The sequence below is a fragment of the Vibrio sp. SCSIO 43140 genome (assembly GCF_023716585.1).
Taxonomy (GTDB): Bacteria; Pseudomonadota; Gammaproteobacteria; order Enterobacterales; family Vibrionaceae; genus Vibrio; species Vibrio maritimus_B.
This window is the reverse complement of sequence record NZ_CP071850.1, coordinates 573,330-1,034,702: the sequence shown is the minus strand read 5'-3', so window position 1 is coordinate 1,034,702 and position 461,373 is coordinate 573,330. Positions and strand designations below refer to the sequence as shown.

Below are 461,373 nucleotides of genomic sequence, written 5' to 3'. Positions count from 1 at the left end.
TCTCCAAAACTCATATCTTTATCTAGAGCACTAGTTGATAACTTTAGTCTTTCTAAAGGAGGCAATGTAGCCCCACCCAGTTCTTGTCCAAGCAACTGAATCGATAGGAGGTTCACGTACCACTTTGTCATGTTTTCGACCACTAGAATGTCATCAACTACATGAAAACTTAATTTTTTATAATCCGATATATTTGGATTATCAAGTCCTTCAGGTCTTACTAAAACCTTGACTCTATACCGGATAGGAATTAGAACTTTTTTATCAGTTGTTTCATAATTATTTTTCTGAGGTATTTGTAGTATGTTCAACCATCTAAGATACTCGACTTCTTGGTGGATTAGTTCGCGCCTATTTAGTACAATTCGAATGTTCTTTTTCTCATTTGGCATTAAAATAAATATTGGAGGTAACGCGATTACCTCAGTGCTGATATCAGAGGGAGAAGCTAATACGTCCCCCTCATCTGTCCAAAGTTGAATTAGTTTCGGCTCAAACCCCGAATTTACTATATTTAGTTCGGTATCATATTCAGAGGAACCAATAACAATTCTTGTTCTGTCTATATTTACATCGGCATACGCAGTTTTTATAAACATCAGCAATAACCAAAGTAAACATATATGTCTATTGGAAACTAACAACAATCTGTAGCTGTGCATACATTTTCCCTGGTTCGACACTTTCATTTGGTAGTTTTTCTAAAGATGCAACAAAGTCACCCTGATATACGTTGTGATCGGGTTCTGTAGAAACTAATTGGGTAAGTTGTTTGTAACCATACCAACCAGCAGCAGTTCCAGTCCCGGTTTGCAAACTAGATAGCAACTGCAGAGGATTATTAGAGCTATCATAGATCCTGACACCCACTCCCGTCGCAACTCCTACGTGTCCGTAGTCATTGCTTAGCAAATGGGTCAATCCTCCAGAAGTTGTTGTCAGCCCAAGAGCTTGAGCATTTGCAACTGCGTAGCTTGATGGCACAAGAAAACCTATTGACACTGGTCTCGCTGTTGTAGATGCGCTACTACTAGTATTCTGTGAAGTACCAGAGACTGCATTTGACTCGCAACTTATACTTATTGAGAAAGGAATAGCTACACTTAGTCCGCTATTCAATTCATTTTTAGTGACCGTCGGAAAAAGAATATGGTGTGTGTAATCTGTTACTTGGCAATACGCTCCCCTTATAAAAGTAACTTGATTTCTCCAGCCCCAAGCGCCAGGCCAATCATGATACCACCCACTATAACAACCACCTCCATGGTCGCAGCCTACAGAGAGTCCTGAACTTCTGCCTCCTCCTTTAAAAGCGATATAGCCCATATTACCGCTGTGGCTAGGTGTATATCTCCCATAGTTATATCCATAATTAGTCCCACTATTGCTAACCTTTATCACCTCTATCCCAACATCACTAAAAGCTCCGGCGTGAACATAGATATATTGATTATCACTAAAAAGTTCAGATGGATTAATCTTTCTAGCTTTCCAACGTCTTGTATAATACTCTCCAGTAGAAAGATTCGTTAAACGAAATGCCGCATATCGATAGTCAGAATAGTAAGCCCCTGGGACACCGCTCACTTCATACTGCCCCTTACGGGGGTCATCTCCATTTGTTGAATAATATTCATACAATTCATCTTTATCCGACAAATCACAACGAAATAGTACTTGCTTATCACCGTACGGTGTCGAGTTCGAGGCATTTAAAAATGATGCAACAGAGTAAGCTAAAACCGTACCATCCGGTTGAAATGCCGACCCACTATTTATATTAATAGTAGAGGGTAAGCCGAGGTTTCCATGGCTACCATCGGATGCTCCGCCGACGTTAGCGCTCGTATAGTATCCTTGCGCTAATGCTTCATTAGACAAATAGGTCGAACTACTATTAGTATTAAGCTTAAGACAACTTGAACTTGCAAAACATGAATAGAAGCTTACCAAACATATAACCAAATGGTAACCACATCTCATTCTACCACCTCACATACACTAGACATATTTATTAAAGGAACTACTTCAGAAAATATATCTCCTCTTATATTTATGAGGCATTTTCTACCGTTATTCCAATGAACCGATACTGTCTTTGTATCTTTTTTAAGCCTTGCGTAGGCTTGTCCTCTTTGCCCTACAACTCCAACCTTATTACCTCTATCGTCATATACTACTGCACCAATGGGTGGATACTGATCATCTTCAAATTTAACGGTCATTAATACCGCTACACCACTAATTGTCTCAAATGTTACTTTGACAATAGCACCAGAATATGGGACGACGCTCTTACTGTCTGTCTTGAGTTCTACTGTTTTGTATGTGTCCGAAGATGCCTGAAGAGCCACTTTTGAAGAACGATAAGAAGGGATAGATGGTAGTATTGCGTATCCATTATCGTCAATCTCGGCTCCTTGACCGTTTAGAACTTCTAATCCTCTTCCACCCTCTGCATGAATTAACGCAAAAGACTCACTCGTATAGGGACCAAAAGTTAACCCTTCTTGGTGCCCTAAAATTGTTCCTGATAAACCTGCAGATAATCGTGTATAGCCTTGACCAGACACTGAACCTATGGAGACACCCCCAAATTTTGTTTTAGTTGAAACGTTAACCCCATAAGTGCTTTTGCTATTCTCTAACCCAGAAAAGGCAGAATATGCTACTTGTGCTTTGCTCCCAATAGTTCCAGCTAAAGTGGACGTTGCTGACTCTCCTGCTGAATTTGTAGTATAGTTAAAGCCAACGGATGAACGACGCTCAAAGATATCGAATGGTATAGACAAGCCCACTGACAAAATATCTTCATATTTGGAAGCACTTTTAGTACTTAGATTATATTGCCTGCCCATCGAGACATTGTAAGACACATTACGCCAACTACTATTGTATGACGCCTGATAGTTGATACTAGATTTATTGGTATTGTAGTAATCGACTAATGAGCCACTTACATTTAAAGTCCCAAAATTACTTAATGATTGACTAACCGACAATGTAAACCTGTTTCTTTGTCTAAAGCTGTCTAGATCATTGAGATACTCACTTTCTGCGTTCAACATTCTTTTTCCGAGCACATCTGACAAGTCCATATAACCTTCAGATGAAAACCTATATGCTAGCAAGGAGACATGAGTGTCTGTTTTAAAAGTTCGACCATAGGATGTTTCAAGTTGCCATCCATTAGTTGTTGGTTCATTTTCATGGACTTGTGTAAAGGCATATATCCCCTTGATTCCAAAAGCTCCAACTGATGTAGATAAAACGCCGCCCGTAAGATATGATTGATAACGGTACCCCAATCGAAATCCAGAATTTATCGTTAGTTGGTTGCTAGCACCATTCTGTAATGACCCTTGAACAAACAAACTATTCTCCGACCCGTAACCTCTAACATCCCCAAAAACCAAACTGTAAACACTGTTTCCAGGTCTCATCGATAGCGGAACTGAAGAATATGGAACTGTATACGTATTCACCGAACCATCAGACTCTCTAATGATTACCTGAAGATCACCCTGACTTTCGGTGTCATTAAGATCACTTATTACAAATGGACCTGGAGGTACCGTCACCTCACGAATCACCTGTCCATTCTGAACTATCGATACTTTGGCATTCGTTAACGCTTGACCTATGACTTCAGGGGCGTACCCAAGTCTACTCTGTGGCCACATTCGCTTATCTGTCTCAAGTTTTGAACCTGTAAAAGATAAGCTGGAAAATAGTCCATCTGAGGTACTAGTCTCACCCAAAGTAAGAACTCCCCCGATACCACTAATTGGTCTCTTCAAGTAACTATTAACCACATTGTATTGAGAAGTATTGTTGTTTTTTCTGAAGAAACCATCGTGTCTAAATTGCCATAAACCAAGATTAACTCCGCTTTTCAGACTACTTGTCACGTAATGTTCTGCAATTGCGTCATGATAGTTTGTTACATAATAGTTGGTGTTATGCTTGACAAATAGAGCGGAAATTCCTTTATCCCACTTACTAGGGGCTATATCTCCTCGGATTTTTCTCTTCAACAGTGATTGAGGTACTGTATACTTGAGTTTAAACAGCGACGAGTCGTATTCCCACTTTGATGAATGAACCAAATTGGATACAAAATAGCAATCAGATTTACTCTTGGGCACACTTAAGTCCATGTCTAATAACTGACTTTCGATGAGACATGGCTCATTCCTATTTACGCTTGAATTAAAAGCAGACCTAACTTCAACATTAGTTCTTTTTAGGCCTTCATTTAAATACAAATCTACAATCAATACATCGTCATTTTTTTGGCTAGGTATAAATTCAGACTCCGATGCCAAATTACTTACATCTACATCCCCTTGTAGTAGTGCCACATTAAAGTCATGTCCTATAGCAAGATTATGAAAACCTAGCAGAATAAATAGTGTAATAGTACGAACTTCATTCACTTTCATAACAGAACTCTAATCAATTAGAGACAACATCAAAGCGCATTGATAGCAATGCTCCCAAATCACTAACCATGCGAAATTCAACTATTCCGCTATGCAGCTTATCTAACATTTTCTCTGATTTATCAAAGTCAAAGTCACGATATGAATAAGGTTCAATCATTCTACCGGCTGTTTTAATTTCGGTTCCATTATCAATAAATCCAATATTTCCCGACATAGAGAGGTAGAACGGCCTGTCATTGTAAACTCTGATCTTAACACTCGCATCATCAGACTCTACCATTGTTACTCTAATCATTTTTTCAGGCTGATCATTAAAATCCTTAATACCTAAAGGTCTATAGAACAACTTAACCTTATGTTTAACTGTCACAAATAGTTTATTTACACTGTCTAATTCTTTCTTTAAGCTTTTGTTTGTAGGGATCTGTAGAAAATTGAAGTATGATATAGACTCACGATCTCTAGGGTAGGCACTCTCATCTATTGATATAACTCTGATTATTTGTCCCGAGTTGGGAGCTAATCTGGCTATCGGTGGGGTAACCACATAATATTCGCTTTTTTCATCACTATCTTCGGTTTCATCCACCCAACTCTGAACAAAAAAAACGTTTTCACTTTTGTTAGAAAGGTTAACATTGACAAAGCGCTGCCCTTCATTATAAATAACTCGACTTCCAGTCATAACTATATTAGCCCATGAACTTGAGCAAAATACAATTAATAGCAAAATTGAAATTTTCACTACTACAATCACTTTGAGAGATGGAATCTAAGCTAGCGGTTAAAATTCATTTGCCGCTAGCATAAGTTTACCTGTTACTGGTACGAAATCGCGTATTGCAAAGAGCCGTCAACTGTACCCGGTGTTGCAGCACCAGTAGCATAATATTGAACTTTATACGTTGCTGTTTTTTGAGTTTCACTAACCGCTAACCCAAGGTCATTCGTACCTACAAAGAATCCATTGTTGTTGTTAAAGTTAATCTTTGTACCCGTAGTATCAACTATTTGCAGCTCGACATTTGTCGCCGAACCGATATTACCCAAGTTTCCATTCGTAGTAACCTGATTACCAACAAACACAGTATTGATTCCTGTCGGGTTAACAGCATCTCCAGTACAACCCGAAATCGACACATCAAAGTCAATCGCACCCGCTACATCGCCTGATGCAGCGAGCTCACTCTTCGGCACTCTAGGTAACAGTATGATTGGGTTAGCTTCGTCACCGTTTATAGACACTGTACAAGTCTCGTCAGTAACTTCTCCTTGGAAAAACAGTACATTTGGTGCCGCAGCTGGAAATGCACTGAATGCACTGCTACTTAACATAGAAAATACGGGAATAAACGCCCACTTAAGTGTTTTCATTATAGTTTCCTTAACTCTTGAATAAACAACCTATTGCATAAACTTTTTGATTTGCGTTAGGTATAGAAATTTTATCTCTGTCACCAATTAGTTCATTTGCATATGACTGCAAGTTTTTCCTGCAATGCTAACCAATAGCCATCCAGTTATGATTCTGTCTAGTTTGTCATTCTGATACAGCTAGTTCATATTTATAATCATAAATGGCATGCTTTCTACTATCACCTCCAACAGTTTTCCGCTTAGAGACTTTATATGTCACCATTATCTTTTTAATTTCCTGACAGTTTTTAACTTATCTGTTTTGTGCAAAATTTTGGGGCTATTATAGAACCGAAACTTTCAGATAATATCTTTCACACTTTCATCGTTTGAAATTAACTAGGACTCTAAAAAATCTATTATTTTCAGACATCCATTATGAAAACAACCCATTTCCAAACATCATCCTCTCGCGTTTTTACTCAACAAGGAATAAACTCAACATTATTTGGTATCTAGAAATTGCATCATAGAGCGCATTCTTAAGCGTTAATGGAACGTTAAGAATGGACAAATTGAATTCCCTTACTTGCTCCTCAAGCTCAGTAGTTGCTTGACTTAGTAATTGCTGTACCTTGCTACTAGTTAACGTGCTGATTATATTTAGGCTTTCTCGAGTTCTCTCAAGCTCATATTCAATTTGCACTAAAGCTAACAAAGCTTCCACATGTTGATGATTACCGAGGTCGGTTTGGTGCTCGGTATGCATTGAATACAAATTTTTAGTACATTCAGAGCAGACACTCGATGCACAGTACTTATTAATTATCTTTTTGCATACACGACACGAGTTCCTGGGGCGTTGATAATATTTTGTCATCTTTTTCATAGCTCTAGGTAGGTTATTGAGATTTACTTCAAGTATTGACTCACTAGTGTCAATGACTCTTTTATTTGAGTGTAGTTACCTACTTTCTAAGTCAAAGAACCTTACCTCCTCAGCTAACTTTATGGACATCTCTGACAGGTTATCTGCTGCTTCACCACTATCTTTTATTGTTTGTAGTGTCTCTTCAACTTGGTCTCTAACAGAAATGATGCTTTGGTTTATCATCTCCGCAGTTGTACTCTGCTCTTCTGTAGCAACTGCAATTTGCGAATTAAGCGCGTTAGTAAGTTCGATACTGTCAGTAATTTGCGAAAAAGCTTGGTTTGCAGCATCTGCCTGTTCGACTGTGTCATTGAGCATAGTTTGGCTAGCATTAATGGAACTTACGACGTTACTCGTATTTTGTTGTAGTGTGTTTATCTTTCTTTCTATTTGTTCCACAGCTTCCTGTGTTTGCTGGGCAAGTTGCCTTACTTCATCTGCTACTACAGCAAATCCCCGTCCCTGCTCTCCAGCTCTAGCGGCTTCAATAGCAGCATTTAATGCCAGAAGGTTTGTTTGCTGAGCAATATTGTCGATAACTACCATGATATCTGCGACTTCATCTGTACCTGATTTTAAAGTCGATATTTCTTGCCCCAAATGTCCCATTTGTTCAGCAAGACCTGAGACTTTTGAAATCGTTTCAGACATTACATCTGAACCTATGGTCGCACTAGTTTTAGCAATATCGGCTTCAGTTGATGCGTTATTAGCGTTTTGAGCAACCTCTGTAACAGCTGCAGACATCTCATTGACAGCAGTTGCGACTTGATCAGTTTCTAATTGTTGTTCCTGAGCATTAATCAGAGCATTGTGATTGATCGTAGAAAGCCGCTCTGAAGCTACTGAAAGCTGCTCTCCGCAACAGTTCACCTCTTTTATTACGTGATAAATCTTGGTTTCCATTTGTGCTAATTCGACACACATTTGGCCGACTTCATCTTTAACATCATCCAAAGCCATAGTCTCTATGAAATACCCGGCAGACATAGAGGAAATCTTTTGTTTCGCTGTTTCTATAGGCTTGATAATGCTATTAGCAATCACTCGAGTAAGCACAAAAATCACCGGAATCATTACTAGCCATGCAATCAACAGAGTGACAAGGGTTTGCTCTCCAACCTCAGCAACTTGTGATTTAACCGCAATTTGGTTCTCTACGGCGTTTTTTCGAAGTGAAGCAATATTCCTAGTGACGCCAAATCCGAGCCTTCGCATTTCTATCCAGAAGCTCTGCGCTGCTTTAGCTGTCACTTTGTCGTTCTCTGAATTAGTATGTAGTTGGATAAACTGCTCGAAGTTTTGCTTATAGGCTTGCATGTCATCACGTATGGATATGAAAAGAGCCTTGTTTTCAGCGTTCTTCGTCTTATTTAGATTCGATGTAATAAGTTCAATGCTAGCATCAAGGAGCGTTATAGCATTGGTTACGTAATGACTCTCCCCCGTGTCCTGGAATGTCATTGCATTGATACGAGCAGTTAACAAGTTGGACTCTATTAGAGTAATATTAACGTTAGAGTTAGCTAACTGCTGGTAAAGCGCAAAACTATGATTGTAGTTTTTTGTAGAGTTAAGGTTAATCATTGAAATAATCGTCATTGCTATGACGCTTACTATAGATATCAACGAAATTTTATGCCTTACAGTCTTTATTTGTTTTAGCACGATGGTTTCCTTAAGGGATTGCTACGATAAATAAGACATTAAGGGCTTTGGACTACACTGACAAACTTACTCATAAAACACCAATATAACTAATCAACTGATTTTAAATTAGTTTTACCAATTTGTAAGTTCAGGACTACATTAAAATCTACCATCGCCTACGTATCAAAAATCTGATTTGAGGTTGGTTACTACGTATAACGAAAATCGAATACGCATGTGATAACGCTATCAATTGACTTAGTATGGTATGACTAGTCCATTATTATTCTGTTTTGAGCTTGCCCTATCATTTTGATGGTAAACCTCATTCACGATAGCTGTTTAGTTGTATCATCTAAGGTACATAAAGAATAATCTTGAATTAAATTCCAATTTTAGCGTAGTCGTCGTGTGAAGGTGTTTTGTAGTTTTGTTCCATCTCTTGTATTTTCTAAGTTCTCGACAGTTCATTAGTCGAAGCATGGTCAATTCAGAGTTTAATGCTTTTTGAATCACTTTAATCCAGCAAAAGCTGGATCTCGTTATACGCCTGTTGATTTAGTTTTCTCACCTTGCTCAAGCTTCGCCTTTTTCCTTACCAGTCTACAAGTACGTAGGAATGGTAGGAGATTTACGTAAGCTCAATCCTACAAACACTTATAAAGTCAATATTATCAGCGACTTAATTAAGACTCTCTTTTAGTGGTACGTTTGACTAATAGATCGTCGTTCATATGATGCGTACTCAATAGCAAAGAGAGTACTGCCTAATGAAACGTTGGTTATCATCTGTATTGTCCTTATTCACCGTTAGCTTCTCAGGACTACTAATGGCTGACGAACTGATGTTGTCAGAGCAGGAAAGAGAGTTTTTAGAAGGTAAAAATAGGCTAATCGTTGCTGTTTTAGCGACAAAGCAGAGTCAAGGTACTCCTGGAGAGTATGTAGGGCAGTATTTTTCGACATCAAATGACTATGTGAGTAGTTTAGCTGCAATTCTCAACCTCCCAGTTACCCTCAAAAAATATCCAAACATCGATGCTGTTTTCGATGCAGTGAGTCGCGGTGACGTTGATATAGCAATGGGTTACAGCATGACAGAAGCGCGACGTAAAAAAGTCCTATTCTCTGACCCACTCTATCAGACATCAACAGCGGTTTATCTCGCCGATCCTCACCACAAAACCAGACCCATAAAACGGAGACGTTGGGTTTGCTTAAGTGGTTCTATTTATTGCGATGTGATACGCAGAGAAACTCAGCAAAAGCCCTTTATGACAGACAACTTTGAGCTGGGTATTAAATTGGTTCAATCTGGAAAAGCACATGCTTTGATAGCGAGTTATATCAACATTGCTAACCATGTCGATTCGAACAACGATTTAAAAGCCTCAATTGAATTTCCTAAATGGCTACCGAGAGAAGAAGTTCGATTAGTTGCGTCTTTCGAGCAGCCCGTATTGGTGGATATCATTAACAAAGTGATCCAGCTTGCGAATGACAAAAGGCTGCCGAGTTACTTTTCGTCATCGAACCCCTATTACTTACTCGATAAAGCGCTGATTGCATTTCATTCGCTTCATGAGGATGAAGTCGTGACGTATTCGATGCGTGATAATCTTCCACCGCTCATCTCACAGTCACCTTCAGGGAACTACATAGGTGCAATTCCGGACTTCATGTCCATGCTTGGATCCAGAGTCGGGATCGATGTTCAGTATTTGCCCTTAGACAGCGAGTCAACTGCCGATTTGAATATCGTCAGTTACGTTGGTCGTAATCCTGTTGCTCATAACTTGGTGACACAACCTTTCATGACGCTGAAATATCGTGGTGTCATGGGGGACACGGGAACGGTCAAGAGTGACTCTAAAGCAGGGATCCTCATTCAAACTAAGATTAGTGATGTGGAACAACTGCAAACAGAGACCACGTTAAATTTAGTGGCCTATGACGACATCGAAACCTTGTTGAAAGACTTGGATCAAGGCGAGTTATCAGTGATTTACTTACCTACCGATGTCGCCAGTACTTTTTCCGTTAGTCAATTAATGGGGGAGCAGTACAAGCTAATCGATACAGAGCTTGAACTCAACTTAGCGTTTACAGTCAAGCAACAAGATACGGCTTTATTTACTCTAATTAATCAGTTGATCAGCACATTTGATAATGGAGAAATACTAAAGATAAAGAACCGTTATCGACAGTTTGAGATGGTCGAAGGCTACAAAAAGCAGACGGTGTGGTACTACAGTGTGTTGGTTCTAATTTTGGTGTTTGCTGTACTAGGAGTCTCATACCTGACTCTTTTAAATAGCAAGTTGAAGGCTGAGCACCACGAACGTCAGGTAAACCAAAAAGACGTTGAGTTAAAGCGACTACAAGAAATCATCAATGAGTTCAACAGCATTATTTTTATCGCTAAACCCGATGGTGATATTCAGTTGTCCAACTGTCCGAGTTTTCAAAAAGGGCAGTGTCAGAAGTGCCTATTGCATGATGAGCAGCGGGCGACGGATGTGCTGCTATTGGGGCAGTTAGAAAACCTTCCACAAGGTCAGTATCGTATGCAAGGCTGTCAGTTGAACTTTCATGATGTTCAGGTAGCCAGTAAATCCATCGAGGACCCTGCAAGTGGTTCTTCACTTTTGCTGACCACTATCAGTGATATTACTGAGCAAAAACGCTACGAAAACAGCATCTTAGAGGCGAATCACCAAGAGCGCCAAGCAGTGAAAGTCAGAGAACGCTTTCTTGCCATGATGAGTCATGAGCTAAGAACACCGATTGCTGGTTTGCAAGGGGCGCTAGAGCTTATGAGAACAGAGGTACTCTCGCAGAAAGTCGCAACTTTGCAGTCGCAAGCCTATGAATCCGCGTCACACTTGAGCCGGCTGGTAGATACTGTTCTGGACTTTTCAAAGCTAGAAGCCAACGAGTTGTCATTGGTCTATGAGCCCGCATCCCCACTTGCGTTGGTCAGTGAGGTGGTTCGTCAGTTTGAGCCAATGGCCGCAAAGAAAGCACTCAATCTTGAGTTTACGCCACAGCTATCCGTTATCGATAAAATCGACTGCGATGGAGTTCGTATTAAACAGGTTCTGGCTAACTTACTTTCGAATGCGATTAAGTTTACCGAATCTGGAGTGGTGTCGGTTCAATATCAAGTTGCGGATGAGCATTTACGACTGACGATATCCGATTCTGGCATCGGTATGAACCCAGAACAGATAGAGCTCGCTATTCAGCCATTTAAGCAAGCTGAAGATGCCATTACTACCAGAAAGTTTGGTGGTACCGGGCTTGGGCTTAGCATTGTCTACCAATTGGTGGAGCTGATGCAAGGTCGCGTCGAATGCCACTCTAAACTCGGAAAAGGAACGTGCTTCGAACTGTCCATACCGTTTGAACAGACAACTCACTACTCTAATAAAGACCATGTAGAGGTTAAGTTAATACCCAAATCTCGCCCAGAGCTAGCGCCATGGCTCAGCAGTTGGGGACTGCAGATTAGCTCAGTCAAATATCACGACAATGATGAACAGTTGGTTCTATTGCATCGCGGTAATGACTTTGTGCTCAACCTCAATGAGTGTTCATATTTGGATCAAATCTACTCTCGTATTGAACATATCGATAAGGTGATGGGATCGGATGATGTTTTACCATCAGATAAGTTTGCAGCGCGCGTCGTCATTGTTGATGACAACAGCATCAACCTGAGTGTCATGAGATTGCAATTGGAGTATTTAGGCGCGACCGTCTATGCCTTTTCTAATGCCGTGGATGCAACCGAGTTTATCAGCGAAGAGTCAGTCGATATTGTCTTTACTGATTATCACATGCCAGACATGGATGGCGTTGATTTGGCGACGGCGATTCATTCAAACCCTTTGAAGCAGCACATTCCAATTATCGTCTGCACGGCGATAAACGATACCAAGAAAGTTCTCGAGGAGAGTCGAAGTGTGTTTAGTGGTGTACTGAATAAGCCCTACACGCTAGAAGAGCTTCATCTGCAGGTATTTCATCACTTAGAAAGTAAGACAGAGTTCCCCGATTGGATTCTCGGATTTCCAGAGCGTGAACGTGCTCAGCTAGCAACCATCTTTGTTGATTCCATGCAAAGAGATATTGCGGCGCTCGAGAAAGCCGAGACTGTATCGGCGATCAAAAAAGTGGCTCACAAAATAAAAGGAGGCAGTGCGATCCTCGGCGTTAAATCTGTGGAGAACATTGCTTTGCAGATAGAACAATGTGAACTGGATGAAGTGCAATGGATATTAGATGAGCTGATTGAGGAAATGAATCAACAAGTCGCTCATGTAAACAACTACTTAGCAATGCAGAAGGTTGAATTATGAAGATGCTGATAGTGGATGATGACGACATTCAACTTACTGTACTAAGCAGTCGTTTAGCTCAATATGGAGCCGTCACCTGTGCCAATAGCGCAGCTAAAGCGTTGCAACTCGTCAAAGGTGAGCACTACGACATCATCCTTTTCGATGTGGATATGCCAGAGATGGACGGTATAGAGTTTATTGTTGAGTTGGGTAGCATGAATGTTAAGTCTGCTGTGGTCATTTGTACAGGGATGGGCGATGCGATAAGCAATACCATCAAAATCATTTGCAAGCGATTCAGTTTCTCTACGGTAGGTCATCTCAGAAAACCTTATAAAGAATCGCAATTAGTTCAGGAGATCAGTCGAATTCGCGGGCTGTGTAAGTCCATGCGCTCTCGAATGCCCAAGCAAAGCATTAATGGTGATGAGGTGCTTCTGGCCCTGGCCAATCGAGAGATAAAGAACTACTACCAGCCTAAAGTTAGATTCGCTGACGGTAAGGTGATTGGTTTTGAAGTATTGGCGAGATGGATACACCCAGTTAAGGGGATCATTTCACCTGCGGAGTTTTTACCACACGTAGAGCGCCTATCACTGGATGGTGAGCTGTTTGACGTGATCCTTCACAACACAATTCAAGACTATGAACAGGGTAAACTTCACTACCCCGTCGCGATCAATATCAATGATCGTAACCTGTTGCGTGAAGACTTCACCGATAGCTTTCTGGAGACGTGTCAAACGCATGGTGTGGATCCTTGCTATTTTACCTTTGAACTGACGGAGGCTCACGCTTATGTGGAATCGGTGTGCCTGCTTAAGAACCTAGCAAGACTTCGTTTGAATGGTATCGGTATTTCCATTGATGATTTTGGGACAGGCTCCTCTTCTTTGACAAAGCTCTCGTCTATCCCATTCACAGAGATAAAGATTGACCGCGCCTTTGTTAAGGATTGCACGCATAACCCTTCTCATTTGAATATCGTTAAAACCATTCGCTATTTGTCACAAAAGTTGGAGCTAAGGCTGGTGGCTGAAGGCGTTGAAGATGAAGTGGTGTTTGATGAACTTAAACGGTTGGGAGTCGAGGTATGCCAAGGTTTTCTGACGGGCAAACCTATGCCCATTGAAGCGGTATGTATGATGTATGAGTAAAGGGGCAGGTATGAAATGTTTAGTGGTCGATGACCACCCAATCGTAGGTGCAGCAGTTAAATCGACAATAGGGCAACTTCCAAACATATCGGCAGTAGATTCAGAGCCTAGTGCAGAAAAAGCACTGCAGTTAGTCACAAGTCAACGATATGATTTGCTCGTACTCGATGTTGATTTAGGAGACAGCAACGGCTTTGACTTTTTAACGCGCATTCGTGCACGTGGGTATCGAGGTAAAGTCCTGTTTTTATCCGCAGACAAAAATGCAATACACGCAGACACAGCGATGAAGCTCAACGCCAATGGATTCGTCTATAAATCAGAGAGTTTGGAAACGCTGGGCGGTGCAATTGAAAGCATTCTGCAAGGGTATAGCTACTTCAAGTTTCCCCATAAAAATCTGCAGCATCAGCTAGGAAAACCGCTCTCCACGCGAGAAAAAATGGTGCTCGATTACCTAATACAGGGAAAAAGCAACACTGATATCGCAGAAGTGCTCTTCCTGAGTGCAAAAACCGTGAGTACCTACAAGGCACGTATTCTTAAAAAATACAATGCGAACAATATCGTTGAGCTTATCACGATGCTTAAGTAATGGGTCGTTATCTTCTATGTTTGATTCTTCTATTATTTTGAGGTCAACGATCATCTCGTTGACCGCGTTTACCTTTACCATCATGGTCATGTCTGATCATTTCGTCAAACGGGAGCTCGAATACTTCTCCAGAATCACGACCGCTATTGATCAACATAAAATGAATGTGGTTCTATTTTCTAAGTACTTGAGTGAGCGAATCGAAAATAGTGCAAACAATGAAGCCGATATGTCTTCTATCCTGTCTTACACCAAGCAGCAGTATGGTGAAAAATTCGCTCGGGTTTATTCTATGGACGACAGCAAAATTTGCGCGCACTCAGCGGTCGTCTTGCTTGAGTTTAATCGCTTACTCGAAAGCTTCGATGATATCTATCAAAGAGCCTTTGTACCGATCAAATACCGCTCTTTTATCTGCAATAAGCTATTTACCAACATTAAGAATGACGACTTTGTGGTCAATGAGGCGTACTTTGGTCGAGAGAAATGCCAGTCCAATAACAGCTGTGCGAAATATGCCTCGCAACGCCAACTGAGTGACAATGTGGTCATCTCTTCACTGTATGCGAATCAACTGGTTGATGGACAGTTGGTTATCTCTATCTCGAGTCCAGTTCGCTATCAAAGCGAGATCATCGGAGACTTCTCGATAGATTTGCCTGTTGATGAAGCAGCGCTGCTGGCGAATGGGAAACAGATCGTTCAAAAATCTTATGGTACCTACAAGCAACACATCATCCAGTACGGGGATTACCCGTTCGAGAGATTTTCTCATACCGAAGAACATGTGGCTGACAATCAAACCATCTTTGTTTATCGGGTACCCATTTTTAAAGTGCTTACCGACTATTTCTGGTTGCTGTTTGTTTACTTTTTGATGAGCTATTTGCTGTTTCGAAAGTTTGCAGAGCTCAAATTTAGTCGTGCAGCTCTGAAAGAGGTCCGGATTCAAGCTCAGCGAGATGAGCTTACAGGCCTATACAACCGAAGCATTCTCAATGATGACTATTTTATTGCCCGGGTTGAGTCGCAACCGACGAGTATCATCGCTATCGATGGAGATAGTCTAAAACGGATCAATGATAAGTTTGGTCATGCATTTGGCGATCAATCTATCAAATACATAGCCGACAAACTTGTTGATGGCGTTCGCGACAATGACTATGTATTAAGGCTTGGTGGCGATGAATTTTTGGTGGTTCTCGTTGGGTGCGAAGTGGATTTTGCTCATGATGTAGCGAGAAAAATACAACACGCGATTGGTAGCGATGTCGTAAATCACCATGGGTTGACTGTCTCGGTCAGCTACGGAGTGACAGCATTGAAAAAGGGTGAGTCGTTTCAACGTGCGATAGAACGGGCGGACAAAGCGCTCTATCAAGCTAAACAAAAGTAGAACCTTCCTTTTGTTAAAGTACCATTTTGTTTAAACTACTTATCTCAAATAGGATCTTTGAATAAAAAAAACAGCATGGTGACAACTTTTGGATCTGAACAATCTGAGGCTAAACCGACAGCCATTGGGCCAGTGTCACCAAACCTATTCGAAGATTACCCCAACAACAGCATATAACGAAGCTTCTTTAATACAAGTCTTCGTTATATAAAAAACAAGAAACTACACATAATATGGAAAATGAAGAGATTTTGCTCTTACCAATAATAGGGAACTCACTGCTACTCCAATCCTCTCACCGACAATCTAAAACCACACTGTGAAGTAAAATGTTGTAACTTGCTGGTTAGCAAACCACTCTTTATCAGTTCAGTCACTATAACTTTTTCGACACCTCTGTACACCTTAACTTCACAAGAAAAGTATTCACACTCTGCTTCGATCGCTTAATCTGTAATCCAAACTAGCCCTTCAACAATTTGGATCAGCTTGCAATTAATGTGAGTATAGTTAGCGCCAGTATACATTGAATTGCTGAGTGGGATTGTCGTAGCGGTAGCATAACAAGCGCTAAAGGAGTTAACATAAGTTGTGTCATGTAACATTGACCCCGCATAATTCAATTTTTAGTGTCCTATCTTACCTTCTACGACAAACAGGTGAGTAACACCATTTATAAATACTCTGAGTTCTAGACGCCAAGACATGGTTCGCAAAATCTCTAGTTCAACAAGAACTTTTATCTAAGTAATGAGAGTATCTTCAATGAATTTTAGGGAGATATACTGATGATTTACTGTGTAACCGATTGGTTTAATTACGAACTAGTGGAAGCCAAGGACCCTCTACATGCTGCCCAGAAAATAACTCAAATGAAAAATATTAGAACAATCCCACCTCATAAGCTGATGCCTTACTCAGTGACTTGTGCTATGAGTGCATTGTATGAAGGAGATATAGAGAGAGTGATGGAATCTTGCAGCGACGATATGCAGAGAGTACTCATACTAAACTTACACAAGCACACCCACCATTTTGAAATAGTTTAGTTTATCTACCTTACTATATAATTCATATTTCCAAAAGCATGTGTAATTGAAAGGAAGTATTGTGACCACTCGACTGCTCGCAACAGAGGGGCCTATTCGATGGTCTTTCTCGGTTATGCAAAACACTACCAAACAAAAGCAAACACTAGAAACCCAGTGACCAAAAGGGTATAAGTCATCCACATAGGAAGCAAACCATAGTTGTTCAGCAAGAATACCTCGAGAGTTGAAGTCTTACAACTAGTGATACATGAAGGCTACTCTATATCTTTATGCGCTCCTTGCTGTGCTGATACAGAACTATCGTGCATAAGTCTTTATCAAAGGTATATCTCATTAGGTTTAGTAATGCTCCTATATACTGAACAAAACAAGTAATGGGGCAAAGACGTGTTAGATGACAAAATCGACCATATAGATAAAAACCAATGAAATGGAATGCGTTATCTTAAACGTCAAATAGAACTAACGGTCTATGATACGCGGTAACCTTTTGGCGCTCTTTGCTTCGGTTGTTATAGAGTATCTTTTCGACCCTCTTGGATGTTTCTACTTCATCAGCAAGGATTCCCAAAAGCGTTTGTTTTTCCTCTTTCGTGGAAACTAAGTCTTTCCAAGCAATCATAAAATCAAACGCTTCACCGTGACGAAGGAGCCTTGCAGGTACACCACCGTTGCCAATACCACCAATAAACATTCCGTAACGCAAGAATGGGTGTACTACTCTATGGTTCTGAGCTTTCTTGCTGTACGTAATAGCATCATGGGTTGTAACACTATCAACTTTCGTTTCCACTACCACTCTCGGTGTCCACGTAGCATCATCAATCCATTCGTAGATTAAAATATCCGTCTCGAATTTGGTTTCAATGCAATCTGCTATGTCATTTCTGTACTGGCGTACCTCATTGGCATAACATAGTTTTTGGGCAACATCTGCAGCGTATTTTGGTGAAATACTTTGCAGGTGGTTATGGATTTCTGCTGCAACCTTTTTAGCCCACTTGGTTTCTTTTGTTTCTCTCATATCACTAGCCTTTCTTCTTGCTTGCTACGTCTATATAGTTTTATAGGCATCTTACTGGCATGAAGAAAAGTATGTCGATTGTTGCTCAATAAAAGTGAGATGGCTGACGGTTGAAACTCAAAAAGGGGCAAACGTGCGCTGCAGTTATTTATTAATAGGGAAGTGCTTTTCCTCATACTCTTCAAGCAACGCAGCTAGCCTTTCAAGCTCGTCAGCTTCAGGAGTGCCTGGTTCGGTTGCATCAAACAGTGATTCAACTTGCTTCAATGCGGCCCTGTAATCACTTTCAGAGATGCCAAGCCCTAACTCATCTAATGTTACCTTCGCTAGTTCGTCTCTATGCGCAGTATGAGGGGTAATCCCCTTGACCAGTTCTTTTTCAGATAAACGTTTTTTGCTCATAGCTTGTCGTTCCATTCAAAATGCGACTAGATAATTTATAGCACACTGAGTTATCAGCTATACCGTAAGCTTTGTCCTGAAACACGCAATGAGGCAAAAGTGTGTAGGCTCATTTATAATTGCGTAACAACGGAATACGCAGTCATACCATCGACTAGCCCTTTTTCGGCCATCTACTTCTTGTTACCCTCAGCAATGTTCCATTCTGGAGCCTTACCTAAATCCTGCAAAACGTCGCTGAGACTATTCTCGACAAACAAGCTATGATAATACAGAAGCACCATATTGGATTAACTAGGAGTTTGTAATGCTGTTGGCTAGTAAGATTTTACAAAGCTATGTAAATTGGGTTGATAACCATATTGTCGAGATAGCCTACGTTGGCTCTATCTTCGTTGTTATCCTGACGTTGTTCTTGCATTTTTTGTAATCTGCTGAGTTAAAGATATCTCCGTCACCAATTGCCAGCGTCCATTATGACTCAAAGTGTACTCACTTCATTCTCTGTAACATCAATACATTTTACTGATACTTAATTTGAAAACAGTTCAATTATCAGTAGCAATTAACAGAAAAACCATCAAGCCGAAACTCAATGGTTTTGATTATCTACTGCTTGTTCAGCAGGTAGGTTGCCTTCTTCCTGACCTATTCTTAGCTGCCTATGCGGCAGGTCACGTCCGTACGTGGTGAAAACTACACGACTGTCTGTTTCTTAGCTGACTATGCGGCAGGTCACTGTAAACTCTAGACCATAACCGCCTGATAGTTCTATATTTACGTCACAGAAATCCAAAAATACCCTTTTTTACGCCACCTTTTTAACTCACTGTTTTTATTAGAACTAAAATACTTGTCTTAAAAAGGGTCAAAAATGAATATCAGGTACGGTTCCTCGTTTATCTTGGTTGGTGGCGAATCCATAGCTATTAAAACTAGCACGGACGCGCTCGCCAACACGTTCTTTTTGAACATGTAAAATGAAGTTCTGCCTAGACGAGCCACTAGAAATGGGAATTCGATGGAAATGTTCAACCTCGCGCTCTTCATCTGCCTCGGGTAATGATTCAGCACCTGTTAGTTCTGCTCTAATCATACTGCGTTTCATTCTTCGCTTTTTAGAACCAATGAAGCTTTTGCCTATCGTCTGATTTCTGACAAACCTGACTTCAGCAGCCCCTTCTGGAGCTTTGCTCACTGCTGATAGTTCAAATAGCTTTTCTTCTTTCATAACAGAAAAGTAAGGCTGAAAAGACAATCCAATCAAAAGCTCTTTATCTTCTGAAACAAAAGCGATGGTATTACCAATGGTATCGACTCTCCAGCTCGGAAAATTCACTCCTATTTGGTTCATGGCCTGTTTATTATTGACCATAAACTTGTGCATTTGACTAATACAGCGCCCTGCAAGTAGGCCACAGTCTGCCTGTGATGGAAGGTAGCGTATACAAAAGTAATATCGTTGCTTCATGCTCGCCTCACTTAGCTTTACCACTTGAACCGTTGAATAGACCACCCTTGACCAATACGGACATAATGAAGTGAACCTCATTGGGAATCACTTGGGTTTCGTTCATTGTTTTAGTCCAAGCCTCTGTGTCTTTGATCAAATGATAAAAGTCATTTTTTAGCGCAACATGCCTTCTCGCAATTACATATTCTCGATCAGCACCATACTCATTCACCCGTAGAGGTTTGTCTGCATCTTCATGCCACCAATCATCGATTGATTGCAGTGCAGCGCCAATTTTCTGTCCGTGAAACGCAGCGGTTTCTTTACCATTTTGCAGTTCTACCGTTGCTAATTTTTTAGTCGGCACCCCATCTTCTCTGCTGTCTAGAAATTCTTGGCTCGGGTATATTTCATCTCCCCATCCAACAGACAGTTTGGCTCGAATATCCATGTAGAAATACTCAGAACGCTCTGACAACGCACGAGTAAGATAAGCCGTCAATAACTCAAGGCTTTGCGTAGATGATTCATCCCATTTACCATACCAAGAGAGCCTTGTGGCATCCTCCACCACTATTTTTCCTTTGTCGCTCGTCGTCACCTCAATAGACAAACCTCGACACTCTTCATTTCGCCACAGCCATTTACCTGACAAAATATTTTTGGCGTAACGGTGCGCCAGCTCTTGGTAGCCATTAAGCTCTTTATAGGTAGCAGCCAACGACAGCAACGCGTCGCGAACACCATTATCATTGCAAACCTCAGGGCTTAGAGAATTGGCTCGAATACGAAGAGAAAAAGCGCAATAAATATCATCTACCCCAGGGGTAACGTAGCACTCTTCAATATACTGAGGGTTGGCGTAAGCTAAGTCTTGAGGGGCCACGTTTTTAGGAGAGAATTTACTGTCATTATATGCTTCAGCATATCCTCCTTTTGGTGCTCGTAATCGTGTCCTATCAACACCAATAGGACACATCTCATCATTCTTTGATAAGTAGTAAAAATACGCCTTCCCTGAGGACAGAGAACGAACATAATTAAGCTGGCTACACAAATCCATAAGCATCTAATTCCTCGAGTTTTTTATAAGAATAGTTTCGCCACTGGATTCTATCGACCAAAACGCTCGCTCAAAATAGTGACCTCGCCCACCAAATCGAACTTCAATCGGATTTACTCGCCTCGCAATCCCTAACGCATTCTCAGCATAGGCATGATGTTCCATTATAGAGTTCGCACGGACTGCCGGTTTTTCTAACAAATGATAACCAAGGGAGACAGGGATGTTATCGCTATCATCGACAATCATTTTTTCAAGTTCATCAAAGTTAATCGGTTGCTGCTCATTAGGGTACAGCCAACGCCCGTAAGCCGGAGTACCCTTGATAGTATGAAACAGTTCAGATTGGCTGCTAAACGTTGTCAACCAATTCACTTCAGCTGAAATCTGCGGCTGAAATAAATATCCTCCCGCAAAGGCCGTTGGTAACGTTGCTTTTAATTCAGATAAGTAGTCCGACAATCGCTCGCTACCATTGACTCGAATCACCATATCTATCTCTAAATCGGCTAAACTCTCACTGCGGATCGTCGACCGTTTGGCATTTGAAACCGTTCGCTTAGTTACAACAGAGTTCGGTTCGGTCAGTTTTGCTGTAGATTGGATATCTTCGCTTCGAATGAAAAATGAGAAGCTCGAAAACTCAAACTGTGAGTCGCTTCCTATCAACAGATTAAACTCTCTTTGATAGTGGTGCATGAAGCCCCAAATGGCCGTAAGTGATGGTGCGCCACACAAATATGGGCAGCTCATCGCCACGGCATCTTGAACTCGCATGGAAGAAAGATAAATGTATTGCTCGCTTTGGACCGTCTCATCACTAGTGCCTGGTTTGCTCAGTTGGCTAAGTACCCACACTATCTGAGCTTTAACAACTTGTAGCAACCTTGGGTGGTAGGCGAACTTATGAGTAAATTTATTCTCCTGAAACGCATAGTGAAGCCGATGGTTGAATTGCGTTGCGAGTGATTTCAGCTCTATTTCAGACAGCGTCAAAAAATCATGGACTAAAGGATCATCATGTTCTAAACGCTGTTCGCTTGGGGTTAAATCTGCTCGGTCTCGCAGTTCAATCAATGGCAGCATCCATAGCGCTATCTGCTTTCTTAGGATTTTACTTTGAACATTACGTGCTTTGTCTCTTTGCTTTTTGGTTTTAAGGGGTTCGGCTCCAATCATCCTATTGAGCACCTGACAAATCCGATAATTCGTCACCTGATAGTCGTCAAGGTAATGCCCTGTTTTGCTACGACTTGCCGCTAGCGTTCCTTGTGGTGCTGATTTAATCTCAAGCGGATAGTTCATCACCTTCATAAAGCCCCCAAGACTCCCACACAAACTACCAATACTGGCAGAGTTGGGCAGTGAAGAGGTTACAAAACTAAGCTTACTGTCTTTATCACGAGCCCGAACTTCTAACTCTCGCTGTATTGAATTATTCACGACTGGCGTGATGGAAACATAATCACCACCACACGGAAATCGCATTTGCTTACTATACGAACTAACTGATGTTGGAAAGGTTGAATCTGGAACTTGAGCGTTAATCGCCTTTTGCAAAGCGACGAGCGATTTGGTCCCTAATCCAAATTCTTGCAACAACGCCAACCAAATCGGCTGTCCTTCTCGCACCAGCGTGAGAACATTGGTTGATTTGGATTGCCAACGAAAAGGATTCAATAGCCACAATACATGTCGGTAGTATGCTGAGTTGTGTGCCCAGCCTAAACTCGGCTCAAGACTTCTTCCCGAAATAAACACTTCATCCGTTGGAAGCGGTTTTGCGATGAGCCTTTGCTCTCTTACGCGGCAGTCCGGAAACTTCAAATTGTGAGAGTGAAACCATTTCAACTCTGCCAATGATGACTCTATGTTTTCTGAATCGCTCAAATGCTGCTTCGCACGGAGTTTGTCTAACCAATCCTTGCATTTATCGCCTTTATGATGAGAGCTGAGGTTAGCTAGTACCGTTAAAGCCTCTTCCTCAAGCCCATCAACTTCTACGTCGGCAGTGTAAGGCATAAACCATTTTTTCATTGCCGTTTGTTTTACCGCAACATCTTCGATTACCAGCAAATCTGCTAATTTAGTCATGCTTACCACTCCGGTAAATAAACGTTAAGCCCATCGGTTTCCGAGCACATTCGAGTTAACTTTGTTTCTACAATGCTTCGTAGAGTGAAGGCGGACTCATGGCTGGCTATTTTGGTGTGCATACGCGGCCTGATAGCCGCCTTGATCTCTCCGAACTCATACAGCCTATACACTTCATCCGTAGTGCAAGAAAGCAATGTAGATGCCTCTAAAGGGCTTAATAGCACATCTGCGATGTTTCCCTTCGATGACGCTGGATTGTACGCCACAAGCTTAGAAAGCTTATTGAGCACTTCCGTCAAGACTACATTTTTACCTAACTCTCGGCTCGGTAGATGACGACAATCCTTCAGTACACTACCAAAGGCTTCTGAGAAGAAAACCTTTCTCCAGTCTTTAATTCGAATAACGTCTGCTTTTTCAACCAACGAATCGAGCTCTTGCCCAAGACTACCAGGCCAGGCTAAACAGTAATCAACAAATGAGTCAAAGCTAATATCATCTGTGTCACCGTACCGATTTAAATACCAAACTAGAACACCGAATCGCTCTGATAGGGTCATTGCTTTGCTCATCAAACCTACTTCTAAGCTATTCTCTCCACTCAGCCACTTTGCCGTCATTAATTCCGCGTACGGTGCTGTTTCAACCTCGCTTTCTCGCAGATCGAAACCACATTCACAATGTGTGATGCTCTCGGTATTTTGATATTCAATTATCGATTTGCACTCAGGACAGCGATCAATCAATTCACATTGATGCTTTTCACAAGCTTGGATAGGAACAAAGTGCCAGCTTTGACGAATGTAAGGTGCTTCAGCCAAACAATCTGGACAGATCGGTGTAAAACGCTTTCGAAGAAATACGAAAGGGTAATCGACTCCAAAACGGTGAACAGCTTTGTAACCCGGAGAGAATATAGATTTGGAATGATTTAACGCAAGCCTAAGTGCACCATGCACATTGAAGCCTAATCGCCTTTCAAGCTGGATGAGCGCTCTAACCCGCATTTGGCTCGTGGTTTGAGCGTGGTAGGTATTAACGCGATTGAGCTCTAACGGGAAAGAACCGGGAATTGCTTCATGAGCGTTTAATGTTTCATACCAAATATCTTCAGCGAAGTCAGAGTAGCGCTCATAACCTTGAAACTGGCTCAAGCGCAACAGAAAGCTTTCAAGCGATTCATCAGGGTAAAGCTGAATGTCCGTATTCATATGCCACCGCTAAAACTTAGATTACCTAAGTTTTATTCTTAAGTGTCTTTGTACAAAAAGCAATTTAAGTTCTTCAAATCTGTTAACCTCATCTAGTACGTCACACTCAGCTGTACCAATCTTCATAGCCATCATAATAGTCAGGTTGTTGAATGCTAATGACACACAGCCTAGCTTACTTTTTCTAAAAGAACTCTTCACACACCTCTGCCCCGAGGTTTGTTTCAAGGCAAGTCTTACGGTATAGCCATCGTCTCAATATGCGATAAATAATTTAATATCATCTTTAAATGGAAAAGCGAGTTATGAGCAAGAGACGACTATCAGAAAAAAACTAGTCGAGGGGATGACACCTTATACTGCACGTGCTGATGAGCTAGATACGGCAAAATTGAATGAAATGGGTTATCGGCCATCGGAAAGTGATTACAAAGCCGCATTGAAGCGGATTGAATGCTGACTATTGCGGAACTCATTCCATGCGCCGTACTAACGCCACTTTAATCTATGCCAGAACGAAAAACATCAGGGCTGCACAGATCCTACTTGGGTATTCGAAGCTAGATAACACAATTCGATACCTTGGCGTTGAGCTAGAGGATGCTCTGAGGTTATCTGAGAAAACAGATTGCCAAACGCAGTGAAACAGGCTTTTCTCTATCTTTGAAAAGCCTGTATGTCCCTAATCCTAACTATCTAATATTAAGCTTATAATAGAACAATAGCCTCAGGGACGTATCCTCCTGCTTTCGCAATTTTTTGCTTAAGCTTGTATAAATTGTCGCTAGGCATACCTACCCATTTTCTGAGCTCCTCGACATGTCGGTACAATTCTAAAGAACTAATGTTGGTGATAATTGCAATTCTATCATTTGGGTGAACTATTGGTTCTCGATCATTCAAGTCGGTTGGATACTCCAAAATATTTTGATCTTCAAACTCCATAGTTTCTGCTGTCATATGAATCAAAAAGTGGTAATTCATATTTTCACTTAAATACACCTCGCACCTGATATCACTCCACCAATCTGGTTTAGGTTCCAGTTTTCTGGGAGAAAAGATAGGTTGTTCTCCAAAAGGGCTATGACTTGAGTAGATATTTTTGTAACTGCTAGCACTTCCTAAAATCTTTTCTATTTCTTTGTTTATTGGATAGTTAGCCGATGATTCAGATTGTAATGTTAATATGCGATCCCCAGTCATTACGATAGACGTTCGATCTTTAGTCGGGTTAATGTTGATTGATCGTTCGCTACCAAACTCATACTCGATTACGTATTGTTTTAAGCGCCAGGCTAAGTACAGACTATGGAAAATTCTTTCGTCTGAGATTGTAACATTTTCGATCGTTAGTTTATCTTTTGAGTTCCAACCTTGTTTCGCAGTATTTGCCCATTTAAATGCCCTCGATAGCCCTGAATCTAGAAGGTGTTTTTGATAGTTAACGCAAACACTTTGAAATTCTTTATTGGTTATAAGGCTATTAATATTATCAATAGTTTGCTCTCGGCTGACGGGAGTTTCCAAGTCATCAGCCTCGTTGGAACTACAGTGGTTGATTATCGCATCCAAGTAATCTGAGTTTGAGAGCATAGTGAGGATCTTTCTGTAAAAGCGATTCTCAGTAACGGGTAACAAGCTCGAAAAGAAAGTATCTAGGTCAGGGTATAACTCAGCATATTCGAACCTTCCAGGATTCCTGCGTGGAGCACCACATAGCTCAGTAATCCTTTCTATCAGATTTGGAGAAAGAGTCCCTTTTCCAGTCTTCATTTCACTTAAACGTGTCTCTTTAATGCCGAGCGCGAGCGCGAGGTCTTTTTGCTTTTTACCAAGGCTTTCAAAATGAGCGATTGCATGGGTTACCCACAAAATCAAGTCGTTTTTGGTTAGATGTAGCATTGTGTTTCTCCATTTGGAAGTTGAAGAAACAATACCAATTGGGCTCTTAATTGTAATTACAAAAATTTCGTAATTTTACGTAATTTATTACATCTCAAGTATAAAGTGAGACTTTGGTAGTTAAGGTGATGTTATATAATTTCTATTTATCAGTAGGTTATTCATTTTCAGGTAAGATTCATCAATTGCTGCGGTTCGATCTGCACCTGTGATACTGGACGCTCAACTAAGCAAGTTGCCACACTTCAGTTAATTCATGCTTTACTAAATTAGGCAAAGTGCAACTTGGAAGTATCTAAGGACGTGCTGACGTCGATCCCGGCAAACATGCCTTTACCCCATTCCTTGCTAACTATGCTCAATCTTACAAATCACATAAGTTGAATTGACCCACTATTTTATATCAGTGTGGTCTCTGGTAAGTCGGACCTAACCAAAATCTCGCTTATTGATCATGTACGATAAAGTTACGGGTATGTGATTAGTTTCTCAAATTTAATCCACTTAAATGCTAAGGTTATTATGTAGGACGACAAGTATTAAACAGTCGCCACCTTTCCTAAAAGCAAGGAGGTAACATGAACTATCAAACCGCAGTTGAAAATGCATATGCTAAACAAGTGGATACATTGTTCTCTGTCTTACTTCAAAAACTAGTATCCTCAGACGGTTCTGAGGATATGGAGTGTGCAAGTGAGACTTACTTTAGTGGCTTACAAACTGTAGAATACGCAAAAAATATCGCTTTAAACCCGCCAGAAGGAATGAAGTTTTTTGACGGCTTCCATAGTACCGGGGTTAATCATATACCTGTATATCCACCTAATCAGGCCAAAAGTGCTCTGGACGTTATTGGTGAAACAGACAAGCCTTGCCCTAATTGTGGTTCACCTATGGAAATATGCACTTGCTCCTCATAGTAGACTAGTCTTTTGCGAAAGGTTTATTCAATGTCATTTATCTATTTTCTCGTGCTAGTTGAGGTGTAACTGGCACGATTGCTTATGCCTATTATTGGTAGATACTATCGTCTGATTGATTTCAAAAACGTTCACCATTTTTACACTGTCAGTTCACTTGACAAAGGTTATTAAACCGTTTTAGTCAACATATCTTTGTCCATCTGTGTGCCAGCGAGACCTATGCTAACTAATCTTTGCTCCAAAGTTATTTAGGTTCGAAGAACATCTCTCTTGTTTTTCTACTAATTAGCCTGAGCTAAAATCATTCAATCAGTATCATCTAAATTTAGGTGACCAAATTCACCGTATTACTACACCATTGAATTTGTGTTTTGTGTATAAGATGAGCCTTATCACATATTGAAATGCGAAATGTACTAAGTTGGATATTTGAGTGCAACATAATAAGGAGGCTAGGATATGGAAGAACAAGTCGAAGATGGCGTTTATGAGACCAGTGTTTCACGCGGAAGCATAATTACAGAAAAGCTAATGAAAAGTAGACGGACGTGCCTCGTCTTTCCGGAACGAATATTAGCTATTGTTACCGTTGGCGATACTGATGAAGTTGAGGACTATACATTAGACACCAACCTAATCTACAAAGAAAAGTTATTCAGAGCTTCGAGTGTAGGTAATAGTTTATTTCTAGAAAACCTGTCCTCAAGTAATCAAAGCAGACCTTTAGTGAAGCTCTATGTCGTATTAGAAAGCACAACTGTCGGTGTGAGTACATTTATCAATGGAAGTTACGCGTCAAGTAACCATTTTATTCGGAGGGTGGCATTTAATTAATTCAATTTATGCACCTACAAGTGCGTATCATGTCACTGCAAACTTATGTCAATAGGTTTACTGAAGGGGTATGTAAAACGAACATGCCCCAAACTTCACAGAACCTGTAAACGGAACACCTGACCAGTGCAACAATAGATCAAGTTAATCTAATCCGTAATTTGTTCTCTTAAACGAAATTTTTCCGTAATTCGACCCCGCAACTATCTGCCGACTCACATAACAGGTTGATATCTGTAGAGTTTTATATTAAATGGCAGCAACAAGTCCATGGTAATATTGCTGGGGCTACCGCTAAAGAGAGTTTTGAATCCATTTTTCAGTAGCCGTTTACTGCCGTTAGTGACGACTGGCATCTGATAGAAAACTTGGTTATTGCAGCAGATGTTGTTTTATCAAGCACAGTGCTGCTATCTTCAGAAAAAAGGCTTACTTTAACTATCAAAAAACGCCGAAATAACACGTTGCTTGAAATGACCAAGCTTCAGTTCTTCCTGCAACAGAGTTGAATTCGATAGTCCAACTGATTGTGCTTCCGAGTCGTGCCAGTTCAGATAGAAACCGGAGGTTTTATATAGAGTCTTACTTGTACGTTCACTCACGCTAACTTTTGCTTCACCCGTGAAGTCACTTAACTCCTTAGTATGTTGTTTTAAATATAAACATGTCTCTGGGATGTCTTGCTCAATTCGCTCAGCGAACCCTATTAGCTTTTCTTCGGCAAAGGTATACAACCAAGCTTCTTGGTTTGAAGACTTATTCACTCTCAAGATTCGCCCCAACACTTGCCTAAAATACAACTCGGTTTTTACTGCGCTCAGATGACAGCAAACTTGCAACCTCGGTATATCTGTACCTTCGCTTATCATTCCGACACTGACAATCCATTGAGTATTGGAGTGTCGAAAAACCTCTATCTCCTCCAACGGGTTCTCATGCTGGTACGTTACGATACTCGCTGATTGACCAAAATGTTGGATCAATAGTGATTGAATAGTCTTAGCATGATGTACAGATGCAGCGACGATAAGCCCACCTGCCTCTGGAGAGCTTTGTCGAATCTCATTCAGCTTATTAACGCCTAGTTCGAGTAAGTGGGTCATCGCTGACTCGTTTTGAATCACACTGCGGTAGGAAGCATTTGATTGCTTGAGCATTTCCAGAATAGATGCGTACTTTTTAACTTCGGTACCCTCCGTTAGTGAAAGTTGCTCGCTGTCTACCAAGACAATCTTGGGAGCACGGCATACTCTCTCTTGTACTGCACGTCTTAAATCGTATTGATAATCGCAAAGCAAACAACCGTCGGGGTCGGTATACTCCGCCATCGCTATAGGTACGCTATCTGAACGCCATGGGGTCCCCGATAATGCCAATGTATATCGAGCAAGGCCTTGTATCTTTGTGATAACTTGCTCACCCCAAGCATTTGAACGACCTTCGTCATCAAATGAACAGTGATGGATCTCGTCAAAAACACCCAAGACGCGATACTTTCTTATGGTGTTCCAAAAAGCATCATCTAAAAAACGGATAGACTGGTACGTATAGGAAGCGCCCATAGCTCCCATACCACCATCAAAAGAACAATTTAAATGCCTAGCAAACGTCTCTTTAATTCCAAGTGCGACGATGGAAGATGGAGAGAAACAGAGAACAAGGTCAATTTTGTCCTCTTGAATCAAGCACTTCGTCAGTTCAGCTGCCATCACCGTTTTACCGGCACCGGGCGTTGCTTGGCAAAAAAAGTGCCTTGTTGAAACCTTATACTTTTCGAGTGCAGCGGCAACACACTCTTCCTGCCACAGCCTCAGCATGAGAATGAGCCTTCTGTTTTGGATACCAATAGAACCTTAGACAAGGCATTAATCTTGCCCAACAACTTAGCTGAATACTCCTTACTTTCAGTAAACATGGTCAGAAACATATCTTTTTTCTTCGGAAATCGTTCCATCAAAGATTGATACTCTTCGACTTCACTGAGCACAATAGCAAGCTCACCTTCGTATTTACTTTTCTCTTTTTGCAAAACCCTCAAATCAACGTGTTCTAGTGTACTTGGTGCGGCTACGACTTCATTTAAATCACTATTTAGCTTACGCGGAGTCAAAAAGAGAGATTTCATCAGCTCAGTTTTTCGATACTTTTTCGATCTATTGTGCCCCTTGGAGATTAGCCAACCTTTGCGCTCAAACGCCAAAATTTGCCGATAGACATACTTCCTAGCTTCCTGTTGGTTTTTAAATTCTTCGCTTAGGTCCATCAAAGCATCTCTTGCCTCTGTTACCGAAAAGTTATCCATCTCTTTTTTTATCAGTAGGTTAAACATGTAGGCATTGATTTTTTGGGGCTGTGTCATTTGATCATTCATACGCATAAAAACTTAGGATTGCTAAGTATACAAAAATCAGTAAAACTTAGACAATCTAAGTTATCGAAAGGTTGACAAGAAATGTCTAAGTGCAAAAAGACAACCCAATCCCAGCGAGGCTCAAAGCTGCGCGTAAAAAAGCCAAGATCACCCAAAAAGATTTAGGGGTGAAAATAGGTATGGAACCAAGCTCTGCTAGTGGACGAATGAACCATTATGAGAAAGGTAGGCACGTGCCGGACATTGGTACGCTTGAACGCATGGCTGAAGAGTTAAATGTGCCGCTGAATTACTTTTTTTGTAGGAATGAGTTAAGTGCTGAGTTGGCGTGTGCGATTGATAAACTGAGTGATAAAGAGAAGGCGACCCTATTAGAAAAACTGACACAACCTAGTTAACTCTAAGCAAGATAGTTCACTAACCAACAAGTTGCTGTATCGATAATTTGCTAAACACCTGCTTTACAAAGCAAAGTTCACCAGTCTCGGCATCGGTAACATAATTTTCATAAGAAGCTATTTGCTCTATAGTTAGAGCATCTATCTGCACAGTGAAAGGATTTGTATCATTGGGATCGTTAATTTTCTCGTAAACAGCAGCAAAGTCCTCCTCGTCAATACAGTCCTTCTTTTTCTCCAAAGCGACCTCTAGTGCGGCTGCAATTAACTCTTTAATCTCACCAAGTACACCTTTGCTTGCCGATAACAATCTCATTGCGAAATCAACGTCTGTCAACGGCACCTTGAATCTTAAAGGCACTGCCTTTTCGAGAGCATCTAAAACATCTAAATAATTGTCAATTGCAGGCTCATCTGTGATCTTAATGTAAGGGAGTGTGCGTCGAACCATAATTCGCCTATTCCACTGAGAGTCTTCTAAAATTAGCCCAGCACTATGAAGTCCTACAAACACAATCGGCAAATGACACTCATCACTAATCATTTTGAGACGGTCTCTAATATCCTGCCTCTGGTTATGACTGGTTCGTTCAAACAACTCTTGGCACTCCTCAATCACTAATAATTTAAGCCCAACTCTTTTCGATGTTTCAATCACACAATCCGTTAATCCGATCTCTGAAGGCTTAGCTCTGCTATATCTATAAGCTCCAAGTTCTTTGGCCATCCATAGTAAAGTCTCAAGTAACGTGGGTCTTACACGAGTAATAAGAACTTCATTCCTTGATAAGTTTTTCTCGATAAAATGATTAATTGTGGCTGTCTTTCCTGCACCGGTGCCAGCTGTCAGAAGCATTGATGGCGCAAAAGTGCCAAACTTCCTGCGTCTCATTATCCACTCGAGTCCAGAGAGGACTTTTTCAACCTCTGGGTAAATTGAAAAAGAGTCATGATAGTTTGCTAAAACTTCATCCCGCTCCAAATTCCTTCTCACTGTGGTCACAACTATTCCCTCCGGTTTTTGCGCTCGTTCCATTTAGACCTAAAGTTCTCTAGCGGAGTTGTTTGAGAATTGGTTTCCGGCTCTGAGATACTAAAGCGTGATTTTGACGCTCTATCACTCAGCTTGGAGTGAGGGGTATCGCTGTTAACACTGGATATCTCTGCAACTTTCTTGGTCGATTTCGTTTTTCGTTTGCGTTCAGAATGCGTTAACTTCATTAAGTCTGCTTGTTCTGACTCAATTCGGTCATGCAGAGCTAGTCGAGCTTTTGCTAATGACAGTACATCCATTTCGCCTTTTATATAGGTTCTATGAGCCGCCAAAATCTTTTCGTGCTCGCAAACGCTCAATCTAACGGTGTAACCAATTGGATCCTTACTTGGAACCTTCACATATCCTTTAAGCTCCTCGAGGTATACGTAGATAGCGGATAAATCATCTGGATCTACTTTTATTTTCTTTTTCAACGACTCTTTTGTTTGGGGGTACGTCTTCCTATAATCAGACAACGCTACACAGTCATAGTCTATATGCATGAACTTAATGCCTTTGTCAGTCAGCTTTCGATGCTGAAGAATCCCCATAACTACGCTAAATGCTTGCTCCTGATCGGGTAAGAGTTTTAATGGTGGTAAAACGTCATAGCTTTGCTTCCAGTAAAGGTTTGGTATTCTTTTATGACGACTATCAGCATTAACATTGTGCACGTCTACTATCCAACGGTGGAACTCTTCTACGAAAGTACCAAAACGCATGACTGCATCTTTTTCTGGTTTGTAGTCTTCTTTTTCCAGCACGTTAGAGAATGTTTTACCCGGCACCCAGCCAACAATCCCTTGAACAATTTCACCAAATTTACGTTCAACAAATGGCTTTAACCATGGTTTGCGAACCTTGTTATAAACGACATTTATCCCAACCTCCAAGCATGCATCCTCCCAGCTTTTTGACCAAAACTCCGCACCGTTGTCGACCACCAAGTTCTCTATTTTCCCCTCGCAAAGCCATTCATTGTTGAATGAAATAGGCATTTCAGAAATGTAGCTCTTACTTTTTGTCGCATGAATAACGGCTCTGGATGCCGACACATAACTAGGAGCTTTAAAGCCTAGATGAAAGCCGATTATGCACCCACTAAAAACATCTACGAGCAGTGTCAAATGTGCTCTACCCAACGGCACCATGAGGTCATCATGCAATAAAATCAAATCCAAGGGGGTGTGATCCATTTCAACTCGTTCCAAAACTCGAGTCGGCATATCCACAGATTGATAATAGTTATAGAGCTTATCTGCGTAGTATTTACCGTGCCGAGCGAGCGCGACGCTGTATGGCTCCTCTTTACGAATACGATTCTTAAATGCTTCATATGAGACTTTCGGTATTTTTCCGACGACTATCTTATCGTTAGCTACAGTAATCCTATCGCTGTAGAAGATGAATGCCGCTCTAATCGACTGTCGCCTAGCGTCTAAAAACATCTTCAGAGCTTCATCATAGTATTTTTCATCGCCAATAACTCTGGCTTCTCTGTTACCTTTAAGGTGGTTTTTATCGACCAAGCTAGTAAAACTTCCATTCGAGTCAATAAATGAGTTATGCCATCGTTGCAGTGATTTATAGCTAGGTTTCTTGGTAAGACGTGTTTTGGAAAAATGTTTTTCAATTAGAGGGTTGAGATTTTTAGGAGTCCAACCTCCGCTAAGTTCATTCGCAACTAAGCATAGCAATTTATATCTTTCGAGCGCTTTGCTCTTCTGCTCCTCAGGATATGAAGAGAGGTCTCGCTCAATGATCTTTGTCGACTGTAACCTCGAATACTTAAGACGTTCTGTCTGAGTTTCAGGCAAAAGCTCATGCTTTATTTCAGAATCTTCGTTGTACTCGGGCTCGAACTCGTCATGGAATCGCCCAACCATTTCATCTCACCGAAACAGTTGTACTTCCACTCAACATTGCGATATCTAGATCAACACCGGCTTTTCCTACTGCAATCAGTCTTAAAACAGAAGCGAACACCAGGCCGACGGACTCTCCAATTGAGACGGCTAAATCACTGATTTTCATTGTTTCCTGTGAAATCAGATACGAATGCACTTTGAATGCAAGCTCATCGCCTTCGATACATCCACTATACCGATGTACTAACTCTGAGTTTTTGAGAAAGTACCCATCTCTAATTTGCTTATCAGTCACCAAAACAAGACCAAATCCTCTTCGATTGGCAGCCTCTTTGCGAGCAGCAAATTCTTGTTTAAATGTCTTTGATAACGTTTTCGAATGTGGTTTGACTTCCACATACTTGAATGTACCGTCTATATAGGTGGCTAGGAAATCAGGAGTGTAAGGGCGCTTTTTCCCATGGAAGTCATAGTAGAAGCCCTCTGGCTGAGATTCGTAGTGAACTACATCTGGATCATATTCGAAATGATAGCAGCAGTCTCTCTCCAGACTACCCTCACACATGACAGCATCTCTGTTTTTGAGACTCGAGAATTTGTAGATGTTCTTATTAGGCGATGGCTTGCGAAGATTACGAATATACATATGCGTCCCTTTTGTTGTAACAAAACAACCAAAGTAAGCTTAGGACACTTTATGGTTTTTAAAAGGACAAGTTATGGTTTTATTGGGACAAGTTATGCTTTAAACAACATTTAATGGGTGGAGACCTCAGCCACATCCCGGCACACAAGTCACTCGCTGCGGCTGCTTCCTTCCGGACCTGACCGAGTTCACGAGCTATTGTTGCGAGAGGACCAAGACCTCCATAGATTTTTTTGCTGTTGCCTAAGTGAAGGGTCACTGCTGCAAAGCGTGTGAGGATTATCTGGTATCGCGGCGCTGAATGCAAGGGGTAGCGAGGAAAACTGTTTGCTTTATCTGTTAAGTGCTTACAGATTAATCAAAGCGCCCAACATTCCTGCGGTTGCAAGGCTGTTGAGCGCGTTTATCTCTTCTGCTTTCACACATTATTAGAGGTTAGGTCTCTTGTTGCTCATCATCGATGTTTAAGATGTAGTCGGTCATCCACGCCGTGCCAAGTAGGCATAGCCAAACCACAAAGACTGGCTTAGGAACATCGATGGTAGGCACCACCACTATCGCAGCAAAGCCAACCGTTGGAAGTGTCCAGCAAAGCAGCTTGTTCCATTTAAAGGTTTTAAGCCTGCCCAGACTTTCCATGGATGCGAGCATGCCTGTCATGCAAAGCGAGATTAGCGCTGCGTATGGCAGACCAGCAGCCCATATTGGTAAGATTAAGAACAGTGACCACCAGCTGTGCTCGGTCGAACCCTTCCAGTTTTTCGCAGCGTACCAAGCAACAAAGACCGAGAATGCCTGTACGAGCGTCACCATCGGCGTGCCACCAAGTTTACCTGCAGATTGGGTCAGCATAATCCCAACATTGAGCGTAAGGACGATAAGCCCGACGATGCTGACTATCCAGATATTACTGCGCTTAGAGAACGCGACCATGAAGACGGGTATTAGTATCCAGACCGCCACCGACATAGCGATAGATTGCAGAGGAAGCGTGAGACCGTAAACGACCATGGATGCGAGCAGCATCAGCCCTGCAACACCACCCTGAGGCAATATCCATAGCGCAGGAATCATCACCGCAAGTACGGGAATGTCGCCTTCAGTGACACCTATCGTTCTGGCACAAATCATGGCCAGTAAGCTTGTGATTATGAATTGAAACACCGAAAATACCATAGCTCCCCCAAATACCTTTCCGTGGCAAAAATGAACTAGGACAGTTTCAGTATGGATCAATTTAAGGCGCAAATCTTTGCAGTAATTCACCAAATTCCATTCGGAAAAGTAGCAACTTACGGTCAAATTGCGAAAATGGCCGGCTATCCAGGCTATGCAAGACACGTTGGTAAAGCGCTTGGTGGCTTGCCTGACGGGAGCAGCCTACCCTGGCACCGCGTCATCAACGGTAAAGGAGAAATCTCTCTTAAGGGAGATTCGTTTTTGAGACAGAGATCGATCTTAATGGAAGAAGGTGTCGAGTTTTCAGTGAAGGGGCGCGTGCGCTTGAAAGAGTTCGGTTGGCAGCCGTAAAGCTGCCAACTCGGTCAATTATCTTACGCCCACTAGCAGAAGGTTAACCTGCTCTGTGTTGTTTGTATCCGTGATAACTGGGTAAGAGGTATCTGAGATAAAGCGCAGCTTACCAGCCACTTCAATGCGCGCGCTCACACTGTAGGTATGCTTAGGATTAATGTCTTTTGTGTCATAGCTCAGCTCGAAATCAAAAGGAACCTGCGCACCATCTGTGGTAAAGGTCTGCTCACTAATCACCTTTGCTGCAACATCTTGAAGCGATACATCTTGCAGTTTCACCGTAACTACCGCATCAGCAGGTAACGCGATGCGTTCACGGTAAGCAATTGTGCCTTTTACCGCTGCCATCGTCTCTTTCATCTCAGTTTGCTCACTCGCGGGGGTAGCACTTTCTGTCGATTGAGGAGCGGTTTGGCAACCCACTAAGCCCAACACCATCGCCATTGCACCGATTTGTAGTAATTTCATGAAGCCTCACTTGATAAAGCAGTTACAGAGTATTCGGTCTGCATCATGTTTGTTAAACCGCAGACTAGGTTATGCAATAAAAGATAACAGATTTCATGAAACTCGTAGATGTTCCCTATGAGTTTTGCGGAAAAAACCACTGAATTCCTACAAAAGCAATTGCTTGACGAATCCATCAGTAAAATCCACACTTTGCCCATTGAGACCCACAGAAAAGATCCATCTATGAGCAAACCATTAACTGAACTACTCGAACTTTTGCAATTGGAGCAATTAGAACAAGGACTGTTTAGAGGCCAGAGCCAACACTTAGGCTTACCACAAGTCTATGGTGGTCAGGTTATCGGTCAGGCATTGTCGGCAGCTCGCTATACGGTAGAAGAAGACCGCACGGTACACTCTTTCCACAGCTACTTTCTCTATCCTGGCGATCCTCTAAAGCCAATCATCTATGATGTCGAGAACCTAAGAGATGGACGAAGCTTTAGCACACGACGCGTCAAAGCGATTCAAAACGGACGCCCTATTTTCTATCTCACTGCGAGCTACCACTGTGAAGCGCCAGGCTTTGAGCACCAAAATACCATGCCAGAAGTCCCTGGACCGGAGAACTTTGCTTCGGAGTCTGAGTTAGCAATGCGTATTGCTGACTTTTTGCCAGAGCAAATCCGTGAAGTATTCTGCAGTGAGGAGGCGATTGAAGTTCGCCCAGTTCATGTGGTCAACCCGTTGAAACCTGAGAAGATTGAGCCAAAGCAATACCTTTGGATTCGAGCAAACGGTGAAGTGCCAAATAACGAGCTAATTCACCAGTACGTGCTTGGCTATGCCTCTGACTGGCGCTTCTTAACGACGGCACTCCATCCGCATGGTGTATCCATTTTTGCGCCTAAGTTCCAAATGGCAACTATCGATCACTCAATGTGGTTCCACCGCCCTGTGAACACCAACGAATGGCTGCTTTATGCCATCGACAGCCCGAATGCGAGTAACTCACGTGGCTTAGTAAGAGGTGAAATCTATAATCAAAAAGGTGAACTCGTAGCATCGACATCGCAAGAAGGTGTGCTGCGCTTTAACGACTGAGCCTTATCAACGATTTACTGAATAAACGCCTTATCGTCGATTGAACTGACCCCCAATAGTTGGACATTCCAATTACTGGGGGTCTTTTTATGTCCAAACACCACAGAGCATTCAAGCTAAAATTGGCTAAGTATGCACAACACGAGGGGTCAAGAGCTCTTGCCCTTAAATTCGGAGTATCGTCAGACCAAATTCGTTATTGGGTGTCGGTTTATCAAATTCATGGGGAAAATAGCTTTCGTCACGAGCAAGCTCCCTATAGTCAAGACTTTAAACTAGAAGTTCTAAAGACTATGCGTATTAATAACTGGTCCTTAAGATATACCAGTGCTTACTTTGATTTATCGTCTCCAGGGATACTATTTCAATGGCAAAAGCTTTATGCTCAGCAGGGTATATCCCGGCTTAAACCACAGAAAAAAGGCAGACCTTGCATGACAAACCACTCTCTTAAACCTAAGCCATCTGAGCAGATGACAGAGAAAGAACTAAGAGAGGAACTTGAGTATTTACGTGCAGAGAATGCTGTCCTAAAAAAGTTAGAGGCCTTGGCTCAAGCCAAAAAGAAAAAAGCAAAGCAAAGACACTCGTAGTCGATGAGCTCAAGGCAAAGTACCGCTTGCACCATTTACTCAAAGCTACTGGGTTAGCCCGAAGTGTGTATTACTATCATCGTAATACAACACAGGAGTCATACTCTGAATCGAGTTTAAAAAGGCAAATACGTGATATCTATCAGCAACACAAAGGGCGCTATGGATATCGCAGAATCACATGCACCTTGAGGAAGGCAGGCATGGTGATTAACCATAAACGAGTTCAACGTCTTATGATTGAGCTTGGTCTTAGGTCCAAGGTCAGGCCCAAGAGATACAAATCATACAAAGGCGAAGTTGGGCGGATCGCTTCGGACTTATTAAAAAGAGAATTCAATGCCAACAAACCGAACCAAAAGTGGGTAACGGATGTGACCGAGTTTAAAGTCGATGGTCAGAAGGTTTATCTATCACCCGTTATCGACTTATTCAACCGAGAAGTCGTGAGTTATGAGGTGCGTAAGTCAGCAGCATTACCCTTGGTCACTGACATGATAAAAAAGGCGATAAAGACACTTAAAAAGCATGAGAATCCCATCGTGCATTCAGACCAAGGTTGGCAGTATCAAAATAAGGCGTATCAAAACCATCTCAAGAAGAAAGGGCTCGCTCAAAGTATGTCTAGAAAAGGGAATTGCTTAGACAATGCGGTTGCTGAGAACTTCTTCGGAATACTCAAGACAGAGATGTATCATAACGAAGTCTTTAAAAGTGCAGATGAACTGATTGAAAGAATTAGAGAATACATAGACTATTACAATAACGAACGAATTAAGCTGAAGTTAAAAGGCCTGAGTCCGATAGCATATCGAAATCAAGCCTTAGCAGCCGCTTAGAAATGAGTCCAACTTTATGGGGTCAGTTCAGATAAGGCGTTTTGTTTTCTAGTGCGCATGGCTTCTGATTTGAGCGTTAGCGCCAAACGAGCTGTCCACGTCGCCTTTAAAGCAGTTCAGCACCCACGGAAATGCATTCGTGACGTAGTAACCGTACTGTCCCTCTACCGTCATCCCGTTGCACTCATCGAGCGAGCCAAGTGCAACGACGTACTCGTAGTCACCACGAAATTGACCATCGTAGCTGTTACTCACCGCACTGCCGCCAGCAACTGGGGTGGTATATCCTGCCACTGCCTGCCTAATACCTGACTTCAACTGATAGCTCGATGTTGCTGCCTTAACAACGCCATCCGCGGGGTCTCTGTAACAGCTTCCATAAATGGGAAAACCATCAGCTGCAAAGCCGATGACGGGTGATGGTTCACCTCCCTCACAATCTTGTTCAAACATCGCCATAGGATTGCCGTGATAATGGTATGTACCGTCTGGCTGAACATGCGCATGATGCTCATCGGTACCAAATCGATTCAAAGAGGACATAGGGTCAAAACGCCATGGGTTATCGATCTGATCTTGGTCACATCCGGTTTTTTCATTGCCGACGCCGTAGCAAGCCGCTGCTAAGAGGTCGACTTTTACGCCGTTGAGCAAAATCGCTTCAGAGACTGGTAGGCTCAACTCTGTGACCGTCGCCGATGCACTGGGTGAGGCATCAAACTCATATTGCTGAGATTGCTCAGAGACATTGGTGGCAAATGAGGCCGACGCATCGTTGAAATCGTGATTAGGGATGCCATTTGACTGAACGATACAATGCGTACCGGAGGATTGAACCGAGATGCTACCTGTGAAGCTAGCACTGCGCTGTATATCTTCTACATTGGATGTGTAGTCGCCGGTATATTGCTCACAATCACCATTAGTATTGGTGAATAGAGTGTCTGTGATGTCACTGCTAGATGCAGGCGTTTCGCCCCCCACAGTGTTGCTATTACCCGAATCATCAGAAGCGCCAGAGCTTTCATCTCCACCTCCCCCACAGCCAAGTAAGGTGCCGGCCACTAGCAAAGAGATCATTGAAAGCTTTAGGGTTCCTTGTTGCTTTCGCATATTACACGTCCTGTGTTATTGATATGTTAACGGACAGTGTAAGGGAAAAGTGACTGAGTGCCACGTTGTTTACGTCACTTTACTTAGCGGCACTCAATATGGAGGTTTCTACTTATTTGCTTTGGGCTTCTTAATGCTTGGATACTTGCCTAGCTTTCTATTAATCAGATAGTTAATGACACGCTTGGCAAAACCTGAGTACGGTGAATACAAGAATCCAGTCGATGCCCATTTCCCCTGTTGCATCACTGGACGCATTTTAGAGAGGGTTTCAAAGCCTTCTTTTCCATGATAGTGCCCCATACCACTCGGTCCAACGCCGCCAAACGGCAGGTCGTGTTGCGCGACATGCATCATCACCTCATTGATGGTAAAAGCACCTGACATGGTGTTTTCCATTACTGCTGATTGAAGCTCTTTATCATCGGAAAACAGATAGAGTGCGAGAGGTCGATCTCGTTCGCCGATAAAGTGATAGACATCATCCATCGATTTGTAGGTAATGATTGGTAGAATCGGTCCAAAGATCTCACGTGTCATTACTGCCTCATCCGCTGAAGGCTCTACGACCAAATGAAGAGGAAAACGGCGTGACTCAGGATCAGGCTCACTGGCGGGGGTCAGGTTAATCACCTCTCCTTGCCCCTCTTTAGCCTGTTCCAAGGTCTCTTGTAGACGCTCGAACGACACCGCATCAATCACCGCCGTATAGTCCGGATGATCAATTGACTTGAATCTCCCTTTCATGATCGACTTCGCCGCTTTCACTACTTGTTTGACCTTATCTTCAGGCACCAACAGGTAATCTGGCGCAACACAGGTCTGTCCCGCGTTGTATACTTTGCCGCCCAAGATCCGCTTCATCGCCTTTTTGATATCAAAGTCCGGACCGATAATGGTCGGAGACTTGCCACCGAGTTCTAGTGTAACTGGCGTTAGATTCTCAGCCGCTGCTGCCATCACTTTGCGACCCGTAGCCCCTGAGCCGGTGAAGATCATATGGTCAAACGGCAGTTTTGCGAACGCTTGCCCTGTACCACCCGTTTCGGCAATAAAGCAGATTTCATCTTGCGTAAACGCCGTCGAGAAGATCTCTCCGAGCGTTTGGCAAAGGTTCATCGAGTTCTCCGACATCTTAACCATTACTCGATTACCAGCGGCCAGAGCCGCCGTCATTGGACCGATAGCTAAGAATAGCGGGTAGTTCCAAGGCACGATAATACCGACCACGCCTAAAGGCTGAGGAACCACTTTGTTCTTCGCTGGCCAAAACCAAACTGAGGTATGACGCTTTTTTTCACGCATCCATTTTTTGAGCTGTTTACGCGCATCGACAATGCCTTCAATGGATGAAAACAATTCGAGCAGAGCCGTTTCTGTTGATGATCTGTGACCGAAGTCTTTCGCAATTGCCTCACAGATCGCCGCCTGATTATCTCTAAGCACCTTTTCAAGCTTGAGTAAGTTCGCCCTTCTGAGTTCACGACTAATGAACGGCGCCTCTTTGAACGCCGACTGCTGCTCACGGAGTCGCTCTATCATTTGTTGTTCGTCTAGGGTGACCATGCTCATTTATTGTGCTCCTTTATCGAGTAACGCTTCTAATAGTTGTTGGCATTGTTGAACATTCATTTCTTCTGGTACTGGGTATTCACCGAAGGCTTCTTTAATAGCTTGCTTGGCAAGAGCCGGGATGTCTTCTTTCTGAAGCTCAACGACATATTTTGGTATATCGAGCGCGTCCAGAAGACCCTCGACCTCTTGGATAAATGCCTCACTGTGTTTATAACCTAGGGTCAGCGCCAGCGTTGTCAGCCTGTCGTTATCTCTCTGTTCTATAAACTTGAGGACATGGGGCAGAACCATGGCGTTGGCACGACCATGAGGAACGTGGTAAAACGCACCCAACTGGTGCGCGATGGCATGTACATAGCCGATGTAGGTGCGAGTAAACGCAAGCCCAGCTTCAAAGCTGGCCACCGCCATCTTTTCACGCGCCTCAGAGTCACTGCCGTCAAGGTACGCTTTAGGCAGATACTCAAATACCGCCTTTATCGCGTTTAGAGACATAGTTTGAGTCTCTGTATTGGCATAGAGACTTAAGTAAGACTCTATCGCATGGGTTAAGGCATCTACCCCTGTCTCTGCGGTAATTTGAGGCGGCAAACCCAGCATAATATCAGGGTCCAGAACCGCAGCTTTAGGCACCAAAAATGGGTCGGTAATCGCTCGCTTAGTTTTGGATTCAACATCACTGACAACGGCTGCGACAGTGCCCTCTGAACCTGTCCCGGCCGTGGTTGGAATGGCTATCAAGGGCATAATCGGGCGATGAATTTTGAGAAGACCGGGCAGCTTCGCCACGTCTTTTTTGGTTTTTACGCTTCCAGCGATGGCTTTGGCACAATCAATCGGCGAGCCTCCACCAAACGCGATAACCCCATCACAGCCGTTGGCTTGATACTGTTTAACGCCTGCTCGCACAGTCGCGTAGTCGGGATCAGGCTTTACCTCATCAAAAATGGACGCGTTAATGCCAGCGTTCTCCAATGACGCCAACATGCCATCCAACAAACCAAGACCGAGCAACACCTTATCCGTGACGACAAGCGGTTTTGATACTGAGTATTGCTGGCAATATTTGGCCACATCAAGCACCTTCCCATGCCCAACAATACATTCAGGCTTAGGCACCGGTACCATTTTGATAAAGGGCTTTTTAACCGACACCAATACTTGATGCAACATAAACACTCCTTGTGTGTAGCCAGCAATCTCAGTCTATGAACTCATGTAGTTACACTAGGTTATAGAGTGATTACTCGGCGCTGGCAAGGATACGTGGCTTAAGTTGAGAACTACTACCAAATCAACGTATTGGCAGTGCTGTGGTGTATTTTAGTGGCTCCATCGCAAAGGTAGATGTCACATTGGACAGCCCATCTATGCTATTGACGAGCTTTTTGTAGAACTCATCGAAACACTTCATATCTTTCACCAACACCTTCATCATGTAATCGTACTCACCCGCCATACGATAGAACTCCATCACTTCGGGGAACAAAGACACCGTTTCCACAAATGCTTTATACCACTCATGAGAGTGATTGGTGGTTTTAATCTGTACGAACGCCGTGAATGATAAACCCAGCTTTTCTGGGTCCAGCAACGCTACCCGCTTATCGATCACGCCGCTCTCTTCAAGCTTCTTAAGTCGCTTCCAACAAGGTGTAGTGGTGAGGTTAACCGCTTCGGCTAACTCGTTTAGCGACAAGGTCCCATCTTGTTGCAGTAGGGACAGTAGCTTCTTATCTGTACTATCTATATCCAAAACAGCTCCAATGTAGAAAAATTTTCTACCAATTAGCGAAATTGAAGTAAATATAGCAAAGTTTTTCTCTCTATCTGTAGGTAAATTATCACCATGCCAATCACAAAGTAGGAAACCAAGACGATGTGTACTGATCACCAATGGATTAACAACGCTGTTCGCAAAATTGAAGCTGACTTCCAGCGCTCGGCAGATACTCACCTGATCAAACTTGATCTCCCTAGTATTGAAGGGATCGACGTTTATCTAAAAGACGAAAGCACACATCCAACTGGCTCACTAAAACACCGCCTAGCCCGCTCGCTATTTTTATATGCGATCTGTAATGGCTGGATTGGTCCTGAGACCACTGTGATTGAATCATCATCAGGCAGCACTGCCGTATCAGAAGCCTACTTTGCTCGTCTACTTGGTTTACCCTTTATTGCAGTGATGCCAAAGTGCACCGCGCGTAAGAAAATTGAACAGATTGAATTCTATGGTGGTAAAGCACATCTTGTAGACCGCTCTGATCAGATTTACGCAGAATCTCGCCGATTGGCAGAAGAGCTAAACGGCCACTACATGGATCAGTTTACTTACGCTGAGCGCGCAACGGATTGGCGTGGTAACAACAACATTGCGAACTCTATCTTTAGTCAGATGGAGCTAGAGGACCATCCGATTCCATCTTGGGTGGTAATGAGTCCTGGTACAGGCGGTACGTCGGCTACAATTGGTCGCTTTATTCGCTATCAAAAGCACGATACTAAGCTATGCGTTGTTGACCCAGAGAACTCTGTTTTCCATGACTACTTTAAGACAGGTAACGCGCAGATTACCGGTGATTGTGGCAGCAAAATTGAAGGCATTGGTCGCCCTCGCGTTGAACCAAGCTTTATTCCAGGCGTGGTTGATGAGATGCGTACCATCCCAGATGCGGCAAGTATTGCAACCATCCATTGGCTGGAAAAAACGCTAGGTCGCAAGGTGGGTGCATCGACTGGTACTAACCTATACGGTGTGTTGCAGCTGGCAAGCGAGATGAAAAGACGTGGTGACACTGGCTCTATTGTCACTTTGCTGTGTGATAGTGGTGAGCGCTACCTAGATACTTACTACAACAGTGAGTGGATTAATAACAATATTGGGGATTTGCAACCTTACCTAGACAAGCTCGAAGTATTCGAAGCGACAGGTGAGCTTGCAGAGTAACTAACCTCAGTTGGCAGGGAGTGATAATTCACTCCCTTTTTTTGCCTGTTACTTTTGCGCGTATGAGGTTTTCACTTTCTCTTGCGCCGTTGCGATGTACGAAACAAGGTCACGATACGCCATATCCATTTGGTCAATCATGTCTGAATCGTTACTGCCTTGCTCTACTAGCCGCAATCCGTCGTGCAGTGCCGTCGCCTTAACATAGAAATACTCTAAAGGCCCACCAGGGGATGCAAGCTGCTGCGTCTCTTCATGACTCGCTATCACCTGACCAAAAATGGTCTCACTTTCAGCAAGCTCAAGCAAACTCGCATCATAATCTGCCCCAATCAGCTTGGAGTGCGCCGTTGCCCACATATTCGTGTACTGCGCGATAGCACTGGACGCGTAGATATCGACCGTAGTGGTATAGATGACGTCGACCGTGTCAGAAGAAAGAGACAAAATGGACTGGGTATCTTGAACTATGTCCGAAGCACCTTTGGAGGCTTCGGCAACTTGCGACGAGACCAATTCGATATTCTCGCCCGCCTTGTTGGTGCTTCCTTCTATACGTTCGACCAATCCCGAGATCTCACTTGCCGCTTCATTCGCACGCCCAGCTAGTGAACGAACCTCGTCAGCGACCACAGCGAACCCACGACCGTGCTCTCCTGCCCTTGCTGCTTCAATAGCAGCATTAAGCGCAAGTAAGTTGGTTTGTTCTGAAATCTGATGAATGATACTGATAAACTGAGTGATATCCCCTGTCAGCACTTGTAGTGCCGCCACCGTCTCTTTGCTCGCATTAGAAGATTGCGAGACCTGATCGAGCGATTGATACATCTCTTCAAGCTGCTGCTGTGTCGCGTCAAACACACCAAGGTTCGCCTGAAGCTGATCACTTTGATGGATGAGCTGATTATTCGCCTGTTCAATATTGCTCGTCGCACCCACCAGCTGGGAAGTAACAGAGCTCAAAAACAGTCGAGAGCGCTGTTTCTGTTTATCTAGTTGCGCTGCTAGTTTTCGTATTTGCTGATCTTTTTGAACTAACTCTTGCTGCAACTGCTCGACTTGGCAAGCGAAGGTGTCTTTCTGTTCGGATTCAGATAGCAATTGCTGTTGGAGTTGAGTGAGTTGTTTTTTGGATGCAAACATATGACCACTTATCTTTTACTGCTTTCTTTATCGTTGTTGTTTTCTAACGGTAGCATTGGTGAGGGAAATATAAATGGCTTGAAGGGTAAGTTGTGATGAGGGGTAGCTGGTATCACCCTATTAGGGTATGGACTTGGGGTGGTTTGGTGGAGTGTTTTTTGGTGTGGGGAATGGGTTTGGGGATTGGTGGGTGGTTTGGGTTTCGCGTTTACCCCCTCTAGCTCCCACTTATAAAGGGGGAGAACAACATGCTAGCTCCTATCGTCGCATCGCCTATTTAACTAAGTGAAGCGCAGCGAGCTTTTGTTCCTCCCCTTACTAAGGGGAGGCTAGGAGGGGTCAAGCGAAGCGTGCTCTTAAGCTCTTTAGAGCTCAATCAGAAGAAGACTTAAGCGTCTCCTTCCTCTGCATTGCGTGCCGCAGCTTCTTTAATGATTGGCTGAAGTTCGCCTTTTTGGAACATCTCTACGATGATGTCACAGCCGCCGATTAGCTCGCCTTCAACCCATAGTTGAGGGAAAGTTGGCCATTGAGCGTACTTTGGTAGCTCTGCGCGGATGTCTGGGTTTTGTAGGATGTCTACATAAGCAAATTTTTCGCCACAAGCCATTAGTGCCTGAGCTGCTTGTGAAGAAAAGCCACAGCTCGGCAATTTAGGTGAACCTTTCATGTAAAGAAGAATTGTGTTTTCTTCAATTTGCTGTTTGATTTTATCGATCGTTTCCATTGCTTCCTCGAAATGCTTGTACTGCGAATGTGTTCACATTCTAGCGAATCGTCACAGAATAAAAAGCACAATAATATTGTGGTTATACTATTGTAGCTAAGATGTGATGCACGCTACCTAAACCCAAGCTATCAAGGGCTAGGTAAACAAAACATCACAATTAATTTATCACCAACTCTTTTAATAAAGTAAAAACTTGCTAAAATAGCAAGCAGTCAGTCAACACACGACTCAATAAAAAATATACTTGGAAGCAATCAGGGTAAAAACCCGCTAATAATCAATGGAGAAGCGAGCAATGGCATTCGAACTACCAGCACTTCCTTATGCGAAAGACGCTCTAGAACCACACATCTCAGCAGAAACACTAGATTTCCACCACGGTAAGCACCACAACACTTACGTTGTTAAACTAAACGGTCTTATCCCTGGCACTGAGTTTGAAGGTAAAACACTTGAAGAAATCGTTAAGACGTCTTCTGGTGGTGTATTCAACAACGCTGCTCAAATCTGGAACCACACGTTCTACTGGCACTGTCTAGCGCCTAACGCTGGCGGCGAGCCAACTGGTGCAGTTGCTGACGCAATCAACGGTGCATTCGGTTCATTCGAAGACTTCAAAGCGAAGTTCACTGATTCTGCAATCAACAACTTCGGTTCATCTTGGACTTGGCTAGTTAAGAAAGCTGACGGTTCTCTAGACATCGTTAACACGTCTAACGCAGCAACTCCACTAACAGAAGAAGGTGTGACTCCGCTACTAACAGTAGACCTATGGGAACACGCTTACTACATCGATTACCGTAACGTTCGTCCAGACTACATGAATGGCTTCTGGGCACTAGTTAACTGGGCATTCGTAGAAGAAAACCTAGCTAAGTAATCCGCTCCTTACCGAGTTTTTCTTAAAGACCTGTTAATACAGGTCTTTTTTTATTTTATCTCTAAAGCTCTCTATGCCCCTGCCGATAAAGTCTCTGTAACGAGAGGACTTTATGCAAATTCATCATTTAGACAAAGCCAATTTAATCAACGAGCTACAGTGTGGTACGTCGCTTAATCGCGCCGTAGAGCAAGGTAGACGCGCGGACTTTGCGTTGATGTTGTCTATGTTCTCTCAAGACTCTCGTGAAACATCAGTCACTGAAGATGTTGATACCAAGATTACTGATGAAGCAATATTGAGAAAACGCTTCGACGTCCCTACCGCACAAAAACTGCAAGGCGAACTTGATGACTACGAGGTCTCTGCCAGTATCGCTAAGCAGTTTCATGATGGCGGCCTACCTAGCGCGAAGCTGCAGCACTACAGTCGACCAGAACCGCTCAACTATGCCCCTGTGGATACTCACGGCCTTGCCGAGGAGGTATACCACAACCTTTCTGGTCATACTCGCCGTCAGCTTGGTCAAAAGTCTGCTCCGAAACCTACAATCGATATTCTCTACAACCAGTTATCCACCGCGCATCGTAAGGACGGATTGTCTATCCACCTTTAACCCCTATTTTTTAGTGGTTTCTAATGTAACGCTGTCCAGTTTTTCCGTACAGAGTGTGATTTATCGCTAAAATAACGGTTTGATATTTTTCCTATCCACAAAAACTTGAAGTTATTCACATTTGACTCACAGTTTTTCTACCAAGTTATTACTTCAGGGGAATGGCATTTCGCCAAACTGTATCCGAAACCGGCACTTTCGGGGTAACTATGATCATTAAAAATTCGGTAGTTTTGATTACATCTGCTGGTACCAGCTTAGGTGCAATGATTGCACTGCATTTCGCACGCCTTGGTGCAAACCTGGTGCTTTGCGATAAAGACAACAATGCGCTCAGCGCCACATTCCGGCGTTGCCAAGAAGTCACGGAGCTCGTCACTAAGGTTCACATTACCGACATGACACCCAGCTCGATAGAAAGCATTTTCGATGACATAGAAACCCATGTCGGCAGACCACCCAATGTCTTGGTTAATCACTGGACATCACTACCGAAACAATCACTGACCGATGTCAGTGATAGCAACAAGTTTATCAACCAATTTTCGCTGCTCGCATCCAGTCTCTTTTTGTTTGGGCAAGTTGCTGCAGACAGGATGTCAGAAAAGCACTCAGGCGTTATCGTCAATGTGGTCGCTCAAGAGCCTGAGCAGTGCTTTACCGATTTAGACAACACCTCTTCTATTGTCACTGGCTTTACCAAAAGCTGGGCTCGTGAGCTCAAGCCACGCAATATTCGTGTCGGTGGCGTGATTCCAGTGAGCTCTCATGGCTATCACATTGATGCTAACTGGTCGCGGATCCAGGATGAGTTAACAAGAACGACCGAATACATTGTCAGCAATGACTACTTCAGTGGTCGCGTGGTAAGTGCAGAGGCATAGTGGGTGCAAAAGCGCAATCATCACTCCTTTTTCTGAATCAAACGCATAAAAAAAGCCCCTTCATTTCTGAAGGGGCTTTACTAATTTTCCCGAATTAGATTTCGTGCTAGCGAAAATCTACTACTGAATTAAGCTTCAGCTTTCTCTTTTTTAGCTTTAGCAGCTGGCTTCGCTTCTTGGTCTGCTTTCTTCTTGATAACAGTTGTACCTTCGAAAGTTTCGCCTTCAACGAATGCGTTACCGTAGTAAGCCGCTTTCAGAACTTCTTTAAGCTCAGAGATTAGTGGGTAACGTGGGTTCGCACCAGTACATTGGTCATCGAACGCTTCAACCGCTAGCTCATCAAGCTTAGCTAGGAAGTCAGACTCAGCAACACCTGCAGCTTGGATAGAAGTTGGGATGTCTAGATCTTTCTTAAGCTCTTCCAACCATGCTAGTAGACGTTCAATCTTCTGAGCAGTACGGTCACCAGCTTGGCTTAGGCCTAGGTGGTCAGCGACTTCAGCGTAACGACGACGTGCTTGTGGACGGTCGTATTGAGAGAACGCAGTTTGCTTAGTTGGGTTGTCGTTTGCGTTGTAACGAACAACGTTAGAGATTAGTAGTGCGTTCGCCAGACCGTGTGGTAGGTGGAACTCAGCACCAATCTTGTGAGCCATTGAGTGACAAACACCTAGGAATGCGTTCGCAAATGCTACACCAGCGATAGTTGCCGCGTTGTGTACTTTTTCACGAGCGATTGGGTCGTTTGCACCGTTCGCGTAGCTTGAAGGTAGGTACTCTTTCAGCATCTTAAGTGCTTGTAGAGCCTGACCGTCAGAGTATTCGTTCGCTAGAACTGATACGTAAGCTTCTAGAGCGTGAGTTACTGCATCGTAACCACCAAATGCTGTTAGAGACTTAGGCATGTTCATAACAAGGTTCGCGTCAACGATAGCCATGTTAGGAGTTAGTTCGTAGTCAGCTAGTGGGTACTTGGCACCAGTCTCGTCGTCTGTAACAACTGCGAATGGAGTAACTTCAGAACCAGTACCAGATGTTGTAGTGATACATACAAGCTCAGCTTTTTGACCCATTTTAGGGAACTTGTAGATACGTTTACGGATGTCCATAAAGCGCATTGCAAGCTCTTCGAAGTGAGTTTCTGGGTGCTCGTACATTACCCACATGATCTTAGCAGCATCCATCGGAGAACCACCACCTAGAGCGATGATTACGTCTGGTTGGAAGCTTTGCATTGCTTCAGCACCTTTCTTAACAACAGATAGCGTTGGATCCGCTTCTACGTCGAAGAAAGTTTGAACTTCCATGCCTTGAGCTTTAAGAAGTTTCACTACTTCATCACTGTAACCGTTGTTGAATAGAAAACGGTCAGTTACTAGGAATACGCGCTTCTTACCTTCTAGATCGCTAAGAGCGATTGGAAGGCTACCACGACGGAAGTAGATAGACTTAGGTAGTTTGTGCCACAACATGTTTTCAGCTCGCTTCGCTACAGTTTTCTTGTTGATTAGGTGTTTAGGACCTACGTTCTCAGAGATAGAGTTACCACCCCAAGAACCACAACCTAGAGTTAGAGAAGGCGCTACGTTGAAGTTGTAAAGGTCACCGATACCACCGTGAGTAGTTGGGATGTTTACAAGGATACGTGCAGTCTTCATCTTGTCACCGAAGTAACGGATGCGGTCAGCGTTAACGTCTTGGTTTGTGTACAGACCAGATGTGTGACCGATACCACCGATTTCAACCATAGTTACTGCTTGAGCAACTGCGTCTTCGAAATCGTCAGCACGGAATAGACCTAGAGTTGGAGATAGTTTCTCGTGAGCAAATGCGTCGTCGTAAGAAACTTTACCTAGACCTTCACCAACTAGAACTTTAGTGTCAGCTGGAACTTTAACGCCTGCCATCTCAGCGATTGCTGGAGCTGGTTGACCTACGATCTTAGCGTTAAGGTTGCCGTCGATTAGAAGTACTTTACGTACTTTTTCAGCTTCAGCTTTGCTTAGAACGTATGCTTTGTGAGAAGCGAAACGCTCTTTAACTTCGTCGTATACAGAATCAACAACGATTGCAGCCTGTTCAGAAGCACAAACTACGCCGTTATCGAATGTTTTAGACATAAGGATAGAAGCTACTGCACGTTTAACGTCAGCAGTTTCGTCGATAACTACAGGAACGTTACCTGCACCTACACCGATTGCTGGCTTACCAGAAGAGTAAGCTGCTTTAACCATGCCTGGACCACCAGTTGCAAGGATAAGAGCGATGTCGTCGTGCTTCATAAGAGCGTTAGAAAGCTCTACAGATGGTTGGTCGATCCAACCGATGATGTCTTTTGGAGCACCTGCTGCTACTGCTGCATCTAGAACCAGTTTAGCTGCGTCGTTAGTAGAGTTCTTCGCACGTGGGTGTGGCGAGAAGATGATACCGTTACGAGTCTTCAAAGAGATTAGAGATTTGAAGATTGCAGTAGAAGTTGGGTTAGTTGTTGGTACGATACCGCAGATGATGCCTACAGGCTCAGCGATAGTCATAGTGCCTAGGTTGTCGTCTTCTTCAAGAATGCCACAAGTTTGCTCGTCTTTGTACTTGTTGTAGATGAACTCAGACGCGAAGTGGTTCTTGATAACTTTGTCTTCAACGATACCCATTCCAGACTCTTCAACCGCTTGTTGTGCAAGAGGAATACGAGCTTGGTTAGCTGCTAGAGATGCTGCGCGGAAAATCTTGTCTACTTGCTCTTGCGAGTAAGTTGCAAATTCTGCTTGTGCCGCTTTAACGCGTGCAACCATTGCATCTAGTTCAGCCATATTTGTTACAGGCATAAGGAATCTCCTAAAATAAAAAAACTAAAAACTTTTTAGTAAGTTAGCTACTTCTGCTAATGAATCACTTAACAACAGAACAACTCTACTTAGTAAACTGCTTTCAGAGCTGAGTATAATCTTTCACGCTATGAAAAAAATTGACTCAGATCAGATCTGAAAAGTAATTTACCTACATAGTAGTAACCCCAAAGGGTTGCGTGACGTAACTTATTGTTTTAATTGATGTTACCCAAGTAAAATACCAAGCTCAAAAAAGCACCATTCAGTATTTTTTTTTCATAACACCTAACAATTGTGTAAAAAAGTTTCACTTTTGTACGGCAAAGACAAGTAAAACGTCACCCTCGTGCTACTAAGTATATGTAGATGACATTACTTTCTTTCAACCCATGGCGTAAAAATAATCAAAACAAGACATGAGCAACATTTTTGCAACGCAAAGGTATGTTACCTCGGTTGTGGCACGAACTTTTCCTTCATAATCTATTCATATTTGCACACCAGACCTCCCACTTCATATCTACGAACTATTTGTCTTAAATAGCCATCAATTTTTAGTCGATTATCCCGCTGCAATGTCGTACATTACCCGCACTTTTTGCTTGGACTTACATGCATAGCATTACGTCCTATTCTTTCATCGAGATAAGTCTATGAGTAGCATCGAATTTGCAATCTATTTGCAGTTTTTCCTTGGTTTGGTCGCTGCGGTAAACCCGGTTGGGATCATGCCTGTGTTTGTGTCTTTGACGGGGCATATGTCACCCGAGGACAAAAACAAAACGGCCGCCACAGCGAACATTGCGGTTGCCGTGATCCTTATTACGTCATTATTGGCAGGTCAGATCCTGTTAGATATGTTCAGCATCTCTTTAGACTCGTTCCGCGTAGCGGGTGGATTGCTGCTGCTTAGTATCGCTTTCTCTATGATGTCGGGTAAGTTGGGTGAGGATAAGCAGAACAAACAAGAAAAGTCAGAGTACGTAAGTAAAGAGCAAATCGGTGTTGTACCACTTGCGATGCCGCTTATGGCTGGCCCTGGTGCTATCAGTTCGACAATTGTTTATGGCGCTCGCTACCCAGGCATGGTTGAAACGGTTGGTATCATTATTAGTATCATCGTCTTCGCCCTTTGCTCATGGTTGCTTTATCGCTCTGCACCGCTTATCGTACGCTTCCTTGGGCAAACGGGTATCAACGTGATCACGCGTATCATGGGTCTGATCCTTGGTGCACTGGGTATTGAGTTTATGGCGAATGGTTTGAAAGCCCTCTTCCCTGGCTTAGCCTAAGAGATCGAGTCGTCTCTCCTCTTCCCCCTATACCTATCTAGGCGTTCGATCAGAACGCCTAGCCTGCGCAAAAAGAATCGACCCTCCCTAAACTGCCCCTCTGAGCGACTTAGGTATATACTAGCCATATTGATTGTTTCAAGACTCTTGCTATGGAAAACAACCGCTTAAAGCACAAGCTTTACATCATCATTTTTGGACATCACACGCGAGCTGGTCGTATTTTTGATATTGCACTGATCATCGCAATCTTGATGTCACTCGCTGTTTTAGTTCTGCACTCAATAGAAGGCTTGGCGACAGAGTGGGATCAAACCTTTGTGATGCTAGAATATTTCTTCACAGCCATCTTTACGCTTGAGTATTTACTGCGTCTTTATTGTTCACCAAAGCCGAAAGCTTACGCCACCAGCTTTTATGGTGTCGTTGACTTGCTTTCCATTCTCCCTACTTATCTGGCCTTACTCTTTCCGTCCGCGACATTCATGGGGGTAATAAGACTACTGAGGGTGATGCGAATATTCCGCATCCTTAAGCTGGTTCGTTATCTACAAGACTCCAATATTCTGCTGCGTTCATTGCTCATGTCTCGCCGCAAGATCTTTGTTTTCTTTAGCACCGTCGCCATTTTAGTGACCATTTTTGGCGCGCTTATCTTTGTCATAGAAGGTCCTGAAAATGGCTTTACCAGCATTCCACAGAGTATTTACTGGGCTATCGTGACGATTACCACTGTCGGTTATGGTGATTTGGTACCAAGCACACCGTTAGGTAAAGGGCTTGCGTCATTAACTATGCTGCTAGGCTACTCCATTCTTGCCGTCCCCACCGGAATCATCACGGCAGAACTAGGCCAAGAAATGAAGACCCATAGAAACATGGTGAAGTGTCCAAACTGCTCAAAATCAGGTCATGAAAGTGATGCGCTGCACTGCAAGCATTGCGGTAGTGAGTTGGCGACACCTGACAAAAGAATTGTTGACGTCGATTCTGAAGATTTAAAATAGCAGAAACTAAAAAGCCCTCTTAAGAGGGCTTTTTCAAACTTGGATGAATGAGAGAAAATTAACCGTTCTTCTCAGCCAAGATAATGCGCAGTGTACGACGTAATGGCTCTGCCGCACCCCACAGTAGCTGGTCACCGACGGTAAAGGCATTGAGGAAGTCGTTACCCATCGCCATTTTTCTTAGACGACCAACCGGGATAGACATAGTGCCGGTTACTTTCGCAGGCGTCAGCTCTTGAGCCGTGACATCGCGATCGTTTGGAATCACTTTCACCCAGTCGTTGTGCGTTGCGATGATTTCTTCGATTTCATCCATAGGCACGTCTTGCTTAAGCTTGATGGTCAGAGCCTGTGCGTGACAACGCATTGCGCCGATTCGAACACATGTGCCATCGATAGCAATTGGGTTATCTTGCAAACCAAGGATCTTGTTTGCTTCAACGCCAGCTTTCCATTCCTCTTTACTTTGACCGTTTTCACGCTTCACATCGATCCACGGAATGAGTGAGCCTGCTAGAGGTACACCAAATTGATCGGTTGGGAACGAAGATGAACGGATAGTCTCAGCCACTTTGCGATCAATATCTAGAATAGAGCTCGCTGGGTTTGCCAGTTCAGAAGTCACACAGTCATTTACCACGCCCATTTGAGAGATAAGCTCGCGCATGTTTTTTGCACCTGCGCCCGAAGCCGCTTGATACGTCATTGCGCTCATCCATTCAACAAGACCTTTCTCGTATAGACCGCCGAGACCAAGAAGCATCAAGCTAACCGTACAGTTGCCGCCAACAAAGGTGTTGGTACCCTTAATAAGACCGTCTTGAATTTGACCAAGGTTCACTGGGTCCAAGGTAATGATTGAATCTTTGTCCATACGGAGAGTAGAAGCAGCATCAATCCAATAACCTTTCCAGCCAGCTTGGCGAAGTGCTGGGTACACTTTCTCAGTGTAGCTACCACCTTGACAGGTAATCACGGCGTCCAGTTGTTTTAGGCTTTCAATATCAAAAGCGTCTTGTAGAAGTCCGGCATCTTTACCAAAGTTTGGCGCTGGAATACCAATTTGAGACGTGCTGTAGAAAACGGGTTCGATGACATCAAAGTCTTTTTCTTCGACCATGCGTTGCATCAGAACAGAACCCACCATGCCACGCCAACCGACTAAACCTACTCTCATTGAATTACTCTCCGTGTGAATTTAAATAAAGGCTCCCCCATCTATAAAATTTTCCGAGCCATAACACAAGAGCAAATTCACATATTGATGAAGTTTTTTTCACAAACCCAACCAGTTATTGCGATTTTTACAGTCGCTATATAGCAAAAAGGCTCCGTTGGGAGCCTTTTCATTATCAGTCTGCTATTTTCCGTTCTTTCTTCACTTGAGCCCGCTTACCCAAGGCGTAACCTAACCCTAAAGGTGCAAAGAAGATCACTAAAATGAATAAGATAAAGTAAACAATCGTACTTTTAATTAACTGAATCAGCTTCTCTACAGCAAGAGTCAGTACATCCTGCGAAATCTTATCTAGGTCCTGAGCAAACAACTCGCGTTCACTATTCACAATGACCGCGATCTCTTTACGCTCTCGCTCTATCATCTTGATCAGCTCTTCACGTTCTCGAGCAACCATGTCGTCTAGCGCTTGGCGCTCGGCACTAAGTTGTGTCAACTTATCTTGTGTTTTCACGTCGAGATCGTTGAGCAGTGGCTGAAGTTCAATCGCCATCTTTTGCGCGAGATCGCGCATGTACTCTGGATTGTTCTCTACAAAATCACGAAACGCTTCCGCGCTCACTTGGAAGCTCTGAATCGCCCCACGGATGTCATCGCCATTCACATTACTGTTAAGCGCTATCAGTTGGGCCTTCCAAGTCATCAGTTTTGGTGTCTGTTCTGACATTAACGACAGGCGATCTGAAACATCTGATAATGCTTCAGGCATAGTTCCCAGTGTGGTGGTCACCTCACTCTCATCAATTCCTTGAGCCTTCAACCATTCACGATACGCAGGGACACGAGCAAACATCAGATTTTCAAAAGGATGCAACGCTGCAAACTTCTGTACAAACTCTTTGGTGGTTGAATAGCTGTCAGACTTGAATAACGACTTGGCTAGCTGATCAATCTCGGTGCTGAGCTTAATTGCGGTTTGAGTGGCTTCTTCGGTGATAAACATAGATTTACCCGGACCAGACACAAAGAACAGCTCCATTTGTAGAGTAAACACCCAGGTATCGATCAGTCCTGCTGCAGGTGAAACCTGATAGGCAGACTGTTGTAGTCCCTCTTCCGCATGGATTTTCCAAAGTAAAATATGCGACTGATTCATCACATCTGTCTCATCGTACTTTGAGGATAGAGAATCAGCGGTCATTTCGACTTGAGTGAAGAACTCGCGGCTGAATTCACGCGTCATCAAACGCATGTTGAGTTCTTGTTTTGTCAAAGGCGTCGTCTGGCTATCAAGCTGGATCTCCAATAACGAACAGCCAGAAACCAAAGTGACAAAGAAAAGAAGTAATGCACTGCGTAAGCGATGCAGATGTTTCATTGGAGACCTCAACGTCAGATAATTGCTCGGGTATATTACCGCCACTATAAGTGAGCCACGTAAAATTCACGTTAACTATTGATATTTATAGTCTAAATTTGACGAATTACTAAGCGTTATTGATGACTCTGTGTTGAGATGTAGTCTTCTGCCGACAATATGGCCATACTCAAACAACGTTCAAGCTCGCTGATAGCATCAGGTTCCAGCGACTGAGTATCTTTGAGCTGCTGCTCTGCAACAATGGCGCTTTGTCGCAGTTCTTCAGCAAAAATACTACCTGATACACCTTTTAACGTATGAGCTACGCGCGTTGCCTTCTCGATATCTGAGTCCACCAGGTCGCGTAACTTTTCCGCATCATTCCTGTGTTCCGAAACGAAAACCCCAAGCAAAAGCAGCATAGACTCTTGGTCGCCATCCAACGTACTCAACATATTTTCAAACTGAATTGACGATACCGAGGTTTCTTTTTTCGCTTGTTCCGTCGACTGCTCTGACTTAACCACGGCCAATGTTGGTGGCTCTGAGTCATCGGTTTGGGCTTCGTCTGATGGGACTTCTCTATGATTCAGATGACGATCCAGTTGACGATCCGATTGTTTTGTATCACTCCCTGAAGATTCGGTGTTTTGGGGTTCATCCGCAGCTGTGGATTGAGCATTGCCCGCGGGCAGCTCGTCTTGGTAAGAGACTAGTTCTGACTCATTATCAGCCCTAGCAACGCGCCCTCCACTCAGGCTCAGTGAAAATAAACATAGTATCGCCACTAAGCTTGCCAGTGAGATAAATAATACCTGCCCACTGACTAAGCGCTCCGACTGCAGCTCTCGTAAAGACAGTTCGGTCATAACGGGATGATTAACAACACGCTCAACCAAAAATTCGGTGTTTGCAGACTGAGAAAGTAATACTGAAGCTTGTGAGTTCAGCTCAAGAAGATGGATACGGTCTGTGCTTGGCAGTCGGTAGGCTTCCCTTTGGATATCTTCTAGCTTCAAATAAACTTGTCGGGGTTCAACGGATTCGTTGAATAAGGTATCCAATACTACTGCCGATAAACGATTGCTCAGCGATAGTGCGGGGTCACTAAGATCTTGAGGTTTGTCGTTGATACTAGTGATAAAAGTATCCATTCGCGCTTCATCGCGAGCCAACAACTGCGCCTGTTCTACAAAACGCTCTAGCAGATAGACGGTATGGGAGACATCGGATAATAAATCCGACTGGGTGAGAGACTTTAATTGAACCGTCTGGGCGTGAATGAGCTGAATTTCTAGCTCTAGCTGCTCAGAAAAGCGGGCTCGGTAAGGTTGAGCAAGGAACAGAGTTTGACGAAGTTTATCGATACTAAAGGTTATTTCGTCAATTAAGTGCGTTATTTTCTCTTCTTGAGATGAAACATAAACAACACTCGCGACTGCGATAGACCACAACAGTACAATGGCAACAGCAATACCATTAAGACGCTTGAATAGATTCAACAATCGGTCCCTCTCGACACAAAGCTAGGCTTTTCCTTTACCTTATATAGTTTTAGCACAAAGACGTCATCAGCAAAAAAGCGCTACAAAGTAGCGCTTTTAACGAATTAACGATTTCTAGTGAGTTGGTCTTTTAAGTTAGGTGGTGTGCCTTTAATCGTCAACGTATCTGTATCTGGATCGTAGAACACGCGCTCGCCTAACAACAGACTATCAAAGCTTAGGTTTAGACCACCGCCAGCACCCACAAATTTAGTGAGTTTACGAACGGTCGAGCGATCAGCTGGGAAGCTCTCTTCTAGCTCATAACCTTGCTCTTGGGTGTAATCCAAAAAGCTTGCACCTTCATTGCTTGGTAACTCTCCAGATAACTCTTTGATTTGAACTTCATCACCCGATTTCAGCTGGTCATTGCAGTAATCATACACTTGCTTTTTGTAGTTTACCGTTTCGTCTTTATCCAACTGTGCATCGGCACAATAATCTTCGACCGCCTGCATCAGTATCGAGTTTTGCTGTTTGGTATCTAAGCCGACTTCGGCTTGCAAGAAGTCTAAAAAGAAATCAGCAACCTTACGACCAACACGTCCTTTAATGTAGGTCAGATAACGATTAGAACTCTTATCAAGGTCATAGCTTGTCAGGTCAATACGTGCCGCGATATCCATTTTGGCAATATCGAGGTAATCAATAGAACCAATGTTCAAACCTTCAGTCACTTGCAAACTGTTGTAAGAAGGCAGTAGACCAATGAACAGATAATCTGTAGCCAGAGACTGATATTGAGCCATCACTAAAGTGCCCGCTTCGGCAAATGGGTACTTCGCCAGTTCGGTCTTTAATCGCTCTGCGCTCTGCTGAGAAAAGCTATAGAAATCTTTCTCGCCTTTGAGCAGTTCACTTAGCCAAATTTGGAAATCACTCTCGCTAGTGAAGGAACCAAACCCTTTTCCTGCTTTCGAATTGAAGACACGATGCAGTTCAGCGACTAGAGTTTCAGTAGAACTGTCATTTTGAAGCATCTCTTGGCGATACTGAACGACAAGCTCTTCCTGCTCATTTATTGCTAACTGGTGTAAAATTACGTTAGATAGGTTCAAACTCATTGTGAATTTATCATGGTTGCTGTTTCGTTTGTGATGCAGAGTAGGGTATCATAAGCCGCTTTCATTATCATTAGCAGAGTCTTTATGCCAATTACATCTAAATATACCGATCAACAAGTTGAAGACATCCTTGCCGAAGTTGCCGCTGTTCTAGACAAACACGGTGCGAGCGCAGAACTTTCTTTGATGATCGCAGGGAATATCGCAACCAATGTCTTAAATCAAAACGTTGCTCCTTCACAACGCCAAGCAATTGCGGAAAAATTCTCTAAGGCTCTGATTTCATCCCTAGAAACAAAAGACCAACACTAAAATTTAAGAACGGATAGACTGAACGGCAGATGGTAGATAGCGGAAATTCATACGGAGAAAGAGTGTCTCGCCTAGTAGGCTGGGGACACTGGTTTGCGTTTTTTAATATTATCGCGGCGATGCTTATCGGTACGCGTTATATTGCTGCCTCGCCGTGGCCCGACACTTTGTTTGGGCAAGTCTATCTGCTCGCCTCATGGATAGGCCACTTCGGATTTTTAGTTTTTGCGCTGTACCTCTTGGTGCTCTTCCCGCTCACCTTTATTGTACCGTCGCGAAAACTGTTTAGATTACTCGCCGTCTGTTTTGCCACCTTTGGTTTGACTGTCCTACTTATAGACACGCAAGCCTATCAAACGATAAATCTTCACCTATCGCCAGTCGTTTGGGATCTCCTATTCAGCGATGATACGAGTCCGATCAGCTCCGATCTTCAGCACTTATTTATCGTGTTGCCACCTATCTTCCTAGCGCAGTTAGCGCTCGCTGAATGGGTGTGGCGCAAACAACGCAAACTGTCTCACAAGCACGTCGGGCGCCCAATTGCTGCACTTTTCTTCGTCTGCTTTATCGCAAGCCATATGATCTTCATGTGGGCGGATGCATTTTTCTATAACCCGATTACGGTTCAGAAAGCGAACTTCCCTCTATCGTACCCAATGACAGCTAAATCCTTTATGGAGAAGCACGGTCTATTAGATAGAGACGAATACCTTCAAAAACTCCGCGACAATGAAGGTGCTGCCGACCTCGTTAGTTACCCTTTAACTGAAATCGAGTTCAACCGTCGCTCTGAAAACCTCAATGTACTCGTGGTTAGTATCAACAATTTGCGTGCCGACATGCTCAACCCGCAAAACATGCCGGTTGCATACGGTTTTGCGTTGAACAATCAAAACTTTGTGAATCATTACAGTTCGAGTAATGATGACTTTGGTGCCTTTGGATTGATGTACGGTCTTCCGAGCAGTTATGCCAGCAGCATTAAAGCACAGGGTTCTGAGCCGTTGATGATGTCCATTCTAGCGAATCAAGGCTATCGCTTTGAGCTTTACAGTGGCGATAACTTCGAAGATGACCTTTATAGCGAAACCATCTTCAGAAAATTCCCAATGGCCGACTTAACGGCCACCGAGTCGGAGACACTTGATAGAAGCATTTCTGATAATGCGGCTATTGAGCAGTGGAGTGATGCCATCACTAATGGCTCAAACAAACCATGGTTTAGTTTCATAGAACTGACTACGGTAGACAACTTCAGTGACTACCAACCAGACTCTGATGCACTGACGGCTGAACAGCGTTTTGTTAGTGCTTACTCCGCTGCTGCTTCGGCTGCAGACGCTGAATTTGGTAAGATTCTACAAACTCTAGTAGACCAAAACCTAATGAGTAACACCGTGGTCATCCTAACGTCGAATCACGGTACAGAGTTCAACGAAACTAAGACACGTAGCTGGGGATCAAACACCAACTATAGTCAGTATCAGTTGCGCGTACCTATGGTCATCCACTGGCCTGGGAAACTGGCCGCTGACTACACCCATATGACCAGTCATTTGGATTTAGCAGCGACGATAATGCAAGACTTAAGCGGTGTGTCGACCAGCGCGAAAAACTACAGCAGCGGTCGCAACCTGTTTGATGAACGTAAGCGTAAATGGATTATTGCTGGCGATACTCGCGAACTCGCCCTGATAACCAGCAAAGATACAACAGTTGTCGATAAGTTTGGTAACTATAGCCTTTACGATAAAAACTACGATCGCATTAGAGATCAAAACCCTAAGTTACCTATCTTGATGCAGGGCTTTACTGAGTTACAGCGTTTCTACTCAAAGAGTCAGTAAATCAAGCAGTTAAACGTGATATAAACCCTTGACCAGCAAAACACTCTGGTTTAGATTGATCCCATCGGACTGTAGCGCAGCTTGGTAGCGCACCGTCATGGGGTGTCGGGGGTCGCTGGTTCAAATCCAGTCAGTCCGACCATATTTCAGCCCCAAGAGAAATCTTGGGGCTTTTTACTACTCATATGTGTAGTTTTTAGACACCCAAACCATTAATTTGCCTCAACTGCTTATAATTAAAGCAAACAGTAAAATTAAGGGTTTACAAACAGTGAGATGCCCATTATTATGCGCATCAACACGGAGAGATGGCTGAGTGGTCGAAAGCACCGGTCTTGAAAACCGGCAACCGTTAATAGCGGTTCTAGGGTTCAAATCCCTATCTCTCCGCCACATTCGAAGAAGCCGCTGATTATTCAGCGGCTTTTTTCATTTCTAGCCCTTCAAAACCTAGTTCTTGAAACCTGCTACAATCAGCTACAACCCCACCTCAGAGAACATACAATGATTATCTTAACCACCACCTATGGCGACATCGAAATTGAGCTAAACATGGAACGAGCACCAGTGAGTTCAAAGAACTTTCTCCGTTATTGTGAAGAGGGATTCTATGAAGGCACGATTTTCCATCGCGTGATTGATGGCTTTATGATTCAGGGTGGTGGTCACACTGAAGATATGACCGAAAAGGATACTCACGCCCCGATTGCTAATGAAGCAAATCGCGGACTAAAAAACACGACTGGCACTATTGCTTTCGCTCGCACCGACGCCCCGCATTCGGCCGCAGCACAGTTCTTTATTAACCTCGATGACAACGACTTTCTGGACCATACCGCGAAAACCAACAACGGTTGGGGCTACGCTGTATTCGGAAAAGTGACATCTGGCATGGATATCGTCAATAACATAGGGAAAGCCATGACAGGCATTAAGAAGGGTCATGAAGACGTGCCGCTTGATACCATCAAGATAGAAAAGGTCACTATCGTCGATTAAGTTGACGAGGTCGGTCTCAATAGCACCGCCCAGATACAGTAAAGGCGCTACTCAGTAGCGCCTTTTTCATTCTGCTCATCGTTAGTCGGTTGAACATCAGCAACCAACTCTGGACTCGATGCTTCTTCTGCTTCCATTTTGGCACGCTCAGCCTTCGAGATATAACGCGGCTTGTTGCTCTTCTGCTTTTTCGCATTGGCTTTCTTGGCTTTGGCTTTCAAGATCTGATTGATCTTCTTTTTCCTGTTCATATCGGGCTCTTCATGGTCTAGCAGGTCAACTTTGGCTGCGCATAATAGCGCTCTACGCTGTATTTATCCATAGTAGCGTAGCTTTGTAGTCGATTCAGTGAGTCACTCGTTACCTTCAAGACGGTTGATGCTCTCACCTTCGCCTTGAACATAACTACCTAAATGTTTGGCGTAATGACCCTTTTCAATGATAGACAGCACCTCTTCACAAAGATTGGCTGGAAAGGTTTTATACTCTGAGAGCTTTTCGATAGGTAGCCAGACGACCTCCTGAATATACTCCTCATCGTTTAAACCTTGCAGATTCTGCAAGTTGGCGTCACCTGTCCATTCTGTAATGTGATAAAAGAGCTCGACATGGTAGCGCTCTGCGGAGGTTTCATAAAACTCCCGAACGCAAATGAGCTCACCCACCGCAACATCCAGATTGGTCTCTTCTTTAAATTCTCGCTTCAAGCCCTGTTTAGTACTGACATCACCCTCTTCAAAACCACCACCTGGCGGAATCCAATACTCGCCTGAGTATGGGTCTTGAACTCGCAGCATCAAAACACAATTATCTTTAACTGCTATCCCTGCAGCACGAATGCGATGTTTCATGGAATCTCCTTAAGTTGGGCGGCTGCCTCGATCAGTGAATAATGAATCGGTACTAAATCAGCATGTTGACTGCGATAACCTCCCCCTATCACACACGCAATCGGAATGCCTCGTTGGTAGCAGGTCGACAGCATCCAACTATCACGCGCTTTAATACCCTCGAGACTCACCTCCAGAAAACCTAGCTCATCATCTTGGTGAATGTCTACACCAGCATCAAATATGACGATATCAGGTTGATGGAGATCGAGTGCAAGCTGGACTACTTGTTGAAAGCCCTCTAAAAATTCTTTGTCTTTCGTTCCTCGTGAAAAAGGGACGTCAAAATCAGAATTCGGTTTGCGCGCCGGAAAGTTCTTATCGCAGTGTAATGACAGCGTCACAATGTTTGGATTGTCGCTCATTAAAGAGGCCGTACCATCACCATGATGAACATCACTATCGACGATCAACACTTTGTCCGCACCCGTTTTAAGGGCGTGTTGCGCCGCAACGGCTAGGTCATTAAACAAACAAAAACCACTGCCATAATTAAAATGAGCGTGGTGGTAACCTCCACTTAAATGGATGGCGATGCCTTGTTCAAATGCTTTTTCAACCGTCAACATCGTGCCACCTGTAGAGGTTAACGTGCGTTCTATCAGCCGCTCACTCCAAGGAAAGCCAATACGGCGCATTTTCGCCGCTGGCAGCGTCCCTAACACTAACTCATCGGTATAGTTACCACAGTGGGTCTGTTTAATTGTTTCAGCGCTCACAGCGCTTGGCTCGAAGAACTGAAAGGGGGACCATGATTTCTCGGGGTGCGCCTCTAATATCGCCTTATACAACAATTCATACTTACGAATTGGATAGCGGTGCCCTTCGGGGAGATCGAGCGCTGAGTAAATAGGGTGATAGATCAATGGAATCAAAGTATTCTATTCTCAATTAAACGTCTGAATTAAAAAGGTCACGCGTCATACTAGCGCTAGGAGAGCAACATGAAAACCGTATTCATTACTGGAGCCAATCGTGGTATCGGTCTCGCCCTGACGAAAAAGTATTTAGAGTCTGGGTATCAAGTCCACGCCACCTATCGAAGTCCTAGTGACGCCCTTGAGCTTCTCTCGTTAGAAGTCAGCGAATCAAACCTATCGACTTACACGCTGGATGTAACCCATTACGAGGCTGTCGCAAAATTAGCGCAAACGCTACCTGACCTCGATATTTTTATAAACAATGCTGGCTACTACGGTCCGAAAGGCTATGGGTTTGGAAACACGGACTTAGATGAATGGCGGAAAGTACTTGAGATCAACACCATAGCGCCACTTAAATTGGTTGAGCTACTTTATCCCAAGCTTCAAAACTCACCCACTAAGATGATTGCTTGCCTCTCGTCAAAGGTAGGAAGCATGACAGAAAACACCTCAGGCGGCGGCTATATCTATCGCTCTTCAAAAGCAGCACTTAACTCGGTAGTGAAGAGCCTGAGCAATGACCTATCCTCGCAAGGGTTTACCGTTTTAGCGCTGCATCCAGGTTGGGTACAGACCGAAATGGGCGGACCCAACGCGCTGATCTCAACGACAACATCCGCGCAAGGGCTGTTTAACGTTATCCGCCAAGCCTCTATCGCTGATTCCGGTCGCTTCCTTAACTATGATGGCACGGAGTTACCTTGGTAACTAACCACCAGATCTAGTGTTACTTACTACGTCGCTTTGCGGTTCCGCCCGCACTGCGGCGTTTTTTGTACTTTTTAAATGCGGGTTTTTCGACTTTCGGCAAATTCCTTAACGACTCAGGAACGGGGCCCGTTTTAACTTGATTCATTAATTGATCAAGCTTGCCGTTAAGCTCCGACATAAAGGGACCATATGACTGCGTCTTCTCCGCCATACCTTGTAGCTGAAACTCCCAATGAGCCGTCATATCTGGGTACGTTGATTCATCTGGTAAAGCATGAATAAGCCCTCGACCCGCAGGCGTGCTGAGTACCGACTTCCCTTGGCGTTTCAATAGCTGACGTTTAAATAGTGTGTCTAAGATACCTGCGCGCGTGGCTTCTGTGCCAATACCATCGGTATCGCGAAGGATTTTCTTAAGGGACTTATCTTCAACGAAACGACTGATGCCTGTCATCGCTTGCAGTAGGGTCGCCTCTGTGAACTGTCTTGGTGGCTCGGTTTTCTTCTCACCAATCTCGCCTTCACGACAAGTGAGAACCGTGCCTACTTCTAGCGGAGGAACCGCATCGACACCTTCTTCTTGGTCATTAGCACTGTTGCCTAACAACACGCGCCAGCCGGGCTCTTGAAGGCGCTTACCTTTAGCCACAAATTGCCCCCCCTGAATGTCAAATTCCAGCATCGCTTCTGCATAGACGGCAGGCGGGTAAAACTGCATCACGTATTGTCTCGCAATCAGACCGTAAACCTTTTCCTCAAACCCAGACAATACCATGCTGGTTTTCTTTGGCGTGGGGATGATCGCGTGGTGCGCGTCGACTTTGCTGTCATTCCAAGCCTTGGATTTACGACTGCTATCTGCGTTATCTACTGCCGAGGCGTATTCTTTGCTGTTGTTCTTTATCGCTGCCAAGACGTCATTAGCTTGGTAGAAGTGATCTTTAGGAAGGTAGCGGTTATCGGAGCGTGGATAGGTAATGAGCTTGTGTTTCTCATACAATGCCTGACAGACATCCAATACCTGTTGAGCACTCATGTTGTAGCGCTTTGCGGCGTCAATCTGCAGTGCTGACAATGAATACGGTAAGGGAGCATTTTGCTTCGTCGACTTGTGTTCCGACTTAACCACTTTCGCGGGCTGACCTTTGATACGCTCAGCCACGTTCTCGACCAATTTGCAATTGAGTACGCGACCTTCCTCATCCTGCCAAGGCTTACACGCCTCACTTGGACGCCATTTAGCTCGAATATCAAAAGCAGGACCGGTGTCTTGATATGGGATCAATGCATGCAACGTGAAATAGTCTTTAGGAATGAAGTTTTCGATTTCTTCATCACGGCGAACCACTAACCCCAGAACTGGCGTTTGAACGCGGCCAACGGAGAGTACGCCTTGGTAACCCGCTTTTTGACCCAACAAGGTGTATGCGCGAGACATGTTCATTCCATACAACCAATCAGCACGAGAGCGTGCAAGCGCAGACACTGAGAGCGGAATAAACTCTTTGTTCAATCTCATTCCATTGAGCGCCTTCTTAACCGCAGGCAAGTTCAAGTCGCTGATAAGAAGTCGCTGCGCTGACTCTTTTTTGGCTTTTGAGACCTTACAATAGTCAATGACCTCATCGACCAGCAGTTGCCCTTCTCTATCTGGGTCGCCTGCGTTGACTATTGAAGTGGCGGTTTTAAGCAGCTTCTTGACCGCCGTTAGCTGTTTAGAAGCGCTCTTTCGAGGACGAAGTTGCCATTGCTGAGGAACAATAGGAAGGTCCGCTAGATTCCACTTTTTGTAACGCTCATCGTAAGCATCTGGCTCAACTTGCTCCAACAAGTGACCAATGCACCAGGTCACAACGTCACCATTGCCACACTGGATAAAACCATCGCCTTTCTTCTGAGGATTAGGTAATGCAGCCGCAATAGCTCGGCCGAGGCTAGGTTTTTCTGCAATAAAGAGACGTGTCATAGATGTGGCGGTTTCTAGAAATAATAAAGGTAAGCTTAACTAAGCTTACCTTTGAGAATCAAGAAAAAACTGTATAAATAGCCAGTTAGTTTTGGGGACCCTTCTAAGAAGGTATCGCTTTAAAGAAAGTGAACGAATTTACCCAGTTCTCGCTCGGGTACTTTCATTGGTGTGCAGCCAGGAGTGCCAACGTAGAGGAAGCCGACGATCTGATCTTGCCCCTCCAGCTCAAACGCCTGACGAACATGATCATCAAACATCCACTTGCCTGAGCGCCAAAACGCTTGAAAGCCCTGAGCAACGGCAGCCATCTGCATCGCCTGTACCGCACAACCCGCTGAAAGATGCTGCTCAATTGCAGGGACTTTCTCGTGTGGGGTGACCTTAGCGATCACTGTGATAACGAGTGGCGCTCGAAACGGGGCTTTTTGAGCCTTCTCAATTACTGCTTGCTCGCTACCTGCGAGTGTTGCAGCTTCGCTAAGGATATTGGCGAGTTTTTGTCTGCCTTCCCCTTGTGCTAACACAAAACGCCATGGCGTAAGACCAGCGTGGTCTGGGGCACGCAGCCCCGCTTTGATGATATTTTCTAGAGCAACCCCTTCTGGCGCGGGGTCTGAAAGTTTGGCAATTGAACGTCGGTTGAGCAACAGGTCTAAAGCATCCATAACGCGTCCCTCTTATGGTTATTATCGTTTCGTTATAATAACAAAATGTTAACGTCTACGCACTTACAATGAGAACCGATCTCAATTAGTGACCTGTTGCCTCTCCCTAAATGGTTTAAATGAAGCGCTACAGCTTGGCTGCCAGCTCCACTCCCTGGCGAATTGCGCGCACTGCATCAAGCTCACCAGCGTAGTCAGCTCCGCCAATGACGTGCAGTTTATCACCGAAATCTGGCCACTCATTTTCAAACGGCTTGACGGATTCTTGTCCCGCACAAACAACCACTTTGTCCGCCGGAATCAGTTTCGTCTCTCCTTTAACGGTAATGTGTAGACCCTTGTCATCGATCTTGTCGTAAGACACTCCACCAAGTAGGTGCACACCCCGTTTTTCAAGCGTCTTCTTGTGTATCCAGCCCGTTGTCTTACCGGGACCTTTACCTACTCGCCCTTCTTTACGCTGCATCACCCACACGTTAGTACTGGTCGTTGAATCTGGGAACGGATACAGCCCACCAGGGTGTTCAAGGTTTTTATCGATACCCCATTCGTATAACCAGTCATCCAGAGTCTGGCCGTGCGGCTCGGTAATCATGCTTGCGATATCAATACCAATACCACCAGCGCCCATAATAGCGACATTCTCGCCTAGATACGTCTTGTCACGAATCACTGTTTGATAGTCGATAACCTTATCTTTATTGTCGATACCTTCCATTTTAGGCATTCTCGGTTTCACACCGGTCGCCATCACGACTTCATCGTATTCTTTTAGGAGATCAGCGGTGGCTTCGGTTTCTAGGTGGAGCTTAACGCCAGTTTGGGCGATACGGTTGGCGAAGTAACGAATCGTTTCTCTAAACTCTTCTTTACCTGGTATCTGCATGGCAAGTCGGAACTGACCACCAATGCGATCGTTCTTCTCGAATAGGTCAACCGAATGCCCCTTCTCAGCTAGCGTGGTTGCACAAGCAAGTCCCGCAGGCCCTGCCCCAACAACTGCAATGTTTTTGCTGTTCACCGTCTTTTTAATGATCAAGTCAGTTTCGTAACACGCTTGTGGGTTGACTAAACAGGTCGCTCGCTTGCCTTTAAAGGCATTGTCCAAACACGCTTGGTTACAACCGATACACGTATTGATGAAATGCGCCTCACCCTGCTCGGCTTTGGCAACAAAATGTGGATCGGCCAAGAACGGTCTCGCCATAGAAACTATATCGGCATGACCGGATGAAAGTATGCGCTCGGCTTCATCGGGCGTGTTGATTCGGTTAGTCGTAATAACAGGGATAGAAAGGTGCGGGCGAATCTTTTCTGTTACCCACGTAAAGGCACCGCGCGGCACTTGGGTTGCAATTGTTGGAACCTTCGCTTCGTGCCAGCCAATGCCGGTGTTGATTATGGTCACGCCTGCTTGCTCTAGTGCTTTACCGAGCTGCACCACCTCTTCAAAAGTACTGCCTTGCTCAACTAAGTCCAGCATCGAAAGGCGGAAAATAATAATGAAATCTTCACCAACGGCAGCACGCACGGCTTTGACTATCTCTAGCGGCAAGCGAATACGATTGTCATAACTACCACCCCATTCATCGTAACGAACGTTCGTGCGCTGGCAGATGAATTGGTTGATGAAATAGCCTTCCGAGCCCATGATTTCCACACCGTCATAGCCTGCCTCTCTTGCTAGAGCAGCGCTGTTAGCGTAAGCATCAATGGTTTTCCAGATCTGGCGACTGCTCATTTCACTTGGAGCAAAAGGGGTAATCGGTGATTTAATCTTGGAAGCACTTTGTGAAAATGGATGATAGCCATAGCGACCTGCGTGAAGGATTTGCAGTGCTATCTTACCGCCATGCTTATGAACTGCTTCTGTCACCACTTTGTGTGCTTTGGCATGTTTAGGCTTACTAAATTCTGCCGCAAATGGTGCGAGTCGACCGCGAAGGTTAGGCGCAAAACCGCCTGTCACTATCAGCCCAACCCCACCTTTTGCACGCTCTTCATAGAATGCAGCAAGCTTGTGTAAACCTTCTTTGTGCTCTTCGAGACCAGTGTGCATTGATCCCATAAGTACTCGGTTTTTGAGTTGAGTGAATCCTAAATCCAGTGGCTTAAGTAAGTTCGGGTACATGGCTGACATCACTTCCATTGTTTTTGTTGTGGTCTGACCAGAATATTATGGAAAGGTTAAAAAATCAAACTAGCGTTTACATTCTGACAACATAAGCAGAAAAACTTTCTGAATCTTTGAACTTCATCTAGTATGTTAAGTCTCTAATTTATATTCACTTAACCCCTCGCTGATAGATATCGGCAACTTACACGTACAATTACACTATTCATACAGCGAATTATTAACCTCAGCGCTACACTAGTAATTGATGTTTAGGGAAATGAACACTCACCGGACGTGTGATGTGGAGAGACAATGAAAAAAGTATTCCGTTTTATAGGTATGATTTTCAAAGGCATATGGAAGTTAATTAACTTCACTAGACTTGCCATTGTGAATCTGTTTTTCTTCGCCATGATCGCTGTGTTTTACTTTGCTTTGACGCAAAGCGACGCACCTGCAAAAGTCGAAACCAAAGCGTCTGCGTTGGTTATGAATCTATCTGGACCAATAGTTGAGCAAAGCACCTACGTTAACCCGATGGATTCGTTTACGGGATCGCTGTTTGGGCAAGATCTTCCTAAAGAAAATGTGCTGTTCGATGTTGTCGATACCATTCGTCACGCGTCGCAAGATGAGAAAGTGACCGGACTGGTGCTATCACTCCGTGACATGCCAGAAACCAGCCTGACGAAACTGCGTTACATTGCTAAAGCGATCAACGAATTCAAAGCAACCGGTAAACCCGTGTATGCCTACGGCGCGTTCTACAACCAAAGCCAATACTATCTGGCGAGCTATGCAGATAAAGTCTATCTGGCGCCAGATGGCGCAGTGTTAGTCAAAGGCTACAGCGCCTACTCTATGTACTTTAAGACGCTTCTCGAAAAGCTCGACGTAACGACTCATGTTTTTCGTGTCGGAACCTACAAATCTGCTGTCGAGCCTTTCCTTCGCGACGATATGTCTGAAGACGCTAAAGCCAATGCAACTCGTTGGGTTGGACAGCTATGGGGAGCCTATGTCGATGATGTTTCAACCAATCGTGAAATTGCCCCCGGTGTGCTAACGCCGAGCATGGATGATTTTTTGGCGTCACTCAAAAAGGTAGATGGTGACCTAGCGGCGCTGTCTAAAGAGATGGGATTGGTTGATGAACTCGCGACTAAGCAGCAAGTCAATGACGCTATGGTTGAGGAGTTCGGCAGCGACGGTGACGGCGGCTTCAATGCAGTAGGTTACTATGAATATCTCGCGTCAGTACCTTTTGATTTTCCTGACAATCCAGATAGCCAAGTAGCCGTTGTTGTTGCAAGCGGGTCAATTATGGATGGTGAGCAGCCACGCGGCACCATAGGTGGTGACACAACAGCAGCGCTTCTCAAACAAGCCCGTGAGGATGACAGTGTAAAATCTGTGGTACTTCGCGTTGATAGCCCGGGGGGCAGCGCATTTGCATCCGAAGTGATTCGTAACGAAGTTCAGGCACTAAAAGACGCCGGCAAACCTGTCGTCGTTTCGATGTCAAGTGTGGCAGCATCTGGTGGTTATTGGATCTCCATGAGTGCATCGCAAATCATGGCACAGCCAACCACGATTACTGGCTCGATTGGTATCTTTAGCGTCATAACGACGTTCGAAAAAGGTTTGAACAATATTGGCGTCAATACTGATGGTGTCGGCACGACGCCATTCTCCGGCGTAGGGATCACTCGAGGCATCAATGAAGGCGCTTCACAAGCCTTCCAAATGGGTATTGAGCATGGTTACAAACGCTTTATCTCACTAGTGTCCGATAATCGCGATATGTCCGTGACAGAAGTCGATGATGTAGCGCAGGGCCGAGTATGGACAGGACAAGATGCACTTGACCACGGTCTTATCGATAAGATTGGCGACTTTGACGATGCGATTGCTCTTGCGGCCGAGTTAGCAAGCTTAGAACAATACGATGTGATGTTTGTTGAAGAGCCACTAAGCCCTGCACAACAATTTGTGCAAGACCTGATGAAGCAAGTACACGTGAGTTTGGGACTTGATATCTCCTCTTGGATCCCTCAAAGCTTATTGCCAGTGGCAAACGAGCTTAAGCAACATGCTTCGCTCATGGAGAGCTTCAATGACCCGAAAGGTCATTACGTGCTGTGCCTGACTTGTAACGTCCAATAGAGGTCTCATCAGCAAAACCGTGATTCAGAGCCACCGATTGGTGGCTCTTTTATTTGTTTTGGTTATAATCGCCCCCATCTGTTCCCCCCGACTAACAAAGTGATGTCTGTCATGACGAGAAAACACATCTACATCGCCTACACTGGCGGCACAATCGGCATGCAAAAGTCCGACCATGGCTACATTCCGGTAGCTGGATTTATGGAAAAACAGTTGGCGAGCATGCCAGAGTTCCATCGACCAGAAATGCCAGAGTTTACTATCCATGAGTACGAGCCGCTGATCGACTCGTCTGATATGACGCCTGCAGATTGGCAACAGATCGCCGATGATATTCGCGACAACTACGACAAGTACGATGGTTTTGTAATTCTGCATGGTACAGACACAATGGCGTATACAGCGTCAGCTCTCTCTTTCATGTTGGAGAACTTAGGTAAGCCTGTGATTGTGACAGGCTCACAGATCCCACTCGCGGAGCTGCGCTCAGATGGTCAGGCTAACCTTTTGAATGCCCTGCACATCGCTGCAAACTATCCAATCAATGAAGTGACTTTGTTCTTCAACAATCAGCTGATGCGCGGTAACCGCAGCACGAAATCACACGCAGATGGCTTCAACGCGTTTACATCGCCAAATCTACCACCATTGCTAGAAGCGGGTATCAACATTCAGCTCAGCAGTGGTGTTGAAATCAATAAAGCACCAGAAGGTGAGTTTAAGGTGCATGATATTACGCCTCAACCAATTGGCGTCATAACCATGTACCCTGGTATCTCTCATGAGGTTATTCGAAACACCCTACTACAGCCGGTCAATGCAATGATTCTATTGACCTTCGGTGTCGGCAACGCGCCGCAAAATCCTGAGCTGCTTGGTCATCTTAAAGAAGCATCTGAGCGCGGTGTTATTGTGGTAAACCTGACTCAGTGTCTCGCGGGTAAAGTCAACATGGGTGGTTATGCAACAGGCTGTGCACTCGCTGACGCGGGTGTAATCAGTGGCTTCGATATGACCCCAGAGGCGGCCCTAGCGAAGCTTCACTACTTGCTGAGTCAAAACCTTAGCTACGAAGAAGTTAAGTCTCAAATGCTCGAAGTTCTTCGTGGTGAGATGAGTAAATAGCCCATCCCCACTCGTTAACTTCTATAGGCTGCGTGTTGAGTTTCACGCAGCCTTTATCCTCTCTCTACAGTCTGAACTGTCGCTCCTATCAATACATCGTCGTTCGTTTTATCACCATTTAAAACACTTCGCGTGATTTTCACGTGCATTCACAACTTTTTTCTATATAATCCCGCGCCGTTTGTCAGGTGAAAGCCTGAACACAACCAATACAAGCCGTCACCATGGACCTGTGAATGACCCCAAGGAATCGGACCAGCTTATTTCACAGCTTGTAAAGGTTACTCAATGACAACTTTATTCAACACATACCACATTGTGTGGTTTCCCCGTCCATCATTGGCGGCTTCTTGGTATCACTTTGGCACATCTACCACTCAACTGTTTGGAGGTGCTGCTCAATGATCGCCATTCTCTCTAGCCTACTCGGCATCGTCTCTCTTATTGCTATCGCGTACCTGTTCTCTGAAAAACGGTCAGCGATCAACTGGAACACCGTACTTCGCGCCCTACTTCTGCAATCACTCGTCGCTGCATTTGTTCTCGCATTTCCCCTTGGCAAAGATATTCTCGGCGCTATGAGCAGTGGCGTCGCCACCATACTCAGCTTCTCTGACCGTGGCATTCAGTTCCTATTTGGTGACTTAGCGACAAACGGTTTCGTGTTTGCCATTCGCGTTCTACCAATCATAGTCGTTATCAGTGCGTTGATTGCCGCGCTTTATCACCTTGGCATCATGCAACTGGCTATTCGTATTATCGGTGGCGGCCTGCAAAAGTTCCTTGGCACTAGCAAAGCTGAGTCGCTGGTTGCTACAGGCAACATTTTCCTTTCGCAAAGTGAATCACCACTGCTTATTCGCCCGTTTCTAGGCACAATGACACGGTCAGAGCTATTTGCAGTTATGGCAGGTGGTATGGCGTCGGTCGCAGGAAGCGTGCTTGGCGGTTACGCAGGACTTGGCGTTGAGCTTAAGTACCTCATCGCCGCAAGCTTTATGGCAGCTCCTGGTTCTTTGATGATGGCGAAGCTTCTTGTACCAGAGCAACAAACACCGTCTGACTATAGCGATATCGAACTCGATGACAGCAAGCAAAGCAACATCATCGATGCGCTCGCTGCTGGCGCAATGAACGGCATGAGAGTCGCGGTTGCCGTCGGAACTATGCTTGTCGCCTTCATCAGTGTCATTGCGATGCTCAATGCTGCGATTGAGTCCATCACTGGCTGGTTTGGTGGTGAAGGTATGACACTGGAGCTACTATTTGGCTTCGTGTTTGCGCCTGTTGCTTGGCTAATTGGCGTGGACTCTAGTGAAGTACTTACGGCAGGTTCATTTATCGGTCAAAAAGTAATCTTGAATGAGTTTGTTGCCTTCATCAACTTTGTCGAAGCAAAAGCCATGCTGTCTGACAAAACTCAGGTCATCATCACCTTCGCACTTTGCGGTTTCGCCAACATCGCGTCCATCGCGATTCAGATTGGTGCGATTGCCTCTATGGCACCAGAACGCCGCTCAGATGTCGCAAGCCTTGGCATTAAAGCCGTTCTTGCCGGCACACTCGCTAACCTAATGAGTGCTTGCCTTGCTGGTCTGTTCTTTGTGCTGTAAAGCCTAGGTAGCGTACAACTAGGGGAGCTGATACCTCAGGCTCAAATAAGGTCTCAGTTCCCCGATCGGGATCGAATAACACGTCAAACGCTAAGTAAACTTCGCCAATACGCTATCCGATGCGTCCTCAATCAAATCCAATACCAACTCAAACCCTTGGTCGCCGCCGTAATAGGGATCTGGGATCTCTTTGTAGCTAGACGAACCATGACTAAGAAAAAGGGAGAGTTTGTACTGTAAATGGCGAGGACAACGCTGCTTTAGATCAGCCAAGTTATCTTTGTCAGCCGCCAGAATCATATCGAAGTCTTCAAAATCATCATCGGTGACCTGACGAGCTCGGATGCCAGCAAACGAGTAACCGCGCGCCTCTCCTGCTTTTTTAGCTCTGGAATCTGGCGGATTGCCTTGGTGATAACCGATGGTACCCGCAGAATCGATTTCGACGTCAATACCGGCTTGCTCTGCTCGAGCACGTAATACGGCCTCTCCGGTCGGGGAGCGACAGATGTTGCCCATGCATACAACTAGAATCGATGGTTTCTTTTTATTATTCATAGAGTTAACACCTAATTTTGGCCAATTTTCACGTCAAAGATACAAAAAATTTTAGTCGATAAATCAGGTACTTGTGAATAGTTTTGGAGGGGTTTTGGAGCGAATTCGCCCTCAAAACGACCATTCAGTACCGATGTAAAAACCGTCCCAATAAACTCACTCCCATCTAAATTATTGAAAAATAATAACATTATAGATTTCGACGCGTTCACTAGGCTGCTTATCAGTTCTATTTATCTTGAAGAACAAAAAGTAATCACCAAACGGACTCTCGGGGTTTGGCCAGGTGTTAGCATCAGCAATGAAAGGAGCAGAGTGTTCTCCAACTTATCTCAATCCAAGCAAAGGGAGGAAGTATGAGCGGCATTTTTACTTTACTGGCTTTAGTCATCTTTGGTTTGTTTTTGGTAACCAAAATGCGCAGTTACGAAGCTATCGGAAGCATCATCGAACCTGGCGTTATCACCAAGGAGTCAAACTATGAACCAAACTGGGTATTTTACCAAGACCAAACTCAAAGCTCGGTCGATAGCAACTCGTATGAGCCAACTAACGACACCGATTTTGCATCGATGGACTTTACCAACCAATCTAATGTCGATGATGAAAACACCGTCATTAACCCAGCAACAGGCCTTCCAATGGTTGGAGGTATTGGCGGGCTGGATACTATGGGAAATCCGTACGGCTACGACAGTCTGTCTCAAGGCACGTACCCAGACGATACCTCCTCAAGTACTGCTAATAGCGATATTGAAACTGATTCTAGCTCATGTACTGATCACGGCTCTGACGAATTCACTTCTACAGGCTTTGATAATAGTTGCTATAGCAGTTTTGACGATGGCTTCAGCACGGGATTGGATGACGACATGTTTTCGTAGGGGGTCGTTGTTGGGGCGGTTTAAGCGTTGAGTGTGGGGCTGGGAGCTTTCGAGTTAGCCGTGGCTTTGAGGCTAGCTCGAAAGTGGACATAATGAGTCAGTGAGTTTACTACATTAGCAGCAGATGAATTAACTCAATTATGAAGAGCTGTGATAGACAAAAGCTATACCTTACTGCTTCAGCGTTACTCTGACTCACCATTCCTCAAAGTATGTCCAGTCACATTGAAACAAGACTCGTAGGAGAGTCAATCAGTTCTATGATATCTCCACTACAAAGCCTCCTAACTGACAACCTTTCGATCATATCTTGAAGAATTTGTTGTCCTGAGAGAGCTCAAGGATGATGAACTCTTTGTATTTGGTGTAATCTTGCTCAACAAGCTTATCTGACAGCATAGAAACAATGTGTTGTCCTGATAGTTGAATTGATTCATCAAACATTTTACGAACGTGCTGTATATCGATTTCATCAATCGAATCATGTAAGACAAAGTTAGGTCTTAATGCTTGTTGGTCACAAACAGTCTTGATGTACGCTAAGTCAAATGTAACAACTTCCAATCTTTTTAATCCGCCCTCGTTGTTTGATTCTACGTCGTCTACGTGTGGCGAGCATTCACCCTTTTCTTGATCCAAATAAAGACTGAAGTTGTACTCAACTCCGTAGAAATTGCGTGTGTAGTCTTTGAAGTTTTCAATATACTTTTCTTCAAAAGAGGTTACGTTGTTGAGCTCAGTTTCAAGCTCGCCAGCTAATTCAGTTAAGCTTTGTTGCTCAAGTATTAGCTTTGAGTCGATATCATCCTTTTTGTCGATAATGGCTGTTAGTTTGGCTAACTCTTTATCGAGCTTACCAATTTCCTTCACCGTGTCAGATATCTCTTCCATTTTCTTTTTCGACTTCAGTTCATCGAACAGGCTTTGCTTCTGAATTTTTAACTGGCCGAATTTGATAGTTGCTTTTTCATGCTGATGTTGCAGTTTATCTAGTCCATGCGACACAAACTCTCGTTTGGTGCTCAACAGATGATCATGGAAAGCGAGTGCTTGTTGATAATCGTCAAGAGTAGATTCTATCTTTACAGACGCATACTCGTATATGGTACGCAATTCATCGAGCAAATGATGCTGTTCATTAGTCTTTAGTATTGCATTGGTCTTAATTATGTTCTTGATTTTTAAATCTAGAGAAAGAATCTGGTCAGAAAGTGAATTCTGCTCGTCATCTATCGAGTTGATTTTTGACACGATTTCTAGCTTATCAATGCCTTTTTCAGAGGATAATAAAGACTTTTCTAACTTAGCGATTTCTTTCTTTATTTTAGAGACTGAGCCGACAATCTTGTCTTGAGAAATGACACTATTAAAGGCTTTCAGATTTTTATCATAGCCCTTGATGGTGGTCTTTAGTCTGTGGATTTTACTGAGTATTTCAGTGTCATCAAAGTTGAACAGATACAGAAAAACCGTGTTTATATCGGATTTGCTAACGTTCCTACCGTTGTCAAAGTTAACAGTCTTTGTCATACGGTGTTGTGTTGTTCTGAAGAACTTCGGAGCAAGTTTTCTGATCGTTGGTTTAGCAGAGTAGACGTTGAAAATACTGCCCATAATGTGCGCGATATATTCTTTGCTTGTTACTTCTTGCCCGTTCAAAATGTAGCTTTGCAGTGCACTGTCGGTAGATAGTCTGCGCTTAATAACACTGTACTGATTATTTAGACCAAGGTATTCAAGCGATACGTATACTTCACTGTTTGTGAAAAGCTGTTCAATCTCTTGCTTTGGTGTTTGAAACTCATCATCAATGTAAATTGGGCTAATTGAGCCATCAAACAAGTAGTCGAGAATTCGGCCTAAAGTTGACTTACCAACGCTGTTACCAGGTGCGTCAGATTTCTTTTTACTCGTGATGATGTTTAAGTTGTCTAAGAACGGTATCTCTCGTGTTTCTACACCGTCAATCTCTAAGAGAAATCTAAGTAGCTTCATTGATAAAAACCTCTTTGCTATCGTAGCCAATAGCAGAAATGATATACAGCCAATCCAACGCTAGAATTATGTGGTCTACGGACACAGAAAGCTCTTTAGTGCCGACTTTCATTAGCTGTGTGATCGTCATACGCTTTCTTTTACGCTCATGAAGCTTTTTCAAGATAAAGCCACCAATGTAGAGCACATTCATCTCAGGGTGAGAGCCTTTAGTTGGTAGCATTGTTAGGGTTCTCCAGTACGCAGCATTCAACAAAACCATGTGCAACAACAACGTTTAACCCAATTTCTACTTGTTCTTTGTATTGAGTTACATTGGCTGAGCTATACACAAACTTTCTGAGCTGCTTGATAACATCGCTTATGATGTCATCTGCGTGCTGCCGTACTTGTTCTATGTCGGGTTCAAAAGAGTCAATGCCATACTTATCTAATGAATTGCAGTACATTTCATTAAGCAGTTCCATTGCCGTTTGTTTTCCATTTATTATGTTTTGTTCTGCAAGAGTGTAGGCTTTTTCAATATGGGATGAATACGACTTGTACTGCAAGACAATACGACGCTTAGTCTTGAGCATGTTGTGGTTTATCTTCATAGTAACATTTGCGGGAAACGACCTATCAGTTCGATCGATTCTCACGTTGGCAGATGCAATATCACCAATGATAACGTTAATAATAGAGTCAACGTTATTTTCTGGAGACTCTACGTTGTAAAAGTCCCCTTCAATCTTTTGAATATCAAATCTTGTTTCACACATAGACAAGCCTAGAACTCTTATTTGTTGTAAACAAAGTCGCCTTTGATTACACCTTGGTTAAAGTTGGTCTGGCCGTTTTGATGCACTTCTTGATAGTTATCGTGGATATCGTTCTGTTCGATTTCGACGATCTTCTGTTCTAGAGTAGTGTTTTGAACTTGTAATGCACTGTATGAAACTTCCAACGATTCGAACTTTTGTTGCAGCGTACTGTTTTCAACTTTTAGCTCATTGTGAGTAGTACTTAGATTATCGAATTTCTGCGTAATTTTGGTTACGTTGCTTTTTTGAACAAAAGCGTAAATACAGCTAACAACGGTGCAGAGCCAAGCGATAGCAACGAAAGGTGGGGTAGCAAAGATTTCCATTTATATCTCAACATCTAGGCATATGAACCGTGTATTGTACAGTTCATATGCATTATGTACCACTGAAAGGTATGTAACTTACTAATAACTATCAAATAGTCATGTTTTAGTCGCCAAGCTGTTTAACTTCGAAACCAAAATATCTCAACACTTTGGTCGTTCGACCGTTGATAACGGGAAGATTTTCTTTGTTGATCCAACCTATAAGCTCTTGGACATTAGCTGGTCCAAACTCGTTTAGTTCATACTCTGAGTCGTGGATGCAGTTCGACATACGAGTTACTATATCGCCTGTACCGTAAAGCAGATAACAAAGAGTTTTCTTAACTTGTGACTCGTCGTTGGCTTCAATGAAAGCAGTCTTCAAAGTGGGTAGACCACCTTTGTAGAATCTAAATCTGTCATGGAATGAGTGCAGAACACATAGTGCTTCCACAATGTCCTGCATTGACGCAGTTTTGATAGATTGTACCGAACCAAAAACTCGAAGAATTAGTGGATAGTTAGTCGGTACAATCGTGTCTTCAAAGTGTTTCCAATGAATAGTTAGCCATTCATCTATTAGAGCTCTGATGTTGAGTTTTTGGCTTTCAGTCCACCCAATAGGCTGTCTTTTCCAGATATCTGTAGTCGCATGCTTATCTCGAATAAAGCTAAAGAATGAATCGATTTCGAGTCTCAATGGGATGTTACTTTCATCAATTTTTCGTTCAAAGGTGCTGTAGACTTCTTCAATACAGCGAAACGCATAAACGGACTCTTGATAAGACTTGTAGTAAGTGTCTTGGAAGATTGATTTTCGGTTGTTTTTTTTCTTTCCACGGCTAATGTTTGAAAAGTTTTTGTCGCCGATAGTGTCAGTAACGCTGTCATCTAGCTGCTTAACTAAGGAGTCCAATTTCCCGAATTTGTTATAGATGCTTCGATAGTCTTTAATCGCATCTTTGGTTAAAACAGATGCTTCTTCCCAGTAATCTGAGAACAATGATTTTAGTTCATCAAATCTATGATCGTCAGATTGAAGACTGACCATTACTTCTTGGTTTGATAAAAGTGCTGAGCGGGTAAGGTTAGCAGAGCCAAGCAGTACTTTCTTGTCACCAAAGATGTAGAACTTAGGATGAAACGAATTGCTGGTGAAAAATCTAGCTTCTACTTTATCGTGACTGAGCAGCTTTTCCAGTGCTGCTGGTAGCGTTGGAAAACCAAGTCGAACAACGATCCTTATATGACATCCTTTTTGTACCAGCTCGTCGATAACACTTGATTCAGTAAAGAAAGCAGAAGCTATAAACACGTCCATACCGTCTTCAACGCTAGTGATTAGTCCATGTCGAATGAAGTCCTGTTTCGAGCTGCTGTTAGTGTACAAGTCCGCCATAATCCCTCCCATAATATCTTCTAAATCATGCCATTAAACTAAATGTGAATCTCTGGTTTGTATCAATGAAATACCAAAAGATGCATATCATGACTGAGAATCTGTTTACGCACGAAAAGGAGCATAAACTTGTTAGCATTCATTATCAGGCGAGAACAAAAGCATGGAGACAAACTAAGAGCAAAGGAGCTTTACCTCCTTCGCTCTCCATACTCAGAGTCTTCTGAATTTACGCAACATTAGCAAAGCAATAAGCCCAAACCAGGACACTGAACCACCACCACCTCCTCCAGTTGAGGTCACATCACCGCCGCCATCATCTGGGTCAATCGGGTCTGGTGTATCCGTCCATGCAGTATTGAGCGCCGTGACATCTAACAACTCCTTCATAACTTCATCATCAGAAATTGCAACAGCATACACCTGGCCATCGATAAATTTGGCCTCTTCAAATAGCGGGTGAATTGAGGAAAAGGGTACGCGAACTGTCTTGCTGAGTTCATTCGCCAAGAAGTCAATTTCAACAGGGATGATTTCGTTGGTAATCGTTGCACCACTGCCTGAAATGTGGAGTTCAACCGTGGATGGTTGGCTCGTGTTAATAGAGCGAGTCACCGTAAACTCAAACTCCGACTCCGCAGTATCCTCAATCGCAACCATCTTTAACGTGTTCATGTTCAAAGGTACTGCGTCGTTTGCTACCAATGGTGCGTAGGTATTGATAAAGCGCACCATATCACCATGACCGGAGTTACAACCTCCTTGACCGGAAACAAGAGGAGCACTTGCTCCAGTAGACGCCAGTTCGTGCATTAATGAATACTCGCCATCGTCACAGATGTCACCATGACCATAATCCTCGCCATTACCAAGTGAGTCGAAAGATTGAGCTCCAGATTCATCATGACTCCCACCAAAGGAATGGAGTACTTCGTGAGCGAGAATGTACGGGTAACGTGAGTCTGTACGAGACATAACACCAGAAGCTACTGCACTTTTTTTAGTGTTAATTGAAGGAGTAGCATAACCGTAGTCATAATACGGAACAGCAACACCGAGAACACCACCTTGACTATAGCCTAGCCCAACCGCAAAGTGACTAGCCGAATCAGAGACCACTTCCATTGTCCCATAATCTAACAGGCCACGAGTTTGACGCGTCGTTTTTCCATTTGGGAATACCGATACATCTTCGCCGCTGATTTTTGCGGGAACAAACGTCAAGTTTGCCCCTGCTTCATCAAACAATGCGTTAGCTGCATCAATGGAACGATAAAAGCCCACGATATCGCTAGAAAGAAGTACACCTGAATCATTGTAGAACGCATCAGAATAATACAGTGAAATCTCAAGTTCAGTGGCTTGAGCTGAGAAACATGATAGTGCGACCGCACTAGAGACCAATAGACGTTTCATGTAGCTTTAATACCTCCATGTACTATATGCAACTGTTTGTCATTATATTATCGTAACTAAACAGAACCTTACATCCAAAAGTACCACTGTCTTTACAACGCTAGTCACAAATTACAATGCAAGAATTGGACTTTATTCTTGTCCTTTACAGGCATGTCCATGGTAAAGATGTGTTTGCTGTCGGTTCACATAAACTCTGCCAAATGAACCGAAGAGTAGAAGTGACAAACCCAATGTAATGACTTACGCATTTTGCTATAGTTTCCATCTAACACATTGTATTTAGGTTGCTTATTCTTGTCTGATCTCGTACTAATGCCGTTTGCTCGCCATGTAAGTGGTAAAATCATAAATATTGCTGATGCGAACCGGGGGGACAATTGCCAGTGTACATGCCTCGGGTGTGATACCCCTGTCACCGCACGCAAAGGTGAACACCGCGAGAAGCATTTTGCGCATCAGACAAAAGACAGTAGATTGACCACCAAGAAGTGCAGCTACTCCCCTGCAACGGCCATCGCGCTGCTATTAAGACAAGAACTACCAAACTTCGGCATGTTGAAGATTGAAGGTGACTTTCAATTTGTGAACTCCTGGGAGCTCGAGACCGGAACACCACCAGTTGACGCTATCGCTAGATTAAGCAATCAACAAAGCGTTGCGTTCCACCTACCGTTCCCTGGAAGCACTAATAGTCAACTGGAACACTATTACCACCATGACTACGTTTTTGAGTTAGACTCAAGCGCTATAGCCGACTCATTGTGTTTGAAAGCAATTGCAAGCGGCGCTCAATTTAGGGAAGTTCTAGTAAAGAACTTTGATAGCTGGGCTACAGTCTTAAAGCCAGTCGTTAAACAAGAGGTAATCGCTGAACCCGTTCATGTTGTGAGACTATTAAACGAGCCCGTTCAATTTGAGCCACTAACCCATGAAACGGCCAGATCAATACCACCGAGCGATGCACAAATGTGTCAGTGCTGCGGCCAAAGGCCAGGCGAGAGAGCAAAAGGGGCATTTTGCTACGAATGCGTAAAGGAACATGTTGGCACAACTTACATTAGTATTGCCGCGATGTATCAATCGCTTGTTGGTAAAATAACTTAACTTTTGCAGCGTAATCAGCCTTTCATTAGACTGCAATGCACGCTTACGATGATCTGCTCAAAACTAGAGAGCTGTTCAGAAATGAAGAAGAAACGTGTCACGACACTCTAGCAGCCAGACGTAAAGGCCTCACAATCACTTCTAGAGCCTGATAACCACATCAAACTCTATGTTCCTCCAGACAGCACCTTATACACCGTAGAACGGCTACACGCGAGCTCACGGCTAATAGCATGCTTGTTCAAACCGCGGTTAGCTAACTCCCTTATGCGATGATGTAATACCAAGTCTGGGTGACGCCCAAGGTGCTTTCCTTGCTGTTTAGCTCGTTCTCTCCCTTCATTGCATCGCTGCAGTATTCTTGAGCGCTCCATCTCTGCAAATGCGCCAATTGTGGTATAGATAACGCGCCCCACGTCACTGTTTATATCTAGGTCGCCCAAGTCATGGCAAATAAGCCCTGCGCCCCGCGCGCTCAATTGATCGGCGACGCCAAGCGCATCGATTGTATTTCTGGCAATGCGGTCAACCTTGGTGACATGCACTATGTCCCCTTCCCTGGCAAACTCAAGAAGCTGTTTTAATCCTTGACGCTCCGCGCTCTTACCACTGGCTTTATCTTGATAGATCTTTTCACAGCCGATACGAGTCAGTTGTTCAACCTGAAGCCCTAAATCTTGTTCATCGCTACTAACACGAGCATAACCAATCAACATAACCCCTCCTCGACACTGTCCAATAAGTCCCAGCAAAAATGAAGACATGTACGACAAACATTTTGCCGACTTAACGTACAGTGATTACCTTACTATTTGGCCGTTTTGCTGAAGTCCGAAAAGGTACACCTTTTTGGACGGTCTATTCGACGAGTGCCTGAAACAAGCAGAGAGTTGAAACTCGGATAACACAGCCTTTCTAGCTCCTGCTCGATAGTTGATCTTAACTCGGCCATTGGTTCCAAACTCAGAACTGGAAAGTTGCTGTTAGCTGGCTCAATCATAGTTCTCCCCTGTGTTTCTTTGTTCTAGTAAAGCACTGGGGAAGCGATGGAAATTCAATTAAGCTGCCCAAGTGACACCTGTTAGTACCATTTAGTGAGTTTTCTTCAGGCATGTGAGGACGCCCTGCCAGTGTAAGTTCTTTAGATCAATCCCAGAAAAGGGAGATGTCTTGAGCCTCACGCGAACCTTATCAGCAGTGATAATCACGTTGGCCGTATTCAAGATTAAGGCCTGCGCTTTGCACAGTTATTCATCCCCGAAAGTAAACTTAGAGCGCGCTCAAGGCCGCGTTGACCATGTTTGCAATAACAAGAGCGCCCCGTGACATTGCCCAGCAGATTGGCGGTTTCAAAGCTTGTTTTACACGCTTGCTAACCCTGTCCGTCGCTCAAGGCCGCTATGGCCAAGTTGTACGATTTAAGCGGCTACGATAAGCGTCAGTGAAGAAGCTTTCTCTGCGATAGTCGCGCTGGGTATGGGATTTTTTGTCAGTAAAATTCCCCCCAGCATAAATTTTGGGTGGAAGGTGGGGAGGGTCTCCACCCATTACAGATAATTTCGGGTATTTTAGGCTTTCCACCCAAATACCCAAAACAGCCTATTTTTGCTTTTTACCCACCCTTGCAATCATATGATTTATCGTGACATTCGTTTTTTCTCTTGCTTTTTTGTCAACGTTAAAACACGCCTTCCACCCATTACGGGAAATATGACACTTTTCATGATTCAGAAATTAACGTAATACATCGAATTCATTTCACTCTTTGTTTTTCTGACCAATTTTCCCTTGGGTAAAAGAGGGCTCTCCACCCAATACCGGCATTTCACTTAGAATCATCAACAATCGACTTTCCTACGTCATTGTTTTTAAATGTTTTCTTTAAATTCTCAGAAATTTTCCCTACATATTCCACCCAATATAGAGAAACCAACGGTGATTTTGTCGCTAAGTGCACTTTGTGTTTTCTAGCTGTTTTCCCACTTCCTGATGCATGTCGAGTGATGATTAAATTCGCAGTTCAGAGCAAGAAAATTATCTGAACGAAATGTACTTTACTTCTTCGATATTTCTACGGTGGCCTACCTCAAAAAAATTTTTGTGCACTCGTTTTTGGCTGCTTAATCCCATTGCCACCATTTCGGCCTCGCTAATCTAGAAAAAGTAGGTAAACGGACTTTTTGGGTTCAACCCAAAGGTATGATGGTCGGTTACAGCAAGGCGATTGGCTGACTCAGGCAACAACTAAGGTCAGGAGTGAACTATGCATATTACGATTCGGGAATGGGCAATCCAAGAGTTTGGCTTTGCCCCAAGTGCGAGTACGTTGGCGAGCTACGCAAAAACAAAGCAGATACACCCGGCTCCGGTTAAATTCGGCGGAAAATGGATGTGCGATGAAAAAGCGGTATTTGTCGGCCTTTGCTCAACAGACTCCATAGAAATCAGCGACCCTGTCGTAGCTAGGATTTTCCGTCATGGCAGCTAGACCTAGGGCACACAATCTAAACGTCCCCAATCTCTATCAGAAATTTGATAGGCGAAATGGCAAGGCGTATTACCAATACCGAGATACTCGAACCGGTAGATTCCATGGATTAGGAACCGACAGAACAACAGCGATTAAGGTTGCGACAGAGCTTAATCGACTCATCGCTACTCAGCTAGTCGAGCAATATCACCACATTTTCAACGCTAATCCTGCCAAGAAAAAACGACTGGGGATCAGTACCGGTGAATGGTGTGAGCGATACATGGAGATCCAAGCCGAAAGACTTGAGACTGGTGAAATCGTTGATGCTACCTTCAAAACACGGAGAAGTGGCATCAAAGTCCTAAATGACAGATGTAAGCATGTTGCTATCAGAGAGCTCGACACAAAGACTCTGGCCATCATCATTGATGAGTACAAACGGGAAGGCAAAACACGAATGGCTCAAGTTCTGAGGTCTATTTGGATTGATGTATTCAAAGAGGCTCAACATGCCGGTGAGGTTGAAGCCGGCTATAACCCTGCCTTAGCGACTAAGCCCCCAAAAACGAATGTTCGCCGTTCACGTCTAACCGTATCTCACTGGGAGCAAATCGACCGCGTCTTGAAAAACTCACCTCACGTCTACTGCTATCACGCTGCCCTGCTCGCTTTGACGACAGGACTGCGTCGAGAGGATATTTGTAACCTCAAGTTCTCAGACATTGAAGATGGTCTACTCTATGTTGCCACAAGTAAATCTGGGCAGAAAACAAAACTGGCGTTTCCTCTAACCCTTCGTAATCCAATTCTCGATATGACGCTGGCTGAGATTATAGGGATGTGCCGAAAGACGGATATAGTGTCACGCTATCTCGTTCACAATATAGCGCGAGTACACAGCACCAAACCAGGCGACAAGGTCAACGTCAACACTGTCACTCGAAGGTTTGCCGAGGCTCGAGACAAAGCCAATCTAAAATGGGAAGGCACCCCTCCTACTTTTCATGAACTACGATCATTGGCCGAACGCACATACCACGAAGCAGGTGTCGATACCCAAAAACTACTTGGTCACAAAGACCGCAGAACGACGGATAGGTATTCAGATAACCGAGGTAGTGAGTATGTTGTGGTGGGTGAGTGAATTACTATTCGTGGACGATAGAAACTCACTTACCAGTAAGCAATCCGAGTTCGGTAACAGGTAGAGCCCATGTTTTGAGTCGATTTAGACTTGACCTAAGGTGTTCAATATCCGATGAAAGTTTCATAAGCTCTGGAAAAATCCTTTCCTTTTGCTATTAAACGTATACCGATTGGAATAAGTACCAAGGGAAGGATATAAAGCCCTAAGCATAATCCTAAAATTATTAAAAGCCAGCCAAATATACCACCAACGTATCCCCCGCCTTTCACTCCTTTACTGATATTTTTATATGCATGAGCCCTGAACTTACCAGTAAATTGTTCCATTTCACCAATAACAACCACTTCGTCTTGATGATTAAGAACCCATGAATCTTTCAAATGTAATTCAATCACCACCTTCTTAGAGTCCAGTTCAAATTGAACTTGCCCGGACGCGATTGCATTATAGCTAGTAACTTTACCAACTAGTACTTCAAACTTACTCGTACTTCTTTCTGTCAAGATTGCATCTTCTTTCGAGTCTGATTCCTCTAGTTCAACTAAATCCACTCTAGCCACTGCTATTGCTTTTTCAATCGAACTTGCTTCTACATTACCCAGTGATCTAAATCCATTGGATAGATATTCATTAACATCATCCCGAGCGGTAAACTTATCCATATTCACCGCTTCAAATTTTTCCTCTTTTTTAAATACTTGGTAAGTTTCCATCTACAATATAGCTCCTTAGCACTAATCCAATAAAATTAATAGGCAGCACATTCCATGCTACGTGAAGCAACTACTTACTTGCTGTTTGATACGTAAATTCTACTTCTTTTTGTGCATATAGATTAACTAGCCTAGGAAGCATTGATACATCTCTTCTCTCTAGCTTATTTTCCATCTCTTTCGCCCCATATGCCTGAGCAAACTTGTGCGGCTTTGAGAGCCATGCGTATGCGGGAGTGTAAGCGTAGTCATACTCATAGCTGCTGCTCAAGCTTCCCATCGGGAAGTCTGACGGAAGAAAAGCGGTAATAATCAGATACTGCTTTACGTCTTTACCATTAAATGCAGGAACTTCTGTACCTGAGTCGTTTTTGGTAAGTTGAATCCGCTGCCACACCCTTACCTGACAATCTCCATCTCTAATGAATCCAAGACTTTTTAAAGAACTCACGTTCTCCACAACTGGAACTTCACAAAGTGGGGAGTAGTTTCTGGACTCATCCTCATTATTGAGTGGAACAATATAGTTAGATGAGGCACCCCAGAAATCCGTAGCTTTAGGTTCTAAGTTTGTAGAGTCCAAATAAACAACCTTAATGCCTGACTTTGTGTAAGCATCCTTTATGATGCCTGCCAACTCGTTTCGATTAGCAATAATAGTATCTTTTATTTCAGATTGAGTTCTTTTTTCGGAAACATCTACAAATCGTAAGACTGCATTCATTGAGTACATAGAGCTGATTTCTTTTTTAGAGCTAGAACCAAAAAAGAACGAACCAACATCAGCAAATGAGGCTCCTTGGGCGATCAGAGCTGCAGTGCCACCTAAGCTTAAAACATCTTTAGTTATGGACTTGCCCTTTACATACGGAGCATCGAGGTTATTTTTGTAATCAATATCGACTTGTGAGTAATCGTACATAATTCTCATAGCATCCGAGAATTGTTCGTCTGGCTCGACTGCATCTAATGAAATTTCTGAAGTCACACGCTGATTGCTCAACGCGTATTCACCAGCTTCATATGGCTTTGAGGAGCACCCCACAATACCGATCGAGGCTGAAATAACCCAAAGCTTCAACGAACTTTTCACCATAATTAGTTATCCTTAACAAAAACAGGCTTAATCAACCGAGGTATCCTACAACCAATTTTATATAAGAACAATCATAAGCAATTGATTTAATTATTAATAAATCAATTGTCGATAACCAAGAGCAATGAGTGCACACCAAAGAATTCAGCAGGCAAATATAACAATACTAATCTTAGGGTAAATAACTCTGATCTTTTAAGGCGCGCTTTTGGAAGCTCTAAACAGTTGTCCAGTACGTTAGAGTTAATAGAGGAAATATTAAGGCGTTTTAAAAGTGACCCAGTAACTCATACTAGGCCACCTATAACACTATTGAAGCGCATCTAGAAGACACTGATATTTTGGAGAACTTTCATTGGAGTAATTTTGGAAACAGAAGTTTATTACTATTTTTCAATCAATTAAAAGAAAAAGCTGTGCTGCCCATACATACAACGAGAATCGATGGTGTCTTTTTATTATTCATAGAGTTAACACCTAATTTCGGCCAATTTTCACGTCAAAGATACAAAAAATTTTAGTCGATAAATCAGGTGCTTGTCAGTTTAATTATCTTGAAGAGCAGTAAGTAATCACCAAACGGACTCTTGGGGTTTGGCCGGTTGTAGAATGTGGATTTATAAGCTGCGATAAGTTAATAAACATTAAGTAATGTCTACTTCCATCAGAACCCCAAAGTGATCCGACACAACCGGATAAAAATCGCCATTAAAAATCACCTGATGCTGCTTTACCACCACGGGTTGATTACTAAAAACCAAATCAATCCGAAGCGCTTGGCTATTTTTTTCCCAACCATCAATGTTTTTAATTACTGTGGTTCCAGCATCTTTAATTTCAGCTATTTCATAACAATCTATCAATCCGCGCTGTAAAACATAATCATAACCTTCATTGCGTATATGGCTTGGGTTGTTGAAATCACCTAATAGAAAGCTCAGTTCTGTTGATAATGTTGCATTGATTCGGTTGAACTGATCCTCAAATGAGTTCTCTGAGTCATTCCACCAGCCGCAATGACAATTATAAAGATTGAAATCACCTTGTTGGGAAGTCACCTTAATACGCACTGCTCGTCTATGTTTCCAATAGTTCACGTCATAGTTATCGCTTAGGTCAATGACCTCATGTTCGATAATCGGCAGTCGCGTCAAGAACGCCAGTCCCTCGTGATATACGTCATAACTTTGATGAACGAAATCCCATGTAAGTTGGTAGTGATAACCGTATTCCATGAGCTTTTTCTGTAACAAGTAACCATAGTTATCAGCGAGCACAGTGTGATTGGTTAATATATTGGCATCAACAGCCGGGCTGTCTTGATGTTGATTCACTTCCTGTAATGCAACGACATCGCACCCTTGCTCGATAATGGCTTGCGCTACCACATCCAACTTTTCTAGCTGTTTCTCTTCTTGCCAACTATGGGTATTTAGCGTCATTAACTTCATTTATTAATCACTTATTTATTTGGAGTGAGTTAAACGCAGCGCAAGGCTGCGTTTTTCGAGGTTACTCTATCTAAATAGAGAAATAACTACGCTGGTTGTGCTGAAAACTTCGCAACCAATCTAGATTTAATGACATCCACTCCAGGACCATAAATAACTTGTACTCCTTGCTCTTTAATTACAGCGCCAAGTGCTCCCGTCGGCTTCCATAACTCATATTCGGCAACCAACTGCGGATCATTAACTGTAACGCGCAAGCGAGTCATACAAGCATCAATCTCAGCAATATTGGTACGGCCACCTAAATTCTTAATGATAGTTTCCATCTTCTCATCTTCTGACATGGATTCCGAACTGTCATCGAGGTAGTTACCCATGCGTCCCGGTGTTGGCAATTTAAGTTTGACAATAAGCACACGGAATAATCCATAGTTAACACCAAAGAAAACAATAGACACCAATGCGAAGCGAACCAAGTCACCACCAATGCCCGCTGAAGTCATCATAGGTATACGAGTGACTAATTCAATCAAACCAAAGGCATGTACACGCAGGTCCATCACATCTACTAACGCAAATGCAACCCCTGTTAACACCGCATGCGCAACATACAAAACAGGAGCAATAAACATAAACATGAATTCAATAGGCTCTGTTACACCTGTTAATAACACAGCAAGACACGCAGATAAAAACATTGGCTTGTATTGTTCGCGCTTATCACTATCAACACAGTGATACATGGCAAGGCCAATACCAATCAATGAAGACGCTGCGATAATAACTTGGCCCGCCTTAAAACGCGCTGGATGTACTGTATCTAGTAGATGTTGGTAAGCTATCGGATCGCTTAATTTAAGATTATTTAGATCGCTCACCCAAGCAAGCCATAATGGGTCTTGACCATAAACACTTGAGCCTGCATTCGTACCAGTCAGAAGCTCATAAGTACCACCCAACTCGGTGTAGTTCATTGGAATAGTTAAAGTGTGGTGTAAACCAAATGGCAGTAATAAACGCTCTAACGTACCATATAGAAAAGGAGCAGTAATCGGTGCTGTATCTTTAGAGGTTGCAATCCATTGACCAAAATCATTAAGTGCTCCTTGAATTAAAGGCCATACGATTGATAAAGCAAACGCAATAATCATCGAATAGAAAATAACTACAAAAGGTACAAAACGCTTTCCGTTGAAAAACGCTAATGCCTGAGGCAAGCGAGCGAAGTCATGATAGCGGTTAAATAAGTTGGCACCTAAATAACCAGACATAATACCAATAAACACACCCATATTTAGAGCAGGAGCACCCAAAATATTAGTGAAGAATTGAGAGACAGGTAGTTCAGAACCAAATAGGCTCATCACAACCGCTTCTGGATCACTGAGCATAGCGTTATCCACGCCCAATATAACGCCAGTGATACGGTTGATTAAGATGAAGGCAATCAGAGCAGCAAATGCGCCTCCTGCTCGTTCTTTAGCCCATGAACCACCGATAGCGACAGCAAATAATAGGTGAAGGTTAACGATGACGCCCCAACCTATGTTTTCCATAATAGCGCCTAGTGTTTCAATGGCGCCAACACCACCGGCATACATTGCGACAACTTTACCGAGTGATATCATGATACCCGCGGCTGGCATCACCGCGATAACAACGATCAGGGACTTCCCGAATCGTTGCCAAAAATCAAACGACAGTAACTTACTCATAAATGATTCCTTGTTTTAAATGCAGGGTAGCTTTATAAAGGCCCTGCGATAAATATAAATTAGTGTTTTCTTACAAATATATATGCAGCATAAGCGGGAGCAATTTTCGTCGCTATAAAACCTGAACAAGCGTGTTCGTTGTTGATATTCTGATTATCAAGTACTAACTCGCCTAATTGCGAGCAGTCGATATCAACGACGTTCTCTTGTGGACTTAAATTGGTAATAATGGTCCATGTCATATCTTGAGCAACACGTTGATAAGCATAGATATTAGGATCGCTAGGTAGCAGCAATTGATAACGGCCAACCACCAAGCTTTCATTTGACTTACGCAGAGCAATCAGCTGCTTGTAGAAACTCAAAATCGAATTTGGATCTTTCTGTTGTTGCTTAACGTTGATATCTGCGTGCTGTTGATTGACCCAGAACCAAGGTTGCACCTCAGAAAAACCGCCAAATTTCTGGTCGTTCCATTGCATTGGCAAGCGACTGTGGTCGCGGGATACCTGATTTAGCAAAGCTAAGATGTCTGCTTCGCTTTGACCTTGTTGAGATAGCTTTTGAATCAAATTTCTAGCAGACACATCATTAAATTCGTCAAGAGACGTAAACTGATGATTTACCATACCAATCTCTTGGCCCTGATAAATAAACGGAGTCCCTTTCATCAAGAAATAACAACTCGCTAATGCGGTAGCACTGGCATACCTAGAATTAGGGTCGGCAAAAGTATCAATACTACGAGCTTGATCGTGGTTTTCTAAATAGAGCGCATTCCAACCTTTACCTTCTAATGCATCCTGCCAACGCGATAAAATGCGTTTGAACTCCACCAGATCTAAACGCTCGTTGCTTTGTTCTTCCGACCATAGCTTCATGTGTTCAAACTGAAAAATCATGTTGAAAACACCACCTTGATCCTGCTCGGTCGCTTCGGCAACCCAAGGCAATGCATTCTCGGCAGTAACCCCATTGGCCTCACCAACTGTGACAATATCAAAGGGATCAAACGCCTGCTCTTTTAACTCATGCAGATGCTTTTCAATACCTGCCACATTCATGTGATAATCAAACGAGGAGACATACTTTTCATCCTTTGGATTGGGTAAAGAAGGTAAACCTGGTTGTTTCTGAATATGGCTAATGGCATCCACACGGAAACCATCAATACCGCGCTCCAACCACCAATGAATCATTTTGAATAGTGCTTGCTTAACTTCAGGGTTTTCCCAATTCAGGTCCGGTTGTTTTTTAGAAAATAGGTGCAAGTAGTACTGTGCAGTTTTTTCATCATATTCCCATGCACTACCATGAAAAATACTTTCCCAATTGTTTGGGTCGCAAGTCAGTTTTTCATCGGTAGGCTCACAACCATCACGCCAAATATACCAGTCGCGCTTAGGGCTATTTTTGTTATCTCGAGATTCGATGAACCATGGATGTTCATCACTGGTGTGGTTGATCACTAAGTCCATAATGATGCGAATGCCACGCGTATGAGCAGCAGCGATCAGTCTATCCACATCCTCCAGGGTTCCAAAGTCAGGATGAATCGCTTGGTAGTCACTAATGTCGTAACCGTTATCATCGTTCGGTGATGCATAGAATGGGCAAATCCATATTAAATCAATGCCCAAATCAGCTAGGTAGTCCAGCTTAGCAATGATTCCATTGATATCACCAATACCATCTTGGTTCGTATCATAAAAGCTACGGGGATAAATCTGGTAGGCGGTCGCTTTTTTCCACCACTCGAGTGGGTTTGCATGTGTGTTATTGGCGCAAATCATCAATGTTATGTCATGTGTTATCGATAACACATGAGGTTAAATGTATTATGTTTAGACTCAATATAATTTCAAAGAAACTGTGAGATACCCCTCATAACCTCAAGAGAACCGTGAACTCTCTCTCATTTTTAAATCAAATGTACCTTCAACGGAACTGAAATCGCGCTTTATCAGTTTTTTGACAGCTTGGTAGCCCACTTCATAGTAGTTAAAAGCCACAGTAGTCAGGCTCGGGACCAACAGATCGCTGTAGTCATAGTCGCCCATGCCTACAATCCATACGTTATGACCAATCTTGAGTTGCTGTTCTTTGGCGCGACGATATAAACGAATGGCAATATTATCGGTGGCACAAAAGTAGACATGGTTAGGCTGTAAGTGAATTGCCTGGTAGTCGGCTTTTTCCTCAGAGTTGGCTAGGGCTTGCAGTGAAAAGTTTAACTCGGGTACTGTGTCGGTAATGGTGGCTTGCATCGACTTAGTTCGGCTAGAAAGCATACGCTCATCGTAAATATAATTTACGGCTACCAGCGGTGCTTGCTGCTGTTTTAACTGAGTAATGGTTTGAGAGACGAGTGCTTTAATAGCTGCATGATCGGGGTAATATAAACAACAATGGTGGGGAGAGTTTTTGCCAATAAATAACACATTATCTAAGGTTTGATAAAAAGTCTCTTCAACACTGTGCTTTGAAGCGATAATAATCGTGCCCAGTGCATTTAAGCCGTTAAACTCTCTTACGGCTTGGCATTCTGACTCATGATTAAATCCTGTGGAATGAAACAGCATTCGTACTTGTGATTCGTTGGCAGCAGCCAGCGCCCCTTTAATCACTAGACTCGTCGTATATGACTCAATACGAGGTGCGACGAAACCAATAATATTAGATTGGCTTCGAATAGAGCGAGCAAATATATTAGGCGTGTAATGACTATCCTTGACGATAGCTTCAATTTTAAGGCGGTTCTCCGCCGAGACATAACCGCCATTAAAGTAACGTGACACAGTCATTGTTGAAATTCCAAGCTGTCTTGAAATCTCAGCCATTGTCATCTTTTTACTCATTACATACTTCCTTCAATAATGCACTATTGTCATACACCAAAGTGACCTCAAGATGCTGGATTCAGAGTGGAGTCACTTCGGTATAGTATCCAATATATTGACTTACAATACAGTAAATAAAACTGGGTGTGGGCATGAGTGCGCGATTTTTACTCACAAGATTCGGGCCTGCACACAAGAACAGGGAGTAAGCATACGTTGAGCAAGCTAGGCCTCAATGCTGACGAATAGAATACAGTGTGCCAACAATTTGTAATTCGCGACTTAGCGCTTATGTAAAACGAGGGATCTGCGCTGCCTTTACCATTGTTCACTTAATGCCGTTCCACGGCTATGATGCTTCGTTCCGCCAGCCACTTCTCAACAAGCTCTTCGTAAAATTGACTTTTAACTGTAACATCATACACGGCAAGCATTTTTCCGTCTTAACGTATAGTGATTACCTTACCATTTGATCATTTGACCATTTCATCCCAGTCTGAAGAGGTAGACCTTTTGGCTGGTATATTCGACGAGTAGATAAAACAAGGGGGAGTATAGAAACTTGGATAACACTATCTTTCCAGCTCCTGCTCAATAGTTGATCTCAACTTGGCCATTGGTTCCAAACTCAAAGCTGGAAACTATCTCTTAGCCGGCTCAATCATAGTTCCCTCCTGTGTTTATTTGTTCTAGTAAAGTAGTGGGGAAGCTATGGAAATTGGATTAAGCAGCTTGAATGACACCTGTTAATTCCATTTGATGAGTTTTGAGCAAGCATGAAGGACACCCCTCCTACTTTTCATGAACTAGGATCCTTGGCCGAACTCACATACTACGAAGCAGGCGTCGATATCCAAAAGCTCTTTGATCACAAAAACCGGCGAACGACGGATAGGTACTCAGATAACCGGAGTGATGAGTATGTTGTGGTGGGTGAGTGAAGCAGCAGTCGCGAACGATTAGTTCTAAACAGATAGTTACATTTGTGGCTAATCCATGAAAGTGCTGAGCCCCAAATTTTAATCATTTCTGTGTCAGACCTATGACCAAAATCAGAGCATTTAACATTAAAGTTTGGCAAAAAAGTTGAAACAGTAACGCTCTATAATCACTGTATTCAGGTGGATTGCGAGACAGAACTTTGTCATTCGTAGTAATAAATTAGAATTCACAGATTAGCTCACGCATTGTTAAGTGACAACTACTGCCGCTAAAGCGAAATAAAGACACCGCAATCAGAAAACTCAACCAAACCAAAGTCGCTGACTGCTTGATGTCAATTTGAACAACTTTCTAGCAATTTTTCAGGAAATAGTGAAGCCCTTTCAAGAGCACATACTGCTTTTCTAGTTTCATCGATTCCTCTGTCACATCAGTAGTAAAAAAATCGGCTCTCTAGTTGATACTATAAAATACAATACTTCTATGGCGCCAATAGCTTTATAAAAGTTGATCGGCTTTCCATAGTCAGAATCAGCGAAAGCTCCGTGTAGTATACCATGTCGATTAGTATTATCTTCGTGAGGGTGATTTTCTGACTTTGAATATAGATTAGTACCCGTAAAGTAAACAAATGAATCTAAAAGAGAGATTATTTCATTAACAGCTCCAATATTGTTAGCTGACACATCATTTTTACACTTCGTAGCCAATGCCATATACACATTCTTAATATAAGTTTCCGACAAACCACTTGCCTCGAGAATTTTTCGTCCTGCACCTTCTACAACAGGGGTGAGCCCTGATGCTGCTACGTGATGCAACTCTAGACAATGAGCATCAATTGCTTCTGAAATTATCTCTTTGTACTCACAAATATGAGGAACTATAGGGTATCGATGAGTAACCATTGTTGAAAGGTGTGCTGGTGAATAAACTTTGCTGAGCATAGACTCTAAATCAAAATCATTGTCTTGTGTTATTCCATTAGCAATCTCGCCTAAGTACCCCATATTAACATGTGGGGGAATAAACCACCCAACACTGTGGTAGAGATCTCCATAGTAATCCAAAGCACAATCTCGACTAATTACTAACGCCGCATTTCGCTGAGAGTAGCGCGACCAAGAAACTCAAGCATACCTCGTAAACACTGATTTCACGATGGAATGAAAAATGTAGAGCGTTGCAAATCACTCTTAAACCGTTTTTCAAGAGTATTATTTCAACAATGAAAAAGTATACGCTGCAGCAAAGCTACTAGTTGCTGCAATAAACCAGCAACAGGCCTTCCAATGGTTAAAGGTATTGGAGGACAACATGTTTTTGTATGGCTCCATTGTTATCGTGGTTTAAGCGTTACGTATCAGAACTGCGGATTCTCGAGTCAACCGGCAGCTTTGTAGCTAACTCGAAAGTGAACTGCAGCTTTTCCCAAATTAGAACTCAACAGATAAACTGAAGATAGTTAGATGCCAATCGCAGCACTAACCTACTGTTCCCTTGCACTTAGCCTTTTCACCATCACTGAAAACATCATGATGATCAGGTAACAGATAGCCACCAACCCAAACGTATCAGAAATAACATACCTATCGGCTAACAACGCTTGCAGCATAGGGAATATAGCTCCCCCACAGCCCGCCATCACGAGTATCCCAGACGCTTTCGCTGCCTGAGCGCCAAGCCTGTTCAAAGCAAGCGAAAAAATGACTGGATACATAATCGAATGACACAACCCAAGCCCCACCAATAACATACCCGATAGATAGCCCGGATTAACAACAGCAAAGATTGAGATCAATAGTGCGACAGACGCGTTGGTTATCAAGACATTACGAGCATCAAACCTCGCTAACGTCATTGCCCCAACTATACGACCTAATAGTGCCCCACCCCAGTAGAAAGCAATATAGCGACTCGCCTCTGATGCTGTCATCTTGACGACATCACTTAAATACGAGATGAGATAAGTGGCAACACTCACTTCTGCACCGGTGTAACAAAAGATAGCAACGACACCAAACCAGAAATGGGGGTGCTTGATCTTAGCCCTCGCACCGGTGTCGGTCTTTTTACTATCGCGGTTGTTAGGAAAAGAGATACTGGCTTTTTTGAGCAGAAAAGTGGTTACGACAATAACGAGTATAAGGCCCAGATATGGCACCAGCATATTTGCAGCGCGTTCACTTACTGTTTGCGAGTAATCTCGAAACAAGAAACCAGCAGCCATCAATGGAGCGAGCGTCACACCAATCGCATTGACCATCGAGCTAAAGGTAAGCCTTTGAGAGGACAGATTTTGCGGCCCCATATTGGTCACTACTGGATTGACAACGACTTGCATTGTGGTCACAGCAATCGATATTACTATGGTTGCCGCTAAGGACAAGACGTACGATGAGGTGATGGCAGAGACCAACATCACACCACAACCAAATAATGCAAAAACCAATGACAGGAACAAACTGCTGCGATAACCGTATCGCCCAATCAGAAAAGCTGAGGGTAACCCCATAACAACAGGGATCATAGAGAAAACTACTTGTACCAACACCGACTGGGTGTGGCTTAGCGAATACACCTCTCTTAAATAGGGAACAAGCAAGCTTGTCATTGCGGTCAAAGCGCCCCAAATTAGAGGAACTAAGCTGATTATCCAAAGTGCGCTGCGATTGCTAGAGATGTGTGTCTGTGGCTGAGCTGCGATCATAGAGTTAAAGCTTCAGAAAGGTTAGGTTAAAGCTGGTATCGGCATGCGTTTATCCTGATACCAGCCGTGATATTGAGATGCTTAACCAGCAAGTAGCGCGGTAATAGCAGGGATGCTCGCTTGTATTGCGTAGCCGCCTTCAATCTGTTTAGCGGTCACATCAGCCTTTGCTTCTCTAAGGATGACAACGCCGGCCATAATGTCCCACGCGTTGATGAAATCTTCTCTGTATCCATCAAATCGTCCCGCGGCTACGTGCGCTAAGCCCAAGGCTGCTGACCCGTGTCGGCGATGTTCGATCCCGTGGTTCAATAGCCTTTGCATGGTGTTTAGATAATTCTCTAAAGACATTTTTGGTGAATACCCAAGATTGACAAGGCCTACAAACGCTTCGCTGCCTTGATACACTTCAATCAACCTATCATTAAGATAAGCACCTTCACCTTTAAGCGCATGAAACAGCTCATCAAGACTAGGGTCGTAAATCACACCAATCACCGGCTCCCCATTGACGACATAAGCAATCGACACACACCAAGCCGATTGCTTTCTCAGAAAGTTAGTGGTGCCATCGATTGGGTCGACAACCCAAACACCGGCACAACTCTCAGCCGTTGCACCGCTCTCTTCACCTAAGAAGCCATCTTCTGGATACGTTGACTCAATCTGATTTCGTATATACCTTTCCGTTTCACGATCGGCATCACTAACGAAATCTTGGTGACCTTTTACATCGATTTCTAAGTTGCCTTTTCGCAGTTGATCTTGATAATCCTTAGCTATCGCGCCTGCTTTTTCAGCCAGTTCACATGCAAAGTCGTATTTTTTTTGTAATTCGTTATTCATTGTTCGGTTCACTACAGTGTTTTTCGTTTTATTAAACTGACGTCTAAAGTTCGTGTTCTTGATGTTTGGCTTGGATCATTAATTCTGCTGAGCAGGAGATCTACGCACTGCTTAGCCATCTCCCCTGTCGACTGCTTTACCGTGGTTAGCTGATAGCTATTCCAACTTGATTGTTGCATGTCATCAAAACCCGCTACTTTAATCTGTGCCATATACTCAGCCCCAAGCTGTTCCTTCAATCCATCAAGGACACCGAGCGCTAAATAGTCATTGGCACAAAAAACGCCATCGGGAACCGCATTTTTGGAGGTAAGCATTTCCGCAGCCGCCATACCACCCTGATAGCAATGTGTCTTTGGGTACAGTGTTGTGGTAGTGATCCCTCGCTCTGCCGCTAGCTCACAAAACAATTGCTCACGACTACGTATACTGAACGAGTCTTTCAATGAGCTGACCACAGCCAATGATTTGCAATTCGCATCGGAGAAGGCAGAGACTAGTAACTCAACCCCTTTCCTGTTGTCGCAAATGACCCTGTCAACGCTTTCGTGAGTCTGTTGTTTATTGACTAGAACAACAGGTACTGAACTACTTGCGCACATCTGAAAGATGTTTTCAGGCGGGGTATCTGAAGTAATAATCACCCCAGACACGTTGTAGTGCAGTAGCATATCGATCACCTGAGAGCTATCTCGTTCCTTGGCTGTTGGAATCAATAACGGGCGATGATTCTTCGCCAGTATCGCTTCGCTTAAGTCACTGACTTGTTGACTGCGAAACGGGTTATCCATATCCGCAACGACCAACCCAATCAGATCTGAGCGCTGACGATTGAGGCTACGAGCAAGGTGGTTGACACGATAACCCAACGCATCGGCTGCTTTGAGCACCTTTTGTTTTGTCTCTTCAGAGACATAACCATTGTTAGAAAAGGTACGTGATACCGCTGCGCGAGAAACGCCAGCCGCTTTCGCTACATCTACTGAGGTAATATTTTTTTGTTTCTGCTCACTCAAAGAAGGTTTTCCTTCTGTTTCCAAGTCTCATAGGCACGAGAAAAGGCAAATGGGAAGTCAATGTTGACCATATCCGGCTGCTTGCCTATCAACTCGAACAATACCTGCTGCGATTCGCCCGGGTAGCGCAACATCGATTTAATACCCAGGTCGCGGCACAATGAAAACTCATTGAGATCATCCAGTTGATAATCGTATTCCACTATCTCTGGCTGTACGTAGTTGCACAATGATTCAAGAGACTCAAAGTCCTGACGTCTAAGCATCAATCGAGCTTCTGGATAACGCGTTTTTATCTGCTGAATATAGTCAGTGTTAAAGCTCCAGAAGAAACAACATGAAAGCGCGTCGTGTTGAACTGCTGTTGCGATAACTTGGTCTACATTAGCCTGCTTTAACTCGACATAAAGCTCTCCGTCATTGGCTTTTGCCTGCTCAAGAAAATCTCCAAATGTCAGCACACTTTGTCTAGAAAAGCTTGGGTGAAACCATGACCCTACATCACAATTCGCAAACTGTTCACGGGTGATCTCGCAGACCTGTCCGATGAGGTTAGTGGTTCTATTGGCCGTTGGATCATGTATCACCATTAGTTCGCCATCAGCACTGGTATTCAGATCAAGCTCAATGACACTGGCTCCTGCTCGATAACCTATTTCGGCGGCAATGGTTGTGTTTTCCGGCGCCACATCATTAGCGCCTCGATGTAAAACCATCTTAATTGGGTTACTTGGGTGTGGGTGATATCCCGTTAACAACTCTGGCAAATCTGAACAAATCCCAACCACAGGCATTTGAAGCAACTTTTCTATTTCCGATGGTCTTTCTTCATGCCAGATCACAATAGGAAGCTGCTGCTCCTTTGCAGTCTGCAGTAGCTCATCGGTAAGAAACTCATGAGGAGTCTCTGATGCTCGCTCCCAGCACAGATGAATCATATCTGCTTTGGCCTTGTTAGCTTGCTCAAAAGGACAGTCGCCGACTCTTACCAAAACCGACAGTGGATACGGACAATTCATCTGATCCATTTCTGCGACCCATTCAGGCACAAAGCTACCAATGGATACCGCGTCGTAAGGCGTGCTGGAGAGTGTTTTTAGTACTTCAGCGCCAGCCCCCTCACCTTTCAGTTCTATATAAAGGCCCGAGCCTGTTTCTATTGCCAAATCGAGCACTTGTTCGAAGGTGGGTACACCTTGGTTATTAAATAAGCGGTATGATCTGAGTACTTCGAAGCTGACATCAGAAATAGTCACATCAACCCCAGCCGTATGCATAAGGCTATCATCGTGACTTACCACGCATACGCCATCAGCGGTTAAACGAACATCGATCTCCCACATTTCAGCCCCTAAAGTAGCTGCATACTCAAACGCTTCTAAGGTATTTTCGAGTTTATGACCACTGGCTCCACGATGAGCAATACAAAGTGGTTTGCGCTGAGACTGTTTAACCAGCTTTTCTAAACGTTGTTGACGCAGCATATAGACGCTCTCCATCTTGGTTAAACAATAGAATATGGCTTGCGTCGATGCTCCAGTGAACAGTGTCACCAAGTCTTAAATCGTCACGCACAGGTTGAATCGTTCGAATAACATTGCCATCGGCCAGTCGGAGATCATAAAGATTTTCACGGCCTTGGTTTTCAATAAAGCAGACCGTTGCACAGTTGGTATCACCCGTTTCTTCCGTCAAGATCACGTGTTCTGGACGCAAGCCAACTTTTACGTATTCGCTATCAAGGTGACCAGCTTCTAAGGCCAACTGGATACCATCGACACCATTGATAAAGGTATCTTGTTGAATCTCACCTTCGACAAACGAGATTGGTGGATTCCCCAAGAAACCGGCGACAAACTCATTCACAGGGTTGTGGTACATTTCTGTCGGTGTATCGACCTGTACTATGCGTCCACCATTCATAATGGCAATGCGGTCGCACATGCTCATCGCTTCCACTTGGTCGTGAGTTACGAGCACGGCAGTAATGCCTGTCTCTTGCTGAATACGGCGGATCTCAGAGCGCATTTCTAAACGCAACTTGGCGTCGAGGTTAGCAAGAGGTTCGTCAAGCAAAAGAACATCTGGCTTACGAACAATGGCACGTGCTAATGAGACTCGTTGCTGCTGCCCACCTGATAGCTCTGCGGGTTTACGGTGCAATAGGTTATCAATGCGAACCAGCTTTGCGATATCCGCTACCTTTTGTTTAATTTCAACTTTGCTTTCTTTACGAATCATCAAAGGAAATGCGATGTTCTCTTCAACCGTCATGTGTGGATATAACGCATAAGACTGGAAAATGACGCCAACATTTCGCTGCTGTGGTGGTAGTTTAGTCACGTCGCGAGCGCCAAATTCTATGCTACCGCCGTCAATTTGGTGAATGCCACTAATGGCAAACAAGGTGGTCGACTTACCGCAACCAGAGGGGCCAAGTAGCGCAATCATTTCGCCAGAACCGATGGACAAGTTCATGTTATCAATGACAGTGGTGTCACCAAAGGTCTTGGTGAAATTGTTAATTTGAATACCCATTAGCCTTTGTTGCCTCCGCTGTACATATTCATAAGTTGTTTTTGGAAAATTGCGAATAAAATAATGACTGGTAGAACATAAAACAGGCCTACGGACTTAAACATCGCCATATCAAAATTATTATCGTCGGCGATAAGACCGGCCAAATAAACGGAAAGTACTTGAGCATCGTTTCCTGGTGCCAAGACCTGAGGAAGGATGAACTCACTCCAGCTTGCTAGAAAAGAGAAGATGCCAAGCGCCGTCATTGCCGAACCGACCTGAGGCAGAACTACCTTACGCCACACCATGAATCGGCTAGCCCCGTCTTGCATGGCTGCCATTTCTAGCTCCCAAGGAACCGAATCGTAAAAACCTTTTAAAATCCAGATACCAAAGGGTAATTCAAGTGCTGCTTTCACCATGATGACGCCTAGCAGCGTGTCATACAGACCCACATATTGGAGGATCAAGAAAATAGCGATGAGCAAGGTCACAGTCGGGAATGAGTGCAAAACCATCACTCCACCCAAAAAGAAACCACGTAGCGGAATGTTAAGTCGTGATAACGCATACGCTGCTGTTGAAGCAATACATAACGTCAGTAACGTCGATACCAACGAGAACAATAGAGTGTTAAATGTCACTCCCCAAATATTGGGCTTTCCCGGTAAATCCTCCCAAAGGAAACGCCAATGTTCCAACGTGAACTCATAGGGCAGAAGGTCGCCTGGGGCTGTATTGGAAAAGGTATCAATAATTAAATAGAGATACATCAGAAGCAATGGAGCACTTAATATCCCCAATGCAATGACAGACTTACGACTTTTAGTGAGATCTGACATGGTACTTCCTATATTTCAATGCGAGGTTTCGCAACCATCTTGTTAAAGCCGAAAAGCTTCAAATAAACGACCGACATGACCATGCCAATTGCTACCAGAACCATTGCCAGAGCAGCGCCGTAGCCGTATTGCAGGTTACCAGCATAGTTACTCAACGCGGTGTGGAATGCTCGTAGTGCCCATACTTCAGTGGAACCGCCAGGGCCACCACCTGTTGCCAATAATATGTAATCAAATGAGGCCAGTAGGGATAGAGTTTGATAACACGTCATAAACAGAATCGGCCAACGCAACTGAGGTAAAATAATGTAGCGAATCTGTTGTAAGCGACTTGCCCCATCGACTTCACTCGCCCAAAAATGACTCTTTGGAATGGCATTGATTGCAGAAGACAACACCAACATACCCATGGATGCGCCGACAAAGCCGTTAATTAGAATGACAAAAGTCCATGCGTGTGCTGGCGTGTCCAGCATCCAGTTCTTCGGAGCTATACCAAACATAGCAACTAGGTTTGAGATAAAGCCGGTGTCCCATGCTAGCCATTTCCAAAGCAAAACATAGAGTACTGGGGGGGTAATCCTCGGGAGCAACCACACTGCTCGATAAAAACCAGCAATTTTCTTTGGCATATAGTGCGTAGTCAGTGCTAGTACCAAAGCAAAACCGATATTAAACAGTGACAAGGTCGCAAATACATACAGCAGAGTATTACTTAACGCTGTTTTAGTATCTGGCAGCGACGTCATGCGCTGATAGTTTTCCGTCGTCCAAGTCCAGCCGGTGTAGGATGCCTTTAGCAGTGCCTCTGATTCACGGTCACTGAGCGTGATGCCAGCTGCCTCAACGGCATTCAGCATAGCGGCTTTGTTTTCATAGCGGGTGGTTCCCACAGAACGCTGGAAGTTGTCTGCGGTACGGTTGAGCTCTCTTGGGCTTCTAGGGCTGTGTGACAGACGGCGCAATTCTCTGGTCAAATCGCGACGGTTATCGAATATTTTACCCATCAATACTGAATCGACTTGCTCGATAAAACGGGCGTCAAGATTACTAGAACCAAGAGCATCGATACCTTGCTTATCGATGGTAAAGCGAGATTCTTTTAATGACTCTGCCAGTTCAGGCATGTCATAGTCTGCACTTAGTGTTCGCAGTGCTGAGGGCGAAACCTGATAGGTTCCACTACTAATTCCTGTTGCCGTGCTCATGTTGGTAAGCGAGAAGACCGCCGTCATTACAACAGGCAATAGGAAAAATAAGACGACAAAGACTAGGGCTGGTGACATCATCACCGGGCCAAGCGTTTTAGAACGATTCATGTTGCTCTCTCTGAACTCCTCTAGCCTTTCGACTAGAGGAGAATTAGACGGAATTACTGGATAATGACGCCGTTACCCAAGGTGCCACGCAGCTCTGTTTCTGCGTCAGCGACAGCCTGTTTTGGTGTTTTCTGTCCGGTCCAAGCTGCTTCTAGACCTTTCCAATAGATATTCCAGAACGCACCAAAGTCCGCGTTATTTGGCATTGAGTTGGCATGAGGAAGAAGGCGCTCCGTTGCCTCCATTGCCCAGCGGTCATTATTGTAAAGACCGATGTTCATCTGCTCTGGGCTAATACCTAGGTGAGATGATTTAATCGCATGTAACGTGTTGATTCGTGGCTCTGATGCAATTTTGATAAGTTTCGCTGCCACTTCCATTTTGTCTTCGTTATCTTGCTGAGTGATCAGATAAACAACCGGGTGAGTCAAGGTATTAGCATGGCTGGACGCTTCTTTGTCACCCGTCGGAATCAAGCCGAACTGAACGTTACCAAAGAAATCATCCAGGCCTTCCGCTTCTGTGTAGCGAGAGTAATGCCAAGTACCACCATGCCAGAACGCCGCTTTACCAGAAGCAACTTCGGCATACCATTGGTCCCATGGCGTACCTAGGTGATTACGACGTGTCACGCCCATCTCAACCGCATCAGCAAAGAATTGGAATGTTTTCTCCATAGCGGCTTTGTCAAAAATTAAGCGTCCCGTTTCGGGATCCTGAAGCTCGCCACCAAAACTGGTGTAAAACTGCCAGAAGTCAGGGCCGTTAGTCACGCGCGGGTAAAAACCATAACCTTTCGCAACCAAGCCTTCATCTTGAGCTTTTTTAGCATCTTCAAGCATGTCATAAAGCGTGTACTCACCTGACTCAATGCGATCTGGCAGAGTATCGATAGCTTGCTGGTCATAACCGATCTGCGCTAAATACTGCTTCCACGCAAAGAAAGGACGCGCTTCGGAGTCTTGAGGAATCCCGTAAATCATGCCATTGAAAGATGAGATTTCTACAAGGTTTGGGTAGAGGTTGTTCAGAGGCCAAGCATCCATATCGACGTAGTCTTCTACTGGAGCGATCAAGCCAGACTGAGCCCAAGGTGCAATATCCACATGACCAGTCACGACGATATCTGGTGCAGATCCTGACTCAGCGGCAAGCGTAACCGCTTGTTTGAAGCTATCCCAGTCGGCGTAACTACGTTTATTGACTTTAATGTTGAGCTCTTCGCCGGCCGCATCCGCTTCTTGCATTAAGATGCTAGCAGCCATTTCAATCGCGTCAGTACGATAGTGATCGTTTGGACCAGCACCACCAGCAACGACAGAAATTTCGTAGTCAGCCGCATTTGCTGCGCCCGCCAGTACAATTGAAAGGTGAAGCAGGTGCTTTTTCCAAGATCCCTTGTTAGCTCCAGTAGTCATCACAATATCTCTCCCCATGATATAACTGTGAAAGTCAGTGTGAACACGTGTTCACACTTGAATGAGGAGTATTTTGGTGATGCTTTATGACAGTGAGATTAATGATAGCTTACAGGTCAATGAAGGTTTGAAGACGAACTTCGACAGAGTAATCAAAAGTGATCTGTACTGCTACTGCTCATGCGAAATATTAAGCGAGAATGGTGACAATGAATGTATAGTAAAAAACTACGTTTTCGAGTGAGTGGTAGAGCCCAAGTGACACTGCTATTTCTTTCTTAACAAAACGACAACCTCAAAACGTAAAAACCATCGCGCTGATGAAAGGGGTAAAAGATTTTAGTCAAGAAACGATATAGTTGTTTATAAGCTAAGCAAGGTTTTAGCCTCTAAACCTTTTACATGAGAGCTGTATCTCTTTAGCTAAGAGACTTCTCGCATGAGTTCAATATAGTATCGAACAGCAAGTCCTTACTTCTCTGTAACGCCTTGGTTGCTAATCAGAGAAAACGCATTATTGTCATACTCAATAATAGTGCGCGCGAGAAAATCTAAGTCTATTTTCTTTTCAAACTTTAAAATATTTTTGTAGATAGATCGTGTTACATTGCCGTGAGTAACAGCGATAACGACTTCAAACCCATTTTGCTGAGCATCCTCAACAACTGACAGTAACGCTTCTTCAACCCTCTTATCAAAGTCGGCCAGTGGCTCCGCACCGAGCAGTAACTCATCAGAGTAGTAATCGCCGGGCTTTCCTTCAAAGCTACTTAATAGGTACTCGTAAATACTCTTGCTGTCTCCTTTATTGCAGCCAGACAGTACTCCATACGAATTCCTCTCTTTAAGGTTATCTACGAAGCCAATATCACACTGTTTTACCATATTAATAGCTTCCGCAGTCTGTCTCGCTCGCTTTAGTGGGCTCGAGTAAATCTTTTCAACAGCAATATCTGAGAAAGTTTTAGCTACCTCTTGCGCCGCATGCAGACCGAATTCACTTAGTTCAAAGTCTGCTGCACCACCATAACAGTTGATAGTGTCATCATGTGATTCACCATGTCGAACAAGTATTATCTTCATCATTGTCTCTTTCAGTAATTTGTTTTCGCAGCCTGAAATCGAAACCTATGACTCTTTTAAGGGATTCAAAAGCCAAGACTCCTTGTCAGCAATGAATGAAGAGGCATTGCCTTTGGGAACCAAAGTTTTCGTTATCATATCGATTGAGTTAACGACTATTGCGAGCGAAATGTGCAAAACACTTAAATTAGCCAACAATGATTAAAAGAATATGAATTTTCTCCTAAAAATTAGGTACATCAACCCCATAACTCTCGCTCTATTGCATAAGTTCATTGAGACAGGGGCTGAGACGACACAAAAACTTCACATAATTTAAGTTAGTCATTAATAAAACTCATGAATGATTGTCATCAAACGGAATTATGGTGACACGGCATGAGCCTCTCGATTAAAAACCTCAATAAAAACTTTGGCGACGTTAGTGCGCTTCGCGACATCAATCTATCTTTAAATCAAGGCGAACTGGCCGCACTCGTTGGGCCGTCTGGATGCGGAAAAACCACATTACTCCGATCCATAGCAGGGTTAGAAAACCCTTCTTCAGGACAGATTAAAATCAATGAGCGTAGTGTTTTTGACAGTGAGTTGAATGAATCTATCGCTATTCAAGATCGAAAGCTCGGAATGGTCTTTCAAGACTTCGCGCTTTGGCCACACCTTACTGTCTTTGAGAATGTGGCATTTGGCCTACGTGCACGAAAAGACACCAAAGATCTGAATAAGCGAGTAAACGATGCACTGGCACAAGTACAATTAGCCTCGTTCGCTCAACGGTTTCCGAGTCAGCTCTCTGGCGGTCAGCAACAGCGCGTATCTATCGCGAGAGCCATTGTCACCAAACCACAACTGATTCTGCTTGATGAACCACTTTCCGCGCTTGATGCAGTTCTTAAAGATCAGATTCAACACCTATTGCTACAAATCCTCAAAGATAACCAGTTGACTGCTGTCTATGTCACACACGATCAGGCAGAGGCTATGTCTATGGCAGATAAAGTGGTCATCATGAATGCTGGTCAAGTTGAACAGTTCGACTCACCGGAGGCGATTTATCACCATCCTAAGTCAGAATTTGTAGCTCAGTTTATTGGGAAGAGCAATCGTCTTCCTAGCCCTCAAGGCCATGCCTTTATCCGCATGGAAAAGCTAAAACCTCATGCTGCTGCCAATGACAATGATTTGCAGTTTGAAGGCTCGATTATCAACGCTCGATTCCAAGGGCAGCACTATCTCGTTGAGGCCAATGTTGCGGGAGAGAAATGGCACTTCTTCGCATCACAGCGACCGACCCCAGGAGAAGCAGTATCCCTCTATTGCGCCCCTGAAGATATTCAAAGAATTCACTTGTAAGGAAATGATGATGAAAAACCTATCAGTACTAGCTCTCGCCCTTGGACTCGTTTCGGGTGTGGCTACCGCTGCAGATCTCACGGTCTATACTGCAGGTCCTAAAGGACTAGCAAACCAGCTGATAAAAGACTTTGAAGAAGTCTCAGGCAACAAAGTTCAGGTCTACCAAGCAACGACTGGACGAATCTTAGGCCGATTAAAAGCGGAAGAAGCTCGCCCGGTCGCAGACGTGGTTATTTTGGCCTCTTGGCCAGCGGCAATGGGTCTTCAGAGCGAAGGGCTTTTGCATACCTTTACTCCAGAAAACGCAGACAAACTGCATGATGGATGGAATGGTGACAATCAGCTTTTCGCGTATTCAGGCTCGGCTTTAGGGATTACCTACAATACCCGTCTAGTGAAAGATGCTCCGGCATCACTCACAACTTACACTGAAGACAACTGGGCAGGACAAGTCGTTATTCCAGATCCAACTGAATCAGGCTCTGCTTTGGATTTTATCTCTGGTGTCATCGCTAATGATGCAGACAAAGCATGGACACTATTCAATGCATGGCAACAAAACGATATCGATGTTAATGGTGCAAACCGTCCGGCACTAAACCAAGTGGTTAATGGATCGAAAAGTGTCGTACTAGCTGGCGTCGATTACATGGGATACGGTGAGAAGGCCAAAGGGAATCCAATCGAGGTTATCTACCCAGCTGAGGGGACAGTAATCGCACCAAGACCCGTCATGGTGCTTGAGTCTAGCGACAAGAAACCACAGGCAGAAGTGTTTGTTAACTACCTACTGACTGAACGTGCACAGAACATTGTTGCTAAGAACTTACTGCTACCTGGCCGTAGTGATGTAAAAGCGGATCCATCTCGCCCAGACTTCGCTGACATTAAGCAACTGGATTATGACTGGAACTGGATGTTTGAAAATCAAGCAAACGTCACCAAGAAGTTTAGCGCAATGTTTCGCTAACCCACCTCAAGGAGAGGGTTAACCTCTCCTCTTTTACCGCCGCCTCGCTTTATATCAGATCTCTATGAACACACTCCAATCCCAAGATACATTCAATAAGCCAATGGTATTGGCACTGCTAAGCCTCAGTGTCTTAGTGCTAATGCCAATGGGTACGATTCTTATCAATAGCGCCTACCAAGATGGGCATTGGCACCTAACCGCTTTATTTCGACAGCTTATCGATAGCTACACACTCAGTGTGCTTTGGAACTCGGTTCAACTCGCCCTTTTGGTCACTATAGTGGCAACATTGTTTGCAGCCCCTTTGGCATGGATCACAGCCAAAACAGAGATCGGTCGCCATAAATGGCTCGATATCGTCATCTTGATCCCATTTATGACCCCACCATTTATCGACTCAATGGGGTGGATGATTTTTATGCGCCCGAGAGGTTATCTAGAACAGTTATTGCCTGGCTTGGCGGGATTACAGACCGGCTTCTTCTCTTTGGCTGGTATGGTGTTAATCATGAGCCTGTCGCTTTTCCCATTTATGTACCTAGTTATCAAGAATAGCTTGTTGAGAATCAATGCTAGTGTTGAAGAAGCGGCAATCATATATGGTGCGTCCAAGCTAAGAATCTTGGCCAAGGTTTTCTTGCCGCTGTTGATTTCAGGTTACCTAATGGGGGCATTACTGGTATTCGTCAAAACGATTTCTGAATTCGGCACACCAGCAACCTTAGGTAAGCAGATAGGCTACTATGTGCTTACAACGGAAATCCACCGCTTTACGTCGACTTGGCCGATAGACTTCGTAAAAGCGTCGGTACTCTCTTTGGTACTACTAACAACAAGTATGTTGATGTGGATGGGACAGCTTTATATCTCGAACAATTACCAATACCAACTCATTTCGGGTAAGGGGAACAAACTAAGAATCATTGCGTTATCGCCTTGGCAGCGCAGTGGTTGTTGGCTGGTCATCGCTTTTATACTTGCGTTATCAATTGGTATTCCCTATTTCTCAATAACCGCTACCGCACTCATCGATTTAGCGGGATTAGGACTTAGTTGGGATAACTTAACCTTTAAACACTTCGCTCAAGTCTTCAGCTTCGATAGCGAGGCATTTTCCGCGTTACTAAATAGTATTCAGCTCAGTCTATATGCCGCGACAATCTGTACCGCCCTCGGGATTTGGTATGGATTGACGGTGGTACGTGGACAATCTAACCTAACGAAGGTCATCGACTTCGCTAGCTTGCTGTCCAATACGGTGCCCGGGATCGTGGTTGTCTTTGGTTTGATTCTATTCTGGAACTCGCCAAGTAACCCCCTACCTCTTTACAACACTAAGGGGATGCTGATCATCACGTATGTCGTTCTGTTCCTTCCTTATACTGTGCAGTACGTAAAGTCTGCTGCAGAGCAAATTAGCAGCAGTCTTGACGATGCAGCTAAGGTATCAGGTGCTTCTGAGTTTTATCGATTTAGTCGAGTCACACTGCCACTTATTCTACCCGGGGTAATAGCAGGTTGGGCGATGAGTTTTATCATCGGTCAACGAGAATTGGTTGGGTCGCTCATGGTGAAACCGCCAGGATTTGAAACCAGCGCAACCTTTATTTTTAGCGAGTTTGACCAAGGTAACACCAGCTTAGCGATGGCCATGGCATTAGTGGTCGTTTCTGTGACGGTATCCATGTTGGCTGGCTTAAAGGTAATAGAGTCGCGACAAGGAGTGCGATGATTTTTTACATTCTAAAGAACAAGTTAGTACTGCAAGCCTTGACCTTCTGGGGCAAGGCTTGCATGGACCTTCTGGGGCAAGGCTTGCATGGAGGTATAAATCAGAGCGCAAACCAAAATTTAGCTACTTTAGAAAACCTAAATCTTGTACAGGAAAATTCGCCAAGTTAGGAAAGATATAATCCATCGCACTTTCGCTATTCACTCCCATCCACTTAGCGATTGTCGCTCCAATTTGCTCAACAGATGTCGTCGGTATCATTCGCCCTTTATTGAAGTCATTCTCTCCATCAAGGATGAGTGATGGCCACTGGCCATATAACTGACCGCCATTCAATGCGCCGCCCATCACCAGGTGATTGCTGGCCCAGCCGTGGTCAGTACCGGTACCGTTGCTCGCTAAGCGTCTTCCGAAATCGGACATTGTCATCGTTGTGACTTTATCACCAAGCCCTGCGGCTTCCATTGATTGATTAAACGCAGCTAACGATTGGCTTAATACGCTCATTAGCTGGGCGTGGTCTTCCAATTGGTTGGCATGGGTGTCAAAGCCACCGAAGCCGACAAAATAGACTTGTTTTTGGTGCCCAAGTTGGTCACTCGATTTAATCAATCTTGCGACCGTATGTAATTGCTGACTCAAAGAGATATCTGGGAAATGCTCCTCTTCAGGAACTGACTCAATGGCGGCCGCTAACTGATCTCGTATTGAAATGGAATCGCCTTTTACTCGGTCAAACTCTCGACCAAATGCGGTCAATGGGGAGAGGCTCATCACTTGATCAAAACTCTTACGCCGCTGTGCATTACTAACTGCATTCACTTTTGGCAGAGATGAGGCATTAATGAGGTTCGCACTCTGAACGCTGCCGTTAAGTAGCTGGGCATAGCCATTGAGACTAAAGGTCGGGCTAATCTCATCAGAATCGCTATTGAGCACATCCATCAATCGACCAGCCCAGCCAAGCGTCGTCGCACTGCCCGACCAACCCCGCTGCCACTCAGTTTGCTGTGAGTTGTGTGAGAACAAAAACGGAGGCATAGCATGTGTGCCGTCTTTCAAACCTTCTTTTGTCGAAGGCTCAATCAACACGCCACTGTTGGCGATGGGAATGATTTTTCCACTATTAAACAGGCTTTGAATCTCGGTCATCGATGGGTGTAATCCCAATGCCAAGCTAGAGCCGGTACTCAATGACAAAGGCAATAGAGATGCTTGCGGAATAGCAATAGCAGGACGAGCGGTCGCGTACTCATCATAGTGTGCGTTATCGCTCGGCACCAACATGTTAAAGCCATCATTGCCGCCAAATAAAAACACACAAACCAGAGCCTTATAATCACTGTCTGGCAGAGCATGAGCAGTGCCAGTTCCCAACATCGAAACAAGTGGAGTCGACGCCATAGCCGCTAACAAGTGACGACGTGAAATCATTGGGCAAGCTCCTCAATATGAAATTCTTGACTGGTTACGACGGTGTAGAGAGCATTACGAACCTTCAAGCTTTGTTGCGTATCACGAAGATCTTCCAACCCTTCTAGGACAATCGCTTTAAGCGGCTCGCTCATTCTTTGAGAAAGCAGTCGCCTTTCAATCTCTTCAATCAATGCTTCATGGTCATTGGCTATCGCTTCTAACGGTGCGGTATTAATGACGATGCGCGCCGGATTATCTTCGCCGTTATAATTTGTCCTGCCCGTTGCCGACCAAAGCTGGTTGTTAGTAAGGATGAAGTTGTTCCAACTCAATATCTCAAATTCAGGTGCTACATCATTTGCATCCGCTATCTCTCCGTTCGGGGCATAATCTGGCGAGAAAAAGTTGAAGACACTTGGAGAGCCGAGCGGCGACTGTCCATACGCTCCAAAGGTGTTAATCGAGTTATGAAAACGCCCAGAAGGGTCAGCGGACTTCGCCTCGAGAGCTCGGAAAAAATTGGTCATCGCAATTAGAGGCTCTTTCATCTTAACGGGCGAACGGTCGCCTCCATTCAGCGCCTCTTCATCCGTAAGAATCCCGCGAACTACTGTTTTAAGATCGCCTCTCACGCCGCTACCATTATCGTCAAATAGCGCACTCACTCTTGCGACATAAGCGGGAGACGGATTAGATGTCACTAACCTTTGGATAAGATGGCGACTGATAAATGGGCCTGTGTTTGGATGGTTTAGCAACATATCCATGGCCTGCGCCATATCTTGTTCGGCGGTCTGCCCTTGAGCAAACACCTCTCCCATCACCACTTTTTCCTCAAAATCATGACGTTCTGGATACGCCACCATTGGCAAAAGCCAGTTGCCATCTTTAGAGCCCCAATTAGGCTGGTTTTTCTCAGCGATGTGCCAGCCGGTAAACACTCGAGCCAGATTCTCAATATCATCCTGCGAGTACGTTGGAATCAACTGCCCTTGGTTATCAAGCTTCTCCGAGCCATCTGGGTTTAGCTCATACAGACCGATACTAAACAGTTGCATCACTTCGCGTGCGTAGTTTTCATCGGGGTAACGGTTACTCTCTGGGTCTGCCTTTTGATTTGCCATCATCGACAAGTAATCCCCCATGGCAGCGTGCAGAGTCACCGATTCAATCAACTCTCGATAATTCGCAAATGCGTGTGTGATGAGCATGTCGTAATAATCAGTCATCTCCAAAACACGGCCATTTAAACTGGCGCCATATCGCGAAATCACGAAGATTTCACTAAGGGCGAACGCGACTCGCTGCCTGAGTTGATCGGGGGCATTTAAGCTAAGATCCCACCATACCGACACGCGGTCAGATTGGTTGTAACTGTCTCGCCCATCCTCAAGCGGATACTGTTTAAGACGGGTTAAATGCAGGCTCGGAGCCATAGAAAACTGTTCATCAAGCCATCTTGAGTAGCCAAGGTCGGCTAATTCTTGATAGGAGTTAGGCTTAGGTCCAAATGTTGAGCGATAGAGAAGGTCGTGACGCTGATCTTGTGTTAATGGATTAGGCTCAGGAGAAAGGCCTCCAGACTCCCCCTCTCCACCACATGCAGAGAGTAATGAAAGTGTGAGTAAACAGAGGCTCGATTTAAATGCGTAACGCTTTATCAGGGGAAACAACTCAAAGACCTTACTACGACTGAAGATTTAATCGAACACTAGCGAAGAACACCAGGTGCAGCAATCTAGCCTCCGATAAACTGTGTCACGGGTTCAAATTAGCACTTTAGCCATTGTGTTTCTCTATCATTTTTGCTGATCCATTATCACTGTGTCTTTTGTTGGATTCATCGTCAATGTTGAAGAAATAAACTTAACGGTTTAGGAGGCTCACCTCTTCTGATTGAACTACTACAATCGTCTACGCAATTACAAGGCTCATCTATTCGCTCCCTCGAGCGGTTCCTATTTTGTCTATTTTTTGACTCACGTTTACTATGTCAATCAACCAAGGGGGACACAGCCCTCAGGTGTTTATCAGAAGTCGTGCATGGAACCCACGGCCATAATCGAAATGGATTCCTTAGCATAGGGTAAAAACTATGACTGAACTATGTAAGCCATGTGGTGAGCAACTTGCTCAAAACTTCGATTCTTCTTACGACGCTAACGTTGACCCAGTAAAAACCTACTCGGACTCACTGTCAGCAGACCTAGACTTCTATCAACGTGTTCGCGACACCAAACGCAACGGCACTCGCAAGCATGTGTATTCTGATGTACTAAAGCGCGAGACTGGTAACTCGTTCTTAGTAAAAGCAGGCCAGGTTATTCGTATTGAGCAGCGTCCAAGTGCAGACGGCAACAACGGTCGAACGCAAATTATGGATGTGTTGATGGTGACAACTGATCTGGAGCAGTATTCAGACCACCTAAACTCAACGGCAATCGAAGGCTTTAACCAACGCTTATATTCCGGTATCTGGTCTCAATCGCGCCACTTTAGAAAAATGGCGACGCTGGTTGAAGATGAGTTTCCATATGAACAACTGCCAGAGGGCTTTACGCATATTTGGCTCGCAGCTCACTGCTCACCTGAATATATTGGCCTAGCACACGGCTTGGACAAGGTGACGAACTCATGTCACGAGAACTTCTTGCATGCGTTTAGTCGAATTCCTGCTATCGCAAACATTGAAGACGAAAAGATCCGTAAAGAGGTAACTCAGTTCTTTGCAGACCGCAACGACTGGAACATCTTCCAAGGCAACCAGTTTATGCTCGATGAGCAAAATATCACTCGTGCACGCATGTGTCCGACGCCGCCTGTAGAGGAAGGAACCGCCATCGAATGGTATGCCGAGCAAGATATGTATGTGGTTATCTCGAACTGTCCTTACGGTGACCAGCATACCTGCTATACGGAGATTCATAATAACGATGTGTTTATTGAAGTCTTCGACACAGGTATCAAGCCGTACGCGCCAGCACTAACCGATAAGATCCAAGGTTGGGAGACGGCTGCATGGGAGCGCGTTGAAGCTCGAGGCGGTAAGCTCGCTGAGCAGCAACCACTAGAGCCTGTCACTCTGAAGCTCCCTATCGATGTTATCGACCTTAACCGATAACGGTTGAAAGCTAGAAAAGCCTTCCTCATGGAAGGCTTTTGTCGTTTGGGGAAACTACTCTTTCATCATTCATTCGAAAACTGATGAGAACCTAGTTCGAATAACAAGTCGAACGTCGGCAAAATGTAAGCATCACGCTCTAGAAGAGATATAAGGTATTTACAAACAATGAACAACGACTTGGAAGCAAAAGGAAGCAAGTGGGTATTTCGATTTTCAATGGCAGTCGCTTGGATCTTTCTCTTACTTGGCGGTTTAAACTAAAAAGGGCTACCAATTCGGTAGCCCTATCAGAAAGAGTTTGGGAGCGCATCTAATCTGAATCGTTATCCGAGTCACTTTCTGGCGCCAGCACCTCTCGTGTTGTCTTGACCAACAGCGCTTCCGCTTCATCAAACGCTAAAATTTCTAGGTGATACATAGTCTCGACGATGGACGCAAAAGCGCAATTGATCACAGAGTTGGGCTGACCTGCATATTGCCTGACGCATCGGTCTACATAGAGCAAAATATGCTTTTTTGCCGCGACCTTATCCGCCTCAGTTCGAGCGGCCATAGGTTCACGTATCGCAACAAGGTGTTGATCAGTATTAAATGGAGGCGCTTTCTCTTCCATATCCGCTTTGGTCACCCTGATCTGCCCCTCTAGTTTACCTTCTAAAGCCTCTTCAACGGGTAAATCAGCGAACTGTTCACGATATGATTGAATCAGTTGACGCATCTCAGACATGCACTTTTCTGTATCCCCTTCAAAGCGATGATTAGAGTAATACTTGCTGTCTGCAGCATAGGTGGTTCGATCCATTTGGGTTACCTCAGTTTGAAATGAGCCTAATCGAATCAACGGCTTGTTGATACACGTTTTCATCCTTACGTTATAACAAGTCTAGTCTAAGGTCTAATTAGGTACCCATCGATACCAACAATACTTCAGCCACCAGCCTTAATCACTTACTAGGAGATATGCATACTTTACATATAGGTTGTGCGCAATTATATTTATTGCAATTAAAATGTCAGACTGATACTGTGCTACGTAACTAGACAGAGACATTACACAATTAACGTAAAGGTTGGCGGATAATGATTACCCTACATCACCTCAATAAATCTCGTTCTAAACGCATCATCTGGCTACTTGAAGAGCTTCAGGTTCCTTACCAAATCAAAGCCTATCAACGTGTGCCGGAAACCAATCTGGCACCAGCCGAGCTTAAAGCGGTTCATCCGTTAGGTAAGTCACCCGTTATTGAAGAAAATGGTCAGGTACTGGCAGAGTCTGGAGCCATTACCGAGTATTTATCTGAGCGTTTTGGTGCAGACAGTCTGATGCCTGCGAAAGACTCTGAGAACTACCCGCTCTACTTGCAATGGTTGCACTTTGCTGAAAGTTCAGCCGCGCTGCCTTTGCTACTCCGCTACTTCCTAAAGATTGATGGCAGTGAAACGCGCTTTCTTGATGGTTACAGCAAGCAGGAACTGGCATTAATCCTTGGCTATCTAAACGATCATCTCAGCGACAATACTTGGCTACTCGGTGATCAATTCAGTGCCGCGGATATTCTTCTCTCTTGGATCATCGAGATCTCCGCTGAGTTGGCTCTGCTCGAAGAGTACCCAGCGCTCAAAACGTACTTATCGGCACTTCATGCAAGACCGGCGGCAAGCAAAGCGGCTGAGATTGAAGCTCAGCATGATAAGTCAACGCAATAAAAATATATAAGGCTGCCACTATAAGGTTCCATTGGCAGCCTTTACTTATTTAACGTATTAATCCTCAAGTGACTTAGATCAAAATAATAATATCATCTTAAATACTGCATAATTATCCGACCTAAGAAACAAACCCAGCCATTTAAAAATAGTTCTTCACTATTCTTCCACTGTTTGTCCATTTATATTTCATTACCAATGCTGCCGATTATTTTCCTCAAGAAAAAATGTGAACCAGACTCAAGTTATTCATCGCGATTAATAGTACATTTCTGACACACTAAAGATTAGTAATCCTTATGGCTTCAATGTGGTAATTGAACGTTAAACGTACAGCTAAGCGGGAAGAAAGTACTTCCTGCTAAGGAGAATGCTATGACCGCCCACGTCGTCCATGAACCAAAAAAGTCCGGCGGCTTTTTTACCAATTTTAAGTTCCCTTCTGCCTACACCATTTTGTTTGCACTCATTGCTATCGTGGCTTTGATGACTTGGATCATTCCCGCTGGTCAATATGAGCGAGTAATGAATGATGACCTTGGAAGAGAAGTCCCTGTTGCTGGCACCTATTCTAGTGTTGAAAGTAACCCTCAAACCCCGATAGATGTGTTGATGGCACCCATCGACGGTTTCTACGATCACAGCAGCTATGAGGCAGGCGCAATCGATGTATCTCTGTTCGTACTTGTCATCGGTGGCTTTCTTGGTTTGGTAACCAAAACGGGGGCAATAGACGCAGGTATCGAGCGGGTTACTCATCGTCTTGAGGGGCGAGAGGAATTGATGATCCCTATCCTCATGGCTCTGTTTGCAGCCGGCGGAACGGTTTACGGCATGGCCGAAGAGTCACTGCCTTTCTATACCTTACTTGTACCGGTCATGATGGCAGCGCGATTTGACCCACTCGTCGCAGCAGCCACTATTCTATTGGGAGCGGGTATCGGCGTGCTTGGCTCAACCATTAACCCATTTGCCACCGTCATCGCCGCCAACGCTTCGGGCATTCCATTTACGGATGGCATTATGCTGCGTCTTGCCATGCTCGTGGTCGGTTGGGTGATTTGCGTTGCCTATGTGATGCGTTATGCCAAGATGGTCAAAGCAGACCCGACCAAATCCATTGTCTATGACAAGTATGAGGAAAACAAAGCGCACTTCTTAGGTAATAAAGGCGAAGAGAAACTTGATTTCACAACTACTCGAAAAGTCATCCTGACCATTTTTGGTGGTTCATTCGCAGTCATGATCTATGGAGTCTCTATCGCTGGATGGTGGATGGCAGAAATCTCAGCGATGTTCTTGGCTGCGTCTATTCTGGTTGGTTTCGTCGCACGAATGAGTGAAGAGTCGTTTATAGAAAGCTTTATTGAAGGCGCAAGAGACTTGCTAGGTGTGGCTCTCATCATTGGTATCGCGCGCGGCATTGTGGTCGTGATGGACAGGGGAATGATCACCGACACCATCCTCAATTCTGCCGAGCACATAGTGACGGGGCTGTCGTCAATTGTCTTCGTTAATGTGATGTTTTTCTTAGAAATACTGCTTTCATTCTTAGTTCCATCAACATCAGGTTTGGCCGTATTGACCATGCCGATCATGGCACCTCTCGGTGATTTTGCAGGCGTTGGAAGGGATCTCGTGATCACCGCTTATCAATCTGCCTCGGGGCTGGTGAACCTGGTAACACCGACCTCGGCCGTGGTGATGGGTGGACTTGCCATCGCTCGCGTGCCTTATGCTCGGTGGTTGAAATGGGTCGCACCGCTTATGGGTATCCTAACCCTGTTCTGTGTCATTATGCTTAGCCTAGGCACATTGATCGGCTAAGTACATGATCGGCTAGTTTCTCTGACAACTCTGCTTTGAAGATTCAGTCAAACTGCACCGAATGATACAAGCCCGCTATCAATAGCGGGCTTTCTGTTTATTTAGTGCTCGTTACAGCCATTTCCCACTGCCCTATCATCTCTTTTTTCTCTCCTTCGACAGCTTCAGCTCCCTCAATATCAACACTCTTAACCCTTTCAAAGCTGACTTAAAAAGTGATCAAGATCCGAATTTTGGTAGAAATCCTGTTAACAATCACTTCTAAAATGCGACCAAAAACGGTATCTAGTAGCCTGTTATGCATATTCTGCCGACCTAATGAAATTCATTATTTAAACTAATGCGAATCAAATTTCCTTCACGCTATATTTAATCGTTATTTTTCGAATAATTCATGCATATTATTCCCGCCTAAATGGTCAAATACCCAACTTTATTCGAGACCTTTCGAGAATAGATATTGTTAACAGCCGCCTATTTTAACCCAATCAGTAGCACAATAAGTGTGTGATCAAGATCCAACATATCCTGAATAAGTTAATGCATATTATAACCACCACAACGAAGCTAATAATAAATACCCTACATAAAACTCTTTGAGTTTTTATAAATACTAGAGAGATTTGATTATGAATAAACTCTATGTTGGTTCTGAAGTTGGTCAGTTACGCCGTGTGTTAATTCACCGTCCACGCCGTGCTCTCACACACCTTACCCCATCTAACTGCCACCAGCTTCTTTTCGATGATGTGCTTGCTGTCGAAAAAGCGGGTGAAGAGCACGATGTGTTTGCTAAAACACTTGAGTCGCAAGGTGTCGAAGTACTCCTACTCACCAACCTTCTTGCAGAAACCCTAGCAATCGCAGAAGCAAAAGATTGGCTCCTTAATACTCAGGTATCGGACTTCCGTTATGGCCCAACCTTTGCGAATGATGTCAGATGTTACCTCGCTGACCTTCCAAATCTAGAACTGGCGAAGATTCTAACTGGTGGGCTCTCTTTTGGAGAGATGCCATTAGAGTCATCTTCTATGCTGCAGTCTCTGTATAAGAAAAATGATTTCATCATTGACCCATTACCAAACCACCTATTTACCCGCGATACCTCTTGCTGGGTTTACGGTGGCGTCTCTATTAACCCCATGGCTAAGGTGGCGCGTCAAAGAGAAACGAACCATCTACGCGCTATCTATCGCTGGCATCCAAGTTTCGCCGGTCAAGACTTCATCAAGTACTTTGGTGATGAGCCTCTCGCTTATGACCACTCGACAATTGAGGGTGGTGATGTCCTAGTCATTGGCAAAGGTGCGGTGCTCATCGGCATGTCCGAGCGCACAACCCCACAAGGCGTTGAACATCTTGCCTCTAGCTTGTTCAAACATGGTCAAGCTAAACAGGTCATCGCGCTAGAACTGCCAAAAGATCGCTCTTGCATGCACTTAGATACAGTCATGACACACATGCGTGAAGACACCTTCTCGGTCTATCCAAATGTGATTCCTGACGATGTGAAGTGCTGGAGCCTTACAGGTGATGAATCCGGTCGAGTGAAAGCCTCACAGCAAACCTCTTACATCTCCACCATTGAGAAAGCGCTGCACGTCGACAAACTCAACCTTATCACCACAGGCGGTGACAACTTTGAAGCAGAACGTGAACAGTGGAATGACGCTAACAACGTACTGACCGTTAAACCAGGCGTCGTTATTGGCTATGAACGCAATACCTACACCAATGAGAAGTATGACAAGGCTGGTATCTCCGTGCTCCCTATTCCTGGTGATGAACTCGGTCGTGGTCGCGGCGGTGCGCGATGCATGAGCTGCCCTATTGAACGCGATGGTATCTAACCATTCCTTAAGACTTAATGGATGAAAAAGTTATGAAAAAACAAACCATTGTCGTCGCTCTTGGTGGTAACGCCTTACTAAAAAGAGGTGAGCCACTCGAAGCTGAAGTACAAAGACATAATATTGAAGTTGCGGTCAACACCATCTCCAAGATCGCTGAACAATACAACGTTGTACTGGTGCACGGTAACGGCCCTCAAGTTGGCTTGTTAGCGCTTCAAGGACTGGAATACAAAAAGGTTAACCCTTATCCCCTCGATGTGCTGGGCAGTGAAACACAAGGAATGATCGGTTACATGCTGATGCAAGAGTTTAAAAACCAAATGCCAGATAGAAATGTCACTTGCATGCTGACTCAAATGACGGTCGATCCAAACGATCCTGCGTTTAAAGATCCAACAAAACCGATCGGCCCAATCTATGAGAAACAGGAAGCCTGCGACTTGGCAGAGAAATATCACTGGACCATAAAACCGGACGGTCAACACTTCCGCCGTGTGGTCCCAAGTCCGCAGCCTACCGGCATTATTGAACATGAGGCGATCACCTCTTTGATAGAGCAAGGTCATCTCGTGATCTGTACCGGAGGCGGCGGCATTCCGGTTACACGCAGAGACGGTAAGTTGGTTGGTGTCGAAGCGGTCATCGATAAAGATATGTCGGCTGCATTCTTAGCCAAACAGTTGAATGCTGATCGCCTACTGATTCTTACCGATGCGGATGCGGTCTATCTCGACTGGGGACAACCAACCCAGCGTCCACTGCATACCACAACGCCAGCAGAGCTCTCCCGCTACCAGTTTGATGCTGGCTCAATGGGACCCAAAATCGATGCTTCTTGTGAGTTTATTCAACAAGGTGGGCAAATGGTCGGTATTGGCGCGTTAGAAGATGGTCTTCGCATTCTTGAAGGCAACGCCGGCACCGTTATTACTAAACGCTAAATTCTCTTAATCACAATGATATGAAGCGCTGGCTTAATTCAAGCAGTATGAGCCAGCGCCAAGACTGAAAAAGGACACTATTATGGCTTTCAATCTTCGTAATCGTAACTTCCTAAAACTTCTTGATTTCACACCTCGCGAAATCGGTCATTTGTTAGAACTGTCTATTGAGCTGAAAAAAGCTAAGTACAACGGCTACGAACAGCCAAGACTTAAAGGTAAAAACATCGCTCTGATCTTCGAGAAAACATCGACTCGTACCCGCTGTGCCTTCGAAGTCGCGGCATTCGATCAAGGCGCTCAAGTTTCTTATCTCGGTCCAACTGGCTCTCAAATTGGCCATAAAGAGTCGATGAAAGATACGGCTCGTGTTCTAGGTAGAATGTACGATGGCATTGAGTACCGCGGTTTTGGACAAGCTATTGTCGAAGAGCTCGGTCAATACGCTGGCGTGCCGGTATGGAATGGTTTAACCGACGAGTTCCACCCAACTCAAATTCTTGCTGACTTCATGACAATGATGGAGCATTCCCCAAATAAACCGCTGAGCGAAATCACTTTTGCTTACTTAGGTGATGCTCGTAACAACATGGGCAACTCACTTATGGTTGGTGCGGCGAAAATGGGCATGGAGATCCGTCTAGTGGCACCAAAAGCATTCTGGCCAGAAGCATCACTGGTAGAGCAATGCCAAGCCATAGCTGCTGAAACTGGCGCAAAAATCGTACTCACAGAAGACGTTCAAGAAGGTGTTCAAAGCTGTGACTTCCTGTATACCGATGTCTGGGTTTCGATGGGCGAAGCCAAAGAAGCCTGGGCGGAGCGCATCAAACTGATGTTACCGTATCAAGTTAACATGGATGTGATCAAAGCGACGGGTAACGCTAATGTGAAGTTTATGCACTGTTTGCCTGCATTCCATGGCGAAGATACCACGGTCGGTAAAGCACTCGCGGCTGACTATCCAGAGCTTTCCCAAGGATGCGAAGTAACGGATGAAGTAGTGGAGTCCCCTTACTCAATCGTCTTTGATGAAGCAGAAAATCGCATGCACACCATTAAAGCCGTCATGGTGGCAACACTCGGTCAATAACAAGCGTGAAGCGGTAAACACCAATAAAAGCGAGGGGATTCTCTCGCTTTTGAGTGTTCAAACAATAACCTAACCTCAAAATGAGATAAGGGCATATATTTTACTCAAACCTATTTTGGTAGTGTATGAGGTGTTATTTCTACTTATTCACAATATATATAACCATCTCAAGGATGAGTTTTACTATTTAATAGGTGAAACATGTACGACACTCCTGATTTAGATAGCGTTTCTGTCGATGACCACAAGCTCACCGAAGTCTGCAAAAAGCTTCTGCAACAGCAAAGCTTCACCACCCAAAATAAACTAAGGCAAGCCTTAGTCGACCTCGGCTACTCCGGTATCAGTCAATCCACTGTCTCCAGGCTTTTGGCTCATCTAGGCGTGGTGAAGATGCAAAACGCGTGTGGCAAAAAAGCCTACTGCCTAACCACAGAGAGCACCTCTGTCCGCGTTGATTCATCCATCTCTTCTCAGATTGAGCTCATTACTAATAACCAATCACTGGTCGTCATTAAGACTCATCCCGGTAGCGCGCAGCTCATCGCTCGTTTGATAGATATTGACCCGCATGCTGACATCTTAGCCACGATAGGCGGCAATGATACAATCTTAGTGGTACCCAAACATGTCAAAGACGTCGACCGCTGTGAGCAAGTGGTACGAGCTCGATTAGGCGCTTAACAATAAGCGCTAATGCGGTAATCAAACGGGGTATTTCCTTAGGAATTATCCCGTTTTTTTCTGCCATGATTGCTTTATGATGGTGGGCATACACTTCGAATAACAAAGGGAATGCCCATGTCACTGTCGGAAGACGCTAAACAGCAACGCCACAAAGAGCGTCAGCAAAAAGTGAAAGAGAATGTTGATAAAAAAATCGCTAATGCGCAGGTAGAAAAAGGGCTGCTACTGGTCATTACTGGCAATGGTAAAGGAAAGTCGACCTCAGGCTTTGGCACAGTGGCACGCGCGGTCGGTCACGGCAAGAAATGCGCTGTGGCACAATTTATCAAAGGCACATGGGATAACGGCGAACGTAACCTGCTCGAAAAGCTAGGCGTAGAATTTCAGGTGATGGCAACCGGCTTTACTTGGGAGACACAAAATAAAGCCGCCGACACCGAAGCCGCACAAGGCGTTTGGCAAGAGTGTAAACGTATGCTGCAAGATGAATCTATCGACGTGGTGCTTTTTGATGAGCTGACCTACATGGTGAGCTATGGCTATATCGAACTGGATGAGGTTGTCGAAGCACTTAATAATCGCCCTAACATGCAGTCCGTTATCATCACTGGGCGCGCAGCACATCGCACGCTTATTGATATGGCAGATACAGTATCAGAAGTTAAAAATATCAAACATGCTTTCGAGTCTGGTGTAAAAGCGCTAAAAGGCGTCGACTGGTAAGTTCCAATCTTACCGTTTATGGGGGACGCTTTTGATACCAAAATATCGAGAAGTCACCCATACAGGGTACATTTCACTCAACTCTCTACATGACATTAGGTTGCATTTCGTTTAAGTTAAACATAAATGCAACATAACTTTAACACGGAGAGTTTTATGGAAAGTTGTACTCTAGCACTGTGGATGCGTACGAATGAGCATGAGTTCGTCCTAGGATGGGGCCCAATTCAAAGCTTACAAGAGTCCAAGGCTTGCTGGGAATCCATTCGCGAAACAAGCGGTGACTCTAGCTACTCGTTAACCCTTCGCAAGCCGTGTGGTGCTGTCGTTTCAAAGAATATAGATATGGCAGCTGCATCTGTACTCATTGAATCTTGGGGCGCTATCAAAGAAGAAGAGCAAGATCTCGATTTGCATTGGTAGTTTGCCTGGCAATTTGGATTGGTAATGAGTGGAAACACTTGGAATATTAAAAAGCCAGCCTCTATGGGCTGGCTTTATCGTTCTAATTGCGACAGGGTTACTTACATCAGTTAAACAAACCTTTTAGCAGGCCGTCTACCGCCTTTTTGGTTTTCTCATCTTTAATGCCTAGTCGCTCTGTGGCGCGTTCAACTTCTTTCTTCGCTTTCTCTTTTAATACATCGTCAAACACCAGCGCGAACTGAGGCTGAGCCCATGGACCCGTTATCTTGATTGGGATCGTCACGTCACGAAGCTCGTCAATAGATTGACCACCCTGCCCTTCTAGCGTGCCAACAACTGAAGTACGTACTAAGAAGTCTGCTGTTTCGTTAACGTAGTTTGCTGAGCCCTCACCTTGAATGCGAAGCAGTGGTGATTCTGCCGTCATGTCTTTGGTCGATACGACGCCGTTTGCTAGATTAAGCGTCGCTTTCATTGCACTGAAGTCCGTTTTTTGTGGACCCTGTTGACCGTCTAAAGACTGACCTTTAAAGCGCGCATAATTCTCACGAATCATCTGCGCAACGTTAATGTCATTTACCGCACCATCAGCAAAGTTAATCTTCACCGTACCGGATAGATTTTTCTTCATTGCAGTTGGAGCAAGCCCCTTACCTTTAACGTTGACATCAATGTTGCCCGTGCCTTCTAGCTTATCGTTGTCAGCGACATCTTTGAGCAAAGGTTGAACCTTGACGCCTTTAATACGCTTAACCGCGCTGTAAGTCGCTGGAGACTGACGCGCATCTAGCTTACCACTTGCGGTAATAGTGCCGCTGTAGAGCTCTGAGCTAAATGATGTCAGTTCAGCCACACCGCGATTGACAGAAAAGTCAGCGGTTACTTTTTGCATGTGGGCGTTCGCTGCTTTGAATTTGTCGATGGTGATCTTACCTTTCACATCCAGACCTTTGAGCGCGCTTAAGTCTGGTTCCACCTCGCTCGCCGACGAGCCTGATGCGCCACCCGTTTGCTCACCACCCGTTGAAGCGGTTTTATCTGCAGGCTGATTCAAACCTAAAAACTCATCCAGATCGATATTCGGGCTGTGAAGAGAGAAACGTACTTTAGGGATATCGGCTAACTGAACGGTCGCTTTACCGTCTAGCTCAATCTTGTTCACCGTGAGTTTATTTAGAACAAAATCAAGAAAGCTCTTGTTCATATCAAAGCTTAGATCCGACGCCATAGTGACTTTCATCGGAGACTGCGGCAGCGCTGCGCCTTCAAGCGTCGAGTCCAAAGACAAGCCGCTCAACGTAACCATGCTTATCGCTTTATCAACTGTGAACGTTGTGCCGCCTTTAGCATCAAAGGTTAGCTCGGCTGCATTGCCTTTCATTGAGAAATCAATGGCGTTTGGCTTATCAAACTCAAAGGTTGCCAACTTAAGCTGTGCTTGCTGAATTTGATTCGCCGCATCTTGGTAGGTCGCATCAAACTCAATGTTCTTCAATGCATACTCTGCAAAGCCTTGAGCCAGTTTAAAATCAGCCGTACCTTTGGCAGTAAACTGCTGATCATTGTTTTGACCTTTCATTTCAAAATTCGCAGTGGTCCACTGATCAATTGCGAACTCAGAAACATTTAAGCCCACATCATAGAGCTTAGTGAATGTGCCTGTTTGTGCGTTAGATATCTCAAGCAGCGCATTTGAAACTGTCACGCCCGATAGAGATATCTGCCATCCGTCTGTGGTTGAAGCCGTCGAATCAGCTGGCGCATCGGATGTGGTTGTCGGCTCTGCTGCCGCTTCCGTTTGCGGTGCTGCAGTGAGTGAATCTTGGTTAGAGCGACCATCTTTAAGTGTTTCTAAATGAACCTGTGCACCATCTAGAGTAATAGAGCCAATCTCAAGCGTTTTATCAAGCAGCGGCATAACCGCGACGCTCACACCAACTTGGCTAACGCTGAACAAATTTGGGTTTTGGAAGCCTTGCGGGTTCTTCAAGCTTGTTTGCCCAAGCTCTAGCCCCACCGATGGGAAGAATTGCCAGCTAATATCGCCGCTGATCTCAAGATCAAGTCCGGTTTGATTTTTGACTTGCTCTGCGAGCATAGGTTTGAACTGGTTAGGATTGACAAACATCACCAGCGCAGCGACACCTAACACTATTACCAATAAAGGTATGGCAAGAATGAGGAGGAGTTTTTTCATTAGCAACTTCCCTGAAAACAAAAAGTGGCACATAAAGTGCCACTAATCTATTAAAAAATAAAGCAATTTAAATGCGGTTCGAGCACCCATTGAGTATAGAACATTCTTACCGCGTTTCGTGTATGTTTTCGACTAGATAATGTCAGAATTACGCACGAAGTAGCTTAGCGATGTGCGCTTTTAGCACATCGATCGCGATACGGTTTTTACCGCCGCGAGGAACAATAATGTCTGCGTGTTGCTTTGACGGTTCAATGAACTGCATGAACATTGGACGCACAGTAGACTGGTACTGCTGCAAAACAGATTCCATCGTACGACCGCGCTCTTCTACATCGCGCTTCACACGGCGAAGTAGACAAATATCAAGCGGTGTATCCATAAATACTGTCGCGTGCATCAATTTACGCAAGCGCGGGTCGGTCAGCAGCAAGATGCCTTCTAGGATGATCACCTTCTTTGGTGTCATAGTCGCAGTGTTTTCCGTACGAGTGTGCTCAGTGTAGCTATACTCTGGCACTTCTACCGCTTCACCTTGAATCAACTGCTCTAGGTGTTCGCAAAGCAGATCATGATCAAGTGCATTTGGGTGGTCGTAGTTAGTTTTTACACGCTCTTCCATGCTCAAATGACTTTGGTCATTGTAGTAACAATCTTCCGTGATGACACCGATTTGGTGGTCGCCTACCTTTTCACGTAGTTCGTTATAGATAGTGCTCGCGATGAGGCTTTTTCCAGAAGCAGAAGCGCCAGCGATACCGACGATGACACATTGATTATTATCAGACATTCTTTGCACCTAGTACATATATGGTGGTGAGGACAAAACCGCGTAATTATATGGACATCATTCATTAGATACTAGTCGATATCTCACTTATTTGACCTCCAATTTTGCCTTCGCTCAAAGAATGGAGAAATGCAATCGATTACCCGCTAGCGCCGCGTTTTTAAATATAACCAACACATGTCATATCATGGCTATTCGACCATCTTGAACATGATCGAGTCTGGTTTGGGTTTACCGCTCCAAAATAGATCCGAACACACTCGCTCTGCGAGTTCTTGATAGATAATTGCGTGTTCACTTTCTGGGTTTGAAACTACGGTCGGCGCGCCATTATCAATCGACTCTCGAATGTCGATATGCAGAGGCACTTGGCCGAGAAGGTTTAATCCGAACTTAGACGCCATCCACTCAGCTCCACCAGCGCCAAAGATATGCTCTTTCGAGCCGCATTGGCTGCAAATGTGATAGCTCATGTTTTCTACAATACCCACCACTGGTACCGAGACTTTCTCGAACATAGCTGCACCTTTAATCGCATCAGCAAGGGCAAGGTCTTGGGGTGTGGTGACAATCAGCGCCCCGGTCACAGGAATTTGCTGAGATAAGGTTAGCTGAATATCCCCTGTACCCGGTGGCATATCGATGACTAAGTAATCCAAATCTGGCCATTCTGTTTCATTCAGAAGCTGAGCTAGGGCCTTGGACGCCATTGGGCCGCGCCATATAGCCGCGTCATCGGTACTCATTAGATAGCCAATAGATTGAGTGTAAATGCCATGCGCGGGTACAGGCTGCATCCACTTACCATCACGAACGTCTGGGTGAGCATCAATCTGGCCGAGCATGATAGGAATTGAAGGACCATAGACATCCGCATCCAAGATGCCCACTTTGGCACCCAACTTACTGATGGCCAGTGCTAAATTCACCGCTGTAGTTGACTTACCAACGCCGCCTTTGGCTGACGTAACCGCAATGACGTTTTTGACGCCTTTTATCTCTGTCGCAACCGTAGTTTCCAATGACTTAGTATTGATAGACACAGAGTAAGAAAATTTAGCGACCTCGCCACTACTTTGTTTCGCGTCAATCCAGTTTGCTAGAGCTTCTCGTGCTGAGAGGTTGGCATATGGTAAGGCAATTTGAAACTCTCCAGAGGCGGCAACCTTAACCACATCAGGAACTTCGCTCCACCCCAACTTAAGGTTTGAGTGCGTGAACTCCCCCAGCCATTGGCAAAAATCTTGTTTCGATTCAAACGTGCGCATCTTGCTTTCCTTATTATTGTTAGTCTTTCGCTAATCTTTCTAAGATTAGCACTCACTTAGCTGAACCAGAACCCTAAAAAAGTTGGGGAGATTGACACTGGATACCTTGGAGTCATGCCACGCATCATGTAGTATTAGCCAATATTTTTACTCTGAATAAAGAAAGCGAAACAAAGTATGGCAACCGATCCAAGAAAAATGTTGGTCACTTGTGCACTACCGTACGCTAACGGCTCTATCCACTTAGGTCATATGCTTGAGCATATCCAAGCGGATATTTGGGTGCGCTACCAACGTCTACGTGGCAACGTAGTAAACTTCATTTGTGCTGATGATGCTCACGGCACACCAATCATGCTGAAAGCGCAGCAGATGGGGATCACGCCTGAAGAAATGATCGCAGCGGTTAGCGAAGAGCACCAAAAAGACTTCGCTGGCTTTGATATCAGCTTTGATAACTATCACAGCACACACTCAGAAGAGAACCGTGAGCTTGCGTCTCACATCTATCTTGAGCTGAAAAAGAACGGTTTTATCTCTAGCCGTACCATTTCTCAGCTGTTTGATCCTGAGAAAGAAATGTTCCTACCGGACCGTTTTGTAAAAGGTACTTGCCCGAACTGTAAGTCTGAAGACCAGTACGGTGACAACTGTGATAACTGTGGTGCAACGTACAGCCCGACGGAACTAATCAACCCTCAGTCTGCGGTATCTGGCGCTACACCGGTAATGAAAGATTCTGAGCACTTCTTCTTCGACTTGCCTCAGTTTGAAAGCATGCTTCAAGAGTGGACTCGCTCTGGCTCGCTGCAATCTGAAACTGCGAACAAGATGCAAGAATGGTTCGAGTCAGGTCTGCAGCAGTGGGATATCTCTCGCGATGCACCTTATTTCGGTTTCGAAATCCCTGGTGAAAAAGGCAAATTCTTCTACGTTTGGCTAGATGCTCCAGTTGGTTACATGGCGTCATTCAAGAACCTATGTAACAAACGCGACGATCTCGATTTCGACGAGTACTGGAAGAAAGACAGCTCAACGGAACTTTACCATTTCATCGGTAAAGACATCGTTTACTTCCACAGCCTGTTCTGGCCAGCCATGCTAGAAGGTGCAGGTTTCCGCAAGCCAAACAACGTATTCGTACACGGCTACGTAACGGTAAACGGCGCGAAGATGTCTAAGTCTAAGGGCACCTTCATCAAGGCAGCCACCTACCTTGATCACCTAGACCCTGAGTGTCTGCGTTACTACTACGCTGCTAAGCTGAACAGTCGTATCGACGATCTAGACCTTAACCTTGAAGACTTCACGCAGCGTGTCAACGCTGACGTCGTCAACAAGATTGTTAACCTAGCTTCTCGTAACGCTGGTTTCATCACTAAGCGTTTTGAAGGCAAGCTTTCTGACAACTTTGCAGAGCCTGAGCTATACAACGAGTTTGTTGCTGCTGCGGACCGCATTGCAGAGCTTTACGAGTCTCGTGAGTTTGGTCGTGCAATCCGTGAGATCACGGCGCTAGCTGACAAAGCGAACCAATACGTTGACGAGAAAGCACCTTGGGTTGTTGCTAAAGAAGAAGGCAAAGACCAAGAGCTTCAAGACATCTGTTCAGTCGGTATCAACCTATTCCGCGTTCTGATGACTTACCTGAAACCGGTAATGCCAGCATTGGCTGCACGCACCGAAGCGTTCCTAAACGAAACGCTAACTTGGGAAGGCATTGCCGCGCCGCTAACCGGCCATGAAATCACTAAGTTCAAAGCACTGTTTAACCGTATCGATCCTAAGAAGGTGGAAGCAATGATCGAAGCTTCTAAGGAAGATGCGGCAGCAGAAGTGGCAGCGAAGGAAAAAGCAGAAGCTGAGAAGAACAAAGCAAGCCAAACAGAGCTTGATAAAGATCCTATCGCTGATGAGATCGAGTTTGACGACTTTGCTAAGGTGGATATGCGTATTGCACGTATCATCTCTTGTGAAGAGGTGCCAAAAGCAAACAAGCTACTTAAGTTCCAGCTAGACATCGGTGGCGAAACTCGCCAAGTGTTCTCTGGCATTAAGTCTGCATACAAGCCTGAAGAGCTAGAAGGCAAGCTAACGGTTATGGTAGCGAACCTTAAACCACGTAAGATGAAGTTTGGTATGTCTGAAGGCATGATCCTAGCAGCTGGCCCTGGTGGCAGTGACCTATGGATCCTAGAGCCACACGAAGGCGCTCAGCCAGGTATGCGCGTCATGTAATTGACCATTTTATCGCTAGACTAAAGCCAGCATTTTCGCTGGCTTTTTTTGTGACCAAATTCACAAATAGAGTGCACTTGCACCATCAGCAAGCAGTTCCTTATACCCCAAAAGTATTAACTATTTGTTTTATAAGTATATTCAACATTGGCACTCGCCTTGCTCTGATTGGAGTGAGAGCGATAAACGACGTAAAGGAGGTCGTTATGTTTGTGTTGATATCTCTAGTCCTATCATTGTGTATTTTGGCTGCTATCTATCACTACGCAAAAGTGACAGAGGCAAAAGTAGAACGTAAGTATCAACTTGTGGTGCATTTGCGTGAGCTCGTCACCTTGATTCGACAGCATCGCACAGCCACTCACTATCAGCTGATGTTTGACCAAAAGAAGGTAAAGCAGTTAGAAAAAATCGAAATTGCGATGGAGGAGTCCTGCCTTAAACTGGTCAATGTCGCTCATTTTGACAATAAGCCCTTGTACCGAGTATTGCATAGCAACGTTAAGCTTCTTACCCGTTCATGGAAAAAGCACAGTGTTAGTAAGAACCAGATTGTGCATGGAAAACTCATTCGGCAAACACTATTTCTTGTCGACGAAATTTTCATGGCCTGGCTCATGGATGTCGATCGCGAAGAGCTTCAGCAAGAATATCGTAATGTCTGGCAGGGTGTGATTGACTCGTTGGATTGCCTTACACAGCTACGTATCTGTATCGATGGAGCCGATAGCGAACTCGGTAAGCAGCGAATCCTTCATTACTGTAAGCAGATGCACAGAAAAGTGAATCACCTGAGTCTGGTCGGCCCCCTTTCGGTGCCATCACCTATGTACAGCACAACAATCACTAAGATTGAAGAGCTGATTTCGCACCCGGAAACGCCATTAGATAAAGAGTTTTTGTATCAGCTTACCTCTGAGTTATCAGAGCTTATCTTTACTACTTACGATGGATTGGTGAGTGAAATTGCGAGTGACCTCTATCAACCTGTACCAAGTATTATGACAGTCTAGTAGTGTCACTTGTCTTTCATAATCAATAAGTAAGGTAATCGGACAAAAGAACTAACCCAAGCAACTTAGTGTTTATAGTGCTTGGGTTTCGCAGGGAGGCGAGAATGAATTATCCAAGAGTTAGAACCACAAAAACAGTGCGCCGCATGTTTAGCACTGCATCCTATCGTGCTGTCAGCGATGAGTGCTACTACCAACGCTTAGCAGACCTACGAAAGCTAATTGCATTACTTAGGCTCCATCGAGAAGCCACCCACTACAGTTTGCTGTTTGGACACAATAACCAGCACCAACTGGCATCTGCACAATCTCAGTTGGTCGCGCTTATAGAAAGCAAAGCCATGGGCAGGCTAGTAGGCTTTGACTATATAAAAGCTTCAGTGTCGTTACAACTGAGAAGTTGGAACCAGCAAAGTGTCAGAGACAATCAGTTGGTCCACAGTCAGTTGATAAGAGATGCGCTGATCCTCGTTCAAGATACGATATCTTCTTGGGCTAAAGCGGACGGGCAGACTCATTTGCTGGTGACGCAGCGCAAAAGCTGGCAAATGATTGTGCCCTATATGGATACATTAACCACTCTAAGGCTGCACATTGCGACACTTGAAGCCCAAGAGAGTCAAACGACTATCCATTCGCTGTGTCATCAACTCACACATCAATTATCAGAGCTGTATGTCAGTCAAGATCTCAGCCTACAACAGCATTTACATGACGGCTTATTACAGCTTCTCTCAGAAGTCGACAATCATCAGTCACTCGACGAATTGAAAGAGAGACTCTATTGCATCACGTCACAGCTTTCGGAGCTTATTTTCCACTGCTACGATAGAACGGTAACAACGGTTGCTCAATCGGTCTACTCAACCTTACCCAAGATTGCTGTGGCATAAAAAAACCGCCTCTCGGCGGTTTTTTTATTAGCTATCGTCTTCAGTGAAGCTTGTTGGCAGTGTGGTCTTCATCTGATTCCAGATTTGACCACTCTCCATACCATACTGACGAATCACATTTGGTAATCTGTCACGATCTCCCGTTTGACATAGCTCTAGCAAATCTTTGTAGAAGTTAAGCGCCAGAGTACGTGCCTCAGGATTCGAGAAGTAGTAAGAGCCCACACGATCATAAAGCTTCTTAAGACCGTTGAAGATCAGACCATAGATTTGGTTGCCAGAATGGAATGCCAAACGCTGGAACAACGAGTAATCGTAAAAGTTAAACGTTTGAGCAATCAATGCAGATTGGCGAGCGACTTCGTCTTTTTCACCATCATCTTTTACGTGCTGCTTCAACTTATCTGCATAAGGTGAAGACTCGATAAACGCATCCCAAGACTCAGCATTAAGCAAGCTTTCACAAGATTCAATGATACCTTCGATAGTACGCTCTGAATTCTCTTTATTGGCTTTGAATGCATAACGCATAAAGATTGGGCTGATGTTTGTGCGCGCCGCAAGCAAATCTTCAACAATTGACGTCGCGTTATCGGCATCCAACGTCATTAACGTATCAAGGATATGCAGACCTGAGGTCTCCATAAATTGGTTTACTTTCGTAGGTTTACCGTGCTGGATAGTCAGCCATCCATCACGAGCCAAACGTTGCAACACCTCACGAAGTGTTGTTCGAGTTACCCCAATTAGTTCTGACAGCTCACGCTCAGCCGGGAGAATTGAGCCTGGAGGGAAACGGCCGTTCCAGATGCTCTCAATTATATACTTTTCAGCGAACCCTGCTGGGCTCTTCGCCTTAATTACCATTATGGGGTGTTTCCAATATCATTTTATTCGTAGTTGTATAGAACTCATCATACCACTACTTCAAGATTTTGGTAAACCTACACTACTTATCTATGTAACAATAACAAAATAGAGTAATAACTCCATTTTGACATTTACGACGCTGTAACCATTTATGGGTATGAAGCATGATTATTACAGATTTATTTACATTCCATTAATCATACAAGCCACTGAATTATATATAAAACACCAATAGCATCACCCACCCCTATCAATAAGATATTTCCGATCAATTCGTCAGAATAACCCTAAAAAACATACTTTTTTGGCTGTTGTGATTGGCATATCATCGTCGAGCGGTGTTTTATGAAGAACATAGTCAGGCAAGAAAAGTTCAATCATTGGCTAAGTCCATGTTTAGCTTATTTCGTATAGATCGCGTTTTTGGCAAAAAGTACCTTTTTCACTATGTCGAAAGGTAATTTTTGTTGACTAAATCTTACCGAAGAGTAGAGTTGCGGGCGAAGCAAGGAGTGCTTAGCAGCTGAGGGACTTGGCAAGTGAACATTCTCCCCACTCCGTTTGTGAAGTGTGTAATTTTTGTTCGTTTTCTAAGTTTTTTAATTCTGCCGATTTATTTGGAAGCCCACTCAAATACTCTTCGTACCCTTTGCTACTGTCGATTAATAACAACATAAGAGTATTCCCATGCCGATGTCCCTTGGAAATGCATTTATCAAGAACTTTCTTGGTAAGGCACCCGATTGGTATAAACTAGCGATCATCGCTTTCCTGATTATCAACCCGATCGTTTTCTTCCTAGTTAACCCGTTCGTTGCAGGTTGGCTACTAGTCATAGAATTCATCTTCACTCTAGCAATGGCGCTCAAATGCTACCCGCTGCAACCCGGCGGCCTACTTGCGATTCAAGCCGTTGCGATAGGAATGACCAGTCCAGAAATGGTGATGCACGAGCTCATCAATAACATTGAAGTGTTATTGCTATTGGTCTTCATGGTTGCTGGTATCTACTTTATGAAGCAGCTTCTGCTGTTCATTTTCACCAAGATACTTCTCGGCATTCGCTCCAAAGCCATTCTGTCATTGGCATTCTGTTTTGCAGCAGCGTTCCTATCTGCTTTCTTAGATGCCCTGACTGTTATTGCTGTTGTTATCAGCGTATCCGTGGGTTTCTACTCGATTTACCACAAGGTGGCTTCAGGTAAGAACTACGGTTCATCCCACGACCATACTCAAGATGGTGAGATCACTGACCTAACTCGTAATGACCTAGAAGACTACCGTGCTTTCCTGCGTTCACTTCTGATGCATGCTGGTGTCGGTACAGCGCTAGGTGGTGTAATGACAATGGTAGGTGAGCCGCAAAACCTAATTATTGCAGGTCAAGCAGGTTGGGAGTTTGGTGAGTTCATCATTCGTATGTTGCCTGTGACTGGTCCAGTTCTTATCTGTGGTCTAGCTACCTGTTTCATGGTAGAGAAGCTAGGGGTGTTCGGCTACGGTGCTAAACTGCCTGAGAACGTTCGCCAGATTCTGGTTGAGTTCGACCGTGAAGAGCGTAAATCTCGTACTAAACAAGACGTAGCGAAACTTTGGATTCAGGGCGCTATCGCAGTATGGCTGATTGTTGCACTAGCGATGCACTTGGCAGCAGTAGGTCTAATCGGTCTATCTGTTATCGTTCTAGCAACGGCATTTACTGGTGTTATTGAAGAGCACTCAATGGGTAAGGCATTTGAAGAAGCGCTACCGTTTACCGCTCTACTCGCTGTTTTCTTCTCGATTGTTGCTGTAATTGTGGACCAAGGTCTGTTTAAGCCTATCATCGATGCAGTACTTCACATCGAAGACAAAGGCACACAGCTGGCATTGTTCTACATTGCTAACGGCGTGCTGTCTATGGTGTCAGATAACGTATTCGTCGGCACTGTGTACATTAACGAAGTTAAGACAGCGCTTATCGAAGGCATTATTACTCGTGACCAGTTCGACCTTCTGGGCGTAGCAATCAACACAGGTACTAACCTACCTTCAGTTGCAACACCGAACGGTCAAGCGGCATTCCTGTTCTTGCTCACATCGGCACTGGCTCCGCTCATCCGTCTATCTTACGGTCGAATGGTTATCATGGCACTGCCGTACACTATCGTGCTATCTATCGTAGGTCTGCTTGGCATCATCTATCTTGTTGAGCCTATGACAGCATGGTTCTACGACGCTGGCTGGATTGTTAAGCACACTGGCGAAGTAGTTGGGAGCGCTATCTCATCTGGGCACTAATTTTTAGTTGATTGTGAAACTAATCCACGTTAAAAAGCTCTGAGTATTCAGAGCTTTTTTATTTCAACAAGGATGTGACAGTGACACTTCTATCCAACATCAAAGCATTTTCTAAGACACGACTGTCTTGGGGCTTGCTACTTCTCTCCGTTATTTTTTTCGAACTGAGCGCTCTCTTCTTCCAGCATGTAATGCAGCTCGCACCATGCGTGATGTGTATTTATGAGCGTGTCGCGATGTTTGGCATTGGTGGCGCTGCACTTATTGGCATTATCAACCCTAAGAATACGCTGATTCGCTGGCTAGGCCTTGGCGCTTGGGGTGCTTCGTCGATTAAAGGGCTGACCTTGTCACTAGAGCATGTGGACTACCAGTTTAATCCTTCTCCTTTTAAAACATGCGACCTGTTTGTGACCTTCCCAGATTGGGCACCACTGAACGAGTGGGCTCCGTGGCTGTTTGAAGCGTATGGTGATTGTTCTAAGGTTGTATGGCAGTTCTTGTCGCTGTCTATGCCACAGTGGTTGGTTGTTATCTTTGCGGGTAACTTAGTGGCGCTGGCTGTTATTGTGATTTCTCAGGGTGCGAAAGTGTCATCGGCTAGAAGTCGTGGGTTTCAATAATACGGCGATGCGACAAAGGAGCTAGCCTGTGGTTCTCTCCTTATGATAAGGGGAGCTAGAGGGGGTATCTGGGTGAATGTACAAACAGAACACCTTGAGTCCTGCGCATTTACCCCTCCCAGCCTCCCCTTCGCAAGGGGAGGAGCTATAAAGCTCGCATACTAAAATCAGGCGATGCGACGATAGGAGCTAGCCTACGGTTCTCCCCCTAAGATAGGGGGAGCTAGAGGGGGTACATGCGGTGAACTCGCAGCGTGTCACCAACCTATTTCCCACAACACTTCTTAAACTTATTCCCACTCCCGCAAGGGCAAACATCATTACGCCCTACTCCTTTGAACGGGTTCACTGTCTGCGATTGATGACCCACCATCATTTCATCCGCCGCCATAGCAACTTCATTTACCATCGCATCTAATTGGGGTGCCAAATCAGCGTAAGTTGGCAGTTGCTCAAAGCCCGCATCACGCATCTGTGCATGTGTCTGCTCTTCATCCATCGCCAGCATTAACGTGGTTAGTAGCGCCTGAAGCATGCGCTCCGTGCCATCTGACAGCGCTTTACCTTGCCACTGCTCCTCAACAACAGGCCAGACTGTCATAAAGCCCTCAGCAAAATCGGCTGCTAACTCTTGGTTATCGTCAAGCTGTGCTAGAAGAGCGTATTGGTTGGTTTTGAGCAGAGCATATTGCGCATGAAGGTGCTCTACCACCCAAGACTCTTGCTCTTGGGTATAATCACGCACCACGGAGGATAACCAAGCCTCTGGCTTTAGTGGCTCGGTTGCGAAGTTAGCCGCTAGGATTGCGCCTTCGATAAACGCGCTAGATTCGCCTGCCCAGTCTGCAGGAAGCTCGATGAATTTCATTTGCTCATTACACTAATCAAAATTTGCCGCAAGTATATTTACCTCGTGTACGAAACACAATGGTCGATTCTTTGTTCTATAACGGGTAGAATCCCCGCTCCCTGATTATGACGAGAACTGGTATGCGTGTTGTTTTGGGCCCGATGGAGGGTGTGTTAGATCATTTAATGCGAGAAATTCTTACCGAGATCAATGACTACGATCTGTGCGTAACGGAATTTGTTCGCGTTGTTGACCAGGCGCTACCCGATCACGTGTTCTACCGCTTATGTCCCGAGCTCGCTCAAGGCTCTATGACTAAGTCAGGTACGCCAGTCCATATTCAGTTACTGGGACAAGACCCTCGCTGGATGGCAGAGAACGCCGTTAAGGCGGCGTCACTTGGCGCGCGAGGCATCGACCTTAACTTTGGCTGCCCTGCCAAACTTGTCAACAAGAGCAAAGGTGGTGCAGCGCTGCTTCAACACCCAGAGCTCATACACAATGTTGTCAAAGCGTGCCGTGACGCGGTAGACCCGTCTATCCCCGTCACAGCGAAGATTCGCTTAGGCTGGGAAAACCCAGAGGACTGCTTTGAGATCGTTGATGCCATCGAGCAAGCAGGTGCTAACGAGCTTACCGTGCACGCGCGTACTAAAACTGGTGGCTACAAGGCGAGTGAAATCAAGTGGGAATACATCAACGAGATCCGCAAAAAGACCACTCTACCTTTGATTGCCAATGGTGAGATTTGGAACTTTGCCGATGGGCAGCGCTGTATTGAAACGACAGGCGTTGATTCGTTGATGGTTTGTCGAGGTGCGTTTAACGTGCCAAACCTTGGTAATGTAGTGAAGCACAATCACACTGCAATGCCATGGCACGAAGTGGTGGAGCTCCTTTTGGTTTATTCTACTTACGAGATCAAAGGCGACAAAGGGCTTTATTATCCTAATCGCGTTAAACAGTGGTTCTCATATCTTCGTCAGCAGTATCCAGAGGCGGCAGAGCTATTTCGTGAGATCCGCACCTTCAACAAAGCCGCGCCTATTGTTGAACATATTCAACACTACCGCGACAAGGTCTTGGCGACCCTGCCGCAGTAACGCTTTGTCTTATCGACGTAGCAGTATTGAACCTTCCGCTGCTATGTCGATATCAAGTTTCCCATCGATAACCGCAGCGTGCTGACCACTCAGTGGGCACGCAAACGACGCGCTCTCAATGCTTAACTTCCAAATCGGCAGCGTTAGCTTTTTGCTCTCAGCGCTCAAGTTGAAACCACTCAGCACAACATCGTCACCAAACTGTCTCGCAAAGACCAGGCTCTCTTTGTCCACATGCATCGGGATAAAACTGCCCTTTTGCAATGCCTCAGAGTCTTTTCTCAACGCAATAAGCTTTTTGCAATAAGGAAGCCATTGGCTTGTTTCCACTCGCTCCCACGGGAAGCAGCGGCGATTATCAGGGTCGTGCGTGCCCTCCAAACCCACTTCGACACCGTAATAGAGGCAAGGCGTACCCACGTAAGTCATGAGTAGCTGCATCGCAATAGCAAATCGCTCGCTGTTACTTTCAAGCGTAGTAAGAAAGCGTTCAGTATCATGGCTATCAAGTTGGTTGAGCTGAGTAAGTTGATTGCTCCAAGGCACCTTGGCGGCGGCTTCTTGCAGCCAATTCAGAAACTCCACACAATCTATTTGGATTGGGTCAAACGCAATATCTTTACCTGCAAGCAACGCGCGCACAGGATGCGCGAAACCATAGTAATTCATCGCGCCATCTTCTTGATCCCCTTGAAGCCATTGGGTCGCTTCAAAGAAGTGCTCGCCCAACATGTATGAGTCAGGATTTACCGACTTCATCGACGCTCGAAACTCACTGACGTAGTGAGCATTGTTCGTCGCACCTTCGCCTTCTCCCAGCATATGAATAACGTCAAATCGCCAGCCATCAATGCCATAAGGCGGCTTTAGCCAGTGCTTGATTACTGAGTTATCATCCTGATAGATATGGCTTTTAACCTCTTGGTTGTGGAAGTTAAGAACAGGGAGAGTATCAATACCTTTCCATCCTACATAGCGCTTAGAATCCCCTTCAAAAAAGTAGTAATCACGATGTGGGCTCTGAGAAGATGTGTAGGCTCCGTTATGCTCGCCACTGATGTCAAACCAAGGGTGCGACACCGATGTGTGATTGAGCACGGCATCTAGTACGACTTTCATGCCTCTTTGATGAAGGTTTTCTGTGAGTGATGCAAACTGCTGGTTGGTACCGAGTTTTGGATCAACGGAATAATAATCGACGGTGTCATACTTATGGTTGGTATATGACGTAAAAATCGGATTCAGGTACAAGGTCGTAATACCCAACTCCTGAAGGTAGTCGAGCTTGGCCTCGATACCAACTAGGTCACCGCCATAAAATTCAACCGCACCTGAGTCACCGTGTGTGCCAACAGGTTCACCCCACTGTTTTTTTATCGACTCACGTTTTCGGTTTGGGTATTGGTACTCACCGCTTTCAACTCCGATACTTGGGTCGCCATTATTAAAACGGTCAGGGAAAATTTGATAGAAGACCTGTTCAGAGACCCATTCTGGCGGCTGGTGTACTCGATTAAACTTGAAGTGATATTCACGACCAGGCATACGACTTTGAACGCCGCGTGCATCCAGCCAGCGCTGACTTGTTGAGGTTAGCGCTTTGAACACATAATAGGTCACATCCTTATCGACACTTAGCGGCAAGGTCGCTTGCCAAATCTCAAGCTCACCTTTGGCGCCAGACTTAGACATATCTATTAGATATTCTTCGTTGTCAGGTTCATGACGAAGCTTAATCTGCTCGAACGCGCCTTTTTCAGCAAACACGCTCACGGTAAGTTGGTCACCTTGCCTAACCAAGCCATCTTGGGTTTGTGGGTGATAAAGAAATGGTTGGGTCATTATGATTCTTCTATAAAAGGGAACGAGGTACAGTAATTGTAGAAGAATCACATAGATAAAAAATCCCCCTTCAAATTGAAGAGGGATCACGGTTTGTAGGCGTAGCTAACGGTAAGAGCCAGGCTGAGCCCAACCTAGATTCAATGAGTGACTAACTCAGTAGCAAGCTATCATCAGCAAGTTCCTCACCGCGCACTTTAGAGAACATCTCGAGTAAGTCGGGTACCTGCATATTGGCGCGCTGCTCCCCTTCTACATCAAGCACAATCTCGCCTTGGTGCAGCATCACTGTTCGGTCACCACAAGCCAATGCATCTTTCATAGAGTGCGTCACCATCATAACCGTCAGGTTAAACTCCTTGATCACCTTTTTAGTGAGATCGATAACGAATGCGGCCATGCGCGGATCTAGCGCAGCTGTGTGCTCGTCCAATAACAGCAGTTTACTATCGGATAAGGTTGCCATCACCAAACTCACGGCTTGGCGCTGTCCACCGGACAACAAACCAATATTGTCGCCCAATCGATCTTCTAAACCTAAGCCAAGAATGCTGATGCGCTCTTGAAACAGCTTACGGCGTTTGCTGGATAGCGACAGACTCCAGCCGCGCTTCTTTCCACGCATGTACGCCAGTGCCATATTCTCTTCAATCGAAAGGTCGCCACATGTACCAGCGAGGGGGTCCTGAAACACACGTGCACACTGATTCGCTCGCTGATCAACGGTTTGTCGAGTCACGTCCATATCATCAATTAGCACGCGACCACCAACCATAGGCGTTTCGCCAGTAACCGCACCTAGCAGCGTCGATTTACCGGCTCCGTTCGAGCCTATCACCGTCAAAAACTGATGCTCTGGCACTTCAAGATTTACCCCTTTCAGTGCTCGATTTTCTAGGATAGTCCCCGGATTGAAGGTGACTTGAATATCTTCTAATCGAATCATGCTGTATTCCCCGTGTTGCCTGATTGAGAGACCGCTTTACTCTTAGCAGGCTTAACGACCTTTTTTGCTTTGAGGTTTCCTTTTATCTTCGGTGCGATAAGCGCGGCTGCGACTAGAACCGCTGTCACCAAGTTAAGATCGGAAGCTTGAAGACCAAACATTCCAGTACTCAACGCGAAGGCAACAGCAAGTCGATACAAGACGGAACCGACAATAACCGCGGTGACCGCAACCCAGATCTTTCGCCCAGGAATTAAGGTTTGACCCAAAATAACCGCCGCAAGGCCAACCACTATGGTACCTACACCAGAAGTCACATCGGCGAAGCTGTTGGTCTGTGCGAACAATGCGCCTGCAAATCCTACAAAGCCATTCGACAGTGCCAAACAGAAATAGGTATAAAACGAGGTACTGGCACCCTGTGCTTTCACCATTCGAGCATTAACGCCTGTCGCACGAAGCCCTAGACCAAAATCACTATTCAGCAGCCTAACAACAAACCATGCAGAGATGAGAACAAGGACACCAACCACTAAAGGTCGGACATACATTGCATCGCCCATCATCTCGAAAGGCGTGAGAATGGTATCTTCTCCCAGCAGCGCCATATTGGGTCTGCCCATGATTCGAATATTGATGGAGAACGCTGCAATCATGGTCAAAATAGACGCCAGCAAATGAAGAATGCCACAGCGCACGGCGAGAAAAGCCGTTACCCAGCCTGTTGCCGCACCCGCGACAATCGCCATTGCCGTTGCGACCCAAGGGTTAATGCCCGCGACAATTGCCGTCGCCGCAACAGCTGCCCCCATTGGAAAGCTGCCATCAACACTCAGATCGGGAAAGTCGAGGACTCGAAAGGTAAGGTAGACACCCAAGGCAACCAGTCCGTAGATAAGACCAATTTCAAGGGCTCCAAAAAATGCAAAAGCAGACATAACAACTCCTCTGCTGTTTAACAAATGAAGGCTCAATAAAAAAGCTGGACCCAGAGGTCCAGCTAAATCTTGATACCAGCGTTACTTGACGTCGGTTGCGCGATCCATGACCGTTTGAGGAATCGCAAGTCCCAGTTTCTTCGCAGCCGTCGCGTTGATAACCAAGTCAGAACCTTTCGCTACCTTCACATCAATCTTACCAGGGTCTTCACCTTCTAAGATTTTCGCAACGTAGTCTGCTGTTTGAACACCGATTTGGTAGTAATCGAAGCCAAGGCTTGCGACTGCACCACGTTCAACGTAAGACGTTGCGGCACCAAACACAGGTGTTTTAGCTTGGTTTGCTGACACGATCATGCCTTCAATAGCACTTGCTACCGTGTTGTCGATCAAAGCGTAGATGATGTCTGATTTCGCTGCGATCGCTTGTGTTGCTGTCTGTACATCAGCACTCTTTAGCGCTGTTGCTTCTACCAGCTCAATACCACGTTTCTCAGTGCTTTCTTTCAGAAGCTTCATCAAACTCACTGCGTTTGCTTCACCTGGGTTATAAACCACACCAATGCTTTTCACATCAGGCATGATTTCTTGAATTAACTCAACGTGTTGGTCTACAGGTGATAGATCAGAAAGACCCGTAACGTTTTTGCCAGGCTGCTCAAGCTTTTTCACCAGCTTAGCGCCGACAGGGTCTGTCACTGCGGTAAACACAACTGGGATATCACGAGTTGCCGAGACCAACGCTTGCGCCGTTGGTGTTGCAATACCGACAAGTACATCAGGGCGCTCACCGACATATTGACGTGCTATCTGCACGGCAATCGCTGGGTTACCTTGTGCCGTTTTATAATCAAAATCTAGGTTCTTTCCTTGCTCGTAGCCTTTCGCTTTCAAACCATCGACCAAGCCTTGGCGAGTTGCATCCAATGCTGGGTGCTCAACAATTTGAGATACCGCGACTTTTGCGGTTTTCGCCATAATGCTGGCAGACGATAGTAGCGCCACACCAGTTAATGCTGCAGTGACAATTAACTTGCTTGCTTTCATCTTAACTCCTTGATTAAGCAGCCCTGATTCGTCCTTTTAGAAGACTCATCAATCGGGGAATGAGGTGTAATTTGTGATTTACACTTTGATTGTTCTTTTTTAACTTCCTGTTACTTCTACCAGTTAGCTAACCAAAATGAAAGATGTTATTAACATCTACGTTAGATAAACGTGCTATTCGTATGCTTTCGCAACCAACATTCAAACAAATGCGTACAATCAACGATACATGCGACTAATATTTACTCAAAAACCAGCGTAATCCATTTTTGACAAAAGTGAAGCTTTGTGAATGCATTTCTGTGAAAGATGTCTATATTCATACAGATAGCGTAATCGTTGCTGATGGTTGTTACGTATCACAACCATCTAGCTTTGACTCCAAGGAAGAGAGACATGCGACAGTTAATCCTTATTCCACTCCTATTCTTCATCGCGCTTTCAGGGCAGGCGCGTGAGTTTGAAGGCAGCCAACTGGAAAAAGTCACCACCGTTGACGGCGTACCTTGGTCGATTGTGCATTTAGATGACAACACACTTCTCGTGGCACTTCGAGACGGTAACTTGCTATTAGTCGATACCGTTAAAAACACGCAATCAAAGGTGGCTGGAGTACCAAAGGTATATGCATCTGGTCAAGGTGGGCTAATGGATATACACCCAAGCCCTACTGAAGCTAACGTGTACTACTTCACCTACGCGAAACCCGTTGGAAAAGGCGGAGCACCCACCCTGGCTAAAGCGACGTTGGATGGTTCCAGCCTGTCTGATTGGCAAGATCTGTTTACCAGCAACGTCCCCGTAACCTCTGGCAGACACTTTGGGAGTCGCATTGCATTTGATGACAAGGGATTGGTCTACATGACTATTGGCGACTCTGGAGACAGAGATACCGCTCAGCAAATGGATAATCACGCAGGCACTATCGTTCGTCTCAACCCAGATGGCTCGATTCCTAAGGACAACCCATTTGTGGACAAAGAAGGGGTCCAACCGGAGATCTATTCCTACGGCCATCGCAATCCTCAAGGTATTGTATTTGACAGCGAAAGGCTGCAGTTATGGTCTATAGAGCACGGTCCAAGAGGCGGTGATGAGCTCAACCTTATCAAAGCAGGCTTGAACTATGGATGGCCAATCACCTCTCATGGGAAGGAGTACTGGGGTCCTATCAACGCCGGTGACGCGCAAGAAAAAGAAGGGATCGAATCACCAAAGAAAGTCTACATCCCTTCAATTGCGCCTGGTTCACTGCACTTATACCAAGGCGAGGAATTTCCAAGACTTAACGGCATTTTGTTGATTGGTGCACTAAAACTCACCCACATCAATATTCTCGATGTGAATGAAACAGGCCAGGTGCTGGAAGAGCGCCGCTACTATGAAGACTTAGGAGAGCGCGTTCGAGATATCACCACCGATAGCCAAGGAAATGTTTGGTTTAGTACCGATAGTGGTGCGATATACAAAATTAGTCGAGCCTTTCAGTAACAACGTTAGGATCTTTCGGAAGGATACCCATTGACACAAGGCGCTTCAGTTACTGAAGGCATAGGCAAGACATGAAAAAGCCCAGCGCGATGAGCTGGGCTTTGTTGTTCAGTTCAGATGAGTGCTTAGAACCAGCGGTCAAAATCGCTGCGATCTAACTGACGAAAAGCACGGTTCAGCGTCATCGCCAGTTCTTTATACTTTGGTTTTGCCTTAACAGGCTCCATCGCACAACCAGATTCAACAATTTTTTGGTGAAGCTCTCGATACCAAGATGCGAGTGCCGGAGGGAGCTGCGTGTTGTAACGATTCCCCAGCCACCACATACCCTGAACCGGCATGCTGATAGCGAACAAAGCAATCACGATTGCTTGTGGCAAAGCATGAGCGTTATTGAAGGCCATTTGCGTCAGCACACTGATCGCTGCAACCGCAGGCATGACTTTTATACCGAAGCGCGTCGCCTTTATGATGCGCTGTTCTGGAAACAAGGGAGTCAGTTCCTTGCGCATCGGCCAAAGTTCCATGTACTTTTGACCATTTTTTATACTCTGAGTCAGACTTGCTCTCTCGCTCATAGCTAACCTCACTAAAAAAAAGTTGAACTATTCAACTAAATCAGCAAAATATTGACGGAAGTTAATATTCTTTCAAATTTATTTTGTTATCTTCTGTCATTATCGTTATTCTTTGCGAATCCTCAATCTCATTGTTGTCTTTATTTACAAATAAGGCAACCGTCGAGATGACCGTCGCAAGGACGCTAATGTGGTTTTCTTGGGAAAATCGCATATTATTATACGGCAATTGATGATTTTATGACCAAGAGTGATAGGCATTTTTCGTCGCCTCTCAGTCTTAAGATACGTTTACATCCTTGATCCCCGATCAGATAAAATACAGGTAACCTCTAATGTCTAAGCTGGTTTTAGTTTTAAACTGCGGCAGTTCTTCTCTTAAGTTCGCCATCGTTGATGCAGAAAACGGTGATGAGCACCTAACAGGTCTTGCAGAATGTCTTCACCTTCCAGAAGCTCGTATCAAGTGGAAACTTGACGGAAAACACGAAGCTCAACTAGGTGACGGCGCTGCTCACGAAGAAGCACTAGCGTTCATGGTAGAAACTATCCTTGCTTCTAAGCCTGAGCTAAAAGCAAACCTAGGCGCTATCGGTCACCGTATCGTTCACGGTGGTGAGCAGTTCACATCTTCTGCACTAATTACAGACGATGTACTTAAAGGTATCGAAGACTCTGCAACATTCGCACCTCTTCACAACCCTGCTCACATCATCGGTATCGAAGCGGCGAAGCACAACTTCCCAGAGCTTAAAAACGTAGCGGTATTTGACACTGCGTTCCACCAAACTATGCCTCAAGAGTCTTACCTATACGCTCTACCGTACAACCTGTACAAAGAGCACGGCATCCGTCGTTACGGCATGCACGGTACTTCTCACCTATTCATCGCACGTGAAGCAGCTGAGCTACTTGGTAAGCCAGCTAACGAACTGAACATCATCAACTGCCACCTAGGCAACGGTGCTTCTGTTTGTGCTATCAAAAACGGTGAATCTGTAGACACTTCTATGGGTCTAACTCCGCTTGAAGGTCTTGTAATGGGTACTCGTTGTGGTGACATCGACCCTGCTATCATCTTCCACCTACACGACGCTCTTGGCTACTCTGTTGAACAAATCAACAACATGCTAACGAAAGAGTCTGGTCTTCTAGGTCTAACTGAAGTGACTTCTGACTGCCGTTTCGTTGAAGACAACTACGGTGAAAAAGAAGAAGCAACACGTGCAATGGACGTGTTCTGCCACCGCCTAGCTAAATACGTAGCTGGCTACACTGCATCTCTTGACGGTCGTCTAGATGCTATCGTGTTCACTGGTGGTATCGGTGAAAACTCTGCACCAATCCGCGAGATGGTTCTAAACCGTCTAGGCGTATTCGGCATCGAAGTTGACGGTGAAGCTAACCTTAAAGCACGTTTCGGCGGCGAAGGTACTATCACTGCAGCAAGCAGCCGCATCCCAGCAATGGTTATCTCTACTAACGAAGAGCTAGTCATCGCTGAAGACACTGCACGTCTAGCAGGTCTTTAATTTCAAAACTGGCTAACCTAGGTTAGCCAGTTTTCATATTGGGCTCAGTGAAACATTTGCTTGCGCTTTTTTGCAATTCATCGAACCACTGAGTTTCTTCCCCCTATATATAGTTTGAGGTACTCAAAGAATGTCCCGTACTATTATGCTTGTACCTACTAGCGCTGGTGTCGGTCTTACTAGTGTTAGCATGGGTGTCCTGCGTGCAATGGAGCGTAAGGGTGTAAACGTATCGTTTTACAAACCTGTTGCTCAGCCTCGCCATGGTGGCGACCAGCCAGATCTAACTTCTTCTATCGTCGGTAACAGCAGCGACATGAAAGTGGGTCAACCACTTCCTATGTCAGAAGCAGAAAACCTGATTGGTAACGAGAAGCTAGACGTGCTTCTAGAAACTATCGTTGAGCGTTACAACCAAATCAACAAAGATGCGGACGTGACACTTATCGAAGGTCTTGTACCAACTCGTAAGCACCCGTTTGCAAATGCAATCAACGAAGAGATCGCTAAGACACTTGGCGCTGAAATCGTATTCGTTGCAACGCCAGGTACAGACAACCCGAGCCAGCTTAAAGAGCGTATCGAAGTTGCATGTTCTAACTACGGCGGCACTAAGAACAAGAAGATCTCTGGCGTTATCATCAACAAACTGAATGCCCCAGTTGATGAAGCAGGTCGTACTCGTCCAGATCTTTCTGAAATCTTTGACGATGCAGACACAGCTCAGCAAGCTAACCTTGAAGTCATGCAAATCTTCAACACTAGCCCAATTCGTGTTCTAGGCTGTGTGCCTTGGAAGATCGACTTGATTGCGACTCGTGCTGTCGACATGGCAGAGCACCTAAACGCTGAAATCATCAACGAAGGTGACATCGCTAAGCGTCGTATCAAGAGCATCACGTTCTGTGCACGTTCACTGCCTAACATGATCGAGCACTTCAAGCCTGGCTCTCTACTAGTAACTTCAGCGGATCGTCCAGACGTTATCGTTGCAGCAGCACTAGCAGCGATGAACGGTGTTGAAATCGGCGCTATCCTACTAACAGGTGGCTACGACGTACCAGCAGAGATCACTGACCTTATCAAGCCTGCGCTTGACACAGGTCTACCAATCTTCAAGGCACAAGGTAACACTTGGCAAACGTCTCTAAACCTACAGAGCTTCAGCCTTGAAGTTCCTGCAGACGATAAAGAGCGTATTGAGTTCGTTAACGAGCACGTTGCTGGTCACATCGACGGTCCTTGGATTGATTCTCTACTTGAAGGCACTGTTGGCGGTCGTAAGCTTAGCCCACCAGCATTCCGTTACCAGCTAACTGAGCTTGCTCGTAAAGCTGGCAAGCGTATCGTTCTTCCTGAAGGTGACGAGCCACGTACAGTTAAAGCTGCGGCTATCTGTGCTGAGCGCGGTATCGCGGAATGTGTGCTTCTTGGTAACCCTGAAGAAATCAAACGTGTTGCTGCTCAGCAAGGCGTTGAACTAGGTGCTGGCGTTACTATCATCGATTCTGATGCAGTACGTGAAAACTACGTTGCTCGCTTGGTTGAGCTACGTGGCGCGAAAGGTATGACTGAGGTTGTTGCTCGTGAGAAGCTACAAGATTCTGTATACCTAGGCACTATGATGCTTGAAGCGAACGAAGTTGACGGTCTAGTATCAGGCGCTGTTCACACAACAGCGAACACTATCGTTCCTCCGTTCCAAATCATCAAGACTGCTCCAGGTACGTCTATCGTATCGTCAATCTTCTTCATGCTTCTGCCTGATCAAGTATTGGTATACGGTGACTGTGCGATCAACCCAGATCCAACCGCTGAGCAACTTGCTGAAATCGCTATCCAGTCTGCAGATTCTGCAGCAGCGTTTGGTATTGAACCACGCGTTGCAATGATCTCTTACTCTACTGGTGAGTCTGGTAAGGGTGCTGACGTAGATAAAGTACGTGAGGCAACGAAACTGGCTCAAGAGAAGCGTCCTGATCTTATCATTGACGGTCCTCTACAGTACGATGCGGCAATCATGGAGAACGTAGCGGCTTCTAAAGCACCTAACTCTCCAGTTGCAGGTAAAGCGACAGTATTTGTATTCCCAGACCTAAACACTGGTAACACAACATACAAAGCGGTACAGCGTTCAGCAGACCTAGTCTCTATCGGTCCAATGCTGCAAGGTATGCGCAAGCCAGTTAACGACCTGTCTCGTGGCGCACTCGTAGACGACATCGTTTACACAGTTGCACTCACTGCGATTCAATCTGGTCAAGAGCAAAACTAATTTTGTTCTAGCTGAATGACAAAAGCCTCCGAATGGAGGCTTTTTTAATGCGTTGAAGATGGCTATTGCTTTGTTAGAACACTTCGTTGACATGGAAGTAGAAGGTACCGCCGTGCTCGCCGTAGCCAATGTCAGCACGGACATTGACCTTATCTTTAATCTTGAATCTAAAGCCAGTACCAGCACTTGCCAAGGTGTTATCCCAGAGCCCAGACACATTTTCCGATACGGTGCCTGCCGCACCCCAGAACACGACGCCGACACGCCAGTAAACAGGAAGGCGATACTCAACCTGACCCATCATCATTTGATTATCACGATAGCGACCGAGAACATAACCACGCATCGCATCTGCTCCACCAAGATCAGGTAATTGATTCCAAGGCACATTACCTGAGGTTAGGTTGGCTTGTACCTGCCATGCCAACAAGCCCGGTACGGGTGCTAGTGAATGATATTGTGAAGCCTTAAGCGAGTACTTACCAAAGTTCTCAGAATTGGTCGCATCATGGTACAAACCCAAATCCGCCTGCAACAAGGTGCCCTTTGTTGCATTGGTGACATTATCGCGAGTGTCAAAAACGTTCGACACGAAAACACCGTAGCTGGTGTTATCAATGAGCTCATCGGCCAAGTGATCACTATTTTGATTTTCGAATGTCTTCTCGTGAGGTCTCACCGATTTTATATTACCGCCAAAACCCAAGAAGTAATCGCCACTCACTCGTGTCAACCATGTAGGTTTTATATCAATCACCTGCTCTTTGAAGTTAATCTTGTTACCGTCTTGCTGACCATTTTCATACCCTTGCCCGTAATAAACAGCCGCATCATCAAAGACCTTGATATCGGTGTAGACTCGGTTATCACCACCATTGTAAAAGTGCTTATTGCTGAACGTAATGCCCATAGACCCATTAGAGGAAGCGTAGGGATTAATCACCATCGATGATGGCTGACCAGCACCATCACTAGGGTCACCATATAGCCCGACGTATAAAAGCCCAAGCCCCAGCCCTTGCTCTGGCGTATAGAACACCGCAGGAATGTAACTCGAGTTCAGCCCCTTCTCCTTTTTGTACTCTGACTCCGCACCAAACACACCAAGAAAGCTATCCAGTTTGTCCGTAGTCGAGTTGGGCGTATGTTCGAACAAAGGCTCAATATGATCATCTGCGATTGCGGAGACAGACAGACAAGCACTGCAGCCCATCGCAAGTAGAGAGTGCGCAAGTTTGGTATGCATGGATATAAGTAACTGAGGTCAATAATAAAGGCTGGGATTATAGAGGAAAAGCGTGACAAATGAGCATATTCAAATGTAAAAAAACTGCAGATTTTCATCTGCAGTTTTTTAATCATAACTTATCATTTACGTCATTCCCGCGTAGACGGGAATCAAGGTTGAGGCTTGGTGGTCACTGTGAGTCACTCCCTGCCTACACAAGTGCGCGGCTCATGGGGTGCCGAAATCGTTAACCTTGAATACCAACAATCAACCATGGTGCATTTGGAACCGTCAAGTCACGCTCTAGGTGCCAAATGTCTTCGATATCTTCTTCAATGTTTTCTACCGCATCGCGATAACGACCTGAGAATTGTAGGCTTAGCTGAGCCTTATTCGCATCATAGTCTGCGCGAACCACCTCAGCATCGACATACATTACATCGGTATGTTGCTCGCCTTCGAGCTTAGCACGCTCGCTGATTAGGTCTTGTAATAGGCTTGGCGACACATATTCTTCTATCGTATGTAGCTCGTTATGGTTCCAAGCACCCTGAAGGATACGGTAATGCTCACGCGCACCATTCAAGAAGGCCGCTTGATCAAAGCCCGGTGGGTAGTTATGAGGTACGTCGCTGTGACCGGCTGCACCAAAACCACCCGTCGATGCTGCGGATGCTGGCTGTTCAAAGTTTTGGAAGTTCGAAGGCTGCTCAAATTGCTGACGCGAGTTGCCGCCAAAGGCTGGTTGCTGTCGCTGCTGATTCATACTGCCCTGCTTAGCGCCAAGCATGCCTCGCATAAACTTAAAGATCACAAACGCAATCAGACCGAAGATCAATATGTCCATGAAATTGATGCCTTCGAATGCGCCACCAAAGAACGCCGCAAGCAAGCCACCCGCCAATAGGCCTCCTAAGATACCACCCATCAGACCTTTCTTACTGCTTCCAGCTTTGTTTTGATCCTGACGACTGATGTTATTCGTGTTTTGTTGCTGTTGCTTTGGTGCAGGAGCGGTTTTAAAGCTCTTACCAAATGATTTACCGCCACCGAATTTCTTTGCTTCGGCTACCGGATTCACCGCAACTGCCAGCACAAGCAGCGCGACGAAAGAAAATAAACGTTTCATTCTAGACCTTTAATTATATTGTTACGTCACATCGTAAGTCCTATTACGACTTATACCCAAGCAAATCTCGCTGAACCAGCATCTTGATGCTACTTGGGTATATTACGCATCATATACTGAGCTTAGCATTAAAGAAATGTTTCTGAAGCTCCGACATGTTTCAGGATATTGCACGTTTGTTACGGTATACACAATACGAATCCGATTATTTTGTCATCAGCTCAGATTGCCGACGATCATCTCAAAAGTTAGCTGAAACCTTGAAACGCAACGCTTCATTTGTTGACGCTACAGGGTCCCACCACTAAAATAACGAACCGTGTTCAATTAAGAATCCACCAACCATGGCCCGCAGAAACGATCATACTAGGGAAGAGCTCATAGACCTGACGCTCACAACAGTCAGGGACTACCTAACAGAGAACTCCTACCATTCACTTAGCCTTCGCAAGATTGCTACGATGATCGGCTATGTGCCGAGCACCCTGGTTAATATTTTTGGCAGTTACAATTTACTGTTATTGCACGCTGTTGCTCGTACCCTTGATGAACTTTCTCAAGAAGCAAAAGGCGTTGTTGAGCAAGCGCAAAACACCGAAGAAGCACTGTATGCACTAGCAAGCTGCTATCATGATTTTGCTAAGAAGTATCCGTATCGTTGGCAGCTTATATTCGAACACAACATGAATGGAGATGCGCTGCCAGAATGGCAATCACAGCGAATTGACGGCATGACCGGCATGCTTGAGCACCTTCTCTCTGTTTATCGTCCAGAAAAGTCATCGACCGATGTCATTAAAGCCAGCCGCGTTTTGTGGGCAGGTGTTCATGGTATTACGCTATTAAGCGTGGACGATAAATTCTTCGCGTCCGAGCCCGTTGATGGCAACGAGCTCATCAAAGACCTCATCTCAAACTATTTAAAAAGCTGGTAACCAAAAGGAAAGGTAATGCCCAACACCAAAACCGCGTCTTTGCTCTCTGAAAGGCGCTTTATGCCCTACTTTGTTACCCAGTTTTTCGGCGCATTCAACGACAACATTTTTAAAAACGTTCTGCTTCTGTTCGTTGCGTTTGCTGGCCCGCAAGTTCTGCCTATCTCAAGCAACTTGTTTATCAACCTCGCCGCAGGTTTATTTATTCTCCCGTTTTTCCTGTTTTCTGCGTCAGCAGGGGTGCTGGCTGATAAATACGAAAAGTCGTGGTTTATTCGCAAAGTAAAACTCGCTGAGATCGGCATCATGTGTCTGGGCGCAATTGGCTTTGTCACTGAAAGCTATGGCATTTTGCTGCTACTCCTATTTTTGATGGGAACCCAGTCCGCTTTCTTCGGTCCAGTAAAGTACGCTCTGCTCCCTCAGCAGCTAAAACCCAATGAGCTATTGTCTGGTAACGCTCTAGTAGAAACCGGTACCTTTCTCGCTATCTTACTCGGTACCTTAGGTGCGGGGATAATTGCTTCAGCTGAACATGCCAAATACGTGGCAGCCGGAAGCGTGATCTTGTTTGCTATCGCAGGTTATATTTCTAGCCGGTCGATTCCAGAAGCGCCTGCAGCCGATCCTGAATTGAAGTTTCGCTGGCAGCCAGTAAAACAAACCAAGCAAACCCTTAAGATAGCGCACCAAGATCGGGTGGTGTTCCAGAGCATTATGGCAATCAGCTGGTTTTGGTTTCTGGGCGCGGCTTACCTAACCCAGTTCCCGAACTTTACCAAGATCCATTTGATGGGTAATGAAGCTGCGGTTTCTTTCCTCCTGGCTCTCTTCTCTGTCGGTATCGCGCTCGGCTCTATGCTGTGTGACAAAATGTCGAAAAACCGCATTGATGTCGGCATCGTACCTATTGGCAGCATCGGCATTACTATTTTTGGCGCGCTTATGGCGTTCTCCGTGCCAGAAGAGCTTCCGCAATTTGAGTCGTTTAGCGAGTTTATTTCCTACTCCGCGCTTTGGCCTGTATTTGGTTACCTTCTCGCATTAGGTGCTTCGGGCGGTTTGTTTATTGTTCCTCTGTATGCCTTGATGCAGCAAGAAGCGAAACCAAACGAACGTGCTCGAGTCATTGCTGCGCTTAACATATACAACTCACTGTTTATGGTAGGCAGTGCCGTGCTGGGCATTGTCGGACTATCGATACTTGAACTCACCATCGTTGAGTTGTTCCTAGTACTCTCTGCACTTAACTTCTTGATGGCGACCTATCTATTCTTGCAAGCACCTATCTTTGTAGTTCGCTTTCTGATCTGGATTTTGACGACCATCATGTACCGCATCTCGCATAAGAACTTGCATCACCTGCCTGAAAAAGGCGGCGCATTGATCGTGTGTAATCATGTAAGTTACATGGATGCGTTGGTTATGAGTGCAGCAAGCCCGCGCTTGATTCGCTTTGTTATGGAAGAAGATTACGCCAACTATAAGCCTGTTCGTCGCTTCCTCAAGCGCGCTGGTGTCATTCCTATTTCAGCCAAGCGCAAAGGCTCTATTCGTCGCGCATTTGGCGAGATTGAACAAGCGCTTGCTGAAGGCGAAATCGTCTGCATCTTCCCTGAAGGACGTCTCACAGCAGATGGTGAAATGAATGAATTTATGCGCGGCATTGATCTTGTGCTTAAGCGTTCACCGGTACCTGTTATCCCAATGGCACTAAAAGGGCTCTGGGGTAGCTATTTCAGTCGCCACAAAGGCCGTGCTTGTAAAGGTTTCCCTAATCGATTTAGAGCAAAACTCGAGCTCGAAGCAGGCGATCCAGTTCAGCCAGAAAACGCCACCAGTCAGGCCATGTTTGATAAAGTCGCCCAACTTCGCGGTAATTATCGCTAAGGCTCGCTTTCGTTTTAACGGGCGTTAAGAAAAACTAAACGCCCGTTAAATTTTACTGTGTTTTACTGACCCTTGTCCCTCGATACAATCCACAACTAAGCTGGTCTTAGCTCTCAATGTCTTTTTAGTAAGGTACTTAATGTTATCCCTGTTACGTTCTTATCCACTGTTCTTCCTTGCGTTAATTGCGTGTCTTACACCGTGGATAAGCTCACCTCTGGCATTGATTCTAGGTTTTCTACTCACAACGTTTAGCTTGGTGCCACACACACTGCCTATTGCTAAGTACACAAAAAAACTACTCGCATACTCCATTGTGGGTCTGGGTTTTGGCATACATTTAGATCAGGCAATGCAGGCAACCAGCGATGGTATCGGCATCATCATAGCCACCATCATTGGTACCTTAGTTATCGGTTGGTTTCTTGCTAAAAGAATGGGATTAGACAAACATACGGGTTATCTTATTTCATCAGGCACGGCTATTTGTGGTGGTAGCGCAATTGCAGCAGTCGCGCCGGCCATCGATGCCGACGATGAAAAGATCGCTATCGCACTGGCGACCGTGTTCGTTCTCAATTCTGTCGCGCTCTTTGTTTTCCCTGTGATTGGACACGCTTTAGCACTCGATCAGCACACTTTCGGGACTTGGGCAGCTATCGCTATCCATGATACCTCTTCTGTGGTTGGTGCAGCGTCCGCCTACGGTGAGGAAGCACTCACAACGGCAACTACGCTCAAGCTTGCTCGCGCACTATGGATTATTCCTGTCGCGTTAGTTAGCGCACTGCTGTTTAGAAGCAAGAGCAAAAAGATCACCATTCCCTACTTCATTCTTTTCTACTGTATTGCGATCTTAGTAAGTGATTACTTACCGCAGTTCGAGGTTGCTTATCAAAGCATTTTTGCAGTGTCTAAAAAGTTACTGGTGGTGTGTTTGTTCTTGATTGGTAGCAGTATTTCAATTGAGAGGTTAAAACAGGCTGGTAGCAAACCTATGCTGTTTGGTGTAACGCTTTGGTTGCTGATTTCAGTATCATCACTTAGCTGGTTGTTGATGGCTTAAAGCCGTCGCGTTAAGGATCGCAATGCTCTATTTGTCGGTTGTTATTGGACTGTAGCTCCTTACTAGGCGACACCGATTCAGCGTTAGCTTTCTTATAGTTAAGGTATAGTGACACCGTCAAAACAAACGCCGTCAATTCGGCTAATGCTTGTATCAGTCCATCGGACGTCAACGCTAACCCTATTTGCAATCCAATTGCGACAATTAAAAGCTTATTCATTCCCTACGCTCACTCAACTCTAGTGGGGTTATTATGGTGAGCGCTGTCAGGAATGAAAATTCCGATTTGGACTATGAAATAACAATAAAATCCGACTGAGCAGACCTTAACCAGGTCTTCACTGCTTTTCTGGAGACCTTAATCCCCGATGAAAGCAGATGTTCCGGCATCTGAACATAGCCAATTGGATGCTTGAACTTAGGTAAATGAGGTCGCAAAATGTCATTCATTGCGACCACCGTTGGTAAACTGTCAGACTGGACTACAGCAATACAACGAGTTCCAAACTCCGTGTCCTCCACGGGAACAACGATACTTTGGGAAATCTCACTCAATTGATTGAGCGCTGCTTCCACCTCCTCACAGTGAACATTTTCGCCACCAGAGATAAACAGGTTATCAGCACGCCCAACCACAACGAGCTCGCCTTGCTCATTCCAACGTCCCAAGTCCTTAGTATCAAACCATCCATCCACTAACTCTAGTTGGCGAAGCGCTCCTTGGACGTAATAGCCCGCGGCTAAGGTATCCCCTGCCACATAGATACGCTCACTCTCCACCTTAATCACACGTCTTGGCAGCAAGTAGCCTGAAGATGGGTGACTATCGACTCGTTTTGCCGTTACCGTCGAAGCGGTCTCTGTCATGCCGTATCCCATCCATGCTTCGATGCCTTGCAATTGCGCTTGTTTAATCAGTTCGTGCGGGATGTGACTGCCTCCAAGCAGCACACGCTTTAGTCTGGTAACCCATCCGTTATCGACGATACGCTTTAGTTGAGTAGATACCAATGAGGCATGCGTCACCTTAGCAATATCACTAGCAAAGTCGCCTGACGCAATACGCAGCCCACCACCAGTGACGAGCCAGCGCCAAACGATAGCTAATCCCGAAACATGGAACATAGGCAGGCTGAGCAGCCAGGTATCGCTACTCGAATATTGGAACTTCTCCAATAGCCCCTCTGCTGAGGCGACATGGTGGTTAGCTGAATGTACAACGGCTTTTGGCTGGCCTGTCGAGCCGGACGTAAAGACGATCGATGCGATCGGTGAACCAGGTGGAAGATCTTTAGCTGAACCTAGCAAAGGGCTTTGCTGCGCTTCACCTCTGTCAATGTTATGCAGCGAGTATTCATCGGCATTTGGAGAGCTGTCCATTCCCCCCCAAACGCAGGCACTCTCGGTCGGCTGATAAAGAGTGTCAAACTTAGCAGTTAGCTGTTCCAGCGGTTGATTGGCAACGAGTGCAGGCACTGCGCCATGCTGCAAGCAAGCAAGGTATCTTAGGACTAGGCTAAATTCTGAACGTCCAGAAAGGCAGACTACCTTACCCGCGTGGACATTTTGATATCGAAGTGTCGACACCAGTCCATCGATTCGTTTGGTAAGGTCGAGCCAAGTAATGGATTCGGTAGCGGTGGTAATGGCAATCTTATTGGGCGCATACCGCGCCCACTTCTCGCAGAGATTCACAAAGGTCGTGTTAGACATTAAGCCGTCGCATGCCCATGAGATTGCCAATATAAAGTTTGCTCAGACAAGGTTTTGACTGGCAATAAACATCCCGGCCAAGGCGTTTCAAGTTGAGCACCAAACAATTGCATGGTATCTAGACCGGGCGTTTCATCAGGCACTTGCCAATGCGACAGTCGAGCCAATTGCCCCAGCCCAACGCTCGACTCAAGACTTGAGCTAATCACAACTTTGATGGCATGGCTGTTGGCTTCTTCAATCAAACGAATACACTTTTGCACGCTACCAACCAAGGTTGGTTTGATAATCAAAGCTTTAACACCGGTCAGATGTTTTACGGAAAAATCTGGCTCACGTACGGCTGCCTGAAGGGTTTCATCCCAAGCAATGGCGATACCCGTATCAATGGCGAAGGAAACACTGTCTCCTGGGCTCTGGCACGGCTCTTCAATAAATGCGATGCGCTGCCTTAGAGACGGTGATATGTATTTAGCGAACTGCTTGGCTTTATCCAAAGTCCAAGCTCGATTGGCATCAAGCCTTAGGGTTAGATCTGGAATCGACTCTAGGAACAGGCTAACAATCATTCCGTCACGAATCGCTTCATACAAGCCGACTTTGATCTTAGCGACTTTCTTACCTTGCATGTTGTTGAGAATAGGAATGAGCTCGTCAGGATCGCCGCTGCATAGCGGCGCAGCACGATAGTTACCTTCGCTAGGTAGGCTGCCTTCGAGTTCCAACAATGCAGCCGACAGACCGAACGCAACTGACGGTACACATTGTTCGATATTGATCTGTTGATGATTGACCCACAGCTCAAGCTGCTCTTGAGCTTGCATGCCAGCCATTTCTAATGATTCTTGACTAAATCCAGGAAGAGGCGCGATTTCTCCCAACGCCGTTTTGCCGCTGTCGCAAAGCTCGACAATCCAGCCCTCTCGGTTGGTAAGTTTTTGATCGCGAAGAATAACACCACTGTCCATAGGCAGACTGTAGCGGTAGAGTTTTGCTTGTCTCATGTTTGTTTCCCACTTCATAAGAAGTTATCACTACCACAGACCTAAATGTGTGGCAGTGAACAATACACCGTATTTAGGCTCGCTTTTGCATTAAGAGTTCCAAACAATTGTTGCTCAAAAATGTTGCAAAATGTCACCTTGGTTTGCAGCACAATGAGAGTGCTGCAAGCCCTTCATTACGGGTTTCTTGGGAACTTATCGAAGTCTGGACGACGCTTCTCATTGAAAGCGTTACGACCCTCTTGACCCTCTTCGGTCATATAGAACATCATGGTCGCATTACCCGCCAACTCCTGAAGACCTGCTTGGCCATCACAGTCTGCGTTGAGCGCAGCTTTCAAGCAGCGCAGCGCCATAGGGCTGTGTTGCAGCACTTCACGACACCAACGCACTGTCTCTTTTTCTAGGTCCTCGAGAGGCACAACTGTGTTGACTAGCCCCATATCGACAGCTTCTTGCGCATCATAGAAACGGCATAGGAACCAAATTTCACGAGCCTTCTTCTGACCTACAATGCGAGCCATATACGACGCGCCCCAGCCGCCATCGAACGAGCCTACTTTAGGGCCAGTTTGACCAAACTGAGCATTCTCTGCTGCGATAGTGAGATCGCACATCATGTGCAGAACGTGACCGCCACCAACAGCCCAACCCGCTACGGATGCAATCACAGGCTTAGGGCAGGTACGGATTTGACGTTGGAAGTCCAAAACATTGAGGTGGTGAGTACCAGAATCATCTTGGTAACCGCCATAGTCACCACGAACGCTTTGATCACCACCTGAGCAGAACGCCTTCTCACCAAGACCAGTAAGAATGATAACGCCCACGCCTTCGTCATAGCGTGCATCTGCCAACGCCTTAATCATTTCATTGACAGTTCTTGGCGTAAACGCATTGTGTACTTGCGGACGAGCGATCGTGATTTTTGCAATGCCATCTTTAGATTTGTGATATTTGATCTCTTCAAAATCGCCCGTTACATCGGCCCAATCTACGGGTGCGTAAAGCTCTTCTTCTGTTAATCCAACGGTTTTAGCCATGATCTATTCCAATTATTTTATTAAGCCTAAGCTCTTTTGTTCTAGATAGTTACGCAGCTTTGAAGCAAAAGCTTCAGGCTGCTCTTTATGTACATTATGGCCCGCATTGGCAATCACCTCGGTTTGGAGATTGCTCTCTTTTGCAAGCTCAGTAAATTTGTGGTCAAGCGCCCCGCAGATATACAGCGGGACTCTGCCTTGATCAAACGACAAGGCCTGCACTTGAGGTAGCAAGTAAGGCTGTTTGGCTAGGGTGGTTGCTAGCAGCATGTCACTTAATGCACTCCCAAGGTTAACACTACGCTTGGCAATCAAAAGTTGTCTTTGCTCATGGTTTAGTGAGGAAAACACCGGCTGTCGATACCAGTCGGTCAAAACTGCTGCAATCTCTTCATCTCGAAAGCGCTCAGCCCATTGACTATCGTTATCTAGGCGACCTGAGCGAAGACTCTCTGTTTCTAGACCAAAATTACCACCTTCAATGACTAATCCATTAATCTTTAACGAGTTAAAATCATCAGCCTTCGAGTGACAATCGGTCATTAGGTACATCGCCAAACGTGCCCCCAGCGAATAACCGACCAAACATATCGACACTGTAGTGCCAAGTTTCTGTGCTTCAATACAGTTTAGTATTGTCGCACGAATCATTTTGCAAACTTGGTCAAAACTTTCACCTTTGATGGCACAACTTTTCCCATGCCCTGGAAGGTCAATCATCAAGCGAGAGTAATCAGGAAGCGCTTTAGATACCTCTAACCAGTCATCCCCAGATCCCAGAAAGCCATGTATAAACACCAGAAGTTGCGTGCTTTCTTCAGACTTCGCTGGGGAAAAATGACTTGCTAGCATGTTACTGCGCCACCGATTGGCTCAGCTCACGTATAAGAGTGCTCACTTCGTGAGGATCTGTGGTTACTTCTAGCAAAAGCGCACCAACGCCCTGTTCAAGGTGGGTAGACAGAGCTTGGCTAAGTTCAGTTGAAGACGCTGGCGCCGCATATTGCAATCCAAACTGCTTTGCGGCGTGTTCAAATCGATAGCCATGAGGCATTTGATAGCACTGCTTTTTGTGCTCTGCGGGTGCCGGCAAAATGTCAAATATCGCACCACCATCATTGTTGGTTACCACAACGATCGATGGCGTACTAACATTCGAAAACAGGGCGAGCGAATTCAGATCGTAAAGCAGTGATGTGTCACCGATATAAAGCACTAATGGGCCTTGAATACCACGCTGAACCCCAGCCGCCGTTGCGACAAGGCCATCAATACCGGAAGCGCCTCGATTAGTAAACGTCTCAATCGATGGAACACCTGTCACCATATCCACCAGCCTAACGATCAGGCTGTTGCCGATAAACAATGCGGTATCTTGCGGTAATTGCTCTATTGTTCTCGCGACATCAAACTCTGTAATGTGAGGTCTTTGAGGTACGTTCTCCAATACGCTATGAGATGCCAAAGAAAGCCTATCCGCCCACCCTTTGTGGCTACTATTGGAAATCACACTCGACGCAGACTCTAACCAGCTTTGGATATCTGCATGAATAAAGTTCACCCTCAAATGACTCGGATTCAGCCTATCGAGATAAGGCAACACAACCAAGTAATCGCATCGCTCCGACACTTGCCTATCAACCCAAGCCAAAAGTCGCTTCGATACTAACCTAGACCCAAATTGAACGATCAAGTCAGTTTCGCTCAGTTTTTGGCTAAGCTTTACGTTCTGAAGCCACATATCGTAGCGCTGCCATTTATCATGAGTACCTGACTGCGGGTCGAACAACACTGGCCATCCCAACAGCACGCCCAACGCTTTGGCTTTTTCAGCCTCCGCCAAGGTGACATTGCCGACTATAATGGTTCCTTTGTGTAAACCAAGATTAAGCGCCGTTATGTCTTCCACATCGACTCTGCTAGGTAACGGTTCTGAATAGGTTACGTAACACTGTTCACTATTCAACCAGGCATCAATTGCCGATAAATAGTCATTAAACGCTGATTTATCCTCTCCGCCATACAAAGGCTCTGGGAAGGGACAATTAATATGAATGCTCGAGCCTTTTTGCTTTTGCTCAGCAAACGCGTGATCCACGGAGGTCAAAAGCCATGAAAGAGGGACCTGCGTACTTGGAGAAGGTAAATTAAGCGCATGGGTGACTTGCTGAGAAAAGATCCCCGATTGCTCGATAGCTTGATTGGCGCCGCAACCAACCAGCTCAACGGGTCTATCTGACGTAAGCAGAACCAGCGGCTCTTTGGTGAGCTTTGATTCTGCAACCGCAGGCAACAAGTTCGCCACAGCGGTTCCCGAAGTCACGATAACCGCAACCGGAGTGTGCGTCGATTTGGCTAGCCCCAGCGCCAAAAAACCTAAACCTCTCTCGTCAAAATGAGTATGCACAGTCATATCGGGATGAGCGACTGCTTCAAGCGTGAGCGGCGTGGAGCGTGAACCTGGCGCGATGCAGATATGTCTTACACCTTGTCGATAACATTCTTCTATTAAAACTTGAGTCCAAACCCGATTCAAAGCCGCTTGGTTGAGACTCATGATGCGACCCCTAGCGATGGATTGTCTGAAATAAGGCTCAATAAAGTAGACATCTTTTTATCGAGCTCTTGCCATTCATGAGCCGCAACGGACCCTGGTACAATGCCAGCGCCCGCAAAGAGCTGGACTTCATCTTTCATCAGCAGCGCACTGCGAATCGCGACGCAAAACTCGGCTTTTTGATGGCTTAAATAGCCGACGGAACCGGCATACCAACCACGTGCAAAGGGTTCATTCTCTTGGATATAAGCCAGTGCTTCGCTTCGCGGCAAGCCCGCTACCGCAGCCGTTGGTTGCAGAGCTTGCAGCAGTTGAACCGCATTGATGCCCTTACTAAGCTGAGCGACAATATTACGCTTAAGATGCTGCACTTTACGAAGACGAACTAGGCGCAGCTCTTTCTCTAGATGCACCTCACTCGAATGTGGAGCAAGGCTCTGCAAGATGTCATCAACCACGTATTGGTTTTCATTGATGTTCTTAAGATCTTGGGTCAACCAATTGGCAAGCTCCATATCTTGCGCGGCATTGTCACCACGACCGATGGTTCCCGCTAGGGCTTCAGTCTCAAGTTGCTGGCCAACACGGCGATATAAGCGCTCTGGTGTGGAACCTACAAATGCAAGTTCCTTTGATAACGCCATGAGAAAGTGAAAGCTATGGTGGTTTTCACGATAACTCGCTTTGAGAAGCTGTGCCGGTGAAATAGGGTCTTTGATGTCAATCGTGGTTTTGCGCGCTAACACCACTTTCTTGAATCTGTCCTCTTCAATCCCCGCTAACACATCATCGACCAGCTCATGCCACTGCTGCTCGTTTGGCGTATGTGTCATGCCAACAATAGAGGTTGCCAGGGGTGGCAGCTCTGTCACGTCCGCCATCAATTGCTTGAGCGCACCGATCGCCTTGTCAACGCTCATACTGATGTTGACCGCGATGCGCCAAGAGGCGTCAAAACGGATTAACTCGACTTGAGGAAGAAAGAAGAAAGCCGACATACAGCGCCTGTTTTTATCGGTGTGCCCATCAAATGAGCGACCACCCCAAACACGTTGGTTGTCCGCGAGAATGGCGTAGGCAGGAGACGCTTCTGAGAAAGTGTGCAACTGACCCAGCGCGACGACCTCTTCACGCGTATCACGTGACTGCCAATAGAATTTTGGAAAGTGAGGTTGAGCTTCTAGCCAATCAATGCAATGAAACTTCGGATGACCCTGTATTTCTTGCTCAATGCGCTTGCAACCTTGTGGTGCCTGTTCGAGCTTGCTGATAAGCTGAGCGATAGCCGTTGTTAACTGAGACAAATCAACCTCATAACCTTAAAATTTGTTTCTATATACACGAAATACTCTATTTCTACCAAACGCATAGATCAAGCAACAAGCTGTTTTATTGCTCGCAATGTTAACCTGCTCAGTACAACCCTATTCATACCGTCTCTTTATTTTTCACTTTTAGCAGATTTATATTCTTTCAAATGCCAATTTGGTGTAATTTAGTAAAGAAATTATCGAATTTTTAGGAATATAACAATGAAAAATATCGGGATGTCGTCAAAACTCGATAATGTCTGCTACGACATTAGGGGACCTGTACTCAAACATGCTAAACGCATGGAGGAAGAGGGACATAAAATACTGAAACTCAATATCGGTAATCCCGCCCCATTTGGTTTTGACGCCCCTGATGAAATTTTAGTCGATGTCATCAGAAACCTACCGACTTCTCAAGGTTATTGCGATTCCAAAGGTATATACTCCGCTCGAAAAGCGGTAGTTCAACATTACCAACGCAAAGGCATTCGCAGTCTGGACGTCGAAGATGTTTACATCGGTAATGGTGTATCTGAGCTTATTGTAATGGCGATGCAAGCACTGTTAAACAACGGGGATGAAATGTTAGTTCCCGCTCCTGATTATCCACTTTGGACGGCAGCGGTATCCTTGTCTGGCGGTAACCCGGTTCACTACCTGTGTGATGAAGAAGCAGATTGGTATCCGGACCTGGATGACATCAAGAAGAAAATCACACCGAAAACACGTGGCATCGTGCTTATCAACCCGAACAATCCAACGGGCGCAGTATACAGTCGCGACTTTCTGCTCGAAGTGATTGAGATTGCTCGCCAACATAAGCTGATCATTTTTGCCGATGAGATCTACGATAAGGTTCTCTATGACGGAGCAACGCACACCTCTGTCGCGACCTTGACGGAAGATGTGCTGGTTGTGACCTTTAATGGTCTTTCGAAATCGTACCGTGTGTGTGGGTTCCGCGGCGGTTGGATGTTCATGACTGGCCCTAAAGAGTACGCCACGGGCTATATTGCAGGTCTAGAGATGCTTGCCTCCATGCGTTTGTGCGCCAATGTGCCGATGCAGCATGCCATTCAAACGGCACTTGGTGGTTATCAGAGTATTAATGAACTCATTTTACCTGGCGGTCGCCTACTTGAGCAGCGTGATAAGGCTTATGACCTAATCACACAGATACCGGGAATTTCTTGTGTGAAGCCTAAAGGGGCGATGTACCTGTTCCCGAAAATTGATACCAAGATGTACAACATCAAGGATGACCAAAAAATGGTGCTCGATTTCCTTAAACAGGAAAAAGTTCTGTTGGTACAGGGGACTGGCTTCAACTGGCCGAAACCGGATCACTTTAGAATCGTCACGCTTCCGCATGTAGAAGACCTAGAAATGGCCATCGGCCGATTTGAAAAATTCCTGTCTACCTATAGCCAGTAACTCTTTCATATTTCAGCCATAAAGCCTATTCTTAATACGCGCCAAACTGTCACTCTGGCGCGTATTAAGGGGATTCGCTGTATGAAAGAAAGTCATTTTTTCGCTCACCTTGCTCGCATGAAACTGATCCAGCGTTGGCCACTTATGCGCTCTGTCTCTACTGAAAACATCTCAGAACATAGCCTCCAAGTTGCCTTCGTCGCCCATGCGCTAGCCATCATCAAAAATAAGAAATTTGGCGGCAATACCAATCCAGAGCGTATTGCAATCTTAGCCATGTATCATGACACGAGTGAAGTATTGACTGGGGACCTCCCTACTCCGGTTAAGTACTACAACCCTGAAATAGCGAAAGAATACAAAAAGATAGAAGCGGCTGCAGAGCAAAAGCTGTTATCGCTTCTCCCTGAGGAGTTTCAAGAAGACTTTCGACCTTTCCTGATTTCTGATGCCGCATACGAAGAGGATACGCAGGTCGTCAAACAGGCAGATTCTATCTGTGCCTACCTTAAGTGCCTTGAAGAGCTGAGCGCGGGTAACCACGAATACGCGCTAGCAAAAAAGCGATTGGACCAGACCTTGCAGGAGAGAAAAACGCCAGAAATGGATTACTTTCTGAATACGTTTGCTCCAAGCTTTGAATTATCGCTGGATGAAATCAGCTAGTACTCAGGAGAGAGCATGAATCACAAAAATCCCTTGCTAAGTGCAGCCACTCTTGAGCAACTGGATGTCTGGCAAGCAAGACACAGTGATGAACACAAGCTGAGAAGAAACGATCACCGCGATCCATTCCAGCGTGATAGGGCGAGAATACTCCATTCAGCCGCGTTTCGCCGCCTGCAGGCTAAAACCCAGGTCCATGGCACTGGGGTGAATGACTTTCATCGAACTCGACTTACCCACTCACTTGAAGCGGCTCAAATTGGCTCAGGTATTGTCGCGCAGTTACGACAAAAACAGCCCGAGTTCGATGCATTATTACCCTGTGATGCTCTGATTGAAGCGCTCTGTTTAGCGCATGACATCGGTCACCCTCCCTATGGGCACGGTGGTGAAGTCGCGCTTAATTACATGATGCGCGAATACGGTGGCTTTGAGGGCAATGCACAAACATTCCGAATCGTCACTCAACTCGAACCTTATACTGAATCACACGGGATGAACTTGACCAGGAGAGCCTTGTTAGGCCTGCTGAAGTACCCCGCCCCGCTCAGCCGCACTTGCTCTGACAAACTGCCTCAACCAGTCGCCCATCAGCGTCAGCTTAAAGCCAAAGACTGGTCGCCAGCCAAGGGCATCTACGACAAAGATGACGCTCAATTCGATTGGGTACTGCAACCATTAACGCCATCCGATAAAGCGCTGTTGCAAACCATGCGCCCCGGAAAAACATCGCAAAATGGCCACCGAAAGACACAGTTTAAGTCTCTTGATTGTTCGATCATGGAGCTTGCTGATGACATCGCCTACGGCGTGCACGATCTTGAAGATGCCATTGTACTTGAGCTCGTCAATAAAGAGCGTTGGCAACTGAGTGCTGCAGAGGCTTTAAAGAAACTAGAGCCCAACTGGTTAACCGAGAACATCGACTCCATTTCTGAACTGCTGTTTTCTGGTAAGCACTATGAACGTAAAGATGCCATTGGCGGCATTGTAAACGCACTTTTGACCAGCATTGAAGTAAGAGCCGTCGTTAACAATCAATTCGAGAGCCCGCTGCTTGCCTACAACGCCTACCTTGAGGAAGGGATGGCTGCGGTGCTTGACGTTCTTAAGCAGTTCGTCAGCGACTATGTGATTCAAGTACCACGGGTACAAATCTTCGAGTACAAAGGCCAGCAAATCATAATGGATTTGTTTGAGGCACTCAGCGCTGACCCAGAACGACTATTACCGGAGTCGACGTGTAACTTATGGAAAAAAGCGTGCGGTCAACACGATGATGGTATGCGCGTTATCGCCGATTATGTCTCGGCAATGACAGATGGCTATGCTCAAAAGATGCATCAACAGCTGTTTGCTGCAAGCTAGTTTTCTATCGCCTTATTTATTATCGCGATGTTTTTGAGCGCAATATCTTTGAACACGATAGTTTCGCTCGAACACACCTTCTGGCATGTTTTTGATTTGAAAGCCAATCATCTCATTAAATGCATTAACAAGGGGGGTAAAGTCGATGTCGGGCTCAATCGTTTCAAGTAAGTGAAACCCAGCTTCTACGGTCGATAGCGCATTGCTCGACGGTGCTTTGCGAATACGGTAATCACCAATAAGATCATCGGCCAACTTTACCAAAGGCAATGAATGTAGGTTGGTAGACAGCTTCCACATTTTAAATGCCTTTTTCCATGTACCGTCCAGTAATATCACTCTAAGAGGCTTGCTCTCACTATCATCAGCTAGAGTCTCTGCCGGCATTGCTCCTTCACCGGGGTAAAGCACAACGGTACGATAATCTTTGTCATCAATTAAGGCATTTAACTCAGTGTGTTGACTGAAATCCTCACCAACAAATAAAGAGGCATTGCCAAGGGACAGAGACAGAATTCGAGCGGTGCCCAAGGGGCGTTTTTCTTCGCTAGTATGCTGCAAAATGATCAATTGTGTGTCACAGTGGATGAGCTCTATCCACTGACATATACACGCCCGCTTTGCTTTGAGGCATTTTGGACAATAACGAGACATGGACACTTCTTTCGTCATAAGGCTATCGCTGTTTAGTTTTCTCTGCGCTTTGCTTCAACTGCCCACGCTTCAAGAGTGGGTTGAATGGAATAAACTAGCCATCTATTCGGGCCAGTGGTGGCGGATAGTAACAGGAAACTTCTCCCACACCAACTTAGCACACCTTGCAATGAACTTAGCTGGTCTTTGGGTTATTTGTTACCTGTTTCGTCCTAGATGGCGCACCCTCGTCGCCGTCGTTTTGGCCAGTGCGACTATCATAGGTACGGGACTGTTGATGACATCTTTAGGTCAATACCTTGGCCTGTCAGGTGTACTTCATGCCGTCTTCGCCTTCTGGGCGTTGAAAGAAGCCATAGAAGGACGGCGATCCAGTTGGTTACTCGTCATAGGTGGGGTTGCTAAGGTAGGCTGGGAGTCGATTTATGGTGCCTCCGTCGCTACAGCAGCACTAATAGAGGCCAGTGTGGCAACCCAAGCACATGCCATTGGATTGATGGCAGGCTTGGGTCTTGCACTTTACTACCACTATCGTAGATAAAGTGTATCTCCGATATAGCGAACTGAAGCCGCTATAGAATAATACGGTCGCGATTCTTTTCGACCGTCGCAGCACCAATGCCTTTCACCTGAGTGAGATCGTCGGCAGACTTGAACTTGCCGTTGGCTTCTCGATAATCAACTATCTTTTGTGCCTTATCGATTCCAATACCTTTGAGAAGCTCCGCAAGCTCCTCTGGTTCTGCTTGGTTGATATTCACAGTTATCTCTATCCCTTCCAACTTATCACCTTCAGAGGCCCAAAGAGAGCCTATAGGAGCGACGAGTAAAGCGATAGCAAGCCAGATTGACGTAATTAGTTTCATGATAATCCCTATTTGTTTTGGTGTTCGAGTGAGCCAAGTTAAGGGATAAGTGTGAGAGAGGAAGTCATTGGAGCAGAAACTATAACGGACTGCAGAAGCAGTCCGTTATTATTTGATTATCAGTTACATTCTTATGTGAACGCACCAACATCTATGCGGCCATTACCGCTCACCTATTACTGAGCGTCTAGGAAGTACTCGATCTCAGTATTGCTGCGCAAAATCGCGATAACTGAAGTCAGATCTTTCTGAGTGGCTTCACGCGCCATTTGTGCACCGATTTGCTCATTGTAAGCATTGTCGTAATCAGACGCCACTTTGCTCAGCTCTACGACCACAATATTGCCTTGCATGTCTTTGGTTTGAGCAAAGGTTGCTGCACCTTCTTCAGGCTTAGACATAGCAAATACAGTGCCCGCTAGTGGTGAGCTGCGGTCGATCGTCTCTAGCTCGCCAAACACTAGGCTATTTGCATCTAGAGTATCTGTCTTACCTTCTTTTAGGTCATTAACCAGTTGAACACCAAGCTCCATTGCCGCTTGTTCGCCTTTTACTTTCGCTAGCTGTGTTTCAACCTGTTCTTTCACTTCTTCTAAAGGAAGAACCGTTTGATCACGAACGTCGTCCACACGAACCACAATGATGTGCTCAGGTGCGATTTCCATTGCCTCTGAGTTAAGACCATCTTCTTTCACTTCAGGAGACTCTAGTGCTTGCATAACGGCAGGCGATCTTAGGATCTCAGGTGCGTCAACTTGAGAGATGAAGTCCGTTGTGACGACTTTTTGGTTTACGGCTTTTGCTGCATCATCCAAAGAGTCTGGGTATTCAAAGGCAACTTTCTCTAGCTCATTTTGAAGGCTGTAGAACTCATCAATCGCAACCTGGTCACGAAGTTCTGCGATGATTTCATCTTTCACTTCAGCAAGAGGCTTAGACTCAGAAGCTTTTACCGCATCCAGTTTGATGATGTGGTAGCCAAAGTCAGATTTCACTAGACCCGTGCGGTCACCAACATTAGCAAGCGAAAATGCCGCTTCTTCAAATGCTGGGTCCATGACATCACGCTCAATCCAGCCTAGAGAGCCACCTTCTTCAGAGCTACCAATGTCTTCAGATTTCTCTTTCGCAACTGTCGCGAAATCGGCACCCGCATTTAGCTCGTCAAGAATAGCTTGAGCTTTCGCTTCGTCATCACCTTGAACTAGGATATGGCTGACTTCACGCTGTTCAGACGTTGAGTACTTGTCTAAGTGCTCATCGTAGTACTGCTGCACATCCGCATCGGTAACTTCAACGCTGTCTTTTAGCGCTTGCGCAGATAGCTCGATGTAAGACACTTTTACTTGCTCTGGGCGAGTAAATTGAACTGGGTTTTCGTCGTAATACTGTTGAATCTCTTCTTCAGTAATCGTCGCTTTGTTAGCAAACTCTTCAAGAGAAAGAGTCAGCGTTTTGATATCACGCGTTTGAGTTAACAGCTTGCCTTGAGATTCAATTTCACTCGGAAGTGTAAACTCACTGCCTTGCAGTGCACTTAGCAGTTGGTTACGAACTAGGTCACGGCGAAGGTATTCAGCAAAGCTGTCTGCGCTGAAGCCAGCACGGCGAAGCGTTGCTTGATAGATTTCTGGGTCGAACTTGCCGTCGTTTTGGAACTGAGGCATTTCTAGCATCATTGTACGAATTTGAGCATCGCTAATACGAAGACCCAAAGACTCTGCATGTTGCTCAAGAAGGACATCGTCAATCATGCGGTCTAGAACAGACTTACGGAAAGAAGCGACATAGCTTGGATCGCCAAGTAGAGTCGAGAAGTACTCGCCCATTTGCGATTGCATACGATTACGCTCGTTTTGATACGCTTGCTCAAACTCGCCACGACCGATCTCAACATTACCCACTTTTGCAGCTGTGTTGCCAATACCGCCTGCGATATAGCTGCCTACACCTGCAAACACAAAAGACAGAATAATGAGTCCTAAGATAATTTTAACCGCGATGCTATTCACGCCTTCGCGAATTCGCTCCATCATAATTTTATTACTCTCCAGATAGGAAGGGTTATCTTCTACTGCTTGGGATAATATCAGAAAAAGAAATGCGCATCAGTAAGATGCGCATATTTAAAAAAGGTTCGACTTTTTTTGTCGATTAAGCTTGTTGAAAGCTTAATTTTTGTGCAGTTAATGCAAGGTTTGCGACTAACTGCAACAAAAGATTAGTTACAAGCGTCTTTAAGAGCTTTACCTGCTTTGAATGCAGGAACTTTAGCTTCAGAGATTTGGATCTCTTCACCAGTTTTTGGGTTACGACCAGTACGCGCTGCACGAGTACGAACGCTAAATGTACCAAAGCCAACTAGAGCCACTTGATCACCTTCTTCTAGAGTAGTGCTCACTGCTTCGATGAAAGCATCTAGTGCACGGCCAGCTGAAGCTTTAGATAGATCTGCGTTCTCTGCGATTTTTTCCACTAATTGTGTTTTATTCACTGTGTTTCCCCTTTCTGTTACCAGATTATTATTTTTAAAAGGTAACGTTAGTTCCATTCTCGTAGTTAAAGACTCCAAGCCTTGTCTATCAAGGGCTTCGGAGTTACATAGCTAAAGTTAGTGCCACAAAAAAACGCTGACAAGCTTTTTTTACCTATCAGCGTATTTCTTTTACCTAAATTTGGGGCACATCACTATTTTACAGGTTCAAACGCCGCTCCAAGCGGTGCTCGCTCTAGTGCTACCTCAAGAACTTCGTCAATCCATTGAACTGGAATCACTTTTAGATCCGCGATAACGTTGTCAGGAATCTCTTCCAGATCACGCTCGTTATCTTTAGGAATCAACACCGTTTTGATACCACCACGGTGCGCTGCTAACAGCTTTTCCTTCAGACCACCGATTGGAAGCACCTCACCACGCAGAGTAATTTCACCTGTCATGGCTACCTCAGCTTTTACTGGGTTGCCAGTCAGGCTAGAAACAAGCGCAGTACACATCGCGATACCCGCACTTGGGCCATCTTTTGGTGTTGCACCTTCAGGTACGTGAACGTGGATATCACGCTTCTCGTAAAAGTCAGTGTTAATACCAAGCTTTTCAGCGCGCGAACGTACCACCGTCATTGCCGCCTGAATCGACTCTTGCATAACGTCGCCAAGCGAGCCCGTTTGCGTCAGCTTACCTTTACCCACCATCGCTTCTGTTTCGATAGTCAGTAGGTCGCCGCCCACTTCTGTCCACGCTAGGCCAGTCACTTGACCAATGCGATTGCTGTCATCAGCTTTACCGTAGTCAAAGCGCTGTACGCCAAGATATTCTTTCAGATTGTCTTGGTTGACCGTCACTTTCTTCAGTTCTGGGTCAAGCAGGATGTTCTTCACTGCTTTACGACAGATCTTCGAGATTTCACGCTCTAGGCTACGTACGCCCGCTTCACGAGTGTAGTAACGGATGATGCCGATGATCGCTGAGTCTTCAATTTCAATCTCGTGCGCTTTCAGGCCATTGCGTTGTACCTGTTTAGAAACAAGGTGACGCTTCGCAATGTTTAGCTTTTCATCTTCGGTGTAGCCCGACAGACGAATCACTTCCATACGGTCCAAAAGTGGGCCCGGAATGTTCATCGAGTTCGATGTCGCCACAAACATCACATCCGAGAGATCGTAGTCGACCTCTAGATAGTGGTCGTTAAATGCATTGTTCTGCTCTGGGTCCAGAACCTCAAGCAGTGCAGAAGACGGATCGCCACGCATGTCCGATGACATCTTATCGATCTCATCAAGTAGGAATAGCGGGTTCTTAACGCCTACCTTAGACATCTTCTGGATAAGCTTACCTGGCATCGAACCAATGTAAGTACGACGGTGACCACGGATTTCCGCTTCATCACGTACGCCGCCTAGTGCCATACGCACGTACTTACGACCCGTTGCTGCCGCAATAGAGCGACCAAGAGAGGTTTTACCCACACCTGGAGGACCAACAAGACATAGGATAGGACCCTTAAGCTTATTGATGCGGTTTTGCACGGCTAAGTACTCAAGGATGCGTTCTTTAACGCGTTCCAAACCATAGTGGTCTTCGTTCAGTACTTCTTCAGCTTTCGCTAGGTTTTTCTTAACCTTAGAGCGCTTCGCCCACGGTACACCTACCATCCAATCGATGTAACTGCGTACCACAGTGGCTTCAGCGGACATTGGAGACATCATCTTAAGCTTTTGAAGCTCTTGTTCTGTCTTCTCTTTCGCTTCCGCTGGCATTTTCGATTCTTCGATTTTTGCTTTTAGCGTCTCGAACTCATCCGGCGCATCATCAAGGTCACCCAACTCTTTTTGGATAGCCTTCATTTGCTCGTTGAGGTAGTACTCGCGCTGTGATTTCTCCATCTGCTTCTTAACGCGACCACGGATTCGTTTCTCAACTTGTAATAAGTCAATCTCCGACTCCATTTGCCCCATTAGGAATTCAAGACGCTCTGTCACATCCAGCAATTCAAGCACTTGTTGCTTGTCAGCGAGTTTCAACGGCATGTGCGCAGCGATAGTGTCGGCAAGACGGGCTGCTTCATCGATACCACCTAGAGAGGTCAGTACCTCTGGTGGGATTTTTTTGTTCAGCTTGATGAAGCCTTCAAATTGGTCAATGGCACTGCGCACAATGACTTCTTCTTCGCGCTCTTCAAGCTCTGGAGTAATTAGGAATTCTGCATCCGCAACGAAAAAGTCTTCATCACGGTAACTGCTGATGTTTGCTCGCTGTTGACCCTCAACAAGCACCTTCACTGTACCGTCAGGAAGTTTTAGTAGCTGCAGGATCGTAGCAACAGTACCCGTGGTATACAGGTCATCAATGGTTGGCTCTTCAGTATCTGCTTCTTTTTGAGCTACTAGGAGTACTTGTTTGTCATTGTCCATCGCTGCTTCTAAACAGCTGATCGACTTTTCGCGGCCAACAAACAAAGGAATCACCATGTGTGGGTATACCACAACGTCGCGCAGAGGCAATACCGGGATTTCTATACGCTCGGAACGTTCCAAGTTCATATTATTCTCTCTTCCGCTTAGTATTATTTTCAGTATATGGGGGCGTATTCGTTGGATTCAATAAAGAAATAAAAAAAGGAGGTAATGATTACCTCCTTTTTGAGTGAACTTGGCAAATTACTCTGCGCTTGCCACTTGATTGTCGTTGTTGGTGTAGATAAGTAGCGGTTCTGACTCACCATTTATCACACTTTCGTCGATAACCACCTTGCTTACATCTGTTGCCGATGGAAGCTCATACATGGTCTCAAGAAGCACACCTTCAAGAATTGAACGCAGACCACGAGCACCTGTTTTACGCTCCATCGCTTTAGCAGCGATCGCACGCAGTGCATCTTCGCGAAACTCAAGTTCAACACCTTCAAGCTCGAACAAGGCACCGTACTGCTTAGTAAGGGCGTTTTTAGGCTCGTTCAAGATTTGAATCAGCGCGTCTTCATCCAGCTCAGTCAATGTTGTCGTGACTGGAAGACGGCCGATGAACTCAGGGATAAGGCCGTATTTAACCAAATCTTCTGGCTCAACTTGAGTGAACAACTCACCAACGGTTTTAGTTTCGTCTTTAGAGCGAACTTCCGCACCAAAGCCAATACCAGTTCCCGTTGCTACACGCTGGTCAATCACTTTATCTAGACCGGCAAATGCACCGCCACAGATAAATAGGATCTTAGATGTGTCCACTTGCAAGAACTCTTGCTGTGGATGCTTACGACCACCTTGAGGTGGAACAGAAGCAATCGTACCTTCAACCAGTTTTAGCAGTGCTTGCTGCACACCTTCACCGGATACATCGCGCGTAATTGATGGGTTTTCTGCTTTGCGTGAGATCTTGTCGATTTCATCGATATAAACGATACCACGCTCTGCTTTTGCTACGTCGTAGTCGCACTTTTGCAGCAGTTTCTGAATGATGTTTTCTACGTCTTCACCAACATAACCTGCTTCGGTTAGTGTTGTTGCGTCGGCCATAGTGAATGGAACATCAAGGAAACGAGCAAGCGTCTCAGCAAGCAGCGTTTTACCACTACCTGTTGGACCGATAAGGAGGATGTTACTCTTACCGAGTTCAACACCGTCTGCCGTAGTATCACCATTGCGCAAGCGCTTATAGTGGTTGTATACGGCAACAGAGAGAACTTTCTTCGCATAGTCTTGGCCGATTACGTAATCGTCTAGGTGCGCGCGAATGTCTCTTGGCGTTGGCAACGCTTCAGATTCCTTCTTCGGCAGCACATCTTTGATCTCTTCGCGGATAATGTCGTTGCACAAGTCAACGCATTCATCGCAAATGTAAACAGACGGACCTGCGATTAGCTTGCGAACTTCGTGCTGACTTTTGCCACAGAAAGAGCAGTACAATAGTTTACCACTACCGCCCTCTTTGCTTTTATCTGTCATTCGCTAACCTCTTAGCCTTTACTTTCTATGTTTTGAGTGTATATCACTTTAGACTATATTGCGCCCGAGAATTCATTTTTCAAGGGCTGCAATCCAGTCTTATTTCACTCAAACGATGACGGGTTAACCGCGGTGGGTCAAAACTTCGTCGATAATACCGTATTCAGCTGCTTGAGCCGCTGACATGAAGTTGTCACGGTCAGTATCTTTTTCAACAACTTCGAGTGGTTGACCTGAGTGCTCAGCAAGAAGTTTGTTTAGCTTCTCTTTGATGGTCAGGATTTCTTGCGCGTGAATTTGAATATCAGATGCTTGACCTTGGAAGCCGCCTAGCGGTTGGTGAATCATCACGCGAGAGTTTGGCAGCGCAAAGCGTTTACCTGGAGCACCACCAGCAAGTAGGAAGGCACCCATTGAACATGCTTGACCAGTACACAGTGTGCTGACGTTAGGTTTGATGAACTGCATGGTGTCGTAGATAGACATACCCGCTGTTACACTGCCACCTGGTGAGTTGATGTAGAGGAAAATATCTTTGTCAGGATTTTCTGATTCTAGGAAAAGCATTTGGGCGACGATAAGATTCGCCATGTTGTCTTCCACTTGACCAGTCAAGAAAATGATTCGTTCTTTTAGTAGTCGCGAATAAATATCGTAAGAGCGTTCGCCGCGGGAAGTTTGTTCAACCACCATAGGTACTAGCGCGTTCATAATTGGCGACATTGCATTTTTTTCTTGGTAGCTCATATTCTTATGTCCCTAAAATAAATGGCCCGGATGATAAACATCATACGGACCATTGTTAGCAGAGAAGTCGACTCTAAGTCAACCTTCTATACAAGATATTGCTTATTAAGCTGCAGGCTGCTGGTTCATTAGCTCGTTGAAGCTAACTTCTTTGTCAGAAACCTGTGCTTTAGCTAGGATCGCGTCGATCGCTTGCTCTTCAAGTGCAACGTTGCGCATGTTGTTCATCATTTGCTCGTTTTGCTCGTAGTAAGCGATAACTTCTGATGGATCTTCATATGCAGTTGCCATTTCAGAGATAAGCTCTTTCACTTTCTCATCACTAGCTTCTAGCTCTTCAGATTTGATCACTTCACCTAGAAGAAGACCAACAACTACGCGACGCTTAGCTTGCTCTTCGAATAGCTCACGTGGAAGCTGAGCTGCAGCTTCTGGGTTGCCACCGAAACGCTGTGCAGCTTGCTGACGTAGAGCACCGATCTCTTGATCGATTAGTGCAGCAGGAACGTCGATGTCGTTCTCTTTAACTAGACCGTCAAGAGCTTGCTCTTTGATGCGGTTCTTGATTGCTTGCTTAAGTTCACGCTCCATGTTCTTACGAACTTCAGCTTTAAGAGCGTCAACGCCGCCTTCAGCTACACCGAACTTAGCAACGAACTCGTCGTTGATTTCTGGTAGTTCTTGAGCTTCAACTTTGTTCACTTTGATTAGGAACTTAGCTGCTTTACCTTTTAGGTTCTCAGCGTGGTAATCTTCTGGGAAGTTTACGTCGATTTCGAATTCCATACCCGCAGTCTTACCTTGGATACCGTCTTCAAAACCTGGGATCATGCGACCAGCGCCCATTTCTAGTGGGAAGTTCTCAGCTTTACCGCCTTCGAACTCTTCACCGTCGATAGAACCAGTGAAGTCGATTGTTACACGCTTGCCGTCTTCAGCTGCTTCTTCAACTTCAGTCCAAGCTGCTTGCTGCTTACGTAGAGTTTCGATCATCTCTTCAACGTCTGCGTCTTGTACTTCAGTCGTTGGTTTTTCAACTACAACGTTCTCTAGACCCTTAAGTTCAACTTCTGGGTAAACTTCGAAAGTTGCAGTGAATACTAGATCTTTACCAGCTTCGTTCTCAACAGGAGCGAAAGTTGGTGCGCCTGCTGGATTGATTTTTTCAGAAACGATTGCTTCGATGAAGTGACGTTGCATAACTTCACCCATCACGTCTTGACGTACTGCTTGGCCGTACATTTTAGCAACCATCTTCATTGGCACTTTGCCTTTACGGAAACCATCGAAACGACGGTTTTTCGCGATGTTGCGTAGTTCAGCTGTCACTGCGTCTTCGATGTTAGCAGCAGGAACAGTAATGTTTAGACGGCGCTCTAGGCCCTCTAGAGTTTCAACAGTAACTTGCATTGTATAAACCTCAGTTTGGCTCAGTGTTGGCTGAGCGTATGAGCGTCAATATCACGGGGATACTTCCGCTTCATCCTTGTTAGTACCAAACGTACTTCTTTAAAATGAGCATCGATAACCAGTCAATTATGCCTTATACAGCACTTTGCTCTGGATATCGGACTAATGAGTGACGTCTTCTTTAGCACTGAACATGTCAGTTAGAACATGTCAGTTAAAGGCATCTCTGATTAGTCTCAGGACAAAATTTCAGACGCGACATTCTAGCGATCTCCACCTACCCTGTCGAGTCGAACTCGGGTCAATCGACGCTTTTGTCGCTAAATACTCAAAGAAAAGGGAAATCAGTGCTGATTTCTCCTAAGTCCACATTGAAATGGGGACAATATCGACTTTTTCAAGAGATTGAAGGGCTTTTTTTGGTGAAAGACGAAAAAAGAGATCTTGCTCCTGTTTTGCTGGTCTTCCACCTCTCAGTTCTTATAACTTTTTCGCCACAATTTCCTTATATTCGTTAACCTATAGATATCGAGCTGTAGAGGTGCTGTCATGCGATTAAAACGGATTTTAGTGAGCTTTATTGCACTGTTTGTTTTTATCTCTGCGACAGCCGGTCACTGGTATTGGAGTCACAGCTTTGAAGCGATGCAATTGCAACACCAAAACTGGCTCAACCGCTTTGTCGAGACCATAGATAGCAAGCTTGATAAATATCGTCATATTCCTCAGCTTCTATCGCAAGACAAGGAGTTAGTCGACGCTCTGCAAGCGCCTAAAAACTCCGCGCAGATTGAAGTGACCAATCGCTATCTTCAACAAGCCAATACCATCATCCTTGCCTCTGATACTTATCTATTGGATCGCTATGGCAATACGATCGCCTCGAGTAACTGGAATCTTCCCCATTCGTTTGTCGGCAAAAATTTTGCGTTTCGACCCTACTTTCAAAATGCAATTGAGGGTAAACAGAGTGCTTACTTTGCACTAGGCTCGACATCAGGACAAAGAGGTTACTACTACTCGTTCCCTGTGACCTATGCCGCTGACCACATAGGCGTGGTTGTGGTTAAAATGGATCTCTCGTCAATCGAGCGCAGCTGGCAAAGTGATAACAGCATTTATGTTGCCACCGATAACAATCAGATCGTTTTCATGTCGAGTGATGCCGATTGGCTTTTTACCAGTCTCTCCGATATTGATTCTGAAACACTAACGTCAATACGTGACTCTCGACAGTACCTGCAAACCGATATCAAAAGCCTTGGCTTTCAAGGTGACTTGCTTGCTTCATCTACGTTGCTCACTAACCCAAAAGGGAATATTTTTACCAAACAGTATTTGGCTACCCAACGTGACTCCGGCATCCCAAACCTAATACTTCGCGTGCTAACGCCGCTATCCGCGCTCTATATTGACCTCTTCAGCTTTATTAGCGTCATAGCTCTTGTGTTTATTTCCCTTTATCTCGTCGTCGCGCTGGTAGAAAACCGTCGCTATCGCCATCGACAAATCGAGCAACTACAAGCAGAAGCTAAGCAAAAACTTGAGTTTCTCGTCATGGAAAGAACCGCGGAATTGCATGTGGAGATTGATGAACGAGTCAAAACAGAGAAAGCACTGCGCCAAGCACAAGATGAACTCATTCAAGCAGCAAAACTCGCGGTGTTAGGACAGATGTCAGCCAGTATCAGTCACGAGTTGAACAATCCACTTGCTGCAATAAGAAGCTTTGCAGAAAACGGGCAACGTTTTATCGATAAACACAAGGTGGATCGTGCCAAAGACAACCTAAATCGTATCGTCGCCCTGACTGAGCGAATGGCGAAAATTAGCCAACAGCTCAAATCTTTTGCCAGACGAAGCGACGCAAATGAGCTAAGCGAAGTCAAATTGGCACCGGTACTGTTCTCAACCATTGAGCTCATACAACCTCAGCTTAAGAGCCACCAAGTTAAGCTAGATTGTGTCATCGATCAGCAAGACATTCTCGTTGTCATTAACCCTATTCAGCTTGAGCAGGTGCTTATAAACCTAATGACCAACGCGATGCAAGCGATGGAAAACAGCCCTCAAAAGCAGTTAAATCTCAGTGTAGAAACAACAAATCAGGCGGTTACTATCCACGTCGATGATTCCGGTCCTGGACTACAGAATTACTCAGAGGAGAATCTGTTTGAGCCTTTCTACACCACGAAGGAAAACGGCCTGGGGTTAGGGCTCTCTATCTCTCAGCAAATCATTCAAAACCTGCATGGACAAATCCATGTCACTCAATCCTCTTTAGGGGGCGCTCGCTTTAGTGTCGAACTACCGATAACCGACTCAGCATTGACGCCCACAAGGAAGCCTGTATGAGCCAAGTTTTTTTTATTGATGATGAATCCGACATTCGAATCGCCTTGGAACAAAGTTTCGAGCTTGCCGATATCGATGCCAAATTCTTTGCCAATGTCGAAGATGCACTCCTCTGCCTCAAACAAGAGAAACCACTCGCCATTATTTCAGATATCCGATTACCAGGTTTATCTGGGTTAGATCTGCTCAACACAATCAGCCACCACTATGCGGGGATCCCGGTGATTCTCATTACCGGGCATGGTGATATATCTATGGCCGTCCAGGCCATTCAAGATGGTGCTTACGACTTCATTGAAAAGCCGTTCTCTGCAGAGCGCCTTATTGAGATCACCGAACGTGCCATCGAAAAGCGCCAGTTAACCCTAGAAAACGAGCAGTTAAAACGCTCTTTAAAAGCCAGTCAAACGCTAGGGCCTAGAATAATTGGCGACACGGCCGTGATTCAAAACCTGCGAGAAACCATCTCTGCGGTTGCGGACACTCACGCCGATATACTACTGTTTGGAGAAACGGGTACGGGTAAAGAGTTGGTGGCACGTTCACTCCACGAGCAAAGCACTCGGAAAGACGCCAATTTTGTCGCTGTGAACTGCGGCGCGGTTCCTGAGAACCTTATTGAAAGTGAGCTGTATGGCCATGAAAAGGGGGCATTTACTGGCGCAGAAACAACCCGCGTAGGTAAATTTGAGCATGCTCAAGGAGGCACTCTGTTTCTAGATGAGATAGAGTCCATGCCGATGCAAGCTCAGATCCGTCTGCTACGCGTCCTGCAAGAGCGTTCAATCGAGCGTGTCGGTTCGAATACGTTAATCCCACTTGATATTCGCGTCATTGCAGCCACCAAAACCGATCTAAACCAAGCGTCACTTGAAGGCGATTTTAGACAAGACCTCTATTACCGACTCAACATTGTCACGCTGGATCTCCCACCATTAAGAGAGCGTAAAGACGATATCGCTGCCCTATTTCACCACTTTCAGCTAGTGGCCGCTTCTCGCTATGGAAAGACCGCTAACGCTCTTAGCCCGCAAGAGCTAAGTCAGCTAATTAGTCATGATTGGCCGGGTAATGTGAGGGAGCTACGAAACTGCGCCGAGCGTTTTGTCTTGCTGGGTAAGATTCAAGCGGGAGATAACGCTAACGACTCGAAGGACACGGGGCAAACCCTTGCAGAGCAGGTAGGGCTGTTTGAGAAAAGTGTCATTGAACAGGCTCTGATTGAAACCAACGGCAGCATCAAAGAAACCATGGAAAAACTCAATGTCCCGAGAAAAACTCTCTACGATAAAATGCAGAAATATCAGCTTATTAAGGAATCCTACAAAAGTAATCCCTAAAATAAACTAGAACTGTGATTGAGATCTCCTAGACTTATAAATGTAAACACAATGTTGCATAACAACTTTGGAAAGAGGGAGAGATCTGATGGGCGAAAAAACCAAGGTGCCCTTCATTTCAGACACTGTTGAGATTGATGGTATTTTTTACGTTGAGCAGCGTGTTGAAGTTGGGGACAGACGCAAACAAAAAGCGAAGCGCGTATTCTACGAAAGACGCTTCCAGCCCGACCCGAGGGCACAACATGGGAAACATATTGATGAGGAGGTCTAACGACCTCCTCTTTTTGTTACTTGGTAATAATTTCTGGTCCCATCAAGGTCGTTGGCAGCCAAGTCGACACCCAAGGTACATAAGTCACGATGATCAAGAATAAGAACATCACACCCACCCATGGCAGAGCAGCTTTGACCACACCCATCATCGACATCTTAGCGACACCAGCCGTCACAAACAGGTTAAGCCCAACGGGCGGCGTAATCATGCCTATCTCCATGTTTACTACCATCATGATGCCGAGGTGAATTGGATCAATCCCAAGCGCAATCGCAATTGGGAAAACCAACGGCGCGACAATGATAAGTAGACCAGACGGCTCCATAAACTGACCACCGATTAGCAGCAACACGTTAACCACAATTAGGAAGGTGATCGGTCCCAAACCCGCAGAAAGCATCGATTCAGTGATCATCTGAGGGATACGCTCTTCAGTCAGGACATGCTTGAGAATCAATGCGTTTGCGATGATAAACAGCAGCATAATAGTGAGCTTGCCTGCTTCAAACAGTGTGTGCTTGGTATCTTTGTGCACAAACGTCTCAAAGACTTTGATTAGAGCCGGTTTCTTGTTTTCCTTGTCGGCAAACGGCCCCATATCCTTATAGATGAAGTTAGCGATCAAGAACGAGTAAACCGCTGCTACCGCTGCCGCTTCTGTTGGCGTAAATACCCCGCCATAGATCCCTCCAAGGATAATCACCACCAGCAGCAAACCCCAGCTTGCTTCACGAGCAGAATCGAAGACCTCTTTCCAGCCTACAAATGGCTGCTTTGGAAGACCTTTTACTTTGGCAGCAATATAAATGGCAATCATCAGCATCAACCCAGCAAGCAAGCCGGGAATGACGCCGCCAAGGAACATGCGACCTACCGAAACGTCAGTTGCTGCCGCATAGACCACCATAACGATCGATGGCGGAATAAGAATGCCTAACGTCCCTGCATTACAGATAACGCCAGCGGCAAACTCTTTGGTATAACCGTTCTTAATCATACCTGCGATAACGATACTACCGATGGCGACCACCGTCGCTGGCGACGAGCCAGACAGAGCAGCAAACATCATACAAGCCACCACCGATGCCATTGCCAATCCACCTCGGAACCAGCCAACCATGGCAATCGCAAAACGGATAATTCGCTTCGCCACACCACCTGTCGACATGAAACTGGATGCCAAAATAAAGAATGGAATCGCAAGCAGTGTGTAGTGCCCAGCAAAGGCATTAAATAGAGTTTGAGCAACCGAGGCCAGTGAAGCATCAGAGTGCATCAACAAAAACAGAATACTTGAAAGGCCAAGAGACACCGCAATCGGCACGCCGATAAGCATAAAGCCTATCACCATTAGAAAGAGTAATAGAATATCCATGCTTATTTATCCTTGTCCTTAACGTTGTCGAATGCGTTGTCTTGCATCTCAGCTTTCAATGCTTCCAAATCCTCCTCAGCTTCATGACCTGCAATTAAGCGATCCAGCTTTCCAGTAAAGATTTGATAGGCCGCCTGAGCAAATCGGAAAGTCAGGAGAGCCATACCAATAGGAAGCGCCATGTAAGGAATAAATCGCGGCATTTTTTCGTAACGCTCACCCTCATTGAGCCAGTCCGCTAGAAACTGGAGCATTTCAGGCATAGGAATATCGTCGGTTTCATACCAAGCTCTGTCGGTGACAAACGGATACCAGTAGTTCCATGAACCGATAAGCAACAGGACTGAAAACGTCAGACAGGCTAAAACAGAGAGAATGGCGAAGAGTTTACGGTTATTTTCCGAAACCATGTTGATTACAACATCAACACCGATATGAAAGTGTTTCTTTACACCGTAAGAAGCGCCGACAAGCACCATCCAGGCAAACATAAAGACGGTAAGTTCAAGTGCCCATAAAATATTGTCGTTAAACACATAACGAGAGATAACATTGGCAAATGTTAACAGTGTCATCGCACCTAAAAAGAACGCAATCAGCGTTTCTTCAAAGGCGTCGGTAACCTTGCCAATACGAGAGATAAGAGACTGTTCCATGTGATACATCGCTTTTGTAATAATTGGGACAGGGAAGATGACCTCACTTTCGTGAGGTCATGGACTGCTTAATAGTTATTGTTGGTTAGACGCAAGTGCTGCTTCGATGAGATCAGAGCCGATGTCCTTCTCAAACTTCTTCCAAACTGGTTGAAGAGCTTCGACCCATTGCTGGCGCTGCTCTGGAGTCAGAGTACGCACCACACCACCAGACTCTACGATGTTGTTTTTGTTTGCTAGGTTTACTTTGGTCGACTCAGCATTACGAGTCTCAGTGACTTCTTTGAGAATCAAAGCAAACTGGTCACGCGTATCTTCTGGCATGCCATCCCAGAACTCACGAGATGTCACGACGAGGTAATCAAGAATGCCGTGGTTGGTTTCTGTCACACCGTCTTGTACTTCGAAGAATTTCTTACCGTAGATGTTTGACCAAGTATTCTCCTGACCATCGATAACCTTAGTTTGAAGGCCGCCATACACCTCTTTGAACGACATCTTCTGAGGGTTAGCACCAAGCTGCTCAAACTGCGCAACCAATACGTCTGAGGCTTGTACGCGGAACTTCAGATCTTTCGCATCACCGGGTACTAAAAGTGGCTTGTTCGCTGACATTTGCTTCATACCGTTATGCCAAAAAGCTAGACCTTGCAGGCCACGACGCTTCATCGCATTTTTCAGCTTTTCACCCGACTCTGAGTTTTGGAAGCGATCGACTGCTTCCACATTTTCAAACAAGAATGGCAAATCAAAGATGCGGTATTTCTTAGTGAACTTCTCGAATTTAGAAAGTGAAGGAGCGGCAAGTTGAACATCGCCGTTCAAAAGGGCTTCGAGAACTTTGTTGTCATCGTACAGTGTTGAGTTAGGGAATACCTGCATACACGCTTTACCGTTCATTTCAGTATTCACGCGCTCTTCGAGCATTGATGCTGCGATGCCTTTCGGGTGTTTATCCGTATTCGTTACATGACTGAACTTAATAACAATTTCACCAGGGTCACAGTTCGCGGCAGCATTGAAGCTAACAAGTGCAAGAGCAGAGACAGACAGTAGGGATAGAGGCTTTAACATTATTATTCTCCTTTGGATTAATGCAGTCCCATCTATGGGTACTGATGGGCATTAAAGGAGCAATAAGGGTGCCAAGGTTAGATAACTCATATTTTTCAACGACATAGATCGAATGGAGCAATGAATGAACGCTTCTGTCGTATGACAATGGGTGGGAAATGACACATTGGGATTTGAGGAATTGGTGGGAAATGACCAAGTATTAAAAAAGAGCTGACCCACTCTAGCTCCCCCGGCTCTGAGGGATCAGCTCTCAAAATGCGAAGCAGTAATACCTCACATCCCTACACTAATAACCTCTCCTCGGTCCCGGCATCAAAAAACACCGCCTTAGACATATCAAAATAGAGTGGTGCCACCTGCCCTACATTGGCATCAAACTCAGGAGATAAGCGGCACGCCACTTCTTGTTCATTGACCTTAACCATCGCAATCACATCAGGGCCTGTTGGCTCAAGCACTTCCAATTTAAGGCTGACTTGAGTCGCAACGGCCGTCTCTTCTTCAAGCTTTTCTGTGATGTGTTCAGGACGCAGACCAATCACGATCTCATTGCCGTCTTGTGGACGTAATGAGTCAGGAAGTGCGACAACGTGCTGCTGATTGTCGCCAGAGACCACACGAATAATCGGCTTGTCGTTCTCATCTAAATCAACACGAGTCTTAATGAAATTCATCGACGGAGAACCCATAAAGCCTGCGACAAACATGTTGTTTGGCTCGTTATAGATCTCTTTCGGTGTGCCCAGCTGTTGCAACTCACCATCTTTCATTACCGCAATGCGATCAGCAAGTGTCATCGCTTCGATTTGGTCATGCGTTACATACACAATCGTCGTATTTAACTGCTGATGGAGGCGCTTTATCTGGTGGCGCATCTCGACACGCAGTTTCGCATCTAGGTTAGACAACGGCTCATCAAACAGGTAGAGCTTAGGACGACGTGCAAGCGCTCGCCCCATTGCCACCCTTTGTCTCTGACCACCCGAAAGCTGTGATGGTTTGCGATCGAGAAGATGGTCGATTTGAAGCATCTCAGCAACGCGGTTGACTTCCGCATCGATTTGCTCTTGAGGCATCTTGCGGATCTTTAACCCAAAGGCGATATTGCCACGCACCGTCATATTTGGGTAAAGAGCATAGGATTGAAACACCATGGCAATATCGCGATCTTTCGGCTGCACTTGAGCGACATCGCGACCATCAATCACAATCTCACCTGCGCTGATATCCTCAAGACCCGCAATGGTATTCATCAAGGTTGATTTACCGCAGCCCGATGGTCCTACAAGAATAAGGAACTCACCAGAATCGATACTGATATCGATACCTTTTAGGGTTTCATTGTCCGCATTGCGATAAGTTTTGCGGATCTGTTTAAGTTCTAAAGTTGCCATGTTGATTATCCTTTTACTGAACCCGCAGTGAGACCGCGAACAAAATACTTCCCTGCCAGTACATAGACCACCAGCGTTGGCAATGCTGCGATGATCGCCGCCGCCATGTCAACGTTGTACTCTTTAACACCAGTACTCGTGTTGACCAAGTTGTTGAGCGCCACCGTTATCGGCTGCGTCTCAGAGCCTGAATAGACGACCCCGAATAAGAAGTCATTCCAAATTGAGGTGAACTGCCAAATCACTGTCACCATGATGATAGGTGTTGAGAGTGGCAGCAGAATTTTAAAGAAGATAGTGAAAAAGCCTGCACCATCCAATTTGGCTGCTTTGACGAGTTCATCTGGCACCGCAATGTAGAAGTTACGGAAGAACAGAGTCGTAAACGCCATACCATAGATCACGTGTACCGCCACCAAACCTGCTGTCGTGTTTGCCAGACCAAGCTTGCCAAGTAACGCCGCCATTGGTAGCAGGATTACTTGGAATGGAATAAAGCACCCGAACAGAAGTAAACTGAAAAACAGATCTGAGCCTTTAAATTTCCACTTAGTGATAACGTAACCGTTGAAGGCACCCAACAAGGTTGAAATGGCCACAGCCGGAATCACCATCTGGAATGAGTTCCAAAAGTAACTCTTCACCCCTTCACATTTCACGCCAGTACAAGCGCTGCTCCAGGCTTTACTCCATGCATCAAACACCCATTCCGTTGGTAGAGACATCAGGTTACCCGCTTTGATGTCTGGCAGTGTCTTGAATGAGGTGATGACCATGACAAACAGCGGCATTAGGTATACCAAGCAGAAGAAGGTCAGCGCCGAGTAGATAAAGAGTCTAGAAAGATTCATCGACGTATTCATGATTTCTTCTCCCTAAGCTCTGAGTACAAGTACGGAACCAAAATTGCCAATATCCCTGCCAGCATCATCATCGCACTGGCTGCACCAAGACCGATCTGACCACGGGTAAATGAATGCGCGTACATGAACAGAGCTGGCAAATCAGAGGAGTAGCCAGGTCCGCCTGCGGTCATCGCCGTCACCAAGTCAAAGCTCTTAATGGCGATGTGAGAAGTGATAATGACTGCACTAAAGAACACAGGGCGCAGACAAGGTAAAATGATTTTCCAATAGATGGTTGGCAAACTCGCCCCATCAATTTGCGCCGCCTTAATGATTGACGAATCAATACCGCGAAGACCTGCTAAGAACATCGCCATGACAAAGCCCGATGACTGCCACACTGCGGCTATTACAAGCGTGTAGACCGCCATATCGGAGTTCACCAGCCAGTCAAACTTAAAGTTTTCGAATCCCCAGTCATGCATCAGCTTTTCGATGCCCAGACCTGGGTTTAAGATCCATTTCCATGCCGTACCCGTCACGATGAAAGAGAGCGCCATAGGATAGAGATAAATCGTACGTATCGCGCCCTCTTGGCGGATATTCTGATCGAGCAATATTGCCAGTCCTACACCAAGGACAATCGCAATAAGCATAAACAGCACCCCGAAGATGCCAAGGTTGGTGATTGAGGTAATCCATCGGTCGTTGTCCATCAACTTTTCATATTGAGCAAAGCCGACAAAATTAAACGACGGAAGAAAACGCGAGTTGGTCAATGAGACCGCCGCGGTCCAAAAAATAAACCCGTAGATACACACTACAGTGACGAGCATGGTCGGTGCCATGACAATCTTAGGTAGCCAATGTTGAAGGCGATCTACCAAGCTGAGTTTTGGCGCGGACTGCTTATTTGAGTCTTGTGCATTCAAAGCCTGCTCCATAACCTTTCCTTACTAATAACTGCTTTCGGAATTGAGCAAGCGTTAAGGGTGCAAGGCACCGCTCTCTCCCTTTTACAGGGAGAGAGTCAGCTATAACGCTTGATTTAGGAGGAAGTGACTAGATAGCCGCTTTGACAGCTTTCGCCAGTTTCTGTGCCGCTTCTTTTGGATCCGCGTTTGGATCATTAAAGAAGTTAGTGACCACGTCATAGATAGCGCCTTGCGCATAGCTGGTGGTCGACATGCCGTGCGCCATACTTGGCACTAGGTCGCCGGTTTTCGCTGTCGCTTTGAAGCTCGCCATTGAGTCCAGAGCACATTGGTCAAACGCGCTCATGTCCATATCGGTACGAACTGGGATTGAGCCCTTGTTGAGGTTGAATACTTCTTGGAACTTCTTATCCAAGATGGTTGCTGCCAGTGCTTTTTGCGCAGCGACGTTAGTTTCATCTTTGATTTCAAAGAAAGCGAAGCTATCCACGTTGTGTGTGAACTGTCCATCTGTACCAGGCGCTGGTGCACAGATATAGTCTTTACCCGGAACCTTACCTGCTGCGGTAAATTCACCTTTGGCCCAGTCACCCATGATTTGCATCGCCGCTTCACCATTGATAACCATAGAAGTGGCAACGTTCCAGTCTCGACCTGGCGAGTTCGCATCAATGTAGTCATGTACTTTTTGGAACTTAGTGAACACTTCTACCATCTTGTCGCCAGATAGCGTGTCCATATCTAGGTCTACAAACGCTTTGCGATAGTCATCTGAACCTAGTACATCGAGAGCAATCGCTTCAAATACGGTAGCGTCTTGCCATGGCTGACCACCGTGAGCGAGAGGGATAAAACCTGCTGCTTTGATTTTTTCTGCTGCAGCGAAGAAATCATCCAAGGTCTTTGGTACTTCTACACCCGCCTTTTTCAATACTTCTGGGTTCGCCCAAAGCCAGTTAACACGGTGTACGTTGACCGGTACTGCAACATACTCACCATTAAACTTCATGACATCTGTGACCATGCTAGGGACACTAGCATCCCATCCACCAGACTGTGCAACGTCGTCTAGGTTAGTCAAAAAGCCAAGGCCGCCCCATTCTTGAATATCGTGACCTTTAATTTGAGCCGCTGAAGGTGGGTTACCTGATACAGCGCGCGTCTTAAGTACTGTCATCGCACTTTCACCGCCACCGCCTGCTACCGCAAAGTCTTTCCATGAGTGACCTTGCTCTTCTAGCATCGCTTTCAGTTCTTGTACGGATTTCGCCTCACCACCAGAGGTCCACCAGTGAAGGACTTCCACTTCACCTGCACTAGACAGTGAAGGTAGCGTGGCTGCAGCGAGGGATAGAGTCAGTAGGGTTTTATTCATTTTCATTGTTATCTTCCATGTATTGGATTAGACAAAAGGCCATTCTTGCCCCTGTTCGATACACAGTGTAGAAAAAACCAGCAACACTCACTGCAACAAACTGTTAACCCAAAGTAACAAATATGTTACACTGTGAAATCTATCACTAAGCCTCTAAATTAGGCGGAATATAGATCTTCACTTCCAGACCACCTTGCTCGGCATTTTGTAGCACAAGGTCTCCGCCCAGGCCGTGCAAGATACTGCGGCAGATCCCTAAGCCTAAACCATGGCCATCTTTATCATTTGCAAGGCGAGTATAAGGCTCAAAAACTGCTTCCAATTGAGATTCTGGAATGCCGTTGCCTTTGTCTAGAATTGTGACAATGATCCATGTCGAGTTCTCTTCGATGGATACAAACGCATGCTTGCCATACTTGACGGCATTATCGATAAGGTTGGTCAGCACACGTTTAATGGCCAATGGTTTAAGTACCACAGGCTCCATCGGTAACGCCGTAAAGCTCACTTGCGTGTGCACTTGATTGTAAGTTTCAGAGAGGTTTCGAATCATCTCATTGAGGTCAACAAAGTCGTTGTTTTCATGCAAGTCCGTATCTCGAACACACTGCAATGCACCTTTAACCATCATCTCTAGATCATCGAGATCTTGGTTGAACTTGTCGCGCTTGGCATCATCGTCAAGCAGCTCTGCGCGCAGCCGTAATCGAGTAATGGGTGTTTTTAAGTCATGAGAGATGGAAGAAAATAAATGTTCTCTATCAGACACATACTTTCGAATCCGGGTTTGCATGCGATTAAATGCTCGCGTCGCGGTGACGAGCTCCGTCGCCCCTTCCTCTTTGAGCGGAGACTGGTCAATGTCCATACTCATCTCATTCGCGGCTTTAGCAAGCCGCCTTAAAGGCTTAACCTGAGCACGAACCAGCAAGAAAGTTAACACCAGCAATAACGAGGTAAAGATCACCAAAAAGACCAATTGGTCCTGAGAGAAAATCCGGTCATCTAGCTGCATGTAAGGCGACGGTAATAGCGCCGCCACGTAAATCCATTCTCCCTCTTTGAGCTTGAGCTGGACCACGAGAATCGGTGGGTCAAGAGGTCCTAGGGTCAACGTATGGTGAGCCCATGATCTTGGCAAGTCATTGAGAAAGATATCGTTCTTAAGCAGTCTTAAGTTTTCAGCCTTCGAGAAATCGACCTTCACCGCTTCAATCGTTGGCAACTTCTCTTTTAGAACCCGAGTAACAGATTGCATCGACGCTAGCTTGAGCGGCGTGTCGGGAATCGGGTCGACAATCAGCTCTTCACTGTTAAAGGAGACGAAGAAGCGCGTTCCCCCCATATTGCGAATTTGGTCTAAAACGATATGTCGATACTTAATCGGCAACCTTTGAAAAAAGGTCACCGTGGAGGCAAACATGGTCGCCATACTGGCCGAGGTGTCACGAATACCAGAGAGTTCATCCTGCTTGGTTTTCTGATACCAAATTGCAGTAAGAACACCCTGAGAGCAAAAAACCGCCAGTAAAGTCAGTAGTAGCGTGCGGGCTACCAAGGAGTTAGGGCTCAAACGCTTGAACCAGCGTGTTCTAGACATGAATTATTGACCGTATTCGACCGGCACAGAAAGAATGTAGCCGTTACCACGCATGGTTTTAATGTAGTGAGGATACGTTTTACTGGTGCCCAGTCTGTTGCGAATTCGACTCAACTGAACATCGATTCCTCGCTCATAAGGCAGCGCTTCACGACCTCGGGTAGCAAAAGAAATCGTATCCCTATCAAGGATTTCATTCGGACGCGACAAAAATAGCATCAACAGCGCAAAGTCACTTCCAGACAAGTCATGACTGCGCCCATTAACCTTATTCGTCATACGGTGTGCAATCGTATCTAAGTGCCAGTCGCCAAAATCGATGGTGCGAGGTGGCGTATCATCGTGTTTATCTTCATGGATATGCGCACGGCGCAATAGTGCCTTAATGCGAGCCATTAACTGTCTCGGGCTGAATGGCTTAGCAATATAGTCATCGGCCCCTATCTCTAGGCCAATGATTTGATCGGTTTCATCAGACACCGCAGTCAACATGATAATAGGTACTTGAGAATCACGCCTAACACGCTGACAAAGGGTAAACCCATCGTCACCTGGCAACATCACATCAAGCAGAATAAGATCGGGATATCCCTTAGCTTTGATGAATAGCTCCATCTCCACGCCATCTTCGGCACCCGACACTTCAAAGCCTGCCTTAGTTAAGTACTCTTCGAGCAATAGGCGGATTTCTTCGTCATCATCAACCACTAGAATGTGCGTCTTAGCCTGCATTATGTTCCCTTAAGTCTGCACTGCGATCCCTACAGTGTAAGGGTTTTGACGGGGAGTTATTATTGATTCGTTTATAAATTTTGCTACTTAGCTCTGCGTGAGGTCACAAAAATGACATGGAAATGACCAAATGAGCATTTGTCACACACTAGGACGAGCAACTGATTGCCATCTTTTTGCCCCAGTCGGGTGGTAACTTGGCGAGATAGTCGTATTCTGGCTGTTCATCATAAGGGGCTTTGAGCACATCAGAGAGCGTATGGACCAACGAAAAATCCCCTTGCTCTGCGAGTTCAATAGCTTGTTGCGCCAAATAATTTCTCAGTATGTACTTGGGGTTCACCTCGCGCATTTTTTCGCAGCGCTCAGATGCGGAATGTGTCTCTTTTTCGCAGCGCTGCAAATACTGACTCACCCACATCACCGCTTTATTTCGATCAACGAACAAGTCTACAAGTGCAGAAGTGCAGAAGTGCCATCAGAATCAAGACAAGACAGCGCTCTGAAAAAACGGGTATAGTCGACTTTAGCCGTTTCCATCAAATCGAAACTCTCACTAAAAAATGCGCCATCCTCAGGCTGTTTGGTGACCAAGCCAAACTTAGCACGCATTTGAGCACTGTATTGGCTCTGAAGTCGCGGAGTAAACTTCTCAAGGGTTGAGTCCAAGTCAGCACGTTCGATAATGGGTGTTAACGTCTGTGCTAGCGCGGTCAAATTCCAAAGCGCAATGGAGGGCTGATTATTAAACGCATAACGCCCTTGGTAATCGGAATGATTGCAGATATACCCGGGCTCATAATCGTCCAAAAAGCCAAACGGTCCATAATCAAACGTCTGACCGAGAATCGACATGTTGTCGGTATTCATCACGCCATGAGCAAACCCTTTAGTCTGCCAATGCGCAATCATGTCAGCGGTAAGCTGAACGATGTTTTCAAACATGGTTAGATAAGGTTTTTCGGAAGTTTCACAGTCAGGGAAATGCCACTCGATGACCCTATCTGCCAACTGTTTGAGCTGGTCATACTGCTCGGTATAAAAGAAATGCTCAAAATGCCCGAACCTAATGTGTGACTCTGCAAGGCGCAATAACAGTGCCCCCTGTTCAACTTTCTCCCGATATACAGGTGTATCGCTCACCATTATGCTCAATGCCCGAGTTGTCGGCACGCCTAGCCCTGCCATCGCTTCGCTGCAAAGGTACTCGCGTATCGTAGAACGCAACACAGCACGTCCATCTCCCATACGAGAATAAGGTGTTTGTCCCGCTCCTTTTAGGTGTAGATCGAACACGATACCATCCAACGACACTAACTCTCCCAAAAGTAGCCCACGACCATCACCCAAATCTGGGTTGTAGATACCAAACTGGTGCCCTGCGTATTTCATCGCCAACGGCTTAAACGCGTCATGAGATACAGTGCCAGAGAGCGCATCAAGTAAATATACAGATTCAGGTGCGTCATGACTGAATCCAAACTGTTCAGCCAACGGTTGATTCCAGCTCACCCATCTCAGATTGTCTAGTGGTGTTGGTGTCACGAACTGATAAAAGCCAGCAGGTAACGTCGCATAGCGGTGAGTGATGGTGATTTGATCGAGCAGCAGCATATCAGTCTCATTACGTGAGCACAAAGACGGTTGATATGAGTATAGAGGTTAAGGAAATTTAAAAAAGAAACGAAAAGTGTGGGTATTGCGAAAGCTTTTGAAATTTTGGACTTTTGAGGTTTTGCCTAGAGGAACGCCCATTTGCGAGGATTGTTAATTGCAAAAAATGCATTGAATCGAAGCGTTTGGGCTGTCCCCTAAGAAGTACTGTTATTAGAGCATCGCTAGAACTGCGATCACTGTACCTAGAGAGAAAAGGCAAGTGCGACTAATAACGCCAAGGTTGGTAGGTTGAATCATTTCTTGATGCATAGGCAATATCTCCTTTTTATTACACTACGATTACAATGTAGGACGAAATGGGTGTTTTTACAACACATATCGCACTATTCTTTGAAATTGAGCCAAGTTTTTTCACCAAAAGAACCTCAAAGCTAGCTTAACATTAATCTAAGAGCATCTATGAACGTAACAGCCTGGGCAAAAAATTGCTTTGAATGTCAGTAGAAACAAGGGTTATAGATTCATCTAAACGATCATTGCTAGAACGCATTTCTAAACGCTAAGACCTCATACTAAAACATAGGAATTTGTCCAACTCGAGGCCAGATAAGTCTAAACGTACGTTAATGCACATTTTCTATATCAAATAGGTAAAAAAAGAGGCAAGCCAAATAGCTTACCTCCTATCGATACTCCTAAATCGTAGAGCGAATTTAATGAGCCATATGAGTGACCTTCTCAAGCCGCACTGCAGATACTTTAAACTCTGGGATCTTCGCGTGCGGGTCAGTTGCTGTATTAGTCAGCTTATTCGCTGCCGATTCAGCAAAGTGGAACGGCACAAACACAACGCCCTGCTGCATCCGTTTGGTAACAAAGGCAGGCGCGGAAATCTCACCACGTCGCGACACCAACTTCACATCCTGACCATTGGTCACTCCGAGCGCTTCAGCATCCTCGACGCTGATCATAATGCGTGGTCCAGCAAGGTTATCCAGCCCTTTGGTTTTGCGCGTCATAGTTCCTGTATGGAACTGCTCGAGTAATCGACCCGTGGTAAGAATCATTGGGAACTCGTCATCGGGAAGCTCAGCCGCATATTCAAATGGAATTGGAGCCATCGCCCCTTTACCGCGGATAAACTGGTCCTTATGCATAATGCGAGTACCGAAAGGCTTCACATCGTTACATGGCCACTGCAAACCGTTTTTACCAATCGACTGCCAGCGAATACCGCTGTATTGCGGCGTAACATCGGCGATTTCCTCAGTGATTTCTTGCACCGTTTGATACTGCCAGTCGCCGCCCATTGCATTGGCAATAGACTGAATAATACGCCAGTCCTCTTTTGCTTCACCCGGTGCTCGCACCGCAGGAACCAAGCGCTGTACGCGTCTCTCGGTGTTCGTGAAGTGCCCTGCTTTTTCCGCAAACGAGTAGGACGGTAACACCACATCCGCGAGCTCAGCCGTTTCGGTTAAAAAGATGTCCTGAACCACGAGAAAATCTAGCGATTTCAATCCATGAACGGCGTGCGCCTGATCTGGGTCACTGAGTACTGGGTTTTCCCCCATCACGTAAAGCGCTTTAATATCACCGTCGCAAGCACCATCGATGATTTCTGTCAGTGTCATACCACGCTCTTTAGGCAGAGTGTCTGAGTTCCACGCTTTGGCAAACTTTGCCTGCACCTCTGGATTGGTCACCTTTTGATAGCCTGGGTAATCGGTCGGCAAGGCTCCCATATCGCAAGAGCCCTGAACATTTGATTGGCCACGGAGCGGATTAATGCCGCCACCTTCAACGCCCACGTTACCACACAGCATTTGCAGGTTGGCAATTGAGCGCACATTATCATGCCCTGTGGTGTGCTGAGTGATCCCCATTGAGTAATAGACTGATGTCACCTTCGAGGTGCCAATCAACTCGGCGAGGCGCTCAATATCAAACTCAGCAACGCCAGTGACAAGCGCTGCATTGCGTGCGCTGTAGGCATCTTTACGTATCTCTTGCACGAACTCGTCGTAACCTTCGGTACGCTCGTTAATGTATTTGCTATCGTGCCAGCCATTTTTATCAATCACATGCATGATGGCATTGAGTAGCATGACGTCTGTGCCAGGGCGATGGCGCACATAGAGTTCGGCATGATCAGCCATATCAATACGTTTTGGATCGGCAACAATCAGGCGCGCGCCCTTCGTCACCGCCTGCTTAATATGTGAAGCGATAATTGGGTGCGCAGCGCTGGTGTCTGAGCCGATAATAAAGATAACATCAGAATGCGCGATGCTTGGAATATCATTGGTCATTGCGCCGCTACCAAAGGAGGCTTCTAGTCCAGTCACCGTTGATGAGTGACACAACCTCGCACAATGGTCGATGTTGTTGGTACCAATCTCTCTTCTAAATAGCTTTTGGAATGCGTAGTTATCTTCATTCGTCGTTTTCGCTGAAGAGAAGCCAGCAAGACTGTCACTGCCATACATAGACTTAATTTTGTTTAGCTTATCGGCGACATAGCTAACGGTTTCATCCCATGAGGCAGGCACTAACTCACCCGACTTACGGATAAGAGGCCTGGTCAGCCTCTCTTCGCTGTGTATAAAGTCAAAACCGAAGCGTCCTTTCACGCAAAGCATACCTTGGTTGACGGGTGAGGTTTTATCTCCCTTCACGTAGCGGATTTTGTTGTTGGCAGCATCAACATAGAGCTCGACTCGACAACCAACTCCGCAGTAAGTACAGATAGTTTTTACTGGCGTCAGCATTTCTACGCGGCTATGTGACTTATCGCGCTTATCGGCAAGTGCCCCTGTTGGGCACACCTGAACACAGGCGCCACACTGCACACAATTACTGTCACCCATAGTCGCTCCATCTGGGAAGGATGGGCGATGCGAAGATTCGGAGAAGTTGAGAATGCCATGCACTGACTCGGTTTGGCAGGCATGAACACAAGAGCCACAGCTAATACAGCGGTTAGCGTCGAAGACAATGAACTCACTCGATTTATCGACTGGGAACATCTTGCGTTCCTCAGTATTAATCTCTCGATAATCGACCTGATACTCAGTGGCGTAATCTCGAAGATCGCACTGGGTGTTGGCTTGGCAACCACACTCTAGACAGCGCGCAGCTTCGGCTATGGCATCTGAATCGGTCATCCCAAGCTCAACTTCTTGGTAGCTCGTCTGACAAAGCTCTACATCAAGATGATCTGCTTTTGCTCGTGATTTCGCACGCTCTTGTAAGTATTCAGTTTGACGAACCTCAGTAAGACGCTCTGCCTTGCGGCTATTGAACTGCGCTGGCTCAGGCTTAAAATGCCCTTCGAGAATATAGCGCTCAATAGCATCCGCCGCTTTCTTGCCGTCGGCAATCGCTTCAATGGCCGTAGCAGGACCACGTCTAAAATCACCAATACTGTAGACGTTGTAGCCATGGTGCATGGAGTCGTTGTCAGCAGACGCTGTACCCCAATCAGTCAGTGGCAACGATTGTCTTGCAGATTTTAGAAACTCGGTATCAGGCTTTTGTGATAGTGCTGAGATTACCGTATCAAACTTAATGGTCTCGGTTTCGCCGGTTGATACCGGACGACGACGGCCTGAGCTATCAGGCTCACCTAGAGCCATGATCTCCAACTCAATCGACTGAACACGACCTGTCGAGTCAGCATGGTTGGCTTTCGGGTTGGTTAAGAATTTAAATTTGACGCCTTCTAGCTCAGCAGCTTCAATCTCATGCAGTTCGGCTGGCATCTCGTTGCGAGTACGACGATAGATGATTGTCGTGTCGGCCCCTTCACGAACCGCAGTTCGCGCGCAGTCGATCGCCGTATTGCCGCCGCCAATGATGGCGACTTTTTTACCAATGCTAAAGTGCCTCTCGGTCATATGATCTTTGAGGAAATCAACACCCAGAATACACCCTTCCAGATCAGAGCCGGGATATGGCATGTTCGCCGCTTTGGTCGCGCCAACGGCCAAACATACCGCTTCATAATTCTCAGTCAATTCATCGAGAGAAACGTCTTGGCCAAGAAGCGTATTGGTATGAATACGCATCCCGCCGCGACACATAAGTTCAATTTCTTTATCGAGAATGTCTTTTGGTAAGCGGTACTCAGGAATGCCATAGCGCAACCAACCACCAGCTTGTGGCATTGATTCAAAGACATCGACAGCAAAGCCTTGGTAACTCAGGTAGTAACCGCAAGCCAGACCACCGGGACCCGCACCGACAATCGCGACGCGATGCCCGTTGTACGGCAGTTTTGGTGGTTCAAACTGCTCAGCCAGTGACAAATCAATATCTGCTGCGTGACGTTTGAGCTGGCGAATCGCTAAGGGCTCATCCACCAAGCTGCGTCGACACTCATGTTCACAAAACGCAGGACAAACACGACCAATCGAGATTGGCATCGGCAGCGTATCTTTAATCACTTTGACGGCTTGATGATGATCAGCCTGAGCGATGTGGTGTAAATAGGTTTGGATATCAACGTTAGCAGGGCAAGCCACTTTGCATGGCGCTTCACAGTCAGCATTGTGGTCAGCGAAAATCTTATTCAGGGCTTCTCGTCGCAGATTATTAAGCTGAGCGGACTCGGTCACTATCGTCATCCCATCTTGGATCTGAGTCTCGCAGGCTTTGACCACACCTTCACCAACGACTTCAACGACGCACATGTCGCAAGACTGCTTCTCAGCATGCTTACTGATTGAGCAGAGCGATGGGACCTCAACTTTAATATCTTTGGCCACATCAAGGATGCTTTTGCGCTCTCTTAGAAGATACGTTTGACCATTGATAATTACATTCATAGAGCTATCTCTTTTTAGACAGATGACACATAACCCACTGATCTTACGCGTTGATTTGACATGGCATTGAACCATGTATGAATGGGCACCTATTAATCATACAAATGACAATTAATCATACAAATAGACCAAAGTCTATGATTTTAAATAGGAACCTATACGGCAAGTACAACGAGCCATCAGCAAGTAAGCTGCATGTGTGACTCGTATCACAGTGGTAGAACAAATCTAAATTGAGAAATTTTGGCGCTCTCAGGGGGTCCCCCGATTGGGAGATTTACAAATAGGAGCAAAACTGACCTCAGTATAACCCTACTCATACAAAGGTCAAATAAACCCACTAAATGTGTGACAATAGAACATCAGAGTGTCTTTATCGATGGCGTAAAATGGTAAATGGTGCCGCTCCACAATTGATACCTTAACCCTGTCAGCAAGAACAACTCCAAGAGGAATCAATTTATGAAAATGCTTAAAGATATCGCTATCAGCTCTGTTATCACGACTATCGTAATGTTGCTACTCAACGCTTCTTGGGATTGGGTTTTCATCGCGAGCCTGGAAGTGGCGGTACTCGCCTCGGTTGTCCTTGCGAGTATGCTGAAAGGGGCTATCTCACTAGAGAAGGTGATGGCAACGCACTTTCTAACCCACAAAACATTACCAAAACTGAAACGAGGTGTTTCGTCATACATTATTTTGGTGGGCTCTAAGTTTGTCGCCATGGCTGTCATTGCCGTTCTGTTTGGTCAGCATGTAGCATTTACTGGTGCGTTTGGTGGTGTGGTTGCTTTCTTCGCGATTATCTTTGCTGTGCTGGGTGTGGAAGGTGTTATTGGTAAGGTAATGGCACGCCGTGAGGTTATTGCTGCTTAAGCTTTTAGCGTCACATCGCCTATTTTTAGTCATCGCCGCGCAGCGGTTTTTTGCTCCTCCCCTTACTAAGGGGAGGCTGGGAGGGGTGAGTGCGGTGTACCGTCAACGAGCTCGAAGCAAAAGTGAACTTATTGCTCAGAGAAAGGCACTGAAACTATTAATCGCTTTGAATTAACCGCATTTTACCCCCTCTAGCTCCCCCTATATTAGGGGGAGAACCAAGGCTAGCTCCTATCGTCGCATCGCCTGTTCATAGTTAGCGGAGCGCTGCAAGCGTTGTGCTCCTCCCCTTGCTAAGGGGAGGCTGGGAGGGGTGAATGCGGTGTACCGTCAACGAGCTCGAAGCAAAAGTGAACTTATTGCTCAGAGAAAGGCACTGAAACCATTAATCGCTTTGAATTAACCGCATTTTACCCCCTCTAGCTCCCCCTATATTAGGGGGAGAACCAAGGCTAGCTCCTATCGTCGCATCGCCTGTTTATAGTTAGCGGAGCGCTGCAAGCGTTGTGCTCCTCCCCTTGCTAAGGGGAGGCTGGGAGGGGTGAATGCGGTGAACTGTCAATGAGCTCGGAACCAAAGTGAACTTATTGCTTAGAGAAAGGTACTGAAACCATTACCCGCTGTGACTTCACCGCATTTTACCCCCTCTAACTCCCCCTATATTAGGGGGAGAACCGTAGGCTAGCTCCTATCGTCGCATCGCCTATTTTATAACTGGCGCAGCGCAGTGAGCGTTGTACAAACCGGGCACATCATTTACAAAATTACTTTTCGCCAAAACGCAAAAAGCCTCGCTATTAAGCGAGGCTTTTCTAAAAGTGGTCGGTGAAGAGGGATTCGAACCCCCGACCCTCTGGTCCCAAACCAGATGCGCTACCAAGCTGCGCTATTCACCGAAAATGTTTGTTAGGTATTCGCTTCACCAAGGGTCGCCCTCTGGTCCCGCTATTCCTAACCTCAGGATGCGCTACCAAGCTGCGCTATTCACCGAGATTGCTGAGTGGCTTATTGCCCGTCAACGGATGCGTATATTACTGATAATTCTCAGGCGCGCAAGGCTTTTGTGGCATCTTTTTTCCAAAACAGCTCTGTTTGCTCATCAACTAGCCAGAAGCACGAAAAATGTGACCGTATACACACACTCACATACAGGTTATTAACACTCCGAGTACAATTGATCCAGATCAGTGTTCACTTTTAAACCAACCGTTAACGTAACCCTGTCATCACTACTTTTTGGAGGAAACATGGATTTTTGGCTTGATCTCCTATTTGGTAATGCAGTAGGCCTCTCTTCAATGATCGTTATCTTTGGAGCGTTTGGTTTAATGCTGTTTTACGGTGCTTTCTTCATTTATAAAGTAATGAATGACAAATCTCCTCACTAGAATCGCTTAGCTTCTATTTTTTGAATAGAAAACTGCTATGCACCGGAGTGGATCGCCTGTTCACTCCGGTTTTTTATTGCTCTCACTTTTTGCTCGACTTCGTATATACTCCAAATAAATTGGCTTATTCGAGATGCAGTTATGTCTCAAGACGATGATCTAGACCTATTTCAACAAATGATGGGCGATGTAAAGCCTATTCAAAACGACACCGTCGAATTAAAAAAGTCCCACCAAGTATCTGACTCGCAACTGGCAAAACGTCAGGCTGCGCTGTGGCTCTCTGAACAAGATCCTGAATACCTCTCTATCGATTTCGCCCCTATGGTGAAGCCCGATGACATCATAGAGTTCAAACGTGACGGCGTTCAGGAAGGGGTTTACCGAAAACTTCGACTTGGTAAATATCCTCTACAGGCAAAACTCGACTTACACCGCCGCACTCTCAAAGAAGCGCGTGATGAGGTCATTAAGTTCTTGCAACAATGCATGCGAATGGACATTCGAACCGTCATAATAGTCCATGGCCGTGGTGAGCGTTCTAATCCGCCTGCTTTGATGAAAAGTTACTTGGCTAACTGGCTGACTCAGATTAAGGATGTACAGTGTGTTCACAGTGCTCAGCGCTTCCATGGCGGCAGTGGCGCTGTCTATGTCATGCTTAGAAAGAGCCAAGAGAAAAAGCTTGAAAACCGCGAACGTCATCAAAAACGCATGAGTTAAGTGACTTAACGCCAAGTTGGGTATAAAATACGCGACCTTTAAATCAGACCAACATAGAGTGATTACTTCGCATGTCGAACTCTGCTGACGGAAAACGTCTCAACAAATACATCAGTGAAACGGGCTTTTGCTCGCGTCGTGAAGCGGATAGGCTCATTGAGCAACAACGCGTGACGATTAACGGCAAGGTACCAGAAATGGGCACTAAGGTTATGCCGGGTGATAATGTTGAGATTGATGGCAAGCCAGTTCGCAGTAAAGAGAAACCAATCTATATCGCTCTGAATAAGCCGACAGGCATCACGTGTACGACAGAGCGTGACGTCCCTGGAAACATCGTTGACTTCGTGGGCCACCACAAGCGCATCTTTCCTATCGGTCGCCTGGACAAGCCATCTGATGGTCTAATTTTCTTGACCAATGATGGCGATATCGTCAATAAAATCCTGCGCGCTGGTAATAACCACGAGAAAGAGTACGTAGTTCGTGTCGACAAGCCAATCACCAAGGACTTCATCAAGAAGATGGGTGCTGGTGTCGCTATCTTGGATACGGTGACTCTGCCGTGTAAGGTCGAGCAAGAAACCAAGTTCTCATTTCGTATTACGCTAACGCAGGGGCTTAACCGTCAGATCCGTCGTATGTGTGAAGCTTTGGGTTATGACGTTCTTAAGCTGCGCCGTGTGCGTATCATGAATATCTCAATCGATGGGATCCCGAACGGAAAATGGCGCTACCTCTCTGATGAGGAAGTTGCCGAGATCCTGCGTATGTGTGAAGGCTCCGTCAGCACTGAAGAAGCCTCTCGTAAAGATGCAAAAGGTCGCCACATCACTAAGGCAACGGATGCAAAACTGCATGATGCGCGCCGCGAGGCCAAACGTGACAAAGAGCGTGAAGGTAAGCGCGACAAGATGAAGACCTATTCTGGTCATGGCGCGGATGAGTACCGTCGTGGTCCTAGCAAACGTCGCCACTCAGACTCTGAGAATGGTCGTAATGAGGGCAGCCGAGGTGGCAAGCCTGGTCAGCGTAAGCCAAACCAATCAGGTAATAAGTCTCGCCCTTCAAAGCCAAACAACAAGCGACCAGTGAACCCTAAAGCGGGACAGTCTGATTCGGGGCAACGTAAGCCACGTGTTGGTGGAACCCTATCTCTGAAAAAGTAAGCGGCATAATAACCGCTGTTAGGCCTCACAGAGATTAACAAACTTAGCTCGAGTTAGCGCTGCCAAATCGGATGGTGCTAGCTCAATCTCCAATCCCCTTTTGCCCGCACTCACACACATGGTATCGCGGTCTTGTGCCGTGCTATGAATAAACGTTGGCAGTGCTTTTTTCTGCCCTAGTGGACTAATGCCTCCAAGCACGTATCCCGTCGTCTTCTGAGCAATGTCTTTGTCTGCCATATCTGCTTTTTTGCCACCAGCCGCCTTGGCTGCAAGTTTCAGATTCAGTTTTTCTTCAACAGGTATGACGGCAACCGCTAGATTTTTGGGCTCACCGTTAATGGCGAACAGCAGCGTTTTGAAGACACTTTCTGGATCTTGCCCTAACGCCTCGACCGCTTCCAGTCCATAGCTTTCATGGCGTGGGTCATGATCATATTGATGCAAGGTGTGGGTGATTTTCTTCTTCTTTGCCAGATTGATTGCTGGTGTCATTGCCTACTCCAAAATGCACGACGTGGCGAGCCTATGCTGACTCGGCTTACTCGCAAAACGAAAAAACGGTGCCAATTGGCACCGCTCTATTTATCGAATAAAAACCCGTTAATGTCTAGTTCTTATAGACAATTTCGCCTTTAGGCTGGTACTTATTCACATCGATCGGGCTATTTGCTTCTAGGTAATCTTTCAATACTTCAGCATCGACAAAGCCCGTGTTTACGTGACCAGGGTGACCTGTTAGTTTCGGATAGCCGTCACCTCCCGCTGCGTTAAAGCTCGGTACCGTGAAGCGGTAAGTGGCTTTGGGGTCAAGAGCTTTGCCGTTGATAACTACGTCAGATACTTGGTCCTTATCGACAGTCATTGAAATACCGGCGAACTGCGCATAGGCACCAGAATCAACAGGTTTGGTTGCGACAACATTGAGATAATCAAGAACTTCTGCACCTGTCATGTCAGTGTAAGTAATGATGTTGCCAAATGGCTGAACGATCAGCACGTCTTTATACGTCACATCACCTTCTGCGATTGAGTCACGTACACCGCCTGAGTTCATCACAGCGAAATCGGCTTTAGCACGCTCCATGTGAGCAGTACCAATTAGACGACCTAGATTGGTTTGGCTGAAGCGAACCACATTACGGTCGCCTTCCAGCTTGCCATTGGTTTCACCAATCTTAGCACCGAGTTGCTCCTGACCTTTCTCTTGGAACGGAGTCAAGAAGGCCAGCAGTTCTGCATCTTGCGTGATCTCATCTTCAACAAGAACACGCTGTTTCTTGCCATCTACTTTGACTTTCTTCTTTAGGTTTACTGGAATAAGGTCATAGCTCACCATATTCAGCTCGCCATTTTTGAACTCATAGTCGGCACGACCGACATATTTGCCCCACTCGTACGCTTGAACAATCCAAGTACCATTTTGAATATCTGGTTTACACTCGTCGCTTGGCTTGAAGTTCTTCTTCACGACGTTTGGACCTTCCATACATACAGGCTCTTGAGAGTGACCACCAACGATCATATCGAGGTCGCCTTCGTTCAAGTAGCGAGCAAGCGCAACGTCACCCGGTGCGTTCACACCACGCTGACCGTTCTCGTAGTGACCCATGTGAGTTACCGCGAAAATAAGATCGGGTTTTTCTGTTTCTTTAAGCTCTGCAATCAGTTTTTTAGCTTCTACTTTCGGGTCGCGGAACTCAATACCACCGATGTACTCAGGATTGCCGATTTTTGCCGTGTCTTCAGTCGTTAGACCGATAACCGCAATCTTAATGCCTTGCTTATCAAACATGTGGTAAGCATCGAACAAACGCTCACCGGTTTTCTTGTCATAGATATTGGCAGACAGCATTGGGAAGTTTGCCCACTCTTTCTGCTTAAACAGTACTTCCAGCGGGTTATCGAACTCATGGTTACCCAATGCCATTGCATCGTAACCAATCATGCTCATGCCTTTAAAGTCCGGTTCTGCATCCTGAAGGTCAGACTCAGGAACACCCGTATTGATATCACCACCTGACAGCAGTAATACGCTACCACCTTCCGCTTCTACATCAGCACGAATCTGGTCAATCAGCGTTTTACGCGCTGCCATACCATACTCGCCGTATTTGTTTTGCCAGAAGCGACCGTGATGGTCATTGGTATGAAGAATCGTTAGCTTATAAGTCTCATCAGCATTCCATTCTTGCTCTGGTTGAGTTGCGCATCCTGCTAATGACGCGATGATAGCCGCGCTTAGCACGGACTTAAACATAAGGCTTTTTTTCATTGTCATACCTTTAATTTTTTGGGAACCACTGCCTTGAGCATATTGGGTTTGCTCATATTTTGCCGATCTGTTGTGTTGTAAGACTAAGAAAAACATCGACAAAATTTGCGTTAGTTTAAAGTAAGCGTTTAAACATAACATTACGATTTCACTTTTATGTAATCTATATCACAAGTTGATATACATCAGCTGGCATTATTATCAGTAATGTAATTACGCGCTATGAAACTGTAATAGATAGCAGAGGAATAGTGGTAGGTATTCAGTGGCTGGAGGGTGTTTTTTCTGCGAAGAAACGATTGCTCAACACAAATAGTGAACATAAAAAAGCCAGCTGAATTCAAGCTGGCTTTTGACTAGGTAACGTTAGAACCTATTTGATATCGATGTGGTCAAAGCCTTTAATCAGGTCATCGAGTGCCTTCATCTGCGCTAGGAATGGTTCTAGTTTATCCAATGGTAATGCTGAAGGGCCGTCACATAGTGCTTTATCTGGATTTGGGTGAGCCTCAATAAACAGACCTGCAATGCCAGTCGCCAAACCCGCTTTAGCAAGTTCTACAGTCTGCTCGCGGCGACCGCCAGAAGCCGCACCTGAAGGATCACGCATCTGAAGCGAGTGAGTCACATCAAAAATGATTGGGCTGCCATTTGATGCTTTTTTCATTACACCGAAACCAAGCATATCAACCACTAGGTTATCGTAGCCATGGCATGAGCCACGCTCACAAAGAATAATGTTGTCGTTGCCACATTCTGCAAACTTATCAACGATGTTGCCAACTTGACCTGGGCTCATGAACTGAGGCTTCTTAACGTTAATAACCGCACCCGTTTTAGCCATCGCCTCAACAAGATCAGTTTGACGAGCAAGGAACGCAGGTAGCTGAATAACATCAACCACATCCGCTACTGGCTGTGCTTGCGCTTCGGTATGAACATCGGTAATGATTTTCACGCCAAACGTATCTTTTAGCTCTTGGAAGATTTTCATACCTTCTTCCAAGCCTGGGCCTCGGTAAGAATGAACTGAGCTACGGTTCGCCTTATCGAAAGACGCTTTGAAAACGTAAGGAATGCCAAGTTTCTCAGTAACCTTCACATAGTGCTCACAGATCTGCATCGCAAGATCGCGTGATTCCAATACGTTCATACCCGCGAACAGCGTAAAAGGCTTGTCGTTCGCGACTGGGATATCACCCACGTGTACAGTTTTCATTTCCATGTTGTTATTCTCTGAGTTTAGTGAAGAGTCACAGGGGTGCGGCTGATAGCTGACACCTGCGTTTTCAATAATTCGATAGCTGGGTCATCGGGACATTGATCGATGAAGTACTGAAAATCGCTCGCCGCTATTTGATGGCAATCCAGCTGTTGGTAAATATAGCCACGATCGCGGATTTCATAAGGATCGTCTGGAACAAAGGTTAATGCAAGATCAGTACAACGCAGCGCGAGCGTGTACTTTTCTTCACGCAATAGCGCGCTCTTAAGCAGCGCCAACCAGCGACCAATTACCGTTGGGTTATCGACCGTTTCTAGGTGTTTAGCCTCTAGCTTTGCCAAAGGACCTTCATGGCCAATTAACCAAGCTTGCAGGCGCTTTTTACTGACGTATTCACCATCATAAGGATTTATGTATACCGGCGCTTCATTTGGCCAACAAACCTTGACTAAAAATTGCGTTGGGAATGTCACCGCTTCCAGCGGCAAGCCAAGCTTGTGGCCAAGGTAGAGCAAGATAGAACCTAGGCTAACAGGTACACCCTTTCGACGCTCAAGCACCTTATCAATGAAGGCGTTATCCGACGAGAAGTACTCGTCGTGGTCACCTTTAAATTGCCATTCGGTGTAAAACAATCTTAGTAGCGAGTCGAGTCGCTGCTTATCATTTCTTTCATGGAACAGCTGTTGCTCAGCTTCTTCTGCAAGCCTAGCCAATTCTAGTTCGGCCCAATGCTGATCCGTTTCTGGATCCACTGCTTTGTTTAAGATCAGTGCACCTTCTGCTAACTCAATCGCATCAAAATCTTCATCAAACAGTTCAATCATGGTTTACCCCATAAGGAATGGCGTTTTCAGCATGGCAATCTTCGCAGCCATCATGAGCCATCCCAGCGCGCCAAAGAAGGCACACGTTCTTAATAATTTGTTCTTTGCTAGCTTTATAGTGAAAAAGGCCAAGGCAAAGTAAGCCAGTATGCAGGTCACCTTTTCCGTCATCCACGGTGCTGCATCCGTGAAAGGAACAAACCCTGTGTATGCAATCAAGCCAAAGCCTGACAACAACAAAAGAGAGTCATTAATGTGTGGGAAACGCTTTAGAAATGGCAGGTTCACTTTTGGTGAATTTGCCATGAGCAACCCGTATCGCACAGTTAACAAGGCGACAGAAATCGCTATCGTCAAAAGGTGAAAATGCTTTAATCCTTCATACATGTTGGCGTCTCTCTTACTTTCTTTTCGTTATTATTGGTGCCACTTTCCAAGTGTCACTCTATCATTGCTTGCGTAGTCTTTCTCTGTGATGACCTCAGTAAAGCCGTTCGTTTCTAGTATGTTTCTAACCGCCTCACCTTGTTCAAACCCGTGTTCGAACAACAACCAGCCACCATCAAGCAAGTAATTGGGTGCTTGTGCACTTATGGTTTCTATATCGGCCAAGCCGTTATTTTCTGCAACCAAAGCTGACGATGGTTCAAAACGAACATCCCCTTGAGAAAGATGGGGGTCATTTTCGTCAATATAAGGGGGGTTAGAGACAATAATGGCGAACTTGTGAGCTGCATCAATCGGCTCAAACCAGCTTCCTTGGGAAAAACTTGCATTGGAAATATCAAGCTTCTTAGCATTACCTGACGCCAACTCCACCGCATGCTCTTGGTAATCAACACCTTTTACGCGGCGTTTTGGCAGTTCAGAAGCTAAGGCCAACGCGATTGCGCCGGTTCCCGTCCCTAAATCCAACAGGTCTCCGTCAATCTGCATCGCTTTATCCAATGCCAATTCAACAAGACGCTCGGTATCAGGTCTTGGAATCAATGTGCTTGGAGCAACGTTAAGTGATAGGGACCAGAACTCTCGCTCACCTAGAATATAGGCAACGGGCTCGCCTTTGGTTCTTCGAGACAACAACTCATCGAACGCAATTTGCTCTGACTCGGTCAGCGGTTTCTCTGGCCACGTCATGAGATAGCTGCGAGGCTTACCTAACGCGTGGCAAAGCAGCACTGCGGCATCAAGGCTTGGTGATTCGCTGCTGGTCTCAGAAAGAACAAGCGATGCTCGTTTGAGCACCGCTTCTATCGACATATCTAGCGACATGAATTAGTTGTTCTCTGCAAGTGCTGCGAGCTGATCAGCTTGGTGCTCTTGAAGTACTGGGTCGATAAGGCTTGCCAAATCACCTTCCATCACTTCGTTCAAACGGTAGAGCGTTAAGTTGATACGGTGGTCCGATACGCGGCCTTGCGGGTAGTTGTAAGTACGAATACGATCACTACGGTCACCAGAACCAAGTAGGTTACGACGTGCATCCGAAACTTCAGCTGCGCGGCGTGCTTCTTCTGCTTGCACAATACGTGCTGCTAGCACAGCCATCGCTTTCGCTTTGTTCTTATGCTGTGAACGCTCATCCTGACACTCAACCACAGTACCTGTTGGCAAGTGAGTAATACGAATTGCAGAATCCGTGGTGTTAACGTGCTGACCACCCGCGCCAGATGCACGGAAGGTATCGATCTTAAGATCTGCGGCTTTGATTTCTGGTAGATCTGCCTCTGGGATCTCAGGCATGACAGCAACAGTACATGCTGACGTATGTACACGGCCTTGAGACTCAGTTTCTGGAACGCGCTGTACACGGTGACCACCAGATTCGAACTTCATTGTACCGTAGACAGCATCACCCGATACTTTTGCGATCATCTCTTTGTAACCGCCTTGTTCAGACTCGTTGCAGCTCATTACCTCAACGCGCCAGCCTTTCTTCTCGGCAAATTTAGAGTACATACGGAAAAGGTTGCCCGCGAAGATACCCGCTTCGTCGCCACCCGCGCCAGCACGGATTTCTAGGAAACAGTTGCGTTCATCGTTTGGATCTTTTGGCAGCAGAAGAATTTGTAGCTCATCCGCCAGGTTTTCGATCGACGCTTTCGCTTCTTTGATCTCTTCTTGAGCCATTTCGCGCATCTCAGCGTCATCTTCTTTTGCCATTTCTTCCGCAGCTTCAAGATCGTCTTGCGCTTGCTGGTAGGCTTGGAAACACTTCGTCACTTCTTCAAGCTGAGAGTACTCTTTAGAAAGAGCGCGGAACTTGTCTTGGTCACCGATAACACCAGGGTCACCAAGTAGATGTTGAACTTCTTCGTAGCGTTCAACAAGAGTTTCCAATTTTACTAAAATGGAGGCTTTCATAATTGCGTCTTTTCTCGGGGTGAGGCTTATTTCGTTTGGTCTAAACCCAAACTCTGTCTGATAACCGTGAGTTTCGCAGGGTCACCCTGCTCTGCGGCATCTTGCAGCGCTTTGGTCGGCGCATGAATAAGCTTGTTTGTTAATTTATTACTGAGCTCTAGCAGCACTTTCTCTGGGTCTCCCCCTGCGGCTAGCGCTTGTAAGCTTTTAGATAGTATATCTTGTCTGGTGTCATTCGCCTGTTTGCGATACTGCCGAATGCTATCAACGGCCTGCAGAGAACGCATCCAAGACATAAACTGCGCGCTCTCTTCACTGACGATGGCTTCCGCTTGAATCGCTTCTACTTTTCTCTGTTCGATATTGCTATCAACAATAGACTGCAAATCATCAACAGTATAAAGGTAGGCATCGTTGAGTTCGCCAACTTGCGATTCAATATCGCGCGGCACGGCAATGTCGATAAGAAGCATAGGTTGATAGCGACGCTTCTTAATCGCAGTTTCAACCATACCCTTACCAATAATCGGTAATGGACTCGCCGTAGAGCTGATCACAATGTCGGCTTTTGGCAACACTTCCGGAATATCATTAAGTGCAATCACCTCAGCACCAAACTGAGAAGCCAACACTTCAGCTCGCTCTTTGGTACGGTTGGCAACGATCATCTTCTTGCACCCTTGCCCTTCTAAGTGCTTAGCTACCAGCTCAATTGTCTCGCCTGCGCCCACAAGCAGAACCGTGGACTCAGCTAACGACTCAAAAATCTGTCTCGCAAGTGTGGTTGCGGCATAGGCAACAGAAACCGCACTGCCACCAATTTCCGTTTCGGTACGTACTCGCTTAGCTACAGAGAACGTCTTTTGAAACAGCTTCTCTATGCCACCTTCTACCGACTGGTGATCACGAGCATCACTGTACGCCTGTTTTACCTGCCCTAAGATTTGCGGCTCGCCCAATACTAGCGAGTCAAGACCACAGGAGACGCGCATCAAATGCTTGATAGCGGCCTGCTCTTCATAGACATAGAGTGATGGTTTGAGCTCTTCAGCAGGTACGTCGTGAAAACGAACCAACCAATCGATCAGTTGCGACTTATTGGTATCACCAGTGTCACAATAGATTTCGGTACGGTTACAGGTCGAGAGAATTACAGAACCATTGACTTTGGTATTGTCTCTCAGCTCATTCAGTGCTCGGTCGAGTTTTTCAGGTGGGAACGCCACCTTCTCTCTCAGATCCACTGACGCTGTATTGTGGTTAATACCAATAGCAAGCAATGACATGTAACGCGAATTCTCTGATACGGATTTGACAAATAGGGCAGAATTTTACTTGATGGCACCATTTATTGAAAGTCTCTGACCAATATGTTTTCCTGAGTTTGTGGGATTGATGCTATAGTCTTTCAATATTGTATTGAATTTGCACAATAATCCATCACGTAAGTAGTTTCCTATGACCAGACTTTATCGTCGCCTCTTTTATACGTTCACAGCACTATTTTTGATTGGTTGTAGCACTTTGCCACCTGAGCCTCAAAGTGTCGAATGGCAAGCTCACCGCCAGCAACTTGAATCACTGACTCAATATACCGCCAATGGCAAGCTCGGTTATATTTCTCCTGAACAGCGCCAAACGCTCAATTTCCATTGGACATATTCCGCCAATTTGACTCAAGTGCGTTTAACCACTTTTTTAGGTCAGACAGTGTTTAACCTCACCTCAACACCCAACGGTGCGTTTATCGAAACCTATGATGACCAGAAACTCTCCGGTCAAGACGCCAATCTACTGATCTATCAGCTGACTGGGCTCAATATCCCTATCGAGCAACTCGCAGGTTGGCTCATCGGCCTTCCGACAAATGCGGACACTTATCAGCTAAATGACCTTAATACAGTGGCAAGCCTCTCCAAAGAACTCAACCAGAAGACTTGGGCGCTTAATTACACTGAATATCGAGCATTCAATGTCGAAGACACAGAGCGCACACTGCCAATGCCAACTCGAATGCAATTGGTGCAAGACGACACTAAGCTAAACCTCGTTGTATCTAAATGGACCATCAAACAGTGACCGAACGCAACATGATCACCGAAACCACCACGTGGCCAAGCCCAGCCAAGCTTAACCTATTTCTATACATAACAGGCAGACAACCTAATGGTTACCACGAACTGCAAACCTTGTTTCAGTTTATTGACCTATGTGACTCATTAGAGATCACGGCGAACAACAGCGGTGAGATCACCTTGTCTCCCGACATTGAAGGTGTCGCAACGCAAGATAACTTAATCTGGAAGGCCGCTACCGCCCTTCAAGCCAAGGCAGAGTGCTCTTTTGGTGCGCACATTAAGCTGGATAAAATACTGCCAATGGGAGGAGGTATCGGCGGTGGATCCTCTAATGCCGCTACGGTGCTTGTCGCGCTCAATTTTTTATGGCAATCCGGCTTAAATAGCGACGAACTCGCTGAAATAGGCCTTGCGCTTGGCGCGGATGTACCTGTGTTTGTGCGTGGATTCGCCGCATTTGCAGAAGGTGTTGGTGAGAAGCTATCTCCTGCTGACCCAGTTGAGAATTGGTACCTGGTCGTAAAACCAAAAGTCAGCATCGCAACTGTCGATATCTTTACTCACCCCGATCTGACAAGAAATACGCCAAAGCGAGAGCTAGCAACGCTTTTGGAGAGCCCTCACGTAAACGATTGCGAAAAAATTGTACGAATGCTCTATCCAGAGGTTGATAACCAACTTTCTTGGCTGCTACAATACGCGCCGTCAAGATTGACGGGGACAGGATCTTGCGTGTTTTCCGAGTTTAATAGCAAAGAAAATGCCGAGAAAGTCCTTGAAATGCTTCCTGACACCGTCTCCGCTTTTGTGGCGAAAGGGTGCAACCGCTCTCCTTTGTTAGAGACCCTGGCTAACTATGAATTAGCCCATTTACAATCTGTTTAAACTGGACGCAACCCTGAGGTTTCCACCGTGCCTGATATGAAGCTATTTGCTGGTAACGCAACACCTGAACTAGCCCAACGTATTGCTGACCGTCTATACATCTCTCTAGGAGATGCTACTGTTGACCGTTTCTCTGACGGCGAAGTCGCTGTTCAAATCAACGAAAACGTTCGTGGTAGTGATGTATTCATCATTCAGTCAACTTGTGCGCCAACTAACGACAACCTAATGGAGTTAGTGGTAATGATTGATGCAATGCGCCGCGCTTCAGCAGGCCGTATTACTGCTGTTATTCCTTACTTTGGTTATGCTCGTCAAGACCGTCGCGTACGTTCTGCACGTGTGCCAATCACTGCAAAAGTTGTTGCAGACTTCCTTTCAAACGTTGGCGTTGACCGCGTTCTTACTATCGACCTACACGCAGAGCAGATTCAAGGCTTCTTCGATGTACCTGTAGATAACATCTTCGGTACTCCAGTGCTTCTTGAAGACATGGCTGAGCGTGGTCTTGAAGATCCAGTTGTTGTTTCTCCTGACCTTGGTGGTGTTGTTCGTGCTCGTGCTACTGCTAAAGCACTAGGCGATATCGATATCGCAATCGTCGACAAGCGTCGTCCACGTGCTAACGTATCTGAAGTGATGAACCTAATCGGTGATGTTGAAGGTCGCGACTGTGTGATCGTTGATGACATGATCGATACTGGTGGCACACTGTGTAAAGCTGCAGAAGCGCTTAAAGAGCGCGGTGCTAAGCGTGTATTCGCTTACGCAACTCACGCAGTATTCTCTGGTAACGCAGCGAAGAACATCAAGAACTCTGTTCTAGACCAAGTTATCGTGACTGACTCTATCACGCTATCTAAAGAGATGGCAGCGACTGGTAAAGTTACTCAGCTAACTCTATCTAGCATGCTTGCTGAAGCTATTCGTCGCATCAGCAACGAAGAGTCTATCTCTGCGATGTTTACTTCAAAGTAATCCGCGTCTAGAAATGAAAAAACCACTTCCTATCGAAGTGGTTTTTTTGTATTCACATTTTTTGTGCCAATTTAGTGTGCTATCATACCGCGCTTTTGAGATTCAAGAGAGATCTTAACGTTGACTCAGCAGATAAAATTGCTTGTAGGCCTTGCCAACCCTGGACCTGAATACGCTCGCACGCGTCACAATGCCGGTGCTTGGGTGGTAGAGGAACTCGCTCGTATCCACAATGTCACTTTGAAAAACGAACCAAAGTTCTTCGGTCTCACAGGACGAATTCTGGTGAATGGCAGTGACTTAAGACTGTTAATCCCGACCACATTTATGAATCTATCTGGCAAGGCTATCGCTGCATTGGCGAAGTTTTACCAGATCAAACCTGAAGAGATCATGGTCGCTCACGATGAGCTAGACTTACCTCCAGGCGTTGCCAAGTTCAAAAAAGCGGGCGGTCACGGCGGTCATAATGGTTTAAAAGACACCATTAGCAAGCTGGGCAACAATAAAGAATTTTATCGTCTAAGGATTGGCATTGGCCACCCTGGACACAAAGACAAAGTAGCAGGTTATGTACTCGGTAAAGCACCAGCAAAAGAGCAAGAATGCCTTGATGCTGTTGTCGATGAATCCGTACGCAGTCTCGACATCTTACTCAAAGATGGCCTGACAAAAGCACAAAATCGCTTACACACCTTCAAAGCTGAATAAGGTTTACAATCATGGGTTTTAAATGTGGCATCGTTGGTCTACCAAACGTAGGTAAGTCAACTCTGTTTAACGCACTGACTAAAGCTGGTATCGAAGCAGCAAACTTCCCGTTCTGTACTATCGAACCAAACACAGGCGTGGTACCTGTGCCAGATCTACGCCTAGACGCGCTGGCGAAAATTGTTAATCCACAAAAGATCCTTCCAACAACTATGGAATTTGTGGACATCGCTGGTCTTGTTGCTGGTGCTTCTAAAGGTGAAGGCCTAGGTAACAAGTTCCTAGCTAACATCCGTGAAACTGACGCTATCGGTCACGTAGTTCGCTGTTTTGAGAACGAAAACATCGTTCACGTTGCGGGTAAAGTATCGCCAATCGAAGATATCGAAGTGATCAACCTAGAGCTAGCGCTTGCTGACCTAGATTCTTGTGAGCGCGCAATTCAGCGTAACGCTAAGAAAGCAAAAGGCGGCGACAAAGACGCGAAGTTCGAGCTAACAGTACTTGAAAAACTACTGCCGGTTCTTACTGAAGGTGGCATGGCACGTACCGTTGATCTTGCGAAAGAAGAGCTAGCAGCTGTTGGTTACCTAAACTTCCTGACTCTTAAACCAACCATGTACATCGCAAACGTGAATGAAGATGGTTTTGAAAACAACCCTTACCTTGATGCGGTACGTGAGTACGCAGAGAAAGAAAACAACGTGGTTGTTGCGGTTTGTGCATCTATCGAATCTGAGCTTTCTGAGCTAGACGACGAAGACCGCGAAGAGTTCCTAGCAGACATGGGCATTGAAGAGCCAGGCCTTAACCGAGTGATCCGCTCTGGTTATGAGCTTCTAACGCTACAAACCTACTTCACTGCAGGCGTTAAAGAAGTGCGTGCATGGACTATCCCTGTTGGTGCAACTGCGCCGCAAGCGGCAGGTAAGATCCACACTGACTTCGAAAAAGGCTTCATCCGCGCAGAAGTCGTTGGTTATGACGACTTCATCCAGTACAACGGCGAGTCTGGTGCAAAAGATGCAGGTAAATGGCGTCTAGAAGGGAAAGAATACATCGTTAAAGATGGTGATGTAGTTCACTTCCGCTTCAACGTATAATTACGACGCACTCGTTATTGTTTAAAAAGCCAGCAACTGCTGGCTTTTGTTGTTTTACAAGGTCTATCAACTCACAATAAGCGCCCGCTACAACGCAAATAGACCCTCGGGAAATCGGCAATTATCTAGCAGATTTAGATCAGAAACAGAGCGGTTTGATTAAAAAAAGCTCGAACGGCACTTTTTCGCTAATTTCTTCGCAAAATAAGTTGACGCATCAGATTCAACTCCGCATAATGCGCCCCGTTCTCAGCGATAAGGCAACTTTCAAAGAGAATCAACAATATGGAAATGGCTACGTAGCTCAGCTGGTTAGAGCACATCACTCATAATGATGGGGTCACAGGTTCGAATCCCGTCGTAGCCACCATTTCCTAAATGCTCTTTTTAGAGTCTTTAGGAAATAATGCGGAAGTGGCGGAATTGGTAGACGCACCAGATTTAGGTTCTGGCGCCGCAAGGTGTGAGAGTTCAAGTCTCTCCTTCCGCACCATTATTGTTGAACAACGTTTTCGTTGTTATCTGCAGGGCTATCGCCAAGCGGTAAGGCAGCGGCTTTTGATGCCGCCATTCCCTGGTTCGAATCCAGGTAGCCCTGCCACTTTTAAAGTGGCAAGTTTTTTGAAAAAAACCTTGGCACATGAGACGAGTTTGTATTATATTCTCTCGCTCTCAAGAGTGGCTACGTAGCTCAGCTGGTTAGAGCACATCACTCATAATGATGGGGTCACAGGTTCGAATCCCGTCGTAGCCACCATTTATTACAACTTGCAGGTTCGCCTTCAAGTACAACGTTAAGATTGAGTTTTACCAATTACTCTCTTAACTATAAATTCTCTTAGAAATAAGAGCGTTGCGGAAGTGGCGGAATTGGTAGACGCACCAGATTTAGGTTCTGGCGCCGCAAGGTGTGAGAGTTCAAGTCTCTCCTTCCGCACCATCTTTTAGATAATAACGTTTACTCGTTGTTTTCTGCAGGGCTATCGCCAAGCGGTAAGGCAGCGGCTTTTGATGCCGCCATTCCCTGGTTCGAATCCAGGTAGCCCTGCCACTATTTAAGTGGCGCGATAGAGAAGCGGCTTTTGATGCCCCATCTATTGTCCCTGGTTCGGCTCTAGTTAGCCCACCACTATTTAAGTGGCTCTGATTTAAAATCAGGTTACAACGTTAAGATTGAGTTTTACCAATTACTCTCTTAACCATAAGTTTTGTTGCGGAAGTGGCGGAATTGGTAGACGCACCAGATTTAGGTTCTGGCGCCGCAAGGTGTGAGAGTTCAAGTCTCTCCTTCCGCACCATCTTTCTTTTGAAAGAACATACGGCGAAAGCCTCGAGTGGCTACGTAGCTCAGCTGGTTAGAGCACATCACTCATAATGATGGGGTCACAGGTTCGAATCCCGTCGTAGCCACCATTTATTATAACTTGCAGGTTCGCCTTCAAGTACAACGTTAAGGTTGAGTTTTACCAATTACTCTCTTAACTACAAAGTTTTGTTGCGGAAGTGGCGGAATTGGTAGACGCACCAGATTTAGGTTCTGGCGCCGCAAGGTGTGAGAGTTCAAGTCTCTCCTTCCGCACCATCTTTTAGATAATAACGTTTACTCGTTGTTTTCTGCAGGGCTATCGCCAAGCGGTAAGGCAGCGGCTTTTGATGCCGCCATTCCCTGGTTCGAATCCAGGTAGCCCTGCCACTATTAAGTGGCTCTGACATTGTTCAGGTTACAACGTTAAGATTGAGTTTTACCAATTACTCTCTTAACCATAAGTTTTGTTGCGGAAGTGGCGGAATTGGTAGACGCACCAGATTTAGGTTCTGGCGCCGCAAGGTGTGAGAGTTCAAGTCTCTCCTTCCGCACCATCTTTTAGATAATAACGTTTACTCGTTGTTTTCTGCAGGGCTATCGCCAAGCGGTAAGGCAGCGGCTTTTGATGCCGCCATTCCCTGGTTCGAATCCAGGTAGCCCTGCCACTATTAAGTGGCTCTGATTTAAAATCAGGTTACAACGTTAAGATCGAGTTTTACCAATTACTCTCTTAACTACAAGTTTTGTTGCGGAAGTGGCGGAATTGGTAGACGCACCAGATTTAGGTTCTGGCGCCGCAAGGTGTGAGAGTTCAAGTCTCTCCTTCCGCACCATCTTTTAGATAATAACGTTTACTCGTTGTTTTCTGCAGGGCTATCGCCAAGCGGTAAGGCAGCGGCTTTTGATGCCGCCATTCCCTGGTTCGAATCCAGGTAGCCCTGCCACTATTAAGTGGCTCTGACATTGTTCAGGTTACAACGTTAAGATTGAGTTTTACCAATTACTCTCTTAACCATAAGTTTTGTTGCGGAAGTGGCGGAATTGGTAGACGCACCAGATTTAGGTTCTGGCGCCGCAAGGTGTGAGAGTTCAAGTCTCTCCTTCCGCACCATCTTTTAGATAATAACGTTTACTCGTTGTTTTCTGCAGGGCTATCGCCAAGCGGTAAGGCAGCGGCTTTTGATGCCGCCATTCCCTGGTTCGAATCCAGGTAGCCCTGCCACTATTTAAGTGGCTCTGACATTGTTCAGGTTACAACGTTAAGATTGAGTTTTACCAATTACTCTCTTAACTATAAGTTTTGTTGCGGAAGTGGCGGAATTGGTAGACGCACCAGATTTAGGTTCTGGCGCCGCAAGGTGTGAGAGTTCAAGTCTCTCCTTCCGCACCATCTTTCTTTTGAAAGAATAAATGGCGAAAGCCTCGAGTGGCTACGTAGCTCAGCTGGTTAGAGCACATCACTCATAATGATGGGGTCACAGGTTCGAATCCCGTCGTAGCCACCATTTATTTTGTAAGTTATACTTACGACACAACGTTGAGATTGAGTTTTACCAATTACTCTCTTAACTATAAAGATTTGTTGCGGAAGTGGCGGAATTGGTAGACGCACCAGATTTAGGTTCTGGCGCCGCAAGGTGTGAGAGTTCAAGTCTCTCCTTCCGCACCATTACAAGAAAGGCTCGTCATTTGACGAGCCTTTTTTCTTGCCAACTGTTCACTCTTTTTCTATCGCGAGCCATCTAGTCCCTGTAGAGTCATATGTTTCGCAACACTCCTCACAGATTTCTCTCCTGATACTACCTTTATTGCACAACCCCAGAGATGCTTAGCAAACCTGTTACTCTTGGGAATCAAAGTGAAACCTCTACCTTTCAATATCCTCGTTGGTCAATACTCAGATCCTCACCATTTGGGCTTTTGTGCCTTAACACTGACGTCAGATGGTCAACTGGCCCAGCAGACTAAGCTAACGAATATTTGTGATGCTTCTTATCTCGTAAAAACCGAGGCTGGTATTTATGTTGTCTCTGAACAATACCAGCAAGATGGTGCTGCACTTTATTTTGTTAACCATGAAGGTGTGATCCTTCAACGGATCGCGCTCGAGGGAGATGCTCCTTGTCACATTGCAATATCAAAAGACCTAAACTTGATTGCCGTTGCCCACTACGGTACAGGTAATTTCGAACTGTTCCGACTCACATCAAACGGCATGATTGAGGACAGAATCTCCACTATCACCAATAAAGGCCACGGTCCGCACCCTGATAGACAGTTAGCTCCTCACGGTCATCAAGTCGCGTTTATACCAAACTGCTCTGTGTTCATGACGGTGGACCTTGGTATCGACATGCTCACGTTTTATGAACAGCACAATGAGGAACTTGAGGAGCTGCAACGACTAGAGTTGCCACCAGGTTCAGGGCCCAGGCATGCTACCTTTAGCTGCGATGGTAGAATTGGATTTGTTCTATGTGAACTCGATGAATCATTAATAGTGATTCGACGAAATAGGGATAAGCGATGGGAGGTAATTGCAAACCAAGCAGGCTTTCCAGAGCACAAATGTCATGAGGCAGCCGCGGCGATAAAACTCTCTGCCGATCAGCGCTACCTTTACCTTACAAGTCGAGGAGAGTCGATAATTTCCTGGTTTGACGTCTCCCAACCAACGACCCCTGTCTACCAAGGTCACGTTAGCTCTGGTGGCGATTTCCCGCGAGACCTCTCACTTTCTTCCGATGGTAAGTGGCTGATTACTGCTAATCAGCGCTCGCACTGTGTGGGACTGTTTAGTTTGAATCGCGAAACAGGCCAGCCAACACTTGTCTCAAGGATAGATAGTATCGCTGCGCCTGCATGTATTGTGATGGACTGATTCTCGCTATTTAAGACCAATCGCGTACTTCAGTACCTGTTGCTTTATCGGACCTGAGTGCTCTGCAACCTTGAGCAGGGCATTTCGAGCAAATGCAACGGGGGGAAGAGTGTTGCTAAAGCCTTTGTAAAAAACATCCATCCCTGTTTGCATCAACAAGTTATCAGGGCGACGTAATCGCTCGTAACGAACCAGCGCTTCATCATTGACGCCCTTTGACTCAAAACACTCAAGCAGTATCTCGACATCTTTAAAGCCAAGATTCACTCCCTGCCCAGCAAGCGGGTTAATCGTATGTGCCGCATCACCGACAATCACACACCCCTGTTTGTGATAATGCTGTGCATGGCGGCGAGTCAGTGGGAATGAGCCATGCTGTAGCACCTTTATTGACCCAAGCTCTTTAGGGAAATGCGTGATTATTTCTTGCTCTAATTGAGCAGGAGTCATGGCTTTTAACTGCCTGATACGCTTGGGCGAATCATACCAAACTAACGAACCCTGATTGCCACACAACGGCAGAAACGAGCGAGGTCCAGAAGTGGTAAACCATTGCCAGGTGATATCTTGCTGCGGCAGCTCCGTCTCGACATTAATCAACATGCACTCTTGACGGTAATCCCACGCAGTAATACCGATTCCCGCCGCGCTACGAACTCGTGAATTCGCACCGTCAGCCCCCACCACTAAGCCTGCATTAATTACACGCCCAGACTCCAACGTAATGGTGGAATTGCTTGAACTGAGTTCTAAACTCTCAACGCTATCTCCTTCAATGACTTTGAGGTTATCAAAGCGCTCGAATTGTGTCCAAAGTCCTAGCTGTATGAGACGATTCTCTACAATGTAGCCAAGCTGAGGCAGAGCAAGCTCCTTGGCATTGAATCGAATACGACAGGTATCTGCTTCCCACGTTTCTAGCCGCGCATACGGACAGACGCGCATCGCCTGTATCTCCTGCCAGGCATCTAAAGACTCTAATAAGTCGACTGAGCGGTGAGAAATAGCTGAGACACGCAAATCCATTGGTTGACTGGAATCAAACGTCTTGGGTGTAAACTTCTCTATTACAGCGACGGAGCGCCCCTGCTTAGCAAGACCAAGAGCCAACGCTGCGCCGACCATGCCACCGCCTACTACTGCTATTTCAAACTGTTCCATCGTCTCATTACTGTCTTAAAATCAATATGTTCTCATTGTACGTAGCCACATACGAAAGCGCGAGTATTTTCCCGACCAAATCCCTGCTTTTGTGAGGGCTAATATCGCCTCGCAACAATTGAAATATAAGCTCTCAAAGAGTTTTCCCCCTACCCCTAGTCAGGCGGTTTTTAAAGCAGTACAATACGCCGCTTACCGCCGAGATGGTGGCTATAATTTGAACAATAGTTCAGCATAAGATTTACATAACTGACGAGCGATAGTGATGAGTAAGAAACTGCTAATTAAAACCTGGGGCTGCCAGATGAACGAATACGATTCATCAAAAATGGCCGATCTGCTTAATGCTGCAAATGGCTATGAGCTAACTGAAGAGCCAGAGGAAGCAGACGTACTACTATTGAACACTTGTTCGATCCGTGAAAAAGCGCAAGAAAAAGTGTTCCACCAACTTGGTCGTTGGAAAACGCTTAAAGACAAAAAAGAAGGCGTTGTGATCGGTGTTGGTGGCTGCGTCGCAACTCAAGAAGGTGACCATATCCGCGAACGTGCACCGTTCGTTGACGTTATTTTTGGTCCACAGACTCTGCACCGTCTGCCTGAGATGATCAAGCAATCTCAAAGCGACGAAGCACCAGTAATGGATATTTCGTTCCCAGAGATCGAGAAATTCGACCGTCTGCCTGAGCCTCGTGCTGAAGGCGCGACTGCTTTCGTTTCTATTATGGAAGGCTGCTCAAAATACTGTACTTACTGCGTAGTACCATACACTCGCGGTGAAGAAGTTAGCCGTCCAATGGATGACGTTCTATTCGAAATTGCACAACTTGCAGAGCAAGGCGTTCGTGAAGTAAACCTGCTAGGTCAAAACGTGAACGCATACCGTGGCCCAATGCACGATGGCGACATCTGCTCATTCGCAGAGCTGCTTCGTCTCGTTGCTTCTATCGATGGTATCGATCGTATTCGTTTCACAACGAGCCACCCATTAGAGTTTACTGACGACATCATTGCTGTATACGAAGATACGCCAGAGCTTGTTAGCTTCCTGCACCTTCCTGTACAAAGTGGTTCAGACCGCATCCTGACGATGATGAAGCGCCCACACACGGCAATTGAATACAAATCGATTATTCGTAAGCTGCGTAAAGCACGTCCTGACATTCAAATCAGCTCGGACTTTATCGTTGGCTTCCCTGGTGAGACAGACAAAGACTTCCAAGACACCATGAAGCTTATCAAAGATGTCGATTTCGATATGAGCTTCAGCTTCATCTTCTCACCACGTCCAGGCACGCCGGCGGCAGATTACCCATGTGATCTTCCAGAGCAAACCAAAAAAGACCGTTTGTACGAGCTACAACAAACGGTTAACACACAAGCGATGCGCTACTCACGTCTAATGCTAGACACTGAACAACGCGTTCTTGTTGAGGGGCCATCTAAGAAGAACCTAATGGAGCTTCGTGCACGTACTGAAAACAACCGTGTAGTAAACTTCGAAGGTGGCGCTGAGCTTATTGGTCAGTTTGTTGATGTGAAAATTACCGATGTCTTTGCGAACTCTCTACGTGGTGAGATCGTAAGAACTGAAAAAGACATGGATCTTCGCACCGTGATTTCACCAACTCAAATGATGGCGAAAACCAAACGCGAAGACGAGCTAGGTGTGGCTACCTTTACGCCTTAACGCCTATACCCACCCCGCGCCAATGTGCTATTTTGGAGTAAAGTGGGAACAAATGTGGAGTCCGGTCCCAATCGGGCTCCAATCATCGCCCTTTAAGGGCAAAATGCGAGGCAACATTGAGTAATCAAATCGTAACTCTAGAAATCAATCTAGAACCTTCAGACAACCGCCGTCTGTCCAGCTTGTGCGGTCCTTTCGATGACAACATCAAACACTTAGAGCGCCGATTAGGTGTCGAAATCAACCACAGAAGTAACTACTTCACGATTGTGGGTAAGCCACATACCAGTGCCGCTGCACTCGACATCATTAAGTCTCTGTACGTAGATACTGCGCCTGTTCGTGGTCAGATCCCAGATATCGAGCCTGAACAAATTCATCTAGCCGTAAAAGAATCTGGCGTCCTTGAGCAAAATACCGACTCTGAAATTGCTCACGGTAAAGAAGTCTTCGTGAAAACGAAAAAAGGCATCATCAAGCCACGTACGCCCAACCAAGCCCAATACCTAGTCAATATGGTGACTCATGATATTAGCTTCGGTATCGGTCCTGCGGGTACAGGTAAGACTTATCTAGCGGTAGCCGCTGCAGTTGACGCACTAGAGCGTCAAGAGATCCGTCGAATCCTGTTGACTCGCCCAGCAGTAGAAGCCGGTGAGAAACTGGGGTTCCTACCAGGAGACTTAAGCCAAAAAGTCGACCCATATCTGCGCCCTCTTTATGATGCGCTGTTTGAAATGCTCGGCTTTGAGCGCGTTGAGAAGCTGATTGAGCGCAACGTGATTGAGGTAGCGCCACTGGCATACATGCGCGGTCGTACTCTGAACGACGCGTTTATTATTCTTGATGAGAGCCAAAACACCACGGTTGAACAGATGAAGATGTTCTTGACCCGTATTGGTTTTAACTCTCGCGCGGTAATCACTGGTGACGTGACCCAAATTGACTTGCCGCGTGGCGCAAAATCAGGCCTTCGCCACGCGATCGAAGTGCTTAACGAAGTGGATGAAATCAGCTTCAACTTCTTCCAATCTGACGACGTAGTACGCCACCCTGTGGTTGCGCGTATCGTTAACGCGTATGAGAAGTGGGAAGCTGCTGATGCCAAAGCGCGTAAAGAGATTGAACGCAAGCGTCGTGAAGAGCGCGAAGCTGCGCAAGCTCTACTAGACAAAGCGGCTAGCACAACGTCACCTGCGGAAAGTAAATAATGAGCATCGAACTTGATCTCCAACTCGCTGTCGAATCGGAACAAGGCCTGCCAAGTGCTGAAGACTTTCAGCGCTGGCTAGACAAAACCATTATTCCGTTTCAGAAGGAAGCAGAGCTCACCATTCGCATTGTTGACGAGCAGGAAAGTCACCAACTCAATCATGAGTACCGTGGTAAAGATAAGCCTACAAATGTACTGTCTTTTCCATTCGAGGCCCCTCCGGGCATCGAGATGAGTCTGCTTGGGGACATGATTATTTGCCGCCAAGTGGTCGAAAAAGAGGCGATTGAGCAATCTAAGCCTTTGACAGCACACTGGGCACATATGGTTGTACATGGCAGTCTTCATCTGCTAGGTTATGATCATATTGAGGACGAAGAAGCCGAAGAAATGGAAGCTTTGGAAACCGAAATTATGCAAGAAATGGGCTTTGAAGACCCGTATCTCGCTGAAAAGGAGTAGCGGTAAAGCGTTTCTATCGGTACTTGCGATAAAACGTTAATTTACCTCTACGCATGTGCGCTATCACACATCTGATAGCATTCTGAATTGAGAAGTCATGAACGAAGAGTCTTCTCCCTCTCAGCCAGAGGGAAAAAGTAAAAAATCTGAAGGTCCGAGTAGGAAGTCCTTCTTAGAGCGCCTAGGTCAAATTTTTCAAGGTGAGCCAAAAGATCGCCAAGAGCTAGTGGATGTTATCCGCGATTCTGAAGAAAACGACCTAATTGACCACGACACCCGCGACATGCTCGAAGGCGTCATGGAAATTTCTGAAATGCGTGTACGTGACATTATGCTGCCACGTTCGCAAATGGTCACTATCGAGCGTTCCGACGACCTCGATAAGCTGATTGCTTTGATGACAGATGCCCAGCATTCACGTTATCCAGTTATCAGTGAAGACAAAGACCATGTAGAAGGCATCCTCTTAGCTAAGGACCTCCTCCGTTACTTGGGCTCTGACAGCGCCCCATTTGATATTGAAGAAGTGATCCGCCCTGCCGTTGTAGTTCCAGAAAGTAAGCGTGTAGACCGCCTACTGAAAGAGTTCCGCGAAGAGCGTTATCACATGGCCATCGTCGTTGACGAGTTCGGCGGAGTATCAGGTCTGGTGACCATTGAAGATATTCTCGAAGAAATCGTTGGTGAGATCGAAGACGAGTTCGATGACGATGACGAGCTCGATATCAGAAAACTGAGTAAGCACACATTCGCTGTGAAAGCGCTCACCACTATCGAAGAGTTCAACGATACCTTTGGCTCTAACTTTAGTGATGAAGAAGTGGATACCGTTGGTGGCTTAGTCATGACTGCATTTGGTCACTTGCCGACTCGTGGTGAAGTGGTCGAAATCGAAAACTATAACTTTAAGGTGACTGCGGCGGATAATCGTCGTGTAGTTCAGGTCCAAGTTACTATCCCGGACCAAGAAACAGCCTCAAGTGTTGAAGAGTAATCTCGAATACCAAGCTTGAGCTCACCGAATAAGTGAGAAAAACATAAATGAAGAAAAGTCTTCGACTACTGCGGCCCATTGGGGCCGCTTTTGTTGGCGCAAGCACTACCCTCGCCTTCGCACCATATCAATTATGGCCCCTCGCCATTTTAAGTCCATTCATGCTCATGATGCTCATCCGTGGAAGAAGTGCGAAAGGCGCTCTATGGACCGGCTATGCATGGGGATTGGGACAATTTGCAACAGGCATCAGTTGGGTTCATGTCAGTATCGACACTTTCGGTGGCATGCCAAAAATAGCGAGTCTATTTCTAATGGCGCTACTCGTTGGTTACCTGTCTATCTACTCGGCTCTTTTTGCATGGTCTTTGAATCGCTTCTTCCCAAGCGACAGTAAGACACGCTATTTCATTGCCGCCCCAGCGCTATGGTTGATTTTCGATTGGGCGCGCGGCTGGGTAATGACTGGCTTCCCTTGGTTATGGCTTGGTTACAGCCAGATAGACTCCCCGCTGGCAAGCTTCGCACCGATCGGTGGTGTTGAGCTAATCACCGCCTTAATGATCGTCATGGCAGGAAGCCTCACGTTTCTCACGGTCACCAAGCAATGGCAGCTCATCATCATTCCTATGGTGGTGTTTGCGACCGGATTCGGTCTCAGAAACTATGAATGGGTCGTGCCTGATGAATCTAGAACCAAAACAGTGGCTCTGATTCAAGGGAATGTCGACCAAGCACTTAAATGGTTACCAAGTCATCGCTGGCCTACCATTATGAAGTACACCGATCTCAGCAGAGAAAACTGGGATGCCGACATTATCATTTGGCCTGAAGCGGCAATCCCTGCGATGGAGTTCGAGTTGCCATCATTTTTGAGCAACCTAGATTCCGCCGCAAAGATGAACGACTCTGCGATCATCACTGGAGTTATCAATAAAACGGAAACCGACCAGTACTACAACAGTATTCTTGTCGTTGGCCAGACGCCATATGGTGATTATGAAATGGATCTGGATGAGCGCTACCACAAGCATCATCTACTACCGTTTGGTGAGTTTGTGCCTTTTGGCGACATTCTTCGACCAATCGCGCCTTTCTTTAACCTGCCTATGTCATCCTTTAGCCGTGGCGCTTATGTGCAGCCTAATATTGTCGCAAATGGAATGCATATGGTGGCGGCTTTATGCTATGAGATCATCTTTGGTGAACAAGTTAGACAGAACGTGACTTCGGAAACCGACTATCTGTTAACACTATCAAACGACGCGTGGTTTGGTCGCTCGATAGGACCGCTACAGCATATGGAGATTGCTCGAATGCGTGCTCTTGAGCTTGGCCTGCCTCTGATTCGTTCAACAAACAATGGCGTCACTGCAGTAACGGACCACAAAGGTACGATCACCGCAGAAATCCCTCAGTTCGAAACGGCAGTACTTCGTACAGACGTTACACCTACTGACGGCACCACCTGGTATCGCGAAGTAGGCACTTGGCCTCTGTATATCTGGGTAACCTTCTGTTTAGCTTTTGGTTTCATAAGATGCAAAGCGTAAATTAATACCCGACCACCAGTCGCTCAAGCGACTGGTGGTCGGGTCGTTTTCATCCCTTCCCATGTAACGTCTGCTCACTGCTGATGAACTTTCTTCCATAATATATAACTATTTGGTTCTTTTCCCTTGCCAAACAAAATCATATTCTTAACTGGTAATCAATAACCACGATGGTTGAATGAAGGAACATAAAATGAGCAAGATTTACGAAGATAATTCACTGACAATTGGTAACACCCCTCTGGTTCGTCTTAACAAAGTAAGTAACGGCAACGTGCTTGCAAAAGTTGAAGCCCGTAACCCAAGCTTCAGTGTTAAGTGCCGTATCGGTGCAAACATGATCTGGGAAGCAGAGAAAGACGGTCGTCTAAAGCCAGGAGTCGAGCTAGTTGAGCCAACCAGTGGTAACACAGGTATTGCTCTTGCTTTCGTTGCAGCTGCTCGTGGTTACAAGCTGACGCTAACCATGCCAGAGTCTATGAGTCTTGAGCGTCGTAAACTTCTAAAAGCGCTAGGTGCAAACCTTGAGCTAACAGAAGCGGCGAAAGGCATGAAAGGCGCTATCGCTAAAGCAGAAGAAATTGTTGCTTCTAACCCAGAAAAATTCCTACTGCTTCAACAATTCAACAACCCTGCTAACCCTGCTATCCACGAAAAAACAACAGGTCCAGAGATCTGGGATGCTACTGATGGTGAAGTAGACGTATTCGTAGCCGGTGTTGGTACAGGTGGTACTATCACAGGTACTAGTCGCTACATTAAAGGCGAGAAAGGTAAAGCGATTGTTTCTGTTGCTGTTGAGCCTGCAGAATCGCCAGTTATCACACAAGCACTTGCTGGTGAAGAAATCCAACCGGCACCGCACAAAATCCAGGGTATCGGCGCAGGCTTTATCCCAGAAAACTTGGATCTTGAGCTTCTAGATCGTGTTGAACAGGTTACTTCAGAAGAAGCGATCGAAATGGCACGTCGCCTAATGGAAGAAGAAGGTATCCTTGCTGGGATCTCATCTGGCGCAGCGGTTGTAGCAGCCAATAGACTAGCCGAACTACCTGAATTTAAAGGAAAAACAATCGTAACTGTACTACCAAGTTCAGGTGAGCGTTACCTAAGTTCAGCATTGTTCGCAGGCATATTTACTGACAAAGAGATTCAGCAGTAATATGTAGCTAAATCAATTTTTACACGAAAAAAGCCCCTTTAAGGGGCTTTTTTGTTGAATCTCTGTCAGCCTTTGGTAATATCAGGACAGTTTTATTTTAAGCCAAAAAATAAATAGGCTAAATACTGAATGACGTAGTACATGCATACAGCGAAGACTGCAATCATGTCCTACAATTCTAGTCCGACACAATTCTTAACGGTTACGACCTTCGCACTATAGCGGGGCATAACATTTAGCGATAAGGTTTGTTTGGTCTAGGAACTAAACAGAAAATAAATCAATTGGGGTATAAAAAATGTACGAGAAGCAAGTAGAAATCACAGCAGAAAACGGCCTTCACACTCGTCCGGCTGCACAGTTCGTTAAAGAAGCTAAAGCATTTGACGCTGACATCACTGTGACTACTAACGGCAAAAGCGCTAGCGCAAAAAGCCTGTTCAAACTACAAACTCTAGGTCTAGTTAAAGGCACTACTATCACAATCGCTGCTGAAGGCCCACAAGCTCAACAAGCAGTTGACCACCTAGTAGCTCTAATCCCTGAGCTTCACTAATAGTCCAGTTCTCCTTAAAGCCATTTTGTGAAAACAGAATGGCTTTATTGGAAATAGCTCAGGCTATCAGCTACACATTATAAGTAGCTAAAAACTATCCAATCTTTAATACACTAGACCATATAAAGGTAAAGCTATGATTTCAGGCATCCTAGCATCTCCTGGTATTGCTATTGGTAAAGCACTACTACTTCAAGAAGACGAGATTGTTCTAAACACGTCGACCATTTCAGACGACCAAGTTGAAGCGGAAGTTGCGCGTTTCTTCGACGCACGCAACAAGTCTGCACAACAGCTAGAAGTTGTTAAGCAAAAAGCGCTTGAGACTTTTGGTGAAGAGAAAGAGGCTATCTTCGAAGGCCACATCATGCTTCTTGAAGATGAAGAGCTAGAAGAAGAAATCCTAGCACTCATCAAGAAAGACAAACTATCTGCAGACAATGCGATTCACACAGTGATTGAAGAGCAAGCGACTGCACTAGAATCTCTAGATGACGAATACCTTAAAGAGCGTGCAACTGATATCCGTGATATCGGTACTCGTTTCGTTAAGAACGCACTAGGCATCAACATCGTTTCACTGGGTGACATCGATGAAGAGGTTATCCTAGTTGCTTACGACCTAACGCCATCTGAAACAGCGCAAATCAACCTAGACTACGTTCTTGGTTTTGCGTGTGATATCGGCGGTCGTACTTCGCACACTTCTATCATGGCACGTTCACTAGAACTTCCTGCGATTGTTGGTACTAACGACATCACTAAGAAAGTGAACAACGGCGACATGTTGGTTCTTGATGCAATGAACAACAAGATCATTGTTAACCCAACTCAAGCTGAAATTGATGAAGCTAAAGCGGTACGTGAAGCGTTCCTTGCTGAAAAAGAGGAACTAGCAAAACTTAAAGACCTACCAGCAGAAACTCTAGACGGCCACCGTGTAGAAGTTTGCGGTAACATCGGTACAGTGAAAGACTGTGATGGCATCAACCGTAACGGCGGTGAAGGTGTTGGTCTGTATCGTACAGAATTCCTATTCATGGACCGCACTGCTCTTCCTACTGAAGAAGAACAGTACCAAGCTTACAAAGAAGTTGCGGAAGCAATGAATGGTCACGCGGTAATTATCCGCACTATGGATATCGGTGGTGATAAAGATCTACCATACCTAGACCTACCTCAAGAAATGAACCCGTTCCTAGGCTGGCGTGCAGTACGTATCAGCTTGGACCGTCGTGAAATTCTTCGTGACCAGCTACGTGGTATCCTACGTGCATCAGCACACGGTAAGCTACGTATCATGTTCCCAATGATCATCTCTGTTGAAGAGATTCGTGAGCTGAAAGCTGCAATCGAAGAGTACAAAGCAGAACTTCGTGCTGAAGGTCTAGCATTTGATGAAAATATCGAAATCGGTGTAATGGTTGAAACGCCTGCTGCGGCAGCGATTGCCCATCACCTAGCTAAAGAAGTTTCGTTCTTTAGTATTGGTACTAACGACTTAACTCAGTATACTCTAGCTGTAGACCGTGGTAATGAGCTGATTTCTCACCTATACAACCCACTATCACCTGCTGTACTTACAGTAATCAAGCAAGTGATTGATGCTTCTCACAAAGAAGGCAAGTGGACTGGTATGTGTGGTGAGCTTGCTGGTGACGAACGTGCGACTCTACTTCTACTAGGTATGGGCCTAGACGAGTTTAGTATGAGCGGTATTTCGATTCCTAAGGTTAAGAAAGTTATCCGTAACGCTAACTTCGCAGAAGTAAAAGCAATGGCTGATGAAGCGCTAGAAATGGCGACTGCTGCAGAAATTGAGGCACACGTCGAAAAATTTATCGCAGAAAAGACAAACAGCTAATATAATTGACTGGATTAAAATCAAACCTTTAGGAGCACGACATGGGTCTGTTTGACAAACTGAAGAAGCTAGTATCTGACGACAGCGCTGACACTGGTGCAATCGAAATTATCGCACCTCTTTCTGGTGAAATTGTAAACATCGAAGATGTGCCAGATGTAGTATTCGCTGAGAAAATCGTTGGTGACGGTATTGCAATCAAGCCAGCTGGCGACAAGATGGTAGCTCCTGTAAACGGTACTATCGGTAAGATCTTCGAAACGAACCACGCGTTCTCAATCGAATCTGACGACGGCATCGAGCTATTTGTTCACTTCGGTATCGACACAGTTGAACTAAAAGGCGAAGGCTTCAAGCGTATCGCTGAAGAAGGTCAAACTGTTAAAGCTGGCGACACTATCATTGAATTCGATCTAGCTCTTCTAGAAGAGAAAGCGAAATCAACGCTAACGCCTGTAGTTATCTCTAACATGGACGAAATCAAAGAGCTTAACAAGCTTGCTGGTGCCGTGACTGTTGGCGAAACACCTGTACTACGCGTAACTAAGTAATTAGTTAACTCGAAGTAGAAAAAACGCAGCTTAATCGCTGCGTTTTTTTATGCCTGTCATTTGGCTTTCAATCGTCAAAAAATAAGTCCGTCGTCATCTTCACGCACGTGAAGATCTTTTACAGCGCGTAGCTAGCAATCCAATAGAGACTATGTCGCGTAAATGTAATTCACCACGCGCTATGTGAGATCCCCTTTTTCAAGGGGATGACTCGTTACTTGGGAGTGGTTTGAGACAAAGAAGAGAGTTACAACTCGATAGACGCTAGCACTTCACCATCAAAGGTTTGAACACTGAGTCTATTATCCTCTAATAGACCAAAGCTCGCTGCGAACTCATTACGAGGGAAGGTAATAGAGCCTGGATTGAAAATGATCTGCTCTCCTTGCCATTCAGCAACTGGAATGTGCGTATGACCGTGAGCAATCACATCCCCTTTTTTTAACGCAGGTCGTTTATCACTGTTGTACAAGTGGCCGTGCGTTAGGAACAAACGTTGACCCGTTGGCAACATGACCCAGGCGTAGTCACTCATCATCGGAAACTCAAGCAGCATTTGATCCACTTCACTGTCGCAGTTGCCACGTACTGCAATGATATCTTGCTTGTATGCATTGAGAAGCTCGGCCACTTTAGGTGGGTTGTAGCTACTCGGCACAGGATTTCTTGGTCCGTGGTTTAGCACATCACCCAAAATTACAAGATGATCAGCACCTGAGCGACGGTATTGCTCCAGCACTTGCTCGGTGGCTTCTTGGCTGCCATGTAAGTCCGATGCAAAGAACAGTTTCATTGATATATCTCCAACACTTTCTATGTGGCTATTGTATCGAACTTAGTGGCCAAGGTGCAGGGCTAATCTAAACCAAGCATACCGTTCACTACGATGTTATTGTAACTAACCATACCAATGACCCGTCCATCTTCTATGACGGGGGCCCGACTTATTCCAAAGCGTTCAAATAGCCTTGCGCAGTACTTAACATTCATATCGGGGTCCACACACAACGCGGGTTTAGTCATAATTTCATAGATATTAGTACGCTGAGGAGAGCGGTTACGAGCCAACACTTTTTTGGCGATGTCATTCATCAAGACAATGCCAAACTCATCATCGTCATTGCGCTTTTCAACCACCAGCGCCTTAACTCTATGTTCTTTCGCAAGCACGATACCATCGTGTACAGTCTTTACTCCGTCCACCATGACGTACGTATTCGCCATTACATCGCGTACACTTACTTTTTTTTGCTGACTCATAGTTCGTCCTCCACGACTTTAGTCAATGTCTCTACTTGATGAGCGACACCCACTGCATCCTCTATGTCTATTTGCACGGCTATCCCCTGGCCAGAAGTTTGATCAAATTCGCCAACTTGGCTAATGGTCTCCAAGATATGGCGAGATAGATGCTCTTCAACTACAAACAGCACCACATCCTTTTGCACCTCTAAAGTGAGCCCGAAAAAGGTTTGCTTCTTGTTAAGGCCTTCACCTCTCGCATTGTTGATCACTGTTGCACCGGTCGCACCGGCCTCTCGGGCGGCGTCCAATACCTTTTCCGTCTTGCTATCTTCTACAAACGCAAGGATCAATTTAAAGCGCATTTTTCTTCTCCTTAGAGGGGATTGGGGGTGTGGCTGCCTGCACCTCATTGGATTTCTGACTGACAGAGGAACGCGCCGTTAAATACTGAGTGAGCTGGGCATAGGCCATCACTGAGATGATTGGAAACAAGCTGGCAAATGCGATAAGTCCAAAACCGTCTATCATGGGATTTCTGCCTGGTACTGTTGAGGCAAGACCAAGACCTAAGGCAGTCACTAAGGGCACTGTCACGGTTGAGGTCGTCACGCCGCCCGAGTCGTAAGCGAGCGGTACAATAAACTTGGGAGCATAGTAAGTTTGAATCACGACCAGTATGTAGCCTGCAATGATGTAGTAATGGATTGGGTCACCGACAACGATACGATAGCTGCCAAGTGAGATGCCGACAGCGACACCTAACGCAACCGCGATTCTAAGACCATTTACCGAGATCGCTCCTGCAGACACTTGGTTGGCTTTTATCGCCACTGCCAGAAGAGAGGGCTCGGCGATGGTGGTACTAAAACCAATACAAAACGCAAAGAGATATACCCAGTAGTAGTCGATCCACTCAAGTGAGTCCCCTACCGTCACTCTCACTTGGTTCAAAAAATCAGGAGCGGTAAGCTGCATCGCCATCGTCTCCCCGAGCGGAAACAGTGCTAGCTCTAATCCGACGAGAAATAAACTCAAGCCCACAATCACATAGCCAAACCCAATCATTACCTTGAGCGGATTAGCGATAGGCTTTTTAAGGATGGCAAACTGAAACCCGAAGATAATCACCATAATTGGGGTGACGTCTCTTATGGTCATCAGCAAAGTATAAAAAAACTCCCAAAGAAAACTCATACCATCACCATCCCATAGATCATCACGAACATCATCGGAAGCAAGGAGGCGAAGGCGATTAAGCCAAATCCATCGAGCATGGGGTTTCGACCTTTAATGGTGCTCGCAAGCCCGACACCGAGCGCCGTGACCAAAGGAACGGTAATGGTTGATGTTGTCACCCCACCAGAGTCATACGCCACACCGATAATGTACTCCGGTGCAAACCATGTCAGGATAACCACCCCGATATAGCCACCTATAATGAGCCTATGAATAGGCCACCCTTTTAAAATGCGCAGCACACCAAGAACGATGGCCAAGCCAACAGACACTGCGACCGATAAGCGCAAACCATCAGCATAGCTTTGCATTGACTCTTCGGTCATCGCGATGATCCCGCCCTCTGCAGCCACTTCTGCTGCCTCTGCAGAGACAGCGGTCAAAGCCGGCTCTGCGATAGTGGTGCCGAAGCCTAAACAGAAGGAGAACACCATCAACCAAAACACACTGCCCTTACGAGCAAAAGATTGCGCCATGGTTTCGCCGATAGGAAATAGCCCCATTTCCAGACCGAACACGAAAAACGTTAATCCGAGCACGACTAGGAGCAAACCAAACAAGATAGAGAGGACGTTAGGGAGAGGCTCCTGAAGCACGACTAGCTGGAAAAACAGAACGACTAGGACGATGGGCATAAGGTCCTTAAAACTATTTATCATAGCGCCAAGGAGTGATTTCAGACCTTGCATGGTGCACCTCCCTTATCCAGCTTTCACTAATATAATCATGGCAAAGATAAATGTAAGAAAATGTGACACAAGTGACACTGTCGACGCTCATCTTTACCAAGTCACGTTTTTGTGAACCAAACCCGCTGTGCTACATATATAACTGAGCTAAATAGGCCAAAATACACAGGATAGATCAGTTAGTTAATTCCCTGATTCGTTGCTATATTTAAACCCAAATGCCCGAGATGAGGCGTACCGTGCGTAGCCGTTCGCTACCGGAAGAGGAGAGACAATGAAGCTGTTATTAACCGGCGGGACCGGCTTTATCGGACGAGAGTTACTCAAGCATCTCACCACCCATAGTGTGACTCTGCTTACCCGCGACATTGCCTCAGCTAAACGTACGCTTAACCACACTGACCATGGCAACATTGATTACATAGAATCCCTCGATATCTATAATGACCTCAACGAGTTTGATGCCGTTATCAACTTGGCAGGTGAGCCTATTGCCGATAAACGCTGGAGTGCAGAGCAAAAGAAGCGAATTTGCGATAGCCGCTGGAAGGTTACTGAGAAGATCGTTGAGTTAATACACGCCAGCACGAAACCCCCGTCCACTTTTATCAGTGGGTCTGCGGTTGGATACTATGGTGATCAACAAGACCACCCATTTGATGAAAGCTTGAAAGTGCATCAAGACAACTTTGCTCATACCGTTTGTGACCGATGGGAAGAAATAGCGATGCGCGCCCAGTCTGATCACACTCGCGTCTGTATCCTAAGAACCGGAGTGGTACTTGGAGATGGTGGCGGAGCGCTGGCAAAAATGATGCTGCCATATAAGTTAGGCGTTGGCGGCCCCATTGGCGATGGTTCTCAGTATATGCCCTGGATCCACCTTCTTGATATGGTGCGTGGTATCGTGTTCTTGTTAGAAACTGATCATGCCGTTGGTCCTTATAATCTCTGTGCTCCTCATGCGGTGTCTAACGCCACATTCAGTAAAACCCTTGCTAGTACACTCGGCAGACCTCATTTTCTCATGACCCCAAAATGGGCATTGAAACTGGCCATGGGTGAGTCTTCTTGCTTGTTGTTTGACAGCGTACGAGCCAAACCCAAAAAGTTAACGGAGATGGGCTTTAACTTCTCCTTTCCCCACATTGATACCGCATTAAAAAACATCGTCAGTAACGCACGGTAATGCTTGCTACTCCCCATGAACTGTCGGTAAGGTAGATAGAAATAAATCATAGGGTTAGCTTAGTAATGGCAAAGTCAGTTCTTATCACGGGATGCTCAAGTGGCATCGGTTATGTCGCCGCGCACGCGCTGAAAAAGCATGGATATCAAGTCATCGCCTCTTGTCGAAAAGATGCCGATGTCGCGCGCCTTCAGCAAGAAGGTTTAACCTGTTTCCAGCTTGATCTTGCCGATCCTAAAAGTATTAAACTTGCTGTACAGAAAACCCTCGCTCTCACAGAAGGAAAGCTTTACGGTCTTTTCAACAATGGTGCATATGGACAGCCTGGCGCACTAGAAGACCTACCTACCGAGGCGCTGCGAGCTCAATTTGAAGCCAATGTGTTCGGCTGGCATGAACTCACCAAGCAAATACTACCTATTATGCGAGCTCAGGGCGAAGGGCGCATCATCCAGAATAGTTCGGTATTAGGCTTTGCCGCCATGAAATATCGCGGCGCATATAATGCTTCAAAGTTTGCTCTCGAGGGTTGGACAGATACGCTTCGACTCGAGTTGTATCAAACTGGAATCCATATCGCTTTGATTGAGCCCGGCCCTATCGAAACGCAATTTAGAGCCAATGCAAAGCGCGCCTTTCTTGAATGGATTAATGTCGAAACAAGCGCTCATCGGGCACAGTACGAGCAGCAACTCAGCCGCTTATCGGCAGATGCATCTGGCAATCAATTCGTGCTGCCGCCAGAGTCTTGTATTCCACCATTGCTGCATGCACTTGAGTCAAACACACCAAAGCTTCGTTATCGTGTGACCACGCCAACAAAAGTATTTGCCGTACTAAAACGGATCCTTCCAAGCAAGTGGTTAGATCCTATTCTGCGAAAAGCCGCATAAAAAATGATCATTTGTAATTTTAGTGTCACAAACAAACATTATATTGTTCACCGTGGTTAAACCACATAGCGCATCAAAGCCCTACTTTACTTGATGCCCGCAATAAATGACTCACAGCATTCACGTGGATTACAACGAAAATGACGCTAAATCAGCTTAACTGGTTAGCTGTGGGGGTTACACTAGCTTACTTCGTAATGTTCTAGACACCTTTGCTTGCTACCGTTCTGGAATCCATTAACGCCGCGTTCTCGGACGCGGCGTTTTGGCATCTAAAATCCTCGTTTCTCACCGCATAACCTTGAATTTTCTGTCGTTGATACCAATCTTGAAAGAATAACGATAGAAATCACCAACAAGGAACACTCAATGCAACCTGCGACCATTGTGGACTTAAACGAACAGAACTTTCGCCAAGTATTAGAAGGCTCAATGACCGCTCCCGTGCTCATCCATTTCTGGGCACCAATGAGTGAAGAAAGCGCTCAGCTTATCCCGTCGCTTAAAGCGCTCACCGAGAAATACGCTGGCGCTTTTACCTTAGCACTACTTAACTGTGAAGAGCAGCAAGCCATTGCCGGTCAGTTTGGTGTACAAGCGCTACCAACGATCGCCCTATTTGTAAACGGTCAACCTGTTGATGGCCTTGGTGGTCCTCAGCCAATTGAGGCAGTGCAGGCGATGCTCGCTAAGCACCTACCCAGCGAAGATGAGTTAAATGCACGAAAAGCACTGGAGTTATCTCAGCAAGGTGAATACGAAACGGCGATTAACCTTCTTGGTAGCTTATCTGATGAATACAAGCAAAAAGGTGAAATCAAATTAGCCCTTGCTCAGTGTTTACTCGAAACCAATCAATTTGATCTAGCGGAAGCGGTACTGAACACCATTCCAATGGAGTACAAAGATAATTTCTATAAGAGTTTGATGGCCAAACTTGAGCTCCACAAACAAGCCGCCGACAGCCCAGAGATTCAATCTCTTGAAGCAGCTCTGAAAGCCAACCCTGAAGACCTTAAGATCGTTGCCGAACTCGCCTTACAGTATCACCAAGTGAACCGTGACGAAGAAGCGCTTGAGCTTATGTGGACACCACTGAGCCGCGACCTAAACGCCCTTGACGGCGATCTTAAAAAGTCATTTATGGATATCTTATCGGCTTTAGGTCAGGGCAACCCAATTGCTGCGAAATACCGCCGTCAGCTGTATTCACTGCTCTACTAGCCGCTCATTATTTCATCTTTCATAGAAGGGGCCTTTGTGCCCCTTTTCTCATATTGGCATGACCAACACTGGTTAATCTTCCATATAAGCTGCTGATACATTTGATAATTATCAATCGCAAAAATACACTTCATTACACATAAATGTCTCAACTAAACTGTATACTATTGAGAAGACGTACATTTTTAATACAGGGAAATTGTCATGGCTATTGATGCAATGATCACCATTGGCGGGTTTATACTCGTTGCCGTTGTCTTTATCGTCGCAGGTGTAAAAACCGTTCCGCAAGGTAACAACTGGACCGTAGAGCGATTTGGACGCTACACCCATACCCTCAAACCAGGCTTAAACCTCATCATTCCCTTCATCGACAGTGTGGGTAACAAAGTCAACATGATGGAGCGAGTACTGGACATTCCACCGCAAGAAGTCATCTCACGGGACAATGCGAATGTCGTGATTGACGCCGTCTGTTTCGTCCAAGTTGTCGATGCTCCAAAAGCGGCTTATGAAGTCAACGACCTAGAGCATGCGATCCGCAACCTTACCCTAACCAACATGCGTACCGTGCTTGGCTCTATGGAGCTCGATGAAATGCTCAGCCAACGCGATTCAATTAATACAAAACTGCTATCCATCGTCGATGAAGCAACTAACCCTTGGGGTGTGAAGGTAACCCGTATTGAAATCCGCGACGTTCAGCCACCAGCAGACCTAACAGCAGCGATGAATGCGCAGATGAAAGCCGAGCGTAACAAACGTGCTGAGATCCTTGAAGCTGAAGGGGTTCGTCAAGCAGAGATCCTTCGCGCTGAAGGTCAGAAACAAGCGGAGATCCTCAAAGCAGAAGGTGACAAGCAGGCTGCTATACTTCAAGCAGAGGCTCGCGAACGTGCCGCCGAGGCCGAAGCAAAGGCAACGGAAATGGTATCGAACGCGATTGCACAGGGTGACATGCAAGCGGTCAACTACTTCGTAGCTCAAGGCTATACCGACGCTCTGAAATCTATCGGCCAAGCTGAAAATGGCAAGATCATTATGCTACCACTAGAAGCGACAGGGCTAATGGGATCCATTGCTGGCGTTGCCGAAATGTTTAATCAGTCCAAGGCAAGCAACAAAGAGGATAAAGCGTGATTGAATTACTCAGCCAAGTTAACTACTGGCACTGGTTAGCACTAGGATTACTTCTGCTTTGCGGTGAACTGCTTGGCACGGCTGGGTATATGTTGTGGCTTGGTATCTCCGCGATGTTGGTCGGTATCGTGTTGGCGTTTGTTCCTATCAGCTGGCAGCTACAATGGGTGAGCTTTGGTGTATTCGCTCTCGCACTCACCTGGCTCTGGTGGCGTAAGCAGCACAAGGTAGATAAACGCTCCGATCAACAGCGAGACCTTAACCAAAAAGACAAACAGCTTCTCGGTCAAACGACTATTTTAGAAGAAGATATCAACCGCGGAAAATGCCGTATCAAACTTGGCGACACCTCGTGGTCAGCATACAGTGACCAGCCTTTGCCCTCGGGCACTATGGTCAAAGTGATAGATGTTGATGGTATCACGCTACTCATTGAGAAAGTCGACTAACCGCTTTTAAGAGCTCCTAGTATCTGGGAGCTCTTACTCTATAAGCGTGTAGGAATACGTTTTACCTTTGGCTTTGAGACTACTCAAAGTTTGTCCCACACAACTATTTTTCGTGCTTTTGCTCGCTGCAGACACCAACCCTTTTCTATCCAGTTTAACAAACTGCTTCCCATCGCTACTGCGATAATAGACACTTTTATTCTCATTCTGATATTCGACAGAAAGGGTTAAAGCACCCGGGCGATATGGCTTACCGACCTCGCAAACTATGATGTCAGGAAAGCCTTCAAACACGTCAGCAAAACTGAATTGTGATGCGCTACAAAGAGCGAATATGGTGAGAAATCGTCGCACATATCCTCCGCTGTTTACTTGGAATAACAATAACCTAGTAAACAGCGGTGAAAAGTCTTCTCTTTTGGAAGGAATTAATCTTGTTTTGGCTCGCGCTTGTGCTTCGGCACATAGTTCAGAATAGAGATAGGTACCGGTTTTCTCGGGATGAAACCCTCAATCTCAACACGATCCAGAAGGTGTCCTAGTCGACTTTCAATCATACATAGATTCTTAAAGTTATCTTTAGACACCAGAGAAACAGCTTCACCTGCAGCATCAGCGCGACCGGTACGACCGATGCGATGCACATACTCATCGGCAGGATACGGTAGATCATAGTTGATAACGACCGGCAGGTTCTCAATATCAATACCGCGAGCGGCAACACCCGTTGCGACTAAGTATTGGATCTCTCCTGCTTTAAACGACTCAATCAGTTGTTGACGAACCTTCTGATTACGCCCACTGTGGAAAGCTTCCGCTGCAATGCCGCGTTTCTCTAATTGACTAACAAGTTTGGCCGCACCATGTTTGGTCTCGATAAAAATCAACGCCTGCTTCCAATCGTTAGTTTGCAACATGTGGCTAAGTAACGATGACTTCATATCTTTATCGACGGTCACAATCCACTGTTTGATGTTGCTTTTCGAGGCACTATGTTTGGTAATCGAAATCTCTTCCGGATCGCGAATCGCCGATCTCGCTAACTCCCTAACTGGATTCGAAAGCGTGGCAGAGAACAAAAGGTTCTGTGCGTCTTCTGGTACACGAGCGATGATTTTGTTGATCGCATCGATAAAGCCCATATCAAGCATCTTATCGGCTTCATCCAGCACTAAAACTTGCAGCTCATCAAAATGAATAGCGCGCTGACCGTAAAGGTCAATCAAACGACCCGGCGTAGCCACAACAATATCCACACCATCAATCAGAGCTTGCTTCTGCGGCGCGTAATCAACACCACCAAACATGGCCATCGACTTAAGTGGTAAATGTTGTGCGTAAGCCTCAATGCTTTGATTAACCTGCAGTGCGAGTTCACGGGTTGGAGTGAGGATAATCGCACGCGCGCGTTTCTTACGCTGCGTTTCACCTTGGCTCAGCATTTCAAGAATTGGCAAAACAAAGCTTGCGGTTTTACCCGTACCAGTTTGCGCAGCCGCAATCAGGTTTTCACCTTTTAGGACAATCGGGATCGCTTTCGTTTGAATCGTGGTTGGCTTTTGGTAGCCAAGCGATGCTACTGCATCAAGAATAGGTTGGCTTAAGCCGAGTTTAGAAAAAGACATCACGAGTTCTCTTTATCAAGATGAAGACCCGCGCATTCTATAGAGCTTGAGATTGATGCACAATGTTATTGACGCTTAATCACAATATCGGCGAGATCTGCAGATGACCCGTGGTCCAAAATACCCATCCTACCAGTAAATAAAATGTCGCCAGCAAAACTCGTTTGCCTGCATAGCGCCAGAAACAGCGCTGCGGAGCTTGTGTCGATACAGAAAAACGCTCAGAGGAGTAATCCAGCACTTTGCGACTGGTAAAGACCACGACGACTAAAGCGAGAAAGCTTCCTAAAAAACTGCAAACAACAAGTGCTGCGGCCAAGCTCCACTCAAACCAAAGCAACGTAAATAGCGCGATGAGCGACGTGCTGGTGCACGGTCTAAGTCCATACAAAAGAAGCCCTATGCGCGATGATTGTTCGCTAGGAGTACTGGTGGCCTCTTTCGCATTAGAGCGAAGCCACTGCTTTATCAATGCCACGATGAGCAATACGAGTAAGTATCCACCAAATAACATCATGGCAACGCCAACCCATCGATTGATAGAAGATACGTAACCGAGTGACTGTCGATAGCCTAACAATAATACTTGGTTTGCGGCAATCACGACGCCTGCAGTCACCACACCTTGCATCACATTAAGTAGCAAGCAAGTCCCGACAATCTTTGGCTTGCTCATCGACTCTGCTGATACAAGAAAAACCAACGCACTTTTGCCATGTCCTGGTCCAAGAGAATGAACAAATCCGTAGATAAAAGTGAACAAACACGTCAATATTAGAGCCGTTCTGTCTCCCGTATCAATAAGGTCGAAATAGTCAGATAGCCCTGAAAGCAACGTTCTTTGCGTAGTGACTAAGTGCTGCCTGATAACATTCAGTTCGTTCACAACACTTACCACCACAATCAGTAACAGTGCGGCACCAACAAAAAATCCCCAACGCTGCTTTGAGCTATGATCCACAGGACAGACTCACTCTTTGGCTAAAGTGACTGCCTAGATCATCATCACCAACATCATCTACACCGAGCGACATGGCATAATCAATAATGTCTTGCGAAGGTGTTGGCGTGATTAACTCGTACTGACAGTGTGGATTGAGGGTTTCCCCTAAAGAAATAGTCGATCTATTTTGCCAAGAAATATCGATGTAATAAGTGTTATCAAACACTTGGATATCCAACTCTTCCTTGGTCAAATCTACGTTTCTCGATAACGGCAGGGTAAAGTTCAGGACCATTCGCCGCCCTTGCCTGCTCAGTGAATACACTTCAGGAAGTCTAAATTTCAGTGGTGCGTTATCCGCATACAGGTAGGTAAAGTAGTGAGTGTTCAATAGATTCCGCATCAATCTTAACGCTTCCTTATGAGCACTCTCCTCATTATCAAAAACCGAGAAATCCCCATCAAGCGCATACGCACTTGAGAATGGGTCAAAGGTCCATGTCATGGTCAAACTCTCTACTTCCGTGCCGTCTCCGTTTACCTTCAGTTCATTGCCGATCCATGAATGAGGGTGTGAGTAAGAGGAGACAGAGAAAAGCACAAGGAGCAGTAAAGAAAAATAACGCCGCATAGAATGAATCTCTTGAAACTAGAGCAGTGCTGTCATGTAAGCACTAGGACAATCACAACAATTGTTATGTTATATCATTTCAACTATAGCGGTAAAACATTGATACTGTCAGAAGATGCTAATCGTTCATAAAGCAAGTTGGTTACGGTTAAGTGCGACGAATAAACGACAAATACGCAATAGTGATGTTGGTTTTAATTGGTAATGAGGTCGACTTGAGAAAGTCTGAAAGGTAATAGAGAGGGAGAGAATGGCACGCCCTGTAGGATTCGAACCTACGACCACATCCTTAGAAGGGACGTGCTCTATCCAGCTGAGCTAAGGGCGCGCTACAGGGAAAGGATTATACGAGTTAGGAGAGGTAAATCAATGGCTTTATTGCCTAGAGCGGTTTAAACGCCCAAAAAAAAGTCAACATATCTGCAAAAGACGAAAAACCCACCGATGCAAACGTTTGCGTTGTAGCTTTTGAAATAGTTTTCTGGGACAATGCACACAAAAATAACAGTCAATTAACTTTCTCAAGGAAAATTATGTCTGCTCAAAACATTGATGGGAAACTCATTTCTCAAACTGTACGCTCAGAAGTTGCCGCTCGTGTTAAAGCGAGAACGGATGCAGGACTTCGAGCGCCGGGGTTAGCGGTTGTATTAGTGGGTGAAGACCCAGCCTCGCAAGTTTATGTGGGTAGCAAACGCCGTGCGTGTGAAGAAGTTGGTTTTGTGTCTAAGTCGTACGACTTGCCTGCTAGCGCAACAGAAGAACAGCTTCTGAGCCTTGTTGACGAACTGAATAATGACCCTGAAGTCGATGGCATCTTGGTACAGCTACCATTGCCTGCAGGTATCGACACGACGCATGTACTAGAGCGCATCATTCCAGAAAAAGATGTCGATGGCTTCCACCCCTATAATGTGGGTCGACTAGCACAGCGCATTCCTAAGTTACGCTCGTGCACGCCAAAAGGCATTATCACTCTCCTTGATCGTTACAACATTCAACTTCGTGGTAAACACGCTGTGATTGTGGGTGCATCGAACATTGTGGGTCGCCCTATGACACTAGAGCTATTACTGGCTGGCTGCACAACGACCACATGCCACCGATTCACTAAAGACCTAGAAAGCCATGTACGCCAAGCTGATGTGGTCGTTGTTGCAGTGGGTAAACCAAACTTTGTTCCTGGTCACTGGATCAAGAAAGGCGCTGTTGTGGTCGATGTAGGCATCAACCGTTTGGAAAATGGCACCTTAGTGGGCGACGTTGAGTACGATGTAGCAAAAGAAAACGCGAGCTTCATTACTCCAGTTCCTGGTGGTGTTGGTCCAATGACGGTAGCGAGTCTGATTGAGAATACTATGATTGCTTGTGAGCAATTTCATACCGCTAAAAAGTAATCTTATTGAGTAAGGGAGTTCGCTCCCTTACTATCCCTCCGCCCCTTGTCGCACACTATTTCCTCTTTACAATCATACAGATAACGTTAACCCCCTCTCATTTTGTACTGATACTTTCTTACCTATTAGCAACTTTACTTCTTCGTCACAGATTTCAAACCGCATGTTCGGTACAAACAACCTCAGAAGCGAATCAATCGAATAACGAGGAGATGTACCCCATGTATAAGAAAAACGCATTGATCACAGCAGAGAGCGGCTTACACACGAGGCCGGCAGCGCAGTTCGTTAAAGAAGCAAAAAAATACTCAGAAGATATCGAGATCGTCTCTAAGGGTAAGACGGCTACGGCTAAAAATTTGTTCAAGTTGCAGACATTGCAGCTTGTTAAAGGCACAGAAGTGACGGTTCAGTCATCCAACAGGCAAGCCGTTGATGAACTGGCAAGCTTCTTGGAGAAAGTGACCGGTTAGTAGATAGTAAAACTAAGCGCCCATGCACGCGGCCTGAGTGCATGGGCGCTTTTTCATTTTATGTACAATGAGAGAGAGCGTTAATCCATCGCGATTCGGTCAGCAAGGTGGCTGACAGCCAAAGCGAAGTAATACGAACGGTTCCACTTCATCAACACGTTATAGTTGTTATACACCAAATACACTCGACCATTTTCGTCATCAGGCATGATGAGCCAGGCCTTGATGTCTTCATCAAGTTGAGGCAGTGGGCGACCGTCGTATCGTGTCACACCGAGCTTGCTCCACTCTTGTAAGAACTTGCCTTTTTCAGGATCGCGCCCCTGAAGCTCAGGAGAAAACCCTTTAGGAACTTTGACTTGTCGTCCCCAAGTGTATTGATCATCCCAGCCAGATTTCGCTAAGTAGTTAGCGGTTGACGCGAAGACATCGGCTTCGCTGTCCCAGATATCTTTCTTGCCATCGCCATTACCATCAGCGGCAAAGTTCAGGAACGAACTCGGCATGAACTGGCTTTGCCCCATTGCACCAGCCCAGGACCCTTTCATGTCTTCAGGTGCAATATGACCTTGTTCTAGAATAGTTAGTGCCGCTAGTGCCTCACTGCGGAAGAAGGCTTCTCTTCGTCCTTCATACGCCATGGTTGATAACGCATCAATGACTCGATAGTTACCAGTAAAGCGACCAAAGTTACTTTCAACGCCCCACAATGCGACGATAAAGCGCGGCTGGACACCATATTCGTCACCAATGCGTTTCAGCTCAGCGTAGTGTTTGTTGTGAAGCTCTTTCGCTTGCTTCACTTTCCAATCCGGCACTGCTCTTGGTATGTACTCATCCAAGGTCAGCCTTTTCTCAGGCTGGTTACGGTCGGCTTTCACCGCTCTGGGTTTGTATTCCACACCAGCAAAGGCCTCTGTTAAGATTTGCTCAGAGATTCCTTGCTCTCGAGCCTCTTGCTTGAGACCCGCGACATATTCCTCGAAGGATTCCTTTTGTTGCGCGACTGCGCTTGTGGCTAGGCTTGCCCCTAGCATCACTGACAATATCTTTTTCACCGTGCCCTCCCCTGAGCAGTCGGATTATTTCTGTTGAGCTTTCTGCTCTTTATATTTATCCAGTAAGTTTTCTGGTGGTGGTGGTAATTGTAAGAAAAAGCCCTCTTCGTTAATCGACGTTTTGACCTTCTCAACATCGACCAACGCCAGCGTACGACCAGCAAGGTTAACCACCATGACAAACTGCGGTCTGCCAAACATGTTCATCAACGCTTCTGGTACTGGAGTAAAGTCGTCTTTCTTTGCGATGTACAGGTATGCCCCGTCTTTTTTAGTGCTTTTATAGATTGAACAAAGCATGGTTGTATCTCTTATCGTTACGTATCTTCTCAAGTAGAAGAAATAATTCGGTTAGTTTATGGAAAATTGAGAGTTAATTATCCATTTGAGAGCAAGATAGCTTGCTGTATCTAATGTTGAAATATAACATGATTATTCCCAAGTAACCTCTAGATACGGTTACATTGGCATAACCTAATCAATAGCAATGTCATTGGCACAAGGATTTGATCATCAATGTCTCAATCCCCAGATCTGAAAGGCAGTAGCTTCACCTTATCGGTGTTGCATCTTTCTGACAACGATGTTTCCAAAGCAGTTCAATTTTTACAACAAAAAGTCTCTCAAGCCCCGACATTTTTCGCTTCGGCACCCGTGGTGATCAATGTTAGCCAGGTTGATGGTGATATTAACTTTATCGACCTAAAGCTGGGCGTAGAAGAGATAGGTATGATTCCCGTTGGCATTACTGGCTGCCAAGATAAGCGCCTGCAAAACCTTGCATCAGAAGCAGGGTTTGCGGTCATGACGGCCAGCAAAGCACCTTCTCAAGCCCCCGCCAAAATGGAGCCAACCAAAATTGTTCGCAACCCAGTTCGCTCTGGGCAACAAATCTATGCCAAAAACAGTGACCTTGTCATATTAAGCCATGTGAGTGCGGGCGCCGAAGTTATCGCCGATGGCACCATTCATATCCATGGCACATTAAGAGGCAGAGCTATCGCAGGAGCGAGTGGCTCACGGGATGCAAAAATTCTCTGCAACGACTTACAAGCTGAACTAGTCTCCATAGCAGGGAACTACTGGCTCAGCGATCAGATTGAACGTGAATATTGGGGTAAAAAGGTGCTGTTCGGTATGACCGACGACCAACTCGATTTCGAGATCCTCACGATTTAGAATTTTAAGGAAAACAATAAATGGCACGCATTATTGTGGTAACGTCGGGTAAAGGCGGCGTAGGTAAGACGACCTCGAGCGCGGCAATCGCGTCAGGACTGGCACTAAAAGGCAAGAAAACGGCCGTTATCGACTTCGATATTGGTCTTCGTAACCTAGACCTTATCATGGGTTGTGAGCGTCGCGTGGTTTACGATTTCGTAAATGTCATCAATGGTGAAGCTACGCTAAATCAAGCGCTTATCAAAGATAAGCGTACTGACAATCTGTTCATTCTACCTGCCTCACAAACTCGTGATAAAGATGCGCTGACCAAAGATGGTGTACGTCGCGTATTGGACGATCTCGATGAAATGGGTTTTGACTTCGTGATCTGTGACTCACCTGCTGGTATTGAGCAAGGTGCATTGATGGCGCTGTACTTCGCGGACGAAGCGATTGTAACCACCAACCCAGAAGTCTCGTCGGTTCGCGACTCAGACCGTATTCTTGGCATCCTAGACTCGAAGTCTCGCCGCGCTGAAGAAGGCAAAGAGCCGGTTAAACAGCACCTATTGTTGACTCGCTACAACCCAGCTCGAGTAACACAAGGCGAAATGCTCTCTGTCGAAGACGTGGAAGAGATCCTACACATTTCACTGCTTGGTGTTATTCCAGAAAGCCAAGCGGTACTCAATGCCTCTAACAAAGGTGTGCCAGTCATTTTTGATGATGAGTCTGATGCAGGTATGGCGTACTCAGACACCGTTGATCGTCTACTCGGTGAGCAAGTCGACTTCCGCTTCTTAACAGAGCAGAAGAAAGGTATCTTCAAACGTCTATTCGGGGGGTAAGCTATGTCTCTACTTGAGTTTTTCCGCCCACAGAAGAAGACCTCAGCAAACCTAGCCAAAGAACGTTTGCAAATCATCGTTGCAGAAAGACGCAGTGAAGGCTCGCCTTCTCCGTCTTACTTACCGCAATTAAAGGAAGATATCCTTAAAGTGATCGCTAAATACGTCGACGTTGACCCATCTATGGTGGATCTGTCGTTCGAACACAAAGACGATGATATTTCGGTTCTTGAGCTCAACGTACAGCTTCCAGAAGACGAAAAGTAATTCAAAAAAGGCTCGCAATCGCGAGCCTTTTTTACATTTAGCTTGATTCAAACATCCATAACCTGGTCTAGCTGACGACCAAATAGCTCAAGACGCCACCCTTGCATCACATCCGGAAGCTTGGCTGGATCGCGCTGATGCTTCCAAACCCAAGAAAGGTATTGGTTAAGCTGCTTTTTGGACGCTAAAAACTCTGTCGCTAAGCCGCTGTGCTGAGCCGCCTTCTTCACTTCGTCTTTCAGTTTTTTGAACACTTGCTTGTAGCTTGGGAAGTCCATCAAGCGTTCAATTTTCTCTGGATAATCTTCTTCTGGCGTTTGCTGCGCACGCTTGACGATAGCGGCAATACGTTCACCATGACGACGAATAGCTCTAGGGTCGATGCCCTCTTGCTCCATCTGTTTTGGTTTTTTCAGCCCATGACGTGCAACCGTCCAAAGCTCTTGCTCTTTGATGATGAAGTTCAAAGCTAAGTCACGTTTAAGCGCTTCATTAAAGCGCCATGTCGCCAGCGGCTTAAGTACAGCTAGCTGCTTTCGTTTAAGCTGCCACGCGCCTTTGATGTCTAGATAGGCTTTCTCAGGATTCGGAGTTTTGCCGCGCTTTTGCATCAGCAGATCAGACTCTTGCTGAGCCGCTTCCCACCACTCTTTGGCTTCCACTTTAGCAAACAGCTTAAAGTACAGCGGCCACAGGTAGTACACGTCCGCCGCCGCATAATCGAGCTGCTTGTCGGTCAGTGGACGAGCTACCCAGTCGGCACGCGACTCACTCTTATCAAGCTCGACATCAAGATACTCTTGAACAAGAGTAGCAAAGCCCGTTGATAAACCGTGACCAAGAAATGCGGCCATGATCTGCGTATCCACCATTGGGTATGGCATGCAATCAAAGCTGTTCGCGAACACCTCAAGGTCTTCGCCGCAAGCATGAAGAACCTTTAATACTGACGTGTCCTTCAAGAGCTCGATGAAAGGGGTGAAATCACTAATAGTAAGTGGGTCAATAAGTGACAACTGTTCGCCGTCATAAAGCTGAATCAATCCAAGCTTTGGGTAGTAAGTACGAATGCGCACAAACTCAGTGTCCAACATTACGACATCGGATTCACGAGCCTTGCTGCATACCGACTCTAGCTCGGCAAACTCTGTTACTATTTGGAATTCCACTCAATCTCTCTTTATAAAAAATGCCAGCTTTGCGGGCTGGCATTTTAGCACTGATTGTAATCAAACGTTAACTTAAACTGTCTTCTCTGAGGTTTTCATCAGTTTTGCATCGTTTTCTTCGCGCAACACGCGGCGTAGAATCTTACCAACGTTAGTTTTTGGCAGATCTTCTCTAAATTCAACGCGTTTCGGGATCTTATAGCCCGTCAAGTGTTGACGACAATGCTCGATGACCTCTTCTTTAGTCAGAGAGTTGTCTTTCTTAACGATGAAAATCTTAACGATCTCACCCGAGGCTTCGTTCGCCTCACCAATCGCTGCGACCTCGAGTACCTTGTCATTCAAGGCAACAACGTCTTCAATTTCATTTGGATAAACGTTGAAGCCCGACACCAAAATCATATCTTTCTTGCGGTCGACGATATGCAAAAATCCTTCGTCGTCGAACTCAACGATATCACCTGTTGATAGCCAACCTTCTTGGTTGATCACCTCTTTGGTCGCTTCCGCACGCTGCCAATAGCCTTGCATCACCTGAGGACCACGAACCTGGAGTTCGCCTTTACCATCGCCCTCAACTGGATTGCCTTCTTCATCGACAATACGTACTTCCGTAGAAGGCACTGGAAGACCAATTGACCCATTATATTCAACCAAATCATGCGGATAAGCGGCAACGAGAGGCGAACACTCCGTCAGACCGTAACCTTCGAGAAGCAAACAGCCTGTGGTTTTCTTCCACTGCTCAGCAACGGCACGTTGAACCGCCATACCACCGCCCACCGCAAGTCTTAGTCCACGGAAGTCCAACTCATGGAAATCTTCATTATTAAGAAGTGCATTGAACAGGGTGTTTACCCCGGTAATCGCAGTAAATGGGTATTTTTGTAGCTCTTTCACAAAGCCCGGAATGTCGCGCGGGTTGGTGATCAGTAGGTTTTGACCACCCATTTCAATGAACAGCAGACAGTTCACTGTAAGTGCAAATACGTGATAGAGCGGCAGTGCCGTTACCACAAACTCACGTCCTTCGTGCAATACTGGCGCATACATGCCCTTCGCCTGCATCACGTTAGCAATCATATTGCGGTGAGTCAGGATCGCGCCTTTAGCGACGCCTGTCGTACCACCGGTATATTGCAAAAACGCAATATCATCACCCGTCATAAAAGGCTTAACGTATTGCAGGCGACGACCCTTATGGAGAGCCTTCTTAAAAGAAATCGCTCCTGGTAAATCGTACTTAGGCACCATGCCTTTCACGTACTTCACAACGAAATCAACAATCGTGCCTTTCGCTGTTGGCAGCATTTGTCCTAGGCTGGTCAGCACCACGTGCTTGATCGGCGTCTTATCTACAACTTGCTCTAGAGTGTTAGCAAAGTTTGACACGATAACGATGGCTTTCGCATCTGCGTCATTCAACTGATGCTCTAACTCACGAGGGGTATAAAGTGGGTTAACGTTGACCGCAATAAGGCCGGCTCTAAGTACACCAAATAGCGCTATTGGGTATTGCAGCAAGTTTGGCATCATAATCGCGACGCGATCGCCTTTTTGCAACTTGAGTTCATTTTGCAGGTACGCCGCAAACGCTCGGCTGCGCTCTTCCAACTTACGGAACGTCATGACAGAGCCCATGTTCACAAACGCAGGTTGGTCTGCAAATTTATGAACCGACTGTTCGAACATCTCAACTAGAGAAGGGTACTGATCCGGATTGATGTGCTCAGGCACGTCACTTGGGTATCGAGAAAGCCAAGGTTTATCCACAATTCTACTCCTTGCGTGTAAGGTCACTCTTCCGTTTCATAGCCGTAGGCAGGTTTCAGTGTTGTTTTAAAATATTGTTAACACTTTATGGGACTATGAATGTTTTATAATTCCTGCTATTACAACACAGCAGACCAGTTAGCGCACGAAAGACTCAAACACTTGTTTAATTTTTGTTAACTAGTCCAAGTATTAGTTCAAATACACTTTCTGGCGACTCAAGATGACAATGATGGTCACCCGCCACCCACTCAATTTGTGCCTTGGGCAACATCGCTAAGCGCTTTTTATGTTGAAGGTAGGCATAACCACGCTCGCCCAAAATCACCAAATGAGGTGTTTGAATAGCATCGACGATCGCCTGAGCATTTTGCTCCGCCATTCGGTAGACAGACTCGCACTTGAGCTTACTGTCATGACGCCAATACCATTTACCCTGCTCACAACGAAGATCGCGCTCTACGATCGGCAACACAGCAGACTCGGAGAGTTTTGTTGCTCTGATCCGCATGTTAATCGCGTCTTGTTTCGAAGGAATAGCTTTAGCGGTTTTACCACGCCAGCGCTCGCGGCTTTCAATGCCTTTTCTTAAGCGTTCAGCACTTAGCTGAGGTGATTCAGATAAAGGGATATGCGCTTCGATTTGAACTAAACCTGAGACTTTTTCAGGAAAGGCAGCACTATAGCAACTTGCGATCAATGCACCAAGTGAATGCCCCACTAGAAACACATCGACTGCGTGAAGTTTAATCAATATGCGGTGAAGATCATCAATATAGTCGTGAAAGTTATAGAAATGATGAGGACTCTTGTGGGAAGAGTGTCCATGCCCAGGTAAGTCTATGGCGACAACACGCCAATCGGGCGATTGTTTCTCAATCAGCGCAAGTAAAGCATGAAAACTGGCCGCATTGTCCATCCAACCATGAATAAAAACGACCGTCTTGGCGGTCGTTTTTATGGCTTCGCGTTCAAGGTAGGCTATCGTCCTGTCGTCTATCTTGAGCGATTTTTCTTTAAAGGTGGAATCCAATCCTATTTAACCTCTTTGATCACTCGACCTGTGCTTGGTCCGCTGTGGTAATAGAAACCATCGCAATAGTAACCCCAGCATGACCCATAGCTGCCAAAGTCGCGATTAATGATTAAGCGTTCTTCAACTCGCCACAGGTAATTACCATAGGCATTAATAACCGGGAAGTCACCTTCATATTCGCCAATGCGCCCGCGCTCCATACCATCTTTGTAACCACCAAAGGTGACTAAACGCCCTTGCGCGTAGGTGATAGGGTCAACAAACCCGTCTACATAGGCAATGAAGCGTCCATTTGGCTCTTCACTAATATCTGGCTTGCCATACTTGTCAATAGGTAGGTTAACAACTTCGATGCGAGTTCTATCGGCGAGATTTTTTACCGTGTCTATCACACCACCCAAACGCACTTCGGTCTTGTCATTGGTATCAAGGACACCTTGATAAGTGGCAACCACGTTCTCGTTGTTGGTCGCTAAGGTGTCAGGAAGGCTGCCACAGGCACTCAAAATGGCACTTAACGCCACAATACTACTGAGTTTCAGGAGTGTTTTCATAAATGGGGATACCGTAATTAAAGCAAGTTACAGTTAAAGCAAATAACTCTTATTATCATATATAGATATCGACACCAAGCAACTGTTCGAGTTCCTCTCTTTTGGCTCGATTCATAACATTCATATACTCTTCCAGAGCCTTTTTCGATCGACCCTCTGGGAGATCATATTGAACCTGAGCCTTTGCCATGTCAGCATCGGATAAATGTTTCACTGAGTGCGCGACCGCTTGCGCCACTTTCGTGACCTGTGTCGATTGACTGGTTGACTGCGAAGATTGAGATGTAGACGCTTTTGACACTGCCTTTTTTGCATTGGCTTTCTGTGTCTTGCGCTGGTTGGGAATAGAAGGTAAGCCGTTAATCGAGACCATAATCAAGTTGGGCTAGCGCTGTGGACTAGCCCTCTCCTTCGTTACTCTCTGCCTGGCAGCTTTTTCCATGCGACAGTATCACGCAAATAAACTGGGCTAGCTTCTTCAGCTGGGACTGTGTTGCCCTTTGCTAACTCGAACTGAGCAAGATACGCAATATCCTGTGCCTCTGGGTAGAGAACCTCTGAAGCTTGAGTGGTGATCGCCAGTGTTGATAATGGTTCTGAGTATGCATCCCAACCTGTACCAGCAGTTGTCCATGTATGCTCGTCTGCCACGATATTTTCGACAAGAACACTCGGCGGAATGACTTGCTCTTGATCGACCTCTTGCCAGTCTCCTGACTCTAGACGCTCAAAACGACCCCAATACACTTCGTTCATACGTGCATCGATCGCACTCGCTACGTTAGTTGCTTGGGCGATACGATAGGCCCCTTGCGCCATCGCTTTTAATGTCGAAATGCCGATCATCGGCAGATCTGCACCAAAACCCAAACCTTGCGCGATACCAATACAAATACGCACACCAGTAAAGCTACCTGGACCACGTGCAAACGCAAGCGCATCAAGATCAGTCAAGGTTAGATCTGCCTCTTTCAGCAGTTCATCTACCATTGGCAGTACTTTCTTAGTGTGGTCGCGCGGCGCGAGTTCACTGCGTGAGTATGTCTTGTCGCCAACTAGGAGCGCTACTGAGCAATTTTCTGTTGCGGTATCGATAGCTAAGATTTTGTAAGTCATTTATTTCTCAATTTGTTCTTCTGCTGCACTCGGTGCTTCGCCTTGTGCTAAAAACGTTTTAATCACGCCCAAGTCTCGAGTACGGGGAATCGGCGGGAGACTGGATAAGAAGGTCGCTCCATAGTCTCTGGTCACTAATCGGTTATCGCAAATAATCAGTGCACCACGATCTTTTTGATCGCGTATCAAACGTCCAACACCCTGCTTGAGCGTAATCACCGCATCGGGGATCTGAACCTGCTGAAATGGGTCTCCCCCTTGCAGCTTACAATCTTCGATCCGCGCTTTAAGTAACGGATCATCCGGTGCGGTAAACGGTAATTTGTCGATGATAACACAGCTCAAGGTGTCACCTCTAACATCTATTCCTTCCCAGAACGCCCCTGTTGCCACCAGCAAGGCGTTCCCAAGCTCCATAAACTCCGCTAGGGTTTTCTGCTTACTGGTTTCCCCTTGCAATAACACTGGCAGTGATAGTGTCTCTCGGAACTTCTCCCCAAGCTCACGCATCATGCTGTGCGACGTACACAAAAAGAAACAGCGTCCTTGGTTTTGCTCAATGACAGGGGTAAGCATTCTTACCAGCTTATCAGCCAGACCATTACTGTTGGGCTCTGGCAAGTAACGAGGCACACAGAGTCTTGCTTGGCTTGGATAATCAAACGGACTTGGTAATGAAAACTGCTTTTTGGGCACTAAGCCCAATCGCGAGGTGAAATGACCAAAATCATCCGAGACAGCGAGTGTCGCGGAGGTAAATATCCAAGCACCCCCTTTCATTTCAACCTGCTCATGAAACTTATCGGCCACCGTCAAAGGGGTGATATGCAAACTAAAATGGCGTGGTGATGTATCATACCAGTAGGAGTAGCCAGTAATCGTCACATCACAGACTCGCTCAATTCTGCCCTTTACGAGGTTAGCACGCTCAAACGCGGTATCGAGAAGTTGACTACGGCCAAGTGCAAGCTTGAGTACATCAATGACGAACTCCAAAGCATCTGTGAGTCTTTCCATCTCACGCTTAATACTTGGCGAAGCGATTGCATCTCGCCAGTTACCGCGAAAGCCAGTATCACCAAGAACAATTCGCATATCCATCGCGGCTTGAGACAGACGCTCTCCTGCTTTTTGCAGTTGACGCATATCTCTCGCTTCAGTGCGATAGCCAATCTCAATGTCCTTACACAGATCTTGGATCTGTCGGCTAGAAACTGATTGTCCAAAGTACTGGCTAGCAATATCAGGGATCTGGTGAGCTTCATCGAAGATAAACACGTCAGCCTCTGGTATCAGTTCACCAAAACCAGTCTCTTTGATCGCCAAGTCCGCCATAAACAAGTGATGGTTCACGACCACAACATCAGAATCAAGCGCTCGCCTTCTTGCCTTGAGTACAAAGCAATCCTCGTAACTCGGACACTCTTTGCCTAGGCAATTGTCATTGGTTGAGGTAATGGTCGGAATGATTGGGCTGTCTTCAGCAATGGCATCGCACTCACCTAAATCGCCTGACTTGGTCTCCGAGGACCAGGTTCGCACTTTAACTAGCTGGGAAAGCAGATCAGTTTGCGTTTCAGTCGTGTGGCTTTCGACCATTTGTCGACTCAGCCTATCCAAACACAAATAGTTAGAACGACCTTTCAGCAGTGACACTTTTCCATGAAAGCCCAAAGCTTCAACCATCAAAGGCAGATCTCGGTGGAACAGCTGCTCCTGCAGGTTTTTCGAGCCGGTACTGATGATCGTCTTTTTTCCACTCAGTAACGCAGGAACGAGATAAGCAAATGTCTTACCCGTGCCCGTGCCCGCCTCGACAACCAGCTGCGTTTGATGCTCAATAGCTTCCTCAACGGCATTCGCCATATCCAGCTGCGGTTGGCGTGGTTGAAATCCCGGTATGACCTGCCCTAGCGCACCATCAGAGGCAAACGCTTTGGTGATTGTTCGTGAACCCATTTGGTACCACTGCTAATAAAGAATGGGGGTAGTATACCCAAACCAACAGCAGTTAAAAAACCGATTTGGTAAGGCCAAAGGCTACTAGATTGCATCGAAATCCGGCTTGCTAGAGCCTTTGCCTTTAGTGCGGCAGACTTCTTTTGTTGAAACCTTGCTCAGAATAGATTAATAATGTCGGTTATATTGCGTACAACCTTCATAACACGCAGCAAAAATTAAATCCTCGAGTGAGCAAACCTCCAATGCCTTTCATTGAGTTGCATGATCACTGACACACCAAATAAATAGTTTGAGTGACCACGAGGTATGAATGACATTTTCACGGAAGCAGTAAATCATGGAAAAGAAGACCTTATTGACGCATTGCAACGATGCGCCAGGTTTGATCTCAAAGATCACTAACATCTGTTACAAGCACCAGCTAAACATTATTCACAACAACGAATTTGTGGATAACACCAGCGGTCATTTCTTTATGCGTACCGAGCTGGAAGGTTACTTCAATGACGAGACCTTCTTAGCAGACCTAGACCACGCCCTTCCTGAAGGGACTAAACGCAGACTGGTTGATTCATCTCGCAAACGCATCGTTATCTTAGTGACCAAAGAAGCACATTGTCTTGGTGATATCCTGATGAAAAACTTCGATGGCAGCCTAGACGTCGAGATCGCGGCAGTTATCGGCAACTACGACATCCTCCAGGGATTAACAGAGAAGTTTGATATTCCGTATCACTGTGTGTCTCACGAAGGTCTTAGCCGCGAAGAGCACGAAGCAAAAATGTTGGAAGCCATTGACCAATACGAAGCAGACTACCTAGTGTTAGCTAAGTACATGCGCGTACTGACGCCGACTTTCGTTGAGAAGTACCATCACAAAATCATTAACATCCACCACAGCTTCTTGCCTGCCTTTATCGGCGCGAAACCTTATCAGCAAGCGTATGATCGCGGCGTTAAGATCATTGGTGCGACCGCTCACTTTGTTACCAACGACTTGGATGAAGGTCCGATCATTAAGCAAGACGTTATTCCTGTCGACCACAACTTCAGCGCTGCTGATATGGCACAAGCAGGTCGTGACGTAGAGAAGAATGTCCTATCTAAGGCGCTCAATAAAGTGGTTAACGATCACGTATTCGTCTACGGAAACAAGACAGTAATCTTGTAAATACCTATTTGATTTCATTAGATTAAAAAGCCCTTCTCATCTTAGTATGAAGGGCTTTTTCTCTTTCATAGCGTCGACATTTACTGGTAGGTGTCACCTTTCGAATAATCCACCCGATAACCCAAGTCATCGAGCATCCCGAGTGTCACCGGACCTATCAGGTTGCCATTTGCCATCAACTCTGCACTCATGTCTGGCACTGGGCGACCATTCTTATCGTAGCGTTTTTTGTCTTCACCCCATTTAGAGTCGTAAAGATGCCCCCCGTCATCACTGATTGGCAGCTCGCGATAGTCCACATCATATTGCTCATTAAAGCGCTTCACCGCTTGGCTATTGCGCACCATAAACACCTTACCGAGCTGCCCGTCGTGACGTGTGTAGTCCATGGAATACGCACCGATGCCAAACACATGCCCCATTTCATGCAGAATGTTGGCGTTGAACTCCACCTGATCAAAGCCAGGTTCGTAGGTGTGACTGCCAATAAATACCGAGCCTTCGGTTGGGATTAAACGCCAATTAACGTCAATTTCAGCCTCTGGCCCCGCCATACCGTTGGCGTTATCCATGGGCACCACGTAGAAGTCAATATCAAGGCTGTGCTGCTCGACCCCATCCACGGCGAGAATGACCTCAAGCCAGCGTTTCGATGCGGACAAATAGGGCTGAATGCGTGAATCGGTCCACTTGGCTAGCTTGCCGTCGTGAAGTGTTAGCTGATTGCAGAAGTTGAGGTTAAGTGTGAGATGATCATTGGTGATACTGCGAGATGCTTTGACATCACATTGAGGGTTGTCGAAGTCAAATTCTTTGGCATGAGTAGCCATTGGCAGGCAAGACAACATCGCCGCAATACCAATAAGCCTTGTACTATCACCAACCACCTTGTTTAGATTCACGCGTCGTTTCCTTACAATCTGAATACGTTCTTCAATTGTAGCTTGCCGACGCGCGTTCATTGGTATGAAGGTGTCTTTACCGTGTTTAACTGTTAACCACGCAAGTAACCTTTTTCACTAGGATGTCAGATTAAGAGCGGAGTCACTTATTCGTGTTCTGAAGCGACGATGTTTTTCAAACTGTGAGGGTGGAGCTTGATGCAGATGTTATTGAATTTAAACGCGACCGTTGGGTTAGCCAGACGCTCACCTTCTCCTTTCGGGCTCGATAACTTCACCTTCACCCCTTGCTGTTTCGCTTGCTCAAGCTGACGCTCAAGGTTCGGAAACAGCTTATAGAGATCTTGCAAAAAGGTCTCAGCGGTCAGCGCATTTGATGGCACCACAAATTCAACATGCTCCCAGTCTTCTATTGGGTGTGTTTTACCAATCGCAGGGTAAGGCAATTCCAGACATTCAATCGACCATCCATGACTTTGAACAGCGTTATCGAACTCTAGTACGATAATTGGACGACCGTTGATCCGCGCTTCAGAGATCACTTTCCCATATTCTAACCATGCCTGATGCGCCGCTTTTGCCAGCTCAGCATCGTTAATACGCAAAGCAATATGATCCGCCTGATAAGCAGATAAATCGATAGCTAACAGGCTGCATAAAGCCTGAATATTATCCAGAAAATCATCGATTTTATTCAACATTGCAGAAGGCACTAGACCTTTTTCTATCAGGGTTTGTTGCATTTTTTCGTGCTCACTTTGGTCATCAAACGCCAAATAGTAGCAGGATTGAGCTAGAATCAGAAAAAATACAAACTTTCCCCCTAGGTCAGCGGCGTTAAAGTTGCTATTATGTGCGCCAATTTACTAGATTAAATCCAATTCCAAGAATTGAAGCCAAGTTTTGAAGGAAATGCGTGTGAATATCCAAGCACTGATCAACGACAAAGTATCTCAGGCTCTAGAAGCCGCTGGCGCACCTGCAGGCAGTCCTGCGGCTGTTCGCCAATCTGCAAAGCCACAGTTTGGTGACTACCAAGCAAACGGCGTAATGGGCGTTGCTAAGAAGTTGGGTACTAATCCACGAGAATTCGCGCAAAAAGTTCTGGATGTTTTGGACCTAGATGGAATTGCAAGCAAAACAGAAATTGCTGGTCCTGGCTTTATCAACATCTTCCTAAGTGAAGAGTTCCTAGCGCAGCAAGCAGACGAGGCTCTAGCTGACTCTCGCCTAGGTGTAGCTTCTCAAGAGCAGCAAACGATCGTTGCTGACTACTCAGCACCAAACGTAGCTAAAGAAATGCACGTCGGCCACCTGCGCTCAACCATCATCGGTGATGCAGTTGTTCGTACGCTAGAGTTTTTGGGTCACAAAGTGATTCGTGCAAACCATATCGGTGACTGGGGTACTCAGTTCGGTATGCTTATCGCAAACCTAGAGCGCGTACAACAAGAGTCTGGCGAAGTCTCTATGGAGCTTTCTGACCTTGAAGCGTTTTACCGTGAGTCTAAAAAACTGTATGACGAAGATGCAGAATTTGCCGAGCGCGCACGTGGCTATGTTGTAAAACTTCAAGGTGGCGATGAGTTCTGTGGCGAGATGTGGAAGAAACTGGTTGACGTCACTATGATTCAAAACCAGCGTAACTACGACCGTCTAAACGTATCACTGACTCGCGATGACGTAATGGGCGAAAGCATGTACAACGACATGCTGCCAGGCATTGTTCAAGATCTAAAAGAAAAAGGTCTAGCAGTAGAAGATGACGGCGCGCAAGTTGTATTCCTTGATGAGTACAAGAACAAAGATGGTGAGCCAATGGGCGTTATCATCCAGAAGCGCGACGGCGGCTTCCTGTACACCACTACCGATATCGCTTGTGCTAAGTACCGCTACGAGCAGCTAGGCGCAGACCGCGTACTTTACTTCATCGACTCACGTCAGCATCAGCACCTGCAACAGGCGTGGACAATTGTTCGTAAAGCAGGCTACGTGCCAGAGTCAACAACGCTTGAGCACCACGCATTCGGTATGATGCTAGGTAAAGATGGCCGTCCATTTAAGACACGTGCTGGTGGTACGGTTCGTCTTGCAGACCTTCTAGATGAAGCGGTTGAGCGTGCAAACGCGCTTATCGAGTCTAAGAACCCTGAACTTGCAAGCGAAGAGAAAGCAAACATCGCGAACACAGTTGCAATGGCAGCGGTTAAGTACGCAGATCTTTCTAAGCACCGTACGACTGACTACGTGTTTGACTGGGACAACATGCTTGCATTTGAAGGCAACACAGCACCTTACATGCAGTACGCTTACACTCGCGTGGCATCAGTATTCGCGAAAGCAGGTGTGTCGATGGATGAGCTTAATGGCGACATCAAGATCACTGACGAAAAAGAGAAAGCACTGGTTGCTAAGCTTCTACAATTTGAAGAAGCGGTTGAGTCAGTGGCTCGTGAAGGTCAGCCTCACATCATGTGCAGCTACCTATTTGAACTAGCAGGTCAATTCTCTAGCTTCTACGAAGCGTGTCCAATCCTAGTTGCCGAAGACGAAGCGGTGAAGCAAAGCCGTTTACGTCTTGCAGCCCTAACTGCTAAGACTATCAAACAAGGTCTTGAGCTATTAGGTATCGAGACACTAGAAAGAATGTAATTTGTTGAATTACCATTCATAATAGAAGGCGAGATGCGAAAGCACCTCGCCTTTTTTGTCCCTTTTATTTCGACATGAGCGCCTACCATGAGCTTTGAACTGCACCCACAACTAACAAAAGACACAAGCCTACTTGGTGAATTTCCGTTGAGCCTTGCCCTGCTACACAGAGACGACTCCGTTCCTTGGGTTATCTTAGTGCCTAAGAAAGCAGACTTAACTGAGTTGCATCACCTGCCAATGCAGGAGCAACAGCAGTTTCTAATCGAGTCTGAGGTAGTCAACCGTGCTCTAGAGACCCTTTTTACTCCTGATAAGCTCAATTTTGGCGCACTGGGTAACATGGTGCCGCAGCTTCACGTTCATCATATTGCGCGCTTCAAGAATGATATCGCTTGGCCTGGACCACTGTGGGGAAGCACGAAGGGTGAGTATCGCAGCGATGCAGACCAACAAAGCTTGGTTCAACGTATTCAGTCGCAGCTAGCGGAAAGTGAGCTTTTTAAAAGCGCATGATTGACTAACAGCTGGTTGTTCAAAAGAGAAAAGCTCCGACAAAATCGGAGCTTTTTCGTGACTACATTTTAACACTTAGTGATAAAGCATCGGCTTGATTCACATGATATCGCACTCGAATCACCTGGCCTTTCTTATCACAATCTTCCGTCCTTGAAAGCTTTCCTTTTCGAATCCAGACCGCAAGCATGGCATCAACTCCATCTTCGCTGAGCGAGAACTGCTTTGCTAGCTCTTGTCGATTTACGGCTGGGTTCGCTTCAATATACGCTTTCAACTCCGATAGAATCATGCCGTTTGCATCTCCATTTGTGCCTGCTTTTTGCCTTGGTTCTTAAGCAGTTTCCACACCAATGCGCCCGCTGCTAAGATTACAACGATCCACACAGCACTCGTCATCGGGTGAAGTGCAAAGTGTGTGACTTGGTAGTAAAGCGTCGCACCACCGTAGGCTAGCCCCATGGTCCATACTGCAATAAAGCGCGCGTACTTCTGTCCAAACTCTTTCACGTAAGCGCCCATAGCCGCAACACATGGAGTGTAGAGCAAGATGAAGATCAAATAGGCAAACGCAGCGTTACTGGTCACGAAGTAGCCTTTAAGGTTACCAAAAATAGAGCTATCTACCTCTTGGTCTTCTGCTACTGCTGACGAATCAGACAGATCACCGACATCGACACCCAGTGGGTCTGAGTAGCTGAGATCCGCTAGGTTCGCAGGAATAGATTCAACGGCTTCTTGAAGGCTACCTAGTAGATCATATTCGCCCTCTTCACCCTCACTAGAGGTATAAAGGCTGTTTAGCGTACCGACTACCGCTTCTTTAGCGAAGATACCCGTGATAATGCCCACTGTTGCTGGCCAGTTGTCTTGCTGAACACCCATAGGCGCAAAAACAGGGGTAACAACTTGCGCTGCTTTGGACAGTACTGAGTTCTCGCTATCTTGGTTACCAAAACTGCCATCTGTACCCACAGAGTTTAGGAAGCTAAGAATGGTCACAACCACAACGATGGTTTTACCGGCACCGAGTACAAAGCGCTTTAGCTTCTGCCAGGTCTTAATCATCACATTCTGGAAAGTTGGTAGCTCATAGTCAGGCATTTCCATCACTAGGCTATCGCTGGAGCCCGGATAAATCGTGTGCTTTAACACCAAGCCAGTAAAGACGGCTGCAACAATACCTAAAAGGTAAAGAGCAAATACCACGTTCTGACCGCTCTCTGGGAAGAATGCAGCCGCAAACAGAGCGTATACAGGCAGTCTCGCGCCACATGACATAAACGGTGCCATAGAAGCGGCGAGTTTACGCTCACGCTCTTGATCCAGCGTACGTGTCGCCATAATTGAAGGCACGTTACAACCAAAGCCAAGCACAAGAGGCACAAACGCTTTGCCTGGCAGACCAATTTTCTGCATGACTTTATCAAGTACAAACGCCGCTCGTGACATATAACCAGAGCTCTCTAGCACCGCCAAGAACAGATAAAGCGCGGCAATCACTGGAATAAAGGTCGCCACGGTTTGGATACCACCGCCGACACCATCAGCAATCAGAGTAACAAGCCAAACTGGAAGGTGGTCATCAAGAAGGTAGTGTCCGCCATCAACAAGAAGTGCGCCAACACCGATATCAAAGAAGTCGATGAAAGCACTGCCAATGTTAATGGAGAACATAAACATGAGATACATGACCACGAAGAAGAAAGGCACACCAACCCATTTATTGAGGATGAAGCCATCTACTTTTTCGGTAAAGCTTCGGCTCAGTTTACCCTCGCTGCGGCGAAGCTTTTTGCACTGCTCATGCAAGAAGGTGTACTTGGTATCTGCCACTTGAAGGTCAATGTCGATCTCTGCTTGGTTTGATGCCAGCTCGATCTCATCTCTCTGCTCTGAGGTGAGTGAGTTCAGCACCATAACATCATTTTCTAGCGCTCGAATCGCCAAAGCGCGAGAGCTCACTGACTCACCAGCAAAGGTCGGCTCAACTTTTGCGATCGCCTGTTCCATGTCAGAGCCGTAGTTAATCGCAAGTGCATCGAGAGTAAGACCTTGCACAACCGTTTTATGCAAACGCTCTTTCAGGGCTCTTACCTGATCTTTGTCAGTCGCAGAAAGCGTGAGCACTGGGCAGCCAAGTGCTTTTTCTAAGCCAGCGACATCCAGCTTGATACGTTCGCGCTTTAATGCATCCATTTTGTTAAGCACAACGACCATCGGACGACCAAGTTCACGCAGTTGAAGCGTCATGTAAAGGCTGCGCTCAAGGCTTGTCGCGTCGACAACATTAATAATAAGATCGGCTGGGTGAGTCAGTACCGCGCGAGAAGCAATAGACTCATCAATACTGTTGCCATCATTTCCGCTATCCAGTGCATAGATACCAGGTAGGTCCGTTAATTGAAATTGGTCACCGGCATGGCTGTATTGACCCGTTTTCTTCTCTACAGTTACGCCAGCCCAGTTACCGACTTGCTGCTTAGCACCTGTTAGGCCATTGAACAGGGTTGTTTTACCACTATTAGGATTACCAACAGTAAGGATGGTGTAGTTCATCACAATGACTCCACTTCAATTGATTGAGCAATATTGTTGCGAACTGCTAGTGACACACCACGCACTTCGATCTGCAATGGGTCGCCCATAGGAGCACGACGAATCACTTTTACTTCTGTGTTTGGTAATAATCCCATTACCATCAATTTTTTACGGACGTCACTCGATAGCCCAGTTAACGCAGTAATCTTGCCACTGCTTCCGATGTTCAAATCAGCAAGTTTCATTCAATTCACCCAAACTATGATTGGTAATGAGAAATATTAACATTAACAGTCATTTTATAGTTGCAAGCTTATTTTGCGCATTGCGCTACGTCAATTTAGTCCGGATTGCAAACGTATTATTTGTCAAAATATGTCCGTCAATTACGTCAAAATGTCATCTCAAAAACTTTTATCGTGACAAAACAATGACAGCTACAAAAACTAAATTTAAGTAAAAGCTCATATTTTCAACCACTTAATATCAAGCCAGAAAACTGTCGCAATCTTCATGGTAACTTGCCGTTATTTTTATAAGGAAATTAAGTCGAGTTATTTATAGTTAATACCAACAGAGCAACCTGCTCCTGTTAATCGAAATTCCAGAGGTGATGTGGGCGACCACATCACTCCGGCAGCAAGCGAAGGTGTCATTGACACCCGCGGTATGGTCCCCCGGCTATGCCGCGATTTTTTTTGTCTGCTATCTAATACCTCACAAACCTACCGTCCGCGAATTGTAAAAACACAAACACCACTTCATAATTTAACTATCTCTGATAAAAGGAAATTATCCTATGATGAAGTTAAATGGAGACGTTGGTGAAAGCTTTGGTCAATGGAGTATGGGATGCGACAGCGAACTGATCCCGCTTCTCGACATGGCAAACATCGCTTGTGGCTTTCATGCATCCGACCCCGACCACATGTCGCAAACCGTTAAACTTTGCAAAGCACATGACGTCACCATAGGAGCGCATCCGGGTTATCCAGACTTACAAGGATTTGGCAGGCGCAGTCTTGCCATGGCAAGTGAGTCCATTACTCACTCTATCCTTTATCAGGTAGGTGCGTTACAAGCAGTTACAAAGCATCATCAAACCTGCGTCGAGTACATAAAACCTCATGGCGCGCTTTACAACGATATGATGGCATCTGCATCTGTATTTGATGCTGTGTTACAGGCCGCTCATACGCTAGAGTTGCCTTTGATGATATTGGACACCGCAGAAGCTAACACCTATCGCTCTCTTGCTGATGAGCAAGGAGTTGCTTTGATTATGGAGGCATTTGCCGATCGTCGGTATCTGAGCTCTGGTCGCCTTGCGCCTCGTCAGCTCGACAACGCCGTCCTTCACCAGCCTGACGAAATATTGTCACAAGCGGATGCTTTTCTGTCACAGCGCCCAATCACCACCATAGAAGGCGAGTCATTACTTCTAGCGCCAGATACACTTTGCGTCCACGGTGATAACCAAGCGTCTATAAAAGTAGCAAGTCAGTTAAAACAGCGTATCGCTCAGACTGAAGCTAAGGCTAGATCATGAAGACGCCGTCTATAGAACAAGTGAGTGAATCGGCACTGCTGTTAACCTTTGCTAGCCGTATAGATACGTCCCTTCCTACGAAAATTGCCAGTATCGCCAATCAGCTAGAGCAAGCGTTCTCAGGCTCAATTACCAACTGCACCCCCTCATACACAACGCTACTTATTGAGTTTCATCCGATTCGCTGCTCTGCCAACCAAATCATTCAGTTCGTAGAGGGTATTTCTGCCAAAGATGAGATTAATAAGGACACGTTAGGTGAGCCTATTATGTTGCCTACCTATTATGGTGAAGAAGTTGCTCCAGATTTGCTCGCACTAGAAGCCTCGCTGTCGTTATCTCGAGAAGATATCGTCATGTACCACACCAGTCCGATTTACTCAGTGTGTGCGATTGGTTTTGCCCCTGGTTTTGCATTTCTAGCAGAGCTACCCGAGCAAATACGTGCACCTAGACACGTCACACCCCGATCGTTTGTGCCAAAAGGCAGTGTCGGTATCGCCAACAACCAAACCGCCGTCTATCCCAACGACACACCGGGAGGATGGCAAATTATTGGTAATTGCCCTTTACCCCTGTTTAATCAAGCGTCACCAGATCAATCACTTTTAAAAGTCGGTGACCGAGTGCAATTCCATGCCATTAGTAAACAGAAGTTTTTGTCGCTAGGAGGGCGCTTATGGGACGCCTAATTGTCATCAATGATAATCATCATATAACGACTCAAGACTTAGGCCGATTTGGAGCCAGTAAATACGGACTCACTCAAGGTGGCGCCGCAGACCTACATGCTCACTGTTGGGGACAAAAACTACTCGGTAACACCATGTCTAGCACCAGCCTCGAAATATTATTGGGGCGTGCCAAATTCCGAGCCGAGGGTGATATGACTCTTGTTCTCACTGGCGCAGATTGCAACGCCGAGATACAGACAGGGAGCACAGATAGTAGAAGAGTCGTCAATTGGCATCCATTTGGCCTCAGAGATGGACAAGAGTTGCATTTATCGATCCCTAGAGCGGGTTGCCGAACCTATATCTCTTCAAGCGGTGGATTCGATGTCGCAACCTTCATGGGAAGCACATCGACCGTCGAGCGCGATGGGGTCGGTGGTATCAAAGCAGGTTTGCCATTAGCTAATGGAGATTCGCTAAAGTCAGTCGACAGCGATGCATCCATTCCTTCAGATATCATGCCTAGAACGGCAATGCCCGATTACGAAGGCCTGCGTACACTTCGTATTATCCCTAGCTTTCAATATCACCAATTGGATAGGCGTCTTCTGCAAAGAGTTCTGCAACAACCTTACAGCGTCAGTCCGAACAGCAACAGAATGGGAGTTAGACTACAAGTAAGCCTTGAGTCAGAGCCAGTAAATACTCACTCACTCATTTCTGAAGGTATTGTATGTGGTGCTGTACAGCTCCCGCCCGATGGCAATCCTATTGTCATGTTAAGCGACCATCAAACGCTTGGCGGGTATCCAAAACTTGGTGTGGTCGCATTTCGCGATCTTTCCGTTTCGGCTCAATTAAGACCTGGAGATGCTGTGCGTTTACGCCTTACGAACCTCCCATTGGAGAGACTGAAGCAGCGCGCATTTTATCGCTACTTTAATCTGTAACAAGGTCACTGAATACCTAGCTTTCGGTCACGTCCATCATGGCAAACTTAGATGGTGGAAGACCAAAGTAGACCTTAAAGCGCTGTGAGAAATACGATGGGTCATTGAAGCCACACGCAAAGGCAACGTCCGACACCTTCTCTCCCTGCAGAAGCATCTCACAGGCTTTTTCCATACGAACATCCGTTAAGTAATCGGTAAAGGTGCTGTTAAACTGCGATTTAAAGCGGCGCTGGAAGCTCCTTTCTGACAAGAATAGAGCTTTAGATACAGACGCAGTGCTAAAGTCCGGGTCATTAAACTGCTCCGATACTAGTCGAGTAACTTGGCGCTTCCACTGCTCATGCTTGTCGACTTTTATTTCAACAGTCTGCTTCGAAGCCTCCACTCCGAGTATCGGTTTTCCAACTGTACGCTCTGAGATATCGCCAGAACCACTGTCTCGCTTGTCTTCTGGAGAGAGCATCCAACGAAGTGTCAAACGATTCGTGCTTCCTCTTTCGACCGGCTTTAACTCCCCACCTGAGCGATGAATATGAGCTGGGAGGCTCGAAGGGCTAAAGTCGAGCTGACTCTCTTTTCCGTCAAACGATTGAGTGGAGGCCTGTTCGTTGTAGTTAGGCAAAGGTAAACCATTGTCTTCGAAAATAACATTGAGTTTGGTTAGTTCATCATCGACCGTCACCTTAAGCACCTGACCTCGAACCATTCTTCGAAGTGCATTAGCGATGACAGAGTTGAAGATGATGTCGAGATTACACGTATCGAGAACTACACGCTCACAGCTCGCTTTGACCACGAGTTCGACTTTTATGCCGTAGCTATCCAGCTCTTTTTTCCACGCATCGACGGTAAACTTGAGGATACTAACCACAGAGCAAACAACAGGTGATGTACTCTCCTCATCAAAAATAGCCTTGATGTTGTCAAGTCCATCATAATCTGGCGCTTTACTCTTTGACCAGTTAGGGATCTGCTCAAGCTTAAACTGAGCACTATGTTGGGCCGCTTGCTCCACCAGCTCTTGCAGCAATAGTTGTCGGATTTTGAAAGCCTTACGCAACTGCTGATTATTACCAACCAATACTCGACTCTGGTGCTGAAGCTGCTCAGTTTTTAAGGCGACTTGTGTCTTCAACGAGCGGTTCATAAACCGGATCCGTCTTGAGCGCCAATAGATAATGCCAGCAATAAGCAGTATGGATGCTAGCCCTAGGACTGAATAGAACATGCCCGTCATGTACCAAGGAGTACGCACTAAATAACTGAAGCGTATAGGAAGACTCTGCTCTTGCGCACCTAGTACGGTCACTTCAAGGGAGTGGATACCTGGCGTTGGCTTATCAATGTTTAGTTGGAAGCCTTGCATCGTTTGCCAATCGGTATCAGGTGTTCGGTATACCAAACTTTGGCCTTGATTAGATGGCCACAAGCTCAATTGCAATGCAATGCTATCGCCATAATCAACGTCGTGGACCGCCTCTTGAATATCACCCAAGCTGATGGGTTCGTTATTCACCGATACTTGCGAGACTAAAACCTTAGGGGTTGGCGCAGGGTTATCTAGCAGTTTGTTGGGAGAAAACTCTACGATGCCATATCGTGAACCTAAAACGACGCGATCACTGTATGAGCTATAAGCGCAGCTACCGTTGATAAATTCATTACTTATCACACCATAAGGCGCACTTAGGTGTCTGACTATCTGCCCATTATCATTGTATGCGGTGAGTCCCGCAGAGCTAATAAGCCAAAACGCATTATCACTTCGAGTAATACAAACTGGTCTAGTGCTATCCTGAGAAAGCTCCAGTCGAGAAAATAACTGATGCTCAGTATCATAGCGAAACGCACCATAGCTGCTAGCAGCCCAGATACTATTATCATGCGCAACCATTTCGGTGACACTTCCAAATGGCTCACTTTCACCAATATAACGACTTCGACCTTGCTCAATGATATAGAGCCCGTGATCCGTGCCAATGAGGGCCCTATCCTCTCCAAGTGCATTTATCTCGGTCACCTTTGCTGGTAAGTGACCACTCACAACCCATTCTTGCCCATAGTCTTTTGCAGAGCGGGTTTCGATGTCGATACTGAAAAGATGAAGACCGTCACTGACCCACAAAACGTGACCACTCCCTAAAGCAACATGTTCGACCTGAGCCGGGAGGTTTTCTACGGTTTGATTCATTGCTGTAATTTGGTAAGCCCCAAGCTCTACATGCATAAGCCCTCGGTCTGTGGCCAACCAAAGCTCTTGCTCGCGCTGTGCAAGTGAGGTCACTGCGCCCCAAAATACCATCGCTGACTCACCCTGCTCATCAACGGAGTAGAGCGCGCTTCCGGTAATGACCCAATATCCTCCAAGCGGATTATCCATCACCTCCAGCTTTGGCTCTAAGCGATTCAGGTTTTCATCAATCGATACCGAGCTACGTTTAAAAAGCGAACCATACTCAGAAAAATAACGGACACCGTTGTTGGTCGCGATCCACATACCGAGTTCACCATCCGCGACAAGGGCATAGATCTTCTCTCCAGCAAGACCAAACTCATCGTGAGGGTTAAATTCGACCCGTTTAATTTCCTGAGACGCTTTGTCCAGAAGGTACAGTCCCTGCTCCGTCCCTACCCAGAAATGTGTCGCGGAGCTTCCAAGTGCAAGTACATGTTGACCTAATGGAAAGAACTGCCGTTCGCCAGTGTTCTCTAAGGATAAAGTCTCAACACCGGAATGGTAGCCTATGACAAGCGTATTCGACTGGGGCTCGACAAGTAACCGAGAGACTTGTCCACGATGTGTTTTACCCACATAGCTCAAGCTATCGTTTTGCCAACGATAGAGCCCAACATTGGTGCCTATATACCAGCCATCTGAAGTGTCTATCGCTGCGGTCACCGAAACGCCAACACCACCATAAAAGCGCTCAAACGCCTTGATCTCAATGGATTCAAATCGAGAGATTGAATCAATACCAAGATAGAGGTGTTGGTCGGTCGCAAACCAAATGTGCTCACCACCATTTCCAAGCGATTGAATATGCTCAGTCAGCTTAGTGGTATAAACCTTCTCAACGTTACCAAACGGCTTTTTAGAAAAAAGCTTGTTTGCCTTTGCATACCAAAACTGCCCCTCAAAAAAAGTGACGTCATTGTATTCGAACGCGAGATTCTCTAACTCAATAAACCGAGTACCATCATAGAAACGCACACGATTATGGACATCAATGGACCAAAGCCCTCCCTCTACACCTGGAAACAACTGTTTAGCTGCTAGGAACTGCCCATTGGTTTGTAATGACAAAGGATAAAAAACAGGAGGAAGCTCTTTCGCTTTTAGGCTTAATGGACATAGCAAAAGCAAAGCGGTGAACAAACAAGTAAATATCGAGCGAGCAGACACCGTTTGACTACCCGCTCTTTTATGCGAGGTAGTAGGCGAGCTAAGTGTTTGCAGCAAGGATAGAGTCAAAGCCAAACCAGTTAATTTGCGACGATAATTATCGTAAATCTACTGGATTTGGCTTTGTTAGGAAAGGAAAAGCGTGACTTCAGTCGCCTAAATGGCGAAATGATCACAGGTAAAACTTAATTAAACGCCCATTTTGTGGAACGGCACTCACATTATGTGCAATGTCATTTGTCGGCTTTTACTGACTTAGACACCCTGCATAGCTATCTGCAACTGCCTTTAAGAAGGTGAAGTAGCTGCCTTTTTTCACCACAATATCAGTACCTAATGGGTCGAGCTGACCAATATGCGTGCCCGTCCCGCGTGTCACTGACTCAACAACCGCAGGGGTAAATTGAGGCTCAGAGAACACGCATTTTACATTCTGCTCGCGCAGCGTTGTCTTAATTGAGATCAGTGTCTTAGCGCCCGGCTTACGCTCGGGGCTAACGGTAAAGTGTCCGAGGTTGTTGAGCTTAAAGAATTCCTCGTAGTATCCGTACGCATCATGGAAAACGTAGTAGCCTTCACTACGAACCGGCTCAAGTTGTGCCTTCACTTCATCAATCGTTTTATCTAGACTAGCTTCAAACTGCGCCAACTTTTGTTGGTAAGCTTCGGTATTATCAGCGTCAAGCTCTTGAAGCTTGGTCGAGATTGCACGCGCAACCTGTCGGCTCTGCTCAGGGCCTAACCATACATGAGGATCATAGCTACCATGATGATGACCTTCATGCCCATGGTCATGCTCATCTTCGCCAAATTCACGCAGCGATAGCCCGTCAATCGCTTCAATTTTTACCGTATTAGGCTGCCCTTCCAGAGACTTTGATAAGAAGCTCTCAAGATCGTTACCGAACCAAACCACAAGTTCACTGCTACGTAATTTCTTCACGTCAGAAGGTTTGAGTGCATAATCATGAGGAGAGGCGTTGGCATTCAATATTGAAGACGTAGATTGCCCATCGAGGATAAGCTCCTGAGAAATCATCTCAAATGGTTTAATACTGTTTAGCACTTCAAAAGCTTGCGATTTAAGCGGAAGCAGTGTAGTAAGTGCCACAATTGGAATGTAACGATGCATAGGGCTTCAAAATCCTTCTAGCTAGTAATGGCTCGAAATGTTACATTATAACACGTATCAATTGCAAATGAGTTCTATTTATGTCCGAACTGATTAAACTGGACCGCGTTAGTGTTGAGTTCAGCAAGAGAAAGGTTCTAGATAATATTAGCCTAACGATAAGTCGTGGTGAAATTCTCACTCTAATAGGTCCTAATGGTGCCGGAAAGTCGACGCTGGTAAAGGTCATACTGGGTCTTCAAAATCGCTACAAGGGCCATATTACGCGCGATAAAAAACTCAAGATTGGTTATGTTCCTCAGAAGCTCAAACTCAATGATTCACTTCCGCTTAATGTAGAGCGCTTTCTGGCATTAGCCGGTAAGTACAGCGTTCAAGAGCGGCTCGATGCGCTAAAGCTTGTCGGAGCTGAACACCTAATTAAGAACAACATGCATCAACTCTCTGGTGGTGAGAACCAGCGCGTATTGCTCGCACGTGCGCTCTTGCAACGGCCTGACATATTGGTTCTTGATGAGCCTGCGCAAGGTGTTGATGTGCAGGGTCAGATCGACCTCTACGAACTCATCGATTCGATACGTCATCGATTTAATTGCGCCGTGTTTATGGTGTCGCACGACCTTCATCTGGTGATGGCAAAGTCCGATAACGTTATCTGCCTGCACCACCATATTTGTTGCCAAGGCGCGCCACAAACGGTTAGGCAGCACCCTTCTTACATTGCATTGTTTGGTAGCGCTACGCAAGAAACACTGGCCTTCTATCAACATCAGCACCTACATCACCACCACGATCTTTCAGGTGAACCAGTGCAAGGTGACGCCACACAATGTTCACACCATGATCACGGACACGCCCATCATGATTGAGTTTTTACTTCCTTCGATTATTGCCGGTATTGGCATTGCTTTGATTGCTGGTCCACTTGGATCCTTTGTGGTTTGGCGCAGAATGGCTTACTTTGGTGATACGCTTGCCCACGCCTCGCTAATGGGCTTAGCGCTCGGCTTTCTGTTCAACATTAACCTCTACCTCGCGCTCGTCATTTGCTGCATGGCGCTCGCTATCGTTTTGGTGACGCTGCAAAAGCAAAAACTGGTCGCGACAGATACTCTGCTTGGGATACTCGCACATAGTGCGCTCTCGCTAGGTTTGGTTGCCGTTAGCTTTTTAGATAATGTTCGCGTCGATTTGATGAGCTACTTGTTTGGTGACTTGCTTGCTGTCTCGCCGACCGATCTTTTCTACATCTATGCTGGAGTCGCGGTGATTGGCTTGTTGCTATTCATTTTTTGGCGACCACTCCTCTCAACGACCGTCAATGAAGATCTCGCTGCCGTTGAAGGCGTCAACGTCGATTTAATGCGCTTAATCATTATGTTGATGGTGGGTCTGGTTATCGCTATCGGAATGAAGTTTGTTGGCGCACTGATTATGACATCGCTACTCATCATTCCCGCAGCCACCGCACGCAAGTTTACCGTGACTCCAGAGCAAATGGCCGTTACCGCATCTGTCATTGGTATCATATCTGTCTTTTGTGGCCTTAGCCTCTCTTGGTTCTACGATACACCTGCAGGACCATCAGTGGTGATCAGTGCAGCAGGGTTTTTCTTACTGGCTCAGCTCGCGCCCTCAAGAGCCTAACGTTCGACGGATTCTCAGGTTTACACGTAATTTAGATACCAGAAACAAAAAAGCTCTAGCGAATCGCTAGAGCTTTGTATTTTTACAAGTAGGCATTACCAACCGGTGATCTCACGAAGACCTTTACCAATGTCAGCAAGGCTCTTAACCGTCTTAACACCCGCAGCTTCTAGCGCTGCAAACTTGTCTTCTGCGGTACCTTTACCACCAGAGATAATCGCACCAGCGTGACCCATACGTTTACCTGGAGGCGCTGTAACACCTGCAATGTAAGAGACAACTGGCTTAGTGACGTTCTCTTTGATAAACGCCGCCGCTTCTTCTTCCGCTGTACCGCCGATCTCACCGATCATAACGATCGCTTCAGTTTCAGGATCTTGTTCGAACAGCTTCAGGATATCAATGAAGTTTGAACCTGGGATTGGATCACCACCGATACCAACACATGTAGACTGACCAAAGCCTTCGTCAGTTGTCTGCTTAACTGCTTCGTACGTAAGCGTACCTGAACGAGATACGATACCCACTTTACCTTTCTTGTGGATATGACCCGGCATGATACCGATCTTACACTCATCAGGAGTGATAACGCCTGGACAGTTTGGACCAATCATCACAACGCCCGCTTCATCTAGACGTACTTTAACGTCAAGTAGATCCAGCGTTGGAATGCCTTCAGTGATGGTTACGATCAGCTTAATACCAGCATCAATCGCTTCAAGAATCGCATCTTTACAGAACGGTGCTGGTACGTAGATAACTGATGCCGTTGCACCCGTTACTTCAACCGCTTCGCGCACTGTATTAAATACAGGAAGACCTAGATGAGTTTGACCACCTTTGCCTGGAGAAACACCGCCTACCATTTGTGTGCCGTAAGCAATAGCTTGCTCTGAGTGGAACGTACCTTGACCACCAGTGAAGCCTTGGCAGATAACTTTTGTATCTTTATTAATTAGTACAGACATTATTTGCCCTCCGCTGCAGCAACTACTTTTTCCGCTGCTTCTGTTAGCGAGCTTGCAGCAATGATATTCAGACCACTTTCCGCGAGTTTTTGTGAGCCTAGAGGTGCATTGTTACCTTCTAGACGAACCACTACTGGTACTTCAACACCCACTTCTTCAACCGCGCCAATGATGCCATCCGCGATAAGGTCACAACGTACGATACCACCGAAGATGTTAACCAGTACCGCTTTCACGTTGCTGTCAGATAGGATGATCTTAAACGCTTCGGTTACACGTTCTTTTGTCGCGCCGCCACCTACGTCAAGAAAGTTAGCTGGCTGACCGCCGTGTAGGTTTACAATGTCCATGGTACCCATTGCAAGGCCCGCACCGTTAACCATACAGCCGATGTTGCCATCAAGTGCTACGTAGTTAAGCTCCCATTGAGCCGCGTGTGCTTCACGCTCATCTTCTTGTGAAGGATCGTGCATTTCACGAAGTTTAGGCTGACGGTAAAGTGCATTTGAATCGATGTTGATCTTGCCATCAAGACATAGAAGGTTGCCTTCGCCAGTGATAACCAGTGGGTTAATCTCTAGCAGTGCAAGGTCGTATTGAGCAAACATGTTGCCTAGACCCATGAAGATTTTTACGAATTGCTTGATTTGGTCGCCTTCAAGACCAAGCTTGAACGCAAGCTCACGACCTTGGTAAGCCTGTGGACCCACTAACGGATCAATCGCAGCTTTATGAATAAGCTCTGGCGTTTCTTCCGCCACTTTTTCAATCTCAACGCCACCTTCAGTTGATGCCATGAACACGATACGACGTGTAGCACGGTCAACAACGGCACCAAGATACAGCTCATTGGCGATGTTAGACGCTTCTTCAACTAGGATCTTAGTCACTGGTTGGCCATTTGCGTCTGTTTGATAAGTCACTAAGTTCTTACCAAGCCACTTCTGAGCGAATTCTTTAACACCATCTTTGGTGTCATGAAGTTCCACGCCGCCCGCTTTACCGCGGCCACCAGCGTGAACCTGACATTTAACTACTTTCTTTTCAGTACTGATACGACCAGCAGCTTCGAATGCTTCTTGTGGGGTGTCACATGCGTAGCCTTCTGGTACAGGCAATCCGAATTCTGCAAACAGCTGTTTGGCTTGATATTCATGCAAATTCATTGTGCGATTCCATTTGTTATATCCCTGAGGGATTTTATATTTCCATATACCGATTATCGGTAATACGTCTGTAGGAGTACTCGTTAGAGCCGCCTCTTCGGGGCTTACTAAGGAGCTAGACGTTGAGCTAGTCTAGCTCCATTTATTTTGGACGTCTATACATCCAAAATAAAAACAACGCTTAACTATACATCCAGTAGCAAGCGTGTTGGATCTTCCAGTAGTTCCTTGATAGTCACCAAGAAGCCTACTGACTCACGACCATCAATTAAACGGTGGTCATAAGAAAGCGCTAAATACATCATCGGCAGGATCTCTACCTTGCCATCAACAGCCATCGGACGGTCTTGAATCTTGTGCATACCCAAGATTGCCGCTTGTGGTGGGTTGATGATAGGCGTAGACATTAGTGAGCCAAACACACCGCCGTTAGTGATGGTGAAGTTACCACCCGTCAACTCTTCAACCGTTAGTTTGCCGTCACGACCTTTGATCGCTAGCTCTTTAATACCTTTCTCGATATCAGCAAAGCCTAGTGAATCACAGTCTTTTAGTACTGGTGTCACAAGACCACGTGGCGTTGAAACTGCCATGCTGATGTCAAAGTAGTTGTGATAAACGATGTCATCACCGTCGATAGATGCGTTCACTTCTGGGTAGCGTTTTAGCGCTTCCGTTACGGCCTTGACGTAGAAAGACATGAAGCCTAGACGAGTGCCGTGGCGCTCTTCAAACTGGTCTTTGTACTGCTTACGAAGATCCATAATTGGCTTCATGTTCACTTCGTTAAACGTCGTCAGCATCGCAGTGCTGTTCTTCGCTTCAAGCAGACGCTCCGCTACACGTTTACGTAGGCGAGTCATAGGTACACGTTTTTGGCTACGAGCCAATACAGGTGCTACCGGTGCCTCAGCTTCAGCTTTAGGTGCGTTCTTCGCTGTAGCCAGATGCGCTTCGATGTCTTCACGCGTAATACGGCCGCCAACACCAGTGCCTTTTACATCCTCAGCTCTGAGGTCGTTCTCTGCAAGAAGACGACGAACGGCTGGGCTCAGAGCGTCATTAGACTCTTCTGTAAGCGCCGCTTTGTGACGCTTGTCTGGAGAAGCTTCTGTTGATTCAGTGGTATCTGTGGTTGGTTCACCAGCGACGGCACCAGGCTTAAGCTTGGCAATCAGCTGCTTAGATAGAACCGTTGCGCCTTCTTCTTCAATAATCTCTTCAAGAACACCTTCTTCAGGTGCAGGGACTTCAAGAACCACTTTATCGGTTTCGATATCAACGATAACTTCATCACGCGCTACCGCTTCGCCTGGTTTCTTGTGCCAAGTCGCGACTGTCGCGTCTGCAACTGATTCAGGTAAGTCTGGAACCAGAATTTCAATTGTCATATCTGTTTCTTCCTTTTTCTTCTAGTTCTTAATCTAGGGTCAACGCGTCAGAAATTAACGCTTTCTGTTGTTTCAAGTGTACCGACATATAACCAACCGCCGGAGATGCTGATGCTGGACGGCCAGCGTATTTCAAGTCAGCGCCTGCAGGGATAGCTGCACGGAAATTGTGTTGACTTGAATACCAAGCACCTTGGTTTTGAGGCTCTTCCTGACACCAAACGAAATTTTGAGCATTGGTGTATTCAGCAATCTTGGCTTTTACATCATCCAGTGGGAATGGATATAGCTGTTCAATACGAACAATCGCCACATCTTCTTGCTCGTTGTTACGACGTTGCTCTAGCAGGTCGAAATAGACTTTACCGGAGCAGAATACAACGCGCTTGACGTTTTCTGGCTTAAGCTCATCGACTTCACCGATCGCAGGTTCAAACGTACCCTCTGCCAAATCTTCAATGCTAGACGTACACAATGGGTGTCTTAGCAGTGACTTAGGTGACATGACGATAAGCGGACGACGCATTGGACGAACGACCTGACGGCGAATCATGTGATAAACCTGAGCTGGCGTTGATGGAATCACCACCTGCATGTTTTGTTCAGCACATAATTGAAGGTAACGCTCTAGACGAGCCGAAGAGTGCTCTGGACCTTGACCTTCATAACCGTGCGGCAACAGCATCGTCAGACCGCACAGACGACCCCATTTTTGCTCACCAGACGAAATAAATTGGTCGATAACAACTTGAGCACCGTTGGCGAAATCACCAAACTGTGCTTCCCAAATCGTGAGACCACTTGGCTCTGCTGTTGCATAGCCATACTCAAATGCCAGTACCGCTTCTTCCGATAGAACCGAGTCAAATACCTGGAATGGACCCTGTTTATCGTGAAGGTTAGCAAGTGGAATGTAGGTACTTGCATCTTCTTGGTTGTGCAGCACTGAGTGACGGTGGAAGAACGTACCACGACCAGAATCCTGACCTGAAATACGGATGCGCTTACCATCATCGAGCAGCGTTGCATACGCCAACGTCTCTGCCATACCCCAGTCGATCATCTTCTCGCCACTCATCATGGCAGCACGATCGTTGTAGAGCTTGTTGACTCGACTTTGGAGCTTATGGCTATCTGGATATTGACCAAGCTTCTGACCAAGAGCAACTAGACGCTCAGTACCAACTTGACCACCCCACTCTTCGTCCCAATCTCGACCAAGATACGGAGACCAGTCAACAGAGTGAAGAGCCATTGGGCGCCACTCTTTACAAACCACTTCACCACGATCCAGCGCGTCACGGTATTCATTGATCATCTGCGTTGCAGTTTCAATGTCACTCTCTTCACGCTCGATCAGGACATCCGCATACAGCTTACGCGGTGTTGGGTGCTTTTTGATCTTCTGGTACATCAGTGGCTGAGTAGCGTTCGGCTCATCAGCTTCGTTGTGACCATGACGACGATAACAAACTAGGTCAATAACCACGTCTTTCGCGAACTCGTTGCGGAAATCTAAGGCAATCTGAGTAACAAATGCCACCGCTTCTGGATCATCTGCGTTAACGTGGAAAATCGGCGCCTGAACCATTTTCGCGATATCGGTACAGTACATCGTTGAACGAGTATCGCGCGGATTAGAGGTCGTAAAGCCAACTTGGTTATTCACTACGATGCGAATAGTACCGCCAACTTTAAAGCCACGTGCTTGCGACATGTTAAAGGTTTCTTGTACGACACCTTGACCCGCAATCGCAGAGTCGCCGTGAATCGTAATAGGCAGAACCATACCGCCATCTTTATCGCCTAAGCGATCTTGACGAGCACGAACTGAACCAATAACAACCGGGTTAACGATTTCAAGGTGAGATGGGTTGAATGCTAATGCTAAATGCACATCTCCACCTGGCGTCGCGAAGTCAGCAGAGAAACCTTGGTGGTACTTAACATCACCTGTACCCCATGTTTCGTCGTGCTTACCAGCGAACTCATCGAAAAGGTCTTGAGGTTTTTTACCCAAGACGTTAACCAACATGTTCAAACGACCACGGTGCGCCATACCAATGACCACTTCACGCATGCCTTGGCTACCAGCATGTCGAATCAGTTCTTTTGTCATTGGGATTAGAGCATCACCACCCTCTAGCGAGAAACGTTTAGCACCTGGGAATTTAGCACCAAGATAGCGCTCTAGACCTTCAGCGGCGGTAAGTTCTGCTAAGAAAGTGTGTTTATGTTCGGAATCAAAGGAGGGTTGACCAACGACCGACTCTAGACGTTGCTGAATCCAACGTTTTTGAGCAGTGTTCGTCATGTGCATATATTCTGCACCGATAGAGCCACAGTAGGTTTTTTGCAGCGCCTTGTGAAGATCACGTAACGTCATGCTTTCTTGCCCGATAGCAAAAGAGCCTACATTGAACGTTTCGTCTAAGTCATCTTCGGTGAGTGAATGGAACGCAGGCTCCAATTCATCAACGGTTGGGCGTTTCCATAAACCAAGTGGGTCCAGATTAGCAGCTTGATGCCCGCGGAAGCGGTAAGCATTGATAAGCTGTAGAACCTTTACTTGTTTTGCATCGACCTCGGGGTCACTTACTTGAGCACTTGAATGCTTTGTTTCTTGAGCGAGTCGTCGGAAGTAATCACGGACACGTGAGTGCGGTTGTTCAACCACATCAGGCTGCACAGGCAACCCATCAAATACACGTTTCCACTCCTCACTTACCTGTTCGGGATCACTTAGATACAGTTCGTAGAGGTCTTCTACGTACGTTGCATTGGCGCCTGCCAAGTGTGAAGACTCGAGCCATGCCTTCATCACACTATTGTGCATATTTTCCCTTAACCAGTAGTTTTCACGTATGCATCGGTCTACGCCGAGCTATAAGAAGCCGACTCTCCAGGGCGTCGAGTCGGCAATTTTTATTTTTTATTACACCGAACGATTAACAAGCATTGACTTGATATGACCAATCGCTTTCGTCGGGTTGAGTCCCTTAGGACATACACTGACACAGTTCATAATGCCGTGACAACGGAAAACGCTAAATGCATCATCAAGATTTGATAAGCGTTCATCTGTTGCCGTATCACGACTGTCAATCAGCCAGCGATACGCCGCGAGAAGACCTGCAGGTCCAATGAACTTGTCTGGATTCCACCAGAACGATGGGCAAGAAGTCGTACAACACGCACACATGATGCACTCATAGAGACCATCAAGGTGTGCTCGTTCTTCTGGCATTTGCAGGTTTTCACGCGATGGTGGCACATTCCCATCTGAAATGAGAAATGGCTTAACTTTCGCGTAGTTATCATAAAACTGAGTCATGTCTACAATCAAGTCTCGAACGACCGGAAGTCCCGGTAACGGACGAATGACTATCTTGCCACCCTCAAGCGCTGATAATGGTGTGATACAAGCAAGGCCGTTCTTACCATTCATGTTCAGACCGTCGGAGCCACAAACCCCCTCACGGCATGAACGACGAAAAGCGATCGTTGGGTCTTGCTCTTTCAGCAAAATCAGAGCATCAAGTACCATCATGTCCGACCCTTCATCCACCTCTAGGGTGTAGTCTTTCATGTATGGCTTGTTATCTACATCCGGATTGTAACGGTAAAGAGAGAAATTAAGTTTCATAGTCGTGTCCTCCCTTTAGTACGTACGTGCTTTCGGCGGGAAAGCTTCACGGTGAACAGGCGTCATGTTGACATCACGCTTCGACATCTGCTCAGTTTCAGGGTTATAGATAGAGTGACATAGCCACTGCTCATCATCACGCTCTGGGAAGTCAAAGCGAGCATGAGCGCCGCGACTCTCGGTACGATAGTTTGCCGCTACCGCCGTGGAGAACGCTGTCTCCATCAGGTTATCAAGCTCTAAACACTCAACACGCTGGGTGTTGAATTCTTTCGACTTGTCAGCAAGGTGTGCTTCTTTCAGACGCTCACGAATCACTTTCAGCTCTTCTAGACCCGTTGCCATCGCATCGCCTTCGCGGAATACCGAGAAGCTGTTTTGCATACAAGTTTGTAGGTCCTTACGGATTTGAGCTGGGTCTTCGCCTGATGCACTGTTTTCCCAACGCATAGTACGAGCAAGCGATGCTTCGATATCGGATTCGGTTGCAGGGCGTGCCTCTGTTTGTGCAGCCAATGTCTCACCAAGGTGTAGACCTGTTGCGCGACCAAATACCACAAGGTCAAGTAGCGAGTTACCACCCAAGCGGTTAGCGCCGTGAACCGATACTGATGCAATTTCGCCGCAAGCGAATAGACCTTGAACCTCAAGATCGTTCCCTGATGCGTCTTGCTTAATCGCTTGACCAGAAACTTGAGTCGGTACGCCACCCATCATGTAGTGACAAGTTGGAATAACTGGAATTGGTTCTTTCACAGGATCGACGTGTGCGAATGTACGAGATAGCTCACAGATACCTGGCAAACGAGACTCAAGTACATCTTTACCTAGGTGGTCCATCTTCAGTTTAATGTGCGGACCCCAAGGACCATCACAGCCGCGACCTTCACGAATTTCGATCATCATTGAACGAGCTACAACGTCTCGACCAGCCAGGTCTTTCGCGTTCGGTGCATAACGCTCCATGAAGCGCTCACCATCTTTATTTAGAAGGTAACCACCCTCACCACGACAGCCTTCTGTTACCAGTACGCCTGCGCCAGCGATACCCGTTGGGTGGAACTGCCACATTTCCATGTCTTGCATTGGAACACCAGCACGAAGTGCCATACCAACACCATCACCTGTGTTGATGTGTGCGTTGGTTGTTGAAGCGTAGATACGACCTGCACCACCCGTTGCAAGGATGGTCGCTTTCGATTTGAAGTAACAAATCTCACCAGTTTCCATACACAGAGCAGTACAACCCAATACCGCGCCATCTTGGTTCTTAACAAGATCCAGCGCATACCACTCAGAGAAGATAGTGGTCTTGTGTTTAATATTTTGCTGATAAAGCGTATGAAGCAGAGCGTGACCAGTACGGTCAGCGGCAGCTGCGGTACGCGCCGCTTGCTCACCACCAAACTCTTTAGACTGACCACCAAATGGACGTTGATAAATCGAACCATTGTCAAAACGAGAGAAAGGAAGACCCATTTTCTCTAGTTCGATAACCGACTTAGGACCATTTTTACACATGTACTCGATAGCGTTTTGGTCACCGATATAATCCGACCCTTTAACAGTGTCATACATATGCCACTGCCAATCGTCTTTATGAGAGTTACCAAGCGCTACTGTGATACCGCCTTGGGCAGATACAGTGTGCGAACGAGTAGGAAAAACCTTAGATAGCAAAGCACAAGAAAGGCCTTGCTCTGAAATTTGTAGTGCAGCGCGCATGCCTGCACCACCAGCGCCGATTACTACGGCATCAAACTCACGAACTGGAATAGACACTTACGCACCCCACAGAATAAAGAAACCAGAGAAGAAATAACCAAGCAGTACCGCAACAAACGTCAGTTGCAGTGCGCCACGCAGAAGCGTGTGCTTGATATAGTCTGTAAGAACTTGCCATAGACCGATCCAGGCATGAATTAGCACTGAGGCTAACGCAAGCATGGTGAACACCTTAGTGAAAGTGCCACCGAAGAAGTTGGTCCACGATACGTAGGAAATATCCCCTGCAAACGCGCAGAAGCTCACGAGATAAATTGTGTACAAGGTCATAATGATGGCGGTGGCACGAATTAATAGAAAATCGTGTACGCCGTTACGACCAAAAGTTGAAACGTTGCTTACCATACCAATACTCCAGCCAGCAGTGACAGAACACCTGTCACGATGAAGGCAACCTTGGCACTCTTCGCGCCCGATTCGAGCTCTTCAAAGTAACCTAGGTCCATAATCAAGTGGCGAACACCACCCACGATGTGATACGCAAGTGCTGTCAAAATGCCCCAAAGGATAAATTTGACGAAGAAACCGTCGACAATGTCGGCTGCCTCCGCAAACCCAATCGGGGATGAGAGTGACTTGGCTAGTAACCAAAGGAGAATACCGATCGACACAAACGTAATCACACCTGACACACGGTGCAGGATGGAAGCGATTGCGGTGATCGGAAAGCGGATTGTCTGTAAATCTAAATTAACAGGTCTGGACTTTCTTTCTTTCACGGGCTTGCTCACTCAGCTCCATTGAGCATTTATTGTTATGAATAATTTTTGGTCTGTAAGCCTCAAAAGTTAACATAAAGTTAACAATAATTTCGTGTTACAAGGGAGATAATTGTAACAATAATGTTAACAAACGAGAATTCAAATCGACCTCACTTCGGTTTGCATCCTCGAGTTTACAAGGTTTTGACCAACAATTTCACCGAAACTATACGGTTGGCAACATTCTAATACAATTGGTGTAACAAAATATGCTACACAGAACAGATTTTTAACCATTTTTCTATAAAAAATCATAACAAGTGCACACAAAACCGTATAAAAATTGACTTTGCCCCCGAAGCGAAGTAAAAAATTGGCACACAAACATCCTGGACGGATTAAATAATAAACAAAGGAGATTGTTATGGCAGATAAGAAAGCGACCCTTCATATTGAAGGTCAAGCGCCAATCGAGCTGCCGATTATGGAAGGTTCTATCGGACCAGAAGTAGTCGATGTTCGTAAACTTGGAGCCAATGGTTACTTTACATTTGACCCGGGTTTTCTTGCCACTGCATCCTGTGAATCTCAAATCACTTATATCGACGGCGGTAAAGGTGTCCTGTTACACCGTGGTTTCCCTATCGATCAGTTAGCTAATAACGCAGACTACCTAGAGGTTTGCTACATTCTTCTCGTTGGTGAAGCCCCGACACGCGAAGAATACGAAAGCTTTAAACAAATCGTGACCCGTCACACCATGGTTCATGAGCAAATTGCGAGTTTCTTCCACGGTTTCCGTCGCGACGCTCACCCAATGGCAGTAATGTGTGGTGTGGTTGGTGCTCTTGCCGCCTTCTACCACGATTCTCTCGATATCAACAACGACTCACACCGTGAAATCGCAGCTTACCGCTTGATTTCTAAGATGCCTACACTTGCGGCAATGTGTTACAAGTATTCTATCGGTCAACCATTCATCTATCCACGCAACGACCTTACGTACGCGGAAAACTTCCTACACATGATGTTCGCTAACCCATGTGAAGAGTATGAAGTTAACCCAATCGTTGCGCGCGCAATGGATAAGATCTTTACGCTGCACGCAGACCACGAGCAAAATGCGTCTACGTCGACTGTACGTCTTGCTGGTTCGTCAGGTGCGAACCCATTCGCATGTATTGCGGCTGGTATTGCATCTCTATGGGGTCCTGCTCACGGCGGTGCTAACGAAGCGTGTCTTCGTATGCTTGAGGAGATTGGCTCTGTAGATAAGATCCCTGAGTACATCGAGCGCGCGAAAGACAAAGATGACCCATTCCGACTAATGGGCTTCGGTCACCGTGTTTACAAAAACTACGATCCACGTGCGACGGTTATGCGTGAAGCATGTCACGACGTACTTAAAGAGCTTAACATTCAAGATCCGCTATTGGATGTTGCAATGGAGCTTGAGCGTATTGCACTGTCTGACGAGTACTTCGTTGAGAAGAAACTGTATCCAAACGTAGATTTCTACTCAGGTATCATCCTTAAAGCGATTGGTATCCCAGTATCTATGTTCACAGTAATCTTCGCGATGTCTCGCACAGTAGGTTGGATTGCTCACTGGAATGAAATGCACAGCGATCCAGGCAACCGTATCGGTCGTCCACGTCAGCTTTACACTGGTGAAGCAATGCGTGACTTTAAACCGCTACACGAACGCGAATAAGGATAAACACAACATCAAAAGCAAAAGAGCAGCCTAGGCTGCTCTTTTTTTGTTTGCTCGTCGTTAAACCGGATTATCGATATCCTTGAATTCAACGTCGAGTCCATGCTCTTTAGCCAACCATTCACCCAACGCCTTAATGCCATAGCGCTCGGTTGCATGATGTCCCGCAGCGAAATAGTGAATATTGAGTTCGCGTGCTGTGTAGGTCGTACGCTCAGAGATCTCTCCCGAAATAAACGCATCCAAGCCTTTTGACGCAGCAAGCTCAATGTAATCTTGACCACCACCTGTACACCAACCAACGGTTTCAATCAGCTTATCCGCCATATCTGGAGCGATATGCAAAGGTTCACGATTCAGCGTCTTTGCAATCTTAGCGGCAAAGTCAGCCCCCGTCATCGGCGTCGCTAGTTTGCCGAACATAGCCACAGATTGTGGGTGCCCTTCAAGACCATCAATGACTTCAATATCAAGCAGCTCGGCTAATCTTGCGTTATTACCAAGCTCAGGGTGGATATCAAGCGGGAGGTGGTAACCAAACAAGTTCACGTCGTTCTTGATCAGAGTGCGAATTCGCTTACCTTTCATCCCACGAATCGGTTCAGGTTCACCTTTCCAGAAATAACCATGATGTACTAACACAGCATCCGCTTCTACGCTCACCGCATAATCGATAAGCGCTTGAGAGGCCGTTACACCAGTGATCACTTTTTTGATTTCACTCGCACCTTCAACTTGAAGTCCGTTAGGGCTGTAATCTTTAATTAATTGCGGCGATAGTTTTTCATTGAGGATAGCTTCAAGCTTTAAGTTATTCATGGCAATTCCTGAGCAAATTCTTGATTTCCGTGGTTATAGCAATTTACTCTAGCAATGTCGAAAGGAAAACGTAAAGAATACGCCATGCAATCAATTAGGGACTTCATCACTTGGATAAGCGAGAGCCAAAGCCTCATCACAGGGCACGAAAACGTGGCAGAGCGTTTCCCAAAGTCATCGAATATTTCAAGCACACAGGATGACTCTGAGTACCAAGGTAACCCTAGGCTCGGTTTTCTTTATCAGGAACTGTGCCGACGCTTATTCGAGCAAAGCAAGCTACACAGCGTATTCGCGGAAGAGATACAACTGCGGCAAGACGGGCGGACCTTAGGCGCTATCGACTTCCTTATTGAGAAAAGAGGTGAGCCAAGGCTTGAACACTGGGAAGTCGCGATTAAGTTCTATTTGCTCAAAGACGGCCTTTGGTATGGACCTAACGCCAAAGATAGGCTGGATAAAAAGCTAAGCCGCATGCTCAACCACCAACTTAAGATGTCGGATACCCCAGCGTTCAAATCGCAGTACCCTGACCTACTGAGCCCATCTCAACATCTACTGATGCAAGGTCGACTCTATATCAACCCATTTGAGCAAGAGGACGTGCCAACAGAGTGCGTGGGACTGCGCATCAATCCACAGCGGATCACTGGTTACTGGTGTTACCAATCTCAGTTTCACCGCATTAATGAACCTGTGTACAGATTGGAGAAACCACTTTGGGCGGCTGGTAAACGTCAACGCGGTGACAGCGATCCTGTATCGGCTCTCCCAAAGCACTTTATTCACTGCCAAGCCGAGAGTGGTCAATTCTGGTTTATCGTCCCTGATGATTGGCCGCAAAGCAGTATGTAAAAAGTTGATATAGTCTACTGAGACAAAACAAATTCAGCCAGCATTGGATTATGATCCGACGCGTCACTTTCAGGTGTACTCGTTGCCTCTAACGTCATTCCTCGATAGAAGATGTGATCGAGTGGCAGTCCGGTAACAAAGCGTTTTCGATGATCAGGGGTAAACTTGACCTCTTTGATTTGATAGTTGCGAAGGACATTTTTTAGTACTTCCATTCTTGATTCGCTCCAACTGTTGAAGTCACCAGCGATGAGTAAGGGGCCGGAGTGAGATTCAAGCACCTGCTTAAACGAGTCCAGTTGTTGCTTATACTCTTGCGTCCCTAAGGTAAAGTTCACCGAGTGCAGGTTAAGCGCTATCAAAGTCTGTCCATTAGAGAGCTTATATTCTGCATAGAGACCAGATTTAGGGAGTTGCAGCCAAGGTTCAACTTGAAGGTTTGCACAGGCGACTTTTGGCATGGCACGACTCAAGTTCAAAACCCCACTTGAAACATCAAATGCTTTAAATGCGCTGACCTGATTACTTCCCCACTCTGAGCGCTGTAGCCAATCGAGGAACTGATCATCAAGACTTGCCTCTTGAAGTAACACCAACTGTCTGTCTTGAGAGCGCTCTGTAAGCTCTGAGAGAAGGTTATCTCTGTTTTGCTTATAGACATTCCACACCAGCACATTAAGTCGCCCTGCGTCATCAAGCGCCTCTGGCGTGGGATTGTGATAACACTTTAATTCGGTATCAACCTGCGCGCCGCGAACGGTGGTGATTTCTGGCGTATCTGAAACGGTAAACACCGCTTGAAACCCACCAACCGCCATACCAAGCGCAGCCAATGCACCGACTAAAAGCCACTTTAACTTCATTGCTCACCCTAAAAGTAAAAAAGGAGTAGTTGCCTACTCCTTTTAATGTTAGTGCTAAACGCGTTTTAGATCGCGTCTTCGTCTTCTTCGCCAGTGCGGATACGAACAACACGCTCGATATCAGTGATGAAGATTTTGCCATCTCCAATCTTGCCGGTTTGAGCCGTTTCAATGATGGTCTCAACACACTGGTCAGCCACATCACCTGCAACAACAATCTCGAGTTTCACTTTTGGTAAGAAATCGACCATGTACTCAGCGCCTCGATAAAGCTCAGTGTGGCCTTTCTGGCGACCAAAACCTTTCACTTCAGAAACGGTCATACCTGTAATGCCCACTTCAGCCAGTGCTTCGCGCACATCATCAAGTTTGAATGGTTTGATAATCGCTTCGATCTTTTTCATGTTCTTCCCTTACATCAATTTTGTTAGCGACATTATCTGGTAGGTCGCATCAACAATCAACGAAAACAAAAAGCCCGAAGCGTAGCTTCGAGCTTTGTGTCAAACATTCTTGCAACCGACTGAGTCGTTGCGTTATTTCTAGCTTACGTTCGGAACGATAAGTGGTCGTTACTTCAAGCTAGCGTAGTATGCGGCTAGGTTAGCGATGTCCTCATCACTAAGCATCGATGCTTGAGCTTGCATGACTGCTGCCAAACCACCGTTGCGCTCTTTGTTTTTATACGCCTTGATGGACGTCACTAGGTACTGCTCATTTTGTCCTTTAAGGTTTGGGTAACCAGGGATAACCGCAATCCCATCAGCACCATGACACGCTGCGCAAACCGCTGCTTTCGCTTTACCCGCGGCGACGTCACCTGCCATTGCTGGTCCACTCAGTAACCCCACTACTGCGATTACTCCAATCATCAATTTTTTCATTGCTTTACCTTGTACTTTTTATCAATGTTAGTCAGAAAGCAGTGCATCCATCACACAAATTGAACAGTTCTAACCGCTTCCTGCGTTTTATTATCTTTACGATTGTGACATGAAAAAGGGTCATTTGTCCCAGACAAGTTCACAATCTGAGCCGTAAAAATCCTTATCTACAAACAGGTTACCGACGGCAACCACAATGCCGTTCATCATCAGGATTGGCGTGCGGCGACGTTGCCAACTTGGCACCTGATATTCTTGAAACAGCTTCTTTAACTTGCGAGAGCCAGAGCGTCCATGGGGATGGGCGCTCAGTCCTTCAGGGTTGAACGTAACGCTCAAAGCCCCAGTGAGTTTAGCGCATTCTAGCGTCATAGTGCTGTCGCCTGAACGACCTCTTTTTAAACTTAAGATCCCTAAATCATCTGGTAAAGCTAACGGCTCCTCCAATGTCAGGGCATGTGTCCAACTCGTCACATCAGCTTGCTTCGCAATCCAATAAAGGTAGCCACGAAATCGGCGGACTACTCCGCCGGACAATTCTATCTGAGGGTTTGCATCAACCCTAGCTAACGCGACTTCCTGCCAAAGTTTTTGTAGCTGAACTTCACTAGGCAAAACTGTCACTTGAGATTCTAACCACATACGCAATAGCTGGTCGCGTTTTAGCTCTGAAAAGTGATTTAACGCCTCTACCTTGATACCCATAAAACGATCAAGGCAGGCCTCTAGCTCCGGTTTTAGCAGCTCTTCTAGTAACCGCTCTTGCTTGGCACATAGCCTTGCACTGCGATTCACCGCCTTGGAAAAGCTAGGCCAACGAGAACTAAGCAAAGGCATGACCTCATGTCGCAAAAAGTTTCTATCAAAGCGGGTATCTTGATTGCTTTCATCCTCAAGCCATTGTAGCGCTTCATCATTGGCAAACTGTTCAATGTCCTGACGTTGCGCACCAAGAAGAGGTCGAACAAGAGTGCCCTTACCGAAAGGCATACAGGCCGCCATTGATGATAGCCCCTTAGGTCCGCTGCCACGCTTAACGGCAAGCAGAAAAGTTTCGGCTTGATCATCCAAATGCTGCCCGGTGATCAGAACGTCGTCATGCGTCATATGTTGATTGATAGCCTGATAACGAGCATGACGCGCCTGCTGCTCAATGCTATCACCACTATTGAGGTTCAGTTGTACATGCTCTGCAACAAACTCAACCTTTTCTTCTTTCGCCCACTGCTTGCATAGCGCTAGCCAATGGTCAGCTTTGTCGCTCAACCCATGATGAACGTGAACTGCGACAATCGAAGTAGATGGGTAGCATGTACGATACTCAACAGCCAGTCTCAGCAATACTCGGGAGTCAACGCCGCCACTGAATCCGACAACAATGCGCCCTCCATCAGGAGGATAACGGAGCATAGATTCGGTGAACTGTTGACGTAGCGACATGGGTATTTCCTAAATAGCGTAGGGACTCAAAATACAAAAAAGGCGAGCATAATGCTCGCCTTATTATATAAATCAATTTCGTTTAGCAGTAGCCATAACTCATCAATCGTTGATAGCGACGCTCAAGAAGGTGCTCTTCTTCTAGCTGATCGAGCTCTTCTAGCTGGCGAAGCAGGGTTGCTTTCATGTTTTCAGCCATTTGGATCGCATCTCGGTGTGCGCCACCAAGCGGCTCTTCGATGATCTCGTCAATAAGCTCAAGCTCTTTAAGGCGCGGCGCAATAAGACCCATCGCCTCTGCTGCTTGTGGTGCTTTATCCGAATCACGCCACAAGATAGACGCACAGCCTTCAGGAGAAATTACTGAGTACGTTGAGTACTGAAGCATGTTCACGTAATCGCCCACACCGATAGCGAGTGCACCACCAGAACCGCCTTCACCTACAACGTTACAGATAACTGGCACCTTCAAACCCGCCATCACCTTAAGGTTCATTGCGATAGCTTCAGACTGACCACGCTCCTCAGCGCCAACACCTGGATATGCACCCGCCGTGTCGATAAAGGTAATGATTGGCATGTTGAAACGTTCAGCCATGCGCATCAGACGAAGCGCTTTGCGGTAACCTTCTGGCTTAGGCATGCCGAAGTTACGTTTTACTTTTTCTTTGGTTTCACGGCCCTTTTGGTGACCAATGATCATCACTGGACGTCCTTCTAGGCGAGCCATACCACCCACGATCGCTTTGTCGTCTGCAAAAGCGCGATCGCCAGCAAGCTCATCGAATTCCGTAAATACGTGCTCAATGTAGTCCAATGTATATGGACGTTGTGGGTGACGAGCGAGCTGTGCTACTTGCCACGCACCAAGATCACTAAAGATTTTTTTCTTAAGCTCTAAGCTTTTCTTCTCTAGTTGTTCAATTTCTTTATCTAAGTCAATTGCGCTGTCACCACCGTGACGAGATACATCACGCAGTGCTTCAATTTTTGCTTCTAGTTCGGCAATTGGCTTTTCAAATTCAAGAAAGTTCAAGCTCATCTATGAATCCTTTTCGATTCTGCATCGGGACTCAAGTCCCAATGCTATATTAGTTAAATTCGAGTTCTACCTGGTCTTTACCAAGTAACTGCTGTAATTCTTCTAGCAGCGTATCATTTGGTGTAACACGCCATTCTGTACCCAGCGTTAGTTTTGCTCGTGCATCCGAACGCTGATAGTAAATATTAACAGGTACAGTCCCCGCTTTATGAGGGGTAAGTATTTCCATAAAGCGCTGATAAAAGCGCTCATCAATTTGTTGCTCTAACAAAGAGATGGATAATCCTCGCGTAAATTTCTCGCGAGCGCTACCAAGATCTAAAACTTCGCGGGCAGACATTTTAAGTCCACCATTGAAGTCATCAAAGCTGACCTGTCCAGAAACGACCACTATTTTATCTTTTTCTAACAATTCAGCATATTTATCTAGTGCATCTGAGAACAACATCACTTCCATACGACCACTTCGGTCGTCCAAAGTCATAATTCCGATGCGTGTGCCACGTTTCGTCGTCATCACACGAGCAGCGATCACCAGACCCGCAACCGTCAGCGATTGATCACGACGTGTTGGCGTGGCGTCTTTTAGTCGACAACTTGTATACTTGGTTAGTTCCTTTAGGTAGGCGTTAATTGGGTGCCCGGTCAAATAAAGACCCAACGTCTCCCTTTCGCCTTCCAGCCAAACCTTTTCTGGCCAAGCAGGAACCTGAGTATATTTGTTCTCGACTTCTTCTGGAGCATCGGTCAAGACGCCAAACATATCGCCCTGTCCAAAAGCTTCAGCTTGGTGATGTTGACTCGCCGCCTTCACGGCATCATTTAGTGATGCCATTAATGCCGCTCGGTGTGGCCCCAATTTATCAAGCGCCCCCGCCATAATGAGTTTTTCAATCACTCGCTTATTAACCTTTTTAAGGTCAATGCGAGCGCAAAAATCAAACAAGTCACGGAAATAGCCATCTTTGTTTCTGGCTTCGATAATGGCATCAATTGGGCCTTCACCAACCCCTTTGATCGCTCCGATTCCGTAAACTATGGCACCTTCATCATTGACATTAAATCGGAACAAGCCAGCGTTGATGTCTGGTGGCAATACCTTGAGCTTCATGCGGAAGCACTCATCGACAAGGCCGACGACTTTTTCGGTGTTATCCATATCCGCGGTCATTACCGCTGCCATAAACTCAGCTGGATAGTGTTTCTTCAGCCAAAGCGTTTGATAAGAAACCAAAGCATACGCTGCCGAGTGCGATTTGTTAAAGCCGTAACCTGCAAACTTCTCTACCAAGTCAAAGATCTTCATCGCCAGTTCGCCGTCGACGCCATTATTAATGGCCCCTTCTTCGAACACGGCACGCTGCTTGGCCATCTCTTCAGGCTTTTTCTTACCCATCGCACGACGCAGCATGTCTGCGCCGCCTAGCGTATAGCCCGCAAGGATCTGCGCGATCTGCATCACCTGCTCTTGATAAAGGATGATGCCATAGGTTGGCTCAAGCGTCTCTTTTAGCGATTCATGTTGCCAGGTTTCATCCGGATAGGAGACCGCCTCTCGTCCGTGTTTACGGTCGATAAAGTTATCTACCATGCCCGACTGAAGCGGACCCGGACGAAATAGGGCTACCAGTGCGATAATATCTTCAAAACAGTCCGGCTGAAGGCGTTTGATAAGCTCCTTCATACCTCGAGATTCCAACTGGAATACCGCAGTGGTTTCTGAATTTTGTAGCAGTTGGAAAGACGGCTGATCGTCGAGTGGAATGGATTCGATACGAACCGGCTCTTTACCTTCTTTCTCTAAGCGTGGGTTGATAAGCCCCAACGCCCAGTCGATGATGGTTAACGTTCTCAGGCCCAAAAAGTCAAACTTAACCAGACCAGCGGTTTCCACATCGTTCTTATCAAACTGTGTGACTGGGAAGTGACCTTCTGAATCTGCATAGATCGGCGCAAAATCCGTGATCGTGGTCGGTGAGATTACAACACCACCCGCGTGCTTACCGGCGTTACGTGTACAACCCTCTAGGATTCGACACATGTCGATAAGGTCACGAACCTCTTCATCATTGTCATATAACTGCGGTAAAGCGGGTTCTACATCAAACGCCTTTTGTAGCGTCATACCAGGATCACCCGGGATAAGCTTCGAAATACGATCGACAAAGCCAAATGGGTGACCAAGTACGCGACCTACATCTCGAATAACCGCCTTGGCAGCCATGGTACCGAATGTGATGATCTGAGATACCGCATCACGACCATACATTTCTGCCACGTGATCAATAACTTGGTCACGTTTATCCATACAGAAGTCGACATCAAAATCGGGCATGGAAACACGCTCAGGGTTCAAGAAGCGCTCGAATAGCAGATCGTACTCTAGAGGATCAAGATCGGTGATTTTCAGCGCATACGCGACCAAAGAGCCGGCACCCGAACCACGACCAGGGCCTACAGGAATCGCATTATCTTTCGACCACTGGATGAACTCCATTACGATCAAAAAGTAGCCAGGAAAGCCCATTTGGTTAATTACGTCGAGCTCTATTTGTAAGCGTTCATCATATTCCGGTCTGCGCTCAAGACGGACCTGCTCGTCAGGGAACAGGAACTCTAAACGCTCTTCTAGGCCTTCGCGAGACTTCATCACCAAGAAATCTGTCTCTTCCATACCCTCTGTTGGGAACGCGGGTAGGAAGTACTCTCCAAGCCTTACGGTGACATTACATCGCTTGGCTATCTCGACAGAGTTTCGCAGTGCTTCTGGAATATCGGCAAATAGCTCGCACATCTCTTCTTCGCTACGTAAATACTGCTGGTCACTGTAGCGTTTAGGACGACGTGGATCATCGAGGGTATATCCGTCGTGAATCGCGACTCGGATCTCGTGAGCGTCGAACAGTTCTTTATCGACAAACACAACCTCATTGGTGGCAACGACAGGTAACTCTAGCTCTTCGGCTAACTCAATCGCAAAATGCAGGTAACTTTCTTCGTCTGAACGTCCCGTACGGATTAACTCGAGGTAGTAGCGATCTGGAAAGTGGGTCTGATAGAAAGCCGCACACTGCTTGGCAAGCGCTTGATTGCCTTTGAGTAGGGCTTTACCAACCTCACCTTCTTTGGCACCCGACAAAACAATCAATCCCTCTGAAAGCTCTGCAAGCCACGCTTTGTCAATCACAGGTTGATGCTGTACGTGTCCACGAAGGTAGGCTTTTGAGATCAGCAGCGTTAGGTTATTGTAGCCTTTGTTATCCGCCGCAAGCACTGTAATACGAGTCAGCTCTTCGCCAAACTCGTCTGACTGCATGGAAAAGTCGGCCCCAATCAGTGGCTTAATACCCGCGGAATGAGCATTGCCATAAAACTTTACGAGACCACAAAGGTTAGTGAAGTCGGTCAATGCCATAGCTGGCATACCCATTTCCGCTACCTTCTTCACCAGTGGCGGTACTTTGGAAAGCCCATCCACCATAGAGAAGTCACTGTGAACACGTAAGTGTATAAACTTGGGGTCTGACATAATGAATCCTAAATCGTCACGACATTCTAATGGCTATATCTGAAGCCACTAGCCTTTCAATAGCGTTAATCTTAATACTGTTAGTCTTCTAAACCTAAGGCGCGTTTTACTGGCTTAAAGCTTTTTCGATGCTGAGCAATAACGCCATGCTGCTCAATCGCTTCAAAGTGCGCCTTGGTTGGGTATCCTTTGTGCTTGGCAAATCCAAATTCCGGATGCTCTTTATCGAGCTCTTCCATTTCTTGGTCACGCACCACCTTAGCGATGATAGAGGCGGCGCTGATTTCCGCGACGCGAAGATCGCCTTTCACCACAGCCTGTGCGTCCATCGGAAGCGCCGGCGTTCGGTTGCCATCGATAAGCACGAGATCTGGCGTAGCACTCAGCCCAGCGACCGCTCGCTGCATCGCAACCATGGTAGCTTGAAGGATATTAAGCTGATCAATTTCTTCCGGTGAACAGCGACCCACAGACCAAGCTAACGCTTTCTCTTTTATCTCTGGATAGAGCGCGAGACGTTTTTTCTCTGACAGCTTCTTAGAGTCGTTGAGACCTTCTATCGGATTGTTAGGGTCAAGTATAACGGCAGCAGTTACTACGTCACCAACCAAGGGACCACGTCCTACTTCATCCACACCAGCTACTGCAAGGTAACCTTGAGGATATTCAAAAGGAGGTAACTCTACTGGTGTTTTCTTTTTGGTCATAATCTATCAATCAATTTAAGTACGGCGTCGGCGGCCTGTTTATCCGCATCTTTGCGGATCCAATGATGCATTTCGGTGAACTTCTCAATCATATCGCGATTGTCGCCATTCAGCAGTCGCGTCAGCTCAGCGTGCAGGTTCTCAGGTGTGCAGGCTTCGAGTAGGAACTCTTTGACTATCTCGTCGTCCGCCAAAATATTAGGTAAAGAGACATACTTAGTCTTAACCAGACGCTTTGCCAAAAATGCGGTGATGGCATTCATCTTGTAACCAACAACCATAGGTCTCTTGAGTAACATGCACTCTAATGCCACCGTACCAGACGCCAGCAACACTGCATCGGAGGCTGTAATCACATTACGGGCCGTGTCTTGAACAATATGAAAATCTAGCTCTGGGGCATATTGCTGCCAGGCATCAATGAACTGCTGCTTACGTTTATCGTTTACGGCTGCAACGACAAAGCCGAGTGTCGGATCATCCTTGCTGAGCTTGAGACAGGTCTCGATAAATGGCTGCGAGAGCATTTTGAGCTCATTACCACGACTACCCGGTAGCACAGCGAGCCATTTTCTATCTTTATCAAGTCCCAGCAGCTCTTGAGCTGCCCCTTTATCAGACTCCAAAGGAATCGCATCGGCAAGGGTGTGACCAACAAACTCACACGGTACGTTGAACTTGTCATAAAACGCTTTTTCAAACGGCAGAAATGCTAACACTAAGTTCGTCGCTTCAGCGATACCGTGGATGCGTTTTTGCCGCCAAGCCCACACAGAAGGGCTGACGTAATGTACTGTTTTAGTGCCTGCTTTTTTCAGATCCAACTCAAGTCTTAAATTGAAATCTGGGGCATCAATCCCGACAAACACATCGACCGGATTCTCAGTAAAGTACTTCACCAACTCAGCCTTAACATGCAGCAGTCTTCTTAGCCTACCCAAGACCTCCACAAGCCCCATCACAGCAAGCTCTTCCATATCGAATAGAGACTCGCAGCCCTGGGCCATCATCTTTGGTCCGCCAATACCGACAAACTCAGCATCCGGATAGCGCACTTTGAGAGCCTTGATAAAGCCCTCGCCAAGCGTATCACCAGAGAGTTCGCCTGCGACGATGCCGATGCGTAATGGTCGTTCCATTGATAGTCCCTATTTGCGATAAGTTTATGGTTTTCTTAAAACAGAAAAAGACCGCCAGTCCGACTGGCGATCTTTTAAGCTTGCTGAGATGCTGAGCTAGCGAATAATGCCACGCTCTGACGTTTCCAAGATCTCAATGAAGCGTCCAACAGAGGCCCATTCTTGCGCCATCTCTTCCAGTACCGGCTTCACTTCGGCTAGGGTCTTACCCGAGCGATAAATCTCTTTGTAAGCTTTCTGCAATGCACGAAGCTCTGGCTTCTCAAAGCCATTACGCTTTAGGCCAACAAGGTTTAGGCCAAACGGCGTAGCGTGGTTACCTTGTGCTAAAACATAAGGTGGCACATCTTGAACGACAGCAGAACAACCGCCGACATAGGCGTATGCGCCTACTGTGCAGAATGGGTGAATTGCTGATAGAGCCATCACGCCAGCGTAATCGCCAACGGTAACATGCCCACCAAGGATTGCATTGTTGCCAATATGAGTGTGATTACCAACGATCACGTCATGAGCGATGTGCGCGTTGACACACAGCAGGTTGTCGTTACCAACAACAGTCTGTGTTTTGTCCTGCGTGGTGCCACGATGGATCTGTACACTCTCACGGATCACATTGCGGTCACCCACAATTACACGTGTATCTTCGCCGCCATACTTCTTATCTTGGTTTTCTTCACCGATAATCGCTTGCGGGAACACTCGGTTGTCATTGCCAATCGTCGTGTTACCTTTAATCACGACGTGCGACATAATTTCATTGTTTTCACCGATGGTGACGTCACCCGCAATGTAGGTAAATGGTCCTACCGTGGTGTTCGCACCAATAGTGACGTTACCTTCGATAACGGCACTTGGGTGTATCTTTGCAGACTCATGAATCATATTAAAACTCTCTACGAGCACATTTCAGTTCAGCAGAACAAACAATCTCACCATCGACTTTCGCCACACCGTTAAATGCAGCGATACCGCGGCGCTCTTTCACGAACTCCACTTCGATAATGAGTTGATCACCAGGCACTACTGGCTTGCGGAATTTCGCTTTGTCGACACTTGCAAAGTAGTAAAGCTCATTGTCTTTAGGTGCACCAAACGATTTAAACGCTAAAAGGCCGGTTGCTTGCGCCATCGCTTCTAGGATCAATACACCAGGGAATACAGGTAGCTGTGGAAAGTGACCTGTGAATTGTGGTTCGTTCACCGAAACATTCTTGATAGCGGTCAGATACTTTTCTTCTTGATAGTCGGTCACACGATCGATAAGCAGAAACGGATAACGATGTGGCAGAAGTTCCTGAATCTCAGTGATGTTCATTGTTTTAGTATCGGTGCTCAAAGTAAAAATCCTATATCAATTCTTTTCTAGTCTAGGGGCATTATATACCCAAATACCCCACAGTGTCAGTTAGGGAGCCAAGCTCGACCTGAACCAAGTTCACGCACATAAAAAGACTCGCCTAAAGCGAGCCTTTTTTGTTTAAGCGACTGAGGATTAGTCCTCTTGTTGCTCGAGCAGTTTCTCGACTGCTTTTAGGCGCTTGTTCATCTCATCAATGCGATGAACACGAGTTGCGGTCTTACGCCACTCTTTATTGGTTTGAAGCGGTATACCTGACGAGTAGATACCTTTCTCTGGTAAGCTGCGCATAACCATGCCCATTCCCGTCACGATAACACCATCGGCGATTTCAATGTGGCCGTTAAGAACACTTGCTCCACCGATTTGGCAGTATTTACCAATCTTCGTACTACCAGCAACAATAGTACCACCAGCCATCGCTGTGCCATATCCGATGTGCACGTTGTGTGCAATCTGCATCTGGTTATCGATGATGACATTGTCTTCGATAATCGTATCGTCAAGTGCACCACGGTCGATAGTTGTACAGGCACCGATTTCTACTCGATTGCCAATTCTTACTGTACCAAGCTGAGGGATCTTAACCCACTCACCTTTTTCATTGGCATAACCGAAGCCGTCAGAGCCAATCACTGTGCTTGATTGAACAAGGCAGTCTGTCCCCATCACAACATCATGGTAGATGGCAACGTTCGCCCAAAGCTTAGTGTTTGCACCAAGCTTTGCGCCTTTACCGATAAAGCAACCTGCACCAATAACAACGTTGTCGCCTAGCTCAGCACCGGCTTCAATAACAGCGTTAGCACCGATAGAGACATTACTACCTATTTTTGCTTCCGGTGATACTACAGCGCTCGCTGCAATGCCTGCTGAAGCCGGACTAGGCGTACTATCTAATGCTTGAGCAACTTTCGCATAAGCCACATAAGGATCAGCAACCACTAAAGCGTTCGTTTTACAGTGCTCTAATTCCGTTGCCTTCACCATTACTGCTGAAGCTTTACACTCTCCAAGGTGCTTTGCGTACTTAACGTTGGTTAAGAACGTAATTTCACCTTCACCTGCGCGATCCATTGGGGCAACAGTGTGAATTGAGACATTCCCATCACCGTGTAGTTCACCACCAGTGATCTCAGCAAGCTGTGCTAACGTCAATGCTGTCATGTTATTCCTACTAGCTAACTAATTACTTAAGAGAGTCGATAACTTGGCTTGAGATGTTGAACTCTTCTTTCGCATAACCCACCGCTTGAATGTCGATGATCATGTCGTAGCCTTCTTTCTCAGCCACTTTCTCAACAGCTTGTTGGATAGTTTGGAAAAGCTTTTGCTTCTCTTCTGCTTCGCGACGCTGGCTCTCTTTCTCTAGAGCTTGACCCTTGATCTTGTACTTGCTGTCTAGCTGACCAATTTCAATACGTAATTTCTCTACTTCTTCAGTGCCTAGTAGCTCGCCATCGCGCTGAAGTTTTTCCATTTTCTTAGTCGCTTCTGCTTGGATAGCTTGAAGCTCTGCCGCTTTGTCTTTGAACTCGTTTTGCAGTTTCTGAAGCGTAGCTTCACGTTGTGGAAGCGCTTGGAAAACTTGTAGCGTGTTCACGTAGCCAATTTTCTGAGCCGCTTCTGCTGCTGTTGCAAACATTGAAGAGGTAAGGATAACTAGGCCAAGACCAGCCGCTTTCATCATATTTTTCAAGGTCGATTCCTCTGTTTAAAAATCTTGTATTTACTTAAGCTGTGGGGCAATTCCCCACAGAATTAGAATGTGTTACCAATCGTGAAGGTAAAGGCTTCTGTTTTATCGCCTTCAAACTTCTTAACTGGTGTCGCTAATGAGAAGACCAATGGCCCCATTGGCGACATCCATTGGACTGCCACACCTACCGATGCACGGTAGTTAGATGGGTCCGAATAGTCGTAGTAATATTGTTTACCCGGCATGTTTGGATCTGGGGATACATAAGTAAACTCGGTATCCCATAGGCTTGCCGCATCAAAGAACACACTGGTTCGAATTTGATTTCGGAACTCATCCGATGCAAATGGTGTTGGAACAATTAGCTCCACACTCGCTAGTGCTACCGCGTTACCCCCCACAGATTGTTCTGTCGCTGAGTAACACGGGTTGTTACCGCCGACGTTACCACAACCACCGCCGTTTGGATCGTTATAAACCGCTTTCGGACCTACCGAGTTCTGACGGAAGCCTCGAAGTGTTGAGAAACCACCGACATAGAAGTTCTCATAGAACGGCAACAGGTTGTCATTACCGTTGGTTTGACCATAACCGTTACCGTAGCCTAAACGACCCTTCAACAATAACGTAAAGTTGTGGCTTTGTGTAATCGGAAAGTACTGCCTAATGTCGTATTGTGTCTTAAAGTATTGAACATCCGAACCAGGTACTGTCACTTTTCCGTAAAGTTTTTGATGGTTGCCCGCTGTAGGGAAACGACCACGGTTAAGATTGTTACGAGTCCATGCTGCTGTCAGATGGAAATCATCGGTAATCAAGTTACCTTCTGCATCTCGGTTCTTCTCCTGAGCTTGCAGGAATTTTTCAATCTGAACGTATTCTTTGATGTTACCCAGACGACTGTGGGTATAGCCACCACCGAACTCAAGATAGTTAAGTTCGTCGACCGGGAAACCCCACGTCAACGTACCGCCGTAGCTTTGGTCGGTATAGTCGATAATGCCCGCTTTAGACGCTTCGAACTCGTTGTAGAAGATCTGCCCACCCAAACTAACGCCGTCTAGGTTCCAGTAGGGGTCACGATAATCTAGGGTAATGTTCTTTTGGTATTTGTTGGTCATAGCACTGATACCAACTCGGTCACCTGAACCTGCGAAGTTATCTTGCTGAAGACCGACCTGGAAGCTGATACCTGATTCGGTACCATAGCCGACACCAAAGTTAACACTGCCCGAGTTGGCTTCTTTTACGTCATAGACCAAATCCACTTGGTCATCAGAACCAGGAACGCGAACGGTTTGTACATCTACGGTCTCAAAGAAACCCAGTCGGTTCAGACGGTTTTTACCCGTTTCGATAGACTTAGAGTTCAGCCAGCTCGATTCCATCTGACGCATTTCTCGACGCAGAACTTCATCTTTTGTCGAGTTGTTACCTGTAAAGCGAATATCACGCACATAAATACGATTTCCCGCTTCCACATTGATAACTAGCGATACCTCATTGGTTTCGTCGTTAAACTCGGGGATCGTTCTCACCTGAGGATACGCATAGCCGGACTCACCCAGCACTCGCTTAATGTTCTCTTCCAGCGCGGTTACGCTAGAGCCATTATAGGTATCGCCGGCAGCAAACGGCACCATGCCTTCAAACTCGGCTTGCTTACCAATCAACTGACCTCGGAAGTTAACATCTTTGATCTTGTAGGCTTCACCCTCGTCGATACCTAGGGTGATGTACACACCTTTTTTATCTGGAGAAATAGAAACCTGTGTCGTGTCGACCTTAAATTTCAGATAACCACGGTCTAAGTAGAATGACTTCAAAGCTTCAATATCACCGGCCAGTACCTGTTTCTGGTACTTGTCATCGGCCAAGAAGTTCCACCAAGCGACATCAACATTGAGGTTGAAGCGAGACAGAAGTTCTTCGTCAGCAAAGACGGTGTTGCCAATAAAGTTAATCTGCTTAATTTTCGCAGACACACCTTCTGTAAAGACAAACTTTAAGTCAGCACGGTTACGTGGAAGTGGTGTAACAACGGCTTGTACTTTTGCGTTGTATTTACCCACACTGTAGTAAAAATCCTCTAGACCTTTTTCAATGTTACTCAAGGTCGTTCTATCAAGTGCTTCACCTACCACGACGCCTGACGCATCAAGGTTTTGTTGCAGTTGTTCTTCCTTGATAGCCTTGTTGCCCGAGAATGAAATGCTTGCAATGGTTGGGCGCTCTTTCACTCGAACGACTAACGCATCGTTATCTCGAAGGACTTTAATGTCTTCAAAGTTGCCAGACTGGTACAAAGCGTTGATGATTTCGGAAATATCTTTACCGTCAACGGTATCACCAATACGTACAGGCATCTTCAATAGCGCCGCACCCAGTGCAACCCTTTGCAATCCCTCTATACGAATGTCCTGTACAACAAAATCCTCAGCCCCATTCGCCGACACACTTGTCGCCAGTAGAGATGCGAATAAAATATGCTTAATCGCCATACCTGCTCTAATTATTCCTTGCTAATACTGCTGCCTGAATTCTGATATCAAAGGCGTGTAAAATCATTAAAAATTGCTATCAGCATTAATGAGAAGATGATTGCACCTCCCACTCGATAGCCCATTTCTTGTACTTTTTCTGGGACTGGTCGTCTAATCACTGCCTCTACAGCGAAGAACATCAAATGACCGCCATCTAACATTGGTAACGGTACTAAGTTGATTATCCCTAGGTTGACACTAATCAGCGCCAAGAAACCTAAGAAGTAGACCAAACCATAATCTGCCGTCGTTCCCGCACCTTTCGCGATCGAGATCGGTCCACTCAGATTATTTAGCCCCACATCGCCAACAATCAGCTTTTTAAGCATCGTCATTGTCAGCTCAATAATTTGTCCTGTTTTTACGATGGCCTTACCCACCGCTTCTACCGGTCCATATTGAAGATCAAATCGATAATCCGCTGGCCATTCGCCCAGCTCTGGAGCAATGCCCGCAAACCCTATATTGCTCCCATCAGCCAACTCGCGAGAGCCAGGGACTAGGGTGATTGAAACACTCTCCCCCGCTCGATTAACCGTCATTGGTAGTGGGGTATTTGCACTGCCTTGAATCGCTTCGACGACCTGCTTCCAACTTTCAACAGCGATACCATCAATCTGAGTGATGGTATCGCCTACGAGAAGGCCAGCCTGTGCACCTGCACCATCCGCACTGACGTTAACCAGCGTCATCTTTATCTCAGGAGAGAAAGGAACAAAACCAAGCGTCCCCATAGCAGACTCTGTTTCTGGATTAAAGTTCCACGTTTGAAGATCAAGTGTTAACTTTTTGTCCATTCCTATTTGGCTTTCTGATGACACTGTGATCGTCATCTGACTATCACCAATATGAGAAACCAAACCGAGGTTTACCGACTCCCAGTCTAGAGTTTGTTTGCCATCAACAGACAGAATCTGCATGCCTGGCTCTAAACCCGCTTGAGCGGCTATTGAGCTTGGAGTCACCTCTCCCACCACAGGCTTAACCGCAGGTACACCGATAAGAAATACCAACCAGTATGCGAATACGGCAAAGAAGAAGTTGAATGCTGGACCCGCTCCTACAATAGCGGTTCTTTTCCATAGAGGCTTTTTATCGAAAGCATACTTGTGATCTACCTCAGAGACTTCATCGACTCGACTATCGAGCATCTTGACATAGCCGCCTAGGGGGATCATTGAAATACTGTATTCGGTGCCGTCTTTACCGACTTTAGACCAGATTGACTTACCAAAACCAATCGAGAACTTTTCAACGTAGACGCCACAACGTCGAGCAACCCAAAAGTGCCCAAATTCATGAACGGCGACAAGAATGCCTAATGCGACAATAAAGGACGCCAGATTCCACAAAATATCAGTCATAGCTATATCTCAAAAAGAGGTCTGTTAAAAAGTCTTGTATTAATACGAACGCACTATTTCTTGCGCATAACTTCGAGCCATTCTATCTACCTCAAGAATAGTTTCCAAGTTATCCAATTGCTTAAATTCGTTTGATGCGCATACTTTCGACATAACACGCTCATTTACTGAGCTTATCTCGGTAAATCGAATTTTTTCCGATAAGAACGCTTCTACCGCAATCTCATTGGCCGCATTAATCGCCGTGGTGGCATGTTGCCCTTCAAAACACGCTTCCATCGCCAATGCTAGACAAGGATAACGAGTGTAGTCTGGTTCAAGGAACGTCAGCTCACCCACTTTAGTGAAATCAAGTGGTGCAACGCCTGCCGGAATACGGTCTGGATAGGACATGGAATACGCAATCGGTGTCGCCATATCAGGCTGTCCCATCTGCGCCAGCACTGAGCCGTCGTTGTACTGCACCATGGAATGAATGACCGACTGCGGATGGATGATCACCTTTAGTTGGTCTTTCGAGGTGTTAAAAAGCCAGCGAGCTTCGATAAACTCTAGCCCTTTGTTCATCATGGTCGCAGAGTCTACTGAAATCTTCGGCCCCATCGACCAGTTAGGGTGTGCAATCGCCTGAGCTGGTGTTTTACTCGCTAATTCTGCGATATCGGTATATCGGAAAGGACCGCCGGAACCTGTCAGTAAGATATGATTGATGCCAGAATCTGCTAATTGGCAATGCCCAAGGTTAGTTTGAATATCGGTAGGCAGACACTGAAAGATAGCATTGTGTTCGCTATCGACGGGTAGCAAAGAAGCATTGTGTTCACGCACAGCATCAATGAACAATTGGCCTGACATCACCAAGGCTTCTTTGTTCGCCAACAGAACTCGTTTACCTGCCTTAACAGCTGCCAAGGTAGGAAGCAATCCAGCCGCACCCACGATAGCAGCCATGACCATATCAACGTCACTGGCGCTTGATACGTCACACATAGCTTGTGGACCTGAAAGCACTTGAGTTTTCGAGCCCGATACAAGCATCGCTTTGAGTATCTTGGCGTCAGCCTCGTCATTCAGAACTGCAAACTGTGGTTGCCACGCCGCGCATAGCTCAGCCATTTTAGTGACATTTTTGCCACCAACGAGCGCGTAGATATTGAAAGCAGAAGGGTTTTCCGAAACGACTTTTAAAGTGCTAGCTCCGATAGAGCCAGTTGCACCTAAAATGGTGAGATTTTGCATGCTAAAACAACCACTTTTAAACCAAAGAGAGAGTGACAACTCACTCTCTCTTTAGCAGATTAAAACACGAGATATAGGAGGGCAAATACAGGGAAAGCTGCTGTTAAGCTATCAACGCGATCAAGGACCCCTCCATGACCAGGTATGATGTTGCTGCTGTCTTTAATCTTTGAGACACGCTTAAACATACTCTCTACCAAATCGCCTAAAACAGAAATTACTACTGTTGCTAACGTAATGATAGCCATCGCAGCGAAACTGGTAAACTGAATGTCAAAGATAACGGATGCACCCCAAGCCACGATAAGCGCAGCGATTATGCCACCCAATAACCCTTCAATCGTTTTATTAGGGCTGACATTAGGCGCCATTTTGCGTTTACCAAAGCTTTTACCTGCGAAGTAAGCGCCGCTATCTGCAGCCCAAACAATCAAACAGACGAACAAAACGAGTTTAGAGCCGTAGTAAGCATCAATATGGTAGTGCTGCCCGCGGAGAATCACGATGCTCCATAAAAACGGTACCAATGTCAGAATGCCAAAGGCATGTCTCAACAAATTGGAGCCATCCCAGAGAGATGAAGATTTAGGATAAGTCATGGCTAGAGCACTAGCTATAATCCACCAACCAAACCCAACCCCTAATATAGCGATATGTGAGGGTGCTACTGTGTTTAAAGAGATAACATCAAAAGGGACGACAAGAAGTGACAGTGCTACAGCAGCACCTGTTGGTACCATTCCCAAGATACGCGATTGATTTTGAGTGAACTGCGCCCACTCCCATACACCAACCATAGTAATCGCTGAGACGAGACCTATGAACCACAACAGTGGTAAAGAAAAGATCCCCCAAACCACCAGCGGCGCTAGGATTAGGGCGGTAATAATTCGTTGTTTCAAATTAAATCGTCCTTAATTGGCTTCCATTAACGCTTTGACTTGTTCTCCGGTACATCCGAAGCGTCGCTCTCGGTTAATAAACCAGGTAATCGCTTTAACGAGAGTATCTTCGTTAAATTCCGGCCAGTACTCATCCATAAAGTACATTTCCGCGTAAGCCATTTGCCAAAGCATAAAGTTACTAATGCGGCACTCACCACTGGTACGGATCAAGAGATCAACGTCAGGTAGGTCCGACATAGTGACATGTTGGCTGATCATGTCTTCTGTAATATCAGAAGCATTAAGCTCACCCGTCTCAACTAGCTTAGCCAGTTGTTTGGTGGCCTGTAGGATATCCCACTTTCCGCCATAGTTTGCTGCTACGTTGACCACAGTACCAGTATTGTTAGCCGTTAATGCTTCCGCTTCGGCAATTTTGCGCTGCAATCGCTCATTGAAGCGAGTTTTGTCGCCAATGATACGTAGTCTTAAGTTATTCTTGTGGAGTTTTTTAATTTCACTTGATAGAACCGTAATAAACAGCTCCATCAATAAGCCAACTTCGTCTTCAGGACGGCGCCAGTTCTCGCTGCTGAATGCAAACAAGGTGACCGCTTTTATATTAAGCTTTGCCGCTGCTGAAATCGTCTTACGAACCGCTGAAACCCCTTTTTTGTGCCCGAATACGCGCGGCTTTCCTTTGGACTTAGCCCAACGGCCATTACCATCCATGATGATCGCGATATGTTTTGGAAGGGCGTCGTTGAAGGTGTCTGAGTTCTGCATAAAAGAATGTAGTTATAATTGGGACGGACAGAGTAGCATAAAAAAACGCTGTGCTGTCAGCACAGCGTCTTAACAAGAGTCAATCGATGAAAAATTAGACTTCCATCAACTCTTTTTCTTTCGCTGCCAGTAGCTCATCTACATTCTTAACAGCAGCGTCAGTGATTTTCTGAATTTCGTCTTGTGCTTTACGATCTTCGTCTTCAGAAATCTCTTTGTCTTTTAGTAGCGCTTTTAGCTCACCATTAGCGTCACGACGGATGTTACGGATAGCAACGCGGCCACCTTCTGCTTCACCACGAACGATCTTAACTAGGTCTTTACGACGCTCTTCTGTTAGTGGTGGAAGTGGTACACGAATAACCGTACCTGCAGACATAGGGTTTAGACCTAGGTCAGACATCATGATCGCTTTTTCAACTTTAGGAGCAAGCTCTTTGTCGAATACAGTGATCGCTAGTGTACGAGCATCTTCAGCGATAACGTTAGCAACCTGATTAAGAGGCGTTGGCGCACCGTAGTACTCAACAGAAAGACCTTGAAGAAGGCTTGGGTGTGCACGACCGGTACGGATCTTAGTTAGGTTGTTTTTTAGTGCTTCAACACTTTTTGCCATGCGCTCTTGAGCGTCTTGTTGGATTTCGTTAATCACAATATCACCTTAAATAATAGTAACCTGAAAGCCAGTCTGCTTTCAGGCTATGTCCTTCGATAATTCTGGTTAAGAGTGTACTCTTATTCTGCGTCGCTGATAAGCGTGCCTTCTGCTTCACCCATCACAACTCGGCGAAGTGCACCTGGCTTGTTCATGTTGAATACACGAATTGGCATCTTGTGATCACGTGCCAATGTGAATGCAGCCAAGTCCATTACTTTCAGCTCTTTTTCTAGAACTGAGTTGTACGAAAGCTTATCACATAATACAGCGTCTGGGTTAGCTACTGGATCGGCAGTAAATACGCCATCTACCTTAGTTGCTTTAAGAACCACATCAGCTTCGATTTCGATACCACGTAGACACGCAGCAGAGTCTGTCGTGAAGAATGGGTTACCAGTACCAGCAGAGAAGATAACTACGCGACCTTGACGAAGTTCGCGAATCGCATCAGCCCAGTTGTAATCGTCACACACACCTTTCAGTGGGATTGCTGACATGACACGAGCATTTACATAAGCGCGGTGTAGAGCATCACGCATTGCTAGACCATTCATTACAGTCGCAAGCATACCCATGTGGTCACCAACAACACGGTTCATGCCAGCTTCAGCAAGACCCGCACCACGGAATAGGTTACCACCACCAATTACAACACCAACTTGAACACCCAGTTCTACTAGCTCTTTTACTTCTTGAGCCATACGATCCAAGATTTTAGGGTCGATGCCAAAGCCTTCTTCGCCTTGTAGAGCCTCGCCACTAAGTTTTAACAGAATACGTTGATAAGCAGGTTTTGGGTTCGTTGTCATGGAGTATACCTTCCAAAGAGTTATCGATTAACGGTCATGGGTTGAGACTAGTATAGGAATCCCAACTCATGACGATTAAAAAATAACGGCTAGCCTAGTCGTAAAAAGACCGCAGCCAAGGCCACGGTCTCTTCATTAACAAATCGTCAAGGATTAACCTTTCTGAGCTGCTGCTACTTCATCAGCGAAGCTCATTTCTTCGCCTTTGTCGATGCCTTCACCAACTTCTAGACGAACGAAAGTCACTACAGATGCGCCACGCTCTTTAAGGATTTCGCCAACAGATTTCTTAGGTTCCATTACGAATGGTTGACCTGTTAGAGAGATTTCGCCAGTGAATTTCTTCATACGGCCAACAACCATCTTCTCTGCGATTTCAGCTGGTTTGCCTTCGTTCATAGCGATTTCAACTTGAACAGCTTTCTCTTTCTCAACTACGTCTGCAGGTACGTCTTCTGGGTTAACGAACTCTGGACGAGAAGCAGCAACGTGCATAGCAACGTGCTTAAGAGTTTCTGCGTCGCCTTCACCAGCAACAACAACACCGATTTTCTCACCGTGACGGTAAGAAGCGATTGCAGCACCTTCAACGTACTGTACGCGACGGATGTTGATGTTCTCACCGATTTTAGCAACAAGAGCAACACGCTCTTCTTCGAACTTAGCAACTAGCTCTTCAGCAGTTGCTTTAGTTGCTAGTGCGTCAGCAGCAACTTTCTCTGCGAATGCAGTGAAGTTAGCATCTTTAGCAACGAAGTCAGTTTGGCAGTTAACTTCAAGAAGAGCAGCAACGCCGTTTTCTTCTTTGATGATGATCGCGCCTTCAGCAGCGATGTTACCAGCTTTCTTAGCAGCTTTAGCAGCGCCAGACTTACGCATGTTTTCGATAGCAACTTCGATGTCGCCGTTAGTTTCAACAAGCGCTTTCTTACATTCCATCATGCCTGCGCCAGTACGGTCGCGCAGTTCTTTAACTAGAGCAGCAGTAACAGCCATTCTCTATTCCTCGATTGATTCTAATTAGGGTAAAAATCAGGGGCACATATGCGGCCCCTGATCTAACTATAACTCAGTTTATATGAAGACTCTGTGTCTACCAAAACTAAGTGTGGCTAAAGCCGCAATTATTCAGCTTCTTCTACGAAACCGTCTTTGTCAGCTACAGCAGCAACATCTTTGTTACGACCTTCTTTAACCGCGTCTGCAGCAGCGTTTAGGTAAAGCTGTACTGCACGGATTGCGTCGTCGTTACCTGGGATAACGTAGTCAACGCCGTCTGGGTTAGAGTTAGTATCAACAACAGCAAATACTGGGATACCTAGGTTGTTTGCTTCTTTAACAGCGATGTGCTCGTGATCAGCGTCGATTACGAATAGAGCGTCTGGTAGGCCGCCCATGTTCTTGATACCACCAAGAGACTTCTCTAGCTTCTCCATTTCGCGAGTGCGCATTAGAGCTTCTTTCTTAGTTAGTTTCTCGAAAGTACCGTCTTGAGCTTGTGCTTCGAAATCTTTTAGACGCTTGATAGACTGACGAACAGTTTTGTAGTTCGTTAGCATACCGCCCAACCAACGGTTGTTCACGTAGAACTGGTCAGCGTTGATTGCAGCTTCTTTAACAGCTTCAGATGCAGCGCGCTTAGTACCAACGAAAAGAACTTTACCTTTCTTCTCACCGATTTTAGCTAGCTCAGCTAGTGCATCGTTGAACATTGGTACAGTTTTTTCTAGGTTGATGATGTGTACGCGGTTACGAGCACCAAAGATGAATGGCTTCATTTTTGGGTTCCAGTAACGAGTCTGGTGACCGAAGTGAACACCAGCTTTAAGCATATCGCGCATTGATACAGTTGCCATTTTAAATTCCTCTATGGGGTTAGGCCTCCACATTTCCCATGGTTCCGACTTGGTATGAATGATTACTCAAGCACCCCGGAACATGTGACGAAATGTGTGTGGATTTAAATTAAAGTATGTTGATGCACAACCTAACTCGCCGCCCTTTCTAAAAAGAGTGAAGAGACTAAGTCCTGTCATCGGCGCGCTTTATACCATATTTAAGGGGTCGATTTCCAGAAAAATCGCAAGAAATGTACAAAGTGACAGCGATTCAATAGGTGAACTCTTAGCAAACCCAAACTACACTGAGTAACGTATCAACAGGGAAGTGAGAGTTATTCTTGTTGCGCTTAATCTCGCCACTGATAGAATAACGCGTCAATTTAAAATACAGAGAACACAGATGTCTATCAAAATCAAAACTGAAGCTGAAATCGAAAGAATGCGAATCGCAGGTAAGCTTGCAGCAGAGCTTTTAGAAATGATCGAACCTCATGTAAAAGAAGGGGTCACGACTGAGGAGCTAGATAGAATTTGTGCTGAATATACTCGTGAGAAAGGTGCGTACTCTGCGCCGCTTGATTACCACGGTTACCCTAAATCAATCTGTACTTCTATCAACCATATCGTTTGTCACGGCATCCCAGCTGAAAAAGACGAAATGGGTACAACGGGTAAACTTAAGCCTGCAGTACTCAAAAATGGCGACATCGTGAACGTGGACGTGACAGTTATCATTCCTAATGATGAGAATGCGTCTCTAGATACTCGCCCAGAAGGCTACCACGGTGACACATCTAAAATGTTCCTTGTTGGTGATGTTTCTCCTGCAGACAAGCGATTGGCGATGGTGGCTCAAGAAGCGCTGTACCTTGGTATGAAGACTGTTAAGCCAGGTTCTACCGTTGGCGCTATCGGTACTGAAATCGAGAAGTTCATCAAAGCGAACAACAAAAAGAATCCACGTAACAAGTTCTCTATTGTTAAAGATTTCTGTGGTCACGGCATTGGTTCTGAGTTTCATGAAGAGCCACAAGTGGTTCACTACAAAAACAACGACCGCCGCGTTCTACAAGAAGGCATGGTGTTCACTATCGAGCCTATGATCAACGCGGGTAAATTCGGCTGCAGCATCGATGCAGAGGATGACTGGACGGTTTACACAGGTGATGGCAAAAATTCAGCTCAGTGGGAGCATACCATTGTCGTCACTAAGACTGGCTGTGAGGTACTCACACTGCGCAGCGACGAGACCATTCCTCGTCATATGAACAACCTGTAATCTCCTCTCTGAACGTTTCTAAAAATATCCCCAACTACTGGGGATATTTTTTTATCCGCCCTATTTTGGTATAACCCTTGTTAGTGACTTTTTTTTGCTTGCACGGATTGCACACATGACTTTTCAAAGCCCAACAACGCTTAATGATGATCAGTTGACCATTCAAGAGTTGAAAACACAGCTCGAGGCGTTCTCGAACCATCAAAAGCACGAATTTTTAAATCACCACCCCATCACCGATTTGGTACTTGGTCGTTCTGATTACATCGATCAGCTACTTCGTCGACTCTGGTCTGCATCAGAGCTCTCTAATCAAACCTATCTATCTTTGGTAGCGGTAGGTGGATATGGCCGTGGCGAGCTTCACCCTCTGTCTGATATCGACATCTTAGTGGTATCGCGTAAAAAAATACCCGCCGCACTCGAGAGCACCATTAGTGAGTTTATTACCTTATTATGGGACCTTAGATTGGAAGTCGGTCATGCCGTTAGGACTGTCGATGAATGTATTGAAATCGGCAAATCAGATTTAACCGTCGCTACCAACTTGCAAGAAGCGCGACTTCTTTGCGGTAGCGAAGATACCTTCTCACAACTAAAAGCCCAAATTGACTCAGATAGCTTTTGGCCTTCAGAGACGTTTTACAGTGCGAAGATTGAAGAGCAGCGCGCACGTCACGCCAAGTATCATGACACCACTTACAACCTTGAGCCAGACATCAAGTCGACGCCAGGCGGATTGCGTGACATTCACACGCTTAGCTGGGTAGCACGCAGTCACTTTGGTGCAACTTCCCTGTATGAAATGAGCCGATTCGGTTTCCTTACCGATGCCGAATACCGTGAGCTGGTTGAGTGTCAAAACTTTCTATGGAGAGTCCGTTTCGCCCTGCACATCGAGCTAAGACGATACGACAATCGACTCATGTTCGCGCATCAAGCACAAGTTGCTGAAAACTTAGGTTTTGTTGGTGAAGGAAATGTCGCTGTTGAGACCATGATGAAAGAGTTTTATCGCACCTTAAGACGTGTCGCTGAGCTCAATAAGATGCTGTTAAAACTATTCGACCAGGCCATCATCAATAAAGGTCAAATCCAACAAGCAGAAATCATCAATGAGGACTTTCAACGTCGTGGCAAACTTATCGAGGCAAGAAAGCCAGCCCTGTTTCAGGCTCGTCCAGAAACCATTCTCGATATGTTTATTCATATTGCTAACGACTCAAGCATTGAAGGTGTCAGCCCTGCGACGCTGAGGCAGCTACGCACAGCAAGGCGCAGATTGAACAAGTTCTTGCACACCATTCCAGAAGCAAGAGAAAAGTTCATGGATTTGGTCCGTCATCCAAATGCCCTTCACAGAGCATTTCGTTTGATGCACAAACTCGGCGTACTCGCCGCCTACTTGCCACAGTGGAGCCAGATCGTTGGTCAGATGCAATTCGACCTGTTCCATGTTTACACGGTTGATGAGCACAGCGTGCGCCTTCTCAACCATATTCACACCTACAGCCTAGAGGAAAGCTACAGCAAGCACCCGATTTGCTGTGAGGTGTACCCTCGAATGCAGAAGAAGGAGCTGCTGATCTTAGCCGCTATCTTCCATGATATCGGTAAAGGACGTGGTGGCGACCACTCTGAAATAGGAGCAACTGAAGCTTACGACTTCTGTATGGAACATGGCTTATCAAAACCAGAAGCGAAGCTCGTTTCTTGGTTGGTACAAAACCATCTACTCATGTCGGTGACAGCTCAGCGCCGTGATATCTATGACCCAGATGTCATTATTGAGTTTGCTAAAAAGGTTCGTGATGAAGAGTACCTCGAGTACCTTGTCTGTCTCACCGTAGCCGATATCTGTGCAACCAACCCTGAGCTTTGGAACAGTTGGAAACGTACGCTACTAGCCGAACTATTCTACTCAACTCAGCGAGTCCTGCGACGAGGTCTCGAGAACCCTGTTGACGTGCGTGACCGTATTCGTCATAACCAACAGCTCGCCTCAGCCCTGCTTCGTAAACAGGGGTTTGCGGCGCGTGAAATCGAAGTACTGTGGCAGCGCTTTAAAGCCGATTACTTCCTGCGCCACACCCATAAGCAGATAGCATGGCATAGCGAACATATCCTCAATCTTGACGATCCTACCAAGCCACTGGTACTCATGAGTAAAAATGCCACACGTGGTGGCACAGAAGTCTTCGTCTATAGCAAAGACCAACCCGCCCTATTCGCAACCGTGGTCGCTGAGCTGGATAGACGAAACTTTAACGTTCATGATGCACAGATCATGACCAGCAAAGATGGTTATGTGCTGGATACCTTTATGGTGCTGGATCAGCATGGTGATGCGATAGATGCAAGTCGTCACCCTGCCGTTATCAAGCACTTAGTCCACGTTCTACAAGATGGACGACCAACCAAGATTAAGACAAGGCGAGCGCCACGTAACCTCAAGCACTTTAACGTCAAGACTCAAGTTGATTTCTTGCCAACCAAGAGCAAAAAACGCACCCTCATGGAACTCGTTGCCCTTGACGCGCCTGGTCTACTAGCGAAAGTGGGTGCAACGTTCGCTCAGCTGAACCTTAGTATTCATGCCGCTAAAATCACCACGATTGGTGAACGAGCGGAAGATTTGTTTATCTTAACGGGTGAAAACGGTGGCCGTTTAACTGAAGACGAACAAGCAGTGTTGAAGCAAAAACTGCAGGAGAATATTTCAGAGCAAATCACTAGCTAGTTATTAATATACAGTGAATAAATTCAGGTTATTTGCCACCTCTAGCTAGTTACCATAAAGGAGATCGCTATTTAGGCGATCTCCTCCACAATTATCCCTAAACTGTCCTCAAATCAGCTATCTACCCCTTACATTGCCTGCTACAGTTGTAAAAGAAACACACAACCAAAGAGGTCATCTATGTACCCAAACCTCACAGGGTTAGGCATCCAAGATCCTAAACAAATCGAGCGTTATTCCCTACGCCAAGAAGCGCATAAGGATGTGTTGAAAATCTACTTTCGTAAGCAAAAAGGTGAGCTGTTTGCGAAAAGTGTCAAATTCAAATATCCAAGGCAAGTTAAGAGCGTTCGCACCAATAGCAGTAGCCAAAACTACAAAGAAGTCACTGAAATTAATCGTAACCTTACCCTAGTCATAGATGAACTAAACCGTCTGACCAAGCCTATCGAAGCAACAGAAGTCGACGTCAAACAGAAGATTCTTTCCGATTTACGTCATCTAGAGAAAGTCGTGTCGAGTAAGATTGCTGAAATTGAAGCAGACTTAGAAAAACTCAAATAGCGACCATTCCGAACTCAAAAAAAATGCTCCCATTTGGGAGCATTTTTCATATCGATAATTGAGATAAAATCTTAGGCGTACTGGCGTTATGGAACGTAGTACGTCGCAGCACCTGGGCCTACAGGAAGACCAAACAGGAATACCCATACGTAGAACAGAATACTCCAACCTACGATAAAGCAAATTGAGTAAGGCAGCATGGTCGCGATCAGCGTACCAATACCTAGGTTCTTCATGTAACGAGTCGCTACTGCAAGAATAAGGCCGAAGTAGCTCATCATTGGTGTGATGATGTTCGTCGTTGAGTCACCGATACGGTAAGCCGCCTGAATAGTTTCAGGAGCGTAACCCACTAGCATTAGCATAGGTACGAAGATAGGTGCGGTTACCGCCCACTGCGCCGATGCCGAGCCAATCATCAGGTTGATGAAGCCACACATTAGGATAAATGCGAAGAACAGTGCAGGACCTGTTAGACCGATAGTCTGTAGGAAGTCTGCGCCTGCTACTGCGAATACTTGACCGAAGTTAGTCCACTTAAAGAAGGCAACAAATTGAGCTGCAAAGAACACCAGCACAATGTACATGCCCATCGAAGACATAGACTTCGACATTGCATCAATCACATCGCGGTCATTCTTCATTGAGCCCGTTACTTTACCGTAAACAAAGCCAGGGATTGCGAAGAATACAAAGATGAAGGCTACGATACTCTTAAGGAATGGAGAGCCCGCAACTTGACCGTCAGCAGTACGCAGAACGCCGTTCTCTGGAACAACTGTTGATGCAATAATTGCGCTCACTAGTAGAACCGCAATACCCGCCATTTTCAGGCCTTTCTTCTCAACCGCAGTCAGAGAGCCCATGCTGTCGTTCGACAGGTCTTCAGCCGCTTCTTCATCGTTGTATTTGCCAAGTTTTGGCTCAACGATTTTCTCAGTTACAAATGCACCGGTAATCGCAATGAAGAACGTCGAAATAAACATGAAGTACCAGTTCGACTCTGGACCTACCGTGTACGTTGGGTCAATCATTTGCGCCGCTGTTTCAGTGATACCTGAAAGCAGTGGGTCAACCGTACCGATAAGTAAGTTTGCAGAGTAACCACCAGATACACCAGCAAACGCAGCAGCAAGACCTGCTAGAGGGTGACGTCCTAAAGAGTGGAACAGCATCGCTGCCAACGGAATAAGTACGACGTAACCAAGCTCTGAAGCTGTGTTAGAAATGATACCAGCGAATACGACTGTCACTGTTACCATGCGCTTAGACGCGCCCATAACCAGACCACGCATCGCCGCTGAAAGCATACCTGAGTGCTCAGCGATCGCGACACCAAGCATGGCAACCAATACCGTGCCAAGCGGTGCAAAACCAGTAAAGTTTGTAACTAGGTTGGTAACAATTAACTGCAAGCCTTCAGCATTAAGAAGACTCACTACTTCGATCATACCGTTCGCGGCACGGCCGGCTGCACCTTCAGGGCGAGGATCAGCAACAGCAACGTCGAAGTATCCAGCGATGCCAGACATGACAAGAATCGCTAGACAGAAAATCGCAAATAATGTGATTGGGTGGGGTAATAGGTTCCCCAAGTACTCAACGCCGTCAAGAAAACGGGTAAATAGAGGCTTTTTTGGCTTGTTGTGTTTCAATGTGGCAGATGAACTCATCTGTCCCCTCCTTTTTTATATTGTCCTAGCTGTTAACAAAGTCTTGTAATGCAGATGACACTCATCGGTCTTAGTTCTGACAACTTTGTAAAAAGCAGGCGCAGGGTACGTGAGCCAGCTCAATAATAAAAGCCCAAAATGTTGCCAATTGTAAATCTTGCGCAATTTTCATCCATTATGTTAGCAACTATACAATGACTTATATTGATCTAAATATAAAATAACCTATAACATTCTTGTGACATATTCATCTTTTTTACCAACTCACAAGCAATTAGGGCTAAAAAAAGCTCAAACGATCATCAATTGAAAAAAAACGTCGCTTCTGAAATGATGAATATTGAATAATGTGAACTAGGACTCAGTAAATGAGCTACTCTCTGCACCCGATTGGCACCATTCACTCTCCCTACAAAGAGAAGTTTGCCGTACCAAGACAGCCCAGATTAGTGCCAAGTGCCACCGCTTCCATCGCCTTACAGGGCGATATAAATTGCTTAGAGGCGGTTAGGGGCCTTGAACAGTTTTCGCATCTATGGCTTTTATTTCTGTTTGACCAAAATCTCGAGGCAGGCTGGAAACCAACGGTCAGACCGCCGCGTCTCGGCGGCAACGAACGCATCGGTGTACTAGCAAGTCGCGCGACCTTTCGCCCTAATGGAATCGGAATGTCTGCAGTTGAGTTTCGAGGGGTAAGACAGAAAGGTCAGCAGGTGTTTATTGATGTCGGCAGTGTCGATTTGGTTGATGGCACCCCTATTATTGATATCAAACCTTACATCCCCTATTCCGATTCCGTCACCAATGCAAAAGGGGGATACGCGGAATCCCAGCCGGAAGCGACTGAGGTGATATTCTCAGACTCTGCGCTCGAGGCTTTATCACAAACGTCAGAGGGTCAACACAAGCAGCAAATCATCCGTGAGGTGCTGGCGCAAGACCCAAGGCCAGCCTATAAAAAAGGCAAGCTTGATGACAAAGAGTATGGCGTGAGATTGTTTGACTGGAACGTAAAGTTCAAAGCACTGAGCGATCATATCGTCGTCACCGCGATTGAAGCCCTCTGAACACTGAATCCTGAGTGTATATCGATGAAAATCATTTGGTAGAAAGTCATTTGGTAGAAAGCCATTTGGCTGATATCATAAGCGGCTTAACTCAATTTGGGCATCTCTGCCCGAATTTACTATCAACATGATGAACGGATACCCATAAATGCGTACCAGTAACTATCTTCTTTCTACTCTGAAGGAGACACCAAACGACGCAGAAGTTGTAAGTCACCAGCTCATGCTGCGTGCAGGTATGATTCGTAAGCTAGCTTCAGGTCTATACACTTGGCTACCTACGGGTCTACGTGTTCTGCGTAAAGTCGAAAACATCGTTCGCCAAGAGATCGATAATGCAGGTGCAGTTGAGACTTTGATGCCCGTAGTGCAGCCGTTTGAACTATGGGAAGAGACAGGCCGATCTGAAAAGATGGGCGATGAGCTTCTTCGCTTCACTGACCGTCATGAGCGTCCGTTTGTACTTAGCCCAACAGCAGAAGAAGTGATCACTAGCCTTGTGCGTAACGAGGTAAACTCGTACAAGCAGCTACCACTGAACCTGTACCAAATCCAAACTAAATTCCGTGATGAGCGCCGCCCACGTTTTGGTGTGATGCGTGCACGTGAATTCTCAATGATGGATGCATACAGCTTTGACATCGACAAAGAAGGCTTAGAGAAGTCTTACGAAGCGATGCACGATGCTTACTGCAAAGCGTTTGACCGCATGGGTCTAGATTACCGCCCAGTACTGGCTGATACCGGTGCTATCGGTGGTAACGGCTCACACGAGTTCCACGTATTGGCAGAAAGCGGGGAAGACCTAATCGCCTTCTCTTCTGAGTCTGACTACGCTGCAAACATCGAAAAAGCAGAAGCATTGGCACCTGCTGCAGAGCTTGCCGCTCCAACTCAAGAGATGACAATGGTTGATACGCCAAATGCGAAAACCATTGCTGAGCTTGTTGAGCAGTTCGATCTACCAATCGAGAAAACAGTTAAGACGCTATTTGTTAAGGCATCTGATGAAATCGAAGCGCCGCTTGTTGGCCTTATCATCCGTGGTGACCACGAACTTAACGAAATCAAAGCAGAGAAAATTGCTGAAGTTGCCTCTCCTCTTGAGATGGCTACAGAAGAAGAAATTCGCGCAGCGATTGGTGCAGGTCCAGGTTCACTAGGCCCTGTTGGTCTTGAGCTACCATTTATTGTTGACCGCTCGGTTGCAGTAATGAGCGACTTTGGCGCTGGCGCTAACATTGATGACAAACACTACTTTGGCATCAACTGGGGTCGTGACGTTGAGCTTGGTAAAGTAGAAGACCTACGCAACGTTGTTGAAGGCGATCCAAGCCCATGTGGTCAAGGTACTATCCTGCTTAAGCGTGGTATCGAAGTGGGTCACATCTTCCAACTTGGTACGAACTACTCAGAGAAGATGAACTGTGGCGTGCTTGGTCCTGACGGTAAGAACGTTATCCTAGAGATGGGTTGTTACGGTATCGGTGTTTCTCGTGTGGTAGCAGCCGCTATCGAACAGAACAACGACAAGTACGGCATCATCTGGCCTGACGCTATCGCACCATTCCAGGTTGCGATCGTACCAATGAACATGCACAAGTCTGAGCGCGTTAAAGAAGCAGCAGAGAAGCTATACTCAGAATTGGCTGCAGCGGGTATCGAAGTACTATTTGACGATCGTAAAGAGCGTCCAGGTGTGATGTTCTCTGATATGGAGCTTGTTGGTGTTCCTCATACTGTGGTTATTGGTGACCGCAGCATGGATGAAGGCAACTTTGAATACAAGAACCGTCGCACTGGTGACAAAACGCCAGTGGCTATCGATGACATCGTCGCACATGTTAAGGCTCAATTAGCTTAATAACTACGTGCTTCATCTTGCTAGTTTAAGAGGCCGCTTTGCGGCCTCTTTCTTTTCCTACAGAAACTCTATGTACTGTTTCCCCTTCCTCATTCATCTCGCTTATAACCGTTAAATTCACTCGTGCATTTACACAGAATCCATCCGCGCTCGAAAAAACCTATAAATACACTTAATTACACCTATATACACAAGCCATACAACGGCATGAAAAATGCTGACAAATCCATCCATAAACGATATTCTTTCTGCAATTTTATTGTCAATTTTCCCATATCAGACCTATTTCAGAATGAAAGCTTTAAAAACTCGCTTAAGACAGTTCGATCATTGGCGTCGTGGCTGGATGTCAAACCTAGAGCCAACGCTTTATCGATTGATCAACAATAACCGCCTAAGCCAAAAAGCCTTAGTCGAAAAGCCGGATGTGAAATCGATTCTGATTGTTCGCAACAACAAGCGCATCGGTAACATGTACTTCCTGATACCATTTATGCGTCAAATGCGCGCCCAGTATCCAGATGCAAAGCTCACTCTGATGCTAAATCAACCTTGGCAAGGCGAGGTTTTTGCCAATATGGGCGTTGATGAGATTGTCTATTCTCACTTTTCATTTAAAGAAATCGTCAGCTGTTTAAAGTCGGTATTCACATTAAGAAAAAACGACTACGACCTAATTGTTGCGCCTTATCGCTCAACGGGTGATGCAGTTCTTGTTTCTGTGTTGGCAAGTAAAAACAAAGTTGCCGAGCACCACCTTGGAAGTGATGTTGCCTTTACTCATACCTTCCAAAAAGACGATGACCTTCACCATACCGCGCTGACAAGCTTGTACCTCATCAAGGCTCTCGGTAATACGCTTATCTTGCCAGTTGCTCATCAGATTGAGCTTAGCCAAGAAGAAATTACAGCAGGGCAAGACGCAATGGCGGGGTTGTATTCCGGTGAGGATAGAGTTTGTGCATTTTTCCGTGGAGCCCGCGGAGCCAAGCAGCTCTCTAATGCTGAATGGACAGATATTCTAAATAAGTTTGAACAAGAATCGGAACGCCCAATTAAATGGGTAGAGATCCTTAGCCCAGATATCACATCGCCTCTAAAGCCAGACTATGCCACTTACTCAAATAAAAACATGCGTATCTTGGCTAGTTTTCTGAAAAATACTGATGGCTTTATTTGCTGTGATACCGGTCCTCTGCACTTAGCCGACGCAGCAGATGTGAAGTGCTACGGTCTGTATAATAAGACCGATCCTCGCACATTCGGTGTCATTGGTGCTCAGAGTGTCAACATCACTGATTTCAACACGCCAAGCAAAGGACATAATGAACTAGTTGAGGCTCTATAAGAGACTCGCATGAGTACCTTTTAAAACTCTCTTGGTCAATCCAATCTGAATAGCACCTAATAAAGGTGCTATTCCCCAACTCTTCTTCATATTCTGTTCATCTTCACTCTCTTACTATGACTCTATACCCGAGTAGCCCGATAGGACCGAGGAGAAAGATATGAACTTAAAAGCTTAACTTAATCAAGCCCTTAGTTCCGATATAGTCAGTCAAGCCACGCAGAAAGCGAGCCAATCATCGTCAAGTATCGGTCAGACATTAGGTGACAAGAAGACACTTGGTGCTTTCGGTGCTGGCGCCGTGGGTGGTGGATTGCTTGGTATGCTTATGGGCTCTAAGAAAACCAAGAAGATGGGTAAAACTGCCCTTGGCGTCGGTGGTGCTGCCGCCCTTGGCGCACTCGCATACAAGCTGTATAACGACTACAACAAAGATAACAACCAGCCATCAGACTCCGACCCAACGTTATCGTCACCAGCAAACTTTTCTCAATCTAGTCAACATGATGAATCAGTGCTCAAAGCCATGATTGCAGCGGCTAAAGCCGATGGTCATATTGATGAACAAGAAATGGCCAAGATTGAGCAAGCATTAACACAAATTAATGCCGACAGTTCTGTTCGGCAATTGATTCAAGCTGAGATAGCTAAGCCACTTGATCCGGCCGAAATTGCTCGACTTGCGGTATCACCAGAGCACGCAACGGAAATCTATTTAGCAAGCCTGTTAGTCGCCGATGAGCAGAATTTTATGGAAAAGGCGTATTTGAAAGAGTTGGCAACCCGGCTTGGGTTAGAGGATGGGTTGGTCGAGCAACTAAACGCTCAGGTAAGTCAGTAGTATTGAATCGATAATGCGTTCCTAGGGTTTGCCCTAGGAACCACCATCAGAGCGAACGAGATTACTCTTCGTTTTCTGCTGCTGCCGCTGCTGCTTTCGCTGCGCGTGCTTCCGCTTTACGCTCATTGCGCTTTGCTTGGTTTTCGATAAAACCAGCGAGCTCTTTCTCCGCCCACGCTTGAGCCAACTCTTGGCTCTCAAAGCCCATCTCACGCTTAGACACAACCGTGCGACGAGAAGTCACTTGACGAATGATCTCTGCAGACCAGCCGTTACGCTTTTCCGTTAGACGGAAAGTAAATTTTTTATTTTCAGACATTTATGTATTTCCTAAAGACTTTGTTAAGGGATATTCCAGCAATGTAATGCTGGCCATCCCTAAGCCAGCGCGGTATTAGAACACAAATCGAGCGCTGACGCTCAGAGTTTTTATAAGAAAAAGTCCCCAGTGTTTCCACTGAGGACTTCATTAACTATTGGGTTGTAACCTTTGAGGCAGTTGCCTTGGTCGATTACTTACCAACGTTCACGCGAGCGTTGCGGAACATGCGCATCCAAGCACTGTCTTCACCCCAAGACTCTGGCGCCCAAGAGTTAGCAACCGTACGGAATACACGCTCTGGGTGCGGCATCATGATAGTCACACGACCGTCACGAGTCGTTAGACCTGTGATTGCGTTTGGCGAACCGTTCGGGTTGTTTGGATACTGCTGCGTTGGGTTACCGTTGTTATCAACGTAACGCACTGCTACCGTACCTGAAGCTTCAATCGCATTTAGGTGGTCAGTGTCGCGAACCTCTACGCGGCCTTCACCGTGAGAAACTGCGATTGGCATACGAGAACCTTCCATGCCATCGAAGAAGATAGAGTCAGACTTCTGAACTTCTACTAGGCTAAAGCGAGCTTCAAAACGCTCAGATTCGTTACGAACGAAGCGTGGCCATAGGTCTGCTCCTGGGATCAGCTCTTTTAGGTTCGATAGCATCTGACAGCCGTTACACACACCTAGTGAGAAGGTGTCTTCGCGGTGGAAGAAGCTCTGGAACTGGTCACGCGCCTGGTCGTTGAACAGGATAGACTTCGCCCAACCTTCACCCGCACCTAAAACGTCACCGTAAGAGAAACCACCACAAGCCACAAGGCCTTGGTATTCTTCTAGAACTGCTTGGCCCGTCAGGATGTCGCTCATGTGGATGTCTGTTGCTTCAAAGCCAGCACGGTCAAACGCTGCTGCCATTTCAACGTGAGAGTTAACACCTTGCTCACGAAGAATTGCCATCTTAGGCTTAGCACCCGTTGCGATGTATGGCGCTGCAACGTCTTCTTTAACGTCGAAGCTCAGTTTCACGTTTAGACCTGGGTCAGAGTTGTCTTTCTTCGCTTCGTGCTCTTGGTCTGCACACGCAGAGTTGTCACGTAGAGACTGCATCTTGTGCGTAGTTTCCGCCCAGATAGTACGTAGCTCTGTACGAGAGCGCTCAATAACAACCGCATCACCAGAGGTGATAACGAAGTCGTCAGACGCTTCAACGCTGCCGATTACGTGAGAGCATGCTTCTAGGCCGTTCGCCGCTAGAACCGCCTTCACTGCTTCTAGGTCGTCATTCTTAACCTGAACAACCGCACCTAGCTCTTCGTTAAATAGTGCTGCAAGAGTATCTTCGCCGTTCTCTGAAGAAGACAGGCCTGCGATGTCTGCTTTCACGCCACAGTGACCTGCAAATGCCATTTCAGCAAGCGTGACGAATAGACCGCCATCGCCTTTATCGTGGTAAGCCACTAGCTTGTCATCACGAACAAGGGTTTGCATCGCATCGAAGAAGCCTTTTAGCTGCTCTGCGTTATCGACGTCTGCTGGCTTATCACCAAGCTGCTTGTAAACCTGTGCCAATGCCGTTGCACCTAGACGGTTTTTGCCGTTACCAAGGTCAACAAGAACCAGTGACGATTCGCCTTTGTCAGTGCGAAGCTGCGGCGTAACCGTCTTACGAACGTCTTCCACACGACCAAATGCAGTGATAACCAGTGAAAGTGGCGACGTGACTTCTTTGTCTTCACCGTTCTCGTTCCACTTAGTCTTCATCGACATTGAGTCTTTACCTACTGGAATCGTTAGACCCAGTGCTGGACATAGCTCTTCACCTACCGCTTTCACCGCTTCGTAAAGACCTGCATCTTCACCTGGGTGACCTGCTGGAGACATCCAGTTAGCTGATAGCTTAATACGCTTAATATCACCGATGTCTGTCGCTGCGATGTTAGTCAGAGACTCACCTACCGCTAGACGAGCAGAAGCGCCAAAGTCTAGAAGAGCAACTGGTGTGCGCTCACCCATAGACATCGCTTCTCCGTGGTAAGTATCGTAGCTCGCTGCCGTTACGGCGCAGTTTGCTACCGGTACCTGCCAAGGGCCAACCATCTGGTCACGAGCAACAAGACCTGTAACCGTGCGGTCACCGATGGTGATTAGGAATGTTTTCTCTGCAACTGTTGGTAGACGAAGAACGCGGTCAACCGCATCGTTCATTTCAATGCCTTCACGAGAGATCGCAGGGCTGTCTACTTTCAGTGTTTTCGCGTCACGGTGCATCTTCGGCGTTTTGCCAAGAAGGATGTCCATCGGCATGTCGATTGGCGTGTTGTCGAAGTGTGAATCTTCAAGTTTCAGTTCACGCTCTTCTGTTGCCACACCTACTACTGCGTATGGTGCGCGCTCACGCTTACAGATAGCATCGAATGCTTCCATGTTCTCTGGCGCTACCGCCATTACATAGCGCTCTTGAGATTCGTTACACCAGATCTCAAGTGGGCTCATGCCTGGCTCATCGTTTGGTACGTCGCGTAGCTGGAAGATACCGCCGCGTTCACCGTCATCAACAAGCTCAGGAAGTGCGTTTGAGATACCGCCCGCACCCACATCGTGGATAAATGCGATTGGGTTGTCTTCACCTAGCTGCCAGCAGCGGTCGATCACTTCTTGACAGCGGCGCTCCATCTCTGGGTTTTCACGCTGCACTGAAGCAAAGTCTAGGTCTTCTGCAGACTGACCAGACGCCATAGAAGACGCTGCGCCGCCGCCAAGACCGATGTTCATTGCAGGACCACCAAGTACGATTAGGCTTGCACCTACTGGGATCTCTTTCTTCTGAACGTGCTCGTCACGGATGTTACCCATACCACCAGCAATCATGATTGGCTTGTGGTAACCACGCACTTCTTCACCTGCGTGAGACGTAACCTTCTCTTCGTAAGTACGGAAGTAACCTAGTAGGTTTGGACGACCAAATTCGTTGTTAAATGCCGCGCCACCTAGTGGACCTTCTAGCATGATATCTAGGGCGTTAACGATACGGCCTGGCTTACCAAAGTCGGTTTCCCAAGGCTGTTCGAAGCCAGGAATGCGAAGGTTAGACGTTGTGAAACCAACAAGACCTGCTTTTGGCTTACCGCCAATACCTGTTGCGCCTTCATCACGAATTTCACCGCCACTACCTGTCGATGCACCCGGCCATGGAGAAATCGCTGTTGGGTGGTTGTGTGTTTCCACCTTCATTAGGATGTGCGCTTTCTCGTGGTTGTAGCCGTATTGACGTGTTTTTGGATCTGGGAAGAAGCGACCTACTTCAGAGCCTTCCATAACCGCTGCATTATCTTTGTAAGCAGACAGAACGTGCTCAGGTGTCGTTTCGAATGTGTTTTTGATCATCTTGAACAGCGATTTGTCTTGCTTAACGCCGTCGATAGTCCAATCTGCGTTGAAGATCTTGTGACGACAGTGCTCAGAGTTCGCCTGTGCAAACATCATCAGCTCGATGTCTGTTGGGTTGCGCTCTAGCTTAGTCACAAAGCTTTCAACTAGGTAATCAATTTCATCTTCTGCAAGTGCAAGACCAAGCGTCACGTTCGCTTCTTCTAGTGCTTTGCGACCGCCAGTTAATAGATCAACATCAGCAACCGGTGCTGGCTCTGCGACTTGGAACAGCGCTGCCGCTGATTCGAAGTCAGAGAAAACCACTTCCATCATGCGGTCGTGGATCACGGCTTTAAGCTCAACAAGTTGAAGCTCAGTCAGTTCGCTTGATGTCTCTACATAGTAAGCAGTACCGCGCTCTAGACGAGTCACTTTGTCTAGGCCACAGTTGTTCGCAATATCCGTAGATTTAGAAGACCATGGCGAGATAGTACCAGGGCGAGGTGTCACTAGTAGCAGTGTGCCAGTTGGCTCGTGCTCTTCGATAGTTGGACCGTAAGTCAGCAACTTCTCTAATTTTTCAACTTCAGACTCATCCAGGTCTGCCGTTAGGTCGGCAAAGTGGGCAAACTCAGCGTAAATACCTGTTACTGGTAGGTTTAGTTCACGACAAAGCTCTAGTAGCTTGTTAACACGAAACTCAGAAAGAGCTGGGGAACCACGCAAAATTCTCATGTGCTTAGGTCTCTTATGCAGTTGATTTAGGTGAAATTCTTATAAATTCAATCAGTTAATAGTAAAAACTGAACTTATAACGATTTCTCCTACCTTGATGCGGCGGTATTATAGAGGATTTTTTTTTGTGACGTAAGCGTTGGCGCAAACGTTTTCGTCATTTTTTTTTGTTTTGCCGAAATACGCTAGAGATCGGTGATAAAGTGACCACTCTCGGGTGTTTCTGCTATCTCGCTTTGCCAAGGACCTCAGCTTTGGTATAAAGACAGCACTAACGTTGTGAGATCTATGAATTAATGCAAAGTCTTTCTGCTGCTCGCTGGCCTAATCGTCGCTGGTTAAAATTGCTATCTGTATGCCTTTTCTCAATCGGGTTGGCTGGCTGCCAAATCGATTCTGATCCAAAAAGTGAACTCGAAAACATCAAAGAACGCGGTGTACTTCGCGTAGGTACACTCAATAATCAGCTCTCTTACTATATCGGTCCTGATGGTCCTACTGGCCTCGATTATGAATTAGCCAGACAGTTTGCAGACGCATTGGGCGTTCGTTTAGAGATGAAACCTGCTTATCGTCAAGCAAGCCTATTCCCTGCTCTGCAAAAGGGTGAGATCGATATTATTGCGGCTGGACTTAGTCAGTCTCCAGAGCGCATTCAAGGCTTTCGCGCTGGGCCCGCTTACTACTATGTCAGTCAACAGGTCGTCTATAAGAAAGGCCAGTGGCGTCCGCGTAACCTTGAGCAACTCCTCAACAACCAGCAAGAGTTAATCGATCAAGCTGATGGTGAAGAGGTGTTTGCGATTGTCAAAGACTCACACTTTGAAAAGACCATGGCAACGGTGACCGAAGAACATCCAGAGATCCGCTATTACATCGACGCGAATGCTGACGTCAACGACCTGCTGAAACAAGTCTCCGAGGGTAAACTGAAATTCACCATGGCGGACTCTGTTGAGCTTTCTCTGTCACAGCGCATCTATCCCGACCTGGCCCTCGCCTTTGAGATGACTGAAGATCAGCCAATCTCTTGGTACATGCGTAAATCAGAAGATGAAAGCCTGTATGCCTTGCTTATTGAGTTCTTTGGGCAACTTAAACAGACAGGGGATCTAGCAAACCTAGAAGAAAAGTATCTAGGTCATATCGGCGTATTTGATTATGTGGATACCCGCGCCTTTATCCGAGCGCTCGATAGTAAGCTACCTAAATGGTCACCACTATTTAAAAAGTACTCCAAAGAGTTTGACTGGCGTTTGATTGCCGCTTTGGCGTACCAAGAGTCACATTGGAATCCAGTCGCAAAATCACCAACCGGTGTACGCGGGATGATGATGCTGACATTACCGACTGCCAAAAGCGTTAACGTGACCAATCGACTCGACCCTGAACAGTCTGTGCGTGGTGGTGTGGAATACCTACGCCGAATTGTTGATCGCGTGCCTGACTCAATCAGTGAGCACGAAAAAATCTGGTTTGCCCTCGCTTCCTACAATGTTGGTTTCGGCCACATGATGGATGCAAGACGCCTGACAAAACGCCAAGGTGGCGATCCAGATGCGTGGGCGGATGTGAAAGATCGTTTACCGCTGCTGCGCCAAAAGAAGTTTTACAGTCAGACTCGCTATGGCTACGCGCGAGGCGATGAAGCCCGCAACTACGTGGAAAACATTCGTCGTTACTATCAAAGCATCATTGGTCATGTCGATAAACAGCTCGCTGCGCAAGCTGAGGAAGAACTCAGTACCGAAGACTTGATCGTGATTCCACCGCTACCACCTGTGTCAGGCGCGGTTTCTAGCGCAGAGGCAACCATCAGTGCCGCGCAATCTACAGAAATACCCGCCGTTGGTGGCAATACAGGTCGCTAACTATCACTCTCTTTCAAGTGTGCGAAATCTAGTTCACTTCGCACACTTGAAATCCGACCACTGAGCCCTTACATTACTGTTTGAGACTAGAGGAGACGATCGTCCTGATCCCTCGACTTTTCTCATCTGGCAGGTACGTCCGTACCATCCACAAACTGTGCATACTTTTTCAGCGGCTCTAGTCAAGAGTAGAAAAAGTGTGTGTTGGACTCCGACATCGATCCATTGATAAGGACATCTAGTACGTCATTAAGCGTATAGAGTTAGATCGGAGAGGTTTACCAGTAGTGAAAGGAGGTAGTTTTATGCTTGCAAGGAAACGAAAGCAATCTAAACACCTTAATAAGACGGTGGCAGCAAACCGCCGCAAACGTAAGATGGCTAACAATAAGAAGAAAGTTATTTGGCGTCATCGCGCGTTTATGCAGCTTCTATCTTCATAGATAGCGAGCAGCAACAGCAAAGACAGCAAGCATCTGCGATGCAGATGTTTGCTAAATATCCTACCTAGTTACACCAATCTTCAAAATTCTATCTATTTCAATTCTGGGTGCTATTCCAACTCTAGACGCTGTTTTTAATCTAGGTGCTATTCTGATTCTGAACGCCTGGCTTGTTTTGCCGCTTTAATCTCTTTGCGGCGGCGCTTAAAGAATGCTTGCAACTGATGACGGCACTCTTGCTCCATCAGCCCTGATTCTAAATCGGCATAATGATAAGACGCTTGACTCTCAAATAGATTGAGCACTGTGCCAGCTGCTCCTGCTTTTAAATCTGGCGCACCAAACACCACCCGCTTTACTCGGCTGTGCAGCAAGGCTCCTGCGCACATAGGGCAAGGCTCCAGGGTGACATACAACGTGGTATCAAGCAGTCGATAGTTTTCTAACACTTGTCCAGCTTTGCGTATCACCTGCATTTCGGCGTGCGCGCTGGCATCGTGAGCACCAATAGACTGATTCCATCCTTCAGCGACCACTTCACCATCTTTGACAAGCACCGCTCCGACGGGGACTTCTCCCTCTTGCTCTGCGTGAGAGGCAAGCTCCATTGCACGTTGCATGAAGGCATAGTCTTGTTCGCTGAAAACGTGTTCTGTCGTAGTCGCTGGCGATGTTGGTTTATCGGTCATGAGGCTCTCGGTTTAATGCTTCAGATAAATAGTCGATCAAGGTTCTTATTTTAGACGTTAGCATGCGGTTTTGAGGATAGAGTGCCCAGATACCCTCTTGATCCCCACGGTATGGTGTTAATACTTCCACCAGCTCACCCGTCTCCAAATAAGGCTGCACATAATAGTCGGGAAGCTGCACAATTCCCAATCCTTTTAGTGCGGCATCAACCAGAGCGTAGCCGCTATTGCATTGCACCCTGCCATCAACATGAATCAGTCTTTCTGCCCCTTTGTCTTCAAACCGCCAGTATTTGGTTGACCCGCGAAGGCACTGATGGCGTTTTAATTCCGAAAGTGTATGAGGCTCACCGTGCTTGGCCAGATAGTCTGGACTTGCACAAACGAACATATGTCGATCCAACAGTTTGCGCGCCATCATACTAGAGTCATCAAGCTTGCCTAGCCTTACCGCAAGATCATAACCCTCTTGAACCAGATCCATCTTTTGGTTAGATAACACCAAATCCAACTCAATCTGAGGGTACTGCAGTAGAAACTCATGCATCAGCGGAGCCAACACCTGCTCTCCAAAGGTGACTGGCGCGGTCATCTTAATCCGCCCAGTAGGACTGGCTTGCAGCTGTGTGATAGCGAGCTCCGCTAACATGAGCCCTTCTACAAGTGGCTTACAGTGCTGATAATAGGTTGCTCCAACCTCTGTGACCGAGACCTTTCTGGTCGTGCGAACGAACAACTTCACCGCTAACTTGTCTTCTAACGCCGTGACTCTGCGGCTGATATTGGCAACAGAGGTCGACAGTCGCTCTGCTGCGGCCGTAAAACTCTGCGTCTCTACGACCGCAACAAACTCATTAATACCTTCCCAGTTCGCCATAGACCAATCTCACTATTACAAATCAGTAATAGTGTATTTCAAATTCTCGTAATTATCATTTTTTAAGAAACAAATATACTGCTTGTCATTCGATGCAAACGGAGTGAAGTGAACTAACCTTATTGAGTTAGCCGTTTGTGTTCTTACGTATAGATTCGTGACCTTGCAATCATGACCTTGAAATCATGACCTTGAAAGAATAAGGAAAAACCATGACTGAACAATTTATCAAATCACGCGCAGCTGTCGCTTGGGGTCCAAACCAACCACTAAAAATGGAAGAAGTCGACGTCATGCTGCCAAAGGCAGGTGAAGTATTGGTGAAAATCGTGGCGACTGGTGTTTGCCACACTGATGCATTTACCCTCTCCGGTGACGATCCAGAAGGTATCTTCCCAAGTATTCTTGGTCACGAGGGTGGCGGTATTGTTGAGATGGTTGGTGAAGGCGTAACGAGTGTTGAGGTGGGTGACCATGTTATCCCACTGTACACAGCGGAATGTGGCGAATGTAAATTCTGTAAGTCGGGTAAAACTAACCTGTGCCAGGCGGTTCGTGAAACCCAAGGTAAAGGTCTAATGCCAGATGGTACGACTCGCTTCTACAAAGATGGTCAGCCGATTTATCACTATATGGGCTGCTCTACGTTCTCTGAGTACACCGTACTGCCTGAGATTTCACTGGCTAAAGTGAACAAAGAAGCCCCACTTGAAGAAGTGTGTCTACTTGGCTGTGGTGTAACAACGGGCATGGGCGCAGTACTTAACACAGCTAAAGTTGAGAAAGGCGATACCGTTGCTATCTTCGGTCTTGGTGGTATCGGTTTGTCTGCCATCATTGGCGCTCGCATGGCTGGCGCAAGCAAAATCATTGGTGTAGACATCAACGAAAGCAAGTTCGAGCTTGCTCAGCAACTTGGCGCAACAGACGTGATTAACCCACAGAAGTTTGATAAGCCAATTCAAGATGTGATCATCGAGATGACTGACGGTGGTGTGGATTACTCGTTCGAGTGTATCGGTAACGTCAACGTGATGCGCCAAGCACTTGAGTGCTGCCACAAAGGTTGGGGTGAGTCTGTCATCATTGGTGTTGCAGGTGCAGGTCAAGAGATCTCCACTCGTCCATTCCAACTTGTTACTGGCCGCGTATGGCGTGGTAGTGCATTTGGTGGCGTTAAAGGTCGCAGTGAGCTTCCCGAGATCGTTGAACGCTACATGGCAGGTGAGTTTGGGCTACAAGAGTTTATCACTCACACTATGCCTCTTGATGAGATCAACGAAGCGTTCGAGCTTATGCACAAAGGCGAAAGTATCCGCAGCGTAATTCACTACTAAGATCCAGCTTAGGGCTCTGTATACAGAGCCCTTCTTTCATTTAGGTTGATAGAATGACAATAGAAAACCTCAGCCAAGCAAAAGTATTTGGCGGCTGGCATAAGCAATACCAACATACCTCAAGCGCTCTAAATTGCTCGATGCGCTTTGCAATTTACTTACCGCCAGAGGCGAGTGCCGACAATCCAGTCCCAGTGCTTTATTGGCTATCAGGCTTAACCTGTACCGATGAGAATTTCATGCAAAAAGCAGGCGCTTTTCGCGCTGCTGCTAAGCTTGGTATTGCCATCGTTGCACCGGATACCAGCCCTCGTGGAGAAGGCGTGCCGGATGACCCAGACGGTGCCTACGATTTTGGTCTCGGTGCTGGCTTCTATGTGAATGCCACCCAAGCTCCTTGGAATAAACACTATCAGATGTACAGCTACATCGTAGAGGAATTGCCAAAGCTAGTCGAAGAGCACTTCCCTGTAACAAGCGTGCGCTCCATATCAGGACACAGCATGGGCGGACACGGCGCACTGACTATTGGTCTTAAGAACAGTGACCGCTACCGTTCGATATCTGCATTTAGTCCGATCAGCAATCCGATGAACTGTCCTTGGGGACAAAAAGCGCTGAGCCATTACCTTGGCAACAATACAGAACAATGGAAGCAATACGATAGTGTCGAGCTTCTGAAAAGTGCCCAAGCTACCCTGCCGATTTTAGTCGATCAAGGTGAAGACGACGGATTTTTGCAAGAGCAACTCAAGCCTGAACTGCTACTAGCTGCGGCGGAAAGCTCAGGCAGTGATGTAAAACTTCGCATGCAGCCAGGCTACGATCACAGCTACTTCTTTATCCAAAGCTTCATCGATGATCACTTACGCTTTCACGCCGGATTCTTAAAAGACTAGTTTTCAGCTTGAGAAACTAAAACCGAGAGCGACAAAACAAAAAGCCCGCCAAGGCAATCATACCTGGCGGGCTTTTTTAGTCTCTTACGACAACTTACATAGTGTAAGTGTATGGCGCTTGGATACCTAGTGGGATACCTAGAGCCCAGTAAGCTAGCAAGAAGATAGTCCAACCAATCAGCATTGCGATTGAGAATGGCATCATTAGAGAAGCTAGCGTACCGATACCAGTAGACTTCACATAGCGTTGGCAGTAAACCACAACCAGTGGGAAGAATACCATTAGAGGTGAGATGATGTTCGATACAGAGTCACCAACACGGTAAGCTGCTTGAGATAGCTCAGGAGAGATACCAACAGCCATTAGCATTGGAACTAGGATTGGACCAATCAGTGCCCACTTCGCTGATGCAGAGCCAACCAGTAGGTTAACAAATGCAGTTAGCAGAATCATACCAACGATCGTTGCCTGACCTGGCAGGTTCATCGCTTTCAGACCTTCTGCACCGTAAAGTGCCAGCATAGTACCTATGTTTGACTGACCAAACGCCGCAAGGAACTGTGCACAGAAGAACGACATTACAATGTATGCGCCCATGGTAGACATGGTCGTACCCATCGCTTTAATGACATCGTCGCTGTTCTTAAACGTGCCAGATACACGGCCGTATACGTAGCCAGGAATGATAAACAGGATGAAGATAAGTGGAACGATAGACTGCATCAGTGGTGCAGAGAACGCTGTGATCTCACCCTCTGGAGAGCGAAGTGCTGATGATTCTGGAATGATTGCAGCAATAAGCAGTGCAATACCCGCCATCATAGCCCAACCTGCCGCGCGGAACGCTTTAGATTCAGTTTCAGTGAACGTACCTAGATCTGGTGCTTCTTCTGCATCTTCATCAATTGGCGTGTTCGCTAGGCGTGGCTCAATGATTTTCTCAGTAACATACCAACCGATAGCAACGATGATCACAGAAGAAAGACCTGTGAAGAAGATGTTTGCTAGTGGGTTAACAATGTATTCTGGGTCTAGAACCTGCGCAGATGTTTGCGTGAAACCAGCAAGTAGTGGGTCAATACCAGATGGGATGAAGTTTGCAGAGAAGCCGCCTGATACACCAGCAAACGCTGCTGCAATACCCGCAAGTGGGTGACGACCTGCCGCGTGGAAAATGATACCACCTAGAGGAATAACTAGAACATAGCCTGCATCCGCTGCTGTGTGAGAAACGATAGCAACAAGAATCAGCATAGGTGTTAGAAGTTTCGCTGGCGTGAAGTTCAGCATCTTCTTAAGACCAGTAGTGATGAAGCCTGAAGAATCAGCAACACCAACACCCAGCATCGCAACCAATACGATACCTAGAGGCGCAAAACCAGTGAAGGTTGTGACCATGTTAGCAAGGAAACTAGCCAGAGCTTGACCCGTTAGAAGGTTAGTTACTTCTAATGGCGCGTCTGTACGTGGGTTAATCAGGTCGAAACTGACATTTGATAAAAGTGCTGATGCAACCCAAACAATAACGAGAGCCCAGAAAAATAAGATAGCAGGATCTGGGATCTTGTTACCCGCTTTCTCAATAAAGTTTAAAAAGCGATCCATTCCAGTCGGCTTTGGAGCTGGCGCTTGATTAATCGATTGGTTACTCATGGTAACTCCGTGTGTGTGATGTTGTTATTTGTGAATCTCAAGGCAAGTTTCACTGTGACATAAAATCTGCGTGACCATTCTATTTAAAAAACATGAAAAGAGTAGATAATTTGGAACTTTTTCCATATTTGTAGACTTATTTTGCAAAAATTACCGATTATCATAACATTTAACCAACAACAATTAGCACAATAGCAAAACAATTATCTAACTAGCACGCAAAATGCCCGATGATATAAAGATAGCTTATAATTTCACCGCATTCTAAAAGCTAACGCTGTGCATCACTTGGCAAGCACTGTTAAAAAGAGGGTAATATGCAATGAAAACAGATAGTTGACACTAGAAATCGCACAGAGAGAACGATTCCAATAGTTTGAAGATACAGCAACCCGTTGCGATGCTCTGAATGTTAATCAAATTCACTAAAACGAGAGATCTGCGTCGTTAACGATAGGTTTTGTGATTGCCCTAGCCTATCGCTCCAAGACACATTCACGACAACGGTTTTGACATTCCCATCCATGGTGACTGCGGGTACTGTCCAGGTCAGAAAATAGGGAGCGCGTAGCTCTGAGCCATCAATAATATCGGCATCAAAATCTGCCACCACCATGGAGGAGTCTGCGCTGTTTGCCCCACGAGTACGAAACCACTCCAACCTTGCCTCTGCCAAACCAAGGGCCTGAATACTGCTGTAGGCATAATCGGAGCGCTGCTCGATGAAGGTTTGCATTTTGACAAGCCCTAGCGCCCCGACTCCAACGAGACACATGGCAATCATCACCTCGATTAAGCTAAAACCACGCTGATTAGAAGTCACGCCATGCTCCCTTTTTCCAGGTAAATAGAGAGGTGGTGGCTTGTGCTTGGCGAATGACATCTCGATTGTAGTGAAAGGAAAGTGAATCTCTAAATAGAGAGACATGGCTTGAGTCGGGGTAATCATAAAAGACACCACCAGTGATGCTAAAACTTCCGCCCTGGTAATACGCGGCTAAACCATAGTCATCAGGAAAATGAGCCACCGCACTATCCGCTAGATCGAGCGTTTTCCAGGCTTCTTCAGATGGTGAAAAGTCATAATTAAAATGAAAAACCACGCCATCGAGCGTCGATGCGCCTTGAAGCGCAAAAAGCCCATCATGTACGACTAGAGTGATTGCTTTTTTCTCGAGTCCTGGGGGGTTGAGTGCCGACTTTATTGCGGCAAGCTCTGTAGAAGAGATAACGCATGAACCTTCAACCCAGAGTTTTCGCGCATCCGCCTCGAGCTGCTCAATGATCGCTGCACCGCAGTTTTTTGCCCCTAGCTGTTCTCCTGCTAAATCAATAATATGGAAATCTCCACTGTCTCTCACAGAGTCATGATACTGAGGCTCGACGCCGAAAAAATCCTTGAAGATATTAAGCTCCGAATCTTTCTTGAAATCACTTAACAGGCATTGAGGTTGCGAGTCAGACGAACAACTGCCATCCACTACCGTTTTCTCAACACAATCTTTATCATTGTGCTCAAAGTCCTGATAGGGCAAATTGCCATGAACGACACCACTATTGGTAATCGATGCGTTAGCGGTAAATCGTCCACCAAACCTCACAGCCGTACAATCCCACTTTCCATCTTCAAGTTTTGAGCCAGGGTCCGGTGTGGTGATATTCACAGCACTCTTTGCCACAAAGCTTCCACTACTTTGCAGCGCACCAGACTGCAGGTTGGAGCTTGAAGGGATAAAACGCCGACTCACTACATGAGACCCCGCTTTAGCAGAAAGGATGATCTCTTGCGTCGATTCGTCCAAAGTAAAACTAGGGACAATCTCTATACCAGCATCACATGTGGTTACGATCTCTGGCATCGTTAATGTTGGGATAAACTGTGCTAGTCCACATTCAACTCCCCCTTCAGCCTGCCAGTAGGCTTTTCTCGACTCGACTTCATTTTGCGCACGTTTTATCTCGTAGAGTGCAGCTCTATAAGCGCCCATAGTGATAATGAGTCCAACGACAAGTAACAGCCCTGTAGTCATTAGGGTGACGACTCCCGACTGCTTCATCATTGCCCATTCCTCACTAAAAACTGTCGAGTGAGCGTGCTGGAAATGCTCTCGTTTTGTCGTAGCTGCGCTTCGATGGTCATCGCAATAAACTGATGGGAGGCGTTATCGCTCGCGACTAGATTGCTCTGTAAGGAAAACGAAATAACATGAATGAGGTTTGCCTCAAATATGGACGTGCAACCAGAAGCTTGTGAGAATGAAGTCGCCTTGGCGCCACTCGCAACACTGGTTTTCTCTCGGCATATCGCAAGCCTTCCCCTTTGCCAGTCGTGCTGCCAAACCACATTTTCCAGCGGTGCCTGACCTCTATCATCTCGATACGCATATTGAGCAACTGAGCCACTCTGAGAGATAAAAATGGTTCCTTGTGACCCAAAAGCCACTAAGCTTTCATCTTTGACGCCATCGTAGCCTGCTCGAATCATGTCGTTTTGAATCCGCCTCGCGGTGGTTGCCAACGCTTGATTCAAAAGCAGCAGTTGAGATCGCTGAGAAGCGTGACTTTGAACGGAAACATAGAGGGAACCGACAAGGGATATCAGCAGAATGCCTGCCGCTGATGCAACCAGCATCTCAATAAGAGCAATGCCTTTTTGCCTTCTCACCTTAGCAAGCCCCCAGACCAAACTCAGCGCCATGTTGACAGGCACGTACCCGACCAGAGTTCGCATCTGTCACGATTTTGGCGAAGCCCTCACTATGGGGATAGGGTTTTATGGTGATATTGCCCGCCGCTCGAGCCGCACCTGTAATGTGGTCAACCTTAACTTGCTTTCCATTGTAGTTGACCTCTAGCGTGATGCCGTCAAAAGGCGCGCCAGAGAGCGTAAACAACCTATCCGTATCTGCACTGTTTAAGCTCTCGCTGTTGGCCACAACGGCGCTCCAATCACCATTTGAAGCGCCTTCAGGTAGCCCTTCAAAATGCAGCCAAAGCGGCTGATTGCGCAGTATGGATTCTGCTTGTGTCTGCACAATGATGCCGTAAAGTTCTAAAACTGCTCGCTCTACTTTGTTGGTCTTAGCGGTATTGGTAAACGCTGGCACCATTGCCATTAAAATAATGCCAGAGATGACGATGGTGATGATCAATTCCAAAAAGGTAAAGCCGCGAACCATTTCCCAAATACCTATGAAACAAATAACAAACAATCCAATCTACTTGCCTTAATCCTAGCAGCAGGCAAAACTCGAAAAGTCTTTTAAAATAGGCAGTTGGATTGACTTAATAGAATGCGATGCAAACAAGGTAATCACAGGCAGCTAGGTTTGACACTGATCGAGTTATTGATCGCCTTAGCCATACTAGGGATTTTAACCTCAATCGCTTATCCCAATTATCACCAACACATTAGGGAAAGCTATAGAATGGTAGCCCTAGGTGACCTGATGGAGATGCAGCTCGAGTTAGAACGTACTTACAATGCAGGCTATAAGTTTGAAGCGGTGATTTCTGGAGGGGTCTGTTCGGTGTGCGAGTCGTCACTCGATCGTTACCAATTTGAGGTTGTCAGTAGTGCCGCAGCGACTTACACCATCAAAGCCATCGCACAAACGACGACGCGACAAACCGACGATACCTGCCTTGGTGCTGATAAGGCAATGACCATCGACTCCAAAGGCAATGTATCACCTATCGATTGCTGGTAGAGCACACCACTACTTTATTCGTGCCCGAAATGTAAACAGCCCGCGATAACTTGAGTTATCGCGGGCTGTTGATTAAATCATAAACGAGTTAAGGGCTTAGCTCGTTAGATCATCAAAAAACTTCTTCACACCATTGAAGAACCCTTCTGACTTAGGCTTGTGCGTGTTCGCTGCTTCACCGCCACATGACTCTTCAAACTCATGCAGAAGCTCTTTCTGACGCGCGCTTAGCTTAACAGGCGTTTCTACCACAAGCTTAACGATGAGGTCACCCACACCGCCGCCACGAACGCCTTTCACGCCTTTGCCACGCATGCGGAACATACGACCTGTCTGGGTCTCTTCTGGCACTTTCAGGCTTACACGACCGTCTAGTGTTGGAACTTCCACTTCGCCACCCAGCGCTGCTTGAGCAAAGCTCACTGGCACTTCACAGTACAGGTTGTTGCCTTCGCGCTCAAAGATGTGGTGCTCTTTCACATGCACTTGTACATACAAGTCACCGGCTGGTGCACCATGCTCTCCCGCTTCGCCTTCGCCAGATAGACGAATACGATCACCAGTATCGACACCAGCTGGGATCTTAACGTTAAGTGTCTTCGTCTTCTGTACGCGGCCTTGACCATGACAGCTGTTACATGGGTCTTTAATGATCTTACCGGTACCGCTACAAGTCGGACAGGTTTGCTGAACCGCAAAGAAGCCTTGGCGCATTTGAACTTGGCCGTGACCATGACAGGTGCCACAGGTTTGTGGTGAAGAGCCTTTCTTCGAGCCAGAGCCGTCACACGTCTCACACTCCACCAGCGTTGGGACTTCAATCTCTTTTGAAATACCGCGAACCGCTTCTTCTAGCGTTAGCTCCATGTTGTAGCGTAAGTCTGCACCGCGCTGTGCACGATGGCCACCGCCGCCACGACGACCGCCACCAAAGATATCACCAAATACGTCACCGAAGATGTCACCGAAATCAGCACCGCCGCCGCCGAAGCCGCCGCCACCCATGCCACCTTGTTCAAAGGCTGCGTGACCGTATTGGTCATACGCCGCTTTCTTTTGAGGCTCAGTTAGGATCTCGTACGCTTCTTTTACTTCTTTAAACTTCTCAGCCGCCGTCTCATCACCTTGGTTTCTATCTGGGTGATACTTCATCGCAAGACGTTTATACGCCTTCTTGATGTCGCGCTCTGATGCGTCACGATCAACGCCTAATACTTCGTAAAAATCACGTTTTGACATATTGCTTGTTACCAATTACTTCGACAAACAGCCCGACGCTGTTTGGGGATTGTATCGTTCTAGATAAAGATTGGTGTCCTTATCTAGAGCGACATGACTCTCGTAAACTCACTGTTTACAAATTTGCGGGCGTAAAGGTTACCCCAAACGCCCGCATAAATCACTTTTCGAGAATCCAGTTCACTCAATTCTCTAAGCTAGAAGGCTCAAGCTCAAGGAGATGACGCTCAGTTTACCTACTCTTCTAAGAGAAAGGGCAAATGAGCATCACCGACGCCGAGATTGGGTCTTCTAGCGACGAGAATTATTTTTTCTCGTCTTTTACTTCTTCGAACTCAGCATCAACAACATCGTCGTCTTGCTTAGGCTGTTCGCCAGCTTCAGCGCCTGCACCTTGTGCTTGAGCTTGCTGCTGTGCGATTTCCATTAGCTTCTGAGCCGCTGCCATTAGCGCTTGAACTTTCGCGTCAATCGCTTCCTTGTCTTCACCTTTGCGAGCTTCTTCTAGCTCAGTGATTGCAGCTTCGATCTTCTCTTTCTCTTCTGCAGGTAGCGCTTCACCAGCTTCTTCTACTTGCTTACGAGTACCGTGAATCATTTGGTCTGCTTGGTTACGTGCAGCTGCTAGCTCTTCGAACTTCTTGTCCGCTTCTTTGTTAGCTTCTGCTTCTTGAACCATTTTCTCGATGTCTTCATCGCTCAGACCGCCAGACGCTTGGATAGTGATCTTCTGCTCTTTACCTGTCGACTTGTCTTTCGCAGATACGTGTAGGATACCGTCCGCATCTAGGTCGAAAGTCACTTCGATTTGAGGCATACCACGAGGTGCAGCTTGAATGCCTTCTAGGTTGAATTGACCTAGAGACTTGTTGTACATCGCTTGCTTACGCTCACCTTGAAGAACGTGGATAGTTACCGCGTTCTGGTTGTCTTCTGCTGTAGAGAAAACTTGGTTCGCTTTCGTTGGGATAGTGGTGTTCTTCTCAACTAGCTTAGTCATTACGCCGCCCATAGTCTCGATACCTAGAGACAGAGGAGTAACGTCTAGTAGAAGTACGTCTTTCACATCACCCGCTAGTACACCACCTTGAACTGCAGCACCCATTGCAACTGCTTCGTCTGGGTTCACGTCACGGCGAGCTTCTTTACCGAAGAACTCAGCCACTTTCGCTTGAACCATAGGCATACGTGTTTGACCACCAACTAGGATTACGTCGTTGATGTCGCTTACTGATAGGTCTGCATCTGCTAGAGCAACTTTTAGTGGTTCAAGAGAACGTTGTACTAGATCTTCAACTAGAGATTCTAGTTTCGCACGAGTCACTTTTACGTTCATGTGCTTAGGACCAGTTGCATCTGCAGTCACGTAAGGTAGGTTTACGTCAGTTTGAGAAGTAGAAGAAAGCTCGATCTTCGCTTTTTCTGCTGCTTCTTTAACACGCTGCATTGCTAGTGGGTCGTTCTTAAGATCGATGCCTTGCTCTTTCTTGAACTCTTCAACTAGGTAGTTGATCATGCGGTTATCGAAGTCTTCACCACCAAGGTGCGTGTCACCGTTAGTTGCTAGAACTTCAAATGTCTTTTCGCCTTCAACTTCGTCAATCTCGATGATAGAGATATCGAATGTACCACCACCAAGGTCGTAAACTGCGATAGTGCGGTCGCCGCCTTTCTTGTCTAGACCGTAAGCAAGTGCTGCTGCTGTTGGTTCGTTGATGATACGTTTAACTTCTAGACCTGCGATACGACCAGCATCTTTCGTTGCTTGACGCTGCGCATCGTTAAAGTAAGCAGGAACTGTGATAACTGCACCAGTTACTTCCTCACCTAGGAAGTCTTCAGCAGTTTTCTTCATCTTCTTAAGTACTTCAGCAGATACTTGAGGAGCAGCCATTTGCTGGCCTTTCGCTTCTACCCATGCATCACCGTTGTCAGCCTTAACGATTTTGTAAGGCATGATTTCGATATCGCGCTGAACTTCTTCGTCTTCAAAACGACGACCGATAAGACGCTTAATTGCAAATAGCGTGTTCTCTGGGTTTGTAACTGCTTGACGTTTCGCAGGTTGACCTACTAGCGTTTCGCCGTCTGTGTAAGCGATAACCGATGCGGTTGTACGCTCACCTTCAGCATTTTCGATTACGCGTGGTTTGTCGCCGTCTAGCACAGCAACACAAGAGTTAGTAGTACCTAAGTCAATACCAATGATTTTACCCATCAGGCTATCTCCGAATAATTCTATTGTTTCGTTTGCTGCCTCAGTGTGAGGCTGAGAGCCGACAAATTGTCCGCTCGCAATAGGTTTGTTTTCTGTATGACCCTTAGATAAGGGCGTCAAAATGCTTTTCAAGGGAAAAAGTGAAAAAATTTTAAGTTTTTTCTTCTCCGATGGGGCATCACCGCCTACCTTGGACGTTATTCAACCTACGCCAAGTGTTTGAGAAATAAAAAAGCGGAGCCAAATGGGCTCCGCTTTTCTTCTCTAATGATTTTTTTGGCGATTAAGCACGACTCTCAGCGAGTGTCGCTTCGCTCTCTTGAGCTTCTGGCGCACCAAGCTCGCCTTCGCTACCCGCTACAATCGTGTTCACGGCGGTATCACCTACTACGTTAGAGCTTGTACAGAACATATCGTTAATACGGTCAACGGCAGCAACTATAGCCAAACCCTCTGGTGGCAAACCTAGTTGATGAAGGATAACGCCAATCATCACGACACCACCGCCTGGGACGCCACCAGCACCGATAGAAAGAAGCAATACTGTAAAGCCTAGAGTAAACAGATCGCCCATTTGGATTGGCTGACCAAAGGCATTGGCAATGAAAATCGTCGCGATAGCGATGTAGATAGAAGCACCTGCCATGTTCATGGTCGCGCCCAGAGGCACACCAAAGCCAGCTACGGACTTAGAGACACCAATCTTGTCTGTCAGAGTGCGCATAGTCACTGGAATCGTCGCGTTAGAGCTTGCTGTTGATAGTGAGAACAGCACCTGCTCACGAGTCGCGCGAATAAACTGTGCTGGCGTCATCTTAGTTGTTGCGCCGACCATGATTGGGTACACAACGAAGATCCATAGCACAAGGATACCAACCACCAAGGCAACATAGCCAGCTACGGATGCCAATGTATTAGCATTTAGCGTTGCGCCAAGCTGAATCATAAGTGCGAATACACCGTACGGAGCTAGGCTCATGACAAGACCGATTAGCTTCATCATCACGTCGTTAGCGACTTTGAATGCATTGATTGCCGGACCACCTTTCTTATCCAGGGCTTGGATCGCCAGACCTGTTAGGATCGCCATAAAGATAATTTGTAGCATGTCGCCATTTGCAAACGCTTGAATTGGGTTGCTTGGGACAATGTTCGTGATCATCGAGAAGATGTCTGGCGTCGTTGTAGAGGTGATCTCCACTGCTTCGGCAACTGTGCCGCCTAAATTAGCACCAGCACCTGGCTGTACAATCATACCAATCGCAAGAGCAAAGGTGATCGCAATAACGGTGTTAAGAATATAAAGCGCAAAAGTTTTGCCGCCAAGGCGACCGAAAGAGTTGATGTCTTTAAGTTCTACAATACCGCACACGATAGATACGTAGACCAGCGGTACAACTAAAAGCTTGATAAGTGAGACGAACATGCCGCCAACGCCTTCTGCCAAACCTAATAGGTATTGGTCAAAAATGCTAACACCCGCGAACAAGTATTGAATCGCCGTACCAATCAAAAGGCCAGCAAATAGACCTATAAAGATCTTTTGGGATAGTGATTTATTCATTCATAAACTCCAGAATGTTGTGTTTAGTCCCTGCGTTTTTATAGTTATTTGCTTTCTTATTTGTAGAAAGCTCAGGGGATATTACAGATCTAAAGCTAGAATGAAAGCATAAATTTTACATTTCGTTATCCAAATTTTAAAGTTTATAACTCTGTTTTTATCTACAAAACTAGATTATTAAACCAAAAAAAATGAAGCCCATAAGGCTTCATTTTATAGATTTGGGAAAGTTGCTGGGATAAACCTCTAGTGTCAACCCCTAGAAACTTTCTGTTATTTTGACACCATAACCATTGCTGGTCGGATGACGCGTCCGTTGAGTTCATAACCCTTTTGCATAACAAACATGACAGTGTTTGGCTCGTGGTCAGCACTTTCCTGAATAGACATCGCTTGATGCTGTTCAGGATTAAACGCTTCACCTTCTGGGTTGATCTCTTTCAGACCGAACTTAGCGACAACATCAACGAATGTCTTGTGCGTCATTTCAACGCCTTCAACGATCGGTTTAACCACTTCGTTTTCAGCATCCGCTGCCGCGATAGCGCGCTCAAGGTTATCAATCACTGGCAATAGTTCTTCAGCAAATTTGTTAAGCGCGTACTTACGAGCTTTATCAATTTCTTGCTCTGTGCGACGACGCATGTTCTCAACGTCAGCTTTCGCACGAAGAACAGAATCTTGCTGCTCTTTTACTTTTGCTTCGCTAGATAGCAGGGCTGCTTCTAGCTGAGCAATTTTAGCTTCTTGAATGTCTTGCTCGGATTCTTCGTTCCATTCCACGTCAGCGTCAGAACCAACCACTTCTGCATCTTCCTGTTTTGCTTCCGCTTCTTGGGTGTTTAGCTCTTCTTGATTTACCTTGTTTTCTTCGTTGCTCATGGTCTCTCCGGAATACTCGATTCAAGGCAATGCATAATACGACTCACCCACAATTCTTAGGAACAAAATCGCACCAAACACTGCATATATACATACTTTGGGTATATTATGGGGATGAAGATTTGTGATTCAAGCACTAATAGTTTGGAAGTGATATGAAAAAACCTTTTGAGGTGATCGCCATCATAGGCAAACCTCGAGCCCAACAAGCCATTCAAACCCATAAAGAGTTGTTTCAATGGCTAACCTCTAAAGGCTATAAGGTCTTGGTGGATGACAGATTAATCGACATTCTGGTCGATATACCAAGACAACATTTTTTCAGCCTAGTGCGAATTGGTCGCGAAGCAGATCTCGCTATTGTTGTTGGTGGCGATGGAAATATGCTTGGTGCAGCCAGAGTCCTATCACGTTTTGAAGTTGCCGTTATCGGCGTTAACCGCGGCAACCTCGGCTTCCTAACGGATCTTAACCCTGAGGGATTTGAGACGGCGTTAGAAGCGGTACTTCACGGTGAATACTTGGAGGAGAAACGCTTCTTGCTCGAAGCAGAGATCCACAGGCACGGTCAAATCAAAAGCCACAACGCCGCCTTAAATGAGGCAGTCCTCCACCCCGGACAAGTGGCGCACATGATTGAGTTTGAGGTCTATATCGACGACTCCTTTGCTTTCAGCTTGCGCTCTGATGGTCTCATCGTATCAACACCCACAGGGTCTACCGCGTATTCCCTCTCAGGTGGTGGTCCAATCCTATCTTCTCAGCTCAATGCCATCTCTTTGGTGCCTATGTTCCCACATACGCTATCGAGCCGCCCGCTTGTAGTTGATGGAAATTGTCGCATAAAGCTCGTTGTCTCTCCTGACAACCGAGGAACGCAAGAGGTGAGCTGTGATGGACAAATCTCGCTGCCCGTCTCTCCTGGTGACGAAATTCACATCTATCAGAGCCCAAACATACTCAAGCTCATCCATCCTAAGGACTATAGCTATTACCATGTTCTCCGGAACAAGCTCGGTTGGTCTAGTAAACTTTTTTAGAACAATCATATAGACAGCCTCAACATCACCGTTGAGGCTTTGTTTCTTCTTCTCGACGTCCTTTTTGCTCAAAAAACTTACAACAGTGCGTCGTGTCACATAAAAATTTACCTGTACAACTTTACTGTATAAAGAAACAGTATATACTGAATTTACATACAGTAGTGTTCATTTAAACAGGTAATTAAAATGCTGTCTCATCTAAGTGTTAATAATTTTGCTATCGTGAAATCGCTGCAGTTAGAACTTTGTACAGGTATGACAACCATCACTGGCGAAACTGGCGCAGGTAAATCCATTGCGATAGATGCTCTCGGTCTTTGTCTTGGCGGCAGAGCGGATGCGGGTGCGGTCCGCGCCGGTGAAGACAAAACCGAGGTTACCGCTGCATTTGCGATTGAGAATAACCAGCAAGCAACGCGCTGGCTCGAAGACAATGACCTGTTTGATGGCACTGAATGTATTTTGCGCCGCACGATTACCAAAGAAGGACGCTCACGCGCCTTTATCAATGGCAGCCCGGTCCCCTTGTCGCAGCTTAAAGCATTGGGACAACTGCTCATCAATATTCATGGTCAACATGCTCACCATCAGCTGATGAAAAGTGACTACCAGTTGAGTCTGCTCGATCAGTACGCAGGACATACAGCACTGCTCAAGCAAGTCCGCTCCAAATACCAAACTTGGAGAAGCGCCGACATTGCTCTTAATCAGTTAAAAGAAAACAGCGCCAATAACTTAGCTCAGCTTCAGCTTCTTGAATATCAAATCAAGGAACTCAATGAACTAGCTATCGGTGAAGAAGAGTTTCCTGAGCTTGAGCAAGAACATAAGCGTCTATCAAACAGCGGTGAGCTTGCCGTTACCTGCCAGCAAGCTATCGACATTATTTATGAAGGCGATGAAGTCAACGCACTGGCTATGCTTCAAACGGCGAGTAGTAAACTTTTGCAACTTGCTGAGCTAGATTCAAGTCTAGCGCCGCTACCTAACATGATTGAAGAAGCGATCATTCAAATTGAAGAGGCCAATACTGAGCTTCGAAACTATTTAGACAAAATCGATGTCGACCCTGAGCGCATGGCTTATGTTGAGGAGCGTTTTTCCAAAATCATGTCCCTCGCCCGTAAGCATCATGTTATGCCCGAGGAGCTCTATCAGCATCATCAAGATCTGCTGGCACAAATAGAGGCGCTTGATTGCTCTGATGAGAAACTTGCAGAGATGGAACAAGAAGTTACCGCGCACTTTGAAGCCTATGTCAGAGCCAGTGAAAAGCTCAATAAGTCACGCGGTCGCTATGCAAAAGAGCTTAATAAGCTAATTTCTCAAAGCATGCATGAACTTAGCATGGAGAAGGCGAAGTTCGCTATTGATGTCTCCTTCCAGCCTGAGCACCCTTCTCCAACCGGTATGGATAACGTCGTGTTCCTAGTGTCGACCAACCCAGGTCAACCGATGCAGCCCATTGCCAAAGTGGCGTCAGGTGGTGAGCTTTCACGAATCTCTCTTGCAATTCAGGTTATTACCGCACAAAAAGTCGATACACCGAGTCTTATTTTTGATGAAGTGGATGTGGGTATCAGCGGCCCTACCGCAGCGGTCGTGGGTAAAATGCTTCGTAAGCTTGGTGAGTCGACTCAAGTACTGTGTGTTACCCACCTACCACAAGTTGCGGGTCACGGTCATCAGCAACTGTTTGTTACTAAAACTACAAAAGCCAACAAAACAGAAACGAGCATGCTTAATTTGAATGAGCAGGAACGCATCAGTGAGTTGGCTCGTTTGCTTGGTGGTAGCCAAATCACCGACTCAACATTGGCCAATGCTAAGGAGCTACTGATCGCAGCATGATTACGTTAGGTGGAGATAGTTCCCTAAACCGGGAAAATTAACCAAGGATTGCTGCTCAACTCATAAAACGAGCGCCAATAGCCCTATCTAGAGCAGACAAGTTTTTACTTCTGGCTCATCCTTGTTTATTATCTTTGCAGTTTCAAAAATCGACGTTGTAAATTAGAGCTATGCAATTAAAGAAGTGGTTACTTGCATTACCACTAGCACTTAGTGTGCTGACAGGATGTTCAGTAATAGAAAAAATCGTTTATCGCATCGACATCAACCAAGGCAACTTCGTTGAGCAAAATGCGGTAGACCAACTGCGCTATGGCATGACCAAAGAACAAGTTCGCTTTGTTCTAGGCTCACCTATGCTGGTTGAAAATGGTTATCCAAATACGTGGTACTACATTTATCACGCAACCAAAGGTCACGATGACCCGGTTCAACAAAACCTTATCGTCAACTTTGATGGCAGTGGCACACTCGCAGCGATTTCAGGAGACTATGAGGCGAGCGACAACTTTTTCGACGCGCTCAACTAACCTTATCGGATTCAAAAAAAGCTCGCCTAGGCGAGCTTTTTTAATGTTCAGAAAGTAATAATTTCTTAGCTTGTCTCAGAATCTTTCTTCCGAAGCGGAGATGGCTTTCCGCCAGTGACTGGATCGGCTTTCCCGGAGTTCTTCGCCTGTTCTGCGCGTTTACGTCTGATCTCTTTAGGGTCGGCAAGCAATGGACGATAAATCTCGATTCGATCCTTATCTCTGACTGTCGCATCAAGTTTAACATTTCGACTAAACACGCCGACTTTGTTTTCAGACAGGTCTATCTCTGGGTAAACCGCGAGAACCCCTGATTTTTGAATGATCTCTTCTACCGTCGATTCGTGGTTTACCACCAACTGAAAAACACGCTGCTCTTGAGGCAATGCATAAACCACCTCAACGTGGATTAGCTGCGAATCAGCACTCATAGGTGTAAACCTCTTTGGCACGCTTTGTAAACGCGTTAACCATATTGCTCGTTACATCGTGGAAGATCTTTCCAAAAGCGAGTTCAATCATTTTGCTCGAAAACTCAAACTCAAGCTTAAGCTCAACTTTGCAGGCTTGATCATCAAGTGGAATGAAAGACCAAACGCCCTTAAGCATCTTAAAAGGACCGTCAACCAGCTCCATCAAGATTTCGCTTCCATGCACTAAAGTATTCGCGGTAGTAAATGTTTTACTGATCCCTGCCTTAGAGACGTCAACCGATGCAACCATCGCTGAGTTGGTCGCCTCTAATACTCGAGAACCTGAACAGCCCGGCAAAAAATCAGGATAACTGGCGACATCATTGACCAAGTTAAACATTTGATCAGCACTAAACATCACGAGCGCTGAGCGAGTCACTTGTTGCATAAAAACTCCCCAAACTAAAAGGTTGCCCCCGATTCTACTGTTAAGCAGCTGTTAGCTCAAGTCGTACGCTCACACCCTATAAGAATCGGGAGGTAACCCAAGCTCACACAAAACAAAACCTTGGCGAATAAAACCCTTTCCTTAACACAAAAACAAGCCGTATAATGACCCCATTATGGTAAAGAAGAATTCAAAGAATAAAGCGGGTAGCAATACCATCGCTCAGAACAAGAAAGCTCGCCACGAATTTCACATTCAGGACGAGATCGAAGCTGGTATCGAGCTGCAAGGCTGGGAAGTTAAATCCCTACGCTCAGGCAAAGCCAATATCGCTGAGAGCTACGTTTTCCTACGTGATGGCCAAGCTTACATCAGCGGTATGTCTATCATTCCGCTTAACCAAGCATCAACTCACATTGTTGCAGAGCCAACGCGCGTGCGTAAACTGCTCATGCACCGCCGCGAACTAGACAAGCTTATAGGTCTAGTTAACCGTGACGGTATGACGCTGGTTGCTACGACTATGTATTGGTCGCGCTCTTGGGCTAAGATCAAGGTAGGCGTCGCGAAAGGTAAAAAGCTTCACGACAAACGTGCTGATTTGAAAGAAAAAGATTGGGCACGTGATAAAGCGCGAATCATGAAGAGTAATTTGCGCTAAAACTGACCAGTTAAACTCCGCAGTGCTAGACAGGCCAAGCTTTTCTGGTAACATGCGAAGAACACTTTGGGGCTGATTTAGGATTCGACAGGAATTTTGCAGTCTGAGGTGCATGCCGTGGGGCGGTTGGCCACGTAAAAAGCCGCAAAAAAATAGTCGCAAACGACGAAAACTACGCACTAGCAGCTTAATAACCTGCTCAGAGCTCTCTCGCCCTAGCTTCCGCACGTAAGACGGGGAATAACGAGAGATCAAACCCAAACGCGCTAGCCCGGATTTTCCCACCTGAGAGATGAACGGCGAATTATAATTCAGGTTAGCCATTAACTAGCGTGTCGGTTCGCAGGTTGGTGGTGAATTTAAAGATCGACTAAGCATGTAGTACCAATGATGAATGGTTTTTGGACGCGGGTTCAACTCCCGCCAGCTCCACCAAACGTTTGGAAAGGGCGATAACTCTCTGAGTTATCGCCCTTTTTGTTTTATATTCGATTAAGAAGACTCATTGCATCTATCGTTGATGAGATTGAGGTACTTTATTAAATCCTCATCTGACATTTCCAACAGCCTGTCTCCCACATACCATTCTATGTAGCTTTGATCCGCTAGCATGCCTTGTTGAGGGTTACCTATCCAAAGGCTGTATTCTTTTGCCAGTCGATCTCTGAGCGATATTGCTCGGTCTTGGCTAATGGGTAGATGGATGTGCAGCATGTTCGCTTGGGGCTGCTTAGGGTTTGGAGTGATGTTTGGAAACGCATCGAGCAATGCGTAAACCTGCTTTGTACGCTCAAACAGTTGAGGCATCACGGCAATTCTCTCATCAATCTGCATCGCCGCCGCAACGACATAAGGGGTTCTATGGTAAACGCTGCCACCTTGTCTGTGCATCCATACGGCGGCTTTTTCAATAAAGGATTGCTCACCGAGCAGCAATGCTCCACCTAGCCCACCAATGCCTTTATAGAGAGAGACGTAGGCAGAGCTAAAACCTTTGGCAATATCAGAATAGTCTTTTCCATAATAGGCAGCCGATTCCCAAAGCCTTGCACCGTCCATATGAAGATGAATGTCATTTTGCTGGCAGTAACGCTTGATTGAATCAAGCTCTTCATAGCTAGGTAGCTGTCCACCGATTTCTCTCATCGGCAGCTCATACAATACCGCACCTAACTTATCCTGTATCTTTTCTAAATCCGGTAAGCTCCACGAAGTATAAGGCTTACCAACTGGAAGCAAACAAAAGCGATCTTGTAGCTGGTAACCTTGGTTTTCATGAATATAGATATGGCTCGATGAGTGCATGGCGACGTTGCGGCACTGTTTCATTTCGCAAGCTATCTGCAACGCTGTCGGCTGAGTCATGGTGCCTGTCACCACAAAAAGACCTGCCTCGAAACCCAGCATGGCGGCCACTTTTTTCTCGAACGACTGAATTAAGTCCCCTTCACCATATCGGTCATGTTCGATGTTGTGCTGCTGACACCAGTCTGCCATTCGGGCAAACATGTCTGCAGGTGAATACTCTTTGTTGCCCGGCAGTGAAATCCGACATTGTTGCTGCATTGCTCTTCCCTATCATTCGTTCTTTTATGAACTAGAGTACCACCAGCAATGCGATTAATAACAGCGCTCTAAACGAATCACATTCATATTGTCAGAAGGCTCATGGTTAAGGTCAACTTGATTCAAGCCAAGTCGTTTACATACCGCTACTGCCGCCGTATTACCCGCACGGGTTTCAGCAAATATACAACGTGTACCAAACTGTTCGATACCGTAACTAATGAGCTCAGACATCGCCTCGACAGCCAAACCTCGCCCTTGCCTGTCGACTGCAAGACCGAAACCGATAGACGCCTGATTGTCTGACTCTAGACGAAACGCCACGGTGCCAATAACTTGGTGACTCTCTTTGCCTTCGATAACGAGCTGAAATTTGGTGCGTGGCACCTGATGAGCTTGCTCGACAAACATCTCGAGTAAGTGGGCATTAAACTCTGGTGAACATTCTTCTTTAGGGTAAAAGGTTTGGTACTTAGGGTGAGAGGTCATTTGAAGCCAGGCTTCGATGTCTCCGAGGTCAAAATCTCTTAAGATAAGCCTTTCCGTTTCTAGATTGAGCGCCATTTTTTTCTCTTTGTTCGTTCGACGTACTTCGTCATTCCAGTGAGTGTTCAGAATAGTAGCTCACACTTGGTTATGCGAATGTAAATTATCGAATCACACTGTGATGCAAACCTAAAAATCCTCTGTAACGCTAAAAGTTGCTGAGAATTCACTCACAACATCCCCTCAGCTGTGCTCAACACGTCTTAATCCGCATTTTTTGGTTTCCAAGTGATTGGATTATCGTTACCATTTAAATGTCGTAACGACACAAATCTATTCTCAGGGCGGGGCGAAATTCCCCACCGGCGGTAAGTCATCATGATAAGCCCGCGAGCGCCTGATACTGAGTATCAGGGTCAGCAGATCTGGTGTGAATCCAGAGCCGACGGTTATAGTCCGGATGGGAGAGGATAAGTATTATCGAGACACTTGGACACCTTATTGAAAAGTGTCGGTGCTTTGTGCGCCATTTTTCGATAGAGCAACACGATGATTTTCGGCACTCATTGAGTGGCGATGGCTTTCGTGTGGCTTGGCTATACCTTTTGGAATCAATAGTTTTATCAAATAGATAGACTAGTGCTTCCCCATATCTATGCCCTGATTCTGGTACTAATATTTAGGAGTATTACCATGAATCAGAACCAAACCTCACTACTGGCCGAATTTGGCACACCTCTAGAGCGAGTTGAGATCGCTCTACAAGCACTGCGCGAAGGTCGCGGCGTACTGCTTCTCGATGATGAAGATCGTGAAAACGAGGGCGATATCATCTATTCCGTTGATCATCTTACAAATCAGCAAATGGCACTGATGATCCGCGAGTGCAGCGGTATTGTTTGTCTGTGTATCACTGATGAACAAGCTCAGCAGTTAGACTTGCCGCCAATGGTAGAGAACAACAACAGTGCAAACCAAACCGCGTTCACTGTCTCTATTGAAGCGAAAGTGGGTGTCACAACAGGCGTATCGGCAGCCGATCGCGTGACGACAATCAAAACTGCTTGTCAGCCAGGTGCACGCCCAGAAGACTTAGCGCGCCCGGGTCATGTATTCCCACTACGAGCGAGAAAAGGCGGTGTACTTACTCGCCGCGGACATACAGAAGGCACCATCGATTTGATGCAGATGGCTGGTCTCTCTCCATTTGGCGTGCTTTGTGAGGTAACAAACCCTGACGGTACTATGGCCAAAGCACCTGAGATTGTTGAGTTCGGTAAGCAGCATAGCATGCCTGTTTTAACGATTGAAGACATGGTGCAATATCGACTTGCCGGCGCAGAACAATCTGCGTAAGTGAATAGATAGAATACGAAGCCGCTCAATAAGAGCGGCTTTTTTTGTAGGCGCCACCATAGCTCGCTTCGTGTATCTCTAGAGAGGTGTCGATCTGCTACGAATACACTCTACAAGTATGATGGCTAATCTAAATGCTCAGTTCGAACCTTAATACTCTATTGACACGCACCAAGGTCCTTCCAGACTCCCCATTGGCCAGATTTAGTGGGTTCATCACCTTGGGTCCACCACTTAGCCGAGTAGCGATGACCTTGGTAGATAACTTCCGCACCACCGTTGTATACCGCTGACGCATCCCATGTATCTGCGCAAACGACGCTGCCACCATCCGCTTTCACTGTGACGACATGAGATTTGCTAGTGCTTAGAGCGCCATCACTCACCGTTACCGAAATCGTGAAGTCTGTGTCTACCGATAGGCTCGGAGCAACAAAGCTAAGCGTGCTGCCTTGAGTTGCTACAGACAACTCTGCCGGCGCTTGCCACGTGAACGTGAGAGGATCGCTTTCTGCATCTGTCGATCCCGACGCATCCAACACAACTGTGTCATTTGCGCTTGCCACTGCTGGACCATTCACTACGGCAACCGGTGCGGTATTGGTAGGCGTTGTGCTCGTTGGGTTAACCGTCACTGTTGCCGTCGATGTCCCTGTCGCACCTTCATTATCAGTGACCGTTAATGTAAAGCTGTATTGCTCGCTAACCGTGACCTCGCCAACCGTGACACTAAGTTGCGCTGTGTTAACACCCGTTACCGCCACAGGTTGCCCTGCGGTTTGTGACCAAGCGTAACTGACTATTGAGCCATCACTATCACGGGATGCACTGCCATCAAGGACGAGGGTTGCAGGACCAACGACCGTTTGATTGCCACCTGCATTGGCTGTTGGAGCTCGGTTCACTGGTGTGCCACCAGCTAAACCTTCATGCATCGCATTAAGGATGTCACCGTTATCAGCGTCAATCTCCCATGAGAACAGTCCCGCAAAGCCTTGTGCTCGAACATACTGACCTTTCGCGATGACAGAGCGAGCATCATCAAACGTCACGAGCTCACCGGTTGAACGATTCCACACGTACGGAGCTTCTGCCAGCTCATCATAGCCATACTCAAATCCGTTGATACCAGTATTGTTTGGACCAATCATAAATGACTTCAAGCCTTTATAATCAATCACACCATCTTCCCACACACCTTGCGCTGTTGAGCCTTTAAGCTTGCCTGTTGCCACGCCTGTCATAGGGTCAGTGGGATCGGACAGAGTATCTGGCGTCACACCTTCCCAACCACGACCGTACATTGCAGCGCCAACCACTAACTTGTTCGCAGGAACACCTTTCGCGAGAAGAAGCTGAATACCGTTATCTGTGGTGTATGCAGGCCCTTTATACGGCACACCCTCCGCGTCCACACCCGTTCCATCACATTGACCAGGGCTCATGAAGTTACCGCAATAGAGCGCAGCTTGATGGCCGGGTACGTTGTTCCAACCACCATAGAAGTCGTAGGTCATCGCGAAGATGTAATCCATATGAGGTACAGCATCGGCATAGTTCACATCTTCAATCTTGTCATACCCGACACCAACCGCGGACGTCAGTTCATAGGTACGGCCAGTCTCGACGGTTAGCTCATCTAGCATGATTCGAAGTTCTTGCATTAATGCAGCATAAGCATCACCGTCTTTCAAAGGATCACCAAGGTCGGGAGCGGCCCCTTGCCCACCTGGGTATTCCCAATCAATATCCACACCATCGTAGAACTTCCACGTCTGTAGGAAGCGTTTAACGGACGCAACAAATACATCTCGATTCGCTTTATCAGTAAAGCTGTAGAAGGGATCTGAAAGGGTCCAGCCACCGATTGAAGGAAGGATTTTGAGATCGGGATTGCGCTGTTTGAGTGCCATGAGCATTGCGTAATTACCTTTGATAGGTGAACTATACTCATGCCCCGCTTGTGGGAAACTCTTTTGATAGGCCGCCCACGGATCGTGGATAACCACTTCATAGTCGGGCATTCCCTGACACGCTGTTTGAAGCGCATTGAAGCTGTTACCACCAACCGATTTAACTGACTCGTTTGGACCACAAATAGGAATAAAACCATAGATAATATGGGTTAGGTTATCGACGGGAATATTGTCCACGGTAAAGTCGCGACCGTAGATCCCCCACTCGACAAAATACGTCCCGACGACGGTATTTGGATCTGTATTGAAGGTCTTATTGTTAGGGTCAACGTTCATGGTGAGCGGCGCTAGGTGTGCACCATCAGTATCGGCAACAACCAGTTCAGCGGGCGCGCTGCGGCTACAGCCTGTAGCGTCACACGCTTCCACTTCAACCTGATAGCGGCCTCCTTTTGCATACGTAAAGCTAGCTAAGGTTTGACTGCCGGAGATAGGGCCGGTTGCAACCTTGACTCCATCAAAATAGATGTTGTAGGTGTCACCGGTTGTGCCACTCCATTGATTAAATTGAATACCGATATCAGCGGCATCTTTATACTGCACCATCTGGTTGTAACCAGAGGTCGTTTCCATTGCTAGTTGAATCTTTGAAAATTGTAAATTGTTTGAGCCGTAGACATCGATAGACGGCGCAGCAGGAGCAGCCGTGACGCTTTGACTCACTGCCAATGCGACCCCTGATAAGCCTAATAATAGTTTTTTCATTGCCATTCTCTTTCCTTGAAAGACGAAAAATTTCCTGCTCACAACTGTTTACAAGCTAAAAAACGGGTCAAAAGTTCAATAACTTAAGATGTATTAAAAAGTTGTGAACATCGGTATTTATTAATAGGCAGGTGTGTTTATTTTTTGTGCAAAAATAAAACTCACTTCGAGTCACCACTCAAAATTAGATCCTTTGTCTCAGGCATTTTCATTAACACTTCAACCCTGTGCCCAGAATTTTTCACTCATTTAAAAGATCACAAAAGTCATAAATGCCAAACCCATCCACCAAACAGATAGTCACCCCACCCACACATAAGGAAGATGAATAACTATACATAAACCACATAAATAGCCGAAGCTGATCCGTTAGTACTGGAAAAGTGACCACGCTTGTATGACAATGAGCCTCACATTAGTCGGGGGGCATTTATGCTGAGATCACCATTGTGGTGAGACCCGTTGAACCTGATTCAGTTAGCACTGGCGTAGGGAACTGATAGACAATGCAAAAAGACTCACTACCCGAGGCGTCTTTGGCAGGGCTATGGCTGTTCCTTCGCAGAAAAGGAGCATTTATGGTCACAACATCGCAACACACCCCTATCGTATTAACCATTGCCGGCTCAGATTCTGGCGGTGGTGCTGGTATTCAAGCGGATATTAAAGCGATTTCAGCCACAGGCTCTTACGCCTGCTCAGTCATCACAGCGCTTACCGCTCAAAACACTCAAGGTGTAACAGGCATACTTGGCATTGACCCAGATTTCGTCAAAGCACAGCTTGACGCGGTCTTTAGCGATTTGAATGTTGTCGCTGTCAAAATCGGCATGCTGGCTGATGCCAATATCATTGGCGCCGTAGCCGAAAAGCTACGAGAGTACCGGCCGCAATACATCGTTCTCGATCCGGTTATGGTTGCCACCAGCGGCGACCTTCTTCTTGAAAGTAGTGCCATTAATGCTCTCAAAACACAACTTCTACCATTAGCGACCGTGATTACTCCGAACCTGCCAGAAGGCGCAGCACTATTAGGTTGTGATGTTCCACAATCTCAACAAGATATGGAAGCACTCATCGACGCACTACGTGCTTTAGACACCCCTGCTGTTTTGCTAAAAGGTGGGCACTTAGAGTCAGAGCAAAACAGTAATGATCTGTTGATCACTAATAGCGATGTTCAGTTCTTTAATACCACTCGAATCGCAACAAATAATACCCATGGTACGGGCTGCACCTTAAGCTCAGCGATCGCGTCCTTCCTAGCAAAGGGCAACGCTCTCGATGACGCAGTAAAACTGGGGAAAGACTATATTACCCAAGCGATAGCCCATGCTGATGAGCTTAAGATCGGTAAAGGTCACGGCCCCGTCCACCACTTCTACGCCCTGAATAAAGACGCCTAAGACCAATGACGCCAATTCGTATTCAAGGAGCGACCCTGAGGTATTTGGGCGATAGCAGCGCAATATTCTCAGGGTTAGAAGTGAGATTTGAACCGGCTACATGGACGGCCATTCTTGGCCCAAGTGGCTGTGGAAAATCGACGTTGCTGCGCTACATAGCTGGGTTGCTCACTGATAAGGTCGAGTTTTCAGCAACAGAGTTTTCACCACCACTTGATGTGTTAGCCGGCCAGGTCGCCTACATGGCGCAGCAAGATCTGCTGATGCCATGGCTATCCGTGCTCGATAATGTGTGCCTAGCCTCTCGCTTAAATGGCAAGAAAGTGGACGCGCGGACTCTTCAAAAAGCACTGTCACTGCTGGAGAAAGTGGGGCTAGCGGATAAAGCCGCTTCAAACCCCAATGATCTATCTGGTGGTCAAAGGCAACGTGTCGCATTAGCTCGCACCTTAATGCAAGATAAGTCCGTCGTGTTGATGGATGAGCCTTTTTCAGCGCTCGATGCCGTCACGCGCTACAAGCTACAAGCGCTCGCATCTAACCTGCTCAAAGACAAAACTGTATTGCTGATTACCCATGATCCGCAAGAGGCGCTTCGTTTGGGTGAGCAGATCCTAGTCATGAATGGTAAGCCCGCGCGACTGCACAGCATTACTCCACCAAAGCAAGGAATACCTCGTGATATAGACGGCGAGTTCGCCGCTATTCAACAATCCATACTCGAGCACTTAGCTGGGAGTCACACAGAAAAACTCGATGTCCCTGAACGGCAAGGAGGCTCCCATGACGCCACTCGCTGAGGTTGCGAATCGAAACCACAAACAAGCGTCAAAGCAAGGTTTAAGCGCCGTGATGCGCGTGATCATTAGCTTGGTGATCATCTTGGCTATCTGGAAGAGCATTGTGGTTATTTTCGAAATGCCAAGCTTTATCCTTCCTGCGCCAGAGGCGGTATTTATAAAGCTTTTCGAGCGCCATGATGTGTTGCTCAAGCATACCTGGGTGACTAGCCAAGAGATATTGCTAGGTCTGCTACTTGGGCTGTCTATGGGGCTTTTCTTTGCTCTGCAGATGCTGCTGTTTCAGCCAGTAAAACGCTGGCTACTGCCGATTCTTATTACTAGTCAAGCGATCCCTGTATTCGCGCTGGCACCTATTCTAATGCTTTGGTTAGGGTATGGCATTGCCTCCAAAGTTGTCATGGCAGCACTGATTATCTTTTTTCCGGTAACCACTTGCTGTTATGACGGATTGCGAAATACACCGACGGGCTATTTAGATCTCTCGCAAACAATGGGCGCAAATCGTTGGCGTCAGCTTTGGCATATCCGCTTACCAGCCTCCTTGCCAGTGCTAGCATCGGGCATTCGTGTTGCTGTGGTTGTTGCTCCGATTGGCGCAGTTGCCGGCGAATGGGTGGGGTCAAGTGAAGGGCTTGGCTACCTCATGCTGCAAACCAATGCTCGCATGCTCATCGATGAGATGTTTGCAGCCCTGTTTATTTTGGCGGCAGTATCTGTCTCTCTCTACTTCATTACAGATTGGGCGCTAAGACGCCTTATCCCATGGGAAAATAACTAAATTCAAAAGGAAAAAGTATGAAATCCACTTCAACTAAAGTCATCGCAGCGCTGCTCACTGCTATGACGACATTCGCCGCAAGCGCTGCCGATAAGTCGATAACGCTGATGCTTGACTGGTTCGTGAACCCTAATCACGGCCCTATCGTCATTGCTCACGAGCGTGGCTACTTTGAAGAGCAAGAGCTAGAAGTCAACATCCAAGAGCCTGCCGATCCAAGTACACCAGCTAAGCTGGTTGCAGCAGGCAAGGTGGACATGGCGGTTTCGTATCAAACCAGCCTAACCATTGATGTTGCGGCAGGTTTGCCTCTTATTCGCAGTGCAACGCTCATTGCCACACCTCTGAACACCATGATGGTATTGGATAATGGTAAGATCAATTCTCTCGCGGATCTCAAAGGCAAAAAGATCGGTATCGCTATTGCGGGTAATGAAGAAGCGACCATAGGCACTATGCTGCAAACCGAAGGCGTCGCGTACAAAGATGTGCAGATCATCAACGTTGGCTGGGCACTGTCATCGTCATTAGCGTCAGGTAAGGTTGATGCCATTTGGGGCGGTCTGCGTAACTTCGAAACAAACCAACTAGAGCTCGAGGGCTTCAAACCAAAGGCCTTCTTCCCTGAAGAGCATGGCGTTCCGACCTATGAAGAACTGGTTTTTGTTGCTAATGCAAAGACTCATGACAAAGAGGCCATCGCTAAATTCAACCGTGCTATCGAGAAAGCGACGACCTACATCGTCAATCACCCTCAAGAATCTTGGAATCAGTTTGTTGCTTACGCGCCAGACACGCTAAACAACGAGCTTAACAAACGAGCATGGCGCGACACGCTAACGCGATTTGCACTGCGTCCATCGGCCATCGACACTGCTAAATATGATGCTTTCACAAACTTCATGTACCAGCACAAGATCATCTCGAGTAAACCAGCAGCAGAGACCATGGTACCTGTACTGTAGGAGCAATTATGAACCATAAAGACCTTATCAATGCCTGCCAAAGCGAATGGCAAGGCTATACCGAACATGAATTTGTGCAGCAACTTGCTAAAGGTGAGCTTGAGCAAAAAGCGTATTTGCACTACCTAAAGCAGGACTTTCTGTTTCTAAAGCAATATGCCCGCGCTTACGCCTTGGCGATCTATAAAGCCAAAACACTAACTCAAATGCGTGAGGCAGTACCTAGCGTGGCTGCCCTACTTGAGTCTGAGATAGGTCATCATGTTTCATATTGTAGCCAGTGGGGCATTACTGAAGCAGACATGGAAGCGGAAACAGAAGACTTTGGTACCGTGGCGTATACACGCTATGTGCTCGATGCCGGCATGACAGGCGAGCTTGTTGATCTGTATGCGGCATTAGCACCTTGCGCTATCGGCTATGCGGTGATCGGTAAAGCACTCATCGAGTCGCCTACTACGTTATTAGAAGGTAACCCGTACCGCAGTTGGATAGAGCTTTATGCTGGTGAAGATTTTCAATCAGGCGTTCGGATAAGTATTGAACGTTTAGACACGTTACTCAAAGACATTGAGCTCGATAGCCCAAGAGGCCGAGAGCTCATACACGTGTTTAAAACAGCAACAAGAATGGAAATTGCCTTTTGGCAGCAAGGTCTTGATACAAAATAATGCGACGATGCCGACCTCTTGGTCGGCATTTTTTCATCTCGTAACCGCTCATTTAACAAACAAAAATCACATCCTCAAGCCGCATTTCGGATTTTGTGCCCAAAGTCACGCGTTAACACAATATTTACAACTGAGTTTAACATTAGCAACAAAGTTAGGTAGGATGTCGGCTCGTGTTTGGTATGTTCAAACACCTCGCGCTCTCTTTCATCATGCTTTTCGTGCAAGCAAGGACGATTGATAAAGGATGAGTATCAACAAGTGATGTCGAACAATCAGACCATGAGTCGCTGAGCTTCGACCTCATCCCCAGCTTTACAGGGAAGAACTATGCAGTCTTTAGTTGATTTTTTAAACGGGATTATCTGGAGTCCCGCTCTTATTTATTTATGTCTTGGTGCAGGCCTTTTCTATTCCATTCTTACTCGATTTGTACAAGTCCGTCATTTCTTCGAAATGTGGCGTCTACTGCTATCGGGAAAGAGCTCTGAAAAAGGTATTTCATCGTTCCAGGCGCTTGCCGTTTCACTGTCTGGACGTGTCGGTACAGGTAACATTGCGGGCGTAGCAGCGGCTATCGGTTTCGGTGGTCCGGGTGCGGTATTCTGGATGTGGATGGTGGCCTTCTTTGGTGCTGCTACTGCGTATGTCGAGTCGACACTCGCGCAGATCTATAAAGAAGAAGATCGTGGCGAGTTCCGTGGTGGCCCAGCCTACTACATCGAAAAAGCGATGGGTCAAAAGTGGTACGCGTGGATTTTTGCAATCGCGACTATCTTTGCGTGTGGTGTCCTACTTCCGGGTGTTCAGTCGAACAGTATCGGTAACGCAGTAGAGACTGCATTTGGCACTGGTGCGATGATTGACACAGCGATCGGTACTATCAGTTTTGCGAAAATTTTCACTGGCGCTGTTATCTCTATCATTCTAGCTTTCATCATCTTCGGTGGCGTTAAGCGTATCGCGCATTTCACTCAGATTGTTGTTCCTTTTATGGCACTTGCGTACATCATCATCGCGTTTGTAATCATTCTTCTGAACATCGGTGAAGTGCCACGTATCGTGGGTATGATTCTCGGCGATGCCTTCACACCTATGGCAGGCTTTGGTGCCGCAATTGGTTGGGGTGTTAAGCGTGGTGTTTACTCTAACGAAGCAGGTCAAGGTACTGGCCCTCACGCAGCGGCAGCAGCAAACGTTGATCACCCTGCGCAGCAAGGGCTGGTTCAGTCTTTCTCTATCTACATTGATACCCTGCTGGTTTGTTCTGCAACAGCATTCATGATTCTTATCACTGGCGCGTACAACGTGCACGGTCCAGAGAGTACATTCCTAGTTCAAAACCTCGCTGAAACCTTTGGTGCTAACGGCCCTGCGTTCACTCAGCTAGCAATTGAAAGTACTATGCCGGGTGTTGGTAAGCTGTTCATTGCATTTGCACTGTTCTTCTTCGCCTTTACTACAATCTTGGCGTACTACTACATTGCAGAAACCAACATTGCTTACATTCGTCGTACCTTTAAGGTAAATGGCCTAATGTTCCTACTGAAGCTGGTTCTGATCACCTCGGTATTCTACGGTACGGTCAAAGCCGCCAACCTAGCTTGGGCGATGGGTGATGTCGGCGTAGGTCTCATGGCGTGGCTAAACATTGTGGGTATCTTGATTATCTTCTTCATTGCTAAGCCAGCTATCGTGGCACTTAAAGACTACGAGAAGCAGCAAAAAGAAGGGGTTGAAGAGTATACGTTTAACCCAGTCGCACTTGGTATCAAGAACGCAGATTACTGGGAAGGTCGATACGAGCGTAAAACAGGTAAAAAGCCTGAAGCGGCTCAAGAGGCGGATTCTGGGTCGACTCAGACGCAAACGTCGTAATCAAACTTGGCGATCGCTTTAGGTAGATCCCAGCCAGCGCAGGGATGACTGAAGTAGCCAATAATCGTTTAAAAAAGAAAAAGGGGTAGCTTGGCTACCCCTTTTGTCATTCACTGTTCCCGAATGAATGAAACTTAATTTATGCCGCCACTTCTTGTGCAGAAGTTACCGGCGCTTTTTTCTCACCGATAGGCAAAATTGTGCGGCCGTACTCGTTGTTCAGTACTTGAGCCATTGCGAAGTAAATCGCGCTAGCGCCACAGAAAATTCCTTCGAAGCCAGCGATGGTACCGATCAGTTCACTGCCGAAGAAGTCACGCGCAGCCAGCAAGAAGAACAGAATGGTCAATGAACCAAATACAACTTGCTTAGCCACTGGGTAGCAAAGTGAACCGATAAACATGAAACCAGTAAATACGCCCCAAAGCAGTAAGTACCAGCCCATAAACTTCGCCGGACTTGCTGGAAGACCCATGTAAGGCATAACAATAATGCCTACCAGCGTCAGCCAAAATAGACCGTACGAAGTGAAAGCCGTGGTGCCGAATGTGTCACCACGTTTAAAGCACATCATGCCAACAAACACTTGGCTTAGACCGCCATAGAAAATACCCATCGCTAGGATCATCGAATCAATCGGGAAGAAACCTGCGTTGTGGATGTTAAGTAGAATGGTCGTCATACCAAAACCCATAAGGCCAAGCGGCGCTGGGTTAGCGAGTTTGTTAGACATTGTCAAAGAGCCCTAAATTCAAAATTAGTTACAAAAATTGTAGGGAAATTTTAATTTAAAATGTAAATGTTGAGCAGACCCATTATTTGCAATCTAAGTTTTACCGATTGCATATTCGTATTCAGTCTTTTCCGACACGCGTAAAAAAAGCCGACATAACGTCGGCTTTTTACAATCTAACTTATCTCAAAGAGGTTACTTATCGAAGAGATTAGTTATCGAGGGTTATTCCCACTCGATAGTCGCTGGTGGCTTACCAGAGATATCGTAAACAACGCGAGAGATACCGTCTACTTCGTTGATGATACGGTTAGAAACCTTACCTAGGAAGTCGTATGGTAGATGCGCCCAGTGAGCGGTCATAAAGTCGATAGTCTCAACCGCACGTAGAGACACAACCCAGTCGTACTTACGGCCATCGCCCATTACACCTACAGAGCGAACTGGTAGGAATACCGTGAACGCCTGAGATACTTTGTGATAAAGGTCTGCATTGTGCAGCTCTTCAATGAAGATAGCATCGGCACGACGCAGTAGATCACAGTACTCTTTCTTGATCTCGCCAAGAACACGAACACCTAGACCTGGACCAGGGAATGGGTGACGATAAAGCATGTTGTATGGAAGACCTAGCTCTAGACCGATCTTACGTACTTCGTCTTTGAATAGCTCGCGAAGCGGCTCAACAAGACCCATTTCCATATCATCAGGAAGACCGCCCACGTTGTGGTGCGATTTGATGACGTGTGCTTTACCTGTTTTCGATGCTGCAGATTCAATAACGTCTGGGTAGATAGTACCCTGAGCTAGCCACTTCGCGTTTTCTAGCTTCTTCGACTCTTCGTCGAATACGTCTACGAATACGTGACCGATAGTCTTACGCTTCTCTTCTGGATCAGACTTGCCTTCAAGTGCTGCAAGGAAACGCTCTTCTGCATCTACCTTGATGATGTTTAGGCCGAACTTGTCGCCAAACATCTCCATCACTTGCTCGCCTTCGTTTAGACGAAGAAGACCGTTGTCTACGAATACACAGGTCAGTTTGTCGCCGATAGCGCGGTGAACAAGCATCGCTACCACTGATGAGTCAACACCGCCAGACAGACCAAGAATCACTTCATCGTCGCCTACTTGCTCTTTAATGCGAGCAACCGCGTCTTCGATGATAGAACCTGGCGTCCATAGACGCTCACAGCCACAAGCACCAAGAACGAAGTTCTCTAACATTTGCAGGCCTTGCTTGGTGTGCGTTACTTCTGGGTGGAACTGAACACCGTAGTATTTCTTCTCTTCGTTTGCCATTGCTGCGTACGGACAGGTATCCGTCTCACCAACTTTTACGAAGTCTGCTGGGATTTCAACAACTTTGTCGCCGTGGCTCATCCAAACATCTTGAGTTTCTTCAAGATCTTTAAAGATTGCAGAGTCACCAGATACTTTAACTTGTGCGTAGCCAAATTCACGCTCGTTAGAGCCCGCTACTTTACCTCCAAGCTGCTCAGCCATGGTTTGCATGCCGTAGCACACACCAAGAACTGGAACACCTGAATCAAATACGTACTGAGGAGCACGTGGAGAGTTGTCTTCCGTAACGCTTTCTGGACCACCAGATAGGATGATACCGTCTGGGTTGAATTCACGAATATCCGCTTCTTCTACGTCCCAGCTCCATAGTTCACAGTAAACACCGATTTCACGAACACGACGTGCTACTAGCTGTGTGTATTGAGAACCGAAGTCTAGAATCAGAATTCGTTGGTCATGAATATTTTTCGTCATTTTGGGCAATCTTATCAGCTAAGTGTTGAAAACGGAGGCGAGTTTACCCGCCTCTCATCTTTGCTTCAAGGAAAAAAGCAAACGTTTACGTAGGATTTATTTCACTACGTTGTCGTTATTAACCTAAGTGGCTAATTAACCTGAGCGATTAATTAACCCAAACGGTAGTTAGGTGCTTCCTTGGTGATTTGAACGTCGTGTACGTGAGATTCGTTTAGACCCGCACCAGAGATGCGAACGAATTCTGCTTTAGTACGCATGTCTTCGATAGTTGCAGAGCCCGTTAGACCCATGCTTGAACGAAGACCACCCATTTGCTGGTGAACGATCTCTTTTAGGCGACCTTTGTAAGCGATACGACCTTCGATACCCTCTGGAACTAGCTTGTCAGCCGCGTTGTCAGATTGGAAGTAACGGTCAGAAGAGCCTTGAGACATTGCGCCAAGAGAACCCATGCCACGGTAAGCTTTGTATGAACGACCTTGGTAAAGGATAACTTCACCTGGTGCTTCTTCAGTACCAGCGAACATTGAGCCAACCATGACACAAGATGCGCCAGCTACGATAGCTTTACAGATATCACCTGAGAAACGGATACCGCCGTCGGCGATAACTGGGATGCCATACTCTTCAGCTGCCGCTGCCGCGTCTGAAATCGCTGTGATTTGAGGTACACCAACACCCGTTACGATACGAGTTGTACAGATTGAACCAGGGCCGATACCTACTTTAACTGCGCTTACGCCAGCTTCAATCAGTGCTTTAGCACCTGCAGCTGTTGCAACGTTACCACCGATGATGTCGAGATCTGGGTAGGCTGCGCGAGTTTCGCGGATACGGTTTAGAACACCTTCAGAGTGACCGTGTGAAGAGTCGATAAGTAGAACGTCAACACCAGCTTCAACAAGCGCTTTAACGCGTTCTTCGTTGCCAGCGCCAGCACCCACTGCAGCACCAACGCGTAGACGACCTTGCGCATCTTTACATGCGTTAGGCTTACGTTCTGCTTTGTGGAAATCTTTTGCTGTGATCATACCGGTAAGTTGGAACTCGTCGTTTACAACCAGTACCTTCTCTACACGTGCGCGGTGCATCTCTTCTTGTACTTCTTCACGAGAAGCACCTTCTTTAACAGAGGCTAGGCGCTCTTTTGGCGTCATTACTGCTTCTACTTTCTTAGAAAGGTCAGTAACAAAGCGAACATCACGACCAGTGATGATGCCTACAAGCTCGTTGTTTTGTGCAACAACAGGGAAACCTGCAAAGCCGTGCTTATCAGTCAGCGCTACCACGTCAGCGATAGATGCATCTGGGCTAACCGTTACTGGGTTAGTCACCACGCCTGCTTCAAAGATTTTAACTAGACGAACTTGCTCAGCTTGTTGCTCGATAGACATGTTCTTGTGGATAAAGCCAATGCCACCTTCTTGGGCTAGCGCGATCGCAAGACGCGCTTCTGTCACTGTGTCCATAGACGCAGAGATCATTGGAATATTCAGAGTGATATTCTTGGTCAGCCGAGTGCGAAGATCAGCTGTGTTTGGGAGAACGGTGGAGTGAGCTGGAACGAGTAGTACATCATCGAACGTCAGCGCTTCTTTGGCAATTCTTAGCATTTGCAATATCTCACAATAGAGGAGTTTAAAGGATAATCCGCCCTTATCGTTTCGCATAATAAGGTCATTTGGATTAGATATTGCGGTGGGATTATACGCCCGACGAAATCGCTTGGCTACACATTTTTCTATTTTTTATTTGCATTTACCCCCTTGATATGTATTATATTGCCGCTAATTTCCATACTCACGTCTTTGAGATTAGCTGTGTCCCTATCCCCGCGATCTACTTCTCATTCATCTTCTTCCAATCAGAACATTTACACGGTCTCTCGTCTGAATTCCGAAGTACGTTTGTTGCTAGAAAATGAAATGGGGATTGTCTGGTTAGTCGGTGAAATCTCTAACTTTTCCGCCCCTGTATCCGGCCATTGGTACCTGACGCTAAAAGACTCTCGCGCTCAAGTTAAGTGCGCTATGTTTCGCGGTAATAATCGCCGAGTCACCTTTAAGCCAGCCAATGGCAATCAGGTATTGGTAAAGGCGCGTCTCTCGTTATACGAGCCGCGTGGTGATTATCAGCTGATCATTGAATCAATGCAGCCCGAGGGCGACGGAAGATTGCAGCAAGAGTTCGAGAAGCTAAAGATGTCACTTGCGGCTGAGGGCTTGTTCTCCCAGTCTCTAAAGAAAGCTCTCCCTTCTCACCCTAAACGCGTGGGTATCATCACCTCCAAAACTGGTGCCGCTCTGTTCGATATTCTCGATGTACTGAAAAGACGCGACCCATCACTGCCTGTCGTTATCTATCCGACAACGGTTCAAGGTGATGCGGCGGCGATTGAGATTGCGCAGGCAATTGGACGCGCCAACAGCCGTAACGAGTGTGATGTATTGATAGTGGGTCGAGGTGGCGGCTCGCTGGAAGATCTTTGGTGTTTTAACCATGAGATCGTGGCAAGAACCATCGCGGCAAGCCAGATTCCAATCATTAGTGCGGTCGGGCATGAAATCGACGTCACTATAGCGGACTATGTTGCCGACGTGCGAGCGCCAACACCGAGTGCTGCGGCTGAGCTTGTCAGTAATGACACCTCACATAAGCATGAATCACTTAAAGGGCGTGAGCAAAGGCTGCGTAATGTTATGCAGCTCTATCTCGCGCAGAAAAAGCAGCACTTATCGGGGCTAACACAAGCACTCAACAGCTACCATCCAAAGCACCAGTTGCAGAGGCAGAGCCAGCTTCTTGATGAGTTTGAGTTCCGTTTGAGCTCAGCAATTAAGCAGCGCCTATCTCAAGAGACACTGCGCCTGAGCAATAAACAACACAGGTTAATGGCACTCTCACCAGCTCGCCAGCTCGACCGACAAACCAATCGATTAGATCAGCTACAGGTCAGGCTTAAGCAAGCTATGCAGAAACAGCTCGATAGCGCTAAGCATCAATTCGCCGTTACCGTAGGTAAGTTAGATACAGTCAGCCCACTGGCGACGTTGCAGCGCGGTTACTCTATTACTCAAGATGCGCGCGGACAGGTCATCACCGACGCTCAGAGTGTCGAAGTCGGCAGTGCGATCACCACCAAACTCGACAATGGCATTATCGAATCTCAGGTCACCAGCATAAAAGATCACAGCTAGACGACAGCTGCCATCTAGCTTCTATGCAAGGCTCTCAAAAACAAACTTAACGCGTGACTTAGACTTCAGTTCATTACAGCTATTACAAAAATAGCTCGCTGAGCCACACGCTTGAAGTTTCTCCAGCTCTGCTTCGCAGTCAGGGCAAAAACCAATCTTTTTGAAATGGACTTGGCATTGCCCGCAGTGATACTGCCCATCCCATTCAAGCTCTGAGTGGCACTTAGGGCACTGGTTTTGTTGAGTCGTCATGACTTACCTATATTAGAAAGTGATAATATTAACTATCATACGACTTTCTTTTCTGGGTTCGCATTGATATCAATCAAGCTCGGAGAAGCACTACGTAGAGGTACTGCACGCTTATTTCGACGCTTAACCTTGTACATTTCGCTGTCTGCTTGGCGGATTAACTTATCCATTGGCAGATCTGAACAGCACTGTTTGGTCGCAAATCCGACGCTGACAGAGATATTGGTATCATTCAGTGTTACGGGTTTGTTCAGCTCATCGCTCAATGTTTGATAAAAAGCGACGGCGCCGTCTTCATCAGGGAAGCAGCAAAACGCCAAGAACTCATCACCGCCATAACGCCCAAGTACGGCTTGTTCAGGCAAAAGGTGTTTAAGCTGCTCAGAAACAGCTACAAGTACTTTGTCACCAAAGCAGTGACCATATTCATCATTCACCTGCTTGAACTTGTCGATATCAACAAAAAAGCAGCCGAGAATATTACCGTCAAAACAGTGGCTCTGCTCTACTCTTTCCAATAAAGCACGTCTATTCAAGCAGTGAGTGAGCGGATCCATCTGGGCTTGAAAGGTAAGCTTATCCTCAAGAGCGTACTTCTCAAGCGCAACCGAATACACGGCAGACATCGATTCGAGTATCTCAATCTCAATCGCGAGCGGGGTAGAACACCTCTCGTCGTAGAGAGCGAATGTCCCTAAGCATTGCTCTTGAGTCGAGATGACAGGTACCGACCAGCAAGCTTTCACATTCGAAGAAGCGGCAAGCTCAAGAAACGGCGTCCAGTTGGCGTGTTTAGTTACATCGTCAACAATCACAGAGCGTTTCAAGTAGGCAGCAGCCCCGCAAGATCCCACTCGCTCACCAATTTCTAACCCATTAATAGCTTGGTTATACATAATAGGTAGCTTAGGGGCGGCTACCGTGAACAGGCAGTTTGTCGATTCATCCAACGATAAAATAGAAACTCGTTTTCTAGGAAATAGTCGCTCTGTAAGATCAACTATCCTTTCCACTAATTGGGTTTGGGGTAACCCTAGCGCGAGCTCTTTTAATAAATTATTCATGCCCTTATGGGCATCTATTAGCAAGTCTTTATTCATAGTTCGCGTCTTTTAATTTGCTACCATACGGCTCTAACTCTAAAGCTGTTGGCATTCTGTTTATTATGCGCTCGCGGCACATACTAACACAGGGCGCAAATAGATGAACTATTGACCAAAGGAATATTTGTACGTAATTTGAACCAGTACACCCTGGAACGACAAAAAACACGATCTTTTCTAGATCATCCCCAAAAGCTAGCTTGATCAGCGATCTGCTTAAAAAAGAACATTTATATAACCACATACCGAAAGCATAAGTTACATGTGCTGTTTTTCGATTTTTAACAGATTTAAATACCGAAAAGACCAAAATAAATCAGTCTAATTGAAATTTAATAAAAAGATCGTTTTTCTAATTATCGACTTACATGGGTGTGCATTTCGATATAATTGGCATCGATAGCTCGCAGTTCAACGTTTAATCGCTTCAGACTGTTTGTCGTTGTAACGTGCGTGCCACCACAAGGCATGACAACATCCATCCCGTCCAATCTACAATGCCAGTAACGAGAGCTGGTGAGGTAAGGACCTTCAAGCTGCATCTCTACTTCTGAACCCTCGCTAAGCCATAGATTAAGCTGTTGGTTGACCCTAGACTCTATCTCTTTAAGCTCTTCAAGTACCTGCGCAGTGTTAAGACCACGCTTTTTAAGCGTCTTACCTAAGCGATAGTTATCAAAGCAAGCATCCGGCGATACAAAGCTCTGCTCCTGTGCGTAGCTATTAAAATCATAGTGCCCTAGTCCATCTTTGCGATCGGCGTCTTTTCTCCAATACGCTTCAGCAAGAACCTTGTTGAGCGCCAAAGACGCTATATGACCAGCGCTGTGGCCGCGGCTTAAGCTATCTTGATACTCCTTGTCTACCGACAGGGAGACGGTCTCACCTTCTGATAATACGGCTTGTTTAGAAATGCGATGCACCACGACAAATACCCAGCCATCGGTATCTCGTTTTACTGGGATGGATTGCGCGACAAAGAGCCTTCCGGTTTCGAGCTCAACAGCACCAACTAAACAGTCTGTAACTTGGTACGATTCTGTGCTTGTTGATAACGTTCCTCTGTCTGCTGGGTGATCAGGCCAGATATGGCTAACAGGATGGAATGGCGTGTCTTTCACCACCACATCGCAATGTTCTTTATGATGGTTGACGAGTTGGATTTGGCTATCTAGTTGCCATGTTTGATTGCAGAAGTGCACTTTACTAGCGGTGATCATCTGTTTTCCTTACATCCTGGTGCTTTACACCATAAAAGTTCAGACCATAAAAAAGCGCCCTCTCATTGAGAGGGCGCTATTTAGCTTATTCTTATTTCTTCGGACGACCTTTCATCATACTCATCAAGCGCTTACGCTTGCGCTCCTGAGAAAGTGTCATCTTGCTCGTTTTACCCTCGAACGGATTGTCGCTGCTCTGGAAGTTGATACGGATTGGTGTTCCCATAATTTCCAGTGAACGACGATAGTAGTTCATGAGGTAACGCTTGTATGAATCTGGCAGCTCGTTCACTAGGTTACCGTGAACAACAACGATCGGTGGGTTATAACCACCTGCGTGCGCATACTTGAGCTTCACGCGGCGACCACGAACCATCGGTGGCTGGTGATCTTCTGTTGCCATCTTCATGATACGAGTCAGTACAGAGGTACCCACACGTGTCGTCGCTGACTTATACGCTTCTTGAACAGACTCGAACAAGTGACCCACACCAGTACCGTGTAGCGCCGAGATGAAGTGAATGCGAGCAAAGTCTACAAAGCCTAGACGACGGTCTAGCTCTTTCTTAACCTGCTCTTTCACGTCTGTATCCAAACCATCCCACTTGTTCACAGCGAGAACAATAGAGCGACCTGCGTTAAGGGCAAAGCCTAACAAGCTAAGATCTTGGTCTGAGATATTCTCGCGAGCGTCGATAACAACCAATACTACGTTGGCATCTTCAATGGCTTTCAGCGTTTGAACCACGGAGAACTTTTCTACCGTCTCGTTGATACGCTTACGACGACGTACACCCGCTGTATCAATCAGAACATATTCACGACCATCACGCTCCATTGGAATGTAGATAGAATCACGTGTCGTACCTGGCATGTCATACACCACCACGCGCTCCTCACCGAGGATACGGTTAGTTAGTGTCGATTTACCGACGTTTGGACGACCGATAATAGCCAGCTTAATTGGCTGATCTTGAAGACGCTTGTACTCTTCTTCCGCTTCTTCTTCGGTGTAGTCGAGTTTCTCTTCTTCCGCGTCCTCAAACATGGTCAAGTCTTCGATTTCACCTTCAGCTTCTGATAGGTGTTCAAAGAAAGGATCCAAGGCACGGTCCAGAAGAGCAGTAACACCACGACCGTGAGCCGCAGCGATGTGATACATGTTTTCAACACCTAGCTGCCAAAACTCAGCGCTTGCAGCATCGGCATCAATGCCATCTACCTTGTTGACCACAAGGAAAGCTGGCTTTTCAATTTTACGTAGGTGGTTAGCGATCGCTTCATCCGCAACCGTCAAACCCGCACGACCATCCACAAGGAATAGCACTACGTCAGCTTCTTCAATCGCAGCTAACGATTGTTCCGCCATTTTGGTTTCTACACCTTCTTCAGTGCCATCAATACCGCCGGTATCGATAACAATGAACTCATTCTCACCCAGTTGAGCTTGACCATATTTACGGTCACGCGTTAGTCCCGGAAAGTCCGCTACCAAAGCATCACGCGTACGCGTCAGTCTATTAAACAGTGTCGACTTACCCACATTCGGGCGTCCAACTAGGGCAACAACAGGTAACATATTAACCTCTACACTTAATTTCTTATTGTAGTTATAGGTAAAAATGCTCTCGTTTTCCTATAACCACAACGTATTCTATCTATCCGAGCTCGAAAAGATCCTTTTGCTTCGCAGCAATAAAACGGCTCCTAACTGAAAATCAGCCAGGAGCCGTTTGTGAATTATATCACGCTTTCTAGTTAATGGTGAGTTTCTTTATTTCACCATCACGAGTAACGATCACATAGCCACCAGGGACTAAAGTTGGTCCAATCGACATACCGCTGTCATTCATGAGTTGCTGTGCCACAAACTCACCTGTTGCACGGTCAATCCAGTGAAGATAGCCAAGGCTATCCCCTACTACAACGTATCCGTCAACAATAACAGGAGCCGTAAGCTGGCGGTTTTCTAATAGGTTGTTTTCCCACAGCTCGGTACCACTTCGAGCATCGACAGCAATCACGTGGTCCGTTTCTGAAATCAGGAACAAGCTACGATTGTCTGTCGCCATATCTGTCGCTGATGAGTAATTACGCTTCCAGATAGGGTTACCCGAGCGAAGGTCGATGGAAATCAGCTGACCGTTAAAGCCCACTGTGTAAAGCGTACCACCTAGAATAATTGGCGAAGCATCAACATCCACCAAACGGTCGATCTCGGTAGCACCCTTAGGCGTGCCCACTGGTTGTTGCCAGATCAACTGACCACGCTCGACAATCGCCGCCGCTAGACGACCATTCGCCGTACCCCAGAAAACACCACCGGAAACCGTCGCAGGCGCACTATCGCCACGCAAGGTTAGGTTTGGTACATCAGTACTGATCGCCCAACGCTCTTCACCACTGGTTTGCTCAAGCGCAGCAAGCACGCCTTGACTGGTATGAACCATAATCAGGCTAGCGTCAGCAACCGGCTTCGCCAGTACCTCACCATTTACCTCAGCACGCCAAAGCTCGTCACCTGTTTCTACATCAAGAGCAATTACTTCACCGTTTTCACTGCCGATATAAAGCTTCTGATAAGCGGCTGCAATACCACCAGACAGGCGAGCCGTTACTTCACCTTTGATTTCGGTTTGCCAGATGGTTTTACCATTTTCTGGATCCATAGCTTTCACAACGCCATCGCGGCTCGCAACAAACAGTTTGTCGTAAGCGTAGACTGGTGAAAGCTTAGAGAAGTACTGACCTACGCCATTACCTATGCTTGAAGACCACTCTGTACTTGGAGTGAACTCACTTTGCACGACGGGTAGTGGCGCCATCACTATGGTGTCTTCTTCACTCGAACACCCTGCAAGTACACCTAATACCGAGATAGAAAGTAATACCTTTTTAACGAGTCTATTCATCGGCTATAGCCCTTACTTGGCAAGATCATCCAGCTTGATTTGTAGCGCTTGGCTCGCATCTTGTGCTTGCTGAGCTTGTGTATAAGCCGTGTAGGCAGCATCACGATCGCCTTCACGGATCGCAATATCGCCACGAAGCTCTGCTACACGACCAGCCCATGCTGCATCCGTAATTTTATCGAGTTCCGCACGTGCGCCATCGTTATTACCCGACTCTGCCATTAGGCGTGCAACGCGATAAGTTACTAGCGGTGCAATCGCAGGATCTTTGGTGTTGCTCTGTGCCCACTGAAGCTGCGTTAGGGCATCTTCAAGATTACCTGCTTCTACCTGCGCTTTAGCTAATTGCATCGCAGCAAGTACCGCATATTCACTCTCTTTGCTCGAATCGATGAAGGCTTGTACATCAGCACTTGCGTCAACACCGCTTACTACCATCGACTCAACAGCTTTACTGTATTGCTCTGATGCAGCTTCTTGAGCCTGGACCACGGAATCTTGATAATAACGCCAGCCAAATAAACCACCTAGACCAACAACAACGCCAAGAACCACGGCTTTCCCGTTTTCCTTCCACCAGTCTTTGATCGCTTCAACTTGTTGTTCTTCAGAATCGTAGAGTTCCACTTCCTGTCCTCTTAAAAGAAATCATTACCTAAATTAATAGGCAGCCCAAAATTGCTGCCTATCAACTTGGATTTAAACTTAAATAATATTTGCTAATTTAGCGGCTAACTCAGTTTGAGCAATAGTTTCTTGCTCTCCGCCCTGCAAATCTTTGACCACGACCGTATTCTCAGCAACTTCGTTCTCACCAAGCACAAGAGCATATACCGCCCCTACTTTGTCTGCGCGCTTGAATTGTTTCTTGAAGTTACCACCACCAAAGTGGTTCATCACACGAATACCAGGGATCGCTTCACGCAGGTTTTCAGCAAGCTTCATACCTGCCATCATGGTGCCTTCGCCCGCTGTCACGACATAAGCGTCTACACTGCGACGCACATCTGTTAGCTCTAGTGTTTCCATCATGAGCACAAGACGCTCTAGGCCCATGGCAAAACCCACCGCTGGTGTTGGTTTACCACCAAGCTGCTCAACAAGACCATCGTAACGACCACCGCCACATACAGTACCTTGAGCACCTAAGCTTTCAGTGATCCACTCAAAAACGGTACGGTTGTAGTAGTCAAGACCACGTACCAGTCGCTGGTTAACCGTATATTCGATACCCGCAGCATCAAGAAGTTCACAAAGACCTGCAAAATGCGCTTTTGATTCTTCGTCTAGATAATCAGATAGCTCTGGCGCATCCACCAAGATCGCTTGTACATCTTGGTTTTTACTATCCAAGACACGTAGCGGGTTAGTATGCATACGACGCTTGCTATCTTCATCCAGCACATCAACGTGTTGCTCTAGGTGAGCAATCAGGGCTGTGCGGTAGTTAGCGCGCGCATCTAGTGAACCAATAGAGTTCAGTTCTAGACGAACGTGCTTGTCGATACCCAGCTCACGCCATAGACGTGCTGTCATCATGATAAGTTCAGCGTCAACGTCAGGGCCGTTTAGACCGAATACTTCCACGCCACATTGGTGGAACTGACGGTAGCGACCTTTTTGCGGACGCTCGTGACGGAACATTGGACCCATGTACCACAGGCGCTGCTCTTGGTTATAAAGCAAACCATTTTCAATACCAGCGCGTACACAGCCTGCCGTGCCCTCAGGGCGCAGTGTTAGGCTATCGCCATTGCGGTCTTCAAAGGTGTACATTTCTTTTTCAACTACGTCGGTCACTTCACCGATAGCGCGGCTGAATAGATGTGTCATCTCAACGATTGGCATACGTACTTCGTTGTAGCCATATGCGCTGACCACATGCTTCACTGTATTCTCAACTTTTTGCCAAAGTGGAGATTGTGTAGGGAGGCAGTCGTTCATGCCTCGGATTGCTTGAATAGTTTTTGCCACAGTTTAATACCGTATTGTCGTTGAGATTACTTGTCTTCTACTTCATTTACTTCGATGCGATTTGCTGTATCTAGCATCGATGCTTTCGCTCGAATTTTTGCTTCAAGCTGATTAACGAGATCATCGTTATCAAAGCGCTCTTTCTGACGTTTGCCGTCTTCATAGAAAGCACTCTTCTTATTGCTGCCCGCTAGACCTAGATGAGACACTTCCGCCTCGCCTGGGCCGTTGACCACACAACCAATGATAGACACATCCATTGGTGTAATGACATCTTCTAAACGCTCTTCTAGTGCGTTTACTGTGCCGATCACGTCGAACTCTTGACGAGAGCAGCTTGGGCAAGCGATAAAGTTGATACCACGAGAACGAATGCGTAACGATTTCAAAATATCGAAACCCACTTTGATCTCTTCAACTGGATTTGCAGCCAATGAGATACGCAGCGTATCGCCGATACCTTCTGCTAAAAGCATACCTAAGCCAACCGATGATTTTACCGAGCCTGCGCGAGCGCCGCCCGCCTCAGTAATACCAAGGTGAAGAGGTTGGTCGATTTTCTTCGCAAGTAGACGGTAGGAGTCAACAGCCAGGAATACATCGGATGCCTTCACGCTGACTTTAAACTGATCAAAGTTCAAACGATCTAGAATATCCACATGGCGCATTGCCGATTCAACTAACGCCTCTGGCGTTGGTTCGCCGTATTTCATCTGGATATCTTTTTCCAGAGAGCCGCCATTTACACCAATGCGAATTGGGATATTTTTATCACGTGCACAATCGACGACTGAACGGATACGAGCTTCGTTACCTATGTTGCCTGGGTTGATGCGCAAACAGTCTACGCCGTACTCCGCAACTTTTAGTGCAATACGGTAATCGAAATGAATATCCGCTACGAGAGGAATCGAAACCTGTTTCTTGATCTCACGGAATGCTTCAGCCGCATCCATGGTAGGAACCGAAACGCGAACAATGTCTGCGCCTACGTTTTCCAAAGCTTTGATTTGAGCAACGGTCGCGGCGACATCGGTCGTACGCGTGTTGGTCATTGACTGAACGGCGATAGGTGCGCCATCGCCGATAGGTACATCGCCCACATAAATACGCGTAGAGGGACGACGTTTAATTGGTGATTCGTGATGCATAGTGTTTTCTAAGGTAAGGTGAATCGAGCTACTTTGCCTGAAGTATACCCAGAAAGGTCGACAGGTTCACTCGCAAATGTCATAGAAACCTTCTCTGGTGCACCTAAAATGATTTTAAACGGTGCTTTTCCATTAAGATCTACGCTATCGCCAGCTTTCTTAATGCCTGTTGATACCGTTTTACCGTCTGCATCTTTTACTTGGATCCAGCAATCACCAGAAAACGACAGAGTCAGGTTTGTCAGTCCTGCTGGAACCTCTGGAGCCACAGGTGCTTCTTCAACTACTGCCGGCTCAGACTCTTCGACGACGACCGCAGCTTCGGCTTCTGCTGGAGCGGCATCCTCGACGACGTCCTGCGCTTCAACTTCTGGCTGTGCCGGTGTTTCAACAATGGCTGATACATCAAGCGTTTTGACTTCTGGCTCAGGCGCTAGCTCAGTTTCCAATGCGGCTACTTTCTCACTTGCCGTTTCTTCAACAGCGAATGCAGGGTCATTGGATGAGGTATCTGCGATTTCAGAAAGCGTATCTTTCTGCTGGTTTTGCAGCCACCACACAGATGAGATACCAATGATGACAATAAAGATGCCCCATGTGAGCTTCATAATACGACTATCATGTTTCTCTTTATTGGTCTTTTTGGAAAAGCTTTGCATTGGCTGTTCGTGGTGTTGAGCGGCGCTGTGGTTCTCAATGGTTCCCAACACCTCTTGCTCATCAATTCCGACAGCTTTCGCGTAGGATCGCAAATAGCCACGCGTAAAGGTGGCAACCTGCTCTCCGTCAAAATCGTTTGACTCAATTTTCTGAATGATCGCGACACGTAAACGCAATCTATCCGCAATCTGCTTTTGCGTCAGCCCTAAGGCTTCACGCTTTTGTTTTAAAATGGTTCCCGCAAGCTCAACGTCTTGTGCTTGATGTACTTGTTCTGTGGCGTTATTTTGCTCAGTACTCATTGATATTGTACTTCTTATTGGTTGTTACTTTGACCTAACACGCTTAGTTCGTTTTTTTATCGGTGGTCATGGTCATTAGTTTGGTAAATCGCTCGCACTAGCTGTTTGATACAGCATAGTCCCAAATTGCCAACTACGGCACTTATAATGTATGTAAAGCGCTCGATTTTATTATGATTTCATACCAACTTATCGAATTAAGTCGGTTTCATCTCGATTGGAACTGCCCATCATAGTCGATTCTCCGCACGAGTTAAAACGCCCCAAGGGAAATCCGCGTAAATAGTGACAATTTTGATTAAAAATTAACACTACTCATATCATTTTGGCGGCATTTCGTAGTATTTGATTAACGATAACTATATTTGTTCCGTTATTCTTCAATTATTTATCGAGGAAATGTGGGAAAGATCAGAGTTTTGATGCACGAATACATTCATTCAACGCCAAACTCGGAAGTACCCGCTGATTTTCACTACAAAATGTGCAAAAACGACAAAGCCAAGTCGAAACTTGGCCTTGTGTTCATCAAGATACGAATTATACCGCTTTGACTGGAATCGCCTGCTGACCCTTTTGAGCCGCAATCTGCTGAGTACGTTTGGTTCTATCAATAACGTCACCAACCAACTGTCCACACGCTGCATCGATATCATCACCGCGAGTCTTACGAACTGTCACGGTATAGTCGTACTTCATTAGCGTTTTCATGAAGCGGTCGATACGCGAGTTGCTCGGTTTTTTGTACGGAGAACCTGGATGCGGGTTAAACGGGATCAGGTTAATCTTCGCTGGTGTATCTTTAAGAAGCTCAGCCAATTCACGAGCGTGGTCCATATCGTCATTAACGTGGTCTAGCAATACATATTCAACCGTTACTTTACCGCGGTTCGCGTTAGAAGATGCGATGTAACGACGAACAGATGCTAGGAAGTCTTGAATGTCCCAGCGATCGTTAATTGGCATGATTTCGCTACGAAGCTTATCGTTTGGCGCGTGTAGAGAAATCGCTAGCGCAACGTCAATTTGACCTGTCATCTGGTCAAGGCCAGAAACCACACCCGACGTTGATACAGTTACGCGACGCTTAGACAAACCAAAGCCCAAATCATCAAGCATCAGCTCAAGTGCTGGCATCAGGTTTTTCATGTTAAGCAGTGGCTCACCCATGCCCATCATTACGACGTTAGTAATTGGGCGACGACCAGTTTCTTTCTCAAGACCGATCTCACGAGCTGCGCGCCACACCTGACCAATGATTTCAGACACTTTAAGGTTACGGTTAAAGCCTTGCTGAGCCGTTGAGCAGAACTTACATTCCAGTGCACAACCCACCTGCGAAGAAACACACAGCGTCGCGCGATCATCATCAGGAATATAAACGGTTTCTACGTCTTGATCGCCAACACGCATTGCCCATTTAATCGTGCCATCAGAAGAGTGCTGAGCTTCAGAGACGGTTGGCGCTTTGATTTCTGCCAAACGAATCAGCTTTTCACGTAGCTTCTTGTTGATGTTGGTCATCTTCTCGAAGTCGTCGACACCAAAATGATAGATCCACTTCATTATCTGATCAGCACGGAAGGCTTTTTCGCCCAGTTCCTCTTGGAAAAACTGACGCATACCCTTGCGATCAAAATCGAGTAGATTGACTTTTTGTGTGGTCATGGTGCCTCTTCGATGACGGTAAATGGTGTTAAGGGCGCGAATTGTACAGGCTTTAGCCCCCTACAACAAGCGTTACAAAACCCTAAAATATTAAGGTATTCATTTCTAAGTGAACATTTTTTGCACAACAAAAGTGACGGGTAATAAAAAAGGAGGCTATGCCTCCTTTTTACTCACAACTGCACTCAATTAACGAGGACAAATTTCTGACTGTGGAAAGAAAAACTCAATCTCACGTGCTGCTGACTCAGGGCTATCTGAACCGTGTACAGAGTTGTGGCGCATGCTTAGCGCGTAATCTGCGCGGATAGTGCCACACGCTGCTTCTTCTGGGTTAGTTTTGCCCATCAGCTCGCGGTAACGACAAATCGCATCTTCACCTTCAAGTACTTGAACCATGATAGGGCCAGACGTCATGAATGCACGAAGATCATCGAAAAACGGTTTACCTTCATGCTCAGCGTAAAAGCCTTTTGCTTGCTCATCGGTAAGATGAACCATCTTAGCTGCGATGATAGACAGACCTGCTTTTTCGATACGGTGATAGATTTCACCAATCAAATTACGCTTAACTGCATCCGGTTTAACGATAGAGAATGTTCTTTCTAGGGCCATTAGTGTTCCTTTTCTTTCGTGTTGTTCTTTTATTAGTAATAATTTTCTTGAATTACTTGTCAGCCTGCTCCGTTAGCAAACGAGCGAGTGTGCGCACACCCATACCCGTCGCGCCTGCAGACCATTTATCGGTTCCTGACTTACGGTAAGTACCCGCACAGTCGAAGTGCAACCAACCTTTCTTATAGTCTTCCACAAAGTAAGACAAGAATGCCGCCGCTGTACTTGCGCCCGGAGAGTAGTCACCACTGCTGATGTTCGACAAATCAGCGAAGTTCGATGGCAACATGCCGCGATGGAAGTCCGCCAATGGCAGAGGCCATAGACCTTCTTTCTCTTGATTTGCATTGGTCAGTGCTTGATGCGTTAGCTCGTCATCAAATGACATGATGGCGTGGTAATCGTTGCCAAGCGCGTTTTTAGCTGCGCCAGTAAGCGTCGCGCAGTCGATGATAAGCTCTGGATTTTGCTCACTTGCGTAGATAAGACCGTCAGCAAGAACCAAACGACCTTCCGCGTCAGTATTCATGATCTCAACCGTCTTACCATTTTTATAGGTAATCACATCACCTAGCTTAAGCGCGCGACCGGATACCATGTTTTCAGCACAGCAAAGGATAAGTTTTACGCGCTTGTTTAGGCCACGCATGATAGCAAGACCTAGACCACCAGTGATGGTGCCCGCGCCGCCCATATCTGCTTTCATCGCCGTCATAAAGTTCGATGGCTTTAGGCTGTAACCGCCGGAATCAAAGGTAATACCCTTACCCACTAAACAAGCAAATACTGGCGCGTTTTCATCGCCAGTTGGGTTGTAGTCCAGTTGCAGCATCGCAGAGGTGCGCTCAGAGCCACGACCAACAGCAAAAATGCCTTCCCAACCTTCGGTAAGTAGATCTTTGTCTTTAACGATGCGGTAAGTCACATGCTCTGGAGCGGTTGACTTAATAAATTCTGCAGCCATTGTTGCCAATTGACGCGGCGCGACTTCTTCAGCGCTTTTATTGATGATGTCACGCGTCCAATCAGACGCTTTGATGCGCGCGTCTAACTCTTTCTTATCTTGCTCGTTTAGCTCAGCTAGCTCGACTTGAGTGCTTTTCTTAGAATTACGGTAACCTTGATAAAACGCCCAAGAAGACTCTAAATCCCAACCCTCGCCTGCAAGTGTGGCGTTTGAAATGCCTTGTGAATCTAACTTGCGGGCCGCGCGTTGAATCGCTCCAAGATCGTGACCTTCACCGATGTGGATCGTCGCACCTTGCTCTGAGAAAGAAATGATAGCCTTTTCGCCCCATTGTGGCGCTGCCGCTTCTTGGCTAATAAATACCGACATTGTGCTAGACATGGTCTCTCCTTGTCTTAAATCTAATTATTGCAGCTTGCCTGTTGCAGTTCGGCTGCTGTGTCGCATTCTGTATATCAAATGATGTTATCACTATGTAGAGACAATACCAATGACTGCACCATGGGAATTAATAACAATGTAACATGGTGCGACAAAAAAACGGGCCAAAGGCCCGTTTTTGTATAACTAACTAGTAAGTCTGTTTAATCGTACTCATCCATCCAGCATAAAATCACAGCTTCGAGGATTTTTTCGTTGGAGCGATTTGGATCGTCGTCAAAATCTTCCAAGTCTGTAATCCATTTATGCAAGTCGGTGAAACGAACCGTTTTCGGGTCAGTTTCTGGAAATTGATCGCACAGCTCGATAGCGATATCACGAGAATCAGTCCATTTTAAGCTCATGAATCCTCCAGTTAATTAGTGATCTTCAGATGCGTGGTTGAGTGTGTATTTTGGAATTTCTACCACAAGATCTTCATCTGCAACAACCGCTTGGCAACCTAGACGCGACTCAGGCTCTAAACCCCATGCTTTATCCAACATATCGTCTTCAAGCTCTTCACTCTCTTCTAGTGAATCAAAGCCTTCACGGATGATGACGTGACAAGTGGTACATGCACACGACTTTTCACAAGCGTGCTCAATTCCAATACCGTTCTTTAGCGCTACGTCTAATACAGTTTCGCCTTCATTAGCCTCTAATACTGCGCCTTCTGGGCAGAGATCTTCATGGGGCAGAACAACAATTTTTGGCATGACTACTTAGTCCTCGATCTAAATGTTATCAACTGATTGACCCGCCAATGCTTCACGGATGGATTTGTCCATTCGACGTGATGCAAACTCTTGGCTCGCCTTATCAGTATCTTTAATACCTTGTTCAATAGCATCGGCATCATCGCCATTGCGAAGTTCAATCAGAGCTTCAATCGCTTTAACCAATGCCTGTTTTTCTTCTTCGTTTAGAAGTGCATCGCCGTCCGCTTGCATCGCGGCGATCAGACCTTCGATAACACGGTCGGCCTCTACGCGTTGCTCGGCCAGAGCACGCGCTAGCATGTCATCTTTGGCGTATGTCATCGAGTCTTTGAGCATGTTGGTGACTTCGTCATCGCTAAGACCATAAGATGGTTTCACCTGGATTTCTGACTGAACGCCCGTGCTCTTTTCCATCGCGGTAACAGACAGTAGACCGTCAGCATCGACTTGATACGTCACACGGATATGAGCTGCACCCGCCGCCATTGGAGGAATGCCTTTTAGTGAGAAACGAGCCAATGAACGGCAGTCGTCCACCATCTCACGCTCACCTTGCACTATGTGCACGGACATCGCCGTTTGGCCGTCTTTGAACGTGGTAAATTCTTGGGCGCGCGCCACTGGAATCGTGGTATTACGTGGAACGATCTTCTCGACCAAACCACCCATAGTTTCAATACCCAATGACAGTGGAAGAACATCCAATAGCAGCATCTCTGAGTCAGGCTTATTACCTGCAAGAATGTCCGCTTGAATCGCTGCACCAATCGCGACCACTTCGTCTGGGTTGATGCTTGTCAGTGGTGTTTTACCAAAGAAGTCACCAACCATTTCGCGAACCAATGGTGTGCGAGTCGAACCGCCAACCATGACAACTTCTAGAACGTCTTCCGCATCGACTTCCGCATCTTTCAATGCACGGCGACATGAAAGCAGTGTCTTCTTCACAAGTGGGCGAATTAGGTCTTCAAACTGAGCTTTCGTCAGTTCACCCTGCCAGCCAAGAACGTTAACAGCCGCAACGTCATTTTGACTCAGATCGATTTTCGCTTGTGTTGCTGCATCGAGCAGTTCACGTTGCTCATGAGCGTTAAGCTCTAACTTGCCTGCTCGTTGCTGCAAGTAGTCGGCAACAAGATGGTCGAAATCATCACCACCCAGCGCTGAATCACCGCCAGTTGCTAGCACTTCAAATACACCGCGAGATAAACGCAGGATAGAGATATCGAAGGTACCACCACCTAGGTCGTAAACCGCAATTACGCCTTCTTGACCACTATCTAGCCCATAAGCAATAGCTGCTGCAGTCGGCTCATTAAGAAGACGCAAGACATGCATACCCGCTAGGTTTGCTGCATCTTTGGTGCCTTGACGCTGGGCATCATCGAAATACGCTGGAACCGTAATCACCACGCCAGCTAATTCGCCACCAAGTGACTCTTCTGCGCGTTTACCAAGCGTTTTAAGAATGTCAGAAGAAACTTGAATCGGATTCTTTGCGCCGCCTGCGGTTTGCAGGACAGGTAGGCCATTGTCACTTTCTGTCAGTGAATATGGCATTGACGGATAACGACTCTGAACATCTGAAAGTGAACGACCGAGTAGCCGCTTCACAGAAATGATAGTGTTAACGGGATCAAGTGCAGCGTTGTCACGAGCGTCAATACCGACAGTGATACTGTCATCCGCATAGCGAACCGCTGATGGGAGGATCTTATTACCGTTGGCATCTGGTAATGTCGCGGCTTCACCACTTCTTACTGTCGCGACGAGGGAGTTAGTCGTGCCTAGGTCGATACCCGCAGCCAGTTTATGTTCGTGTGGCGCGGAGCTTTGGCCCGGCTCTGCGATTTGAAGTAATGCCATTCAAATATCCTTGGGAGCTTCCATTAACCAAGCAGCTTATCTTCTAGCTGTTCTATTTCACTTTGCAACTTGGCGATAAATTTTAGTTTTCTAACGCTATCAGCAGCGACTGGCCATTCGGCTTGCGAAAGCTGATCTTCTAACTCTGATAGCTGTACCTTGAACATTTTGCTGACCTTGGCTTCAAAGTCAAAAAGTTCTGATTCAGGGTCGCTTGAAGACGCGAGATCTTCCAATTCTTCTCGAAGTTCCATCTGCTCCATTAAGAACAGTGGATCTTGCAATGTTTGCTGCTCAGCGCGAATATCGACACCGTTATCGGCCAATAAGTATTCGGCGCGAGAGATAGGCTTTTTCAGCACTTCGTAAGCATCATTGATTTGCGCTGCCTTTTGAACTGCAAGTAGGCGGTCGCGCTCAGAGGCAGTGGCAAAGTTGTCTGGGTGAAAGCGTTTTTGCAGTTCTCGGAACTGAGAAGAAAGAAGGCTACCGTCCAGCTGAAACTGAACAGGTAGCCCAAATAATTCGAAATGGTTCATAGCATTGACTCGCAATTAATGAGCTTGGCCGATATCACAGCCAAGCTCGTCAAAGGTTAAACATTAAAGCTTTCACCACAACCACACTCGCCTTTCGCATTCGGGTTGTTGAACTCAAAACCTTCGTTCAAGCCTTCTTTTACATAATCGAGCTCTGTGCCATCGAGATAAACCAAGCTCTTAGCATCGATGATCACTTTCACGCCTGAGTGCTCAAACACTGAATCACCATCATCCAGTTCATCAACGAACTCAAGAACGTAAGCCATGCCAGAGCAACCCGTGGTTTTTACACCTAGGCGTAATCCAATACCTTTGCCGCGATTATCTAAAAATGTCTTAACTCGGCTCGCTGCTGCGTCTGTCATTGAGATGGCCATACTACAACCTTTGTTCGTTTCTCTTGATGATACTGTGTCTTAATAAAGCTAAAGGGCTTGGTTATCCAAGCAGTTTAGTCGTGCTTCTTCTTGTAGTCTGCAACCGCTGCTTTGATTGCGTCTTCAGCAAGAATTGAGCAGTGAACTTTCACTGGTGGCAACTCTAGCTCTTCTGCAATTTCAGAGTTCTTGATCGCTGCAGCTTCGTCGATAGACTTGCCTTTCACCCACTCTGTAACCAGTGAGCTTGATGCGATCGCTGAACCACAGCCGTAGGTCTTAAACTTAGCATCTTCGATGATACCTTCTGGTGTCACCTTGATCTGAAGTTTCATTACGTCACCACAAGCTGGTGCGCCAACCATACCACTACCCACAGCCGGATCATTCTTATCAAATGAACCTACGTTGCGTGGGTTCTCATAGTGGTCAATTACTTTTTCACTATACGCCATAATAACTTCCTCGAATCCTCTACTTCCGTGAGATTAGTGGTGTGCCCACTCAACCGTGTCTAGGTCAATCCCTTCTTTATACATATCCCATAGAGGAGACATGTCACGTAATTTGTTTACTGCTGTTCTGATCTGCTCAATCGCAAAGTCGATGTCTTCTTCAGTGGTGAAACGACCAAATGAGAAGCGAACCGAGCTGTGTGCAAGCTCATCGTTTAGGCCAAGTGCACGCAGCACATATGAAGGCTCTAGACTTGCTGATGTACATGCAGAACCAGAAGATACTGCGAGATCTTTAAGCGACATCAGTAGCGACTCACCTTCAACAAACGCAAAGCTTACGTTTAGGTTGTGTGGAACGCGTTGCTCTAAGTCGCCATTCACTGTCACGGCTTCAAGGTCTTTAACGCCGTTTAGCAGACGGTCACGCAATGCTTTTGCGTGGTCGTAGTCTTTCTGCATGTCTTGCTTAGCAACGGCAAAGGCTTCGCCCATACCCACGATTTGGTGAGTTGGTAGTGTGCCAGAGCGGAAACCACGCTCATGACCGCCGCCGTGCATTTGCGCTTCTAGACGGATACGTGGCTTACGACGTACGTAAAGCGCGCCGATACCTTTCGGGCCGTAGGCTTTGTGAGCAGACAGTGAAATCAGGTCGACTTTCATTTCTTGAACGTCGATTGGCAGTTTGCCTGCAGATTGCGCCGCATCTACGTGGAATACAATCTTCTTGCTACGGCAAAGCTCACCAATAGCTGTAATGTCTTGAACAACACCAATTTCATTGTTCACGTGCATGATTGACACAAGTACTGTGTCTTCACGCATTGCCGCTTCTAGTTTAGCAAGGTCAACAATACCGTTTGACTCAGGCTCAAGGTAGGTCACTTCGAAGCCTTCACGCTCAAGCTGACGGCATGGGTCAAGAACCGCTTTGTGCTCTGTCTTAACCGTGATGATGTGCTTACCTTTCTTGCTGTAGAAGTGCGCTGCACCCTTAATCGCAAGGTTGTCAGACTCAGTCGCACCCGACGTGAACACAATTTCACGAGGGTCAGCGTTTAGCAAGTCAGCGATCTGCTCACGAGCGTTGTCTACTGCTTCTTCTGCTTGCCAGCCAAAACGGTGAGAACGTGACGCAGGGTTACCGAAGGTACCGTCCATTGTCATGTATTGAACCATTTTTTCTGCAACCCTTGGATCGACAGGGCAAGTGGCAGAGTAGTCTAGATAAATAGGCAGTTTCATTCTTTACTCCAATGTATAAGCGACACTACTACGAGCGAACATTGATTCCGATGGGTGCGGTGCTTGTACTTTTTCTTGAGAACCCATGATTTACCGCGAGATCTACGTCTTGTCGGTCTGAAATTTCTAATACTTCGTTATCTACCATCAACTCACCGAGAGTGATGTTGTTTAGGAAGTCACTGATTCGAGAGCTTAAATCTCTCCACAGTGTATGTGTGAGGCAACGTGTACCACCTTGGCAATCTCCTTTGCCAGCGCATTTTGTTGCATCAACGGACTCATCAACTGCAGCGATAACAGTACCGATAGAAATCTCATTGGCTTCTGCACCTAAGCGGTAACCACCACCTGGACCACGAACACTCGCTACCAAACCTGCTTTACGCAGTTTAGAGAACAGTTGTTCTAGGTAAGACAAAGAGATACCTTGACGTTCAGAGATGTCAGCTAGAGGTACTGGGCTTTGCTGTGAGTGCAGTGCGACATCAAGCATCGCTGTTACTGCATATCTTCCTTTTGATGTAAGTCTCATATCACACTATCCACATTGATTATGTGACATAAATATTTTCATACCTGACTATTTTAGTCAAGTATTTAATTGACTAAAATAGTCAGGTATTTAACCCAACAAAAGAAATGGTTATTTTTTAACCCCAATTGCTTTTTCAACGGAGGTTAAAATGCCGCGCAATGTATTGATTTCCGTAGTTTCAGGACGTGCTCGACTAAACATTCTTCGCAGCTTATTCATTACAAGGCCCGGCTTATCCTTAGAGATAAACTGGGTATCAGTAATGACTTTTTCAAGGTGCTGGTAGAATAATTCCAGTTCTTTGTGACGTGGATAATCGACTTCACTTGGCTCTGAATACTGCTGAGCTTCTCGCTCTAGATGCGCGACTCTTACTTCATAGCTAAGTGTTTGCACCGCCATAGCAAGGTTGAGTGAGCTATATTCTGGGTTTGCAGGAATACACGTATGGTAATGACACAGCTGTAGCTCGTCATTGGTTAAACCGGTGCGCTCGCGCCCAAACACCAAAGCGACTGCGTGCTTTTCGCCTTCAATCGCAAACGTCTTGCCGCACTCACGTGGCTCAATCATCGGCCAATCTAGAGTACGTGAGCGCGCACTTGAGCCAACCACTAGACCGCAATCTTCTACCGCTTCTTCTAGAGTCGAAACGATTTTTGCACCCAATGCTATATCACTCGCACCCGCTGCCAACGCAACCGCCTGAGAATCCACCTCACATTGAGGGTCCACAAGCACCATCTGGCTTAGTCCCATCACCTTCATCGCTCGAGCTGCCGAGCCGATATTTCCAGAATGAGAAGTCCCAACCAGGACGATTTTTACGTTGTCTAGCATTGTCACGTTGCACTCATTTTACACAATCGCAGAATGGTAACATAAACTTGACTAAAGTAGTCAGGATCTTTCTATTCATAAAATTAACAGCACAAAAAATAACCACTTCCCTTTTGCTAAATCTTTGGTATACTTCGCGCCGCTTTTTGTTCTTTAACATCCGTTGGGAAAATTCGTATGCATCCAATGCTAAACATCGCTATACGCGCTGCGCGTAAAGCGGGCAACCATATTGCTAAATCACTAGAAAACACTGACAAGATTGAGTCAGTACAGAAAGGCACTAATGACTTCGTTACTAACGTAGACAAAGAAGCCGAAGCAATCATCATCAGCACTATCCAAGCTTCATACCCAGACCACAGCATCATTGCTGAAGAGGGTGGCCTAATTGAAGGTAAAGATAGCGACGTACAATGGATCATCGACCCACTGGATGGCACCACTAACTTCGTTCAAGGCATTCCTACTTTCTCTGTGTCTATTGCAGTTCGCATCAAAGGCAAAACAGAAGTAGCGTGTGTTTACGACCCAATGGTTAACGAGCTTTTCACTGCACAACGCGGTGCTGGCGCTCAGCTTAACAATGCACGTATCCGTGTAAAACAGCTTAAAGATATCAAAGGTACTGTTATCGGTACTGGCTTCCCATTCAAGCAGAAGCAACACTCTGAAAGCTACTTCAAGATCATGTCTTCTATGTTTGTTGAGTGCTCTGACTTCCGTCGTGCTGGCTCTGCAGCTCTAGACCTATGTTACGTAGCAGCAGGTCGTCTAGACGGTTACTTTGAGCTTGGTCTAAAACCATGGGACATGGCGGCAGGCGAACTGATTGCTCGTGAAGCTGGCGCTATCGTAACTGACTTCTCTGGCGGTACAGAGTACATGAAGTCTGGTAACGTTGTTGCTTCAAGCGCACGCGGCGTAAAAGCGATGCTAAAACATATCCGTGAAAACGGTAACGAAGCTATCCTTAAGTAATTCTTTACAGCTTAATATAGTTCTGTAAAAGAAAGCACAGCCCGTCACAGCTGAATTTTGAAATCCCGACCTATGGTCGGGATTTTTTTTGCTTTTTGACAAGCTGCCTACTAATGCTAAAAGCCACAAAATTATCCGTCATCTTCACGAAAGTGAAGTTCTCCTAAAGCGCGTAGCCAACTGAAAAACAATGACTATGTTACGTAAATAGTGTTCTCAGCGCGCGGTAGGAGATCGCCTTTATCAAGGGGATGACTCTAATCTCCTCGATATTTACACGCAAAAGAAAAGCCACTCATTCGAGTGGCTTTATCAATGTCATCAGATCCAACAATCTGCCTTACGGCATCTCATCAAACTCAGCGCCTTCTTTTTCAATCTGTGGTGGCATTAGGTGCTCTTTCTGGATACCCAGTTTCAGAGCGAGCGCAGATGCTACGTAGATAGAAGAATAAGTACCAACCGTAATACCGAGTAGCAATGCAGTCGCAAAGCCGTGGATCATCGCACCACCTTGAGTAAATAGTGCAATAACTACGAACAAGGTAGTACCAGACGTAATCAAGGTACGGCTTAGCGTTTGCGTGATCGAGCTGTTCATGATGTCAGCTGGCTCACCCTTACGCATCTTGCGGAAGTTCTCACGGATACGGTCAAATACAACGATGGTATCGTTGAGCGAGTAACCGACAACCGTTAGAAGCGCTGCCACGATGGTTAAATCAACCTCAATCTGCATAAGCGAGAATACGCCTAGCGTGATGATAACGTCGTGCGCGAGTGCGAGTACCGCACCGGCTGCTAAACGCCACTCAAAGCGCACCGATACGTAGATCAAGATACAGATAAGAGACACTAGAATCGCAAGACCGCCCGCCTCTGTTAGCTCATCACCCACGTTAGGACCAACGAACTCAATACGACGCATTTCAACGTCTTCACCCGTACCTACACGAATCGCATCAAGGATCTGGTTGCCAAGCGCTTCAGCTTGAACATCATCACGAGGACGCAGGCGAACCATAACGTCACGTGCCGAACCGAAGTTCTGCACTGTCGCATCGCCGAAGCCTTTCGCATCTAGTGCTGAGCGCACTTCCTCGAGGTTTGCAGGCTGTTCAAAGCCTACCTCGATAAGTGTACCGCCAGTGAAGTCTAGACCCCAGTTCAGCCACTTAGTCGACAGTGTAAAAATAGCCGCGCCGATCATCACAATAGATAGAACGAACGCAACTTTTGACCAACGCATAAAGTCGATCGTTTTGTCTGCTTTCATTATCTGAAACATAACTAACCCTTAGATCGACAGTTTGTTGATACGCTTACCGCCATAAACTAGGTTCACGATACAACGTGTGCCTATGATGGCTGTAAACATAGAAGTAAGAATACCGATAGACAGTGTTACCGCGAAGCCTTTGATCGCACCTGTACCGACAGCAAATAGAATGATAGCTGTGATCAAGGTCGTGATATTCGCATCGGCGATAGTACTGAAGGCATTAGCGTAACCTTGGTGAATCGCTTGTTGAGGGTTACGTCCCTCTTTAAGCTCTTCACGTATCCGCTCAAATATCAGAACGTTCGCATCCACCGCCATACCAACGGTCAGCACAATACCTGCGATACCTGGTAGCGTCATAGTCGCACCTGGAATCATCGACATGACACCAACGATAAGGACGATGTTCGCCATCAGTGCCATATTGGCAAATAGACCAAATCGACGGTAGTAAACCAGCGTAAATAGCATCACGGCAATCATACCTGTGATACACGCTTTGATACCCATATCGATGTTTTGCTGACCCATTGATGGACCGATAGTACGCTCTTCAACAATAGAAATCGGCGCAATCAGAGCACCTGCACGAAGCAGTAGCGCTAGGTTGTGCGCTTCAGCGGCAGAGTCGATACCTGTGATACGGAAGTTACGACCAAGTGCAGACTGAATCGTCGCTTGGTTAATCACTTCTTCATGCTTATCAAGGATAACCTTGCCTTCTGGCGTACGTTTGCCGCTGTCTTTATATTCAGCGAAAACCGTTGCCATTAGCTTACCGATGTTCTGACGAGAGAACGCCGCCATCTTGTTACCACCCTCGCTGTCTAGCGAGATGTTAACCTGTGGACGACCATATTCATCAGCACTCGAACTCGCATCAGTGATGCTCGCACCGCCTAGAATAACGCGCTTCTTAAGAACAACTGGACGACCGTCACGATCGAGTTTGATCTCGCTACCTGCTGGTGCGCGACCACTTGCTGCTGCAGCCAAGTCAGCCGAACTGTCTACTTCGCGGAACTCTAGTGTCGCTGTTGCGCCCAAAATTTCTTTTGCGCGCGCCGTATCTTGAACACCCGGTAGCTCAACCACGATGCGACTCGCACCTTGACGCTGTACCAATGGCTCTGCCACACCCAGTTCGTTTACACGATTACGTAGGATAGTGATGTTCTGCTCTACCGCGTAGTTACGGATTTCTTGTAGGCGAGTTTCTTTGAAACGAGCAACAAGGGCAAAACGACCGTTCGAGTCAGAATCGGTGAAGTCCATATCTGGGTATTTAGCTTCCAGCACCGTCTTAGCCTGCGCTAGTTGCTCAGCATCACGGAGCAGCACTTCTACGCCATCACTACCCGCAGGGCGGATAGAACGGTAACGAATGCGCTCTTCACGAAGATCACTTCTAAAGCCTTCTTCTTGCTGACCAACAAGTTTTTCCATCGCCGCATCCATATCCACTTCCATCAAGAAGTGAACACCGCCACGAAGGTCAAGACCTAGCTTCATTGGCGCAGCGCCAATCGCTTCGAGCCAGTCAGGAGTCGCAGGGGCAAGGTTAAGTGCCACGATTGAATCTTTGCCTAACGCTTCGCTGATAATATCGCGGGCGCTGATCTGAGTATCCGTGTCGGTAAAACGAACAAGAATGGAGCCATTTTCTAGAGCAATGGACTTACGGGAGAGTTGCTCTTCATTAAGAGCTTTAGTGACAGTATCCAGCGTCGACATATCAACAGAGGCGCCACGCGCCCCTGTAATTTGAATAGCCGGATCTTCACCGTATAGATTGGGAAGTGCGTATAACGCCGCTGCCGCAATGGCGAATATCACCATCAGGTACTTCCACAAAGGGTAACGATTTAGCACAGCGAGATCCTATAGCTGTTTTATAGAGACTTCAGCGTACCTTTTGGTAGCACTGCAGTAACGAAGTCTTTCTTGATAACTACTTCATTGTTGTCGTTAAGTGCGATTGCAATGTAGTCGTTATCTTCAGCGATTTTAGTGATTTTACCGATTAGGCCGCCGTTAGTTAGGACTTCGTCGCCCTTACCCATAGAAGCCATTAGGTTTTTGTGCTCTTTTGCACGCTTAGATTGTGGGCGGTAAATCATGAAGTAAAAAATTACCGCGAACATGCCTAGCATGATTAGCATTTCGAAACCGCCACCTTGTGGTGCTGCTTCAGCTGCGTGAGCTGCAGAAATCAAACTCATCGGAGAACATCCTCTTTAATGTAAATACATATCCAAAATTGGGCTATCCCCATATCTTTTCAAGAAGCAAACGGTAACTCAATGTTTCTTATTCGCTTAAAGGCACAAAAAGTGTGACCCAGAGCTAGGATTTGTTACCTATTGCAGGGATAGCCGACTATTTAGCCAACTATTGAGCGTTGACCTTCATATCTAGTGGTGGCACTTCGCGGTTGCGACGTGCGTAAAACTCTTCCACAAACTGCTCAAAACGGTCTTCATCAATCGCTTTACGGATGCTTTCCATTAGCATTTGATAGTGACGTAGGTTGTGAATCGTGTTGAGACGAGCACCCAAGATTTCGTTACAGCGATCTAGGTGATGTAGATACGCTTTCGAGTAATTCTGACAGGTGTAGCAATCACAGTTCTCGTCTAGTGGACCTGTGTCTGTTTTGTTTGTCGCATTACGAATCTTAATCACACCGCCAGTCACGAATAAGTGACCGTTGCGTGCGTTACGCGTTGGCATTACGCAGTCGAACATGTCGATACCACGGCGAACACCTTCAACCAAATCTTCTGGTTTACCTACACCCATTAGGTAGCGAGGCTTATCTTCAGGAAGTTTAGGTGTGGTGAACTCAAGAACGCGGTGCATCTCTTCTTTAGGCTCACCTACAGCAAGGCCACCAACCGCGTAGCCATCGAAGCCAATGTCAGTCAAACCTTTCACCGACACTTCGCGCAGATCTTCGTACACGCTACCTTGAACGATACCAAATAGAGAGTTCTCGTTGTCTAGCTTGTCGAAGTGATCGCGAGAGCGCTGTGCCCAACGCAGAGACATTTCCATCGACTTCTTCGCTTCTGCGTGAGTCGCTGGGTATGGCGTACACTCGTCAAAGATCATGACCACATCAGAGCCAAGATCTTTTTGGATTTCCATCGATTTCTCTGCATCCATGAAAATACGGTCACCGTTTACCGGGTTACGGAAGTGTACACCCTCTTCAGTGATCTTACGGATATCGCCAAGGCTGAATACTTGGAAACCGCCTGAATCGGTCAAGATAGGACCATGCCAGTTCATGAAGTCGTGCAGGTCACCGTGCAACTTCATGATCTCTTGACCAGGGCGTAGCCATAAGTGGAAAGTGTTACCTAGAAGAATTTCGGCACCTGTACCGCGTACTTCTTCAGGTGTCATACCTTTCACCGTACCGTAGGTACCCACTGGCATAAATGCAGGAGTTTGTACTGTACCGCGTTCAAACGTCAACTGACCACGGCGTGCGTGACCATCTTTTTTCTTAAGTTCGTATTGTAATTTCACGAAGCCTCCAAATTGCCAGAGACACAGTCTGACACAATCTTAAAACGCACTAACAAGCGTAGCTTGTCGCACTTGAATCCGCTCACTCTACATCAACTCGTTAAGCGAGCGGCTTTGGTGTTCCTTACCGTATTCCACTGAGTCCTTGAGTGAAATAAAAAGCTTACTAATTACTGGCGTCAGTTATGCCGTTTTCTTGGTAATGAACATCGCATCACCATAGCTAAAGAAACGGTATTTTTGCTCTACTGCATGCTTGTAGGCATTCATGACATTGTCATAGCCTGCAAACGCACTGACCAACATGATCAGCGTCGATTCTGGTAGGTGGAAGTTTGTCACGAGACAATCCACCAGCTGATATTCATAGCCAGGGAAGATGAAAATCTCAGTATCACCAAAGAAAGGCACTAACTCGGTACCATTTTTCAGTGCATCTTGCGCTGCACTCTCGAGTGAACGTACTGAGGTGGTACCCACAGCAATGATTCGACCACCGTTTGCTTTAGTCTCTGCAATCGCATCCACCACGTCTTGAGGCACTTCGACATATTCAGCATGCATGTGGTGGTCATGGATGTTTTCAACGCGAACGGGCTGGAATGTACCTGCGCCAACGTGAAGTGTCACATACGCAAAGTTAGCGCCTTTTGCTTTAATCTGCTCGAGAACACCATCATCAAAGTGAAGACCCGCAGTCGGCGCGGCAACCGCACCTGGTTTCTCGTTGTAAACCGTTTGGTAGCGCTCTTTGTCTGCATCTTCGTCTGGACGATCGATGTAAGGTGGCAGTGGCATGTGGCCAACATCGTTTAGGATCTCAAGCACCGTCTTTTCAGACTGCATTTCGATCTCAAATAACGCATCGTGACGCGCCGTCATGATAGCTTGGTATTCGTCGTTTTCACCCAAGAATAGCTCGGTACCTGGTTTTGGTGATTTTGAACAACGTACGTGCGCTAGAACGCGCTTGTCATCAAGCATGCGCTCTACCAGTACTTCTAGCTTACCGCCAGAGGCTTTGCGACCGAACATACGCGCTGGGATCACGCGCGTGTTATTGAACACAAGAAGGTCACCAGGTTGAACTTGGCTGACGATATCCGTGAAGTTTCCATCTACAACTTCACCCGTGTTACCGGTCAATTGAAGCAGTCGGCTTGAGCTGCGCTCTGCCTTTGGGTAACGAGCAATCAGCTCATCAGGTAATTCGAAGTGAAAATCTGAAACTTGCATAACACCAATCTTCTTTATTAAGCGACTAAAACGGCGAAAAAATTCGCAGCCGCATAGTATAAAGTGACCCCGTGGAATAGCAAGCTGAACCGATGTTTGTCCCCCTTCTGAGCCCAAATTGACCAAGGCGAATTTAACCACCATATCAATAGGTATATTTTGTGAGTTGAACGGCAAAAACCGACGGTAATCTCAGATTTAATCGGTGAAAAAATCTATAGTTAAAATAGACAAACAGAACGAGTTGGAGGCCATATGATTAAGGTCCAAGACATGATGACTCGCAACCCTCACACCCTATTGCGGTCTCACTCATTAGCGGACGCCAAACACACGATGGAAGCGCTCGATATTCGCCATATTCCTATCGTCGATGCAGAACGTCATTTGCTGGGTATTGTTTCACAACGAGACGTGCTAGCGGCGCAAGAATCGATCTTGCAGAAAATCCCTAGCGATCAATCCTACACACTCTCCACACCTCTTAGTGAAGTCATGCGCACCAACATCATGACCGCAGAACCGCGAGCTGGCTTAAAAGAAAGCGCGTTATACATGCAAAAGCACAAAGTTGGCTGTTTGCCAGTAGTGCATAACAAACAACTAGTCGGCATCATTACCGACAGTGACTTTGTTGCTATCGCGATCAATCTTCTTGAACTTCAAGAAGACACTGAGCCCTCAGAACTTGAACAGGAGAGTGACAGCTCAGCCACCGAACTCAACTGAGCCTGCTCAGCTCGATGCGTCATGTCCCAAACTAGACCTCTGTTTCGTAAGGAGCAGAGGATTATTGCGTAGTCCTCAGCTTACAAATCCACAAAAACCTTTTCTTATCATCATATTACCTATCTAAGCCTCTCTCTGGAGAGTTTGTCAGTGTCGTCCAAAGCCCCTACTGTTCTGGTTTTAATCACTCTTTCGTAAGGTAATTAATCGTGCTTAACAGAATCAAGGCTGTAAGACATAAGCTGCTGCTGATATCAATAGCAAGCATTGCCGCTATGTCAGTTATATCGATGATCAGCTACCTATCTACCCAAAACTACAACCGAAGCTTTGCTCACTACCAGCAGATAGCCAGTACCAACGTGAGCATTGCGCAGATCGAGTCCAACTTATTAACTGCACGTATCAATGCCCTGACGTTTCAAGATACGCTAGATACACAATATGTAAGGAATGCAAACGCGCTGCTTAATACCAGCATTAAGCTGGCTAATTCAAATTTGACAAAAGCCAGTGACAGCGAAAACAAAGCGCTTTTTGAATCAATCCTAAGTGACATTCAAGCCTATAAACGCAATCTCGAGCAGTTTGCAGAGCTGCACCTCACTGTTGATAAAGACGCTGCTGCTATCGAAACCGCACAGGGCTCTTGGAAGGCTATGCGCTCACTGGGTTTCGCCGTCGCGACTGATATTGCCGCTTTGCGAGAAAACGCTGTGGAAAATCAACTGACCGTGAAATCTCAGGTCGCTGAGGTTGGAGAGCAATCTCTTATCACCCTACTCATCGCTTGGCTCGTTGCGATTCCGATCATTTTCCTGCTGACCCGTGTCATTGGTAATAGCATTAGCAAACCCATCGAGGCAGCAAAACAGAAAATTTCTTCGATGTCGTCGGGGTATTTCACAGACACGAAAACAGAGATCGTTGCTCAGGACGAAGTCAGTCAAATGTGCATTGAGCTCACGAAAATGGAGACCAAAATCTATCACGTCGTTAAAGAGGTCAGCTATTGCGGACAGCAACTGGCAGCCGCTTCTGAGCAGCTCTCTACTGTGAACCGTAATGTGTTGAATAACGCCCAAGAGCAACAACTCGAAACCGATCAAGTTGCGACCGCAGTGAACGAGATGTCCGCTGCGATCACTGAAGTGGCTCAGAATGCCAATAACGCCTCCACGGAAGCCGATGTCGCTACTAGCAGCGCGACAACGGGATCCGGTGTTATGTCGGAGACCATCACTAAAGTTTCTGGCCTTGCGGATCAAATGGGACATCTTGGACATGAAATATCGACCCTAAAAACCGGGACTGACGAAGTCGCAGATATCATGGAAGTAATTGACAATATCGCCCAGCAAACCAACCTATTGGCTCTAAATGCCGCGATTGAAGCTGCACGAGCCGGAGAGCAGGGCCGTGGGTTTGCCGTTGTCGCAGATGAAGTAAGACAGCTTGCTCAACAAACACAAGAAGCGGTCGAACAAATCGAAAACAAGATCAATACGCTACAGCAAAACACAAGTAATGTTGTCGACTCCATCAATGCCAGCCAAACCATGCTCAATGACACGGTTGACCAGGCAGACTCTGCTAGCCACGCATTCTCGCAAATTGCTGACAGCATTGAACTGACCAACGCGCTTAACTCACAAATAGCGGTCGCAACAGAAGAACAAAGCACAACCGCAGAAATGATCAACCAAAGCATCACGTCGGTAAGAGATCAGGTTGAAGAGACGCTGCAAACCATCAAAGAGAGCGGCGAAGCGGCAGACAGTTTATCTGAGATGTCCGTTAAGCTTGCCCAAGAAGTTCAGTTCTTCAACCTACAGGCTAGCTAATCCCAGTTACGTGAAAGGCATGATGAACTCACATGCCTTTCCACTCAGCATCTACTCGTTAATAACCCCATCACATTGCTATGAATCAATCTCATCACAGTGCATCGACGACTTGTCGAGTGTGCAAGCAACCTTTTCATGCCAACAGCGCGTTACCTATTTGCCCTACGTGCAGCGAACTTTTGCACGTATTTCACGAAGAGCACCAAACAGATTTAAACGACCGTCAGCACGTCGAAGCTCTGCTAGCGCTAGCCCTCATCGACCATGAACTTCATAGAACTCGCCGCTGCCTAAACGCGATAGACACGTTATCCAGCCATACGGTACAAGGACTTTTGAACCAAGCTCAGGGTGAACTAAACAAACAGGTTGAACAACTGAACCTGTCATTGCTTGCGATTCCTCTATCTCTTCAAAAGGCCATCGGCGACGCTGTGTCTCAGTACCAAACTATGCTCAGTTTATTTATCATCGAATAAAAAAGAGGTCTTCAAGACCTCTTTTTTACAAGCAATTCTGATTAATACTACGAGCGCTTCGCTTTATAGAGCTCTTTATCCGCCCGCTCTATGGCACGTTGAAACGACTCATCCTTTTTCAATGCTGTCACTCCATAGCTGACTGAGACCGTCAGTCCATGGTGATTCACGACGTCGCTACCAATCGCGTGTTGTATTTTCTTCGCCACATCATGAGCGAAGTCCACTTCGCACCCAACGAGAACCACCAAGAATTCATCGCCTCCGAGCCTTAATACATAGTCATTGTCGCGAACGCCATCTACAAGTTTATCGGCTATGTACTTGATAGATTGATCGCCAAACGCATGACCAAATTTATCATTGATCCGTTTTAAACTATCTCCATCAATAGCGATGATACTCGTCGGTTTCGACTCTACCTGGGCAATAAAAAAGTCATCATTGAGAATGCTTCGGTTGTATAGGCCCGTAAGCTCATCTCGCTGAGCTTGAATCCGGACCTCTTTCAAAGCTGCGCGACTGAACTTGAGCTCGGCAAACTTTCGAAACAGCAAGTAACTCATCAAAAAGTAAACAAACAGCAACCAAAAATAATCGGTAAGTACTTTGAAAATGGGTACCCGATAGACAAAGATGGTTTGATTGTCAGCCACATGTTCTTCGGTATGAGAAAATCTCTCGAACGGGTAATCGGCGTACTGGATGATGTGCTGCTTGTAGGTACCATAAGATTTTTGAGCGATTTGCTTCCCATTCGCCAGCAGCGCTACCTCATCGACTGGCAAATCTATCGAGAAGTCTCCGATGATCTCGCCTTGATAGCGAACTGGACTCGAGATAGAGATAACCAATTGTCCATCAACCAGTTGATTCGCATACAGTGAAGAGATGACCACATTATCACTCAGTTGGCGTTGCGAGGCATATTTCGCACAGCTGTTATTGGACTGGCATTTCTCTCGACCAAAGTAGGCCTCATTGACCACAAAGTCGTCATTCTTAATGTTGGTAAATAGCTTATTGCAGATAAAAGAGCGGTATTTGATCGGCACAAAGGCTCTTTGATAGATATCATCGAAGCTTTCGAGTAAGCGATTAAACTCAAGCAAGACAACCGCTGAGTGCGCGCAAATTTTGCTGTCGTCCATAGAATAAACCCGAGCGAATTTTTCACCATACTGCTGCTTGGTGTAAGACAGGATAGAAGACATATCGGCTTCATTGCTCGCACTATTTTCGATTCGTTCACTCAAGTACTTAGAAAACAGAACCACATTCATTTTATGTTGATCAATAGCGGTCGTGATTCTAGAAAAGTATTCGAGCTCCCGTTTGACGAATTGATCAGACATGACCATGACGGTAAAGGTAAACGCGGTCAACGAGATGATCGTTGACCTCAAAATAATAGAAGAATCAAACATATAAGATAACGACTCATTACTTAAGCATCGTGATAAGCTCAACGATATTGTTCGCATTGTATTTTTTCAGAATACGTGCCTTGTAGGTGCTCACTGTTTTTGCACTCAGTGAAAGTACCTCTGCGATATCAGCATTGCCTTTCCCCTGTATTAGGTAATCGAGCACCATTTTTTCTCGTGTGGAGAGCGGTTTGCCCAATTGACGCTGCTGATCTTTGTGCGGGAACTTGAAGTAGCTATACCCTTGCAGAATGCTTTCAATAGCACCGCCCAGCGTTTCCAAACTCTCCGATTTATAGACGAACCCATTGGCGTTGAGCTTCATCGCTGTGTCTGCGTGTATTGCATTTTTGTCTGCGGACAAAAACAAGACTTTGCCTCGATACCCACGTGCACGAATACGCGTTAAAAAGTCAAAGCCGTTGCTGTCTCCTAAATCAACATCGAGTACGAGCAAATCATAGTGCTGACTTGTCGCCAACTGCAGTGCTTTCTCCGCGCAAGGCTCCGAGTCTACTGCCGATATATAAGGAAGCTGCCCTATTGTTGATTTAACCGCTGCACCTACGATTGGGTGGTCATCTACCACTAAACATTTCATACCTGCCCCTTTACTCATACATCATGCATACCGCTTCAATGGGCATAGGTTTGCCCGTCAGAAAGCCTTGGCACACTTCGACTCCCAACCTTTTTAGCTCTTCAAACACGACTTCATCTTCAACGCCTTCAGCCACCAGCCTTAGCTCCAACTTTTGCGATAAATAGCGAATGGTTTTAACGATATTCAAATGAGAAGGGTTATGCGTGCAATCCTTAACAAAGCCGCGGTCGATCTTTATCTCTGTGAATGGGATAGACGAGAGCTTTGTCAAAGAGGAGGATCCCGTCCCAAAATCATCAATGGAAATACCGATACCATTTAAACGAAGTCTTGCTAGGTTCTTAAGCAGACACACCGATTCCACATAAGCATGAGCCTCTGTCAGTTCAAAGGTGAAATAGCAAGGTTCCACGCCATGCGTTTGACACGTCTCCAGAAAGCTATCGGTGAAGTCCTCACGCAACAGGTTACGATCATTGATATTGATCGCGACTGGGTAGTGAAGTTTACCCTGTTCATAGTCTTGAATCGTATTGCGAAGGATCACGTCAAACAGCTCACCATCCAGTGATAGGCGCTCTACGTGTGGTAAAAACTCCGCAGGTGAGATGAACCCCTTAATTGGGTGTATCCATCTCGCCAATACTTCAAAACCAATCACCTTGCCGTCAGCGAATCTAACTTTAGGTTGGTAGTAGTTCTTTATCTCTCGATTGGCCAGGGCCAAAAGCACCTCATCACCATTAATGCTTTGCTTGGGAATTCGAGAGCGCATTGACTTACAAAGCCCGCGAATCCGACTGATTTCCTGTACTAATTGCGAATCTTTATAAGGTTTTCTTAGATGACCTACCGTAGAGAAGCTGAATCGCTTGCAAATGATTTTGATGGTATTGCTTATCGCATCGCCCATCCCCGTGCAAATGACCACAGCAGACTTAACATTCATGCTACCCAATTCAACAATAAACTCTATGCCGTCCATCTCGGGCATATCCACATCGAAAAGGATGATGTCGTACTGCTCACCTTTGACGAGCTGCAACGCTTTGGCTGCGCTATTGGCGCAGGTGACGGCTCCATATTGAGCTAAACGACTGCTTAGTACAGTAAGTTGAATGTCGTCATCATCCACTATCAGCATCTTCATAATTCAACCTTCTGCATTGCTAAGTAGTTGTTTACATGAGCGACTTGTTGATTCATTTCCTCAATCAGCTCATCCAGTATCCATTGCACTTCACCCAGCTCACATTGTTCTATCTGCAAAGCAATGTTCTCCACAGATTTAACGCCGAGGATCGCACTGCCTCCTTTTATTTTGTGAGCCACTTTTTTGATCGCCGATACGGTCTCAGCTTTCCCGAGCGCCGCAATATCTCTTTGCATGGAATCAACAAAAATGGTTGCTAGCTGAGCACGTTCACGCTCTGGAAATCCAAGAATCCAATCGGGGAACTCTGTCTTACTTTCTAAATGATGAAATACCTGCAGATGAAGCTCTTCAAGCGTGTACGGTTTATTCAGTACGCCACTAAACACACTTCGATTCTCTTCGAGGACTTTCATGGTATCGTTTATCGCTGTACAGACGATAATTGGAATGTGCTGCTTCAAAGGGTTTGAGTGAACCGCCGTCGCCAAATCAACGCCATCCATGTCTGGCATTTGATAATCAGTTAAGACAATATCGACAGACTCTTCGCTGATAAACTCAGTTGCATCCGCGGCATTAGAAAAGGCATAGACGGTCGCGCCTAAATACTCCAATTGCAATCTCATGACACTCAGGTTGATACTGTTGTCATCAACAATGACAACGCGCGCTGCAAACTTATCTGATAGTAAAACATCATCCGATCCCATCACCTCATCGATATGCTCAATACGGGAATAGATTTGATCCAGATAGGAAGACTCAACGAGATTGAGCACAAAGTCATTACCGCGATGCAATAGAACCAGCTGTTCATCATTGTCGTGAAACTTGACCGAACTAGTCTGCATTCCCCAACAGTTGAGCCACGACGCCAGCTCTGGGCGAGACTTCGGTATCAACTTAACCTCTACATGGCCTTTGTCTGAGTAGTGTTTTGCGTTTTCAAACGGTATGGACAGTACAAAGCACGTTCCTTTACCGAGTTCAGAGTGACACTCGATGCGACCTTGCATCAGCTCCACCAGTTGGTAGACAATGCTCAACCCAAGCCCAGTACCACCAAACTTTCTGGTAGTAATGGCATCTTCAGCTTGCTTAAATGGCTGGATAGCGAGTTCTATCTGTTCTGGGTTCATACCGATGCCAGAATCGGATATCGTTAGTTGTAAATGCTCATCCGCAACTTGATATCGAACTGACACCACTCCAGATTCGGTAAACTTAATCGCATTCGAAAGTAAGTTAGCCAGAACCTGTTTAATACGAACTCCATCGCAGTGGATCTTATCGATAACGGATATCTGTGGCGTAAACTCAAGATTGAGTGCTTTCTTTACGGCCATTGGCTCAAATTGACGAACCACCTCACTGACCAACGCGAGTGGGGATGCAGGTTCATAGACCAATGACAACTCGTTGGCTTCTAGCTTTGAAAAGTCCAGTACCGTATCTACGAGCCGGCTCAAGTGTGACGCGGATTCATAGGCTTGCGACTGCAAAGTTGCGACTTTCTGCGAGAGTACCTCTGTTCTCATAAGCTCCAGCGCCCCTTGCAAACCAGCAATCGGTGTTCTTAGCTCATGACTCATCATGGCAAGAAAGCGCTCTCTGACTTTCACTGCCTGACGCTCTTGGTAATTTGCCTCTAAGATACTGTTCTCATAACGTTTTTGCTCAGTAATATCACTGATAGTGGTCAGCAAAAGTGAAGAGCCACTCGCAGGATCCTCGATGGATTTACTGGCTATCTGAACATCATGAAAGTTCAACTGACAGCCCTGCATGCGATACTGACCTTGTGGAAGGCTTTTTAACTGCCCTAATAACAGCACATCCGTCGCCCGCTGCTCATCATGCAATAGACATTTCTGGCACTGCCCTTTTTGAAAACTCGGACAGTTGGACAACTGAATATCACCATCGGGTTTAGCGATAAAAATAATGCTGTTGAACTCATTGATGATTTCTTGCAGTCGCCTTAACTCGGCGTCTTTTTGTTTTACCTGACGTTCGCGGTGCTCAACCTTTAACTTGCTATTCAACAGTGTCAGATACAAGACGCCCAATAGAGCGAATACTAAGATTAAGACCAACACGCTGTAGTACCACACCGTCTGCTTTTTGTAGCCTTCGACCATCTCAAACTGTCGATAGCGGTTCTTTATCTTTAGCACTTCGCCATTATCAAATGTGCTGATCAACTGATTGATCAGAGTAAATAAAGCGGTGTCTTGGTGCTTGACTGTGAACGCTAAGTTGAGCTCCAGTTCCGTATCGATAAGCGTATACTGCTCCCCTATGAGATTACTCACTGTAAACGTACTAGCGACATCTAGCGGTAAGTAAATCACTGATAACTTGCCTTGCTCTAAATCCTTCAACATGACCTCGATGTCGTCATAGGCCACCAAATTTAACGTGGTCTCTGTTTGCAGTTGTTCGACATGACTAATCTTGGTTTGAATAAGGATCCCTGCTTTAGAGTCACTCTTGATCATTCCTGTATCACCCACGACACCACGATATTTCAGCGTCATGAAAGGCTGTGTCACCAAGTTATGAGCAACAGGATTACGACCAACGTAACTGACGACTCCCAAATCAGCGGAGGACTCGCTGTCCAATGGCAAATATTGAATATCAACCCCAACTCTGGAACCAAGCATGGACATGAAGTCCGGAATTGCACCTATGTAGTTCCCTGAAGATGACTGTGAGATGAGCGGTGGAAGATTATCACGCATCGAGTACGTCACGACTTCATCCTCATGAAGCGAATGAAATGCTATCAACGCCTTATCCAGTAAGTAATAAGGGTTCGATGACGAAAAGTAACTCGGCAGTCTATTGTCATTCGCAAGCTGGATCACTTTGTTAATGATATCCACCAACACGGACTGCTCGTAAGACGCAACTAATCGAACTTCTTCTCTCGGTAGCCATTTAGGAAATTCAATTGAGGCATGCAGATCGTTATTTGAATCTACATAGTTGGCAATATTGATATAACTGGCGACCAAAGCATGCGCCTTTCCTGAATGCACTAAAGCCACGCCCATATCAAAGCTATCTACCATTGCTGGACGTTGATTGGTTTGCTGCTGAATAACCTCACAATAGACAGAGCCACTTAAACAAGCCCAGCGCCTTCGTTCCTCGGGTCTGGTTGTATTGTGAGGATCGGCGAGGTAGACCGCAGTCGATGTCTGGTAAAACGGGTTAGAAAAAAGAACTTTTTTACGCCGCTCTTCCGTCATGCTGTAACCCATTGCAATATCCACTTCACCACGACTCACCGCATCGAAAACTGCGTCGATGTTTGGGTACTTTTTAAGGGTAATAGGAAGATTAAGAATGGCCGCTAAGCTGCTCACATAGTCATTTGATGTCGAAAAATACTGCCCTACATACTCCCCTGGAGTATCTTGACTCTGCCTTGTCGCTAACACAGCAACGCGCAGTTTATCCTTCTTAGTTAAATACTCTCTCTCCTGCTCTGACAACATCAGTTCGTCAGCCAGTAGTAGCCCTGAAAAGCTAACGATGAATAAGGACAATACAGACGTTAACCAACGTTTCATAAGGCAGTACTCTCTTTGCTATTGAGTACGCATCATATGAACGACGATCTATTAGTCAAACGTACCCCAAAAAGAGTAATTAATATAATACACTGATATTATGAGTCTTTTTATAAGATGTAAGTCTAGGACTACATAAATCTCCTAATATTCCTACACATTTATAATACAAATAAATCCGAGAGAAGCTTAATAGCGAAGTGGGTTGCATCGCATAAAAAAGAAGCGGCTTGCGCCGCTCAAATCTACCGACAATCAGTGGTCGTTATCGACCACGTGGGGCAGTGCTCAAAACAGGTTTAGTGGAAGTTTTCATTTGTAGCTTTCAAACAACAGGTGATGAACTATTGACTAAAAAACTTGGCATTTTTCTAAGTAGATACTTTGATGGCTCAGTATACAAAGTAGCGACTTAACATTGCCTTAAAAACCTCAAAACCATGCAGTTACATTACCCAACCCACTTTAGAGTTACAACTCTAAAGTGGCCATTTTTGGTATTTCGACAGTTTGTTCTATTGGCTCTAAAGAGCCTTACTCAACCTTAACTAGGTTATAGTTACGTAATTAAATTACAAACTCTGTACACCCAAGAAACTGATTCAAATTAGCGTAAGACGAGCCAAATCGACTTCTCCCTACAGGCATGTAGAGTTTTTCAATACGGCCTGTGCTTTTTCTAAATATCACAATGTAAAATTGACAAGGTGAAGTCGCCGAAATGATTGAAAACTAATTCGAAGTACTCGCTAAAGCCTGAACAGAAAAAAAATGCCGGACTAGTTATTCATACTAAAAAAGGCACCTTAATCGGTGCCTTTCACTAGTGCTCACAGGGCTAGTTTTGCGAATGTCGATTTATAGCAACTCCGAGACGACGTCTGCTAGCTGTAAGAAAGAGTCTCGTCTTGAAGAACTTGGACGCCATACGAGTCCAATATCTCGGTGCGCTTGCTGACCAGGAGGCTCAACCACGATCAAGTTTTGATTCTCCAACAGACCGTGCTCTATCGCCATTTGAGGGATAAAAGTGGTACCTAGACCATTGGCAACCATCTGGACCAAGGTATGCAAACTAGTCGCACTGAACGGGTTAATCTTCTCTTTGTCAGTAAGCTTACACGCAGAAACCGCATGCTCCGTAAGACAGTGCTCGTTTTCTAGTAAGAACACAGATTCGTCGGGCAAGTCATCATATTTAATTGGGACGCGGATGTTGTCAGCCTGATTGCGACTGATCACCATCTTAAACGGGTCATGCCCCACAATGCAGCTTTCCATCGTGCCAATATCCATCGGGAGTGCAAGGATCAGTACATCAAGTTCACCATGGCGCAGCGCCGCGAGTAAGTTGGCTGTCGTGTCTTCTCTAAGTAGAAGGTTAAGCTGAGGGTAGCGCGCATTAATTTCCTGAACCAAATCACACAGCAAAAACGGTGCGATAGTCGGAATACAACCAAGCTTAAGTTGGCCTTGCATGACGTCGCCCTGGCAAAGGCTACCTAATTCAATAAGATCCTGTCCCTTTGCCAACAGCTCACGTCCCTGGGACACCACCATCTCACCCGCTTGAGTAAACACGAGCGGGCTTTTCTTGTCTTTCTTTTCGTAAAGAGGACAACCGATGAGTTCTTCGAGATTTTGAATACCCTTACTCAGTGTCGATTGACTGACGAAACAACGTTCAGCTGCTTCACTAAAGTGTCGGGTTTCATGAAGGGTAACCAGGTAATGAAGCTGCTTTAAACTTGGCCATTTGTTCATGGTAACTGCCTGTTTTGGGACCAGAATCAAAAAAGGAATAAGCCCTATGGCTTCATCGCTTTTTTCGATGGAATTAATCTATTAATTTCGCTTTTTTCAATACTACAATGTGTACTATAGTTTGTCTCGCACAAACACGGACCAAACCGAAAAGGTTTGAAATAAACTCTATTTAGGAGCAAAAAAAATGGTACTAGTTGGTCGTCAAGCCCCAGACTTTACTGCAGCAGCTGTTCTAGGTAACGGTGATATCGTTGAGAACTTCAACTTCGCTGAGTTCACAAAAGGTAAGAAAGCAGTTGTATTCTTCTACCCACTAGACTTCACTTTCGTTTGCCCATCTGAGCTGATTGCATTCGACAACCGTCTAGCTGATTTCCAAGCTAAAGGTTGTGAAGTTATCGGTATTTCTATCGATTCTCAGTTCTCTCACAACGCATGGCGTAACACTGCTATTGAAGATGGCGGTATCGGTCAAGTGAAATACCCACTTGTTGCAGACGTTAAACACGAAATCTGCAAAGCGTACGATGTTGAGCACCCAGAAGCAGGCGTTGCTTTCCGTGGTTCTTTCCTAATCGACGAAGACGGTCTAGTACGTCACCAAGTAGTTAACGACCTACCACTAGGTCGTAACATCGACGAAATGCTACGCATGGTTGACGCTCTTAACTTCCACCAGAAGCACGGCGAAGTTTGTCCTGCACAATGGGAAGAAGGTAAAGCAGGTATGGACGCATCTCCAAAAGGTGTTGCAGCGTTCCTATCTGAGCACGCAGAAGACCTTTCTAAGTAATTCGAACCTTCACCCTGCGCTCAATCAGGGTTGATGGTTGGACATATATAAAGCGGAAAACGCACGCCAATCATTGAAGAAGAAACGAGTTAGCCAAAAAACAAAGCCCGAGTCACCGACTCGGGCTTTTTCTGTTTCCAGAACCGATTGTCAGAGATATATTGAGAGCAGTATTTCTACTGAGAATCACAATGAGTTACCAACTTGAAGTCTGTATCGACAATATCGAGTCACTCGCTTATGCCATCGCCGGCGGTGCAACTCGTATTGAGTTATGCTCCTCACTTGCCCTAGGCGGTTTAACCCCTAATGCAGGACTTATCAAACAAGCGGTTCAATCTTCTTCCATCCCTATTTACGTCATGATTAGGCCTCGCCAAGGTGATTTCCTTTATGACTGTGACGATGTGGAAATCATGGCAGAAGACATTCGCACCGCTGCCAAATATGGTGCGAGTGGCGTCGTCCTTGGTCTTCTCGACAAAGAGGGACATGTTGATATGCCACGCTCCATTCGACTGGTTAAACTCGCCCGTGAGCTTGATTTAGGCGTTACGTTTCACCGTGCATTCGATCAATGCCGGCATCCAGAGCAAGCACTAGAGGATGTCATTGCACTCGGTTGTGAGCGAATACTTACTTCTGGACTGGCAGCGAGCGCGTCTGAGGGGGTAGCGACCTTGAGCGCCATGGTGAAACAAGCAGAAGGCAGGATCGCTATCATGGCTGGGGCAGGCGTATCTTCAGATAATGTAGCTTCTATTATTGCCTCCAGCGGAGTCAACGAAGTGCACCTGTCAGGCAAGTCAACTCGTCAAAGTAAGATGTATTATATTGCCGACGATGCCAAGATGGGGGCGAGCGATATCGACGATTTTGCGATTCCTATTACCAGTAGCGAGAAGATTCGCGCTGTCACTAAGGTGCTAAACTCACTGTAAACACCTAGGTTATTCAAGGAGAAGGATTTCTATGGGCAAAAAGAACAAGATGGATAAAAAGCTCTATGAAAGCGAGCTGGCTAGGTTACAGATTGAGTTAGTAAAGCTACAAGAGTGGGTAAAGCACGAAGGTTTAAAAGTTGTCGTTGTTTTTGAAGGTCGAGACGCCGCTGGTAAAGGTGGCGTTATCAAGCGTATTACTGAAAAACTCAACCCACGAATTTGCCGTGTTACTGCCCTACCTGCACCAACGGAAAAAGAGAAAACGCAATGGTATTTTCAGCGCTACGTAGCTCACCTACCGTCAGCTGGGGAAATCGTGCTGTTTGACCGTAGTTGGTATAATCGTGCCGGCGTAGAGAAAGTCATGGGCTTTTGCAGCGAAGAGCAGTATCAAGAGTTTCTACGCTCTTGCCCTGAGTTTGAACGTATGTTGGTGCGCTCTGGTATTATCTTACTTAAGTACTGGTTTTCGGTTTCCGATGAAGAGCAAGAGAAACGTTTTCTGGAGCGAGTCAACACGCCTATCAAGCGCTGGAAATTCAGCCCTATGGATTTAGAGTCCCGTAACCGCTGGGCTGAATATTCAGAAGCCAAAGACACCATGTTCTCGTATACCGATACTAAACAGTGTCCATGGTGGGTGGTCCCCTCTGATGATAAGAAGCGAGCTCGACTAAACTGTATCAGTCATTTGCTCAGCCAGATTGAGTACCAGGAAGTCAGCTATCCAGACATCACCCTGCCAGAACTAAACAAAGAAGGCTACATGCGAACGCCGATCGAAGAGCAATCTTTCGTCCCCGATAATTATGAATGATTCGACCAATCTATTTTACAAAGCTGATCTCAACTTACTGAGAACATTCCGAATATTGCTGCATGAGCGCAATATGCGAAAAACCGCTGAACGACTTTTTGTCACTCAACCCGCGGTCAGTCAGGCGCTGCAAAAGCTACGAGCAACCTTTGACGATGAACTCTTCGTTAAGGTTCAAGGCGGCCTTGACCCTACTCCGTTTGCACTGCAGCTAGAAGACAAAATCGCACCTTATCTTGATGGATTAGAAACTGCCCTCAATAACCTAAATGAGTTCGAGCCTTCAGAGCTAAGCGGAACCATTAAAATCGCGCTCGCCCCTATTGTGATGGCGTCTTTGGCGGGAGGGTTATTTACAGAGATTCGTCAACAAGCACCAAACGTTAATCTCGAGCTGCTTAGCTGGAGTCAAACCACCGCAGAGCAAATACGCAGTGGTGAAGTTTTTTACGGCGTGCATTACGATCTCGAAAACCTATCGAAAGAGTTAGCGCGAGACAAGATCTTCGACTTAGAGGGTCGCATCATCGTCAGAAAAGAACACCCGATTAAGAAGTCAGTTATTACGCCTTTAGACTCTGTCGGCTATGAACTCACCTCGCTCATCTCTCCTGGATGGAATGACCACTTTAGTTACGCAAGTCATATTCTCGAACGTCAGGGGTATACACCTAAGGTCGGCTTTCGCTCAGAAATGCTGCTCGCACTTATCGATGTGATTGAGTCTACGGATATGCTCCTGCCCCACTCCAATCTATTCCCGATACACAACTACCCAAACTTAAGATCACTTAAGGTGGAAGTCGACAATCAGACTTACACCAAGAGCCTATTTGGTTATGTCCACAATAAGAATCGCCACTCTCCCAAAGCAAAGTGGATTGAGTCGATCATCAAACGAAAGCTTCCTCTCTATACCGATAAGCATCGCTAATAAACGCTATTAGCGATGCTTTTTAGTCACCAATCAGCAGAGCCGCTACCATCGGCGCACTTTCCTGTTTGTCTGTGATTAGGTATTACTATGAAAAAGCTACTACTTCCACTCTGTGCCGCGTTATCGATGGGTGCCCAAGCGCAGAGTATTCATGTGTCACCCGATGTCAAAATCGGCGTATTCAATGGAGCAGGGATACAGCTTGGCGTTGCGGATGCATTAGGAATGGATGCGGTCTATTTCAGTTATGCCCACAAATACTACGACACTGACCGCTACGATGAGACAATCAACTCATATCGTCTCGGTTTACAGCACATGTTTGGCGACCGAGAAAACTATGGTCTTCAGGCAGAGATTGGAGTAGCCAATTATCGAGGTGAGAAACGCACCAATAGTGAGCTTTCACACCGAGATGCAAACGGACTTAGCATCAGTGCAGGGTATGTCTATATGCTGAATCCAAGCTTTGGCCTGAGAACGGGGTTTGACTACGACGTGTTTGGTGCGAGCAACACCTTTATCTCAATGGGCTCACACTTTTCACTCAACTTTGGTGTGGTTGGGCGCTTCTAACTTAGCTACAGAATGTCGTTTATCGCTTTCTCATCAAGGTGGCGTACGTCCTTGCCCTTAACGAAGTAGATGATGTACTCACAAATGTTCTGACAGCGGTCACCGACACGCTCTATCGCTCTTGCTGACCACATGACCTGAAGGATATTTGGGATATTCTTTGGGTCTTCCATCATGTAAGTCATCAACTGACGAATTACAGCTTCATACTCAGCATCCAGCTTATCATCTAACTTGTACACCTCTGCTGCCGCATCCACATCCATACGAGCAAAGGCATCCAATACCTGATGCAACATTGCAATCGCTTGACGGCACAGCGGCTCTAAGGAGACGTGAAACTTTTGATGCTTCGTCGATGGTTGCTCAATAGCAACATAAGCGATGCGTGTGGCAACATCACCAATACGCTCTAGATCGGTAATGGTTTTGATGATCGCCATAACCAAACGAAGATCTTTCGCCGTTGGCTGTCGCTTAGCGATGATACGAGTACAGGCTTCATCGATAGATACCTCCATCGCATTCACCTTATGGTCATCTCGTACCACTTTGCGGGCGAGCTCAATATCGTCTTTGTGCAATGCTTGCATCGCAAACGACAACTGCTGTTCCACTAAGCCTCCCATGGTCAAAACATGGGTACGAATAGACTCAAGCTCGGCATTAAACTGACCTGAGATGTGACGACCAAAATGCATGTGTGAAGGTTTCCTGTTTTAAACTAAGGCTAGTCTCATTAGCCGTATCGACCAGTGATGTAGTCTTCCGTTTGTTTTTCAATCGGTGAAGTAAATATAGTATCTGTATCCGCGTACTCTACCAGTTTTCCTAAATGAATAAACGCAGTATGGTCACTAACGCGCGCGGCTTGCTGCATATTATGAGTAACGATCACAACCGTATACTTGGTTTTCAGATCGTTAATCAGCTCTTCAATGGTCAAGGTAGAAATAGGGTCGAGTGCCGAGGTTGGTTCATCAAGAAGCAGTACCTCTGGTTCAATGGCGATGGCTCGTGCAATGACCAAGCGCTGCTGCTGGCCACCAGAGAGTCCAAACGCATTTTCGTGAAGACGGTCTTTTACTTCATCCCATAGCGCAGCTGCTCGCAGTGAACGCTCTACGGCATCGTCGAGATTACGACTGTTTTTCACCCCTTGCAGCCTAAGACCATAGACGACGTTCTCATAGATCGACTTAGGGAACGGATTTGGTCTTTGAAACACCATGCCTACGCGGCGACGCAGTGTCGCTACATCGACTTTGGGGTGATAAACATTACCCCCATGCAACTTCACCTTGCCCTCGACAGTGCAGCCTTCGATCAAATCATTCATTCGATTGATGCAGCGCAGAAGGGTCGACTTGCCACACCCTGAAGGACCGATGAACGCAGTGACCTGCCCTTTAGGTATACGCATCGACACATTATCTAGCGCCTGCTTATCGCCATAGTACAGATTCAAGTTTTCAATAGCGATGGCGGTTTGATCATCACTTAGGTTGTTCACATCTAAAGGCGTTGGATAGCCCAAAGTTTGGTTGATAGAAAACATGCTTAATCTTGTCCTAATGTGCGATATTTTTCGCGCAGGTTATTTCGTATTGCTATTGCGGTTAAGTTTAGCCCAACGACAACGGTCACCAGCAAGAAAGAGGTAGCGTAGACCAATGGCCTTGCCGCCTCAATATTAGACGTCTGAAAACCGACATCATAGATATGAAAACCCAAATGCATAAATTTGCGTTCAAGGTGTAAGAACGGGAACTGAGAATCCACCGGTAAGCTTGAAGCCAGTTTCACAACACCCACCAGCATGAGAGGTGCTACCTCGCCTGCGGCTCTCGCAACCGCCAAAATAAGCCCAGTGATAATCGCAGGGCTTGCCATAGGCAAAACGATACGCCAGAGCGTCTCAGATTGGGTTGCCCCCAGCGCAAGCGATCCATGTCGAGCTGATAGCGGAATTCGATTCAATCCTTCTTCTGTGGCAACAATCACCACAGGTAGCGTGAGAATGGCGAGCGTCAATGACGACCACAACAGCCCTGGCGTACCAAATGTAGGTGCAGGCAAGCGCTCAGCGTAAAACAGCGAGTCTATCGAGCCACCTATGGTGTAAACAAAAAAGCCTAAGCCGAAAACACCGTAAACAATAGAAGGTACACCAGCAAGGTTAATAACCCCAACCCGTATCATCCGAGTGAGTAGGTTATTCTCCGCATACTCATGTAGATAGACCGCAACCAATACACCAAGCGGCATCACCATGACCGACATGATAATTACCAGCAATACGGTGCCGAAGATCGCGGGGAACACACCACCTTCAGAGTTCGACTCACGTGGCTCATCGGAAAGAAACTTCCATACCTGTCCCCCCCAATGAGATAGCTTATCTGGGTAGTTCATTTGGTTGGGGTACCAGAAATCGAGCACTCGGTTAAGTCCAATCTCTAAACGCTCGCCGCGCATATCTTCAACGACCAAAACCTTACTCGCTAGCTCAGCACGCAATTCATCAAGCTCAACTTCAGTTTGGCTCAATTGCTGACGGATGATCGCATTTTGCTGCTGATAGCGCTCACTTAGTTCATCTGTGAGCACACCGTTGAGTTTATCTCGACGCTGCTTAAGACGCAGAGCCTCAAGCTGATGGTTCAGGCCTTTGAGCCTTCTCTCGATAATGGCGTCGATTTGATCTCTGGTCATTTCAATCTGGCTAAGCTCTATTCTGAGCAAGCTTTCCAGCGACGTATTAACCTCGCCCTGCGGACCTTTTAGAGCCAGAATTCGTCCGAAAAAATCACCGCCACGCGTACGCTCAATAACCACTAAGTCGCTCGGGGTTTGCTGCTGATGAAGCTCGGAGGAAAGCAGCGAAACAAAATCAATACCGTAAAGATCTCGGTTAGCTATCTTGATGCTATAGCGCTCTACCTTTCCGGCTTCTAAAACCTCTTGAGGCAGCAGTTCGTTCGCATTCGGGATATTGTAAGTCTGCACCCAAGTCTTCGAGTACACCTGACCGATTAACGCTGAGCCGTTATCATCTTGCCATTGATATAAGGGAGCCGGCCAGAAATAGGTAAGGCCGCGCCAACCAATGAGCAGCAGTAGTCCTAATACGGAAATCAGACTGATGCTTACCGCGCCCCCTGTTAACCAAACCCAAGGCGCACCAGATTTGAGCCACTTAAACATAGCTAGGCTCCTTTCGATGACTACAGCGCACTGTATTTCTCCCTGAGTCTTTGTCTCACCCACTCAGCTAGCGAATTCACAACAAAAGTAAAACTAAACAAGATCAAAGCGATTAAGAACAACAAGCGATAATGACTGCTGCCGACTTCTGACTCTGGCAACTCTACCGCCATGGTAGCCGACAAGGTTCGCATACCCTCAAAGATGTTCCAATCTAGAATCGGAGTATTACCTGTCGCCATTAACACAATCATGGTTTCACCCACAGCGCGACCCAAACCCATCATCACCGCAGAGAAAATACCGGGACTGGCGGTAAGTAGCACAACATAAATCAAAGTCTGCCACTGGGTTGCACCGAGCGCTAGAGAGCCGTCCGAAAGGTGTTTTGGCACGGAGAAAATCGCATCCTCAGCGATAGTGAAAATGGTTGGGATCACAGCAAACCCCATCGCAAAGCCAACGACTAGGGCGTTTCTCTGGTCAAAATCAATGCCATGCTGAGCTAAGAATACCCTCGCATCGCCGTTAAAGAACATCACTTCCATATCACTTGAGAAGGTCATCGCGAGATAGATAGCGGTGATGATCACCGGAATCAGAGTAAACGGATGAAGTCCGCTCGGTAATTTAGAGGTGTAAGCTCTAGGGATCGCATACCATACTGCGCCAGTAAGCAGCGATAGCAGAGGCAGCGCCACCAGCAGAAGAAGGATTGCTGGAAGGTGTGTTTCGACAATAGGCGCAAACCACAACCCCGCCAAAAAACCGATAATGACTGTGGGCAGAGCTTCCATCAACTCAATGGTAGGCTTGACGACCTTACGCATTTTAGACGACATAAAATACGCTGTATAAATGGCACCAAATACAGCAATCGGCACTGAGAACAACATCGCGAACATTGCCGCTTTAATGGTTCCAAAGGCGATAGGCACTAGGCTGTACTTACCCTCAAAATCGTCAGATGCAGCGGTAGTTTGCCAGATAAATTCAGGCTCTGGATAACTCTCGTACCACACCTTTTGCCACAGCGCGCTGAATGAAATCTCTTTGTGATCGTTAGGGATGAACGCGGTAAAATTGTGCTCTCCGGTAACCAACAACGCATGGTCATTGTTGTTCGAAATAGCGAATGTCTTCAGCTCACCTTTAGGCAGCTGGCTCTCCGTCACTAACTTTTCACTGGTCGTATATAGGGTTTGGAAACGACCATCATCCAATACAACTGCAAAGCCTTTACTCATAGTCTCTGGAATTAACGCAAAAATATCCGCATCAAACTGAAAGGAGCGGACTGGCGTCAACGTTCGTTCGCCATTAGCCAAAACATCAAACCATTGCCATACCTGCTGATTGTCGTATTGAACCAACAAGGAGTAGGCACCCGACAATAATTGGATATGTGTCGCTTGAGCTCCATTTGGTGTTGATAGATCGATGATCTCACGAACTTTTAGAGCCTGCGGCTCGCGGTTGATAACCGCTAAGCTATTCCCCGCTTTTACATAGATGGTCTTCGCGTCTGGGGTGACTATGATATCACTCGCATCTTCAATAGGGCCGAATGATGAGAAAGAGCTGAATGCTGCATCCGTCGCAGTATTACGTATATCAAGATGCACAAATCCTTGGTTATCAACTGAAGCGATGGCCTTGATTTGCTTGGTGACAACGGCATCGATTAAAGCAGGTTCATTGATCGTAAACCAATCTTTTTCAGTAGGTGTCTCAATGAGGAGTTTGGCGTCCCCACTACTCGGGTCAACCTGAAATTTTGGATTAATTGCCGTCCATTGCAGCGCATCATTTTTTATCAGCAATGTCTTCGAATCTGAAGATTGCACCGACACCTCTTGTCCAAGGTATTGGGAGGACGTTTGTGAACCCGAGACCAGTGACTGCTCAACAATAGTGCCGTCACGATAGAAGTAAGCCGCATGCTTACCACCGTCGCTGACTATACTTAACTCAGGTCCTGATTGAATATTGACAGCTTGGCTACGCTCACGCCACGTCACTTCATTCTCTGAAAACAGCGGCAAAGTCACAAAGGCGAGGTAAACGAAGATAAAGATCAAACCTGCCAGCACACTCAATCCACCAAATGAAACGATCCAACGCACGAGGCGATCTTTAATCAGACGTTTTCTGTCTTTGGTATGTAGTGAAAATTTGGCCGTTGCCATAGTTTACGTTCGTTCTCTTTGATGCAGTATGAGTGTTTGAGGCGTTTGCCACCAAGGGATTGAGGCTAATGAACAGCATGCACGAATTGCCTCAACATAATATGTCGTTCAGATGACAGTTATATTACATAGCATCTAACGTGCTGAAAATAATGAATTGTGCCGCGTTGCACGCTTTTTGAAATAAAAATGTCATATACAATCTCTAAGGTTCACGATCAGATTAGTCTTACATCCCACTCATCAGCAACTTAAGGTGAGTGAAAAGTGTCGGTGGTTGAGTGTATGAGCGCAGAAAAACTGTATATCGAGAAAGAGCTAAGTTGGTTATCTTTCAATGAACGAGTCTTGCAAGAGGCGGCGGATAAAACCGTTCCGTTAATTGAGCGAATCCGTTTTCTAGGGATCTTCTCCAATAACCTCGATGAGTTCTACAAAGTACGCTTCTCAGATGTAAAACGCAGAATATTGATCAATCAAGACCGTGGTGTGAACGACAACTCAAAACACCTGCTCGGTAAGATGCAGAGCAAAGCACTAAAACTGAACCTGCGCTTTGATGAGCTCTACAACGAACTCATTCTTGAAATGGCACGTCGCCGTATCTTCCTTGTCAACGAAACCCAGCTCAACGAAACGCAGCAGAAGTGGGTCAAGAAATACTTCATGAAGGAAGTGCTTCCTCACATTACCCCACTTATGCTCAAAGATGATATCGACGTACTGCAATTCCTAAAGGACGAGTACGCCTATATTGTTGTGGACATGAAAAAAGACGAGACGTCTAAGTACGCGATCTTGGAGATCCCAACCGATCACCTTCCGCGCTTCGTCATGGTCCCAGAGCAAAAAGGCAAACGCCGTAAAACCATCATATTGCTCGATAACATTATTCGATACTGCTTAGACGATATTTTCCGTGGCTTCTTCGATTACGATGAACTTAGTGGCTATGCCATGAAGATGACCCGAGATGCAGAATACGACCTGAGCCATGAGGTGGAACACAGCCTGCTCGAGCAGATGTCTGAAGGGGTTAGCCAGCGCTTAACCGCGATGCCCGTAAGATTTGTGTATGAACGAGAGATGCCTGAAGCCATGCTAACGACCCTGTGCGACAAGCTTGGTATCTCAAACTATGACAGCTTGATTCCTGGTGGTCGTTACCACAACTTCAAAGACTTTATTGGCTTCCCAAATGTGGGTCGCGAGTATCTAGAAAACAAACCGCTGCCACCAATGCGCAGCGCTGACTTTGATGGTTACGACAACACCTTTGATGCGATTCGCGCTCAAGATATTCTGCTCTATTACCCATACCATACCTTTGAACACATCACTGAGTTTGTACGCCAAGCATCTTTCGATCCTAAGGTCTTGAGTATTAAAATTAATATCTACCGTGTCGCGAAGGATTCTCGCCTCATGAACTCGCTAATCGATGCGGTTCACAATGGCAAGAGCGTCACGGTAGTGGTGGAGCTTCAAGCTCGATTTGATGAAGAAGCCAATATTGAATGGTCAAAGGTACTCACAGAAAATGGGGTACATGTCATCTTTGGTGCGCCGGGCTTAAAAATCCACTCCAAGCTACTGCTCATTAGCCGCCGTGAAAACGAAGAAATCGTTCGCTATGCCCACGTCGGTACGGGTAACTTCCACGAAAAAACCGCACGCATCTACACCGACTTCTCGCTACTGACAGCCGATCAAGAGATCACCGATGAAGTCCGCAATGTCTTTGGCTACATCGAGAACCCATACCGCCCAGTGAGATTCAATCATCTGATAGTTTCTCCGCGCAACTCACGCAAACAATTGTACCGACTCATCGATACAGAGATTGCTAATGCTAAAGCCGGCAAAAAGGCGGCACTAACACTCAAAGTGAACAACCTTGTCGATAAAGGGTTGGTGAACAAGCTTTACGGAGCAAGCAACGCAGGCGTAAAAATCAATATGATCATTCGCGGCATGTGCTCTTTGGTACCGGGAGTGGAAGGCGTCAGTGATAACATCAAAATTATCAGCATCGTAGATCGCTTTTTGGAACACCCTCGCGTTATCATTGCCCACAATGATGGCGACCCACAGGTATACATTTCCTCAGCGGACTGGATGACTCGAAACATCGATCACCGTATTGAGGTGGCAGCACCTGTGCGTGACGAACGCTTAAAACAGCGCATTATCGATATCGTCAATATTCACTTTACCGACACGGTGAAGGCGCGTTGGTTAGATAAAGAGATGAGCAATACCTATGTCCCACGCGGTAATCGCAAGAAAGTTCGTTCACAAATTGCTATTTACGACTATCTTAAACAGATAGAGAAGCAAACAAGAAAAAACAAAGAACAACTAGAGCAGTATGAGTCAAACCAAGGACACGAACACGATAGACCAGACGAATAATGAAGTCGTAGCCAAGGATGTGGCCGCTATAGACCTGGGGTCAAATAGCTTCCATATGGTGGTTGCAAAGGTCGTTGGACAAGATCTTCAACTCGTCAGTCGACACAAGCAGCGCGTGCGCATGGCATCGGGATTAGATGCCGAAGGGAATCTAGACAATGCGGCGATTAAGCGAGGACTCGAGTGCCTCGCTATGTTCGCAGAGCGTCTACAAGGCTTTGAGGTGGATAACGTCCGCATTGCGGCTACACATACCCTGAGAATCGCTAACAACGCTCATATCTTTCTACAGCGCGCTCGAGAGGTACTCCCCTTTCCTATCGAGGTCATTCCCGGCGAAGAAGAAGCACGTTTGATCTACACAGGCGTGGCGCACACCCAAACTGAGTCGAATTCTAAACTTGTGGTCGATATCGGAGGCGGTAGTACCGAGCTCATCATCGGTAAAGCCTTTGAACCTGTATTGCTAAACAGCACACAGATGGGCTGCGTTAGCTATACCAATAAGTTTTTCGCCAACGGCAAACTCTCATCGAAAAACTTCACCAAAGCCATCTTGTCCGCAAGGCAACGTTTGGAAGCCCTCTCTCCCCGCTACAAGAAAAAAGGCTGGGAGGTTGCTCTTGGCTCATCGGGCACCATTAAGGCAATCAAAGAGGTTCTTGTCGGGCTAGGGAATGAAGATGGCATCATCACCAATAAGCGTCTTTATAAGCTCATCGACAAACTCTGCGAGTTTGACTCCATTGATGACATTGCACTCTCAGGACTAACCATTGAGCGTAAACCTGTGTTTGCCGCGGGCGTAGCGATACTGACAGCGATATTTGAAAGCCTTAAAATCCGTGAGATGCATTTCTCACCAGGGGCGCTGCGTGAAGGGCTACTCTACGAAATGGAAGAGCACTTCCAGCGCTCCGACATTCGCATGCGCACCACCGAAAACCTGGCAGCCAAACACTTTGTCGACCTTGAGCATGCAGCGAAAGTGCGTGGGCAGGCGAACGAGTTCTTGAGTCAAACCCATGAAGCTTTGGGGCTTAAAAAGAAAAGTGAGCTATTTAGCCTGCTTGAGTGGAGTGCTCTGCTGCATGAGGTGGGATTGAGCATCAGCTATCAAGCGTTTCATCGACATTCGAGCTACATTCTTAATCACACCACGATGCCGGGATTCAATAGTGAGCAGCAACTGGTGCTAGCGACCTTAGCCCGTTTTCAGCGCAAATCCCTAAAGCTGCAAGAGCTTCCCGAATTCACGCTGTTTAAGAAAAAACACATCTTGGGTTTGATTCGCATACTGCGCCTATCGATCTTGGTTAATGGACAGCGAAATGAAGAGCTGCTTCCTCTTACGCTGAGCATCGAAGAAGATAAATGGCTGCTGAGCAGTGAACAAGATGATTGGCTGGAGCAAAACAAGCTGCTTCAGGCAGATCTGCAGACCGAGCAAACATACTGGGAAGCTGCTGGCTGGCAACTCGAGATCCAATAAAAAAGCGGCGTACTAATGCGCCGCTTTTTTATCATTAACTGTCCAAAACATTGATTATCTAGTCTAGGCTAAGCCCAACTTTAGCAAGTTCACCTTGTGCAAATTCTCTACTGACTGGAACATAGCCATCCTTCAAGACAATTCTCTGCCCTTCTCTCGAATAGATGTATCGAATGTAAGCTTCTTCAATAGGAGCGAGGTCGCGATTGGGGTCTTTGTTGACATACACATACAGAAAACGAGACAACGGATAGCGTCCAGATTGCACGTTTTCTTGAGTCGGCAATACGTATTGGTCACCATGATTGGCAATTGGCACTAATTTGGCACCAGACACCTGATAACCAATCCCCGAGTAACCAATAGTGTTAATCGATGACGCAACAGATTGAACCACAGACGCTGAACCCGGCTGTTCATTTACGTTACGTCTAAAGTCGCCTCCGCAAAGTGCCTTATCCTTAAAGTAACCATATGTTCCTGAGACAGAATTTCGACCAAAGATCTGGATGGCTCTTTCATTCCAGGGAGTCTCGATACCTAATTGATGCCAAGTTCTTAGATACTCGGTGCCACCACAGCGGAGCGTCGATGAGAAAATCGCATCTAATTGCTTGAAGTTAAGCCCTTCAATAGGGTTATCGGTGTGAACAAACAAACCAATGGCATCAATCGCCACGCGCAGTGCCGTTGGCTTGTAGCCGTACTGACGCTCAAACGCCTCGACTTCTTTGGCACGCATTTTTCGGCTCATAGGTCCAAACTGAGCCGTACCCTCGGCTAAAGCTGGCGGAGCCGTAGAAGAGCCAGATGCCTGAATCTGTGGGTTTACGTTGGGATAGATATTCTTAAACTCTTCCAGCCAGAGCGTAGTCATGCCTGATAGTGTGTCAGAGCCCACTGATGAGAGGTTTCCCGATACACCTGAGAGCTTGCTGTATTTAGGCAGGTCGTCGGCAAAAGCGCTCCCTGCGACGAGAGCGCAGAGAGCAACAAGCGTTGGAACGCGCTTTAACAGTCTCATTATTGGACGACCAAACGTTCTGGAAGGATGAATGAGAACTTACTACCCACGCCAACCTCTGACTGTATTTCTAAGTGAGAATCATGGTGTGAGAGCGCGTGTTTTACAATCGCAAGCCCGAGTCCACTGCCCCCTGTATCACGAGAGCGCGCTTTATCTACTCGGTAGAATCGTTCCGTCAGTCTATGAAGGTGCTGCGCTTCAATACCGTCTCCAGTATCTTCAACTTCCAGGTGAGCACCTTGCGATGATTGATACCAACGGACTTTTACGTTCGCACCTGGCGGCGTGTATTTCACCGCGTTATAGACCAGGTTTGAAATCGCACTGCGCAGCTGATCATCATCGGCAAAGACACGTAGGCTATTATCAACATCAAAACTGATCTTATGTCCTTCTTCACCACTGAGACTTACCGCTTCTTTTTCAAGCACTTCTAGCATGGCAGGCACATTCACGACTTCATCCAACTCATGCATAGGTGCCGCTTCAATCTTAGATAGCGTAAGCAACTGATTAACCAAGCTGTTCATACGGTTGAGCTGCTCAGTCATCACACCATGAGCTTTAGTCCACATAGGTCCCACAACCATATCTGGATCTTCTGTCATCTCAAGATAACCCTGAAGTACGGTCATTGGTGTACGCAGCTCATGGGAGACGTTGGCAAAGAAGTTACGACGCATACCTTCAAGCTGCTTGAGCTGACTAACGTCACGAACCACCATCAGGTGTTCACCCTCAGTGTATGGCACGATACGAAGCTCCAGCATGCGCTCTACGTTGAGTGGAGAACGCATTTCTAGAGGCTCTGAGAAATCTTGTTTGTTCAGATACTTGATAAAGTCTGGCGTGCGGATCAGGTTCGAAATCGGCTGCCCAGAATCATCCGGCCACCGGAAGCCTAGAAGGTGTTGAGCTAACTTGTTGCACCAAACGATGTTGCCTTCGCTGCGGAATACGACAACGGCATCGGGTAAGGATTCTGCACCATTCTTAAAACGACGAATCAGGTTAGTAAGCTCTTTGCGTTTGCGGCGCTGCCTTTGCTGAAGGCGATAAATGCCATTGAACAACGATTCCCAGTTACCAGTACCTGAGGGCGGTGTAAGACGTTTTTCATCCCACAGCCATGCAGACAAACGCAACTGATTATGTAGATGCCACATCAACTGCAAAACCGTGGCAACCAAAAGCAGCCACGGCATGTATCCAAATATCCACCCGACGACGATCCATGGGGTGTAAAAAAAAGCTAGCTCCCAGGCCAGCTTTTTCCAGGTTAACCTTTCAACCATTTACCTCTCCAGTTCGATGCTAGCCCTTGGTTGAGAATCGGTAGCCAGCGCCTCGAACGGTTTGAATCAATTTATCATGACCTGCTGATTCAAGAGCTTTACGTAGTCGACGAATATGAACGTCGACAGTACGGTCTTCAACGTAAACATTCGTGCCCCATACGTTGTTGAGTAGTTGCTCACGGCTGTATACACGCTCTTGGTGTGTCATGAAGAAATGGAGCATCTTGAACTCGGTTGGTCCCATGTCCAGAGGCTGTTCATTGGCAGTCACTCGGTGAGACACAGGGTCAAGCTTAAGGCCTTGAACATCAATCACATCTTCAAGTGCGGTTGGCGTCACACGACGAATTACCGCTTTGAGGCGAGCAACCAACTCTTTTGGTGAGAATGGTTTAGTGATGTAGTCATCGGCGCCAACTTCTAGGCCGCGTACTTTATCTTCTTCTTCGCCACGTGCCGTTAGCATCACAACAGGAATGTTGCGAGTCAGCTCTTCGCGCTTCATGTGTTTGATAAAGTTAATGCCCGAACCGCCAGGTAACATCCAGTCAAGTAGCACAAGATCTGGGTAAGGTTCAGCCAGTTTGTTAACTGCTGTATCGTAATCTTCAGCTTCAACAGCTTGGTAGCCTTTCTGCTCTAGTACGAAACACAGCATTTCGCGAATTGGTGCTTCATCCTCAACAACCAGGATCCTTCTAGACATATCTGAATAACCTTTTGGAATCTAATCAACTTCATGCATTATCAAGAATTATTATGACACTTTTGTGACCATTGAAAACAATTTTTAATATAACTTTCGCACAAGATCTATTGCGATAATCGAGATTTAAGCTAGGACAATTTAAGGAAAATTGCCTATCATGTGCAGCTATCTATTCTAAAGGTGAGAGTAATATGTGGTTTAAAAACTGTTTGGTCTATCGATTCAACAAGGAACTCGAGTTTAATGCAGATAAGCTAGAGCAGCAGCTTGAAGAGTTTCGCTTTACTCCTTGTGGTAGCCAAGACAAACAGAAGTTTGGTTGGGTCACGGCATTGGGTAAACATGGCGATATGATGACCCATGTTTCTGAAAACCGAATTCTACTGTGCGCGAAAAAAGAAGAGAAAATGCTACCAGCGTCGGTTATCAAAGACTCTCTGGCTAGCAAGGTAGAAGCACTTGAAACTCAAGAAGGTCGCCCTCTCAAGAAGAAAGAGAAAGACGATCTTAAAGACGAAATCATCATTGATCTTCTACCACGCGCGTTTAGCCGCAGTAATCTTACTCACCTGCTTATCATGCCAAAAGAAGGCTTTGTGATTGTTGATGCCAGCAGCTACAAGAAAGCTGAAGATGTGATTGCACTGCTACGTAAAACAATGGGTAGCCTACCGGTTATCCCGGCATTCCCAGAGCAGCCTATCGAAAATACGCTGACAGAATGGGTAAAAACCAGCGAAGCACCAACCGGCTTCAACCTTCTTGATGAAGCGGAGTTGAAATCAGTTCTTGAAGATGGCGGCGTTATCCGTTGTAAGAAACAAGAACTGTCTAGCGACGAGATCTTGGGTCACATTGAAGCCAACAAGTTTGTGACTAAGCTGGCGCTTAACTGGCAAGATCGTATCGAATTTGTCTTGGCTGATGATGGCAGCATTAAACGCTTGAAGTTCAGCGACGAGTTGAAGGATCAAAACGATGATATCCCACGTGAAGACGCTGCAGCTCGTATCGACGCAGACTTCTCACTTCTATGTGGTGAATTTGGTGCCTTCTTGCCTAACCTGTATGACGCACTAGGCGGTCTACCTAAGCAATAACCCCTTCTTTACTAGGCTCGCTTCTCAACCTTACCCACACTTCTAGAGCAGCGAGCTTGATTCAAAACTTGGAAATCTTCCCATACTAGCGTAAAATTTGCGCCCCTTAGTGCCATTAGGTGGCACAACACTGACTTGTAATCAGATTAGAGATATAAAGCAATGTTTACTCCAGAACTTCTGTCACCAGCTGGCAGCCTCAAGAACATGCGTTATGCATTCGCGTACGGCGCAGATGCAGTATACGCAGGTCAACCTCGCTACAGCCTTCGTGTTCGTAACAACGAGTTCAACCACGAAAACCTAAAAATCGGTATCGATGAAGCACACGCTCAAGGTAAAAAGCTGTATGTGGTATGCAACATTCAACCACACAACTCAAAGCTAAAGACGTTCATCCGCGATCTAAAGCCTGTGGTAGAAATGGGCCCTGACGCCCTCATCATGTCTGACCCAGGTCTTATCATGATGGTTCGTGAAGCATTCCCAGAAATGCCAATTCACCTGTCTGTACAGGCGAACGCGGTAAACTGGGCGACGGTTAAGTTCTGGGCGGCGAATGGCGTTGAGCGCGTTATCGTGTCTCGTGAGCTATCACTGGAAGAGATTGAAGAGATCCGCGAACATTGCCCTGAAACTGAACTAGAAGTATTCGTACACGGCGCACTTTGCATGGCGTACTCTGGTCGCTGCCTGCTGTCTGGCTACATCAACAAGCGCGATCCAAACCAAGGTACATGTACTAATGCATGTCGTTGGGAATACAAAGTTGAAAAAGCAACAGAAAACGATGCTGGTCAAATCGTAGAAGAGTTCACACCTGAGGCTCAGCCTGTTGAAGTTGTTGACGAACGTCCTGAGACAACTATCGGTCGTGGCAAACCAACTGATGAAGTTGTACTGCTTTCTGAAAGCCACCGTCCAGAAGACAAAATGGCAGCATTTGAAGACGAGCATGGCACATATATCATGAACTCAAAAGACCTACGTGCAGTTCAGCATGTAGAGCGCTTGACGAAGATGGGTGTTCACTCGCTTAAGATTGAAGGTCGTACTAAGTCTTTCTACTACTGTGCGCGTACCGCACAGGTTTATCGCAAAGCGATCGACGATGCCGTTGCAGGCAAACCATTCGATGAGTCGCTAATGGGTACGCTAGAGAGCCTAGCTCACCGTGGTTACACCGAAGGCTTCCTGCGTCGTCACACACACGACAGCTACCAAAACTACGACTACGGCTATTCTGTATCTGACTCACAACAGTTTGTTGGTGAGTTTACCGGTAAGCGTCGCGGTCACTTAGCGGAAGTGGAAGTGAAGAACAAGTTTATCGTTGGTGACAGCCTCGAACTAATGACACCAAAAGGCAACGTTGTCTTCAACCTAGAAGTGATGGAAAACCGCAAGTCAGAAAGCATCGATGACGCAAAAGGTAACGGCCACTTTGTCTTTATTCCAGTACCAGAGGAATTGGATCTGGACTACGCACTACTGATGCGTAACCTAAACTCAGGACAAGATACACGTAACCCAACGGGTAAGTAACGATGGCGCTGCTCATTACCGACAAGTGCATTAACTGCGATATGTGCGACCCAGAGTGCCCTAACGGTGCCATTTCTATGGGAAGTGAGATCTTCGAGATCGACCCAGATCTGTGCACTGAGTGTAAAGGTCACTATGAGAAGCCTACTTGTCAATCGGTATGCCCGATCACAAAATGCATCATCACCGACCCAAATCATGTAGAAACGGATGAAGAGTTGCTAGAGAAGTTTGTGATTATTCAAGGCATGGCCTAAAGCACAAAAAAGCCTCCCAATGGAGGCTTTTTTATTACCCAGACTTTTCGATTGGGAACACATTGCAGTACAGCTCTTTCTCGTACTGGATCTCCAGCTTTTTACGCCAATTTTCAGCAGAGTTGACGGGAATTAAATAGAATTTCTCTCTGCTCGTATCGGTCACAAAGGCAATGCCGTGTTGCATCAGTTCGTAGTGGATGTCATTCACAAACCCCAGCGTAAAACTCTGCCTACCGGATAGTTGATTAATGTCTTCTCTGGTCAGGATCACTCCGCTTTTTTCAGAAGCAAACCTCTCTCTTAGCCATCGGGCAAACTGCCTTGATGATATCATTGTCATAACAGTATTCCTTACCCTAACGATTGGGGAACACCCCCTTTCAAAGCAGCAGAACAGTCCTAAGCAAGACAACAATAAAACCTAGAAAACAACGACTAATCCGCTGAAGTACCAATAACAATAGTCAACATCAAGGAACTTCTCCAGTCGCATTTATGAGAGCAGCCTAATTCGATGGTTTAGCCGTAGTGATTACCGTTGTCGTAATAACTATTTGGCTCTAAAGCGACAAAAATCACAGCCACATCTCGCTCTTTACCAAGTACAGAACGCACTTGATTAGTTATAACGCTTGCGACCTTATCTTTGACTTCTTGCCCACGGTCGAACCATAGCACCTCGACAAAAGGATACGCATAACTCTGCTGAGCATCAAAAAAGAAGGTCGAACTGATGTGTTCAATCGTGAAATCCTCTCTAGGGCAATCCATTAGAGGCAGAAGCTCGTCGACAAGTGGACTTGAAAGCGTTTTAACCATTTCTTGTTCAAGAGCTCTAAAGCGTAAATGAGGCATAGTCATATCCATTTCAGTGGTGATGGAAATGAGTATATCAGCGAACTGTAAGGTTGGAGAGTATAGAAATGTGAAAACTAAAAAGGCTCCGACCTAAGTCAGAGCCTTTAAATATGACTGATGTAAAAAAAAACCGTCTTTCGACGAGGCTTTAAAGATGGCAGGGGTGGAGAGATTTGACCGGGCTGGCGACCCAGCTCCCAACACATCGCTTTGGAAAAGCGAAAACAAAAAAGGCTCCGACCTAAGTCAGAGCCTTTGAATATGGCAGGGGTGGAGAGATTTGACCGGGCTGGCGACCCAGCTCCCAACACATCGCTTTGAAAAAGCGAAAACAAAAAAGGCTCCGACCTAAGTCAGAGCCTTTGAATATGGCAGGGGTGGAGAGATTCGAACTCCCAACACGCGGATTTGGAATCCGCTGCTCTGCCAATTGGAGCTACACCCCTATCTTCGTGTTTAATGAGACGACTCTCAAATAAGTGGCGGAGTGGACGGGACTCGAACCCGCGACCCCCGGCGTGACAGGCCGGTATTCTAACCAACTGAACTACCACTCCGCAGTGGCATACTCGCTAATGCAAGTGTCCAAAATTTAAAGCCTGGCGATGTCCTACTCTCACATGGGGAAGCCCCACACTACCATCGGCGCTATTGCGTTTCACTTCTGAGTTCGGCATGGAATCAGGTGGGTCCACAACGCTATGGTCGCCAAGCAAATTCTGTTTTGCCTTCAGATTTTCTGAAAATCTGAAAACAATAAATCTGGAAAGCTGTTAATGCGTTCTCTACACATTCAATTTGTTCTTGCTTTGAGTCCATCAAAACCCTTTGGGTGTTGTATGGTTAAGCCTCACGGGCAATTAGTACAGGTTAGCTCAACGCCTCACAACGCTTACACACCCTGCCTATCAACGTTCTAGTCTCGAACAACCCTTTAGGACACTTAAAGTGCCAGGGAAGACTCATCTCAGGGCTCGCTTCCCGCTTAGATGCTTTCAGCGGTTATCGATTCCGAACTTAGCTACCGGGCAATGCGATTGGCATCACAACCCGAACACCAGAGGTTCGTCCACTCCGGTCCTCTCGTACTAGGAGCAGCCCCCTTCAATCTTCCAACGCCCACGGCAGATAGGGACCGAACTGTCTCACGACGTTCTAAACCCAGCTCGCGTACCACTTTAAATGGCGAACAGCCATACCCTTGGGACCGACTTCAGCCCCAGGATGTGATGAGCCGACATCGAGGTGCCAAACACCGCCGTCGATATGAACTCTTGGGCGGTATCAGCCTGTTATCCCCGGAGTACCTTTTATCCGTTGAGCGATGGCCCTTCCATTCAGAACCACCGGATCACTATGACCTGCTTTCGCACCTGCTCGAATTGTCATTCTCGCAGTCAAGCGGGCTTATGCCATTGCACTAACCTCACGATGTCCAACCGTGATTAGCCCACCTTCGTGCTCCTCCGTTACTCTTTGGGAGGAGACCGCCCCAGTCAAACTACCCACCAGGCACTGTCCGCAGCCCCGATAAGGGGCCGACGTTAGAACATCAACACTACAAGGGTGGTATTTCAAGGACGGCTCCACTAATACTGGCGTACTAGTTTCAAAGCCTCCCACCTATCCTACACATGTAGGGTCAATGTTCAGTGCCAAGCTGTAGTAAAGGTTCACGGGGTCTTTCCGTCTAGCCGCGGGTACACTGCATCTTCACAGCGATTTCAATTTCACTGAGTCTCGGGTGGAGACAGCGTGGCCATCATTACGCCATTCGTGCAGGTCGGAACTTACCCGACAAGGAATTTCGCTACCTTAGGACCGTTATAGTTACGGCCGCCGTTTACCGGGGCTTCGATCAAGAGCTTCGACCGAAGTCTAACCCCATCAATTAACCTTCCGGCACCGGGCAGGCGTCACACCGTATACGTCATCTTACGATTTTGCACAGTGCTGTGTTTTTAATAAACAGTTGCAGCCACCTGGTATCTGCGACTCCCCATAGCTCCATCCGCAAGGGACTTCACCGCGAGGAGCGTACCTTCTCCCGAAGTTACGGTACCATTTTGCCTAGTTCCTTCACCCGAGTTCTCTCAAGCGCCTTGGTATTCTCTACCCGACCACCTGTGTCGGTTTGGGGTACGATTCCTTACAATCTGAAGCTTAGAGGCTTTTCCTGGAAGCATGGCATCAATGACTTCACTACCGTAGTAGCTCGACATCGTGTCTCAGCCTTAAAAAGAGCCGGATTTACCTAACTCTTAAGCCTACGCACTTGAACCTGGACAACCGTCGCCAGGCCCACCTAGCCTTCTCCGTCCCCCCATCGCAATTGTAAGAAGTACGGGAATATTAACCCGTTTCCCATCGACTACGCCTTTCGGCCTCGCCTTAGGGGTCGACTCACCCTGCCCCGATTAACGTTGGACAGGAACCCTTGGTCTTCCGGCGAGGAGGTTTTTCACCCCCTTTATCGTTACTCATGTCAGCATTCGCACTTCTGATACCTCCAGCAAACCTTACAGTTCACCTTCAACGGCTTACAGAACGCTCCCCTACCCAATGACCTAAGTCATTGCCGCAGCTTCGGTTTATAGCTTAGCCCCGTTACATCTTCCGCGCAGGCCGACTCGACTAGTGAGCTATTACGCTTTCTTTAAATGATGGCTGCTTCTAAGCCAACATCCTAGCTGTCTAAGCCTTCCCACATCGTTTCCCACTTAGCTATAATTTGGGACCTTAGCTGGCGGTCTGGGTTGTTTCCCTCTCCACGACGGACGTTAGCACCCGCCGTGTGTCTCCCGGATAGTACTTACTGGTATTCGGAGTTTGCAAAGGGTTGGTAAGTCGGGATGACCCCCTAGCCTTAACAGTGCTCTACCCCCAGTAGTATTCGTCCGAGGCTCTACCTAAATAGATTTCGGGGAGAACCAGCTATCTCCAGGTTTGATTGGCCTTTCACCCCTAGCCACAAGTCATCCGCTAATTTTTCAACATTAGTCGGTTCGGTCCTCCAGTTGATGTTACTCAACCTTCAACCTGCCCATGGCTAGATCACCTGGTTTCGGGTCTATATCCAGAGACTGAACGCCCAGTTAAGACTCGGTTTCCCTACGGCTCCCCTAAACGGTTAACCTTGCCACTGAATATAAGTCGCTGACCCATTATACAAAAGGTACGCAGTCACACCACGAAGGTGCTCCTACTGCTTGTACGTACACGGTTTCAGGTTCTATTTCACTCCCCTCACAGGGGTTCTTTTCGCCTTTCCCTCACGGTACTGGTTCACTATCGGTCAGTCAGTAGTATTTAGCCTTGGAGGATGGTCCCCCCATATTCAGACAGGATATCACGTGTCCCGCCCTACTCGATTTCACTGATGATGAGATGTCGGTTACGGGGCTATCACCCTGTATCGCGGCACTTTCCAGAGCCTTCACCTGTCTCATTAAAAGCTTAAGGGCTAATCCAATTTCGCTCGCCGCTACTTTCGGAATCTCGGTTGATTTCTCTTCCTCGGGGTACTTAGATGTTTCAGTTCCCCCGGTTCGCCTCACTGAGCTATGTATTCACTCAGCGATAACTGCTTATGCAGTTGGGTTTCCCCATTCAGGAATCCCAGACTCACAGGTTATTACTACCTAATCTGGGCTTATCGCAAGTTATTACGCCTTTCATCGCCTCTGACTGCCAAGGCATCCACCGTGTACGCTTAGTCACTTAACCATACAACCCCAAAGAGTTTCAAAGAAACCTCGAGATTGTCGTTAAACAACCAAAGTTGTCTGCATTTTTATACATGTGCAGACTCGATTTTGCCGGACTCAAATATGAATCACTTTCGTGATTCCCAAGAACACTTGAATGTGTGTTGGTACCTACATCTTTCGATATAGGATTTGAGAACTTTTAAATGAATAACATTAATCAAATGTTATTCGTCAGCTTTCCAAATTTTTAAAGAACGAGATTTGCTTTCTATTTAAAGAAAGAAACCATTTTTAAATATTCTCAAAGAGAAAACACTTAAAGATGGTGGAGCTATGCGGGATCGAACCGCAGACCTCCTGCGTGCAAGGCAGGCGCTCTCCCAGCTGAGCTATAGCCCCATCAGTGTGATGCTTATCACCAATCATCTGGGAGGAAGATTGGTGGGTCTGAGTGGACTTGAACCACCGACCTCTCGCTTATCAGGCGAACGCTCTAACCACCTGAGCTACAGACCCAAGCATCGTCTTTAATTCATAAACCTAATCAATCTGTGTGAACACTCATCGCAATAATCTATTCGTATAAGGAGGTGATCCAGCCCCAGGTTCCCCTAGGGCTACCTTGTTACGACTTCACCCCAGTCATGAACCACAAAGTGGTGAGCGTCCTCCCGAAGGTTAAACTACCCACTTCTTTTGCAGCCCACTCCCATGGTGTGACGGGCGGTGTGTACAAGGCCCGGGAACGTATTCACCGTGGCATTCTGATCCACGATTACTAGCGATTCCGACTTCATGGAGTCGAGTTGCAGACTCCAATCCGGACTACGACGCACTTTTTGGGATTCGCTCACTTTCGCAAGTTGGCAGCCCTCTGTATGCGCCATTGTAGCACGTGTGTAGCCCTACTCGTAAGGGCCATGATGACTTGACGTCGTCCCCACCTTCCTCCGGTTTATCACCGGCAGTCTCCCTGGAGTTCCCACCCGAAGTGCTGGCAAACAAGGATAAGGGTTGCGCTCGTTGCGGGACTTAACCCAACATTTCACAACACGAGCTGACGACAGCCATGCAGCACCTGTCTCAGAGTTCCCGAAGGCACCAAAGCATCTCTGCTAAGTTCTCTGGATGTCAAGAGTAGGTAAGGTTCTTCGCGTTGCATCGAATTAAACCACATGCTCCACCGCTTGTGCGGGCCCCCGTCAATTCATTTGAGTTTTAATCTTGCGACCGTACTCCCCAGGCGGTCTACTTAACGCGTTAGCTCCGAAAGCCACGGCTCAAGGCCACAACCTCCAAGTAGACATCGTTTACGGCGTGGACTACCAGGGTATCTAATCCTGTTTGCTCCCCACGCTTTCGCATCTGAGTGTCAGTATCTGTCCAGGGGGCCGCCTTCGCCACCGGTATTCCTTCAGATCTCTACGCATTTCACCGCTACACCTGAAATTCTACCCCCCTCTACAGTACTCTAGTCAGCCAGTTTCAAATGCAGTTCCGAGGTTGAGCCCCGGGCTTTCACATCTGACTTAACTAACCACCTGCATGCGCTTTACGCCCAGTAATTCCGATTAACGCTCGCACCCTCCGTATTACCGCGGCTGCTGGCACGGAGTTAGCCGGTGCTTCTTCTGCAGCTAACGTCAAACGAGCACGCTATTAACGTACCCGCCTTCCTCACTGCTGAAAGTGCTTTACAACCCGAAGGCCTTCTTCACACACGCGGCATGGCTGCATCAGGCTTGCGCCCATTGTGCAATATTCCCCACTGCTGCCTCCCGTAGGAGTCTGGACCGTGTCTCAGTTCCAGTGTGGCTGATCATCCTCTCAGACCAGCTAGGGATCGTCGCCTTGGTGAGCCATTACCTCACCAACTAGCTAATCCCACCTGGGCATATCCTGACGCGAGAGGCCCGAAGGTCCCCCTCTTTGAGCCGAAGCTATTATGCGGTATTAGCCATCGTTTCCAATGGTTATCCCCCACATCAGGGCAATTTCCCAGGCATTACTCACCCGTCCGCCGCTCGACGCCGTTAACGTCACCCGAAGGGTCAGTTAACTCGTTTCCGCTCGACTTGCATGTGTTAGGCCTGCCGCCAGCGTTCAATCTGAGCCATGATCAAACTCTTCAATTTAAGATTTTGTCGGCTCAATGAATACTGACTTCAAAACTACTTATGTAATTTTAAAGCTATTATCGTTCCAACAGAACGATAATGAATTGACTGTGCCAAGTCTTTCGACTTGATTGGTCACTCAGTTCATTGAAAACCTAATTTGATACCGAGGTATCTAATTTGATTATCATCAACGAGTGCCCACACAGATTGATAGGTTTATATTGTTAAAGAGCTTGTTTCGAGCTTCGCTCAAAACGGACGGCCATTTTAGCGAGATAAGCTTTAGTGTCAACCACTTTTTTCAACTTATTTTGCTAAGCTTCTTAGAAGCTTGTGACCTTCTGACTCGTTGGGGATTTCGTTGTCCTTTCCCGTGTCAGCGAGGGGGCATTATAGAGATCGCCATTCACTTGGCAAGCGCTAATTTGCATTAAATTCGCTTTTTCTTTCCGTTCGTACACAAAAGAATCAGAACGCCCAAAAAAGACACAAAAAAGGGGAGTGACCCTCCCCTTTACGCGATTGTTCGCTAGTAATTCGCTACTGTCCTACCGCAATTTTATCGTTGTTGACGATAAGTTTGACTGGTTTACTTGGATCCACTTTGCCAGCGAGTATTTCTTTCGCGAGTGGATTCTCAATACTTTGTTGAATGGCGCGTTTTAAAGGTCTTGCACCATATACAGGGTCGTAACCCACTTTCGCAATGTAATCGAGCGCTGCATCTGCAACAACCAAAGAGTAACCACTCTCTTCCATTCGCTTGCCTAAACGCTCAAGTTGTATGTTCGCAATCGACTTGATGTGTTGCTGACCTAGCGGATGGAAAACTACGCTCTCATCGACACGGTTTAAGAACTCAGGCCTAAAGTGCGACGTCACAACATCCATTACTTCACGCTTGATCCCTTCATAATCGAGAACTTGGAAATTCTCTTGGATTCTAGATGAACCCAAGTTAGACGTCATGATGACAACGGTGTTTCTGAAATCGACCGTGCGCCCTTGACCATCAGTAAGACGACCATCATCCAATACTTGAAGGAGAATGTTGAACACATCCGGGTGTGCCTTTTCTACCTCATCCAGCAAAATTACCGAATATGGCTTACGTCTGACCGCTTCAGTTAGGTAGCCGCCTTCTTCATAGCCAACATAACCCGGAGGCGCACCAACTAAGCGGGCCACTGAGTGTTTCTCCATAAACTCTGACATGTCGATGCGCACCATGGCATCTTCACTATCAAACATGAAATTCGCTAGCGTCTTACACAACTCGGTTTTACCAACACCTGTCGGACCCAAGAATAGGAACGAACCAATAGGTTTGTTAGGATCAGCAAGACCTGCTCGGCTACGACGGATCGCATCCGATACCACTTCTACCGCTTCTGCTTGACCAATGACACGCTTATGCAGTACTTCTTCCATACGGAGCAGTTTGTCTTTCTCCGCTTCCAGCATCTTAGAGACTGGAATACCCGTTTGCTTCGACAATACTTCCGCGATTTCCGCATCCGTAACCTTGTTACGAAGTAGACTCATCTCCTGCATTTCAGCTTGTGTGGCAAGATCGAGCTGCTTCTCTAATTCAGGAATACGACCATACTGGAGCTCAGACATTCGATTTAGATCGCCCGCTCGTCTAGCAACATCCATATCCAGTCGCGCTTGCTCAAGCTCCGCTTTAATATGTTGTGTGCCAGATAGTGCCGCCTTTTCTGCGTTCCAGACTTCTTCTAACTCTGCATATTCGCGCTCTTTTGAATCTAACTCTTCATTGAGTACCGAAAGTCGCTTACTACTCGCATCGTCCGACTCATTTTTCAGAGCTTGTTGCTCTATTTTGAGCTGGATGATTTTACGCTCGAGCTTATCGAGCGACTCTGGCTTTGAATCTATCTGCAGACGAATACTTGATGCGGCCTCATCAATCAGGTCGATGGCCTTATCTGGCAACTGTCTATCAGTCACATAGCGATGAGAAAGACTTGCCGCCGCGACGATGGCGGGATCAGTAATCTCTACATGGTGATGAAGCTCATAACGTTCTTTAAGCCCGCGTAGAATCGCCACGGTGTCTTCGACACTTGGCTCATCCACCAGCACCTTTTGAAAACGTCGCTCTAGCGCTGCGTCTTTCTCTATATATTGGCGGTATTCATCCAAAGTGGTGGCGCCAACGCAATGAAGCTCACCGCGAGCAAGTGCCGGCTTGAGCATATTGCCCGCATCCATAGAGCCTTCGCCTTTACCTGCGCCAACCATGGTATGCAATTCATCGATGAACAGGATGATGTTGCCTTCTTCTTTAGCAAGCTCATTAAGTACCGACTTCAATCGCTCTTCGAACTCACCTCGATATTTAGCACCAGCGACTAAAGAGCCCATATCAAGGGACAATACACGACGACCGCGCAAACCCTCTGGCACTTCGTTATTGATAATGCGCTGAGCCAAGCCTTCTACGATGGCAGTTTTACCCACACCAGGCTCGCCGATAATGACCGGGTTATTCTTGGTACGACGTTGCAGGACCTGAATAGTGCGACGAATCTCATCATCACGACCAATGACAGGGTCAAGCTTGCCTTGCTCGGCACGCTCGGTGAGGTCAATGGTAAACTTCTCAAGTGCCTGGCGCTTCTCTTCGGCATTAGGGTCATCAACTTTTTGACCACCACGAATCTGCTCGATCGCTTGGTTAATCTTAGCTTCCGTTAACCCTTGCTCTTTAAGCAACTGCCCCAAGGGGCCTTTGTCTTCAATCGCAGCAAGTAAGAAGATTTCAGATGAGATATACGCATCTTGGCGCTTCTGAGCGACCTTATCGCAAAGGTTAAATACTTGCCCCATGGAACTGGAGAGCTGAACATCGCCACCTACACCGGTTACCTTTGGCAATTTATCCAATAATTCAGCGAGTTTTGAACGCAGATGGACAACATCTACATTTAGCATGGTTAGCAATGGACGAATCGAGCTGCCTTCTTGATTGAGCAGCGCGACCATGAGGTGAACAGGTTCAATGTACTGATGATCTCGTCCTAAAGCTAAAGACTGAGCATCGGAAATAGCGACTTGGAATTTGCTAGTAAATCGATCTAAGCGCACAGCAACCCCCTTAATTACATACGGCTTGATATGCAAATAAGATGGTTACTCAGGTGGAGGATTTCAAGAGATGGGAGCGAAAATCAGGCTTTGATCCAAATAAAGCTTGCCATACGACCAGTTTGCCCATCGCGTCGATAAGAATAGAAGCGCGTAGAGTCTTGGAAGGTACACAGTCCACTTTGAGTAACGCTATCGACCCCTAGAGATTTAAGCTTTATCTCAGCGATTAGCGCCAAATCAGCTAACCATTTGCCAGATGTAGGGTGCGGTTTGAATGCGATTGCGTATTCAGGGTGATTGGTGCAAAACGCGTCTCGGACATCTTCTCCCACTTCAAAAGCATCAAACCCGATTGCAGGTCCAATCCATGCTTGCAGCTCAGACTCGAAGAGAGACACGGCATTTTCAACAATACCATCTGCCAGCCCACGCCACCCCGCATGAACGGCGGAAACCGCAGTACCATCTTTTGCAGCAAGTAAAATAGGCAAGCAGTCTGCGGTCATCGCGCTGAGAACAACACCTGGGACAGTAGTGAAGCTCGCATCGGCATCGACAACCGTGTCAGTTGGCGCATCAATCTTAGCAACCACAGTAGAATGGGTTTGATTAAGCCAAACTGGGGCAGATGGCATGTTCGCTAAGGAAGCCAGTTGAAGTCTGTTTGCTTCAACATCTGCGGGATTGTCTCCGACATGCATTCCTAGGTTCAACCCAGAAAACGGCGATTTAGATACGCCGCCTTCACGAGTTGACGTCACCGAACTCACGTTCGATGCTGACTGCCAGTTTGGCTTAAGAGTCGACATTAATAGTCTTCTTCTTTATTTAGCTTAGTATCTTCACGAAGTGCTTCTGCCATCGCTACCATATCGTCAGGTACTGGCGCGTGGAACTCCATCTCTTCACCTGTCACTGGGTGAGCAAATTTCAGCATCACAGCATGCAGTGCTTGACGATCAAAGCTACGGATCATCTCGGTCAGTTCTTCGCTAGCACCACGAGGAATGCGAGCGCGACCACCATAAGCCGTATCACCCAATAGTGGGTGTTGCAGGTAAGACATATGTACACGGATCTGGTGCGTACGCCCTGTTTCTAGGCGTAAACGGATACGCGTGTGTTCACGGAAGTGTTCCGCAACACGGTAGTGAGTGATTGCAGGTTTACCTAGCTCATTCACCGCCATCAGCGTACGTTTGGTCGAGTGACGACCAATTGGCTTATCAACCATACCACCAGCCGTCATTTTACCGATAGCAATCGCTTCATACTCACGAGTAATGTTGCGTTTTTGCAGAGCACGAACCAAACGCGTTTGCGATGGAACCGTCTTCGCCACCACCATCAAACCTGTGGTGTCTTTATCGAGACGGTGAACGATACCTGCACGTGGTACTTCCGCGATAGCTGGGTAGTGATGCAAAAGCGCATTCAGAACCGTGCCATCTGGTGTCCCTGCTCCAGGATGGACAACGAAATCTCTTGGCTTATTGATAACAATAATGTCATCATCCTCGTATACGATGTTTAGAGGAATATCTTGCGCTTCGAAGCGTTCTTCATCTTCTAGTTCAGCTTGAACGGTAATCAATTCACCGCCCATCACTTTAGTGCGAGGCTTGGTCACCACGACACCGTTAACCGCAATTTTCCCGTCTAGCAGCCATTCTTTTAGGCGCGAACGAGAAAAATCTGCGAAGAGTTCAGCTACAGCTTGGTCTAAACGTTGACCTAACTGGCTGTCTTTTACTGTATTTGTTAATTCAATCTGCTGAGCCATATCGAACTTTTTAAAAAACCTTGGGACTAATACCACGAGTGTGGATAATATAGCCCATCATTGTATCTGTTACTGGCAAGAAAAGTAATGGAAGCGGAAAAATATTTACGTCAAGGAAAATCGTTCTCGTATGAAACTACTTAAACTAACAGGCTTGCTTTCTGTAGCTTTGTTGTTTGGTTGTGCTGACAAAGAAGTCACCGTCCCAGATGTCCCGCCGTCTCAGTTGTATTCTGAAGCTCAAGAGTCACTGCAAGGTGGTAACTGGACATCCGCTATCGAGCGCCTTGAAGCGCTGGATTCTCGCTACCCATTTGGTGCTTATACCGAACAGGTTCAGTTAGACCTTATCTATGCATACTATAAGAATGATGACTTGGCGCTTGCGTTAGCCACTATCGAGCGTTTCTCTCGCCTAAACCCAACTCATGAGCGTTCTGACTGGGTTCTGTATATGCGTGGTCTAAGTCATATGGCGCAAGATCGTAACTTTATGCATGACATCTTCCGTATTGATCGTTCAGACCGAGACCCTGAACCAGTTAAAGCGGCATTTGCAGACTTCGATCGCCTACTCAAGCGTTATCCAAACAGTGCTTATGCCGAAGATGCACAAAAGCGAATGGTGGCTTTGAAGAACCGCCTAGCAAACTATGACCTAGCGACGGCCGATTTCTACTTACGTCGTGAAGCTTGGATTGCCGCGATCAATCGTACTCAAGAGCTGCAGAAAACGTATCCAGATACAGAAGCGGCTCGCAAATCTCTGAGCATTCAGAAGAAAGCTTACGAGCAACTTGGCATGCAAGAGCAGGTCGAACGTACAGAGAAACTTATTGAGCTGAACCCTCTATAAGCCTCAAAGAGATTCAACTAAAGCGCTGTCGTATCAGCGCTTTTTTTGTGCCCAAATTGGCGAAAAGGCGTTTTCATTTATATATTTACCTTTAACACAATAATAAAAAGGTGATGGAAGTGAAGGCGCTGTTACTGAGTTTAGCCATCGTATTGTTCTCACTCCCACTGCGAGCATTAGAACTTACGCCATTAAGCAACACCCCCTACACAGGGGATCTAGATACCCTTGCGGAAAAGCGAGTAATACGAGTGCTCGTGTCTGCCGACCTTGGGTTCTATTACATTGAAAAAGGTCTACCTAGAGGTATTGGCGCAGAGCAGCTATACCACTTTGAAAAGCACTTCAAAAAGAAGTACCCCAAAGTGAAGCTACAAGTCATTCCAGTTCCTCGTGATGACCTGATTCCTGCCTTAGTAAACGGATATGGTGACCTGATTGTCGCAAATCTCACTGTGACACCTGGGCGTGAGCAAGTTATCCAGTTCAGTACCCCTATCCTTGATAACATCAATGAGCTCATTATTACCAGTGACGACTACCCAGCGCTGAGTAGCCTTGAAGATCTGAGCGGTAAAGAAGTTTGGGTGAGAGCGAGTTCAAGCTACTTTGAGAGCTTACAAAAGCTCAACCGGGAACTGACCGAAGAAGGGCAAGCACCTGTATTGGTGCAATACCTCGAAGAGACGCTTCAAGATTACGAACTCATTGAAATGGTGAAACAAGGCTATGTAAAGGCGACTGTGCTCGATAGCCATAAGGCCTTCTTCTGGAACAAAACCTTTGATGATCTAAATATACATAGTGAACTACCACTTCGTAAGGACGGTCAGATTGCTTGGGCAATGCGCAAAGACTCTCCCAAACTAACCGCACAGGTGGACGCCTACATCAAAACGGCTAAAGGCGGCACCTTACTCGGTAACGTTATCTACAATAAGTATCTTGAGAACACATCATGGTTTGCTAAGGCTCTCGATCCTAATAACATCCAGCAGCTTGAAAAGCTCATTACCCTCTTCAAAAAATACGCAGACCAGTATGACTTCGACTTCTTAATGATCGCCGCACAAGCATTCCAAGAATCTAAGCTCAATCAAAATAAAGTCTCCCCAAAAGGCGCAGTTGGCATTATGCAGGTACTACCAAGTACCGCGAGAGACCAGAACGTCAACATAAAGAACATCAACAACATAGAGAATAACGTCCACGCAGGGGTCAAATACATGCGCTTTATTCGCGATCGATATTTCAGCGATGATGCGATCAGTGACGACGACAAAGTGTATTTAACACTCGCCGCCTACAATGCGGGGCCGGGTAATATCTCGAGAATGCGTCGCCTCGCAGAGAAACACGGCTACGATCCCAACAAATGGTTTGGCAATGTAGAGCTAATGGCACGACGTAATATCAGTTCGGAGCCCGTTACCTATGTCGCGAACATCAACCGATACTTTGTCATCTACAAACAACTAGAGTCATTACAGGAGATCAGAGACGAACAACAAGCTCTTAATCAGGACATTGAGTTTTATAGAATATTGGGAGAAAAGGAGGAGACATCGACTGAGTGATGAAGATCACACTTTAGTTCTGAACACTAATTAGCCAGCCGCTTTCTTAGGGTCGTACTAAGTCGCCAAAAATGGGAAATTTTCAGAACGCTACTCTATCCAAATTAATGACTTTTCACGGAAAGAAAAGGCTTTTTTACACTCGACAGCACAAAGTTTTGCGATAGATCACATTTAGATTTGGAAGCGAAAAACCCTCGCATAAGAGTGATCTGGATCACATTCTTTTCGGTCTGGATAAGTAATCTGGAGTTAACCCATGAGGGATGCAACAGAGGAAAAAACATATGAGAGTAAACATCACTGGTAAAAACATTGAGATCACCTCTGCAATCCGTGAGCATATTGAGAGCAAATTTAAGAAGTTAGAAAAATGGCAAGTGGACATTATTAGTTGCCAGACTGCTTTCAACGAAGAGCCAAACAAACAAATGAAATTCGAAGCGTCCATTACGGTACCCAAAGGCAAACTTGTCGCTTCCGCTACTCATGAAGATTTATACGCTGCCGTTAACGAGGTAGAACAGAAACTGGAACGTCAGCTAAACAAACTAAGACACAAACCTGAAGCTCGTCGCACAGAGAAGCCTGAGCTCGCAGAAGCAGAAGAAATCGAATAATACGGTCGTCTTACCGCATAGCGATTCAATTTAGTCACAAAAAAATAGCGCCTTAGGGCGCTATTTTTTTGCTTGACGCTCCAAGCTCCCTTGCTTATTGTGGGGCTTAGCCAACAAAAATGATTAAGCAACGATTTATGCGCCCAAGTATTCTGTTCTTTTTTGACTTCTTTTTTCTCCACTAGGCTTGGAGGCTTCTTCGTTTTCGAAAGAAAAGTCAAAAACGAACGGAAAGCCTCCCAAACGGGAGGCTTTTTTATAAGGACTATTTGATGACCGACACCAACTATTCACTAGATGACATTCGCCTGAGACTGAATGAACTTGATGACCAGCTACTGCAACTTCTATCTGAGCGCCGTAAGCTCAGCATTGAAGTAGCGAAAAGCAAAGTAGAGACATCTAAACCCGTTCGTGATGCTGCTCGTGAACAGCAACTGCTCGTTAAGTTAATCAACAACGGTAAAGACAAGTACGAACTCGATGCCCCGTACATCACTAAGATCTTTCATACCATCATTGAAGACTCAGTGTTGTTGCAGCAGGTTTACCTACAGAATCTAGCGAATCCAGACCAAAGCCGAAAGCCCGTCGCTCGCGTGGCGTTTCTTGGTGCAAAGGGCTCTTATTCCCACCTTGCAAGCCGAGACTACTTCTCTCGCAAGAACACAGAACTGGTAGAGCTTAACTGCGACCAATTCAAAGAAGTCATCAAAACGGTTGAATCTGGCCATGCAGATTATGGTGTGCTGCCAATCGAGAACACCAGCTCAGGTTCTATCAATGAAGTATTTGATCTGCTTCAGCACACGACTTTGCATATCGTCGGCGAGATCACTCAGCCTATCGAACACTGCTTAGTGGCGACGAAAGAGATCCGTCTTGAGAACATCAAGACACTGTACTCACACCCTCAGCCGCACCAGCAATGCAGTGAGTTCTTGAGCCGTCTGAAAGGCGTGACTCTTGAGTCCTGTGCAAGCACGGCTGATGCGATGCAAAAAGTACAAGAGCTAAATCGCGACGACGTTGCGGCTATCGGTCACGCAGCAAGCGGTAAGCTTTACGGTTTACAGTCGATTCAAGGCAACATTGCCAATCAAACAGAGAACCACACTCGCTTTATTATTGTGGCGAGAAAGCCAGTGGAAGTGTCGGCTCAGATCCCAGCGAAAACAACCTTTATCATGGCAACCTCACAAGAGGCTGGCTCACTGGTTGAAACCTTGCTGGTGCTTCAGCGCTATGGCATCAATATGACCAAGCTTGAGTCTCGTCCAATCATGGGCAACCCTTGGGAAGAGATGTTTTATGTCGATGTCGAAGGACATAAAGATTCTGAGGCAATGAAGAACGCAGTCGATGAGTTAGTGAAGATAACGAAGCACTTAAAAGTATTGGGCTGCTACCCTATCGACAACGTCAAACCTGTTATTCCAGATCTTGCTGACAACAAAGAATAAAACCAAAAATCCCTAGGCATGACCTAGGGATTTTTTTATCTACGTTCGATACACCGCTTACGTCAGCGGTAGAATCTTAATCTCTACACGTCGGTTGCATTGACGCCCTTCTGTCGTTGAGTTGCTACAGATAGGGAAACGCTCACCCATGCCTCGAGCAACAGCACGACCTGCGGCAACATTTTGGCTTACCAAAAATGCGCGTACCTGCTCAGCACGCTTTTCAGATAACTGCTGATTGTAATCGGCACTACCCGTGCTGTCGGTATAACCATCGATGACAAGGCTTGTATCTGGGTATTCGACTAAAATGCGCGCCACACCTTTAAGCGTGTTGTGAATGTTACTATCTAAAGCGTGCGAGTTACTCGCAAAGCCAATGCCATTTTCTAGACGAAGAACCAATTGATTGTCGCCTGTACGCTCCACTTGTACTCCAGAGTTTAGTAGCTCTTGGCGTAGTGCTTTCTCTTGTTGATCAAAGTAGTAACCAGCGCCGCCACCGATTGCAGCACCACTCGCTGCTCCCAGAAGAATACCCTTGCTATCGCCACCAGAGGCAATACCCACAGCGGTTCCCGCAATCGCGCCGATAACGGCACCTTTGGTCGCTGAGTTTGTCTCATACTCGCCCGTCGTGGCATTTTGACGCTGCGTCGCTTGGCATCCTGCCAGCGTCATAATTCCTAAAGCCACCACTACTTGTTTTAGTTTCATATCCATTGTCTCTTGTTGAAGTTTCTGACTATAAATAACAGAACATCATACTATAAAAATTATATTGATTCCTAGTTGGACCCTGAATCGGTCACAACCAAGGTTAGGGATATTGAAGATTTAAATGACATGAATAGGGAAGATTTACGTTAGAATTAGGTTCTTACGTTTTATACATGGATAAGTCTGTCATGAAAAAGGTCGTTATTGCCTCATTAAACCCAGCCAAAATTAATGCTGTTAAAAGCGCGTTTGAATCGGCTTTCCCAAATCAAGCATTTGAATTTGAAGGGGTTAGTGTACCTAGCGGTGTGGCGGACCAGCCTATGGATAACGAGGAAACCCATCGCGGTGCTGTAAACCGAGTTAACAATGCCAAACAGGCTAAACAAGGCGGTGACTTTTATGTGGGTATTGAGGCTGGATTGGATGGCGGCTGTACCTTTGCGTGGATGGTGATTGAATCACAAGGACTGGTTGGTGAATCGAGAAGCGCGAGCTTGATGCTGCCACCGGCTGTTGTTGAGCAGCTATCGCCGACGGTAGAACTTGGCGATGTCATGGATAAAACGTTTGGCACCGACAACATCAAACAAAAAGGCGGCGCCATTGCGCTGTTAACTCAGCACCAGCTCACTCGCAGTTCGGTATACCATCAAGCCTTGATTTTGGCGCTGATCCCTTTCGTGAATCCAGACCATTTCTAACCGCACGTTACGCTAGTGCCAATGAGCGAGACCCGATAGGTCTCGCTATTTTAACAGCAAGTCACTTAATGCGTTCTTCTCTGCATCTTCAAGGCGCTTCACCTCTGCACTACCTCGAGTAATGGTCGCTACACCCACCCCTAACATCTGGCTAATTTGACGCTGAGATAAGTCCCCTTTTAGTAGCTCACATAAGATGTTAACGCGAGCAGTAACTGCTTCACGCTCATCCGGCGTTAACAGCATCGTCATGAGCTGCGCTTGTTGCTCTGTGCTTTGCGAACGTTGGATCAGGTCGAGAACTTGTTGCCAATCTTGATATTGAGGTTCCATGAATCATTCCATTAGAGACTTCCAATACTCCATTCTAACCCCAAGCTCACGCCAATTCCTAGTGTACGGTAACTAGTACCGCTTATTCGCCTCTGCATCGGTAAGGAAACTTCCTTGAACACCCATCAAATCACGATAATAGACCTGGAACATCAGAATGTTCTGGACGTAGCCGCGGGTTTCCCGAAACGGTATCGCTTCAATAAACGCGATGGCATCTAGGTTGCCATCAGAAGCTGCTCGCCAGCGCTTCACGCGGTTCGGTCCGGCATTATAAGCAGCGAGCGCAAAGATACGGTTATTGTCATAGTTACCCAAAAGCTCGTTGAGGTAATGTGAACCTATCTCAATGTTTTTATTCACTTGATACAGTTCACTGGTTCGCTTATAGGCAATTTTGTGCTTTTTCGCGGTGTATTTCGCGGTGGCAGGCATGATTTGCATCACTCCACGAGCACCTACCGGAGAGCGGGCTTCCACATCCATCGCACTTTCTTGTCTTGCCAAAGACATCAGAAGGTCAGTATCTAAGTCCAACTTCTCCCCATAGAAGTTAAACCACCATTGGTGAGCAGTCGGGAAACGAAGACTCATGTTATCCCACATCTTGGCAGATATGGTTGCCACCACGGTAAGGTGATGCCAACGCTTCTGTCCAGCATAGGCCGCGAGCATCTCTTTCTCTGGCTTAGAAACATTAGAAAGTAGATAGCGCCACTCAGATTTCGCTGCTGTAATCTTATCGCGCTTAATAAGCTCTTCGATGCGAATCAAGCTACTCTGATAAGGGGCAACCACTTTGCTATCAAATGTGGTCGTCGAAATCGGATAAACAATCGAATGTTTTAAATGTGTGGCTGCGGCTGCACTGTAGAAGTTGCGCTGCCCTACAATGGACTCCAATCGCTTTTCACCTTGCGCCTTATCACCATTGCTTATCTCTGCGCGCGCGAGCCAATACTGCCAACGGCTAGTTTGCTTCGTTTCATCTGTCAGTTTATCTATCCACTGAGTCAGCCCTTTCCAATCCGCTTGCTGCACCGCTAAACGAGCACGACGCTCTAGGTAACCATCATTGCTCGATGTCGCTAAAACCCCATCTCGCCATTTAGCTTCGCTATCTGAGTCTGTGGTAATAAAGCGCATCGCCACGTAATCATTCATCGACTGTTTTAGCTCAGGCGTCAATTTACTGTTTTTATTCAGCTTCGAGAGCGTGCTGCGCGCTTGCTCTTTATCGCTACGCGCGAGTTTTTGCAGTGCCGACTCCGTCAGTAAACTGCGATTTGGTTCAGGGAAGTTACCTGCGGCAAACGTAGCTACATTTTTTGGTGACTTGAACAGGGCTTGGACCTGCTTACCTTGCTGCTTTCCTTTTGAGGTTTTCAGCTGCTTATTGAGATAGTTAATTAAGGAGCCATTACGGCTTTTAAACGCCAGCGTCATTCGCTCGAGAATCAAATCGTCTGTGCGCAGCCCTGCCTTATTCCATGAATCAAACAAGGGATCGCAAGCGCTATCGACGCTATCGCCACTTTTCCATAAGTTTGCCGCACCTTCATACGCAGCTTTGCTGTCGCCTGTTTTTAGCTGCGCATAATGGTAATGACACTGATAGCGCTCCCCATTGGGGTAAGTGGTTTGAAACTCTAGAAGGTCATTCCAACGTTTCTGCCTCGCCAACTGGTCGATAAACGGCGCACGGATACGCGAAGAGAAAGGGAACGCCTGATGCGTTTCTATAAACTGATTCACCTCGGAGACCGATTTGTCTTTCAACTGCAGAGAAAAAACTCGGTAATCGACATAAGGCGTTAACGGGTAGTCCGCAATTTGAGCGCGGATCTTGTTGTAGCCACTGATGTCTTTTTTATCGATGAGATCTTGGGCTTTGTCATACGTATCGCGCTGACGTTCAAGTTTTGTTTCAGAGGCTTGGGCGGTGCCCATAAAAACTGGCATAGCCAGTGATACGATAGCTCCGTATGCTGTTGCTAGTAACGGCTTTGAGTATCGTCGTTTGAAATCCATGTAACCATTCCTTCGATGCTGTGAACGTTGACCATAAGAGATATTGTTATTGTTTTCCTGACGACCGTGTCAGCTGTCATTTAATGCATGGTCAAACTTCAATTTAAGACCAAATGAGTCAACTTTCCAATGGCTTTGTTATTAAGAATTTGTTTCTGGCTATTTGATACGCACTATCCCTTCGAAGCGTTTCAATCGATGCATGCTTTCTTAGAAGTAAAATTGAAAGGATTCCGCTCGGTGGTGTAAAATAGGAACTTTATTGACTTCAAAATTAGGAACGATCGGCAATGGCTGAATACGTCTATACTATGTCGCGCGTGAGCAAAGTGGTGCCACCAAAGCGACAAATCCTCAAGGACATTTCTCTAAGCTTCTTCCCTGGCGCGAAAATCGGTGTACTTGGTCTTAACGGCGCAGGTAAATCAACGCTTCTGCGCATCATGGCAGGTATTGATACTGACATCGATGGTGAAGCACGCCCACAACCAGGTCTAAACGTAGGTTACCTACCTCAGGAGCCAGTACTAGACGAATCAAAAACGGTTCGCGAAATCGTTGAAGAAGCCGTTGCTGACGTTGCAGGTGCGATGAAGCGTCTTGACGAAGTTTACGCAGCTTACGCAGAACCAGATGCGGACTTTGATGCGCTAGCAAAAGAGCAAGGTGAACTGGAAGCTCTGATTCAAGCGAAAGAAGGTCATAACCTAGAAAACGCTCTAGAGCGCGCTGCAGATGCACTTCGTCTTCCTGAGTGGGATGCGAAGATCCAACACCTTTCTGGTGGTGAGCGTCGTCGTGTTGCTATCTGTCGCCTACTGCTTGAGAAGCCAGACATGCTGCTTCTTGACGAACCAACCAACCACTTGGATGCTGAATCTGTAGCTTGGCTAGAGCGCTTCCTTGTTGATTACACTGGCACCGTTGTGGCGATTACCCACGACCGTTACTTCCTAGATAACGCAGCCGGTTGGATCCTAGAACTTGACCGTGGTGAAGGTATTCCATGGGAAGGTAACTACACCTCTTGGCTTGAGCAAAAAGATGCGCGTCTGCAACAAGAAGCGTCTCAAGAGAAAGCTCGTCAAAAGACCATCGAGAAAGAACTTGAGTGGGTTCGTCAAAACCCTAAAGGTCGCCAAGCGAAGTCTAAAGCACGTATGGCACGCTTTGAAGAGCTGCAAAGCGGCGATCACCAGAAGCGTAACGAGACCAACGAGCTGTTCATCCCGCCAGGTGAGCGTCTAGGTGACAAAGTTCTTGAAGTGAACAACCTAACTAAGTCTTTCGACGGCCGCGTGCTTATCGACGACCTATCGTTCAGCATTCCTAAGGGTGCTATCGTGGGTATTATCGGTGCCAACGGTGCAGGTAAATCAACGCTATTCAAGATGCTAAGCGGCACTGAACAGCCTGACTCAGGTACGATCGATCTAGGTGAAACCGTTAAGCTGGCGTCTGTTGAGCAGTTCCGTGACTCAATGAACGACACCAATACAGTATTCCAAGAGATCTCTGAAGGCGCTGACATCATCAAGATCAACAACTTTGAGATCCCAGCTCGTGCTTACTGCTCGCGCTTTAACTTCAAAGGCAGCGACCAACAGAAGATCATCGGTGAGCTATCTGGTGGTGAGCGTAACCGTGTACACCTTGCTAAGCTTCTTAAAGCTGGCGGTAACATGCTACTACTTGATGAGCCAACCAACGACCTTGACGTTGAAACGCTGCGTGCACTAGAAGAAGCACTTCTAGAGTTCCCTGGCTGTGCCATGGTTATCTCGCACGACCGTTGGTTCCTTGACCGTATCGCGACTCACATCATCGACTACCGTGATGAAGGTCAGGTTAACTTCTACGAAGGTAACTATACCGAGTACATGGAATGGTTGAAGAAGACGCTTGGTCCTGAAGCCGCTGAACCACACCGCATCAAGTACAAGCGTATCTCAAAATAAGCAACTGATTTACAGATAAACTTGTTTTTTTTCCATAGGGCGCTAATAATAGCGCCCTATTTTTTTGTGATTTTGTGCCACGAATTAGCGAAATTAACTGAAAATTCACGTTATTTTATAGACAGACTGTCACCTACGAACCGTTACTATGCCCAATAAGATTCGCGTTGTTATACCAACACAACAAGGAAAGAAGAAAACGCTGCGCCTTGGAAAAAAGCGCACCTACACAGCTATCTTACTAGCTGCGGCTTTCCCTGTTGGCTTAGGGTTAGTTGGGTATTCGTATCAGCAGTCACAGCTAGAACTGACCTCAACAGAGGGATCGTTAGCAAGTCTGCACCAAGAAAAAGCTATGCTCGAGGCAAAGTTAGAAGAGCAAGTGAATGAAATGCACGACCTCTCTCAAGAGCTTGAAGAAAAACGTGATTCATTACAGCTTCTAGGTAAACGTGTGAACGATGTGGAAGCAGTACTTGGCCTTGTCGATGAAGAGCAGTATGACAGTGAGATGCCATTAGAAGAGCGCATCGACGCTGCAGCTATTGACTCAGCTGTGCGCGCTACCATGCTAAGACTCATCCCCAACGACAGTCCAATGACTTACCAGCGCATCTCTTCCTCTTATGGCAGACGTACGCACCCTATTACTGGTAAACGTCACGTTCACAGTGGTATCGACCTAACCTGTAAAACTGGCGAGCAAATCTTAGCGCCTGCCGACGGCGTGGTTGAAACCGTACGACCAAGTCGCCAAGGTTATGGTAACTACCTCACCGTCCGTCATGCCTTCGGTTTCATGAGTTCTTACGCTCACCTGCACAAATTCAAAGCCAAGAGCGGTCAGTTTGTTAGCAAAGGCGATGTGCTTGCTACCTGTGGCAACAGCGGCACTTCAACAGGCCCGCACCTTCACTACGAGATCCGCTTCTTGGGCCGCACGCTAAACCCTCAATACTTTATCGATTGGAGTCCGGAAAACTTCGATTATGTCTTTGAAAAAGAGAAGAAAGTGCAATGGGCACCGTTGATTGAGTTGGTAAGCAGTGTAGTTAAACTGCAGATCAACCTGACGAATGCGCCTTATGTTGATTCGTCGATTAAGACGGCGGTGAATGAAGAGACGAGTTCGGAAGAGGTTGAATCAACGAACTAGTGTAAGCGTTGTTGCTTCCATTATTTGTTGTGAAGCGACTGCACTACATGGTTATTTTTCCACGTCTTTACAGTCCACTTCAAAATGCTGTTGGTCTGAGAAATAGAGGTTAATCTCTTTTATTGCCATTTTGACACCGAGCTTTTCAGCCTGAGAGAAACAAAACACGCCCTGCCCGCTTACAGCCATCATCTGCTCTGAGCTCAGATCGTTTTGAATATCTAGATACACCCTAAGCCTCTCTGGCGCGAAAACGCTCATTACAAAGCCAGAGTTCCACAAAACTTCACCTTGCTCATCAAAATCAAAGTCTCTCACGGCAAAGTTCGCCTTATTTACTTTAGCAAGTTCCTGACTACTTAAACCGACATATAGCTCGGTTCCAACTCTCCATTGACTTCCATCGGCAGTCAATTTCACGCTTCGCGGCTCCGTCCTTTGGTCATCGAACCAAAAAATGCGTAGTGTCTTACCCTCAACATTTGGGTAAAGTATGGTCGCGGGGAGTTCCTCACCGTCTCTAGTAAACTCGTAGGTTGAGAATACATTTTCATGACCAAAACACCTGTTCAGATCGGCTTCCCCTTTGATCTGCTTACACTTTCCAATTCTAAAACTAGGGGTAATATTTAGATGGTCATTCTCATAAAACCACTCTCCTACATCGTTTCCAAATGAGTGAAAACTAGCAAAAAACAAAATCGGAGTTAAAAACTTTATAGCGTTAACAACCATGCGATTAAAACCACCAGAACCCTAAAATTCTTGTTTTGCCTCTAGTGAAATTCTGGCTCACTCGGGTCCTGAAATTGCTGAGGAAAACGTTTTATCAACTCATCATCAAGTATTAACCAACCTGATTGATCTCCACCAAAAGTATTCAGCCATAACTGTTCATCACACCAAGATTCAAATACAACATTCTTTCCTTTAGAGACTCGTAAACTACAATTCCCTGCGACGTTGCTTATATTATATCGATAGTCTCCTATATAAAAGAATATCTTTCTCCCCTGAGCATTTGGGCCTAACCTAACGTGGTAGGTTAAAAATCTACCTTTTGGTGTTCCCAAGTCCTTTGGATACTCTAGTTCCACATTACCTGGCATACCGTATCTATATTTAACATACCCCGTACTCGGGCTTTTATGATTAAATCCACATAAAGAAGCATACTTACCATTTTCTAGTTTAGCACTAAAGTAGATATCTTCCTTTTCATTACACAGAGTAGTTGTTATATCACTACGCTCGATATCTATTTGAGGATGCACGGCATTTGCACACTTAATTCCTAATAGCGCGTTTAAGCCCGCTAATAAAAATAGTTTTTTATTCATTACTCAAAAACTCCATTTTTCCACAAATCACTAAAATTTCTCCTACGCAGCGCATATGAATCTGTACCACTATTAACTTTTCTTGTTATTTTATTCACAGCTTCCCCATTCGCACCAGAGTCAGCTATTTCATACAATTTATTACTAACCCAAAACCAAGCTGAAGATCGTGTAGCATACTTAGCTTGTAAAATAACCTCTGGGTTAGTTATTGAATCTATTTTATCTTCAGGCCATTCAGATTGATTTTTAGCATGCCACTTATTAAAACCTGTGTAGTTCCTTCTACCCGTAAGTTGTTTCAGCCCTCTTCCCCTATAGTTCCAGCCATCATCAGTTGTTAGGAAATCATGATTTCCTAAATCCTTACGGCCACCATACATTACGTTAAACAACATACGCTTATCTTCTAAGCTTGGTCGGCTACCATCTTTCTTTACAAACTTACCATCTCTTTTTTCATGAATGCCAAGTACATCGATATACCGTTCTCCTGGATGTTTTGCGTGATCACTAGGATAGTTTCTCCCGCGAGCTGTCTCATACACATCAGTATCTAACGTAGAAATACGATAATTAGTATACTCAGCCATATTCAAATCAGGACCTGTTTCTTGCATTATTTGCGCAAAAAAATGGGTACGACGTAAAGGTGTATCTAACTTATAAAATTCAATATGTTCATTAAGTTCATTCACTATAGCTTGCAAGACATCTCTTTTAGAGTCCTTCACACGAGGGTAGACTTTACTCAACATCTCAAGAGTAAAGATAAATTGTGTGCTACTCGCAATAAATGGCCAATAGTGCCACACTGAACCGTTATTAGTTTTGCCACTTATGGACTCTACACCTTCCAACCAAGAAAACTCTTTCGCACGCTCTCTCTCATGCTCCGAGAAAACATCATACTCAGCGAGAACCTTCTCTCTCCATGGCGAATTCTCAAAATCTTCTAAACTCACAAAACCTCTCGAGAGAAGTTGTTCGTATATTTCTCTAGCAATAGCGTGTATTCGTTCATATATTGAGTCAGATTTCTCCACATGCCAATCAGATGGGTGTTTTACTATCACGCGCTCGAAGTGTTTTCGTTTATTGTTCAAATAGGTTTTCAGCTCTTTGGGTGTGGCTGAAGAGAAATCTACTTCTTCACTATCTGCTGCTTCATCACTACTTTTTCTGCTTTTTGATACTTCTTTGGCTAGCGATACGAAGAATGTATTTTCACTACTCAGCGCCCCATCACTCTCACTCCCATCAATCACTATCAATGGTGTTTCTTCAGCATTAGGTGGGGATAGTAACTTCTTAAAGTACTCCGGCGGCTCATCGATAGAGAACAGCTCGATGTGAACTCTGTTATCTTCTTTTTTGGTCGCGTTGATGTCGTTGCTGTATTCATGAAGACCCATATAGCCAATTTCATCCCCCGCATTGATAGATATACCGAGATCTGGGGTTCCTTCGACATTCAAAGTGAGTGGCACCACACTGCCATTACGTAACTTCGCAGCGTCTTCTTTCATCCAAGGGGGCTCTGATACTGGTACAGGCTGCATCACACTGGTGTTTTCTAGAATGTCGAACTCACTGTCTTTGCCTGCAGCAAACCAAACCAATTTCCCTTCCATGCCTTTTTCTCGAGTGGAATTTTGATCGCCCGCTTCAACCACTCGGCATTTAATCATGTGATAATCGGTGCCATTAATGTTGTACTTGTGAGTTTCCTTTTCCTCAGCAAAGAGATATTCAAGAATCGTCCCTTTCGACATTCCAACTTTATCTAGTTCGCTTTCTTGTTTAGGTTCACTGTCGAACTTGAAGGTACGTACATTCCTTTTGCCTTGCTCCATTGCCATTTTATAGCGAGTACTTGGTGAGCTATTGGCACCGATATCTGCCGGTGGCGCAAGGTGCATGTAAAGAGAGTAGAACTTAAAACCATCGTTACTATCGTCGGGGTTTTGGCATTCATGTTCAATCAACACAAAGTTATTGCTGAACTTGAGCTCCTGACCTTTGTATAAGGTTTTTTGGTAATCCTCATGAATTCGATAGGCGATGATCTTGCCATCTAACATGGATTGAATCGGTCTTAGTCCTTTACCCCAGGGCACCATTTTTGATGTGAGGTGCACGCCACTGTGCCAACCATAACCTTGTCCTAGAAGATAACGACCACTCTTAGCTTGGTCGAACATTTTGGTGAAGTCGCTTAACGTATGATAAGGCTCACCATTTCTTTGTGTAATTGGGAAAACAGCTTCCATAGTGAGAGACCTTAATCAGAGAAGACATCATCGAAGGTGATGAAAGGTGGACGATTTAAGTTGTGAGTTCGTGTGTAAACCACAGCGTTAAACTCACTATTCGTGGTTGAAAAGCCTGAAGAACCATTGCTATTCACAATCGTCCCTATTGCCATTCCTGATATCGTCAGCAGTTTATCGTTGGTGCTCTCCAGTATTTGGCTGAACACATCAGGTAACACTCGTGAGAGTGTCAGCAAGGCACTCTGATAGCCTTTTACACCTTGTTGTACTGCGGTGTATGACCGGGCTTCTGCCTGTGAGTAGATGTAAGCCAATCGCTCGTCCAACGCAGCAACCAGTTCATCAATAAAACCGCACACTTGTTGATTGATGAAAGTCCACATCATCATCTGCATGTACCTAACTGTGTTGCCCGTACCAAGAAGACGAAGCTTGGCAAGCATATCGGCTGGCGGTTCGAACAAATCAGCTTGGAAGAGAATCCTCAGAATATCGCCATTCTCATTCACTTGTTCGAACAGCAGTTCCAATAATGGCTGGTACTTATCTAAAGATTCTGTGTCGTGTTGAGCATGATAAAGGGCTGACACAAACGCCGCAGCAAAACTATGCGAATGGTTTCGGTCTACAGCATAAGGAGACAGGATTCGACTTTGCTCAAACACCATAGATTGGAAATCATCATCGGTGTAAGACGGAGAAAGTAAGATTCCCCAGTCATTTGCCACGCCAACTCTACTGTCCCAAAATGGTGCTCTTGAGCTCGCAACAAACGTGCAAAAGTCGTGACTGTCTTGATAGGTTTCTGTGGGTGTATTCTCGGCTAGTGAACCGTTGGGCTTATAGCTATCCTGTGTCTCTTTTAATATAAGTTTGCATTCCGTCCTTGGTAATCCGCTGACAGTACTCATACCTTGTTGGTCGAGTGTCCCTACAGCCACTATCGCACCACTCGGTTCCACCAGCTGAAAATCGGCATTCGCGTAGGGTTTTCCATTCGGGTATTTGCAGGTTAGATCGACGGTGTAGGTGCCTTCTTGGTCTTCGGTGACGGACACTGCCGGGTTCTGCACTCCGCCTAAACACATCGTATTCGCTTTGTTCATCGTCATTTGATCACTCAAACGACAGACGCCCTTACCTTCGATGATCACGGTTGGAGACGAAGAAATAAATTCGGCTTCGGCTTCAATTGTCCCTGACGACACGCCCTTTTTGTCGCCGCCAGCATCACCGGTACTCGCACTAAATTTACTGCCTTCAATGGCAATGCTGTTGCCACCATCCATACTCACGGTCGTTGTACCATCCGCCAAATCTGCCGATTTTGCGTTGTTACCATAAGGGATAGGAACCACAGAGTTTCCCATCGTGGTTAGGCACACATCTGGCAGTGTTGCGTTTGCTTCGCCACCCGATCCTTTGTGAACTACGCTGAGTCCATTCGCACAAACTGTTACACCCATAGTCAATCCAACTCATATTTACTGAGTGAATAATAAAGTAATTTCCCTATTACTATCTCACTAAACCATTAGTTTAATTGACTAAATTACCTTTCATAACAACTTGATGCTTATAATTTTGCCACAGGTCTCATTTTATAAAGTAGAAACGAGCTTCAGGTGTTTTTCTAGATACCGCAAACATAAAAAAACGCAGCGAGAATGCTGCGTTTTTCATTATTTATTGAGTACAAACTTAGCCGCGATGAATGGCGTCATTCGCTTGTTTCAGCAGATTTTGACTCTCAGACATAAACTGCTGTGAGTAATCACCAAACCAATCGCTCACCTCATTGAACTCAGTGACAAACTTCGCTTTATCTTTGCTATCGAGTAGCGCCAACGCTTCGCCAAACTGCTTATGGAAACACTTGATCATCTCGATGTTTTCCTCTGATGACATAATGATGTCACCGTAGAGCGTTGGATCTTGAGCAAACAGTCTGCCAACCATCGCTAGTTCGAGACGGTAGATCGGCGAGCTCAATTTCACTAGCGTATCAAGGTCAGGGTTTTGCTGACTGAGATGGCGACCGTAGGCAAACGAGGTGAAGTGGCGTAGCGCCTGAATCAATGTCATGCCTTTGTCGTGTTGCTCAGCAGAGATCTGGCACAGACTTGCGCCCCAAATCTTGAACTGTTCGAGTAGCCATTGGTATTCAGCTTCTTGTCTGCCATCGCAGTAAACAATGACCTGCTTAGCAAGGCTTGGTACGTCAGGACCGAACATCGGGTGCAGACCAACAACCGGACCTTGGTGCACGTTCATCATCGCATTAAGTGGCTTGGACTTGATAGACGTTAGATCACACAGAATGCAGTCTTCCGGTAAGTTTCCAAGCTTCTCAATCACCCCTTCTGTCAAGTGAATTGGCACCGTTACCACCACAAGACCAGCGTTGTCTAAGATCTCATCAGCGCGATCCCAATCTTGGCTACCGAGCACTTTGACTTGATAGCCAGACAAGGTAAACATGCGACCAAACAAGCCACCTAATTGCCCTTTACCACCAACAATAACGACTGAGCGCAGTTCTGGGTTAAGGCACTTAAAGCCAGAGTCTTTCTCACTAGCATAAGACTCACGCATGGTGCGGCGCAGGATGTCCTCGATTAACTGAGGTGGCACACCCTTTTTTGCTGCTTCTTCACGGCGAGAGGCCAGCATGGCTGCTTCTCTGTCAGGGGCATAAATAGGTAAGCCGTGTCGGCTCTTTACTTCACCAACTTGCTCCACAAGAGATAGACGCTTTGCCAAAAGCTCAAGCATCTGCTTATCAACGTCATCGATTTGGTCACGCAATGCGTTCAGTTCAGCAGCCATGGATGTCATTATTCCTTAATACGATTTTCCAAGAATGGGACGAGCTCAGTATGAGCATGACGTAATAGTGCCTCAGTTGAATCCCAATTGATACACGCATCGGTGATAGACACGCCGTATTGCATTTCATTAAGCGGAATATCTGAGCTTTGGTTGCCTTCGTTAAGGTGACTTTCAATCATCAAGCCGATAATCGACTTGTTGCCTTCGCGGATCTGATGAATCACATCCTCAGCAACTAGAGGCTGACGACGGTAGTCTTTACGAGAGTTAGCGTGGCTACAATCGACCATCAATGATGCATCTAGGTTCGATTTGGCAAGCTCTTGCTCACACTCAGTCACAGACACTGAATCGTAGTTGGTTTGTTTGCCGCCACGAAGAATTACGTGGCCGTTAGCGTTACCTTGCGTCGTCAATAGTGCTACCTGACCTTCACGGTTAATACCCATGAAGCGGTGGCTTGAAGACGCCGCTTGCATCGCATTGATTGCTGTCGCTAGGCTGCCATCGGTGCCGTTTTTGAAGCCGATAGGCATCGATAGACCACTCGCCATTTCGCGGTGAGTTTGAGATTCTGTGGTACGTGCACCAATTGCTGCCCATGAAAAGGTATCCGCAAGGTACTGTGGGCTGATTGGGTCTAGCGCTTCAGTTGCCAGTGGGATTTCCATCTCTGCTAGCTCTACCAGCAGTTGACGACCTACGTGCAGGCCGTGCTCAATGTCGAACGTTCCATCGAGTTGTGGGTCGTTGATAAGACCTTTCCAGCCCACTGTGGTACGCGGCTTTTCAAAGTACACTCGCATAACAATGTATAGCTGATCACTCAGTTGCTCCGAGAGTGCTTTAAGGCGTTTGGCGTATTCCTTTGCTGCATCAACGTCATGGATAGAACAAGGACCACATACAACTAACAGGCGATGGTCTTTTTTATGGATGATGTTAGCGATGGTCTCACGAGAGTCTTGAATAAACTTACGCGCTTTTTCGCTCAGTGGTAGCTTTTGTTTTAGTTGCTCTGGAGTAATCAGTACCTGTTCGTCACTGATATTAATATTACTGAGTTCGCTCTTTTTCATCTCATCACCTGTAAATTTATTTTTACACCGAACTTTTATCAATTCCATGTCCGGCTAAGCTTTAACTGGTAATATACATAGATAAAAAACACATGCAAGCGTAAACTTTAAAAAACACTTAATGTAAATTTAAGCTTACATCAAATTACTTGCTTACCATCGCCCCCCAATAAACAGACTTCGACACCGCCCTCTCCTCTTTGTTACGACATGAGTTACAATAGAAGCATCAAGGTTGAGGTGGTACCCATGGACTTAATTATCTCTTTGCTGCAACAGATGTGTGTGTATCTGATGCTGGCTTATATGCTCAGTAAAACACCTCTGTTCCTCCCGCTGTTTAGCGTTACAAACCGCTTGAGCCACAAGTTCAGTATCTATGTGCTGTTCTCCTCATTCTGCATTCTCGGCACATACTTTGGTCTTCAGATCGATGATGCGATAGCAAATACACGTGCGATTGGTGCCGTGATGGGCGGTTTGTTTGGTGGACCCGTTGTCGGCTTTGCAGTCGGATTTACTGGTGGCATGCACCGTTATACGTTAGGCGGTTTTACCGATGTCGCCTGTGCGATCTCCACCACAGCAGAAGGGGTGATTGGCGGTATTATGCACCTCTACTTCCTCCAAAAAGGCAGAAAAGAACAACTGTTTAATCCCATGGTAGTGTTCTACGTGACCTTTGTAGCGGAAGTTGTCCAGATGTTGATCATCTTGATTGTCGCCAAACCTTTTGATCAAGCCTACACGCTGGTTTCTAACATCGCAGCACCAATGATCATAGCTAATTCAGTCGGTGCAGCGCTGTTTATGAGCATACTTCAAGACCGCAAAACCATCTTTGAAGAATACTCAGCAACCTTTTCTCGGCGAGCGTTAAACATCGCGGAACGTTCGGTGGGTATCTTGGTTCATGGGTTTAACTCCAACAATGCGAGTAAGATTGCCCGTATCATTTACGAAGAGACCAATGTCGGCGCTGTTGCCATCACTGACCGCGAGAAAATCTTAGCCTTCGTGGGTATAGGCGCGGATCATCATAAGCTTAACCGCCCTATTTCATCACAAAGCACGCTAGACTCGATGAATAATAACGACATCATCTACCTCGATGGCAAAGAAAACCCGTATCAGTGCTCTATCTCGGAAGATTGCAAACTCGGCTCAGCGCTTATCATTCCGCTGCGTACAGGAGATGAGGTCATTGGCACCATTAAGCTGTACGAGCCGAAGCGGAAGCTGTTTTCAACCATCAACATGTCGATGGCAGAAGGCATAGCTCAGCTACTCTCTAGCCAGATCCTGCATGGCGATTACATCCATAAGCAGACCTTGCTAAACCAAGCTGAGATTAAGCTGCTGCACGCGCAAGTGAATCCGCACTTTTTGTTTAACGCGCTCAATACCATTAGCGCGATTACCAGACGTGACCCTGACAAGGCACGCAGTTTGATTCAGCATTTGTCGCAGTTCTTCCGTAGTAACCTCAAGCAGAATATTGAGACAGTGACGCTTAAAGAAGAGCTGGCTCACGTCAATGCTTACCTCACAATAGAGAAAGCGAGATTTACCGACCGATTGGAGGTAGATATCGATATTTCACCCGATTTACTCGAGCAAGCTGTACCGAGCTTTACCTTGCAACCTCTGGTCGAAAACGCCATCAAACATGGCATATCCAATCTTATTGAAGGGGGCACTATTCGAATCTTTAGTGAACCCTGTGAACAAGGCTATCGACTCACGGTTGAGGATAACGCAGGCACCTACTTACCTCCTGAACCGGGTCATCAAGGATTAGGGATGCAGATAGTGGATAAACGCCTTCGCAATCAATTTGGGCGTGACTCAGCGCTAAAAATTGAAGTTGAAACACAGCGTCACACACGAATGAGCTTTATTATTCCAGCGCCCGTAAATTCAGACGATAAAAGGACGGCTATCGCCTCATGACACGACTAACCGCATTAGTGATTGATGATGAATTGTTTGCTCGTGAGGAGCTTATTGAGCTTTTGGCTGAGTTTGAACAGATAGAGGTTATTGACCAAGCCAGCAATGCCATTGAAGGTTTAAAGAAAATCAATCTGCACAAACCCGATGTGGTTTTTCTCGATATTCAGATGCCACAAATCACAGGTATTGAGCTTTTGGGCATGCTTGACCCTGACACCATGCCAAATGTGGTCTTCGTGACCGCCTATGATCAGTATGCGATTCAAGCGTTTGAAGACAACGCGTTTGATTACCTGCTTAAGCCTGTTGACCCTTGCCGCTTAGGAAAAACCATTAAGCGCCTCAATAAGCGCGACACCACTCAAACCGAGAACTTTGATACTCTAGCACCAGCCACGCTAGACCAAATTCCTTGCGTTGGTCACAACCGCATCGTCATCATAGCCACTAAGGATGTGGAGTTTGCCTACAGTGACCTTTCAGGTGTGCATGTACAAACCGCGACTCAGAAAGCGACATCGCAGTTGACGCTCAAAGTGATTGAAGATAAGACGTCACTCATTCGCTGTCATCGTCAGTTTTTGGTGAATGTGAAGGCGATTAAAGAGATCAAACTGCTAGAGAATGGACTGGCGGAAATCATTACTCAAAGTGACCATCCAATACCTGTGAGTCGCCGGTATTTGAAGTCGTTGAAAGAGACGTTGGGGTTTCACTGATACTATTAGCTAGCTTACACAATAGCATTTGTTACCCATGTGCACGGTTAGAACTGTTACCTTTGAGCCCGGTAATACCCACGAGATCGTCACCCCTGCGCAGGCAGGGGTCTACTCAAAGCGCATACCAAGCCTCTAGAAGATTCCTGCCTGCGTAGGCGCACGGCCAGTGGAATGACGCGAGTTGTTGATTCTTCAAACTTAAAATAATCGTCATCTCTGCGCAGGTAGAGATCTACTCAACGCACGCACCAAGCCTCAAGAAGCTTCCTGCCTGCGTAGGCGCACGGCCAGTGGAATGACGCGAGTTGTTAGTTCTTTACACTCAAAATAATCGTCATCTCTGCGCAGGCAGAGATCTACTCAACGCGCGCACCAAGCCTCAAAAAAATCCTGCCTGCACAGGAATGAAGCGCGTTGAGAATTATACTAATCCTGAAACTGCCCTCTAACCTTCCAGCGCCGATAACACCTTACTATTCGCCGCTTTCCACTGAGCACTTTTCTTAAGCTCTTCTAGGTCAAAGTTTTTCTTTCTAAGCATGCGGCTCGCCTGCTTCACTTTGGTAATTGGCAGGTTATCCAACACCTCAATCGTCGAGTTGCGGTTATTACACATCAAGAGCGTATCGCAGCCCGCATCGAGTGCCTGTTGGGCACGAGCTGCTGGGCCGCCCATAATCGCAGCACCTTCCATTGATAGATCATCAGAGAACACAATGCCATTAAAGCCAAGCTGTTTGCGCAGCACGTCTTTTAGCCAATAGCTTGAGCCACTCGCTGGCTTGTCATCATAGTGAGGGAAAACCACGTGTGCCGGCATCATGGCATCGAGTACTCCAGCTTTGATATGAGCCTGGAAGATGCGCATATCGTCTTCAAAAATAGAGTCTCGATTGTCCACTGGCGTCTCAAGATGCGAGTCCGCGGTTACGCCGCCGTGTCCCGGAAAGTGCTTACCCGTTGTCGCCATGCCTGCAGACTTCATGCCCGCCATAAAGGCAGTGGTGTACTGCACAATCGTCTGGAAGTTGTCACCAAAGGCGCGATTACCTATCGCTTTGCTTTGCTCGCCTTGGTCGAGTACCGGCGCGAAGCTCAAATCGATATCATGGGCAATCAGCTCGGCAGCCATTAGCCAACCAGCTTGATGTGCTAGCGCCTCGTCTTTAAGTTTGGCGTAACGAGCGGCAGGAGGAAGCAAAGTAAAACCATCACGAAAGCGCTGTACGCGCCCACCCTCTTGATCAACACCAATCACTATGGGTTTCTTTGCCGCTTGACGGATTTGTCTGTTTAGTTCAATCAGTTGCTCGGAGTCGTGGTAGTTTCTAGCAAACAGAATCAAACCACCTACGGTTGGGTGCTCCAAAATTTCACGATCTTCAGCAGTCAGTTCGTAGCCTGCCACATCAATCCATAGCGGTCCCATAATTGCTCCTCTGCAAAATTATTATCAAATGGGCATCCCCAGAGGTTATTCCTATTGTTTTTGATTTACAATAAAGCTGAGTAAAAACGGAGTAAGTTTATGATGTCAAAGGAAGCGCTGTATATTGGTATCATGTCAGGCACGAGTCTGGACGGTGTCGACACTGCGATTGTTGCCATTAAGGGTAAACAGATTCGCTTGCTAGTTAGTGATTTTCTGAGTTATCCCGACACACTCAAACGTGATGTTTTGGCAATATGCCAAGGGCAAGCCACCAGCCTAAAATCCATAGGTGAGCTCGACCATAAGCTGGGAAAACTCTACGCTAACGCCGTTGAGTCTTTGCTGGCCAAGTCAAGCTATAACGCTTCTGACATCACGGCGATTGGCAACCATGGTCAAACCGTCTTTCATCAGCCTGACGGCGACATCCCGTTTACGACTCAACTAGGCGACAATAACCTTGTTGCTGCGCTCACGGGCATTGATACCATCGGTGACTTCAGACGCAAAGACATGGCTCTAGGCGGTCAAGGTGCCCCCTTAGTACCTGCATTTCATCGTTACCTATTCGGCGACAGCGAATCGACGCAAGTTATTCTCAATATCGGCGGCATTGCCAATGTGTCTGTGCTTCAGCCTAATGGCGATGTGATCGGGTTTGATACCGGTCCCGGTAATGTGCTTTTGGATCATTGGTGTACTCAAGCTTTTGGGCAAGCTTTTGATAAGGATGCTCAACTCGCCAATCAGGGTATAGTTCACCATGAACTCTTAGCCCAGATGCTTACGGACCCTTACCTAACGCGAAGCGCACCCAAGAGCACTGGGCGCGAGTACTATCATGGGCAATGGCTCGATACTCAGCGCGCTACCATCAATACGGGCATGAGCGAACATGACCTACTGCGCACCCTAACTGAATTTACTGCCATGACTATCGCGGATGCCATCAAGCCCTACGGCATTGGTGTCAGTCCCAAACTACTGGTATGTGGTGGGGGCGCTAATAACCCTATTATCATGAGACGCCTTAGCGAGCTACTGACAAACTGGCACGTTGACTCTACCGATAGCGAAGCAATCAGCGGTGACTATATGGAGTCAATGGCATTTGCTTGGCTGGCTCACTGTTTCGTTAATAAAATTCCAAGCAACCTGCCTTCGGTCACTGGCGCAAGCAAAGCCGTGCCGCTGGGCGTGCTCTACCCCGCTAACTAGGACCCATTATGACAAACGACGCTTTACTTAATGCGCTCTCCCAGCTTGTGTCTGAAGGACGCAACCCAGAAACCATGGACATCGATTTGCTATCGTCTGAGCAGATATTGGTACGCATGAATCAGCAGGACAGCCTCGTTCCTTTGGCGGTTGAAAAGGTCATCCCAGACATTGCCAAGGCGGTTGATGCCATTACTGATGCTTTCAAGCAGGGCGGGCGCCTTCTCTATGTTGGAGCTGGTACCAGTGGTCGACTTGGCGTACTGGATGCTTCTGAGTGTCCACCAACCTTTGGCACTGATCCTGACATGGTGGTGGGAATTATTGCCGGTGGCAAAGATGCGATGTTTAAGGCGAAAGAAGGGGCGGAGGACGATCCTGTACTCGGCGCTCAAGATCTCAAAGATATCGCCCTCTCGGATAAAGATGTCGTTGTAGGTATCGCCGCAAGTGGTCGAACGCCTTATGTTATCGGAGCCTTGGAATACACTAACGAGGTGGGCGCGACGTCCGTGGCACTATCTTGTAATCCAGCCTCTGACATAGCCAACATTGCAAACATTGCGATTAGCCCAGTTGTGGGCCCCGAAGCGCTCACAGGCTCCACTCGCCTAAAGTCAGGGACAGCACAAAAACTGGTACTGAACATGCTGACGACCGCGAGCATGATTCGATTAGGAAAAAGCTACCAAAATTTAATGGTGGACGTAAAAGCCACCAACGCAAAGTTAGTGGCCCGAGCGACACGGATCGTCATGCAAGCTACAGAATGCCATAAAGAGGCGGCCTCTAAAGCACTCAAAGAAACGAACTATGACGTGAAGTTATCCATTTTGATGATTCTCACCGGCTTAGATAAAGCGGCTGCCGAAAAGCAGCTTATGCAGCAAGAAGGCTTTCTGCGTCGAGCTGTGGATGGCGATAACAGCAGCCAATAACTCGCGCTTTAGTCCGATTGACCGATTAGTAAACGCAAAAGGGTTAGCATGTCGCTAACCCTTTTATTGTTCATTGCTCTAATGAAGCTGCGATATTAAAAACCGCTTTGCTGAGAATAGTCAGTCCAGCCGCGCTGCCACTCCATTCGAAAACGTTGAGCTTCCGGTAAACCTTCACACGCACCGGTATAATATTGCCCAGACAAACCAATCTGATACGCAAAATCTGCATCGCAGAACTCAATAAGGCCGCGCTGATAACCCGCGTCATACTCTGAATGTACCGCTTCACCAAGCTTATTTAAATCGGAATAGCTTCGCGATAGCTGACCTCTCACGCCATCTTGATAACCGATCTGATCCCAGCTTCCTTCTTTAGCAAGATCGTCCACACCCTTAGCACAGCCAAATGCTAGTAAGCTGGTCGCAACGATGATTAGCGCTCTCATGATTTCCCTTTATGGTCGAAAAATGTCTTGCGACAACAATGCCAGTTCTGAAGCCGTTTTACCACTCTTGCTCAGTGAAAGTGACCCGCTTCACGCTTTTATTCTGCCACTCACCGCCTAAATCCGACCGCTTAGCCAACGACAAAACCACTTAACCTAGCTATTGACCACTTAATCATCTATTCCGCCACTAACCGAATAAGGCGATGTCGTGCTAATTCATCATTTTTATAATGGTTACCAGAAATTAATGTCATCACAAACTAGGGATAACAGTTATGTTGTGGTTTTTAACTTGTGTTGCAGCCTTGATCGGCGGCTACTTTATCTACGGGGCTTTCATTGAGAAGGTCTTTGGTATTAACGAAAAACGTCAAACACCTGCTCATACCAAAGCAGATGGCGTTGACTACGTTCCAATGTCGACCAAGAAAGTTTACTTGGTTCAGCTACTCAACATCGCAGGTGTAGGTCCAATCTTCGGTCCTATTATGGGTGCACTGTACGGTCCTGCAGCGATGCTTTGGATTGTTATCGGCTGTATCTTCGCAGGTGCAGTTCACGATTACTTCTCTGGTATGTTATCAGTGCGTAATGGTGGTGCATCAGTACCAACGATCACCGGTCGTTACTTAGGCAATGGCGCCAAACACTTTATGAACATTTTTGCCATCGTCCTATTGCTACTGGTTGGTGTGGTATTCGTTTCAGCACCAGCTGGCATGATTACAAACCTTGTTAACGACCAAATGGACATGTCAATGAGCATGACCACTATGGTTGTTATCATCTTCGCTTACTACATCATCGCAACGATTGTTCCAGTTGATAAGATCATTGGTCGCTTCTACCCACTGTTCGGCGCACTGCTTATCTTTATGTCTGTTGGTCTAATCACCGCAGTTGCACTGTCAAGCGAACACCAAATCATGGGTGGTTTTGAAATCAGCGACATGTTTACCAACATGAACCCAAATGACCTACCGCTATGGCCTGCACTATTCATCACCATCGCTTGTGGCGCTATCTCAGGCTTCCACGCAACTCAGTCTCCTCTGATGGCTCGTTGTATGGAAAATGAAAAGAATGGTCGCTTCGTATTCTACGGTGCGATGATTGGTGAAGGTGTTATCGCACTTATCTGGTGTGCACTAGCGCTCTCTTTCTTCGGCTCTATCGATTCTCTAGCAGAAGCAGTGAAGAACGGCGGTCCTGGTAACGTAGTTTACAGCGCTTCATTCGGTCTACTGGGTGTCTTTGGTGGTGTGCTTGCGTTCCTAGGTGTGGTTATCCTACCGATTACTTCTGGTGACACAGCGTTCCGTTCAAGCCGTCTTATCCTTGCTGAATACTTCAACATGGAGCAGAAGACACTGCGCAACCGTCTAATGATGGCTATCCCACTGTTCGTTATCGGTGGCATCCTGACTCAGGTTGACTTCGGTGTTATCTGGCGTTACTTCGGCTTCGCTAACCAAACCACGGCAGTAATGATGCTTTGGACTGCGTCGGCTTACCTACTACGTCACAACAAGCTTCACTGGGTAACAACGGTACCTGCAGTGTTCATGACAACGGTAGTGATTACCTTCATCCTGAACAACGCTACGCTAGGCTTCGGTCTACCGATGCAGCTATCAACAATCCTTGGTATCGTATCTTCACTTTCTATCGCGGGTTACGTAATTAAGAAATCAAAAGGCAAAGGTGAGACTGACCTAGCCGATGAAGAGAAACCAACAGGTAAAACAGAGACAGCGTAAGTTATCCCTATTGCGCTAACGCTCTAACGAAAAGCCCCTTAACATCACGTTAAGGGGCTTTTATTATCAGCGCCAGTTTGCGCTCAGCTTAAATGCTCTTGTTGAACAGCCGCTTCAGAATCGCAGCCTGTTGAGGCGCCCCTACTTCGATGCCCAGTTCTCGCGCTATCACAGCAAAGTATTCATGTTCTTCGAGCTCAATAACCGACACCTCCTCTTCACCAACTCTGCATCTCAATACCCGATCGAGCAAAGTGACGCTGCCTTTTTGAGTCGCTAGAGCTGCGGTGAGAGATTGAGTAAAGACGGTATTCGCGCTTGTGGATGTGTAGTGGTTGGCATACTCGATATCTCCCTGCCCAGCAAATGCCATATCGAGGCTATAAAGATCCATCCAGCCATCTTCATTACGTCTTTGCAGCAGGTAGCCAAAGTCTTCAACTTCTACGAATCGAAATAGCTGAAAGTCTGCTTGCTGCTCTACATCAACAACAAGTTTTATTGGCGCTCTGGGGGTGTGGGAGCCAAAACCGACATCCACTATCCAGCGTTCTTCATCTATGGTAACCAACGTCACTTGATGACTTCGACCAGAAGGCGTATCGCCAAGGTGTACTCGAGCAAGCTTAGGCTCAGCTTGAAAGCCCAGATAAGTAAGAATATCGAGAAACAGCCCATTAACCTCAAAGCAATAGCCGCCTCGTGGATGGCTCACCAGTTTTTCAAAACGAGCTTCTTGCTTGAGGCTAATGGCACCGCCAGCAAACACATCGAAGTTTTCAAACGGAATAGCTTGATGCTGCGCCTTTTGCAGTAAAGCCAGACACGCAGAATCTGCCACAAACTCGGTGGTCACTTTTCCATTATCAACGCTAGGCAGCGCCAAGCCGATTTTATCTAAGTACTGTTTCAACTGAAGTAGTGACATTCTCATTCCTGTAATTGGATACCTAACTTTTTAAAATGTAAGCCAGCTTAATACCTCAGGTTGACTTGAGGTCAAGATAAAAAAATGCCCAAGCTGTCTACTAGCTTGGGCATTGGTATTTTCACTATTCGAGTTACTGAACTCGGCGCAATACTGCTTTTAGTGCATCGAAGTCGTTATCAAGGTCTTCTGATAACAGCTCCATTGCAGCGTGTTTTGCGAGTGGTCCTGGCAGCTCGATGTCTGACTCAAGAATATCGTCCACGACCTCTTTAAACTTCGCCGGGTGAGCAGTACACAAGAATAGACCCGTTTCGCCTTCTTGAAGTTGCTCGTCCAATAGTCGGTACGCGATAGCGCCGTGTGGCTCACATAGGTAGCCTTGCGCATTTAGATCACGCACAGATTCTGCACTTTGCTCATCCGTCACCATGCCTTTGCCTAGCGTATCCAGACCCCAGCCTTTGATTTGGCATAGTTCTTCGATACGTGGCCAGTTGTTTGGCTGGCTTACGTCCATCGCGTTTGAAGTTGTCGCAACCGTTGGTTTAGGATCCCACTCACCCGTTTCTAGGTAGCGAGGCACCGTATCGTTAGCATTGGTTGCTGCAATGAAGCGTTTGATAGGAAGACCCAGAGCTTTCGCCAATAGACCTGCCGTTAGGTTACCAAAGTTACCACTTGGAACCGATACAACTAGGTTCTCACGCTCTTGTTTAGACATCTGAGATGCCGCTTCGAAGTAGTAACAGATCTGCGCCATCAGACGGCTGATGTTGATTGAGTTCGCCGAGTTAAGGCCAATCTCTTCACGCAGTGCTGCATCGTCAAAGGCTTGCTTAACCAGTGCCTGACAGGCATCGAAGTCGCCATTGATTGCTACTGTATGGAT

At 46.1% G+C, this 461,373-nt stretch carries 390 protein-coding genes, 27 tRNA genes, 3 rRNA genes, 2 other RNA genes, 4 pseudogenes, 2 riboswitches and 1 other annotated feature (2 of these 429 running past the window's edge); of the genes and pseudogenes, 172 read left to right on the top strand and 254 right to left on the bottom strand.

The window, feature by feature from the left end:
• The 6 genes from J4N45_RS04945 to J4N45_RS04920 all read right to left on the bottom strand — a co-directional run.
• Window positions 1-599, bottom strand: the 5' portion of a protein-coding gene (locus J4N45_RS04945) for a fimbria/pilus periplasmic chaperone (RefSeq protein ID WP_252013863.1). It extends 88 nt beyond the left edge of the window; 599 of the gene's 687 nt are visible here — the first part of the coding sequence; it begins with the start codon at window positions 597-599; its stop codon lies beyond the left edge, outside the window.
• Between the two features lie 28 nt (window positions 600-627).
• Window positions 628-1,983 (bottom strand): fimbrial usher protein StbD, encoded by a 1,356-nt coding sequence (gene stbD, locus J4N45_RS04940; RefSeq protein ID WP_252013862.1) that lies wholly within the window; start codon window positions 1,981-1,983, stop codon window positions 628-630.
• Window positions 1,980-4,445: a fimbria/pilus outer membrane usher protein gene (locus J4N45_RS04935; RefSeq protein WP_252013860.1), complete on the bottom strand. Its 2,466-nt coding sequence runs from the start codon at window positions 4,443-4,445 to the stop codon at window positions 1,980-1,982. Before J4N45_RS04935 ends, stbD begins: the two co-directional genes overlap by 4 nt.
• Before the next feature lie 13 nt (window positions 4,446-4,458).
• A complete protein-coding gene (locus tag J4N45_RS04930) occupies window positions 4,459-5,193 on the bottom strand; it encodes a fimbrial biogenesis chaperone (protein WP_252013858.1) in 735 nt (244 codons plus the stop codon).
• A gap of 74 nt (window positions 5,194-5,267) precedes the next feature.
• Window positions 5,268-5,822 (bottom strand): fimbrial protein, encoded by a 555-nt coding sequence (locus J4N45_RS04925; protein ID WP_252013857.1) that lies wholly within the window; start codon window positions 5,820-5,822, stop codon window positions 5,268-5,270.
• A 946-nt stretch (window positions 5,823-6,768) separates the two neighbouring features.
• Entirely contained in the window at window positions 6,769-8,403 is a 1,635-nt protein-coding gene (locus tag J4N45_RS04920) for a methyl-accepting chemotaxis protein (protein ID WP_252013855.1), read from the bottom strand.
• Between the two features lie 752 nt (window positions 8,404-9,155).
• Between J4N45_RS04920 and J4N45_RS04915 the strand changes: the two genes are divergently transcribed.
• Genes J4N45_RS04915 through J4N45_RS04900 form a run of 4 tightly spaced genes read left to right on the top strand, consistent with a single transcriptional unit; the run spans window position 9,156 to window position 15,879 of the window.
• Window positions 9,156-12,749, top strand: a complete 3,594-nt coding sequence (locus J4N45_RS04915) for an ATP-binding protein (protein WP_252013854.1) — start codon at window positions 9,156-9,158, stop codon at window positions 12,747-12,749.
• Complete coding sequence (locus J4N45_RS04910; RefSeq protein ID WP_252013852.1) at window positions 12,746-13,888, top strand: EAL domain-containing response regulator; 1,143 nt, start codon at window positions 12,746-12,748, stop codon at window positions 13,886-13,888. Before J4N45_RS04915 ends, J4N45_RS04910 begins: the two co-directional genes overlap by 4 nt.
• Before the next feature lie 10 nt (window positions 13,889-13,898).
• Window positions 13,899-14,483, top strand: a complete 585-nt coding sequence (locus J4N45_RS04905) for a response regulator transcription factor (RefSeq protein WP_252013851.1) — start codon at window positions 13,899-13,901, stop codon at window positions 14,481-14,483.
• 16 nt (window positions 14,484-14,499) lie between these two features.
• Window positions 14,500-15,879: a GGDEF domain-containing protein gene (locus J4N45_RS04900; RefSeq protein WP_252013849.1), complete on the top strand. Its 1,380-nt coding sequence runs from the start codon at window positions 14,500-14,502 to the stop codon at window positions 15,877-15,879.
• Window positions 15,880-17,376: 1,497 nt separating this feature from the next.
• Here the strand turns inward: J4N45_RS04900 and J4N45_RS04895 are convergent.
• From J4N45_RS04895 to J4N45_RS04870, 6 genes are all read right to left on the bottom strand, one after another.
• Window positions 17,377-17,955 (bottom strand): hypothetical protein, encoded by a 579-nt coding sequence (locus tag J4N45_RS04895; RefSeq protein WP_252013847.1) that lies wholly within the window; start codon window positions 17,953-17,955, stop codon window positions 17,377-17,379.
• 144 nt (window positions 17,956-18,099) lie between these two features.
• The gene (locus J4N45_RS04890; RefSeq protein ID WP_252013845.1) at window positions 18,100-18,357 is read right to left on the bottom strand and encodes a hypothetical protein; all 258 of its coding nucleotides are present in this window, start codon (window positions 18,355-18,357) and stop codon (window positions 18,100-18,102) included.
• Between the two features lie 868 nt (window positions 18,358-19,225).
• Window positions 19,226-19,828, bottom strand: coding sequence for a type I-F CRISPR-associated endoribonuclease Cas6/Csy4 (cas6f, locus tag J4N45_RS04885; RefSeq protein WP_252013844.1), 603 nt, complete (start codon window positions 19,826-19,828; stop codon window positions 19,226-19,228).
• A 7-nt stretch (window positions 19,829-19,835) separates the two neighbouring features.
• Window positions 19,836-20,873, bottom strand: a complete 1,038-nt coding sequence (csy3, locus tag J4N45_RS04880; RefSeq protein ID WP_252013843.1) for a type I-F CRISPR-associated protein Csy3 — start codon at window positions 20,871-20,873, stop codon at window positions 19,836-19,838.
• A gap of 6 nt (window positions 20,874-20,879) precedes the next feature.
• Entirely contained in the window at window positions 20,880-22,967 is a 2,088-nt protein-coding gene (locus tag J4N45_RS04875; RefSeq protein WP_252013841.1) for a type I-F CRISPR-associated protein Csy2, read from the bottom strand.
• A gap of 2 nt (window positions 22,968-22,969) precedes the next feature.
• Complete coding sequence (locus J4N45_RS04870; protein WP_252013839.1) at window positions 22,970-24,181, bottom strand: TniQ family protein; 1,212 nt, start codon at window positions 24,179-24,181, stop codon at window positions 22,970-22,972.
• Window positions 24,182-24,627: 446 nt separating this feature from the next.
• Here J4N45_RS04870 and J4N45_RS04865 point away from each other — a divergent pair.
• Window positions 24,628-24,825: pseudogene (locus J4N45_RS04865) on the top strand (integrase); the annotation flags it as partial.
• A 64-nt stretch (window positions 24,826-24,889) separates the two neighbouring features.
• Here J4N45_RS04865 and J4N45_RS04860 read toward each other — a convergent pair.
• Complete coding sequence (locus J4N45_RS04860; RefSeq protein ID WP_252013837.1) at window positions 24,890-26,083, bottom strand: helix-turn-helix domain-containing protein; 1,194 nt, start codon at window positions 26,081-26,083, stop codon at window positions 24,890-24,892.
• Between the two features lie 578 nt (window positions 26,084-26,661).
• Here J4N45_RS04860 and J4N45_RS04855 point away from each other — a divergent pair.
• Window positions 26,662-27,003, top strand: a complete 342-nt coding sequence (locus J4N45_RS04855; protein ID WP_252013835.1) for a hypothetical protein — start codon at window positions 26,662-26,664, stop codon at window positions 27,001-27,003.
• 462 nt (window positions 27,004-27,465) lie between these two features.
• Window positions 27,466-27,840, top strand: a complete 375-nt coding sequence (locus J4N45_RS04850; protein ID WP_252013833.1) for a hypothetical protein — start codon at window positions 27,466-27,468, stop codon at window positions 27,838-27,840.
• Window positions 27,841-28,274: 434 nt separating this feature from the next.
• Here the strand turns inward: J4N45_RS04850 and J4N45_RS04845 are convergent, their stop codons facing one another.
• Together J4N45_RS04845 and J4N45_RS04840 are read right to left on the bottom strand one after the other, a co-directional pair.
• Window positions 28,275-29,657, bottom strand: coding sequence for a DEAD/DEAH box helicase (locus J4N45_RS04845; protein WP_252013832.1), 1,383 nt, complete (start codon window positions 29,655-29,657; stop codon window positions 28,275-28,277).
• Window positions 29,651-30,211, bottom strand: a complete 561-nt coding sequence (locus J4N45_RS04840; RefSeq protein WP_252013830.1) for a VspR family transcription factor — start codon at window positions 30,209-30,211, stop codon at window positions 29,651-29,653. Before J4N45_RS04840 ends, J4N45_RS04845 begins: the two co-directional genes overlap by 7 nt.
• Window positions 30,212-30,300: 89 nt before the next feature.
• On the opposite strand from J4N45_RS04840, the gene J4N45_RS04835 reads away from it, so the two are divergent.
• Window positions 30,301-30,609: a helix-turn-helix domain-containing protein gene (locus J4N45_RS04835; protein ID WP_252013828.1), complete on the top strand. Its 309-nt coding sequence runs from the start codon at window positions 30,301-30,303 to the stop codon at window positions 30,607-30,609.
• A gap of 19 nt (window positions 30,610-30,628) precedes the next feature.
• Here the strand turns inward: J4N45_RS04835 and J4N45_RS04830 are convergent, their stop codons facing one another.
• The 5 genes from J4N45_RS04830 to J4N45_RS04810 all read right to left on the bottom strand — a co-directional run bounded on the left by J4N45_RS04830 (window position 30,629) and on the right by J4N45_RS04810 (window position 35,335).
• Window positions 30,629-31,645 (bottom strand): TniB family NTP-binding protein, encoded by a 1,017-nt coding sequence (locus J4N45_RS04830; RefSeq protein WP_252013826.1) that lies wholly within the window; start codon window positions 31,643-31,645, stop codon window positions 30,629-30,631.
• Window positions 31,615-33,462 (bottom strand): integrase catalytic domain-containing protein, encoded by a 1,848-nt coding sequence (locus J4N45_RS04825; protein ID WP_252013825.1) that lies wholly within the window; start codon window positions 33,460-33,462, stop codon window positions 31,615-31,617. The genes J4N45_RS04830 and J4N45_RS04825 overlap by 31 nt, the downstream gene beginning before the upstream one ends.
• A 70-nt stretch (window positions 33,463-33,532) precedes the next feature.
• Window positions 33,533-34,159: a TnsA endonuclease N-terminal domain-containing protein gene (locus J4N45_RS04820; RefSeq protein ID WP_252013824.1), complete on the bottom strand. Its 627-nt coding sequence runs from the start codon at window positions 34,157-34,159 to the stop codon at window positions 33,533-33,535.
• 121 nt (window positions 34,160-34,280) lie between these two features.
• Window positions 34,281-34,377: signal recognition particle sRNA small type (ffs, locus tag J4N45_RS04815), an RNA gene on the bottom strand.
• A gap of 217 nt (window positions 34,378-34,594) precedes the next feature.
• Window positions 34,595-35,335: a VP0952 family biofilm-associated protein gene (locus tag J4N45_RS04810; RefSeq protein ID WP_042474204.1), complete on the bottom strand. Its 741-nt coding sequence runs from the start codon at window positions 35,333-35,335 to the stop codon at window positions 34,595-34,597.
• 51 nt (window positions 35,336-35,386) lie between these two features.
• On the opposite strand from J4N45_RS04810, the gene J4N45_RS04805 reads away from it, so the two are divergent.
• Window positions 35,387-35,689, top strand: coding sequence for an MGMT family protein (locus J4N45_RS04805; protein ID WP_252013823.1), 303 nt, complete (start codon window positions 35,387-35,389; stop codon window positions 35,687-35,689).
• Window positions 35,690-35,707: 18 nt separating this feature from the next.
• On the opposite strand, the gene J4N45_RS04800 is transcribed toward J4N45_RS04805, so the two are convergent.
• Window positions 35,708-36,160, bottom strand: a complete 453-nt coding sequence (locus J4N45_RS04800) for a YbaY family lipoprotein (protein WP_252013822.1) — start codon at window positions 36,158-36,160, stop codon at window positions 35,708-35,710.
• Between the two features lie 225 nt (window positions 36,161-36,385).
• On the opposite strand from J4N45_RS04800, the gene tesB reads away from it, so the two are divergent.
• From tesB to J4N45_RS04785, 3 genes and pseudogenes are all read left to right on the top strand, one after another.
• Window positions 36,386-37,246, top strand: coding sequence for an acyl-CoA thioesterase II (tesB, locus tag J4N45_RS04795; protein ID WP_042474523.1), 861 nt, complete (start codon window positions 36,386-36,388; stop codon window positions 37,244-37,246).
• An 89-nt stretch (window positions 37,247-37,335) separates the two neighbouring features.
• Window positions 37,336-37,839, top strand: coding sequence for a helix-turn-helix domain-containing protein (locus tag J4N45_RS04790; RefSeq protein ID WP_252011666.1), 504 nt, complete (start codon window positions 37,336-37,338; stop codon window positions 37,837-37,839).
• Window positions 37,839-38,678: pseudogene (locus tag J4N45_RS04785) on the top strand (IS3 family transposase); the annotation flags it as partial. The gene J4N45_RS04790 and the pseudogene J4N45_RS04785, both read left to right, overlap by 1 nt.
• A gap of 48 nt (window positions 38,679-38,726) precedes the next feature.
• Here the strand turns inward: J4N45_RS04785 and J4N45_RS04780 are convergent.
• From J4N45_RS04780 to J4N45_RS04765, 4 genes are all read right to left on the bottom strand, one after another.
• Window positions 38,727-39,791 carry a YHYH protein gene (locus J4N45_RS04780; protein ID WP_252013821.1) on the bottom strand — a complete coding sequence of 355 codons (1,065 nt, stop codon included), beginning with the start codon at window positions 39,789-39,791 and terminating at the stop codon, window positions 38,727-38,729.
• A 108-nt stretch (window positions 39,792-39,899) separates the two neighbouring features.
• Window positions 39,900-41,363 carry a coniferyl aldehyde dehydrogenase gene (locus tag J4N45_RS04775; protein WP_252013820.1) on the bottom strand — a complete coding sequence of 488 codons (1,464 nt, stop codon included), beginning with the start codon at window positions 41,361-41,363 and terminating at the stop codon, window positions 39,900-39,902.
• Window positions 41,364-42,539 carry an iron-containing alcohol dehydrogenase gene (locus J4N45_RS04770; RefSeq protein ID WP_252013819.1) on the bottom strand — a complete coding sequence of 392 codons (1,176 nt, stop codon included), beginning with the start codon at window positions 42,537-42,539 and terminating at the stop codon, window positions 41,364-41,366.
• A gap of 121 nt (window positions 42,540-42,660) precedes the next feature.
• Window positions 42,661-43,122, bottom strand: coding sequence for an Lrp/AsnC family transcriptional regulator (locus J4N45_RS04765; protein ID WP_234494204.1), 462 nt, complete (start codon window positions 43,120-43,122; stop codon window positions 42,661-42,663).
• A gap of 123 nt (window positions 43,123-43,245) precedes the next feature.
• Here J4N45_RS04765 and J4N45_RS04760 point away from each other — a divergent pair, with 123 nt between their 5' ends.
• Entirely contained in the window at window positions 43,246-44,316 is a 1,071-nt protein-coding gene (locus J4N45_RS04760) for a PLP-dependent cysteine synthase family protein (RefSeq protein WP_252013818.1), read from the top strand.
• A 48-nt stretch (window positions 44,317-44,364) separates the two neighbouring features.
• On the opposite strand, the gene J4N45_RS04755 is transcribed toward J4N45_RS04760, so the two are convergent.
• Both J4N45_RS04755 and J4N45_RS04750 read right to left on the bottom strand, forming a co-directional pair.
• On the bottom strand, window positions 44,365-45,459 hold the full coding sequence (locus J4N45_RS04755) for a methyl-accepting chemotaxis protein (RefSeq protein WP_286036898.1): 1,095 nt from the start codon (window positions 45,457-45,459) through the stop codon (window positions 44,365-44,367).
• A gap of 388 nt (window positions 45,460-45,847) precedes the next feature.
• The gene (locus J4N45_RS04750) at window positions 45,848-46,186 is read right to left on the bottom strand and encodes a Grx4 family monothiol glutaredoxin (protein ID WP_042474195.1); all 339 of its coding nucleotides are present in this window, start codon (window positions 46,184-46,186) and stop codon (window positions 45,848-45,850) included.
• A gap of 298 nt (window positions 46,187-46,484) precedes the next feature.
• Here J4N45_RS04750 and sodB point away from each other — a divergent pair, with 298 nt between their 5' ends.
• The 3 genes from sodB (at window position 46,485) to J4N45_RS04735 (ending at window position 48,569) form a co-directional block, all read left to right on the top strand.
• Window positions 46,485-47,069 carry a superoxide dismutase [Fe] gene (gene sodB, locus J4N45_RS04745; protein ID WP_252013817.1) on the top strand — a complete coding sequence of 195 codons (585 nt, stop codon included), beginning with the start codon at window positions 46,485-46,487 and terminating at the stop codon, window positions 47,067-47,069.
• Between the two features lie 112 nt (window positions 47,070-47,181).
• On the top strand, window positions 47,182-47,685 hold the full coding sequence (locus tag J4N45_RS04740) for a VC2046/SO_2500 family protein (protein ID WP_252013816.1): 504 nt from the start codon (window positions 47,182-47,184) through the stop codon (window positions 47,683-47,685).
• A 209-nt stretch (window positions 47,686-47,894) separates the two neighbouring features.
• Complete coding sequence (locus tag J4N45_RS04735) at window positions 47,895-48,569, top strand: SDR family oxidoreductase (protein ID WP_252013815.1); 675 nt, start codon at window positions 47,895-47,897, stop codon at window positions 48,567-48,569.
• 128 nt (window positions 48,570-48,697) lie between these two features.
• Here the strand turns inward: J4N45_RS04735 and adhE are convergent, their stop codons facing one another.
• Window positions 48,698-51,397, bottom strand: coding sequence for a bifunctional acetaldehyde-CoA/alcohol dehydrogenase (gene adhE, locus J4N45_RS04730; protein WP_252013814.1), 2,700 nt, complete (start codon window positions 51,395-51,397; stop codon window positions 48,698-48,700).
• Window positions 51,398-52,053: 656 nt separating this feature from the next.
• On the opposite strand from adhE, the gene J4N45_RS04725 reads away from it, so the two are divergent.
• Window positions 52,054-52,692, top strand: a complete 639-nt coding sequence (locus J4N45_RS04725; protein ID WP_042474190.1) for a YchE family NAAT transporter — start codon at window positions 52,054-52,056, stop codon at window positions 52,690-52,692.
• 152 nt (window positions 52,693-52,844) lie between these two features.
• Complete coding sequence (locus J4N45_RS04720) at window positions 52,845-53,699, top strand: ion transporter (RefSeq protein ID WP_252013813.1); 855 nt, start codon at window positions 52,845-52,847, stop codon at window positions 53,697-53,699.
• Between the two features lie 58 nt (window positions 53,700-53,757).
• On the opposite strand, the gene asd is transcribed toward J4N45_RS04720, so the two are convergent.
• From asd to yejK, 4 genes are all read right to left on the bottom strand, one after another.
• Window positions 53,758-54,876, bottom strand: a complete 1,119-nt coding sequence (gene asd / locus J4N45_RS04715) for an aspartate-semialdehyde dehydrogenase (protein WP_252013812.1) — start codon at window positions 54,874-54,876, stop codon at window positions 53,758-53,760.
• A gap of 175 nt (window positions 54,877-55,051) precedes the next feature.
• A complete protein-coding gene (locus J4N45_RS04710) occupies window positions 55,052-56,254 on the bottom strand; it encodes a chemotaxis protein (RefSeq protein WP_252013811.1) in 1,203 nt (400 codons plus the stop codon).
• A gap of 116 nt (window positions 56,255-56,370) precedes the next feature.
• Complete coding sequence (locus J4N45_RS04705; RefSeq protein WP_252013810.1) at window positions 56,371-57,738, bottom strand: Hpt domain-containing protein; 1,368 nt, start codon at window positions 57,736-57,738, stop codon at window positions 56,371-56,373.
• Window positions 57,739-57,845: 107 nt separating this feature from the next.
• Window positions 57,846-58,844, bottom strand: a complete 999-nt coding sequence (yejK, locus tag J4N45_RS04700; protein ID WP_042474175.1) for a nucleoid-associated protein YejK — start codon at window positions 58,842-58,844, stop codon at window positions 57,846-57,848.
• Window positions 58,845-58,928: 84 nt separating this feature from the next.
• Here yejK and J4N45_RS04695 point away from each other — a divergent pair, with 84 nt between their 5' ends.
• The 5 genes from J4N45_RS04695 to J4N45_RS04675 all read left to right on the top strand — a co-directional run bounded on the left by J4N45_RS04695 (window position 58,929) and on the right by J4N45_RS04675 (window position 62,005).
• A complete protein-coding gene (locus J4N45_RS04695) occupies window positions 58,929-59,156 on the top strand; it encodes a YejL family protein (protein WP_042474173.1) in 228 nt (75 codons plus the stop codon).
• A 29-nt stretch (window positions 59,157-59,185) separates the two neighbouring features.
• On the top strand, window positions 59,186-61,006 hold the full coding sequence (locus J4N45_RS04690; RefSeq protein ID WP_252013809.1) for a DUF3413 domain-containing protein: 1,821 nt from the start codon (window positions 59,186-59,188) through the stop codon (window positions 61,004-61,006).
• 65 nt (window positions 61,007-61,071) lie between these two features.
• Window positions 61,072-61,148 (top strand) — tRNA-Pro (locus J4N45_RS04685).
• 160 nt (window positions 61,149-61,308) lie between these two features.
• A tRNA-Ser gene (locus J4N45_RS04680) sits at window positions 61,309-61,399 on the top strand.
• A 111-nt stretch (window positions 61,400-61,510) separates the two neighbouring features.
• Entirely contained in the window at window positions 61,511-62,005 is a 495-nt protein-coding gene (locus J4N45_RS04675; RefSeq protein ID WP_252013808.1) for a peptidylprolyl isomerase, read from the top strand.
• A gap of 47 nt (window positions 62,006-62,052) precedes the next feature.
• Here J4N45_RS04675 and J4N45_RS04670 read toward each other — a convergent pair whose 3' ends face one another.
• The 3 genes from J4N45_RS04670 to J4N45_RS04660 form a co-directional block, all read right to left on the bottom strand.
• Window positions 62,053-62,256, bottom strand: a complete 204-nt coding sequence (locus tag J4N45_RS04670; protein WP_252013807.1) for a DUF2986 domain-containing protein — start codon at window positions 62,254-62,256, stop codon at window positions 62,053-62,055.
• Window positions 62,257-62,358: 102 nt separating this feature from the next.
• On the bottom strand, window positions 62,359-62,856 hold the full coding sequence (locus tag J4N45_RS04665) for an NUDIX domain-containing protein (RefSeq protein ID WP_252013806.1): 498 nt from the start codon (window positions 62,854-62,856) through the stop codon (window positions 62,359-62,361).
• Entirely contained in the window at window positions 62,853-63,770 is a 918-nt protein-coding gene (locus tag J4N45_RS04660) for a histone deacetylase family protein (protein ID WP_252013805.1), read from the bottom strand. The genes J4N45_RS04665 and J4N45_RS04660 overlap by 4 nt, the downstream gene beginning before the upstream one ends.
• Window positions 63,771-63,839: 69 nt before the next feature.
• On the opposite strand from J4N45_RS04660, the gene J4N45_RS04655 reads away from it, so the two are divergent.
• A complete protein-coding gene (locus J4N45_RS04655) occupies window positions 63,840-64,526 on the top strand; it encodes an SDR family oxidoreductase (RefSeq protein WP_252013804.1) in 687 nt (228 codons plus the stop codon).
• A gap of 19 nt (window positions 64,527-64,545) precedes the next feature.
• Here the strand turns inward: J4N45_RS04655 and J4N45_RS04650 are convergent, their stop codons facing one another.
• The 3 genes from J4N45_RS04650 to J4N45_RS04640 form a co-directional block, all read right to left on the bottom strand.
• Window positions 64,546-66,495, bottom strand: a complete 1,950-nt coding sequence (locus J4N45_RS04650) for a DNA topoisomerase III (protein WP_252013803.1) — start codon at window positions 66,493-66,495, stop codon at window positions 64,546-64,548.
• A 119-nt stretch (window positions 66,496-66,614) separates the two neighbouring features.
• Window positions 66,615-67,163 (bottom strand): NAD(P)H nitroreductase, encoded by a 549-nt coding sequence (locus tag J4N45_RS04645; protein ID WP_252013802.1) that lies wholly within the window; start codon window positions 67,161-67,163, stop codon window positions 66,615-66,617.
• A 127-nt stretch (window positions 67,164-67,290) separates the two neighbouring features.
• Entirely contained in the window at window positions 67,291-69,294 is a 2,004-nt protein-coding gene (locus tag J4N45_RS04640) for a 2,4-dienoyl-CoA reductase FMN-binding domain-containing protein (protein WP_503056849.1), read from the bottom strand.
• A gap of 297 nt (window positions 69,295-69,591) precedes the next feature.
• Here J4N45_RS04640 and sppA point away from each other — a divergent pair, with 297 nt between their 5' ends.
• The 3 genes from sppA (at window position 69,592) to J4N45_RS04625 (ending at window position 74,183) form a co-directional block, all read left to right on the top strand.
• Window positions 69,592-71,445: a signal peptide peptidase SppA gene (sppA, locus tag J4N45_RS04635; protein ID WP_252013801.1), complete on the top strand. Its 1,854-nt coding sequence runs from the start codon at window positions 69,592-69,594 to the stop codon at window positions 71,443-71,445.
• A 111-nt stretch (window positions 71,446-71,556) separates the two neighbouring features.
• Window positions 71,557-72,570, top strand: coding sequence for an asparaginase (gene ansA / locus J4N45_RS04630; protein ID WP_128649069.1), 1,014 nt, complete (start codon window positions 71,557-71,559; stop codon window positions 72,568-72,570).
• A 404-nt stretch (window positions 72,571-72,974) separates the two neighbouring features.
• Window positions 72,975-74,183 (top strand): NupC/NupG family nucleoside CNT transporter, encoded by a 1,209-nt coding sequence (locus J4N45_RS04625; protein ID WP_252014651.1) that lies wholly within the window; start codon window positions 72,975-72,977, stop codon window positions 74,181-74,183.
• Window positions 74,184-74,273: 90 nt separating this feature from the next.
• Here the strand turns inward: J4N45_RS04625 and J4N45_RS04620 are convergent, their stop codons facing one another.
• Window positions 74,274-74,741, bottom strand: a complete 468-nt coding sequence (locus J4N45_RS04620) for a low molecular weight protein-tyrosine-phosphatase (RefSeq protein ID WP_252013800.1) — start codon at window positions 74,739-74,741, stop codon at window positions 74,274-74,276.
• 356 nt (window positions 74,742-75,097) lie between these two features.
• Between J4N45_RS04620 and J4N45_RS04615 the strand changes: the two genes are divergently transcribed.
• A complete protein-coding gene (locus J4N45_RS04615) occupies window positions 75,098-75,625 on the top strand; it encodes a hypothetical protein (RefSeq protein ID WP_252013799.1) in 528 nt (175 codons plus the stop codon).
• 303 nt (window positions 75,626-75,928) lie between these two features.
• Here J4N45_RS04615 and J4N45_RS04610 read toward each other — a convergent pair whose 3' ends face one another.
• From J4N45_RS04610 to J4N45_RS04585, 6 genes are all read right to left on the bottom strand, one after another.
• On the bottom strand, window positions 75,929-77,620 hold the full coding sequence (locus J4N45_RS04610) for a DUF2326 domain-containing protein (RefSeq protein ID WP_252013798.1): 1,692 nt from the start codon (window positions 77,618-77,620) through the stop codon (window positions 75,929-75,931).
• Window positions 77,607-77,843: an ABC-three component system middle component 6 gene (locus J4N45_RS04605; protein ID WP_019282689.1), complete on the bottom strand. Its 237-nt coding sequence runs from the start codon at window positions 77,841-77,843 to the stop codon at window positions 77,607-77,609. The genes J4N45_RS04610 and J4N45_RS04605 overlap by 14 nt, the downstream gene beginning before the upstream one ends.
• Complete coding sequence (locus J4N45_RS04600; protein WP_252013797.1) at window positions 77,830-78,381, bottom strand: hypothetical protein; 552 nt, start codon at window positions 78,379-78,381, stop codon at window positions 77,830-77,832. The genes J4N45_RS04605 and J4N45_RS04600 overlap by 14 nt, the downstream gene beginning before the upstream one ends.
• A gap of 17 nt (window positions 78,382-78,398) precedes the next feature.
• Window positions 78,399-78,749, bottom strand: coding sequence for a hypothetical protein (locus J4N45_RS04595; protein WP_252013796.1), 351 nt, complete (start codon window positions 78,747-78,749; stop codon window positions 78,399-78,401).
• 106 nt (window positions 78,750-78,855) lie between these two features.
• On the bottom strand, window positions 78,856-80,130 hold the full coding sequence (locus tag J4N45_RS04590) for a phospholipase D-like domain-containing protein (protein ID WP_252013795.1): 1,275 nt from the start codon (window positions 80,128-80,130) through the stop codon (window positions 78,856-78,858).
• Window positions 80,131-80,343: 213 nt separating this feature from the next.
• The gene (locus tag J4N45_RS04585) at window positions 80,344-81,546 is read right to left on the bottom strand and encodes a hypothetical protein (RefSeq protein ID WP_252013794.1); all 1,203 of its coding nucleotides are present in this window, start codon (window positions 81,544-81,546) and stop codon (window positions 80,344-80,346) included.
• A 315-nt stretch (window positions 81,547-81,861) separates the two neighbouring features.
• Between J4N45_RS04585 and J4N45_RS27325 the strand changes: the two are divergent.
• Together J4N45_RS27325 and J4N45_RS04580 are read left to right on the top strand one after the other, a co-directional pair.
• Window positions 81,862-82,005 (top strand): annotated as a pseudogene (locus J4N45_RS27325) (competence protein CoiA family protein); the annotation flags it as partial.
• An 18-nt stretch (window positions 82,006-82,023) separates the two neighbouring features.
• Window positions 82,024-82,653, top strand: a complete 630-nt coding sequence (locus J4N45_RS04580; protein WP_252013793.1) for a hypothetical protein — start codon at window positions 82,024-82,026, stop codon at window positions 82,651-82,653.
• 167 nt (window positions 82,654-82,820) lie between these two features.
• Here the strand turns inward: J4N45_RS04580 and J4N45_RS04575 are convergent, their stop codons facing one another.
• A complete protein-coding gene (locus tag J4N45_RS04575; protein WP_252013792.1) occupies window positions 82,821-83,369 on the bottom strand; it encodes a recombinase family protein in 549 nt (182 codons plus the stop codon).
• 1,547 nt (window positions 83,370-84,916) lie between these two features.
• Here J4N45_RS04575 and J4N45_RS04570 point away from each other — a divergent pair.
• Both J4N45_RS04570 and J4N45_RS04565 read left to right on the top strand, forming a co-directional pair.
• Window positions 84,917-85,141 carry an excisionase gene (locus J4N45_RS04570; protein ID WP_252013791.1) on the top strand — a complete coding sequence of 75 codons (225 nt, stop codon included), beginning with the start codon at window positions 84,917-84,919 and terminating at the stop codon, window positions 85,139-85,141.
• Window positions 85,131-86,270, top strand: coding sequence for a phage integrase Arm DNA-binding domain-containing protein (locus J4N45_RS04565; protein ID WP_252013790.1), 1,140 nt, complete (start codon window positions 85,131-85,133; stop codon window positions 86,268-86,270). Before J4N45_RS04570 ends, J4N45_RS04565 begins: the two co-directional genes overlap by 11 nt.
• A 104-nt stretch (window positions 86,271-86,374) precedes the next feature.
• Here the strand turns inward: J4N45_RS04565 and J4N45_RS04560 are convergent, their stop codons facing one another.
• The 16 genes from J4N45_RS04560 to J4N45_RS04485 form a co-directional block, all read right to left on the bottom strand.
• Window positions 86,375-86,986 (bottom strand): hypothetical protein, encoded by a 612-nt coding sequence (locus J4N45_RS04560; protein WP_252013789.1) that lies wholly within the window; start codon window positions 86,984-86,986, stop codon window positions 86,375-86,377.
• A gap of 70 nt (window positions 86,987-87,056) precedes the next feature.
• The gene (locus J4N45_RS04555; RefSeq protein ID WP_252013788.1) at window positions 87,057-88,082 is read right to left on the bottom strand and encodes a hypothetical protein; all 1,026 of its coding nucleotides are present in this window, start codon (window positions 88,080-88,082) and stop codon (window positions 87,057-87,059) included.
• A 644-nt stretch (window positions 88,083-88,726) separates the two neighbouring features.
• The gene (locus tag J4N45_RS04550; protein WP_252013787.1) at window positions 88,727-89,533 is read right to left on the bottom strand and encodes an endonuclease/exonuclease/phosphatase family protein; all 807 of its coding nucleotides are present in this window, start codon (window positions 89,531-89,533) and stop codon (window positions 88,727-88,729) included.
• An 86-nt stretch (window positions 89,534-89,619) separates the two neighbouring features.
• The gene (locus J4N45_RS04545) at window positions 89,620-91,248 is read right to left on the bottom strand and encodes a PTS transporter subunit IIBC (RefSeq protein WP_252013786.1); all 1,629 of its coding nucleotides are present in this window, start codon (window positions 91,246-91,248) and stop codon (window positions 89,620-89,622) included.
• Window positions 91,249-91,307: 59 nt separating this feature from the next.
• The gene (locus tag J4N45_RS04540; protein ID WP_286036903.1) at window positions 91,308-93,041 is read right to left on the bottom strand and encodes a glycoside hydrolase family 13 protein; all 1,734 of its coding nucleotides are present in this window, start codon (window positions 93,039-93,041) and stop codon (window positions 91,308-91,310) included.
• 99 nt (window positions 93,042-93,140) lie between these two features.
• On the bottom strand, window positions 93,141-94,106 hold the full coding sequence (locus J4N45_RS04535) for a LacI family DNA-binding transcriptional regulator (protein ID WP_252013784.1): 966 nt from the start codon (window positions 94,104-94,106) through the stop codon (window positions 93,141-93,143).
• A gap of 1,349 nt (window positions 94,107-95,455) precedes the next feature.
• Window positions 95,456-96,100, bottom strand: a complete 645-nt coding sequence (locus tag J4N45_RS04530) for a hypothetical protein (RefSeq protein WP_252013783.1) — start codon at window positions 96,098-96,100, stop codon at window positions 95,456-95,458.
• 419 nt (window positions 96,101-96,519) lie between these two features.
• On the bottom strand, window positions 96,520-97,740 hold the full coding sequence (locus J4N45_RS04525; protein ID WP_252013782.1) for an MFS transporter: 1,221 nt from the start codon (window positions 97,738-97,740) through the stop codon (window positions 96,520-96,522).
• Between the two features lie 81 nt (window positions 97,741-97,821).
• The gene (locus tag J4N45_RS04520) at window positions 97,822-98,586 is read right to left on the bottom strand and encodes an inositol monophosphatase family protein (RefSeq protein WP_252013781.1); all 765 of its coding nucleotides are present in this window, start codon (window positions 98,584-98,586) and stop codon (window positions 97,822-97,824) included.
• 11 nt (window positions 98,587-98,597) lie between these two features.
• Complete coding sequence (locus tag J4N45_RS04515; protein WP_252013780.1) at window positions 98,598-99,602, bottom strand: LacI family DNA-binding transcriptional regulator; 1,005 nt, start codon at window positions 99,600-99,602, stop codon at window positions 98,598-98,600.
• Window positions 99,599-101,086: a glycerophosphodiester phosphodiesterase family protein gene (locus J4N45_RS04510; protein WP_252013779.1), complete on the bottom strand. Its 1,488-nt coding sequence runs from the start codon at window positions 101,084-101,086 to the stop codon at window positions 99,599-99,601. Before J4N45_RS04510 ends, J4N45_RS04515 begins: the two co-directional genes overlap by 4 nt.
• A complete protein-coding gene (locus J4N45_RS04505; protein ID WP_252013778.1) occupies window positions 101,052-102,140 on the bottom strand; it encodes an ABC transporter ATP-binding protein in 1,089 nt (362 codons plus the stop codon). The genes J4N45_RS04510 and J4N45_RS04505 overlap by 35 nt, the downstream gene beginning before the upstream one ends.
• Window positions 102,140-102,964 carry a carbohydrate ABC transporter permease gene (locus J4N45_RS04500; RefSeq protein WP_252013777.1) on the bottom strand — a complete coding sequence of 275 codons (825 nt, stop codon included), beginning with the start codon at window positions 102,962-102,964 and terminating at the stop codon, window positions 102,140-102,142. The genes J4N45_RS04505 and J4N45_RS04500 overlap by 1 nt, the downstream gene beginning before the upstream one ends.
• 8 nt (window positions 102,965-102,972) lie before the next feature.
• Window positions 102,973-104,283: a carbohydrate ABC transporter permease gene (locus tag J4N45_RS04495; protein WP_252013776.1), complete on the bottom strand. Its 1,311-nt coding sequence runs from the start codon at window positions 104,281-104,283 to the stop codon at window positions 102,973-102,975.
• A 53-nt stretch (window positions 104,284-104,336) separates the two neighbouring features.
• On the bottom strand, window positions 104,337-105,701 hold the full coding sequence (locus tag J4N45_RS04490; RefSeq protein WP_252014650.1) for an ABC transporter substrate-binding protein: 1,365 nt from the start codon (window positions 105,699-105,701) through the stop codon (window positions 104,337-104,339).
• 471 nt (window positions 105,702-106,172) lie between these two features.
• Window positions 106,173-106,784, bottom strand: coding sequence for a histidine phosphatase family protein (locus tag J4N45_RS04485; RefSeq protein WP_252013775.1), 612 nt, complete (start codon window positions 106,782-106,784; stop codon window positions 106,173-106,175).
• Window positions 106,785-107,162: 378 nt separating this feature from the next.
• Here J4N45_RS04485 and J4N45_RS04480 point away from each other — a divergent pair, with 378 nt between their 5' ends.
• From J4N45_RS04480 to J4N45_RS04470, 3 genes are all read left to right on the top strand, one after another.
• Window positions 107,163-108,137 (top strand): ABC transporter ATP-binding protein, encoded by a 975-nt coding sequence (locus J4N45_RS04480; protein WP_252013774.1) that lies wholly within the window; start codon window positions 107,163-107,165, stop codon window positions 108,135-108,137.
• A 10-nt stretch (window positions 108,138-108,147) separates the two neighbouring features.
• Window positions 108,148-109,110, top strand: coding sequence for an extracellular solute-binding protein (locus J4N45_RS04475; RefSeq protein ID WP_252013773.1), 963 nt, complete (start codon window positions 108,148-108,150; stop codon window positions 109,108-109,110).
• Between the two features lie 64 nt (window positions 109,111-109,174).
• Entirely contained in the window at window positions 109,175-110,845 is a 1,671-nt protein-coding gene (locus tag J4N45_RS04470; RefSeq protein WP_252013772.1) for an ABC transporter permease, read from the top strand.
• Window positions 110,846-110,968: 123 nt separating this feature from the next.
• Here J4N45_RS04470 and J4N45_RS04465 read toward each other — a convergent pair whose 3' ends face one another.
• The gene (locus J4N45_RS04465; protein WP_252013771.1) at window positions 110,969-112,279 is read right to left on the bottom strand and encodes a DUF1501 domain-containing protein; all 1,311 of its coding nucleotides are present in this window, start codon (window positions 112,277-112,279) and stop codon (window positions 110,969-110,971) included.
• Window positions 112,276-113,934 (bottom strand): DUF1800 domain-containing protein, encoded by a 1,659-nt coding sequence (locus J4N45_RS04460; RefSeq protein ID WP_252013770.1) that lies wholly within the window; start codon window positions 113,932-113,934, stop codon window positions 112,276-112,278. Before J4N45_RS04460 ends, J4N45_RS04465 begins: the two co-directional genes overlap by 4 nt.
• Window positions 113,935-114,356: 422 nt before the next feature.
• On the opposite strand from J4N45_RS04460, the gene J4N45_RS04455 reads away from it, so the two are divergent.
• Window positions 114,357-115,382: a DUF1989 domain-containing protein gene (locus tag J4N45_RS04455; protein WP_252013769.1), complete on the top strand. Its 1,026-nt coding sequence runs from the start codon at window positions 114,357-114,359 to the stop codon at window positions 115,380-115,382.
• Window positions 115,383-115,695: 313 nt separating this feature from the next.
• On the opposite strand, the gene J4N45_RS04450 is transcribed toward J4N45_RS04455, so the two are convergent.
• Window positions 115,696-116,187 carry a hypothetical protein gene (locus J4N45_RS04450; protein ID WP_252013768.1) on the bottom strand — a complete coding sequence of 164 codons (492 nt, stop codon included), beginning with the start codon at window positions 116,185-116,187 and terminating at the stop codon, window positions 115,696-115,698.
• A gap of 278 nt (window positions 116,188-116,465) precedes the next feature.
• Here J4N45_RS04450 and J4N45_RS04445 point away from each other — a divergent pair, with 278 nt between their 5' ends.
• The 8 genes from J4N45_RS04445 to J4N45_RS04410 all read left to right on the top strand — a co-directional run bounded on the left by J4N45_RS04445 (window position 116,466) and on the right by J4N45_RS04410 (window position 124,642).
• Window positions 116,466-117,095, top strand: a complete 630-nt coding sequence (locus tag J4N45_RS04445) for a glutathione S-transferase family protein (protein ID WP_252013767.1) — start codon at window positions 116,466-116,468, stop codon at window positions 117,093-117,095.
• A 375-nt stretch (window positions 117,096-117,470) separates the two neighbouring features.
• Window positions 117,471-118,922, top strand: a complete 1,452-nt coding sequence (locus J4N45_RS04440; RefSeq protein WP_252013766.1) for a YfcC family protein — start codon at window positions 117,471-117,473, stop codon at window positions 118,920-118,922.
• A 629-nt stretch (window positions 118,923-119,551) separates the two neighbouring features.
• A complete protein-coding gene (gene arcA / locus J4N45_RS04435; RefSeq protein WP_252013765.1) occupies window positions 119,552-120,772 on the top strand; it encodes an arginine deiminase in 1,221 nt (406 codons plus the stop codon).
• Between the two features lie 32 nt (window positions 120,773-120,804).
• Window positions 120,805-121,716, top strand: a complete 912-nt coding sequence (gene arcC, locus J4N45_RS04430) for a carbamate kinase (RefSeq protein WP_234494249.1) — start codon at window positions 120,805-120,807, stop codon at window positions 121,714-121,716.
• Between the two features lie 82 nt (window positions 121,717-121,798).
• A complete protein-coding gene (locus J4N45_RS04425; protein WP_252013764.1) occupies window positions 121,799-122,809 on the top strand; it encodes an ornithine carbamoyltransferase in 1,011 nt (336 codons plus the stop codon).
• 201 nt (window positions 122,810-123,010) lie between these two features.
• Window positions 123,011-123,493 carry an arginine repressor gene (locus J4N45_RS04420; protein ID WP_252013763.1) on the top strand — a complete coding sequence of 161 codons (483 nt, stop codon included), beginning with the start codon at window positions 123,011-123,013 and terminating at the stop codon, window positions 123,491-123,493.
• Window positions 123,494-123,610: 117 nt separating this feature from the next.
• Entirely contained in the window at window positions 123,611-124,219 is a 609-nt protein-coding gene (gene cobO, locus J4N45_RS04415) for a cob(I)yrinic acid a,c-diamide adenosyltransferase (RefSeq protein WP_042474070.1), read from the top strand.
• Between the two features lie 156 nt (window positions 124,220-124,375).
• Window positions 124,376-124,642, top strand: coding sequence for a hypothetical protein (locus J4N45_RS04410; protein ID WP_252013762.1), 267 nt, complete (start codon window positions 124,376-124,378; stop codon window positions 124,640-124,642).
• 106 nt (window positions 124,643-124,748) lie between these two features.
• On the opposite strand, the gene J4N45_RS04405 is transcribed toward J4N45_RS04410, so the two are convergent.
• From J4N45_RS04405 to apbC, 3 genes are all read right to left on the bottom strand, one after another.
• The gene (locus J4N45_RS04405; protein ID WP_252013761.1) at window positions 124,749-126,842 is read right to left on the bottom strand and encodes an AsmA family protein; all 2,094 of its coding nucleotides are present in this window, start codon (window positions 126,840-126,842) and stop codon (window positions 124,749-124,751) included.
• Between the two features lie 148 nt (window positions 126,843-126,990).
• Entirely contained in the window at window positions 126,991-127,632 is a 642-nt protein-coding gene (udk, locus tag J4N45_RS04400; protein WP_042474065.1) for a uridine kinase, read from the bottom strand.
• Window positions 127,633-127,823: 191 nt separating this feature from the next.
• Window positions 127,824-128,900: an iron-sulfur cluster carrier protein ApbC gene (gene apbC, locus J4N45_RS04395; protein WP_252013760.1), complete on the bottom strand. Its 1,077-nt coding sequence runs from the start codon at window positions 128,898-128,900 to the stop codon at window positions 127,824-127,826.
• 177 nt (window positions 128,901-129,077) lie between these two features.
• On the opposite strand from apbC, the gene metG reads away from it, so the two are divergent.
• The 3 genes from metG (at window position 129,078) to J4N45_RS04380 (ending at window position 133,044) form a co-directional block, all read left to right on the top strand.
• Window positions 129,078-131,138: a methionine--tRNA ligase gene (gene metG / locus J4N45_RS04390; RefSeq protein ID WP_252013759.1), complete on the top strand. Its 2,061-nt coding sequence runs from the start codon at window positions 129,078-129,080 to the stop codon at window positions 131,136-131,138.
• A 206-nt stretch (window positions 131,139-131,344) separates the two neighbouring features.
• A complete protein-coding gene (locus tag J4N45_RS04385; protein ID WP_042474060.1) occupies window positions 131,345-132,151 on the top strand; it encodes a hypothetical protein in 807 nt (268 codons plus the stop codon).
• A gap of 104 nt (window positions 132,152-132,255) precedes the next feature.
• On the top strand, window positions 132,256-133,044 hold the full coding sequence (locus J4N45_RS04380) for a hypothetical protein (protein ID WP_252013758.1): 789 nt from the start codon (window positions 132,256-132,258) through the stop codon (window positions 133,042-133,044).
• 27 nt (window positions 133,045-133,071) lie between these two features.
• Here the strand turns inward: J4N45_RS04380 and fadR are convergent, their stop codons facing one another.
• Entirely contained in the window at window positions 133,072-133,911 is an 840-nt protein-coding gene (gene fadR, locus J4N45_RS04375) for a fatty acid metabolism transcriptional regulator FadR (protein ID WP_234494256.1), read from the bottom strand.
• Window positions 133,912-134,601: 690 nt separating this feature from the next.
• Here fadR and nhaB point away from each other — a divergent pair.
• Complete coding sequence (nhaB, locus tag J4N45_RS04370) at window positions 134,602-136,194, top strand: Na(+)/H(+) antiporter NhaB (RefSeq protein WP_042474056.1); 1,593 nt, start codon at window positions 134,602-134,604, stop codon at window positions 136,192-136,194.
• Window positions 136,195-136,274: 80 nt separating this feature from the next.
• Window positions 136,275-136,817, top strand: coding sequence for a disulfide bond formation protein DsbB (gene dsbB, locus J4N45_RS04365; RefSeq protein WP_252013757.1), 543 nt, complete (start codon window positions 136,275-136,277; stop codon window positions 136,815-136,817).
• A 265-nt stretch (window positions 136,818-137,082) separates the two neighbouring features.
• On the opposite strand, the gene J4N45_RS04360 is transcribed toward dsbB, so the two are convergent.
• On the bottom strand, window positions 137,083-137,685 hold the full coding sequence (locus J4N45_RS04360; protein WP_252013756.1) for a YecA/YgfB family protein: 603 nt from the start codon (window positions 137,683-137,685) through the stop codon (window positions 137,083-137,085).
• A gap of 122 nt (window positions 137,686-137,807) precedes the next feature.
• Here J4N45_RS04360 and dusC point away from each other — a divergent pair, with 122 nt between their 5' ends.
• On the top strand, window positions 137,808-138,770 hold the full coding sequence (dusC, locus tag J4N45_RS04355; RefSeq protein ID WP_234494260.1) for a tRNA dihydrouridine(16) synthase DusC: 963 nt from the start codon (window positions 137,808-137,810) through the stop codon (window positions 138,768-138,770).
• A gap of 9 nt (window positions 138,771-138,779) precedes the next feature.
• On the opposite strand, the gene malZ is transcribed toward dusC, so the two are convergent.
• The 4 genes from malZ to J4N45_RS04335 form a co-directional block, all read right to left on the bottom strand.
• Complete coding sequence (malZ, locus tag J4N45_RS04350) at window positions 138,780-140,612, bottom strand: maltodextrin glucosidase (protein WP_252013755.1); 1,833 nt, start codon at window positions 140,610-140,612, stop codon at window positions 138,780-138,782.
• Between the two features lie 151 nt (window positions 140,613-140,763).
• On the bottom strand, window positions 140,764-141,558 hold the full coding sequence (locus tag J4N45_RS04345) for an ABC transporter ATP-binding protein (protein WP_042474051.1): 795 nt from the start codon (window positions 141,556-141,558) through the stop codon (window positions 140,764-140,766).
• A complete protein-coding gene (locus tag J4N45_RS04340) occupies window positions 141,555-142,496 on the bottom strand; it encodes an ABC transporter permease (RefSeq protein ID WP_042474049.1) in 942 nt (313 codons plus the stop codon). Before J4N45_RS04340 ends, J4N45_RS04345 begins: the two co-directional genes overlap by 4 nt.
• An 81-nt stretch (window positions 142,497-142,577) precedes the next feature.
• Window positions 142,578-143,543 (bottom strand): ABC transporter substrate-binding protein, encoded by a 966-nt coding sequence (locus J4N45_RS04335; RefSeq protein ID WP_252013754.1) that lies wholly within the window; start codon window positions 143,541-143,543, stop codon window positions 142,578-142,580.
• 396 nt (window positions 143,544-143,939) lie between these two features.
• Between J4N45_RS04335 and J4N45_RS04330 the strand changes: the two genes are divergently transcribed.
• Complete coding sequence (locus J4N45_RS04330; RefSeq protein WP_252013753.1) at window positions 143,940-145,034, top strand: PQQ-dependent sugar dehydrogenase; 1,095 nt, start codon at window positions 143,940-143,942, stop codon at window positions 145,032-145,034.
• Window positions 145,035-145,159: 125 nt separating this feature from the next.
• Here the strand turns inward: J4N45_RS04330 and yfbV are convergent, their stop codons facing one another.
• Window positions 145,160-145,612, bottom strand: coding sequence for a terminus macrodomain insulation protein YfbV (gene yfbV / locus J4N45_RS04325; RefSeq protein WP_234494264.1), 453 nt, complete (start codon window positions 145,610-145,612; stop codon window positions 145,160-145,162).
• Window positions 145,613-145,947: 335 nt separating this feature from the next.
• On the opposite strand from yfbV, the gene J4N45_RS04320 reads away from it, so the two are divergent.
• Together J4N45_RS04320 and pta are read left to right on the top strand one after the other, a co-directional pair.
• Window positions 145,948-147,144, top strand: a complete 1,197-nt coding sequence (locus J4N45_RS04320) for an acetate kinase (RefSeq protein ID WP_006070029.1) — start codon at window positions 145,948-145,950, stop codon at window positions 147,142-147,144.
• A 130-nt stretch (window positions 147,145-147,274) separates the two neighbouring features.
• Window positions 147,275-149,419, top strand: coding sequence for a phosphate acetyltransferase (gene pta, locus J4N45_RS04315; RefSeq protein ID WP_252013752.1), 2,145 nt, complete (start codon window positions 147,275-147,277; stop codon window positions 149,417-149,419).
• Window positions 149,420-149,492: 73 nt separating this feature from the next.
• On the opposite strand, the gene J4N45_RS04310 is transcribed toward pta, so the two are convergent.
• Together J4N45_RS04310 and J4N45_RS04305 are read right to left on the bottom strand one after the other, a co-directional pair.
• On the bottom strand, window positions 149,493-150,665 hold the full coding sequence (locus tag J4N45_RS04310; RefSeq protein WP_252013751.1) for a BamA/TamA family outer membrane protein: 1,173 nt from the start codon (window positions 150,663-150,665) through the stop codon (window positions 149,493-149,495).
• 229 nt (window positions 150,666-150,894) lie between these two features.
• Window positions 150,895-151,776, bottom strand: a complete 882-nt coding sequence (locus J4N45_RS04305; RefSeq protein ID WP_128649052.1) for a Tim44 domain-containing protein — start codon at window positions 151,774-151,776, stop codon at window positions 150,895-150,897.
• Between the two features lie 344 nt (window positions 151,777-152,120).
• On the opposite strand from J4N45_RS04305, the gene J4N45_RS04300 reads away from it, so the two are divergent.
• The 3 genes from J4N45_RS04300 to J4N45_RS04290 all read left to right on the top strand — a co-directional run bounded on the left by J4N45_RS04300 (window position 152,121) and on the right by J4N45_RS04290 (window position 155,667).
• The gene (locus J4N45_RS04300; RefSeq protein WP_234494267.1) at window positions 152,121-152,711 is read left to right on the top strand and encodes a TetR/AcrR family transcriptional regulator; all 591 of its coding nucleotides are present in this window, start codon (window positions 152,121-152,123) and stop codon (window positions 152,709-152,711) included.
• A gap of 15 nt (window positions 152,712-152,726) precedes the next feature.
• Entirely contained in the window at window positions 152,727-154,601 is a 1,875-nt protein-coding gene (locus tag J4N45_RS04295) for an MFS transporter (RefSeq protein WP_252013750.1), read from the top strand.
• 139 nt (window positions 154,602-154,740) lie between these two features.
• Window positions 154,741-155,667 (top strand): YeiH family protein, encoded by a 927-nt coding sequence (locus J4N45_RS04290; protein ID WP_252013749.1) that lies wholly within the window; start codon window positions 154,741-154,743, stop codon window positions 155,665-155,667.
• A gap of 10 nt (window positions 155,668-155,677) precedes the next feature.
• Here the strand turns inward: J4N45_RS04290 and J4N45_RS04285 are convergent, their stop codons facing one another.
• From J4N45_RS04285 to J4N45_RS04255, 7 genes are all read right to left on the bottom strand, one after another.
• The gene (locus J4N45_RS04285; protein WP_128649947.1) at window positions 155,678-155,887 is read right to left on the bottom strand and encodes a hypothetical protein; all 210 of its coding nucleotides are present in this window, start codon (window positions 155,885-155,887) and stop codon (window positions 155,678-155,680) included.
• 71 nt (window positions 155,888-155,958) lie between these two features.
• Window positions 155,959-157,380 (bottom strand): o-succinylbenzoate--CoA ligase, encoded by a 1,422-nt coding sequence (menE, locus tag J4N45_RS04280; RefSeq protein ID WP_252013748.1) that lies wholly within the window; start codon window positions 157,378-157,380, stop codon window positions 155,959-155,961.
• On the bottom strand, window positions 157,380-158,384 hold the full coding sequence (gene menC / locus J4N45_RS04275) for an o-succinylbenzoate synthase (RefSeq protein ID WP_252013747.1): 1,005 nt from the start codon (window positions 158,382-158,384) through the stop codon (window positions 157,380-157,382). Before menC ends, menE begins: the two co-directional genes overlap by 1 nt.
• Window positions 158,385-158,560: 176 nt before the next feature.
• Window positions 158,561-159,427 (bottom strand): 1,4-dihydroxy-2-naphthoyl-CoA synthase, encoded by an 867-nt coding sequence (gene menB, locus J4N45_RS04270; RefSeq protein ID WP_128649945.1) that lies wholly within the window; start codon window positions 159,425-159,427, stop codon window positions 158,561-158,563.
• Between the two features lie 12 nt (window positions 159,428-159,439).
• Complete coding sequence (gene menH / locus J4N45_RS04265) at window positions 159,440-160,279, bottom strand: 2-succinyl-6-hydroxy-2,4-cyclohexadiene-1-carboxylate synthase (RefSeq protein ID WP_252013746.1); 840 nt, start codon at window positions 160,277-160,279, stop codon at window positions 159,440-159,442.
• 1 nt (window position 160,280) lies between these two features.
• Entirely contained in the window at window positions 160,281-161,984 is a 1,704-nt protein-coding gene (gene menD / locus J4N45_RS04260; protein WP_252013745.1) for a 2-succinyl-5-enolpyruvyl-6-hydroxy-3-cyclohexene-1-carboxylic-acid synthase, read from the bottom strand.
• On the bottom strand, window positions 161,981-163,288 hold the full coding sequence (locus J4N45_RS04255) for an isochorismate synthase (RefSeq protein ID WP_252013744.1): 1,308 nt from the start codon (window positions 163,286-163,288) through the stop codon (window positions 161,981-161,983). The genes menD and J4N45_RS04255 overlap by 4 nt, the downstream gene beginning before the upstream one ends.
• A 228-nt stretch (window positions 163,289-163,516) precedes the next feature.
• Here J4N45_RS04255 and J4N45_RS04250 point away from each other — a divergent pair, with 228 nt between their 5' ends.
• The 3 genes from J4N45_RS04250 to J4N45_RS04240 all read left to right on the top strand — a co-directional run bounded on the left by J4N45_RS04250 (window position 163,517) and on the right by J4N45_RS04240 (window position 166,765).
• On the top strand, window positions 163,517-164,731 hold the full coding sequence (locus J4N45_RS04250) for a pyridoxal phosphate-dependent aminotransferase (protein ID WP_234494276.1): 1,215 nt from the start codon (window positions 163,517-163,519) through the stop codon (window positions 164,729-164,731).
• Between the two features lie 81 nt (window positions 164,732-164,812).
• The gene (yfbR, locus tag J4N45_RS04245) at window positions 164,813-165,397 is read left to right on the top strand and encodes a 5'-deoxynucleotidase (protein WP_252013743.1); all 585 of its coding nucleotides are present in this window, start codon (window positions 164,813-164,815) and stop codon (window positions 165,395-165,397) included.
• Window positions 165,398-165,412: 15 nt separating this feature from the next.
• Window positions 165,413-166,765 (top strand): anti-phage deoxyguanosine triphosphatase, encoded by a 1,353-nt coding sequence (locus tag J4N45_RS04240; protein WP_252013742.1) that lies wholly within the window; start codon window positions 165,413-165,415, stop codon window positions 166,763-166,765.
• Window positions 166,766-166,777: 12 nt separating this feature from the next.
• Here J4N45_RS04240 and J4N45_RS04235 read toward each other — a convergent pair whose 3' ends face one another.
• Window positions 166,778-167,419: a tRNA-uridine aminocarboxypropyltransferase gene (locus tag J4N45_RS04235; RefSeq protein WP_252013741.1), complete on the bottom strand. Its 642-nt coding sequence runs from the start codon at window positions 167,417-167,419 to the stop codon at window positions 166,778-166,780.
• On the opposite strand from J4N45_RS04235, the gene rrtA reads away from it, so the two are divergent.
• Window positions 167,418-167,960 (top strand): rhombosortase, encoded by a 543-nt coding sequence (gene rrtA / locus J4N45_RS04230; RefSeq protein WP_252013740.1) that lies wholly within the window; start codon window positions 167,418-167,420, stop codon window positions 167,958-167,960. The genes J4N45_RS04235 and rrtA overlap by 2 nt on opposite strands.
• 31 nt (window positions 167,961-167,991) lie before the next feature.
• Here rrtA and J4N45_RS04225 read toward each other — a convergent pair whose 3' ends face one another.
• From J4N45_RS04225 to tig, 7 genes are all read right to left on the bottom strand, one after another.
• Window positions 167,992-168,285: a ComEA family DNA-binding protein gene (locus tag J4N45_RS04225; RefSeq protein ID WP_252013739.1), complete on the bottom strand. Its 294-nt coding sequence runs from the start codon at window positions 168,283-168,285 to the stop codon at window positions 167,992-167,994.
• Window positions 168,286-168,461: 176 nt separating this feature from the next.
• The gene (gene ppiD / locus J4N45_RS04220) at window positions 168,462-170,321 is read right to left on the bottom strand and encodes a peptidylprolyl isomerase (RefSeq protein WP_252013738.1); all 1,860 of its coding nucleotides are present in this window, start codon (window positions 170,319-170,321) and stop codon (window positions 168,462-168,464) included.
• 185 nt (window positions 170,322-170,506) lie between these two features.
• The gene (gene hbs, locus J4N45_RS04215) at window positions 170,507-170,779 is read right to left on the bottom strand and encodes a non-specific DNA-binding protein Hbs (protein ID WP_006075676.1); all 273 of its coding nucleotides are present in this window, start codon (window positions 170,777-170,779) and stop codon (window positions 170,507-170,509) included.
• A 194-nt stretch (window positions 170,780-170,973) separates the two neighbouring features.
• Window positions 170,974-173,325: an endopeptidase La gene (gene lon, locus J4N45_RS04210; RefSeq protein WP_252013737.1), complete on the bottom strand. Its 2,352-nt coding sequence runs from the start codon at window positions 173,323-173,325 to the stop codon at window positions 170,974-170,976.
• A 117-nt stretch (window positions 173,326-173,442) separates the two neighbouring features.
• Window positions 173,443-174,723, bottom strand: a complete 1,281-nt coding sequence (clpX, locus tag J4N45_RS04205) for an ATP-dependent protease ATP-binding subunit ClpX (RefSeq protein WP_042474030.1) — start codon at window positions 174,721-174,723, stop codon at window positions 173,443-173,445.
• A gap of 123 nt (window positions 174,724-174,846) precedes the next feature.
• A complete protein-coding gene (clpP, locus tag J4N45_RS04200) occupies window positions 174,847-175,470 on the bottom strand; it encodes an ATP-dependent Clp endopeptidase proteolytic subunit ClpP (RefSeq protein WP_042474027.1) in 624 nt (207 codons plus the stop codon).
• Between the two features lie 105 nt (window positions 175,471-175,575).
• Window positions 175,576-176,880: a trigger factor gene (gene tig, locus J4N45_RS04195; protein ID WP_234494284.1), complete on the bottom strand. Its 1,305-nt coding sequence runs from the start codon at window positions 176,878-176,880 to the stop codon at window positions 175,576-175,578.
• A 549-nt stretch (window positions 176,881-177,429) separates the two neighbouring features.
• On the opposite strand from tig, the gene J4N45_RS04190 reads away from it, so the two are divergent.
• The 3 genes from J4N45_RS04190 to J4N45_RS04180 all read left to right on the top strand — a co-directional run bounded on the left by J4N45_RS04190 (window position 177,430) and on the right by J4N45_RS04180 (window position 180,849).
• Window positions 177,430-179,235 (top strand): sensor histidine kinase, encoded by a 1,806-nt coding sequence (locus tag J4N45_RS04190; RefSeq protein WP_252013736.1) that lies wholly within the window; start codon window positions 177,430-177,432, stop codon window positions 179,233-179,235.
• A complete protein-coding gene (locus tag J4N45_RS04185) occupies window positions 179,232-180,575 on the top strand; it encodes a sigma-54-dependent transcriptional regulator (protein WP_252013735.1) in 1,344 nt (447 codons plus the stop codon). The genes J4N45_RS04190 and J4N45_RS04185 overlap by 4 nt, the downstream gene beginning before the upstream one ends.
• 88 nt (window positions 180,576-180,663) lie before the next feature.
• On the top strand, window positions 180,664-180,849 hold the full coding sequence (locus J4N45_RS04180; protein WP_234494287.1) for a hypothetical protein: 186 nt from the start codon (window positions 180,664-180,666) through the stop codon (window positions 180,847-180,849).
• A gap of 16 nt (window positions 180,850-180,865) precedes the next feature.
• Here the strand turns inward: J4N45_RS04180 and J4N45_RS04175 are convergent, their stop codons facing one another.
• From J4N45_RS04175 to fdhF, 11 genes and pseudogenes are all read right to left on the bottom strand, one after another.
• On the bottom strand, window positions 180,866-182,227 hold the full coding sequence (locus J4N45_RS04175; protein ID WP_234494288.1) for a TRAP transporter large permease: 1,362 nt from the start codon (window positions 182,225-182,227) through the stop codon (window positions 180,866-180,868).
• A gap of 2 nt (window positions 182,228-182,229) precedes the next feature.
• The gene (locus tag J4N45_RS04170) at window positions 182,230-182,883 is read right to left on the bottom strand and encodes a TRAP transporter small permease (protein ID WP_128649174.1); all 654 of its coding nucleotides are present in this window, start codon (window positions 182,881-182,883) and stop codon (window positions 182,230-182,232) included.
• A 75-nt stretch (window positions 182,884-182,958) separates the two neighbouring features.
• Entirely contained in the window at window positions 182,959-183,957 is a 999-nt protein-coding gene (locus tag J4N45_RS04165; protein WP_234494290.1) for a DctP family TRAP transporter solute-binding subunit, read from the bottom strand.
• A 284-nt stretch (window positions 183,958-184,241) separates the two neighbouring features.
• The gene (locus J4N45_RS04160; RefSeq protein WP_252013734.1) at window positions 184,242-185,354 is read right to left on the bottom strand and encodes an ABC transporter ATP-binding protein; all 1,113 of its coding nucleotides are present in this window, start codon (window positions 185,352-185,354) and stop codon (window positions 184,242-184,244) included.
• Between the two features lie 5 nt (window positions 185,355-185,359).
• The gene (locus tag J4N45_RS04155) at window positions 185,360-186,217 is read right to left on the bottom strand and encodes a carbohydrate ABC transporter permease (RefSeq protein ID WP_252013733.1); all 858 of its coding nucleotides are present in this window, start codon (window positions 186,215-186,217) and stop codon (window positions 185,360-185,362) included.
• Entirely contained in the window at window positions 186,214-187,143 is a 930-nt protein-coding gene (locus J4N45_RS04150; protein WP_252013732.1) for a carbohydrate ABC transporter permease, read from the bottom strand. The genes J4N45_RS04155 and J4N45_RS04150 overlap by 4 nt, the downstream gene beginning before the upstream one ends.
• Before the next feature lie 118 nt (window positions 187,144-187,261).
• Complete coding sequence (locus tag J4N45_RS04145) at window positions 187,262-188,515, bottom strand: ABC transporter substrate-binding protein (protein ID WP_234494294.1); 1,254 nt, start codon at window positions 188,513-188,515, stop codon at window positions 187,262-187,264.
• A gap of 139 nt (window positions 188,516-188,654) precedes the next feature.
• Entirely contained in the window at window positions 188,655-190,109 is a 1,455-nt protein-coding gene (locus J4N45_RS04140) for an ATP-binding protein (protein WP_234494295.1), read from the bottom strand.
• Window positions 190,110-190,112: 3 nt separating this feature from the next.
• Window positions 190,113-190,841 (bottom strand): response regulator, encoded by a 729-nt coding sequence (locus J4N45_RS04135; protein ID WP_128649172.1) that lies wholly within the window; start codon window positions 190,839-190,841, stop codon window positions 190,113-190,115.
• A 148-nt stretch (window positions 190,842-190,989) separates the two neighbouring features.
• A pseudogene (locus J4N45_RS04130) lies at window positions 190,990-192,455 on the bottom strand (protein adenylyltransferase SelO).
• Between the two features lie 716 nt (window positions 192,456-193,171).
• Window positions 193,172-197,287, bottom strand: coding sequence for a formate dehydrogenase subunit alpha (fdhF, locus tag J4N45_RS04125; protein WP_252013731.1), 4,116 nt, complete (start codon window positions 197,285-197,287; stop codon window positions 193,172-193,174).
• 462 nt (window positions 197,288-197,749) lie between these two features.
• Between fdhF and J4N45_RS04120 the strand changes: the two genes are divergently transcribed.
• Complete coding sequence (locus J4N45_RS04120; RefSeq protein ID WP_252013730.1) at window positions 197,750-198,163, top strand: hypothetical protein; 414 nt, start codon at window positions 197,750-197,752, stop codon at window positions 198,161-198,163.
• 819 nt (window positions 198,164-198,982) lie between these two features.
• Here J4N45_RS04120 and J4N45_RS04115 read toward each other — a convergent pair.
• A tRNA-Pro gene (locus J4N45_RS04115) sits at window positions 198,983-199,059 on the bottom strand.
• 351 nt (window positions 199,060-199,410) lie between these two features.
• On the opposite strand from J4N45_RS04115, the gene J4N45_RS04110 reads away from it, so the two are divergent.
• The 3 genes from J4N45_RS04110 (at window position 199,411) to rluF (ending at window position 201,443) form a co-directional block, all read left to right on the top strand.
• The gene (locus tag J4N45_RS04110) at window positions 199,411-199,551 is read left to right on the top strand and encodes a DUF3149 domain-containing protein (protein ID WP_042473952.1); all 141 of its coding nucleotides are present in this window, start codon (window positions 199,411-199,413) and stop codon (window positions 199,549-199,551) included.
• 141 nt (window positions 199,552-199,692) lie between these two features.
• Window positions 199,693-200,274 (top strand): DNA endonuclease SmrA, encoded by a 582-nt coding sequence (gene smrA, locus J4N45_RS04105; protein WP_042473948.1) that lies wholly within the window; start codon window positions 199,693-199,695, stop codon window positions 200,272-200,274.
• Between the two features lie 71 nt (window positions 200,275-200,345).
• A complete protein-coding gene (gene rluF, locus J4N45_RS04100) occupies window positions 200,346-201,443 on the top strand; it encodes a 23S rRNA pseudouridine(2604) synthase RluF (RefSeq protein WP_042473946.1) in 1,098 nt (365 codons plus the stop codon).
• A gap of 18 nt (window positions 201,444-201,461) precedes the next feature.
• On the opposite strand, the gene ybaK is transcribed toward rluF, so the two are convergent.
• The 8 genes from ybaK to hemA all read right to left on the bottom strand — a co-directional run bounded on the left by ybaK (window position 201,462) and on the right by hemA (window position 209,420).
• Window positions 201,462-201,938 carry a Cys-tRNA(Pro) deacylase gene (gene ybaK, locus J4N45_RS04095; protein WP_252013729.1) on the bottom strand — a complete coding sequence of 159 codons (477 nt, stop codon included), beginning with the start codon at window positions 201,936-201,938 and terminating at the stop codon, window positions 201,462-201,464.
• A gap of 115 nt (window positions 201,939-202,053) precedes the next feature.
• Window positions 202,054-203,718, bottom strand: a complete 1,665-nt coding sequence (gene ushA / locus J4N45_RS04090; protein ID WP_252013728.1) for a bifunctional UDP-sugar hydrolase/5'-nucleotidase UshA — start codon at window positions 203,716-203,718, stop codon at window positions 202,054-202,056.
• A gap of 373 nt (window positions 203,719-204,091) precedes the next feature.
• Entirely contained in the window at window positions 204,092-204,943 is an 852-nt protein-coding gene (gene kdsA, locus J4N45_RS04085) for a 3-deoxy-8-phosphooctulonate synthase (RefSeq protein ID WP_042503368.1), read from the bottom strand.
• Window positions 204,944-204,960: 17 nt separating this feature from the next.
• Complete coding sequence (locus J4N45_RS04080; protein ID WP_234494330.1) at window positions 204,961-205,770, bottom strand: SirB1 family protein; 810 nt, start codon at window positions 205,768-205,770, stop codon at window positions 204,961-204,963.
• Window positions 205,771-205,773: 3 nt separating this feature from the next.
• The gene (locus tag J4N45_RS04075) at window positions 205,774-206,157 is read right to left on the bottom strand and encodes a SirB2 family protein (RefSeq protein WP_234494331.1); all 384 of its coding nucleotides are present in this window, start codon (window positions 206,155-206,157) and stop codon (window positions 205,774-205,776) included.
• Between the two features lie 30 nt (window positions 206,158-206,187).
• The gene (gene prmC / locus J4N45_RS04070) at window positions 206,188-207,042 is read right to left on the bottom strand and encodes a peptide chain release factor N(5)-glutamine methyltransferase (RefSeq protein ID WP_252013727.1); all 855 of its coding nucleotides are present in this window, start codon (window positions 207,040-207,042) and stop codon (window positions 206,188-206,190) included.
• A gap of 3 nt (window positions 207,043-207,045) precedes the next feature.
• Window positions 207,046-208,134 carry a peptide chain release factor 1 gene (gene prfA, locus J4N45_RS04065; RefSeq protein WP_252013726.1) on the bottom strand — a complete coding sequence of 363 codons (1,089 nt, stop codon included), beginning with the start codon at window positions 208,132-208,134 and terminating at the stop codon, window positions 207,046-207,048.
• Between the two features lie 26 nt (window positions 208,135-208,160).
• Window positions 208,161-209,420: a glutamyl-tRNA reductase gene (gene hemA / locus J4N45_RS04060; RefSeq protein ID WP_234494334.1), complete on the bottom strand. Its 1,260-nt coding sequence runs from the start codon at window positions 209,418-209,420 to the stop codon at window positions 208,161-208,163.
• A 172-nt stretch (window positions 209,421-209,592) separates the two neighbouring features.
• Here hemA and lolB point away from each other — a divergent pair, with 172 nt between their 5' ends.
• The 25 genes from lolB (at window position 209,593) to J4N45_RS03935 (ending at window position 218,076) form a co-directional block, all read left to right on the top strand.
• Window positions 209,593-210,213 (top strand): lipoprotein insertase outer membrane protein LolB, encoded by a 621-nt coding sequence (gene lolB, locus J4N45_RS04055; RefSeq protein WP_252013725.1) that lies wholly within the window; start codon window positions 209,593-209,595, stop codon window positions 210,211-210,213.
• Between the two features lie 11 nt (window positions 210,214-210,224).
• A complete protein-coding gene (gene ispE, locus J4N45_RS04050) occupies window positions 210,225-211,097 on the top strand; it encodes a 4-(cytidine 5'-diphospho)-2-C-methyl-D-erythritol kinase (RefSeq protein ID WP_252014649.1) in 873 nt (290 codons plus the stop codon).
• 27 nt (window positions 211,098-211,124) lie between these two features.
• Window positions 211,125-212,075 (top strand): ribose-phosphate pyrophosphokinase, encoded by a 951-nt coding sequence (locus tag J4N45_RS04045; RefSeq protein ID WP_042473932.1) that lies wholly within the window; start codon window positions 211,125-211,127, stop codon window positions 212,073-212,075.
• A 120-nt stretch (window positions 212,076-212,195) separates the two neighbouring features.
• On the top strand, window positions 212,196-212,786 hold the full coding sequence (gene pth / locus J4N45_RS04040) for an aminoacyl-tRNA hydrolase (protein ID WP_234494335.1): 591 nt from the start codon (window positions 212,196-212,198) through the stop codon (window positions 212,784-212,786).
• Between the two features lie 11 nt (window positions 212,787-212,797).
• Complete coding sequence (gene ychF / locus J4N45_RS04035; RefSeq protein ID WP_042473930.1) at window positions 212,798-213,889, top strand: redox-regulated ATPase YchF; 1,092 nt, start codon at window positions 212,798-212,800, stop codon at window positions 213,887-213,889.
• 293 nt (window positions 213,890-214,182) lie between these two features.
• A tRNA-Met gene (locus tag J4N45_RS04030) sits at window positions 214,183-214,259 on the top strand.
• Window positions 214,260-214,297: 38 nt separating this feature from the next.
• A tRNA-Leu gene (locus J4N45_RS04025) sits at window positions 214,298-214,382 on the top strand.
• A 33-nt stretch (window positions 214,383-214,415) separates the two neighbouring features.
• Window positions 214,416-214,490: transfer RNA gene (locus tag J4N45_RS04020), tRNA-Gln, on the top strand.
• Between the two features lie 79 nt (window positions 214,491-214,569).
• Window positions 214,570-214,646 (top strand) — tRNA-Met (locus tag J4N45_RS04015).
• A 98-nt stretch (window positions 214,647-214,744) separates the two neighbouring features.
• A tRNA-Leu gene (locus tag J4N45_RS04010) sits at window positions 214,745-214,829 on the top strand.
• Between the two features lie 36 nt (window positions 214,830-214,865).
• Window positions 214,866-214,940 (top strand) — tRNA-Gln (locus tag J4N45_RS04005).
• 162 nt (window positions 214,941-215,102) lie between these two features.
• Window positions 215,103-215,187: transfer RNA gene (locus tag J4N45_RS04000), tRNA-Leu, on the top strand.
• Between the two features lie 38 nt (window positions 215,188-215,225).
• Window positions 215,226-215,302, top strand: a tRNA-Met gene (locus J4N45_RS03995).
• 84 nt (window positions 215,303-215,386) lie between these two features.
• A tRNA-Leu gene (locus tag J4N45_RS03990) sits at window positions 215,387-215,471 on the top strand.
• A gap of 36 nt (window positions 215,472-215,507) precedes the next feature.
• A tRNA-Gln gene (locus J4N45_RS03985) sits at window positions 215,508-215,582 on the top strand.
• An 82-nt stretch (window positions 215,583-215,664) separates the two neighbouring features.
• Window positions 215,665-215,749 (top strand) — tRNA-Leu (locus J4N45_RS03980).
• A gap of 36 nt (window positions 215,750-215,785) precedes the next feature.
• Window positions 215,786-215,860: transfer RNA gene (locus J4N45_RS03975), tRNA-Gln, on the top strand.
• 83 nt (window positions 215,861-215,943) lie between these two features.
• A tRNA-Leu gene (locus tag J4N45_RS03970) sits at window positions 215,944-216,028 on the top strand.
• Between the two features lie 36 nt (window positions 216,029-216,064).
• Window positions 216,065-216,139: transfer RNA gene (locus J4N45_RS03965), tRNA-Gln, on the top strand.
• Between the two features lie 82 nt (window positions 216,140-216,221).
• Window positions 216,222-216,306: transfer RNA gene (locus J4N45_RS03960), tRNA-Leu, on the top strand.
• Window positions 216,307-216,342: 36 nt separating this feature from the next.
• Window positions 216,343-216,417: transfer RNA gene (locus J4N45_RS03955), tRNA-Gln, on the top strand.
• Window positions 216,418-216,500: 83 nt separating this feature from the next.
• Window positions 216,501-216,585: transfer RNA gene (locus J4N45_RS03950), tRNA-Leu, on the top strand.
• A 38-nt stretch (window positions 216,586-216,623) separates the two neighbouring features.
• Window positions 216,624-216,700: transfer RNA gene (locus J4N45_RS03945), tRNA-Met, on the top strand.
• Between the two features lie 79 nt (window positions 216,701-216,779).
• Window positions 216,780-216,864: transfer RNA gene (locus J4N45_RS03940), tRNA-Leu, on the top strand.
• 189 nt (window positions 216,865-217,053) lie between these two features.
• Window positions 217,054-218,076, top strand: a complete 1,023-nt coding sequence (locus J4N45_RS03935) for a lactonase family protein (RefSeq protein WP_252013724.1) — start codon at window positions 217,054-217,056, stop codon at window positions 218,074-218,076.
• A 6-nt stretch (window positions 218,077-218,082) separates the two neighbouring features.
• Here J4N45_RS03935 and J4N45_RS03930 read toward each other — a convergent pair whose 3' ends face one another.
• The gene (locus J4N45_RS03930; RefSeq protein ID WP_252013723.1) at window positions 218,083-219,237 is read right to left on the bottom strand and encodes a 2-octaprenyl-3-methyl-6-methoxy-1,4-benzoquinol hydroxylase; all 1,155 of its coding nucleotides are present in this window, start codon (window positions 219,235-219,237) and stop codon (window positions 218,083-218,085) included.
• A 265-nt stretch (window positions 219,238-219,502) separates the two neighbouring features.
• Between J4N45_RS03930 and miaB the strand changes: the two genes are divergently transcribed.
• The 9 genes from miaB (at window position 219,503) to crr (ending at window position 229,282) form a co-directional block, all read left to right on the top strand.
• On the top strand, window positions 219,503-220,927 hold the full coding sequence (miaB, locus tag J4N45_RS03925) for a tRNA (N6-isopentenyl adenosine(37)-C2)-methylthiotransferase MiaB (RefSeq protein ID WP_128647824.1): 1,425 nt from the start codon (window positions 219,503-219,505) through the stop codon (window positions 220,925-220,927).
• 116 nt (window positions 220,928-221,043) lie between these two features.
• Window positions 221,044-222,138: a PhoH family protein gene (locus J4N45_RS03920; protein WP_128647825.1), complete on the top strand. Its 1,095-nt coding sequence runs from the start codon at window positions 221,044-221,046 to the stop codon at window positions 222,136-222,138.
• Window positions 222,138-222,602 carry an rRNA maturation RNase YbeY gene (gene ybeY / locus J4N45_RS03915; RefSeq protein ID WP_234494338.1) on the top strand — a complete coding sequence of 155 codons (465 nt, stop codon included), beginning with the start codon at window positions 222,138-222,140 and terminating at the stop codon, window positions 222,600-222,602. Before J4N45_RS03920 ends, ybeY begins: the two co-directional genes overlap by 1 nt.
• A 97-nt stretch (window positions 222,603-222,699) precedes the next feature.
• Window positions 222,700-223,596, top strand: a complete 897-nt coding sequence (gene corC / locus J4N45_RS03910) for a CNNM family magnesium/cobalt transport protein CorC (RefSeq protein WP_042476534.1) — start codon at window positions 222,700-222,702, stop codon at window positions 223,594-223,596.
• A gap of 47 nt (window positions 223,597-223,643) precedes the next feature.
• Entirely contained in the window at window positions 223,644-225,149 is a 1,506-nt protein-coding gene (gene lnt, locus J4N45_RS03905) for an apolipoprotein N-acyltransferase (protein WP_252013722.1), read from the top strand.
• A 193-nt stretch (window positions 225,150-225,342) separates the two neighbouring features.
• On the top strand, window positions 225,343-226,311 hold the full coding sequence (gene cysK, locus J4N45_RS03900) for a cysteine synthase A (protein ID WP_042476530.1): 969 nt from the start codon (window positions 225,343-225,345) through the stop codon (window positions 226,309-226,311).
• A gap of 298 nt (window positions 226,312-226,609) precedes the next feature.
• Complete coding sequence (locus J4N45_RS03895) at window positions 226,610-226,867, top strand: HPr family phosphocarrier protein (protein ID WP_042476528.1); 258 nt, start codon at window positions 226,610-226,612, stop codon at window positions 226,865-226,867.
• Between the two features lie 136 nt (window positions 226,868-227,003).
• Window positions 227,004-228,731, top strand: a complete 1,728-nt coding sequence (gene ptsI / locus J4N45_RS03890; protein ID WP_252013721.1) for a phosphoenolpyruvate-protein phosphotransferase PtsI — start codon at window positions 227,004-227,006, stop codon at window positions 228,729-228,731.
• Window positions 228,732-228,772: 41 nt separating this feature from the next.
• Window positions 228,773-229,282: a PTS glucose transporter subunit IIA gene (gene crr, locus J4N45_RS03885; protein ID WP_042476521.1), complete on the top strand. Its 510-nt coding sequence runs from the start codon at window positions 228,773-228,775 to the stop codon at window positions 229,280-229,282.
• Between the two features lie 247 nt (window positions 229,283-229,529).
• Here the strand turns inward: crr and yfcE are convergent, their stop codons facing one another.
• From yfcE to J4N45_RS03860, 5 genes are all read right to left on the bottom strand, one after another.
• A complete protein-coding gene (gene yfcE, locus J4N45_RS03880; protein WP_234494340.1) occupies window positions 229,530-230,075 on the bottom strand; it encodes a phosphodiesterase in 546 nt (181 codons plus the stop codon).
• Window positions 230,076-230,137: 62 nt separating this feature from the next.
• Window positions 230,138-230,542 (bottom strand): CBS domain-containing protein, encoded by a 405-nt coding sequence (locus tag J4N45_RS03875; RefSeq protein ID WP_042476516.1) that lies wholly within the window; start codon window positions 230,540-230,542, stop codon window positions 230,138-230,140.
• A complete protein-coding gene (locus J4N45_RS03870) occupies window positions 230,539-230,889 on the bottom strand; it encodes a P-II family nitrogen regulator (protein WP_128647826.1) in 351 nt (116 codons plus the stop codon). The genes J4N45_RS03875 and J4N45_RS03870 overlap by 4 nt, the downstream gene beginning before the upstream one ends.
• Complete coding sequence (locus J4N45_RS03865; RefSeq protein ID WP_252013720.1) at window positions 230,879-231,721, bottom strand: DUF1538 domain-containing protein; 843 nt, start codon at window positions 231,719-231,721, stop codon at window positions 230,879-230,881. The genes J4N45_RS03870 and J4N45_RS03865 overlap by 11 nt, the downstream gene beginning before the upstream one ends.
• Complete coding sequence (locus tag J4N45_RS03860; RefSeq protein WP_252013719.1) at window positions 231,718-232,452, bottom strand: DUF1538 domain-containing protein; 735 nt, start codon at window positions 232,450-232,452, stop codon at window positions 231,718-231,720. Before J4N45_RS03860 ends, J4N45_RS03865 begins: the two co-directional genes overlap by 4 nt.
• A gap of 274 nt (window positions 232,453-232,726) precedes the next feature.
• Between J4N45_RS03860 and J4N45_RS03855 the strand changes: the two genes are divergently transcribed.
• The 5 genes from J4N45_RS03855 (at window position 232,727) to J4N45_RS03835 (ending at window position 237,347) form a co-directional block, all read left to right on the top strand.
• Complete coding sequence (locus J4N45_RS03855; RefSeq protein ID WP_252013718.1) at window positions 232,727-233,641, top strand: TIGR01777 family oxidoreductase; 915 nt, start codon at window positions 232,727-232,729, stop codon at window positions 233,639-233,641.
• Window positions 233,642-233,706: 65 nt separating this feature from the next.
• Window positions 233,707-234,534, top strand: a complete 828-nt coding sequence (locus J4N45_RS03850; RefSeq protein ID WP_252013717.1) for an SDR family oxidoreductase — start codon at window positions 233,707-233,709, stop codon at window positions 234,532-234,534.
• 369 nt (window positions 234,535-234,903) lie between these two features.
• On the top strand, window positions 234,904-235,758 hold the full coding sequence (locus J4N45_RS03845) for a co-chaperone YbbN (protein ID WP_252013716.1): 855 nt from the start codon (window positions 234,904-234,906) through the stop codon (window positions 235,756-235,758).
• A gap of 204 nt (window positions 235,759-235,962) precedes the next feature.
• Window positions 235,963-236,898: an SPFH domain-containing protein gene (locus J4N45_RS03840; protein WP_252013715.1), complete on the top strand. Its 936-nt coding sequence runs from the start codon at window positions 235,963-235,965 to the stop codon at window positions 236,896-236,898.
• Window positions 236,895-237,347 (top strand): NfeD family protein, encoded by a 453-nt coding sequence (locus J4N45_RS03835; RefSeq protein WP_252013714.1) that lies wholly within the window; start codon window positions 236,895-236,897, stop codon window positions 237,345-237,347. The genes J4N45_RS03840 and J4N45_RS03835 overlap by 4 nt, the downstream gene beginning before the upstream one ends.
• Window positions 237,348-237,380: 33 nt before the next feature.
• Here J4N45_RS03835 and J4N45_RS03830 read toward each other — a convergent pair whose 3' ends face one another.
• The 5 genes from J4N45_RS03830 to J4N45_RS03810 all read right to left on the bottom strand — a co-directional run bounded on the left by J4N45_RS03830 (window position 237,381) and on the right by J4N45_RS03810 (window position 240,874).
• Complete coding sequence (locus J4N45_RS03830; RefSeq protein ID WP_252013713.1) at window positions 237,381-237,701, bottom strand: hypothetical protein; 321 nt, start codon at window positions 237,699-237,701, stop codon at window positions 237,381-237,383.
• A 74-nt stretch (window positions 237,702-237,775) separates the two neighbouring features.
• Complete coding sequence (locus tag J4N45_RS03825; protein WP_252013712.1) at window positions 237,776-238,972, bottom strand: DEAD/DEAH box helicase; 1,197 nt, start codon at window positions 238,970-238,972, stop codon at window positions 237,776-237,778.
• A gap of 79 nt (window positions 238,973-239,051) precedes the next feature.
• Window positions 239,052-239,933, bottom strand: coding sequence for a hypothetical protein (locus J4N45_RS03820; RefSeq protein WP_252013711.1), 882 nt, complete (start codon window positions 239,931-239,933; stop codon window positions 239,052-239,054).
• Window positions 239,923-240,546: a DUF1007 family protein gene (locus J4N45_RS03815; protein ID WP_252013710.1), complete on the bottom strand. Its 624-nt coding sequence runs from the start codon at window positions 240,544-240,546 to the stop codon at window positions 239,923-239,925. Before J4N45_RS03815 ends, J4N45_RS03820 begins: the two co-directional genes overlap by 11 nt.
• A 251-nt stretch (window positions 240,547-240,797) precedes the next feature.
• Window positions 240,798-240,874 (bottom strand) — tRNA-Arg (locus J4N45_RS03810).
• A 205-nt stretch (window positions 240,875-241,079) separates the two neighbouring features.
• On the opposite strand from J4N45_RS03810, the gene folD reads away from it, so the two are divergent.
• Complete coding sequence (gene folD / locus J4N45_RS03805; protein ID WP_234494354.1) at window positions 241,080-241,943, top strand: bifunctional methylenetetrahydrofolate dehydrogenase/methenyltetrahydrofolate cyclohydrolase FolD; 864 nt, start codon at window positions 241,080-241,082, stop codon at window positions 241,941-241,943.
• A gap of 221 nt (window positions 241,944-242,164) precedes the next feature.
• Entirely contained in the window at window positions 242,165-242,416 is a 252-nt protein-coding gene (locus J4N45_RS03800) for an HPr family phosphocarrier protein (RefSeq protein ID WP_234494355.1), read from the top strand.
• An 80-nt stretch (window positions 242,417-242,496) separates the two neighbouring features.
• Here the strand turns inward: J4N45_RS03800 and J4N45_RS03795 are convergent, their stop codons facing one another.
• Window positions 242,497-243,474 (bottom strand): lytic murein transglycosylase, encoded by a 978-nt coding sequence (locus J4N45_RS03795; RefSeq protein WP_252013709.1) that lies wholly within the window; start codon window positions 243,472-243,474, stop codon window positions 242,497-242,499.
• Window positions 243,475-243,498: 24 nt separating this feature from the next.
• Window positions 243,499-243,774: a YcgL domain-containing protein gene (locus tag J4N45_RS03790; protein WP_252013708.1), complete on the bottom strand. Its 276-nt coding sequence runs from the start codon at window positions 243,772-243,774 to the stop codon at window positions 243,499-243,501.
• A 216-nt stretch (window positions 243,775-243,990) separates the two neighbouring features.
• On the opposite strand from J4N45_RS03790, the gene minC reads away from it, so the two are divergent.
• The 3 genes from minC to minE are packed head-to-tail and all read left to right on the top strand — an operon-like array spanning window position 243,991 to window position 245,753.
• Window positions 243,991-244,653: a septum site-determining protein MinC gene (gene minC / locus J4N45_RS03785; protein WP_252013707.1), complete on the top strand. Its 663-nt coding sequence runs from the start codon at window positions 243,991-243,993 to the stop codon at window positions 244,651-244,653.
• A gap of 20 nt (window positions 244,654-244,673) precedes the next feature.
• Window positions 244,674-245,486, top strand: a complete 813-nt coding sequence (minD, locus tag J4N45_RS03780; RefSeq protein ID WP_042476445.1) for a septum site-determining protein MinD — start codon at window positions 244,674-244,676, stop codon at window positions 245,484-245,486.
• Between the two features lie 3 nt (window positions 245,487-245,489).
• Window positions 245,490-245,753, top strand: a complete 264-nt coding sequence (gene minE, locus J4N45_RS03775) for a cell division topological specificity factor MinE (protein ID WP_042476441.1) — start codon at window positions 245,490-245,492, stop codon at window positions 245,751-245,753.
• Between the two features lie 47 nt (window positions 245,754-245,800).
• Here minE and rnd read toward each other — a convergent pair whose 3' ends face one another.
• The 7 genes from rnd to yoaA form a co-directional block, all read right to left on the bottom strand.
• Window positions 245,801-246,922, bottom strand: a complete 1,122-nt coding sequence (rnd, locus tag J4N45_RS03770) for a ribonuclease D (protein WP_234494358.1) — start codon at window positions 246,920-246,922, stop codon at window positions 245,801-245,803.
• A gap of 72 nt (window positions 246,923-246,994) precedes the next feature.
• The gene (gene fadD, locus J4N45_RS03765; protein WP_252013706.1) at window positions 246,995-248,695 is read right to left on the bottom strand and encodes a long-chain-fatty-acid--CoA ligase FadD; all 1,701 of its coding nucleotides are present in this window, start codon (window positions 248,693-248,695) and stop codon (window positions 246,995-246,997) included.
• Window positions 248,696-248,861: 166 nt separating this feature from the next.
• Entirely contained in the window at window positions 248,862-249,728 is an 867-nt protein-coding gene (locus J4N45_RS03760) for an alpha/beta fold hydrolase (RefSeq protein WP_252013705.1), read from the bottom strand.
• A 2-nt stretch (window positions 249,729-249,730) separates the two neighbouring features.
• Window positions 249,731-250,285, bottom strand: coding sequence for a Slp family lipoprotein (locus J4N45_RS03755; protein WP_042476439.1), 555 nt, complete (start codon window positions 250,283-250,285; stop codon window positions 249,731-249,733).
• 55 nt (window positions 250,286-250,340) lie between these two features.
• Complete coding sequence (locus tag J4N45_RS03750) at window positions 250,341-250,658, bottom strand: hypothetical protein (protein WP_042476436.1); 318 nt, start codon at window positions 250,656-250,658, stop codon at window positions 250,341-250,343.
• Between the two features lie 41 nt (window positions 250,659-250,699).
• Window positions 250,700-251,401, bottom strand: a complete 702-nt coding sequence (tsaB, locus tag J4N45_RS03745) for a tRNA (adenosine(37)-N6)-threonylcarbamoyltransferase complex dimerization subunit type 1 TsaB (RefSeq protein WP_234494361.1) — start codon at window positions 251,399-251,401, stop codon at window positions 250,700-250,702.
• Window positions 251,402-253,360: a DNA repair helicase YoaA gene (gene yoaA, locus J4N45_RS03740; protein WP_252013704.1), complete on the bottom strand. Its 1,959-nt coding sequence runs from the start codon at window positions 253,358-253,360 to the stop codon at window positions 251,402-251,404. It lies immediately after the preceding gene.
• Window positions 253,361-253,700: 340 nt separating this feature from the next.
• On the opposite strand from yoaA, the gene purU reads away from it, so the two are divergent.
• Window positions 253,701-254,534: a formyltetrahydrofolate deformylase gene (gene purU / locus J4N45_RS03735; RefSeq protein WP_234494363.1), complete on the top strand. Its 834-nt coding sequence runs from the start codon at window positions 253,701-253,703 to the stop codon at window positions 254,532-254,534.
• A gap of 80 nt (window positions 254,535-254,614) precedes the next feature.
• Here purU and J4N45_RS03730 read toward each other — a convergent pair whose 3' ends face one another.
• Window positions 254,615-255,436, bottom strand: a complete 822-nt coding sequence (locus J4N45_RS03730; protein WP_252013703.1) for a leishmanolysin — start codon at window positions 255,434-255,436, stop codon at window positions 254,615-254,617.
• A 146-nt stretch (window positions 255,437-255,582) separates the two neighbouring features.
• Window positions 255,583-256,179 (bottom strand): VOC family protein, encoded by a 597-nt coding sequence (locus J4N45_RS03725; RefSeq protein ID WP_252013702.1) that lies wholly within the window; start codon window positions 256,177-256,179, stop codon window positions 255,583-255,585.
• 175 nt (window positions 256,180-256,354) lie between these two features.
• On the opposite strand from J4N45_RS03725, the gene argS reads away from it, so the two are divergent.
• Together argS and J4N45_RS03715 are read left to right on the top strand one after the other, a co-directional pair.
• Window positions 256,355-258,088: an arginine--tRNA ligase gene (gene argS / locus J4N45_RS03720; RefSeq protein ID WP_252013701.1), complete on the top strand. Its 1,734-nt coding sequence runs from the start codon at window positions 256,355-256,357 to the stop codon at window positions 258,086-258,088.
• Window positions 258,089-258,175: 87 nt separating this feature from the next.
• A complete protein-coding gene (locus J4N45_RS03715) occupies window positions 258,176-258,604 on the top strand; it encodes an HIT domain-containing protein (RefSeq protein WP_252013700.1) in 429 nt (142 codons plus the stop codon).
• A 61-nt stretch (window positions 258,605-258,665) separates the two neighbouring features.
• On the opposite strand, the gene J4N45_RS03710 is transcribed toward J4N45_RS03715, so the two are convergent.
• Genes J4N45_RS03710 through J4N45_RS03700 form a run of 3 tightly spaced genes read right to left on the bottom strand, consistent with a single transcriptional unit; the run spans window position 258,666 to window position 261,390 of the window.
• The gene (locus tag J4N45_RS03710; RefSeq protein ID WP_252013699.1) at window positions 258,666-258,896 is read right to left on the bottom strand and encodes a FeoC-like transcriptional regulator; all 231 of its coding nucleotides are present in this window, start codon (window positions 258,894-258,896) and stop codon (window positions 258,666-258,668) included.
• Window positions 258,893-261,163: a Fe(2+) transporter permease subunit FeoB gene (gene feoB, locus J4N45_RS03705; protein WP_252013698.1), complete on the bottom strand. Its 2,271-nt coding sequence runs from the start codon at window positions 261,161-261,163 to the stop codon at window positions 258,893-258,895. The genes J4N45_RS03710 and feoB overlap by 4 nt, the downstream gene beginning before the upstream one ends.
• Window positions 261,163-261,390, bottom strand: a complete 228-nt coding sequence (locus J4N45_RS03700; RefSeq protein ID WP_128647839.1) for a FeoA family protein — start codon at window positions 261,388-261,390, stop codon at window positions 261,163-261,165. Before J4N45_RS03700 ends, feoB begins: the two co-directional genes overlap by 1 nt.
• Window positions 261,391-261,947: 557 nt before the next feature.
• Between J4N45_RS03700 and J4N45_RS03695 the strand changes: the two genes are divergently transcribed.
• Genes J4N45_RS03695 through J4N45_RS03685 form a run of 3 tightly spaced genes read left to right on the top strand, consistent with a single transcriptional unit; the run spans window position 261,948 to window position 264,318 of the window.
• Window positions 261,948-262,694, top strand: coding sequence for a 5-oxoprolinase subunit PxpA (locus J4N45_RS03695; protein WP_503056848.1), 747 nt, complete (start codon window positions 261,948-261,950; stop codon window positions 262,692-262,694).
• Window positions 262,691-263,386, top strand: a complete 696-nt coding sequence (pxpB, locus tag J4N45_RS03690) for a 5-oxoprolinase subunit PxpB (RefSeq protein ID WP_252013696.1) — start codon at window positions 262,691-262,693, stop codon at window positions 263,384-263,386. Before J4N45_RS03695 ends, pxpB begins: the two co-directional genes overlap by 4 nt.
• Window positions 263,374-264,318, top strand: a complete 945-nt coding sequence (locus tag J4N45_RS03685; RefSeq protein WP_252013695.1) for a 5-oxoprolinase subunit C family protein — start codon at window positions 263,374-263,376, stop codon at window positions 264,316-264,318. The genes pxpB and J4N45_RS03685 overlap by 13 nt, the downstream gene beginning before the upstream one ends.
• A 16-nt stretch (window positions 264,319-264,334) precedes the next feature.
• On the opposite strand, the gene J4N45_RS03680 is transcribed toward J4N45_RS03685, so the two are convergent.
• Both J4N45_RS03680 and znuA read right to left on the bottom strand, forming a co-directional pair.
• Window positions 264,335-267,724, bottom strand: a complete 3,390-nt coding sequence (locus tag J4N45_RS03680) for a helix-turn-helix domain-containing protein (RefSeq protein ID WP_252013694.1) — start codon at window positions 267,722-267,724, stop codon at window positions 264,335-264,337.
• A gap of 247 nt (window positions 267,725-267,971) precedes the next feature.
• Entirely contained in the window at window positions 267,972-268,856 is an 885-nt protein-coding gene (gene znuA, locus J4N45_RS03675; RefSeq protein WP_252013693.1) for a zinc ABC transporter substrate-binding protein ZnuA, read from the bottom strand.
• Between the two features lie 80 nt (window positions 268,857-268,936).
• Between znuA and znuC the strand changes: the two genes are divergently transcribed.
• Both znuC and znuB read left to right on the top strand, forming a co-directional pair.
• Window positions 268,937-269,725: a zinc ABC transporter ATP-binding protein ZnuC gene (gene znuC, locus J4N45_RS03670; protein WP_252013692.1), complete on the top strand. Its 789-nt coding sequence runs from the start codon at window positions 268,937-268,939 to the stop codon at window positions 269,723-269,725.
• The gene (znuB, locus tag J4N45_RS03665) at window positions 269,718-270,503 is read left to right on the top strand and encodes a zinc ABC transporter permease subunit ZnuB (protein ID WP_234494375.1); all 786 of its coding nucleotides are present in this window, start codon (window positions 269,718-269,720) and stop codon (window positions 270,501-270,503) included. The genes znuC and znuB overlap by 8 nt, the downstream gene beginning before the upstream one ends.
• A gap of 95 nt (window positions 270,504-270,598) precedes the next feature.
• On the opposite strand, the gene sucD is transcribed toward znuB, so the two are convergent.
• The 8 genes from sucD to sdhC form a co-directional block, all read right to left on the bottom strand.
• Window positions 270,599-271,471: a succinate--CoA ligase subunit alpha gene (gene sucD, locus J4N45_RS03660; protein WP_042476406.1), complete on the bottom strand. Its 873-nt coding sequence runs from the start codon at window positions 271,469-271,471 to the stop codon at window positions 270,599-270,601.
• Window positions 271,471-272,637: an ADP-forming succinate--CoA ligase subunit beta gene (gene sucC, locus J4N45_RS03655; protein WP_042476405.1), complete on the bottom strand. Its 1,167-nt coding sequence runs from the start codon at window positions 272,635-272,637 to the stop codon at window positions 271,471-271,473. The genes sucD and sucC overlap by 1 nt, the downstream gene beginning before the upstream one ends.
• A 185-nt stretch (window positions 272,638-272,822) precedes the next feature.
• On the bottom strand, window positions 272,823-274,028 hold the full coding sequence (odhB, locus tag J4N45_RS03650) for a 2-oxoglutarate dehydrogenase complex dihydrolipoyllysine-residue succinyltransferase (protein WP_252013691.1): 1,206 nt from the start codon (window positions 274,026-274,028) through the stop codon (window positions 272,823-272,825).
• 28 nt (window positions 274,029-274,056) lie between these two features.
• The gene (gene sucA / locus J4N45_RS03645; protein ID WP_252013690.1) at window positions 274,057-276,864 is read right to left on the bottom strand and encodes a 2-oxoglutarate dehydrogenase E1 component; all 2,808 of its coding nucleotides are present in this window, start codon (window positions 276,862-276,864) and stop codon (window positions 274,057-274,059) included.
• 99 nt (window positions 276,865-276,963) lie between these two features.
• Entirely contained in the window at window positions 276,964-277,674 is a 711-nt protein-coding gene (locus J4N45_RS03640) for a succinate dehydrogenase iron-sulfur subunit (RefSeq protein ID WP_042476400.1), read from the bottom strand.
• A 15-nt stretch (window positions 277,675-277,689) separates the two neighbouring features.
• Window positions 277,690-279,456 (bottom strand): succinate dehydrogenase flavoprotein subunit, encoded by a 1,767-nt coding sequence (gene sdhA / locus J4N45_RS03635; protein ID WP_234494379.1) that lies wholly within the window; start codon window positions 279,454-279,456, stop codon window positions 277,690-277,692.
• Window positions 279,457-279,804: a succinate dehydrogenase, hydrophobic membrane anchor protein gene (sdhD, locus tag J4N45_RS03630; protein WP_042476398.1), complete on the bottom strand. Its 348-nt coding sequence runs from the start codon at window positions 279,802-279,804 to the stop codon at window positions 279,457-279,459.
• Window positions 279,798-280,190 (bottom strand): succinate dehydrogenase cytochrome b556 subunit, encoded by a 393-nt coding sequence (gene sdhC / locus J4N45_RS03625; RefSeq protein WP_042476396.1) that lies wholly within the window; start codon window positions 280,188-280,190, stop codon window positions 279,798-279,800. Before sdhC ends, sdhD begins: the two co-directional genes overlap by 7 nt.
• A gap of 394 nt (window positions 280,191-280,584) precedes the next feature.
• Here sdhC and J4N45_RS03620 point away from each other — a divergent pair, with 394 nt between their 5' ends.
• Window positions 280,585-281,874, top strand: coding sequence for a citrate synthase (locus tag J4N45_RS03620; RefSeq protein ID WP_042476393.1), 1,290 nt, complete (start codon window positions 280,585-280,587; stop codon window positions 281,872-281,874).
• A gap of 63 nt (window positions 281,875-281,937) precedes the next feature.
• Here J4N45_RS03620 and J4N45_RS03615 read toward each other — a convergent pair whose 3' ends face one another.
• Complete coding sequence (locus tag J4N45_RS03615; RefSeq protein WP_252013689.1) at window positions 281,938-282,696, bottom strand: Nif3-like dinuclear metal center hexameric protein; 759 nt, start codon at window positions 282,694-282,696, stop codon at window positions 281,938-281,940.
• Between the two features lie 84 nt (window positions 282,697-282,780).
• On the opposite strand from J4N45_RS03615, the gene J4N45_RS03610 reads away from it, so the two are divergent.
• Window positions 282,781-283,551 carry a DUF1853 family protein gene (locus tag J4N45_RS03610; protein WP_252013688.1) on the top strand — a complete coding sequence of 257 codons (771 nt, stop codon included), beginning with the start codon at window positions 282,781-282,783 and terminating at the stop codon, window positions 283,549-283,551.
• A gap of 14 nt (window positions 283,552-283,565) precedes the next feature.
• Here J4N45_RS03610 and J4N45_RS03605 read toward each other — a convergent pair whose 3' ends face one another.
• From J4N45_RS03605 to rpsB, 21 genes are all read right to left on the bottom strand, one after another.
• The gene (locus J4N45_RS03605) at window positions 283,566-284,414 is read right to left on the bottom strand and encodes an endonuclease/exonuclease/phosphatase family protein (RefSeq protein WP_252013687.1); all 849 of its coding nucleotides are present in this window, start codon (window positions 284,412-284,414) and stop codon (window positions 283,566-283,568) included.
• A 65-nt stretch (window positions 284,415-284,479) separates the two neighbouring features.
• Entirely contained in the window at window positions 284,480-284,818 is a 339-nt protein-coding gene (gene glnB / locus J4N45_RS03600; RefSeq protein WP_042476388.1) for a nitrogen regulatory protein P-II, read from the bottom strand.
• A 168-nt stretch (window positions 284,819-284,986) separates the two neighbouring features.
• Window positions 284,987-285,298 (bottom strand): c-type cytochrome, encoded by a 312-nt coding sequence (locus J4N45_RS03595; RefSeq protein WP_252013686.1) that lies wholly within the window; start codon window positions 285,296-285,298, stop codon window positions 284,987-284,989.
• A 120-nt stretch (window positions 285,299-285,418) separates the two neighbouring features.
• Entirely contained in the window at window positions 285,419-286,738 is a 1,320-nt protein-coding gene (gene tilS / locus J4N45_RS03590; protein WP_252013685.1) for a tRNA lysidine(34) synthetase TilS, read from the bottom strand.
• Between the two features lie 82 nt (window positions 286,739-286,820).
• A complete protein-coding gene (accA, locus tag J4N45_RS03585) occupies window positions 286,821-287,780 on the bottom strand; it encodes an acetyl-CoA carboxylase carboxyl transferase subunit alpha (RefSeq protein WP_252013684.1) in 960 nt (319 codons plus the stop codon).
• 49 nt (window positions 287,781-287,829) lie between these two features.
• Entirely contained in the window at window positions 287,830-291,309 is a 3,480-nt protein-coding gene (gene dnaE / locus J4N45_RS03580) for a DNA polymerase III subunit alpha (RefSeq protein WP_252013683.1), read from the bottom strand.
• A gap of 80 nt (window positions 291,310-291,389) precedes the next feature.
• The gene (gene rnhB, locus J4N45_RS03575; protein ID WP_128647850.1) at window positions 291,390-292,016 is read right to left on the bottom strand and encodes a ribonuclease HII; all 627 of its coding nucleotides are present in this window, start codon (window positions 292,014-292,016) and stop codon (window positions 291,390-291,392) included.
• On the bottom strand, window positions 292,013-293,155 hold the full coding sequence (lpxB, locus tag J4N45_RS03570; protein WP_252013682.1) for a lipid-A-disaccharide synthase: 1,143 nt from the start codon (window positions 293,153-293,155) through the stop codon (window positions 292,013-292,015). Before lpxB ends, rnhB begins: the two co-directional genes overlap by 4 nt.
• Window positions 293,156-293,251: 96 nt before the next feature.
• On the bottom strand, window positions 293,252-294,040 hold the full coding sequence (gene lpxA, locus J4N45_RS03565) for an acyl-ACP--UDP-N-acetylglucosamine O-acyltransferase (RefSeq protein ID WP_128647851.1): 789 nt from the start codon (window positions 294,038-294,040) through the stop codon (window positions 293,252-293,254).
• A gap of 1 nt (window position 294,041) precedes the next feature.
• The gene (gene fabZ / locus J4N45_RS03560; protein WP_394153572.1) at window positions 294,042-294,473 is read right to left on the bottom strand and encodes a 3-hydroxyacyl-ACP dehydratase FabZ; all 432 of its coding nucleotides are present in this window, start codon (window positions 294,471-294,473) and stop codon (window positions 294,042-294,044) included.
• 177 nt (window positions 294,474-294,650) lie between these two features.
• Window positions 294,651-295,682: a UDP-3-O-(3-hydroxymyristoyl)glucosamine N-acyltransferase gene (lpxD, locus tag J4N45_RS03555; RefSeq protein WP_252013681.1), complete on the bottom strand. Its 1,032-nt coding sequence runs from the start codon at window positions 295,680-295,682 to the stop codon at window positions 294,651-294,653.
• A 22-nt stretch (window positions 295,683-295,704) separates the two neighbouring features.
• Window positions 295,705-296,205, bottom strand: a complete 501-nt coding sequence (locus J4N45_RS03550) for an OmpH family outer membrane protein (protein ID WP_042476562.1) — start codon at window positions 296,203-296,205, stop codon at window positions 295,705-295,707.
• Between the two features lie 71 nt (window positions 296,206-296,276).
• The gene (gene bamA / locus J4N45_RS03545) at window positions 296,277-298,715 is read right to left on the bottom strand and encodes an outer membrane protein assembly factor BamA (protein ID WP_252013680.1); all 2,439 of its coding nucleotides are present in this window, start codon (window positions 298,713-298,715) and stop codon (window positions 296,277-296,279) included.
• 47 nt (window positions 298,716-298,762) lie between these two features.
• Window positions 298,763-300,121 (bottom strand): sigma E protease regulator RseP, encoded by a 1,359-nt coding sequence (gene rseP / locus J4N45_RS03540; protein ID WP_252013679.1) that lies wholly within the window; start codon window positions 300,119-300,121, stop codon window positions 298,763-298,765.
• A gap of 39 nt (window positions 300,122-300,160) precedes the next feature.
• Window positions 300,161-301,360: a 1-deoxy-D-xylulose-5-phosphate reductoisomerase gene (gene ispC / locus J4N45_RS03535; protein ID WP_252013678.1), complete on the bottom strand. Its 1,200-nt coding sequence runs from the start codon at window positions 301,358-301,360 to the stop codon at window positions 300,161-300,163.
• Window positions 301,361-301,419: 59 nt separating this feature from the next.
• Window positions 301,420-302,262 carry a phosphatidate cytidylyltransferase gene (locus tag J4N45_RS03530; protein WP_252013677.1) on the bottom strand — a complete coding sequence of 281 codons (843 nt, stop codon included), beginning with the start codon at window positions 302,260-302,262 and terminating at the stop codon, window positions 301,420-301,422.
• A gap of 12 nt (window positions 302,263-302,274) precedes the next feature.
• Window positions 302,275-303,030 carry an undecaprenyl pyrophosphate synthase gene (uppS, locus tag J4N45_RS03525; protein WP_042476358.1) on the bottom strand — a complete coding sequence of 252 codons (756 nt, stop codon included), beginning with the start codon at window positions 303,028-303,030 and terminating at the stop codon, window positions 302,275-302,277.
• Window positions 303,031-303,124: 94 nt separating this feature from the next.
• Complete coding sequence (gene frr, locus J4N45_RS03520; protein WP_042476355.1) at window positions 303,125-303,682, bottom strand: ribosome recycling factor; 558 nt, start codon at window positions 303,680-303,682, stop codon at window positions 303,125-303,127.
• 83 nt (window positions 303,683-303,765) lie between these two features.
• Entirely contained in the window at window positions 303,766-304,497 is a 732-nt protein-coding gene (gene pyrH / locus J4N45_RS03515) for a UMP kinase (protein ID WP_042476351.1), read from the bottom strand.
• 153 nt (window positions 304,498-304,650) lie between these two features.
• Window positions 304,651-305,493 (bottom strand): translation elongation factor Ts, encoded by an 843-nt coding sequence (gene tsf, locus J4N45_RS03510; protein ID WP_252013676.1) that lies wholly within the window; start codon window positions 305,491-305,493, stop codon window positions 304,651-304,653.
• Window positions 305,494-305,621: 128 nt separating this feature from the next.
• Window positions 305,622-306,353, bottom strand: a complete 732-nt coding sequence (gene rpsB / locus J4N45_RS03505; protein WP_006072474.1) for a 30S ribosomal protein S2 — start codon at window positions 306,351-306,353, stop codon at window positions 305,622-305,624.
• Window positions 306,354-306,738: 385 nt separating this feature from the next.
• Here rpsB and map point away from each other — a divergent pair, with 385 nt between their 5' ends.
• The 3 genes from map to J4N45_RS03490 all read left to right on the top strand — a co-directional run bounded on the left by map (window position 306,739) and on the right by J4N45_RS03490 (window position 310,921).
• Window positions 306,739-307,617: a type I methionyl aminopeptidase gene (gene map, locus J4N45_RS03500; protein ID WP_042476346.1), complete on the top strand. Its 879-nt coding sequence runs from the start codon at window positions 306,739-306,741 to the stop codon at window positions 307,615-307,617.
• Window positions 307,618-307,732: 115 nt separating this feature from the next.
• A complete protein-coding gene (gene glnD, locus J4N45_RS03495; protein ID WP_252013675.1) occupies window positions 307,733-310,357 on the top strand; it encodes a bifunctional uridylyltransferase/uridylyl-removing protein GlnD in 2,625 nt (874 codons plus the stop codon).
• Between the two features lie 180 nt (window positions 310,358-310,537).
• A complete protein-coding gene (locus J4N45_RS03490) occupies window positions 310,538-310,921 on the top strand; it encodes a DUF3461 family protein (protein WP_234494395.1) in 384 nt (127 codons plus the stop codon).
• A gap of 86 nt (window positions 310,922-311,007) precedes the next feature.
• Here J4N45_RS03490 and J4N45_RS03485 read toward each other — a convergent pair whose 3' ends face one another.
• Window positions 311,008-312,594, bottom strand: coding sequence for an AbgT family transporter (locus tag J4N45_RS03485; protein WP_234494396.1), 1,587 nt, complete (start codon window positions 312,592-312,594; stop codon window positions 311,008-311,010).
• 368 nt (window positions 312,595-312,962) lie between these two features.
• Between J4N45_RS03485 and tsaA the strand changes: the two genes are divergently transcribed.
• The 4 genes from tsaA to J4N45_RS03465 all read left to right on the top strand — a co-directional run bounded on the left by tsaA (window position 312,963) and on the right by J4N45_RS03465 (window position 317,714).
• Window positions 312,963-313,661 (top strand): tRNA (N6-threonylcarbamoyladenosine(37)-N6)-methyltransferase TrmO, encoded by a 699-nt coding sequence (gene tsaA / locus J4N45_RS03480; RefSeq protein WP_252013674.1) that lies wholly within the window; start codon window positions 312,963-312,965, stop codon window positions 313,659-313,661.
• Between the two features lie 148 nt (window positions 313,662-313,809).
• Window positions 313,810-315,525, top strand: a complete 1,716-nt coding sequence (locus tag J4N45_RS03475) for a proline--tRNA ligase (RefSeq protein WP_252013673.1) — start codon at window positions 313,810-313,812, stop codon at window positions 315,523-315,525.
• 292 nt (window positions 315,526-315,817) lie between these two features.
• Window positions 315,818-316,873: a glycosyltransferase family 9 protein gene (locus J4N45_RS03470; RefSeq protein ID WP_252013672.1), complete on the top strand. Its 1,056-nt coding sequence runs from the start codon at window positions 315,818-315,820 to the stop codon at window positions 316,871-316,873.
• Window positions 316,874-317,075: 202 nt separating this feature from the next.
• The gene (locus J4N45_RS03465; RefSeq protein WP_252014648.1) at window positions 317,076-317,714 is read left to right on the top strand and encodes a tellurite resistance TerB family protein; all 639 of its coding nucleotides are present in this window, start codon (window positions 317,076-317,078) and stop codon (window positions 317,712-317,714) included.
• Window positions 317,715-317,775: 61 nt separating this feature from the next.
• On the opposite strand, the gene J4N45_RS03460 is transcribed toward J4N45_RS03465, so the two are convergent.
• Window positions 317,776-318,033 carry a DUF3622 domain-containing protein gene (locus J4N45_RS03460; protein ID WP_042476333.1) on the bottom strand — a complete coding sequence of 86 codons (258 nt, stop codon included), beginning with the start codon at window positions 318,031-318,033 and terminating at the stop codon, window positions 317,776-317,778.
• A 193-nt stretch (window positions 318,034-318,226) separates the two neighbouring features.
• A complete protein-coding gene (purL, locus tag J4N45_RS03455) occupies window positions 318,227-322,141 on the bottom strand; it encodes a phosphoribosylformylglycinamidine synthase (RefSeq protein WP_252013671.1) in 3,915 nt (1,304 codons plus the stop codon).
• Window positions 322,142-322,437: 296 nt separating this feature from the next.
• Between purL and mltF the strand changes: the two genes are divergently transcribed.
• A complete protein-coding gene (mltF, locus tag J4N45_RS03450) occupies window positions 322,438-324,012 on the top strand; it encodes a membrane-bound lytic murein transglycosylase MltF (protein WP_234494403.1) in 1,575 nt (524 codons plus the stop codon).
• 305 nt (window positions 324,013-324,317) lie between these two features.
• Window positions 324,318-324,455: a hypothetical protein gene (locus J4N45_RS03445; RefSeq protein WP_197058801.1), complete on the top strand. Its 138-nt coding sequence runs from the start codon at window positions 324,318-324,320 to the stop codon at window positions 324,453-324,455.
• Between the two features lie 146 nt (window positions 324,456-324,601).
• On the opposite strand, the gene tadA is transcribed toward J4N45_RS03445, so the two are convergent.
• Complete coding sequence (gene tadA / locus J4N45_RS03440; protein WP_252013670.1) at window positions 324,602-325,144, bottom strand: tRNA adenosine(34) deaminase TadA; 543 nt, start codon at window positions 325,142-325,144, stop codon at window positions 324,602-324,604.
• Window positions 325,134-326,021, bottom strand: coding sequence for a LysR family transcriptional regulator (locus J4N45_RS03435; RefSeq protein ID WP_234494405.1), 888 nt, complete (start codon window positions 326,019-326,021; stop codon window positions 325,134-325,136). Before J4N45_RS03435 ends, tadA begins: the two co-directional genes overlap by 11 nt.
• Window positions 326,022-326,233: 212 nt before the next feature.
• Between J4N45_RS03435 and J4N45_RS03430 the strand changes: the two genes are divergently transcribed.
• Window positions 326,234-327,358 (top strand): S-(hydroxymethyl)glutathione dehydrogenase/class III alcohol dehydrogenase, encoded by a 1,125-nt coding sequence (locus tag J4N45_RS03430; protein WP_252013669.1) that lies wholly within the window; start codon window positions 326,234-326,236, stop codon window positions 327,356-327,358.
• Window positions 327,359-327,411: 53 nt separating this feature from the next.
• Window positions 327,412-328,257 (top strand): S-formylglutathione hydrolase, encoded by an 846-nt coding sequence (fghA, locus tag J4N45_RS03425; protein ID WP_252013668.1) that lies wholly within the window; start codon window positions 327,412-327,414, stop codon window positions 328,255-328,257.
• Between the two features lie 94 nt (window positions 328,258-328,351).
• On the opposite strand, the gene J4N45_RS03420 is transcribed toward fghA, so the two are convergent.
• The 5 genes from J4N45_RS03420 to J4N45_RS03400 all read right to left on the bottom strand — a co-directional run bounded on the left by J4N45_RS03420 (window position 328,352) and on the right by J4N45_RS03400 (window position 333,090).
• Complete coding sequence (locus J4N45_RS03420) at window positions 328,352-329,911, bottom strand: AbgT family transporter (RefSeq protein ID WP_234494407.1); 1,560 nt, start codon at window positions 329,909-329,911, stop codon at window positions 328,352-328,354.
• Window positions 329,912-330,323: 412 nt separating this feature from the next.
• A complete protein-coding gene (locus J4N45_RS03415) occupies window positions 330,324-330,734 on the bottom strand; it encodes a type IV pilus modification PilV family protein (RefSeq protein ID WP_252013667.1) in 411 nt (136 codons plus the stop codon).
• On the bottom strand, window positions 330,724-331,971 hold the full coding sequence (locus J4N45_RS03410; protein ID WP_252013666.1) for a hypothetical protein: 1,248 nt from the start codon (window positions 331,969-331,971) through the stop codon (window positions 330,724-330,726). The genes J4N45_RS03415 and J4N45_RS03410 overlap by 11 nt, the downstream gene beginning before the upstream one ends.
• Window positions 331,968-332,609 carry a PilW family protein gene (locus J4N45_RS03405; RefSeq protein WP_252013665.1) on the bottom strand — a complete coding sequence of 214 codons (642 nt, stop codon included), beginning with the start codon at window positions 332,607-332,609 and terminating at the stop codon, window positions 331,968-331,970. Before J4N45_RS03405 ends, J4N45_RS03410 begins: the two co-directional genes overlap by 4 nt.
• Window positions 332,578-333,090 carry a GspH/FimT family pseudopilin gene (locus tag J4N45_RS03400; RefSeq protein WP_252013664.1) on the bottom strand — a complete coding sequence of 171 codons (513 nt, stop codon included), beginning with the start codon at window positions 333,088-333,090 and terminating at the stop codon, window positions 332,578-332,580. The genes J4N45_RS03405 and J4N45_RS03400 overlap by 32 nt, the downstream gene beginning before the upstream one ends.
• Window positions 333,091-333,204: 114 nt before the next feature.
• Between J4N45_RS03400 and J4N45_RS03395 the strand changes: the two genes are divergently transcribed.
• Complete coding sequence (locus J4N45_RS03395) at window positions 333,205-333,621, top strand: type IV pilin protein (RefSeq protein ID WP_252013663.1); 417 nt, start codon at window positions 333,205-333,207, stop codon at window positions 333,619-333,621.
• A 96-nt stretch (window positions 333,622-333,717) separates the two neighbouring features.
• On the opposite strand, the gene dnaJ is transcribed toward J4N45_RS03395, so the two are convergent.
• The 4 genes from dnaJ to grpE all read right to left on the bottom strand — a co-directional run bounded on the left by dnaJ (window position 333,718) and on the right by grpE (window position 339,524).
• A complete protein-coding gene (dnaJ, locus tag J4N45_RS03390; protein WP_042476312.1) occupies window positions 333,718-334,860 on the bottom strand; it encodes a molecular chaperone DnaJ in 1,143 nt (380 codons plus the stop codon).
• 304 nt (window positions 334,861-335,164) lie between these two features.
• A complete protein-coding gene (gene dnaK, locus J4N45_RS03385) occupies window positions 335,165-337,078 on the bottom strand; it encodes a molecular chaperone DnaK (protein ID WP_006072514.1) in 1,914 nt (637 codons plus the stop codon).
• Window positions 337,079-337,361: 283 nt separating this feature from the next.
• On the bottom strand, window positions 337,362-338,642 hold the full coding sequence (locus tag J4N45_RS03380) for a dicarboxylate/amino acid:cation symporter (protein WP_234494414.1): 1,281 nt from the start codon (window positions 338,640-338,642) through the stop codon (window positions 337,362-337,364).
• A 273-nt stretch (window positions 338,643-338,915) separates the two neighbouring features.
• Window positions 338,916-339,524 (bottom strand): nucleotide exchange factor GrpE, encoded by a 609-nt coding sequence (gene grpE / locus J4N45_RS03375; protein ID WP_042476307.1) that lies wholly within the window; start codon window positions 339,522-339,524, stop codon window positions 338,916-338,918.
• Between the two features lie 155 nt (window positions 339,525-339,679).
• Between grpE and nadK the strand changes: the two genes are divergently transcribed.
• From nadK to bamE, 3 genes are all read left to right on the top strand, one after another.
• The gene (nadK, locus tag J4N45_RS03370) at window positions 339,680-340,564 is read left to right on the top strand and encodes an NAD(+) kinase (RefSeq protein WP_252013662.1); all 885 of its coding nucleotides are present in this window, start codon (window positions 339,680-339,682) and stop codon (window positions 340,562-340,564) included.
• 189 nt (window positions 340,565-340,753) lie between these two features.
• Window positions 340,754-342,418: a DNA repair protein RecN gene (recN, locus tag J4N45_RS03365; protein ID WP_252013661.1), complete on the top strand. Its 1,665-nt coding sequence runs from the start codon at window positions 340,754-340,756 to the stop codon at window positions 342,416-342,418.
• A gap of 170 nt (window positions 342,419-342,588) precedes the next feature.
• Window positions 342,589-342,948 (top strand): outer membrane protein assembly factor BamE, encoded by a 360-nt coding sequence (gene bamE / locus J4N45_RS03360; RefSeq protein WP_234494416.1) that lies wholly within the window; start codon window positions 342,589-342,591, stop codon window positions 342,946-342,948.
• Between the two features lie 65 nt (window positions 342,949-343,013).
• Here the strand turns inward: bamE and J4N45_RS03355 are convergent, their stop codons facing one another.
• Both J4N45_RS03355 and J4N45_RS03350 read right to left on the bottom strand, forming a co-directional pair.
• Window positions 343,014-343,379, bottom strand: a complete 366-nt coding sequence (locus tag J4N45_RS03355) for an RnfH family protein (protein ID WP_234494417.1) — start codon at window positions 343,377-343,379, stop codon at window positions 343,014-343,016.
• Window positions 343,369-343,809 carry an SRPBCC family protein gene (locus tag J4N45_RS03350; RefSeq protein ID WP_042476294.1) on the bottom strand — a complete coding sequence of 147 codons (441 nt, stop codon included), beginning with the start codon at window positions 343,807-343,809 and terminating at the stop codon, window positions 343,369-343,371. Before J4N45_RS03350 ends, J4N45_RS03355 begins: the two co-directional genes overlap by 11 nt.
• 175 nt (window positions 343,810-343,984) lie before the next feature.
• Here J4N45_RS03350 and smpB point away from each other — a divergent pair, with 175 nt between their 5' ends.
• Together smpB and ssrA are read left to right on the top strand one after the other, a co-directional pair.
• The gene (smpB, locus tag J4N45_RS03345; RefSeq protein WP_042476291.1) at window positions 343,985-344,470 is read left to right on the top strand and encodes an SsrA-binding protein SmpB; all 486 of its coding nucleotides are present in this window, start codon (window positions 343,985-343,987) and stop codon (window positions 344,468-344,470) included.
• Window positions 344,471-344,538: 68 nt separating this feature from the next.
• Window positions 344,539-344,905: a transfer-messenger RNA gene (gene ssrA, locus J4N45_RS03340) on the top strand.
• A 57-nt stretch (window positions 344,906-344,962) separates the two neighbouring features.
• Here the strand turns inward: ssrA and J4N45_RS03335 are convergent.
• Both J4N45_RS03335 and J4N45_RS03330 read right to left on the bottom strand, forming a co-directional pair.
• Window positions 344,963-346,036, bottom strand: a complete 1,074-nt coding sequence (locus tag J4N45_RS03335; protein WP_252013660.1) for a threonine aldolase family protein — start codon at window positions 346,034-346,036, stop codon at window positions 344,963-344,965.
• Between the two features lie 54 nt (window positions 346,037-346,090).
• The gene (locus J4N45_RS03330; RefSeq protein WP_252013659.1) at window positions 346,091-346,600 is read right to left on the bottom strand and encodes a GNAT family N-acetyltransferase; all 510 of its coding nucleotides are present in this window, start codon (window positions 346,598-346,600) and stop codon (window positions 346,091-346,093) included.
• 253 nt (window positions 346,601-346,853) lie between these two features.
• Window positions 346,854-346,998, top strand: a riboswitch (FMN riboswitch).
• A gap of 217 nt (window positions 346,999-347,215) precedes the next feature.
• Here J4N45_RS03330 and ribB point away from each other — a divergent pair.
• Window positions 347,216-347,878: a 3,4-dihydroxy-2-butanone-4-phosphate synthase gene (gene ribB / locus J4N45_RS03325; RefSeq protein ID WP_252013658.1), complete on the top strand. Its 663-nt coding sequence runs from the start codon at window positions 347,216-347,218 to the stop codon at window positions 347,876-347,878.
• Between the two features lie 158 nt (window positions 347,879-348,036).
• Here ribB and J4N45_RS03320 read toward each other — a convergent pair whose 3' ends face one another.
• The gene (locus J4N45_RS03320) at window positions 348,037-350,559 is read right to left on the bottom strand and encodes a glycosyl hydrolase family 18 protein (protein WP_252013657.1); all 2,523 of its coding nucleotides are present in this window, start codon (window positions 350,557-350,559) and stop codon (window positions 348,037-348,039) included.
• A 410-nt stretch (window positions 350,560-350,969) separates the two neighbouring features.
• A riboswitch (TPP riboswitch) is annotated at window positions 350,970-351,071 on the top strand.
• A 66-nt stretch (window positions 351,072-351,137) separates the two neighbouring features.
• On the opposite strand from J4N45_RS03320, the gene thiD reads away from it, so the two are divergent.
• The 6 genes from thiD (at window position 351,138) to J4N45_RS03290 (ending at window position 357,060) form a co-directional block, all read left to right on the top strand.
• Entirely contained in the window at window positions 351,138-351,965 is an 828-nt protein-coding gene (thiD, locus tag J4N45_RS03315; RefSeq protein WP_252014647.1) for a bifunctional hydroxymethylpyrimidine kinase/phosphomethylpyrimidine kinase, read from the top strand.
• 5 nt (window positions 351,966-351,970) lie between these two features.
• The gene (locus tag J4N45_RS03310) at window positions 351,971-352,765 is read left to right on the top strand and encodes an ABC transporter ATP-binding protein (protein ID WP_252013656.1); all 795 of its coding nucleotides are present in this window, start codon (window positions 351,971-351,973) and stop codon (window positions 352,763-352,765) included.
• The gene (locus tag J4N45_RS03305; RefSeq protein WP_252013653.1) at window positions 352,749-353,546 is read left to right on the top strand and encodes an ABC transporter permease; all 798 of its coding nucleotides are present in this window, start codon (window positions 352,749-352,751) and stop codon (window positions 353,544-353,546) included. Before J4N45_RS03310 ends, J4N45_RS03305 begins: the two co-directional genes overlap by 17 nt.
• Before the next feature lie 17 nt (window positions 353,547-353,563).
• Window positions 353,564-354,511: an ABC transporter substrate-binding protein gene (locus J4N45_RS03300; RefSeq protein ID WP_252013652.1), complete on the top strand. Its 948-nt coding sequence runs from the start codon at window positions 353,564-353,566 to the stop codon at window positions 354,509-354,511.
• 8 nt (window positions 354,512-354,519) lie between these two features.
• Entirely contained in the window at window positions 354,520-355,182 is a 663-nt protein-coding gene (gene tenA / locus J4N45_RS03295; protein ID WP_252013650.1) for a thiaminase II, read from the top strand.
• Window positions 355,183-355,512: 330 nt separating this feature from the next.
• Entirely contained in the window at window positions 355,513-357,060 is a 1,548-nt protein-coding gene (locus tag J4N45_RS03290) for an alanine/glycine:cation symporter family protein (RefSeq protein WP_252013648.1), read from the top strand.
• 139 nt (window positions 357,061-357,199) lie between these two features.
• Here J4N45_RS03290 and J4N45_RS03285 read toward each other — a convergent pair whose 3' ends face one another.
• From J4N45_RS03285 to guaB, 3 genes are all read right to left on the bottom strand, one after another.
• Window positions 357,200-357,793, bottom strand: a complete 594-nt coding sequence (locus tag J4N45_RS03285; RefSeq protein ID WP_128647903.1) for an acetate uptake transporter — start codon at window positions 357,791-357,793, stop codon at window positions 357,200-357,202.
• 225 nt (window positions 357,794-358,018) lie between these two features.
• Window positions 358,019-359,572: a glutamine-hydrolyzing GMP synthase gene (guaA, locus tag J4N45_RS03280; protein ID WP_042500759.1), complete on the bottom strand. Its 1,554-nt coding sequence runs from the start codon at window positions 359,570-359,572 to the stop codon at window positions 358,019-358,021.
• Between the two features lie 152 nt (window positions 359,573-359,724).
• Window positions 359,725-361,188, bottom strand: coding sequence for an IMP dehydrogenase (gene guaB / locus J4N45_RS03275; protein WP_252014646.1), 1,464 nt, complete (start codon window positions 361,186-361,188; stop codon window positions 359,725-359,727).
• A 207-nt stretch (window positions 361,189-361,395) separates the two neighbouring features.
• On the opposite strand from guaB, the gene xseA reads away from it, so the two are divergent.
• A complete protein-coding gene (gene xseA / locus J4N45_RS03270) occupies window positions 361,396-362,772 on the top strand; it encodes an exodeoxyribonuclease VII large subunit (protein ID WP_353505877.1) in 1,377 nt (458 codons plus the stop codon).
• A gap of 21 nt (window positions 362,773-362,793) precedes the next feature.
• On the opposite strand, the gene J4N45_RS03265 is transcribed toward xseA, so the two are convergent.
• The 21 genes from J4N45_RS03265 to trmJ all read right to left on the bottom strand — a co-directional run bounded on the left by J4N45_RS03265 (window position 362,794) and on the right by trmJ (window position 382,604).
• Window positions 362,794-363,024 carry a zinc ribbon domain-containing protein gene (locus J4N45_RS03265; protein WP_081936109.1) on the bottom strand — a complete coding sequence of 77 codons (231 nt, stop codon included), beginning with the start codon at window positions 363,022-363,024 and terminating at the stop codon, window positions 362,794-362,796.
• 35 nt (window positions 363,025-363,059) lie between these two features.
• Window positions 363,060-364,124 (bottom strand): sensor domain-containing diguanylate cyclase, encoded by a 1,065-nt coding sequence (locus tag J4N45_RS03260; protein ID WP_252013645.1) that lies wholly within the window; start codon window positions 364,122-364,124, stop codon window positions 363,060-363,062.
• A gap of 359 nt (window positions 364,125-364,483) precedes the next feature.
• Window positions 364,484-365,347 (bottom strand): alanyl-tRNA editing protein, encoded by an 864-nt coding sequence (locus J4N45_RS03255; RefSeq protein ID WP_252013643.1) that lies wholly within the window; start codon window positions 365,345-365,347, stop codon window positions 364,484-364,486.
• A 91-nt stretch (window positions 365,348-365,438) separates the two neighbouring features.
• Window positions 365,439-366,926, bottom strand: coding sequence for a ribosome biogenesis GTPase Der (gene der / locus J4N45_RS03250; protein WP_234494434.1), 1,488 nt, complete (start codon window positions 366,924-366,926; stop codon window positions 365,439-365,441).
• A gap of 175 nt (window positions 366,927-367,101) precedes the next feature.
• A complete protein-coding gene (bamB, locus tag J4N45_RS03245; protein ID WP_252013611.1) occupies window positions 367,102-368,259 on the bottom strand; it encodes an outer membrane protein assembly factor BamB in 1,158 nt (385 codons plus the stop codon).
• Window positions 368,260-368,271: 12 nt separating this feature from the next.
• Window positions 368,272-368,886, bottom strand: a complete 615-nt coding sequence (locus tag J4N45_RS03240) for a YfgM family protein (protein WP_128647907.1) — start codon at window positions 368,884-368,886, stop codon at window positions 368,272-368,274.
• 78 nt (window positions 368,887-368,964) lie between these two features.
• Complete coding sequence (gene hisS / locus J4N45_RS03235; protein ID WP_252013610.1) at window positions 368,965-370,233, bottom strand: histidine--tRNA ligase; 1,269 nt, start codon at window positions 370,231-370,233, stop codon at window positions 368,965-368,967.
• Window positions 370,234-370,259: 26 nt separating this feature from the next.
• Window positions 370,260-371,384: a flavodoxin-dependent (E)-4-hydroxy-3-methylbut-2-enyl-diphosphate synthase gene (gene ispG / locus J4N45_RS03230; RefSeq protein WP_234494438.1), complete on the bottom strand. Its 1,125-nt coding sequence runs from the start codon at window positions 371,382-371,384 to the stop codon at window positions 370,260-370,262.
• An 8-nt stretch (window positions 371,385-371,392) separates the two neighbouring features.
• Window positions 371,393-372,346: a cytoskeleton protein RodZ gene (rodZ, locus tag J4N45_RS03225; RefSeq protein ID WP_252013609.1), complete on the bottom strand. Its 954-nt coding sequence runs from the start codon at window positions 372,344-372,346 to the stop codon at window positions 371,393-371,395.
• A 540-nt stretch (window positions 372,347-372,886) separates the two neighbouring features.
• Entirely contained in the window at window positions 372,887-374,014 is a 1,128-nt protein-coding gene (rlmN, locus tag J4N45_RS03220; RefSeq protein ID WP_252013608.1) for a dual-specificity RNA methyltransferase RlmN, read from the bottom strand.
• A 189-nt stretch (window positions 374,015-374,203) separates the two neighbouring features.
• The gene (gene ndk / locus J4N45_RS03215) at window positions 374,204-374,629 is read right to left on the bottom strand and encodes a nucleoside-diphosphate kinase (RefSeq protein WP_042476257.1); all 426 of its coding nucleotides are present in this window, start codon (window positions 374,627-374,629) and stop codon (window positions 374,204-374,206) included.
• A 52-nt stretch (window positions 374,630-374,681) separates the two neighbouring features.
• Window positions 374,682-375,977, bottom strand: coding sequence for an aminopeptidase PepB (gene pepB / locus J4N45_RS03210; RefSeq protein WP_234494441.1), 1,296 nt, complete (start codon window positions 375,975-375,977; stop codon window positions 374,682-374,684).
• Window positions 375,978-376,180: 203 nt separating this feature from the next.
• Entirely contained in the window at window positions 376,181-376,381 is a 201-nt protein-coding gene (gene iscX, locus J4N45_RS03205) for a Fe-S cluster assembly protein IscX (RefSeq protein WP_042476251.1), read from the bottom strand.
• 15 nt (window positions 376,382-376,396) lie between these two features.
• Entirely contained in the window at window positions 376,397-376,735 is a 339-nt protein-coding gene (gene fdx, locus J4N45_RS03200) for an ISC system 2Fe-2S type ferredoxin (RefSeq protein WP_006072576.1), read from the bottom strand.
• Window positions 376,736-376,753: 18 nt separating this feature from the next.
• Window positions 376,754-378,604 (bottom strand): Fe-S protein assembly chaperone HscA, encoded by a 1,851-nt coding sequence (gene hscA / locus J4N45_RS03195; RefSeq protein ID WP_252013607.1) that lies wholly within the window; start codon window positions 378,602-378,604, stop codon window positions 376,754-376,756.
• A 23-nt stretch (window positions 378,605-378,627) separates the two neighbouring features.
• Window positions 378,628-379,143, bottom strand: a complete 516-nt coding sequence (hscB, locus tag J4N45_RS03190; RefSeq protein ID WP_252013606.1) for a co-chaperone HscB — start codon at window positions 379,141-379,143, stop codon at window positions 378,628-378,630.
• Between the two features lie 56 nt (window positions 379,144-379,199).
• Window positions 379,200-379,523 carry an iron-sulfur cluster assembly protein IscA gene (gene iscA / locus J4N45_RS03185; protein WP_112460982.1) on the bottom strand — a complete coding sequence of 108 codons (324 nt, stop codon included), beginning with the start codon at window positions 379,521-379,523 and terminating at the stop codon, window positions 379,200-379,202.
• Window positions 379,524-379,597: 74 nt separating this feature from the next.
• Complete coding sequence (gene iscU / locus J4N45_RS03180) at window positions 379,598-379,978, bottom strand: Fe-S cluster assembly scaffold IscU (RefSeq protein ID WP_042500728.1); 381 nt, start codon at window positions 379,976-379,978, stop codon at window positions 379,598-379,600.
• Window positions 379,979-380,011: 33 nt separating this feature from the next.
• Complete coding sequence (locus tag J4N45_RS03175) at window positions 380,012-381,226, bottom strand: IscS subfamily cysteine desulfurase (protein ID WP_042476236.1); 1,215 nt, start codon at window positions 381,224-381,226, stop codon at window positions 380,012-380,014.
• Between the two features lie 28 nt (window positions 381,227-381,254).
• On the bottom strand, window positions 381,255-381,761 hold the full coding sequence (iscR, locus tag J4N45_RS03170; RefSeq protein WP_042476234.1) for a Fe-S cluster assembly transcriptional regulator IscR: 507 nt from the start codon (window positions 381,759-381,761) through the stop codon (window positions 381,255-381,257).
• 111 nt (window positions 381,762-381,872) lie between these two features.
• The gene (trmJ, locus tag J4N45_RS03165; RefSeq protein WP_252014645.1) at window positions 381,873-382,604 is read right to left on the bottom strand and encodes a tRNA (cytosine(32)/uridine(32)-2'-O)-methyltransferase TrmJ; all 732 of its coding nucleotides are present in this window, start codon (window positions 382,602-382,604) and stop codon (window positions 381,873-381,875) included.
• A gap of 177 nt (window positions 382,605-382,781) precedes the next feature.
• Between trmJ and suhB the strand changes: the two genes are divergently transcribed.
• Complete coding sequence (gene suhB / locus J4N45_RS03160; RefSeq protein WP_042476232.1) at window positions 382,782-383,585, top strand: inositol-1-monophosphatase; 804 nt, start codon at window positions 382,782-382,784, stop codon at window positions 383,583-383,585.
• 340 nt (window positions 383,586-383,925) lie between these two features.
• On the opposite strand, the gene secF is transcribed toward suhB, so the two are convergent.
• From secF to queA, 5 genes are all read right to left on the bottom strand, one after another.
• The gene (gene secF / locus J4N45_RS03155; RefSeq protein WP_042476228.1) at window positions 383,926-384,873 is read right to left on the bottom strand and encodes a protein translocase subunit SecF; all 948 of its coding nucleotides are present in this window, start codon (window positions 384,871-384,873) and stop codon (window positions 383,926-383,928) included.
• Between the two features lie 9 nt (window positions 384,874-384,882).
• Window positions 384,883-386,739: a protein translocase subunit SecD gene (secD, locus tag J4N45_RS03150; RefSeq protein ID WP_286036897.1), complete on the bottom strand. Its 1,857-nt coding sequence runs from the start codon at window positions 386,737-386,739 to the stop codon at window positions 384,883-384,885.
• 20 nt (window positions 386,740-386,759) lie between these two features.
• Entirely contained in the window at window positions 386,760-387,089 is a 330-nt protein-coding gene (gene yajC / locus J4N45_RS03145) for a preprotein translocase subunit YajC (RefSeq protein ID WP_042476222.1), read from the bottom strand.
• Between the two features lie 169 nt (window positions 387,090-387,258).
• The gene (gene tgt, locus J4N45_RS03140; protein WP_252013605.1) at window positions 387,259-388,404 is read right to left on the bottom strand and encodes a tRNA guanosine(34) transglycosylase Tgt; all 1,146 of its coding nucleotides are present in this window, start codon (window positions 388,402-388,404) and stop codon (window positions 387,259-387,261) included.
• 183 nt (window positions 388,405-388,587) lie between these two features.
• The gene (gene queA, locus J4N45_RS03135; protein WP_042476216.1) at window positions 388,588-389,640 is read right to left on the bottom strand and encodes a tRNA preQ1(34) S-adenosylmethionine ribosyltransferase-isomerase QueA; all 1,053 of its coding nucleotides are present in this window, start codon (window positions 389,638-389,640) and stop codon (window positions 388,588-388,590) included.
• Between the two features lie 255 nt (window positions 389,641-389,895).
• On the opposite strand from queA, the gene J4N45_RS03130 reads away from it, so the two are divergent.
• The 3 genes from J4N45_RS03130 (at window position 389,896) to J4N45_RS03120 (ending at window position 392,695) form a co-directional block, all read left to right on the top strand.
• The gene (locus tag J4N45_RS03130) at window positions 389,896-390,369 is read left to right on the top strand and encodes a CBS domain-containing protein (protein WP_042476212.1); all 474 of its coding nucleotides are present in this window, start codon (window positions 389,896-389,898) and stop codon (window positions 390,367-390,369) included.
• Between the two features lie 209 nt (window positions 390,370-390,578).
• Entirely contained in the window at window positions 390,579-392,213 is a 1,635-nt protein-coding gene (locus tag J4N45_RS03125) for a methyl-accepting chemotaxis protein (RefSeq protein WP_252013604.1), read from the top strand.
• 182 nt (window positions 392,214-392,395) lie between these two features.
• Window positions 392,396-392,695 carry a hypothetical protein gene (locus J4N45_RS03120; protein ID WP_252013603.1) on the top strand — a complete coding sequence of 100 codons (300 nt, stop codon included), beginning with the start codon at window positions 392,396-392,398 and terminating at the stop codon, window positions 392,693-392,695.
• A gap of 47 nt (window positions 392,696-392,742) precedes the next feature.
• Here J4N45_RS03120 and J4N45_RS03115 read toward each other — a convergent pair whose 3' ends face one another.
• The 5 genes from J4N45_RS03115 to J4N45_RS03095 form a co-directional block, all read right to left on the bottom strand.
• On the bottom strand, window positions 392,743-394,122 hold the full coding sequence (locus tag J4N45_RS03115; RefSeq protein ID WP_252013602.1) for a GGDEF domain-containing protein: 1,380 nt from the start codon (window positions 394,120-394,122) through the stop codon (window positions 392,743-392,745).
• 16 nt (window positions 394,123-394,138) lie between these two features.
• The gene (locus J4N45_RS03110; RefSeq protein WP_252013601.1) at window positions 394,139-394,723 is read right to left on the bottom strand and encodes a response regulator transcription factor; all 585 of its coding nucleotides are present in this window, start codon (window positions 394,721-394,723) and stop codon (window positions 394,139-394,141) included.
• 10 nt (window positions 394,724-394,733) lie between these two features.
• The gene (locus J4N45_RS03105; RefSeq protein ID WP_252013600.1) at window positions 394,734-395,876 is read right to left on the bottom strand and encodes an EAL domain-containing response regulator; all 1,143 of its coding nucleotides are present in this window, start codon (window positions 395,874-395,876) and stop codon (window positions 394,734-394,736) included.
• On the bottom strand, window positions 395,873-399,466 hold the full coding sequence (locus tag J4N45_RS03100) for an ATP-binding protein (RefSeq protein WP_252013599.1): 3,594 nt from the start codon (window positions 399,464-399,466) through the stop codon (window positions 395,873-395,875). The genes J4N45_RS03105 and J4N45_RS03100 overlap by 4 nt, the downstream gene beginning before the upstream one ends.
• 858 nt (window positions 399,467-400,324) lie before the next feature.
• Entirely contained in the window at window positions 400,325-401,230 is a 906-nt protein-coding gene (locus J4N45_RS03095) for a hydrogen peroxide-inducible genes activator (protein WP_252013598.1), read from the bottom strand.
• Between the two features lie 187 nt (window positions 401,231-401,417).
• Here J4N45_RS03095 and J4N45_RS03090 point away from each other — a divergent pair, with 187 nt between their 5' ends.
• From J4N45_RS03090 to J4N45_RS03070, 5 genes are all read left to right on the top strand, one after another.
• On the top strand, window positions 401,418-402,026 hold the full coding sequence (locus J4N45_RS03090) for a peroxiredoxin (RefSeq protein ID WP_042476179.1): 609 nt from the start codon (window positions 401,418-401,420) through the stop codon (window positions 402,024-402,026).
• 191 nt (window positions 402,027-402,217) lie between these two features.
• Window positions 402,218-402,967 carry a copper homeostasis protein CutC gene (locus tag J4N45_RS03085; protein ID WP_252013597.1) on the top strand — a complete coding sequence of 250 codons (750 nt, stop codon included), beginning with the start codon at window positions 402,218-402,220 and terminating at the stop codon, window positions 402,965-402,967.
• A 31-nt stretch (window positions 402,968-402,998) separates the two neighbouring features.
• Window positions 402,999-403,787: a polyphosphate kinase 2 gene (ppk2, locus tag J4N45_RS03080; protein ID WP_252013596.1), complete on the top strand. Its 789-nt coding sequence runs from the start codon at window positions 402,999-403,001 to the stop codon at window positions 403,785-403,787.
• The gene (locus J4N45_RS03075; RefSeq protein WP_252013595.1) at window positions 403,780-404,721 is read left to right on the top strand and encodes a LysR family transcriptional regulator; all 942 of its coding nucleotides are present in this window, start codon (window positions 403,780-403,782) and stop codon (window positions 404,719-404,721) included. The genes ppk2 and J4N45_RS03075 overlap by 8 nt, the downstream gene beginning before the upstream one ends.
• A gap of 90 nt (window positions 404,722-404,811) precedes the next feature.
• Window positions 404,812-405,300, top strand: coding sequence for a DUF481 domain-containing protein (locus J4N45_RS03070; protein ID WP_234494454.1), 489 nt, complete (start codon window positions 404,812-404,814; stop codon window positions 405,298-405,300).
• A gap of 5 nt (window positions 405,301-405,305) precedes the next feature.
• Here the strand turns inward: J4N45_RS03070 and phoU are convergent, their stop codons facing one another.
• Genes phoU through J4N45_RS03050 form a run of 4 tightly spaced genes read right to left on the bottom strand, consistent with a single transcriptional unit; the run spans window position 405,306 to window position 410,696 of the window.
• Window positions 405,306-406,001 (bottom strand): phosphate signaling complex protein PhoU, encoded by a 696-nt coding sequence (gene phoU / locus J4N45_RS03065; RefSeq protein WP_128647928.1) that lies wholly within the window; start codon window positions 405,999-406,001, stop codon window positions 405,306-405,308.
• Window positions 406,002-406,039: 38 nt separating this feature from the next.
• The gene (gene pstB / locus J4N45_RS03060) at window positions 406,040-406,858 is read right to left on the bottom strand and encodes a phosphate ABC transporter ATP-binding protein PstB (protein ID WP_234494455.1); all 819 of its coding nucleotides are present in this window, start codon (window positions 406,856-406,858) and stop codon (window positions 406,040-406,042) included.
• 2 nt (window positions 406,859-406,860) lie between these two features.
• Window positions 406,861-408,507: a phosphate ABC transporter permease PstA gene (gene pstA / locus J4N45_RS03055; protein WP_252013594.1), complete on the bottom strand. Its 1,647-nt coding sequence runs from the start codon at window positions 408,505-408,507 to the stop codon at window positions 406,861-406,863.
• Window positions 408,508-408,527: 20 nt separating this feature from the next.
• Window positions 408,528-410,696, bottom strand: a complete 2,169-nt coding sequence (locus tag J4N45_RS03050) for an ABC transporter permease subunit (RefSeq protein ID WP_252013593.1) — start codon at window positions 410,694-410,696, stop codon at window positions 408,528-408,530.
• A 285-nt stretch (window positions 410,697-410,981) separates the two neighbouring features.
• Between J4N45_RS03050 and ppk1 the strand changes: the two genes are divergently transcribed.
• Entirely contained in the window at window positions 410,982-413,111 is a 2,130-nt protein-coding gene (gene ppk1 / locus J4N45_RS03045; protein WP_252013592.1) for a polyphosphate kinase 1, read from the top strand.
• A complete protein-coding gene (gene ppx, locus J4N45_RS03040; RefSeq protein WP_252013590.1) occupies window positions 413,068-414,603 on the top strand; it encodes an exopolyphosphatase in 1,536 nt (511 codons plus the stop codon). Before ppk1 ends, ppx begins: the two co-directional genes overlap by 44 nt.
• A 58-nt stretch (window positions 414,604-414,661) precedes the next feature.
• Here ppx and J4N45_RS03035 read toward each other — a convergent pair whose 3' ends face one another.
• From J4N45_RS03035 to phoB, 3 genes are read right to left on the bottom strand one after another with little or no spacing between them, the layout of a single operon-like run.
• Window positions 414,662-415,627 carry a PstS family phosphate ABC transporter substrate-binding protein gene (locus tag J4N45_RS03035; protein ID WP_252013588.1) on the bottom strand — a complete coding sequence of 322 codons (966 nt, stop codon included), beginning with the start codon at window positions 415,625-415,627 and terminating at the stop codon, window positions 414,662-414,664.
• Window positions 415,627-416,925, bottom strand: coding sequence for a phosphate regulon sensor histidine kinase PhoR (gene phoR, locus J4N45_RS03030; protein ID WP_234494461.1), 1,299 nt, complete (start codon window positions 416,923-416,925; stop codon window positions 415,627-415,629). Before phoR ends, J4N45_RS03035 begins: the two co-directional genes overlap by 1 nt.
• 19 nt (window positions 416,926-416,944) lie before the next feature.
• Window positions 416,945-417,634 carry a phosphate regulon transcriptional regulator PhoB gene (phoB, locus tag J4N45_RS03025; RefSeq protein WP_042476161.1) on the bottom strand — a complete coding sequence of 230 codons (690 nt, stop codon included), beginning with the start codon at window positions 417,632-417,634 and terminating at the stop codon, window positions 416,945-416,947.
• A gap of 194 nt (window positions 417,635-417,828) precedes the next feature.
• Between phoB and rdgC the strand changes: the two genes are divergently transcribed.
• The 3 genes from rdgC to J4N45_RS03010 all read left to right on the top strand — a co-directional run bounded on the left by rdgC (window position 417,829) and on the right by J4N45_RS03010 (window position 420,539).
• The gene (rdgC, locus tag J4N45_RS03020) at window positions 417,829-418,737 is read left to right on the top strand and encodes a recombination-associated protein RdgC (RefSeq protein ID WP_042476158.1); all 909 of its coding nucleotides are present in this window, start codon (window positions 417,829-417,831) and stop codon (window positions 418,735-418,737) included.
• A gap of 162 nt (window positions 418,738-418,899) precedes the next feature.
• Window positions 418,900-420,282: a prephenate-dependent tRNA uridine(34) hydroxylase TrhP gene (trhP, locus tag J4N45_RS03015; protein WP_234494462.1), complete on the top strand. Its 1,383-nt coding sequence runs from the start codon at window positions 418,900-418,902 to the stop codon at window positions 420,280-420,282.
• Between the two features lie 2 nt (window positions 420,283-420,284).
• Entirely contained in the window at window positions 420,285-420,539 is a 255-nt protein-coding gene (locus tag J4N45_RS03010) for a YfhL family 4Fe-4S dicluster ferredoxin (RefSeq protein ID WP_103881245.1), read from the top strand.
• A 34-nt stretch (window positions 420,540-420,573) separates the two neighbouring features.
• Here the strand turns inward: J4N45_RS03010 and J4N45_RS03005 are convergent, their stop codons facing one another.
• The 12 genes from J4N45_RS03005 to rluD form a co-directional block, all read right to left on the bottom strand.
• Window positions 420,574-420,882, bottom strand: coding sequence for a hypothetical protein (locus tag J4N45_RS03005; RefSeq protein WP_042476155.1), 309 nt, complete (start codon window positions 420,880-420,882; stop codon window positions 420,574-420,576).
• A 179-nt stretch (window positions 420,883-421,061) separates the two neighbouring features.
• Complete coding sequence (locus tag J4N45_RS03000) at window positions 421,062-421,397, bottom strand: DUF1904 domain-containing protein (protein ID WP_252013587.1); 336 nt, start codon at window positions 421,395-421,397, stop codon at window positions 421,062-421,064.
• 372 nt (window positions 421,398-421,769) lie between these two features.
• A tRNA-Trp gene (locus J4N45_RS02995) sits at window positions 421,770-421,846 on the bottom strand.
• Window positions 421,847-421,880: 34 nt separating this feature from the next.
• Window positions 421,881-421,957, bottom strand: a tRNA-Asp gene (locus J4N45_RS02990).
• A 40-nt stretch (window positions 421,958-421,997) separates the two neighbouring features.
• Window positions 421,998-422,113 (bottom strand): 5S ribosomal RNA (rrf, locus tag J4N45_RS02985).
• A gap of 126 nt (window positions 422,114-422,239) precedes the next feature.
• Window positions 422,240-425,126, bottom strand: a 23S ribosomal RNA gene (locus tag J4N45_RS02980).
• Window positions 425,127-425,433: 307 nt separating this feature from the next.
• Window positions 425,434-425,509 (bottom strand) — tRNA-Ala (locus tag J4N45_RS02975).
• A 40-nt stretch (window positions 425,510-425,549) separates the two neighbouring features.
• Window positions 425,550-425,626 (bottom strand) — tRNA-Ile (locus J4N45_RS02970).
• Between the two features lie 67 nt (window positions 425,627-425,693).
• Window positions 425,694-427,245 (bottom strand): 16S ribosomal RNA (locus J4N45_RS02965).
• The 16S, 23S and 5S rRNA genes sit together here with 4 tRNA genes alongside, the layout of an rRNA operon.
• A gap of 525 nt (window positions 427,246-427,770) precedes the next feature.
• A complete protein-coding gene (gene clpB, locus J4N45_RS02960) occupies window positions 427,771-430,344 on the bottom strand; it encodes an ATP-dependent chaperone ClpB (RefSeq protein ID WP_252013585.1) in 2,574 nt (857 codons plus the stop codon).
• Between the two features lie 83 nt (window positions 430,345-430,427).
• Complete coding sequence (gene pgeF, locus J4N45_RS02955) at window positions 430,428-431,156, bottom strand: peptidoglycan editing factor PgeF (protein WP_252013583.1); 729 nt, start codon at window positions 431,154-431,156, stop codon at window positions 430,428-430,430.
• Complete coding sequence (rluD, locus tag J4N45_RS02950) at window positions 431,156-432,130, bottom strand: 23S rRNA pseudouridine(1911/1915/1917) synthase RluD (protein ID WP_252013554.1); 975 nt, start codon at window positions 432,128-432,130, stop codon at window positions 431,156-431,158. Before rluD ends, pgeF begins: the two co-directional genes overlap by 1 nt.
• A 130-nt stretch (window positions 432,131-432,260) precedes the next feature.
• On the opposite strand from rluD, the gene bamD reads away from it, so the two are divergent.
• The 4 genes from bamD to pheA all read left to right on the top strand — a co-directional run bounded on the left by bamD (window position 432,261) and on the right by pheA (window position 436,646).
• Entirely contained in the window at window positions 432,261-432,986 is a 726-nt protein-coding gene (gene bamD, locus J4N45_RS02945; RefSeq protein ID WP_252013552.1) for an outer membrane protein assembly factor BamD, read from the top strand.
• 113 nt (window positions 432,987-433,099) lie between these two features.
• Complete coding sequence (locus tag J4N45_RS02940; protein WP_252013550.1) at window positions 433,100-434,563, top strand: MltF family protein; 1,464 nt, start codon at window positions 433,100-433,102, stop codon at window positions 434,561-434,563.
• Window positions 434,564-434,850: 287 nt separating this feature from the next.
• A complete protein-coding gene (gene hpf, locus J4N45_RS02935; RefSeq protein WP_042476100.1) occupies window positions 434,851-435,183 on the top strand; it encodes a ribosome hibernation-promoting factor, HPF/YfiA family in 333 nt (110 codons plus the stop codon).
• Between the two features lie 139 nt (window positions 435,184-435,322).
• Window positions 435,323-435,444, top strand: a sequence feature (Phe leader region).
• Between the two features lie 11 nt (window positions 435,445-435,455).
• On the top strand, window positions 435,456-436,646 hold the full coding sequence (gene pheA / locus J4N45_RS02930) for a prephenate dehydratase (RefSeq protein WP_252013548.1): 1,191 nt from the start codon (window positions 435,456-435,458) through the stop codon (window positions 436,644-436,646).
• A gap of 57 nt (window positions 436,647-436,703) precedes the next feature.
• Here pheA and J4N45_RS02925 read toward each other — a convergent pair whose 3' ends face one another.
• Complete coding sequence (locus J4N45_RS02925) at window positions 436,704-437,363, bottom strand: YiaD family glycine zipper/OmpA-like lipoprotein (RefSeq protein ID WP_252013546.1); 660 nt, start codon at window positions 437,361-437,363, stop codon at window positions 436,704-436,706.
• Between the two features lie 191 nt (window positions 437,364-437,554).
• Here J4N45_RS02925 and yjjX point away from each other — a divergent pair, with 191 nt between their 5' ends.
• Entirely contained in the window at window positions 437,555-438,070 is a 516-nt protein-coding gene (gene yjjX, locus J4N45_RS02920; protein ID WP_252013544.1) for an inosine/xanthosine triphosphatase, read from the top strand.
• A 45-nt stretch (window positions 438,071-438,115) separates the two neighbouring features.
• On the opposite strand, the gene trpR is transcribed toward yjjX, so the two are convergent.
• Window positions 438,116-438,403 carry a trp operon repressor gene (trpR, locus tag J4N45_RS02915; protein WP_042476094.1) on the bottom strand — a complete coding sequence of 96 codons (288 nt, stop codon included), beginning with the start codon at window positions 438,401-438,403 and terminating at the stop codon, window positions 438,116-438,118.
• 72 nt (window positions 438,404-438,475) lie between these two features.
• Entirely contained in the window at window positions 438,476-440,434 is a 1,959-nt protein-coding gene (gene sltY / locus J4N45_RS02910; protein ID WP_252013542.1) for a murein transglycosylase, read from the bottom strand.
• A gap of 290 nt (window positions 440,435-440,724) precedes the next feature.
• On the opposite strand from sltY, the gene ettA reads away from it, so the two are divergent.
• Window positions 440,725-442,392 (top strand): energy-dependent translational throttle protein EttA, encoded by a 1,668-nt coding sequence (gene ettA, locus J4N45_RS02905; RefSeq protein WP_042503057.1) that lies wholly within the window; start codon window positions 440,725-440,727, stop codon window positions 442,390-442,392.
• A gap of 148 nt (window positions 442,393-442,540) precedes the next feature.
• Window positions 442,541-443,548, top strand: coding sequence for a M23 family metallopeptidase (locus tag J4N45_RS02900; protein WP_234494470.1), 1,008 nt, complete (start codon window positions 442,541-442,543; stop codon window positions 443,546-443,548).
• 51 nt (window positions 443,549-443,599) lie between these two features.
• On the opposite strand, the gene J4N45_RS02895 is transcribed toward J4N45_RS02900, so the two are convergent.
• The 6 genes from J4N45_RS02895 to J4N45_RS02870 form a co-directional block, all read right to left on the bottom strand.
• Window positions 443,600-444,283, bottom strand: coding sequence for a hypothetical protein (locus J4N45_RS02895; RefSeq protein ID WP_252013540.1), 684 nt, complete (start codon window positions 444,281-444,283; stop codon window positions 443,600-443,602).
• A 41-nt stretch (window positions 444,284-444,324) separates the two neighbouring features.
• Window positions 444,325-444,888 (bottom strand): hypothetical protein, encoded by a 564-nt coding sequence (locus tag J4N45_RS02890; protein WP_252013538.1) that lies wholly within the window; start codon window positions 444,886-444,888, stop codon window positions 444,325-444,327.
• On the bottom strand, window positions 444,888-447,161 hold the full coding sequence (locus tag J4N45_RS02885) for a hypothetical protein (protein WP_252013536.1): 2,274 nt from the start codon (window positions 447,159-447,161) through the stop codon (window positions 444,888-444,890). The genes J4N45_RS02890 and J4N45_RS02885 overlap by 1 nt, the downstream gene beginning before the upstream one ends.
• Before the next feature lie 11 nt (window positions 447,162-447,172).
• Window positions 447,173-448,630: a DUF4150 domain-containing protein gene (locus J4N45_RS02880; protein WP_252013534.1), complete on the bottom strand. Its 1,458-nt coding sequence runs from the start codon at window positions 448,628-448,630 to the stop codon at window positions 447,173-447,175.
• A gap of 235 nt (window positions 448,631-448,865) precedes the next feature.
• On the bottom strand, window positions 448,866-449,993 hold the full coding sequence (gene tyrA / locus J4N45_RS02875; RefSeq protein ID WP_252013532.1) for a bifunctional chorismate mutase/prephenate dehydrogenase: 1,128 nt from the start codon (window positions 449,991-449,993) through the stop codon (window positions 448,866-448,868).
• A gap of 8 nt (window positions 449,994-450,001) precedes the next feature.
• Entirely contained in the window at window positions 450,002-451,075 is a 1,074-nt protein-coding gene (locus J4N45_RS02870; protein WP_042476071.1) for a 3-deoxy-7-phosphoheptulonate synthase, read from the bottom strand.
• 249 nt (window positions 451,076-451,324) lie between these two features.
• Here J4N45_RS02870 and J4N45_RS02865 point away from each other — a divergent pair, with 249 nt between their 5' ends.
• Both J4N45_RS02865 and btsR read left to right on the top strand, forming a co-directional pair.
• Entirely contained in the window at window positions 451,325-453,028 is a 1,704-nt protein-coding gene (locus J4N45_RS02865; protein ID WP_252013530.1) for a sensor histidine kinase, read from the top strand.
• Window positions 453,025-453,750: a two-component system response regulator BtsR gene (gene btsR / locus J4N45_RS02860; protein ID WP_042476068.1), complete on the top strand. Its 726-nt coding sequence runs from the start codon at window positions 453,025-453,027 to the stop codon at window positions 453,748-453,750. The genes J4N45_RS02865 and btsR overlap by 4 nt, the downstream gene beginning before the upstream one ends.
• A 448-nt stretch (window positions 453,751-454,198) precedes the next feature.
• On the opposite strand, the gene nagZ is transcribed toward btsR, so the two are convergent.
• On the bottom strand, window positions 454,199-455,182 hold the full coding sequence (nagZ, locus tag J4N45_RS02855; RefSeq protein WP_128647991.1) for a beta-N-acetylhexosaminidase: 984 nt from the start codon (window positions 455,180-455,182) through the stop codon (window positions 454,199-454,201).
• Between the two features lie 102 nt (window positions 455,183-455,284).
• Here nagZ and J4N45_RS02850 point away from each other — a divergent pair, with 102 nt between their 5' ends.
• Both J4N45_RS02850 and murQ read left to right on the top strand, forming a co-directional pair.
• Window positions 455,285-456,403, top strand: a complete 1,119-nt coding sequence (locus J4N45_RS02850) for an anhydro-N-acetylmuramic acid kinase (protein ID WP_252014643.1) — start codon at window positions 455,285-455,287, stop codon at window positions 456,401-456,403.
• Window positions 456,404-456,411: 8 nt separating this feature from the next.
• Entirely contained in the window at window positions 456,412-457,341 is a 930-nt protein-coding gene (gene murQ / locus J4N45_RS02845) for an N-acetylmuramic acid 6-phosphate etherase (RefSeq protein ID WP_252013528.1), read from the top strand.
• Between the two features lie 95 nt (window positions 457,342-457,436).
• On the opposite strand, the gene J4N45_RS02840 is transcribed toward murQ, so the two are convergent.
• Window positions 457,437-457,793 (bottom strand): DUF2799 domain-containing protein, encoded by a 357-nt coding sequence (locus J4N45_RS02840; protein ID WP_234496120.1) that lies wholly within the window; start codon window positions 457,791-457,793, stop codon window positions 457,437-457,439.
• A 275-nt stretch (window positions 457,794-458,068) separates the two neighbouring features.
• Between J4N45_RS02840 and J4N45_RS02835 the strand changes: the two genes are divergently transcribed.
• Complete coding sequence (locus J4N45_RS02835; RefSeq protein WP_252013526.1) at window positions 458,069-459,553, top strand: carbon starvation CstA family protein; 1,485 nt, start codon at window positions 458,069-458,071, stop codon at window positions 459,551-459,553.
• Between the two features lie 88 nt (window positions 459,554-459,641).
• Here J4N45_RS02835 and J4N45_RS02830 read toward each other — a convergent pair whose 3' ends face one another.
• Complete coding sequence (locus tag J4N45_RS02830) at window positions 459,642-460,481, bottom strand: arylamine N-acetyltransferase family protein (RefSeq protein WP_252013524.1); 840 nt, start codon at window positions 460,479-460,481, stop codon at window positions 459,642-459,644.
• A 133-nt stretch (window positions 460,482-460,614) separates the two neighbouring features.
• Window positions 460,615-461,373, bottom strand: the 3' portion of a protein-coding gene (thrC, locus tag J4N45_RS02825) for a threonine synthase (RefSeq protein WP_252013522.1). Its footprint extends 522 nt past the window's final position; the window shows 759 of its 1,281 coding nt (coding positions 523-1,281); the start codon falls outside the window, past its right edge — the gene reads right to left on this strand; its stop codon occupies window positions 460,615-460,617.

Excerpts from the sequence above, each read along its gene's own strand:
- J4N45_RS04120 (WP_252013730.1), top strand. The coding sequence starts at position 197,750 with ATGAAAATGCTTAAAGATATCGCTATCAGCTCTGTTATCACGACTATC.
- J4N45_RS03620 (WP_042476393.1), top strand. The coding sequence starts at position 280,585 with ATGGCAGATAAGAAAGCGACCCTTCATATTGAAGGTCAAGCGCCAATC.
- hscB (WP_252013606.1), bottom strand. The coding sequence starts at position 379,143 with ATGAACCATTTCGAATTATTTGGGCTACCTGTTCAGTTTCAGCTGGAC.
- J4N45_RS03855 (WP_252013718.1), top strand. The coding sequence starts at position 232,727 with ATGAAGCTGTTATTAACCGGCGGGACCGGCTTTATCGGACGAGAGTTA.
- J4N45_RS04135 (WP_128649172.1), bottom strand. The coding sequence starts at position 190,841 with ATGCAGGCTAAGACGCACATTCTAGTGGTTGATGATGACGAAGAAATC.
- J4N45_RS04075 (WP_234494331.1), bottom strand. The coding sequence starts at position 206,157 with ATGTATGAAGGATTAAAGCATTTTCACCTTTTGACGATAGCGATTTCT.
- arcA (WP_252013765.1), top strand. The coding sequence starts at position 119,552 with ATGAATAAACTCTATGTTGGTTCTGAAGTTGGTCAGTTACGCCGTGTG.
- J4N45_RS03000 (WP_252013587.1), bottom strand. The coding sequence starts at position 421,397 with ATGCCTCATTTACGCTTTAGAGCTCTTGAACAAGAAATGGTTAAAACG.
- menB (WP_128649945.1), bottom strand. The coding sequence starts at position 159,427 with ATGGCTAAAACCGTTGGATTAACAGAAGAAGAGCTTTACGCACCCGTA.
- J4N45_RS02830 (WP_252013524.1), bottom strand. The coding sequence starts at position 460,481 with ATGTCACTACTTCAGTTGAAACAGTACTTAGATAAAATCGGCTTGGCG.
- dnaJ (WP_042476312.1), bottom strand. The coding sequence starts at position 334,860 with ATGTCAAAACGTGATTTTTACGAAGTATTAGGCGTTGATCGTGACGCA.
- J4N45_RS03395 (WP_252013663.1), top strand. The coding sequence starts at position 333,205 with ATGCGATGCAAACAAGGTAATCACAGGCAGCTAGGTTTGACACTGATC.
- J4N45_RS04335 (WP_252013754.1), bottom strand. The coding sequence starts at position 143,543 with ATGAAAGCAAGCAAGTTAATTGTCACTGCAGCATTAACTGGTGTGGCG.
- J4N45_RS04850 (WP_252013833.1), top strand. The coding sequence starts at position 27,466 with ATGGAAGAACAAGTCGAAGATGGCGTTTATGAGACCAGTGTTTCACGC.
- cas6f (WP_252013844.1), bottom strand. The coding sequence starts at position 19,828 with ATGAAGCAACGATATTACTTTTGTATACGCTACCTTCCATCACAGGCA.
- J4N45_RS04810 (WP_042474204.1), bottom strand. The coding sequence starts at position 35,335 with ATGGTATTTTCGGTGTTTCAATTCATAATCACAAGCTTACTGGCCATG.
- J4N45_RS03610 (WP_252013688.1), top strand. The coding sequence starts at position 282,781 with ATGCAATCAATTAGGGACTTCATCACTTGGATAAGCGAGAGCCAAAGC.
- J4N45_RS04340 (WP_042474049.1), bottom strand. The coding sequence starts at position 142,496 with ATGTCTGCTTTTGCATTTTTTGGAGCCCTTGAAATTGGTCTTATCTAC.
- J4N45_RS04710 (WP_252013811.1), bottom strand. The coding sequence starts at position 56,254 with ATGAAACATCTGCATCGCTTACGCAGTGCATTACTTCTTTTCTTTGTC.
- J4N45_RS02885 (WP_252013536.1), bottom strand. The coding sequence starts at position 447,161 with ATGGAAGCTGTTTTCCCAATTACACAAAGAAATGGTGAGCCTTATCAT.
- J4N45_RS04855 (WP_252013835.1), top strand. The coding sequence starts at position 26,662 with ATGAACTATCAAACCGCAGTTGAAAATGCATATGCTAAACAAGTGGAT.
- J4N45_RS04290 (WP_252013749.1), top strand. The coding sequence starts at position 154,741 with ATGTTATCCCTGTTACGTTCTTATCCACTGTTCTTCCTTGCGTTAATT.
- J4N45_RS04895 (WP_252013847.1), bottom strand. The coding sequence starts at position 17,955 with ATGAGAGAAACAAAAGAAACCAAGTGGGCTAAAAAGGTTGCAGCAGAA.
- glnB (WP_042476388.1), bottom strand. The coding sequence starts at position 284,818 with ATGAAAAAGATCGAAGCGATTATCAAACCATTCAAACTTGATGATGTG.
- yjjX (WP_252013544.1), top strand. The coding sequence starts at position 437,555 with ATGAAAAAGGTCGTTATTGCCTCATTAAACCCAGCCAAAATTAATGCT.
- tsaA (WP_252013674.1), top strand. The coding sequence starts at position 312,963 with ATGAGCTACTCTCTGCACCCGATTGGCACCATTCACTCTCCCTACAAA.
- ychF (WP_042473930.1), top strand. The coding sequence starts at position 212,798 with ATGGGTTTTAAATGTGGCATCGTTGGTCTACCAAACGTAGGTAAGTCA.
- J4N45_RS03050 (WP_252013593.1), bottom strand. The coding sequence starts at position 410,696 with ATGGCAACGGCCAAATTTTCACTACATACCAAAGACAGAAAACGTCTG.
- J4N45_RS03130 (WP_042476212.1), top strand. The coding sequence starts at position 389,896 with ATGATTAAGGTCCAAGACATGATGACTCGCAACCCTCACACCCTATTG.
- J4N45_RS04330 (WP_252013753.1), top strand. The coding sequence starts at position 143,940 with ATGCGACAGTTAATCCTTATTCCACTCCTATTCTTCATCGCGCTTTCA.
- J4N45_RS03605 (WP_252013687.1), bottom strand. The coding sequence starts at position 284,414 with ATGAAGTTAAAGTGGCTTTTAGTCGGTGCATTGGCTGCGCTTGGTATG.
- J4N45_RS03110 (WP_252013601.1), bottom strand. The coding sequence starts at position 394,723 with ATGAAATGTTTAGTGGTAGATGACCACCCAATCGTAGGTGCAGCGGTT.
- phoR (WP_234494461.1), bottom strand. The coding sequence starts at position 416,925 with ATGGTTGAAAGGTTAACCTGGAAAAAGCTGGCCTGGGAGCTAGCTTTT.
- ettA (WP_042503057.1), top strand. The coding sequence starts at position 440,725 with ATGGCTGAATACGTCTATACTATGTCGCGCGTGAGCAAAGTGGTGCCA.
- J4N45_RS04140 (WP_234494295.1), bottom strand. The coding sequence starts at position 190,109 with ATGTCTAGAACACGCTGGTTCAAGCGTTTGAGCCCTAACTCCTTGGTA.
- J4N45_RS03265 (WP_081936109.1), bottom strand. The coding sequence starts at position 363,024 with ATGACGACTCAACAAAACCAGTGCCCTAAGTGCCACTCAGAGCTTGAA.
- ybaK (WP_252013729.1), bottom strand. The coding sequence starts at position 201,938 with ATGACACCAGCAATCAATCTGGCAAAGAAGAAGAAAATCACCCACACC.
- J4N45_RS04605 (WP_019282689.1), bottom strand. The coding sequence starts at position 77,843 with ATGCTACCAACTAAAGGCTCTCACCCTGAGATGAATGTGCTCTACATT.
- J4N45_RS03070 (WP_234494454.1), top strand. The coding sequence starts at position 404,812 with ATGAAAAAGCTACTACTTCCACTCTGTGCCGCGTTATCGATGGGTGCC.
- mltF (WP_234494403.1), top strand. The coding sequence starts at position 322,438 with ATGCAAAGTCTTTCTGCTGCTCGCTGGCCTAATCGTCGCTGGTTAAAA.
- J4N45_RS04520 (WP_252013781.1), bottom strand. The coding sequence starts at position 98,586 with ATGAATAACGAATTACAAAAAAAATACGACTTTGCATGTGAACTGGCT.
- tesB (WP_042474523.1), top strand. The coding sequence starts at position 36,386 with ATGAGCAAACCATTAACTGAACTACTCGAACTTTTGCAATTGGAGCAA.
- arcC (WP_234494249.1), top strand. The coding sequence starts at position 120,805 with ATGAAAAAACAAACCATTGTCGTCGCTCTTGGTGGTAACGCCTTACTA.
- J4N45_RS04845 (WP_252013832.1), bottom strand. The coding sequence starts at position 29,657 with ATGCTGAGGCTGTGGCAGGAAGAGTGTGTTGCCGCTGCACTCGAAAAG.
- ribB (WP_252013658.1), top strand. The coding sequence starts at position 347,216 with ATGAATCAGAACCAAACCTCACTACTGGCCGAATTTGGCACACCTCTA.
- J4N45_RS02870 (WP_042476071.1), bottom strand. The coding sequence starts at position 451,075 with ATGAAAAAGAGCGAACTCAGTAATATTAATATCAGTGACGAACAGGTA.
- J4N45_RS04320 (WP_006070029.1), top strand. The coding sequence starts at position 145,948 with ATGTCTAAGCTGGTTTTAGTTTTAAACTGCGGCAGTTCTTCTCTTAAG.
- btsR (WP_042476068.1), top strand. The coding sequence starts at position 453,025 with ATGACACGACTAACCGCATTAGTGATTGATGATGAATTGTTTGCTCGT.
- miaB (WP_128647824.1), top strand. The coding sequence starts at position 219,503 with ATGAGTAAGAAACTGCTAATTAAAACCTGGGGCTGCCAGATGAACGAA.
- murQ (WP_252013528.1), top strand. The coding sequence starts at position 456,412 with ATGACAAACGACGCTTTACTTAATGCGCTCTCCCAGCTTGTGTCTGAA.
- yfbR (WP_252013743.1), top strand. The coding sequence starts at position 164,813 with ATGAAAGAAAGTCATTTTTTCGCTCACCTTGCTCGCATGAAACTGATC.
- J4N45_RS04080 (WP_234494330.1), bottom strand. The coding sequence starts at position 205,770 with ATGATTGAACTGTTTGATGAAGATTTTGATGCGATTGAGTTAGCAGAA.
- J4N45_RS04735 (WP_252013815.1), top strand. The coding sequence starts at position 47,895 with ATGATCATTAAAAATTCGGTAGTTTTGATTACATCTGCTGGTACCAGC.
- J4N45_RS04240 (WP_252013742.1), top strand. The coding sequence starts at position 165,413 with ATGAATCACAAAAATCCCTTGCTAAGTGCAGCCACTCTTGAGCAACTG.
- J4N45_RS03700 (WP_128647839.1), bottom strand. The coding sequence starts at position 261,390 with ATGAAACTTGCTGATTTGAACATCGGAAGCAGTGGCAAGATTACTGCG.
- J4N45_RS03595 (WP_252013686.1), bottom strand. The coding sequence starts at position 285,298 with ATGAAAAAATTGATGATTGGAGTAATCGCAGTAGTGGGGTTACTGAGT.
- J4N45_RS04425 (WP_252013764.1), top strand. The coding sequence starts at position 121,799 with ATGGCTTTCAATCTTCGTAATCGTAACTTCCTAAAACTTCTTGATTTC.
- sltY (WP_252013542.1), bottom strand. The coding sequence starts at position 440,434 with ATGGATTTCAAACGACGATACTCAAAGCCGTTACTAGCAACAGCATAC.
- purL (WP_252013671.1), bottom strand. The coding sequence starts at position 322,141 with ATGAGAATTTTGCGTGGTTCCCCAGCTCTTTCTGAGTTTCGTGTTAAC.
- crr (WP_042476521.1), top strand. The coding sequence starts at position 228,773 with ATGGGTCTGTTTGACAAACTGAAGAAGCTAGTATCTGACGACAGCGCT.
- J4N45_RS03865 (WP_252013720.1), bottom strand. The coding sequence starts at position 231,721 with ATGAGTTTTCTTTGGGAGTTTTTTTATACTTTGCTGATGACCATAAGA.
- smrA (WP_042473948.1), top strand. The coding sequence starts at position 199,693 with ATGTCTCAAGACGATGATCTAGACCTATTTCAACAAATGATGGGCGAT.
- ptsI (WP_252013721.1), top strand. The coding sequence starts at position 227,004 with ATGATTTCAGGCATCCTAGCATCTCCTGGTATTGCTATTGGTAAAGCA.
- J4N45_RS04655 (WP_252013804.1), top strand. The coding sequence starts at position 63,840 with ATGAAAACCGTATTCATTACTGGAGCCAATCGTGGTATCGGTCTCGCC.
- J4N45_RS04150 (WP_252013732.1), bottom strand. The coding sequence starts at position 187,143 with ATGGAGCAGGCTTTGAATGCACAAGACTCAAATAAGCAGTCCGCGCCA.
- J4N45_RS03035 (WP_252013588.1), bottom strand. The coding sequence starts at position 415,627 with ATGAGACTGTTAAAGCGCGTTCCAACGCTTGTTGCTCTCTGCGCTCTC.
- J4N45_RS04820 (WP_252013824.1), bottom strand. The coding sequence starts at position 34,159 with ATGTATATTCGTAATCTTCGCAAGCCATCGCCTAATAAGAACATCTAC.
- J4N45_RS04480 (WP_252013774.1), top strand. The coding sequence starts at position 107,163 with ATGAGCCTCTCGATTAAAAACCTCAATAAAAACTTTGGCGACGTTAGT.
- ushA (WP_252013728.1), bottom strand. The coding sequence starts at position 203,718 with ATGAAAAAAAGCCTTATGTTTAAGTCCGTGCTAAGCGCGGCTATCATC.
- J4N45_RS04800 (WP_252013822.1), bottom strand. The coding sequence starts at position 36,160 with ATGAAATTACTACAAATCGGTGCAATGGCGATGGTGTTGGGCTTAGTG.
- sodB (WP_252013817.1), top strand. The coding sequence starts at position 46,485 with ATGGCATTCGAACTACCAGCACTTCCTTATGCGAAAGACGCTCTAGAA.
- J4N45_RS04750 (WP_042474195.1), bottom strand. The coding sequence starts at position 46,186 with ATGGAAACGATCGATAAAATCAAACAGCAAATTGAAGAAAACACAATT.
- J4N45_RS04650 (WP_252013803.1), bottom strand. The coding sequence starts at position 66,495 with ATGACACGTCTCTTTATTGCAGAAAAACCTAGCCTCGGCCGAGCTATT.
- J4N45_RS02890 (WP_252013538.1), bottom strand. The coding sequence starts at position 444,888 with ATGAATAAAAAACTATTTTTATTAGCGGGCTTAAACGCGCTATTAGGA.
- J4N45_RS04690 (WP_252013809.1), top strand. The coding sequence starts at position 59,186 with ATGGTAGATAGCGGAAATTCATACGGAGAAAGAGTGTCTCGCCTAGTA.
- trpR (WP_042476094.1), bottom strand. The coding sequence starts at position 438,403 with ATGGAACCTCAATATCAAGATTGGCAACAAGTTCTCGACCTGATCCAA.
- J4N45_RS04345 (WP_042474051.1), bottom strand. The coding sequence starts at position 141,558 with ATGATTCGATTAGAAGATATTCAAGTCACCTTCAATCCGGGGACTATC.
- J4N45_RS03100 (WP_252013599.1), bottom strand. The coding sequence starts at position 399,466 with ATGAAACGTTGGTTAACGTCTGTATTGTCCTTATTCATCGTTAGCTTT.
- J4N45_RS04585 (WP_252013794.1), bottom strand. The coding sequence starts at position 81,546 with ATGAAACGTCTATTGGTCTCTAGTGCGGTCGCACTATCATGTTTCTCA.
- J4N45_RS04420 (WP_252013763.1), top strand. The coding sequence starts at position 123,011 with ATGTACGACACTCCTGATTTAGATAGCGTTTCTGTCGATGACCACAAG.
- fadR (WP_234494256.1), bottom strand. The coding sequence starts at position 133,911 with ATGGTAATTAAGGCGAAGAGCCCAGCAGGGTTCGCTGAAAAGTATATA.
- ppk2 (WP_252013596.1), top strand. The coding sequence starts at position 402,999 with ATGGGCAAAAAGAACAAGATGGATAAAAAGCTCTATGAAAGCGAGCTG.
- pgeF (WP_252013583.1), bottom strand. The coding sequence starts at position 431,156 with ATGTCGACTCTTAAGCCAAACTGGCAGTCAGCATCGAACGTGAGTTCG.
- cysK (WP_042476530.1), top strand. The coding sequence starts at position 225,343 with ATGAGCAAGATTTACGAAGATAATTCACTGACAATTGGTAACACCCCT.
- J4N45_RS03400 (WP_252013664.1), bottom strand. The coding sequence starts at position 333,090 with ATGGTTCGCGGCTTTACCTTTTTGGAATTGATCATCACCATCGTCATC.
- znuB (WP_234494375.1), top strand. The coding sequence starts at position 269,718 with ATGATTGAGTTTTTACTTCCTTCGATTATTGCCGGTATTGGCATTGCT.
- tsf (WP_252013676.1), bottom strand. The coding sequence starts at position 305,493 with ATGGCTGTTACTGCTGCTCTAGTTAAAGAACTGCGCGACCGTACTGGC.
- J4N45_RS04445 (WP_252013767.1), top strand. The coding sequence starts at position 116,466 with ATGATTACCCTACATCACCTCAATAAATCTCGTTCTAAACGCATCATC.
- bamB (WP_252013611.1), bottom strand. The coding sequence starts at position 368,259 with ATGAATAGACTCGTTAAAAAGGTATTACTTTCTATCTCGGTATTAGGT.
- guaA (WP_042500759.1), bottom strand. The coding sequence starts at position 359,572 with ATGACGAAAAATATTCATGACCAACGAATTCTGATTCTAGACTTCGGT.
- corC (WP_042476534.1), top strand. The coding sequence starts at position 222,700 with ATGAACGAAGAGTCTTCTCCCTCTCAGCCAGAGGGAAAAAGTAAAAAA.
- J4N45_RS04900 (WP_252013849.1), top strand. The coding sequence starts at position 14,500 with ATGTTTGATTCTTCTATTATTTTGAGGTCAACGATCATCTCGTTGACC.
- J4N45_RS03075 (WP_252013595.1), top strand. The coding sequence starts at position 403,780 with ATGAATGATTCGACCAATCTATTTTACAAAGCTGATCTCAACTTACTG.
- J4N45_RS03490 (WP_234494395.1), top strand. The coding sequence starts at position 310,538 with ATGTACCCAAACCTCACAGGGTTAGGCATCCAAGATCCTAAACAAATC.
- J4N45_RS03875 (WP_042476516.1), bottom strand. The coding sequence starts at position 230,542 with ATGAGTCAGCAAAAAAAAGTAAGTGTACGCGATGTAATGGCGAATACG.
- J4N45_RS04225 (WP_252013739.1), bottom strand. The coding sequence starts at position 168,285 with ATGAAACTAATTACGTCAATCTGGCTTGCTATCGCTTTACTCGTCGCT.
- J4N45_RS04490 (WP_252014650.1), bottom strand. The coding sequence starts at position 105,701 with ATGACTACTGGAGCTAACAAGGGATCTTGGAAAAAGCACCTGCTTCAC.
- J4N45_RS04760 (WP_252013818.1), top strand. The coding sequence starts at position 43,246 with ATGTGTACTGATCACCAATGGATTAACAACGCTGTTCGCAAAATTGAA.
- pta (WP_252013752.1), top strand. The coding sequence starts at position 147,275 with ATGTCCCGTACTATTATGCTTGTACCTACTAGCGCTGGTGTCGGTCTT.
- tsaB (WP_234494361.1), bottom strand. The coding sequence starts at position 251,401 with ATGACTTACAAAATCTTAGCTATCGATACCGCAACAGAAAATTGCTCA.
- J4N45_RS04360 (WP_252013756.1), bottom strand. The coding sequence starts at position 137,685 with ATGAAATTCATCGAGCTTCCTGCAGACTGGGCAGGCGAATCTAGCGCG.
- nhaB (WP_042474056.1), top strand. The coding sequence starts at position 134,602 with ATGCCGATGTCCCTTGGAAATGCATTTATCAAGAACTTTCTTGGTAAG.
- J4N45_RS04565 (WP_252013790.1), top strand. The coding sequence starts at position 85,131 with ATGGCAGCTAGACCTAGGGCACACAATCTAAACGTCCCCAATCTCTAT.
- J4N45_RS04665 (WP_252013806.1), bottom strand. The coding sequence starts at position 62,856 with ATGAAACATCGCATTCGTGCTGCAGGGATAGCAGTTAAAGATAATTGT.
- J4N45_RS02895 (WP_252013540.1), bottom strand. The coding sequence starts at position 444,283 with ATGGTTGTTAACGCTATAAAGTTTTTAACTCCGATTTTGTTTTTTGCT.
- J4N45_RS03260 (WP_252013645.1), bottom strand. The coding sequence starts at position 364,124 with ATGAATAAAGACTTGCTAATAGATGCCCATAAGGGCATGAATAATTTA.
- tenA (WP_252013650.1), top strand. The coding sequence starts at position 354,520 with ATGAACCATAAAGACCTTATCAATGCCTGCCAAAGCGAATGGCAAGGC.
- J4N45_RS03335 (WP_252013660.1), bottom strand. The coding sequence starts at position 346,036 with ATGCAGCAACAATGTCGGATTTCACTGCCGGGCAACAAAGAGTATTCA.
- J4N45_RS04695 (WP_042474173.1), top strand. The coding sequence starts at position 58,929 with ATGCCAATTACATCTAAATATACCGATCAACAAGTTGAAGACATCCTT.
- purU (WP_234494363.1), top strand. The coding sequence starts at position 253,701 with ATGGAAAAGAAGACCTTATTGACGCATTGCAACGATGCGCCAGGTTTG.
- fabZ (WP_394153572.1), bottom strand. The coding sequence starts at position 294,473 with ATGAACATCACTGAGATTCAGGAACTTCTGCCACATCGTTATCCGTTT.
- menC (WP_252013747.1), bottom strand. The coding sequence starts at position 158,384 with ATGAGACAAGCAAAACTCTACCGCTACAGTCTGCCTATGGACAGTGGT.
- J4N45_RS04145 (WP_234494294.1), bottom strand. The coding sequence starts at position 188,515 with ATGAAAATGAATAAAACCCTACTGACTCTATCCCTCGCTGCAGCCACG.
- J4N45_RS04570 (WP_252013791.1), top strand. The coding sequence starts at position 84,917 with ATGCATATTACGATTCGGGAATGGGCAATCCAAGAGTTTGGCTTTGCC.
- lon (WP_252013737.1), bottom strand. The coding sequence starts at position 173,325 with ATGAACTTGGAACGTTCCGAGCGTATAGAAATCCCGGTATTGCCTCTG.
- J4N45_RS04575 (WP_252013792.1), bottom strand. The coding sequence starts at position 83,369 with ATGTTGATTGGTTATGCTCGTGTTAGTAGCGATGAACAAGATTTAGGG.
- znuA (WP_252013693.1), bottom strand. The coding sequence starts at position 268,856 with ATGCATCGTTACATTCCAATTGTGGCACTTACTACACTGCTTCCGCTT.
- fdhF (WP_252013731.1), bottom strand. The coding sequence starts at position 197,287 with ATGAATGTAATTATCAATGGTCAAACGTATCTTCTAAGAGAGCGCAAA.
- J4N45_RS02900 (WP_234494470.1), top strand. The coding sequence starts at position 442,541 with ATGCCCAATAAGATTCGCGTTGTTATACCAACACAACAAGGAAAGAAG.
- phoB (WP_042476161.1), bottom strand. The coding sequence starts at position 417,634 with ATGTCTAGAAGGATCCTGGTTGTTGAGGATGAAGCACCAATTCGCGAA.
- pstA (WP_252013594.1), bottom strand. The coding sequence starts at position 408,507 with ATGTTTAAGTGGCTCAAATCTGGTGCGCCTTGGGTTTGGTTAACAGGG.
- menE (WP_252013748.1), bottom strand. The coding sequence starts at position 157,380 with ATGTCTAACACGACCTTTGTGAATCTCTGCGAGAAGTGGGCGCGGTAT.
- iscU (WP_042500728.1), bottom strand. The coding sequence starts at position 379,978 with ATGGCGTATAGTGAAAAAGTAATTGACCACTATGAGAACCCACGCAAC.
- J4N45_RS03695 (WP_503056848.1), top strand. The coding sequence starts at position 261,948 with ATGAAGTTAAATGGAGACGTTGGTGAAAGCTTTGGTCAATGGAGTATG.
- J4N45_RS04805 (WP_252013823.1), top strand. The coding sequence starts at position 35,387 with ATGGATCAATTTAAGGCGCAAATCTTTGCAGTAATTCACCAAATTCCA.
- secF (WP_042476228.1), bottom strand. The coding sequence starts at position 384,873 with ATGTTTCAGATAATGAAAGCAGACAAAACGATCGACTTTATGCGTTGG.
- adhE (WP_252013814.1), bottom strand. The coding sequence starts at position 51,397 with ATGCCTGTAACAAATATGGCTGAACTAGATGCAATGGTTGCACGCGTT.
- sucA (WP_252013690.1), bottom strand. The coding sequence starts at position 276,864 with ATGCACAATAGTGTGATGAAGGCATGGCTCGAGTCTTCACACTTGGCA.
- tilS (WP_252013685.1), bottom strand. The coding sequence starts at position 286,738 with ATGTCGCTACGTCAACAGTTCACCGAATCTATGCTCCGTTATCCTCCT.
- lolB (WP_252013725.1), top strand. The coding sequence starts at position 209,593 with ATGACCAGACTTTATCGTCGCCTCTTTTATACGTTCACAGCACTATTT.
- J4N45_RS04755 (WP_286036898.1), bottom strand. The coding sequence starts at position 45,459 with ATGTTTGCATCCAAAAAACAACTCACTCAACTCCAACAGCAATTGCTA.
- J4N45_RS03300 (WP_252013652.1), top strand. The coding sequence starts at position 353,564 with ATGAAATCCACTTCAACTAAAGTCATCGCAGCGCTGCTCACTGCTATG.
- J4N45_RS04250 (WP_234494276.1), top strand. The coding sequence starts at position 163,517 with ATGAAAAATATCGGGATGTCGTCAAAACTCGATAATGTCTGCTACGAC.
- J4N45_RS04160 (WP_252013734.1), bottom strand. The coding sequence starts at position 185,354 with ATGGCAACTTTAGAACTTAAACAGATCCGCAAAACTTATCGCAATGCG.
- ndk (WP_042476257.1), bottom strand. The coding sequence starts at position 374,629 with ATGGCCCTAGAAAGAACATTCTCTATCGTTAAACCGGATGCAGTTAAG.
- J4N45_RS04590 (WP_252013795.1), bottom strand. The coding sequence starts at position 80,130 with ATGGCGGACTTGTACACTAACAGCAGCTCGAAACAGGACTTCATTCGA.
- J4N45_RS03640 (WP_042476400.1), bottom strand. The coding sequence starts at position 277,674 with ATGAAACTTAATTTCTCTCTTTACCGTTACAATCCGGATGTAGATAAC.
- hpf (WP_042476100.1), top strand. The coding sequence starts at position 434,851 with ATGAGAGTAAACATCACTGGTAAAAACATTGAGATCACCTCTGCAATC.
- J4N45_RS02940 (WP_252013550.1), top strand. The coding sequence starts at position 433,100 with ATGGAAGTGAAGGCGCTGTTACTGAGTTTAGCCATCGTATTGTTCTCA.
- J4N45_RS04935 (WP_252013860.1), bottom strand. The coding sequence starts at position 4,445 with ATGAAAGTGAATGAAGTTCGTACTATTACACTATTTATTCTGCTAGGT.
- ppx (WP_252013590.1), top strand. The coding sequence starts at position 413,068 with ATGAGTCAAACCAAGGACACGAACACGATAGACCAGACGAATAATGAA.
- pheA (WP_252013548.1), top strand. The coding sequence starts at position 435,456 with ATGACCGACACCAACTATTCACTAGATGACATTCGCCTGAGACTGAAT.
- J4N45_RS03930 (WP_252013723.1), bottom strand. The coding sequence starts at position 219,237 with ATGGAACAGTTTGAAATAGCAGTAGTAGGCGGTGGCATGGTCGGCGCA.
- apbC (WP_252013760.1), bottom strand. The coding sequence starts at position 128,900 with ATGCGCACGTTTGAATCGAAACAAGATTTTTGCCAATGGCTGGGGGAG.
- thiD (WP_252014647.1), top strand. The coding sequence starts at position 351,138 with ATGGTCACAACATCGCAACACACCCCTATCGTATTAACCATTGCCGGC.
- J4N45_RS04555 (WP_252013788.1), bottom strand. The coding sequence starts at position 88,082 with ATGGTGAAAAGTTCGTTGAAGCTTTGGGTTATTTCAGCCTCGATCGGT.
- rseP (WP_252013679.1), bottom strand. The coding sequence starts at position 300,121 with ATGACTGATATTTTGTGGAATCTGGCGTCCTTTATTGTCGCATTAGGC.
- iscR (WP_042476234.1), bottom strand. The coding sequence starts at position 381,761 with ATGAGACTTACATCAAAAGGAAGATATGCAGTAACAGCGATGCTTGAT.
- J4N45_RS04500 (WP_252013777.1), bottom strand. The coding sequence starts at position 102,964 with ATGTCAGATCTCACTAAAAGTCGTAAGTCTGTCATTGCATTGGGGATA.
- hscA (WP_252013607.1), bottom strand. The coding sequence starts at position 378,604 with ATGGCATTACTTCAAATCGCAGAGCCGGGCCAAAGCTCCGCGCCACAC.
- J4N45_RS04840 (WP_252013830.1), bottom strand. The coding sequence starts at position 30,211 with ATGAATGATCAAATGACACAGCCCCAAAAAATCAATGCCTACATGTTT.
- J4N45_RS04450 (WP_252013768.1), bottom strand. The coding sequence starts at position 116,187 with ATGGATCGAACCACCTATGCTGCAGACAGCAAGTATTACTCTAATCAT.
- J4N45_RS03825 (WP_252013712.1), bottom strand. The coding sequence starts at position 238,972 with ATGTCTTTTTCTAAACTCGGCTTAAGCCAACCTATTCTTGATGCAGTA.
- hemA (WP_234494334.1), bottom strand. The coding sequence starts at position 209,420 with ATGTCATTGCTTGCTATTGGTATTAACCACAATACAGCGTCAGTGGAT.
- J4N45_RS04475 (WP_252013773.1), top strand. The coding sequence starts at position 108,148 with ATGAAAAACCTATCAGTACTAGCTCTCGCCCTTGGACTCGTTTCGGGT.
- J4N45_RS02865 (WP_252013530.1), top strand. The coding sequence starts at position 451,325 with ATGGACTTAATTATCTCTTTGCTGCAACAGATGTGTGTGTATCTGATG.
- prfA (WP_252013726.1), bottom strand. The coding sequence starts at position 208,134 with ATGAAAGCCTCCATTTTAGTAAAATTGGAAACTCTTGTTGAACGCTAC.
- rodZ (WP_252013609.1), bottom strand. The coding sequence starts at position 372,346 with ATGAGTACTGAGCAAAATAACGCCACAGAACAAGTACATCAAGCACAA.
- J4N45_RS03860 (WP_252013719.1), bottom strand. The coding sequence starts at position 232,452 with ATGCAAGGTCTGAAATCACTCCTTGGCGCTATGATAAATAGTTTTAAG.
- J4N45_RS04410 (WP_252013762.1), top strand. The coding sequence starts at position 124,376 with ATGGAAAGTTGTACTCTAGCACTGTGGATGCGTACGAATGAGCATGAG.
- clpX (WP_042474030.1), bottom strand. The coding sequence starts at position 174,723 with ATGACAGATAAAAGCAAAGAGGGCGGTAGTGGTAAACTATTGTACTGC.
- J4N45_RS03320 (WP_252013657.1), bottom strand. The coding sequence starts at position 350,559 with ATGAAAAAACTATTATTAGGCTTATCAGGGGTCGCATTGGCAGTGAGT.
- J4N45_RS04165 (WP_234494290.1), bottom strand. The coding sequence starts at position 183,957 with ATGTTAAAGCCTCTATCCCTACTGTCTGTCTCTGCTCTTGCACTTGTT.
- tyrA (WP_252013532.1), bottom strand. The coding sequence starts at position 449,993 with ATGGCTGCTGAACTGAACGCATTGCGTGACCAAATCGATGACGTTGAT.
- J4N45_RS03090 (WP_042476179.1), top strand. The coding sequence starts at position 401,418 with ATGGTACTAGTTGGTCGTCAAGCCCCAGACTTTACTGCAGCAGCTGTT.
- J4N45_RS03420 (WP_234494407.1), bottom strand. The coding sequence starts at position 329,911 with ATGAGTAACCAATCGATTAATCAAGCGCCAGCTCCAAAGCCGACTGGA.
- pyrH (WP_042476351.1), bottom strand. The coding sequence starts at position 304,497 with ATGACAACGAACCCAAAACCTGCTTATCAACGTATTCTGTTAAAACTT.
- bamD (WP_252013552.1), top strand. The coding sequence starts at position 432,261 with ATGAAACTACTTAAACTAACAGGCTTGCTTTCTGTAGCTTTGTTGTTT.
- J4N45_RS04310 (WP_252013751.1), bottom strand. The coding sequence starts at position 150,665 with ATGCATACCAAACTTGCGCACTCTCTACTTGCGATGGGCTGCAGTGCT.
- J4N45_RS03330 (WP_252013659.1), bottom strand. The coding sequence starts at position 346,600 with ATGGCGCTCAATCTAGAAACGGAAAGGCTTATCTTAAGAGATTTTGAC.
- map (WP_042476346.1), top strand. The coding sequence starts at position 306,739 with ATGTCTATCAAAATCAAAACTGAAGCTGAAATCGAAAGAATGCGAATC.
- prmC (WP_252013727.1), bottom strand. The coding sequence starts at position 207,042 with ATGTCGCTAGATATGTCGATAGAAGCGGTGCTCAAACGAGCATCGCTT.
- J4N45_RS04470 (WP_252013772.1), top strand. The coding sequence starts at position 109,175 with ATGAACACACTCCAATCCCAAGATACATTCAATAAGCCAATGGTATTG.
- J4N45_RS03870 (WP_128647826.1), bottom strand. The coding sequence starts at position 230,889 with ATGCGCTTTAAATTGATCCTTGCGTTTGTAGAAGATAGCAAGACGGAA.
- J4N45_RS03310 (WP_252013656.1), top strand. The coding sequence starts at position 351,971 with ATGACGCCAATTCGTATTCAAGGAGCGACCCTGAGGTATTTGGGCGAT.
- J4N45_RS03470 (WP_252013672.1), top strand. The coding sequence starts at position 315,818 with ATGAAAGCTTTAAAAACTCGCTTAAGACAGTTCGATCATTGGCGTCGT.
- J4N45_RS03445 (WP_197058801.1), top strand. The coding sequence starts at position 324,318 with ATGCTTGCAAGGAAACGAAAGCAATCTAAACACCTTAATAAGACGGTG.
- J4N45_RS03105 (WP_252013600.1), bottom strand. The coding sequence starts at position 395,876 with ATGAAGATGCTGATAGTGGATGATGACGACATTCAACTTACTGTACTA.
- tadA (WP_252013670.1), bottom strand. The coding sequence starts at position 325,144 with ATGACCGATAAACCAACATCGCCAGCGACTACGACAGAACACGTTTTC.
- J4N45_RS04560 (WP_252013789.1), bottom strand. The coding sequence starts at position 86,986 with ATGGAAACTTACCAAGTATTTAAAAAAGAGGAAAAATTTGAAGCGGTG.
- feoB (WP_252013698.1), bottom strand. The coding sequence starts at position 261,163 with ATGAACTACACCATCCTTACTGTTGGTAATCCTAATAGTGGTAAAACA.
- J4N45_RS03175 (WP_042476236.1), bottom strand. The coding sequence starts at position 381,226 with ATGAAACTGCCTATTTATCTAGACTACTCTGCCACTTGCCCTGTCGAT.
- queA (WP_042476216.1), bottom strand. The coding sequence starts at position 389,640 with ATGCAAGTTTCAGATTTTCACTTCGAATTACCTGATGAGCTGATTGCT.
- folD (WP_234494354.1), top strand. The coding sequence starts at position 241,080 with ATGTCTGCTCAAAACATTGATGGGAAACTCATTTCTCAAACTGTACGC.
- accA (WP_252013684.1), bottom strand. The coding sequence starts at position 287,780 with ATGAGCTTGAACTTTCTTGAATTTGAAAAGCCAATTGCCGAACTAGAA.
- suhB (WP_042476232.1), top strand. The coding sequence starts at position 382,782 with ATGCATCCAATGCTAAACATCGCTATACGCGCTGCGCGTAAAGCGGGC.
- J4N45_RS04405 (WP_252013761.1), bottom strand. The coding sequence starts at position 126,842 with ATGAAAAAACTCCTCCTCATTCTTGCCATACCTTTATTGGTAATAGTG.
- J4N45_RS04550 (WP_252013787.1), bottom strand. The coding sequence starts at position 89,533 with ATGAAGTTAATGACGCTAAATACCCATAGTTGGCAAGAAGAGAAACAG.
- sppA (WP_252013801.1), top strand. The coding sequence starts at position 69,592 with ATGAAAAAAGTATTCCGTTTTATAGGTATGATTTTCAAAGGCATATGG.
- clpP (WP_042474027.1), bottom strand. The coding sequence starts at position 175,470 with ATGAGCTACCAAGAAAAAAATGCAATGTCGCCAATTATGAACGCGCTA.
- iscA (WP_112460982.1), bottom strand. The coding sequence starts at position 379,523 with ATGGCCATCTCAATGACAGACGCAGCAGCGAGCCGAGTTAAGACATTT.
- minC (WP_252013707.1), top strand. The coding sequence starts at position 243,991 with ATGTCTCAATCCCCAGATCTGAAAGGCAGTAGCTTCACCTTATCGGTG.
- J4N45_RS03460 (WP_042476333.1), bottom strand. The coding sequence starts at position 318,033 with ATGTCTGAAAATAAAAAATTTACTTTCCGTCTAACGGAAAAGCGTAAC.
- grpE (WP_042476307.1), bottom strand. The coding sequence starts at position 339,524 with ATGAGCAACGAAGAAAACAAGGTAAATCAAGAAGAGCTAAACACCCAA.
- yejK (WP_042474175.1), bottom strand. The coding sequence starts at position 58,844 with ATGAGTTTGAACCTATCTAACGTAATTTTACACCAGTTAGCAATAAAT.
- bamA (WP_252013680.1), bottom strand. The coding sequence starts at position 298,715 with ATGGCGATTAAGCATATTTTATTCGCATCTCTACTGGCGACAAGTGTG.
- J4N45_RS04875 (WP_252013841.1), bottom strand. The coding sequence starts at position 22,967 with ATGACTAAATTAGCAGATTTGCTGGTAATCGAAGATGTTGCGGTAAAA.
- rnhB (WP_128647850.1), bottom strand. The coding sequence starts at position 292,016 with ATGACCAAAAAGAAAACACCAGTAGAGTTACCTCCTTTTGAATATCCT.
- stbD (WP_252013862.1), bottom strand. The coding sequence starts at position 1,983 with ATGAGATGTGGTTACCATTTGGTTATATGTTTGGTAAGCTTCTATTCA.
- J4N45_RS02835 (WP_252013526.1), top strand. The coding sequence starts at position 458,069 with ATGTTGTGGTTTTTAACTTGTGTTGCAGCCTTGATCGGCGGCTACTTT.
- J4N45_RS04545 (WP_252013786.1), bottom strand. The coding sequence starts at position 91,248 with ATGAGTAAGTTACTGTCGTTTGATTTTTGGCAACGATTCGGGAAGTCC.
- J4N45_RS04915 (WP_252013854.1), top strand. The coding sequence starts at position 9,156 with ATGAAACGTTGGTTATCATCTGTATTGTCCTTATTCACCGTTAGCTTC.
- cobO (WP_042474070.1), top strand. The coding sequence starts at position 123,611 with ATGTCACTGTCGGAAGACGCTAAACAGCAACGCCACAAAGAGCGTCAG.
- rluD (WP_252013554.1), bottom strand. The coding sequence starts at position 432,130 with ATGGCTCAGCAGATTGAATTAACAAATACAGTAAAAGACAGCCAGTTA.
- kdsA (WP_042503368.1), bottom strand. The coding sequence starts at position 204,943 with ATGGAAATGAAAACTGTACACGTGGGTGATATCCCAGTCGCGAACGAC.
- J4N45_RS04780 (WP_252013821.1), bottom strand. The coding sequence starts at position 39,791 with ATGCGAAAGCAACAAGGAACCCTAAAGCTTTCAATGATCTCTTTGCTA.
- nagZ (WP_128647991.1), bottom strand. The coding sequence starts at position 455,182 with ATGGGACCGCTATGGATTGATGTGGCAGGCTACGAACTGACTGCTGAA.
- J4N45_RS03850 (WP_252013717.1), top strand. The coding sequence starts at position 233,707 with ATGGCAAAGTCAGTTCTTATCACGGGATGCTCAAGTGGCATCGGTTAT.
- minD (WP_042476445.1), top strand. The coding sequence starts at position 244,674 with ATGGCACGCATTATTGTGGTAACGTCGGGTAAAGGCGGCGTAGGTAAG.
- J4N45_RS04455 (WP_252013769.1), top strand. The coding sequence starts at position 114,357 with ATGACTGAACTATGTAAGCCATGTGGTGAGCAACTTGCTCAAAACTTC.
- tig (WP_234494284.1), bottom strand. The coding sequence starts at position 176,880 with ATGCAAGTTACTGTTGAAACTCTAGAGGGCCTAGAGCGCCGTCTAAAC.
- rpsB (WP_006072474.1), bottom strand. The coding sequence starts at position 306,353 with ATGGCAACTGTATCAATGCGCGATATGCTTAAAGCTGGTGTTCACTTC.
- rrtA (WP_252013740.1), top strand. The coding sequence starts at position 167,418 with ATGGACACTTCTTTCGTCATAAGGCTATCGCTGTTTAGTTTTCTCTGC.
- J4N45_RS03115 (WP_252013602.1), bottom strand. The coding sequence starts at position 394,122 with ATGTTTGATTCTTCTATTATTTTGAGGTCAACGATCATCTCGTTGACC.
- J4N45_RS03790 (WP_252013708.1), bottom strand. The coding sequence starts at position 243,774 with ATGCTTTGTTCAATCTATAAAAGCACTAAAAAAGACGGGGCATACCTG.
- lnt (WP_252013722.1), top strand. The coding sequence starts at position 223,644 with ATGAAGAAAAGTCTTCGACTACTGCGGCCCATTGGGGCCGCTTTTGTT.
- pxpB (WP_252013696.1), top strand. The coding sequence starts at position 262,691 with ATGAAGACGCCGTCTATAGAACAAGTGAGTGAATCGGCACTGCTGTTA.
- minE (WP_042476441.1), top strand. The coding sequence starts at position 245,490 with ATGTCTCTACTTGAGTTTTTCCGCCCACAGAAGAAGACCTCAGCAAAC.
- J4N45_RS04485 (WP_252013775.1), bottom strand. The coding sequence starts at position 106,784 with ATGAAGATAATACTTGTTCGACATGGTGAATCACATGATGACACTATC.
- ispC (WP_252013678.1), bottom strand. The coding sequence starts at position 301,360 with ATGCAAAATCTCACCATTTTAGGTGCAACTGGCTCTATCGGAGCTAGC.
- iscX (WP_042476251.1), bottom strand. The coding sequence starts at position 376,381 with ATGAGCTTAAAATGGACTGATTCTCGTGATATCGCTATCGAGCTGTGC.
- uppS (WP_042476358.1), bottom strand. The coding sequence starts at position 303,030 with ATGCAGAACTCAGACACCTTCAACGACGCCCTTCCAAAACATATCGCG.
- J4N45_RS04495 (WP_252013776.1), bottom strand. The coding sequence starts at position 104,283 with ATGAATCGTTCTAAAACGCTTGGCCCGGTGATGATGTCACCAGCCCTA.
- pepB (WP_234494441.1), bottom strand. The coding sequence starts at position 375,977 with ATGTCTAGCACAATGTCGGTATTTATTAGCCAAGAAGCGGCAGCGCCA.
- J4N45_RS04860 (WP_252013837.1), bottom strand. The coding sequence starts at position 26,083 with ATGCTACATCTAACCAAAAACGACTTGATTTTGTGGGTAACCCATGCA.
- J4N45_RS02850 (WP_252014643.1), top strand. The coding sequence starts at position 455,285 with ATGTCAAAGGAAGCGCTGTATATTGGTATCATGTCAGGCACGAGTCTG.
- J4N45_RS04925 (WP_252013857.1), bottom strand. The coding sequence starts at position 5,822 with ATGAAAACACTTAAGTGGGCGTTTATTCCCGTATTTTCTATGTTAAGT.
- smpB (WP_042476291.1), top strand. The coding sequence starts at position 343,985 with ATGGTAAAGAAGAATTCAAAGAATAAAGCGGGTAGCAATACCATCGCT.
- J4N45_RS03380 (WP_234494414.1), bottom strand. The coding sequence starts at position 338,642 with ATGAATAAATCACTATCCCAAAAGATCTTTATAGGTCTATTTGCTGGC.
- J4N45_RS03840 (WP_252013715.1), top strand. The coding sequence starts at position 235,963 with ATGGCTATTGATGCAATGATCACCATTGGCGGGTTTATACTCGTTGCC.
- dusC (WP_234494260.1), top strand. The coding sequence starts at position 137,808 with ATGCGTGTTGTTTTGGGCCCGATGGAGGGTGTGTTAGATCATTTAATG.
- bamE (WP_234494416.1), top strand. The coding sequence starts at position 342,589 with ATGCAATTAAAGAAGTGGTTACTTGCATTACCACTAGCACTTAGTGTG.
- J4N45_RS03010 (WP_103881245.1), top strand. The coding sequence starts at position 420,285 with ATGGCGCTGCTCATTACCGACAAGTGCATTAACTGCGATATGTGCGAC.
- malZ (WP_252013755.1), bottom strand. The coding sequence starts at position 140,612 with ATGACCCAACCATTTCTTTATCACCCACAAACCCAAGATGGCTTGGTT.
- J4N45_RS04870 (WP_252013839.1), bottom strand. The coding sequence starts at position 24,181 with ATGAATACGGACATTCAGCTTTACCCTGATGAATCGCTTGAAAGCTTT.
- J4N45_RS04830 (WP_252013826.1), bottom strand. The coding sequence starts at position 31,645 with ATGGAACGAGCGCAAAAACCGGAGGGAATAGTTGTGACCACAGTGAGA.
- J4N45_RS03085 (WP_252013597.1), top strand. The coding sequence starts at position 402,218 with ATGAGTTACCAACTTGAAGTCTGTATCGACAATATCGAGTCACTCGCT.
- J4N45_RS04770 (WP_252013819.1), bottom strand. The coding sequence starts at position 42,539 with ATGTTGCATCAAGTATTGGTGTCGGTTAAAAAGCCCTTTATCAAAATG.
- J4N45_RS04295 (WP_252013750.1), top strand. The coding sequence starts at position 152,727 with ATGCCCAACACCAAAACCGCGTCTTTGCTCTCTGAAAGGCGCTTTATG.
- J4N45_RS02925 (WP_252013546.1), bottom strand. The coding sequence starts at position 437,363 with ATGAAACTAAAACAAGTAGTGGTGGCTTTAGGAATTATGACGCTGGCA.
- fghA (WP_252013668.1), top strand. The coding sequence starts at position 327,412 with ATGACAATAGAAAACCTCAGCCAAGCAAAAGTATTTGGCGGCTGGCAT.
- J4N45_RS03685 (WP_252013695.1), top strand. The coding sequence starts at position 263,374 with ATGGGACGCCTAATTGTCATCAATGATAATCATCATATAACGACTCAA.
- sdhD (WP_042476398.1), bottom strand. The coding sequence starts at position 279,804 with ATGGTAAGCAACGTTTCAACTTTTGGTCGTAACGGCGTACACGATTTT.
- J4N45_RS04610 (WP_252013798.1), bottom strand. The coding sequence starts at position 77,620 with ATGAAGCTACTTAGATTTCTCTTAGAGATTGACGGTGTAGAAACACGA.
- rluF (WP_042473946.1), top strand. The coding sequence starts at position 200,346 with ATGTCGAACTCTGCTGACGGAAAACGTCTCAACAAATACATCAGTGAA.
- J4N45_RS04670 (WP_252013807.1), bottom strand. The coding sequence starts at position 62,256 with ATGAACAGGAAAAAGAAGATCAATCAGATCTTGAAAGCCAAAGCCAAG.
- menD (WP_252013745.1), bottom strand. The coding sequence starts at position 161,984 with ATGAGTCTCAACCAAGCGGCTTTGAATCGGGTTTGGACTCAAGTTTTA.
- nadK (WP_252013662.1), top strand. The coding sequence starts at position 339,680 with ATGAAAAAACCTTTTGAGGTGATCGCCATCATAGGCAAACCTCGAGCC.
- glnD (WP_252013675.1), top strand. The coding sequence starts at position 307,733 with ATGACTTTTCAAAGCCCAACAACGCTTAATGATGATCAGTTGACCATT.
- J4N45_RS04645 (WP_252013802.1), bottom strand. The coding sequence starts at position 67,163 with ATGGATGCTTTAGACCTGTTGCTCAACCGACGTTCAATTGCCAAACTT.
- recN (WP_252013661.1), top strand. The coding sequence starts at position 340,754 with ATGCTGTCTCATCTAAGTGTTAATAATTTTGCTATCGTGAAATCGCTG.
- lpxA (WP_128647851.1), bottom strand. The coding sequence starts at position 294,040 with ATGATTCATGAGTCTGCAAAGATACACCCAAGTGCCGTTATCGAAGGT.
- J4N45_RS04155 (WP_252013733.1), bottom strand. The coding sequence starts at position 186,217 with ATGAATACGTCGATGAATCTTTCTAGACTCTTTATCTACTCGGCGCTG.
- phoU (WP_128647928.1), bottom strand. The coding sequence starts at position 406,001 with ATGCATTTTGGTCGTCACATCTCAGGTCAGTTTAATGCCGAGCTTGAG.
- J4N45_RS03430 (WP_252013669.1), top strand. The coding sequence starts at position 326,234 with ATGACTGAACAATTTATCAAATCACGCGCAGCTGTCGCTTGGGGTCCA.
- J4N45_RS03845 (WP_252013716.1), top strand. The coding sequence starts at position 234,904 with ATGCAACCTGCGACCATTGTGGACTTAAACGAACAGAACTTTCGCCAA.
- J4N45_RS03435 (WP_234494405.1), bottom strand. The coding sequence starts at position 326,021 with ATGGCGAACTGGGAAGGTATTAATGAGTTTGTTGCGGTCGTAGAGACG.
- J4N45_RS04615 (WP_252013799.1), top strand. The coding sequence starts at position 75,098 with ATGAGCGGCATTTTTACTTTACTGGCTTTAGTCATCTTTGGTTTGTTT.
- ppiD (WP_252013738.1), bottom strand. The coding sequence starts at position 170,321 with ATGATGGAGCGAATTCGCGAAGGCGTGAATAGCATCGCGGTTAAAATT.
- J4N45_RS03350 (WP_042476294.1), bottom strand. The coding sequence starts at position 343,809 with ATGCAACAAGTGACTCGCTCAGCGCTCGTGATGTTTAGTGCTGATCAA.
- J4N45_RS04305 (WP_128649052.1), bottom strand. The coding sequence starts at position 151,776 with ATGAAACGTTTATTTTCTTTCGTCGCGCTGCTTGTGCTGGCAGTTGCG.
- J4N45_RS03005 (WP_042476155.1), bottom strand. The coding sequence starts at position 420,882 with ATGACAATGATATCATCAAGGCAGTTTGCCCGATGGCTAAGAGAGAGG.
- J4N45_RS03725 (WP_252013702.1), bottom strand. The coding sequence starts at position 256,179 with ATGCAACAAACCCTGATAGAAAAAGGTCTAGTGCCTTCTGCAATGTTG.
- J4N45_RS03095 (WP_252013598.1), bottom strand. The coding sequence starts at position 401,230 with ATGAACAAATGGCCAAGTTTAAAGCAGCTTCATTACCTGGTTACCCTT.
- guaB (WP_252014646.1), bottom strand. The coding sequence starts at position 361,188 with ATGCTAAGAATTGCCAAAGAAGCGCTGACGTTCGATGATGTACTACTC.
- J4N45_RS02880 (WP_252013534.1), bottom strand. The coding sequence starts at position 448,630 with ATGGGTGTAACAGTTTGTGCGAATGGACTCAGCGTAGTTCACAAAGGA.
- sucC (WP_042476405.1), bottom strand. The coding sequence starts at position 272,637 with ATGAATTTGCATGAATATCAAGCCAAACAGCTGTTTGCAGAATTCGGA.
- J4N45_RS04385 (WP_042474060.1), top strand. The coding sequence starts at position 131,345 with ATGTTTGTGTTGATATCTCTAGTCCTATCATTGTGTATTTTGGCTGCT.
- J4N45_RS04505 (WP_252013778.1), bottom strand. The coding sequence starts at position 102,140 with ATGGGTATTCAAATTAACAATTTCACCAAGACCTTTGGTGACACCACT.
- J4N45_RS03750 (WP_042476436.1), bottom strand. The coding sequence starts at position 250,658 with ATGGTCTCGATTAACGGCTTACCTTCTATTCCCAACCAGCGCAAGACA.
- yfcE (WP_234494340.1), bottom strand. The coding sequence starts at position 230,075 with ATGAAACTGTTCTTTGCATCGGACTTACATGGCAGCCAAGAAGCCACC.
- csy3 (WP_252013843.1), bottom strand. The coding sequence starts at position 20,873 with ATGGATTTGTGTAGCCAGCTTAATTATGTTCGTTCTCTGTCCTCAGGG.
- J4N45_RS03895 (WP_042476528.1), top strand. The coding sequence starts at position 226,610 with ATGTACGAGAAGCAAGTAGAAATCACAGCAGAAAACGGCCTTCACACT.
- J4N45_RS04675 (WP_252013808.1), top strand. The coding sequence starts at position 61,511 with ATGATTATCTTAACCACCACCTATGGCGACATCGAAATTGAGCTAAAC.
- J4N45_RS03290 (WP_252013648.1), top strand. The coding sequence starts at position 355,513 with ATGCAGTCTTTAGTTGATTTTTTAAACGGGATTATCTGGAGTCCCGCT.
- J4N45_RS03475 (WP_252013673.1), top strand. The coding sequence starts at position 313,810 with ATGCGTACCAGTAACTATCTTCTTTCTACTCTGAAGGAGACACCAAAC.
- J4N45_RS04620 (WP_252013800.1), bottom strand. The coding sequence starts at position 74,741 with ATGAATAATAAAAAGAAACCATCGATTCTAGTTGTATGCATGGGCAAC.
- J4N45_RS04535 (WP_252013784.1), bottom strand. The coding sequence starts at position 94,106 with ATGAGTAAAAAGATGACAATGGCTGAGATTTCAAGACAGCTTGGAATT.
- J4N45_RS03305 (WP_252013653.1), top strand. The coding sequence starts at position 352,749 with ATGACGCCACTCGCTGAGGTTGCGAATCGAAACCACAAACAAGCGTCA.
- J4N45_RS04740 (WP_252013816.1), top strand. The coding sequence starts at position 47,182 with ATGCAAATTCATCATTTAGACAAAGCCAATTTAATCAACGAGCTACAG.
- odhB (WP_252013691.1), bottom strand. The coding sequence starts at position 274,028 with ATGACAATTGAAATTCTGGTTCCAGACTTACCTGAATCAGTTGCAGAC.
- J4N45_RS04180 (WP_234494287.1), top strand. The coding sequence starts at position 180,664 with ATGGGCGAAAAAACCAAGGTGCCCTTCATTTCAGACACTGTTGAGATT.
- dnaE (WP_252013683.1), bottom strand. The coding sequence starts at position 291,309 with ATGTCAGACCCCAAGTTTATACACTTACGTGTTCACAGTGACTTCTCT.
- J4N45_RS03485 (WP_234494396.1), bottom strand. The coding sequence starts at position 312,594 with ATGAGTTCATCTGCCACATTGAAACACAACAAGCCAAAAAAGCCTCTA.
- J4N45_RS04110 (WP_042473952.1), top strand. The coding sequence starts at position 199,411 with ATGGATTTTTGGCTTGATCTCCTATTTGGTAATGCAGTAGGCCTCTCT.
- J4N45_RS04905 (WP_252013851.1), top strand. The coding sequence starts at position 13,899 with ATGAAATGTTTAGTGGTCGATGACCACCCAATCGTAGGTGCAGCAGTT.
- ybeY (WP_234494338.1), top strand. The coding sequence starts at position 222,138 with ATGAGCATCGAACTTGATCTCCAACTCGCTGTCGAATCGGAACAAGGC.
- J4N45_RS04190 (WP_252013736.1), top strand. The coding sequence starts at position 177,430 with ATGCGATTAAAACGGATTTTAGTGAGCTTTATTGCACTGTTTGTTTTT.
- J4N45_RS03815 (WP_252013710.1), bottom strand. The coding sequence starts at position 240,546 with ATGCGGCGTTATTTTTCTTTACTGCTCCTTGTGCTTTTCTCTGTCTCC.
- J4N45_RS04440 (WP_252013766.1), top strand. The coding sequence starts at position 117,471 with ATGACCGCCCACGTCGTCCATGAACCAAAAAAGTCCGGCGGCTTTTTT.
- pstB (WP_234494455.1), bottom strand. The coding sequence starts at position 406,858 with ATGTTTTCTATCAACCAAACTTTGGGCTATCCAACGCCTTTAGATGTG.
- znuC (WP_252013692.1), top strand. The coding sequence starts at position 268,937 with ATGTCCGAACTGATTAAACTGGACCGCGTTAGTGTTGAGTTCAGCAAG.
- J4N45_RS03355 (WP_234494417.1), bottom strand. The coding sequence starts at position 343,379 with ATGAGTGCTGATTCGCAGCTAATCCACGTTGAGGTGGTTTATGCATTG.
- J4N45_RS04300 (WP_234494267.1), top strand. The coding sequence starts at position 152,121 with ATGGCCCGCAGAAACGATCATACTAGGGAAGAGCTCATAGACCTGACG.
- dnaK (WP_006072514.1), bottom strand. The coding sequence starts at position 337,078 with ATGGGTAAAATCATTGGTATTGACTTAGGTACTACTAACTCTTGTGTT.
- rdgC (WP_042476158.1), top strand. The coding sequence starts at position 417,829 with ATGTGGTTTAAAAACTGTTTGGTCTATCGATTCAACAAGGAACTCGAG.
- sucD (WP_042476406.1), bottom strand. The coding sequence starts at position 271,471 with ATGTCTGTACTAATTAATAAAGATACAAAAGTTATCTGCCAAGGCTTC.
- yajC (WP_042476222.1), bottom strand. The coding sequence starts at position 387,089 with ATGAGTTTGATTTCTGCAGCTCACGCAGCTGAAGCAGCACCACAAGGT.
- J4N45_RS04595 (WP_252013796.1), bottom strand. The coding sequence starts at position 78,749 with ATGGAAATCTTTGCTACCCCACCTTTCGTTGCTATCGCTTGGCTCTGC.
- J4N45_RS04170 (WP_128649174.1), bottom strand. The coding sequence starts at position 182,883 with ATGGAACAGTCTCTTATCTCTCGTATTGGCAAGGTTACCGACGCCTTT.
- udk (WP_042474065.1), bottom strand. The coding sequence starts at position 127,632 with ATGTCTGATAATAATCAATGTGTCATCGTCGGTATCGCTGGCGCTTCT.
- ansA (WP_128649069.1), top strand. The coding sequence starts at position 71,557 with ATGACGAGAAAACACATCTACATCGCCTACACTGGCGGCACAATCGGC.
- J4N45_RS04235 (WP_252013741.1), bottom strand. The coding sequence starts at position 167,419 with ATGTCTCGTTATTGTCCAAAATGCCTCAAAGCAAAGCGGGCGTGTATA.
- fdx (WP_006072576.1), bottom strand. The coding sequence starts at position 376,735 with ATGCCAAAAATTGTTGTTCTGCCCCATGAAGATCTCTGCCCAGAAGGC.
- J4N45_RS03405 (WP_252013665.1), bottom strand. The coding sequence starts at position 332,609 with ATGGCGCTGAGTTTGGTCTGGGGGCTTGCTAAGGTGAGAAGGCAAAAA.
- rlmN (WP_252013608.1), bottom strand. The coding sequence starts at position 374,014 with ATGACCACACAAAAAGTCAATCTACTCGATTTTGATCGCAAGGGTATG.
- J4N45_RS03755 (WP_042476439.1), bottom strand. The coding sequence starts at position 250,285 with ATGAAAACACTCCTGAAACTCAGTAGTATTGTGGCGTTAAGTGCCATT.
- J4N45_RS04465 (WP_252013771.1), bottom strand. The coding sequence starts at position 112,279 with ATGATTTCACGTCGTCACTTGTTAGCGGCTATGGCGTCGACTCCACTT.
- trmJ (WP_252014645.1), bottom strand. The coding sequence starts at position 382,604 with ATGCTAGACAACGTAAAAATCGTCCTGGTTGGGACTTCTCATTCTGGA.
- J4N45_RS04790 (WP_252011666.1), top strand. The coding sequence starts at position 37,336 with ATGTCCAAACACCACAGAGCATTCAAGCTAAAATTGGCTAAGTATGCA.
- J4N45_RS03255 (WP_252013643.1), bottom strand. The coding sequence starts at position 365,347 with ATGATCACCGCTAGTAAAGTGCACTTCTGCAATCAAACATGGCAACTA.
- lpxD (WP_252013681.1), bottom strand. The coding sequence starts at position 295,682 with ATGACAGCATTGACGTTAGCACAGCTTGCTGAGATCACTGGTGGTGAA.
- J4N45_RS03285 (WP_128647903.1), bottom strand. The coding sequence starts at position 357,793 with ATGTCTAACAAACTCGCTAACCCAGCGCCGCTTGGCCTTATGGGTTTT.
- trhP (WP_234494462.1), top strand. The coding sequence starts at position 418,900 with ATGTTTACTCCAGAACTTCTGTCACCAGCTGGCAGCCTCAAGAACATG.
- J4N45_RS04725 (WP_042474190.1), top strand. The coding sequence starts at position 52,054 with ATGAGTAGCATCGAATTTGCAATCTATTTGCAGTTTTTCCTTGGTTTG.
- J4N45_RS03550 (WP_042476562.1), bottom strand. The coding sequence starts at position 296,205 with ATGATGAAAGCGGCTGGTCTTGGCCTAGTTATCCTTACCTCTTCAATG.
- J4N45_RS04540 (WP_286036903.1), bottom strand. The coding sequence starts at position 93,041 with ATGATTTGCGCCAATAACACACATGCAAACCCACTCGAGTGGTGGAAA.
- menH (WP_252013746.1), bottom strand. The coding sequence starts at position 160,279 with ATGCTAGCAAGTCATTTTTCCCCAGCGAAGTCTGAAGAAAGCACGCAA.
- J4N45_RS04285 (WP_128649947.1), bottom strand. The coding sequence starts at position 155,887 with ATGAATAAGCTTTTAATTGTCGCAATTGGATTGCAAATAGGGTTAGCG.
- J4N45_RS04525 (WP_252013782.1), bottom strand. The coding sequence starts at position 97,740 with ATGATCGCAGCTCAGCCACAGACACACATCTCTAGCAATCGCAGCGCA.
- J4N45_RS04640 (WP_503056849.1), bottom strand. The coding sequence starts at position 69,294 with ATGTACCCGAACTTACTTAAGCCACTGGATTTAGGATTCACTCAACTC.
- J4N45_RS04910 (WP_252013852.1), top strand. The coding sequence starts at position 12,746 with ATGAAGATGCTGATAGTGGATGATGACGACATTCAACTTACTGTACTA.
- J4N45_RS04510 (WP_252013779.1), bottom strand. The coding sequence starts at position 101,086 with ATGCTGCGTCAACAACGTTTAGAAAAGCTGGTTAAACAGTCTCAGCGC.
- J4N45_RS04185 (WP_252013735.1), top strand. The coding sequence starts at position 179,232 with ATGAGCCAAGTTTTTTTTATTGATGATGAATCCGACATTCGAATCGCC.
- J4N45_RS03710 (WP_252013699.1), bottom strand. The coding sequence starts at position 258,896 with ATGATTCTATCGGAGTTGAAAGCGTATATTGAAGCGAACCCAGCCGTA.
- J4N45_RS03800 (WP_234494355.1), top strand. The coding sequence starts at position 242,165 with ATGTATAAGAAAAACGCATTGATCACAGCAGAGAGCGGCTTACACACG.
- J4N45_RS04600 (WP_252013797.1), bottom strand. The coding sequence starts at position 78,381 with ATGTGTGAAACAAGATTTGATATTCAAAAGATTGAAGGGGACTTTTAC.
- metG (WP_252013759.1), top strand. The coding sequence starts at position 129,078 with ATGGCAACCGATCCAAGAAAAATGTTGGTCACTTGTGCACTACCGTAC.
- lpxB (WP_252013682.1), bottom strand. The coding sequence starts at position 293,155 with ATGGAACGACCATTACGCATCGGCATCGTCGCAGGCGAACTCTCTGGT.
- J4N45_RS03715 (WP_252013700.1), top strand. The coding sequence starts at position 258,176 with ATGAGCTTTGAACTGCACCCACAACTAACAAAAGACACAAGCCTACTT.
- asd (WP_252013812.1), bottom strand. The coding sequence starts at position 54,876 with ATGAGAGTAGGTTTAGTCGGTTGGCGTGGCATGGTGGGTTCTGTTCTG.
- J4N45_RS03410 (WP_252013666.1), bottom strand. The coding sequence starts at position 331,971 with ATGATGAAGCAGTCGGGAGTCGTCACCCTAATGACTACAGGGCTGTTA.
- ispE (WP_252014649.1), top strand. The coding sequence starts at position 210,225 with ATGATCACCGAAACCACCACGTGGCCAAGCCCAGCCAAGCTTAACCTA.
- der (WP_234494434.1), bottom strand. The coding sequence starts at position 366,926 with ATGTTACCTGTTGTTGCCCTAGTTGGACGCCCGAATGTGGGTAAGTCG.
- J4N45_RS04380 (WP_252013758.1), top strand. The coding sequence starts at position 132,256 with ATGAATTATCCAAGAGTTAGAACCACAAAAACAGTGCGCCGCATGTTT.
- J4N45_RS04890 (WP_252013845.1), bottom strand. The coding sequence starts at position 18,357 with ATGAGCAAAAAACGTTTATCTGAAAAAGAACTGGTCAAGGGGATTACC.
- J4N45_RS04775 (WP_252013820.1), bottom strand. The coding sequence starts at position 41,363 with ATGAGCATGGTCACCCTAGACGAACAACAAATGATAGAGCGACTCCGT.
- ppk1 (WP_252013592.1), top strand. The coding sequence starts at position 410,982 with ATGAGCGCAGAAAAACTGTATATCGAGAAAGAGCTAAGTTGGTTATCT.
- J4N45_RS04175 (WP_234494288.1), bottom strand. The coding sequence starts at position 182,227 with ATGGATATTCTATTACTCTTTCTAATGGTGATAGGCTTTATGCTTATC.
- J4N45_RS03615 (WP_252013689.1), bottom strand. The coding sequence starts at position 282,696 with ATGAATAACTTAAAGCTTGAAGCTATCCTCAATGAAAAACTATCGCCG.
- yoaA (WP_252013704.1), bottom strand. The coding sequence starts at position 253,360 with ATGGGTTCACGAACAATCACCAAAGCGTTTGCCTCTGATGGTGCGCTA.
- ispG (WP_234494438.1), bottom strand. The coding sequence starts at position 371,384 with ATGCATCACGAATCACCAATTAAACGTCGTCCCTCTACGCGTATTTAT.
- J4N45_RS04720 (WP_252013813.1), top strand. The coding sequence starts at position 52,845 with ATGGAAAACAACCGCTTAAAGCACAAGCTTTACATCATCATTTTTGGA.
- yfbV (WP_234494264.1), bottom strand. The coding sequence starts at position 145,612 with ATGAGCGAGAGAGCAAGTCTGACTCAGAGTATAAAAAATGGTCAAAAG.